Origin of the sequence: Leifsonia araucanica (assembly GCF_051161895.1) — a bacterium.
Taxonomy (GTDB): domain Bacteria; phylum Actinomycetota; class Actinomycetes; order Actinomycetales; family Microbacteriaceae; genus Leifsonia.
Map to the genome: position 1 here is coordinate 1188294 of NZ_JBMBTW010000002.1, position 448282 is coordinate 1636575.

Below are 448282 nucleotides of genomic sequence, written 5' to 3' on the forward strand. Positions count from 1 at the left end.
TGGGCGTCGTACTCGTCCTGCGGAACGATCTTCACGTTGAAGAGCATCGCAGAGTGGTACTCGCCGCAGAGCTCGGCACACTTTCCGACGAAGGTGCCGGTGCGGCCGGTCGTCTCGAAGTACATGTAGTTGGTCTTGCCCGGGATGATGTCTTTCTTGTAGAGCATCGCGGGAACCCAGAACGAGTGGATCACGTCGCGCGAGTCGAGCTGGATCGTGATCTTCTTGCCCTCGGGCAGGTAGAGGGTGGGGATCTCGCCCTCCTGCACGGAACCGGGGGTGGCGCTCGCGTCGTCCGGCTGCACCTGGATGCCCGGGTCGTAGACGTTGTCGCTCACGTAGTTGAAGTCCCACGCCCACTGCTTGGCGTAGACCTGGATCTTGAGGTCCGGCTTGGCGTACGGCTGCTCGATCGCGTTCTGGTCCCTCGCCGTGAAAGCGAAGAAGCCGAGGACGAGGATGAGCGGCACGATCGTGTAGAAGATCTCGATCGGCATGTTGTAGCGCATCTGGACCGGGAGACCGGTCTGACCCGTACGGCGGCGGTACACGATGACCGCCCAGACGATGAGACCCCAGACGATCACGCCCACGATGAGGAGGACGATCCAGCTCGTCACCCACAGACCGCTGATGCGCTCGGTGTGGTTGGTGACGGGCTCCTTACCCTCGACGAATCCGGGAAGGAATCCGTTCAGCTGTGCCTGCGTGCATCCCGCAAGAACGACGACGAGCGTCGCTGCGATCGGGATGGCAGCCCATCGGAGACGGCGATTGTGACGCACCGGTGACCTTTCGAGTGACTCATGGACAGTTCACACGTAACTGTATTTGGCTGTATCCACCCTACTCCGCCGCACGCGCCGATTTGAACAGAAAGGGCCGCCCCGATGGGGCGGCCCTCAACCTTTTCGTGTGTTATAGCGACTCAGTGGAACGAGTCTCCACAGGCGCACGAACCGGATGCGTTGGGGTTGTCGATCGTGAAGCCCTGCTTCTGGATGGTGTCCTCGAAGTCGATGGACGCGCCATCCAGGTACGGGACGCTCATCTTGTCGACGATGACCTCGACGCCGTCGAAGTCGACGGTCGCGTCGCCGTCGAGCATGCGCTCGTCGAAGTAGAGCTGGTAGATCAGGCCGGAGCATCCACCGGGCTGGACGGCGACGCGCAGACGCAGGTCGTCGCGGCCCTCCTGCTCGAGCAGGCTCCTGACCTTGCTCGCCGCGGCATCGGACAGCCCGACGCCGTGCGCCTTCGTCTCGGTCAGCGTTGTGTCGGTCATGGGACTCCTCTTACGGGTCTTGTTCGGACTTCTGGACGAAATCTGGGACGATTCTACGTCGGAAAACCGGGAAATCGCCCCGGGCATTCCGCAATCGGCGCGACTACGCCCCCGTGCGGGCGTCGAGCCGCGCGAGGAGCAGGGCCTCGGCGAGGATCGCGCGCTTGAAGACGCCGAGGTGCAGGGACTCGTTAGGGCTGTGCGCACGGGAGTCGGGGTCTTCGACGCCGGTGACCAGGATCTGCGCCTCCGGGAACTCGCGGACCAGGTCGGCGATGAACGGGATGGACCCTCCGATGCCGGTCTCGACCGCTTCCTTTCCCCAGGCGTCCGTCATCGCCCGCTTGGCCTCCGTCGCCGCCCAGCCGTTGGTGTCGACCAGGAAGGCCTCCCCGGTGTCGACGTCGTCGATGGCGACGTGCGCCCCGAACGGCGCTTTGGCGCGCAGGTGGCGCTCCAGGGCCGCATACGCGTCCGCAGCCGGCTGGCCGGGAGCCACGCGCGCGCTGATCCGCACGGAGACGCTCGGCAGCAGGGTGTTGGATGCGTTGGCGACGCTCGGGGCGTCGATGCCGGTGACCGTGATGGTCGGCTGCGACCACATCCTGGACAGGATGGGGCCGGTGCCGATCGGCGTCACGCCGTCGAGCAGCGCCGCCTCCTCGCGGAACTGCTCCTCGCTGAGGGCGGGCGGCTCCGCCGCGTCCGACCTGGCGGTGAAGCCGTCGACGGCCACGGAGCCGTTGTCGTCGTGCAGGGTGGCGAGCAGCTTGACCATGGCGAGCATCGCATCCGGTGCTGCTCCCCCGTACATGCCGGAGTGCGACGCGTGCTCGAGGGCGGAGACGGTGAGCCGGAAGGTCACGTTGCCGCGCAGCGACACGGTGAGCGCCGGGGTGTCGACGTCGACGTTGTCCGAGTCGGCGACCACGATCACGTCCGCTTCGAGCGCCGCCTTGTTCTGCTCCAGGAAGTTGGCGAAGGAGCGGGAGCCGAACTCCTCCTCCCCCTCGATGAACACCGCGAGGCCGAGGTCGAAGTCGTTGCCGAGCGCATCCACGATGGCGCGCACGCTCGCGACGTGCGCCATCACGCCCGCCTTGTCGTCCGCCGCCCCGCGGCCGTACATCCGGTCTCCGCGCACGGTCGGCTCGAACGGCGGCGTGTTCCAGTCCTCGTCCTTGCCCTGCGGCTGCACGTCGTGGTGGGCGTAGAGCAGCACGGTCGGGCGCCCGTTCTTCGCCGCCCGGGTGGCGAGCACCGCAGGCTGGCCGGACTCCTCGCCGTCTCCGATCGGCGCGCGCTTGATCTCCACGCTCTCGAACGCCCCCGTGTCGCGCAGCAGCGTCGCGACGGCGTCGGCGCTGGCCGCGACGTTCGCCGGGTCGAACGCCGACCAGGACACCGACGGGATGCGCACGAGCGCTGCCAGATCGGCGACGGTCGACGGCAGGGCGGCCTCCACGCTGGAGCGCACCGCCTCCTCCGCTGCTGTGGGTTCGGTGGGCGGGGTCTGCTGTCCGTTCGTCATGACGGTAATCTTAAGCGGACCCCACTATCGAAGGCTTGACGTTGGCAAAACGAGAGAACCCGCAGGCGACCAAGGCAGAAGCCCCGGTCGTCGAGACCGCAGAAGAGACGGAAGAGCGTCTGAGGCAGGGCAAGGGCGCCCCGACCCCGACGCGCCGTGAGCAGGAGGCCGCCCGCAAGCGCCCCCTGGTGCCCGAGGACCGCAAGGAGGCCGCCCGCCAGGCCCGCGCGAAGACGGCCGAGGCCCGCGAGAAGGCGCGCGTCGGCATGGCCGCCGGCGACGACCGCTACCTCACCGCCCGCGACCGCGGACCGCAGCGACGCTACGTGCGCGACTACGTGGATGCGCGCTTCAGCATCGGCGAATACCTCATCCCGGTCATGCTGCTCGTGATCGTGCTCTCCTTCCTTCCCGGGTACTTCCAGGTCTACGGCCTGCTCGCGCTCTGGGCGTTCTTCGCCATCGCCGTGATCGACTGCTTCGTGCTCGGCATGCTGGTGCGCAAGCGCCTGCGCGAGAAGTTCGGAGAGAGCAAGGTCGAGCGCGGCGTGCGCTGGTACGCGGCTATGCGTGCTCTGCAGCTGCGCGTCATGCGCCTGCCGAAGCCGCAGGTCAAGCGCGGCCAGTACCCCAGCTGACCGTGACGATCGTCGCAGCGGCGGACGGCTCCGCACTGGGCAATCCGGGTCCGGCAGGGTGGGCGTGGTACGTCGACGACACCACCTGGGCGGCCGGCGGATGGCCGCACGGCACGAACAACCAGGGCGAGCTGATGGCCGTGATCGACCTGCTCGACTCCACGGCGCACCTCGATGAAGACCTGCGAATCCTGTGCGACAGCCAGTACGTCATCAACGCCGTCACCAAGTGGATGCCCGGCTGGAAGCGGAAGGGCTGGCGCAAGGCCGACGGCTCCCCCGTGCTCAACCGCGAACTGCTGGAGCGGCTGGACCGCGCTGTGCAGGGTCGCCGGTACACCTTCGAGTGGGTCAAGGGCCACGCCGGTCACGCGCTGAACGAGGCGGCCGACGTGCGCGCCCGCGCGGTCGCGACGGCGTACCAGAAGGGCGACCCCATCCCGATCGGACCGGGCTGGCCCGGCCGGACCCGCACGGACGAGGCGACGGGAGAGGTCATCGAGGCGACCGCGACTGCGACCAGCGGCCCGGCTCAGGAGAGCGTCGAGCTCGACCTGTTCGCCGACCTGGCGCCCGCGGAGACCGACGCAGAAGTCGTCGCCCGGCTGGAGCAGGAACTGCTCGATCCGGCCGTGCGCGCAGACGCCTCGCGCGTCGCGGCACTGCTGCACCCCGACTTCGAGGAGATCGGCCGCTCCGGACGCCTCTGGGGACGCGACGCCATCGTGCAGGAGCTGTCGGCGGAGACCGACGAGGCCGCAGCGGGTTTCGAGCTGCTCGGCACCGAGGCGCTCTCCCCCGAGATCATCCTGCTGACCGCGCGCACCATGGATGCGCGTGGCAGCTCGCTCCGCAGCTCGCTGTGGCTGCGGGTCAACGGCCGCTGGCGGCTACGCTTCCACCAGGGGACGCCGGAGGCGGAGTAGCCCGCGGTTGATCTGCCTCGCCCATAGCGGACCGAGGTAGAGGAACGCGGTGTATCCCTGCACCAGGGTGGCGCCGGCATCCAGTCGCGCCTGCACGTCGGCGGCGGACTCGACGCCGCCCACCGAGATGACGCACAGGTCGGCGGGCACGTTCGCGCGGATCAGCCGCAGGACCTCGAGCGACCGGTCGGCGAGCGGAGCGCCGGAGAGGCCTCCCGCTCCTGCGGCCTCGACGACGGCGGGGTCGGTGAGCAGCCCCTCGCGCGAGATGGTCGTGTTGGTGGCGATGATGCCGGCCAGGCCCAGGTCGACGACGAGGCCGGCGATCTTCACGACCTGCTCGTCGGTGAGGTCCGGCGCGATCTTGACCAGCAGCGGCTTCTCCCCCGCCACCTCCTTCACGGCGGCGAGCAGCGGGGAGAGGAGTTCGAGCTCCTGCAGTCCGCGGAGGCCGGGCGTGTTGGGTGAGCTGACGTTGACGACCAGGTAGTCGGCAACCGGGGAGAGGGCGCGGGCGCTGGTCAGGTAGTCCGCGGTCGCGTCCTCGACGGCGACGACCCTGCTCTTTCCGATATTGACGCCGAGCACCGGGCGGCGGCGCGTGCGCACGACGCCGAGCAGACGGTTGGCCGCGACGGCGGCGCCCTGGTTGTTGAAGCCCATCCGGTTGATGACCGCGCGGTCCGGGATCAGACGGAACAGGCGCGGCTTGTCGTTGCCCGGCTGCGCGATGGCGGTGATGGTGCCCACCTCGACGTGGCCGAAGCCCAGCTGACCGAGACCGATCACAGCCTCGCCGTTCTTGTCGAACCCGGCGGCGACGCCGAACGGCGAGTCGAACCGCAGTCCGAGCGCCTCGACGGCGAGCGACGGGTCCGGCGCGGTGAACCGGCGCACGAGGCGGCCGAGACCGAGCACAGGGAGAGCTCGGATGACCAGGAACGCCAGGTGGTGCGCGCGTTCGGGATCGAGCTTCGACAGGACGAGGGAGAAGAGTGTGCGATACATGCCTGTACGAGGATACCGGGCGTGGGTCAGGCTGTGCCCGCCTGCGCATCCACCGGTGCGCCGTGGTGCTCGATGCGCAGCTGCTGGATGGCGTCGTCGAAGTCGTCGAGGGAGTCGAAGCCCTGGTAGACGCTCGCGAACCGCAGATAGGCGACCTCGTCCAGCTCGCGGAGCGGAGGGAGGATCGCGAGACCGATGTCGTTCGCCTCGATCTGCGACGCACCGGTGGAGCGGATGGTCTCCTCCACCTTCTGCGCCAGCACGGCGAGGTCGGAGTCCGTCACCGGACGGCCCTGGCACGCCTTGCGGACGCCCAGCACGATCTTCTCCCTGCTGAACGGCTCGGCGACCCCGCTGCGCTTGATCACGCTGAGGCTCGCCGTCTCCGTGGTGGAGAAGCGCCGACCGCACTCCGGGCACTGCCGGCGCCGGCGGATCGAGAGGCCGTCGTCGCTCGTGCGGGAGTCGATGACACGGGAATCCGGGTGGCGGCAGAAAGGGCAGAACATGGTGACACCGATTCTACCGTCCGGCAGACCCCATCCGGGGGATGCTGCGGTGCTCTAGAGGAAACGCGCGGTCACGGCCTCGCCGTGGGCGGGCAGATCCTCGGCGCCGGACAGGGCGACGATGCGGTCGGCGACCTGCTGCAGGGCCGGTCGGTCGTAGCGGATGACCTGCTGCGGGCGCAGGAACGAGTACGCACCGAGTCCGGACGAGAAGCGCGCCTGACCGCCGGTGGGCAGCACGTGGTTGGAGCCGGCGAGGTAGTCGCCGAGGCTCACCGGGGAGTGCGGGCCGAGGAAGATGGCGCCGGCGCTCTCGATCCCGGCGAGCACCGCATCCGGGTTCTCGGTCTGGATCTCCAGGTGCTCGGGACCGTATGCGTTGCTGAACGCGGCGGCGGCGGCGAGGTCGTCGACCAGCACGATGGCCGACTGCTGGCCGGACAGCGCGGTGCGCACGCGCTCGGAGTGCTTGGTGGCGGCGGCGATGGTCTCCAGTTCCGCGGCGACGCGGTCGGCGAACGCGGGGCTGTCGGTGACGAGCACGGACGCTGCCGCCTCGTCGTGCTCCGCCTGGCTGACCAGGTCGGCCGCGACGAACCGCGCATCCGCCGTGTCGTCGGCGATGACCAGGATCTCGGTCGTCCCCGCCTCGGAGTCGATTCCGGTCTGGCCGCGGACGACGCGTTTGGCGGCGGCGACGTAGATGTTCCCCGGTCCGGTGATCACTTGCACGGGATCGAGCCCGATGTCCTCGACACCCCAGGCGAGCGCGCCGATCGCGCCTGCTCCGCCCATCGCGTACACCTCGTCGATGCCGAGCAGCCCTGCTGCGCCGAGGATGGCCGGGTGCACCGCTCCCCCGAACTCGCGCTGCGGAGGACTGGCCAGGGCGATGGATGCGACCCCGGCGACCTGCGCAGGCACCGCGTTCATCACGACACTCGACGGGTAGACGGCCTTACCGCCCGGAACGTAGAGCCCTGCGCGCTCGACCGGCTGCCAGCGCTGCACAACCGTTGCTCCCGGTCCGATGCGGGTCTCCGCGGCCGGAGGCACCTGCGCCGCCGTCGCCTCGCGCACGCGGGCGATGGCCTCTTCGAGCGCCTCCCGGACGTCGGCGGGAAGGTTCTCGACCGCGCGGTCGATGTCCTCCTGCGGCACCCTGATCGACGCCGGCGCTCCCCCGTCGAACCGCTCCGCCTGCGCGGCGAGGGCGGAGGAACCATGCGCCTTCACGTCTTCGATCAGACCGGAGGCGACGTCGAGTGCGACGGACACATCCACGACGGGACGGGGCACGAGGCGCTGGAACGCGGCACGGGTAGGCTGGATTCCGCGGAGATCAATGGTGTGCATCATGACCAGACAAGACTATCCGCAACCCGGAATACCCAGGAGCCCACCCGTGCTTGTTGTATACGTATGAATAGTTCGCCGCAGTCTCAGAACCCGACGCCCGAGCAGGCACCGCGGCCGTCCGACCGCATCGAGCCGGATGTCACGCCCGACCTGACCGCGTTCCGCCAGTCGTTCCGCCGGCATGCGGCGGGCGTCGCGATCATCACCGCTCTCGCGCAGGACGGCACGCCCGTCGGCTTCACGGCCACCTCGCTGGCGTCGCTGGCCGCCGTGCCGCCGCTGGCGACGTTCAACATCGCCCGCTCCGCATCGAGCTGGCCGGCCATCTCCGAGACCGACCGCGTGGTCATCCACATGCTCGGCGTGCGCAACCGCGCCGTGGCGGAGAAGCTTGCGGGCGACAACGCGCTCCGCTTCGACGGCGACCACTGGTACCCGGGCCCGCATGGCCTCCCCATCATCAAAGACGTGACCAGCTGGATGGTCGGCCGCATCGTCGAGCGCGTCTCCGTGCACAACAACGCGGTCGTGGTCGTGCAGATCGAGGACGGCGAGGTCGGAGACGACGACGCCGCCCTGCTCTACCACGAGCGCCGCTACCTCACCCCCGGCGAAACCGCCTGACCGGCCGCTAGACGAGGCAGTTGGGGCCGAGGAGGCCCTTCAGCTCGCCGTAGAGGTCGGCGCTGATGGTGACCGGCTTGGGGACCTCGAAGACGCGTGCGACCTGGCCCTTCACGAGGCGCAGGCGCACCTCGTTGTCGCCCGGGTGCCTGGCGAGCACCTCGGCGAGGGTGGTGACCGTGTCCGTCGTGGCCCGCTGGTCCGGCATCGTGATCATGAGGGGCCCCGTGCCGACGCTCTGACCGAGATCGGGCGTCATCAGGCTGAACGCGTGCAGGTTCATCCCGTCGTCGCGGAGGCTGACCCTGCCGCGCACCACGACGATCGCGTCGCCCTGCAGCATCGGCGAGAACTCCTGGTACGCCTTGCCCATGAACATCACGGTCAGCTCGCCGCCGAAGTCCTCGACCTGGATCATCCCGTACTGGTTGCCGGAGGCCTTCGCCACGCGGTGCTGCACGCTCGTGACGAGACCGGCGATGGTGACCGTCTCGCCGTCCTGGATGTTGTCGGAGCCGACGAGGTCGGCGATCGACGTGCTCGCCAGCTTGGCGAGCGGCAGTTCCAGCCCGGCCAGTGGATGGTCGGAGACGTACAGCCCGAGCATGTCGCGCTCGAACGCCAGCTTGTCGCGCTTGCCCCACTCCGGCCGATCCGGGATGTGGTGCTGCGACGCCGTCTGCTCGTCCTCGCCCCAGAGGCTGTCGAAGTCGAAGCCGACATCGCCGTTCGCCTCGTTGCGCTTGATCTTCACCGCGGACTCGACCGCGTCCTCGTGCACCTCGACGAGCGCCCGCCTGGTGTGGCCGAGCGAGTCGAACGCGCCGGCCTTGATCAGCGACTCCACCGTGCGCTTGTTGGCCGCGTGGATCGGGACCTTGGTGAGGAAGTCGTGGAAGGAGTCGAACCTGCCCTTGGTCTCGCGCGCCTCCCGCACGCCCTCGACGACGTTCGCCCCCACGTTGCGCACGGCGCCCATCCCGAAGCGGATGTCGGTGCCGACGGCGGCGAAATAGAGGTTGGACTCGTTGACATCCGGCGGGAGCACCTTGATGCCCATGCGGCGGCACTCGTTGAGATAGAGCGCCATCTTGTCTTTGGAATCTCCGACACTCGTCAACAGCGCGGCCATGTACTCGGCCGGGTAGTGCGCCTTGAGGTACGCGGTCCAGTACGAGATGACGCCGTACGCGGCGGAGTGCGCTTTGTTGAACGCGTAGTCGGAGAACGGGAGCAGGATCTCCCAGAGCTTGTTGACCGCATCCATCGAGAACCCGTTGTCGCGCATACCGCCCGCGAAGCCCTCGAACTGCTTGTCCAGCTCCGACTTCTTCTTCTTGCCCATCGCGCGGCGCAGGATATCCGCCTGGCCGAGCGAGAAGCCGGCGACCTTCTGTGCGATCGCCATCACCTGCTCCTGGTAGATGATGAGGCCGTAGCTGGTGGACAGGATCTCGGCGAGCGGTTCGGCCAGCTCGGGATGGATCGGCGTGATCTCCTGCAGGCCGTTCTTGCGCAGCGCGTAGTTCGTGTGCGAGTTCGCGCCCATCGGCCCAGGACGATATAGGGCGATGAGCGCCGAGATGTCCTCGAAGTTGTCCGGCTTCATCAGCCGGAGCAGGGAGCGCATCGGGCCGCCGTCGAGCTGGAACACCCCGAGCGTGTCTCCGCGGGAGAGCAGGTCGTACGCGCCGCGGTCGTCGAGCTCGAGGTCTTCGAGGACGAGCTTCTCTCCGCGGTTGGCCTCGATGTTGTCGAGGGCGTCGTTGATGATCGTGAGGTTGCGCAACCCCAGGAAGTCCATCTTGATCAGCCCGAGCGACTCGCACGCCGGATAGTCGAACTGCGTGACGATCTGGCCGTCCTGCTCGCGCTTCATGATCGGGATGATGTCGATCAGCGGGTCGGACGACATGATGACGCCCGCCGCGTGCACACCCCACTGGCGCTTCAGGTTCTCCAGCCCCAGGGCGGTGTCGAAGACGGTCTTGGCCTCCGGGTCGCTCTCCACGACCGCCCGGATGTCCACCGCCTCCTTGTAGCGCGGGTGGTTCTTGTCGAAGATCCCGGTGAGCGGGATGTCTTTGCCCATCACGGGCGGCGGCATCGCCTTGGTGAGCTTGTCGCCCATCCCGAACGGGAAGCCGAGCACGCGCGAGGAGTCCTTGAGAGCCTGCTTGGCCTTGATGGTGCCGTACGTGACGATCTGGGCGACGCGCTCCTCGCCGTACTTCTCCGTGACGTACTTGATCACCTCGCCACGGCGCCGGTCGTCGAAGTCGACGTCGAAGTCGGGCATGGAGACGCGGTCGGGGTTGAGGAAGCGCTCGAAGATCAGTCCGTGGCGCAGCGGGTCGAGGTCGGTGATGCGCATGGCGTACGCCGCCATCGAGCCTGCACCGGAGCCACGGCCGGGGCCGACCCTGATGCCGTTGCGCTTCGACCAGTTGATGAAGTCGGCGACCACCAGGAAGTATCCGGGGAAGCCCATCTGCGAGATGACGCCGATCTCGTAGTCCGCCTGCTTGCGGACCTCTTCGGTGATGCCTTCGGGGTAGCGTTCGTGCAGCCCTTTCTCGACCTCCTTGACGAACCAGCTCTGCTCCGTCTCGCCCTCCGGCACCGGGAAGCGCGGCATGTAGTTGGCGGAGGTATCGAACTTCACGTCGCAGCGCTCTGCGATGGCGAGCGTGTTGTCGCAGGCCTCGGGGTGGTCGCGGAACAGCTGACGCATCTCTTCCGCGCTCTTGAGGTAGAACTCGTCGGCGTCGAACTTGAACCGGTTGGGGTCGTCGAGCGTCGAGCCGGACTGCACGCAGAGCAGCGCGGCGTGACTCTTCGCGTCTGCGGCGTGCGTGTAGTGCAGGTCGTTGGTGGCGACGAGCGGGATGTCCAGCTCCTTCGCCAGCCGGATGAGGTCGGCCATGATGCGCCGCTCGATGCCGAGCCCGTGATCCATGATCTCGGCGAAGAAGTTCTCCTTGCCGAAGATGTCGCGGAACTCGGCCGCCGCCTTCTTCGCCTCCTCGTACTGGCCGAGCCGCAGCCTGGTCTGCACCTCGCCGGACGGGCAGCCCGTGGTGGCGATGATGCCCTTGGAGTAGCGGTTCAGCAGTTCCCTGTCCATGCGGGGCTTGAAGTAGTAGCCCTCCGTGGAGGCGAGCGACGACATCCGGAAGAGGTTGTGCATCCCCTCCGTTGTGGCCGCGAACATCGTCATGTGCGTGTACGCGCCGGAGCCGGAGACGTCGTCGCCGCCACCGTCGCCCCACCGGACGCGCGTGCGGTCGGTGCGGTGCGTGCCCGGCGTGAGGTACGCCTCCGTGCCGATGATCGGCTTGATGCCGGCCTCGGTGGCGGAGCGCCAGAAGTCGAAGGCGCCGAACATGTTGCCGTGGTCGGTGACGGCGACGGCGGGCATGCCCTGCTCGACGGCGGCGTCGACGAGCGGTTTGATGCGCGCGGCACCGTCGAGCATCGAGTACTCGCTGTGGACGTGGAGATGGACGAAGGAGTCGGTCGGCACTGTTTCTCCGGGTCGAGGTGAGGGCTTAAGACTACGTCGGACCTACGACGCGCGAAGCACGTCGAGAGCGTGTTGCAGATCCTCCGGGTATGTCGTGGTGAAGGTCACCCACTCCCCCGTCGACGGATGTTCGAACGCGAGCTGCACGGCGTGCAGCCACTGCCTGGTGAGGCCGAGCCTGGCCGACAGCGTGGGGTCTGCGCCGTACATGGCGTCACCGACGCACGGGTGCCGCTGGGCGGCCATGTGCACCCGGATCTGGTGGGTGCGCCCGGTCTCCAGGTGCACTTCGAGCAGGCTGGCCGACGGGAACGCCTCGATGGTCTCGTAGTGCGTCACCGACGGCTTCCCGCCCGCGACGACCGCGAACTTCCAGTCGGACTTCGGGTGGCGGCCGATCGGCGCATCCACGGTGCCGACCAGCGGATCGGGGTGGCCCTGCACGACCGCGTGGTAGATCTTCTCGACGGTGCGGTCGTGGAACGCCCGCTTGAGGTGCGTGTACGCCCGCTCGGACTTAGCGACCACCATCAGGCCGCTCGTGCCCGCGTCGAGCCGGTGGACGATGCCCGCCCGCTCCGCGGCACCGGAGGTGGAGATGCGGAACCCGGCGGCGGCGAGGGCGCCGAGCACCGTCGGTCCCTCCCAGCCGGCTGCCGGATGCGCTGCGACGCCGACGGGCTTGTCGATCACGACGATGTCGTCGTCGTCGTGCACGATCGTGAGCTCGGGCACCGCGATCGGGACGATCTTCACTTCGGTCTTCGGCTGCCAGCTCACTTCGAGCCAGCTCCCGGCGGAGAGCCGGTCGGACTTGTCGACCTGGCGGCCGTCGACGCTCACGCCGCCCGCCTCGGTGATCTCGGCCGCGAAGCTGCGGGAGAAGCCGAGGAGCTTGGCGAGGCCCGCATCCACCCGGGAGCCTTCGAGGCCGTCCGGGATGGGGAAACTCCGGGATTCCATGGCTAGCCGGCTGGCTTGTCGTGCGGGTCGGGCTCCGCTTCGGCGGCGACGGCTTCCGCCTCCGCCTCCTCTTCGTCGTCCGTGCGCTTGCCGTCCAGGCCGATGCCGCGGATCGTGAGGATGAGGAACAGCACCATGCTCGACACGATGGCCACGTCGGCGAGGTTGAAGATCGCCGGCAGGAGCGGGATCTGCAGGAAGTCGACCACGTGGCCGACCCCGAAGCCCGGCTCCCGGAAGAGCCTGTCCGTCAGGTTGCCGAGCAGGCCACCGAGCAGCAGCCCGAATAGGACCGCCCAGGCCGCCGACCGGATGCGCGGGGCGTACCAGATCACGAAGCCGAGGACACCGACGCCCACGATGGAGAAGATCCAGGTGGACCCGCTGCCGATGGAGAACGCTGCTCCCGCGTTCTTGACGAAGTTGAACTGCAACAGCTGGCCGAGCACCTCGACCCGCTGACCCTCATACAGGTTCTGCACCACCAGGACCTTGGCGATCTGGTCGACGAGGTACACGACGAGCGCGACGACGCCGAGGACCGCCAAGGCCCGGATGCTGACCTTGGCGCGGGAGCTACTAGCCTCCAAAGCCGGGGAAGACCGGGGGCTGCTGGCCCTGGTCCTGGCCGCTGGCGTTGTCGCCTGCGTTGGCGGAGACCGGGGCGGGGACCGCACCGGAGTTGACGTTGGCCGACGCGTCCTGCGAACCGGTGCGCGGCGCTGCGTAGCTGCCCGTGCCGGAGACCGACGAGCTCTCGAGGTCGCGGAGCTGACCCTCGATGTAGCCCTTCAGCTTCTCGCGGTACTCGCGCTCGAACGAGCGGAGGCCGTCGATGCGGCTCTCGAGTGCCGTGCGCTCCTGGTCGAGGGCGCTGATCTGCGCGCGCTGCTTCGACTCGGCCTCTGCGACGATGCGGGCGGCGGTGGCGTGCCCCTCCGCGATCAGCGAGTCGCGCTTCTCGATGCCCTCGCGCACGTGCTCCTCGTGCAGGCGGCGAGCCAGCTGCAGGAGGTTGTTGGTGCTGTTCGGGTCGGAGGCGTTGGCGTCCGGCGCGGTGTACGCGGCCGTGGCCGCGCCCGCTGCCGCTGCCGCCGCGACGGGGGCCGCCGCGGTCGCCGGGGCGGCCTGAGCGGCCTGCTGCGCTTCCGCGAGGCGCTGCTTGAGCTCCTCGTTCTCCTTCTGCAGGCGAGCGACCTCGCCGTTGTCGGCCGCGGGGGCCGCCGCGACGGGAGCCGGGGCTGCGCCGCCCTGACCACCGCTGCGCTGCAGTTCGGCGATGCGCGAATCGCTCGCCACGAGGCGCTGCTTGAGCTCCTCGTTCTCCTGGTTCAGACGACGCAGTTCGACGACGACCTCATCGAGGAAGTCATCGACCTCGTCCTGGTCATAGCCCTCACGGAACTTCGTCGGTTGGAACCGCTTGTTGACTACATCTTCCGGAGTCAGCGCCATGGCAAGCCACCTTAGATCTTGGGGTACGAACAAAAATTGCGTTCAGCCAACGCTAGCAAAGAGCGCTGGGGGTGCGCACTCCGCCGTCGCTCATCGGTCGTCGGCTCGTCAACACTACATCCCGAGCAACGCCCGACAGGCGACCGACTCTCAGGTAAGTCCGACAGTCACATACAGGCCGATGATGACCACCAGCATGGTGAGGCTCCAGCCGAAATCGATCGCGATCGGCCCCATCGACAGCGGAGGGATGATCCTGCGGAAGAACTTGATCGGCGGGTCCGTCACGACGTACGCGGACTCCGCGAGCACCAGGCCGAAGCCGCGGGGGCGCCATCCCCTGCTGAAGGTCCGCACCAGGTCGAGCACGAAGCGCGCCCAGAGCACGAAGAAATAGATCAGGAGCAGGTAGTACGCCACAGTGGCGACGATCGCGAGGACAAACACGAGTCTCAGTATGGACGAAAGCGCGCCGCCCCAGCTGGGAACGGCGCGCTCTCGGAGTGTCTGCGGCTATCGTTTCGCTCTCGGCGAAGCGGGCTCAGGCGTGGGTGAGGACTCAGGCCTGGGCGAAGAAGGAGGCGTCGACCTCCGCGTCCTGGCCGCCGTGCTCGCCGGAGACGACGACGTGCGACGGGGACAGCAGGAAGACCTTCGGCGTCACGCGCTCGATCTTGCCGTAGAGGCCCTGCGAGAGGCCGCTGGCGAAGTCGATCAGGCGACGCGCGTCTCCTTCGCTCATCTGCGACAGGTTGATGATCACCGGGATGCCTTCGCGGAAGGATTCGGCGATCGCCTGAGCGTCGCGGTACTGGCGGGGGTGGACCGTGAGGATCTCGTTCATTTCCTGTACCGAAACATTCCGTGCGGTGGACGATTTGCGCAGCGGGGTCACCGGAGCGCGACCGGCCACGGGAGCGACCGGTGCAGGGTGGGGGACGGGCGCGACGGGGGCCGGGTGCTGCTGCGGCGCCTGCTGGCGCTGCGGCTGCTCCTGAGCCTGCTCGTCGTACTCGAGCTCTTCGTCGGCGAGGCCGAGGTAGACCATCGTCTTCTTCAGCGGGTTGGACATGCGATCCTCCGTGTAGACCTGTGCGCCGTCGCTTTCCAGGCACGACGAACTTTCTCTTCGAGATTAACCGGGCTGCGGGCGATTCCCGGTAATGGCGGTGCCAATGCGAAGGTGTGTCGCCCCTTCCGCGATGGCGTCCGCGTAGTCCTGCGACATCCCGGCGGAGATGCTCACCGCATCCGGCGCGATCCGTCGAACGCGCTCGCTCGCCAGCCGGACGCGCTCGAACGCCCGCCTCGGCTGCTCGTCGATCGGAGCGACGGCCATCACACCGAGCAGACGCAGCCCCGGTGTGGCGAGGACGTGGTCGACCAGCGGTTCGAGATCGCGGTCGGCGACGCCGCCGCGTGCCGGATCGTCGGTGAGGTTGAGCTGCACGAAGCAGTCGACGTCCGACTCGTCGGAGCGCAGAGCATCCACCAGCGACACGCGGTCGACCGAGTGGATGACGGACGCGTACGCACGCGCCTGCCTCGCCTTCTTGCTCTGCAGCTGCCCGACGAAATGCCAGCGCAGGTCGAGGTCGGCGAGTTGCGCCGCCTTGGCCTGCGCCTCCTGGTGGCGGTTCTCCCCCACGTCGTGCACGCCGAGCCCGGCAAGCTCGCGCACGAGCGACGCCGGATGGAACTTGGTGACGACGATCGTCGTCAGTTCCTCCGGCGAACGCCCGGCGGCGCGGGCGGCATCGTCGATGCCGGCCCGCACGGCGCCGAGCCGCTCGGCGAGCGGACTACTTGAGGAAGTCGGGGATGTCGAGGTCGTCATTCTCGTCGTCGAAGGCTGGGTCCTTGGGCGCGGCGTCGGACACGGGGCTCTCCCCCGCCGACCAGGCGTCGGTGGACGGGGATGGGATGTCCTCGGCGTCGAGCGCAGCGGTGCTCGCCAGTCCGTCGTCGTCTCCCGCCTCCACGAAGGTGGTGCGGCGCGCTTCGGCGAGCTGCGTCTTGGCGTTCGGCTCTCCTCCGTCGAATCCGGCGGCGATGACCGTCACGCGCACCTCGTCACCGAGGGTGTCGTCGATGACGGCGCCGAAGATGATGTTGGCCTCCGGGTGCACGGCCTCCTGGACCAGGCGGGCGGCGTCGTTGATCTCGAAGATGCCGAGGTTCGAGCCACCCTGGATGGAGAGCAGCACGCCGTGGGCTCCGTCGATGCTCGCTTCGAGCAGCGGGGACGCCACGGCGAGTTCCGCCGCCTTGATGGCACGGTCGGCACCGCGCGAGGAGCCGATGCCCATGAGCGCGGAGCCCGCGCCCTGCATGACCGACTTCACGTCGGCGAAGTCGAGGTTGATGAGGCCCGGGGTGGTGATGAGGTCGGTGATGCCCTGGACACCGGCGAGGAGCACCTGGTCGGCGGTGGAGAACGCCTCGAGCATGCTGATCCCGCGGTCGCTGATCTCCAGCAGCCGGTCGTTCGGCACCACGATGAGGGTGTCGACCTCTTCCTTCAGGCGCTGCACACCGGCCTCCGCCTGCTCCGAGCGGCGCTTGCCCTCGAAGCCGAACGGCTTGGTGACGACACCGATGGTGAGCGCGCCGATCGACTTGGCGATGCGCGCGACGACGGGCGCGCCGCCCGTGCCGGTTCCGCCGCCCTCGCCCGCGGTGACGAAGACCATGTCCGCGCCGGCGAGCGCTTCCTCGATCTCCTCCGCGTGGTCCTCCGCCGCGCGGCGGCCGACCTCGGGGTCCGCTCCGGCGCCGAGCCCGCGGGTGATCTCACGGCCGACGTCGAGCTTGACGTCCGCGTCGCTCATCAGCAGTGCTTGCGCATCCGTGTTGATGGCGATGAACTCGACGCCGCGAAGCCCGAGTTCGATCATCCGGTTGACGGCGTTGACGCCGCCACCGCCGATGCCGACGACTTTGATCACGGCGAGGTAGTTCTGGTTTGATGTCACGTCCGGCCTCCACTGGGAACCTTCAACCTCAAGTCGAGGCTTAAAGTTATGCTCAGTATGCAATTCTTGATTCGACGTTAGGTGCGCACGGGCTCAGCCCCCGTAGCGCGCGGGGCGTGTCGGAAAAGTCGGCACGCATCCGGGCGATCTCGCCCTATCCCGTCGTCACGCTGTGCGGCGACGAGACATCGAAGGTGCTCGCGGTGGATGCGCTCTTCAACAGGGCGGACAGGTCCGCCGCCTTCAGATCCGAGTCCTCCGCGCTTCCCCACACCACTTTCGCACCGCTGTCGCGCAGAGTGAAGCTCACATCGTCCGCCGTCGTCGCCGAGATGGTGTCCACCCGCGCGAGCAGGTCGGCGGGAAGCGCTCCGAGCACCTCGGCGGCCGCCGCGAATCCCGACTTGGCGTCGCGCTCCGCCGCAGCACCGGATGCGGTGATCAGCGGGTAGCCGTCCTGCCTGGCCTGAGCGGTCGCGATCGACACCTTCGCCGCATCCACCAGGGTGAAGGTGTTCCCGCTCTGCAGCACGCCGATCGGCTGGCGTTCGACGATCCGGACGACGATCGTGTTCGGCGGGTGGCTCTCGACGCTGTAGCTCCTGATCAGCGGGAAGGCGGCCAGGTCGCCGCGGATCGCACCCTGGTCGACGAGCGGGAGCGGTTTGCCGAGCTGGTCGGAGAGCGCCTTCTTCACCGCGGAGACGTCGAGCCGGGAGGTCCCCGTGACGTCGATCGTGCGGAGCGCCATCAGCGGGGAGAACGCGGTCAGCGCGACGCCGAGCACGAGCGCGACCACCACGCCGGCGGCGGAGAACCAGGCGATCTTCCTGCGCCTGGACCGCTTGGTGAAGCGGCGGACCTCCCCGCGCTCGACCTTCGCCCTCTCCTTCCTGGCTCGGCGCAGCTCGCGGCTGATCTCGCGGTTGGAGGGAAGGCGGTCGTACGCGTCCGCGTGGCCTGTGGAGGGCTGCTGCGTGGGCTGCTGCGTGGGCTGCTGCGCCGTCTGCTGTGTCTTCTTCTGGGCGGAGGGCTGCTCATCCACCCGCGGCGGGATGATCGGGATGGGCTCGGTCGTCGCCGTGCTGCGCGGAGCCCTCCGCTCCGGCGCCTGCTGGGTCGGCGGCGCGACCGGCGGCTGCGCGGAGACAGCCGACGGGTCGAACCCCTGGGGACGCTTCACGACGGGACGGCTACTCTCGGACGCGGCGGAGCGAGTCGAGCAGCTGCGGGACGATGCGGTACACGTCGCCGCAGCCGAGTGTGATGACGAAGTCGCCGTCGCGGGCGATGTCGGCCGTGTGGTCGGCGGCGGCCTGCCAGTCCGCGATGAACGCGACGTGCTCCGGATGCGCGAAGCGGTCGGCGACGAGCGCCCCCGTCACGCCGGGCTCCGGGTCCTCCCTGGCGCCGTAGACGTCGAGGACGACCGTCTCGTCCGCGTACGTCTCGAGCGTCTCCGCGAACTCCTGCGCGAACAGGCGGGTGCGGCTGTAGAGGTGCGGCTGGTGCACCGCGATGATCCTGCCGGAGCCGACGACCGTGCGCGCAGCGGACAGGGCGGCGGCGACCTCGGTCGGGTGGTGGGCGTAGTCGTCGTAGACGCTCACGCCGCCGACGGTGCCGTGCAGCTCGAAGCGGCGCTCCGTGCCGCCGAACTCGGCGATGGCGGCGAGCGACGCTGCGGGATCGAAGCCGAGTCCGGTGAGCACGGCGAAGGCGCCGGCTGCGTTGATCGCGTTGTGACGGCCGGGCACGCGCAGCTGCGCGGAGTATTCCGCACCCTCGTAGGAGAGCGTGAAGGCGACGGGGCCCTCCGTGACGATGGAGTGGACGCGGACGACTGCATCCTGGGCCTCGCCGAAGGTCACGATGCGCTTGTCCGGCGCCTCGGCGCGCAGCTTCGCCGTGACGTGGGTGGCACCCGCGTCGTCGGACGAGACGACCACCAGCTCGCTCGCCTCGCGGGCGAACGTGACGAAGGCGTCCTCGAAGGCCTGCAGGGAGCCGTAGTGGTCGAGGTGGTCGGGATCGACGTTGGTGATCAGCGCGACCGCCGTGTCGTAGAGGAGGAACGAGCCGTCCGACTCGTCGGCCTCGACGACGAACAGTTCGCCGGAGCCGGCCTGCGAGCTCTTGCCGAGCGACTCGATCACACCGCCGTTGACGAAGCTCGGGTCTTCGCCCAGGCCGAGCAGACCCGTGACGATCATGCCGGTCGACGTGGTCTTGCCGTGCGCGCCGGCCACGGAGACGAGACGCTTGCCGTGGATCAGCCAGGCGAGCGCCTGCGAGCGGTGCAGCACCGGCAGTCCCTTGGCGAGGGCGAGCTGGTACTCCGGATTGTCCTGCCAGAGCGCACCGGTGACCACGAGCGTGTCCGCGTCACCGACGTTGGCCGCGTCGTGCCCGATCGCGATGGTCGCGCCGAGCTCGCGGAGGGCGAGGACGTTGGCGGACTCGCGGGCGTCCGAACCGGTCACCGTGTACCCGGCCTCGAGGAACAGGCGGGCGATGCCGCTCATGCCCGAACCGCCGATGCCCACGAAGTGCAGGGCGCCGAGCTCGTCGGGGAGCGTCATGGTGAGGTCGGGTTTGATCACGGGAACTGCTTTCGGTCGGGACGGAATCGCACCATCAAGTATGAACGGTACGCGCCTTAGAGCGCGCTTCGGATGAGCGACACCATGCGGTCGGAACCGTCACGGACTCCCGCTCTCGCGGCGCGCGCACCCATCTCCGCGACGGCACGGCCGTCGCCGTCGCCGAGCAGAGGGAGCAGCTTCTCATCCACCCACGACGGGAGGAACGCGGCGTCGTCGATGAGGATTCCCCCGCCTGCCTGCACGACACCGGCCGCGTTGAACCGCTGCTCGCCGTTCCCGACGGGGAACGGCACGTAGACGGCGGGGATGCCCAGGGCGGCGAACTCGGACACGGTCGCCGCTCCTGCGCGCGCGACGGCGACGTCGGTCAGTGCGAAGGCGAGGTCCATCCTGTCGCAGTATTCGATCAGGCGGTAGTGCTCGATGCCGGGGTCCGTCAGCTCGCCGCGGCCGCCCTGGATGTGCAGGATCTGATACCCGGCGGCGACGATGGCCTCCGCACGGTCTGCGATGGTCCTGTTGATCCGGCGGGCGCCGAGAGAGCCTCCGGTGACGAGCAGCGTCGGACGAGCGGCGTCGAGGCCGAACTCGGCGGCGGCGAGCGGTCGTGCTGCCGCCCTGTCCAGCTCCTCGATCTCCACACGCAGCGGCATGCCGACGAAGGTGGCGTGCGGGAGCTTCGTGCCGTCGAACGCGACGCCGACGTGGGAGGTGTACCGGGCGCCGAGCCGGTTGGCGAGCCCCGGCTTCGCGTTCGCCTCGTGCAGCACTAGCGGCACACCGGCCTTCCGCGCCGCGGAGTACGCGGGAGCCGACGCGTATCCGCCGAAGCCGACGACGGCGTCGATGCCGCGCTCCCGGATGAGGGAGGTCACGGTGCGGATCGTTTTGCGGTACTCGCCGGGGAACCGCAGGGCCGCAGCGTTCGGCCTCCGCGGGAACGGCAGCTTCGGGATGGTCGCGAGCTCGTACCCGCGGTCGGGCACCAGCCGGGCTTCGAGGCCCTCCGCCGTGCCGAGCACGAGCACCTCCGCCGAGGGATCGTCGCGGCGGAGCCGGTCGGCGACGGCAAGCAACGGGTTCACGTGACCGGCGGTTCCCCCGCCGGCCAGAAGGTAGCTGGTCACTCCGCCGAGCCGTTCGCGACGCGCTCGCGGCGCGCCTCCCGGCCGGTCTCCCGGGCGAAGGACAGGACGATACCGATGGCGATCATGGAACTAATCATCGCAGTGCCTCCCGCAGAGATCAGTGGGAGTGGCACGCCGAGCACCGGGATCACCCCCAGGACCACCGCGATGTTCACGAACGCCTGGCCGATCAGCCACACCATGATCGCCGCCGTCGTCACCCGCGCGAACGGGTCGGTGGAGGCGTGGATGATGCGCAGGAACACGATGGCGAGCAGCACGAACAGGATGAGCACGACCGCCGCGCCGATGAGTCCGAGCTCCTCGCCGATGATCGCGAAGATGAAGTCGGTGTCCGCCGCGGGGAGCCAGGACCACTTGGAGTGCGAGTTTCCCAGCCCGACGCCGAACACGCCGCCGGAGGCGAGCGCGTAGAAGCCGTTGTCGATCTGCCAGTTGACGTCGGGGTTGGCCGCGGACGATCCGCCGAAGAGCGCGGCGATGCGGCCGAGCCGCGACTCGCTGGAGATCGCGACGAGGAACGCGAGCACGGCGATCCCGAGCGTCCCGACGGCCAAGTGCCTGAGCCGCACACCGGCGAAGAACAGAGCGCCGAGCACGATGGCCGCCATGATCATGGTCGTTCCCAGGTCGCCGCCGAGGGTGACGAGCAGGATGGCGCCTCCGCCGATCGGCACGACGGGCACGGCGACGTGCTTCCACTGCCAGAGCATGTCCTTCTTGCGGGCCAGCACCACGCCCAGCCAGACGACGAGAGCGACCTTGATCGCCTCGGACGGCTGAAGGGTCTGCGATCCGACCTTCAGCCAGTTGCGGTTGCCGCCGATCTCCATCCCGAGCGGGGTGAAGAGCACGAGCAGCTGCAGGAAGCAGGCGATGGCGAGGAAGAACCAGATGGTCTTCTTCCAGAACCTGCTGGGCAGGCGCGAGACGAGGAACATCAGCGGGAGGCCGATCAGCGCGTACGCGCCCTGGGACCAGAACCGGGAGAAGAAGTTGTCCGTGTCGTTGTGCGACTCGACCGACGACGACGAGAGCACCATCACCAGGCCGAACACCACCATGAACAGGGTGATGCCGAGCAGCAGGAAGTAGTTGGCCGATTCGGCCTGGACGGCTTTGCCGAGCGAGATCCGTGCCGTCAGACCGGCGAGCTTCGACGAGGAGGCTCCGGATTTCCCGAGATCAGGCCTCTCCAGGGTGCGAGGCGGATTGGTCACCCGCCTCACCTCCAAAGAACTCGTTGACGGCCGCCTGGAAGCGGCGGCCTCGCTCTGCGTAGTCGGAGAACTGGTCCATCGACGCCGCAGCAGGAGCGAGGAGGACGGTGTCCCCCGCCTGTGCGACGCCGCCGGCCAGCCTGACCGCCGTCGGCATCACATCATCAGTCTCGTCGGCGTCCACCTCGTAGACGGGCAGGCCGGGGGCGTGTCGCGCGAATGCCGAGCGCAGCGCATCCCTGTCGACGCCGATCAGCACGACGGCGCGGAGCCGGCCGACGTGGGCGCGGACCAGCTCGTCGATGTCGACGCCCTTGAGCAGGCCGCCCGCCACCCAGACCACGGACTCGTACGCGCGCAGCGACGCATCCGCCGCGTGCGGGTTGGTGGCCTTCGAGTCGTCGACCCAGTGCACGCCGGCCTCGATGCGCACCAGCTCGATGCGGTGGGCGTCCAGGCGGAACGCGGACAGCACATCCCGGATGGCGATGGGCTCGACCCCGTACGAGCGGGCGAGCGCGCTGGCCGCGAGGATGTTGGCGACGACGTGCGGAGCGGCGAGCCCGGCCTCGCGCAGTTCGTCGAGCGTGGTCAGCTCGATGGCGGTCGTGAACCGGTCTTCGAGGAAGGCGCGGTCGCAGAGGATGCCGTCGACGATGCCGAAGTCGCTCGGGCCGGGGACGTCGAGCCCGAAGCCGATGGCGCGCGCGCCGTCGATCACCTCGGCCTCCTCGACCATCTCCCGCGTCGCGAGGTCGGCCTTGTTGTAGACGCAGGCGACCTGGGCGTTCTGGTAGACCTTCGCCTTCGCCGCCTTGTACGCGTCGAGAGAGCCGTGCCAGTCGAGGTGGTCGTCCGCGATGTTCAGGCAGGCGGCGGAATAGGGAGACAGCTCCCCTCCCGCGTTCCTGTTCACCCAGTGCAGCTGGTAGCTGGACAGCTCGACCACGAGCACGTCGAAGCCCTGCGGGTCGCGGATGGCGTCGAGCACCGGGATCCCGATGTTGCCGCACGGGGCGGCGCGGTATCCGCCGGCGACGAGCATGGTCGCGGTGAGCTGCACGGTCGTGGTCTTGCCGTTTGTGCCGGTGACGGCGATCCAGTCGGCCGGCGCGCCCACCTTGTCGCGCAGACGCCAGGCCAGCTCGACGTCTCCCCAGATCTGCGTGCCGCGGCCGTCCGCCCAGGCGAGCAGTGGATGGTCGGGGTGGAATCCGGGCGATGCGATCACGAGCTCGGGGTCGAACTCGGCCAGGCGCGCGGGCGGCGCGCTCAGGTCGGACTCCTCCAGCAGCTCCGCCCCGATGACCTCGAGCAGCATCGCGCGCTCGTCGTCGGCCTTCGCCGTGACCACGAGCACCTCTGCGCCCAGCTCCGCCAGGGTGTCCGCCACCGAGAAGCCGGTCACGCCGAGGCCGTACACGGCGACGCGGAGGCCGCGCCAGTCCGCGTGCCAGCTGTTCAGGGCCGCCAGGCGGTCGTCGAGGTCTGTCACGTCGCCAGCCATTCGAGGTAGAAGCTTCCCACCCCGGCCGCGACCAGCAGGCCGCCGATGATCCAGAACCGGACGACGACCGTCACCTCCGCCCATCCCTTCAGTTCGAAGTGATGGTGGATCGGGCTCATCAGGAAGATGCGTTTGCCGTGGGTGAGTTTGAAGTACGCGCGCTGCACGATCACCGAACCGGCCTCGATGACGAACAGGCCGCCGATGAGGACCAGCAGCAGCTCCGTGCGGCTGAGGATCGCGAGAGCGGCGACGGCGCCGCCGAGGGCCAGGGATCCGGTGTCGCCGAGGAAGATCTGCGCAGGCGACGTGTTCCACCAGAGGAACCCGACGACGGCGCCGACGATGGCCGTCGCGACGATCGCCAGGTCGAACGGATCGCGCACGTCGTAGCACTTGGCGACGTTCGCCGGATCGAGCTTGATGTTGGAGCAGGACTGGATCGACTGCCAGAAGCCGATGATGATGTACGCGCCGATGGCGAGGATGGATGCGCCGGACGCCAGCCCGTCGAGACCGTCCGTGACGTTCACGCCGTTGGACGTGGCCACCACGATGAAGTTGATCCAGATCAGGTACAGCCCGTAGCCGACGATCACGCCGATGGCGCCGAACTTCGTGATCGACATGAAGTCGATCGGCAGGTCGCGGATGAGCGAGACGCTCATCGTTGCCGGGGTGTCCCCGTTGCCGTTCGGGAACATGATCGCGAGGAACGCCCACACCGTCGCGACGACCACCTGGCCGGCGACCTTGGCCCAGCCGGTGAGGCCGAGGCTGCGCTCACGTCTCGTCTTGAGGAAGTCGTCGATGAAGCCGACGACGCCGAGCCCCACCATGAGGAACAGCACGAGCAGCGCGGACACACTCGTGCCGTCGCCCGTCAGCAGCAGAGCGACGAAGTAGCCGAACAGCGTGCCGAGGATGACGACGATGCCGCCCATCGTGGCGGTGCCGCGCTTGGCGTGGTGGCTCTGCGGTCCATCGTCGCGGATGAACTGGCCCCACTGCAGGCGGCGGAACAACCGGATGAAGACGGGTGTGAGGAACAGGGTGAACGCCATTGACAGCGCACCGGATGTCAGCAGAGCTCTCACGAGAACAATTCTCCCAGTCGATCGCCCAGAAAGCGGAGCCCTGCGGAGTTCGACGACTTCACGAGCACCGTGTCGCCCGCGCCCAGGGAGCCCTGGAGGTGCTCGAAGGCGGCGTCCGGCGTGTCGAAGTACTTGGATTCGCCATCCCACGACCCTTCGTTGATGGTCGAGATGTGCATCCGGCGCGCGGCGGGGCCGACCACGATCAGCTGGTCGATGTTGAGGCGCACGGCGAGCAGACCGATCCTGTCGTGCTCCTCGCCGGAGAACTCGCCCAGCTCGCTCATCTCGCCGAGCACGGCGACGGTGCGTCCGCCCGGCTCCGCGATCTGCGCGAGGGTCTTGAGGGCGGCGGCCATCGAGTCCGGGCTCGCGTTGTACGCGTCGTTGATGACGGTGACGCCGCGGGCTCCTCCCATGACCTCCATCCGCCAGCGCTCGGCACGGGTCACGTTCTGCAGCCCGGCGACGATCGCGTCGATGCCGACGTCGAGCGTGTGCGCGGCCGCAGCGGCGGCGAGGGCGTTCATCACGTGGTGCTCGCCGAGCACGCGGAACTGCACGGCACGGCTCTCGCCGTTCGGCAGGTGCAGCTCGAAGGACGTGCCGCGAGCGCTGGATACGATGCCGGTCGCACGCACGTCGGCACGCTCGTCCAGCCCGAACCACAGGACGCGCGCAACGGTCTTGTCTGCCATCGACGCGACCCGCGGGTCGTCGAGGTTCAGGATCGCGACGTCGGAGTCGAGCAGGTCGCTGACCATCTCGGTCTTCGCGGCGAGGGTGGCCTCGATGCCGCCGAACTCCCCGGCATGGGCGAGCCCGACCTTGAGCACGATGCCGATGTCCGGGCGAGCCATGCGCACGAGCCTGGCGATCTCGCCGATGCCGCTCGCGCCCATCTCCGCCACCAGGAACTCGGTCTGCTCGGTCACTTCGAGCATGGTGACGGGAGCGCCGACCTCGTTGTTGAACGAGGCGCGCGGCGCGATGGTCGGGCCGACCTGCTCCAGGATCTCGCGGAGCAGGTTCTTGGTGGTCGTCTTGCCGTTCGAGCCGGTGACGCCGACGATCTTCAGCAGGCCGAGGGCGCGGACGCGCGCGATGACCTCTGTCGCGAGGTCGCCGAGGGCGACGACGGTGTCCTCCACCACCAGCTGCGGCACCGGACGGCTCCACTCCGCGGTGTCGAGGGCGTGGTCGACGACGATGAGGGATGCTCCCGCATCCACCGCCTGCGGCACGAACAGGTGCCCGTCGGTGAACTCGCCGCGCTTGGCATAGAAGATGGTGCCGTCGACGACCTCGCGGGAGTCGGTGGTGGAGAGCCCATCGACGACGGTCTCCTCGGTCGCTCCCGTGCCGTCGAGCACGAGGGAGCCGCGGGTGGCGGAGGCGATCTCCGCCAGCGTCAGGCCGATCATCAGAGCCACCCTGCCTCTCGGAGCGCCAGCTTGGCGTCGTCGCGTGCCGAATACGGGATGCGCTCCCCCGCCACTTCTTGGTAGTCCTCGTGTCCTGGGCCCGCGTAGAGCACAACGTCCCCTTCTCCGGCGAGGGAGAGGGCGGTCCGGAAGGCGGCGCGGGGGTCGGCGACCTCGTACAGCTCCAGGTCGGGGACGGCTCCGCGCGCTCCGTCGAGGAGCGTCTGGCGGATGGCCGCAGGGTCTTCCCAGCGCGGGTGGAAGTCGGTGATGACCACCGCATCCGACCCTCTGGCCGCGATGGCGCCCATGTCGGTGCGCTTGGTGGTGTCCCTGTCTCCGTCCGCGCCGAAGACCATCACGATCTTGCCCTCGCTGACCTTGCGCAGCGCGCTGAGGGTGGACAGGAAGGCGTCGGGGCTGTGGCCGTAGTCGATGAACACGACGGGGCCGCGGTCTCCGGAGATGCGCTCAGCGCGGCCGGGGATGTACGCGTCGATGCCGCCGTCGCGGTCGAGGGCTGCTCCGATGGCGTGCAGGTCGTAGCCGGACTCCACCAGCATGATGATCGCGAGCGCCGCGTTCGCCGCCATGTACGCGCCGAGCAGCGGAACCCGCGACTCGAGCCTGGCGCCCTCCGGGCCCTCCAGGACGAACCCGGTGTGCTCCAGCGTCTCGTCGGTGACGGTCATGGTCCACTCCGCGTCGGCGCCGGGCGAGGTCGACAGCGTGGTGACCGGGATGCGCGACTGCTCGACCAGGGCGCGGCCCCAGTCGGAGTCGACGGTGATGACGCCGCGGCGCGCGCGGTCGGGCTGGAACAGTTCGAGCTTCGCCGCGAAGTAGTCGTCCATCGCGTCGTAGTCGTCGAGGTGGTCGTGGCTCAGGTTGGTGAAGCCGACGACGTCGAAGACGATCCCGTCCACGCGGTGGCGGCTGAGCGCCTGCGCCGAGACCTCGATGGCGACGGCCCGGACGGCCTCCTCGCGCATCCTGGCCAGGAGGGCGTGCAGCTCGCTCGCCTCCGGGGTGGTCAACTTGCTGGTGATCGCCGTGCTGCCGATCCTGCGCTCCGCGGTGGAGCTGAGGCCGGACACGACGCCCAGCTGGCCGAGGATCGCGTTCAGCAGGTACACGACGCTGGTCTTGCCGTTGGTGCCGGTGACGCCGAACAGCGTCGCCGCGTTCTCGTCCGTGCGGTAGATCCACGCGGCGACAGCGCCGAGCGCTGCACGCGCATCCTGGGTGACGATCACGGGCAGGCCGCTGTCTGCCGCGAGCTCCGCCCCCTCCTCGTCGGTCAGGATCGCGACGGCGCCGGCCTCAGCGGCCTTGGCCGCGTAGCTCGCGCCGTGGGCGTTGCGCCCTGGCACGCCGACATAGAGGTCTCCTGGCTCGATCGCCGTCGTCGCGAGTGCGACTCCGGTGACCTCGACAGCATCGAGATCGCCGCGCCATTCCAGCCCGAACTCCCTGGCCAGCTGTGCGAGCGGTCGGGCGACGGGATGTTCGGGGCGCAGGGACGTAGGCGCCGGTCCTGTCACGGGGCTCACTTTCAGTAGTACGGAGGGTAGTCGGCCGGGGTGGACGTCGAAGGCTTCACCCGGTAGGTCTTCAGCACCTGACTCATGATCGTGTGGAACAGCGGAGCGGCTGCTGCCGACGAAGTAATGGTAGTCGGGTATCCGAGGTTGACCGAAACGACGTACTGCGGATCGTCGACGGGAGCGACGCCCATCACCGAGACGTAGTACGACGGGAGGTAGCCGCCGTTGCCGTCCGGCTGCTGCGCCGTTCCGGTCTTCGCGGCGACCCGGTAGCCGGGGATCTGCAGCTGTTTCGCGAGCTCTCCGCTGGTCACGACGCTCTCCATCATCCCGAGCGTCGTGTTGGCCGCGTCGGCCGAGACAACCTGCGTCGGCTTCCGGTTCGGAGCGTCGACGACCGTGCCGTCGGACTTCGTGCATCCCTCCACCAGCGACAGCGGGATGCGCTTGCCGCCGTTGGCGAGGGCCTGGTACGCGCCAACCATCTGCACCTGGGTCGCGGAGACGCCCTGGCCGAACATGGTCGCGTACTTGGTCTGGTCGTCCCAGTCGGCCACCGGGTTCAGGATGCCATCGGACTGGCCGGGGTACGGCACGCCGGTGGCGTCGCCGATGCCGAACTTCTTGAGGTAGTCGTAGCGGGTCTGGTCGGTGAGCGCCTTGCCGAGCAGGGACATCCCGACGTTGGACGAGTTCATCAGCACGCCGGTGAGGGTGAGCCGCTCCGGGTCGTGGTAGCCGGAGTCGTGCAGGTCGGCGCCCTGGCCGGAGACGAAGCGGTACGGTGCGAGCACCTCGCTCGTCGGGCTGGCCTTGCCCTGGTCGATGAGCATGCTCGCGGTGAGCGCCTTGAACGTCGAGCCCGGCTCGTACGGCGTGGTGAAGGGGAGCAGACCCCAGTACTGCGAATCCGTCGCGTCGATGTTGTTCGGGTCGAGGGCCGGCCACTGCGCGATCGCCTTGATCTTGCCCGTCTTCGCCTCCGCGACCGTGACGAAGCCGAACTTCGAGCCGGTGGATGCGACCTGTTGCGCGAGTGTCTGCTCGGTGAACCACTGCAGGTCGCGGTCGATGGTGAGCTTGAGCGTCCCGCCGTCCTTCGCGGGCTTCTGCGTGACGGTGCTGCCGGGGATCGCGACGCCGTCTGCGCCGCGCTGGTAGGTCTGCGACCCGTTCTCGCCGGCGAGGCAGGTGTTCTCGCTGTCCTCGAGTCCGCCGAGGCCTCCGGCCGAGACGAAGCCGAGGAGGTTGCCGGCGACAGCGCCGTTCGGGTAGGTGCGCGCCGGCACCTTGGTGAAGGTGAGCCACGGATACGGGAGCTTGTCGAGCTTGGTGAACGCACCGACGTCGATGCCCGTCTTCACGAGCGCGTACTGCGACTTCGGGTTGGCCTTGAGGGCGTCCTCGATGATCTTCTGCACCGCGGCGCCGCCCTGGCCGGTGATCGCGCCGATCTTGCCTGCCGCCTCCACCATCTTGGCCTGGCCGTCTTTGCCGGCCACCGCGTCCTTGGGAGAGACGGCGGCGGTGTACTTGTACACGGTGTCCGCCAGCACGGTGCCGTTCGCGTCGACGATGCTGCCTCGTGCCCCGAGGAGCTTCGTCTCGACCTCTTTGGCGTTGACGGACTTCTTCTGCAGCTCAGCGGCGTTGACGACCTGGATGTCGACCAGTTTGCCGCCCAGGATGCCGACGGTCGCCGCGACGGCGACGACGGTGATGGCGGTCCTGCGCCGCATCATCTTTCTCGTAAGCACGATTGGAACTCGTCCCCGCGTCAGTGCGTCACCGGGGTCGGCAACGCTCCGTCCAACGGTACGGGCGGAGGTGTCGCCGCCTTGTCCGGCGCGCTCGTGCCTCCGGAATTCCCAGCTTCGGCGCCCGTGGACGTCGCGCCTGCCGTCTGGCCGGTGCCCTGGCCAGCGCTCTGCCCTGCGGCCGCGCCGCTGAGCGGCGTCGCCGTCGCGTTGGCGGCCGGGGTCTTCGCCGCGGCGAGCGGCACGCCGGCGAGCAGCGAGTTCGGGACGAGGTTGCCCTGACCGCCGGTCACCGTGCCCGCTGCCCCGTTGGCCGGGATCGGAGCGCCGAGGACTGCGCCGTCCGACAGCCGGAGGTAGACGGGGTTGCTGTTGGTCACCATCCCGAGCGCGTTGGCGTTCGCCGCCAGGTTCTGCGGGGAGGAGAGCCGGTTGAGGTCTTCCGACGCGGCCTGGTACGAGCGCTGCAGTTCGGTCTGCTTGTCCTGCAGCGTGTTGAGCTGGTACGCGCCCTGCGAGACGGCGATGCTCATCAGCAGCTGCGCGACGACGACGCCGAACAGCACGCCGACCGCGATGATCGCGTAGACGGTGCGCGGGCGGGCGCGGCGCTGGCTCCTGGTGGTGACGACCTCGAGGTGGCTCGGCCGCTCCTCGACCTCCTGCTGCGGTGCTGTGCGGCCGATCCAGCCGACGGATGGGCGCTTCTCGGCCAGATTGGTGCTCACGAGCCCCTCCTCACGCGTTCGGCTGCACGGAGACGAACGGGTGTCGCTCTCGGGTTGGCCGCCTTCTCTTCGTCATTCGCCAGCTCGGCGCCGCGGATCAGCAGCTTCAGCTCCGGCCGGTGCTCCGGCAGCTCCACCGGCAGTCCGGCTGGGGCGCTGGAGGTGGACCTCGTCTGCAGCTCGCGCTTCACGATCCTGTCTTCGAGCGACTGGTACGCCTCGACGACGATGCGGCCCCCGACCGCGAGCGCATCGATGGCGGCGGGAATCGCCCGCTCGAGCACGGACAGCTCCTGGTTGACCTCGATCCGCAGCGCCTGGAAGACGCGCTTGGCCGGGTGTCCCTGGCGCTGGACGGCCACCGGGGTGGCCTTGGTGATCACGTCGACCAGCTGGGCCGACCGCACGAACGGCTCGACCTCGCGGGCCGCGACGATCTTCTGGGCGTAGCGCGCCGCCAGCTTCTCCTCGCCGTACTCACGGAAGATGCGGCGCAGGTCCGCCTCGCTGTACTCGGCGAGGATCGTGGCCGCCGTCAGCTCGCTCGTGCCGTCCATGCGCATGTCGAGCGGCGCATCCTTCGAGTACGAGAAGCCGCGCTCCACCCTGTCGAGCTGCAGCGATGAGACGCCCAGGTCGAAGAGGATGCCGTGCACCTCGTCGATGCCCAGCCCGTCGAGCGCATCCTGGATGCCGTCGTAGACCGTGTGCACCAGGTGGATGCGGTCGCCGAACCGCGCCAGCCGCTCCCCCGCGATGGCGAGGGCGTCCGGGTCGCGGTCGAGGCCGACCAGGGTGACGTCGGGGAAGCGCTCGAGGATGCCGGCCGAGTGCCCTCCCATGCCGAGGGTGGCATCGACGAAGACGGCTCCCGGCTTTTCGAGGGCGGGGGCCAGCAGCTCGATGCAGCGCTCGAGGAGTACCGGGGTGTGAATCTGATCGTCGGTCATGATGCGAGAGGACCGGCTCCTGAATCCTGATCCCCATCCATTCGGTACCTGGCGCCGGGGAAGTGCGTCAGGGCGATGAATGGCTGGGAGTCAGGCGTCAGGGGCTAGAAGAGTCCCGGAATCACCTCCTCTGTGGTGTTGGCGAATGTTGCTTCCTGCTCGGCCAGGTAGGTCTCCCATGCCTGTGCGTCCCAGATCTCCGCGCGGCTTCCCGCGCCGATCACGACCAGGTCGCGATCGAGTCCCGCGTACGAGCGGAGGGCCGTCGGCACCGTCACGCGGTGCTGCTTGTCCGGAACCTCTGCGCTCGCCCCGGAGAGGAAGACGCGGAGGTAGTCGCGGGCCTGCTTGCTCGTCACCGGCGCCTGGCGGATCTTCTCGTGCAGCGCCTCGAACTCGCGCTGGCTGAAGACGTAGACGCAGTGCTCCTGGCCGCGAGTGAGGACGATGCCGGACGCGAGCTCATCCCGGAATTTGGCCGGCAGGATGATGCGCCCTTTTTCGTCGAGTTTGGGGGCGTACGTACCGAGAAACATCGGTGACTCCCCCCACTCTTCCGGCCAAGGTTGCGGTGTGACTCCACTTTACTCCACAACCATCCACAAAATCAGCAACTTCGGGAATAAATCCCCGTTGTGGGGTCAAACTGCCGCAGAAAATCAGGGATTTTCGCGGTGGAGGAAAGTGGATGGATTTGGGACGCCAGTGGCGTGAAAAGGGCACAAAAAAAGGGCCGATCCGAAGATCGGCCCGAAAAGGGAGTGCGGTGGAGCGCGGTGGGTGGCGGGCTAGCCCTGCCCGTCCTGGCGCTTGTCCCAGCGGTCGTTGAGCTTGTTCATGAACCCGGCCTGGGCTGCCTTGCCCTGCTTGGCGCCCCGGGACGACGACGTGGCCGCATCCGGATCCGGCGCGATGCGCTTGCCGGGGGCGATGGCCAGCAGGACGCCGGCGAACATCACCACGAAGCCGAGGATGCCGACGAGCGGCTGCTGCACGAAGACCCCGGTGACCAGGGTTCCGATGCCGACGACGGCGATCAGGATGCCGAGGACGATCGACCGGTATGCGGGGCGAGCTCGCGTGCCCCCGACCTTCGCGACGAAATCTGCGTCGTTCTGATAGAGGCTGCGCTCCATCTCTTCGAGGAGGCGCTGCTCATGTTCCGAAAGCGGCATCCGTTTCCCCCTCTTTCCCGGGTTCGTGGCGTTGTGAGCCTGATTCTAGTCCCGCCTCGATGGCTAGGCTAGGCGTGTGTCAGAAAGCATTCGGTTCGTCGACCTCATCCAGTCCAGAATCGATGGGTTCCTCGATGCACGCGCATCCATTCTCGTCTCCATAGCGGACGAACTCTCCCCGATCGCGGCTTACTCCCGGGATTTTCTCAGCGGCGGCAAGCGTTTCCGCGCACTGTTCTGTTTCTGGGGCTGGCAGGCGGTCCGATCGGCCGGAGACGATGACTTCGAGGCGCCCATCACACCGGGCGGCCCGCTCGACGCCGTGGTCTCCGCCGCGAGCGCCCTGGAGGTGTTCCACGCCGCCGCGCTCGTGCACGACGACATCATCGACAACTCGGACACCCGCCGCGGCGCACCGGCCGCCCACCGCCGCTTCGAGGAGCTGCACGCGGCCAACCGCTGGCAGGGTTCCGGCGCCGCCTTCGGTACGGGGGCTGCGACCCTGCTCGGCGACCTGCTGCTGATCCTGAGCGACGAGCTGTTCGACGAATCGCTCACCGAGGTGGTCAGCCCGTCGGCCAGGCGGGCGGCGCGGGCCGAGTTCAACAGGATGCGCATCGACGTGATGGCCGGTCAGTACCTCGACATCTTCGAAGAGATCGGCTGGAGCAGCCAGCCGGACACCGACCAGCTGGAGCGCGCCGAGCGTGTCATCGTCTACAAGTCGGCCAAGTACAGCATCGAGGCTCCCCTGCTCATCGGCGCGAGCCTCGCGGGGGCGACGCTCGGTCAGCTCGACGCCCTGCGCTCGTTCGGCCTCCCGCTCGGGATCGCGTACCAGCTGCGCGACGACCTGCTCGGGGTGTTCGGCGACGCGTCCGTCACCGGAAAGCCGAGCGGCGACGACCTCCGCGAGGGCAAGCGCACGGTGCTGATCGCGCTCACCAGGGAGGCCATCCCGAGCGGAGCGCGCTCCACCCTCGACGAACTGCTCGGCGACCCGTCGCTCACGGCGCAGCAGATCGAGACCATGCAGATGACGATCCGGGCATCCGGAGCCGTCGACAAGGTGGAGAAGCTGATCGCCGACAACGTGGCCAGGGCGATCGAGGCGCTCGAGTCCGCACCGATCGGCGCGCAGGCCAAGGCTCAGCTGCGCGAGCTGGCCGTGACGGTCACCCGCAGGAACTACTGACGCGCCAGAGGGCGACCACTCAGGCGAGAGCCTGGGCGACCCTCCGCACCTCGGCCTTGCGGCCGGCGCGCAACGCGTCGATGGGAGCGGCCCCGAGGGTCTCCTCCTCCTCGATCAGCCAATCGACGGCCTCTTCGTCGTTGAACCCTGCGTCGCCGAGGACGATCAGGGTGCCGCGGAGCTCTCCGAGCGGCTGGCCGTCTTTGATGAAGTCGGACGGGACCTTGAGGACGCCGTCGATGCGCTTGGCCGCGAGGTGGCGGTCGTCGATCAGGCGGCGGACCCGGCTGACGCCCAGTCCGAGGGAGTCGACGAGGTCGGGAATGGTCAGCCACTCGCGGGCTGGGGCTTGCTCAGTCACGTCTTAAGCCTCCCACGAGACGGGGCGGAGCGTGAGCGTATCCAATTGTTACGATCATGTAAACTCAAATCACATCCGTCACACTAATTGACTCCTTATTCATTGTGTGTCAGCGTGGAGGCTCGCAACACAGCACGGAGGTGGAGGTTCTATGTCGATTCTCGACAGCAGCGCCGAATCAACGACGGACACTCCGACGCGCGCTCAGCGCCGCACGACGCGCTCGCTCTTCGGCACCGTGCCCATCGCCATCGCCAGCTCGGTGGCCGTCACGCTCGGACTGGTGACCCCCGCCCACGCAGAGGTGCAGAGCGGTGAGGCGGAGCGTGCCAAGGAGAAGGCGCCGCAGAAGGCCGGCGAGAACTCCACCGTGAGCTCCATCGGCGGCGGCCAGACCGCATCCACCGCTCGCACCGCCGTCGCATCCGCTCCCGCGAGCTACCGCGTGCAGAACGGAGACACCGTCTCCGGCATCGCCGGACGCTTCGGCCTCTCCACCGCGAGCATCCTCGCCCTCAACGGGCTCAGCTGGAAGAGCCTGATCTTCCCCGGCCAGGTGCTCGCCCTCAGCGGAGGAGCCGTCGCGACCCCCGTCACCGCTCCGTCGCCCGTTCCCGCCGCGAGCAAGTACAAGGTCGCGTCCGGAGACACCATCAGCGGCATCGCCGCCCGGTTCGGCGTGGCGACCAGCGCCGTCCTGAGCGCCAACGGCCTCAGCAGCTCCAGCCTCATCTTCCCCGGCCAGCTCGTGACCATCCCCGGGATGGCGACCGCCGCGGTGAACACGCCGCACGCCGTGGCCCCCGCCCCCGCCCCCGCTCCCGCGCCGGCTCCAGCTCCCGCGCCTGTCGCGCCCGCCCCCATCCCCGCCCCGGCCACCGGCGCCGTCGTCGCACTGACCGACGAGATGCGGGCCAACGCCGCCGTGATCGTGCAGGTCGGCCGCCAGGAGGGCGTCAGCGACCAGGGCATCGTCATCGCCCTCGCCGCCGCCGCCCAGGAGTCCGGGATGCGCAACGTGCGCTACGGAGACCGCGACTCGCTCGGCCTGTTCCAGCAGCGCCCGAGCACCGGATGGGGCACCCCCGACCAGATCCTCGACCCGCGTTTCGCAGCGACCGCGTTCTACGGCGGCCCGCACAATCCGAACGCGGGACGCACCCGCGGTCTGCTCGACATCCCCGGCTGGGCGTCGATGACCGTGACCCAGGCCGCACAGGCCGTCCAGATCTCCGCGTACCCGGACGCGTACGCGAAATGGGAGGCGTCGGCGCGGGCCTGGCTCGCCCAGCTCGGCTGATCGGGCGCCGGATGGTCACAACGCGATCACGGCCCGGCCGTTCACGGTGTTTTGCAGGCTTCGCGCAGACCCCTTTCCCTAAACTCGACTCGTGACCACGAGCCAGACCGATCCCATGATCGGCCGTCTTATCGACGGCCGCTATCAGGTGCGCTCGCGGATCGCCAGAGGCGGCATGGCGACGGTGTACCTCGCCACCGATCTGCGCCTCGAGCGCCGCGTCGCCATCAAGGTCATGCACGGCCACCTCGCCGACGACAGCACCTTCAAGAGCCGCTTCGTCCAGGAGGCGCGCTCGGCCGCCAGGCTCGCGCATCCCAACGTCGTCAACGTGTTCGACCAGGGCCAGGACTCCGACATGGCGTACCTGGTGATGGAGTACCTGCCGGGCATCACCCTGCGCGACCTCCTCAAGGACTACGGCAAGCTCACCCCCGAGCAGACCATCGACATCATGGAGGCCGTGCTCTCCGGGCTCGCCGCCGCGCACAAGGCGGGGATCGTGCACCGCGACCTCAAGCCGGAGAACGTGCTGCTGGCCGACGACGGCCGCATCAAGATCGGCGACTTCGGGCTCGCCCGCGCCGCGAGCGCCAACACGGCCACCGGGCAGGCGCTGCTCGGCACCATCGCCTACCTCTCCCCCGAACTCGTCACCCGTGGTGTGGCCGACGCGCGCAGCGACATCTACGCGCTCGGCATCATGATGTTCGAGATGCTGACCGGCGAGCAGCCCTTCAAGGGCGAGCAGCCCATGCAGATCGCGTACCAGCACGCCAACGACGCCGTGCCGTCGCCGAGCAGCAAGAACCCCTCGGTTCCTCCCGAGCTCGACGACCTCGTGCTCTGGGCGACGGCGAAAGACCCCGACCAGCGTCCGAAGGACGCCAGGGAGATGCTCGACCGTCTCGTCGAGGCGGAGAAGGCGATCAGGGGCGAGACCGCGTCCTTCCAGCCCACGATGGTCATGCCCCCGGCGTTCGGCCCCGGCATCGCGGACGGCGACACCCAGATCATCAACCCCGCCATCCGGCAGCAGGTCGCATCCACCACCCCGAGCAGCATCGACACGCTCACCGCCACGGCCAAGCGCAGGAGGGGCAAGGGATGGTGGCTGTTCGCGCTGGTCATCCTGCTCGCCGGCGTCGCGGGCGGCACGGGCTGGTACTTCGGCTCGGGGCCCGGCTCGATGGTGCAGATCCCGAACGTGGCGAGCAAGACCCCGGAGGCGGCGGCGGCCCAGCTGAAGGCGCTCGGCTTCCAGACGGCGCTCGGGCAGGAGTACAGCACGACGATCGCGACCGGCCTGGTCTCGAACACCGATCCCGAACCAGGCGCGTCCGCGAACCGCGGCAGCACCGTCACGATCAAGGTATCGCAGGGGCCGAAGCCGATCGACATTCCCGCCCTCGCCGGCCAGCCGATCGACAAGGCCAAGACGCTGATCACGGGCGCGGGCGCCCAGGTCGGCCCGATCGCGGAGCAGTTCGACGCCAAGGTGCCGAAGGACACGGTGCTCGCCGCCTCGACGGCGGAGGGCGCCGACCTGTCCGGCGGCGGCAAGTACTTCGAGGGCGCGAAGGTGAGCCTCGTGGTCTCGGCCGGCCCCATCCCGTCGGTGGCCGGCAAGTCGGTCGCCGACGCGACGGCGATCCTCAAAGACGTCGGGCTGCTCGTCGACGCCGGCCCGCAGAGCTACAGCGACACGGTCCCCGAGGGCGACGTCATCCAGGCCCAGGCGCAGAGCGACGCCCCGGTGAAGCCGGGCGACACCCTGCTGCTCGAGACGTCCAAGGGCCCGGAGCCCGTGCCGGTGCCCGACGTGGCCGGCAAGACCTGGATCGACGCCAAGAAGATGCTCCAGGACGCCGGCTTCCAGCTCGACTACGACAAGACAGCAGACATCCTCCCGGGTGTCGCCATCGTCGCGAGCACCAACCCGACAGCGGGCACCGACGTCAAGAAGGGCTCGACCGTCAAGGTCGCGTTCAAGCCCATCTTCGGCTGACCACGCAATCGAGTCCGAACGTATTCACGCGACGCGCCGGGCGCGGCGTGAATAAGTTCGGACTCGATGATGCGGGGAGCCGGGGTCAGCGGGCGGCGAGCTCCTCGGCGACGAGGAAGGCGAGCTCGAGCGACTGCATGTGGTTGAGGCGCGGGTCGCAGAGCGACTCGTAGCGGGTCGCCAACGTCTCCTCGTCGATGTGCTCCGAGCCGCCGAGGCACTCGGTGACGTCGTCGCCGGTCAGCTCCACGTGGATGCCGCCCGGGTGCGTCCCCGCGGCGCGGTGCGCCTCGAAGAAGCCCTTGACCTCGTCCACCACGTCGTCGAAACGACGCGTCTTGTAGCCGTTCGGAGTCGTCAGGCCGTTGCCGTGCATCGGGTCGGTGACCCACAGCGGGCGGGCGTCGGACGCCTTGATCGCTTCGAGCAGCGGGGGAAGCGCATCCCGGATCTTGCCTGCACCCATCCGCGTGATGAACGTCAGACGCCCAGGCTCGCGGTTCGGGTCGAGCTTCTCGATGAGCTCCAGCATCGTCTCCGGGGTGGTCGACGGGCCGAGCTTCACGCCGATCGGGTTGCGCACCCTGGACAGGAAGTCGACGTGCGCTCCATCGAGGTCGCGCGTGCGCTCCCCGATCCAGATGAAGTGCGCCGACGTGTTGTACGGGGTGCCCGTGCGCGAGTCGATGCGCGTCATCGGACGCTCGTAGTCCATCAGCAGGCCCTCGTGGCTGGAGTAGAACTCGACACGCTTCAGCTCGTCGAAGTCGGCGCCTGCCGCCTCCATGAACTTGATCGCGCGGTCGATCTCCTTGGCGAGGCCCTCGTAGCGCTGGTTGGCCGGGTTCGCTGCGAAGCCCCTGTTCCAGCTGTGCACCTGGCGCAGGTCGGCGAAACCACCCTGCGTGAACGCCCGGATGAGGTTCAGCGTGGATGCGGCCGTGTGGTAGCCCTGCACGAGCCTGCGCGGGTCGGCCTGGCGCGACTCCGGCGTGAAGTCGTAGCCGTTGACGATGTCGCCCCGGTATGCGGGCAGCGTCACGCCGCCGCGCGTCTCCGTGTCGCTGGAGCGCGGCTTGGCGAACTGCCCGGCCATGCGCCCCATCTTGATGACGGGCATGGATGCGCCGTAGGTCAGAACCACGGCCATCTGCAGCACGGTCTTGACCCTGTTGCGGATCTGGTCGGCCGTCGCGCCTGCGAAGGTCTCTGCACAGTCGCCGCCCTGCAGCAGGAACGCCTTGCCGTCCGCCGCGCGGCCGAGCCGCTCGCGCAGCTGGTCCACCTCGCCCGCGAAGACGAGAGGGGGAAGCGTGGCGATCTCCGCGGAGGCCGCTGCCGCCGCATCCGGGTCTGGCCAGGTCGGCTGCTGCTTGATCTCGAGCGTGCGCCAATAGTCCAGGCCCTCGATCACAGACTCGTCAGCCAAAACGACGGGATCGGAGGTGTCTAGCACTGGTCTTCCGCTCAGTTCAGGGCGTGCCTCGAAATCGGCATGCCGATGGGTGGGTTCGGCGCACGGGCGGCGCCGGGTACTTGAGCCTACCGTGAAAGCGCTGCGCGCTTTTCCTTCACGCTACTGGCGTAGACATCCACGTACTCCTGCTCGCTCAGCGCGTGCAGCCGGTACATGATCTCGTCGGTGACCGAGCGCAGGATGAACCGGTCACCCTCCATCCCTTCGAACCGGGAGAATTCGATCGGTTCGCCGATGATGATGCCGATGCGGCCGATCTTCGGCAGGCGCGTCCCGATCGGCATGATCTTCTCGGTGTCGACCATCGCGACGGGGACGACCGGCACCTCGCCCTCCAGGATCATCCTGGCCACGCCGGTGCGGCCGCGGTAGAGCTTGCCGTCCGGGCTGCGCGTCCCCTCCGGATAGATGCCCAGGATCTCGCCGCGGGACAGCACGGCGAGGCCGGTGTTGAGCGAGTCCTCCGACGCCTTGCCGCCGGAGCGGTCGATCGGGATCTGGCCGGTCGCCGTCATGAACGACTTGGTCGCCCAGCCTTTGAAACCCTTCCTGGTGAAGTAGTCGCTCTTGGCGAGGAAGGAGACGTGCCTGTCGACGACGAGCGGAAGGAAGATCGAGTCGATGAACGACAGGTGGTTGCTGGCCAGGATGACGGCGCCGTTCGCCGGCACGTTCTCGAGCCCCACGACCCACGGGCGGAAGATCCCCTTCAGCAGGGGGCCCGCGATCAGGTGCTTCATCAGCCAGTAGAACACCGGCTCAGCCTAACGTGCGGTCGCGTGCAACCGTGCGAGGTCGGCGGCGCCGACCACTCCGGCGTCGTTCACGAGCTCGGCGATGCGGAACTCCGGCTCCGGGTGGAACCCGCGCGCCGGGAGGTTCTCCAGGTAGGCGAGCCTGATCGGTTCGAGCAGCAGCTCGCCAGCCTGGGCGACGCCGCCGCCGAACACGAACAGCTGGGGGTCGAGCACGGCGCCGAGGCTCGCGCAGGCCTGGCCGAGCCAGTCGCCGAGCTGGCGGAGCGCCGCGAGCGCGCCGGGGTCTCCCGCCATGATCAGCTCGCTGATGTCCGTGCCGCTGAGCGAGCCCTTCCTGGAGCGCACGTCCGCGAGGGTCTGCCCGATGCCGCCCGCGTCCGCGAGCTCGTTCGCCATGCGCTGCAGAGCCCGACCGGAGCCGTACTGCTCGATGCAGCCGTGAGCGCCGCAGCCGCACGGAAGGCCGCCGGGGACGACGCGCATGTGGCCGACCTCCGCGCCGGCGCCGAAGCCGCCGCGGAACAGCCGGTCGCCGCTGACGATCGCGCCGCCGACGCCTGTGCCGATCGTGAGGATGACCATGTCGCTGACCAGGCGCCCTGCCCCGTAGCGGAACTCCGCCCATCCCGCGGCGTTCGCGTCGTTCTCGATCAGGATCGGCAGGTCGACGCGCTTCTCGAGCTTCTCCCGGAACGGCTCGTTGCGCCAGTTGATGTTGGGGGCGTAATAGACGGTGGACTGCGCGGCGTCGATGAAGCCGGCGGCGGCGACACCGGCCCCCGCGATCTCCTCCGGCCCGTCGGAGAGCCGCTCGATCATCTCGACGACGGCGTTCTCGATCTCGTGCGGCTGTGCTGCGTCGGTGGGCACCCTGTCCTCCCGGACGATCGTGCCCAGCTCGTCGACGACGGCCCCCGCGATCTTCGTTCCGCCGATGTCGATACCGATCGCGTGCACAGACAGCCTTTCGTTCGATTGCGGGTTGGGCGCGGGAGTCGGCGAGCGCCAGAAGACTCACATCCGCACCATCTAGAGTGTAGTTACCCAGTTCGGCGGAAGCCATCTGGGCGCCTGATGTCCACCCCGGTACCGAGGGAGCTACCGTGAAACAGTTCGATTCACCCGCCATCGTCCCAGCAGACCCAGAGGCGAACGCCACCGACCTCCTGGTCGATCGCGTCGCGGCGACTCCGGATGCGCCCCTGTTCAGCCTCCCGGACGGCGACGGCTGGAAAGACCTCACGGCGGCGGAGTTCCTGCGCCAGGTCGTCGCCCTGTCGAAGGGTTTCGTGCAGGCGGGCATCCAGCCGGGCGACAAGATCGGGCTGATGTGCAAGACGCGCTACGAGTGGTCGCTGATCGACTTCGCCGTCTGGTTCACCGGCGGCGTGCTCGTCCCGATCTACGAGACCTCCTCCCCCGCCCAGGTGCAGTGGAACATGAGCGACTCCGGCGCCATCGCCGTCATCCTGGAAACGCCGGAGATGTTCGCCAGGTTCGACGAGGTGCACGCCGACCTCCCGGAGATCGGCAACGTGTGGCAGATCCACCTCGGCGACCTGGACAAGCTCGCCGCGTCCGGCACGGCCATCCCGGACGGCGAGATCGAGCGCCGCAGGAACCTCGCGCGCGGTGACGACATCGGAACGCTGATCTACACCTCCGGCTCGACCGGCCGGCCGAAGGGATGCGTCCTCACGCACTCCAACTTCGTCGAGCTGTCCCGCAACTCGGCGGAGGCGCTCAAGGAGGTCGTGATGCAGCCGGGTGGCGCATCCACTCTGCTGTTCATCACGACGGCGCACATCTTCGCGCGCTTCATCGCCGTGCTCTGCGTGACGGCCGGGGTGAAGGTGGGCCACCAGGCGGACACCAAGCAGCTGCTTCCCGCGCTCGCGAGCTTCAAGCCGACGTTCCTCCTCGCCGTGCCCCGGGTGTTCGAGAAGGTGTACAACTCGGCCGAGCAGAAGGCGGAGTCCGGCGGCAAGGGCAAGATCTTCCGCAAGGCCGCCGCCGTGGCCGTCGAGCACTCCCAGGCCGTCGAGGCGGGAGCCGTGTCGTTCGGCCTGCGCCTGCGCTTCGCGATCTTCGACCGGCTGGTCTACAGCAAGCTGCGCGCCGCGATGGGCGGCAGGGTGAAGTACGCCGTGTCCGGCTCCGCGCCGCTCGGCGCGCACCTCGGCCACTTCTTCCACAGCCTCGACATCAAGATCCTGGAGGGCTACGGCCTCACCGAGACCACGGCGCCCGCCACGGTGAACCGGCCGGACACCTTCCGGATCGGCACGGTCGGCCCCGCCCTCCCCGGCGTCTCCCTGCGTCTCGCGGACGACGACGAGATCGAGGTCAAGGGGATCAACGTCTTCAAGGAGTACTGGAAGAACCCGGAAGCGACAGAGGCGGCGTTCGACGACGGCTGGTTCCGCACGGGTGACCTCGGCTCGTTCGACGACGACGGCTTCCTCACGATCACCGGCCGCAAGAAGGAGATCATCGTCACCGCGGGCGGCAAGAACGTCTCCCCCGCCGCACTGGAGGACCCGGTGCGGGCGAACCCGCTGGTCAGCCAGGTGATCGTCGTCGGCGACCAGAAGCCGTTCATCGCAGCGCTGGTCACGCTCGACACCGAGATGCTGCCCACCTGGCTCGCCAACAACGGCGAGGACAAGGACATGACCCTCGCGGAGGCGTCGGTCAACCCGGCCGTCTACGCCGAGATCGAGCGGGCCATCGAGGCGGCGAACGGCAAGGTTTCGCGCGCGGAGTCCATCCGGAAGTTCGTGATCCTCTCGACGGACCTCACCGAGGCGAGCGGACACCTCACGCCGAAGCTCAGCATCAAGCGCAACGTGATCCTGGCCGACTTCGCCGACGTGATCGACGGCATCTACAGCGGAGCCCCGGCGACGCAGGGCATCTCACTGGCGCACTAGCCCAGAGGCAGGTCAGACCTCGTCCCGCCAGGTGTGCTCCGGCTCATAGCCGAGCACCCGGCGGGCCTTGGCGATCGACAGCAGCGAGTCGTTGACCCCCAGTTCGCCCTTCAGGGGCACGCCGGGGAACACCTCGGCGACGAGCTCGGCGTTCGGGCGGGTCATCACGGTGTCGGCCGCGGCGATGATGAAGCGGTCGAACCCGGTGGTGTCCCATTCCAGCGCCCGCAGGATCGCCTGCGCGCCGTCTCTGGCGTCGATGTAGCCCCACAGGTTCCACTTGCGCGCCTGCGCGTCCGCATCGAAGCCGGGGAACGCCGCGTAGTCCTCCGGGTTCATCACGTTCGAGAACCGCAGCGCGACGATCTTGAGCGCCGGGTCCCAGCGCACCAGCTCGATCGCCAGCTGCTCCTCGAGGTGCTTGACCAGCGAGTACGTGCTCTCCGGACGGGCCGGGTAGTCCTCGTCCACCGGGATGTACGGCGGCGGCACGTCGAACGGCAGTCCGAGGACGGTCTCGCTCGAGGCGTACACGATATTCCGGATGCCCGCCCTGCGCGCCGCCTGGAACACGTTGTACGTGACCCGGATGTTGTTGTGGAAGGTGGCGACGTCGCTCAGGATGCCCGGTGCGGGGATCGCGGCGAGGTGCACGATCGCGTCGAAGCCGTCGTGCACGTCGTTGACGCCGAGGATCGCGTCGATGGTCTGGCCGTAGTCGGTGAGGTCGACACGGACGAAGCCGGGACCGCGCTCCCCCGTCGCATCCAGATTCACGACGGTGTTGCCCGCCGCCCTCAGTTCGCGGACGACCGTGCGCCCGAGTTTTCCTGATCCACCGGTGACCGCGATACGCATGTCGCCAGTCTAGGCGTCGGACGGGCGCAGACGGCCGATCAGAACCAGTCCGACTCGCGGACCTGTTTCATCGCCTCGCGCCTGCTGTCCTTGTCCAGCCTGTCGAGGTAGAGCTTCCCGTCGAGGTGGTCGGTCTCGTGCTGCAGCGCCTGCGCCATGACGCCGGTGCCGGACACCTCGATCTCGTTGCCGTCGAGGTCGATGCCGCGCACCGTCGCCGACGGGTAGCGGGCGGTCTTGAACCAGAGTCCGGGCACGGACAGGCAGCCCTCGTCCACCAGCTCCGGCTCTCCGGACACCTCGACGAGCACCGGGTTGATGACGTAGCCGATCTCGCCGTCGACGTTGTAGCTGAACGCGCGCAGGTTCACGCCGATCTGCGGGGCGGCGACGCCCGCTCGCCCGGGCGGCAGCACGCTGTCCACCAGGTCTTCCACCAGGCCGCGCACGCCGTCGTCGATGTCTCCGATGGGCTCGGACACGGTCTTCAGGACGGGGTCGCCGAACAGGCGGATCTGACGTTCGGTCACAGCTGTCTCCTTGGCAGGGGCACGGGATGCGCGGCTCAGGCGCGCGTGGTGGGCAGGCCCTCGACCACCAGAGCGGCGAGCGTGCGCGCCGACTGCTTGGTCAGGGGCTTCAGGTCTTTGTACGACACGACGGAGCCCGCGGCCAGCTGCGGGTCGTACGGGATGCGCACGACGTCGCGGACGCGCGACAGGAAGTGCGACTCGATCTCCTCGAGCTTCACCAGGTTGGTTCCCTGGGTGGCCGTGTTGAGCGCCACGACGGCGTTCCTGACGAGGTCGCCGTAGCCGTTCGCCTCCAGCCAGGTCAGCGTCTCGGACGCGAGACGCGCCTCGTCGACGCTGCCGCCGGAGACGATCACGACGGAGTCTGCACGCTGCAGGGTGGCGCGCATCACCGAGTGGACGATGCCGGTGCCACAGTCGGTGAGCACGATCGAGTAGAACCGGGCGGACAGGTCGGCGACCACGTTGTAGTCGTTCTCGTCGAACGCCTCGGAGAGCAGAGGGTCGGTGTCGGAGGCGAGGATGTCGAGCCTGGTCTCGTCGCGGGAGACGAGGGCGGAGAAGTCGGTGAAGCCGCCGATGCTCGCGGCCTTGTGCACCACATCCCGCACCGTTGCCCGGGTCTGCTTGGGGACGCGCTCCGACAGGGTGCCGCGGTCGGGGTTCGCGTCGATCGCGACGATGCGGTCTTCGCGGGCGTCGGCCAGCGCCATCCCGAGCAGGGTGGTGACGGTGGTCTTGCCGACGCCGCCCTTGCGGGTGAGCACGGGGACGAAGCGCGTTCCGCCCTCGAACTGCTTCTGGATGCGGTGGTCGAGCTCCTTGCGGGCGCGCGCCTTGGCGGAGTCGCCGAGGTTGACCATCCGGAACGTGACGTTGTAGACGAAGCGCTGCCAGCCGCCCTCCGGGCCGGGGCGCGTGTTGCGGTTGACCTCCAGCAGGCGGTCGGCGGTGAGCATGGCGGCCGGCTCCGGCTGCTGCGAGTGCTCGCCGCGCAGGCGCCCGCGGCGGGACTGCGAGAACGGGTCGGACGACGGCAGGTCCGGCACGTCGCGCTGCGCGTCCTGGGCCGCGTCCGCTGCGATGGTGCCGGTGGGCCCCGTGGTGTGCCGGGAGGCGACGATGGCGACCGACATGGTGGTCGGCTCTGCGGGCGACGCGACGAAACCGGGGTCGACCGGGACCTCGTCGATCGCGACGGCGGCCTCGTCCTCCGGCACCTCGGGCGCCGGGGCGGGCGGAAGATCGACGGCGATGCTGAGATTCTCCGGAACCGAGATGGTCAGATCGTCGTCAGGCGACACGAGCGCGCCCGGTTCGGGGCGCTCGGGCTTGAGGTTGTCTGGCACGGATCACGTCTCTTTCTGCCGCTGCACGCGGCGCCCACCAGTTTAGCTGGCCGCCGCGCACAGCAATCGAGTCCGGACGTATTCACGCGCCACACCGGGTGACGCGTGAACGAGTCCGGACTCGATCGTGAGGGGGGATCAGGCGGGGGCGACGACGACCAGGAGGTCGCCCGCATCCACCTGCTGGGTCTTCGGGATGGCGAGGCGCTCGATGGTGCCGGCGATGGGGGCGGTGATGGCCGCCTCCATCTTCATCGCCTCGATGGATGCGACGGCCTGCCCTGCTGCCACCGTGTCACCGACCGCGACCTGCAGGGTCACCACTCCGGAGAACGGGGCGGCCACCTGGCCGGGCTTGGCGCTGTCGGCCTTCTCGGCGGCCTTGGACTCGACGACGATGCCGCGGTCACGCACGAACACCGGCCGGAGCTGGCCGTTGAGCGTGGTCATGACCGTGCGCATCCCCTTCTCGTCGGCCTCGCCGATGGCTTCCAGGCCGATGTAGAGGCGAACGCCCTTGTCGATCTCGATGACGTGCTCCGTGCCCTGCTTGAGGCCGTAGAGGTAGTCGAGCGAGTCGACGACGGACAGGTCTCCGAAGAGCTCCCGCATCTGCTCGTAGATGCGCGTGGGAGCCGGGAAGAGCAGGCGGTTGAGCGTCGAACGGCGCTCCTCGCTCGAGCCTTCCAGCGCCTTCGCGTCGGCGGCCGAGAGGTCTTCGACGCCGACCTTGACGGTCTTGCCCGCGAGCACCTTGGTGCGGAACGGCTCCGGCCAGCCGCCGGGCAGCTCGCCGAGCTCGCCGGCCATGAAGCCGACCACCGAGTCCGGGATGTCGTAGTTCTGCGGGTTCTCGGCGAAGTCGGCCGGGTCGGCGTGCACGGCGGCGAGGTGCAGCGCGAGGTCGCCGACGACCTTCGACGAGGGCGTCACCTTCGGGATGCGGCCCAGGATCTGGTTCGCAGCCGCGTACATGTCCTCGACCAGCTCGAAGTCCTCTGCGAGGCCGAGCGCCTTGGCCTGCTGACGCAGGTTGGAGAGCTGACCGCCCGGGATCTCGTGCTTGTACACCCGGCCTGTCGGGCCCGGCAGGCCGGACTCGAACGGGCGGTAGACCTGGCGCACGGCCTCCCAATACGGCTCCAGCGCGTTCACCGAGGCGAGCGAGATGCCCGTGTCGCGCTCGGTGTGCGCGAGGGCCGCGACGAGGGCGGACGCGCTCGGCTGGCTGGTGGTGCCCGCCATCGGCGCGCTCGCGACGTCCACAGCGTCCGCACCTGCGCGGCTGGCCGCGAGCAGGGTCGCCAGCTGGCCGCCCGGGGTGTCGTGCGTGTGCACGTGCACCGGGAGGTCGAAACGCTCGCGGTACGCGGAGACGAGCTTCTCGGCCGCCGCGGGACGCAGCAGACCCGCCATGTCCTTGATCGCGAGGATGTGCGCGCCGGAGTCCACGATCTGCTCGGCGAGCTTCAGGTAGTAGTCGAGCGTGTAGAGGTCTTCGTTCGGGTCGAGCAGGTCGCCGGTGTAGCAGACGGCCACCTCGGCGACGGCGGTTCCCGTCGCGAGCACGGACTCGATCGCCGGGCGCATCTGCGACACGTCGTTGAGGGCGTCGAAGACGCGGAAGATGTCCACACCGGTCGCAGCGGCCTCACGGACGAACGCATCCGTCACCTGGGTGGGATACGGCGTGTAGCCGACCGTGTTCCGGCCGCGCAGCAGCATCTGGATGTTCACGTTCGGCAGCGCTTCGCGCAGGGCGGCCAGGCGCTCCCACGGGTCCTCGCCGAGGAAGCGGAGCGCGACGTCGTACGTCGCCCCGCCCCAGGCCTCGACGGACAGCAGCTCCGGCGTCATGCGTGCAACGTACGGAGCGACGGCGAGCAGGTCGCGGGTGCGGACGCGCGTGGCCAGCAGCGACTGGTGCGCATCCCGGAACGTGGTCTCCGTGACGGCGAGGGCCGTCTGGTTGCGGAGGGCCTGCGCGAAGCCGGCGGGGCCGAGCTCCAGCAGCTTCTGGCGAGAGCCGGACGGTGCAGGAGCGCTCAGGTCGATCTTCGGCAGCTTGTCGACCGGTGCGTGGGTCTCCGGGCGGGCGCCGTTCGGCTGGTTGACCGTGACGTCGGCGAGCCAGTTGAGCACCTTCGTGCCGCGGTCCTTGGATGCGCGCCCCTTGAACAGTTCAGGGCGCTCCTCGATGAACGAGGTGCTGACGTCCCCGGCGATGAAGTCCGGGTCGTCGAGCACGGCCTGCAGGAACGGGATGTTCGTGGCGACACCGCGGATGCGGAACTCGGCCAGACCGCGGCGCGCGCGGCTGACCGCAGCGGCGAAGTCGCGGCCGCGGCAGGTCATCTTGGCGAGCATCGAGTCGAAGTGCGGGCTGATCTGCGCGCCGGGGTTGATGGTTCCGCCGTCGAGGCGGACGCCGCCGCCACCCGGCGAGCGGTACGTGGTGATCTTGCCGGTGTCCGGGCGGAAGCCCGCGGTCGGGTCCTCCGTGGTGATGCGGCACTGCAGGGCGGCGCCGCGGATGTGCACCGTCTCCTGGCTGAGGCCGAGGTCGGCCAGCGACTCCCCCGCCGCGATGCGCATCTGCGACTGGACGAGGTCGACGTCGGTGATCTCCTCGGTGACCGTGTGCTCCACCTGGATGCGCGGGTTCATCTCGATGAAGACGTGCTCGCCTGCGCGCTCGCCGGCGGTGTCGAGCAGGAACTCGACGGTTCCGGCATTCTCGTAGCCGATCGACTTCGCGAACGCGATCGCGTCGGCGTAGAGCGCCTGGCGGGTGGCGTCGTCGAGGTTCGGCGCCGGGGCGATCTCGATCACCTTCTGGTGACGGCGTTGCACGGAGCAGTCGCGCTCGAACAGGTGCATGGTCGCACCGTGCGAGTCGGCGAGGATCTGCACCTCGATGTGGCGCGGGCGCAGCACGGCCTGCTCCAGGAACATGGTCGGGTCGCCGAACGCGCTGTCCGCCTCGCGCATGGCCTCTTCGAGGGCTCCGCGGAGGTCGTCCTTGGTGTTGACGCGGCGCATCCCTCGTCCGCCGCCGCCTGCGACCGCCTTGGCGAAGATCGGGAAGCCGATCTCGTCCGCCTGGGAGATCAGGAGGTCGATGTCCTTCGACGGGGGCGTCGACTTGAGCACGGGGACGCCCGCAGCGATGGCGTGCTCCTTGGCCGTGACCTTGTTTCCGGCCATTTCGAGCACGCGCGGCGGCGGGCCGATGAACGTGATGCCGGCCTCGCGGGCGGCCTCCGCCAGCTCGGGGTTCTCGGACAGGAAGCCGTATCCGGGGTAGATCGCGTCCGCGCCGGACTCCTTCGCGACGCGGATGATCTCCTGCACGTCGAGGTACGCGCGCACCGGGTGGCCCGGCTCGCCGATCTGGTACGCCTCGTCCGCCTTGAGGCGGTGCATGGAATTGCGGTCCTCATACGGGAACACCGCCACAGTTTGAGCGCCGAGCTCGTAAGCGGCCCTGAAGGCCCTGATGGCGATTTCACCGCGGTTGGCAACGAGGATCTTACGGAACATGGGGACCTTTCGAGCAGGGGGCTACGCCACACAGCAAACGGTTAGGTTCTCTAAGACTAGTGAAGGTAACGTGGCTTCTTGTGCACGTACTCAGCGTTAGTTCCCTCAAGGGCGGTGTCGGAAAGACCACAGTGACGCTTGGACTGGCCTCCGCGGCGTTCGCCAAGGGGCTCCGAACGCTCGTGGTCGATCTCGACCCGCAATCGGACGTGTCCACGGGCATGGACATCCAGGTGGCAGGCCACCTCAATGTCGCCGACGTCCTGGCGTCCCCGAAGGAGAAGATCGTCCGTGCGGCGATCGCCCCCTCCGGCTGGACCAAGGGCCGCAGCGGCAAGATCGATGTCATGATCGGCAGCCCGTCCGCGATCAACTTCGACGGCCCGCACCCGAGCATCCGGGACATCTGGAAGCTGGAGGAGGCGCTGGCGAACGTCGAGCACGACTACGAGCTCGTGCTGATCGACTGTGCGCCGTCGCTGAATGCGCTCACCCGCACGGCGTGGGCGGCCAGCGACCGCGTCGCCGTCGTCACAGAGCCGGGCCTGTTCTCCGTCGCCGCCGCCGACCGTGCGCTGCGTGCGATCGAGGAGATCCGCCGCGGCCTCTCCCCCCGCCTGCAGCCGCTCGGCATCGTCGTGAACCGTGCCCGCGTCCAGTCGCTGGAGCACCAGTTCCGCATCAAGGAGCTGCGCGACATGTTCGGCCCGCTCGTGCTCTCCCCTCAGCTGCCGGAGCGGACGTCGCTGCAGCAGGCGCAGGGCGCGGCGAAGCCGCTGCACGTCTGGCCGGGCGAGAGCGCGCAGGAGATGGCGCACAACTTCGACATGCTGCTGGAGCGCGTGCTGCGCACGGCCCGCATCGGCGAGTACGCGGTCGCGCCCTAGCTAGCCCTGCCCAGGCACCGCTCCGCCAGCGCGCTGGCCCTCTCGTCCTGCGGTTCCTCCGTTTTTGCGGAGATTCGGCGGAAATCGGCGGGCGTCTCCGTTCCGACGGAGATTCCAGCGGCGCGCCGCGCGCGATCTCCGCTCGAACGGAGTCGCGCATCCACTGGTCGTTCAGCCGGAGTTCCGGCTCGACACACCGCGCAAGACTCCGCCCGAACGGAGCCAAGAGTGGGATGCGCGTGGAACGCCGCTCTTGCGGAGAAGGCGAAACTCCGCTGGTGCGGTGAAGTGGAAGAAGGCGGGGCGGCCGGGTGACGGCTCAGGAGGCCTTGGAGGCGCGACGAGCGGCGAGCTCGTCCATCGAGTCCGTCTGGGTGTCGAGCTCGACGAGGCTCGACTCGACCTCGCGGAGGACCTTGCCGACGGCGATACCGAAGACGCCCTGGCCGCGGCTGACGAGGTCGATGACCTCGTCGTTGGAGGTGCAGAGGTAGACGCTCGCGCCGTCGCTCATCAGCGTGGTCTGGGCGAGGTCGTTGACCCCGGATTCGCGCAGCTGGTTGACCGCGGTGCGGATCTGCTGCAGCGAGATGCCGGTGTCGAGGAGGCGCTTGACGAGCTTCAGAACCAGGATGTCGCGGAAACCGTAGAGGCGCTGCGAGCCGGAGCCCGCCGCACCGCGGACCGTCGGTTCGACGAGTCCGGTGCGCGCCCAGTAGTCGAGCTGGCGGTACGAGATGCCTGCCGCGCGGGCGGCGACGGCTCCTCGGTAGCCGTTCGCGTCGTCCATCTCGGGGAGGCCGTCGGTGAACAGCAACCCCAGATCGTACCGGGCCGCGTCGTTGTCACGACTCAGTTCACTCATGGGTTCGCCTCTCGCCCGGTCTTGGGATGCGCATGTTCGACAGGCGCATCATCCACGGTACCCATGCTCAGGGTCGCGGGCAACGACATTCGCAGTTTGACTATCGGCGTGTCGAGCCGATCCGTCAGTGGGGGTCGCGCGGTCACGGCTGGATGCGCGACAGAGCCGACCGGATGATGCTGCCGCGCACCACATCCAGCTGTCCGGCGATCTCGCGGGCGAGCTCCGCGGTCTGCGCCCTGCTCGACACGTCGTTGCGCCGGGCGATCGGCACGAGGGCCGTCTCGATGAGCCCGAGTTCGCGCTGTGCTGCGGCCCGGAAGCCGCGCAGGTGGCGGGGTTCGATGCCGTGCCGCTGCAGCTCGACGAGCGCGCGGAGCACGGCCAGCGTCTCCTCGCCGTAGACCTCGGCGGGAGCGATGACGGATGCGGTGATCGCGTCCTGCAGGAGCTCCTGGGTGGCCTGCGCCTCTCGCAGCAGCTCGCCGCGCTTGAACCGCCTGCCGGTCGGCAGCATCGACGGCCCCACACTGGGGGCTGCGCCGGGCTTCGGCGGGTTGAGGCCTGCATCCAGGTCGGCGAGGTACGCCTTGATCACCTTGAGCGGCAGGTAGTGGTCGCGCTGCATCCCGAGCACGATGCGCAGTCGCTCGACATCGTCCGGCGAGAACTTGCGGTACCCGGATGCCGTGCGAGCCGGGGACACCAGCCCGCGCTCCTCGAGGAAGCGCAGCTTCGACGACGACAGGTCGGGGAACTCGGGCGCCAGGCGCGCGAGCACCTGGCCGATACTGAGCAGCGCAGGCGAGCCAGCCCGTGCGCTCGCTGCTTGCCGTGCCACTAGTTCGGGGCCGACGCTGCGAGGTCGAGACGCGAGGCGTAGAACGTGAGGCGGAACTTGCCGATCTGCACTTCGGCGGAGTCGGAGAGCAGGGCGCTCTCGATGCGGACCCCGTCGTAGTACGTGCCGTTCAGCGATCCGAGGTCGCGGACCTCGAACGCCGTGCCGCGTCGCGTGAACTCCGCGTGGCGGCGGGAGACGGTCACGTCGTCCAGGAAGATGTCGGCGTTGGGGTGTCGCCCTGCGCTCGTCACATCGGCGTCGAGCAGGAAGCGCGCGCCGGTGTTCGGACCGCGGCGGACGATCAGCAGAGCCGAACCGGACGGCAGGGCCGCGATTGCCTCCTGCTCCTCCGGTGAGATCTCCCCATCCATCGGGTACATCTTCGACACGAACTCCTCGCCGAAGCGTGCGGTCGTGTCTTCGTTCCCCGCGGCTGAATTACGCAGGGGGTTGTTCTCGGCGTCATCCGCCGGCCCATTCGGGTAAGTCTCGTCAGGCACCGTCAACCTCCTCTTATTCCAGCGTATCGGATCGTCCGGCCCCGTCGTCCGCCGGAAGGCGGATTACGCGGGCTGTTTCTCCGATATACACAAAACCGGCCCACCAGTAGAGGAAGGCCCCCCACAGCGCGAACGCCCAGCCGAGCGGCAGGGAGAACGGCGCGAGAGCATCGAATGCCTCTCCGAGCATGAGAAGCGGGAGCGCCCAGAACAGGCAGAATGTGGCCACTTTCCCCAGGTGGTGCACGGGAAGCGGGCCGAAGCCGTGGTTCGCGAGGATGACGCCGAGCACCGCGAGCATCACGTCCCGCGCCACGATGATCGTCACCAGCCACCACGGGATGACGTCCCGCCAGGCCAGCCCGATCAAGGCTGCGAAGATGTACAGGCGGTCGGCGGCCGGGTCGAGCAGCTGGCCGAGCCTCGACACCTGATTGAGCCGTCTGGCGAGGAAACCGTCGAGGAAGTCGGTGATGCTCGACACCACGAGCACGAGCAGCGCGAACGCATCCTGACCGTCGATCACGAACGCCAGGAACACCGGCACCAGGGCGAGCCGGAAGAAACTCAGGATGTTCGGGACCGTCAGGACCCGCGAACTGACCTCGCGCGCACCGACACCATCCACGGGATACGAGTCTAGTGATTCCCTTCTCCGCGCCGGGAGGCTCCCCGGCGCGCGGCGAATGCGTGCATAAGATGTGGGCGTGGAGCCATTCATCGTCAGTCTCTGGATACTCGTCGGCGTCTGCGTCGTCACCTGGGTGCTCTCGCTCATCACCGGCGAGCACTCCTGGGTCGACCGCATCTGGTCGATCGTGCCCGTCGCATACGTCTGGGTGTACGCCGGATTCGCCGGGCTGCAGGATGCGCGGCTCGACCTCATGGCGATCCTCGTCACCCTCTGGGGCATCCGGCTCACCTTCAACTTCGCGCGCAAGGGCGGGTACGCGCCGGGCGGGGAGGACTACCGCTGGGCGGTGCTGCGCGGCAGGATGCCCGGCTGGCAGTTCTGGCTGTTCAACCTGTTCTTCATCGTGATCTACCAGAACGTGCTGCTGTTCCTGATCACCCTCCCCGCCTGGACCGCCTACCTGCACCAGACGCCGCTCGGCGTGCTCGACATCGTCTGCGCCGTGGTGTTCCTCGCGTTCCTGGTGGGCGAGACGGTGGCCGACCAGCAGCAATGGAACTTCCACCAGTGGAAGAACGCGGAGAAGGCGGCCGGTCGCGACCCGCAGCCGCGCTTCCTGCAGAGCGGGCTGTTCCGCGTCTCCCGGCACCCCAACTTCTTCTTCGAGCAGGCCCAGTGGTGGGTGCTCTTCCTGTTCGGCTGCGTGGCGGCCGGGTCCATCCTGCAGTGGACTGTGATCGGGCCGCTGCTGCTGACCGGGCTGTTCATCGGGTCGACGGTCTTCACCGAGAGCATCTCGGTGTCCCGCTACCCCGAGTACGCGCAGTACCAGCGGCGCACGTCGCCGATCGTGCCGTGGCCGCCGCGGCGCAACGGCGACGAGCCGGCACCCGCTGCTCCGTGACCGCGGCGCGACGGCCGCGGCGTGCCAGCCGCGCGAAGGTCGGACCGAGCGCGTACCGTTGACGCATGTCCTGCATTCGGTTCAACACCCCGGCCCAGCGTCAGGCGATGCGTGAGCACCGACCGGCGATGCTCACCGCGGAGGAGGCGGCGGCACTGCACCCGTCTCCCCCGGTCACCGAGAGCAAGATCCGTCGGCTGAGGCTGCTCGCCTCCGACCCGAACCCCAAGATCCGGGAGAGCGTCGCGAGCAGCTACAACACCCCGGACGACCTCTTCCTCACCCTCGCGAACGACCCGGACGCCGGCGTGCGCGGCTGCGTCGCGAAGAACGAGGCGACCCCCTGCGACATCCTCCGGATGCTCGCGGACGACCGCTCCGAGACCGTGCGCGGCTGGGTGGCGATCAACTACTTCGTGCCCGCCGACGTGATGGACAAGCTCGCCACCGACAAGAGCAAGACCGTCCGCAGCCTCGTGAAGTGGAAGAGCCAGCTGGCCGAAGCGGTCTGATCGTGGCCGAACCTGCGAGCGTCCGCGTCGACTCCTGGGCGTGGGCCGTGCGCCTCTACAAGACACGCTCCGCCGCATCCACTGCCACCAAAGCCGGGCACCTGCGGGTGAACGGCGACAAGGCGAAGCCCGCGACGCCGGTCAGGATCGGCGACGAGGTGCGCGCGAGGGTGGGCGACACCGAGCGCATCCTGATCGCCAAACGGCTGATCGTGAAGCGGGTGGGCGCGGTCGTCGCCGCCGAGTGCTTCGACGACCTGACTCCCCCGCCCCCTCCGAAGGTGGAGGCGCCGTCCGCCGTGCTGCGCGAGCGCGGCGCCGGGCGTCCGACCAAGCGGGACAGGCGCATCCTGGATCAGCTGCGGGGGCGCTGATGGCGGTCGCCAGGATCGGGATCTCCGGCTGGACGTATGCGCCGTGGCGCGGCACGTTCTACCCGAAGGGGCTGCCGCACCGCGCAGAGCTCGAATATGCAGCGGAGCGGCTCGACTCGATCGAGATCAACGGCAGCTTCTACGCCCTGCAGAAACCGGCGAGCTACCGGCGCTGGGCGGAGGAGACGGCCGACGACTTCGTGTTCTCCGTGAAGGGCGGGCGGTACATCACGCACATCCTGCGGCTGAAGAACGCGCGGGAGGCGGTGGCGAACTTCTGTGCGTCCGGCGTGCTCGCGCTCGGCGCGAAGCTCGGGCCGGTGCTCTGGCAGGTGCCACCGAACCTCGCGTTCGACCCGGAGGCTGTGACCGCGTTCCTCGCGATGCTCCCCCGCACGACGACCGCCGCTGCCGCCCTCGCGGCGGAGACCAGCCTGGACGAAGACAGGACGTTCCTCGACCCGGGCCCCGAGCGGCCCATCCGGCACGCCATGGAGGTGCGGAACCCGTCGTTCGACGTTCCGGAGTTCACCGCCATCGCGCGGGATGCGGGGGTCGCCATCGTCGTCGCGGACACCGCAGGGCGCTACCCCGTGATCCGGGAGACCACCACGGACTTCCAGTACGTGCGGCTGCACGGCGACGAGGAGCTGTACACGAGCGGATACACGCCGGACGCGCTCGCGCGCTGGGCCACGGACATCCGGGGCTGGCTCAGCGACGGGCTGGACGTGTACGCCTACTTCGACAACGACGCCAAGGTGCGCTCGCCCGTCGACGCGATGGCGCTGCGGGCGCTCCTGGCCGGCTGAGCGCTCAGTCCTCGATCACGGACACCACGTTTCCGGCCGGATCGCGGAACCAGGCGATGTTCGGGCCGCGGTCCACCTCTTTGCCGCGCAGGACGCCCTTGGCGTCGGTCGGCAGGTTCGGGTCGTCGTAGATGTCGGTCTTCACGCCCTTGGCGTTGAGGTCGTCGACGGCGGCGTCGATGTCCGGCACCACCAGGTTCAGGATGGTGAAGCTGGCCGGGGTGTGATCCGGCTTCGGGTAGATGAACACGTGACCGCCGGACGGCAGCGCGAGGTCGAGGTTGCCCATCGGGCCGTCGGTGATGTTCAGACCGAGGGTGTCGCCGTAGAACGCCTTCGCCGCGGGGATGTCGTCGACGCTGAAACCGCTGAAGATGTCGAGTGAAGTGACCATGTGCCCACTCTGCTCCCTTGCGCCTGCCGCGTCCAGGGGCCCAGGTCTTGGTGCCCGGCATCCGGGGTCCCAGCATCCGGGGTCAGACGAACCGGATGCTCTCCTGCAGCCGGGTGCGCAGCTCGAACGCGCGGTCGACGCTCTCCCTGCCCGCCGCGTTCGCGCCGTTGCGGAGCACCTGCGGCAGCAGGGACCGCCGCACGAGCAGCGATCCGGAGAGCCGGCCGCGCTCGATGCGGTCGTACGGAACGGCGAGCGCGTCGTCCGGCACGACGATGATCAGGCCGGTGAAGCGCACGCCGACCTGGCGCGAGAAGGTCTTGGAGTCGCGCAGGAGGTCGTGGAACGGCTCCTCGTCGCGGTCGACCGCCTCACCGACGATGTCGCCCTTGGAGAGCTTCACCTCGCTGCCCCAGTCGGCGGAGCGGATCGCGAACAGGCCGGCCGGGCCGAGCACGACGTGGTCGAGCTTGGCGTCGGAGCGGGGATGCACGGAGACGTCGTTCCAGATCGTGAACCCGATGCCGAGCCCGGCGACGGCGCGCGCCGTGGCCTCCTCGGCGAGCGCGACGGCGAGCAGGTGGCGGATCTCGCGCGGCGCCGAGCGGACCAGCCCAGGGTCGTACGGGTCGTCGAGCTCGGTGCCCCTGCCCATCCACTCGCGCATCAGGTGCAGGTAGCGTTCGCGGGCCTGGCCGCCGGGGTGGCCGTAACTGCGGGCGCGGACGGTGGCGCCGCGGGACTGGGAGCGGGTGGCGTGGAAGGTGGCGCTGAAGCCGTTGCCCGCAGCCCCGTCGGCGCTGACGTCGCCGGCGTATGCCGCCTCGCCGCGGTCGTAGCGGGCGCGGTCGTCCGGCTCTCCGACGAGCTCCCAGGCGTCCTGCACCGCTTGGAAACGGGCGGCTGTCCCGCCGGTGTCCGGGTGCGTCTCGCGCAGGAGCCTGCGGTACGCGCGACGCAGCTCCTCGTGGCTGACGGTGGATGCGACGCCGAGCACCTCGTATGGAGTGGGCGAAGCCGGGCTGTCGCTCATCGCTCGTTCGTCTTTCTCGGCCGGTGTGGTGCGTGCTGTTGCTGCGCGTGTCTTCCGACGATACCGTCCCTGCGCTGTGAGCTTCCTCCCCAGCGGCCGGGAGAGAGATGTTATCCACAATTTGCTATTGAGGCCGGATCTTGTCCGCATTCCTCTCTAGCGTGGAAGTACGAAGAAAGAACAGGGCAGCACCCGACAGAAAGGCACCGATCATGGCCATCACAGACTGGCGCATCGAGCTCATCACCATCCCGGTCACCGACGTCGACCGCGCGAAGGCGTTCTACGTCGACCAGGTCGGCTTCACCGCCGACCACGACCACCGCGTCTCCGACACCCTCCGGTTCGTGCAGCTCACCCCTCCCGGCTCCGCGTGCTCGATCGCGTTCGGCGAAGGACTCACCGACATGGAGCCCGGCAGCCAGCGCGGACTGCAGATCGTGGTGCAGAGCGCGGACGACGCCCTCGCGCACCTGCGTGAGAACGGGGTGGAGGCGGAGGGCGTCGCCGACCTGGACTGGGGGCGGTTCGTGACGTTCTCCGACCCGGATGGGAACACGTGGGCGCTGCAGGAGCTGCCCAAGCGGGGGTGAGCCCGGGGCCGGGGCGGCGGCCCGCGGCGGGCGGGTCAGGCGGTCAGCGTCGCGTACAGGATGAGGAGCATCGTCACGACGAAGCCGCACGCGTAGTTGATCCAGAGGAAGCGGCGCCAGCCTCGGTTGGCCGACGCGGAGTCCTCGTCGCTCACCGACCAGAACGGCGCGGCGGCGACGATGTACGGGATGGCGAGGACGGCGGCGATCGGTCCTGGCCACGCGGTCAGCAGCATCGCGAGGCCCGCGAGCGCCCAGGCCGCGATGGCGAAGCGGGTGGTGGTGCGCGCACCCAGCACCGTGGCGATCGAGGAGATGCCGCCCTCCCGGTCGGGCACGACGTCCTGCACGGCGCCGAACGCGTGACTTCCGATCCCCCAGAGGAAGAAGGCGAGCAGCACCGCGAACAGCTGCGGGGTGAAGGCGGCGCCCGCCAGCACCAGCCCGTACACGGCCGGGCTGACGAAGTGGGTGCTCGAGGTGACCGAGTCGAGGAACGGGATCTCCTTGAAGCGCAGGCCCTTCACCGAGTACGCGATCACCGCGAACACGCTCACCGCGAGCACCAGCCACGACAGCGGGGAGCCGACGATGACCAGGTACACGAGGAACGGGAGGTTGGTGACGGCGGCGGCGATGAGGATGCGCCTGTGCATCCCGCGGTCGAGCACGGCGCCCTCCGCGCCTCCCTTGCGGGGGTTCCGCAGGTCGGACTCGTAGTCGAAGACGTCGTTGATCCCGTACATCGCGAGGTTGTACGGGATGAGGAAATACAGAGTGCCGAGCACGAAGGTGAGGTCGAGCTGCCGGGTGGTCAGGAGGTAGGCGGCGGCGAACGGGAAGGCGGTGTTGATCCAGCTGAGCGGGCGGGAGGCGAGCACGAGCTGGCGGAACGTGGAGGACGTCTGGGCTGCCATCGTCATTCCGGTCTCCGCTTCCGGACGAGGAGCCAGAGGGCGGGGAGCAGCAGGAGACCGGCCAGCGGGTACGCGAAGTCCTCGATGGGCACGAGCCCGATGCGGGCGCCGCTGATCGTGGTCTCGCCGTAGGTCATCAGGCCGGAGCCGATCATCACGTTGTCGAAGACGGCCGTCAGGACCGCCAGCAGCACACCCGCGATCAGGACAGGCAGCCACCAGCGGCGGACGATGGCTGCGCGGTCCCTGGCCGTGGCAAGCGCGACGGCCAGGACGACGAGCGCGAGTGCGAGGAAGGCGAGGCTGAGGAGGAGGTAGGTCATGCGCGCCCCCGATCGCGGCCGCGGTCGAGGTTGCGATCACGGTCGCTGCCACGATCGCCACGCCGGTCGAGCACGAGGCGAGCGCCGGTGATCACGACCATCGTGAGATAGCACAGGAAGGCGAGGAAGAAGACCTCCTCGAGCGGGAGCTCCGGGGCGAGCACGATGCCGGTCATGTAGCCAGACTCTCCCCGGGCGAAGACGTGCAGGCCGATGCCGGCGAGGTCCCAGGCGAGGAAGAACAGCACCCCGGCCACCAGCACGATCGTGGCGCGGCGCGCATCCCGCCAGAAGAACAGGCGGAAGCGGTGGTCGATCAGCACCATCGCACCCAGCGACAGGAGGATGAACAGCAGATACAGGATGCTCACGCCACCGACTCCGAGCGGGTCTCCGCAGCGAGCGGCTCCGGCAGGGGTCCGGTGCTGGTGTCGCCGCGGAGACGCTTCAACACCAGCTCGGCACTGATCAGGCACATCGGCAGTCCGATGCCGGGAATCGTCGAGCCTCCGGCGTAGAGGAGGCCGTCGACCTTCGCTGAGGCGTTGCGTCCGCGGAAGAAGGCGCTCTGCCGCAGCGTGTGCGCCGGTCCCAGAGCTCCACCCCGCCAGGAGTTCAGGTCGGTGGCGAAATCGTCCGGGCCGACCGTGCGGCGCACGATGACACGGTCCGCGAGGTCCGGGATGCCCGCCCAGGCGGCGACCTGCGCGATGGCGGCGTCCGCCGTCCGCTCCACCAGGCGGTCGCCCGTTCCGTCGACACCGCCGGAGCCGATGGAGACATCGGCGGGCACGGGGACGAGCACGAACAGGTTCTCGCTGCCGTCGGGAGCGACGGTCGGGTCCGTTTCGCTCGGCTTGCAGACGTAGAGCGACGCCGGATCCGGGATGGACGGCTCCGCGCCGTAGATGCGGTCGAAGTTGTCCGCCCAGTCCGTGGTGAAGAAGAGGTTGTGGTGGGTCAGCTCCGGGAGGGCTCCGCGGACGCCGAGCATCACCAGCACGGCGCCGGGGCCGGGGTCGCGGTGCTCCCAGTACGACTCCGGGTATGTGCGCAGCGCCTCGGGCAGCAGGGTGGTCTCCGTGAAGTGCAGGTCGGCGGCCGAGACCACGGTGTCCGCAGGGACGAAGTGCAGGCCGCCGGACGCATCCCGGTACTCCACTCCGGTGACCCTGGCGCGGGCGGCGCCCGGCTCCGTGCGGATCGCCGTCACGCGGGCGTCGGTCTGCAGGTGGGCGCCGTCGGCTCGGGCGATCGCCGCGATCCTGTCGATGATGGTGCCGAATCCGCCCTGCGGGTAGCGGACGCCGTCCTCCAGGTCGAGGTGGCTCATCAGGTGGTACATGCTCGGCGCACGGTCGGGCGACGTGCCGAGGAACACCGCGGGGTATCCCAGGATCTGGCGGAGCCGGGTGTCCCGGACCGTCCGCGCCGCCCGACGCTCCAGAGTCTCCAGCAGCAGACGGCCGAGGCGGCCGAGCTTCGTCACCAGGTCGCGTGAGAACAGCGGGCGGAAGGTGGCGAACGTCCCGTAGAGGAACCGGTCGACCGCCATCCGGTACGTCTCGCGGGCGCTGGCGAGGTAACGGTCGAGGCGAGGGCCGGAGCCGGGCTCGACGGACTCGAAGAGCGCGCGGTTGGCCGGGTAGTCCGCTCGCACATCCAGGGGCGCAGCTCCGGACTCCGAGAACACACGGTATCCGGGATCCAGAGTGACGAGATCGAGCTGCTCGGCAGAACTGGTGCCGAGGAGCCGGAAGAAGTGGTCGAAGACCTCGGGCATCAGGAACCACGACGGCCCGGTGTCGAAGCGGAAACCGTCCGCTGACCAGGTTCCCGCCCGGCCGCCCAGCTGGTCGTGCTGTTCCAGGAGCGTGACCCGGTGGCCGTCCACCGCGAGGAGTGCGGCGGTCGCGAGACCGGCGATGCCTCCGCCGATCACGACGACCGACGCCTGGGCAGCGCTGGGGCGTTCGCCGGTCATCGCGACGACCCCGCGCCCCATCCGGCCGTCGCGCGCATCAGGATCGCGAGCTTCGTCCTGGTCGGGACGCTGACACGCGTCGACAGCAGCAGAGGGGCCGGCGTCGACCGGATGCGGTCGGTCAGCTCCGCGAACAGGCCGTGCGCCGCGGCGATGGCGCGGCGGCAGTTGTCCGGCAGCTCCGGGATGGCGTCCTGGGCGGCACCGAGGTCGCGCTCGATGTCCACCACGAGCTCCAGCTTCTGCCGCTCCGTGAGCCTGCCCGGGTCGATGCCGGGAAAGTAGCTGCGGCCGAGCTCCGTCCAGTCGACGGCCAGATCGCGGAGGAAGTTGATCTTCTGGAAGGCGGCGCCGAGCCGGCGGGCGCCGCTCTCCAACCGCATCCGGCGGTCGGTGGCGACCTGCTCGTGGGAGAGGAACGCGCGCAGGCACATCAGCCCGACCACCTCGGCCGACCCGTAGATGTACGCGCTCAGCTCGTCCGAGCTGAAGTCCACCGGGCTGAGGTCGCGGCGCATCGACCCGAAGAACGGCGCGGTCAGCGACGGCTCGATCCCGACGGCCCTGGCCGTGCACGCGAACGAGTGCACGACGACGTTGGCACTGTATCCGGTGCGCATGGCCCGCTCGGTGTCCGCCTCGAGGGCGTCGAGCAGTGCGCGCTGGTCGTCGACGGCGAGACCGGCCTCCGCCGCCGCTCCGTCGACGATCTCGTCGGCGATCCTCACCAGGGCGTAGATGTCCTCGACCTGGGGCCGCACCTCCGGGGAGAGCAGCTTGGTCGCCATCCCGAACGACGTGGAGTACTCGTGGATGATCGTGGCGGAGCTGGTGTGCGCTGCCCGCGTGTAGAGGGACAGATCGGTGGGGGCGGCCGGTCGGGCACCACCGGCGGTGGTGAGCTCGGCCTCCCTGGTCACGCGATCCTCCCGACGCAGGAGCGGGCCACCGCCGAAAGCTCGTCGGTCAGCGACAGAGGGAGCCCGGGGACGGCGAGGGCGGCGACGGCGGCGTCCGCGTACTCGGCGACGAGCCCCTCCACGAAGGCGCGCGAACCGCACGCGTCGAGCAGCGCTGCGAGGCGGCGACCGTCGTCGTGGTCGAGGTCCGGACGTCCGAAGTGCTGCTCGATGGTCGGCCAGGCCGAGGTCGCGCGCGCGTACGCGATGAGGGAGGTCTCCTTGCCCTCACGCAGGTCGCTGACGATGCTCTTCCCGGTGGCATCCTCCTCGCCGAACACGCCGAGGATGTCGTCGCCGAGCTGGAAGGCGATGCCGAGCAGCCTGCCGTACTCCCCCAGCGCCGCCAGCACGTCGCCGCCCGCCCCCGCGAGCATGGCGCCGGCGGCGAGCGGCCCGGCGAACGAGTACGCGGCCGTCTTGCGCTCGGTCATGGCGAGCACATCCGGCAGTCGCGCCTCGTCCAGGCGCAGGCTGTACGACACGTCCGACAACTCCCCCGCCGCCGTGACGAAGATGCTGTGGTCGAGCAGGTCGAGCAGCGCCGTGCGGGTCGGCGACGGCACATCCAGCCGGGCGATCAGCGAGGCCGCGGCGTGCAGCAGCAGGTCGCCGGCGAGGATGGCGGCGGTCTCGCCCCAGAGGGCGGCACGCTCACGGTCGATGCCGCGGGCGGCCGCATCCCCGGCGAACTCGCCGGCCACGTTGGGGCGTCCTCGCCGCACCGTGTCTCCGTCGATCACGTCGTCGTGCAGCAGGAACGCGGTGTGCAGCAGCTCGAAGGCGACGGCCGTGTCCACGGCGTCGGCCGCGGTCGCGACGCCGGACGCCTCGCCGCCGATGGCGTCGAAGGCGCTCAGCACGAAGCCGGGACGGATGCGCTTGCCTCCCTCGCTGGCGCTCCGCGCACTGCTCCAGAGGCGCTGGTATTCGCTGCCGTACCGCGTCGCCTGCTCCGACCTCTCCGTGAAGAAAGCGGCGAGCCTGGCATCCACCTCCGGCAGACCGATGCGCGGTGCTCCCTGATGGATCTGGGTCATCCTACGCTCCTTTGTCTAGCCAAGTAAGTAAATAACTTAGCACGCTTCTTACTATCGGGCATAGGATGTGCGCATGGGTTTCAATGAGGACGCGCGCCGCGTCTCCGGGTCGATGCTCGACCCCCGCGTGATCGACCCTCGGCAGGAACTCGTCCGCCACGACGACCTCACCGAGGTCGACCTCGAGCGGGTCGTCGTGCTCCTCACCGCGCTCAAAGACTGGCGGGAGGCCGAGCAGAAACTCAGCTTCGAATCGCGCAGCAAGATGAAGCTCAACGACACGGACATGAAGGCGCTGCGGTACATCATCGCGTCGGCGAACGCCGACGTCGCCGTCACGGCGGGCGCGCTCTCCGAGCACCTGCACATCTCGACAGCATCGACGACCAAGATGCTCGACCGGCTGGAGCGTGCAGGCCACATCGAGCGGCGTCCGCACCCGACAGACCGCCGCGCGGTGACGGTCGCGATCACGGAGGAGACGCACCGCGAGGTGCGCCGCGTGATGGGGAGGCAGCACGCGCACCGCTTCGAGGTGGCCAGAGGCCTGAACAGCGACGAGCGCGAGATCGTGATCCGGTTCCTCACCGACCTCGCCGCGATCCCGCAGCTCCCGGAGGATCCGGAAGACGCCGAGGAACCGGAAGCGGCCGAGACCCCCGCGCGCTGAGCCATCAGCCGGCAGGCTCCCTCGCCGGCGCCGACTCCGACGATGGCTCCTCCGCCGCCTCGGCCACGATCCTGTTCGCCATCCCGTTGAAGATCACGCCGTGGAACGGCAGGATCGCGAACCAGTAGAGCCGCCCGGCCAACCCCTTCGGGAAGAAGATCGCCCTCTGCCGATAGCGAGAGCCCTCCCCCTCCTGTTCCACCAGCATCTCCAGCCAGGCTTTCCCCGGCACCAGCATCTCGGCGCGCAGCCGCAGCTCCCTGCCCCTGTCGATCCGCTCGACCCTCCACCAGTCGAGGGCGTCCCCGGTCTGCAGCCGGTCGGCGTCGCGTCTGCCGCGGCGCAGCCCGACGCCGCCGACCAGCTTGTCCATCCAGCCGCGCAGCGCCCACGCCAGCGGGAACGAGTACCAGCCGCGTTCCCCGCCGATCCCTTCGACGACGCGCCACAGCCGGTCGGCGGATGCGCTGCTGCTGCGCTCCCGCACGTCGGTGTACACGGTGTGGCCCGCCCAGTCCGGGTCGCTCGGCAGCGGGTCGCTCGGCGCGTTGCCGACCGTCGAGTTGCGCCAGCTCGTCTCGACGTCGCCGTCGCGCATCCGGGCGAGCGCCAGGCGCACGGCGGTGCGGTAGCCCGTGAGCCCGCCCTCCGGCGGCGGGATGACCTCGTCGATGTCGTGCTCGCGCACCACGCAGTCGTACTGCAGCGACTCGATGATCGGCACGGCGAGGCTGCGCGGGATGGGCGTGACCAGGTTCACCCACTGCGACGCCAGCCACGGCGTGAACACCGGAAGCGACGCGATCGGACGCTGCCGGAGGCCGGCCTCCAGCGCGAACCCGTTCATCATCTGCCCGTAGCGCAGGATGTCCGGCCCGCCGATGTCGTACGCCCTGTTGATCTCCGGCGGCAGGTCGGCCGCCGCGATCAGGTAGCGGAGCACATCCCGGATCGCGATGGGCTGGATGCGGTTGCGCACCCAGCGCGGCGCGGGCATGTACGGCAGTACCTCGGTGAGGTGCCTGATCATCTCGAACGACGCGGAGCCGGACCCGATCACCACCCCTGCCTGCAGCACGACCGTCGGCACGCCGGAGTCGAGCAGGATGCGCCCGACGGCCACCCGGGAGCGGAGGTGCCTGGACAGCTCGCCCTCCGGGTGCAGCGCCCCGAGGTAGACGATGCGGCCGACGCCCGCGGCAGCGGCCTCCTCGGCGACGATGCGCGCGGCGTCGGCCTCCTCCTCGTCGAAGTCCCCCGACGCCCGCATCGAGTGGACGAGGTAGTAGACGACGTCGGCGTCTTTCATGGCTGCTGCGACGGCATCCCGGTCGTGCAGATCGCCCTCCGCCACCTCCACCTGCTCCAGCCAGGGCACGTCGGTGAGTTTCTGCGGCGAGCGCGCGAGCACGCGCACGGTGAATCCGTCGGCGAGCAGCCGGGGCACCAGCCGGCCGCCGATGTAGCCCGTCGCTCCGGTGACGAGTGCGCGTCTGCCTGTCATGCTGCGACCATACGCTCGTGTCCTGGCGCCGGATGCGCGCGGTGCGTTCGCCCGTCCTGTAACTTCGAGGCATGGGAAAGCTTGTCTACGCTGGAACGACGGAGATCGGTTTCGACGATCGGGTTCTTGCGCATCTGCAGATCGTCGTCGGCCTGAAGCTGCGACGCAAAGAGGGGTTCTTCTTCTCCTGGCGCGACGAGCAGGGTGTCGGAGACGGCCGCAGCGCCATCTGGATCGACCCGTCCGTTCCTCTGCTGTTCCGCTACAGCGGCGGCCGCCCTCCCAAGATCAACAAGGTGTGGCTGGAAGCGCTCACCCTGTCGTCCAACAGTGCCCAGGGTCTGCAGCTGACCGAGGAAATCGGCGCGCTCGGCGCCGACGAAGTCAACGCGGACACTCCTCCCGGCCGCTGAGTCCCGGAGCGAAGACGAACGAACCCCGCGCCAGGCGCGGGGTTCGTCCATGTCTGTCGTGCACTGGCCGGCCAACGGCCCGCTCAGCGCAGGTACTCGAGGAGTTCGGGGCAGCGGAGCCGCTTGAGGCTGCGGGTCTCCAGCTGGCGCACGCGCTCGCGGGTGATGCCGTAGACCTCGCCGACCTCATCCAGCGTCATCGGCTTCTGGCCGTCGAGCCCGAAGCGCATCCTGACCACCTTCGCGTCGCGCGGGGGCAGGTCTTTGAGGCGCTCTTCGAGGTCGCGGTGACGGAAGCCGACCTCGACGGCCTCTGCGGGCGTCGGGAAGTCGTCGTCCTCGATGAGGTCGCCGAGTTCCGCTCCCTCGTTCTCGCCGACGGGCACGGCGAGCGACACCGTCTCCGAGTCGCTCATCTGCAGCTTGTGCACCTCGGCGGGCGTCAGGTTGGACGCTTCGGCCATCTCCTCCAGCGTGGGGGTGCGGCCGAGCTCACCGCCCAGGTCGCGCCGGATGCGGTCGAGCTTGTCGATCTTCTCCACCGTGTGCACCGGGATGCGGATGAGCCGGGCGGTGTCCGCGATGCCGCGGAGGATCGACTGGCGGATCCACCAGGTGGCGTACGTCGAGAACTTGTTGCCGGTGCGGTAGTCGAACTTCTCCACCGCGCGCACCAGGCCGAGGTTGCCCTCCTGGATGAGGTCCATCACCGGCAGGCCGCGGCCCGCGTACCGCTTGGCGATGCTGACCACGAGGCGGAGGTTCGCCTCGATGAAACGCTCGAACGCGCGCTTGCCGTCGTCGGCGAGCCACTGCAGCTCGCGGCGCTCCACCGGGGTGAGGCCGGGCCGCTTGGCGAGGCGCTCTCCGGCGAGCACGCCGATCTCGATGCGCTTGGCCAGCGACACCTCTTCTTCGGCGGTCAGGAGGCGCGTGCGCCCGATCGAGTTCAGGTAGTCGCGCACCGGATCGTTGGTCACTTCGAGGACTGTCATGTCTCGTCTTCCCATCACTCGTGTTCATTTTTTCGCTCTGCATCACTGCGGTGCGAGTCCCGCGGTCGGGCGGGGAATCTTCTGACAGGTAAGCAAATCGGCTTGACCCCCAACAAGGGGTTGACAAGGGTGGTAACCAGACGCTAGGCGTGTCGGAAAGCGCTTCCAATGCATCCATTTGTCAAGCCCCTGCTGGGATCGGGATGCACGTCGTATCGTGCGCGACGTGAGCGCGCATACATCGAATACCCAGGAACCGTCGCTGAAGACGATCGAAACGACCATCCCGGCGAGGATGGACAGACTTCCCTGGTCGAAGTTCCACTGGCTCGTGGTGATCGGTCTCGGCACCGTGTGGATCCTCGACGGGCTGGAGGTGACCATCGTCGGCGCGATCGGTTCCCGCCTGACCGAGCCGTCCAGCGGCCTCGGGCTGTCCACAGCCGACATCGGTCTCGCCGCCGCCATCTACGTCGCCGGCGCCTGCGTCGGCTCGCTCGTGTTCGGCTATCTGACCGACCGCTTCGGCAGGAAGAAGCTGTTCATCGTCACGCTCGGCCTCTACCTGGTCGCAACGGTGCTCACCGCGTTCTCCTTCGCGCCGTGGATGTTCTTCCTGTTCCGCTTCTTCACCGGCGCGGGCATCGGCGGCGAGTACGCGGCCATCAACTCGGCGATCGACGAGCTCATCCCCGCCCGGCGCCGCGGCCTGGTGGATCTCGCGATCAACGGCTCGTACTGGCTCGGCACGGCGTTCGGCGCCGTGCTCACCGTCTTCCTGCTGAACACCGACATCTTCGCCGCCGACATCGGCTGGCGCATCGCGTTCGGCCTGGGCGCCGTGCTCGGCCTGGTGATCCTGCTGGTCCGCCGCAACGTGCCGGAGTCGCCGCGCTGGATGTTCATCCACGGTCGCGACGAGGCGGCGGAGAAGCTGGTCGGCGAGATCGAGCACGACGTGGAGGAGGACACGGGGAAGCACCTCGACGCCGTGCCCGCCGACAAGGCCATCCGGATCAAGCAGCGCAGGTCCACCGGGTTCGGTGAGATCGTGCGCGTTGCGATCACCCGCTACCCGAAGCGGTTCGTGCTCGGGCTCTCGCTGTTCATCGGCCAGGCGTTCCTCTACAAGGCCGTGTTCTTCACGTACTCACTCGTGCTGACGAAGCTGCTCGGGGTGCCGGACGACGTCGCCCCGTGGGCGCTCGTTCCCATCGCGATCGGCAACTTCCTCGGCCCGGCCCTCCTCGGGCACCTCTTCGACTCGGTGGGCCGCCGCTTCATGATCACCCTCTCCTACGTCGGAAGCGGCGTGCTGCTGGTGGGCACCGCCCTGATGTTCGACGCGGGCATCCTCGACGCGTTCTGGCTGACGGTGTGCTGGATGGTCGTGTTCTTCTTCGCCTCCGCAGGCGCGAGCAGCGCATACCTGACTGTCAGCGAGGTCTTCCCGATGGAGACCAGGGCGATGGCGATCGCGTTCTTCTACGCGGTCGGCACCGGCCTCGGCGGCATCATCGGGCCGATCCTGTTCGGCCACCTGATCGAGGACGGCATGCACGCGGTGGCCATCGGGTACTACATCGGTGCGGGGCTGATGATCGCGGCGGGACTGGTCGAGCTGTTCCTGGGCGTGGATGCGGAGGGCAAGTCGCTGGAGGACATCGCTGCTCCGCTGTCGTCGGAGGCGTCGGAGGGTGCGACGGAGGACGCTCCGAAGCGCTAGGCGAGCAGTTCCAGCAGCGCGGGCTCCGGTGCGCGGCCGTTGGACAGGTCGATCACCTCGCCCTGCCGGTAGCGGTCGAAGATGCGCGGGTCGATGTAGCTGTTGCGCGCGATCGCCGGGGTGTTCCCGAGCGCGTCCGCTGCCGCGGCGACCGCCGCGGTGATGCGCTTCGTCCGCTCGCGCTCCGTGCCGCCCGTTCCGAGTCCGGCGAGCGTCGCCGCCGCCGTGATCGTGCCGTGCAGCGTGCGGAAGTCCTTCGCGGTGAACTCGCCGCGCGTCTGCCGCCGGATGTACTCGTTGAGCGACGCGGGACGGATCGTGTGCCAGGTGCCGTCCTTCCAGGACAGCAGCCGCGAGCGCTGACCGCGCGCGGCGACGATCTCGGAGAGCAGAGCTGCCACATCCGGATCGGTGATCGTGCTCGTCCACTTCTGCGCGCTCTTCGCCGGGAACGTCAGCGTCACGTCGTCCCCGTCGATGGCGACGTGGCGGCAGAGCAGGGTGGTGAGTCCCCTGCTGCCGTTGGCGTGCAGGTACTCCTCGCTGCCGATCCTGAGCGAGCCGAGGTCGATGATCCTGAGTGCCGCCGCCAGGATCCGGTCCCTGCCGAAGCCTTCCTGCCGCAGGTCCATCGTGACGCGGCGGCGCGCGGCGGGCAGCGTCTCGGCCAGCTGGGCCGCCCGCTCGAACTTGACCCGGTCCTGATGCAGGCGCCAGGACTCGTGGTAGAGGTACTGCTTCCGCCCGGCCTGGTCGTAGCCGACGGCCTGGATGTGCCCTCGCGCGTCCGGCGAGATCCACACGTCCTGCCAGGCGGGCGGGATCACCAGCGACCGGATGCGCTCCAGCTCACGCTCGTCCACGATCGTGTTACCGGCCTCGTCCTGGTACGTCGGCGCCTTCTTCGTGCTGATCCTGCGGTAGCCGGGCCCGGACGGGTCGCTGCGGCGGAGGCGCGTCACGCGGGCTTCTTGGCGGCGGTCTTCGCCGTCTTGCCCGCTGTCACCGAGCCGGAGGACTTCGCGGTGGACTTCGCGGTGGCCGATTTCGCGGACTTCGCGCCGGACTTCGCGGCGGCGGACTTCTTCGCCGTCGACGTCTTCGCCGCGGACTTCTCCCCGCCCGAGCCCTTCGCGCCACCCGAACCTCTGCTGCGCTCGACGCTGCGCTGCAGCGCCTCCATGAGGTCGATCACCTCACCGCCGCCCGAGCTCTTCTCCTCCTGCTCGCCGAACGTCTCCGCCGTGTCGATGGTGTCGCCCTGTTCGAGCTTCGCCTCGATCAGCTTCCGCAGCTCATCCTGATATTCGTCGCTGAACTTCTCGGGCTCGAAGTCGCCGGCGAAGCTCTCCATCAGCGCGGCGGACAGGTCGAGCTCGCGCTGGGTGATCCGCGGGCTGTCCTCCAGCGACGGGAAGCTCGCCTCGCGGACCTCGTCGTTCCACAGGAGGGTCTGCAGCACGAGCACGTCCCCGCGCACCCGCAGCGCGCCGAGCCTGGTCTTCTGCCGCAGGGCGAAGTTGACGATGGCGGTGCGCTCCGAGTCTTCGAGGGTGCGCCGCAGCAGCGCGTACGCCTTCAGCGACTTGGAGTCCGGTTCCAGGTAGTAGCTGCGGTCGAACATCAGCGGGTCGAGCTGATCGTTCGGCACGAACTCGACCACGTCGATCTCCCTGCTGCGCTCAGCGGGCAGCGACGCCAGGTCGTCGGGGGTGAGCACGACGGTGCGCTCCCCGTCGTCGTACGCCTTCGCAATGTGCTCGTACGGGATCGTCTTGCCGTCGATCTCGCACACCCGCTTGTACCGGATGCGCCCGCCGTCCGCGTCGTGCACCTGGTGCAGCGCGACATCGTGATCCTCGGTCGCGCTGTATACCTTCACCGGCACGTTGACCAGCCCGAAAGTGATCGCACCCGTCCATATGGCCCTCATGCCCCCATCGTGACCGTGGACGGCGCGATTTTCAACCAGTGATCGAGGTTTGGCCTACGAACCGTCCCTGAGGTCGCCCGGCACCGTGTTCGCGTAACGGATGGCGTCGAACCGCGCGACACAGGTGTCGCCGAGCGGAGCCTGCGCCATGAACCCGACGTTCACGTCGCCGTCCCAGTCCAGCCGGAACACGCGGACGAAATCCCAGGTGACCCCGTCGGCCGACGAGTGGAACGCCCATCCGACGCCCGTCTTGACCACCCGCAGGAAGACGTGGTCGGCGGTGACGACGGTGGAATTGCAGTCGTCGGAGAACCCGTTGGTGACGACGGAGACGACCATCGCCTCCCCCTGCGGCGAATACTCGAAGCAGAGCTTCGCCCAGTGATCCTTGTCGCCCCAGATCGCGAGCACACCCGCATCGAACGTGCTGCGCGGGTGCTGAACGCTGACCCGAGCCGACAGCGTGAAGTCCTCCGTCGGCACGAACCCGAGCGACGTCGCCCCGTGCTGGTGCTCGCCGCCGAGCGCACTGTTCGTCCAGTCGGTGCCCGCGGCGGCGGTCAGCGTCAGCTGGCCGGGACCCGCCTGCTCGGCGGCGCCGGTGCCGTTGCTCCAGGTGAGAGGGGGAAGTGATTCGACGACGAAAGACATGTATTCAAGGCTATTGCACGCCAGGGAGGGACTCCCGAGAATCACCGTCCGGTGCCGTTGAGGGATGGGCGTAGAACTTTAGAATTCTTTTTCATTTGTTGTGGTTTGATATTAGATCTCTTTTTAGGCTGTCCGCATGATTAGACACAGAATTCGCAAAGGTGCAACTGTGCTGGCGGCCGCGACGGCAGCAGTACTCGCCGTCACACTTGCCGCCCCGCCTGCTGCCGCTGCACCCGGGACTCCGAGAACGGATGTGCTGACCGCCAGCAAAGAGGCCGTCATCAGTTTGAGCGCCGAAGCTCACGCCGTGAGCGACTGGCCAGCCCTCGACGACGGACGCGTCACGACCCTTGCGCGAGAGATCGCTGCATCACACCTCAGCCGAAGCGGCGACCCGCTCGACGCGGCGAGCGCCATCGGTCGCCGCTCCGTCGACGGGCACGAGATCGTGCGTATCCCGATCGTTGCCCGCGAAAACCCGACGGGTCAATCCGCGCTCACCGTTTTCTACGACGCCAGCGGTGAAGTCGCGACGACGGTGGAGATGTCGTTCATCCCCCTCTCGCAGGACTCCGGGACCGTTCGGATCTGGAACGACGGGTCGCTCTCACTCGATCGCGTAGTCACGGCCGAGAAAGGCCAAGCGGGAGGCTCATCGCTGAGCCGAGCCACCTATAAGAAGGGCGACTGGTGGGGCAACCTGTCGACGTGCCTCAACAATCAAGGCATCCCGGGGTGGGTCGTGGCCGGCCTCAGTCTGGCCTGTGGAGTCGCCTGCGCCGTCACCCTGGGAGTGGGATGCGGTGTTTGCCTGGCCGCGGCGATCGGCGGCTGGAGCGGTGTCGCCACGGCCTGTGTCGCCATCGCGAACACGTACTCCTAGGGGTATCCGTGACGAAAAGCAGCACATACCGGGGCCTCGGAGTCGGCTTCCTCCTCGCGGCGGGCGGCGCAACAGCCCTGAGCCAGGTCGCCCAGCCGCTCGCCGTCGCGCTCTGGCTGGCCGCCGGAACGATGCTGGGGCTGGCGACTTGGATGCTCGTCAGAGCGGCCGGAGTCCAGGATCCGGACCACAAAGAACCGTAGTTCGCACCCCCGGCAGGCGACGCACCAGGTGACGCGCCCCGCCTCCCGGCGTACGATCTGGCGCATGGCCGCCACTGACACCGAGTCCGTCGAGATCGATGGGCATCGGCTGAAGCTGACCAATCTGGACAAGGTGCTGTACCCGGAGACCGGGACCACCAAGGCCGACGTGATCGGGTATTACAACGCCATCGCCGAGGTCATGCTGCCGCACATCCGGGATCGAGTGGTCACCCGCAAGAGGTGGGTGCACGGGGTGGGGACGCCGGATGAACCCGGCGAGGTGTTCTTCCAGAAGAACCTGGATGCGTCGTCGACGCCGTCGTGGGTCAAACGGAGGACGATCACGCACAAGAGCCACTCCAACGACTATCCGCTGGTCAACGACAGGGCGACGCTGATCTGGCTGGCGCAGATCGCTTCGCTGGAGGTCCACGTGCCGCAGTGGCGGGTGTCGAGGAACGGCACGCCGAAGAATCCGGACAGGCTGGTGCTCGACCTGGATCCCGGCGAGGGGGTCACGCTCGCCGACTGTGCCGAGATCGCCGTGCTCGCCCGCGGCATCCTCACCGACATGGGGCTCGACCCGATGCCGGTGACCAGCGGGTCCAAAGGCATCCACCTGTATGCGGCGCTCGACGGCAGCCAGACCAGCGAGCAGGTCTCCGCCGTCGCCCACGAACTCGCCCGGGTGCTCGAGGCCGACCATCCCGACCTCGTCGTGAGCGACATGAAGAAGGCGCTGCGGGTCGGCAAGGTGCTCGTGGACTGGAGCCAGAACAACGCGGCCAAGACCACGATCGCGCCGTATTCACTGCGCGGGCGGTTCCGCCCGACCGTCGCGGCGCCCCGCACCTGGCGGGAGCTCGCGCGGAAAGACCTCGCCCAACTCGACTTCACAGAGGCACTCGCCCGCGTGAAACGGAGGGGCGACCCGCTCGCCGACCTGTCCGCCGGGCACCTCGACGAGGAGGTGCACGGCGCGGCGGAGGACAGGCTGACGACCTACCGCAGCAAACGCGACGCCGCCAAGACGCCGGAACCTGTTCCGGAGAAGCTGCAGCACTCGACCAGCGGGCGCACGTTCGTGATCCAGGAGCACCACGCCCGGCGCCTGCACTGGGACTTCCGTCTGGAGCACGACGGCGTGCTGGTCAGCTGGGCGCTCCCCAAAGGGCCGCCGACCGATCCCGGACAGAACCACCTCGCCGTGCACGTGGAGGACCACCCGCTCGAATACGGCGCGTTCGAGGGCGACATCCCGCACGGCGAGTACGGCGCAGGGCATGTGACGATCTGGGATGCGGGCGACTACGACCTCGAGAAGTGGCGCGACGACGAGGTGATCGTGACCCTGCACGGCACGAAGGGCGGGGGGCTCGGAGGCGACAGGAAGTTCGCACTCATCCACACCGGCGGGTCGGGCAAGGCGGAGCAGAACTGGCTGATCCACCTGATGAAAGACGACGCGGCGAAAGGCCAGAGCACGAAGCCCGCGAAGGCCGCCAAGGCCGACGCCCCCACCCGCACCACCCGCACCACCCGCACCACACCCGCCCCACTCTCCGCCAAACCCATCTCCCCCATGCTCGCCACCCTCGGTTCCGAGAAGGACGTGCACGACGAGTCCGAGTGGGCGTTCGAGATGAAGTGGGACGGCATCCGCGCCATCGCGGAGGTGCGCGGCGATGCGCTCCGGCTGAGCACCCGCAACGGCAACGACGTCACCGTCGCATATCCGGAGCTGCGCACGCTCACCGAGGTCGCCGACGGGCACGAGCTGGTGCTCGACGGCGAGATCGTCGCCCTCGACAAAACCGGCCGCCCCGACTTCGGCCTGCTGCAGACCAGGATGGGCCTCACCAGGCCGTCCGACGTGGATGCGGCTGTCAGCAGGGCGCCCGTGCACTACATGGTCTTCGACCTCCTCGAACTCGACGGCGAGAACTATCGAGGCAAGACGTACGACGAGCGTCGCGCTGCCCTCGAAGACGTCCTCCGACCGCCGAAGGGCGACCCCGTGCAGGTGCCGCCGGCATTCGACGGCGACCTCCGGCACGCCGTGGATGCGAGCAGGGAGCTCGACCTCGAAGGCGTCATGGCCAAGCAGCGCGACGCAACATACGCCACCGGCCGCCGCTCCCGCACCTGGATCAAGATCAAGCACCACCGCACGGAGGAGGTCGTGATCGCCGGGTGGAAGCCGGGCAACGGCCGGAGGGCGAACACCGTCGGCTCGCTGCTGCTCGCCATCCCGGACGGGGACGGCGACGGGTTGCGCTACGTCGGCAAGGTCGGCACCGGGTTCACCGACGCGATGCTGGACGACCTCGCGAAACGCCTGGCGGCGCATCCACGGAAGACCAGCCCGCTCACCGATGTGCCGTCCGCCGACGCTCGGGATGCGCACTGGGTGCGGCCCGAACTCGTCGGCGAGGTGGAGTTCGCCGAGTGGACGCCGACGGCCAGGCTGCGTCAGCCGTCGTGGCGCGGGCTGCGGCCCGACAAGTCCGTCGGAGACATCAACGTGGAGTGACCGGCGAGTACACGCGGAGGCCGCCGGGCACGAGGGTGACGTTCAGGCGCTTCGCGCCGTCGTCGTCCGTGCCGCCTGGCGTCTCCGTCGACGCCTCGCCGTCGTGCGCGTAGCCGGGGTCGTCGTCGCGGGAGCGGATGGTCAGGCCGGTGCTGGTGAACGAATCCAGGACCGGCGGGCCCTGCAGGAACGGCAGGCGCGCGACCAGCGCATCCACCCGGCCGCCGAGGGCCAGCGCGACCGTCCCGCGCGTGCGCGGCTTACCGCCGGCGAACAGCACGCGCACGTCGAGCACGCCGTCGTCGAGGCGCCTGCGCTCGATCGGGGCGGCGGTGACCGGGTAGTAGCGGCCGACGCCGACGAAGACGGACCAGATGGTGCGGCGTCCACCCTCGATCTCGACGCGCAACGGACTGGTGCGGCGGACGACCCGGATGGCGGCGACCAGCGCAGCCAGCGGCTTGCCGATGCGCTTCTCGTACTTCTCCCGCTCCTCCACGAACGACGGGTAGATGCCGACGGACAGCGTGTTGAGCACGACGACGGGGTCGCCGGTGGCGAAGCGGAGCTCGGCGATGTCGACAGCCCTGCCCGATCCGGACTGCAGGGCGTCGATGGCCGTGTCGACGCTGTCGAGCATCGCAGCCTTCGCGAAGTGGTTGAAGGTGCCGCCGGGGAAGACGAGCAGCGGGAGGTCGTGCTTCCTGGCGATCGTCGCCAGTGCGCCGACGGAACCGTCCCCACCGTGGATGCCGATGACGCGCGGCGGGTTCGGGGACGCGAGAGCCGCATCCACCAGCTCGGCGAAATCGTCGCCGTCGGACAGCTCGTGCACCGTCGCCTTCGGGAGGCGCTCGGCGAGCAGCGGCCGGGGATCCGGGCGGCCGAGCCCGCGACCGGAGCCGGGGTTGACCAGGATGAACGCTCCGTCCCCGTCGGCGAGCGCTGGAAGGTCGATGGTCGTCGCCGTCGGCGGTTCCGCGATGAGCAGCGCGGAGGGCTTCGGTGCAGGGACGACCGCCTTGAGCGCGAGGGCGACGCCCGCGCCGATCGCCGCGCCGCCGACCACGTCGGAGAACCAGTGCGCCCCGGTGTGCAGCCGCGAGTACGCGACGCCGGCGGCCACCGGGGCGAGGGCCGCACCGGCTACCGGGGATTCGAGGGCAGCGCCGGTGGCGAAGGCGACCGCGCTGGCGGTGTGCCCGGACGGGAACGACGGCGACGTCGGCGTGCGCTGCAGCCGCCTGCTGATCGGGATGGACGTGAGCGCCGGCCGCTCCCCGCCGACCAGCCGTTTGCCGATCAGGTTGGCGACCAGGCTGGCGATGCCGAGCGATGCCAGGCCGCGCACAGCGGCACGCGGGCGGCCGAGCAATGCGAGGGCCGCAGCGGCCACGAACCAGAGCTTGCCGTGGTTCGCCGCAGAGGAGACGCGACGCCAGAAGGTGTCGACCCCCCTGCCGGTCTTCCGCGCGTTCACCCGCTGCGCCACTCGTTCGTCCACGCGTCGCACTCGCACTCGCCACATGTCCCCCACCATAGCCTCGCCGCGAACCGTGCCGTTTTTCTGGCTGGGGGTCCCTCGGCGCTAGGATCGTGGACGTGAGCACACACGTTGAAGAACCACGCACCGCAGACCTCGACGACGAGCACGGCAGCCTCGTCCGCAGCCTGAGCGCTGTGCTGCCCGGCCCGGTCGGCAAGCTCATCGCGACGCTGGTCGCACTGGTGTCGGCGGTCTTCTTCGTGATCAGCCTGGTCTTCACCTGGAGCGGCGACCCTGACGCGTTCCTCCCCCTCTTCCAAGTGTTCGTGGCCGGCACGGTCGTCTCGCTCAACGCGCTGTTCGCGTACAGGACCTTCAGCTACGTCATCACCCTCATCGGCGCTGTGCTCTGGCTCTGGGTGTCCGTCACCCCGTTCGAGCCGTTCTGGCAGACCCTCCTGCAGGGTGTGACCGTGATGATCATGGCCGCCGGCGTCGTCTTCTCCACCGCTGCCGTTGCGCTGAGCAAGAAGCCGCGGTTCTGAGCGGCGAGCCTTCAGGCCCCCGCACCGGCCGCTCCGAAGCGGACCACCCAGCTCCCCGCACGTCCGAACCCGGACGGCCGACCGAGCCTGACGGCACGACGCTCGCGCGCCGCCGTCACTTCGTCGACCTCTCGCCGCTGAAGGAGTCCCCCGCCTTCGCCCGGCTCTGGGTGGGCGGCTCGATCGCCGGCATCGGCGGCCAGATGACCATCGTCGCCGTCGGCCTGCACATCTACGACCTCACCCAGTCGACGCTCGCCGTCTCGCTGGTCGCGCTGTTCGCCTTACTGCCGATGGTCGTGTTCGGACTCTACGGCGGCGTGCTCGCCGACGCGTTCGACCGCCGCCTCGTCGCACTCGTCACCGCCATCGTCGCCTGGGTGTCGACGGCCGGCATCGCCGCGTTCGCCTGGCTGGACATCCAGGTGGTGTGGCCGCTGTACGTCCTCACGACCATCAACGCCGTCGCCACGGTGGTCATCGGCGGCACCAGGCAGGCCATCACGCCGCGCCTCCTCCCCGCCAGGCTGCTCCCCGCGGCGAGCGCCCTCGGCGGCATCGGCTTCGGCGTGCAGGTCACGATCGGCCCAGCCCTCGCCGGGCTCCTCGTCGCCAGCGTCGGCATCAGCTGGACGTACACGGTCGACGTGGTTCTGTTCACCGCGGCGTTCCTCGGCATCTTCACCCTGCCGAAGATCGTCCCGGAGGGCGAGCAGCAGCGCGCGGGCATCGCGGGCGTGCTCGACGGCCTGCGCTTCCTGAAGACGGCGCCGAACCTGTCGATGACGTTCGTGCTCGACCTGATCGCGATGACCTTCGGCCAGCCACGCGCCCTCTTCCCCGCCGTCGGCGCCCTGCTGATCGGCGGTGGCCCCGTCACGGTCGGCATCCTCACCGCGGCGGGCGCCGTCGGCACCCTCCTGTCGAGCGTGTTCTCCGGACGGCTCGGACATGTGCGCTGGCAGGGCAGGGCGGTCGCGCGCGCGATCATCGTGTACGGAGCGTGCATCCTGGGCTTCGGGATCGTGCTGGCGGTGATCGCGTTCGCCGGGCTCGGCGGCAGCGGCCAGAACTTCGCAGACGCGAACCTCCCGGCGCTGATCCTCGCCGCCCTGCTGCTCGCCGGGTCGGGCGCGGCCGACAACATCAGCTCGATCTTCCGCATGACCATCCTGCAGGCGTCGGCACCGGATGCGATGCGCGGCAGACTGCAGGGCGTGTTCACGGTGGTCGTCACCGGCGGCCCGCGCCTCGGCGACCTGTACATCGGACTGCTCGCGCTCACCGGCGCGCTGTGGTTCCCACCCCTGCTCGGCGGCCTGGTGATCATGGTGCTGGTGGCGACGGTGGTGCGGGTGCAGGGCGCGTTCCGGCGGTACGACGCGCTGGCGCCGACGCCGTAGGGGTGCGCTGCGCACTCTGCTGTGCGCTACGGGCGGGCGCGGGTCCGGATGCGCCGGGCGAGCTGGGGGTAGTCGATGACGATGCCGTCCGGGTCGACCGTGAGGTCGGCAGTGAAGTCGCGGCTCTCACTGCTGTAGCGGACGACGGCGTGGCCGGCCTCCTCGTCGTACGGGGTCGCACTGTACAGCTGCTCGCTGCGGCTCACCGCGAGCGACGGCAGCGCGACCCACGCCATCACGAACCTGGTCTCTGCGACCTCGCGCCGATTGGCGCCGAGCCGCAGGATCGGCATGGTGTTCGTCACCGGGCAGAGCGCGAGGTCGCAGTCCAGCGCTCCGTCGAACGCGCCGTCCGCCGCCTCCCGGGCGTCGATGCCGGGATCGGCCAGCTCCTCGTCGTGGTAGACGCTGATGCCCTCCTGGGTCGCCTCGCTCGTCCAGCGGCCGTGCGCATCCCGGGCGAGCGCCAGACGGCGGGTGAACCCGCGGCCGAACACGGCGACATCGAGCCTGCTGGTGACCCAGTCCGGCCCTGTCTCCAGCGACCAGCTGGTGACGTAGTCGGTGCTGCGCGAGGTGCCCAGCGCATCCAGCCGGTCGGCCGCGAGGGTGATCGTGGCCGCCTCCACCCGCTCGGGATCGTCGTCGCCGACCCACTCGACCTGCCTGACCGCTCCGCGCATCCCGACCACCGCCTCCCTTCCAGGATGGTCCTTCCGCGGGCTGCGCTCAAGCCGTGGATTGCGCGGGTAGCGGCGCGGGCGCCGGCGGCCCGACGTACCGGGACGACGGCCGCACGATCTTGCCCTCGGCCGCCTGCTCCAGGATGTGCGCCGTCCAGCCGACCACGCGGGCCGACGCGAACGTGGGCGTGAACATGCTGCGCGGGATGCCGCACGCCTCCATCACCACGGCCGCGTAGAACTCGACGTTGGTGTGCAGCTCCCTGCCCGGCTTCAGCTCGTCCAGCAGCTCCTGCACCCTGCGCTCCACCTGCACGGCGAACGCCACCCGCTGCCCGCCGAACCCCTCGGCGATGCCGCGCAGCATCCGGGAGCGCGGGTCCTCCGTGCGGTAAACGGCGTGCCCGAACCCCATGATGCGCCCACCGGACTCGACGATGCTGGTCACCCAGTCGTCGATGCGGTCGGGGGTGGCGATCTCGTCGAGGGTGTCGAGCGCCCTGCTCGGCGCGCCGCCGTGCAGGGGTCCGGACAGCGAGCCCATCGCGCCGGTCACGGCGGCGGCGAGGTCGGCGCCCGTGGAGGCGATGACGCGCGCGGTGAACGTCGATGCGTTGAAGCCGTGGTCGATCGCCGCGGTCATGTACGCGCTCACCGCGTGCTCGCTCCGCGCATCCGGGACCCGTCCGGTGACGAGGTAGAGGTAGTTGGCGACGTGCCCCAGATCGTCGCGGCTGCGCAGTGGGGCGCGGCCGGACGCGAGCGCGTGCAGGGCGGCGAGCAGCACGGGGGTGATGGCGCTGACGCGGATCGCGTCGGCGATGCGCGCGTCGGCGTCTTCGTCGTACAGGGGCCGGATGCGGTCGGCCGCTGCCACGGCGGCGAGCGCCATGCGGACGCCGGCGAGGGCGTCCGGAGTACCCGCGGTGAGTCGCGCGATGGCGGGGAGCAGTTCCGCGACCTCGTCCGGGATGGTGCGGTCGGCGGCGATGCGGGAGCGGAAGGCGGTGAGCTCGGCGGCATCCGGGAGCGTGCCGAACAGCAGCAGGTGCCAGGCCTCCTCGAAGCTGCGCTCGGCGGCCAGCTCGACCGCGGAGTACTGGCGGTAGTGGTAGAAGCCTTCGTGCCCGCGCACATCGCCGAGGGCGGTCTCCGCGGCGACCACGTTCGTGAGGCCGCGGGGAACGTCGATGAGGGTGTCGTCCATCCGTGCGTTCTGCATAGTATGAGCATGCGCATGGATTCTCGGTGCGTCAATGTTGATTGGATCAATGTGGGGAGTGCCATGCGAGAGGCGTCTGACGTGGAACGCGGGGGCGGTGGGGCGCACCGGAGCGTCGGGGCACTCGGCGACGACGGCACGGTCGGCCCAGCGCTCCCCCGGCTCACGGCGGAGCAGACCGCCGAGCGGCTCGGCGTGAAGCTCGAGACCCTGTACGCGTACGTGGCGCGCGGCCGGCTCGACCGCATCCGGACCACGGACGGCTCCACCTTCGACCCGCTCGACGTCGAACGGTTCGCGGCCGACAGGAGGCGGCGGCCGGTGGCCGGTCCGCACAGGCACTCGGACGGGCGCCCTCTCATGGTGGTGGACACCTCGTTCGCGCTGATCGAGGACGGCGAACTGTTCTACCGCGGCAGGAACGTCGGCACGCTCGTCGGCGAACGGTTCGAGACCGTCGCGCACTGGGCGCTGACCGGAGAGTGGGATGCGGGCGCGCGGTTCCCCGCCGCCGCCGGACTGACCGCCGCCCGCCGGGTGGGCGATGCCCTGCCGGACTCGGCGACCACGCGCGACCGGCAACAGGTGGCGGTGACCGCGCTGGCCGCCGCCGACCCGCTGCGATACTCCCTCGACCGCGCCACGGTGGTCGGGGCGGCAGAGGGGTTGGTGGCCGGGATGGTGGATGCGCTGCCCGCCCGCGGCGCGCTGGACCCGGGCCCGGCATCCGTCGACCCGGGCCCAGCATCCATCGACCCCGCCCTGGCAGCGGCGTCCCCCGCCCTGGCCGCGCGCCTCTGGGCAGCCATGACCGACGCCCCGCCGACGTCGCTCGCCGCGCTGAACGCCGCCCTCGTGCTCCTCCTCGACCACGACCTCGCCGTCTCCACCCTCGCCGCCCGGGCCGCGGCGTCGGCGCGCGCCAACCCGTATGCGGTCGTCACCGCCGGACTCGGCGCCCTCGACTCGCCCCTGCACGGCAACGCCAGCCGCGCCGCCCACCGGATGCTCGCCCGCGTCGTCGCCGGAGAACCGGCCGAGCGCGTGGTCGCCGACACGGTGGTCGCCGGGCGCGGTCCGGTCCCCGGGTTCGGCCACGTCCTCTACCCGCAGGGCGACCCGCGGGCGCGCATCCTGCTCGGGATGCTCGGGGACACCTCCACAACCGCAGGCGCCACCGCAGCCACAGATGCCGCCGCGGCCGTCGAGCAGGTCGCCGCCATCGTCCACCGCCGCACCGGGCTACGCCCCAACATCGACCTGGCCATCGCTGCCCTCGCCATCGCATCCGGGATGCCCGACGACGCGGGCGAGGTGGTCTTCGCGACCGCCCGCGCCATCGGCTGGGTCGTGCACGCCCTGGACGAGTACGAGCAGCCGCCGCTACGGCTGCGCCCCGTCGGCCGCTACGTCGGCTGACCGCGCCTCAGCGCCGCACCCCAGCGCCGCAGCACTCACCGCCGCAGCGCCTTCCGCGCCAGCCAGTTCCCGAGGAACTGCGCCGCCTGCACCAGCACCACGATCGTGATCACCGCGATCCACGTCACCGCCCAGTTGTACCGCTGGTAGCCGTACGAGATCGCGAAGTCTCCGAGTCCGCCGCCGCCGATGCTGCCCGCGATGGCCGACAAGTCCACGATCGCCACGAACACGAACGTGTACCCCAGGATGAGCGGGCCGAGCGCTTCGGGGATCAGCAGCGTCGTGATGATCCGCCACGGGCTCGAGCCCATCGCGCGTGCCGCCTCGATCACGCCGGGGTCGATCGTCACCAGGTTCTGCTCGACGATGCGGGAGATGCCGAACGTCGCCGCGATCGTCATCGGGAAGATCGCCGCCGGGGTGCCGAGGAACGTGCCGAGCACCAGCTGCGTCAGCGGCGCGACCGCCGTCATGAAGATGATGAACGGGATGGGCCGGATGAAGTTGACCACCACGTTCAGCACCGCGGAGAGCACCCGGTTCTCCAGCAATCCGCCACGCCTGGTCGTGTAGAGCAGCACGCCGAGCGCGAGGCCGAGGATGCCGCCGAGCACGAGCGTCGCGACGACCATCCAGAGCGTCTGCCCGATGGACTGGACGAAGACCGGCCACAGGGTGTCCCAGTCGTTCACGCCGCCACCTCCTCCACCTCGGTGACCTGCCGGAGGTCCGCGATCAGCGCATCCACCCCGGCGTCGTCGCCGATCAGTTCCAGGGTGAGGCTGCCGAACGAGCGGCCCTGCAGCGCGGAGATGCCGCCGTAGACGATCTCGAAGCGCACGTTGTGCCTGCCGACCGCATCCGACAGCACGGCCCCCAGCCGCCCGTCGTCGTGGATGCGCGCGGAGACGATGCGTCCGGCGTGCTTGCCGCGCAGACGCTCGACCTCGGTCTCGTCCGGCCGGTTCCTGAGGACCGTCCCGACGAAGCGCTGCGCCGTGCCGGTCTGCGGGGCCGAGAACACCTCGAACACGCTGCCGGTCTCGATCACGCGTCCGGAGTCGAGCACGGCGACGCGGTCGGCGATCGAGCGGACCACCTCCATCTCGTGCGTGATGACCACGATGGTGACGCCCAGCTCGTCGTTGACCCGCTTGAGCAGCCGCAGCACGTCGGCCGTCGTCTCCGGGTCGAGCGCGGACGTGGACTCGTCGGCGAGCAGGATCGCCGGGTTGGTCGCGAGCGCGCGGGCGATGCCGACGCGCTGCTTCTGGCCGCCGGAGAGCTGGTCGGGGTAGACCCACGCCTTGTCGGTGAGACCGACGAACGCCAGCAGCTCCGCGACCCGCTCTCGGCGCTTGTCCTTCGGCCAGCCGGCCACCTTGAGCGGGTACGCGACGTTGCCGAACACCGTGCGCGACCGGAACAGGTTGAACTGCTGGAAGATCATCCCGATCCCGGCCCGAACAGCACGCAGCTTCGGTTCGGGAAGCTGCGTGATGTCCTGGCCGTCGATCAGGATGCTGCCGGACGTCGCCCGCTCGAGCGCGTTGATGAGCCGCACCAGCGTGCTCTTGCCCGCCCCCGAGTATCCGATGATGCCGAAGATCTCACCGCGCTCGATCGCGAGGCTGACACCGTCGACCGCCGTGATGGTCGTGTCGCCGGAGCGGAACGCCTTCGAGACGTCGCGGAACTCGATGATGGGGCTCATCCGCGCTACTTCGCCGCCGCGATGGTGGTCTTCAGCTTGTCGAGGATGGCGATGAGGTCGGACTGCGGACGGTCGACGATCACCGCGGTGTTCTTCGACTCGGCCAGCACCGCGTCGGTGACCGCCGTGGTGTGGTAGAGCTCGGCGATCTTGAGGTACGTCTTGTTGTCCTTGTCGGCCTCACGGGCGACGAACGCGTTGATGTACGGCTCGGCGGTGTCGCTCTTCGGGTCGTCCTGGAAGAGCGCGGACTTGGGGTCGATGCCCGCGGTGAGCGCGAAGTTGTTGTTGACGATCGCGCCGTCGGCCGAGTCGAGCGCGGGGGCCGTCTGCGCCGCATCCACCGGGATCACGGAGACCTTCGAGTCGGAGGCGACGATGTCGGCGGGCGTCGCGAGCGTGTTGCCGCCGTCCTTCAGCTTCAGGAGTCCGGCCTTCTGCAGCACGAGAAGGGCGCGGGCCTGGTTGGTCGCGTCGTTCGGGATGGCGATCTTCGCGCCCTGCGGGATCTGCTCGACCGAGGTGTACTTCTTCGAGTACAGCGGGAGCGGAACCACCTGGGTGGAGGCGATCGGGACCAGCGTGGCGTTCGCGCTCACGTCGTAGTTCGCGAGGAACTGCAGGTGCTGGAACAGGTTCAGGTCGATCTGCTTGTCCGCGAGCGCCGGGTTGGCCTGCGTGTAGTCGCGGAAGCCGACGACCGTGATGTCGATGCCCTCCTTCGCCGCCGCCTTCTTCAGGATCGGCCAGTAGGGGGCCGACTGCTCGGTGGTGCCGATCTTCACGCTCACCCGCTTCTCCGCGCCGCTCGATGCCGGAGCCGACAGGTTCACGACGACGAGCACCACGGCCACGACGATCGCGATGACGGCGATCCCGATGCCGACGATCCAGCCGGTCTTCGACTTCGGCTTCTCCGGCAGGGATGGGGTGGGCGGGGTGGCCTCGGACATGGCTGTGCCTCTCTTGTGAAGGGGTGGGGGTGTGCCGGCGAACGGTTGACGGCTATTCGAGCCTGCCTGCTGTGCGCCGGATGCCCAAACCGTGTTCCGAAATGTGACAGCCCGCGTGGGGTAGGCTGGTGGAATGTCAGATTCCTGGTCCCAGACGGTGACGGTGAGACTCTTCGGGTGGGCGGCCGCTGCCCTGGTGCTCGTGGGGGTGGTGTGCGTCCTCCCACTGCTGCTGGTCGACGCCGGCCCGGACGACGACCAGGGTGCCCGCGTCGCCGGGGCCGCGTTCAGCACGGCGGTCATCGTGGTCTGCGTGGTGCTGCTGTGCGGTTTCACGCGCATCCGGGTGTCGGTCGACAGGCGCGGCCTGCGGGTGACGCTGCCGCTGCTGTTCGGGATGCGCGTGAAGAGCATCCCGCTGTCGCGCGTGGCGACGGTGTCGGCCGAGGACGACCTGCGGCCCGCGCAGTGGGGCGGCTGGGGCTACCGGGTGATGCCGGGGCGGTCGGCCATCGTGCTGCGCCGCGGGCCGGCGCTCGTGGTCGGAACGACGGCGGACACGTATTTCGCGGTGACGCTCGCCGACCCGGAGACGCCGGCGGCGCTGCTCGCGACGCTCACGGCCGGCGGTGCGGCTGGCGCTGCTGGGCCGGCCGAGGCAGCGAAAAGCCAGTAACTGTCGCGAAATCGCACCGATTCGGCACAGTTACTGGCTTCTCGTGTCCGGTCAGGCGTTCTGCGGCTGCATGGCGGCCTGGATGCGCACCATGTTGCCGGACGGGTCGCGGAACGCGCAGTCTCGCGGACCCCAGGGCTGGTCGATGGGCTCCTGCAACACCTCGGCTCCGGATGCGCGGACCCGCTCGAACACGCCGTCGATGTCGTCGGTGCGGAACACGATGTTCTGCAGGACGCCCTTGGTGATCAGTTCGAGGATGGTGTCGCCGTCGGCTTTCGACCGGCCGCCGTACGGGTCGGAGAGCACGATCTCCAACCCCGGCTGGTCGGCGCTGCCGAGGGTGATCCAGTGGTGGCCGCCCGACTCGACGTCGCGCACGACATCGAGCCCGAGGGCGTCCCGGTAGAAGCTGAGCGACTCTTCGGGGTCGCTGACGGTGATCTGGTAGTACTGCAGTGAAACGGTCATGGGTCCACTGTAGAAATCCCGGCGCGCTGCGCGCTTCTCCAAACCTGCTCGATGAGGCGGGATGCGGCTCAGGCGGAGGCGGACTTCACGGGGCGGGTGCGCTGTTTCGCCACGCAGGACGGCATCGCCTCGACGGCCTGGTGCTCGCGTGCGCGGTACGCGGTGGGCGACATCCCGACGATTTCGCTGAACTTGGAGCTGAACGACCCGAGCGACGTACAGCCGACGGTCATGCAGGCGTCGGTCACGCTCATCCCGGACCGGAGCAGCGCCATCGCGCGCTCGATGCGGCGGGTCATCAGGTAGCTGTACGGGGTCTCGCCGTACGCCGCCCGGAACCGGCGGGAGAAGTGCGCGGGAGACATGAGCGCCTTACTGGCGATCGTGGGCACGTCGAGCGGCCGCGCATACTCGCGGTCGATCAGGTCGCGCGCCCTGCGCAGGTGCACGAGCGTCTCGATCTCCTCCGGTGACACGCCACGAGCGTAGCACCGCACCCCCACAGCGGCCCGGGCGGAATCGAGCCCGCGCAGCGAGGCACCCCACCCGCGCAGCGGCCAGGCCGATCAGGCGCCGTCCACGCGGTCAGGCGCTACCCACGGGCTCACGCGTCCTGCTCGACCAGCCGGATGAACGCGCTCAGCTCGGTGAGGCCGGTTGGTGTGTGCGGCAGGTATTCGGTCAGCTCGGGCGAGTGGACGAGGTACGCCGCCCATTTCGCGCGGGACACGGCCACGTTGAGCCGGTTCTTCATGAGCAGGAACGACATCCCGCGCGGCACGTCCGCCGACGACGACGCCGCGAGGCTGACGATGGCGATGGCGGCCTCCTGGCCCTGGAACTTGTCCACCGTCCCGACCCGCACGCGCTCCAGCCCGGCATCGTCGAGGGCCGCACGCACCGCGGAGAGCTGCGCGTTGTACGGCGTGACGACGATCACGTCCTCCTCGCCGAGCGCATCCCGTTCCCGGCCTGCGCTCGGGTCGGTCCACGCGCGCCCGAGCACGTCCTGCACGATGGCGACCACCACGGCCGCCTCCTCCGGCGATTCCGTCGAGTTGCCGACGTGCTCCACCGGGACCGGGTGCAGCCCGGCCCTCACCCCGTCGAGGGACCGCAGCGCCGCCTCCGGATGCGCGTGCAGCTTGCCCTCGTAGGACAGCCGGGACACCGCGGCCGCCAGCTCGGGATGCATCCGCCTGCTCTCGGCGAGGAAGTACCCGAACTCGGGCGGCAGCACGTCGTGCCCGTCGCTCACCCAGCCGAGGGCGGAGCCGTCGATGGGCTCGGGATGCTGTCCCTGGCTGACCTGCGGAAGCTGCTGCGGGTCGCCGAGCAGCAGCAGGTTGGCCGCGGACACCCCTGCGCCGATGGTGGAGGCGAGCGAGAACTGGCCTGCCTCGTCGACCACCAGCAGGTCGAGGCTGTCGCGCGGGATGCGGGCAGCGTTCGCGAAGTCCCACGCCGTGCCTCCGACCACGTAGCCGGTCGCCTCGTTGTCGAGGGCGAACAGCAGCTGGCCGTCGTGCTCGAGCGGGGTGAACGCGTGGGCGTCCCTGTCGCTGTCGCCGCCGGGGACCTTGCCGACGAGCCGCGCATCCAGCCCGGCCGCGACGACGCGGTCGAGCAGGTTCTCGACGACGGCGTGCGACTGCGCCACGACGCCGATCCGCCGGCCGTGCCGCTGGACGAGGCCGGCGATCACGTGCGCCCCGAGATACGACTTGCCGGTGCCGGGAGGCCCCTGCACGGCCAGGTAGGAGCGGTCGAGGTCGAGAAGGCTCGCGATGACGGCGTCGATGCGCCCGCTGCCGTCGTCCGGCCCTTCGGGAGCGAGGCGCCCGGAGCGGGTGCGCGGTGGCGTACGCCGCAGCACGTCGACCATCGCGTTGCGCGGCCACCCGCCAGCGCCGCCCGATGCGTCAGCAGCGCCGGATGCGTCAACGGCGTCCCCAGCGCGCTGCGACTCGGCGGTGGCGCCAGCATCCCCCGCGCGACGCGCCTCCAGCAGGTCGCTCCCCCACTCGCGGATCGCCTCGGCCAGGCGGCGCGCATCCGGAGGACCGGCGGGCGTCAGCGCGCTCGGCAGGTCGTCGTACGGCAGCACGTCTTTCGGCAGGGTCTCCCGCACCACCACGGCGCCGTCGTCCGTCGCCGCGATCACGGCGACCGACCGCACCGCCCGCGCGCCCGGCTGGGAGCGCGGCTGGCGGAACGGTCCGGGGTATTCGTAGAGCAGGAACGGCCCGGTGCGCTCGCTGACCCGGATGGCGCTCCCCGGCCCCCATCGCCCGCTCAGCAGCAGCTCCCGGCGTTCGACGCGCTGGCCGTCGTCCTGGTACCAGTCGCGCAGCACCTGTGCGGACTCGACCACCAGCACGTCCCGGTTGTCGGCCCACTCCTCCACCGGTTGGATGAGCCGGGAGAAGTGGGACTGCCAGAAGCTCTTCTGCTCCCTGCGGTGGAAGTCGATCGCTGCTGCCGCCAGCGCCATCGCCTCCCTGTCCGGAGTGCGGTGCGGGTCGAGCGGGTCGCCCGCGTATGCGAGCAGCCCGGCACGCAGCGGGGACTCCTCGGGAGCGATCTCGAGATCGTCGACCGGCGCCTGGCCGATGGGGACACCATTCTCCTGCGCCCGCGCGATCAGCCAGTCGCGCAGCCGCAGCGTGGACACGCAGTCGTACCTGTTGTAGTCGCCGATCGCATCCAGGATGGGCTGCGCCTCGTCTTCGCGGCCGACCGCGATGAGGTCGCGCGCGTTGGCGTACTGGGTGATCGAGTCCGCGCCGTTCGTCACGTCGCTCTCGCGCAGCTCGTCGCCCATGTAGAGCGGTTCCAGCTTCTTGATCGAGTACGAGCGGGAACCGACCCGCACCGCCTTGCGCACCAGAGGGTAGAGGTCGACCATCACGTTGTCGCGGAGCAGGGCGTCGACCTCCTCCTCGCCGACGCCGTGCCGGGCGGCGAGGGCGAGCAGGTGCGTCTGCTCGTATGCGGCGTAGTGGTAGATGTGCAGGTTCGGGTATCGCTGCCTCCGTTCGCGCACGAACGCGAGGAACGCCTCGAGCGCCACCCGCTCCGCGGCGAAGTCGTGCGCCCAGAACGCCGTGAATTCGGCGTTCTCGTCGACCAGCCCGAACAGGTAGTCGAGGTTCCAGCGCTCCCCCGCGCCCTCGGTGTAGAGCGGGTCGCCCTCGAAGTCGAAGAAGATGTCGCCGACATCCGGGTGCGGCAGCACGGCGAGGACCGGCGCGTTGAAGACCCGGATCGGCGGAGGCTCGCCCTCGACAGCATCCCGTTGCAGGCGCGCCTGCTCGCGCAGACCGTCGATTGTTCCCTCGGGCACTCCGTCGATCTGGCCCGTGGATGCGGCGAGCTGGTCGATCGTGAACACCCCGGCCTCGAACAGCCTCGCCCGCTGGGTGACGCGCATCCCGGCCACCAGCAGCACATCCCTGGTGGCCTGGATCTCGGCGTCGCAGGTGTCGCAGCGCCCGCAGACGGTGAAGCGCGGGTCTCCCCAGGCGACCGGACCCTCCTCGGCGAGGTGCTGCTCGATGATCCAGAGCAGGCGGGCGCGCCGCTTGCGGTAGACGGGCTCGATCTCGGACACCCTGTGCTCGCTGACCGAGCCGTCGCCGAGCAGCAGCTCGACCGTGTCCTCCACATCGACCCCGATGCGACGCAGCTGCCCGGCGTATGCGGCGAGCTGCAGCAGTGCAGTGACTCTGGCGCTGCGGGCGAGCTTGGAGTCCTGCACCCGGTAGCGGCCGTCCGGACGGCGGACGATGAAGTCGGCGAACCCCACGAACGAGCCGTCGAAGAAGGTGGCCTGGAACACCACTTCGGCCGAGCGGGCGAAGGCGTCGGCCGTCGCGGCGACCGCGGCGGCGAGACTGTCGGCGTCGAGGCGCTCGGGACGCTCGATCTCGGCCACCGCTGTGCCGAACCGCTCGCGGTAACGCTCCAGGATGTGCTGCTCGTGCTCGTCCCCCAGCCGCGACGACCGCACGTACATCGGGTCTTCGACCTCGTCGGTCTTCTCGATGCGGCCGAGCTTCACGTCGAGCGTGCGCAGGAAGGCGAACTCGCACTTCGACGCCTCGGTCAGGTCGCTGGCGCTCGTGACGATGACCCCGTCGAGAAGGAACACGTCCGCTCCTTCCGGCGACGCCGACGGCCCCTGCGGCCGCCGCTGTCTGCGAGCCTATCCGGAACCACCGACACTGCCCGGCGGCCTGCCTAGGCCGTGATCGTCATCCGCTCGATGCCCGCGGAGCCGACCAGGAAGGTGAACGTCGAGGGTCCGTTGAACCCGTCTCCGCCGACCAGCGCCGTCACAGCGACCCCGTCCGGCACCGCGCTGAACTGGAGGTCGTCGAGCGTCACGGCCGAGCCGATGAACTCGCCGTCGCTCCACCCGCGGATCGCCTCGCGGCCGGTGAAGACGCGGCCCCAGTCGTCCACGCTGCCCGTCGGGGCGAACGTGTCGATGAAGCGTTCGGTGTCGTGCGCGTTCGCCGCGTCGATCGCCTCGGCGACGACGGGTGGGATGCCTTCGCGGCTCTCGTCGGTCACCGCCCCAGTGTGGACCGCATCCCGGGCTGCGCGCCAGTGCCCGACGCGACAGCCCCGGTCAGCCTCAGCCCTTCTTCGCCGCCGCCTTCGCCGCGCGCTTGAACTCGCGCACCTTCGTCAGAGACTCCGGGCTCACGATGTCCGCAACCGAACGGAACGAGCCTTCCGTTCCGTAGTCCCCCGCCGCCTCGCGCCAGCCGGGCGCCGTCAGCCCGCGCTGCTTGCCGAGGAGCGCGAGGAAGATCTTCGCCTTCTGCTCCCCGAAGCCGGGCAGCGCCTTCAGTCTGCGCAGGATCTCGGGGCCGTCCGGGTCGCCCTTCGTCCAGATCGCGGAGGTGTCGTCCCCCCAGTCGTCGACGATCGCCGCGGCGAGCGCCTGCACGCGCCCCGCCATCGAGCCGGGGAACCGGTGCACCGCCGGCGTCTGCTTCATCACCTCTGCCAGCTTCTCCGGCTCGACGGACGCGACCGTCGCCGGGTCGAGAGAGCCGAGCCTGTCCTGCAGCTTCGCCGGACCGGAGAACGCCGTCTCCATCGGGATCTGCTGGTCGAGCAGCATCCCCAGGATGAGCGCGAAGTCGGACTGGTCGAGGACGGCGTCAGCCTCGGGGTCGCCGGTGATGTTCACAGCCATGAGTTCATGGTGCCATCCGGTCAGGCGACCAGCAACAGCACCCCGGCCACCAGCGACACCAGCGCGATCAGCAGCGCGACGCCCATCAGCACCCCGTGGACGATCAGGAACGGCGTCGGCGTGCCCGCCGCATCCCGTGCCCTGGTGTCTTTGGCGACCCTGGCGAAGAACCGGGGCCACGCGAACACGTTGAATGCGGCGTTGACGAACAGGACGATGGCAGCGAAGACGGTCATGGTGTCTCCAGCCTAGGAGACGGTGGATGCGCGTCCGCTCAGTCGAGCCGGTGCCGCGGGCGTGCCGTCTCCGACAGGGTCGGCCGGTCCGTCCAGCGCAGCTCGACCACCTCGTTGGCCTGCGACGTGTAGAACATGTGCTGCGTCGAGCTGGCGTGGTCGACGAACGCCGACGGGGTGGATGCGGCCGGCGGCTGCCCCGCTCCGGTCAGCGGGTTCTCGTGCCACCCGGTCGGATCCCGCCACAGCTCGTGGATGAGGTGGTCCGCTCCGGCGTAGACGACGTGCTGCGTGGGGACGGGGACCGCATCCGTCGCCTCGAACGCGTACGCGGACACGCTCGTGCCCGCCAGCACCGGGCCGGCGCCCAGCGGCCCGGTGAGGTTCTCGACCGACCAGGTCCCGTCGTAGCGGTACTCCCACACGTCGCCCGCCGTGTCGACGACGTCCACGTGGCGCGTGCCGTCCGCCGCGAATCCGTAGCCGCGGTACGCGTCGTCCGCGAACCCACCCGGCCCGTCGAGCCCCGCGCCGATGTCGACCGGCTCGCCCCAGGTGAGGTTCGCGGTTCCCGTGTACTCGTAGAGGCGGCCGTCGTCGCCGAGGTAGTCGACGTGCATGGTCCCGCCCGGGGAGAACGAGTACCCGCCAGGAGCCCGCGCGCAGACCGGGCCGCCATGATCCGAGGTGAGGTCTTTGTGCACCCAGCTCGGGTCGCCGTCGTCGCGCGACTTCCTGGTGAGCACGTGCACGTGCCTGTCGATGCCCTGGAAGACGACCACCTGCGCGCGCCCCGACGCGTACTCGAAGCCCTGCGCGACCTTCCGCGCCGGCTGCGAACCGGAGTCGGCAGTGAGGTCGTTCGCGTGCCAGCCGTCGTCCTGGTACAGCTCGCGCAGGCGTCCGTCGCCCGCCGTGCCCAGATAGAGGACGTGCTGCGTCCCTTCCAGCACGAACAGGTAGGCGCGCGGGGCCGATGACGCGTGCGGTCCTCCGCTCTCCGCCATCAGGTCCTTCTCGTGCCAGACGTCGTCCGTCCCGCAGTACAGCTCGTGCAGCGCGCCGGTGCTGTCCGAGCCGCCGGTGCCGCCGAGGTAGATGACGTGCCGCGTCCGGTCGTCGGGGAAGTCGTACGCCGACGGGGCGAAGATGCCGGGCGGGAGGTGGAACGTGTCCGTCAGGTTGCGTGCTGTCCAGCCCATGATCTGCTCCGATCCGGATGCGGCGTGAGACGGGGAAAGAGTACGCCCACGCGCGGTGCGGTGGATAGGGTCAGTGCGCCCCGAACCGCTCGCTCAGCAGGTCGAGCAACGCCACGGCCGCCGCGCTCGGACGCGTGCGCGCCACCGCGCTGAGCACCCAGTCGATGCGCTCGGTGAGTGGGACCACCACCGTCCCGTCCGCCCGCAGCACGGTCAGCTCCGGCATCACGGCCACGCCCAGGCGCGCGGCGACGAACCGCGGGATCTCCCCCAGGTCGGACAGCTCGGTCGACACCCGCCTCGCGATCCCGCGCTCGTCGAGGGCGCGGTCGAGCGTCGCCCTGTTGCCGAACCCCTCCCGCGCATCCACCCACCGTTCGTCGGCGAGCTCGGCCAGCGACACGCTCCGCGCGGCGGCCAATGGATGCTCCTCCGGCAGCACGGCGACGAAGGGCGACACCGCGAGATCCCGGTAGAGCAGGTCGGGCACCCGGCCGGGCAACCCGAGGAAGGCCACGTCGATCCTGCCGAGCCGCACATCCCTGGCCAGCCCGGTGGACCCGCTGGGTGATGGCCCCAGCCGCAGATCGACCAGGGGATGGCGTTCGTGGAACTCGCCCATGATGCCCGGCAGGTCGATGGTGGTGAGGTTGGTGAAGATCCCGACCCGCACCTCTCCGCGCAGGCCGCCCGTGCTGTCGGCGAGCAGGCGCATCCGCTCGGTGGCCTCGAGGGTGGTGCGGGCCGCATCCAGCACCTGGCGGCCGAGCGGCGTCAACCGCACCCGGTGCCGGTCCCGCTCGAACAGGTCGCCGCCGAGTTCGCGTTCCAGCGAGCGGACGCCGGCGGAGACGGTGGACTGGGCGGCGAAGACCCGGTCGGCGGCGCGGGTGAAGTTGAGTTCGTCGGCGACGGCGACGAAGTATTCGAGCTGGCGGGTGTCCACGGGGTAATCGTAGTAGTCGATCACCAGCATCGGGGATATCCGTTGGACTCGATTGCCGGGTGGGAGCACGATAGCGGTATGGCACTCATGACCTCCCCCACCAGCGCATCAAGCAACTCCCGCGCATCCGGCGAACCCGGCGCATCCCGTGGGCCGTGGCGGCTTCGTCACGGTGCAGGGTTCTGGGTGATCGCGGCGGCGTTCCTCGCGGTGATGGCGTTCTCCACCCTGCCGACCCCGCTGTACGCGCTCTATCAGCAGCGCGACGGGTTCCCGACCTGGGTGGTCACGGTGGTGTTCGCTGCGTACGCGATCGGCGTGCTCGCGAGCCTGTTCCTGATCGGCCACATCAGCGACTGGGCGGGACGCCGCAGGATGATCCTCGTCGCCATCGCCCTCGAGATCGTCGCCGCCGTGCTGTTCCTGTTCTGGAACGACATCCCCGGCCTGCTGGTGGCGCGCGTCATCTCCGGCGTCGGCGTCGGGGCGCTGACGGCCAGCGCGACCGCCCACCTCAGTGAGCTGCGCTCCACCGCCCGTCCGGAGGAAGGTCCCCGCCTCGCCGGAACCGTCTCCACCGTCGTGAACACCGGCGGACTCGCCATCGGCCCGCTGATCGCCGGAGCGTTCGCGCAGTTCCTGCCCGCCCCGCTGGTGCTCCCGTACGCGGTGTTCCTGGTGATCCTCGCCGTCGCCGCGGTGGCGGTCGCCCTGGTGCCGGAGACGGTCGAGCGTGCAGAGGAGCGCCCCGCATACCGGCCCCAGCGGATCTCCCTGCCACGGGATGCGCGGAGCACCTTCTCCGCCGCAGCCGTCGCGGCGTTCGCGGGCTTCGCGGTGTTCGGGCTCTTCACTTCGCTCGCGCCGACCGTGCTCTCCGGCGTGCTGCACGAGACCTCGCGCCTCGTCGCCGGCGCCGTCCCGTTCTCGGTGTTCGCCGCGTCCGCGGTGTCGCAGATCGTGTTCGCCCGGCTGTCCTCCCGCGCCCAGCTGGTGCTCGCCATCCCGCTGGTGGTGCTCGGCCTCGCCGGTCTCGCGGTGGGTGTGCTGGTCGCCGGACTCTGGCTGTTCGTGGCGAGCGGCGTGATCGCGGGGGCGGGTGTCGGCCTGCTGTTCCGCTCCTCCATCGCGGTCGCGGCGTCGCTGTCGTCCCCCGATCACCGCGGCGAGGTGCTCGCGGCGATCTTCCTCATCGCGTACGTCGGCCTCGCGGTGCCCGTGCTGCTGGTGGGGGTGGCGCTGATCGTGTGGCCGGTGGTGCCGGTGCTGGTGGTCTTCGTGATCGTGGTGGGCGCGCTGTCGCTCGCCGGCGGCCTGCGGATGCTGCGCCGCTGAGCGGTGCGGGGTGGGTCGGAGCGCCGTGCGGGAGGACCCGCGCGGCGCTTCCTGCGGCTCGCGTCAGTCGGCGGCGCGCAGCTGCACGCGCAGCGAGTCCACGCGGGTCGCGATCACGTCGTCGGCGGCCCAGCGCTGAGCGAGCCGGCCGAGGACCGCATCCAGTTCCTCCCTGGTCAGCCCGGCGGAGAGCGTGAGGCGCACGACCAGTTCCTCTCCCGCCAGCCGAGCGCCGGGGTCGCCCGCGATCAGCTCGATGTCGTGCACGCCGAGCTCCGACCCGATGGAGGCGGTGAACGCCGTGAACACCTCCGGGTCGCGGTCGCTCGGCAGCCAGGGGCGGCTCTGCGCGATCGCCCACAGCGCTGGGCGCCGCAGCACGAACTCGGTCTCCGAGGTCGGGTCGAGCACGACCAGCTCGGTGTCCTCCGCGGCGGCGGCGAGCGCGACGCGCATCCCGTCTGCCGGCACGGGACGCGCATCCCTGTTCCAGGTCTGCATCGCGGTCACCGAGGAGAACACGGGCAGCACGGTGCGTCCGTCCGGACCGGCGACGGTCACGATGGCGAGTTCCTGGGTCTTGTCGATCAGCAGGCCGTCGTCGGTGGTGTCGCTCTCGCCGAGCCGCGCCATCAGCGGGATCAGCAACCGCGACGCGCGCACGGCGTCCACGACGGCCTCCGCACCCACCTCGCCGGCGCGGAACGCTGCCAGCGCACCGAGCAATGCGGGAGGCGCGCTGCCGTCGTCGTCGCCGAACGCGTTGTCGTCGAACTCCCGGCCCTCCCACGGCTGGCCCGCCGAGTCCGCCAGACGACCGGCGTCGGCCGCCAGCTGCGCCGCGAAGCCGCTCAGCCGCGCGGCGCCCTTCGCGCTCGGGCCCGTGGATGCGTGGTCGGAGCCCGGCCCGTCGCCCGGCTCAGTTCCCTGCGACATCCAGCGCCTCGGGCAGCGTGAACGCGCCGGCGTAGAGGGCCTTGCCGACGATCGCGCCTTCGAGCCCGCGCGGAACCAGTTCGCGCAGGGCGGCAATGTCGTCGAGGTTGGAGATGCCGCCGGACGCCACCACCGGGCGTGCCGTGCGGTCCATCACCTCGCGCAGCAGGTCGAGGTTGGGGCCGCGGAGTGTGCCGTCCTTGGTGACGTCGGTGACGACGTAGCGGGCGCATCCCGCGTCTTCGAGGCGCTCGAGGACCTGCCACAGGTCGCCGCCGTCGCGGGTCCAGCCGCGGGCCGCGAGGGTGGTTCCGCGCACGTCGAGGCCGACCGCGATGGCCTCGCCGTACTGGCCGATCACGTTCGCCGCCCACTCGGGGTTCTCGAGCGCCGCCGTGCCGAGGTTGATGCGCTTCGCACCGATCTCGAGCGCCGACTCCAGGGAGGCGTCGTCGCGGATGCCGCCGGAGAGTTCCACGTTCACGCCGCGGACCTGCTTGATGACCTTCTTCAGGATGGCGTGGTTGTCGCCCCGGCCGAACGCCGCATCCAGATCGACCAGGTGGATCCACTCCGCGCCCTGGTCCGCCCACTCGGCTGCCGCGTCGACCGGGTCGCCGTAGCTCGTCTCCGAACCGGCCTCCCCCTGGGTCAGGCGCACCGCTTTGCCGTCGGCCACGTCGACCGCCGGCAGCAGGACGAGCCGGGGGGTGTTGTTGAATTCGCTCATGATCTTCCTCGGTTGGGTCCGCGCGTCCGCGCGGGCTCGGGGTGTTGCCTGTCGGCTTAGAGGGTGCCGATCCAGTTGCGCAGCAGCTGGATGCCCGCGCGTCCGGACTTCTCCGGGTGGAACTGGGTCGCACTCAGCGGCCCGTTCTCGACGGCCGCGATGAACGGCTGGCCGTGCGTGGCCCAGGTGACACGCGGCTTCGGGAACGGCGGGACCACATCCAGGGTCCAGTCCTGCGCGGCGTAGGAGTGGACGAAGTAGAACCGTTCGTCGTGCAGCCCGTCGAACAGCGCGGAGTTCTCCGGAGCGTCGACCGTGTTCCAGCCCATGTGCGGCACCACGTCGGCCTTCAGCAGGTCGACCGTGCCCGGCCATTCGCCGAGCCCCTCGGTTTCGAGGCCGTGCTCGACGCCGTGCTCGAACAGCACCTGCATGCCGACGCAGATGCCGAGGACCGGCCGTCCGCCGGCGAGGCGCCTGTCGACGACCTCGTCGCCGTGGGATGCGCGCAGCGCGTCGATGACGGCGGCGAACGCGCCGACACCGGGAACGAGCAGCCCGTCCGCCTCCTGGGCTCGCTTGCGGTTACCCGTCAGCTCGACATTCGCACCGGCCTCTTCGAGCGCCTTGACGGCCGAGTGGACGTTGCCCGTCCCGTAGTCGAAGACGACGACATCGGGTTTCGTCACAGCGCCCCCTTGGTGGAGGGGATGCCGGTGATCAGCGGGTCGAGCGCCTTGGCCTGGCGGAACGCGCGCGCGAACGCCTTGAACTCGGCCTCCGCGATGTGGTGCGGGTCGCGCCCGCCGACGACGGTGATGTGCGTGGTGATGGCAGCGTTGAACGAGATGGCCTCGAAGACGTGGCGCACCATCGACCCGGTGAAGTGGCCGCCGATGAGGTGGAACTCGAACCCGGCGGGCTCGCCGGTGTGCACGAGGTACGGACGTCCGGAGATGTCGACGACGGCCTGCACCAGCGCCTCGTCGAGCGGGACGAGGGCGTCGCCGTACCGGGAGATGCCGCGCTTGTCGCCGAGCGCCTGCTTGATGGCCTGACCGAGGACGATGCCGATGTCTTCGACGGTGTGGTGCACGTCGATGTCGGTGTCACCGCTCGCGCGCACCCGCAGGTCGGTGAGCGAGTGCTTCGCGAACGCCGTCAGCAGGTGGTCGTAGAACGGCACGGACGTCTCGATGTCCGTGGCGCCCGTGCCGTCGAGGTCGATGCTCAGCTCGATGCTGGACTCGCTGGTCTCCCGCTGCAGGGTGGCGATGCGATTCGTCATGACAGCGAGTTTACCGGGGCGCCCGGACGCCCGAGCGCCGCGAGAGCGTCGAGGAAAGCGGTGGTCTCCTCCTCGGTGCCCGCCGTGACCCGCAGGTGGTTCGGGATGCCGACATCCCGGATGAGCACCCCGCGTTCGAGCAGCGCTTCGAACGTCGCGTGCGGGTCGGCGACGCCGCCGAACAGCACGAAGTTGCTTCCGCTGCGGTGCGGCTGGTAGCCGAGCCGGGCGAGCTCGGTGACGAGCCGGTCGCGCTGGGTGCGGATCTCGCCGACCATCGCCAGCATCTCGGCGGAGTGGGCGAGCGCAGCGACGGCGGCGGCCTGGGTCAGCGCGGAGAGGTGGTACGGCAGGCGGACGAGGCGGAGCGCATCCACCACGGCAGGATCGGCGGCGAGGTACCCGACGCGCGCGCCGGCGAACGCGAACGCCTTGCTCATGGTGCGCGAGATCAGCAGCCGTGGACGCCCCGGCAGCAGGCTCAGCGCCGTCTGCTCGCCGTCCGGCATGAACTCGGCGTACGCCTCGTCCACGATCACGATGCCGCGCGCGGCCTCGTATGCGGCCTCGATGGTCGCGAGGGACAGCGGCGTGCCGGTCGGGTTGTTCGGCGAGCACAGGATCACGATGTCCGGGTCTTCCCGCCGGATCTGCTCGGCCGCGGTCTCGGCGGAGAGCTCGAACTCGTCGTCGCGGGCGGCGGCGATCCAGCCGGTGCCTGTTCCGGATGCGAGGAGAGGGTACATGGAGTACGTCGGGGAGAACCCGAGCAGGGTGCGGCCCGGACCGCCGAATGCCTGCAGGATGTGCTGCAGCACCTCGTTGGACCCGTTCGCCGCCCAGATGTTCTCGGCGGTGAGCCCGTGCCCGAGGTACCGCGCGAAGCTCTCGCGCAGCTCGGTGAACTCCCGGTCGGGGTAGCGGTTGACGCTCCCCATCGCGGCGGAGATGCGGGCGACGATGTCGGCGGCAACGTCTGCGGGCACCGGATGCGTGTTCTCGTTCACGTTCAACGCCACGGGAACGACCTTCTGGGGCGCTCCGTACGGGGTCTTCCCCCGCAGGTCATCACGAATCGGCAGATCGGAAAGAGAGGTCACCCATCAATGCTAGTCACGCCGCGAGCCGCGTGACGCCGGACTGCACGGGCCCGGGCAGCTCCGCAACCCACCGCGCGCATCCATCCGCTCAAACGGAGTCCCCCGCCGACACGCCGCCAGCCCCTCCGCCCACACGGAGAATACGCGCACGACCGCCAAAAGTTCCGTATGAGCGGATCCCCGTCGCACGCGCTGCCCTACGGCCCATTCCGCCCATTCGGCGCCCACTTTCTCCGCTCAAACGGAACCCTGCTGAGACACGCCGCCAGCGCCTCCGCTCAAGCGGAGAACGCGGCCCACGTTGCCACACGTTCCGTGCGAGCGACGCCCGGCGTGGCACCCATCGCAGCCTTCCAGCACGATCCCCACAGTCGCGTAGATCCCCACCCCCGCGGGCACCCAGGAGCGGACGGCCCCGCCGCAACTTCGCTCACGCCTCCGCCGCAACTTCGCGAAGGCCCCCTTCTTTGCTTCGCGTACGGACTACTTCGCGAAAGGGGAACTACTTGGCGTACGGACTACTTCGCGAAAGGGGAACTACTTGGCGCACGGACTACTTCTCGAAAGGGGGCCCACTTCGCGTACGGACTACTTCGCGTGCGGCCCCTACTTCGCGTACTGGGACGGGATCGCGAGCTGCTGCCCGGGCGAGACGACCGCGGTGTCGAGCTGGTTCAGGGAGACGATGCTGGCGATCACGTCGCGGGGGTCGGCACTCGGCGCGACCTTCTCGGCGATGCTCCACAGGGACTGGCCCGACTCGACCGTGACGTACTGGAAGCGTACGTGGGCCTGGTCGCCGGAGGCGAGGGCTCCCCCGCCGTTGAGGGCGAAGACCAGGGCCCCGACGATGAGCGGGACGGAGGCGACCGTGGTGAGGACCGCGCGCCCACGGCGCGTGAGACGCAGGCGCGTGCGAGCGCCGGCGGGCGTCTGGAACTGCGACGACGACATCGTGACCGTTGCTGTGCTCATGCTGTTGACCTCCTAAGATTCCGCACCCGGTGCTTGGCCGGCAGGCCGGATGCGAAGCTGTGTTCCGAATATATCTTCGAATGTTCGAAACCACAACCGTGATTCAGTGGCGAAAACATCCGGGCGATTTCGAGACACGCTCGAACACATGTTTGTTTTAGCCCTGCATCGTGGATACAGTTTCGATTGTCTGGACTTCACTCAACCAGGCACCACCGACATTCGGGCCGGCCGGATGCGCAGACGGGTCACGAAAGGGACGACCGTGGCGAACGACAACCAGGGAGCACGCGAGCGCGGAGGCACGCGCAGACGTAAGAACCTGAGCGACAAGCAGCTGGCCATCCTCGACGTCATCCAGCGCTCGGTGAGCCAGCGCGGCTATCCGCCGAGCATGCGCGAGATCGGAGACGCCGTCGGGCTCTCCTCCCTGTCGAGCGTCACGCACCAGCTCAACCAGCTCGAGTTGAGCGGATACCTGCGCCGCGACCCCAACCGGCCGCGCGCGCTCGAGATCCTGATCGACCTGCCGTCCAACTCGTCCGAGTCCGTCGACTACGAGAACCAGACGCCCGTGGGCGACGCGGCGATGGTGCCTCTGGTCGGCCGTATCGCCGCCGGTGTCCCGATCACCGCCGAACAGCAGGTGGAAGAGGTCTTCCCTCTCCCCCGCCAGCTGGTCGGCAACGGCGAGCTCTTCATGCTGAAGGTCGTCGGGGAGTCGATGATCGACGCGGCCATCTGCGACGGCGACTGGGTGGTCGTCCGCACCCAGAAGACGGCGGAGAACGGCGACATCGTCGCGGCCATGCTCGACGACGAGGCAACGGTCAAGGTCTTCCGCCAGCGCGACGGCCACACCTGGCTGCTCCCCCGCAACTCCAACTTCGAACCCATCCTGGGCGACTACGCCGAAGTCCTCGGCAAAGTCGTCGCCGTCCTCCGCGCCGTCTGACCCACCCCAAACAATCGACTCCGAAGTTGTTCACCCTCGCCACCGGCGTGGCGCGTGAATAACTTCGGACTCGATTGTTTGTGGGGCGCGGCGTCAGGCCCAGCCGAGTTCCTGGAGGCGGGCGTCGTCGAGGCCGAAGTAGTGGCCGATCTCGTGGACGAGGGTGACGCGCACCCTGGCGCGCAGCGCATCCATCGTCGACACGTTCGCCGCGAGATTGTTGCGGTACAGGGTGATCCGGTCGGGCAGCTCGCCGAAACCGTACACGCCGCGCCTGGTCAGTGGATGCCCGCTGTACAACCCGTAGAGGCGCGGCCGCGCGCCGGGAGGCTGGTCCTCGATCAGGATCGCGACGTTCTCCAGCGGCTCGACCATGTCGGCCGGAAGCGCATCGAAGACCTCTCCCACCAGTGCCTCGAACGCGTCAGCGCCAATCTCCACCATTCCCCCATCCTCGCCCCGCACGCGACAGAGCCCGGGGTTTTTCGCCGCAGACGAACAGACTGCGGCGAAAAACCCCGGGCTCAGAAGCGAACGTGCTACGCGGGAGTCGGCGCCGACGCGGAGGCGCGCACGGCACGCGTCGCCTCGATGATGTTGCGCAGCGACGCGACGGTCTCGTCGTAGCCGCGCGTCTTCAGCCCGCAGTCCGGGTTCACCCACAGCTGCCGCCCGGGGATCGCCCCGAGCGCGGTCTCGAGCAGCTCGGTCACCTCGGCGACCGACGGCACGCGCGGCGAGTGGATGTCGTACACCCCCGGGCCGATGCCGTGCTCGAACCCGGAGCTCTGGATGTCGTGGACGACCTCCATGCGCGACCGGGCCGCCTCGATGCTGGTGACGTCCGCATCCAGGTTGCGGATCGCGTCGATGACCACGCCGAACTCCGAGTAGCAGAGGTGCGTGTGGATCTGCGTCTCGTCGCGCACGCCGGAGGTCGCGAGCCGGAACGATCCGACCGACCAGTCCAGGTAGGAGGCGTGGTCGGACTTCTTCAGCGGCAGCAGTTCGCGCAGGGCAGGCTCGTCCACCTGCACCACCCGGATGCCCGCGGCCTCCAGGTCGGCGATCTCGTCGCGGAGCGCCAGCGCCACCTGCCGCGCCGTCTCGCCGAGCGGCTGGTCGTCGCGCACGAACGACCAGGCGAGGATCGTCACCGGCCCGGTCAGCATGCCCTTGACCGGCTTGGGCGTGAGGCTCTGCGTGTACGTCGACCACTCCACGGTGATCGGCTTCGGCCGCGACACGTCACCCCAGAGGATGGAGGGGCGCGTACAGCGCGAGCCGTACGACTGCACCCAGCCGTTCTGCGTCACCGCGAACCCGTCCAGGTTCTCGGCGAAGTACTGCACCATGTCGTTGCGCTCGGGCTCGCCGTGCACGATGACGTCGATGCCGATCTCCTCCTGCAGGTCGACGACGCGCTTGATCTCGTCGCGCATCCTGCCCAGGTATTCGGCCTCGGTGATGAGTCCCTTGGCGAACTGCGCACGCGAGCGGCGGATGTCGCCGGTCTGCGGGAACGACCCGATGGTGGTCGTCGGCAGGAACGGCAACCCGAGGGCTGCATCCTGGGCGGCCAGCCGGTCGGCGTACTCTCCGCGGGCGAAGTCGGCCTCCGTCAGCGCCTCCTCGCGCTCACGCACTGCCGGTACGCGCACGCCCGGAGCCGCAGCACGGTCGGCCAGGGCGGCGGAGGCGGCGCTCAGCTCCTCCTGGATGGCCTCGTGGCCGTCCACCAGCCCGCGCGCCAGCGTTGCGACCTGCGCGACCTTCTGGTCGGCGAACGCCAGCCAGCTCTTCAGCTGGTCGGACAGCTCCGGCTCGTCGTCCACGTCGTGCGGAACGTGCTGGAGCGAGGTGGAGGTCGAGACGGCGACGTCCGGGCTCAGCGACAGCAGTTCGGTGAGGGTGCCGAACGCGGCTTCCAGGTCTCCGCGCCAGATGTTGTGCCCGTCGACCACGCCGCCGACGACGGTCTTGCCCGACAGCCCGGATGCGGTCGCAGCGTCGAGCCCGCGCGGCACGGCCCCGCGCACCAGGTCGAGGGAGATCGCCTCGACCGGGGAGGCGGCGAGCACCGGGAGCGCGTCGTCGAGGCTGCCGTACGGCGCTGCGACGAACAGGGCGGGACGGCCCGGCACCGCGCCGAGCGTGTCGTACGCGGTCGCCAGGGCGGCGAGCACCGCATCCCGCGGCTCGTCGATGGACTCGCTCACGAGCGCAGGCTCGTCGAGCTGCACCCACGGTGCACCGGCAGCGGCGAGGCGCGACAGCAGCTCGGCGTAGACCGGCAGCAGGTCGCCGAGGCGCGACAGTGGACGGAAGCCCTCGGGCGCCTCGTCGCTCGCCTTGCTGAGCAGCAGGAAGGTCACCGGCCCGACGATCGCCGGACGCGTGACGAAGCCCGCGGCCTTCGCCTCCTCGAACTCGCGCACGATGCGGTCGGACGCGAGCCGGAACTCGGTCTCCGGCCCGATCTCCGGCACGAGGTAGTGGTAGTTGGAGTCGAACCACTTGGTCATCTCCAGCGGCGCGTTCTCGCCCTCTCCGCGGGCGATCGTGAAGTATCCGGCGAGGTCGACGGACCCGTCGGCGTCCGCGAGCGCGGCGAACCGGGACGGGATGGCTCCGACGGTGACCGCGGCGTCGAGCACCTGGTCGTAGTAGCTGAAGCTCTCCGGAATGGATGCGTCATCGCGGCCGAGGCCGAGCGCGGCGAGCCGGTCCCTGGTGGCGGCGCGGAGGTCTGCAGCCGTCGCCTCGAGCTCGTCGGCGGTGATCGTTCCCGCCCAGAAGCTCTCGACGGCCTTCTTGAGCTCACGGCGGCGCCCGATGCGCGGGTAGCCGATGATCGTCCCCGTGGGGAACGGGATGCGGGGAGTGGTGTCGGTCATGCTGGTTCCCTTTCGGTCGTGCTGGCGTCGGTGGTCGTGGTGGTCGTCGTGGTCTGCTGCACGGGCGCGGCCGCCCCGAGCAGCCCCACCCGCTCCAGCACCGACAGCACCGCCTCGTGCTGGTTGAACGTGTACAGGTGAATGCCCGGCGCGCCCCCGTCGAGCAGCTTCTGCGCGAAGTCGGTCGCCCAGGCGATCCCGATCTCCCGCTGCCCCTCCTCCGTCGGCTCGACCTCGAGCTGGATCGCGAGCTCGCTCGGCAGGTCCTCCCCGCTCAGTTCGAGCATCCGCTTGAGCCTGGCCGGGCTGGTGACCGGCATGATGCCGGGCAGGATCGGGAACAGCACTCCGGCATCGCGGGCCTTCTGCGCGAAGCCGAGGTAGTCCTCCGGGTGGAAGAACAGCTGGGTGATGCCGAGGTTCGCGCCCGCCGCCTGCTTGGCGAGGAGGGTGTCGATGTCCTGGCTGACGCCGTGCGACGTCGGGTGGCCGTTCGGGAACGCCGCGACCGCGATCTGCACGTGCTCGCGGTGCGACAGCACCGTGCTCGCCGGCAGGCCGGGCACGGGCAGTTCGCCGTACGGCACCCGCTCCGCCTGCACCCGGTGGATGAGCTGCACCAGTTCGGCGGAGCTGTGCAGATCGCCGAGGCCGGTCTCCCCCGGCGCCAGGTCGGCGGGCGGGTCGCCGCGCACCGCGAGGAACCGCCGGATGCCCGCATCCAGGAACTCCCGGATGAGCTGGGCCGCCTCCGCGTGCGACGAGCCGACGCAGGTGAGGTGCGCCATCGGGCTCACGTCGGTGTGGTCGAGGATGTAGCGCAGCACGTCGAGCGACGACGACCGGGACGACCCGTTCGCGCCGTACGTGACGGAGATGAAGTCCGGATGCGCGGCCGCGAGCTTCTGGATCGTCGCGGGCAGCGCCTCGGCGGCGCGCGCATTCCGCGGCGGGTACAGCTCGAAGGAGAACCGCGCGTCCGTACAGCTCATGGCGTCCTCTGGTGTCGGTGGTGTGACGCTGAACCCCGCCCGGGGCCGCGCCCGCCTCGGTCAAGGTGGGACCCCGCCGCCCGGCGGAATCCGGTCGGTGAGGTGGTTCGCGGGCGGGTGCCGGGCTCGGCTGTCGCACCACCGAGCGGGTGCCCGCTGCGGTTGAATGGCAATCTACAACCCTTTGGTCCCGGTGTCGCCGTTCTGTGTCATCGTGTGACGATCGAACGTGTGAGACACCGCAGATTCGGCGGCCGTCGGAGCGCATACGCTCGCTGCAGAGCGGGACATCCCCGCCCGAACAGCGTGAGGTTCCGACCATGTCCCAGCAGAGCACCGTCCCGAAAACCCCGGCGTCCCGGCCGCACCTGCCGCCCGTCCTGCGGCCCGCGAGACTGCTGGCCACCCGGGATGCCGCACGGCTGCACCCCTCGGTGCTCGCGGAGGCGCAGCGCCGCGCATCCAGCTGGCAGTTGCGGATCGCCGACGCGATCACCGCGTTCGCCGGGTCGATGATGTTCGTCTACCTGCACATCGCGCTGTTCGCCGTGTGGATGCTCGCGCTGGAGAAGAATCCGTGGCCGACGCTGACCCTGATCGTGTCGCTCGAGGCGATCTTCCTGTCCACGTTCGTGATGATCGGCCAGAACCGGCAGGCGGCGTTCCAGCAGGCCAAGGCCGACCACGACTACACGGCGCAGGAGAAGCTGCTGGAGGAGAACACCGAGCTGACGCGCGCGATCCACCAGCTCACGCTCGAGCTCCACGCGCGCGTCCTCGCGGACACCCTGTCGGCGCCGACGGTTCCGACGGCCCCGGAAACGCCGAAGCCGGGACAGGATGGCCCTGTCCCGGCTTCGTGACGTCCCGGCTTCGTGACGCGTCCCGACGTCAGGCGGTCTGCTCCACGGCGAACGCCTCGAACACCGATAGGTATTCGGGCATCACCTTGGCCTTGACCCTGGTGCCGTCTTCCACGTAGTCCGTGGAGATGACGCGCCCGCGCTCGTGCAGCGCCGAGATGAGGTCGCCGCGGTCGTACGGGACGACCAGGTCGACCTCGACGGAGCGGTCGGGCAGCAGGCGCGCGATGGCGGCCAGGATCTCGTCGATCCCCTCACCCGTGCGTGCCGATGCGAAGATCGCGCCCGGCTCGAGTCCGCGCAGCACCAGCCTGTCGTCCGGTGAGACCAGGTCGGACTTGTTGAAGACCACGATCTCCGGCAGCTCGCGCGCTCCCACCTCGCCGATCACATCCCGCACCGTCGCCAACTGACTGGCGGGGTCTGGATGCGAGCCGTCCACCACGTGGACGATCACGTCGGACTCCGCCACCTCTTCCAGCGTGGAGCGGAACGCCTCGACCAGCTGGTGCGGCAGGTTGCGCACGAAGCCGACGGTGTCGGCCAGCGTGTACAGGCGGCCGTCGGCGGTCACCGACTTGCGCACGGTCGCATCCAGCGTCGCGAACAGCGCGTTCTCGACGAGCACGCCCGCCTTGGTGATGCGGTTGAGCAGGCTCGACTTGCCCGCGTTGGTGTATCCGGCGATGGCCACCGACGGCACCGAGTTGCGGTTGCGGTTCGCCCGCTTCGCCTCGCGCGCCGGCTTGAACCCGGCGATCTGCTTGCGCAGCTTCGCCATCCTGGTGTGGATGCGGCGGCGGTCCAGCTCGATCTTCGTCTCACCAGGACCACGCGACCCCATACCGGCGCCTGCGCCACCCACCTGGCCACCGGCCTGGCGGGACATCGACTCACCCCAGCCGCGCAGACGCGGCAGCAGGTATTCGAGCTGTGCGAGCTCGACCTGCGCCTTGCCCTCCCGGCTCTTGGCGTGCTGGCTGAAGATGTCGAGGATCACGGCCGTGCGGTCGATCACCTTCACCTTCACCACGTCTTCGAGCGCGCGCCGCTGGCTCGGGGCCAGCTCGGTGTCCGCGATGACCGTGTCTGCGCCGAGCGCAGCGACGATCCCGGCGAGCTCCTGCGCCTTGCCTTTGCCGAGGTAGGTGCTGGGGTCGGGATGCGGCCTCCGCTGCAGCAGACCGTCGAGCACCACGGCGCCCGCCGTCTCCGCCAGGGCGGCCATCTCCCTGATCGAGTTCTCCGCATCCTGCAGCGTGCCCTGTGAGTACACGCCGATGAGGACGACGTTCTCGAGCCGCAGCTGCCGGTATTCGACCTCTGTGACGTCTTCGAGCTCGGTGGACAGCCCGGCGACGCGGCGCAGCGCTGCCCGCTCCTCGCGGTCGAACTGGTCGCCGTCGTGCCCGGCATCGTCGGTGTGCTCGGTCTGCAGCGCCTGCGCGCCGCCGCCGAACAGCGTCATTCCTGCACGGCTCTCCGCACTGGCGAGGACGCGGGCGACGACGTCGTCGTCGCGCGTGTCGTCCGTGACCTGATCCGTGCTCACATGTTCATTCATCTGAAAATCCTGCATCTGGGTTAACCCTAGTTTGTTAGCGTCCTGTACGGTCCTCTTATGGCCAGCGGAGATCACTACTTTTCCCCGGCGCCCGAGAGTGAACTGAAGCTTCGCCCGATCACGGTCCGTCTCGCTGGACAGACCTACGAGTTGACGACGGCGAACGGAATCTTCAGCCCCGAGCGCGTTGACACGGGTACGCGAGTGCTCCTCGACCATGTCCCCTCCGCGCCGCCCGGCGGTCAGCTGTTGGACCTCGGATGCGGCTGGGGGCCTGTGGCTCTCACACTTGCTCTCGAATCCCCTCACGCGACCGTCTGGGCCGTCGATGTCAATACCCGAGCGTTGGACGTGGTGCGCAGGAACGCTCAGAAGCTCGGACTCACCAATGTAAACACATCCACGCCGGATGATGTTCCCGATGATGTATTTTTTACGACGATCTGGTCGAATCCGCCCATCCGGGTGGGCAAGAACGAGCTGCACAACCTCCTGGAGCGCTGGCTCCCGCGCCTCGAGCCCGGCTCGGACGCGTGGCTCGTCGTGCAGCGCAACCTCGGCTCCGACTCGCTGCACCGCTGGATGCAGGCCACCTTCCCCGACCTGACCACCACCCGCGCGGCCACCTCCAAGGGCTACCGCGTCCTCCGCGCCCGCCGTTCCGCCGACTGACGCCCCGCGCCGCGACCCCTCCGGCTCTGAGTGCGGGTCAGGCGAGGTCGAGCGTGCCGGTGTAGACGAGTTCGGCCGGACCGGAGAGGGCGACGTGCTCGCCGTCCTCCGTCGCGAACATGCGCACGCCCACCGTGCCGCCGGGAACATCCACGCGCCACTGGTTGGGCGCACCCTGGCCTGCCCAGTAGCGCACGGCCAGCGCCGCAGCAGCCGCGCCCGTGCCGCAGGACAGCGTCTCTCCGCTCCCCCGCTCGTGCACGCGCATCCGGATGCGTCCGACGCCGTCGACCACGAGCGGCTCGTGCGGCACGACGAACTCGACGTTCGCGCCGTCCACGGGCTCCGGCTCGATGTGCGGGATGTAGCTGAGGTCGGCGGCTTCCAGCTCGGACTCGTCGGCCACGGCGACCACGACGTGCGGGTTGCCCATGTCGATCCCGAGCCCCGGCCGCGCGACCGGAAGTTCTTTCGCCCGCACCAGCGGCTCTCCGCCGTCGAGCGCCCAGCGGCCGAGATCCACCTGGAACCCGGTGAGGTTACGCTGCACATCGCGCACGCCGGAGCGGGTGCCGATCGCGAGCGTGTCTCCGTCGGCGAGTTCGACCAGCCCGGAGGCGATCAGGTAGCGCACGTACACCCGGATGCCGTTGCCGCACATCTCCGCGGGCGACCCGTCGGCGTTGTAGTAGTCCATGAACCACTCGGCGCCGTCGTCCTCCGCCAGCGCTTCCGCGCCCTCCGGCAGGTGCTTCGACCGCACGGCGCGGATGATCCCGTCCGCGCCGATCCCGAAGTGCCTGTCGCAGATCTCGGCGATCTGCGTGGGGGTGAGGTTCACCTGGCCGTCCGGGTCGGAGAACAGCACGAAGTCGTTTCCCGTGCCCTGACCTTTGGTGAAGTGGAGGGTTGTCGCCATGCTCACAGCCTACCGAGCGCCGCGGCGGTCAGATTCTCGTCGTCGTAGTCCAGCCAGTGGATGCGCGGGTACCGTTTGAACCAGCTGACCTGCCTCCGCGCATACCGCCGGGTGAGCTGCTGCGTCTGGGCGATCGCCTCCGCGCGGGTGAGTTCGCCGCGCAGTTCCGCGAGCGCCTGGGCGTACCCGATGGCGCGACTCGCGGTGACGCCGCGCTCCAGGCCGAGCGGGATGAGGGCCTCGACCTCGTCGAGGAGCCCCGCCTGCCACATCCGCTCGACGCGCGCATCCAGTCGCGCGGTGAGTTCGTCGCGCGGGGCGGCGAGCCCGATGATGGTGGACGGCCGCCAGGGCACGGGCTCGTCGGGCAGGGAGGCGCTGACGGGCTCGCCGGTGAGCGCGACGACCTCCAGAGCGCGCACCAGCCTCCGCCCGTTGCTCGGACCGATGTTCGCCGCGGCGGCGGGGTCGGCGTCGAGCAGGCGGCGGTAGAGCATCCCGGGCCCGTGGGCTGCGAGTTCGGCTTCGAGCTGTGCGCGCAGTTCGGGGTCGGTGCCGGGGAACCGGAAGTCGTAGATGACGCTCGACACGTACAGCCCGGACCCGCCGACGAGGATGGGCACGTTGCCGCGATCCAGGATGCCGGTGACGGTCGCGCGCGCTTCCGGCTGGTAGCGGGCGACGGTGGCCTCGTCGGTGACGTCGAGCACGTCGAACAGGTGGTGCGGGATGCCCCGCCACTCCCCCTGCCCGATCTTCGCGGTGCCGATGTCCATGCCCCGGTAGAGCTGCATGGCGTCGGCGTTGACGATCTCCGCCCCGCGCCCGTCGGCCAGCAGCCGCTCGGCCAACGCGAGCGAGAGGTCGGTCTTGCCTGTGCCGGTCGGCCCCACGATGGCGACGATGGGGGTGGATGCGGAAGGTGCGGCGCCCGGTGTCGGTGCGGTGTTCGGTGCTGGCGCGGACACGGCGGCCGCGGTCAGCGCAGGCGTCGCTCCGCCGTCGGCGGACGGCACCGGCGGCTCCGCGGCGGGCGCGGTCAGCGCAGGCCGTCCGTCGGGTCGTAGATGGGCATCGTGCCGACGCCGGGCGAGGTGAGCGGCTCGCCGACGCGGAGGGTGGGGAGGCCGAGCGAGACGCGGCCCTTTCCGCCGGAGGCGACGCCGTCGGCGTGCGTCGGGACGGCGCAGGACTCCGCTTCCGCCCTGTCCCAGGCGTCGCCGGCCGTGGTGCGCCGGATGGCGAGGGGTGCTCCGTCGGCCGAGTCGGCGATCAGGTAGAAGGGCGCCGCCTGGGTGACCGTCACCGTGACCACGTCGCCGGGCCGCGGGACGGGCGAGCCGGCAGGGACCTCGAAGTGCACGAGGCGGCTGTCGTGGGCGCGCCCGCTGAGGCGGTGGGTGTCGGCGTCTTTGCGGCCCTCGCCGTTGGCGACGAGCAGCTCGACCTGACGGCCGATCACCTTCTGGTTCTCTTCGAGCGAGATCCGCTCCTGCAGCGCGGTCAGCCGCTCGTACCGATCTTGCACGACCGCCTTGGGAACCTGGTCGGCCATCGTCGCCGCGGGGGTGCCGGGACGGATCGAGTACTGGAACGTGAACGCCGACGCGAACCGTGCCGCTTCGACGACGCGCATCGTCTCGAGGAAGTCTTCCTCGGTCTCGCCGGGGAATCCGACGATGATGTCGGTGCTGATCGCCGCATCCGGCAGCTTCGCGCGGACGCGGTCGAGGATGCCGAGGAACTTCTCGGAACGGTACGAGCGGCGCATCGCCTTGAGGATGCGGTCGGACCCGGACTGGAGCGGCATGTGCAGCTGCGGCATCACCGACGGCGTCTCCGCCATCGCGTCGATCACGTCGTCTGTGAACGCCGCGGGGTGCGGGCTGGTGAACCGGATGCGTTCCAGCCCGTCGATCTCGCCGGCGGCGCGCAGCAGCTTGGAGAACGCCTGACGGTCGCCGAACTCGACGCCGTAAGAGTTGACGTTCTGCCCGAGGAGGGTGACCTCGATGGCACCGTCGTCGACGAGCGCCTGGATCTCGGCGAGGATGTCGCCGGGGCGACGGTCCTTCTCCTTGCCGCGCAGCGACGGCACGATGCAGAACGTGCAGGTGTTGTTGCACCCGACCGAGATGGACACCCAGCCGCTGTAGCTGGAGTCGCGCTTGGTCGGCAGGGTCGACGGGAAGGTCTCGAGCGACTCGAGGATCTCGATCTCGGCGGCGTCGTTGTGCCGCGCCCGCTCCAGAAGGCTAGGGAGCGAGCCCATGTTGTGCGTGCCGAAGACCACGTCGACCCACGGTGCCTTCTCGAGGATGACGTTCTTGTCTTTCTGGGCGAGGCAGCCGCCGACGGCGATCTGCATGCCGTCGTGCCGCTTCTTCACGGCGGCGAGGTGCCCGAGGTTGCCGTAGAGCTTGTTGTCGGCGTTCTCGCGGACCGCGCAGGTGTTGATGACGACGATGTCGGCCTCTTCACCGTCTGCGGCGATGTAGCCCGCCGCTTCGAGCGAACCGCTCAGCCGCTCGGAGTCGTGCACGTTCATCTGGCAGCCGAACGTTCGGACCTCGTAGGTGCGCGCCCGACCGTCCGGGCGGACGGCCGCGTCCGACGGCGCGATGGCGCTTCGCTCTTCGGTGATGCTCATAGTGCGACAAGTTTACGTTCGACGCGCCGAAGAACCGAACCGCGCGAACGACGCCGGATGGCGCACGTCGACTCGGGGCCCACTACTGGAACCGCACCCCGCCGCGACGGCCCCGGGTGGCGAGTGCCGCATCCATCGCCTGGCGCACGATGGCGGAGCTATAGCCCTTGCGCGCGAGGAAACCGTGGAGCCTGCGCTTCGCCGTCTCGTCGTCGTAGGTGGACAGCTGCCCGACACGCTTCATGGCCAGTTCGGTGGCGCGTTCCAGCTCGTCGTCGTCGGCGATCTCGGCGAGGGCTTCCTCGATCAGCTCCGGCGCGATGTGCCGCCTGTTCAGTTCCTGGGCGATGGCCGACCGACCAAGACCCTTGCGGTTGTGCTGGGTGTAGACGAGTGTGACGGCCAGCGCGGCGTCGTCGAGCAGGCCGACGCTCTCGAGCCGGTCCAGCTCGGCCTGGGCGACGGCCGGGTCGATCTCGCGCTTGGCGAGCACCTGCTCCAGCTCCCACCGCGACATGCCGCGCCGCGCGAGCTGGTGGATCGACACGTTGGATGCGCGCTTGACCTGCTTCTCGGCGACGCTCTCTGTGCCGCGCGCTGCTCCACCACGCTCCGGCGCATCCCCGGAGTCCGACGCGTCTGCACCGCGCGACCCATCAGCATCGTCGGTGGAGTCTTCCAGGAACGCCTTCGACCACAGACCGGTGGTGCGCTTGCGATCGGCCGCCGCGCGCTCACTGTCCGCAGCCGCGTGCACCGTTGACGGAAAGGCGACGATCGGACGAGGCGAATCGTTCTCCGCCGCGTTCGTGTGCGCGCCTCTGCCCAGCCGGGAAGGATGGTCGGCGCCGCGTGACCGCGGCAAGTAGGTCACCGGGGCCAGCTGCTCCGCAGCACCGTCCTCAGCGGCCGTGCCGTCGCCCGCGGGCTCACGACCCGCGCCCGACCCCGACTCGGACTCGGAGGGAAATCGCACCACCACGGTCACTCCTCGTTCTTCTCGCCTCGATCGAATCGTGTGGCACCCAGCGACCTCACGGCTGCCGGGTGCCACACGGCGGACGCTACGCGCCCTTCTTCGCCTGCAGCTTCGCCTCGATGGACCCGACGTTGTCGGGCGCCTCGGCGACCGCGTTGGGGTCTGCGACGATACCGAGCTTGATCTTGATCTTGTTCTCGATGTCGAGCGCGATGTCGGGGTTGTTGATGAGGAAGTTGCGCGAGTTCTCCTTGCCCTGGCCGAGCTGGTCGCCCTCGTAGGTGTACCAGGCGCCGGACTTCTTGACGATCGCGTGCTCGACACCGAAGTCGATCAGGCTGCCCTCGCGGGAGATGCCGACACCGTAGAGGATGTCGAACTCGGCCTGCTTGAACGGCGGCGCCATCTTGTTCTTGACGACCTTGACGCGGGTGCGGTTGCCGACGGCGTCCGCTCCGTCTTTCAGGGTCTCGATGCGACGGATGTCGAGGCGGACCGACGCGTAGAACTTGAGCGCCTTACCACCGGCGGTGGTCTCCGGGCTTCCGAAGAAGACACCGATCTTCTCGCGCAGCTGGTTGATGAAGATCATCGTGGTGTTGGTCTGGTTGAGACCACCGGTGAGCTTGCGGAGCGCCTGCGACATGAGGCGGGCCTGCAGACCGACGTGGGAGTCGCCCATCTCGCCCTCGATCTCGGCGCGGGGCACGAGGGCTGCGACGGAGTCGATGACGATCAGGTCGATGGAGCCGCTTCGCACGAGCATGTCGGCGATCTCGAGCGCCTGCTCACCCGTGTCGGGCTGCGACACGAGCAGGGCGTCGATGTCGACGCCGAGCTTGCGGGCGTATTCGGGGTCGAGCGCGTGCTCGGCGTCGATGAAGGCGGCGATGCCGCCTGCGCGCTGCGCATTGGCGATGGCGTGCAGAGTCAGCGTGGTCTTACCCGACGACTCCGGACCATAGATCTCGACGATGCGGCCGCGCGGGAGGCCGCCGATGCCGAGCGCGACGTCCAGGGCGATCGAGCCGGTGGGGACGACCTCGACGGGTGCGCGCTCGTCGCTGCCCAGTCGCATGACCGAGCCTTTGCCGAACTGGCGGTCGATCTGCGCGAGCGCGGTCTCGAGCGCCTTTTCGCGGTCTGCGGGTGATGGCATGTGCGGTTCTCCTTCTCGGCTTCGCTAACGAGATCGACTGTACGGGGGACGTCCGACACCCGGACATCGAGCGCGCAAACTGTGGACAACCCGTTTTCGATTGCCGTTGTGAAGGAGTCTAGCTACATCCGAACATATCTTCGAGACTTTCGAATGCGGCGTGTCGCGTCAGCGCTTCGGGGCCGGCTTGCCTGCGCCGTACCAGTGCGACTGCGGCACGCCGGTCTCGCGGCAGAGCGCGATCCATACCTCGCGCGGGGCGACCCCGGCTGCGAGCGCCTGCTGCGCCGTGCGGTTGCCGAGTTCGCCGAGCACCAGGTCGGTCGTGAGCGCCTGGCCGTACGTCGAACCGAACTCGTCGAGGATCGCGCGCTGGAACTCACTCAACTTCATGGGACCACCCTACGTGTCTGGACCGACGCTCTCCGTCGGCGGAAACGAAAGACGCCCCGGTCTCCCGGGGCGTCTTCTGATGAGTCTGAATCAGCGTGCGACCAGATCCGCGTCCATCGCCGACACGAACTCGTCGGGGACGGTGTCGGGGATGATGGGCTCGATCCCCTCCAGCACTGCGAGGCGGTCACCAACCTCGCGCATGATGACGGAGATGGGGGTGTCCAGCGCTTCAGCGACCGAGGCGAGAATCTCGGACGACGCTTCCTTCTGACCGCGCTCGACCTCGCTGAGATAGCCGAGGGCGACACTCGCCTTGCTGGCCACCTGTCGGAGCGTACGGCCCTTTTGCAGGCGGAAGTCCCTGAGCACGTCGCCGATTTCCTGACGTACAAGAATCATTCGGAGCCTCCTTCTTCTACCCTGCCGACGGATCGGACCTTGTTAGGGATGCCAACACTAGCGCATCTTATGAGGCTCAACGATATCGATGACGACTGGGCTTTTCTTGTGAATGCAGCAGGTGTAACGAGACCGTAACAGCACGTATTCCCGCCCGTTACGACGGATCGAGACCGACCTCATCGGCCAGCTCCGCGAGCACCCGCTCGACCACCTGACGCCGGATCTCCGCCCGCGTCCCGGTGAGCGCGAGCTCGACGGCGCGCGTCCCCTCCGCGGTGGAGATCCCGACGAACACCGTGCCCACCGCGCGGCCGCCCTGCGGGTCGGGTCCTGCGACGCCGGTGGTGGAGAGACCGATGGACGCCGGCCTGCCGTCGACCGCCAGCGCATCCCGGACCCCGGAGGCCAGCTGCCTGGCGACCTCGGGATGCACGGGGCCCTCCGCCGCGAGCAGGGCCGCATCCACACCGGTGAGCGTGTGCTTCAGCTCGGTGGCGTAGACGACCACACCGCCGAGCACCACCGCGGATGCTCCGCCGACCCTGGTCAGTTCCGCGCAGAGCTCCCCGCCGGTGAGAGACTCCGCCGCCGCGACGGTGAGACCGCGGTCGGCGAGGTACGGGATGAGGCGTGCGGCCAGGTCAGGCGACGGCACGCTTCGCCCTCCGGCCCTTCCAGGCCTGCCAGAGGTAGTCGAACCCGGTGACGACGGTGAGGATCACGGCGACCGTCATCACGATGCCGTTGACCCAGAACACCCAGTCGCCGAACAGGGTCCAGAGCGGAAACAGCGCCAGGCTGATGGCGACAGACTGCACGATGGTCTTGATCTTGCCGCCACGGGATGCGGCGATGACGCCCTGCCGGATCACCACGAAGCGGTACACGGTGATGCCGATCTCGCGCACCAGGATGACAATGGTGACCCACCACGGGAGCTCGTTCAGGATGGAGAGCGCGACCAGGGCGCCGCCGGTGAGCACCTTGTCGGCGATCGGGTCGAGCAGCTTTCCCAGCTCGGTGACGAGGTTGTTGCGCCGGGCGATGGCGCCGTCGACGCCGTCGGTGGCGATGGCGATGACGAACAGCACGGCCGCCGCCCAGCGGAGCCAGCCGTCGTCGCCGGCGTCTGCCAGGAGCATCCACACGAACAGCGGGGCGAGCAGGATGCGCACCATGGTGATGATGTTGGGCAGGTTCCAGTTGCTCGCCCGTGCTGGCGTGCCCTCCGCCGGGGCAGGCGGAGGCGTGTCGTGCACCGACATGTGATCTACTCCCTGTCGGTCAGCTGCCAGGCGTCCTCGTCCGAGTCGCCGTCCACCTCAGGATAGCCCTCGGTCATCCGTGCGACCGGGTCTCCGCCGTACTGGTCGTCGTCCATCGCGGCGGCAGACGCGACGGACGCGGCGGGCGCAGCAGGCGCACCGGACGGGGCGGACGCGGCAGGCGCAGCCCCGCCGGGCGATTCCTCGCCGCGCAGCATCGCGAGCACGGACGGGAGCTGGTCGGCCGTGGCGAGCACGTCCCTCGCCTTCGAGCCTTCGGACGGGCCGACGATCTCGCGCGATTCCAGCAGGTCCATCAGGCGCCCCGCCTTGGCGAAGCCGACCCGGAGCTTGCGCTGCAGCATCGAGGTGGAGCCGAACTGCAGCGACACCACCAGCTCGGCGGCGGCGAGCAGCAGCTCGAGGTCGTCGCCGATGTCCGAGTCGATCTGCTTCTTCTCCGCGGCGGCGGCGACATCCTGCCGGTACTCCGGACGCGCCTGCCTGGTGACGTGCTCGACGACCTTCTGGATCTCGGCCTCGTTGACCCACGCGCCCTGCACGCGGATCGCCTTGGACGCCCCCATCGGCAGGAACAGGGCGTCGCCCTGACCGATGAGCTTGTCGGCGCCCGGCTGGTCCAGGATGACGCGCGAGTCCGTGACACTGGTCACGGCGAAGGCCAGTCGCGACGGGACGTTCGCCTTGATGAGGCCGGTGACCACATCCACCGATGGCCGCTGGGTGGCGAGCACCAGGTGGATGCCGGACGCACGCGCCAGCTGCGTGATGCGCACGATCGAGTCCTCGACGTCTCGCGGTGCGACCATCATCAGGTCGGCGAGCTCGTCGACGACGACGAGGAGGTACGGGTACGGCTTGAGCGTGCGCTCGCTGCCGGCGGGGAGGACGATCTCGTTGTTGACGACGGCCTTGTTGAAGTCGTCGATGTGCCGGAAGCCGAAACTCGCGAGGTCGTCATAGCGCATGTCCATCTCTTTCACGACCCACTGCAGCGCTTCCGCCGCCTTCTTGGGGTTCGTGATGATGGGGGTGATGAGGTGCGGCACGCCGCTGTAGATGGTCAGCTCGACGCGCTTCGGGTCGATGAGCACCATGCGAACGTCCGACGGCTTGGCGCGCATCAGCAGGCTGGTGATCATCGAGTTGACGAAGCTCGACTTTCCGGAGCCGGTGGAACCGGCCACGAGGAGGTGCGGCATCTTCGCCAGATTGGCGACGACGAACCCGCCGCCGACGTCTTTGCCGACGCCGATGGTCATCGGGTGGGTGCTCTTGGTCGCCGCACCCGATCGCAGCACGTCGCCGAGGGAGACGATCTCGCGATCGGAGTTCGGGATCTCGATGCCGATGGCGCTCTTGCCGGGGATCGGAGACAGGATGCGCACTTCGTTGCTCGCGACCGCGTACGACAGGTTCTTGCTGAGCGCGGTGACGCGCTCGACCTTCACACCGGGGCCGAGCTCGATCTCGTACTGCGTCACCGTCGGGCCTCGCGAGTATCCGGTGACCTGCGCGTCGACGCCGAACTGCGTCAGCACCTCGGTGATCGCCGCGACGATGTCCTCGTTCGCGCTCGACCGGGTCTTGGCCGGGGTTCCCGCCGACAGCATCCCGGCGGAGGGCAGGTGGTATGGAGCGGCGGGCTCCGAGGCGGACGGGATGGCGGCGGTCTCGTCGAAGTCGTCTGCACCCGCGCCCTGGGCGTCAGGGACGAACCCGGGGAGCACGGCGGGTGCTGCCGCAGCGGCCGGGGGCCACGGAGCGGGAGCGGCGGGCGCGATCTCGCCGGTGAAGCGCTTGAGGGCGTCCTCCGCGTTGGCGAGCTCGCTGAGCACCTCGGTGTTGTAGTGGTCGCTGGCCGGATCGGGCTCGAGGGCCGTGGCGAACTCGCCCTTGCCCTTCTTGGGGCGGTCGCCGAACACCTCGGTGATGCCGTCCTCGACCACGGGGGTGTCGAACGCGGGGTCTTCCTCGCGGCCGGACTTGTTCCTGCGCCACCAGGGCAGGTTCGCCTCCTGCTCGCCGTCGTCGCCGTCGACCCCGTCGAGCTCCACCTGCTGAGTCTTGGCCTCCTTGGCGGCCTGACGCTCCTCCTCCGTGGGAAGCTGCGCGCCGAACAGGTATGCGTAGAGCTCGCGCACCCGGACGCCCACCTTGTTCGGCGGGGTCTTGGTGATGATGAAGATACTGAGGATGAGCAGCACGATGATCACGGCGGCAGCGCCGTACGGCGTGATCAGCGCGGAGAGCGGTGCGGCGAGCAGCCAGCCGAGCACTCCCCCGGCCTCAGCGAGCTTCGCCATGCCGTCGCTGGGCTGCGGGTGGAAGCTGAACAGGTGGCACAGGCCGGAGATGGTGAGCAGCAGAATACTCAGGCCGATGCCGATGCGCGTGTTGTCGTGGACGGAGCTCGGATGCCGGAACAACCACCCGGCGAACAGCACCATGATGACGGGGAGTGCGAACGCCACGCGCCCGAACAATCCGCCGAACGTCCACGCATCCAGGGTGCGGGCGACCTCGTCGTTGATGAGGAACCACTCGACCACGGCGCCGGCGACGGCGAGGAGGACGAGGAAGAACGGGAAACCGTCCCGACGCTCTTCCTTGGCGAGCTTCTCGGGCCCGAGGGCGCGGAAGGCGGCGCCCGTGAGGTGGGCGAGGCCCATCCACGCGCGGACGAGGGGGTTCGGCCCCGCGTCGGCGGTCGGGTATGCGACCGTCTTCTGGGTCGCGGTCTTCGCCGCCGGCTTGCGCGCGGCCGAGCCGCCGCGGCCGGAGGGGTTCCGTGCGCGCGATGTCGACTTGGTGCTCGTAGCCATAGGGTCCACGGTACTTCGCGCCCCCGTCTTCCTGCGGTTACCGCGCGCTGATTGTGGAAAATCGGTCCCCGGCCGGTTCTGTGCAGGAGACCCGGGTCAGTGCACGGCTCTGACCATCGTGTCCGCGTTCTCGCCGGACGCGACGGTGATGTATCCCTCGCTGATGTAGAGGCGCTGGGCGAAGTTCGCGCGCTCGACGCTCAGGCTGACGCGGCTGTGCCCGGCGGCGCTCGCCTGCCGGGCGACCGCCTGCAGCAGCGCGCGCCCGACGCCTCGTGCACGCCACTGGGTGTTCACGCCGAGCGTCAGTTCCGGGACGCCGACGGCCACGAAGCCGTAGCCGGGCGCGTTGGCGGGGAACAAGCGCCCCCAGCACGCACCCACCGGCACGTCGCGCGCGTCGATCGCGACAGATCCGAAGTCGCCCGGCCGCATCCAGCCACTGACGTAGCGGGACACCTTCGTGTCGTCGAGCACGGCGACCCTCGGCCGGCTGGTGGCCGGGTTCCAGTTGGACGCCTCGACGAGCATGTCGGCGAGGAAGCGCGCGTCGTCCCCCGTCGCCGCCCTGATCCGGAATGCTGTCATGCAGGAACGTTACCGGGAGACGTGTAACAGCGAGGTTACGAAACCGCCGCGCGCCTGCCCGTCAGTACCGGATGGCGTCGATCACCTTCACCCGCACCGCGACGAGCGCGGGCAGCAGTCCGGCGAGCGCTCCGACGGCGGTGGCGGCGACCATCCCGATCACCGCGGCCTCCACCGGGAACGGCGGCAGGTCGGACACCAGCCCCTGGCCGATCAGCTGTTCGAGCCACGGACTCTTCACGATCAGGATGGACAGGCCGACGCCTGCCGCTCCGGCGACCATCGTCGCGACGACGCTCTCCATCATCACGGCGAAGAACACCCGCCCGGCCGTCGCCCCGAAACTCCGCCGCACCCCGATCTCCCGGATGCGGTGGCGCACCGTCACCAGTGCGATGTTGACGAGCCCGAGAGCGCCGAGCAGCAGCACGAGCACGGCGATCCCTCCGACGGCGAGCTTCAAGAATCCGAGGGGATCGTCGCCGTGAGCCAGATAGTCCTGCCGGTTGACGCTCGCCGTTCCTGCGCCAAGCGACTGGTCCAGCTCCTCCCGGATGGCCTGGGCGAGAGGATCGGCCAGGTGCGGCGGCACCCACGCCTCCAGGTTCGCCGGTGCGCCGCCCGTGTAGTCGACCGACATCAGCGGAGCGGACGCGGGGGTGAGCACGTACGCCGACGGCGTCATGTCCTCCCCGGCGGGCGTGCGGAAGACGCCGACGACGACCGCCGTCACTTCCCCATCGCCGCTCAGGACGCGTGCGGTGGGGTGCGACGCGAGCGACGGCGAGCCCAGCTTGCGCCAGAAGTCGCCGTTGACCACGAGCGCCGGAGCCAGCCGCTCCGTGTCGGACTTCGCGAACCAGGACCCTTCCGAGATGCGGAGGCGGTGCATCGCCGCATACGGCTGGTCGACGGCCGTGGTGTTGACCTCGGCGACGCCTCCCCGGAACTGCACACGCATCCCGAATGGGCGCACGGACGAGGTGTACTCGATCTTGTGGCGTTCGACGACCCCGGCCCACGCCTGGGGCAGCCCTCCCCCCACGAGCGGCGTGCCGTCCGGGCCGTACGATGCGGAGACGGACAGCAGCGCCGGACGGCCGCCGAACCGCTCGTTGGACTCCGTGAGGCCCTGCTGTGCGATGTTCGCGAGCCCGACGACGGAGCTCAGCGCGCACACCGCGACGGCGACGCCGATCAGCGACAGCAGCACGCGCACCCGGTGGATGCGCACCTCCTGCCAGGCTTCGACGATCGCGCCCCAGACCGACTCGACCGCCCTCACGCCGGCACCTCCGCGCCGGACTCGACCGGATGCAGCCGGCCGGCGTCCAGCCGGTGCCGCTCGTCAGCGAGCGCGGCGATCGCCGGGTCGTGCGTGATGGTGACGAGAGCTGCGCCGTAGTCGGTCGCGACGGTGTCGAGGAGCCCCATCACCGAGGTCCCCGTCTCCACATCGAGGGCGCCGGTCGGCTCGTCGGCGAGGATGAGGCGCGGTTCGCGCACGAGGGCTCTGGCGATGGCGACGCGCTGCTGCTCACCGCCGGAGAGCTTCTCCGGCATCGTGTCGAGGCGGTGGCCCAGCCCGACCTTGTCGAGCATCTCGGCGGCGATGGTCCTGCGCCGCCAGAATCGGCGCCCGCTCGCGTAGAGCAGCGGGGTCATCACATTCTCGAGCGCGGAACGCCCCGAGAGCAGGTTGAACTGCTGGAAGATGAAGCCGACGTCCGCACCGCGCTGCCGATCGCGCGCACCCGACCTCAGCCGGGCAACCGATCGTCCGTCGAACTCGAACACCCCGGAGGTCGGCGCATCCAGCAGGCCCAGGATGTTGAGCAGGGTGGACTTGCCGGAGCCGGAACGCCCGACGATGGAGGTGCGCTCCCCGTGTTCGACGACGAGGTCGACGCCGTGCAGGATGGTCAGCGGCTCGGCGTCCGGGATGTCGACCGTCTTGGTCACACCCTCGAGTCGCAGCAGGGTCACGAGCCGACCGACGCGCAGGACATCGAGCCGTCGGGCCCGGTGACGCACCCGTTCTCGTCGGGCATCGGTGCGCCAGGGACGAACTCGAGGATCGTGTCGCCCTCCTTCACCCCGCCGCGGACCTCGACGGCGGTACCGTCGGTGAGACCGAGGGTCACGGCCACCTCCTTCGGGGCCCCGCCCTTCGGGTCCGGCAGGAAGACGATGCCCTTCTCGGCCGTGCCCTTGATGGCCGTGGTCGGAACGGTGAGCACGCCCTCCGCCCGGCCGCCGGACATGGTGAGGTCGGCGGAGAGGCCGGCGAACACGGTGACGCCGGCCGGGATCGCGCAGCGGACGGTGGTCGACGATCCGGATGCGCCTCCGCCGCCCTGCTGCTCGGAGCCGGCCGGCGGGGTCTGTGCCGTGTCGGCGGTCGCGGCGGGCGTGGTGATGCTGAGGCCGGTGCAGGTGAACGGCGCCGGGCCGTTCTTGATGGTCACCACGGCCTCCGTGGGCCGGTTGAGCAACCGGTACTGCTGGGCGGACGGCAGGGATGCCGTGGCCGAGAACGTGGGAGGCGCGATGCCGCCCGTCGCCTCGCCGACCGCCACCGACTGGCCGGGGATGACCGGCAGAGCGCTGACGATGCCGCCGATCGGCGCGGTGACCTCGACGTAGCTGACGGCAGGCTTCGGCTGCGTGACGACGGGAACGCCGTCGGGCCCTGTCGTCTCGACCGGGTCGCGCGGCGTCTCCACCTTGATGTCGTAGAGCGTCGCTCCGGCCTCCACCGCGGCGCCGACGGCGACCTGCACCTCGTCGACCACGCCGGCGGCCGTGGCCCTGACCGGTGCGGCGGGATCGGCGACGATGGAACCACTCACGGTCACATCGTTGACGATCGTGCCGGTCTGCACGGCCACGGTCGGATCGCTCAGCTCGGCGGTCGGCTGCAGCGGATCGGACGCCGATGGGCCGTCACCGAAGAACGCCAGTTTGACGAGCGCCGCCGCAACCACGGCGACGAGAACCAGACGGATGATGGGAAAGACCCATCGTCGCGTTACCCCCACTGTTCCTGCTTTCTTCTTTGAGTTATCTAGTCCCTCGCCCGCGACACGGACGAGGGGCCACCCCCCGGCGGCTTGTTCGTCAGTGCGTCACGCCTCGATCACGAGCGGAACGATCATCGGACGACGGCGGTAGCTGGTGTTGACCCAGCGGCCGACCGTGCGGCGCACGACCTGCGAGAGCGCGTGCGAGTCGCGAACGCCGTTGTGGGCCGCCTCCGCCAGCGCTGAGGCGATCTTGGGCTTGACCGCGTCGAACACGGCGTCGTCTTCGGCGAAGCCGCGCGCGTGGATCTCCGGGCCCGTGACGATGCGGCCGGTGGCCGCCTCGACGACGACGATGATCGAGATGAAGCCCTCTTCGCCGAGGATCCTGCGGTCTTTGAGGTCGGCGTCGGTGATCTCGCCGACGCTCGAACCGTCCACGTAAACGAAGCCGAGGTCGAGCTGGCCGACGACCCGGGCGACACCGTCGCGCAGGTCGATCACGGTGCCGTCTTCGGCGAGGATGGTGTTCTGCTCCGGGACGCCGGTGTCCATCGCCAGACGCGCGTTCGCGACCAGGTGGCGATACTCGCCGTGCACCGGCATGACGTTCTTCGGCTTCAGGATGTTGTAGCAGTAGAGCAGCTCGCCCGCGGCGGCGTGGCCGGAGACGTGGACCTTGGCGTTGCCCTTGTGCACGACGTTCGCGCCGAGCTTGGTCAGGCCGTCGATCACGCGGTACACGGCGTTCTCGTTGCCCGGGATCAGGCTGGACGCCAGGATGACCGTGTCGCCCTGGCCGATCTCGATCTGGTGGTCGAGGTTGGCCATGCGCGCGAGCACGGCCATCGGCTCTCCCTGCGAGCCGGTGGACATGTAGACGATCTCGTCGTCCGGCAAATCTGCTGCCTTCTTGTAGTCGATCAGCACGCCCTCCGGCACCTTGAGGTAGCCGAGGTCGGCGGCGATGCCCATGTTGCGCACCATCGAACGGCCGAGCAGCGCGACGCGTCGTCCGTTGGCGGCTGCGGCGTCGAGCACCTGCTGCACCCGGTGCACGTGGCTGGAGAAGCTCGCGACGATCACGCGGCGCGGGGCGCGGGCGATGACGTTGTCGAGCACGGGGCCGATGGAGCGTTCGAGCGGGGTGAACCCGGGCACGTCGGCGTTCGTGGAGTCGGCGAGGAACAGGTCGACGCCCTTCTCGCCGAGGCGGGCGAAGGCCCGCAGGTCGGTCAGGCGGTCGTCCAGCGGAAGCTGGTCCATCTTGAAGTCGCCGGTGTGCAGCACGACGCCGGCCGGCGTGGTGATCGCGACGGCGAGCGCATCCGGGATCGAGTGGTTGACGGCGACGAACTCGAGCGAGAACGGCCCGAGCTGCTCGACCTGCCCCTCCTTGACGGTGAGGCTGTACGGCTGGATGCGGTGCTCCTTGAGCTTCGCCTCCACCAGAGCGAGGGTGAGCCCGGAGCCGATGAGCGGGATGTCCCTGCGCAGCTTGAGCAGGTACGGCACGGCGCCGATGTGGTCTTCGTGGCCGTGCGTGAGCACGACGCCCACCACATCGTCGAGCCGGTCGCGGACCGGTGCGAAGTCGGGCAGGATCAGGTCGACGCCCGGCTGGTTCTCCTCCGGGAAGAGGACGCCGCAGTCGACGATGAGGAGCTTGCCCTCGTATTCGAAGACCGTCATGTTGCGGCCGATCTCCCCCAGGCCGCCGGTGGGGATGATCCTGAGGGTGCCCGGTTCGAGTGCGGGCGGGTCGGAGACGAGGTTGGGCATGTGCCCTCCTAAACGGTTACCGGCGCTGTGCGCCTGTTGTGGTTCACGCCGTGCAATGGCAGCGGCCTATCGAGTTGTTCCGGCGATTCGGGGTAGAGCACCGCCTGCTGCGGCGTTGCGATCCGGCCGGAAGTTGGAGAAGTCGACACCGGGGATGTCTTTGACGAGGTCGAGCTCGTCTTCGATCTGAGCGGCCTCCCACTCCTCCGGACCGACGAGCGGCAGGCGCACGCGCGGGCTGGAGATGCGGCCGAGGCCGTGCAGGATGTACTTCGCGGCGACCGTGCCCGGCACGTGCGTCATGACGGCGCGCACCAGCGGTTCGAGCTTCTGGTGCGCCGCGGTGGCAGTGGCGAGATCGCCCGCGTTGACCGCATCCACGATCTGGCGGTAGGGCCGCGCGGCGATGTTGGCCGTGACGCCGATGAGGCCCGTTGCTCCGATGGCCAGGTGCGGGAGCACGTTGGCATCGTCGCCGGAGAAGTAGAGCAGGTCGGTCTGGTTGAGCACCCGGCTGACCTCGCTGAAATCGCCCTTCGCGTCTTTGATGGCGAGCACGTTGGGGTGCTTCGCGATGCGGAGGATGGTCTCGTATTTGATCGGGACGCCGGTGCGGCCGGGGATGTCGTAGAGGATCACCGGAAGGTCGGTGGAGTCCGCGATGAGCCGGAAGTGGGTGAGGATGCCCGCCTGGGTGGGCTTGTTGTAATAGGGAGTGACGATCATCACGCCATCCGCCCCCGCCTTCTCGCTCTGCTGATAGAGCTGGATGGCGTGGGCCGTCTCGTTGGAGCCGCCGCCCGTGATGATCTTGGCGCGACCGGCCGCCACGTCTTTGCCGACCTCGACCAGCCGCAGCTTCTCGTGGTCGGTGAGGGTGGAGGTCTCCCCGGTCGTGCCGGTGACGACGATGCCGTCCGCCCCCGCGGTGATCACGTCGTCGATGTGCTTCTCCACGCCGGCCCAGTCGACCTCGCCATCGGCGGTGAACGGGGTGACCAGGGCCACGAGGACCTGGCCGAACGGATTCGCGGAGTTCGACATGGCTCAAGGTTATCGGGTCGGTCGCTCCGGGCGCTCTCCCCCTCGTCGGATCTGTGGACAGTCCCCGTTATCCACATGCGCCTGCGTCATCCGCCGTCACACTCCGCATCCGGTGCCGCAGCGGGCGTAACGTCACGGTCCATGAACGCTTGGGAAGCGGCCGCCGTGCTCGTCGCGCTCGTCGTCGCCGCCACGGTGGGCGGGTTGCTCTGGCGCAGGACCACCGGGCGCGTCCGCACCGCCAGGCAGACGCGTGTCGTCACGGCCGCAGAGGTCGGAGCAACCTCCTTCGGCAGCGCCGCGACGCTCCTCCAGTTCTCCACCGAGTTCTGCGCGCCGTGCACGGCGACCGCCCGCATCCTGAGCGGCATCGCCGACGAGCGGCCTGGCGTCGCCCACGTGGATGTGGATCTCACCCACCGTCCGGACCTCGCCTCGCGCTTCGGCGTGCTGCAGACGCCAACCACCCTCGTGCTCGACACCTCCGGCGCCATCCGCGCACGCATCGGAGGGGCGGCCCGCGCCGACGAGGTGCGCATCACCATCGACCAGATCACCGGGAGCGACCATGTCAACGCCTGAACAGACACCCACCGTCCGCGCCGGGATCGACCCCCGATCGCCCCGCTTCGGGGCGGGCATCACGGCCGTGCTCCTCCTCGTCGACGTGTTCCTCGGCCTGGTCGGCGCGACGACGGCGGCGTTCTGGCTGCTGCTCGTGATCGCGCTGCTCTTCGCCTGGGGTGCGTTCGCCGGCATCCGGCGCCACCCGTACGGCGCGCTGTTCCGCACCGTCGTGCGCCCCAGGCTCGCGCCGCCCGCCGAGCTCGAGGACCCTGCTCCCCCGACCTTCGCCCAGGGGGTCGGGCTGGTCGTCACCGGGCTCGGCCTGCTCCTGCACCTGCTCGGGGTGCCGGCCGTGCTCCCGATCGCCGCGGCGCTGGCGTTCGTCGCCGCCTTCCTCAACTCCGCCTTCGGATACTGCCTCGGCTGCCAGATCTACCTGCTGCTCGTGCGCGCCGGCGTGATCCGCCGCGGCGGCGTCGCTGCCGCCTGAACGAATACCAGGGAATCCCCCGTACGCCCTGCCTCGGTGTCTGGGGGCGCGATTAGGCTGGTCGAACCGTCCGCGCACCGTGCGGGGGAACAACGAGGAGGACCACACATGGCAGTCACGAGCGCATCGACAACCGTCTGGACCGGCGACCTGAAGTCCGGCTCCGGCGAGGTCACCCTCGACTCGTCGCACTCCGCACAGTTCCCTGTCACCTGGGCCGCCCGCTCGCAGGGCTCCAGCGACGTGACGACGCCCGAGGAACTGCTCGGCGCCGCGCACTCCGCGTGCTTCTCGATGGCGTTCTCCAACGCCCTCAGCAGCTTCGGCACCACCCCGGAGCGCCTCCAGGTCACCGCGCACGTCGGCTTCGACCCCGCGGAGGGCATCACCGGCAGCCACCTGGTGGTCGAGGCGACCGTGCCCGGTCTCTCCGTCGAGGACTTCAACCGTCTCGCCGACGAAGCGAAGACCGGCTGCCCCGTCTCCCGCGCGCTGGTCGGCATCCCGATCACCATCGACGCCACCCTGGTCTAGCCGATGAGGGTGCTCATCGCGGGCGCCTCCGGCATGATCGGCACCGAGGTCACCGCCCAGCTGGCTGCGCAGGGGCACGAGGTGCTGAGACTGGTCCGCGGTGCGCCGTCGGCCGCGAACGAATACAACTGGGCGCCCGCCGCCCGCATCATCGACTTCACGCTGATGGACAGAGTGGATGCGGTGGTCAACCTGTCCGGCGCATCCATCAGCCGTCTGCCGTGGACGCCCGCGTGGAAGCGCACCATCCTCGCCTCACGCCTGGAGGCCACGCACACCCTGACGGACGCGATGCGGATGGCCGCCTCTCCTCCTGCGGTGTTCGTCAGCGGCTCGGCCGTCGGGTTCTACGGCGACAGGCCGGGCCAGAAGCTGACGGAGACGGCGATCAAGGGCACGGGCTTCCTCTCCGACGTGGTCGAGGCGTGGGAGTCCGCCGCGCACCTCGCGCCGGAGAAGACGCGCGTGGTCACGGTGCGGACCGGCGTGGTCGTCGGACGCGGGGGCGCGATGAAGCCGCTGCTCCCCGCCGGACGACTCGGGCTGCTCGGGCCGATCGCGGGCGGCGGCCAGCACTGGCCCTGGGTGAGCCTGCACGACGAGGCAGCAGCCATCGTGCACCTGCTCGACTCGACGCTGCGCGGACCGGTGAATGTGGCAGGACCGACACCGGCGACGGCCGACACGGTGCTGCGCGCGCTCGCGGCGACGCTGCGGCGGCCGTATGGACTGCCTCTGCCCGCCAAGGCGATCACGCTGGCACTCGGCGATGCCGGACGCGAGCTGCTGCTGGCCAGCCAGAAGGTGGTGCCGCAGAAGCTGCTCGACGACGGGTTCGTGTTCTCCGAGCCGACGGTGCGGGATGCGATGGAGCGGCTGATCGCGAAGCGGTAGTCGCGGCTGCGGCTGCTGGGCGGTGAGCCGCTCTCCGGCCTGCTACGCCGCGCGCTGCTCCGTGCGGTACAGCCGGATCGACTCGCGCAGCGCGGAGCGCGCCCGCTTGCGGTCGCCGGACGCGTCGTACGCGAGCCCGAGCCGGAACCACGCGCGCCAGCTCTCCGGCTGCGCCTCCACCTCGGCCTTGTAGCGAGGGAACTCCTCGTCGGCCGCGTCGCGCAGGGGACGGCCGCTGGCGCGGACGGGGAGGTCTTCGACGGGGAGGCCGCCCTCCGCATCCAGGATCTTGACCAGCTTCTCGGTGCGGGCGCCGAACAGCAGCTCCCGGCCGATCGCCCACGCCGCCACGATCGGCAGCGCGAGCAGTGCGACGCCCATCGCGATCGCGATGCCCTCGCCGGTCGCCATGAGCATGACGGCGCGGTGCAGGACGAGCACCAAGTAGACCGCGAGGATGACCGCCATGACGATGGCGGCGATACGGTTGCGCACGGCCGTTACGCCGTCTCGCGCACGGTGGGCCGGGGCGGCTCGCCGTCGGGCTCCGCGATGCCCAGGTCGATCAGCTTGTCGAGCCCGACCGTGACGCCGACGGTCGACGCCGCAGCGCGGAGCGCGAGCAGGATGCCCGCCTCGTACGACTCGGAGCCGACGGTGTCGTGCCGGATCGTCAGGGTCTCCCCCGCGCCGCCGAAGACGACCTGCTGCTGCGCGACGATCCCGCGCATCCGGAGGCTGTGGATGGGGACGCTCGCCACCTGCTGGCCGCGGGCGCGCTGGTCGGTGTGCGGGGCATCCACGGGGCCGCGTTCCGCGCGGGCTGCACCGATCAGCTCGGCGGTGCGCACCGCGGTGCCGGAGGGCGAGTCGACCTTGCCCGCTCCGTGGGCCTCGATGATCTCGATGGAGTCGAAGAACCGGGCGGCGACCGTCGCGAACGCGGTGCCGAGGGCGGAGCCGAGCGAGAAGTTGGGGATGACGACCGCTCCGACGCCGTCGTGGGCGGCCACGCGGCGCTCGAGGTCCAGGATGCGGTCGGCCGACCATCCGGAGGTGCCGACGAGCACGTTCAGCCCGTTGTCGACCGCGAAGGCGACGATGCCGGGACTGACCGCCGGGAGGGTCATGTCGACCAGCACGTCCGCACCGAGCATGTCTTCCAGCGGGGAGCGGGAGCCGAGGCTGGCGACGAGTTCGAAGTCGTCGGCCTCCTCGATCAGCCGCACGGCGACGCTGCCCAGTTTTCCGGTCGCCCCAGCGACGGCTACGCGAATAGTCACCAGACCAATCTACCCGCCGCGCCTCCGGGAAAGATCCGGATGCGCGGCACACGCCTGCCACGGAACTACGCTGGGGCGATGGTGTCTTTTGCTGATGTCGCCGTCACGGATGCGACCGCCCACCGGATGCTCAGCGACTACTTCGCGGAGCGGGCGGTCTCCTTCCCCGCGTCGCAGGGCGCATACCGCACGACCTTCCCCGACCCCAGCCAGTTCGTACCGCCCGCCGGGGTGTTCCTGCTGGCGTACGACGAGGACGGCGAGGCGGGCTGCGGCGGCGTGAGGGAGCTCAGCGTCCCGCTCGCCGACGCCGACCCCGAGCTGCCGGTGGTGCGCTACGAGATCAAGCACCTGTGGGTCGCGCCCGCGCACCGCGGGCAGGGGCTGGGGCGCGCTATCCTGTCCGAACTGGAGCACCGGGCGCGCGGGTTCGGTGCGACCGAAGTGGTGCTCGACACCAACGCCAGCCTGGAGGCGGCGGGCGGGCTGTACCGGTCGCACGGCTACGAGAACATCCAGCCGTACAACGACAACCCCAACGCGACGGACTGGTTCCGCAAGCAGCTCTGAGGGTGGCCGGCGAGGCCGCCCGCGACTAGACCGGCTGCAGCTCCGGCAGGCCCGTGCGCAGCTCGACGGGCAGATGCCCGAGGTCGTTGTGGACGACCAGCACCGGCGGCTTCGCCGAGCGCACCCGGATGATGGTGAGCCCGCAGTTGGCCTGGTTGAGTCCGAGCCACCGCCACGCCGGAGCGTCGAAGACGTGCCGCACGAACCAGCCGATGACGAAGTTGTGCGTGACGAGCAGATCGTGCCTGTCGCCGAGCGCCGGCGTGAGGAACTCGCCGACCGCGTCGTCCATCTGCGCCCGCCCCGCCTCGATCTCCGCATCCGTGACGTTGCCGAAGAACGACTCGAACGCCTTCGGCATGTCCGGGGTCGGCCCGGACGGGATGCAGTCGAACAGCAGGCTCGACGGCTCCGGCGTCAGTGCGGGCATCCGCTCCGCCATGATCGCTGCCGTCTCCGCCGCGCGGTTCAGCGGCGAGTGGTACATGCCGGTGAACGGCACGCCGCTCAGCCGTTCAGCGACCAGCTGGGCCTGACGCTTGCCACGCGGCGAGAGCGGGCCGTCGGGGAGGCCGTGTTCTGCATCCTGCTGCTCACCGTGGCGAACGAGATAGAGGTAATGGGGCACCGGGAAGCCTTTCGGAGGTACGGATGGAAGCGGTGGGTCACGGAGCGAGGCCGGCGAACTGGTCGTCGGTCACGCTCCCCACCGCGGAGATGGAGACCGGTCGGCTCGCCAGGTCGGTGGCGAGGCTCTGCACATCGTCGGCGGTGACGAGGTGCAGGCGCCGGAGGCTCTCATCGAGGTCGGAGAACTCGCCCAGGCTGATCTCGGCTCTGCCGAGCCGCGACATCCTGGTGTCGGAGTCCTCGAGGGCGAGGGCGGCGCCCCCGGACAGCTGGCCGACGGCGCGGCGCATCTCGTCCGGGGTGACGCCACCGCCGGCGAGGCGGTGCAGCTCGCCGAGCATCAGCTCGGCGACCTGCGTGGCCTTCGCGGGAGCGCATCCCGCGTAGAGGCCGAAGATCCCGGCGTCGGAGTATGCGCCGGAGAACGAGTACACGGCGTACGCGAGACCGCGCTTCTCGCGCACCTCCTGGAAGAGCCGGGACGACATCCCGCCGCCGAGGATGGAGTTGAGCACGCCCATCGTGGTGCGGCGCTCGTCGGTGGCGACGATGCCCGGGACGCCGATGAGGAGGTTGGCCTGCTCGGTGGGGCGCTGGACGGTGACGATCGACGCGCCGCGCTCGATGACGGCAGCAGTGGATGCGCGGCGCTCGACCGGGGACGCCTCCACGCCCAGGTCCCAGCCGGCCGCGACGAGTGCGCGCTCGACGCCCGAGACGAGGAGGTCGTGGTCGACGGCGCCCGCCGCCGTGATGACGAGGTCTTGGGGACGGTAGTTGGCGCGATAGTGCGCGAGCACCGCATCCCTGGTCGCCTCGCGGATGGTCTGCGGGCTGCCGCCGATCGGACGGCCGAGTGGATGCGCGCCAAGCACCGCCTCGAAGAACCGCTCGTTGGCCACGTCGGCCGGATCGTCCTCGGCCATCGACAGCTCTTCGAGGATGACGCCGCGCTCGTTCTCGAACTCGACGGGGTCGAGGAGCGAGGAGGTGAGCATGTCGGCGATGACCTCGACGGCCATCGGCAGGTCGCGGTCCTGCACCTTGGCGTAGTAGCAGGTGTACTCCTTGGCCGTCATCGCGTTGTGCTCTCCGCCGACCGAGTCGAAGGAGATGGCGATGTCGAGTGCCGTCCGGGTCGGAGTGCCCTTGAACAGGAGGTGCTCGAGGAAGTGCGTGGAGCCGAAGCTCGCGGGGACGGCCGGGAGCGCGGGCGTGGCGGGAGCGGCGCCGGAGGCCGGGCGTGCCGGGGTGGCGGGGATCGCATCCATTTCGTCGCGGGAGCCCACGGCGACCCAGTATCCGAGGGTGGCACTGCGGGCACCGGGCACCTGCTCGCTCAGGATGCGGACGCCGCTCGGCAGGACGGTGCGCCTGACCAGCGCGTCGCCGGATGCGGCGAAAGAGAGGTCGGCCAGACCGAGCGGGAGGTCGACTGCGCTGTTCATCCCTTCCACCCTACGCCAGGGGCTCAGGAATCCTTTGGCACGAAATGAGGACAAACAGACTGGTCTGTCTACTATATACTGGTGTCACAGCGCTCCGACGGGTCCCTACGTCGGAGCAGAATCACGAGGGCGGACCCGACCGCCCTCCGCAGTGAAGGAGTCGTGCCGGATGGTCGTAAGTGCCCGAGCGACCATCCGGCCGCCCGCGCCGTCGAAGGTCAAGATCCTCGCGACGGCGGACGAGCTCTTCTACCAGGAAGGCATCCACACGGTGGGTGTCGACCGCATCATCGCGGGAGCGCGCGTCACCAAAGCGACGTTCTACAAGCACTACCGCTCGAAAGACCTGCTGATCATCGCGTACGTCGAAGGCCGCGACAAGCAGGTGCGCGACTGGTTCGAGGAGCAGGAGCGCGAAGGCCACGACCCGCGCACGATCGCCCGCGCGCTGGTCGACTCGATCAACCTCGAAGCGGTGCGTCCCGGATTCCACGGCGACCCGTTCATCAACGCCGCAGCGCAGTTCGCCGACGAGACCCACCCGGTGCGCGTCGCGGTCAGCACCCACCGCGACTGGTACGCGCGCCGCATCGAGGAGCTGTTCCGCGACATCGGCCACCCGCGACCGGGCGACGCCGCAGACGACCTGATCCTCGCGCGGGATGGCGCGCTCGCCGGCGGCTACGTCGGCGACGCGATCGCGGCGGGAGCCGCGCTGCACCGCTCGCTGGACCGCATCCTCGCGGAGGCGTAGGGGCGCGCGCTCATCCGGAGATTCCGGCCGACACGCCGCGCGCGGCTCCGCTAGGGCGGAAACCACGCCCCGGGACGCAGGATTTTCCGCCTGAACGGACATCGTCGGCGGGAACACTGGACTTCTCCACCGGCTGGACTTCTCCACCGGAGTGGCCGGGACGCGTCGGCCTGCCTGCCCTACTCGGAGACGCGGTCGAGTTCGAGCATGTTGGCCCTGGTGAGGCGGATGCCTGCCGAGACCATGAGCGCATCCACCTGTTCGGGGCGGCTGGCGCTGGCGACCGGTGCGACCACGTTGCGCTTGGCGAGGAGCCAGGCGATGGCGATGCTCGCGGGCGTGACCTGCTGCTCGGCCGCGATGCGGTCGAGGGCGGCGAGGACGCGCTGGCCCTTGCGGTTGACGTATGCGGCGGCCCGGATGCTGCGGGCGTCGGCGTTCAGGTCGCCCTTGCTGCGGTACTTGCCCGTGAGGAACCCGTTCGCGAGCGCGTAGTACGGCATCACGGCGAGGCCCTGGGCCGCGGCGACGATGCGGAGCGCGCTCTCGAACTCGGTGCGGTGCATCAGGTTGTACTGCGTCTGCACCGCGATGAACTTGGGCAGGCCCGTCGACGACAGGATGCGCGCCTCGATGAGGCGGTCCGCGCTGAAGTTGGACGCGGCGAGGTACCGGACCTTGCCGGACTCGATCAGCCACTCGACGGTCGCGAGGCTGTCTTCGAGGGGCACATCCGGGTCGTCGTCGTGGAAGTAGAGCAGGTCGATGTGGTCGGTCTGCAGACGTTCGAGCGACGCCTCGACGGCGCGCACGATGCTGACCGAACCGAGGCCCGGGTTCTCGTGGTGGCGGCCGACCTTCGTGGCGACGACCACCTGGTCGCGATTGCCGCGCTCGCGCATCCACTTGCCGATGAGCACTTCGCTGCGGCCGCCGACGTAGCTGTCCGCCGTGTCGATGAAGTTGCCGCCGAGGTGCGCGAACCTGTCCAGGATGCGCAGCGACGTGTCGCCGTCGGCCGTCCAGCCGAAGACGCTGGCGCCGAGCGACAGCGGGTAGACCGCGAGGTCGCTCTCGCCGATGCGGCGGGGCGCGATGATCGACAGCGGGCCCGTGCGTTCGAGGGCCGGATCGAGGGCAGGCATGGCAGCGGTCTCGACGCCGATGGACTCGGTCAGCACCTCTTCCGGGGTGCCGGCTTCGAAAGCGCCCGTCTCGAAAGCTCCGGTCTCGACCGTTCCCACCGACCGCGCTCCGGCGCCACCGCGAGCGGACGCACCGCGCGCGACCGTGGACGGCCGGGCGGTCTGACCGGCGTCGGCACCATCCGCGGGCTCCACGGGGGTCGCTCCGCGTCGCGCGACCGTATCACGCAGACGGAGAGGTAACAGCTGTGGCATGTTCCCTCCCCCTTACTCCGTGCGGTTCGAATCGATTCGAGGACCCCGGTTCCCCGATACTTACTTGCAGCGTAAGGCATACGTCCGACGGGCCAGGGACAATCGCGGTGAACTGTTACACAATGCTTGGTCACAGTTTCATCACGAAAACGGATGGCGTCGGATTCGTGCGCAAATCGGGCCAGAACACACGAAAACGGACCGCTCACGCGGGTCACCGCCGGGCGCGCTCCAGCACCGAACGGGCGTGCGCGATCACCGGTCCGTCCACCATCCGGCCGCCGAAACGGAACACGCCGCCCGCCTCCGCCGCGGCATCCAGCAGCTCCCGCGCATCCCGCAGCTGGTCGTCGGTCGGACGGTACGCCGCCCGGATCGTCTCCACCTGCCCCGGATGGATGCACGCGGTCGCCGCGAACCCGACCGCCGCGGCATCCTCCGCCTCCGCCGCGAGCCCGGCGAGGTCGTCGATGTCGAGGTGGACGGTGTCGACCGCGGCGATCCCCGCGGCCCCGGCGGCGAGCAGCACCGCCGAGCGGGCGTGCACGGCGACATCCCGGTAGCGGCCGTCGGCGTGCCTGCTCGAGGTGCCGCCGAGCGACGCCACCAGGTCCTCCGCACCCCACATCAGCGCGACGACCTCGCCCGCCGTCGCGAGCCGCGGGGCGGCGAGAACCCCGGCCGCCGTCTCGCACAGCGCGATCACCGCGAGACCGCCGAGGTCGCGCAGGTCGGCGACCGATTCCGCCTTCGGCAGCATCACCGTGCTGTAGTGCGTCGCGGCGAGCGCGGCCAGGTCGGCGGCGTGGTCGGAGGTGCCTGCCGGATTGACGCGGACGATGACGCGCTCCGGGTCGAGGTCGGAGGCGGCGAGCGCCTCCCGTGCCACGGCGCGACGGGACGGGTCGACGGCGTCTTCGAGGTCGATGATGACGGCGTCGGCGCGTTCCAGCGCTTTCCCGTACCGTTCAGGACGATCCGCCGGGCAGAACAGCAGGGCGGGACCGAACGCGAACACTCCCCCGCTCACTCGTCGCCCCCGCCCGCTCCGCCCAGGTCGAGGTGCGCGTCCTTGCACCACATCATCACCTGGCGGGTGGCGGTCGCGACGACCGTGCCGTCCTGGTTGCGGCCGGTGTGCTCCAGGGTGACGATGCCCTGGCCGGGGCGCGACGACGACAACCGCTTGGCGACCACGACCGTCTCCGAGTAGAGGGTGTCCCCGTGGTGCAGTGGATGCGGGAAGGTCACGTCGCTGAAGCCCAGGTTCGCCACGATCGTGCCCTGCGTGAGCTGGGCGACGGAGGCGCCGACCAGCGTCGCCAGAGTGAACATCGAGTTCACCAGCCGCTCCCCGAACGGCTGGGTGGCCGACCAGGCGGCGTCGAGGTGCAGCGCCTGCGTGTTCATCGTGAGCGTGGTGAAGAAGACGTTGTCCGCCTCCGTCACGGTGCGTCCTGGACGGTGCAGGTAGCGGGTGTCCTCCTCGAACTCCTCGTAGTAGAGTCCGCGCTGCTCGATCTCCTTCACGACGCACTCCTCTCGCCGGCGTCCGCACCCGTCAGCTCGACGGTCAGCGGTGCGCCCGTCGCGGCGATCACCTCGTCGACCGTGACGCCCGGCGCCGTCTCGCGCAGGACGAGCCGCGCGGCGGAGCCGTCGCCCTCCCGCACCACGTCGATGACCGCGAGGTCGGTGATGACGCGGTCGACGCATCCCGTTCCGGTCAGCGGCAGCGAGCATTCGGCGACGATCTTCGGCCGCCCCTCCCTGTCGACGTGCTCCATCATGACGATGAGGCGTTTGGCGCCGAACACCAGGTCCATCGCCCCGCCCATCCCTTTGACCATCTTGCCGGGGATCATCCAGTTGGCGAGGTCGCCGTTCTGCGAGACCTCCATCGCGCCGAGCACGGCGACGTCGACGTGGCCGCCGCGCACCATCCCGAACGACAGCGACGAGTCGAAGAACGCCGCTCCGCGGTTGACGGTGACCGTCTCCTTGCCCGCGTTGATGAGGTCGGGGTCGACGGCGGACTCCTCCGGGTACGGGCCGACGCCGAGCACGCCGTTCTCCGAGTGCAGGATCACCTCCACGTCGTCCGGGATGTAGTTCGGGATGAGGGTGGGCATCCCGATCCCGAGGTTGACGTACTGGCCGTTGCGCAGTTCGCGCGCCACCCGGGCGGCGAGTTCGGTGCGGCTGAGACTCATCGGGTGCTCCCGTCGTCGATGCGAACCGTTCTGCGCTCGATGCGTTTCTCCACGTCGGGCGCGTGCACCACCCGCTGCACGAAGATGCCCGGGATGTGCACGGAGCCGGGATCGAGGTCGCCCGGCTCCACGAGCTCCTCCACCTCGGCGATGGTGATGCGCCCCGCCATCGCGGCGAGCGGATTGAAGTTCATCGCCGCGGCGTGGAAGACGAGGTTGCCGTACCGATCGCCCTTCGCCGCGTGGACGAGGGCGAAGTCGGGCGTGAGCGAGCGTTCGAGCACATAGTCCGCTCCGTCGAAGCTGCGCACCTCCTTGGGCTCGGACGCCACCGCCACCGAGCCGTCCGCGTTGTAGCGGCGGGGCAGGCCGCCCTCGGCGATCTGCGTCCCGACGCCGGCCGGGGTGAAGAACGCCGGGATGCCGGCTCCGCCGGCCCGCAGCTTCTCGGCCAGAGTGCCCTGCGGGGTCAGCTCCACCTCCAGCTCGCCGGAGAGGAACTGCCGCGCGAACTCCTTGTTCTCGCCGACGTACGAGCTGATCATCTTCCGGATGCGCCCGTCCGCCAGCAGGATGCCGAGCCCCCAGTCGTCCACGCCGCAGTTGTTGCTCACGACCTCGAGCTGCGTCGTGCCGCGCTCGTGCAGCGCGGCGATCAGCGCGCTCGGGATGCCGCACAGCCCGAACCCGCCCACCGCGAGCGACGCCCCATCCGGGATGTCCGCCACCGCGTCCTCCGCGCTCGCCACCACCTTGTCGATCATGTCTTCTTCCTCGTTTCTGCTCCCTGATGATCGAGTCCGAAGTTGTTCACGCCCTCGCTGGGCGTGTCGCGTGAATAACTTCGGACTCGATGGCTTGGGGGCTGGTTTCAGGCGTTGAAGCCGAGGGCCCGGGAGATCACCATGAGCTGGACCTCGGTGGTGCCCTCTCCGATCTCCAGGATCTTGGAGTCCCGGTAGTGGCGGGCGACGGGGTTCTCGTTGAGGAAGCCGTATCCGCCGAAGATCTGGGTGGCGTCGCGGGCGTTGTCCATCGCCGCCTCGCTGCAGGTGAGCTTGGCGATCGAGGCCTCCATCTTGAACGGCTTGCCCGCCATCAGCTTGAAGCAGGCGTCGTAGTACGCGAGGCGCGCGGTGTGCACGCGGGCCTGCATCCTGGCGATCTTGAACGCGATGTACTGGTTGGCGCCGATCGGACGGCCGAACACGTTGCGGCTCTTCGCATACCGGATCGCTTCGTCGAGGCAGCCCTGCGCAGCACCCGTGCAGAGCGCGGCGAACGCGACGCGGCCCTCATCCAGTGTCTGCACGAAGTTCGCGTATCCTCGGCCGCGCTCGCCGAGGAGGTTCGCCTCCGGCACGTGCACGTCGGTGAGGGTCAGTGGATGCGTGTCCGAGGTGTGCCAGCCGACCTTGTCGTAGGAGGGCTCCTGCACGAAACCGGGCGTCCCGACCGGCACCAGGATCGCGGACAGCTCCTTCTTGACGGAGCCGTCCGGGCGCTCGGACTCGCCGGTGACGGCGGTGATGGTGACCAGCTTGGTGATCTCGCTGCCCGAGTTGGTGATGAACTGCTTCGAGCCGTTGATGATCCACTCGCCGTCGCGCAGCTCCGCGGTGGTCTTGGTGCCCGCCGCGTCCGAGCCGGCGTCCGCCTCCGTCAGGCCGAACCCGGCGAGCGCCTCACCGCGGGCCAGCATCGGCAGCCACTCCTGCTTCTGCTCCTCCGTGCCGTTCCGGAAGATCGGCATCGCCCCAAGACCGATCCCGGCCTCCAGGGTCACCCCGATCGACTGGTCGACCCGACCCAGCTGCTCGACGGCGAGGCAGAGCGAGAGGTAGTCCTTGCCCTGACCGCCGTACTCGACGGGGAACGGCAGCCCGAACAGGCCCATCCTCCCCATCTCGGCGATGATGTCGTACGGCAGGCTGCGACGGGTGTCGTAGTCGTATGCGGCGGGCGCGACGACGGTGTCGGCGAAGTCCCGCACCTGATCGCGCAGGCGCAGGTGCTCCTCGGTGAGTTCGAAGCCGGCGACGTCTGTGTTCGCCGCTTCCGATCGGGTCATCTGCATGGTCATGGGGTTCCCTGTCTCCTGGTGGATCGTCGTCGTGCGACGGTCACGGGGTGGTGGCCGATGGTGTCGGCCCTGTGGATGCGCGCGGCCCGCCGGTGGGCGCGGCCGGCGCGGTGGATGGGGTGGGGTCTACGTCCACGCTCGCGACGAGCTGGTCGAGCTTCACGAGGTCGCCCGGCGCGACGCGCACGTGCACCGTCCCGGCGAGCGGAGCCACCAGACGGTGCTCCATCTTCATCGCCTCCACGGTGACGACCGTGTCGCCCGCCTCGACGCGGTCCCCGCTCGCGACGGCGACCGCGACGACCGTTCCCGGCATCGGCGTGCGCAGCTCGGGGTCGGCGGCGCCGGCCACCCGGGCGAGCCCCGCGAGGTCGCGCGCGATCCGCTCCGCACGGCCGACCAGCCGCAGCTGCCTGGCCGCTCCCCCGGTGCCCAGCCAGATGGCTGCACCGTCCCTGGCGTAGCGGAACGCCGTCACCGTGCCATCGAGGGTCAGGAGCGCCGTGCCCGGCTGACCGGACGACGCGGGGGGCAGCAGACGCAACCCGCCCGTGCGGGTGGCGGAGGACCGCGCGCCGTCTTGCCCGCTGTCGCGCGCATCCACGGTCACCGTCGCCGTCGCGGTGTCGAGGGCCGCGGCATCGCCGGTGACCTGCACGGTGGCCGTTCCGAAGTCGTAGGGCGTCGGCCGGTGCTCGCCGAGCCGCCATCCGGATGGGGTGGCCCACAGGCCGCCCGCGGCGCCGGCGTCCGCTGCGCCAGCACCTTCCGCCCGCTCGATGCGGTCGAGGTGCGCGATCAGCGCCGCCGCGATCAGCTCGGGCTCGCTCGCCTCCGTCGGCGCCTGCTCGGAGAAGCGCCGATCGATGATGGTGGTGTCGAGGCGCCCGGCGCGCACGTCGTCGTCGGCGAGCAGGTCGCGCAGCCAGCGCACGTTGGTGACGGCGCCGAGGATGGCGGTGTCTGCCAGGGCGCTGTCGAGGCGGGCCAGCGCCTCCCGACGGTCTGCGCCCCAGGCGATCACCTTGGCGAGCATCGGGTCGTACTCGGTGACGATGGGCAGCCCGGCGGCCAGGCCGCTGTCCACCCGAACGCCGTCGCCGGATGCCTCGTGCAGGGCGAGCACGCTGCCGTCGCTCGGCAGGAAGCCGCGCTCCGGGTTCTCCGCGTAGACCCGGGCCTCGATGGCGTGGCCGGACAGGCGCACATCCTGCTGGGCGAAGCCGAGGGGCTCGCCCGCGGCGATGCGCAACTGCCACTCCACCAGGTCGAGCCCGGTCACCAGCTCGGTCACCGGATGCTCCACCTGCAGCCGGGTGTTCATCTCCATGAAGAAGAACTCGTCGGGGGCGGCGTCGGACACCAGGAACTCGACGGTGCCGGCCCCCACGTAGTCGACGCTGGCGGCGACGGCGCAGGCCGCCTCGCCGATGCGCGCCCTGGTGGCCGCGTCGAGCAGCGGGGACGGAGCCTCCTCGATCACCTTCTGGTGGCGTCGCTGCAGCGAGCACTCGCGCTCGCCGAGGTGCACGACGGTGCCATGCCGGTCGGCGAGCACCTGCACCTCGATGTGGCGAGGACTATCGACCAGCCGCTCGAGGAACAGCGTGTCGTCGCCGAACGCCGCGGCAGCAACGCGCCGGGCCGCGGCGAGCGCCTCCGGCAGGTCTGCCGCGTTCCGCACCGACTGCATCCCCTTGCCGCCGCCGCCCGCCGACGGCTTGACGAGCACCGGGAAGCCGATCTCGTCCGCCGCCGCGATCAGCTCGTCGTCGGTCAGGCCGGGGCGCGCGATGCCCGGGATGGTCGGCACGCCGTGCGCCTCGACCTCCCGTTTCGCGGCGATCTTGTCGCCCATCACGTCGAGAGCGTGCACGCCGGGGCCGACGAAGACGATGCCCTCCGCCTCGCAGGCGGCGGCGAAGTCGGCGTTCTCGGAGAGGAAGCCGTATCCCGGGTGCACAGCCTGCGCGCCGGTGGACCGCGCGGCGGCCACGATCGCGGCGATGTCGAGATAGCTCTGGGCGGCCGGCGCCGGCCCGATGCGGACGGCGACGTCCGCGAGGGCGACGTGCGGCGCATCCCGGTCGGCGTCGCTGAAGACGGCCACCGACCGGATGCCCAGTCGGCGCAGGGTGCGGATGACGCGGCAGGCGATCTCGCCGCGATTGGCGACGAGCACGGTGCCGAAGGGCGCGGCGGTCGCCGAGGGAGAGCTGATGGAGTGGGAGGCCACGGCGATCACATCCGGAAGAGGCCGAAGGCCGTGTCGGGGAGCGGGGTGCGGGAGCAGACGTCGAGGGCGAGGCCGAGGATCGTGCGGGTGTCCGCCGGGTCGATCACGCCGTCGTCCCAGAGCCGGGCGGTGGAGTAGTACGGGCTGCCCTGCTGCTCGTACTGGTCGGCGATCGGAGCCTTGAACTCGGCCTCCGCCTCCGCCGACCACTCCTCGCCGCGTCCCTCCAGCTGTTCGCGCTTGACCGTCGCCAGCACGGACGACGCCTGCGCACCGCCCATCACCGAGATGCGCGCGGCGGGCCACATCCAGAGGAAGCGCGGGGAGTACGCCCGCCCGCACATCGAGTAGTTGCCTGCGCCGAAGGAGCCGCCGATCACGACGGTGAGCTTCGGGACGCGCGCGGTGGCGACGGCGGTGACCATCTTGGCGCCGTTCTTCGCGATGCCGCCTGCCTCGTAGTCCCGGCCGACCATGAAGCCGGAGATGTTCTGGAGGAACAGCAGCGGGATGCCGCGCTGGTCGCACAGCTCGATGAAGTGCGCGCCCTTCAGCGCCGACTCGCTGAACAGCACCCCGTTGTTCGCGACGATGCCCACCGGATGCCCGTGGATGCGCGCGAACCCGGTGACCAGCGTCGTGCCGTACTCCTTCTTGAACTCGTGCAGCTCGCTGCCGTCGACGATGCGGGAGATGACCTCGCGCACGTCGTACGGCGCCTGCACGTCGGTGGGGACCACCCCGTACAGCTCGGCGGGGTCGGCAACGGGATCGACGGCCGGATGCACGTCCCACGCCGGGCTCGCCGGCTCCGGCAGGGTGGCGACGATGTCCCGCACGATCTGCAGGGCGTGCCTGTCGTTCTCGGCGAGGTGGTCGACGACGCCGGAGGTCTTGGCGTGCAGGTCGCCGCCGCCCAGCTCCTCCGCCGTGACGACCTCGCCGATCGCCGCCTTCACCAGCGGCGGGCCGCCGAGGAAGATCGTGCCCTGGTTGCGCACGATCACGGTCTCGTCGCTCATCGCGGGCACGTACGCTCCGCCGGCGGTGCACGAGCCGAGCACGGCGGCGATCTGCGGCACCTTGGCGGCGGACAGCCTGGCCTGGTTGTAGAAGATGCGGCCGAAGTGGTCGCGGTCGGGGAACACCTCATCCTGCATCGGCAGGTATGCGCCGCCGGAGTCGACGAGGTAGATGCACGGAAGCCTGTTCTCGAGCGCGATCTCCTGCGCCCTGAGGTGCTTCTTGACCGTCATCGGGTAGTAGGTGCCGCCCTTGACGGTGGCGTCGTTGGAGATGACGAGCACGTGGCGGCCGTGCACCAGGCCGATCCCGGCGATGACTCCCGCCGCCGGCGACTCGTCGTCGTACATCCCGGTGGCGGCGAGCGGGGCGATCTCGAGGAACGGGCTTCCGTCGTCGAGGAGTGCGTCGATGCGCTCGCGCGGCAGGAGCTTGCCGCGCGCGATGTGCCGTTCCCTGGAGCGCTCCGGTCCCCCCGCCGCAGCGGTGGCGAGGCGCTGGCGGAGTTCGGTCACCAGGGCGCGCTGGGCGGCCTCGTTCTGCTCGTATCCGGCATCCGTTGCGCGTGTGGCGCTGGTCAGCGTTGGCATCGTCGGCTTCTCGCTCTTCGTCGTCGTCGACATTCGGTTAGTGGTCACTAACTCGGATTTAGGTTAGTGTTCATTAACTCAAAAGTCCAGCACCCGGAAGCAGACCATGACGGAACTCGCAGGCACCGCGCAGGACACGGGCCGGCCCACCCAGCGCAGCCAGGCCAAGGCCGACCGGCGCGCCGCCCTGCTCGACGCGGCGGCCAGCCTCTTCTCCGAACGCGGCTTCAACGGGGTCTCCATCGAAGACCTCGGCTCAGCCGCCGGAGTCAGCGGCCCGGCGGTGTACCGGCACTTCGCGTCCAAGCAAGCCGTGCTCGCCGCGCTGCTCGTGGGCGTCAGCGAGCGCCTGCTCGACGGAGGCACCCGCGTCGAAGACGCAGCAGACGACCCGGCGAGCGCCCTCCGCGCCCTCATCGTCTTCCACGTCGACTTCGCCGTGACGGAACCGGACACCATTCGCGTGCAGGACCGCGACCTCGACTCCCTCCCCGGCGAGGAGCGTCGCGCCGTACGCCGCCTGCAACGCCGCTACATCGAGCTCTGGATGCGCGTGCTCGGCCGCCTGCACCCCTCCCTCTCCCCCGACGAGCTCCGGATGCGCGTGCAGGCCGCGTTCGGTCTGATCAACTCCACCCCGCACACGGCCCGCGTCGGCGGCACCAGCGTGGATGCGGCGACGGTGCGGCCGGTGCTGGAGCGGATGGCCTGGGCGGGGCTGAACGCGCACTGACGGGCGCCGGTGGCGGCATTCTGGGCGTCACCCCTATGCGTTACAGTCGCAGGACACCATCCACCGGAAGGACTGGCGCGTGGGCGACGACACACCCCGACTACGACGGCACCACCGTGTTCTGCGGGTCATCGGCATCGTCGTCGCCGTGCTGCTGGTGCTGGTGGTCATCGCGGGCGGGCTCGGGATCTGGACGGTCGTCCGGTCGTTCCCGCAGACCTCGGGGACGATCGACGTGCCCGGGCTGTCGTCGTCGGTCACGGTCACGCGGGACGACGCGGGCATCCCCCAGATCGAGGCGTCGACGGCCGACGACCTGTTCCGCGCGCAGGGCTACGTGCACGCGCAGGACCGGTTCTGGGAGATGGACTTCCGCCGCCACGTCACCTCCGGCCGGCTGGCCGAGATGTTCGGGGCCAGCCAGGTGCCGACGGACTCGTTCATCCGCACGCTCGGCTGGCGAACGGTCGCCGAGCAGGAGGTGAAGCTGCTCGACAAGACGCAGCTGCGCTATTACCAGGACTACGCGGACGGGGTGAACGCCTACCTCGCCAGGCACTCGGGCGCCGAGCTGTCGCTCGAGTACGCGGTGCTCGGCCTGCAGAACCCGGGCTACACGCCGGAGAAGTGGACGCCCGCGGACTCGGTGGCGTGGCTGAAGGCGATGGCGTGGGACCTCCGCTCCAACCTCGAAGACGAGATCGACAGAGCGCTGCTGTCCACGAAGCTGAGCGCGCAGCAGATCGCACAGCTGCACCCGGGATACCCGTACTCCACCCACCCGACGATCACCGCGGAGGGCAATGGGCACCCGGAGCGGACGACACCGGATGCGGCGGTCGACGCGAGCGACAGCACAGCGAGCGACGGTGCGGCGAGCGACGGCGCGGCGGGCACGCCAACCACCACCTCGGCCTCCGCGGCGACCACGTCCGCCTACGTGCCGGCGCTCACTCAGCTCACGTCGAGCCTCGAGTCCCTTCCCACCCTGCTCGGCCCGGCCGGGAGCGACATCGGGTCGAACTCGTGGGTCGTCTCCGGCGCGCACACTGCGAGTGGCAAGCCGCTGCTCGCGAACGATCCGCACCTCGGCGCGACCATGCCGTCCGTCTGGTATCAGATCGGCCTGCACTGCCGCACCGTCGGGCCGGAGTGCCCGTTCGACGTCGCCGGGTTCAGCTTCTCCGGCCTGCCCGGCGTCGTGATCGGGCACAACAACCGCATCGCCTGGGGCTTCACCAACCTCGGCCCGGACGTCGCCGACCTCTACGAGGAGAAGGTCACCGGGAACACCTACGAGTACGACGGCCAGCAGGTCCCCCTGACTATCAGGAAGGAAACGATCCGGGTGGCCGGAGGGAAGGACGTGCACCTCACCGTGCGATCCACCCGCCATGGCCCGATCGTCACCGACCTCACCGACGGGTTCGGGATCATCGCGAAGGACCAGGCGGGCAAGCTCGGTGTCCCCGCACAGAAGTTCCAGCTGTCGCTGCAATGGTCGGCGCTCACCCCCGGGCCGACCGCCGGCGCGATCTTCGCATTCGACGCGGCGACCGACTGGACCAGCTTCCGCGCGGCCGCCGCGAACTTCCAGGTTCCGTCGCAGAACCTCATCTACGCCGACGTGGACGGCAACATCGGCTACCAGGCGCCCGGCAGCGTGCCGATCCGCGCATCCGGAGACGGCACCGTGCCCGTCCCCGGCTGGACCAGCGCGTACGGCTGGACAGGCACCATCCCGTACGACGACCTCCCGTCGGTCTACAACCCGCCGAGCGGTGTCATCGTCACCGCGAACAACGCCGCCGTCGGGCCGGACTTTCCGCACCTCATCACCAAGGACTGGGAATACGGCTACCGGGCCAACCAGATCCAGGTGCGGCTCGACGCCCTGATCGCGGCAGGCACGAAGATCACCGCGGCGGACTCCGCGGCCATCCAGGCAGACAAATACGACGCGAACGCCGCGACCCTGGTGCCGATCATCCGGGCCATCGGCGACAAGGCCGACCCGTCATCCGGGGCGTACCGCGCCGCCCAGCTGCTGGCCGGCTGGAACTTCCACGACGACGCGGACAGCCCGGCGGCGGCGTACTTCAACGTGTTCTGGCGCTCCCTGCTGCAGGATGCGTTCGGGCGCAAGCTCCCCGCCTCCGCCCCTCCGGTGGGCGGCGACCGGTGGTTCGCGGTGGTGCAGAACCTGGTTAAGGCCGAGGACTCGTCCTGGTGGGTCGACAAGAAACTCGGCACGAGCACCAGGGACTCGATGTTCGAGGTCGTCGCGGCGAAGGCGTGGACCGAGGCCGAGCGGCTCATGGGCAGCGACCAGACCCGGTGGCGCTGGGACAGCATCCACACCATCGAGCTGACGAACGCGAGCTTCGGCGAATCGGGGATCGCCCCGATCGAGTGGCTGTTCAACCGGGGGCCGTACCCGGTCGGCGGCAGTTCGAGCGTGGTGGATGCGGTGGGCTGGGACGCCTCGGTCGGCTACCAGGTGGACTGGGTGCCGTCGATGCGTCAGGTGATCGACCTGAGCGACTTCGACAAGAGCACCTGGATCAACCTCACCGGTGCATCCGGGCACGCGTTCAGCCCCCACTACACCGACCAGACGCCGCTCTGGCAGCACAATCAGACCAGGCCGTGGCCGTTCACCCGAGCCGCGGTCTCCGCCGCGGCGGACACCACTCTCACGCTCCGCCCCGCGACGCGCTGACCCGCGCCCCGAAGAGAGCGAGCCGCGAGACTCAGCGGTCGGTGGGCCAGGCGCGCTCGGCCGAGCCCGTGTACAGCTGCTGCGGGCGGCCGATCTTGGTCGCCGGGTCGCTGTTCATCTCGCGCCAGTGGGCGATCCAGCCCGGCAGGCGGCCCATCGCGAACAGGACGGTGAACATCCGGGTGGGGAAGCCCATCGCCTTGTAGATGACGCCCGTGTAGAAGTCCACGTTCGGGTAGAGCTTGCGGTCGATGAAGTACTGGTCGGCCAGGGCGACCTCTTCCAGTTCCTTCGCGATGTCGAGCAGCGGGTCGTGGACGCCGAGGGCGGCCAGCACCTCGTCGGCGGATTCCTTGACCAGGCGGGCGCGCGGGTCGAAGTTCTTGTAGACGCGGTGCCCGAAGCCCATCAGCTTCACGCCCTCTTCTTTGTTCTTCACGCGCTCGACGAACTTCTGCACGCTCTCGCCGGAGTCGCGGATGCCCGCGAGCATGTCGAGGACGGCCTCGTTGGCTCCGCCGTGCAGCGGGCCGTAGAGGGCGTTGATCCCGGCGGACACCGAGGCGAACAGGTTGGCCTGCGTCGAACCGACCAGGCGGACCGTCGAGGTGGACGCGTTCTGTTCGTGGTCCTCGTGCAAGATGAGCAGACGCTCCAGAGCCTTGGACACGACGGGGTTGACCTCGTACGGCTCGGCCAGCGTGCCGAAGTTGAGGCGCAGGAAGTTGTCGACGAAGCTCAGCGAGTTGTCCGGGTAGAGGAACGCCTGGCCGAGGCTCTTCTTGTGTGCGTACGCCGCGATCACCGGCAGCTTGGCCAGCAGGCGGATGGTGGACAGCTCGATCTGCTCCGGATCGTGCACGCTGAGCGAGTCCTGGTAGAACGTCGACAGCGCGGAGACCGCGCTCGACAGGACGGACATCGGGTGCGCGTCGTGCGGCAGAGCGGAGAAGAACCGGCGCAGGTCCTCGTGCAGCAGCGTGTGGCGACGGATCTTCTCGTCGAACTCCGCGAGCTCGCTCTGGCTGGGAAGCTCGCCGTAGATGAGCAGCCAGGCCACCTCGAGGAAGGTCGAGTTCTTGGCGACCTGCTCGATCGGGTACCCGCGATAGCGCAGGATGCCGGCGTCACCGTCGATGTACGTGATCGCCGAGCGCGTGGCCGACGTGTTCACGAAGCCGTAGTCGAGGCTGGTGAGCCCCGTCTGCTTGGTGAGCGTCGAGAAGTCGATGCTCGACGCACCGGCGACGCTCGGCAGGATGGGGAATTCAGCCGTGCCACCGGGGTAGCTCAGCGAAGCGGTCGCCGCCTCGGTCCGGGCGGGTGCAGTTCGCTCCGCCTCTGCCTTCTCGGTGCCGAGTCCGCTCACAACGCCTCCAGGGATATGGGATGAGTTCGCGCGCCGATCGTGGCAGCGCTGCAAAAGTCGTGCGGATACAGCCTAACGAACGACGGCGACAACTGTCGCATCGTGCAAAAGGGGGCTGATCCCGTTAGAGACTGTCTCCAACGGCCCGCAGGCGGGACGCCGCCGCAGCGATCCGCTCGTCCGTCGCCGTCAGCGACAGCCGCACGTGCTGGGGAGAGCCGTCGCCGTAGAAGACGCCGGGACCGGCCAGGATGCCCAGGTCGGCCAGGCGCTGGATGCTGTCCCACGCATCCCGTCCCTCCGTCGCCCAGAGGTAGAGGCCGGCCTCGCTCCTGTCGATGCGGAAGCCCGCGGCTTCGAGCGCCGGCCGCAGCAGGTCGCGCCGCGCGCGGTAGCGCTCGCGCTGCACGGAGACGTGCTCGTCGTCGCCGAGCGCGGTGACCATCGCCGCCTGCAGCGGGGCGGGCAGCATGAGTCCGGCGTGCTTGCGCACGGTCAGCAGCTTGCCGACGACCGTCGCGCATCCCGCGACGAACGCGGCGCGGTAGCCGGCGAGGTTCGACTGCTTGCTCAGCGAGTACACGGCGATCACGTTGTGGCGCGAGTCGCCGATCACCCGCCGGTCGAGAACGCTCGGGATGGGCGTCTCGTCCCACGGAGCATCCCAGCCGAGCTCGGCGTAGCACTCGTCGCTCGCGACGTATGCGCCCAGCTCCCTGGCGCGCTCGACAGCGGCCCGCAACTCGTCGACGGACAGCACGCGCCCATCCGGGTTGCCCGGGCTGTTCAGCCAGACCAGCCGGGTGTTCTCCGGCCACAGCGCAGGGTCGTCGCAGGCGACGGCCTCGGCACCGGCCAGAGCGGCCCCGATCGCGTATGTGGGGTACGCGGCCTGTGGATGCACGACAGCGTCGCCCTCCCCCAGGCCGAGCATGAACGGCAGGAACGCCACCAGCTCCTTGGAGCCGATCGTGGGAAGCACATTGTCGACCGTCAGGCCGGTGACGCCTCTGCGCCGCGCGAACCAGGAGACGATCGCCTCGCGCAGGGCCGGGGTGCCGACCGTCTGCGGGTATGCGTGCGCGTCGGTCGCCTCGGCGAGGGAGCGGCGGATCAGGTCGGGGGTCGCATCCACCGGGGAGCCGATGGAGAGGTCGACGATGCCGTCGGCGTGCTCCCTGGCGCGGGCCGCGAACGGCGCCATCTGGTCCCAGGGGTAGTCGGGGAGTTCGGCGAGAGCCATCGGTGCGAGCCGCGGCTCAGTGGGCCTGCGGGGGCAGGGCCGCGATGACCGGGTGGTCCTTGGCGATGACGCCGACCTTGGCTGCTCCGCCCGGGGATCCGATGTCGTCGAAGAACTCGACGTTCGCCTTGTAGTAGTCGGCCCACTGCTCCGGCAGGTCGTCTTCGTAGTAGATCGCCTCGACGGGGCAGACCGGCTCGCAGGCGCCGCAGTCGACGCACTCGTCTGGGTGGATGTAGAGCGACCGTTCGCCCTCGTAGATGCAATCGACAGGGCATTCGTCGATACAGGCCCGGTCTTTCACGTCGACGCAGGGGAGGGCGATGACGTAGGTCACAGTGCAGTATTTCCCTTCGCGAGTTGTACTCGTCTAGCTTAGGCCGTTTCCGCCCGCGCTTGTTCCGGCAGGAGCGACCGCCGGGCGCCGCGACTTCGACAGGTCCGGCCACGCGAGCACGATGGCGGCGATCACGATCGGACCGGCGAGCCAGAGCTGTCCGAGCAGGTTGTTCGGGATGAGCACCGAACCGCCCGCGCTCTTCTGCGAGAACAGCAGAATGGCCAGGATCGCGCCGACAGCCGTCACCAGGGTCGGGATGCGGTTGCGCCCGAGCAGCCGCAGCCCCACCAGCAGCGCGGTGTACGCGGCGAGCGAGCCGATCAGCCCGAGCGGGATGGTCACGCCCCAGGTGACGGTGGCCTGGTGCGCCACCGTTCCGACCGCGCCGACCACGGCTCCCACGAGGAAGAGCAGCACGTAGTTGGCGATCCGGCTGAGCATTCTCGAATCCTAGCTGGACATGCTGGGTGCGGATGTCTAGAGTCGGAGTAGGTAAGGTTAGCCTTACCAATCCCCCATCCTCTCCCCCGAAAGTCCTCTGTGTTCGCGAACTATCTGATCGGCCTCCGCGAAGGTCTCGAAGCCTCTCTCGTCGTCGGGATCCTGATCGCGTACGTGGTGAAGATCGGGCGCCGCGACGTGCTGTCCAAGCTCTGGGTCGGTGTCGGGATCGCCGTCGTCGTCCCGCTCGGGCTCGGCGCCCTGCTCACCTGGGGGCCGTACGGTCTCAGCTTCCAGGCGCAGGAGATCCTGGGCGGCACCCTCTCCCTCGTCGCCGTCGCGTTCGTGACCTGGATGATCTTCTGGATGGGCAAGACGGCCCGCAGCATGATGTCGACCCTGCACTCCAAGCTCGATTCCGCTCTGGTCGGCGCCGGCTGGGGCGTGATCCTGCTCGCGATGCTCAGCGTTGGCCGCGAGGGCATCGAGACGGCCCTGTTCGTCTGGGCGACCGTCGCCAGTGTCGGCGGCGGCTGGGAACCGGCCGTCGGGGCGCTGCTCGGCATCCTCACGGCCGCCGTGCTCGGCTTCCTGCTCTACCGCGGCATGGTCAAGATCAACCTCGGCACCTTCTTCACCTGGACGGGCGCATTCCTCATCCTGGTCGCGGGCGGCGTGCTCGCCTACGGCATCGGCGACCTGCAGGAAGCGGCCGTGCTTCCCGGCGCCGGGGTGCACGCGTACGACATCAGCGGCATCATCCCGTCGTCCAGCTGGTACGGCACGCTCCTCACCGGCATCGTCAACTTCAACCCGTCGCCCACCTGGCTGCAGGTGTTCGGCTGGGTCGCATACGTCGTGATCGTCTCCGCGTTCTACCTGCGGCAGCATCGCGCGTCGGCCACGCCGGTGAAGCGTGCCCCCGAGGAGACGTCCCCGGCCTCCACCCTTTCCAGCACCACAGCATCCTGAACAGCGTCGCACCGACGTCTCCCCGCGAACGAGAAAGCACAGCCATGCCACGATCCCGCTCCATCGGCATCCTCGCCGGAACCATCGGCGCCGCCACCATCGCCATCGCCCTGACCGGCTGCGTGCCGAACAAGGCGGCCGCAGATGCCGAGGCGATCAGCGTCACCCTGAACGACGAGAAATGCACGGTCTCCACCGCCACAGCGCCGAGCGGCGCCGTCACCTTCCAGGTGACCAACACCGGCAGCGACGTGAACGAGTTCGAGGTGCTCGCGGAGGACAAGCTGCGGATCGCCGGCGAGAAGGAGAACGTCGGCCCCGGCACCACGGTCAACTACGTCGTCCAGCTCGCCGAGGGCGACTACTTCACCGCCTGCAAGAAGGGCATGGTCGGCAGCCCGACCTCCTACGCGAAGTTCACCGTCACCAAGGGCGAGAAGGCGAACGTCTCCGCCAGCGACAGCAAGCAGGTCTCGCAGGCCGTCACCAACTACATCTCGTACGTCAAGGACCAGAGCGGCCAGCTGCTCACGGCCACGCAGGCGTTCGCGAAGGCGTACGAGGCCGGAGACGACGCGACGGCCAAGGCCCAGTACCCCGCCGCCCGCGCGTTCTACGAGCGCATCGAGCCGACCGCCGAGCAGTTCGGCGACATCGACCCGGCCATCGACCTCCGCGAGGCGGACCTCGAAGCGGGTCAGAGCTGGACCGGCTGGCATCGGATCGAGAAGGACCTCTGGGCTCCCGCAGGCTTCACCCCGTCCGACGCGGCGGGCAGGAAGGTCCTCGGCGACCAGCTCGTCGCCGACACGCAGAAGCTCTACGACCTCGTCTACGCGAAGAACTTCAGCCTCACCATCGACCAGATCTCCAACGGCGCCATCGGCCTGATGGAGGAGGTCTCGCGCAGCAAGATCACCGGCGAGGAGGAGACCTTCTCGCACACCGACCTGTGGGACTTCCAGGCCAACGTCGAGGGCGCGCAGGTCGCGTACGGCATCGTCCGCGACATCGCGGAGGGCAAAGGCTCCACCGGCAAGCAGGTCGTCGCGAAGCTCGACACCGAGTTCGCGGCGATCACGAAACTGCTCGGCCAGTACAAGTCCGGAGACGGGTTCGTCAGCTACACCGACCTGAGCACCTCCCAGGTCAAGGAGCTGTCCGACGAGGTCAACGCGCTCAGTGAGCCGCTCAGCCAGCTCACCTCGATCATCGTCAAGTAGGGTCGCCGGGTGACTTCGGAGACCACGGGCGAGAACGTGCCTGCAGCGGAGGAGACCGGTCGGCCCGGCCTCTCCCGCCGCGGACTGCTCGGGCTCGCCGGTGCGGCGGTCGGCGCAGGCGTCGTCGGTGTCGGCGCGGGCATCGCCGTGGACAGGACGCTGCTCGGCGCATCCACCGACGCGTCGGCCACGTACCCCTTCTACGGAGAGCACCAGGCCGGGATCACCACTCCGGCGCAGGACAGACTGCACTTCGCCACGTTCGACATCGCCGGCGACCTCGACCGCGCCGCGCTGATCGAGCTGCTGCAGGACTGGACCACCGCTGCCGCACGCATGACGCAGGGCCGCCCGGCCGGCAAGTACGGACCGGCCAGCGGGCCGATGGATGCGCCACCGGACGACACGGGAGAGGCCCTCGACCTGCCGGCCGGCGGGCTCACCCTCACCTTCGGGTTCGGCCCGACCCTGTTCGAGACGGAGGACGGGCGCGACCGCTTCGGCATCGCATCCCGTCGCCCTGCCGCACTGGTCGACCTCCCGCACTTCCCCGGCGACGCCCTGCAGGACGCACTCGTCGGCGGCGACCTGTGCGTCCAGGCGTGCAGCGACGACCCGCAGGTGGCGGTGCACGCCATCCGCAACCTGTCGAGGATCGCGTTCGGGCGCGCATCCATCCGGTGGTCGCAGCTCGGCTTCGGCCGCACGTCGTCCACGTCGAAGAGCCAGACCACGCCGCGCAACCTGTTCGGATTCAAAGACGGCACGGCCAACATCAAGTCGGAGGACACCACGGTGGTCGACGACCAGGTGTGGGCTGCCTCGGACGACGGCGCAGAGTGGATGCGCGGAGGCTCGTACCTGGTGGCGCGCAAGATCCGCATGGTCATCGAGACCTGGGACAGGCAGCAGCTCGGCGAGCAGGAGCGTATCATCGGCCGCGACAAGGGCGAGGGAGCACCGCTGTCGGGCGGCACCGAGTTCAGCGAGCCGAACTTCCTCGCGGTCTCCCCCACCGGCGGCACCAAGATCGACCCGGACTCGCACGTGCGCCTCGCGCATCCGTCGACCAACGGTGGCGCGCAGCTGCTGCGGCGCGGCTACAACTTCGTGGACGGCAACGACGAGCTCGGCCGACTCAACGCCGGGCTGTTCTTCATCGCGTTCCAGCGCGACCCGCGCAAGCAGTTCATCCCGATCCAGACGCAGCTGGCCAAGAACGACGCGATGAACGAATACCTGAAGCACGTCGGCTCCGGCGTCTTCGCCGTGCCGGGCGGCGCCGCCTCCGGCTCCTACGTCGGCGCCTCGCTCTTCGCCTGACCCGGCCCCCCAAACAATCGAGCCGGGAGTTATGTACGCTGCGCTCGGCGCGTCGCGTACATAACTCCCGGCTCGATGGCGCCGGGACGCTGGTTAGGCGTTCTGGTCCTGCTTCTTGAGGCGGGAGGTCGCACGGGCGCGGGCGTTCGAGTCGAGCTCGACCTTGCGGATGCGCACGGCCTCCGGGGTGACCTCGACGCACTCGTCCTCGCGGGCGAACTCCAGGCACTCCTCGAGCGTCAGCTGACGCGACGGCGTCATCGACTCGAAGTTGTCTGCCGTGGACTGACGCATGTTGGTCAGCTTCTTCTCCTTGGTGATGTTCACGTCCATGTCGTCTGCACGCGAGTTCTCACCGATGACCATGCCCTCGTAGACCTCTTCGGTCGGGTTCACGAAGAACGTCATGCGCTCCTGCAGGGCGATGATGGCGAACGGCGTGACCACACCCGAGCGGTCGGCCACGATGGAGCCGTTGCTGCGGGTGATGATCTGGCCGGCCCAGTCGTCGTATCCGTGCGCGATGGCGTTGGCGATGCCGGTGCCGCGCGTGGTGGTGAGGAACTCCGTGCGGAAGCCGATGAGGCCGCGCGACGGGACGATGAACTCCATGCGGACCCAGCCGGTGCCGTGGTTCGACATGTTCTCCATGCGGCCCTTGCGGGCGGCGAGGAGCTGCGTGATGGCGCCGAGGTACTCCTCCGGCGCGTCGATGGTCAGGTGCTCGAACGGCTCCTGCAGCTTGCCGTCGACGCGCTTGGTGACCACCTGCGGCTTGCCGACGGTGAGCTCGTAGCCTTCGCGACGCATCTGCTCGACCAGGATGGCGAGCGCGAGCTCTCCACGGCCCTGGACCTCCCACGCATCCGGGCGCCCGATGTCGAGCACGCGGAGCGAGACGTTGCCGACCAGTTCGCGGTCGAGGCGGTCCTTGACCATGCGAGCGGTCAGCTTGTGGCCCTTGACCTTGCCGACGAGCGGCGAGGTGTTGGTGCCGATGGTCATCGAGATGGCGGGCTCGTCGACGTGGATGGCCGGGAGGGCACGGATGTCCTCCGGGTCCGCCAGCGTGTCGCCGATCATGATGTCGGCGAAACCGGCGACGGCGACGATGTCGCCGGGGCCCGCGCTCTCGGCCGGGTAGCGGTCGAGGGCCTTGGTGATCATCAGCTCGGTCACGCGCACGTTGTGCACGTCGCCGTCGTGACGGACCCAGGCGACCGTCTGGCCCTTCTTCAGGGTGCCGTTGAAGATGCGCAGCAGCGCGAGACGACCGAGGAACGGCGAGGCGTCGAGGTTGGTGACGTGCGCCTGCAGCGGCGCGCTCGGGTCGTAGGTCGGGGCCGGGATGTGCTCGAGGATCGCCTCGAACAGCGGCTCCAGGTCGTCGTTGTCGGGCAGCTCGCCGTTGGCGGGCTGGTTGCGGCTCGCGGCGCCTGCACGGCCGGAGGCGTAGACGACGGGAACGTCGAGGATCGCATCCAGGTCGAGGTCGGGCACGTCGTCGGCGAGGTCGCTGGCGAGACCGAGCAGCAGGTCCTGGCTCTCGCTCACGACCTCCTCGATGCGGGCATCGCCGCGGTCGGTCTTGTTGACAGCGAGGATGACGGGAAGCTTGGCCTCGAGCGCCTTGCGCAGCACGAAGCGGGTCTGCGGAAGCGGACCCTCCGACGCGTCGACGAGCAGGACGACACCGTCGACCATCGACAGGCCGCGCTCGACCTCGCCACCGAAGTCGGCGTGGCCGGGGGTGTCGATCACGTTGATCGTGATGGGGCCGTTCGTGGCGTGCTTGCCCTTGTACGAGATCGCCGTGTTCTTGGCGAGGATCGTGATGCCCTTCTCGCGCTCGAGCTCGTTGGAGTCCATGGCACGCTCTTCGACGTGTTCGTGGTCGCCGAACGAATTCGTCTGCCGGAGCATGGCGTCGACCAGCGTGGTCTTGCCGTGGTCGACGTGGGCGACGATTGCGACATTGCGCAGATCATCGCGGTGGGCGACGGCGTTCTCGGACATGCGTGCAGACTCGACTCTCGTCAGAAGGATAAGTGGGGAACGGTCCATTCTATCAGGGGAATGGCGAAGGGCCCGACGCATCCCGCGCCGGGCCCTCCTCTGTGTGCTGGTGCGACGTGCGCGGGCTACAGCCCCTGCGCGACGGGCGGCTCCGCCTCCGGCAGGGTGACGGAGGGCACGACGCCCTCGTCGGAGCCGGCGGCCAGCAGTTCCAGCCGCAGCGTGCGGCGGGCGCGCTGCTGCTCGGGGTCCGGCAGCGGCACCGCGGCGAGGAGGCGCTGCGTGTACGCCTCCTTCGGGTAGCGGAGGATCTCGTTGCGGGTGCCTACCTCGACCAGGTTGCCGTGGTGCATCACCGCGATGCGGTCGGCGAGCACGTCGATGACGGCGAGGTCGTGGGTGATGAAGAGGCACGCGAAGTTCATCTCGCGCTGCAGGTTCTGCATCAGGTCGAGCACGCGTGCCTGCACGGACACGTCGAGCGCGGAGGTCGGCTCGTCTGCGATGAGCACCTGCGGCTTCAGCGACAGCGCGCGGGCGATACCGACGCGCTGCTTCTGACCGCCGGAGAGCTCGTGCGGGAAGCGGCTGCGGTACGCGCGCGGCAGCTCGACGCTGTCGAGCAGGCGGTCGACCTCCTTCGCCAGGTCCTGGCCCTTGAGGCCCTTCGCCAGGCGCAGCGGCTCACCGATCGAGTCGGCGATCTGCAGGCGCGGGTTGAGCGACGACGACGGGTCCTGGAAGACGATGCCGACGTTGCGGTGCAGCTTGCGGATCTCGTCGCGGTTCGCGTCGCTGATGTCCTGTCCTGCCACCACGAGCTTGCCGGAGTGGATGGGCAGCAGCCCGATCGCCGCACGGCCGAGGGTGGTCTTGCCCGAGCCGGACTCCCCCACCAGTCCGACGACCTCGCCCTCGTGGATCTGCAGGCTGATGTCGCTCGCCGCGCGGAACGCGGGAACGCGTCCGTGCTTCGGGTACTCGATCGCCACGTTCTGGAAGTCGACGACCACCGCGCGCTTGTCCATCTCGGACTTGGCGTGCTCCTCGGCGGCGATGCGCTCGTTGGTGCGGATGCGCTCGGCGTACTCGGCGTCCGGGTTCTCCGTGCCCGCCGCGAGAGCGGCCGTGGTGTCGATCTGGTCGTCGTCGCGCTGACCGAGGTGCGGGACCGCATCCAGCAGCGCGATCGTGTACGGGTGCTGCGGAGCGGCGAACACGTCGGCGACGGTGCCGGACTCGACGATGTCGCCCTTGCGCATCACGACGATGTTGTCCGCGAGGTCGGCGACGACGCCCATGTCGTGCGTGATCAGCAGGATGGCGCTGTCGAGGCGGTCGCGCAGCGAACGCAGCAGCTCCAGGATCTCGGCCTGCACCGTGACGTCGAGCGCCGTGGTCGGCTCGTCCGCGATGAGCAGCTTCGGATCGCAGGAGATCGACTGCGCGATCATGGCGCGCTGGCGCTGACCGCCGGAAAGCTGGTGCGGGTACGAGTTGAACGCCTTCACCGGGTCGGGCAGCTCGACCATGTCGAGCAGCTCGAGGGCGCGCTCCTTCGCCTCGTGCGGCGACATCCCGAAGTGGATGCGCAGGGTCTCGACGATCTGGAAGCCCACCGTGTACACGGGGTTCAGCGCCGTCATCGGCTCCTGGAAGATCACGGACACCTGGCGTCCGCGCACGCGCCGCATCTGCTGCGGGGAGAGCCCGGTGAGCTCGCGGCCGTCGAGCTTGATGCTGCCGCGCACGCGCGAGTTCTGCGGCAGGAGGTCGAGGATCGCCATCGAGCTCGCGCTCTTGCCCGAGCCGGACTCGCCGACGATCGCCAGCACTTCGCCGGCCTTGATCGAGTAGTTGAGCTTCTTGGCCGCCGGCACCCAGACGTTGTCGACGCCGAAGTCCACCGAGAGGTCGGTGACCTGCAGAACGGGGGCGTCGGTCACGACGCCGGCCTGACCGTTGGTGTTGTCGGTCATGAGTTGATGTTCCTTTCGCGAGCGCCGGGGATCGCCCGGCGTCTCCGGTCGCCGTCCGCCGACGGAAGGGATGAGAGCATGGTCACATGCCTCACACCTCCGCCGACGAACGCGAGGTGTTCGTCTCCCGGTTCAACCGGGTCGTTGCCGCCCTGATCTGGGCGGCGTGCGCCGCGCTGAGCGTCGGACTGCTGGTGAGCATCCACGATCGGCGCCTGCTGTACATCGTTCCGTGCGTCTTCATCGCCCTGCTGGCGTGGGTCACGCTCTGGCGTCCGCTGTTCGTGGTCGATACCCGCGGCCTGACGGTGGTCAACGTGACCAGCACCGTCGAGATCCCGTGGGAGGCGCTCATCAACGTCGACACGAAGTACGCGCTGACGCTCTACACGCCCGGCCACAAGTACGCCGTCTGGTCGCTTCCGGCTCCCGGGACGTCCAGGACCCTGCGGGCGACCCGCAGCGAGACCAAGGGACGCGTCGGACGGCCGAGCGTCGAAGACAGTGTGCGCCGCCCGGGCGACCTGCTGTCCACCCCGTCCGGCGCTGCCGCCGAGGTGGTGCGCCGCCGCTGGACGCAGCTGCGCGACAGCGGAGCGCTGGAGGCGGGAATCGCCGACCAGACGCCCGTGACGGTGCGCTGGCACCTGGTGAGCCTTGCGGCCCTGGTGCTCCTGCTCGCCGGCACGGTCGCCGCCCTGCTCCTCGCCTGACCCGAGGGACACGGCCCAGGAGGTCACGGCGGCGAGGGGCAGGGCGAGGACGGCGCTGGTCACAGCACGTCCTCCGCGATGGCGGCTCCGGTCTTCCTGCTTCCGCCGTCTCCCTCACCGGGCTCCGGCTCCTCCTCGCGCATCTTGCGCAGGTTGAACCGGCGGTGGCGGGGGTCGAACGCATCCCGCAGGCCGTCGCCGACGAAGTTGACGAGCAGCGCGAGCGTCACGATGAACGCACCAGGCCACCAGAACAGCCACGGTCGCGTCTGGAACGCCGACTGGTTCGAGCTGATCAGGAGGCCGAGCGACGCGTCCGGCGGACGGATGCCGTAGCCGAGGTAGGACAACGCGGTCTCGAGGAGGATGGCCGCGGCCATGATCAGCGTCGAGGACACGATGACGACGCCGATGGCGTTCGGCAGGATGTGCTTGAAGATGATGCGCATGTCCGAGGCGCCTGCGACGCGCGCAGCCTCCACGAACTCGCGCTCGCGCAGCGAGAGGAACTCGCCGCGCACCAGACGCGCGATGCCCATCCAGGAGAAGAACCCGAGCATCAGGGCCAGGGTCGGGGCGCCGAGGCCGCCGGTCCAGTGACCGACGACGGAGCCGACGACGAGGGCCGGGATGACGATGAACACGTCGGTGATGCGCATCAGGATGGCGTCGACGATGCCGCGGAAGTAGCCGGCGATGGCGCCGACGACGACGCCGAGGATGCTGGCGATCGCGCCGATGATGACCATCACCAGCACCGAGTTCTGGATGCCGCGCATCACGAGGGCGAAGTAGTCCTTGCCGATGCGGTCCTGGCCGAACGGGTGCTCCGCGGTGGGGGCGCCCTGCTTGACCTGGTCGTTCAGCTCCTTGAAGTCGTACTTCCACCAGCCGTGGATCGGGCCGATGCCGATCGCGGAGATCGAGAACAGCAGGATCAGGATGAACAGGATCGCGCTGATGACGGCGATCTTGTTGGACAGAAACCGCTTCCAGATGAGCTTGCCCTGGCTGACCGGCGGTGCGGTCGGAGCCTGCAGCTCATCGGCGATCATGGGTTCGGTGCTGGACATTATCGGACCCTCACTCTCGGGTCGAGTGCGGCATACGCGAGGTCCGCGAGGAAGTTGAACAGAATGGCCATCGCCGCGATCACCACGAAGTACGCCATCACGGGGTTGAGGTCACCGCGGGACAGGCCCAGGTTGAACAGCGAACCCATGCCGGGGATGGCGAAGACGTGCTCCGTGATGATGGCGCCACCGAGGAGGGCGCCCACGTCGAACGCGATCAGGGTCGTGATCGGGATGAGCATGTTGCGGAAGGCGTGACGGACGACGACGGTGCGCTCCGGCAGACCCTTCGCCCGCGCGGTGCGGATGAAGTCCTGGTTGAGGACTTCGAGCATCCCGGCCCGGGAGTACCTGGTGTACGAGGCGAACGAGATGAGCAGCAGCGCGACGGTCGGCAGCGCCAGGTGGGTGAACGTGTCGAGTCCCGTCACCCAGATGTCGCCGTCGAGTCCCGGCGTCGACGAGCCGACGGTCGCGATCGGGCGGCCGTTGGTGTCCTGGAAGTACTGCGGCCACGCCTGCATGAAGCGGTCGAGCAGCACCAGGGCGCCGGAGACGATCGTGACGATGACGCCGACGCGCATGTTCTGACCGCGGTCGTACCCGCCGACGAAGTAGCCGATGGCGAGGCTCACCAGGATGGCGACGACGATCAGGATGATGATGGTCGCGACCGACGAGATGTCGAACAGCGGCTGCAGCGCGAAGTAGCAGACGATCGTGATCGCGCCGGTGATCCCGGCGGTGAGCAGCGCCCTGCGGTTCTGCAGTCCGGAGACCAGCGCGGTCGTGCCCAGCACGACAGCGGCGGTCAGGATGATCATGACCACCGGGCCGAGGCCGGGGGCCAGGAACCAGTTCGTCGCCGACATGAGCAGCAGGACACCGGCGGTCGCGACGCCGGAGATGAGGAACGTGGTGGCACGCCGCCTCATGTCACCGCCGATCAGCGACTGCCAGATCAGACCGGCGACCACCCCGATCAACGCGGCGACCCACCATTGGATCGTCGGATGCGCGAGGAAGTTGTTGAAGCCGATCGCGACGAACTCCTTGAGGAGCACGGCCACGAGGAACGCCGGGAGCGAGTACAGGAAGAAGCTGAGGAACGTGACGACATTGTCGAGTCCGCTGTACTGGCGGAGGGCGGTGACGATACCGATGGTGACACCGAGCAGGATCGCGAGGATCAGTGCGACGGTGACCAGCTGGACCGTCGCCCCGAGGGCCTGCGGCAGGATGTCGACGACCTTCGCGTTCGAGATCGTGGAGCCCAGGTCACAGGAGTTGGCGAACGGGATGAGGCACTTGGCCGCACCTCCCAGCCAGAGCACCCAGCGCAACGGCGGGGGCACATCCAGTTGCAGGAGCTGGATCCTGGCGTTGATCAACTGGGTTTTGTTGGGGGAATTGCTGCTCCGCAGGTCTGCAAGCGGGTCGGCGCTATACGCGACCAGCATGTACATCAGGAACGATGCGGCGATGATGATGAGCACCGAGACGAGGAGGCGTCTCAGGATGAAACTCGCCATAGGTTGAAAACCTCACTGACAGTGCGCGCCAACTCGGGGGTGGCGGGCACTCGGCCCGCGTCGACGCGTTTCGGAATGGATGAACGGGTCTCGTCCACCGACTACATGATACGGGGCGTCGACGAAACCGCCGACGCCCCGCGGCAGGAGAGTGCCCGGGGTTCACCCGGGCACTCTCACTGTTGGAGCTGTTACTTCGCGGTGGACGACTTGACCGACCACTCCCAGAAGTTCCAGAACGGACCAGACTGTCCGCCGTTGAACTTGACGCCGTCCACACGGGACGTCGCGCCGAAGACACCGGGCAGCTGGAAGAGCGGCAGGCCGTAGCCGTCAGCGAACGTCTTGGCGTCGATCTGCTGCTCGATCTTGGTGAGCTCGTCCTTGTCGAGCGTGATCTGCGACTTCACCGCGAGGTCGTTCGCCGCCGAGTAACGGTTGTAGTTACCGCCACCGTTGGTGGTGAACAGCTGCGGGAGCTGCGTGGTGCCAGCACCAGGGCTGATCCAGCCGAAGAGCGAGGCGTCGTAGTCGCCACCCGGGAGGAGCTTGCTCCAGTCGGGCGAACCGGCGTCCACAACCTTGAAGCCAGCCTTGGAGGCCGAGGCCGAGATGGCCTGGAACTCGTCGACGCGGTTCGGGTTGTTCGTGTTGTAGAGGATCCGGACGGTCGGGGTGGCACCGGCGAGGAGCGCCTTGGCGCCGTCGATGTCGACCTTGTCGAACTTGTCAGAACCGTTCATCTTCACGGTGTCCGCGTACTGTTCCTGGTTGGGCAGGAAGATCTGCGAGTTGAGGACCTTCGCCTTCGAGTCGACCGGGGTGACGATCGAGTCGAGGATCTGCTGACGCGGGATGGTCTTCAGGAACGCTTCGCGCACCTTCGCGTCCGCGAACGTCGGCGAGCCGAAGTTCAGGTCGAGGTGGTCGTACGAGGCCTGGGCACCGGTGAGGACCTTGGCGCTGGTGTTCTTCAGCGCGGTGATCGTGTCGGCGGAGGCCTGCGGGTTGATGATGTCGACCTCACCGTTCTGGAGAGCGGTGACCTGGGCGTTCGCGTCGGGGATGATGCGGAAGACGACCTTGTCCACGTTCGGCTTGAGGCCGCCCGCGTAGTACTTGTTCTTCGTCATCGTCAGCGACTGTCCGGGGGTCCAGCTGGACACCACGAACGGGCCGGAGGAGACCAGGAGGTCCTTGTCGGTCGGGAACGCGGTCACGTCGTAGCCGGTGTTGACGAAGTCAGCAGCCTTCTTGAGCGTGGCGTCCGGAGCGGCGGGGTTGTCCTTGTCGCCCTTGGGCAGGCCCTTGAGCAGCTTCGTCAGGTCGGCGGCCGAAGAGAGGCCGGCCTTCTTGGCGACGATGTGCGCGGGCTGCGCGATCGGGTTGACGAGCTCCCAGTCCACGTACGGGGTGCCGTACTTCAGGGTGATCGACGTGTTGTTGTCGCCGACGGTCGGGAAGCCGGTGGTGTCGAGACCGGCGGTCGAGCCGGCGATCGAGAAGTACTGCGTTCCCTTGGTGACGGCGCCCTGGTCGTCGGTGGTCGCCGAGTCGTAGTATCCGGAGGCGATCGCCCAGGCGAGGACCATGTCGTCAGCGGTGACGGGCTGGCCATCGGACCACTTGTCGTCCTTGTTCAGCGTGTACTTGACCGTCAGCGGGTCGTCCGAGGTCTTCTCGAACTTGCCGAACTTGTCGTCGTGGACGATCTTGTAGTTGTTGTCGATGTACTGGAACCCGGTTCCGTACGAGCCGTTGAGGTAGCCGACCTGGCCGTTGGTGTCCAGGTTGCCCTGCGGAGTCTGCGAGTTGAACGACGTGAAGTCGTTCACGACGGCGACCGTCACGGTGCCGCCCTTCGCCGCGCTGGACCCGCCGGTGCTGCCGGTCGTGGTGCAGGCAGACAGTGCGAGCGCTGCGACGCCGGCAATGGCGACCGCGCTGACCGCGTACCTGACCTTTCTTCCCTTGATGTGCAATGTTCCTCCTGTGCGAAGTGTGCGACGGCCGCGGACATGCGAGTGCGTCCGGACCGCGCTGGATAAGAATGACCCTAGGTATCGCGCGGTTTGAATGCAAAACGGGGCGGCAAAACGTTACACAGTGGTAACTCGGTTGGCGGAAAATTGCACGATGCACACAAAAACGGCTGAATTCGCGTGTGTCGCGCAATGAATCGAGCGCATCCACCCGTTTGGAGGGGACAAACCGCACCCAGAGGTGGATGCGCGAGACCTGGCAGGATGCCTCTATGAGCCGTGAAACACCCTGGTCCGCCGAGATTCCGCTCGAACGCGCGCAGCGCCCGCGGCTCTGGTGGGAGATCGCGATCGTCCTCGGCCTCTCGCTGGGAGCGTCGGCGGTCTACTCGATCGTCGAGATCATCGCCCGGACGACGGACACGACGCCCCTGGCCGACCAGACGGCGCAGGTGAACCCGTCTCAGAGCACCAGGGAGTGGCTGGACTTCACCTATCAGTTCCTCGGCAACCTGTTCCCGCTGTTCGCCGTCGCGCTGGTGATCTTCCTGCTCTGGCAGCGCGAGCGCAGCGGATTCCGGCGGATCGGCTTCGACCTCACGCGCCCGCTGCCCGACCTCGGCGGCGGGATGCTGCTGTTCCTCGCGATCGGCGTGCCCGGCATCCTGTTCTACGCGCTCGGGCGGCTGGTGGGGGTGACCGTGCAGGTGCAGGCGTCGCCGCTCGACACGCACTGGTGGACCATCCCGATCCTGGTGTTCGCCGCACTGCGCGCCGGGCTGCAGGAGGAGGTCATCATCGTCGGCTACCTCTTCACCCGGCTGCGTCAGCTCGGCTGGGGGAAATGGACGATCATCGTCTCCGCCGCCCTGCTGCGCGGCAGCTACCACCTCTATCAGGGGTTCGGCCCGTTCGTGGGCAACGCGATCATGGGCGTCGTGTTCGGCTGGTGCTACACCCGCTGGGGCCGCGTGATGCCGCTCGTGGTCGCCCACGTCGTCATCGACATCGTCTCGTTCGTCGGCTACCCGCTCGCCGTCGCCCTCTGGCCGCACGTCTTCGCTTAAACCGACAATCGAGCCCGAACGTATTCACGCGACACGCCGGGTGAGGGCGTGAACACGTTCGGACTCGATTATTTTGGTCTAGGCGAAGGCCTCGGGGGGCGGGCAGGCGCAGAACAGGTTGCGGTCTCCGTATGCCTGGTCGATGCGGCGGACGGGCGGCCAGTACTTGGCGCGCACGATGCCAGGGACGGGGTAGACGGCCTGCTCGCGCGTGTACGGGTGGGTCCACTCGCCGGAGATGACGGACTCCGCGGTGTGCGGGGCGCCGCGCAGCGGGTTGTCGTCGACCGGCCAGTCCCCCGCCGCCACGGCGTCGGCCTCGGCGCGAATCGCGATCATCGCGGTCACGAAACGGTCGAGCTCCGCCAGGTCTTCGCTCTCGGTCGGCTCGACCATCAGCGTGCCGGCGACAGGGAAGCTCATCGTCGGGGCGTGGAAGCCGAAGTCGATCAGGCGCTTCGCCACGTCGTCGACAGTCACGCCGGTCTGCTCGGTGAGCGGCCGCAGGTCCAGGATGCACTCGTGCGCCACCAGCCCGTTGTCGCCCGCGTAGAGCACCGGGAACGCGTCGCGCAGCTTGACGGCGACGTAGTTGGCGGCGAGGACGGCCGCACCTGTCGCATCCCGGAGCCCGGCGGCACCCATCATCCGCACGTACGCCCAGCTGATCGGCAGGATGCTCGGCGATCCGTACGGCGCGCTCGACACGGGGCCGCCCGCGTGCTCGACGCGGTCTCCCCCGGCCAGGTAGTGCGTCGCATCCTGAGCCAGCGGGTGGCCGGGCAGGAACGGCGCGAGGTGCGCCTTCGCCGCGACGGGGCCGACACCGGGGCCGCCACCGCCGTGCGGGATGCAGAACGTCTTGTGCAGGTTGAGGTGGCTGACGTCTCCGCCGAAGTCGCCGAACCTGGCGTAGCCGAGCAGCGCGTTGAGGTTCGCGCCGTCGACGTAGACCTGGCCGCCGGCGTCGTGCACGGCCTGCGTGATCGCGAGGACCTCGTGCTCGTACACGCCGTGGGTGGACGGGTAGGTGATCATGAGCGCCGCGAGCGTGTCCGCGTGCTCGGCGATCTTGGCGCGCAGGTCGTCGAGGTCGACGTTGCCCAGCTCGTCGCAGGCCACGACCACCACCGACATCCCGGCGAGCACGGCGGACGCCGCGTTGGTGCCGTGGGCGCTCTGCGGGATCAGGCAGACCGTGCGGGCGAGGTCGCCACGCGAGCGGTGGTAGCCGCGGATCGCGAGGAGCCCGGCCAGCTCGCCCTGGCTGCCGGCGTTCGGCTGCAGCGAGACGGAGTCGTATCCGGTGACGTCGGCCAGCCAGGTCTCCAGCTGGTCGATCAGCGCGAGGGAGCCCCGCACGTCGTCCGCGGGGGCGTACGGGTGCAGCCCGGCGAACTCCGGCCAGGTCACCGCCTCCATCTCGGTCGCCGCGTTGAGCTTCATCGTGCAGGAGCCGAGCGGGATCATGCCGCGGTCGAGCGCGTAGTCCTTGTCGGCCAGGTACTTGAGGTACCGCATCATGGCGGTCTCGGAGTGGTGGGTGTTGAAGACCGGGTGGGTCAGGTATGCGCTCGACCGGATGAGCGAGGGCTCGAACGACGGGGTGCCGCCCACCATCCGGATGTCCGCGCCTCCCGTGCGCTCCCCCGCGCCGAGGACGGCGAGCAGGTCGGCGTAGAGCGACGAGCCCTCGGCGATGTCCGTCGCCGTCTCCTCGTCGAAGCTGATGGACACCGTGGATGCGTCTGCGGCGTGCAGCAGGATGCCGCGCTCGTGGGCCGCGGCGACCGTGGCCGCCGCGTCGGCGACGCGCACCTGGATGGTGTCGAAGAACGAGTCGGAGATCACGTCGACGCCGCGCTCGCGGAGCACCCCGGCGACCGTCGCGGCCGTCAGGTGCACGCGTCGGCCGATCGCCTTGAGTCCGCGCGGGCCGTGGTAGACCGCGTACATCGCGGCCATGACCGCCAGCAGCACCTGGGCGGTGCAGATGTTCGAGGTGGCCTTCTCGCGCCGGATGTGCTGCTCGCGCGTCTGCAGGGTGAGCCGGTACGCGGGCTTGCCCACCGCATCCTGGGACACCCCGACGAGGCGGCCGGGCAGCTGACGCTCCAGACCGGACCGCACGGCCATGTAGCCGGCGTGCGGGCCGCCGAAGCCCATCGGGACGCCGAAGCGCTGGCTGGTGCCAACGGCGACGTCCGCGCCCAGCTCGCCCGGCGAGCGCAGCTGCGTGAGGGCGAGCAGGTCGGCGGCGGCGACGATGATCGCGCCGCCCGCCTTCGCGGCGGCGAACACGGCGGACGGGTCCCAGACCCGGCCGGACGCGCCCGGATACTGCACGAACAGCCCGAAGGCGTCGGAAAGCCTGGCGTCATCCGCCGGCGTGGAGGCGAGGTCGAGCACCACGAGCTCGATGCCGACAGCGTCCGCCCGGTTGCGCAGCAGCGCGAGGGTCTGCGGGAACGTGTCGGCGTCGACGACGAACGTCGACGACTTGACCTTGGATGCGCGACGCGCGAGCAGCATCCCCTCGACCACGGCGGTGCCCTCGTCCAGCATGGACGCGTTGGCCGTGTCGAGCCCGGTGAGGTCGGAGACCATCGTCTGGAAGTTGATCAGGGCTTCCAGGCGACCCTGCGAGATCTCGGGCTGGTACGGCGTGTACGCGGTGTACCAGCTCGGGTTCTCCAGCACGTTGCGCTTGATCACGGCCGGGGTGATCGTGCCGTAGTACCCGAGGCCGATCAGCGACGTGTTGACCGTGTTCTGCGCGGCCAGGCCACGCAGTTCGCGGAGGGCGGCGCGCTCGCTGGCCGCTGCGGGCAGCACCGACTCGTATCCGGGGTCGACCCTGATCGTGTCCGGCACGGCGGCGGTGACCAGGTCGGCGACCGTCTCGTAGCCGATGGAGGACAGCATGGTGCGCTGCGCGTCGTCGCCGGTGCCGATGTGACGCGTCTGGAAGAGTTCAGTCATCGAAGTGGGGGTGCCTCACTCGCCCGTGAGGGCGGCGTATTCGTCGTAGCTCAGGAGGGTGGGGAGAGTGGTGAAGGCGACCTTGACGAGCCAGCCGTCGCCGAACGGGTCACTGTTGACGAGCTCGGGCGCATCCACCACCGCGTCGTTGATCTCGGTGACGGTGCCGTCGACCGGCGCGAACAGCTCGCCGACCGACTTGGTCGACTCGATCTCGCCGACGACCTTGCCCTCCGCCACCTCGCTGCCGACGGCCGGGAGCTCGACGAAGACCACGTCGCCCAGCTTCTCCGCCGCGTACGCGGTGATGCCGACCGTCGCGGTGTCGCCGTCGACGAGGAGCCACTCGTGCTCGGCGGTGTATTTGAGGTCCTGTTCTGCGGCCATGACTAGTGCTTCTTTCTGCTGTAGAAGGGGAGGGCGGTGACGGTGTACCCGAGGCGGTTGCCGCGGATGTCGACGTGCAGTTCTGTTCCCGGACGTGCGAAGCGCGGGGCGACGTACGCCATCGCGATCGGCACGCCGATGGTCGGCGAGAGGGCGCCGGAGGTGACGACGCCGACGGCCTCGTCTCCGCCGTCCACCGCGCTGGTGGCGTAGACGGGGTATCCGGCGCGGGCGGCCCTCTTCCCCTCCCCCATTAGACCGACGAGCACCGGAGCCTCAGCGTCCGGTCCGTCCTCGCTGGCGGCGCGTCCGACGAAGTCGGTGTCCTTCGCCAGGTTGACCACGCGGCCGAGCCCGGCCTGTGCTGGATAGACGTCGAGGCCCAGCTCGTGACCGTAGAGCGGCATGCCGGCTTCGAGGCGCAGCGTGTCGCGGCTGGCGAGCCCGGCGGGCACGAGGCCCTGCTCCGCTCCGGCCTCGAGCAGCGCATCCCACAGCTGCGGGGCGTTGTCCGGCGCGAGGTACAGCTCGAAGCCGTCCTCCCCGGTGTAGCCGGTGCGCGCGACGAGCACCGGATGCGTCTCGTACAGCGCGGGGAGCGACCAGTAGTACTTGAGCGCGCCGACGCGGGCGGCGAAGTCGTCTCCGTCGTGCGCCCCACCCTCGACGGCGAAGCCGGGAGTGGCGGTGAGGATGGACAGCGCCGCCGGTCCCTGCACGGCGATGAGGGCGATGTCGTCGCTCTCGTCGAAGACCTCGGCGTCGAACGGCGCTGTGCGGCTGCGCAGCTCCTCGGCGACCTGGTGCCGGTTGGAGGCGTTGGCGACCACCATGTAGCGGTCTTCGCCGGTGCGGTAGACGACGAGGTCGTCGACGATCCCGCCCGAACGGGACAGCAGCAGGCTGTACTTGGCCTGGTCGATGGCGACGGCGGACAGCTTGCCGGCCAGCGCGTAGTCGAGCGCGGCCCCCGCCTCCGGCCCGATGACCACGATCTCGGCCATGTGGGACAGGTCGAAGAGACCGGCAGCCTGCCGGACGGCGTGGTGCTCGGCGAGGTCGCTGGAGTACCGGACGGGCATCTGCCAGCCGGCGAAGTCCGTGAAGGATGCTCCTGCCGCCTGGTGGGCGTCGTGCAGCGGGGAGAGGCGGTCTGTGTCGTGCGAGGTCATGAGTTCTCCGATTCGCCGGCCGTCGCCGGGAGTTGGGCACGGAGCGCAGCGCGATCCGTGTGAGAACTCCCCCTCTGTCATCCGGCCTGAGAGTTTCACCGCGCTGACGCGTGGCTTTCACCGTGGGCGAGGGCGCGGTTGTGGCGTCGCCCTGCTTTTCAGAGTGGCCAGTCCGATGCGGTACGCGTACCTGAGAGATTGTCGGGGAGGATTGCTCCTTCGGTGCCGATTCCGCGCCATAGCGCTTCCGGCTCTCCCGCATCGACCTCGATGGCCCAGTGTTCTGTTGTGTGGTGCTGCTGCCGCTCAGCATAACCGACCACACCCGATTGTGGTTCTGGTCACCATGACACTAAGATGATCGCAACCACTTAGTGTCACAGTGACCTTTAGGTGCGTCGCAGCGGAGGGAGCACGGGATGGCCGACAGCCACCAGCGCGTGAGCGCCATGCTCGCCGTGTCCACCGTGATCTTCTCGCTCCGCAACGACGAGGAGACGGGCGACATCGCGAGCGTGTGGCTTCCGCTCGTGCGCCGCGTCCGCCAGCCGTTCGAGGGATGCTGGGCGCTGCCGGGCGGTCCCCTGCACGGCGATGAGGACCTCGCATTCGCCGCCGCACGCACCCTCAACGACACGACGGGGCTGACCCCGCGCTACCTGGAGCAGCTGTACGCGTTCGGGGACGCATCCCGGTCGACGGGGGCGGAGCGCGTCGTGTCCATCGTCTACTGGGCGCTGGTGCGCAGCGAGGAGGCCGCACGAGCGAGCGTCGGCGAGAACGTGCGCTGGTTCCCCGCCGACGACCTGCCGAGCCTCGCCTTCGACCACAAGCTCATCGTCGAGTACGCCCTCTGGCGCCTGCGCACCAAGATGGAGTACTCCCGCATCGCGCACGCCTTCCTCGGCGAGACGTTCACGCTCGCCCAGTTGCGCGAGGTGCACGAGGCTGTGCTCGGGCGCCCGCTCGACCCCGCCAACTTCCGCCGCACCATCGAGGGCTCCGGCGCCGTGGTCGCCACCGACCAGTACCTCACCGGCACCCGGCACCGGCCTCCGCGCCTCTACCGGTACAACGACTCCATCGACCTCGCCGACGCCGGACCACTCCCCCGCCAGCAGCATCCCTTCGCCGCACAACCAGCAGCAGTACCGTTCGAGAGTAGAGAAGAATGAGCACCATCGCCTCGGTCGACACCACCATCCAGCTCATCGCCACCGGCGAGCTGAACGGCGAGACCTGCACCCCCGACCTCGTCGACGCCCCCTGGACGTTCGACTCCCTGGCGCCGTCGTACGGTCCAGGCGCGTCGATGGCCGACCCCATCCCGGTGGATGCGCCGCGCCAGGGCGAGCTGCCGGAGGAGTACCGCACGGCGTCCAAGGAGGAACTGCACGACCGCATCCTCGCTGCGAAGGCGACACTCGGCGACAGGGTCGTGACGCTCGGCCACTTCTACCAGCGCGACGAGGTCGTGCAGTACGCCGACTTCGTGGGCGACTCCTTCCAGCTGGCCAACGCCGCGAAGGCCAAGCCGGAGGCGGAGGCAATCGTCTTCTGCGGCGTGCACTTCATGGCGGAGACCGCCGACATCATCTCGCGGCCGGAGCAGGCGGTCATCCTGCCCAACCTCGCTGCCGGATGCTCGATGGCCGACATGGCGGACATCGACTCCGTGACCGAATGCTGGGAGCAGCTCGAAGAGCTGTACGGCACCGAACCGGATGCGGACGGCCGCGTGCCGGTCATCCCGGTCACGTACATGAACTCGTCCGCAGCCCTCAAGGGCTTCTGCGGCGAGCACGGCGGCATCGTCTGCACCTCCTCCAACGCGGAGACCGTGCTGACCTGGGCGTTCGAGCGCGGGCAGCGGGTGCTGTTCTTCCCCGACCAGCACCTCGGCCGCAACACCGCGAAGGCGATGGGCGTCCCCGTCGAGCAGATGCCGCTCTGGAACCCGCGCAAGCCGCTCGGTGGCACCGACGCCGACACGCTGCAGGATGCGCGTGTCATCCTCTGGCACGGCTTCTGCTCCGTGCACAAGCGCTTCACCGTCGGCCAGATCGAGCACGCGAGGGCCGAGTTCCCCGGCGTGCGCGTGATCGTGCACCCGGAGTGCCCGATGGAGGTCGTCGACGCCGCGGACGAGTACGGCTCGACCGACTACATCGTCAAGGCCATCGCGGCGGCGCCGGCAGGGTCGACGTTCGCCATCGGCACCGAGATCAACCTGGTGCAGCGCCTGGCCGCGCAGTTCCCGCAGCACACCATCTTCTGCCTCGACTCGATCGTGTGCCCCTGCTCGACCATGTACCGCATCCACCCCGGCTACCTGGCCTGGGTGCTGGAAGGCCTGGTGCGCGGCGAGGTGCTGAACCGCATCCAGGTGTCGCCGGAGGTGGCGGAGCCGGCCAGGGTCGCGCTCGAGCGCATGCTCGCCGCGCGGCCGGACACCACGATGGCGGCCTGACATGGCCAGGGTCGTGGTGGTCGGCAGCGGCATCGCCGGGCTGGTCGCCGCCGTCGAGGCGAGCAGGACCAACAGTGTCACGCTCGTCACGAAGGCCGAGCTCGCCGAGAGCAACACCGCGTACGCGCAGGGCGGGATCGCCGCAGCGTACTTCGCCGACGACAGCGTCGAGTCTCACGTCGCGGACACGCTGCGCGCCGGGGCAGGACTGAACGTTCGGGATGCGGTGGTCGCGCTCTGCGCGGAGGGTCCGGACCGCATCCGCGACCTGATCGCGTTCGGCGTCGCCTTCGACCGCTCGGGCGGCGACCTCGCACGCGGTCTCGAAGCCGCGCACTCGAACGCGCGCGTGCTGCACGCGGGCGGAGACGCGACCGGCGCGGAGATCGAGCGGGCGCTCGTGCGCGCCGTGCGGGCGTCCGGAACGCGGATCGTGGAGCAGGCGTTCCTCTGCGACCTGATCGTGGAGGACGGCGCTGTGACCGGCGTCGAACTGCTGCTCGCCGACGGCACCATCGAGGTGCTCGACGCCGACGCCGTCGTGCTGGCCAGCGGAGGGGCAGGACAGCTCTACGCGCACACCACCAACCCGGCGGTCACCACCGGAGACGGCGTCGCCGCCGCCTGGCGCGCCGGTGCCGCCGTCGCGGACGTGGAGTTCTACCAGTTCCACCCGACAGCGCTCGCGATCCCCGGCTCGTTCCTGGTGTCGGAGGCCGTGCGCGGCGAGGGCGCGGTGCTGCGGAACGCGCGCGGCGAGCGGTTCATGCTCGACGTGCATCCGGATGCGGAACTCGCGCCGCGCGACGTGGTCGCCCGGGGCATCGCTGTCGAGATGGCCGCGCAGGGCGGGCGTCCCGTCGTCCTCGACGCGACGGCGCTCGGCGCCGACTTCCTGGCGAAGCGCTTCCCCACCATCGACGCCGCCTGCCGGGCGGCCGGGCTGGACTGGTCGCACGAGCCCGTGCCCGTCACGCCCGCTGCCCACTACTGGATGGGCGGGGTCGCCACGGACACGAGCGGTCGCAGCACACTGCCCGGGCTGTACGCGGTCGGCGAGGTGGCCTGCACGGGAGCGCACGGCGCCAACCGGCTGGCGTCGAACTCGCTGCTGGAAGGGCTGGTGTTCGCGCACCGCGCCGTCGCCGCGATCGACCGCGGCGATGCGTGGCCGGAGGCGCCGGCGTGGCTGGACGGGGCTCTCGCATCCACTGCCGGAGAGCGGACGGAACGACCCGATGCCGTACCGGTGGACCGCGCGCAGCTGCAGGCGCTGCTCTGGGACGCCGCGGGCGTGCACCGCGACAGGGAGCGACTGGATGCGGCGCTCGGCGTGCTCACCGGGTGGCGCGCATCCAGGACGCACCGCACGCGCGCCGAGCGCGAGGACGCCAACCTCCTCGACCTGGCCAGGCTCGTCGTCTCGTCGGCGCTCGGCCGGGAGGAGTCGCGCGGCGCGCACTTCCGCTCCGACTTCCCCGCGCCGTCGGCGGACGCGCGGCACACCGTGCGCACCGCGCACGCCGCGCGCCCCGCACACTCCACTTTCGCCACTGCCCTGATCGACACCGAGGTGACCGTTCCATGCTGACCGACCAGACCATCCAGACCGTCGTGCGGGCCGCCCTCGTCGAGGACGCGCCGTGGGGCGATCTCACTTCGGCTCTGCTCATTCCCGAGACGGCATATGCCACGGCCCGGCTGGCCGCTCGTGAGGCAGGGACGTTCTCCGGCGGCGCCGTGTTCACTGCCGCGATGACGATCACCGACCCGCGCATCGCGGTCGAGCTCGCGGTCTCGGACGGCGACGCCTTCCAGGCCGGGGACACGCTCGCCACGGTGTCCGGGCCTGCACGATCCGTGCTGCAGGCGGAGCGGGTCGCCCTCAACTTCGTGCAGAGGATGAGCGGGATCGCGACCCTCACGGCGTCCTACGTCGCCGAGGTCGCGCACACCGGCGCCCGCATCGTCGACACCAGGAAGACCACGCCGGGACTGCGCGCCTTCGAGCGCCACGCCGTGCGCAGCGGCGGCGGCCACAACCACCGGTTCTCCCTGTCCGACGCGGTGATGGCGAAGGACAACCACTTGGCCGTGCTCACCGAGCAGTCCGGGCTGTCGGTGACGGAGGCGCTGCTGGCCGTGCGCGCGCAGCTCTCGCACACCACGCACCTCGAGGTCGAGGTGGACCGCATCGACCAGATCGAGCCGGTGCTCGCCGCGGGCGTCGACACGATCATGCTCGACAACTTCACCGTCGAACAGCTGCGCGAAGGCGTCGCACTGGTCGCCGGTCGGGCCATCGTGGATGCGAGCGGCAACGTGAACCTCTCCACCGTGCGCAGCGTCGCGGAGACCGGCGTGGACGTCATCTCGGTCGGCGCGCTGACGCACAGCGTGCGCGCGCTCGATCTGGGGCTCGACGTCGTGCTGGATGCGGAGCCGGACGCGACATGATCTACCTCGACGCGGCGGCCACCTCGGCGGTGCGTCGCGAGGTCCTCGAAGCGATGTGGCCGTACCTCACCGGCGACTTCGGCAACCCGTCGAGCCACCACGGCGTCGGAGAGTCCGCGGCGCGCGCCCTCGCCGACGCGCGGGCGACGGTGGCCGCGTGGCTGGGCTGCCGCGCGTCGGAGGTCGTCTTCACCTCGGGAGGCACGGAGGCGGACAACCTCGCGATCAAGGGCATCGCGCTGGCCACCCCGCGCGGGCGGCACATCGTGACGACCGCCATCGAGCACGAGGCGGTCCTCGCCTCCGTGGACTACCTGGTGCGGCAGCACGGCTTCACCGTCGACTACGCGCCCGTCGGCCGCGACGGGCTGATCGACGTCGACGCGTTCGCCGCGCTGCTCCGCCCGGACACCACCCTCGCCAGCGTGATGCTCGCCAACAACGAGGTCGGCACCGTCCAGCCGATCGCCCGGCTGACCGCGCTGACGCACGAGCTGCGCATCCCGTTCCACACCGACGCCGTGCAGGCGGCGGGCTGGCTGCCGCTCGACGTGACGACGCTCGGCGTGGATGCGCTCAGCGTCTCCGGCCACAAGCTCGGCGCCCCGAAAGGGATCGGCGCGCTGTTCGTGCGCGGACGCATCCCGATCGAACCCGTGCTGCACGGAGGAGGGCAGGAGCGCGGCAAGCGCTCCGGCACCGAGAACGTCGCCGGTGCGGTCGGGCTGGCCACGGCGGTGCGGCTCGCGGCGGCGAACCGCGAGGCGCAGTCCGCTGCCGCCGCCCGCGCACGGGATGCGTTCATGGCCGCCGTGCTGGCCGAGCTCCCGGATGCGCGGCTCACCGGGCATCCATCGGTGCGGCTGCCCGGCACGGCGTCGTTCGTGTTCCCCGGCAGCAACGGCGAGACGATCCTGCTCGAACTGGAACGGCGCGGTGTCGTCTCGTCGAGCGGATCGGCGTGCGCCGCGGGCAGCGAGGATGCGTCGCACGTACTGCTGGCGCTCGGCTACGAGGAGGACGTCGCCCGCACGGCCGTGCGGTTCTCCTGGGGTCCGGAGGTCGACGCCGACCAGCTCGCCGGGGTGGCCGCGGCCGTCGGGGACGCCGTCAGAGAGGTCGCGGCGCTCGGCCGCTGATCCCCCGATGCGAACGCATCGATTACGCGCAGAGTGAACGCCGGAAACGTTAACACGGCCGACACCCCGCATGTCGGTGGCCGTCGCTACGCTCGAACCCGTGACTGAGAACACCCCGCCCGCGCCTGAGGCGCTCGCCGACCCCGCCTTCGACGACCTCGCGGTCGCCGGATCCGCCGCCGACGTCTCGACGGGAGGAACGACCGGTGCCGGCGTCGCTGCGGCGCCCGATCACACCAAGCGCAACAACCGGGTGATCTGGCTGCTGCTCTCCGCCACGTTCGTCGTCATCCTCAACGAGACGATCATGTCGGTCGCCATCCCGAAGCTGATGGACGACCTGCGGATCGACGCGCTCGCGGCCCAGTGGCTGTCCACGGCGTTCATGCTGACGATGGCCGTCGTCATCCCGATCACCGGCTTCCTGCTGCAGCGGTTCAGCACGCGCAGCATCTTCATCGCCGCGATGAGCCTGTTCTCGCTGGGAACGCTGTCGGCCGCACTGGCGCCCGGCTTCGGGCTGCTCGTCGTCGCGCGCGTCATCCAGGCGTCCGGCACGGCCATCATGATCCCGCTGCTGATGACCACCCTGATGACGCTCGTGCCGCCGAACAAGCGCGGCCGCACGATGGGCAACGTCTCGATCGTGATCTCCGTCGCGCCCGCCATCGGCCCGACCATCTCCGGCTTCATCCTCAACTACCTCGACTGGCGCTGGATCTTCCTGATCGTGCTGCCGATCGCCGTGGTCATGCTGCTCATCGGCATCAAGTTCGTCGAGAACGTCACCGACCCGCAGAAGGTCAAGGTCGACGTGCTCTCCGTCATCCTGTCGGCGTTCGGGTTCGGCGGGCTGCTCTACGGTCTCAGCCAGACCGGCGCATCCGGCCCCGGCAGCTCGCCAGCGGTGATGTGGGTGTCGCTGGCGGTCGGCGTGGTCGCCCTGACCGCGTTCATCCTGCGCCAGCTCGTCCTGCAGCGCCGCGACAGCGCGCTGCTCGACCTGCGCACGTTCCGGTCGCCGATCTTCACGGTGTCGATCGCGCTGATGGCGATCAGCACGGCGGCGATGTTCGGCGTCATCATCGTGCTCCCGCTCTACCTGCAGCACGTCCTCGGCCTCGACACGCTCGCGACCGGACTGCTGCTCCTCCCTGGTGGTCTCGTCATGGGGCTGCTCGCGCCGTTCGTCGGCCGCATCTACGACCGGTTCGGGCCGCGCGTGCTGGTCGTGCCCGGCGCGATCCTGGTCAGCCTGGCGCTCTGGGGGTTCACGCTCATCACCGAGCACACCTCGCAGTACCTCGTCCTGGCCGGGCACGTCACGCTGAGCATCGGCCTCGCCTTGATGTTCACGCCGCTGTTCACGGCAGGACTCGGCGCTGTGCCGCCGAACCTGTACTCGCACGGCAGCGCGATCGTGGGCACGGTGCAGCAGGTGGCGGGAGCAGCGGGAACGGCCCTGCTCGTCGCGATCATGTCGGCGCACACGGCCTCGCTGGTCAGTGCGGGCACGAGCATCGTCCCCGCCACGGCGGGCGGCATCCGGATGGCGTTCCTCGCCGCGGCGATCATCTCGCTGTTCGCGGTGGTCGGCGCGTTCTTCATCCGCAAGCCGGCGGACGTGATCGCGCCGGAAGGGCACGTCGCGCACTGACCGCGCGGCGGCCGGACAGGAGGCAGGCATGGCACGCGGAGTCGACGCAGACACGGTCGACGAATACCTCGACCGGATCGGCGAACCCTTCTCGTCGGCGCTGCGCACGGTGCGCGACGGCATCGTCGAGGTGCTGCCGGACACGGAGCAGGTGATCAGCTACCGGGTGCCGATCTTCCGGCACCGCGGCCGCGCCCTGATCGGCCTGTCGGCCACGGCGAAGGAGTGCAGCCTGCTGCTGATGAGCCCGTCGGCCGCGGCGGCCCTCGCCGGGACGCTCACCGAGGGCACGCTCAGCGGCGCGACCCTGCACTTCGCGCCGGAGAAGCCGCTCGGGGTGGAGACGCTGCGCACCATCATCGAGTACCGCGTGGGCGAAGCGGCGGGGTGAGCGGCTGCGCTCGGTGCGCGGGGCGGGAGAGGTGATCGGCTCCGGTCGCGGCGCCTGCCGGGGTCTTCGGACTGCGCTCGCTACACCGGACGGGCGTCGGCGACCACGATCAGCTCGGTGGTCGCGTCGGTGACCGGGCCGCGCATCCAGTCGCCGTAGACCGCGCGCACCCCGAAGCCCGCGCCGACCAGCGACGCCCGCAGCTCCTCCTCGGTGCGGAAGCGCAGCGCGCCCTCGTCGGTGACGTGCTCCCCGTTCTCCCACTCGTAGTGCCCCACCAGGCCGACCACGCCACCCGAGACGCCGGTGACCTCGTTCCACGCCGTCACCCGGCCGTCCGGGGTGTCGAGCACCTCGCGGCCGTCGCCCCAGCGCAGCCAGGCCTGCGCCTGCGGGTCGCGGCTCTCGAACACGAGGAGTCCGCCCGGCCGCAGCGCCCGGTGGGCGGCGGCGAGTGCATCCGTCCAGGCGTCGTCCGTGACGAACACCTGGGCGACGTGTCCGGTCATGATTGCCAGGTCGGCGTCGCCGGGCGGGAGCTCGCTCGCCTCCGCGCGCAGCCACTCGACCAGGTCGCCGCCGTCGCGGGTGCGAGCGATGTCGAGCATGGCCTCCGCGGGGTCCGCTCCGAGCATCCGGTGGCCGCGGCGTGCGAGCTCGACGGTGAGCAGGCCGGTGCCGCAGCCGATGTCCAGGATGCGCGACCCGGGATGCTCGTCGGCGAACGCCAGGTAGAACTCGGTGTCGGCCGCGAACGGATTCATCCGGTCGTACAGGGCGGCGAGACGGGGGTCGCGGTAGCTGGCATCCTCGGTCACCTTCCCACGCTAGCGGTGCGGTCGCGCCGGTGCGAGCATGGAGTGCGGGGTTCTGCGACGGAGGAGGAAGCCATGTCCATCATCTCGACGACGGCACCGGAGGACGCGGAGGGCGAGGTCGCCGCGATCTACGCCAAAGAGGAGGCAGACCTCGGCTACGTCGCGTCGCACACGCGCGCGATGGCGGTGAATCCCGAGGCGTACCGGGCGTGGGAGCAGCTGGTCCGGGCGATCGTGTCGCAGCTGGGCACGCGCCGGTTCGAACTGGTCACGCTCGCCGCCGCGCAGGGCACGCACTCCGAGCACTGCAGGCTGGCGCACGGACGCAAGACCCTCCCGCTGATCGAGGAGGACCAGCTGATCCGCATCGCCCGCGACTACCACGACGCCGATCTGAGCGACGCCGAGGTGGGGATGATGGAATACGCGGAGCGGGTCAGCCGCGACTCGTACGCGATGACCGACGCCGACAGCCAGCGCCTGCGCGACCTCGGCTTCAGCGACAGGGAGATCGTCGACATCACGCTCGCCGCGTCGGCCCGCAACTACTTCAGCCGCGCCATCCAGGCGCTCGCGGTCGACGTGGATGTGCCGCCCGGCCTCAGCCCGCACCTCCGCGGGGCGCTGCTCGCGCCGCTCTGACCGGTCGCGTGGGCGGCACCCGGCGGGCGCGAGCTCGCACCGAGACACCAGTAACTGTCGCGAAAACGGCGGTTTCGGTGACAGTTGGTGGCATCTCGTCGGACGGAATGGCCGGAAACCTGTGGAGAAGGCGACGGAGTTCTGTGGTGGGGACGCGCTCGGGCGGCGAGAATGTGGGGACCGGAACCGGGATCAGCCCCGGGACCGTCACCCGGCGGCGGAAAGGGCGAATAGCGTGGGCAGCACCGTATTCGAGAGGAACCGGCCGGACGCATCCACGGTGCGGCACGCGCTGAGCGGCACCAGGCAGGCCGTGTTCTGGACGGAGGACGCGCCCGGCGACGCGTACCCGACGCTCACCGGCGACATCAGCTGCGACCTCGTGGTGGTCGGGGGCGGGTACTCCGGGCTGTGGACGGCGCTGCTCGCCAAGCGCGAGAACCCGGCCGCGCGCGTCGTCCTGCTCGAAGCGCGCAGGATCGGCTGGGCGGCGTCCGGACGCAACGGCGGCTTCTGCGAGGCGAGCCTCACCCACGGGGAGGAGAACGGCCGCAGCAGGTTCCCGGCCGAGTTCGACCAGCTGCAACGACTCGGGATGCGCAACCTCGACGAGATCGAGGCCACCGTTGCGGAGCTGGGCCTCGACGCAGGGTTCGAACGCAACGGCGCCATCGACGTGGCCACGGAGCAGCGCCAGGTGGAGTGGCTGCGCGAGGCGGCAGCGTCGGACGGCGCGGCGGCAGCGTCGGACGGCGCGGCGGAGGCAGCGGACGGCCAGGCAGCGGCGGCAGCGCCCTCCTCCTCCCCCACCCCTACGGCCCGCTTCCTCGACGGCGACGCCGTGCGGGCCGAGGTGCACTCCCCCACCTACCTCGCCGGGCTGCTGCGCACCCGCGACTCGGCCCTCGTGCATCCGGCCAAGCTCGCCAGGGCCCTCGCACGCGCCTGCGTCGACGCCGGGGTGGAGGTGTTCGAGCACAGCCCGGTGCTGAGCATCGGCGACGGCACGGTGATCGAAACCCCGCACGGCGTGGTCAGGGCGGAGCGTACGACGCTCGCCACCAACGTGTTCCCGAGCCTCCTGAAACGGAACAGGCTCGCGACGGTGCCCGTGTACGACTACGTGCTGATGACCGAGCCGCTGACGGATGCGCAGCTCGCCTCGATCGGCTGGTCGGGCAGGCAGGGCATCGGCGACTCGGCGAACCAGTTCCACTACTACCGGCTGTCGCAGGACAACCGCATCCTGTTCGGCGGGTACGACGCGATCTACCACTACGGCGGTCGCGTGCGCGAGCGGTACGAGGACCGGCCGGAGACGTTCGCGCGGCTGGCCAGCCATTTCTTCACGACGTTCCCGCAGCTCGACGGGCTCCGGTTCAGCCACCGCTGGGCGGGCGCGATCGACACCTGCAGCCGGTTCTGTGCGTTCTTCGGCACGGCCCGCGGCGGGAAGGTGGCGTACGCGACCGGGTACACCGGGCTCGGGGTGGCGGCGACGCACTTCGGCGCGCGGGTGATGCTGGACCTGCTCGCCGGGCGCACCACGGAACGCACCGAACTGGAGATGGTGCGCAGCCGCCCGCTGCCGTTCCCGCCGGAGCCCGCGGCCTCCATCGGCATCAACCTGACCAGGTGGTCGCTCGACCGCGCCGACCACGCGGACGGCCGACGCAACCTGTTCCTGAAGGGGCTGGATGCGGTCGGGCTCGGCTTCGACAGCTGACGGGCGCCGTCAGCCGCGCGCGCTGCGTGCCAGGAGGGCCGCGTGCAGGGCGGACAGGGTCTCGCCGTCGTCGAGGTCCATCCCGAGCAGGTCCTCGATGAGGGCGATGCGCTGGTAGAAGACCGAACGCGACAGGTGGCTGGCCGCGGCCGCCCTGGTGCGGTTGCCCGGGTGGGCGGCGTACGCGCGGAGCACGTCGAGCAAGTCGCCGCCGTTGGCGAGGTCGAAGTCGATGAGCGGCCGCAGCATCAGCTCGCTGTGCTCCTGCATGCGGGGATCCGCGCCGAGGGTGGTGACGAGTCGGAGGAGCGGCCGGTGCTCCGCGCGCAGGATCGTCACGCCGCGGGAGCGCCTGCCGTCGGCGCGAGCGATCAGCTGCCCGGCCTCCGCGATCGACGCCAGCAGGCCCGGGATGCCCGGAGCCTGCGACCCGAGGGCCACGGTCACGGCCGCCCCATCGCCCGCCGCCCCGCCGCCTGCCGCCCCGGTGCCTGCCGCCCCGGTGCCTGCCGCCCCGCCGCCTGCCGCCCCAGTGCCCACCGCTCCGCCGCCCGACGATCCATCGCCCGCCGCCCCACCGACCGCCCGGCCGATCGCCTGAGCGACGGCGGTGAGGGCGGCGTCCGTCACCGGCCGCTCCGCGCGCGACGACACGGCGAGCACGAGCATCCCCTCTGTGCGCTCCGGATGCTGCGCGACGAGCACGTCGAGCCCCTGGCCGCGCGCCGCCTGCCGGACGGCGTCGGCGAGCGCTGCGCCGTCGAGATGGCCGGAACGCCCTGAGCCCTGCGAACCGCCTGAACCGCCCGCACCGGCTGCGCCCACCCCAACGCCGGCACCACCCGCACCACCACCAACCCCCACGACCGCCCCGCTCAGCACCCGCCCCGCCACGGGCAGCCCGGACGCCTCGAAGCGCGCCACCAGGCCGCTCTCGCTGGCGAAGCGGCGGCCGAGCAGCGCGCCGAGGAGGCGGTCGTGGCTCTGTCTGGTCCATTCGTCCGCATCCCGGTCGGCGAGCCTGCTGAGGGCGAGGGCGACCGCCGCCTGTTCGAGCACGTTGGAGCGTCCGGCCGGATGCGGGAGGCCCGGGAGCGCGATGAGGTGACCCCAGCGCATCCCGCGCGCCTCGATCGGGGTGATCAGCCAGCGGTCGTCGCCCGCGCCGCGGTGGGCGTGGCGGGAGCGCTGCTCCCAGTCGGCGAGCGCGACCTCGGCGGCGTCCACCCCGGACGCCGCGATGACGCGGTGGTTGAGGTCTTCGAGCACGACGGGGGCGCCCAGCGCCCTCGCCGCCTCCGCGACGATGAAGTCGGCCGGGCTGCCGCGCAGGCTCAGCTCGGTGAAGAGGGCGTGGATCTCGTCCCTGGCGCGCAGGGCGACCATCTGGTCGGCGATGATGCGGGAGTGCACGGCCTCGGTGATCGCGATGAACCGCACCTCCCTGTGCAGCACGATGAAGGGCATCCCCGAGGCGCGGAAGCCGTCGACGATGGCGGCGGGCGGCTGCGGCATCCTGTCGCTCAGTTCGAGCACCAGGCCGGCGATGCCGCCCTCCGCGAGTCCGGCGGCGAGCGCAAGCAGCGCGTCGTCGTCCGTCGGCCAGCCCGCACCCGTGGAGAGGAGCAGTTCGCCTCCGCTGACCAACCGAGCGCTCTCGGCCGTCTCGGAGACGTGCACCCAGCGCACCGGGCAGTCCAGGCCGTCCTCCCCGGACAGCACCTCCGGCAGGGCGCGGGCCACATCGTCGAAGCGCAGGATCTCCCGGATGGTCGGCAGCACGGCCGACGAGACAGCTTCCGGACGATCTGTCTCGCCTGCCGTCAAGCTCCGACGATCTGGCATCGCCCACCCGCTTCTTTCTCTGTCAGCATTGGGATGCAAGCCTACTGTTTTCCTCCGGGCAGTTCGTCCGGAGCGTTCCGAAGGAGAATGCCTGTGGCCCTCATCCGTCACCTCATCGACGGCGTCGAGCACGGCGAGCCCGTCCGCACCGGCCCGGTGTTCAACCCGGCGACCGGCGAACGGCAGCACGAGGTCGTGCTCGGCAGCGTCGCCGACGTCGAGGCCGCCGTTTCGGCAGCGAGAGCCGCCCTCCCCGGCTGGCGGGCGACCAGCCTCACCAAGCGTGCCGACGTGCTGTTCCGGCTGCGCCACCTGCTCACCGAGCGCTCCGCCGAGCTCGCCGCCATCGTCACGAGCGAGCACGGCAAGGTGCTGTCCGACGCCGCCGGCGAGATCGGTCGCGGGCTCGAGAACGTGGAGTTCGCCTCCGGGCTCATCGCGCAGCTGAAGGGCGAGTTCAGCCAGCAGGTGTCCACGGGCGTCGACGTGCACAGCGTCAAGCAACCCGTCGGCGTGGTCGGCTGCATCACGCCGTTCAATTTCCCGGTGATGGTGCCGCTCTGGATGGTCGCGAGCGCCATCGCCTGCGGCAACACCGTCGTCCTCAAGCCGAGCGAGAAAGACCCGAGCGCGTCGGTGTTCCTGGCCAGGCTGTTCCTGGAGGCCGGCCTGCCCGCCGGGGTGCTCAACGTGGTGCACGGCGACAAGGTCGCGGTCGACACCATCCTGGACAGCCCGGACGTGGATGCGGTCAGCTTCGTCGGCTCCACGCCCATCGCCCGCTCGATCTACCAGCGCGCGAGCGCGAACGGCAAGCGGGTGCAGGCGCTCGGCGGCGCGAAGAACCACATGGTGGTGCTGGCCGACGCCGACATCGACGCGGCAGCCGATGCCGCCGTCTCCGCGGCGTACGGATCGGCCGGAGAGCGCTGCATGGCGGTCAGCGTGCTGGTCGCGGTCGGCGACGTCGGCGACCGGCTGGTGCCCGCCATCGCCGGCAGGCTCGACGCGCTGGCGATCGGCGACGGCACGGACGCCGCCAGCGAGATGGGCCCACTGATCACCGCCGAGCACCGCGACAAGGTCGCCTCATACGTGGCCGGAGCAGAGGCGGAGGGCGCGACCGTGGTGGTCGACGGCACCGCGAAGCAGTTCGACGGCGACGGCTTCTTCATCGGCGTCAGCCTGATCGACCACGTCGGCACCGGGATGCGCGTCTACACCGACGAGATCTTCGGCCCGGTGCTCTCCGTCGTGCGCGTCGCCACCTACGAGGACGCCGTCGCGCTGGTCAACAGCAACCGGTACGGCAACGGCGTCGCCCTGTTCACCCGCGACGGCGGGGCGGCCAGGCAGTTCGAGTTCGACGTGGAGGTGGGCATGGTCGGGATCAACGTCCCGATCCCGGTGCCGGTCGGTGCGTACTCGTTCGGCGGCTGGAAGGACTCGCTGTTCGGCGACTCCCACATCTACGGGCCGGAGTCGTTCCACTTCTACACCCGCAGCAAGGTGGTCACCACGCGCTGGCCCGACCCGCTGCACTCCACGATCGAGCTCGCCTTCCCCGGCAATTCCTGACCGGCGACTCCGCACCGGCGACCACTGACCGGCGACCACTGACCGGCGCACCCGCCGACCGCACCCCCAGCACCAACAGGACGGACAGCATGACCGACACCACCGCATCCATCGCATCCACCGCACGCACCGGATTCCTGGACAGGCACGGCGTCGAGCATCCCTTCGGCGACGGCGCGGCCGAGACGCAGGTGCGCTCCGACGACCGCGGCCACGTCTTCCACTCGTGGAGCGCCCAGGCGCAGATCGACCCGCTGCCGGTCGCAGCGGGCGACGGCTCCACGTTCTGGGACTACCGCGGCACCGCCTATCTCGATTTCAGCTCGCAGCTCGTGAACCTGAATCTCGGCCACCAGCATCCGGACCTGGTGCGCGCCATCCAGGAGCAGGCGGGACGGCTGGCGACCATCCAGCCGTCGATGGCGAACGACGTGCGCGGCGAGCTGGCCAGGCGGATCGCCGAGGTCGCTCCCGGCACGCTGAACAGCGTGTTCTTCACCAACGGCGGCGCGGATGCGAACGAGTACGCCGTGCGGATGGCGCGCAGGGTGACCGGTCGCCGCAAGGTGCTGTCGATGTACCGCTCGTACCACGGCGGAACCGGCGCGGCCATCGCGCTGACCGGCGACCCGCGGCGCTGGGCGAACGAGCCGAGCGACCCGTCCGTCGCCCACTTCTTCGGTCCGTACCTGTACCGGTCGGCGTTCCACGCGACCACGCAGGAGGAGGAGACGCAGCGCGCGCTCGAACACCTCGAGAACGTGATCGTGCTCGAGGGTGCTGCGACCGTCGCGGCCATCGTCATCGAGACCATCGTGGGCACCAACGGCGTGCTCGTGCCCCCTCCCGGCTACCTGGCCGGGGTGCGCGCGCTCTGCGACCGCTACGGGATCGTGTACATCGCCGACGAGGTGATGGTCGGTTTCGGCCGGATCGGCGAGTGGTTCGCCGTCGACGCGTTCGAGGTCGTCCCCGACCTGATCACCTTCGCGAAGGGCGTCAACTCGGGGTACGTGCCGCTCGGCGGCGTCGTCATCTCGGACAGGATCGCGGAGTTCTTCGACGACGTGGCGTTCCAGGGCGGGCTGACGTACTCCGGGCATCCACTGGCCTGCGCGGCCGGGGTGGCGACGTTCGAGGTGTTCGAGCGCGACGGCATCCTGGAGCGGGTGCGCGATCTCGGCGAACGCGTGGTCGAGCCGACGATCACGGGCTGGCTGGACACGCACCCGTCGCTCGGCGAGGTGCGCGGTCGCGGGCTGTTCTGGGCGCTCGAACTGGTGCGCGACCGCGAGACCAGGGAACCCCTTGTGCCGTTCAACGCCGCGGGAGCGGACGCCGCCCCGATGGCCGAGCTGGCGGCCGCCTGCAAGGCGGAGGGGGTGTGGCCGTTCATCCACTTCAACCGGATGCACATCGCGCCTCCGCTGGTGATCGGCGAGGTCGACCTGCGGCGCGGACTCGCCGTGATCGACGCCGCGCTGACGGTCGCCGACCGCTACGCCCAGTGATCGGCGTTATCGTTGGGCCATGACCGAACCCGGAGACGGCCGCGTCGCCGTGTACATCGACTTCGACAACATCGTGATCTCGAGGTACGACCAAGTCCACGGCCGCGGCCAGTTCATGCGCGACAGACAGAAGGCGGCCGGCAAGACCGACCCCACCTTCACCGCGAAGCTCGCTGAGGCGACCGTCGACATCGGCGCGGTGATCGACTTCGCCTCGTCGTTCGGCACGCTGGTGCTCACCCGCGCATACGCGGACTGGTCGGCAGCGGTCAACGCCGACTACCGCGGGCAGCTGGTCGGCCGCGCCGTCGACCTCGTGCAGCTGTTCCCCGCCGCCGCGTACGCGAAGAACGGCGCGGACATCCGGCTGGCCGTGGATGCGGTCGAAGACCTGTTCCGCCTGCCCGACCTCACGCACGTGGTGATCGTGGCGGGAGACTCCGACTACATCGCGCTCGCCCAGCGCTGCAAGCGCCTCGGCCGGTACGTGATCGGCATCGGCGTCGCCGGGTCGACCAGCAAGTCGCTCGCCGCGGCCTGCGACGACTTCGTGACGTACGACGATTTGCCGGGGGTTGCCCGGGATGAGGACGCGGAGTCCGTCGAGGTGACCGCTCCGGATGCGCCTCCCGCGGCCGGGCGCGCCGCATCCGTCGTCGAGCCGGTCGCCGTAGGGAGTGCGGCCTCGAAGGCTTCCGCGGCCACCGTGACCGACGGGGCGACCGAGCCCGCAGCACCGAAGCGACGCCGGTCCACCAAGGCGGCCGCGCAGGAGCCCGCTCCCGCGTCCGCGCAGGATTCCGGACCCGAGCCGACCCCCGAGGAGCCGGTCGAGGAGGAGCGGGAGGACCCGCAGCTCGTCGCCACCCGGCTGCTCGCTCGCGCCATGCAGCTCGGCCATGAGAAGGACGACGCCGAGTGGCTGCACAGCTCGACGGTGAAGGGCCAGATGAAGCGAATGGACCCGTCGTTCAGCGAGAAGTCGCTCGGGTTCCGGTCGTTCAGCGATTTCATCAAATCGCGCAGCACACTGGTCGAACTCGACGACAGTTCGACAGCGCAGATGCTGCGGCTCGCACCGACGAGGGCGGCGCGCCGCGCTCAGCATTCCGGTCGCGTGTCCTGAGCCGGCGTTCAGGTCGGGGGAATTGGATATGGCTATGGCACGACGTTGGGTGGCGACACGCTGGGGCGGACTGGACGGCTGGGAGTTCCAGGAGGTGGAACTCCCGCAACCCGGGCCGGGTGAGGTGACGATCCGGGTGACCGCTGCCGGCGTGAACCCCGCAGACTACAAGCACGTCTCCGCGCCTCGACCCGGCCTGGAGCTTCCGGCCCCCATCGGCTACGAGGTGGCGGGCGTGCTGTCCGCGATCGGCCCGGACACCGAGATCGCGTCGGGAGGAGGGGCCGTCGGGGATGCCGTGGTCGCCTTCCGCATCGCGGGCGGATACGCCACCGAGGTGATCGTGCCGGCGGCCGACGTGTTCGCGAAGCCGCCGCGGCTGGACGACCCTGCGGCGGCGAACCTGCTGCTCGCCGGTTCGACCGCGTCGCAGATGCTGCACACCGTCGGTGTGCGGGCCGGGGAGACGATCATCGTGCACGGCGCATCCGGTGCCGTCGGGGTGAGTGTGCTGCAGCAGGCCGCCGAGCTCGACGTGCACGTGATCGGAACGGCGAGCGAGGCCAGATTCGCCGAGGTCCGCCGGTTCGGCGGCACCCCCATCGCCTACGGTCCCGGCCTGCTGGACCGGGCGCGCGAGGCCGGGCACGGGCACATCCGGGCCGCGCTCGACTGCGTCGGCACCGACGAGGCGATCGACGTGTCTCTCGAACTCGTGGCCGACCGCAACCGCATCGTCACCATCGTCGCCGCCGCCCGCGCGGCCGAGGAGGGCTTCCACGCCATCAACGGCGCCCAGCCGGAGAGTGCCGCATACCGGGACAGCGTGCGGGCCGACCTGCTCGCCCTCGCCGGGAGCGGACGCCTGCAGGTGCCCGTGGCGCGCACATACCCGCTCGCCGAGGCGATCGAGGCGCTGACGTTTCTGAAAGACGGACACCCCGGCGGGAAGATCGCCCTGCTGAACTGAGCAGCGGCGAACGCCGGCCTTAGGCCGGTTTGCTCGCCTTGCCGTCCAGCCAGAGCGTGTCGGACTCGTCCCGGTGGGCGGTGTCCACCCCGACGAACTTCGCGTCGATCTTCGGACCCTTGGTGATGACGTGCACCAGCGCCATCCCGTGCCCGCGACCCAGGTCGAAGTCGGTCTTCAGCCACTCCAGGATCGGTCCGGCCTTGGTGTCCTCGCCGAAGCCGTGCTCGTGCGCCAGGGCGATGAACTCGCGCGGCGTCTTGCCGGTCTTGTCCTCGATGTTGTCGAGATATGCCTGGAACGACATGCGTCAGCTCTCCCTCAGGTGGGCGGCGGCCTGCTCCTCCGGCATGATGACCATGCCGCCGGTGCGCTGGCTCGACTGCAGCAGCGCCTCCATCCACTGTTCGTTCAGTGTGGGCGGCCTGCTGCCGGCGAAGACGAACGCCATCGGGATCTCGCGGCTGATCCAGAGGCTGATCCTGCCGCCGCCCTGCTCCGGCGGGATCTCCCAGTTGAGCAGGAAGCTCTCGTGCCTGCGCAGCTTGGTGACGAGCGCGATCTTCACGTGCGAGAGCACGCGGTCGTCGAACTCGAACTCCTGGCCGTGGCCGTAGATCAGCTTGCCCATCCGGTCACTCCGATCGTTTCGAACGCGCCGCCCGGTATGTGCCCTCCGGCACCTCCTGACGGATCTCGGCCCGCAGCTCGTCTTCGAGCAGGAGACCGGAGTTGCTGTTCGCGCGCTCCGTGAGAATGGTCAGCCACTCACGGTTCAGCTCGGGAAGCTGCGTGTGCGTGAACGCGAACTGGATGCTGATCGACGGGTCGAGCCAGATGGATCGCAGGCTGCCGTCGACCCCTGACCGGTCCACCCACAGCAGAAGGAAACCCTCGCGGCGGCGCAGTTTGGTCGCTATCACTGCCTGCAGGTGTGCGAGCACGCGATCGTCGAACGTAAAGCTGTCTGTCCCGTCGTAGATCAGTGTTCCCAATTAAGTTCCTCTCCGGGGTCCACTTTCGCCTCCGGGAGGCACCTCGTCAAGTCGGATCGCTGTTTCACTTCCGTGCGCGTTTCTCCGCGTGTCGGCGCCCGGGCGGACGTATGCTCCGCGACATGGACGCTCTCACGCGAACCATCAAAGCGGCCCTCCTCTACGAGGACGGGGCGACCCTCGACAGTGTCGTCGTCGTCCCGCTGATCGGAGGCTGTCCTCCCGGGGAGATCCGGGTGGCGACGACCTTCGCCGGCGCCTTGGCCTACGACGTCTACGAGCTGGACGACGACGAGGAGTTCTCGTCGATGCCCGCATATCCGTATAAGGCGACGGTGCCGGTCACGACCGCCGACCTGACCGACTGACCCGCCCTATCCGGCCACCGAACGCTGCAGCAGCCTGCGCACCTCGTCGTCGAACGGCGCGACGGGACCGTCCACCGGCACCCCCGGCGCGACCGTCTAGATGGGGAGCGCACTCACCGCGGAGACCGGGGCGCCCCAGGATGCGCGCCACCCGCTGATCTGCTCCGCCGACGCTGCGTAGACGATCCGCCCGAGCCCGACCCAGGCGTGCGCCGCCGAACACATCGGGCAGTGCTCCCCCGACGTGTAGACGACCGCGGCGGCGCGCGCATCCGGTGACAGGTTCCTGACCGCCCAGCGCGCGAGCTCGAACTCGGGATGCAGGGTCTCGTCCCCGCCGCCGACGCTGTTGCGGTCCTCGGCGAGCACCGCGCCGTCCTCGCCGACGAGGACCGACCCGAACGGCTCGTCCCCCGCATCCAGTGCCTCGGCCGCGAGCTGCACGGCCCTCGTCAGGTGGCGCCTGTCGTCGTCGCTGATGCCCATGCCGCCACCATAGCCCCGTGGTCGTCGCCGCTCTCGTCGTAGGCTGGAGGGCGTGACCGAAGCCAGACGCCCGGGCGCCGCCGTCGCAGCGCTCAGCGTCGGGACGCTGCTGAACCCGCTCAACTCGTCGATGATCGCGGTGGCGCTGGTGTCGCTGCAGCACAGCTTCCGGGTGGACATCGCCACGGTCACCTGGGTCATCACGTCCTTCTATCTGGCGTCGGCCGCCGGCCAGCCGCTGATGGGACGCTTCGCCGACCGGTTCGGCCCACGACGACTGTTCTTGTTCGGGATGCTCGTCGTCGCCGTCTCGTGCGCGCTCACCCCGTTCGCGTCGTCTTTCGTCGCGGTCTGCGCCGGCCGGGTGGCTCTCGCCATCGGAACGGCGACGGCGTTCCCGTCCGCCATCGCGATGCTGCGGTCGATCACGGCGGCGGCGAGCGGTGGCGGCGGTGGCGCAGGGTCTCGGGCCGCGACGCCGCGGCTGCTCGGGCGCATCCAGATCGCCAACACCTCGGGGGCCGCCATCGGGCCGGTGCTCGGCGGGGTGCTGGTGACGTTCCTCGGCTGGCAGGCGATCTTCTGGGTGAACGTCCCGATCGCCGCCGTCGCGTTCGCCGGGGTGTGGCTGTTCGCGCCGCGCGACCCCGAGCGGGTGAAGGCGCCGCTGCGGCAGGTGGTGGCCGAGTCGGACATCCCGGGCATCGTCGCGTTCGTGACGGCGCTGGCGACGCTGCTGGTGTTCCTGCTCGACCTGCGGCCGCAGCCGCTGTGGTGGCTTCTGCCGGTGAGCATCCTGGCCGGGGCGCTGTTCGTCTGGCGCGAACTGCGCACCGCCCATCCGTTCCTCGACCTGCGACTCCTCGCGGCGAACCGGCGGCTGCTGATGGTCTACCTCTGCTTCGCGGTGTTCAACGTGGTCTACTACTCGGCGTTCTTCGGCCTGCCGCAGTATCTGCAGGAGTACGGCGGATACTCGGCGGGCATCGCCGGGCTGCTGATGTTCCCCCTCGCGGCGGTGACGATCGTCGCCACGCCGTTCGCGGCACGCGCCATCGAGCGCGTCGGCGTGCGCACCACCCTGCTGTGGGGAGCGTCGGCGCTGATCGTCGGGGCCGGGCTGCTCGCGGTCGGGGCCGCGACGACGGCGCCGGTCGTGGTGCTGGTACTCACGGCCGTGCTCGGCGTGCCGTACTGCGTGGTGAGCATCGCGATGAACCAGGCGCTCTACTCGGCGGCCAGGCCGCAGGACGCGGGCGTTGCCGCAGGGATCTTCCAGACGTCCCGCTATGTCGGGGCGATCGTGGCGACCACGATGCTCGGGCTGCTGTTCACCGACGGGACGACCGCATCCACGTGGCTGGCGGCGGTGGGCATCGCGACCGGGCTCGCCGTCGTGCACCTGGCGCTGCTCGTCTTCGTCCGCCCGCGCGGCACTGCGGAGGCGTCGGCCGCTCCGTAGAAGCGGGGACGGTGGCCGACACGCCGCGGCGCACTCCGCAACAACGGAGATCGCGCGCGACGTGCCCCGCGATCTCCGCGCGAGCGGAGCCCGCCCCCGCGCTACAGCTCCACGTCGGCCGCGAACACGAGGCGCTGCTCCCAGACGCGCCCATCCGGATAGATGCGCGTGTCCTCCGGCGCAGGCGGGTCGCCGGGGAAGCGTTCCCACTCCTCCACGTGCACCCGCCAGCCCGGGTTGTGGCCCGGCCTGCTGAGCGGGATCACCACTCCGGCGTCCAGCTCGCCGACCCAGGCGCCCTCGAAGGCGTTCGCTCCCGTTCCGCGCAGCACCAGCTCGCCGGTCGCCACCGTGCGCCAGCCCAGATCGCCGCCGATCGCCGGGTCGACGGTCTGGATGCTCGCCACCAGCAGCGGGTTCTCGTCCGCCGGGCGCGCGAACGCCCCCTCCAGCCCGAACCGCGGCGCCGTGGTGTCGCGGGTGAGCCCGCGCGTCCCGCTGACCACCACCCTGACGTGCGTGTCGTCCGTGCGGCTGACGCTCGCGATCCGTTCGGGCGTGAGCTGCACGAAATCGCAGCGCACCGGCGACGACAGGTGCTCCCCGGCGACGCTGTCCGGCTGGTAGCGCGCCACCGCGAGCCGCACGAACGGCCAGAACGCCGTGCCGGGGTCGATCGCGATGTCCACGAACCAGAGCTTCCGCTCCGCGCTGTACTGCGGCCGGTAGCCGACCGCGAGCACGTTCCTGTCAGTGACCCCGGCGGGGAGTGGGAGAGATACAGCCGGGGTCACCGGTCGGCCGGGGCGCGGCTCGTCGTCGATGCCGGAGGCGTGCAGCAGATCGTCCAGCTGCAGGGTCTTCAGCGGCCGGGCGGCCACGGGGGCGCTCAGCCAGATCGGGTCGCCGCCCCACTGGCTCACATACGGGAAGCCGGTGCCTGGGTCGTCGGCCGGTTCGCCGAAGGCGTCGTTCCCGTTGGCCGCGAGCAGCACCGCGAGCAGCTCTCCCTCCCCGCTGGAGTACCACGGGCGCTGCAGGTAGATGCGCACCCCGGCCTGCCTGGTGACGCGCCGCGCCATCGGCTGCTCGGGTTCGACGCCCTCGTTCCAGCGGAACAGCGGAAGCACCGAGTGGATGAGCGGAGCGGCAGGGCGCGCGCTCGACGGCACGGAGACCTCCACTGTCTCCCCGATCACGCTCGCGCCGTCGTCCAGCGGATTCGCCGGATCGCCGCGCAGCAGCTCCGGTGCGAAATACTCGCGGAACCGCGTCGCCGCCCGGAAGAAGTACGAGACGCGGCGGTGCATGGTGTCCGCGAACCGGTGCGTGGACTCGTGGGTGCGCAGCGGACCGTAGCCGGGAAGCGTCACGACCGCGTCGTGCCCGGCGAGCACCGCCACCTGCTCGTCGGAAACGATGGCCGTCGTGAACGCGATGGCGTCAGTGTGGCTGGTGGACGGCGCATCCTGAGCGATGTCGTCGACCGGCTCGTCCCACGACGCCTGCGCGGTGATGCTGTCCGTGCTCTGCCCGTCGACGTCGACCCCGCCGAACAGGAACGCGGAGGTGTCCCCCGGCACCCGGAAGGCGTGCAGCACGGTCGGCCGCGGTGCGACGAGCGGGCGGGGCACGGCGTGCACGAAGGTGAGATCCTCGAACGGGGTCAGCCCCCACAGCCAGCCGTCGACAGCGGCTTCGCGCACCTCCGGCGTCTGCTGAAGCACGGCGGCGAAGCTGCGCCAGACCCCCAGCCAGTCGAGCCGGGAGCGCACGAGGCTGCTCGCCAGCCGCGCCCGCTGCACGTCGCCCGGCGGAAGCACGAACCGGATGCGGCCGCCCGCGACGGCGGAGTCGAGCACGTCGCCGCCCTCCAGCGACAGCAGGAACGGCTTCCGCTCCGGCCAATCGCCCCGGTATGCCGCGGTGAACCCCTCCGTGCCGAACGGGAAGCGGATGGTCCTGCCCGCACCCGCCTCGGGGAACACGAGACTGACGCCGTCGGCCAGCGGGTCCGGCAGGTACGGCAGCTCCAGCTCGTCGACGTCGTGCACCACGTACTGCCCGGGAGCGGGCGCGTCCCCCGGTCGCAGGCGCAGCCGCTCGACCGCCGGGTCGGGATCGGGGAGCTCCCCCGGCCGGAGGGCAAGCATCCTGAGCCCGTTGGCCGGGGAGGGCACGGGCTGGCTTCCGTCCGCTTCGAGGGTCTGACTGAGCAGCGCCATGCCCGGTTGCTGGATGCGCGCGCCGACCGTGGAGAGGTCGGCCACGTCCACGTCGAAGAAGCTGCCGTTCTCGCGGAGGATCGCGGCGAGCGCCTCCCGTTGCGCTGCAGCACGCTGCGCCGCGGTCTGGCCGTCGCCGATGGCCGCGTCGAACTCGCCGTGCTGCTCCGCCTGGATCTGGCTGGTCTTCGGCGCAGCCAGGTGGCGTTCGGTGTCTGCGCCGTAGCCGTGTGCGGCGTCGACGCTCGCCGCGTATGCCCCAGGCTCCGTCACAGTGATCGCGAGCGTCTCCGGATCCTGGGTCACGCCGGAGCGCACCACGAGCACACGCAGAGACTCCCCCTCCGTGAAGCGGCGGCGCGGCACCAGGGCCGGAGACGGGACGGGGTCCCAGCGCAGGAATGGGACGAGCGGGGTCACCTTCTTCATCGCGGCGCGGAGCGCTGCGGCGACCACGGCGGGGTCGAGCGCGACACCGGCCCCGCCCTGGAACTCGGGCTGACCGGTGAGCTGGGCGGCGGCGACGGCGGCGAGCCGCGACGGGTCGCGCGTGATCGTCGGCTCGGCGAACGGGATCGCGGGGTCGACGACGGCCGCGGCGAAGGCCGCATCCACGAGGCTGCGGCGGTCGGCGGCTCGGCCGAAGGCGGCCGTGCCGCCCGCCGCCTGCCTGGCCGCGGCCGGCCCGGCCTGCGCCGTCGCCCGCACCCGTCCGAGCAGCCCGTCGATCACCGCACTCGGCACGGCGCCGGTGGGCGCGGCCGCGAACGCTCCGCGCAGGGTCTCCGCCGCATCCGGTTGCCTGTCGTCGGCCTGGATGGTCTCCTCGGTCGTGAGCGCGGCGTCCTCCACCGCGAGCCGCGCCTCGTGCGGCGCGGCCGTCCCGTCGCGCAGCCCGGACAGCACCGGCCCGATCGTCGCGCCCGGTGCGTCGAAGAGCGGAGGCGGCACCGTCTGCAGCCCGGCGAGCAGCACCTCCGGGGGCGGTCCAGGCGGAAGCGGCTGCGGGTTGAGCTCGTCGGCGCGGGTGTTGCCGGCGAGGTCGACCTGCCAGGCGCGGAACGCGTATGACCGGCCGAATCGCAGCCGCGGCAGCGTTCCGGGGGCCACCCGGTTGACGAACCGCAGTGGATGCGTCGGGTCCGGCACGTCGTCCGGCACGTCTTCGACCACCTCCACCGTCTGCTCGCGTCCGTCGACCACCTGCTGCTCGTTGCGCACGCGCTTGCCCGGCCGAGGAGCGGACAGGCTCCAGCCCTCCCAGCCGAACACCGCCTCGTGCACGTTCACCGGGTTGGCCGGATCCCCCGGCGTCTGGTTGGCCGCCGTCCCCTGGATGAACCCCTGCTCGGGGAGCGCCGTGAACACCGGGGTGTACGTGCCGTCGTCGTGTCGGGCGTCGATGTCGGCGAGCCGGGCGTGCAGCGACGACCAGGTACGCACGGTGTCGTCCCAGACCTCCACGCGCATCCCGCGGGTGACCTGCTCGGTGAACAGGTCGGGCACGGCCGTGGTCTCCAGGGCGGCCTGGTGCGCCAGCTGGTCCTTCGCGCTCTGCGCCTCCTCCGCGCGGGAGACGGTCAGACCGCTCGCGCGCATCGCCGGGGTGGCGGCGTTGACCGGGTCGTCGTTGTCCTGCACGTGCAGCAGCCTGGGCAGTGTCCAGAGGAATCGCTCCGTCTTGAGCGCAGTGCCGTCGGCGTCGAGGTCGAGCACCGAGAACAGGCTGTCGTCGCCGATGGCGAGCGATCCGTCGATCCAGTCGCCGGTCTGCGCGACCGTCACGAACGTGCCGTCGCCGAGGGCGCGGACGAACACGTGCGTCGGGCGGCACGCCGCGGCGTTCCCGCCGACCGTCAGCACCGCGGTCAGCCAGCGCGACGAGAGCAGCCTCGCCGGGTCTGTCACCCGCAGGTCGATCACCAGCCCGGTCTTCCTCAGCAGCGCTGGGTGGTCGCCGATCGTGCCGACCCGCTCGTGGAACTCCGGGCCCTGCCGAGGGAGACCGACCGGCTGGGTGTCCGGCACCTCCTGATACGGCTGCGCGGACTCGGGCCGCTCGTAGTACCGCCTGGCCCGGTGCAGCTCGCCGAGAGCGCGCAGGAACCAGTCCTCGTTGGCCGCGATCCTCCGCGAGATCTCCTGCGGCTCCGCGTCGGTCTCGATCGACTCGTCCAGGAACGCCGTCAGCCTGGCCTCGTCGAACTCGGGTCTGCGGCGGTCGTCCCCTCCGTGCACCGGCCAGCGCTGCGCCATCCCGAGCGCCTGCTGGGCCAGTGGATGCGCGGACGGCGCCGGCGGGCTCGTCGGGTCGGACAGCACGGTCGCCAGGTGCACCAGCTTGCCGATGTCGTGCACCGACCGCGCGGAGAACCCGCGCCACCTGTTCTGGTCGAGCCGAGGGACGGGGTTGCCTCTCACCGGGGTGTCCGGAGGGAAGATCGTGTCCCAGACGCCCGCATCCGGTGCGAGTGCCGCGGTGGTCGCGACGGTGCATTCGATGGCGCCTGCGTCGTCGGCGAGCTCGATCGTGAGCCCGTCGAGCACCTGCGCCGCCCAGTGCGGGAACAGCGCGAACGTGTCCAGCCTGGCAGTCGCGGCATCCGGCACCAGCTTCGGGCTGACGAACACCGAGACGTGGGCGTCGGCGTCGGGCCTCGTCGACCGAGGGAGCACGGTCGTCATGAATGTCTCGGTGCTCATGCCTGCACCCCTTCCGCGCCGAATGCTTCGCAATAGTCGCTCCACGCCGGTGATGTGCCGTCCGGCTCGCACATCACCTCGCGGAAACTCGGGTCTCCGTTCGAACCGGCGAACTGCCGTTCGGCGCTGATCTGCACGGAGGCGGAGAAGAACAGCACCTTCACCTGCACCGTGATCGTCGCCCGGCCGATCATCTTGCCGGTGTTGAACTGGTACACGAGCTCCATGTAGAGCTCGATCGACGCGGAGATGAGGCCGAGCACATCCACTTCGCCGCGCAGCCGGAAGTAGCCGGTGAGCGAGCCGGCGTCCGCCTCCAACCGGATGTAGATGCCGATCATCGCCGAGATCGACCCGGAGGCGACCCCCAGGTCGACGGCCAGGCACGCCCCGGCCTCCAGCCCGATCTCCAGGATCTCCAGCTTCTTCGGCCCGATGCGCATCCCGAACCAGCCCCCGCCGCCGAGGAACACGACGGCGAGTGTGAACGGCCGCTCCCTGGTGCAGAAGTTGAACCCGACGGTGACGCTCTTGCCGAGGAACGGCACCTGCACGTCGGCGCCGAGCGACATGTTCGACAGGTTGAAGACGCCGATGGCCACGTTCGGCAGCGCGAGGGTGAAGCCGGCGCTCAGGCCGGACGGCGAGACGTCCAGGAACGGCGGATCGGAGAACCCGTCGAACGGGATCAGCTCCTTGATCACCTCCACGAACGAGAGCAGGCCGACGAACTTCAGGTCGCCGAGCACCACATCCACGTCGGTCTTGCCGTTGGAGCCCGCCTTGAACGACATGTGCTCGAACGGCACCCGGATGAGCGCGGCGCCCGGCAGAAGGTTCAGCTGGAAGTCGCGCAGCTCGGCGAGCACGTCCACCGTGACGTCGCCCGTCGCGCTCGCCCGGCCGTCGATGGCGATCACCAGGCTGTCCTTCTGCAGGCTCAGGATGGGGTCTCCCGCCGGCCACGACCGCATCTCCGGCTTCCACTCGAACCGGAAGCGCACCTGCGGGCTGTCGGAGGCGAGGCCGCGGAGGAAGTCGATGGCCTTGAGCGCTGCATTCACGTCGGCGACGATCGGGTCGATGGCCTTCTTCAGCGACGCCAGCTGGTTGGCGGCGAACACCGGGAGGCCGCCGATGGCGAGCACCCCGTCGAGCGCGGCGCCAAGCTGCCCGATGGCCCCCTGCAACTCAGCGGGCGTGACGGTCGGCGGCGACGCCACCGCTCCGGCGAGCTGGCCGGGGAACGCGGTCACGAGCGACACGATGGTGTTCTTCGACGCGAGCACGCTGTCCCGGATCGCCGTGGCCTTCGCCACCGCGTCCTGCGAGCGGTCGGCCGCCTTGTCGACGGCGAGCTGCGCATCCCGCACGGCCTGCTCCACCGCATCCCGCAGCCGCTGCACGTCGCCGAGGAAGCCCTCGATCAGCTGCACCGCCTGCGAGACGACCTTCGGCAGGGCGAGCGGCTCCCCGGTGACCGCCTCGATCACGTCGACCAGATCGACCAGCCCGAACAGTTTGGGCAGCGCGCCCTTGAGATAGTCGACGGGGTTGAAGTCGAGGTCGATGGCGTTGTCGATGTCGCCGACCGGGCCGGACAGCGCAGAGACGCCGCGGATCGGCAGGTTCGGCGCGACGAACCCGCCGCCCTTGTCCGTGCCGCTGGTCGAGCCGGCCCCGCCGAACGACAGGGAGGGCAACGGGATGCCGTGCGCGGTGAGGTCGGGGAAGTCCGCTGCCGTGATGGTCCCGTCGTCCGCCAGGACGTTCGCCCAGACCTGGCCCGGGTTGCCGGCGTCCAGCCCGGTGGAGAGGAACTGCTTGGCGTACGAGACCGGCAGGCTCGGCGTGGCGGACAGGTGCTGCACGGCGGGGAGCACCACGTCGGCGGAGCTCATCGTGGGGGTCGACGAGCCGACCACGGGGGTGCCGAGCAGCCGGACGGTCTGCGTCTCCGCCTGCGCGTCCCCCGCTCCGGTGGACGGGCGCGGCGCGAACGCGATCCGCTGTCCGTGCGCCGCCACCTCCCTGTCCGGGTCGGTGTCGTATTTGGCGTGGATGACCGTGGCGAAGTCGGGCGGCTGCACGGACTCGCTCACCCACAGCATCGGGAAGCTCAGCCGGATCGGCTGCGTGTCCCTGTCGACGGTGTTCACCACCCAGCGGAACCGCTGCCCGCCGATGGTCGGCCAGAACGACGAGTTCTCCAGCGGGCCTGGGTCGTCGATCACCGGGGTGACGGACGGCTGCAGCTCGATGGAGGCGAACGGGAAGTCCCGCTGTCCGGCGTAGCTGCGCGTGCGCTCCAGCAGCACGATGAACTTGCGCTGGTACAACCCGGCGTACGACCCGCCGCTCGCCGCCTTCATCTTCCGCTCGGTGACCTTGATCAGCGCCGCCTTGTGTCCGAGCGGGAACAGGTATCCCGGATATGCGACGCGCACGTACTGGTCCCGGCCGAACGGAGCCTGGTGGTCCCAGGCGAGCACCGAGGCGAGACCGGCGAGCGAGTATGGCAGGGTGGGCCAGGCGCCGTGCAGGTCGAGGGTCGCGCCGAGCCCGGACAGCCATAGCGCCTTCGCCCCGACCGGGAGAGGGTCGATGCGGCTTCGCCGGTTTTTCGCCAGCCACGACTCGGAGGTCTGCCGCACCAGCCGGTGCCGGTCGGCGGCGTTCAGCGACGCCCGGAACGGCGCATCGCCGCCGAGTGGAGGGACGGTGAATGCGCCTCCCGCCTGGTCGATGGCCGCGGACTGCCACTGCGCGGCGGTGACGCTGTCCCTGTCGCGCGTCCAGATCGCGCGCACCACCCGGTGGTCGGCGTCCCGCTCATCCGGTGCTGCCGGGTCGTCGGAGGCGACCCCGAGCCGCGAGTGCCACAGCTCGACGAACCCGGGAGCCGTCCCACTCTGCACGGGTGAGACGGCGTGCGCCCAGCGGCCGTCTGCGGTGGGCGAGATCATCAGCCGGAACGGCGCCTCGATCGCGGTCTGCCCGCGATCCGGCTTGTCGCTGAGGATGGGGCGGGTGCGCGGCAGGTTCCCGAAGCCACCGCCCAGGATCGGGCCGTCCAGGATCGGGCCGCGCGGCACGGCATCGACCAGGTCGCCGTCGAGCCCGCCGAGCTTCACCCCGTCGGACACCACCGGCCGGACGGCGGACAGGGATGCGCGCACCTGCCCGAGCGCCTTCGCGTTCGACACGAGGTTGTCGAGCGTGACGGGACCGGCGACCTTCCGCTGCTGGGCGGCGGTCACCGTCTCCAGGACTACCCCGCCGCCGGTGAGCGTGGCGACGATCCCCTTCCCGACGACGACGCGCTGCTCGAACCCGCCCGCCTTCGCCCCTGCGCCCTGCTGGGCGGCGGCCGGGTTGTCCCCCGGGTTCCACGGGGCCGGCGCCGTTCCTGACGGCGCGGCCAGGGGATGCAGTACAGGCTCGAGCCGGGTGATCGCGGCCAGGATGCCCTCCGACGTGAACGGGATGCTCTCGCCGTCCGGAATCGCGAACACCAGCCGCGACCCGCGCGCCGGACGGTGCCCGACGATCGGATGCACGGTCGCGCCCGGCGGGGACGGCGTCGCCGGGTCGGCGATCGGCTTCCCGGTGACGGGGTCGACGATGAGCGCCGGTGGACCGGTGGGCGCCTCGTAGAGCGCCTCCTCGTGCAGGTGCTGGAACGCGAAGTCGACCGTCATGGTGGACGGGTGGGCGGCGTCGGGGGCGTCGGGGGCGGGGGCGGGTGCGCCGGGTGCGGGCGTTGGCGTGATGGTCGGGTTGGCGCCCTCGGTGAGGGTGCATCCGGTGAAGGTGACGGTGAGGGCGAGCAGATCCTCCGGGCGAATCAGGTCGGCGACGATGACGCCGCGGCTGCCCGGGGCGTCGCCGGGCAGCCCAGGACGGTGACCGCCGAGCGGCGCACCTCCCGGCAGGTGCGGGTCTGCCGCGAGGTCGGGCCCCCCGAACGCGATCCCTGGCTGACCGACCCTCCTCCACGACGCGGCGAAGCGAAGGGTGGGGGTGATGGTGGCCGGGGGCGCCTCGGGTTCGGCTTTCGCCGGCGCCCGCCGGCCGCGCGCGGCGCCGGCTTTCGCGGTCCCGGGGTCCGCCGCTGCTGTCGAGCGTTTCGCGGACCCGGCCGCTGCTGTCGGTGCGGCCCCTGCGCCGCCCGTCGCGCGTTGTCTGTCCTGCCGTTTTCTGTTGTTCTGCCCTGCAGACATGGGCTCACCGTTCTCATCGAAAGTCTTGGAAAGTCTTCGAGAGCAGGGTGTCCGCTTCAGCCCGGCGACTGGAACGATGCCTTTGACGGAGAAAGTATGCTCCGGCACACACCGTCTGCGCCAGAGTTTTCTGAGATTTCTTCGACTGACGCCGGTTCGCTGCGTGCATCCTGCTGTCGTGCACCTGCTGTCGTGCATCCTGCTGTCGTGCATCCTGCTGTCGTGCGCCGCCGGACCCGGCACTGTGCCGTGTCCGGCGACCGTCCAGCTGCGGGAGTCTGCCACTGCCCGCAGCGTGACGTTTCAGTACGCGGCCTCCCGGTCGCGCCCTTCCGGCGGATGCACCCGTTCGTCGGTGTCTCCGTCGTTCCTGTCGAGGTCGCCGAGCGGCGTCAGGTCCCCCGGTTCGTCGCGGACCGCATCCCGTGGCACGGCCCGCTCGTCGGCGTCCGCGTCATCGTCGATCCGGTCGATATCACCGAGCGGCGCAAGCTCCCCCGGTTCGTCGCGGACCGCATCCCGAGGCACAGCCCGCTCGTCGTTGTCGTCCGCCCTGTCCAGCTCGGCGAACGGTCCGACGTCTTTCGCGTCGTACGCGTCGTGCCGCGGGTTCGCCCGCTCGTCGACGTCCCCGTCCGTCCGGCCGACGTCGCCCCACGGCAGCACTTCGTGCTCCATGAGCGTCAGACCGTCTGCAGTGCGGTGATCTGGGCGAGGTTGTTCGGCCCGCCCGCGTTGGTCGCCCGGTACTGCAGCCGCTTCCCCGTCCCCATCGCCGCGGTGGCGACGGCGAGGATGTTCGACCGCTCCGCATCGGTGTCGGCCCAGATGCGCCTCCACCCGACGCGCCCCAGCTCATGGCTGAAGTCGATCCAGGAGCTGCCTCCCCCGGTGAAGACGTTGTTGATGACGGCTGTATATCCCTGAACCCAATGACTGTCGTCCCACGCTGACATGGCACGCCTCCAGATGGCTGTTTTTCCGCGTTCCTTCGAGCAGGGCGGTCCCTCACCCCTCGACGACCGGCAGAAGGCCGTGACGCGCCCGATTATGCTCCTCTCCACACACGACACGCCAGACGAATGTGAGAGAAACTCTAACTAAGGTGGACGGGATGGTCCACCGGGCGCGTGCGCCAGGGAGCGGTAGCGTCGGTTTATGCGCACCGCCGATATCGTCACCGTCGAGACGACCCTCGGGCCCGGGCGGCTCACTGTGTCTGCCGCGGGGGCGGTCGCCGCGTCTGCCGCCGGGGCAACGTCCGCCGAGTCCGCCGCGTCCGCCGCGTCCTCCACGCCCGCCAAGTCCGCAACGCCTGCCACCTCCGCCGAGGCCGCCCCGTCTGCCGCCGCCGCCGCTCCGCGCCCGCGGGCGGTCCTCTGGCTCGGCCACGGAGCAGGCGGAGGCATCGACGCCGTCGACCTCGCCGCCCTGGCCGCCGCCCTTCCGGCCCTCGGGATCACGGTCATCCGCTACGAGCAGCCGTGGCGCGTCGCCGGCAAACGCGTCGCCTCCCGCCCCGCCGCCCTCGACACCGCCTGGCTCGAAACCGCTTCCGCCGTCGACAGGATCGCCGACGGCCTGCCCATCCTGGTGGGCGGCCGCAGCGCCGGTGCCCGCGTGGCCTGCCGCACCGCCGCATCCACCGGGGCCGCCGCCGTGGTCTGCCTGGCGTTCCCGCTGCATCCACCGGGCCGGCCAGACACGAGCAGGCTCGACGAACTGCTCACCCCTGACGTGCCCGTGCTGGTGCTGCAGGGCGAGCGCGACACGTTCGGCACCGCGGCCACCGTCGCCGCCGAGACCGAGGGACGCCCGAGCGTCCGGGTGGTCCCGGTACCCGGCGCCGACCACGGGATGCGGCTGCTCGCGTCGTCCCCGTTCCCGGCCGCCGCGGTGCGGGAGCTGCTGGTGTCTCAGGTGGCGGCGTTCGTGGATGGGGTGGTGTGAGATGGCGCGCGCAACCGGAACCGGCCCCACCACCGGCCCCACCCGCACCCCCGCCCGCACCTCGGCGATCGTCGTCGGCACCGGTGTCGCCGGCGCAGCGACCGCGTTCTCCCTCGCCCGTCGCGGCGTCGCGGTGACCCTGGTCGATGGAGACTTCCCCGGCCAGGCGACCGCGGCGGGCGCCGGCATCATCCAGCCCTGGAGCTCGACTGCCTCCGGCCCGTTCTACGACCTGTACGCGGCGAGCGCCGACCACTACCCGGAACTCATCTCCCAGCTCGCGGCCGCGGGCGTGCGCGACATCGGCTACCGCCGGTCGGGGGCGCTCATCGTCAACCGCGACGCCCACGTCCTCGACGAGATCGAGGCGCGCCTTGCCACCCGGGCACCGCAGGCGCAGTCCATCGGCGAGGTCTCCCGCGTCCCGAACAGTCGCGCCCGCGAACTGTTCCCACCCCTCGGCGACAGCTTCGACGCGCTGCACATCTCGGGCGGCGCGCGCGTCGACGGCCGTGCTCTGCGCGCTGGCCTCCTCGCCGCGGCGCAGAGCCTCGGCGCGACGATGGTGCCGGGCACCGCATCCATCGTCGCTGCGGACGCGCGCGCACCCATCGCCGCCGAGGATGCGGACGCACCCGCCGCCCCGGCGGATGCGACCGGCTGGGCCATCGAGGTCGACGGCCGCCGTCTCCACGCGGACGCCGTGGTGCTCGCCGCGGGCGCCTGGACCAACCGCCTGCTCGAACCGCTCGGCCGCCGCATCCCGGTGGAGCCCCAGCGTGGCCAGATCACGCACCTGCGCGTCGACGGTGCCGACACGCGCTCCTGGCCGTCGGTGCACCCAGTGGCGAGCCACTACCTCGTCGCGTTCGACGATGCGCGCGTGGTGGTCGGCGCGACCCGCGAGACCGGCTCGGGGTTCGACCCGCGGGTGACCGCGGAGGGCCAGCGTCAGGTCCTCGCGAACGCGCTGTCGGTCGCGCCCGGCCTCGCCGACGCGACCGTGATCGAGACCCGCGTCGGCCTGCGCCCGCTGGCCGACGGCGACCTCCCGGTGGTCGGCGCCCTCCGTGGGCTGGACGGCCTCTTCGTGAACGCCGGCTTCGGCGCGGCGGGCCTGACGATGGGCCCGCTGGTCGGCGAACGTCTCGCCGCCATGCTCACGGGCGAGGCGGCCGTCCCGGCGACCGGGTTCCTGTCGCCGGTCGACGCGGGCGTGTGACGGGCACGCTGGGTTCTGCCGCCCCCGTCACCCCAGCTCCCGCCGCATCACCCACCGTTGCGTCGCTCCCGAGTGCGCATCCGTCGTCTGCACCCGCGAGAACCCGTGCTTCTCGAACAGCGCGACCGTGCCCACGTACCCGCTGATCACATCCACGCGCTCCCCGCCGGAGTCGACCGGGTACCCTTCCACCATCGCGGCACCGGATGCGCGTGCGTGCTCCACCGCGCCGTCCAGCAGGTCGTGCATCAGCCCGCGCTTGCGGTAGCCGCCGCGCACCACGAAGCACACGATCGACCACGGGTCGCGCTCCTCGTCGAGGTGCGGGATGGTCCGCGAGTTCATCAGCCGCCGGTACGTGGATTTCGGCGCGACGGAACACCATCCCGCCACCTCGCCGTCGAGATACACCAGCACCCCGGGCCCCGGCTCCGCCGAGCACTCGGACTTCATGTACTCGATCCGTTCGGGCATCCCGAGTCGCGCATCCCGGTACGACATGCACACGCACCCGCCACCGCCGGGCTTGCGTGGCACCATGAACGTCGCGAAGTCGTCCCAGCGCCCGGTCGCCGGCAGCACCTCTATGGACATGGCAGCACGTTACCCGCCGCCACCGACATCCGGCACGGGGCGGGCTAGTACTCGCCCTTGATCACGAAGAACGATCCGCGGATCGTCCCGGCCAGCTTCGACTTCTGCCTGGCGAACTTGAACTTCTCGGCCAGCTCCGCGGGAACCTCCATGCCGTCGGACAGCTTGAGTCCGACGGCCCGCTTGCCCGCCTCCTCGATCGTGTACATCACGTTGATCGACAGCCCGGACTCGTAGAACACGTACGCCATCCGGATGCCGTCGACCTCGAACGCGGTCGCCTCCAGCGGCCGGGATGCGATGGTGATGTCCCGCTCCTCCTTCAGGATGCGCGTCACCCACGCGAGCGCGTCCGCCGCCTCCCCCGGCTCATCCACCGAGCCGACGGTGAAGTCGTGATCATACTTGTTATGGAAATAACGCGCCTCGTTGGCGCGAAGCCCCGCGAGCGCGTCGGCGACCGGGGAGGACTCCAAGCCAATGGTGGAGACGGTGACGAAGTCGACGGTGTACGGCATGTGGGGCTCCTTGCGTGTGGTGCGTGTGTGGTGCTGCGTGGGACAACGGTAGCGCGAGCCGGTGGTGGCTGGTGGATGCGCGTCGACGCCGACCACGCTCCCCACGATGTGCTCCGCCCCCGGCCCCACTCTCGAAGTCGGCACGCCCACCCCTAGAATCAGCGCATGTCGGACAATCCGTACCTGTCGCCGCCGAGCCCGGCCGAACGCCTCAGCTTCCCTCCGCCCGCGCCACCCCGCCCGCTCGATCCCGGTCGCGGTCTGGGGATCGCCGGATTCGTGCTGTCGTTCTTCTTCCTGCTGAACATCGTCGGACTCGTGCTCAGCATCGTCGGCCTGGTCCAGTCCAGGCGCGCGGGCAACCGCAACGGTCTCGCGGTGGCGGGGATCATCATCGCCGCGGTCGGCATCGCCGTCACCGGGCTGATCGTCGCTCTCGTCGTCCCGGCCTTCGTCGACGCGGCTCAAACCTGCGCGCGGCTGGGCGACGGCGTCCACGTCGTGGGCAACGCGACATACACCTGCACCCCGACCTCCTTTTACGTGTCGACCCACTTCTGATGCGGCTCGACGCCGAGCTGCCCGAGCATCCGGAGTTGCCCGAGCATCCCGAGCTGGTGCAGCTTGGAGCGAGGTGGGCTCAGAAGCCGGACGGAGAGACCGGGCTCGCGTACGGCCACGCTCTGGCCGCTCGCGGTTTGATGGATCGGGCCGCCGACGTCTATACGCAGCTGATCGCGAACGACTATCCGGTCGGCTACTACGAACTCGCCTGGCTCGAACATGACCGCGGGCGCCACGAGCGAGCCGACGCGCTGCTGCAGGCGTACCTCGACACGACCGCTACGCCCGACGAGTTCGCCGACCATGCCGCCGGAGTCCTCGGACATTGGCGCTGGCACTCCCCCAACCGGACGGATGCGGAAGCGTTGCTGCGACGCGGCGCCGCCCACTACCCCTCCGCCCGCGCCGACCTCGGCCACCTGCTGAGGGCCAGGGGCGACGACCAGGAGGCGGAGGCGGTCCTCCGCGCGGGAGTTGCCGCCCGAGAACTGGACAGCTACCTCCCTTTGGCGAATCTGCTCGACGAAACGGGCCGGAGCGACGAGGCAGAGCAGCTCTACCGCGACGGTTTCGACCTCGGCGACGCCTTCTGCGCCTTCAACCTGTCCCTCCTGCTTGAGCGACACGGACGCGACGACGAAGCCGCCGCCTGGCTGCGGAAGGCAGCAGATGGCGGGGACCACGCCGCCATCCGGAGACTCGCCGGGCTGGACTAGCGGGCGCGATGCGGTCGGCGGGTGCGCAGCCCGCGTGGCTGCATCCCGCGCCCCGTGTTCCGCGTCGCTGCATCCTGCTCAGAACGTCGGGACCGCGAACCCGCCCGAGAACAGCACCGCCCCCAGCCCGACCACCGCAAGCGCCACGAGCACCACGTACGCGAGCGACCGCACCCCGTCGAACGGTCGACGAGCCGACGCGGTCACTACGAGTACAGCCGCCGGTACCAGCATCAACCCGCCGAACAGCAACGCGGGCGCGACCCGAACATCCGGGGCCGGGCACGGGTATGCCAGCGCACACAGAGTGGGAACACCCTGGGCGAGCCACAGGAACATCCAGGTCGCGAGCAGAATCCCGATCGCAGGCAGCATCCTCGGGACGGGACTCAGCCGAGCGGATGCACCTGGTTGCACACGACCACTCTGGCAGGTCGGCGACGAAGAGGCCACGGACTCGGCGCGAACGCGACGTCAGTCCAGCGTCCGCAGGAACTCGACACGAGGCGCGGCCGGATCTCCCGACGCGACACACAAGGCCGAGAACCGGAACACATCGCCGTCACCCGTCAGCCGTCGGCGCGAATCGCGCGGTTCCACACCGTCCAGATCTCGTGCGCGACAGGCGCATACCTCTCGGCCGACCCCGCGATCTCCGAATCGAACCACGTCACGAACACCTCGTGGACGATGTCCAGGACGCCGCTTTCCGACGTCGCATCCGGCATCCGGATGACGATCGACTGCGCTTCGGCCCTGTACTCGTCAGTGTTCGTCCCGAAGTTGATGCCGATGGGATCGGCCCGGAACAACACGTCCTCGACCGCCGCCACAAGCTGCTCCTGGCCACGAGTAGCGAGCTCACGCTCGGCTCGGGCGGCTGCCACCCGCGGAGAGACGACCGCGTTCCAGTACTCCTCGGTCATGTCCCCAGAGATATCCGATGAGTCGGCCACGACTCAGTTTTACACCGCGCGAACGCTCAGACGGTGCTCTCGGTCTTCCACGTTCGGGGGCTGGATCCGTCGTCACCGAACTCGACCAGGTGGGCGTCGAGCATCTCATACGCGTCGCGCATCTCGCCCGTCACGTCGACACCCAGCTGCTCGACTTGCCGCAGGGACGGCTGGCGACCATTCGTGTGCGGACTGTATCGAGCCACAGCTTCGATCTGAGCGGCGCTCACCTCGCGAGCGAGCGCGAGCTCGAACGTGTCACTCGCGAACACCAGGAAGACGGCGGTATCGAAGTCGAAGCTCCGGAAAGGACTGAACTTCGCTGCCCTTCCCGCCCGTCGCGCACTCATCGCCTTGACCTGGATCCTCTGGCCGTCCGCATCCGTGACATCGTGCGACTTCGTCGAGTTCGGTTCGAGGACCCCACCGCGTGCGACGAAGACCACCTGCTCGGCGATGTCACCCAACGGCTTGTTGTTGGTGCGCACGAGGTCACGCCTCCGGAGTTCGGACACGATGCCCGCCTCGAGCCTCAGCAGATGCCTGACGGAGAAACCCCTGAGGTCGGGCAGTTCGTCCACCATGTGTGTGCTCCCTGAGGGTCAGACGTTGAATCGGACATACACAACCCGATGCTGCGGCATCGCATTCGCGTCCAATCCCTCCGAGCCTAGGCGGCGGTGCGGTCTTCGTGCGGATGGAAATGCCGGCGGCGGACGCTTGTCAGCTGCCTCCCTCGACGGACCACAACTCCTCAGCGTCGAGGACCAGATCGATCAGCTGCCGCAGCAGACCCCCCATCGTCGTCGACCTCAACAACGCGTACCTGTCGTACTCGCCCAGCGGGGCGATCGCCGCCAGCTGCCACACGGCTTCGACGGGATCGTCCGACAGCTCGATTCCGGCATCCGAGTGCGGCTCCGCGACGCGGGCGATCGCGCGGCGGACAAGCGCTTCCGCCTCGGTCCGCAGGGGTGCGAGCGCCTCGGACCACTCCAATTCCGGCAGCATCGAGAGCTCGGCCCGGGGATACGGGTCCTCGTCAATCCAGCGCTCGACCGTGAATCGCCGGGTCCCTACGCCGACGATGAGCAGGTCGTCGGCGCCCGCGGCGACGCTCGCCAGGCGCACCATCGTCCCGACCGATGCACGCTGGTCGCCACCCCCGGCTTCGGACCCGCGCTCGATGAGGACGACGCCGAACTCGAACCCCGGTTCGTCCTCATCGAGCAACCGCCCGACCATCCTGAGATAGCGCGGCTCGAACACCCTCAGCGGGATGGGCACGCTCGGGAACAACACGGATCCGAGCGGGAACATCGGTGAGGCGGCCATACTCCAGTGAAGCACCGCAGACGTAGAGTGAACAGGTGCCCCGACCGCGCCCCGAGATCCCAGCAAGGGGACAGGAGTCTGTCTGGGACTACCCGAGGCCGCCGCGCGTCGAGCGCGTCACCGTGCCCGTCACGATCCGTCTGGGCGGGCAGCTCATCGTCGAATCCCGAGACGTCGTCCGGGTGCTGGAGACCAGCCATCCGCCGGTCTACTACATCCCGATCGCGGACTTCGCACCCGGCGCGCTGGCCGACGCCGACGGTTCGTCGTTCTGCGAGTTCAAAGGCACCGCACGATATCTCGACGTGCGCGGCGGAGGCGAGGTGCGGTCTGCGTGCGCCTGGAACTACCCGCATCCCTCGCCCGGTTTCGAACTGCTCCGGGACCGCGTCGCCGTCTACGCGCAACAGATGGACGAGTGCACGGTCGAGGGCGAGGTCGTCACGCCGCAACCCGGAGGGTTTTACGGCGGCTGGATCACGAAGGGCGTCGTTGGGCCGTTCAAGGGGGTGCCCGGGTCAGGCGGCTGGTGAACGGTGGGGATTCAGAGAGTGAAGCCGGCTAGACGTTAAACCTAAACTCCACCAGGTCGCCGTCCTCGGCTAGAGCCGGAGGCGACCAACCCGGCCGCGTTGATACTTCTCCCTCGCAGTTCAGGCATTAGGTCCCGGTTTGCGAATTGGTCATGTGTGGACCGATGTATCCGACGTAGATGTTGCCGGATCGAGACGTGTCGTCGAAGTAGTACAGCCGTGGATCTTGCCGGCTGATCCGCGCTAGCTTGAAGTGCTCGAGCATAGTTGTCTCGCCCCGCGGATCAACATGGTCAGGCACGGGAAGGACTCGCTCGTCACCGTAGCGCTCTTTCGTGAACTTGGTTTCCGTAGCAGCGTGCAGGTTGACGGGGAAGCTCCGATAACCCACGGGCTGATCCTCCAGGAACTTGTGGACGCTACCATTTGCGTCTCCGCGCTCCTTCGCCTTGACGTAGTCGCAGAGAGTCGTAACGGCCTCCCACGCTCGTTGGAGCGCCTTGCCTTCAGTGTCGATCGTTTGCAGAACCGCCGTGGTTCGTTCGTCACCCGTGAAGATAACGTGATGGGCTTCTAGGTCCCCGAGCCGCTCCAAGAACTCTGCAAAATCAATCGGCTCTTCGCCCAGATCGGAGAGGTCGTCATTTTCTGCGATTGTGCCGCCGAACGCCAGATCCGGGCGGCCGATTTCGACCAACGATCGGGTCAAATAACTGATTCTCCTGTTCTGATCATCGATAGTCTTCTCTGCTGCTTCAAGCTCTTCGATCGCGTCTAGGCGGTCAAGTTTCGCCAGCTCCACTTCGTCCACCAACACGTCATTGCGCTGCTGGAGTCGGGCAAGCTGGTCCGACGCTTCATGGAACGCTTGCGGCTCGATTCTCTCAGCCGTCGCTAGCTCGAGCAGGTCCGCAAGGCTGGCCTCCGAGAGGTCCGGCAGACCCAGGCTCGCCTGTACCCTCGCGAGTTCGCGCGCAAGCCGCCCAGCCTCCGCCTGGGCGGAGCTCAAATCTCTCAGGAAGTGCATGTCCGCGGCCGCGACGTCTACGCGGGGGCGTTCCGGACGCACGGGCGTAGCAAACGTGGCGGCGGCGGCTGTTCCGATTCGTTCGAACCGCCTGCCCCATTGCAGCAGGTCTTGAGGCGTTGGACGCGTCGACAGGACTTCTCGGGCCACGAGGCCAAGGAGGCGAATGATCTCCCTGTCCGAATTCCGCGCCAGTCGTTCTGTGCCAAGGATGCGGTTCGCGCGAGCGCCCGCGGTGCTGGCAAGGTCCAACCCAGGCAAATAAGTGCGCAACGTCCAGGCCGGCGTTGCCCACCTCTTACCGACCGCGCTGGAAAACGCTTCGGTTGCATCCGGGTCCAGAACAATTACCTGCGCGAGGCCGACGGTCTCTTTAGACCACTTCGAAAGGCGCCTCACGAAGGAGTCGAACGGAATCCGACTGTCGGTGCCAGCAACGAAAATAGGACCACGGCGCGACGAGGACTCGAGAAGGGCGAGAAGCTCATCGACATCCGCAACCCCTACATGCCGGGGCCCGGCAGCTAGGCGCGAACCATCCGCCAGCGGCAATACATCAAGTAGCCATTCAGCCAACCTCGGACGGTTCACCCAACCGCCACCCGCGCGAACAATCTCCAGCGCAAGCCACCCACCCTCGCGCTCGCCCTCAACCGCGGTGAGGGTGGTCGAGAACTGCCCCCCAGCATTGGTTTCGTCCATCACAAAGCGCAGAGCGTTCTGATGATTGGCCTGGTGGTGTCTGACCTCAAGCCGGTTCCCCGCCGAACCTCTGACGACACCGTCCGAATAGAGATCAATCTCCGAACTGAATTTCGGTGCTAGCCAGCGCGCCGCCTGGTGTATCGCTTCGGCACGCCAGCCCGGTCCCGATTCAGCAGTCCAGAAAGCCCTGTAACCCTGAGCCCGGACTGAATCTGCGGATCCGGTGCTCCCTAGCTCGTCCAATTACCCCCCCCCAAATCGTGAAGCAAGAATTCATACATTGCACGGAGTGGAGCGATAGCGAGCGTGGTCAACGCCCCGGAACTCGCTGCTCCACGCGGTCGAGGTGCTGTTCGCGAGTTGGCTCCCATCCATGAACGGGAGGCTACCGGACGATACGGACATTCCTGTCGCTGGGGCCCGCGTGGTCGAAACGTTCAGCCGGACCCAACGAAAAGCTCCACGGACCGACGTATTCGCGATCAAACCACGCAGGTGGTGGATGCCTCCACAGCCGATGTCATGTAACGACCTCGTACTGGCGGCGGTGAGGTGCGCAGACCAAGGCACCATCGATGCCGTGATGCACGAGAAAAGAACGTTCGCATCAGGGCACCCTGGCTCCGACCCAGGCTATCGAGCCTGACAGGCCCGCACGGGCCCTTCTTCGAGGAATTTATCGAGATGCAGCGGCACAGCTTCTCTACTTCCTAGCGTCCAAAGCCCAGCCAGCAAGACGTTTCCGAACCTTGGATTGTCTGAACAACTACACGTCTACAGGACTCAATCAATCGGCCACACCGGATCGCGGCCAGCTTCCTGAAGCGGTCTTGCATTGCTCATAGGATCCAGCCCCGCAGTAATCGCAAGGCATCGCCAGCCAGTAACCGTCGCTCATAGCTCGAACCTAGCGTCGGCTCGCGCCGCAGCTGAACGCGCTGGGCGCCAAACGGTGCGCGGGTCTTGAAAGCGCTAGACGCCTTCGGTGGGTAGACCGAGTAGTTCACGGTAGCATCACCACATGAGTGCCGGTCAGCTGTCAAGCGAGCAAGTTCGCAGAGCGCTGCTAGACCAGAATTTCGTCCCGCGGGCTTCTCGCCGTGGTGATGACTTGCCCCCTAGCTTGACTACTTTGGGCCTGAACAGGGTCTCGGCGCGGATTGTTAGGAACCATACAAACGGAAGACACTCGTCGCGAAAACGTACTCGGACGATGCCTGGTTACTCTGTCTCAGAGATTCGCCTCGCTCATTACAGGTGGAACCCAAGGCGCATAGAACTGCCGCATCCGGTTCCGTATTCAGCCCTCGTGGAGACACTTGCCGAGCATTGGGAATCGGTCGTCGCCCCACGCATGAACTCGGACCGAGCTCAATTTCAGATTCGTCAACACAGCGATGGTCGAATTGTTTCGATGCAGCAGACGAGACCCCACTTGCGTCCGGGTGTCGGCAGTCGCTTCCGGGTACACGCCGATGTCGCGGCGTTTTATGACTCGATATACACGCACTCCATTCCGTGGGCGCTTCTCGGAAAGCAGGCAGCGAAGGCTAATCGCGGCGCAGAGCTTCCAGCGAACCAAATCGACAGTGCGCTGCGATTTGCGCGGCGCGGCGAGACAACAGGAGTATCAACGGGTCCGGGGACTTCGATGATCGTGGCAGAGATTCTGCTTCAAACCGTCGACGAGCGGCTCACGCGTTTTCGCTTCGAGCGGTTCCTAGATGATTACGTCGCCTACGCAGCAACCGAAGCGGAGGCGGAGGAGTTTGTACGCGTACTCGAATCCTCGCTCAGAGAATTCGGCCTCAAGCTCAATGGCCGGAAGACAACAGTTGAGGCTCTTCCCTTGCCGGACGAACCCGGCTGGATTAGGGAACTTCGCCGTGCCAACAATTCGCGCCCTTCGGAAATGATCGACAGAGCGATCGACCTGTCTTTGAACGATCCGAGCGCGAGTGCAATCCAATGGGCGTTATCCCGTGTCCGACGAGAGATTGCCGACTATCCAGCCGCCGAGCAAAGCCGAATCCTTAGTCGGCTAGCTGAACTGGCTTTCACACATCCTCATACGACCCCGGTCTTGGTTGATGCTCTAAGAACCGTGAATGGTGAGATAGCCGCAAGTGACGTTGACACCCTGCTCAAGAAGCATGCGAACGACCTCCAATCGAGCGCAATTTGCTGGCTGCTGCACCTCACGTGGCTGCGGGATATAGAGATCAGCGACGAGAGCTGGAACGCAGTCTGCGCCGCAACCGACCCCCTCGCTAACGCTTTCCTACTCAGTCAGCCTCGGCGCCCGACGAGCAAGGCAAGGCGCGCGGCGTTGGTTGATTCACTCGCCGATCCGGTCGACGATTACTCGAGGGACGAAGAATGGCCGAGTCGGTATGTGGCGTTTCTAAACGGGCGTGAAGACATGAACGATCCTTCGTTTTCAGAACTGCGAGACGGAGGGGTGAGGCTGCTCTCTGACCCTAGGGAATGGGAGGACGAGGTCTTCGTTGAGGATCCGCCGCCAGAGCCGCCGGACGCCTATGACGAGGCTTCGGACGACGAGTGGATGGGGCTTGGGCTTAGTGGATGATGAAGCGTGAGGCGAGTGTCGCGCTCAGTCACCGCCTGTCACCCTTCGGACGCGTCCGATCAGGCATTCGAGCAGGCTATTGCGAGGCGCGTTTGTAGACGTCCATGCGAACACGGCCCGCACTGGCCATGAATCGTGGGCGCTCCAGCAACGCAACTGCCCTATTCGAAGTCGTCTGAGAGAAAGTTCGTCCAGTCGCGTTGGTCGTCGACCTGGACGATGAGGTATTCCCGAACGCCAAACAGATGGCTGTAGGCCGCGTCGAATGCAGCCATGAGGCGGGGCAGATCGAGAGATACCCGCACGTCGGGCAGTTGCTGCGCGAAGCGGAACGCATTGCCGCTTGGATCGAGATCGGCGAGCAAGTCCAGGAACTCGCTCGTCTGCGTACCGACTGGGTCGAACTGAAGGGCTTGCAGATTTTCATTGAGGAAGTCGCGCAAGTTGGCCAGCCTATGCCGCAAGTCACGCCGCAGCCGGGCCTCGACCGCGGCCGGGTCGGGAGCGGTCGCGTCCTGACCCTCGCTCCGAAGGATTGCGGAGGCCATGATCGCTTGCTTAATCAAAGTCTCAACGGCGTGCCGATATGTGTAGAGGATCGGCAGCAAAATCCGCTCGGCGTCCGCTCCGTCGCCCTGCCGGCTTTGGAACAGCCGATGAGCTGCCTCACGGTACGAATCCGGAATGTCGCTCGAGAGTCGCCCCCACCAGAAAGTGCCGAGCCAGGGCTCCGAGGTGTTCTCAAATTCCCGGAAGAGAGCGGGCACAGCCGGTTCGTTCGTCATGTCTTGCCTATCCACGACGGAACTCCGCGAGGCGCCGGTTCGGATTGGTCGCGCGTACAATCCGTTCGCGCAGTTCAGTATTGAAGATGTTCAAAATAGAACGCAGGTCCGCCATTAGCCCTTCGAGGTAGACGTACTTCCGAACCTGAACTCCACAACATCCCCATCCTGCATCACGTAGTCTTTCCCCTCCATGCGCGCCTTCCCGCGCGCCCGCGCCTCCGCGACCGACCCGGCATCCACCAGGTCGTCAAAGGAGATCACCTCGGCCTTGATGAAGCCCTTCTCGAAGTCCGTGTGGATCACCCCCGCCGCCTGCGGAGCCTTCCAGCCCTTGTGGATGGTCCAGGCGCGCGACTCTTTCGGGCCGGCGGTGAGGTAGGTCTGCAGGCCGAGGGTGTCGAAGCCGATGCGGGCCAGCTGGTCGAGGCCGCTCTCCGTCTGGCCAGTGGATGCGAGGAGCTCGGCAGCGTCGTCAGCGTCGAGGTCGATGAGTTCGGATTCGAGTTTCGCGTCGAGGAAGACCGCCTGAGCCGGGGCGACGAGCGCGGCCAGTTCGGCGCGGCGGGCGTCGTCGGTGAGGACCGATTCGTCCACGTTGAAGACGTAGATGAAGGGCTTCGCGGTGAGCAGGCCGAGTTCGGCGATCGGCTCGAGGTCGAGCTTCGCGCTCGACAGCGGCTTGCCCTCGAAGAGCACAGCGTGCGCCGCCTGCGCCGTTTCGAGGACGACCGGTTCCAGCTTGCGGCCCTTGACCTCTTTCTCGTAGCGGGTGATCGCCTTGTCGAGGGTCTGCAGGTCGGCGAGGATCAGCTCGGTGTTGATGGTCTCCATGTCGCCTGCCGCATCCACCTTGCCGGCGACATGGACCACATCCGGGTCGTCGAAGCCGCGGACCACCTGGGCGATCGCGTCGGCCTCGCGGATGTTGGCGAGGAACTTGTTGCCCAGACCTTCGCCCTCGCTCGCGCCCTTCACGATGCCCGCGATGTCCACGAACGACACCGGAGCCGGCAGGATGCGCTCGCTGCCGAACACCTCTGCGAGCTTGTCGAGGCGCGGGTCCGGCAGGTTCACCACGCCGACGTTCGGCTCGATCGTGGCGAACGGGTAGTTCGCCGCGAGCACGGTGTTCTTGGTCAGCGCGTTGAAGAGGGTGGACTTTCCCACGTTGGGGAGTCCGACGATTGCGATAGTGAGAGCCACGATCGACCATTCTACGGGGCCGGTCGCCGCACGGGTCCGCGCCGGTGACGCATCCGGGCACCCAGCGCCTGCGCCTACGCCTACGCCGCAGCGCCCGCCTGCCCCGCCCTCAGCCCGCAAGCACCGCCCGATAACACTTCGTGACATACGGCAGCTCGAACGTTTCCCGCCCGGCCAGCTCCGGATGCTCGGCCGCGAGCCTGCGCAGCGACCCGATCACCGCCGCCTGGGTGTCCGCATCCTTGGTGATGAAGTAGCTGCGCGACCTGGCCAGGTCGAGCATCCCGTCGACGGTCATCGGCTGCACCCAACGCACCTCGTGCGTGTCCAGTGGGCCGAACGGGGCGCCGACCACCGGCTCCACCTCGTCGCTCGCGTACGCGGCGCCGGTGTCCATCAGCTCGCCGAGCTGCCGCACCCAGTCGACGGACTCGTCGCGGAAGTTCCACACCAGCCCGAGCGCCCCTCCCGGCCGCAGCACGCGCGCCACCTCGGGCACGGCACGCTCCGGATCCACCCAGTGCCACGCCTGCGCGGAGAGAACCAGCCCGGCCGAATCGTCGTCCGCCGGGATGCTCTCCCCCGTCCCCAGCCGCACGCCGACGCCCGGGATCCGCTCCCCCAGCACGCGCAGCATCTCCGGCGACGGGTCGACCGCCGTGACCTCGAACCCGCGCTGCACGACGGCGGAGGTGAGCTTGCCGGTGCCTGCGCCGAGGTCGATCACCGGACCGCTCGCGTCGCCGATCAGCCACGAGACGGCCTCGGCCGGATAGCCGGGGCGCGCTGCGTCGTAGACGTCGGCGGCGAGGTCGAACGAGCGGGCGTGGGCGTCGTGGTCGTTCCGTTCGTACATGCTGCCGATGCTACGCGCGCCGCGACGGTGGATGCGCGGGTGGGCACCGCGCCTCCGGCCAGTGGGTGCGCGCCCCCGCACCGCCCATCCGGCCAGTGGATGCGCACCCCACACCGCCCATCCGGCCAGTGGATGCGCACCTCACCACCGCACGCATCCGCGGCACACCGCCCGTGCATCCCGGCGGCGTCGGTGGGCCGTGCGAGCATGTTCCCGTGCCACTGGACTTCACCGCTATCGACTTCGAGACCGCGAACGGGAGTGCGGCGTCCGCCTGCTCCGTCGGGCTGATCAAGGTGCGGGACGGCAAGGTGGTCGACCGGGTGGGGTGGCTGATCCAGCCGCCGATGGGACACGACTTCTTCCAGGAGTGGAACACGCGCATCCACGGCATCCGCGCCGAGGACGTCGTCGGCGCCGCCGGGTGGATCGACCAGCTTCCCGACCTGATCGCGTTCGCGGAGGACGACTACCTCGTCGCCCACAACGCCGGTTTCGACATGGGCGTGATCCGAGCAGCGTGCACCGCCACCGCCGTCGCCTGCCCCGACTACAGCTACCTCTGCAGCCTGCAGGTCGCCCGCAGGACGTACACGCTCGACTCCTACCGCCTCCCGGTCGCCGCGATGGCCGCCGGATTCGAGGACTTCCACCACCACGACGCCCTCGCCGACGCCGAAGCGTGCGCCGCGATCATCGTGCACGCCGCGCGCCGCCACGGAGCGGCCACCATCGACGAGCTCGCCGCGAGCACAGGCTCCCGCCTCGGCCGGATCGGCACCCCGCAGGCCGCCTGACCCTGCCGCGCCGGCCCGCTGGTGCTAATGTCGGACCAACCCATTTGTCCTGACATGATCGAGGTTTCGGTGCCCCAGAGCGACGGCTCCCTCCCGCAGCACCTCTTCATGGACCTCGACCATGCCGGCCCCGTTCCGCTCTACTTCCAGGTGGCCACCCGGATCGAGAACGCCATCGTCGACGGCGAACTGCCCCCGGGATCCCGGCTGGAGAACGAGATCGCGCTCGGCGAGCGCCTCGGCCTGTCACGACCCACCGTCCGCCGCGCCATCCAGGAACTGGTCGACAAAGGTCTCGTCGTACGCCGCCGCGGCATCGGCACCCAGGTCGTGCACGGCCCGGTCACCCGGAAAGTGGAGCTGACCAGCCTCTACGATGACCTCGCCCGCGACGGCAAGCACCCGGAGACCACGCTGCTGCTGCACGAGGTCATCCCTGCAGGCACCCGGATCGGGGAACTCCTCAACCTCGACGTGTCCAGTCCCGTCCTGCACCTGCGCAGGGTGCGCAGCGCCGACGGCGTGCCCGTCGGCGTGCTCGAGAACTACCTGCCGTCCGACTTCGTCGACATCACCGAGGCCGACCTGGCCGCGCACGGCCTCTACCAGCTGATGCGCGGGCGCGGCACCACCATGCGCGTCGCCCGCCAGCGGATCGGCGCGCGCCGCGCCTCCGCAGAGGAGAGTGCGCTGCTGGAGATCGACGAGGGCGGACCGGTGCTCAGCATGGACCGCACCGCCTACGACAACTCCGGCAGGGCCGTCGAGTTCGGCCACCACTGCTACCGCCCCGACCTCTACTCCTTCGAGATCACCCTCGTCGACAAGTAGGCCGCCGGCCTCCGGTATCCGGCCTCCGGCCTCCGGCCCTCCCGCATCCGGCCGCCCTGCCCCATCCGGCCTCCGGCCACCCCCGCCGAACCGCCGAGATGCCACTAACTGTCGCGAAACGCCCGGGATGCGCGACAGATACTGGCATCTCGTCCGCGCGCCCGATTTCCCTAACAGCCAGCATATTTATCCGCAGTGGTATACATCTGACCACTCCCTTGCTAACACTTCAGAACTGACGTAATAATGTCCTGACAAAGCATCACAACGCAAGGGAGCGCCCGTGTCAGAACCAACAACGTCCACCGCATCGCCCAGAGCAGGGGGCGGGATGCCGTCGCCGAGCCGCCGCTATCTCCGCACCGTGACCGTCCTGTCCACCTTCGGCGGCCTGCTGTTCGGCTACGACACCGGGGTCATCAGCGGCGCCCTGCCGTTCATGCGGTTCGCCGACGCCGCGCTCACGCCACTGCAGGAGGGCATCGTCGTGTCCTCGCTCCTCGTCGGTGCCGCGCTCGGATCGTTCGCCGGAGGCCGTATCGCCGACCGCAGAGGCCGGCGCACTCTCCTCCTCTGGCTGGCCGCGGTGTTCTTCGTCGCGGCGGTCGGCTGCGCGGTCGCGCCGAGCATTGCCGTCCTGGTCACCGCGCGCTTCGTCCTCGGCATCGCCGTCGGCGGCGCGTCCGTCACCGTCCCGCTCTATCTGGCCGAGATGTCGCCCGCCGCGCGCCGGGGCCGGCTGGTCACCCAGAACGAACTGATGATCGTCAGCGGCCAGCTCGCCGCGTTCACCGTCAACGCGCTGATCGCGTCCCTCTTCCCCGGCAACGACGGCGTCTGGCGCTGGATGCTCGCCGTCGCGTCCATCCCCGCCGTCATCCTCTACTTCGGGATGCTCGTGCTCCCGGAGAGCCCGCGCTGGCTCATCCTGCACGGCCGTTTCGCCGAGGGACTGGCCGCCCTGCGTCGCGTCCGCGAGCAGGACGAGGCCTCGGCCGAGTTCGACGAGATCCAGGCGCACGCCGCACCGCAGAACCCGGGCACCGCTCCCGAGCGCTCCGCGTTCTCCGAGCTGGCCGTGCCGTGGGTGCGCCGCATCTTCCTGATCGGCATCGGCGTCGCGATGGTTCAGCAGCTCACCGGCGTCAACTCGATCATGTACTACGGCGTGCAGATCCTGCAGCTGGCCGGCTTCGACCAGCAGGCCGCGCTGGTCGGCCAGATCGCGAACGGCGTCATCTCGGTACTCGCCACCTTCGTCGGCATCTGGCTCCTCGGCAAAGTCGGGCGCCGCCCGATGCTGCTCACCGGACTCGTCGGCACGACCGTCTCGCTGCTCCTGGTCGGCGTCTTCTCGAGCGCACTGGACGGCTCCCCCGCCCTTCCGTTCGTGGTGCTCGGCCTCACGATCACGTTCCTGGCGTTCCAGCAGGGCGCCGTGTCGCCGGTCACCTGGCTGATGCTGGCCGAGATCTTCCCCGCGCGCATCCGGGGCTTCGCCTTCGGCCTGGCCGCCCTGGTGCTCTGGCTGACGAACTTCCTGGTCGGCTTCCTGTTTCCGCAGCTGGTGGATGCGCTGGGCATCTCGACCACGTTCTTCCTGTTCTTCGCGGTGGGCATCGGCGGTGTCGTCTTCGTGAAGCTCTGCCTTCCGGAGACCCGCGGCCGCTCGCTCGAAGCCCTCGAACGCGACTTCCAGCTCCGGCGCTGAGTAGCACGAACGCCGAGCAGCACGAACGCCGAGCAGCACGAACGCCGAGCAGCACGAACGCCGAGCAGCGCGAACGCCGAGCAGCGCGAAACCAGTAACTGCCGCGCATCCCCCTGGATGCGCGGCAGTTACTGGTTTCTCGGTGCTGGGCCGCCTAGGCGTAGAACGCGGGGCGCGTCACGTAGCTGACCTCGACCCGCTTCCCGGATGCCTGCGCGGACACGCCCGCTTCGCAGACGGCTGCGGCGAGGTAGCCGTCCCAGGCGCTCGGTCCGTCGATCGTGCCGCGGCGCACCGCATCCACCCACCGCTGCACCTCGGTGTCGTACGCGCGGGCGAACCGCGTCGTGTACGACAGGTGCTCGGCCTGCCGGAACGCTCCGTCCACGTACCGCGCGATGCCCGACGTGCGGCCGATCTCCGCGACGCTGCGCTCGAACACGGCATCCGTGGTCACCTGGTAGCCGAACTGGATGTTGACGCTGATCTCCACGTCCGCCAGCACACCGGATGCGGTCTCCAACAGCACCAGCTGCGGTTCACGCAGTCCCTCGGGAGCGAGAGAGTTCCGCCGCGGCTTCCGCACCTCGACGGCCGCGATCGGCTCGCCCACCAGCCACGGCACGACGTCGATCTCGTGCACCACGGAGTCGGTGATCAGCATGGTCTCGGTGTACCCGGGAGGTGTCGACGGGTTGCGGTGCGCGCAGTGCAGCGCGAGCAGAGCGCCGGCATCGCCGGAGTCGATGAGGGCCTTCAGCTGCAGGTACTCCTCGTCGAATCGCCGCATGAACCCCACCTGGATGCGCGGACGGTCCGTCTTCTGCTCGGCCTCCAGGATGCGCAGCGACGATTCGGAGTCCGGCGTCAGCGGCTTCTCGCACAGGATGTCCACCCCGGCGTCCAGCGCCGGCAGCAGCACGGATTCGTGGAACGGTCCGGGCGTCGCGATGATGACGGCATCGATGTCGTCGTGTTCGAGGGCGTCTTCGATGCGGCTGCGCGTGACGGCACCGGGCGCTCCCGCCGCGGCGGCCGCCGCCCGGGTGGCGTCCGGCTCGACGACGGCCGCGACCTCGGCGCCGGTGATGCGCCCAGCGATGCGGCTGATGTGGTCGGAGCCCATGATCCCGGCGCCGACGACGGCGATGCGGAGCGGTTCTGTGGTCATGCTGATCTCTTTCGGTGGTGCGGTGAGCGGTGTGGGTGGAGCGTGTAGGCCCCCGGGCGTGCAGGCGAGCGTCAGTCCTGCCTGGCGTGACGCGTGCATCCGAAGATGTGCTCGCGGGTGCGCTTCGCGATCGGGTACGGACGCTCGATGTCGGTGCCGTACATGTCCTGCTCGACGATGGCGAAGATGTTCTGGTCGATAGCGCTGACCGCTTCGATGATCGGCGCGAAGTCGGGCACGCCGGCCGGCGGCTCCGTCATGACCCCGCGGGCGACCGCCGTGGCGAACGGGACGTCGTTCTTCAGCACGTCGGCGAGGATGTCGGTGTCCACCTGCTTGAGATGCAGGTAGCCGATGCGCTCCGGGTACGCCCGGATGAGCTTCAGGTTGTCGCCGAGGTAGTAGGAGAAATGCCCGGTGTCGAGGCACAGGTTCGTGTACGCGGCGTCGGTCTCCGTGAGGAACCGCTCAACCTCGCCGTACGTTCCGACGTGGCTGTCGGCGTGCGAGTGGAACTGCTGATGCATCCCGAACTCTTCGAGCAGCGCCTTGCCGAGCTTGTCGTGGCCGGCTGCGAGCTTCGCCCACTGCTCGTCGTCGAGCGTGCGGTTCTCGAGGACCTCCTCGGTGGCGTCGCTGCGCCACAGATCCGGGATCACGACGAGGTGCTCCGCGCCGAGCGCGGTGGCGAGTCCGGCGACCTGCAGAGCCTGGTCCCACGCCCGCTGCCACTGGTCCTCCCCCTTGTGGAAGCCGGTGAACACCGTTCCGGCGGAAAGCTTGAGGCCGCGCGAGCCGAGTTCGTCCTCCAGCTGGTGCGGGTCGGTGGGCAGGTAGCCGTACGGCCCGAGCTCGATCCAGGTGTAGCCGGAGGCGACCACCTCGTCGAGGAAGCGCTGCCACGGAATCTGCTTCGGGTCATCGGCGAACCAGACGCCCCACGAGTCCGGGGCGGTGCCGATCCGCAGGGCGGGGGTGCTGTCTGTCATCGTTCTCCTCGTGCTGCTCGGGATGTTCTGGGAGCGCCTCAGCCGACGTATGGCCGCTGCCGCGCCTTCTGCTCGTCGTACGCGTCGCGCGCCGCGCGGGTGCTGTCGAGCTCGGACGCCTCCGCCACGGGCACGTCCCACCAGCCTTCGCCGTCCGGCGAGAACAGCAGGGGGTCGCTGTTGATGTGGATGAGGGTCGGCCCGCTCGCCGCCTTGGCCTGCGCGACCGCCGCCGTGAGGTCGGCGATCGCGTTCGCGCTCGGCTCGACCCGGATCACGTCGACGCCGAGGCTGGCCGCGTTCGCGGCGAGGTCGACCGGGAGTGCCGGACCGTCGTCGAACGCGTTCGCCGCGTCGTCGCGGAACCGGTACCGCGTGCCGTAGCGCTGCGATCCGACCGTGTCGCTGAGGTGCCCGATGGAGGCGTACCCGTGGTTCTGGATGAGCACGACGATGATCTTCACGCCCTCCGCCACCGCGCTCACCAGCTCGGTGTGCATCATCAGGTACGAGCCGTCGCCGACCATCACGATCACGTCGCGGTCGCCTGCGCCACGCTTGGCGCCCATCCCTCCGGCGATCTCGTAGCCCATGCAGGAGAACGCGTACTCGACGTGGTAGCCGAGGTCGTAGCGCACCCGCCACAGCTTGTGCAGGTCGCCCGGCAGCGAGCCGGCGGCGCAGACCACCACATCCCGGGGGTCGCTCGCGGCGTTGACCGCGCCGATGATCTCGGTCTGCGACGGACGGTCGAGCCTGCGGTCGACGAAGCTCTCGTCGACCAGCGCATCCCATGCCCGCTTCTCGCGCGCGATCTCGTCGCGGTAGCCGGACGGCGTCGCGAAGCCGGCGAGCGCGTCGCGGAGGGCGACGAGCGCCTCGCGGGCGTCGGCGATCACCGGCAGCGTCGACCCGTGCTTGTACGCGTCGAAGGACGCCACGTTGACGTTGACGAAACGCACCCCGTCCCTGGCGAACGCCGTGCGGGATGCGGTGGTGAAGTCGCTGTAGCGCGTGCCGATCCCGATCACCAAGTCTGCCTGCGCGGCCAGCCGGTTGGCGGCCGAGGTGCCGGTGGAGCCGATGCTGCCGAGCGACAGCGCGTGGTCCCAGGCGATCGCGCCGCCCCCGGCCTGCGTGGTGCCGACCGGGATGCCCGTCGCCTCGGCGAACGCCCGCAGCTCGGCGGCCGCGTCGGAGTAGATCACGCCTCCGCCTGCGACGATGATCGGCCGCTCGGCGGCGGCGATGGCCTCGACGGCGCGGGCGAGCGCACCGCGCTCCGGCACGGGGCGACGCACGTGCCACTCCCGGTCGGCCAGGAACTCCAGCGGGACGTCCAGCGCCTCCGCCTGCACGTCCTCCGGCAGCGCGATGGTGACGGCGCCCGTCTCGACCGGATCGGTCAGCACCCGCATGGCGCCGAGGGCGGCGGAGAACAGCTGCTCGGGGCGCACGATCCTGTCGAAGAAGCGCGACAGCGGCTTGAACGCGTCGTTGACGCTCATCGAGGCGTCGTGCGGGAGTTCCAGCTGCTGCAGCACGGGGTCGGCGACGCGGGTGGCGAAGGTGTCGGACGGCAGCAGCAGCACGGGCAGCCGGTTGGTGGTGGCGAGCGCAGCCCCGGTGAGCATGTTGGTCGCGCCGGGCCCGACGGACGCCGCACAGGCGAACGTTCCCCTCCGCCTCCGCAGGCGTGAGTATCCGACGGCTTCGTGCACCATCGCCTGCTCGTTGCGCGCCTGGTGGTACGGCATCAACGCCGGGTCCTGCACGGAATACTGCTTGAGCGCCTGCCCGATCCCCGCCACGTTTCCGTGCCCGAAGATGCCGAAGGTGCCGGCGATCGTGCGTTCGCGGTGGTCGCCGTCGACGGTCCACTGGTGGGCCAGGAACTCGACGATGGCCTGGCTCACGGTCATGCGCTTGGTGCCGCTCACAGGGCTGCTCCTTCGTTGGATGCGGGGGTGGATGCGGGGGTCGCGGTGGGCTCGGGTGCGGTGGATGCGGCGCGATCCGGCAGATACGGAAGCCGCGCATCCATCCCCTCCGCCTCCCAGGTCCGGCGCACCCATCCGTGCGCCGGGTCGTCGGTGATCAGCCAGGAGCGTTCCGCATCCGGGCCGGCCATCACGTTGAGGTAGTAGAGGTCGTAGCCGGGCGCGGCGACAGCCGGACCGTGGTATCCGTGCGGCACGAGTGCGATGTCCCCGCTGCTCACGCGCGCGTCGATGGCGATCGGCCGCTCCCCCGACGAGTACGTCGCGAACACGCCGAACGGCGCAGCGGTTGCCGGCGCATCCATCCCGCGCGTCACCGCCGTCTCGAAGTAGTAGATCTCTTCCAGCCGGGATTCGACGCCCGGCCGGTGCTCGTCGTGCTTGTGCGGCGGGTACGAGGACCAGTTGCCAGCCGGCGTGATCACCTCGCAGGCGATCAGCGTGGCCGCATCCAGGGCCCCGGGCACCCCGAAGTTGTGCACCTGGCGGCTCGACTGTCCTCCGCCGCGCAGCTCGACGGGAACCGCAGACGCCGGAAGGTACGCGGCAGCGCGTCGCTCCGCGGCGCCCGTTGCAGCGCCCGCGCCAGCGCCCGACCCGGCGCCCGCCGCCGTCACCGCCTCGGCCACCGCGACCCGACCGTGCCCGCCGATCGTCGCCGCCGTTCCCGCGCCGAGGTAGAGCACATCCGTCGGACCGTCGAACACCGATGCGCGCCCGGCCAGCCTCTGCGTCGCCCGCTCGGCCCCCGGCTCCTCGTACTCGACCGTGAACGAGCCCGCCAGCGGCACGATCATCCGCTCCACGTCGCCCGCGGCGAGCGCGACGGTGCCGCCGTCGAGCTCGGCGACACGCAGGCCGGTGTGCTGCCAGCCCGGGATGCGCGCATCCACCACCGACTCCCAGCCGTCCTCCGCGAGGTCGCCGGGGCCGTAGACCCACTCACTGCCATTGCGCATCGCTGCTCCTACTTGGTCTGCGGGAATCCGAGGTTGATGCCGCCGTGGCTCGGGTCGAGCCAGCGGCTGGTGACGGCTTTCTCCCTGGTGAAGAAGTCGAAGCCGTGCACACCGTACGCTTTCGCGTCGCCGAACAGCGACTGCTTCCACCCGCCGAACGAGTAGTACGCCACCGGCACCGGGATGGGCACGTTGATCCCGATCATGCCGACCTGCACCTCGTTCTGGAACCGGCGCGCCGCTCCCCCGTCGTTGGTGAAGATCGCCGTGCCGTTTCCGAACGCCCCGGAGTTGATCAGCTCGACCCCCTCCTCGTAGCTGGCGACGCGCACTACCGACAGCACCGGGCCGAAGATCTCCTCGGTGTACACCCGGGAGGTGCGGCTCACCCGGTCGATGAGCGTCGGTCCCAGCCAGAATCCGTCCGCTGCGCCGTCGACCTCGATGCCGCGACCGTCGATGACCACGTCGGCGCCGTCCGCGATGGCGACGTCGATGTACGACGCGACCTTGTCGCGGTGCTCGCGCGTGATGAGCGGTCCCATGTCGCAGTTGCGGCGGCCGTCTCCCACGCGCAGGCCGGCCACGCGCTCCTTCACCTTGGCGATGAGGTCGTCGGCGACGGGTTCGACGGCCACGACGACACTGATCGCCATGCAGCGCTCGCCCGCCGACCCGAACCCGGCGTTGACCGCGGCGTCCGCGACCAGGTCGAGGTCCGCGTCCGGGAGCACGAGCATGTGGTTCTTGGCGCCGCCGAGAGCCTGGACGCGCTTGCCGTTCCTGGCCGCGGTCTCGTAGATGTAACGGGCGATCGGCGTGGAGCCGACGAACGAGATGGCCTGCACCTCCGGATGTTCGAGCAGGCCGTCGACGGCGACCTTGTCGCCCTGCAGCACCGTGAAGACGCCGTCCGGCAGTCCCGCCTCGGTGAACAGCTCGGCGAGCCAGACCGCGGCCGACGGGTCCTTCTCGCTCGGCTTGAGCACCACCGCGTTGCCGGCCGCGATCGCCACCGGCAGGAACCAGAGAGGGACCATCGCCGGGAAGTTGAACGGGCTCACGATGCCGACGACGCCGAGCGGCTGCTTGAGCGAGTACACGTCGACCCCGGTCGACACATTCTCGGAGTGCTCACCCTTGATCAGGTGCGGGAACCCGGTGGCGAGCTCGACCACCTCGAGGCCGCGGGTGATCTCGCCGAGCGCGTCGGAGACGACCTTGCCGTGCTCGCTGGTCACGATCTCCGCGAGGTCGCCCTTGCGGGCGTTCAGCAGCTCGCGGAACGCGAACATGACCTGCTGACGCCGCGCCATCGAGGTGTCGCGCCAACCGGGGAACGCCGCGGCAGCGGAGTCGATCGCCGCGGCGACCTCCGCCTCGTCCGCCAGTCCGACGTGCGCGCTCGGCTGCCCGACCGCCGGATCGTAGACCGGCGCGAGCCGCCCGCTGGTGCTGGGCGTGCGCCGCCCGCCGATGTAGTGCGGAATGACGGGAAGCTCGGTGTCTGACATGGTGCTGGTGCTCCTTCGCGGATGGTTCGTGGCCGGACGCTGTGCCGGGGTGGTGCGGGGTGGTGCTGATGCTGAGTGGTGGTGCTGGTGCTGCGTTGCGTGGGACGCGCGGGGGTGGAGTGTGAGGTGACGGTCAGTGCACGATGGCGGCCGCCCGGTCGACGGCGGACGGCACGTCGCCGTCTTCCGGGTAGAGCAGGGTGCGGCCGACGACCAGCCCCTTCACACCGGGCAGGTCGATGGCGCCCGCCCAGGCGTCGTGCGCCGAACCCGGCTTGGCTCCCGGCACGGGGTCGCCGCCGAGCAGCAGCGTCGGCAGCGTCGTGGCCGACATCACCGCGGCCATGTCGTCGACGACCGGCAGCTTCAGCCAGCTGTATGCCGAGCTGGCCCCGAGACCGGATGCGATGGCCACCGATGTGATGACCGCATCCGTCGACAGGTCGTTGACGATCCGGCCGTCCTCCCACGCGCTCATGAACGGTTCGAGCATGATCGGCAGGCGCGCGGCCGCAGCGGCGGTGACGGCGTCGGCCGAGGCGGCCAGCGTTGCCGCCGTGGCGTCGTCGGCGAGGTTGATCCGCACCAGCAGCTTGGCGAACTCGAGGCGGGCGGCGACCAGCGCATCCACGTCGTAGGCGGTGAAGCGGTCGTCCATCTCGAAGCTGGCGCCGCGCAGCCCTCCGCGGTTCATCGAGCCGACCGCGATGCGGCCGTCGAGAAGGCCCAGGACGGCCAGGTCTTCGATGATGTCCGGGGTGCCGAGCACGCCGTCGACGCCCGGGCGCTCCAGGGCGGAGGCGAGGCGCTGCAGCAGGTCGTAGCGGTCGGCCATCGCGCGCGGGTCGGAGCCGACGCCGAGCGCGCCGCGGGCCGGGTGGTCTGCGGCGACGATGAAGAGCCGCTCGTCGCCGGTGAGTAGGTCGCGGGTCTGGCGGCCGGCGAGCGCCTCCGCGATCTTCGCCGGCTCCGCCGCCCTGATCCTGCGCAGCCTGTCGAAGTCCGCAGCGCTGATCGGTCCGTCAACGGGTGCCACGGGATGCTCCCTCCAGCAGGGCGTCGACCTCCGCGGTCGTCGGCATGGCCGTCGAGCACTCGCGGCGGCTGGCGACGATGGCGCCGGCGACGTTGGCGAACCGGATCACCTGTTCCAGCGGCCAGCCGGCCAGCAGCCCGTGGCAGAGCGCACCACCGAAGCCGTCGCCCGCGCCGAGGCCGTTGACCACCTGCACGGGGAACGGCTCGACCTCGACGGTCTCCGTCCTGGTCTTCGCGAGCACGCCGCGCGGGCCCTGCTTCACCACGGCGAGGTCGAGCCCGCGATCGAGCAGCGCGTCCGCCGCCCGCTGCGGGTCGGACTCGCCGACGGCGATCTCGCACTCCTCGCGGTTTCCCAAGGCGACCGTCACCTTGTCGAGCGCCCTGGACACCTCCGCGGTGGCCTCGGCGGGCGACGACCAGAACATCGGCCGGTAGTCGAGGTCGAGGACGGTCAGCGGCGCGCGGCCCCGCGCATCCCACGCCGCGTGGTGGGATGAACGGCTCGGCTCCTTCGACAGGCCGGTGACGGTGGCCCAGAAGATGCGCGCATCCCGGATGGCGCCGAGGTCGAGTTCGGACGGCTCGATCACCAGGTCTGGCGCGATCGGCTCGCGGTAGAAGTAGAGCGGGAAGTCGTCCGGCGGGAAGATCTCGCAGAGCGTGATCGGGGTGTTGAGGCCGGGCACCGTGGAGACGAAGCGGTCGTCGACACCGAGCCTGGCGATCTCCGCGCTCACGTAGCGGCCGAGCGGGTCTTCTCCCGTGCGCGTGACGATGGCGGAGCGGCGTCCGTGGCGGGCTGCGGCGACCGTGACGTTCGTCGCGCTGCCGCCGAGATACTTGCCGAAGGTGCTGACCTCCTCGAGGCCGACGCCGTCTTGCAGCGGATAGAGGTCGACGCCGACCCTGCCGATGGCGAGCACGTCGAAGGGCGGCTCTGCCGTGCCGACCGCGCTGTCTGTGGTGGTCATCCCTCGGTGGCTGCCCTTCGCGTTTCATGTCCTGACATAGTGACATGGACAGCCTATTCACGGCGTGCCCTGCGCGCAACCTCCCAGTGTCGGAGGCCCCTGTCACACTCGAAGCATGGACCCCATCCTCTCCCTCCTCCTCGGACTCCTCGCCGGCCTGGTCATCGGCGCGGGCGTCGGCGGGTATGCCGTCGCAACGCTGCTGCGCCGCCGCGCAGACGCCGCCGCGCCCTCCGCTCCGGTGGAAGATCCCGCGGTCGTCGCCGCGCGGCACGCGGCAGAGCTCGCGGAGCTGCGGGCGGCGGAGGCGGCGGTGCAGGCGGAGATCCGGCAGGATCTCGCGGCTACGCAGGCCACGGCGGACTCGCTGCGGGAGCAGGTCATCTCACACCAGTTGCAGTACCGAGAGCTGGTCGAGCGGCACCGCGTCGAGGCGCAGGCGCAGACCGAGCGGGAGCGCGCGGAGAGCAAGGTCCTGCAGGCGCTCGCGCCGGTGCGCGAAAGCCTGAGCGACATGCAGAAGAAGGTCGCCGAGCTCGAATCGCAGCGCAACCAGCAGCACGGCGAACTCGCGCAGCAGCTCAAGTCGGCCACGGAGTCGGAGGAGCGCCTGCGCAGCACGGCGGAGTCGCTGGCGTCCGCGCTCCGCTCCAACAGCACGCGCGGCGTCTGGGGAGAGACCCAGCTGCGCAGCGTTGTCGAGGCGGCAGGGCTCATCGAGCGCGTGGACTTCAGCGTGCAGTCGAGCATCCAGTCGGAGTCGGGCGCGGGCCGTCCGGACATGATCGTGCACCTGCCCGGCGGCAAGTCCATCGCGCTCGACGCCAAGGTGCCGTTCAACGCCTACCTGGAGGCCAGCCAGATCCCGGCGACCGCCACCGGCGCAGACGGCGCACAACGGGATGCGCTGCTCAAGCAGCACGTCAAGGCCGTCCGCGACCACATCACGGCCCTCGGCAACAAGGCGTACTGGACGGGCCTGGACTCCTCCCCCGAGCTGGTGATCGCGTTCATCCCGAGCGAGTCGCTGGTGTCGTCGGCGATGGAAGCCGACCCCTCGATCATGGAGTTCGCGTTCAGCAAGCGCGTCGCCCTCGCCTCGCCGGTCACGCTCTGGTCGGTGCTGAAGACGGTGGCGTTCAGCTGGCAACAGGATGTGCTCACCCAGGAGGCGAAGCAGCTCTTCGACCTGAGCCGCACCCTCTACACGCGCCTGTCCACGACGGCGACGCACATCGAGAAGCTGGGCCGCTCGCTCGAACGCACGGTCAAGGACTACAACGGCTTCGTCGGCTCGTTCGAACGCCAGGTGTTCCCGGCCGCCCGCAAGCTGAACGCCCTGGACGAGTCCAAGATGATCGGCGTCCTCGAGGGCATCGAGGAGTCGCCCCGCGAGCTCACCGCCTTCGAGCTCGTCGCCGAACTCGGCGACGACGCCGACTCCGACGCCCCGGCCCTCCCCGAGCGCCGCTCCGCCTGACCCGTCCGGCTACAGCTGGTCGGCCTCGAGCCACTTGGCGGCGAGGTGGTCGGCGATCACGCGGCGGATCGTGCCCGACTTCGAGCGCAGCACGATGGACTCGGTCCGGATGATCGGGCCCTTACGGCGCACGCCCTCCACAAGGCCGCCGTCGGTGACGCCGGTCGCGACGAAGAACGTGTTGTCGCCCTTCACCAGGTCGTCCGCGCCGTAGATGCGGTCCATGTCGAGCCCGGCCGCGATGCCGCCCGCGCGCTCCGCATCGTCCTTCGGGGCGAGCCTGCCCTGCATGAAGCCGCCGAGCGCCTTGATCGCGCAGGCGGTGGTGATGCCCTCCGGGCTGCCGCCGATGCCGACGCACATGTCGATGCGCGACTCGTAGCGGGCCGCGTTGATGCCTCCGGCCACGTCGCCGTCGAGCATCAGCCTGGTTCCGGCGCCCGCCGCGCGGATCTCCTCGATCAGTCCCTCGTGACGCGGACGGTCGAGCACCGCGACGCGCACCTCGCCGACCGGCTTGCCCTTCGCTTTCGCCAGTTCCCGGATGTTGTCCCCGATCGACTGCGACAGGTCCACCACGCCGAAGCCCTCCGGCCCCGTGACGATCTTGTCCATGTAGAAGACGCTCGACGCATCCAGCATCGATCCCCGGTCGGAGACCGCGATCACCGAGAGCGCGTTCTGGCGTCCGGCGGCGGTCAGCGACGTGCCGTCGATCGGGTCGACCGCGATGTCCACCGCCGGTCCCCGGCCGTTGCCGACGTGCTCCCCGTTGAACAGCATCGGCGCGTTGTCCTTCTCGCCCTCGCCGATCACGATGAGCCCGTCGAAGTTGACCGTTCCGAGGAACTTGCGCATCGCATCCACTGCCGCGCCGTCCGCCGCGTTCTTGTCACCCCGGCCGATGAAAGGGGTGGCCCGGATGGCCGCAGCCTCCGTCGCTCTGACGAGCTCCATGGCCAGGTTCCTGTCTGGATGCAGGTAGAGGGATGCGGTGTCAGTGCTGATCATGATGGGTCCTCCCGGACGGATTCGGTGCGTCGGCGTCGACGCTGCTTATCGGCGTTGCCAGTGTATCGGCGCGGCATCGCGGGGCCACGGAAAGCGCACGAACGTTCACCCGGGATGCGCGCCGCCCGCACGCCGGGCACCGGCCGGGGCCGCTCCCGGGGGCTCGGTATGATGAGACTCGTTCGACACTTCGACTTCAAGGAGCTGTAATGCCCATCGCCACGCCGGACCAATATGCAGAAATGCTCGACAAGGCGAAGGCCGGTGGATTCGCGTATCCCGCGTTCAACGTGTCGTCGTCGCAGACGATCAACTCGGTCCTCCAGGGCCTGACGGAGGCCGGCAGCGACGGCATCATCCAGGTGACCACCGGAGGCGCCGACTACTTCGCCGGCCAGACGGTCAAGAACCGCGCAGCGGGCGCCATTGCGTTCGCCAAGTTCGCCACCGAGGTCGCGAAGAACTACCCGATCACCGTCGCGCTGCACACCGACCACTGCCCGAAGGACGCGCTCGACAGCTTCGTGCTGCCGCTCATCGCCGCCTCCGAGGAGGAGGTCCGCGCCGGACGCAACCCGATCTTCCAGTCCCACATGTGGGACGGCTCCGCCGTGCCGCTGGCCGAGAACCTCGAGATCGCGCAGGACATGATCAAGCGCACCAAGGCCATCAACGCCATCCTCGAGGTCGAGATCGGCGTCGTCGGCGGCGAAGAGGACGGCGTGCAGCACGAGGGCTCCAACGAGGCGCTCTACACGACCCTCGCCGACGTCGAGAAGGCCGTCGAGGCCCTCGGCCTGGGCGAGAACGGCCGCTACATGGCCGCCCTCACCTTCGGCAACGTGCACGGCGTGTACAAGCCGGGCAACGTCAAGCTGCGCCCCGAGCTGCTGAAGACCATCCAGGACGGCCTCGCGGCCAAGTACGGTCACGGCCCGAAGCCGCTCGATCTCGTCTTCCACGGCGGCTCCGGCTCGACCGACGCCGAGATCGCCGAGGCGGTCGCCAACGGCGTCATCAAGATGAACATCGACACGGACACGCAGTACGCGTTCACCCGTTCGATCGCCGACTACATGTTCAAGAACTACGACGGCGTCCTGAAGGTCGACGGCGAGGTCGGCAACAAGAAGCTGTACGACCCGCGCGCGTGGGGCAAGGTCGCCGAGACGGCGATGGCTGCTCGCGTGATCGAGGCGACCCAGCAGCTCGGCTCCGCCGGACACTCCGGCAAGTAGTCCACCGCGGCGGCCGGGGCTCGCGCTCCGGCCGCCGTGTCATATCCAGGGAGGGCGGCCGACATGGCCGACGACGAACAGAGACCGGACGAGCGACCGCGCCCCAAATACGGCGAGCTCGCCCCCGAAGGCTGGGTGTGGCATCCACCGGCGGATGCGAATCGGCTGGACACGACGCATCCCACCGCCGAACCCGACCGCTACGGGGAGCACGGCGACGCCGGGCAGCGCACAGCGGCAGGTCAGGACCAGCGCGCCCCGCACGCCGACCGCCCGTGGTTCGGGCCGCAGAATCCGCAGAACCCGCAAAACCAGCAGCACTCGCAGGGTCAGCACCCACAGAACCTCTACCCACACCCCCAGCACCGGCAGAACGGCCAGAGCCCCCAGCTGCGCTCCGACGCGCCGCGCTGGAACATGACGGTCACCGTCGTGCTCATCGTCTTCGGCTTCTTCGGGGCGACGAACTCCATCGGCGGGCTGTTGTCGCTTCCCACCGCGATGCAGCTCATGCACACCAACGAGAACCTCGGCGACTACACCCCCGCAGGCTCGGTGCAGGGCACCCTGATCGCCGGAGCCATCACCGTCGGCCTGATCTGGGCCATCTCCACCGGCCTGTCGGTCTGGCTCCTCGTCAAGCGCAGGATGGCGTTCTACATCCCGCTGATCGCCGGCGTCGTAGCCCTGATCGCGCTGCTCGGCTTCATGTCGGCCGTGCTGCTCACCGACCCGGTGCTGATCGACTTCTACAGCGGGGTCACGCCGACGCCGTCCGGCACCCCGACGCCCTGACGCCCGGACCCGCCGACCCCCTGACTCAGACGACGAACGGCCCGGCGCATCACGCTCCGGGCCGTTCTCCGTCTCCGGATGCTGTTACGCGGCAGCCTGCTCGCGCGCAGCACGCAGCGTGTCGGCGATCGGCGTCGTCGGGCGTCCGATCAGGTCGCTGACCGTCGTCGTCGCGTCGGCGAGGGCGCCGTCGCGGATGTTGCCGTCGAGCGCGACCACGAACCCGGCCGTGCCGTCGTCCAGGCCGGCACCGGTCAGGATGCTCGTGTGCTCCTCCGGGCTCACCGCGCGGTAGACCACGGGCCGTCCGACGATCTCGGACACCGCCTCGGCCAGCTCGGCGAACGACCACGCCTCGTCGCCCGAGAGCTCGTAGACGGCGCCTTCGTGGCCGGGCGTGCTGAGCACGACGGCCGCAGCGTCCGCGTAGTCTGCACGGCTGGCGCTGGCCACCCGGCCGTCGCCGGCGCTGGACACGATCTCGCCCGTCGCCTCCGCGGTGTCGAGCTGGCCGACGTAGTTCTCGGAGTACCAGTTGTTGCGCAGGATGGTCACCGGCAGCCCGGACTCGGCGAGCAGCTTCTCGGTGGCCGTGTGCTCCGGCGCGAGGACGAGGTCGGTGTCATCGGCGTGCGGCGCGCTGGTGTAGACGATGCGTCCCACACCGGCGGCGACGGCCGCGTCGATGGCGTTGGCATGCTGCTGCACGCGCTGGCCGACCTCGCTGCCGGAGACGAGGAGGAGGGCGTCGGCGCCGGAGAAGGCGGAAGCGAGCGTGTCCGGCTTCTCGAAGTCGATGGTGGCGGTCTGCACGCCCAGGTCGGCGAGCGGGGCCAGCCGCTCGGCGGAGCGGCCCAGCGCGCGGATGTCGGCGGCGGGGACCCCGCGCTCGATGAGGGATTCGACGACGAGGCGTCCGAGATGGCCGGTGGCACCGGTGACGACGATGGTCATGGGGAAGTTTCCTTTCGGTCGGTCATCTCAGCCAACCACGGCCGCATCCTGATACTTCCCGATGGAGGGTACCCACTTTTTGGTAAGTTACTGACGTGGACACCAGTTTTCAGACGTTGAACGGCTTCGGCTTCACGGACGGCGTGCTTCCGTCCGCATGCCCCACCCGTGTCGTGCTCAACCACGTCACCAGCACCTGGGGCGTGCTCGTGCTCGTCGCGCTCTCCCAGAGCGACCTCCGCTGGGGCGAACTGCGCCGCACCGTGCAGGGCATCAGCGAGAAGATGCTCGCCCAGACGCTGCGCACCCTGGAGCGCGACGGCTTCGTGCTGCGCACGGCCCAGCCGACCATCCCGCCCAGGGTCGACTACAGCCTCACCCAGCGCGGCCGCGACCTCACAGAGCACCTGCTGCCGCTGATGTCCTGGATCGCCGCCAACGCCGACGAGATCGTCGCACCGCAGGCGGAAAGCGCCTAGCGGACTGCGTCAGCGGCGTCCGCCGAGCGCGCGCGCATCCTGGTTGCCGGCGAGGTCTTTCCTGAGTTCCTTCGGCAGCGAGAACATCAGGTCCTCCTCCGCCGTCTTCACTTCCTGGACGTCGCCGTATCCGGCGCCGCGCAGGTCGTCGAGGACCTCCTGCACCAGCACCTCCGGCACGGACGCTCCACTCGTCACACCGACCGTGGCCACGCCGTCGAGCCACTCCTGCTTGACCTCGCTGGCGTAGTCGACCCGGTATGCGGCCTTCGCGCCGTACTCGAGGGCGACCTCCACAAGGCGCACCGAGTTGGACGAGTTGGCCGAGCCGACCACGATCACCAGGTCGGCCTGCTCCGCGACCTTCTTGATCGCGACCTGGCGGTTCTGGGTGGCGTAGCAGATGTCGTCGCTGGGCGGGTCCTGCAGGTTCGGGAAGCGCTCGCGCAGGCGGCGCACCGTCTCCATCGTCTCGTCGACGGAGAGCGTGGTCTGCGAGAGCCACACCACCTTGTCCGGGTCTTTCACCGTGATGGTGTCGACGTCGTCCGGGCTGTTGACCAGGGTGACCTTGTCCGGCGCGTGGCCGGCGGTCCCCTCGACCTCTTCGTGGCCCTTGTGGCCGATCAGGAGGATCTCGAAGTCGTCGCGGGCGAACCGGACGGCCTCGCGGTGCACCTTGGTGACCAGCGGGCAGGTGGCGTCGATCGCCTGCAGCCCGCGGTCGGATGCAGCCTGCACCACAGCGGGCGACACCCCGTGGGCGCTGAACACGACGTGCGCGCCCTCCGGCACCTCGCCGACCTCGTCGACGAAGATCGCGCCCTGCTGCTCCAGCGTCGACACGACGTGCACATTGTGGACGATCTGCTTGCGGACGTAGACGGGCGCGCCGTAGAGCGCGAGCGCCTTCTCGACGGCGATCACCGCTCTGTCCACACCCGCGCAGTATCCACGGGGTGCGGCCAGCAGGACCCGCTTGTGTCCGACGACCGGGGTATCCTGTAGCCGGCCTCGCGCACCGGGAATCCTCGGCATCGGAAGGCTGATGGTTGCGTCGCTCACCCTTCGATCCTAGGTGAGTGCGCTGAACACTGGTTGGGAGGCTCGGTGACGGACACGACCCGCGCACCGTCGATGGAGGTCGGGCCGCCGACGGCAGACGCTCCGTGGCCGGTGGCGACCCTGGCCGGCAAGATCCGCGGCTGGATCGAGCGCCTCGGCACCGCCTGGGTCGAGGGCGAGATCACCCAGTGGGGCGTCTCGGGCGGCAACGTCTACGGCAAGCTCAAAGACCTCAACGAGGATGCGACGGTCAGCTTCACGATCTGGTCGTCGGTGAAGGCGCGCATCCCGGCCGACCTCAAGCAGGGCGACCGCGTGATCGCCGCCATCAAGCCCAACTTCTGGGTCAAGGGCGGCACCCTCACCATGCAGGTCTTCGACATGCGCCACGTCGGCCTCGGCGACCTGCTCGAACGCCTCGAACGCCTCCGCCAGCAGCTCACCGCCGAGGGCCTCTTCGCCCCGGATCGCAAGAAGCGCCTCCCGTTCCTCCCGCACACCATCGGGCTCGTGACGGGCAAGGACTCCGACGCGGAGAAGGACGTGCTCCGCAACGCGCAGCTGCGCTGGCCGCAGGTGCGATTCCGCACCGTGTACGCCGCCGTGCAGGGCGAGCGGACGGTCTCCGAGGTGACGGCCGCCATCCGCACCCTCGACGCCGACCCGGAGGTCGAGGTCATCATCGTCGCCCGCGGCGGAGGGGACTTCCAGAACCTGCTCGGCTTCTCCGACGAGGTCCTGGTCCGGGCGGCGGCGGCAGCGGTCACCCCGATCGTCAGCGCCATCGGCCACGAGGCCGACCGGCCGCTGCTCGACGAAGTCGCCGACCTCCGCGCATCCACCCCGACGGACGCCGCCAAGCGCGTCGTCCCGGACGTCGCAGAGGAGCTGGCCCGCGTGCAGCAGGCCCGCGCCCGCATCGGGATGCGCGTGACGCACATGATCGCCGCGGAGATCGACCGCATCGGTCACCTCCGCACCCGCCCGTCGCTCGCGTCGTCGAGCTGGATCGTCGACTCTCGGTCGGAGGAGCTCACCCGCTTCGTCGCCCGCGGCGCCGAACTCGTCGAACGCCGCGTCGACCGGGAGGCCACCAGGGTCGCCGAGCTGCGCGGCCAGCTGCGCGCGCTCTCGCCCCAGGGCACGCTCGACCGCGGCTACGCCATCGTGCAACTCGCCTCCGGGCACGTCGTCACCGCTCCGGAGGAGATGCCCTCCGGCACAGGGCTGCGCCTCACCGTCTCCGGCGGGGCCGTCGCCGCGACCGCGGGAGACCCCATCCCGTCGCCGGCCGGTCATCCGGATGCCGCTCACGAAGCAACCCCCCAGCTAGACAAATAGAATGGATGTCATGCCCACCACCGAGTCGCCCTCCGGCGACGACGCCTTCGCCTCGCTCAGCTATGAGGAGGCGCGCGACGAGCTGATCCGCGTCGTCGGTCAGCTGGAACAGGGCTCGTCCACGCTCGAGGAGTCCATCGCACTGTGGGAGCGCGGAGAAGCGCTCGCCCGGCACTGCGAGGAGTGGCTGATCGGCGCGAAGGCCCGGCTGGACGCCGCTCGTGTCGGGGCAACCGCTGGAGCAACGGCCGGAGCCACGGGAGCGTCGAGCGCCGAATGAGTCCCCGCACCAAACCACCGGCGGTGGTCGCCGAACTCGGACGCCCGGAGACCCCGGAGGAGACGGCCGCCCGCAAAGCGGTCAACTCCGCCAATCACCGCAACAGGCAGACCGTCAACAACCTGGTCTACTCGCTGATCGCCTGCGTCGCCCTCGTCGCCGTGATCGTGCTGTTCGTGCCGCGCGGCAACCCCACCTCGTCCGCTCCCCCGGTCGACTACGCATCCATCGCCGCGCAGGCACAGGGCTCCGAGCCGAACCGCCTGCTCGTGCCGAAACTCTCCTCGGAGTGGAAGTCGAACAACGCCGAGCTGCGCACCAAGACCCCGGACCGCGTCGACTCCTGGTATGTCGGGCTGATCACGCCGAAGAAGCAGTACATCGGCATCACGCAGGGCTTCGACGCGAACGACTCGTGGACGGCCCAGCAGGTCAACAAGTCGATGATCAAGGGCACGCGTACGATCGACGGCGTCCGGTGGGACGTCTACGACAACCACACGTCGAGCGACGACAACGGCAACGTCGAATACGCGCTCGTCACCGCGGCGGGCAAGAGCACGATCATCGTGTTCGGCACTGCGAGCGATGCCGAGTTCGGCACGGTCGCCGGTGCGCTCGCCGACCAGATTCGTCAACTCGGAGGTTCATGATGGGTAAGCCGAGGCCGTCCCGCGTCTGGGACGCCATGCTGCGTGGCAACGAACGGTTCGTCTTCGGCGATCCCGAGCACCCCCGCCAGGACGTGGAGCGCCGCGAGACCATCGCCAGCGGCCAGGCCCCGCTCGCTGCGATCTTCGGATGCGCCGACTCCCGTCTCGCCGCCGAGATCATCTTCGACCTCGGCCTCGGAGACGCCTTCGTGGTCCGCAACGCCGGACAGGTCATCTCCGACTCCGTGCTCGGTTCGCTCGAATACGCGGTCGGCGTGCTGGAGGTTCCGCTCATCCTGGTGCTCGGCCACGACGAGTGCGGCGCCGTCCGCGCCGCGATCGACTCCCAGGCAGAGGATGCGACGCCGCTGCCCCCGCACATCGCGCACCTCATCTCCCCCATCGTCCCGGCGGTGCACACCGTCGCCGGTGTCCCGGCCGACCAGCCGGTGGACCCGGCGACCGTGGATGCGCTCGAGGTCGGCCGCGAGCACCTGCGGCACACCGTCGCCGAGCTCCTGGAGAGCTCCGAGATGATTAGCGCTGCCGTCGCGGACGGTTCGTTGGCTATCGTTGGTGCCAACTACCGGCTTCAGGAAGGTCGGGTCGTCCCCGACATCGTCGTCGGATTGGCCGACTAGGCCTCCGACTGAAATCGCGGGAAGCCCGGCGAATCCGCCGGCCCCGCACCAGAAAGGAAAACACACCGTGGTGGACACCCAGGCGGACGCCGACTACCGCATCGAGCACGACACGATGGGCGAGGTCCGCGTCCCAGCGGCCGCGCTGTACGGAGCGCAGACGCAGCGCGCCGTCGAGAACTTCCCGATCTCCGGATCGGTGCTGGAGCCGACGCAGATCGCCGCACTGGCGCGCATCAAGAAGTCGGCCGCTCTCGCCAACGCGAAGCTCGGCGTGCTCGACCAGTCGATCGCGGACGCGATCGCCGCCGCCGCCGACGAGGTCGTCACCGGCGCGCACGACGCAGACTTCCCGATCGACGTCTACCAGACCGGCTCTGGCACGTCCTCGAACATGAACATGAACGAGGTGCTGGCCACGCTGGCATCCCGCAGGCTCGGCCGGCCGGTGCACCCGAACGACCACGTCAACGCGTCGCAGTCCTCCAACGACGTGTTCCCGACCTCGGTGCACATCGCCGTCACCGGCGCCCTCATCGACGACCTCATCCCCGCCCTCGACCACCTCGCGGTGTCGCTCGAGGAGAAGGCGGAGCTGTGGTCCACCGTCGTCAAGAGCGGCCGCACCCACCTGATGGATGCGACGCCGGTCACCCTCGGCCAGGAGTTCGGCGGCTACGCGGCCCAGATCCGTCTCGGCATCGAGCGCGTGCAGGCGTCCCTGCACCGCGTCGCGGAGGTCCCGCTCGGCGGCACGGCCGTCGGCACGGGCATCAACACCCCGCTCGGCTTCCCGCAGCTGGTCATCGAGCTGCTCACGCAGGAGACGGAGCTGCCGATCACGGAAGCCCGCAACCACTTCGAGGCGCAGGCCAACCGGGATGCGCTGGTCGAGGCATCCGGAGCGCTCCGCACGATCGCGGTCAGCCTCACCAAGATCTGCAACGACCTCCGCTGGATGGGCTCCGGCCCCAACACGGGCCTGGGCGAGTTGCACATCCCCGACCTGCAGCCCGGATCCTCGATCATGCCTGGCAAGGTCAACCCGGTGATCCCGGAGGCGGTGTTGATGGTCGCCTCGCGCGTGATCGGCAACGACGCCACGATCGCCTGGAGCGGCGCATCCGGCCTGTTCGAGCTGAACGTGGCGATCCCGGTGATGGGCACGGCGCTGCTCGAGTCGATCCGCCTGCTCACGCAGGGCTCCCGCGTGCTCGCGGACAAGACGGTCGCCGGCCTCGAGGCCAACGTCGACCGCGCCCGCGCGTACGCGGAGTCGAGCCCGTCGATCGTGACCCCGCTCAACCGCGTGATCGGCTACGAGGCGGCGGCCAAGGTGGCCAAGCACTCGGTCGCCCAGGGCATGACCGTCCGCGAGGCCGTCATCGACCTCGGCTTCGTCGACCGCGGCGAGGTCACGCTCGAACAGCTCGACACGGCGCTCGACGTGCTGAGCATGACCCACCCGGGGTAATTCGGCTGGCAGCAGCACCCGGTCGCGGTTGCGGTCGCTGAGATCTGCGCACAGGGCGCTCTCCCCAGGGAGGGCGCCCTGTCGCGTTGCGCACGCTTATGAGAGCTGCACGACGGCCGCGGCGACGGCCCAGAACCCGACCAACAGGTGCGGGCCGAGTGGGACTTCTGCCGCTGCGCTCACCGCAGCACCACGCGCCACCTCCGCGCCCGCCGTAGCACCACTCGGCACGACCACGCCTGCCGCAGATTCTCGCGCAGCCCTCGCGCCTGTGGCAGCAACCCGCGCCGCCCCTCCACCGCCCGCAGCACCACGCGCCACCACCGCACCACCCAGCACCGCGAGCCCCGCCGTGGTGAAGGCCATCACGAAGAGCACGACCACCGGCGGCCCCGGCCCGAGTCCTCGCTCCACCGCGAGCGCACCGAGCACGAGCGTGAGCAGCGCGGCCAGCTTCACGTCTCCCATCCCGATCCCGCCGCCCGACGCCGCCGCACAGAACAGCGCGATCACCGCCGCCCAGCACAGTGCGAGCTCCACATACGCTCCCGGCGGATCTCCGCGTGCCAGCGCCGGCCAGCCGACGCCGAGCGCAGCGAAGGCGAACCCGGGCAGTACGAGCGCGTTGGGCAGCCGCCGCTCTCGCAGGTCGGTCGCGCACAGCGGGAGCGACACCACGCCGAGGTACGCGACCCCCGCCAGCCCGCCGACCGTCTGCCCGAGATTCTCCATACATCGAACGTAAGCGCCCGCCAGTCGGCCCGGCAGAAATCCACAGCACGGGCCGGTTTCCACAGCCCAGCGCCCGGCCACGTCAGCCGGAATACTGGAACACGAACAGGGTCTGATCCGCCCCTACAACGCACCACACCCAACGCACCGCGGCGCCCGCACCCACCTCGGGTGCGGACGCCGCCGCGCGCGCCTACCGCCGCCTACCGCTGCCGCCCTCCGCGCGCATCCAGTCGTCTCCCAGACCCGCGCAGCGCCAGCCGGCGAGCCGGCGTCACATCACTTCGTTCCCCTCCAGCATCTCCGTCACCAGCGCCGCGATCGCCGACCGCTCCGAACGGGTGAGCGTCACGTGCGCGAACAGCGGGTGGCCCTTGAGCGTCTCGATCACCGAGGCGACTCCGTCGTGCCGTCCGACGCGGAGGTTGTCGCGCTGGGCGACGTCGTGGGTCAGCACCACGCGCGAGTTCTGCCCGACGCGGCTGAGCACCGTGAGGAGCACGTTCCGTTCGAGCGACTGCGCCTCGTCGACGATCACGAAGGCATCGTGCAACGACCGGCCCCGGATGTGCGTGAGCGGCAGCACCTCGAGGATGCCGCGGTCCTGCACCTCGTCGAGCACGTTCTGCGACACCAGCGCTCCGAGCGTGTCGAAGATCGCCTGGCCCCAGGGGTTCATCTTCTCGCCCTGGTCGCCGGGGAGGTAGCCGAGTTCCTGGCCGCCGACCGCGTACAGCGGACGGAACACCATGATCTTCTTGTGCTGCTGCCGCTCCAGCACCGCCTCCAGGCCGGCGCACAGTGCGAGCGCCGATTTGCCCGTTCCCGCCCGGCCGCCCAGGGACAGGATGCCGATCTCCGGGTCCAGGAGGAGGTCGATGGCGAGGCGCTGTTCCGCCGAGCGTCCGTGCAGGCCGAACACGTCCCGGTCGCCTCGGACGAGCTTCAGTTCGCCGTCCGCGACCACGCGCCCGAGGGCCGAACCGCGGTCGGAGTGGACGATGAGGCCCGTGTTGGCGGGCATCCCGCGCACGAGGTCGGTGCGCATCCACTCGTTTTCGTAGAGGTCGCTCATCGCGTCGCTGCCGAGGTCGATCTCGGCGAGGCCCGTCCATCCGGAGTCGACCGCGAGTTCGTGACGGTACTCTTCGGCGGCGAGGCCGATCGAGGCCGCTTTGACGCGCAGCGGGAGGTCTTTGGAGACGACCGTGACCGCCAGCCCGTCGTTGGCGAGGTTGAGCGCCACCGCCAGGATGCGGGAGTCGTTGTCCCCGAGCTGCAACCCGCTGGGCAGAACCGACATGTTGGAGTGGTTGAGTTCCACCCGCAGCGAGCCGCCGTCCCCGACCGGGATGGGGAAGTCGAGCCGTTCGTGCTGGATCCTCAGCTCGTCCAGATTGCGCAGCGCCTGCCGCGCGAAGTAGCCGATCTCGGGATCGTTGCGTTTGCCCTCCAGTTCGCTCACGACGACGACGGGGATGACGACAGCGTGTTCGGCGAACCGGAAGATCGCCTGGGGGTCGGACAGCAGGACCGAGGTGTCGAGCACGTACGTGCGCTCCGCCTGGTTGGTTCCGCTGTCGGTCGACTCGAACTGTCGGGTACCTGATTCAGCCACGACCACTCCCACCCCGCTCGCTCCGTGGAGCGGGCGGATCTGTTTGGCGAGTCGGCCGGTGGGTGTCGAAACGAACTTACGTGGCCGTCTCGATCGGGCTCCGTGCCCGATAAGCCGAACCTACGCCGACCCACCGACAGGCCACCGCGACACACCGCCGTCGCGCGTTTCCATCAGGTGAACTTTCGCCCCCACTTCGGGTCGCCCGCACATCAGAAATAATCGAGTCCGAAGTTGTTCACGCTTTCCTCGGCGTGTCGCGTGAACAAGTTCAGACTGGATCGTTTCGCAGGCCGGGTCAGGAGGCGGACGCGTACGAGGTGAACGCGGCCCGCAGCATGTCGAACGTCTCCTCCGTCGTGCCCGCGTGCACGGACAACCGCACGTTGGTCGCCCGGATGGATGCGGTGATCCCGTGGTTGAACAGGGACGCGCTGAGTGCCGTCAGCTGCTCCGGCAGCGGCTCGAGCACGACCATCCCTGCCCGTTCCGCCGCGTTGCGCGACGACGCGACAGGGATCGCGTACTCGTCCGCCAGCGCGAACACCCGCTCGACGCCGTCGCCGATCGCCGCGCTGATCGCCGGGACGCCGACCGCCGCGATGTCCTCCAGCGCCGCAGCGAACCGGGCCTGGGCGATCGGGTCCGGGTTGGAGATGCTGAACGCGCGCGTGCTGTTGCTCGGCTCCCCGACCTCATCCCACGACCCGTCGAGGTCGGCGCCCGTCCACCCGCTGAACACCGGCGTCAGATGCTCGATGGCGCGCTCGCTCGCCGCGAGGAACCCGGTCCCCCAGCCTGCGCGCGTCCACTTCTGGCCGCCGGAGACGACGATGTCCGCCACCTCGAACGGCGCATCCACCACGCCGAAGCCTTGGATCGCATCCACGATCAGCAGCCGGTCGCCGATCACCTGGCGGATGCCGTCGATGTCGGCCAGATACCCGGTGCGCGAATCGACCAGGCTGACCATCACCGCCGTCGTGTTCGGCGTCAACTGCTCCCGGATGCGCGCGGGAGTGACACGTTGGTGGTCGGTCTCCAGCCAGGTCGGCGTGACCACCCGCATCGCCTGCGACGCGCGCACCGCCGCATACGTGATGCTCGGGAACTCTGCCGCAGACAGCAGCACCTCGCCCCCGGTCAGACCGAACGCGGCATGCATGAGCCCGATCGACGCCGTCGGCTGGAACACCACCTGATCGGACGGGAACCGCGTCAACGCCGACACCGCATCCCGCACGCGCTGATCCTCGGCCTGCATCCGCCCGATGCTGCCGAACCGGGCCTTGGCGAGAATCTCGTACTGCCCGAGCGTTTCCGCGAGGGCGGTCGCCGAGATCGGTCCGACCCGGCCGTAGTCGAGGTAGCCGGACTCCTCGGAGAACGTGCGGGCGAATTCGTCGATCGTCGTCGTCATTGTGTGGTGACCTCCCGGAACATTCTGTCAGCCGGGAGGGGGATCGTGCCCACTCGCATCACACCACCGAACGCGCCGGCTCCCCCACACGCCCGTCCCCGACCTCGCCCGCTTGCGCACCGGCCAGCCACCGGGACACCGGCGGCAGCCACAGCGCGACGGCCGCAGCGACGGCGGCGATCGTCGCGACGAGGATCCCCGCGCCGGAGACGCCGGCGTCGGCGTCGCTGCCGTCCGGCCACATCCCGAGCATGGACGTCTCGGTCAGGTCGCTGAGGAGGACCACCGCGACCGCGCTGACGACGAGGCGGCCGAGCGCCGAACCGCGCACCACGAACAGCGCGGCGATCACCTGCACGGCCACCGCGATCACCGTCACCCAGGCGTGCACCAGAGCCACCAGCGCAGGACCCCAGGCGTTCGGCACGATCAGAGCCTGCGCGACGACCAGGACGCTCGCCACGAACGCGACGAACGCCGCCCCCACCGAGAACCACACGAACCGGGCCGCCGCTCCGGCGTTGCCCGCGTCCGCAGCGCCCACGGCGTCCATGCTCCCCGTCACGGTCGAAGACGGCACCCGCTCACCCCGCACCGCCACCGGCCGACGCGCCGTCAGGGCGAGCACGCACGCGGCAATCGTCAGCACCGCGAATCCCAGCCAGGTCAGCGTGGTCACACTGAACAGCGCACTCCAGGCGAAGTGCACGGCGACCGCCACCTGCTGGACCTGCGCCGCGACGATCAGCACGGCCAGCACGATCGCCGTGACGAGCGCGCCGCGCCCGGAGCCGTCGCGTCCGCGCCGTGCGACGCCGAGCACCACGCACACCACGGTGGCGCCGAGCAGGACCGCGCGCGTGCCGAACTCGGCCGTGAAGAGCAGACCTTCGTCCATCCCGACGGTCCAGAGGGCGTAGAGGCCGATCACGCGGAGGGCCGACCAGGTGAGGCCGATGCCGAGAAGCGCGGCGGCGGATGCGATCCAGGCCGCCGCGCGCATCCGGGTGTCGTCGGCGCGCCAGGCCGAGACCGCGAGTTGTCGTGCCGCACCCATCAGAACCCCCGTTGGTCGTGTCGTCCGCACTCATCCGCTCCCCGGCGGATCGTCTCCGACCCTAGCAGCGACCGCATCCCGTCCCTCGGGGCAGCGCCGGGGCGGGACGGAGCAGCCGGAGGGTCACCCCCCGTAACGACGCTGGCGGCGCGAGTAATCGCGCACCGCACGCAGGAAGTCCACCTCGCGCAGGTCCGGGCCTAGCGCCTCCACGAAGTAGAACTCGCTGTGGGCGCTCTGCCAGAGCATGAAGTCGCTGAGGCGCTGCTCGCCGGAGGTGCGGATGACGAGGTCGGGGTCCGGCTGGCCGCCCGTGTAGAGGTGCTCGCCGATGAGGTCGGGGGTGAGCAGGTCGGCGAGGGTCTCCAGGCTGCCGCCCTTGGCGTGGTGGGCGGCGACGATGTCGCGCATCGCGTCAGTGATCTCTTTGCGGCCGCCGTAGCCGACCGCGAGGTTCACGTGCAGGCCGGTGTTCTTGGCCGTACGGTCCTCCGCGCCGGTCAGCGCGGCGACCAGCGGCTCCGGGAGGCCTGCGGTCGAGCCGACGTGCTGCACCCGCCAGTCGCGGTAGTGGGAGAGGTCCTCGGCGAGTTCCGCGATGATCTCGATGAGGTCGGAGAGCTCGCCGCTCTCCCGGTTGCTCAGGTTGTCGCTGGACAGCAGGTAGAGAGTGACGACCTGGATGCCGAGGTCGTCGCACCACTCCAGGAACTCGCGCATCTTCGCCGCTCCTGCACGGTGCCCGTGGGCGACCGTCGTGAGCCCGAGCTGGCGCGCCCAGCGGCGGTTGCCGTCGATGATCATCGCGACGTGGCGGGGCATTGACTCGGCGGGCAGGTTGCGCTTGAGCCTGTTCTGGTAGAGACCGTAGAGCAGCCCACGTCCGAGGGGGAAACTCCATCTGCTCACGGAAGTACGTTACCGCGCCCCGCGGCGTCGAACTCACAGCGCGAGGTCACGCTGCTCCCGTACGCTTGCTCCATGACACCCCGAAAGAGCCAGAAGCAGGAAGACGTGGCCGACGTGCTCGCCGAACCGGCCGACTCTCTCGGCCCGGCGGACGCGGCCGTGAAAGCCGACGAGAACCGGGGACCCGACCTTCCGAACATCCCGCTGCTGGATGCGTCGATCGCCGACCCCACGGAGATCAAGCCCACCTGGCGCGGCTGGATCCATGCGGCCACCTTCCCGGTCACCATCGCGGCCGGCATCGTGCTCATCACCCTCGCCGAGGGCGCACCGGCCAAGTGGTCGTCCGCGGTGTTCGTGCTCACCTCGCTGCTGCTGTTCGGCAACTCGGCGCTGTACCACCGCTTCAACTGGCGGCCGCGCGTCAAGATCATCCTCAAGCGGATCGACCACGCCAACATCTTCCTGCTGATCGCCGGAACGTACACGCCGCTCGCCGTGCTCGCTCTGCCGCCGAGCAAAGGCTTCCTGCTGCTCACGCTGGTCTGGGCCGGCGCGCTGATCGGCATCGCGTTCCGCGTGTTCTGGATCAACGCCCCGCGCTGGCTGTACGTCCCGCTCTACGTCGCCCTCGGCTGGGGCGCGCTGATGTACGTGGTCGACCTGCTCGACGCGAACGCGGCGATGATGGTGCTCGTGCTCGTCGGCGGCCTGCTCTACACGGTCGGCGCGGTCATCTACGGCATCAAGAAGCCGAACCCGTTCCCCGGGGTCTTCGGCTTCCACGAGATCTTCCACACGCTCACCGTGCTGGCGTTCCTCTGCCACTGGACGGCGGTGCTGCTGATCGCCCTGCACCCGGTCTACAACGGGGGCTGAACTAACGGGAGCTGATCCGGCGCGCTAGCGCTCGCTGTCGTCCTGACCGGCCTGACCGGCCTGGCCGTTCTGCTCCGCCTGCTCGGCGTCCAGCTTCTCCGCGATCTCTGCGCGGTAGCGCACCCGCCGGATGCGCCGCGTCATGTCGAGCGCGAGCAGCACGGCGGCGACGGCGACCAGGAACGTCACCACGAAGCCGACCACACCAGGGGTCACCTGGTCGGCGTTCGGAGCGCCGGACGGCGTCGGGGAGGGCGTGGCGGCGGTGACCCACACGGCCGCGCGCAGCAGCGCATCCTGGATCATCGCTCTCCCTCACGGTCGACGACGATTCCTGCGCGCAGGTCGGTTACGGGCATCCGGGTCTCCACTTTCGAGCCGAGGACGAAGCGCAGGGTTTCACAGCTTCATCTCCTAGTCTGGGTTCAAGCCTACCGTCGCCCGGACGGTGCAGTTTCCACGGGAGAACGTTCAGTGCAGGGAGAAGGATGGCGGTGACCGAGACCCTCGATCGCCGCTACGGTCGAACGCCCGGTCGCAAGCGCCGGGACCGCTGGTGGATCATCGGAGTGGCTGTCGCGTTCGTCGCGATCTTCGCGGCGTGGACGTTCTGGGCGGGCTGGGACAACGACCAGGCCGACCTCGAGGCGACGGACACCGCGTACACGATCACGGATGCGCACCACGTGCGGATCACGTTCACCGTGAACACGCCGCCCGGCACCCCTGTGACCTGCGCCGTGCAGGCGCTGAACGAGTCGTTCGCCATCGTCGGCTGGCGGATCATCAGCTATCCGGCCTCCGACAAGCGCCTCACGGAGTACACGGAGACGATCAAGACCACGGAACAGAGCAATACAGGTTTGATTTCCAGCTGCTGGCTGACCTAGGATTCTTCGATACGCCCCGACCGATGTCGGGGCGTCGACTTTATCCAGCCGGTCCCCGGACCGGCCGATCTGCCCAGCCGGTCACGACCGGCGGCGCAAAGGAGTTCATCATGTCTCAGGAGTCTCAGGTCAGTTTTCTGACCCAGGATGCGTACGACCGTCTGTCGGCCGAACTCGAGGAGCTCAGCGTCAACGGCCGAAACGAGATCGCGAAGCGCATCGAGGCGGCCCGCGAGGAGGGCGACCTCAAAGAGAACGGCGGATACCACGCCGCGAAAGACGAGCAGGGCAAGATCGAGGCCCGCATCGTGCAGCTCACCAACCTGCTGCGCAATGCCACCGTCAGCGAAGCCCCGGAGAGCCACGGTGTCGTGGAGCCCGGAACGGTGATCACGGCGACCATCGCGGGCGACGAGAGCACCTTCCTCATCGGCAACCGCGAGATCGCGGCGGGAACGGACCTGCAGGTCTACTCCGAGGGCAGCCCGCTCGGCGAGGCGATCCTCGGCCTCAAGGTGGGCGACTCCACGTCGTACACCGCGCCGAACGGCAAGCAGATCGCCGTCACGATCCAGAACGTGGAGACCTACCGCGGCTGAGCGGACGGTTCGCGTGAGAAGCGCGGTGCGGGCATCCCGCACCGCGCTTTTTCGTGCAAGGGGCCGAGCGGCCTACTCGTAGTCGAGCACGGGGTCGTAGCCCGCGGCGCGGAGCGCTTCGATGACGTGCTGGCGGTGGTCGGTGCCCCTGGTCTCGACGCTGACGTCGAGCTCCACCTGGCTGAGCTGCAGGCCGCGCCCGTGCCGGGTGTGCAGCACCTCCACCACGTTGGTGTTGACGCCGGCGAGGATCTCGGAGATGCGCGCGAGCTGACCGGGCCGGTCGGGCAGCATGATGGTGAGCTTGAGGTAGCGGTCGGAGGCCGCGAGACCGTGGCTGATGATGCGCTGCATGAGCAGCGGGTCGATGTTGCCGCCGGAGAGGATTGCGACCGTCGGGCCGATGGCGGGGACCTTGCCGGCCAGGATCGCCGCGACGGCGGCCGCGCCGGCCGGTTCGACGACGAGCTTCGCCCGCTCCAGGAGCACCAGGAGGGCGCGTGCGATGTCGTCCTCCGAGACGGTGACGACCTCGTCGACCACGTCGCGGATGATCTGGAAGTTGAGGGCGCCCGGCTTGCTCACGGCGATGCCGTCGGCGATGGTGGCGACGAGCGCGATCTCGGTGGGCTCCCCCGCATCCAGGGACGGCGGGTACGCGGCGGCGTTGGCCGCCTGCACGCCGATGACGCGGATCTCCCTGCCCTCGGCGGCAGCGCGCTGCTTGACGGCACTGGCCACCCCGGAGATGAGTCCGCCGCCACCGATGGGGACGACGATCGTGGCCGCATCCGGCACGTCGTCGAGGATCTCGAGGCCGAGCGTTCCCTGCCCGGCCACCACATCCGGATGGTCGAAGGGCGGGATGAGGACGGCTCCGGTCTCCGCGGCGAAGTCGGCGGCGGCGCGCAGCGTCTCGTCGACGATGCTGCCGCTCAGGACGACGTCGGCGCCGTAGTCGCGGGTGGCCTGGAACTTGGGGATGGCGACACCGACCGGCATGAAGATCGTGGCGTGGATGCCCAGCTCCCTGGCCGCGAACGCGACCCCCTGGGCGTGGTTGCCCGCCGACGCGGCGACGACGCCGCGCTCGCGCTCCTCCGCGCTGAGCTTGGCCATCCGGTTGTACGCGCCGCGGATCTTGTACGACCCGGTGCGCTGCAGGTTCTCGCACTTGAGGAAGACGGGAGCGCCGAGCACGTCGGCGAGGAACCGCGAGGTCTCGACGGGCGTCGGCTCCGCGACCTTCGACACGACGATGCGCGCGGCCTCGATCTCGTCGAGGCTCGGCCCAGCGAAAGGAGTGCGCGTCGAATCAGTCAGCGTGGCCACGGAGACAGCCTACTCGCGGACGTATTCCACGAACCGAATGTGACCCGTCGGCCGGCACCGTCAGGTCCTCGCGCGCCGGGGCGGCCTCGGAACGGTCTGCCACAGCACCGTATCGGGTGCGGAGTACTCCCGGTGGGCACCCTCGCGCCACGCCCCGCTCGACACGTAATGCACCATCACGTTGAGCACGGCGGCGACCGGCACCGCGAACAGCGCACCGGGGATTCCCGCGAGCAGCGATCCGGCCGCGACGGCGAGCACGACGGCCAGTGGATGCACCTTGACCGCCGTTCCCATGATGAGTGGTTGCAGCACATGCCCCTCGATCTGCTGCACCAGCAGCACCACGGCGAGCATGATGAGCGCGAACACCCAGCCCTTGAAGATCAACGCGATGAAGATCGCCAGCGCACCGGTCACGACGGCGCCGACGACCGGGATGAACGAGCCGAGGAAGACGAGCACCGCGATCGGGATCACCAGCGGCAGCCCGAGGAAGAAGGCCCCGAGACCGATGCCGAGGGCGTCGATCGACGCGACCAGGATCTGCACCTTCACGAAGTTGCGCAGGGTCACCCAGCCGGCCTGGCCCGCGCCGTCGACAGCCCGCCGGGCGCGCTTCGGGAAGATGCGCACGATCCAGTTCCAGATGGAGCGGCCGTCGATGAGGATGAACAGTGTGCTGAACAGCACGAGCAGCAGCCCGGCGAGGACGTGGCCGAGGGTCGAGCCGATCGACAGCGCGCCGGTGATGAAGATCTGGCTGTCCTGCTGGATCGACCTCGCGAGCGAGTCGAGGGCGCTGCTGATCTGGCTCTCGCTCAGGCCGAGCGGCCCGGACGTCAGCCACACGCGGAACTGGTCGTACGCCGCCACGGACTGCGTCTGGAGCTCGTGGCTCTGCCGCGTGACCTGCCAGACCGCGAGGTAGAGCAGTCCTCCGACCACCACGATCACTGAGACCATCGCCGCCACGATCGCGGCCCACCGCGGCCACCTGTGCCGGTGCAAGAAGTCGACGAACGGCACCAGCAGCGCCGAGATCAGCACGGCGATCAGCAGCGGGATGATGATGAGGCGCAGCTGCACCACGAGGAAGATCGCAACGGCGATGACGGCGCCGATGACGAGCAGCCGCCACGACCAGGCGCCGGCCACGAGCATCCCGTGCGGCAGCGACTCCTCGACGGACCCGTGCTGCTGCACCTCGCCGTCCTGCTCCGGGCGGCGGCCCTTGAGGAACCAGCCTCTGGCGGGCGCGCGGTTCTCGCGCGGCGTGACGGTGAGCTGCTTCGGCGTCGCGTCGTTCTCTGACATGCCGGTCAGTCTAGGCGCGCACCGGCGCCGGTCCACCGGGTTGACGCGGGGTGTGGGCAACCCACAGGATGCGCCCAGCTGTGGAGGGATCAGTCACGGTCACCCGCCGCCCTCACCACGTTCCCCCCTACGCCTCCCCCACCGTCACCGGCGTGCCCGCCAGCGACACGTGGATGCGCTCTCCCGGCGCGGGGGCGTGGCGCGTCTCGTGCTGCACGGCCAGCTCGGTGCCGTCGTCGAGGCGCACCCTGGTGCGGCGGAGGGCGCCGAGGAAGCTGGTGGTGAGCACGACGCCGGGGAGCACGGGGCCCGCCGCGGCGGCGGACGGTCCGGAGAAGAGCACGTCCTCCGGGCGGAGGTAGACGGTCACCGGGCCGTCGGGCGACGGGGTGACGAGCGGGAGGCGCATCCCGAACACGGTCAGCTCGCCGCCGGTGACGGTGCCGCGCACGCGGTTGGTGAGGCCGACGAACTCCGCGACGAAGGCGGAGGCCGGGCGGCGGTAGAGCTCTTCCGGCTCGCCGATCTGCTCGATGTCGCCCGCGCGCATCACGGCCACCCTGTCGGCGACGGCGAGCGCCTCCTCCTGATCGTGCGTCACGAAGAACGTGGTGATGCCGAGCTCGGTCTGGATGCGCCGGATCTCGTCGCGCAGCTGCACCCTGACCTTCGCATCCAGGGCGGACAGCGGCTCGTCGAGGAGGAGCACGCGGGGGCGGGTCACGAGCGCCCTGGCGAGGGCGACGCGCTGCTGCTGGCCGCCGGAGAGCTGGTGCGCGTAGCGGTCGGCGTGGTGGTCGAGGCCGACGAGGTCGAGGGCTTCCGCGGCGCGGCGGCGGCGGTCGGCGGAGGAGACCTTGCGCATCCGGAGCCCGAACTCGACGTTCTGGCCGGAGGTGAGGTGCGGGAAGAGCGAGTACGACTGGAAGACCATGCCGAGGTCGCGGCGGTTGGTCGGCTGGTCGGTGACGTCGTCGCCGTCGATCAGGATGCTGCCAGAGTCGACGCGTTCGAGCCCGGCGAGGGCGCGGAGGGCCGTGGTCTTCCCGCAGCCGCTCGGACCGAGCAGGGCGATCAGCTCGCCGGGCCTGGCGTTGAGGCTGAGACCGGCGAGGCCGGCCCCTCCGCCGAAGTCGCGCACGACGGAGCGCAGCTCGACGGTGCTGCCGAGGTCGCCGGACGCGGCGACACCGGACGCGGCGACACCGGATGCGGCGACACCGGATGCGGCTCCCGCGGCGGCGGGGAGGACGGACGTTTCGGGTGCGGACACGGGTCAGCCTTTCGCTGGGCGTCGTCGCCCGGCCGTCACGAGACGGTCGACGACGAAGAGGAGGAGGAACGCGAACACCAGCGCGAGCAGCGCGAAGATGACCGCGACGAACGGGTCGGACTGCGACACCAGCAGCAGCGCCGTCTGCAGGTTCACCCTGCTGAGAAGCGACGCGATGGTGAACTCGCCGAGCACGACCGCCACTGAGAGCACGCTCGCGGCGAGGATGCCGCGGCGCAAGTTCGGCACCAGGATGCGCAGCAGCACGCTCAGCCAGCCCGCGCCGAGCGAACGGCCCGCCTCGCTGAGGGTGACCACGTCGATCGCCGCGATGTTGCTCTGGATGGCGCGGTACGCATACGGGAGCACCAGGATGCCGTACGCGAAGGCGAGGGTCCAGGTGCCGGAGCCGAAGAGCTGGGTGACGGCGGCGTACGTCGGCGCGAGGCCCACCACCAGCACGATCGCGGGGATCACGATGGGCAGCAGGCACACCAGTTCCAGTGCGCGCCGCAGCTTCGGGATGCGCAGCTCCACCAGGATCATCGTCGGCAGCAGCACGAGCAGCACGATCGCCACCGTGACGACGGCGAGGACCAGCGAGTTGCCGAGACCCTGGTAGATCCGGTCGTAGCGGGTGGTCTCCCCGCTGAAGACGAGCACCCACCTGTCGATGTTGTATACGCCGGGCTTCGCCGTGCGGAGGGTGAACTCCACCATCGAGAACAGCGGGATGAGGAAGAACAGGCCGAAGATCACCCAGATGACCGTGCGCGTGACCGGGCCGGGACCGAAGCGGAGCGCCGGGGCCGTGCGGCGGCTCATCGCTGCCACCGTGCGGTGCGGGAGGCGAGCGCGGAGTATCCGAGCATGACGACGATCATCACCACGAGCATCCCGAGCGACATCGCACCGGCGAGGTTGGCGCGGCCGAGGACGGTCTCGGAGATGAGGGCCTGGCGGATCTGCAGCGAGACGATGTTGTTCGCCTGCCCCACGAGCGCCGCCGCGGTGGCGTACGACGAGAACGCGTTCGCGAACAGCAGCAGCAGGCTGCCGAGAAACGACGGGAGCAGAACCGGGATGCCCACCCGGAACCAGTAGGTGGCGCGGCTTCCCCCGAGGGTCGCGTTCGCCTCCAGCCACTGCGGCTTCAGACCTTCGAGCGCCGGCATGAACGTGATGACCATGAGCGGGATCTGGAAGTAGAGGTACGGCAGGATGAGGCCGGGCACCGTGTAGAGCCAGACGCCGTTCTCGTAGATGTTGATGTGGAACTGGTTGCGCAGCAGCACGGTCACGAGGCCCTGGGCGCCGATGGTCGCGATGAACGCGAACGCGAGCATCACGCCGCCGAACTGGGCGAGCACGCTGCTGGCCGAGTCGACCAGCGAGCGGGTGGCACCGCCCGGGCGCGAGCGCAGCATGGCGAAGCAGAGGGCCGCTCCGGCGACGGCGCCCACCACCGCGGTGACCGCGGAGAGGAAGAAGGCGCCGACGAACGAGCCGAAGATCGCGGGCTCGGCGAGGCCGGTGATGTTCGCCCAGGTGAAGCGGCCGTCCGCATCCACGAACCCGCTGCCGACCGCGATCACCGTCGGGACGGCGAGGAAGACGACGACATAGAACGCGAACGGCGTGAGGCCGAGGATCGCGGGAAGGCCCCTGGGCAGCGACAGGCGCCGGGTCTCCCCGGCGCCGTCGCGCTCCAGCGGCGGCGCAGCAGCGCCGACCGTTTCGGTCATTAGCCGACCGCGTTCGCCCAGGTGGCGTTGAGCAGGGTTCCGGCGTCGGTGGCCTGCTTGTCCGTCATGACGGCGGTCTTGTCGAGCTTGCCGGGGAAGTCGGCCTTGTTCAGCGTGCCGGCCTTCTCCATCGCATCCACGCGGGCCGGGTACGCCCCGCCCTTCAGCCACGCGTTCTGGGCGGCGTCGCTGTAGAGGTACTCCTCCCAGAGGCGCGCGGCCGCGGGGTGCGGGGCGTCCTTGTTGATGGCCTGGTTGTAGTAGCCGACGTACGCGGTGCCGGGAAGCACGGTGTACTTCCAGTTCACGCCACCGCCCTTGATGGTGTCGGAGGTGGTGTAGCCCTTCTGGTTGAACGACCAGTCGAGCAGCACGGGGGTCTCGCCGGAGGCGATGGTGTTCGGCTTGCCGTCCGCGGCGTTCCAGTTGCCCGCCTTCTTCAGCTTGGCGAACCAGTCGACGCCCGGCTTGAGGTCGTCGAGGGTGCCGCCCGCCTGCAGGTCGGCGAACGCGACGGCGCCGGCTGCTGCTGCCGCCTGCGTGGGGTTGCCGTTCAGTGCGACGGCGCCCTTGTACTCGGAGCCGAGCAGGTCGTCGAGGCTCTTCGGGGCCTTCTTGATCTTGTTGGCGTCGTAGCCGACGGCCATCACGCCGTAGTACCCGACCTTCCAGAGCCCGGTGGACTCCTTCTCGTTGGCCGGGATGTCGTCCCAGCCGGTGGGCTTGTACGGCGCGAAGTACTCGGTGTTGGCGAGGGCGACGGACGAGCCGATGTCGAAGGTGTCGGGAGCGGTGTCCTGGCCCTTGAGCTTCTTGGCCGCGTCGATCTCCTCCTGGCTGGATGCGCTGTCCTGGCTGGGGTTGATCGTGATGCCGTACTTCTTGGTGAAGCCGTCGAAGATCTCCTGGTAGTTCGCCCAGTCGCCCGGCGTCGCGATGATGTTGAGGGTGCCCTCCTTCTTCGCGGCGGCGACGAGCGCATCCATGCCGCCGGCAGCCTTCGCGTCGGCAGCGGTCGCGAAGTCCTTCGACGATGTCGGGTCTGCTGCGTTCGCCCCGCCGGTGCAGGCGGCGAGCGAGAGTGCGACGACGGTGGCCGCGGCGGCAAGGCCGGCGACGCGTGCGCGCTTGATGGTCACAGTTCCTCCAGTGTGGGGTGCCAGGGTGGTCGTCCCGCGTTCGGTCGCGGGACACACGGATTCCCATCCGGGCCGGTGCCAACGTATGGCGGTCGTTCGACCGGTCGGGGTGCCGTCGATGGACGGAAAGTGAACGGCCGGGGAAGGACTGTCCGCGGTTCCCGCTATGGTCGACGGTGTGGTTGAAAAGGTCTCCCCCGCGCTCGCACGGCGCATCGCCCTGGCCGCGCAGGGGTTCGGCCGCCCGCATCCATCGACCGTCGGAACACGGCAGCTCAACGGGGTGATCGACCGCATCAACCTGTTGCAGATCGACTCGGTCAACGTGTTCGAGCGCAGCCACTACCTGCCGGTGTTCGCGCGGGTCGGCGCATACGACAAGGCGCTGCTCGACAAGCTGACGTTCGCGGCGAAATCGCCGCACACCGAATACTGGCCGCACGAGGCCGGGTTCATCCGGCGCGAGGACTGGCCGCTGTTCCGGTGGCGGATGGCCGCGTACCGCGAGCGCTACGGCACAGACCCGGACAGCTGGTACCAGCGGAACGCCTCCACGGTCGACTGGCTGCGCACCGAGCTCGCGTCGCGCGGGCCGCTCGTCGCCGGGGAGATCGAGCACGACGCCAACAAGCGGGCCGGCCCGTGGTGGGGCTGGTCCGACGTGAAGCGGGCGCTCGAGTTCCTCTTCCTGTTCGGCGAGGTGGCCGTGGCCGGGCGCACCCGGTTCCAGCGGAGGTACGCGCTCGCGGAGGACGTACTGCCCTCGTCGGTGCTCGACACCACGGTGACGACTCCGGATGCGGTGCGCGAGCTCATCCGGCGCTCCGCGGTCGCGCACGGCATCGGAACAGCGGGCGACCTGGGCGACTACTACCGCATCAAGCGTGCACCGGCGATGGCCGCCATCCAGGAGCTGGAGGACGCCGGGGAGCTGATCCCGGTGACGGTCGGCGGCTGGGAGCGCAACGGACGGCCGGAGAAGACCTGGCTGCACCGGGATGCGCGGCTCCCCCGCAGCGTGTCGGCGACCGCCCTGCTCTCGCCGTTCGACCCCGTGGTCTGGTATCGCGACCGGGCGCTGCGCATGTTCGACTTCCACTACCGCATCGAGATCTACACCCCGGCGGAGAAGCGGATCTTCGGCTACTACACGCTGCCGATCCTGCTCGACGACCGCGTGGTGGGCCGCATCGACCTGAAGAGCGACCGGCAGGCGCGCATCCTGCGTGTGCAGTCGGCGTGGTCGGAGCCGGGCGCTCCCGCCGAGACGGTCGAGCGCCTGGTGCCGCTGCTGCGCACGACCGCCGCCTGGCAGGGCCTCGACGACGTCGCCGTCACGGTCCCGCACCGCGGCGACCTCGCCCCGCTCCTCGCCGCCGCCCTCTGACCGGCCGCCCGGTCCCGATCCCACGCAATCGAGTCCGGACTTATGCACGCGACACGCCGACGCGAGCGTGCACAAGTCCGGACTCGATTGCTTGGGGACGGGCGGCGGGCAGGCGTAGGGTGCGGGCATGAGTTCACCGCTGGAGTATCTGGATGCTGCCGGGGCCGATGAGGCCGACTTCGAATCGCCGATGCGCGAGCTCTACGCGTATCGCGACGGCGACCGCTGGGTGGACGGGTTCGTCACCGGAGTCAGACCGGGCGGTGCTCAGGACGGCAGCACGATGGTGCAGTTCGACGGGAGCACCTGGGTGCCCGCCTCCGAGGTGCGGGCCTCCGACCACTACGTCGCCGTGCTCCTGAACCCGGACGACACCGTCTACGCGGAGGTCGTGCAGAGCTACATCGACGGTCAGCCCGCCGACCCGATCCGCGACGTCTCCACCGTCGACGGCCAGAACGTCGGCACCCTCTGGCACCCGGTGGATGCGCCGCGCCTGTCGTCCACGCGCATCCCGTACCGCTACGCGGGCACCGCCGAGCTCGACTGACGCCGCGCGCAGCGACTAGAAGGTGGAGCCCATTTTCTCGAGGCGGTCGACGCGCTCGGGGATGGGCGGGTGGGTGCTGAACAGGCGGCTCATCAGGCTGGGCTTCAGCGGGTTGGCGATCCAGAGGTGCGCCATCGACGAGTTCTGCTTCTGCATCGGGCGGCCGTACGCCTCGAGCTTGAGCAGCGCGCTGGCCAGCGCATCCGGGTGCCGGGTGGTCATCGCGCCCGTGGCGTCTGCGAGGTATTCGCGCTGACGGGAGACCGCCAGCTGCACCAGGGTGGCGACCAGCGGGGCGATGATCGCGGCGATGAGGCCGAAGACCAGGATGACCGGGTTGCCGCCTCCTCCGCCGCCGTTGTTGTTGTTGCGGTTGCCCATGCCGCCGAAGAACGCCATGCGCAGGAAGATGTCGGCGATGAAGCCGATGGCGACCGTGAGGCCGAACACGATCATCGACAGCCGGATGTCGTAGTTGCGGACGTGCCCCAGCTCGTGCGCCATGACGCCTTCGAGTTCGGCGTCGGTCATGATGTCGAGCAGCCCCGTGGTGGCCGCCACCGACGCGTGCTCGGGGTCACGCCCGGTGGCGAACGCGTTGGGCGCCGGGTCGTTGACGATGTAGACCGCCGGCATCGGCGTGCCCGTGGTGATCGACAGGTTCTCGACGATGTTCCACAGGCGCGGGTTGTCGGCCTTGGTGATCGGGATGGCGCCCGACATGCTCAGCGCCTGACTGCTCGCCAGGAAGTACTGCACCACCGCGTAGAGCACGGCGCCGATGACGACGACCCACAGGATCGTGTAGCTCTGGTAGATGAAGCTCGCGAGCCAGCCGAGACCGCCGATGATGATCAGGAACAGCAGGATCGTGAAGACCGTATTGCGCTTGTTCCTGGCTATCGCCCTATACATCGCCGCCCGCTAGAACTGGACGCGCGGGGGCTCCGCGATCGCAGCGAGGTCGCTGACCTCGAAGAAGTCGCGCTCCGTGAAGCCCATACGCTTGGCGAAGATGTTGTTCGGGAACACCTTGATCTTGGTGTTGAGTTCGCGGACTCCGCCGTTGTAGAACCGGCGCGACGCCTGGATCTTGTCTTCGGTGTCGACCAGATCGGCCTGCAGACGCAGGAAGTTCTGGCTCGCCTGCAGCTGCGGGTATGCCTCGGCCACCGCGAAGATGCTCTTCAGCGCGCTCTGCATGTGACCCTCGGCCACGGAGGCCTCGGCCGGCCCCTGCGCGGACAGCGTCTCTGCGCGGGCCTGCGTGACGGACTCGAAGACGCCCTTCTCGTGCGCCGCGTAGCCCTTGACCGTCTCGATGAGGTTGGGGATGAGGTCGGCACGACGCTTGAGCTGCACCGTGATGTCGCTCCACGCCTCGTCGACGCGGACCTTGAGAGTCACCAGCGAGTTGTACGTGGCCCACAGGTAGATCCCGATGATCGCGACGATCACGACGACGATGATGACCGGGATGAGCCATTCCATTTTCGGGTACTCCTTGGTGTCCTGGCGCGTGACGACTGGGCGCAGATTCCATCCTAACGGCGGCCCGCGACGCTCTCACCGCGTTCCCACCACTCTCAAAGCAAGCATGGTGCGGTTCGGCAGGCGCCGCTCCGCCGGGCGCACAATGGGCAGGTGAGTGAGGTCGCCGAACGTCGCGGTCGGGGCCGTCCGCGCAAGCAGCGGGACGGCGCCTCCGCCAAGTCCGCCATCCTGAAGGCGGCGACGGAGGAGTTCGCCGAGCGCGGCTACGACGCGGCGTCGCTGCGGGCCATCGCACGGAGGGCCGGAGTGGACTCGGCGCTCGTCCACCACTACTTCGACGACAAGGCCGACCTGTTCACCGCGTCGCTGGATGCGCCGCTGCGGCCCGACCGCATCCTGGGCGTGATCCTCGCCGGTCCGCGCGAGGAGGTCGGCGCCTCGATCGTGCGACTGCTGGTGCGGCAGCTCGACGACGCCCGGTCGCAGGCGCGCATCGTGGCGATCCTGCGCACGGCCCTCGGCAGCGGGCCGGGCAGCAGGATGCTCAAGGAGTTCCTGACCAGGGAGGTGTTCGTGCGGCTCGCCGCCCTGGCCGGAGGAGACGACGCCGATCTGCGGGCCAATCTGGCCGCCTCCCAGCTGGTGGGTCTGATGCTCACCCGGTTCGTGCTCAAGCTGGAGCCGGTGGCGCACGCCGACGCCGACGAGCTCGCGCGGCGCATCGGGCCGGTGATCCAGTGGCATCTGTTCGGGGATGTGCAGGGCGGCACGGTGCGTCCGGGGAGCGCTGGGACGCAGCAGCTGCCGTAGTCCTTGACGCGCCGCGGCTCGGAGCGAATAATTCATCACATGATGAATATGGCGGCCAGCGCAGTCTCCGTCGACGGCCTCACGGTGCGCCGCGGCAGGGCGACGATCTTGGACGGGCTGACCCTGCGCATCCCACGCGGCGAGGTGGTCGGGCTGCTCGGGCCGAGTGGCTGCGGCAAGACCACCCTGATGCGCTCCATCGTCGGCGTGCAGCGGGTGGCGGGCGGCACCGTCGAGGTGCTGGGCGAGCCGGCCGGATCGCCCGGGCTCCGCCACCGCGTCGGCTACGTGACGCAGGCAGCGAGCGTCTACGACGACTTGACGGTGCAGCAGAACCTCGCGTACTTCCGGCGCATCCTCGGTGCGGCGAAGGCCGACGTGGACCGCGCCATCGAGGCGACCGACCTCGGCGCCAACGCCGGGCAGCTGGTCTCCACACTCTCCGGCGGCCAGCGCAGCAGGGTCTCACTCGCCGCCGCACTGCTCGGCGCCCCGGATCTGCTCGTGCTCGACGAGCCGACGGTGGGCCTCGACCCCCTCCTCCGCGTGGAACTGTGGGAGCTGTTCCACCGGCTCGCCGACGCGGGCACCAGCCTGCTCATCTCGAGCCACGTGATGGACGAGGCCAGCCGCTGCGACCGGCTGCTGCTGATGCGCGACGGGGCGATCCTCGCCGACGAGACGCCCGCCTCCCTGCTGGCGTCGACGGGGGCAGAGGATGCCGAGGGCGCGTTCCTGGCGCTGATCCGGCGCCGCCATCCCAAGCACGCCCTCCCGGATGCGCCGGATGCGGCGGACGCACCAGATGCACCGGATGCAGCGGGCACCGGGACAGACGCCGACGGGGGCGAGCGATGAACGGCACCCGCACCATCGCCACCGCCGGCCGCGTGCTGACGCAGATCCGGCACGACCCGCGCACCATCGCCCTGCTCGTGGTGGTGCCGAGCCTGCTGATCGGACTGGTCGCGTGGATCTTCACGGACACCGGCGTGTTCTCGACCATCGGCCCGGCGATGCTCGCGCTGTTCCCGTTCATCGTGATGTTCCTGGTGACGAGCATCACCACGCTGCGCGAGCGGCGCACCGGCACCCTGGAACGCCTGCTGTCGATGCCGCTCGGCAAGGCGGACTTCATCCTGGGATACACGCTCGCGTTCGGGCTGCTGGCCGTGGTGCAGACGCTGGTCGCCGTCGCGTACGCGGTGTGGGTGTGCGGGCTCGACATCAAGGGCAGCGTGTGGCTGCTGGTCGCGGTGGCGCTCGCCGACGCGATCCTCGGTACGACGCTCGGCCTGTTCGTGAGCGCGTTCGCCCGCACGGAGTTCCAGGTGGTGCAGTTCATGCCGGCGCTGGTGTTCCCGCAGATCCTGCTCGGCGGCATCTTCATCCCGCGCGACCAGCTGCCGGATGTGCTGCACATCATCAGCGACTGGCTCCCGCTCTCGCACGCCATCGACGCGCTGAACGCGGTGGCGAACGACACGCACGACGCCGCGTACGTGGGCGGTCAGCTGCTCATCATCGGCGCGTTCGCACTGGCCGCGATCGTCTTCGGCTCCCTCACCCTCCAGCGCCGCACCGCCTGAGCAGAGGCGATCGACAGGACCTCGGCGGGAACGACGACGCGGCGCCGACGCCTCCGAGTGCCCGACACCGGAGGCGGTCGACGCCGCGATCGTTTCGCCGACGGCATCCGTGGTCGGACGGATGCCGTCAGAGCTCGGCTAGGGACGACCCCAGTTTCCCGATGGGGTCAGCACGAGCGTTGCACCGGGGCAGGGACCGCACCCCGAATCGTCCGGGGGTGCGGACGTCACCCCCGGGGTGGAGAACGGCGCGACCGCGGCGAGCGCGGGGCCGAAGCGTGCGATGGGGCGGGCGGAACGGGTGATGCGGTCGGACATCGGCGACCTCCCTGAAGATGAATTATTCTCAACAACTCACAGGCGATTCACAGCTAGCAGGGAGTTTTCCAGGGAAATGAGGACGTGTCAAGAATCACGCCCGTCACACAAGTCACACGCGTCACCCCATCGACCACTGCAGATCGCCGGAATCACGGCGTTTTCCGCGGAATCACGCGGAAATCCGAGGCTTCCTCACCGTGCCGTCCCCTGGACACGCGGCACCCGCTTTGGGGACACCGCGCATCCACCGGTCACTCCCCCAGCACCCGCCGCAGGTACACGTTCTCGAAGCGGCGCTCGGGATCCAGCCGGTCGCGCACGGCCAGGAAGTCGTCGAACCGCGGGTACGTCGCGCGCAGCGACTCGGCGTGCCTGGTGTGCAGCTTGCCCCAGTGCGGACGGCCGTCGTGGGCCATCATGATCTCCTCCACCGCCGCGAAGTACTCCGTCGAGTCTTCGCGGTAGTAGCGGTGCACCGCGATGTATCCGGTCTCGCGGCCGTATGCCGTCGACAGCCAGTTGTCGTCCGCGGCGGCGGAGCGCACCTCCACCGGGAACGAGATGCGCCAGCCGCGCCGCTCGATCAGTGCTTTGACCTCTGCGAGGGCGCCGGGCACCGCCTCCCGCGGGATCGCGTACTCCATCTCGCGGAAGCGCACGGTGCGGTTGGTCACGAAGACACGGGGAGAGACGTCGGTGAAGTCGCGGTTGCCGGTGAGCTTCTGCGCCAGGCGGCTGAACGGCGGGATGATCGCCGGGGCCATCGTGCCGACGGCGCAGACCCCGCGGTAGAGGCCGTTGGCGAGCAGCTCGTCGTCGACCCAGCGACCGAAGGCGGGCAGCGGCGCGGCGGGCGCGCTGAGCGGGAGCCGCGTGTTCGTCTTGGTGAGCGCCGTCTCGGTGTGCGGGAACCAGTAGAACTCGAAGTGGTCCTCCGCCGCCGAGCGTTCGAGGAAGGTGTCGAGCGTGTGCTGCAGCGGTTCCGGCCGCTCGACCGCCTGCAGGAGGTAGGCGGGGACGCACTGGATGGTCAGGTCGACCAGAACGCCGAGCGCGCCGAGGCCGAGACGCACGGCGGGCAAGAGTTCCGCGTTGCTCGTCTCGTTCACCGTCAGCACCTCGCCCGTGCCCGTCACCAGGGTGGCGCCGACGATCTGGGTCGCGAGGCCGCCGAAGCCTCCGCCGGTGCCGTGCGTTCCCGTGGAGGTCGCGCCCGCGATGGTCTGCCGGTCGATGTCGCCCATGTTCTCCAGCGCGAGGCCGTGCTGGCGCAGCAGCCGGGGCAGCTCGTGCAGGTGCGTGCCCGCCGCGAGCGTCACCCGGCCGCGCTCCACGTCGACGTCGACGATGCCGCGCAGGGCGGACAGGTCGAGCTGCACCCCGGGAGCCACCGCGATGCCGGTGAAGCTGTGCCCGGCGCCGACGGCCTTGACGCGCATCCCCTGTCTCGCCGCCGCCGCGACCGCGCGTTGCACGGCATCGGCGTCGGCCGGGCGCTCGACGCGGGTGGGACGGACCTGCTCCGTGCGGGCCCAGTTGCGCCAGAGGGCGCCGGTCGCCGTCACAGGAACACCTTTCCGTCGCCGCGATAGCTGGGGACGGCTCCGACCACGGTAGCGCGACCGTCGACCGCATCGATCAGGTGGAACTCGTCGACGTGCTCGCTCAGCTCGCCCGACTTGGTGTGCCGCAGCCACACCCGGTCGCCGACGCGCATCACCCCGGCCGCCACCCCGGTGACGGGCGTCTGCACCTCGCCCGCCATCTCCCTGGCCACCATCGACAGCCCGGTCGGCCACTCGATCTTGGGCATCCTGTCCGCACCGGGAGGACCGGAGGCGATCCAGCCGCCGCCGAGCATGGTCGCAACCTCCGGTCCTGGCCGCCGCACGACGGACAGCGCGAACGACGCGGCAGGCGCTGGACGGAACCCGGCGTACGAATCGAACAGGTAGCCGCCGAACAGTCCGCTCCCCGCGGCGATCTCGGTGACGGACTCGTCCGACGCCGTGAACTCCAGCGACCCCGTCCCTCCGCCGTTCACGAACTCGAGGTCCGCGATCTCGCGCACGGCCGCGACCGCCTGGCCGCGCCGGTCGAGCAGTTCGGCGCCGGAGTTCTTCTGCATCCAGCGCAGCGTCGCACCCCACGCCGGCCTGCCGGGCGGGTTGTTGCCCTGCCCGGCGATCTGCGCCTCGTAGGCCATCATGCCGACCAGGGTGAAGCCGGGACGGCGCACGATCGCCTCCGCCAGCTCGCGCACGGCGGCCGGCGTGTGCAACGGAGACCGGAACACGCCGATGTGGCCGAGCACCGGGCTCAGCCACGACGCATCCAACTCGATGCACAACCGGATGCTCTGCCGCTGCGCCGGGGGGACGACCGCGTCGATGAAGTCCAGGTGGGCCACGGAGTCGACCATGAGCGTCACGCGCTCCGCCAGCTCGGGGGCGTACGCCAGCCGTGCGATGGCCACGCGGTCGGCGGTCGGGTAGCCGACCACCACGTCCTCGATCGGCGGATGGCCGTCCGTCCCCTCCGCCAGCCACAGCGCCTCGGGCAGCGTGTACGCGAGGACGCCCGCGTATCCGGGGACCGCGAGCACCGCATCGAGCACCGAGCGCACCCGCACCGACTTGGATGCGACCCTGATCGGCTTTCCGGAGGCCCGGCGCAGCATGTCGTGGGTGTTGTGCCGCAGCGCCGGCAGGTGCAGCACGGCGAGCGCCGGGTCGAGCCTGGCGGTCGCGGCCGACAGGGACGGCCAGAACGCATCCGGAGTGGTCCAGGTGCGTTCGGCCGGCGTGGGCTTCGTGCTGAGGTCGATGGAGAAGGTCATCAGCGCACCGCTTTCACTCGTGCGACCGCGAGGGCACCCGCGAACGCGAACAGGCCGGAGAGGACGAACAGCCCGACGAAACCGCCGAGCGCAGCGACGATGCCCGCGCCGATCAGCGGGGCCATCGCCTGGGGGACGGCGGTGGCGATGTTCATGATGCCGAGGTCCTTCCCCCGGTTCTCCGGGTCGGGCAGCACCTGGGTGGCGAGCGCCTGGTCGACGGAGAGGAAACAGCCGTAGCCGAGCCCGAGCAGCCCGGCGGCGACCATCGCCACCGACAGCTCCGGCACGAACGCCAGCAGCAGCGCCGCGACGCCCTGGATGGCCGAGGAGAGGAACACGAACGCCTTGCGCCGCCCGATCCTGTCCGACCAGCGGCCCATCACCAGCGAGGCGACGATCACGAACACCATGTAGATCAGGATGAGGACGAGCAGGTCGTCGTCGGCGTTCTTGTCGTGCAGGCCGAACTCCAGGAAGTAGAGGAGCAGCGAGGTGCCGAACGCGTTGCCGAAGTTGACCAGCACGCGGCTGAGCAGCGTCCAGCCGAAATCGGGATGCTCGCGCGGCGAGATCCACAGGCTCTCGACGATCCCGCGGAACGTCATCCGCTGGCGCAGGTGCGGAGGGAGCACGGCGTCGGGGAGGAAGAGGAACGGGACGACGAGCACGAGCAGCAGCACCGCCATCGCCGTGTACCCGAACACTGCGCCGACGAAGACGTAGGTGACGAGCGAGACGCCGAGGATGATGCCGATGGCCTGCGGGGCACTGATCCAGCCGGACACGTAGCCGCGCTGGCCGACGGGCACCTGGTCGGAGATCGTCGCGGTGAGGGCGGCGGTCAGGATGCAGAACCCGGTGAGCGCGAGCGACCAGAACACGCCGATCCCGACGATGGAGGTCTGCAGCCCGAGCAGGATGAGCGAGACCGCGAACACGACGGCGCCCGCCGCGATCCACGGCCTGCGACGGCCGAAGCGGCTGGTGGTGCGGTCGGAGAGGGCGCCGGTGAGCGGGTACGCGACGATCGCGCACACCCCGGAGATGCCCGAGATGATGCCGAACACCACCACGTTGTCGACCCAGTACGTGGTGTCCAGCTGCTTCTGCACCTGGTCGGGCAGCAGCTTCTGGATAGGCGCGAGCTGCGCCATCCAGATGCCGAGCCAGGCGATCGCGAAGAACGCGATCCAGCGCCCGGTGACCCGGCGGGTGGGCTCGGCGAAGACCGCCGGAGCTGAGAGTTCTGTCATCGGGTTCCTGCGTTCGGGTCGAGGGTGGACAGGACACGTGCCGGTTTCTCGCTGGGTGTCGCGAGCGTCGCCACCGCGTCGGCAGCGAAGTCGATGGTGGCCTGGGCCGCCGCGTCGTCGCGCGTGACGAGCCAGGCCACGGTGAGGCCGTCGGTGAGGACGACGAGCAGGCGGGCGACCTCTGCGGTGGGGCGCGACCACGCGCATCCGGTGATTGCCGCCGCCTGCACGACGGCGCGCTCCGCGACCTCGAAGTAGCGGTCGTACTGACGGCGTGCCAGCGGGGCGAAGCCGGGTTCGCGGAGCGCCCACTGGGTGAGCTCGAACATCGCCTTCTCGCGGTCGGGGTCGGCGCGGACGGCGGCGAAGTAGTGTTGCAGCCCGGCGCGCACCGCATCCCGCATCGTCGGCGGTTCGGCGCGGGGCGCAGCCTGCTCGTGGGCATCCTGCTCGGCGACCTGCTGCTCGAACACGGGGGCGAACGCGGACTGCTCGCCGTCGACCACCGTGTTGACGAGTTCGGCCATCAGTTCGTCGCGCGAGGTGAAGGCGTAATGGAAGCTGGCGAGGGACATCCCCGCCTCTGCGACGATCCTGCGCGTGGTCGCGGCGGCCACGCCGTCGCGCGCGACGACGGAGAGGGCGGCCTGCACCAGCGCGGTGCGGCGTTCCACGGCGGAGATACGTGTCACGGCGGACTCCTCAGCGCGGGCTCCTTGCGCATCCTCGCGCGAAGAGTGGGACGGTTGACCCAGTTGTCAGTATGCCGTAAATCCGGCTCGGGAGTTTGACAGAAGGGGGGCGCGCCACCTGAAATGGGGTGGAATGCGGGTGTTTTCGTCTGATGTGTCGCCACCAGTCCGGCCGAGGGGGTCGTCCGGGCTGCTTGTCGGTGCCCTGATCGTGGTCGGCCTCGCGAGCGCAGCCCTCCTCGGAGCCGTCGGCGTCGTCGCCCCGGCCAGCGCCGCCACCTCCACGCCATCGCCGTCACCCTCCTCCGGCACACCGGCCCAGAACTCCCCGCAGCTGTCCAGGCCATCGCAGACCTCGCCATCGCAGACCTCGCCGGCAGACACCACACCGAGCGCGGCACCGTCCGACACCGCTCCCCCCACCTCCCCGCCGCCGACTCCCGGCCCTCCGACGATCGACCAGCTGCCCTCCGGTCTCGTCACCTCCTTCCCGCTCACCGTGTCCGGCACCGGCACGCCCGGCGACCTCATCCACGTCTCCGCCGGAGCCGCGAGCACGGCCGGCGCCCGCTGCGACGCCCCGGTGAACGCGAGCGGCGACTGGTCCTGCGCGCTCTCCACTCCACCGGACGGACCGGGCGTCGTTGTCCGCGCCGAGTCGGGCAACAACGGCCTCGAAGCCTCCGACCGGGTGGATGTGCTCTCCCCGCCGGTCATCGCCGCCCCGAACGGCACCCTCGTCTCCGGCGGCGGCGTGCACGGCACGGCGTACCCGGGGGCGACCGTCACGGTCCGCGCCGAGAACGGCTCCACCTGCTCCTTCCCCGCCGACTCCACCGGCACCTGGGGCTGCGTGCTGAGCAAGCCGCTGCCGAGCGGAAAGCACACGATCACCGCGACGCAGCGCGCACCGTTCTCCAGCCAGTCTTCCGGCAGGAGCGCGCCCGTCGCGATCACCGTCGACACCACGCCTCCCGCCGCACCGCGCATCGGCTCCCCCGCCCCGGGCACGGAGACCCCGGTCGGCCGCCCGCTCGCCTTCTCCGGCACAGGAGAGGACGCCGCGAAGGTGACCGTGTACGGCAGCGACGACAACGGCAGCATCGTGGTGTGCACGGCCGTCGTGCGCGGCACGGCGTGGTCGTGCACCGGAACGCTCGGCGCAGGACGGTTCACCGTTTCCGCGCTGCAACGGGATGCGGCGGGCAATGTCAGCGGTGGATCCAACCCGGTCGCGATCACCGTCCTCACCGCCGCCCCGTCGCCCAGCACGTCTCCGGAGTCGCCGAGCACGACGCCCTCCCCGCACACGACGCCCTCGCCGGCCGTCCCCGTCGTGCCGCCCGGCACGACCCCGAGCCCGACGCCGTTCGACCCGTACGGCGGCACCGGCGCCCCCACCCGGCCGGACTGGATGGGGACCCCGTTCACGAGCGCGTCGGCCCCTGTCGTCTCCGCCGCCGCCTTCCCCGGCTGGCTGCGGTCGCTGCTGCTCGCCGTCGCCGCCCTCCTGCTGCTCGCGCTGCCCGCACGGCTGCTCGCGGTGACCGTCGCGCGCGAACGCGACGGACGCGGCGCGCGGACCCGGGCGAGCATCTTCGGACGCAACCGCAGCAGGGCGGAGCTGCGCGACGCGGACGCTGCCGGGGCATCCCGCGTCGGGGCATCCGGGGCCGGTGCATCCGGAATCGGCGCATCCGGGGCCTCCGTCGCGTCGGCGGACGCCGCATCCGGAGCTGCCGCCCCGCGCAGCCCGTGGCTGATCCCGACGGCGTTCGTCGCGGCGGCAGCCCTCGTGACCCTGTCCAGCCCGGTCGACGACGCGGGGGCATACCTGCGCGTCATCCTCGCCATCGCGGTCGCGCTGGCCGCGGTGAACGCTGTCTGGGTGGCCGTCGCGCGCTGGACCTCCCCGCACTTCGGCGGCGGTCGGGCGACCATGATCTTCCGGCCGTCGATGCTCATCATCGTCGGCGTCGCTGCCGTCGCCTCGCGGCTGATCGGGCTGCAGCCCGCCCTGCTGTTCGGGCTGATCCTCGGCGTCGCGTTCGCCGGTGCGGCCGGAAGGGTGGCGCGCGGCAGGGTCGCCGCCGTCCAGCTGGCCGGCGTCGCCGTGCTCGGCGTGATCGCCTGGCTGACCGTCGGCCTGCTGCCCGAGCCGACCGGCGTGGTCTCCGCGTTCTTCCGCGAACTCGCCAACGCGGTGTCGCTGCTCGGCCTCGGCTCCGCGGCCATCGCCCTGCTGCCGATCGGCGGGCTCGCCGGACGACAGGTGTTCCAGTGGTCGCGCGGCATCTGGGTCGGCCTGGCGCTGGTCGTCTACACCCTGCTGTTCGCACTGCTGCTTCCCGTCGCCTCCCTCGTCGAGACGGGGCAGAGCACGCTCGTCATCGCCATCGCCGCCTTCGCGTTCGCCGCGCTCAGCGTGTGCGTCTGGCTGTGGGAGAAGTACGTGGAGCCGTCGCGCTAAAGCGCATCCACGTAGTACCAGTCCCCGCCGTCGCGCAGGAACCGGGATGCCTCGTGCTGCACCCCGCGCTCCGTGCCCGTGTAGTAGGCGGAGAACTCCACGACGCCGTCCCGGTCGAACGGGCCGCCGCGCTCGGTGCGCTCGATGTCGAGCCGGTACCAGCGCAGACCCTGGTCGAGTTCGAGCGTCTGCGGTCGGGTCGACGGATGCCAGCTGCGCAGCAGATACGGGGCGTCGCCGAGCGCGAACGCGGAGAACCGCGACCGCATCAGCCGCTCGGCGGTCGGCGCCGGCTGCTCACCGCGGTGCAGCGGACCGCAGCACTCGTCGTACGGCTGGCCGCTCAGGCAGGGACAGCGGGAGGAAGGCACCGCACGAGCCTACCCGCGTCGACGCTTCCGCCGACGCCGGACGCGGCCGGCCGAGAAGGACCCGGCCGTGGCGCTACGGGGAATCGATGCCACGACCGGGTCGGGAGACACCACACCAGTTCGGCGTCTGCTCACACTCTCCACCGCAAGCTTGAACGCAGCCTCTCCGCGCGCTGAAAGTCCTCACAGCCGCCGTCAGCGCGCAGCGCAGCGGTCAGTGCTCGCGCGCCGCTTCACCGGCGGCCACCACGCAGAACCTGTTGCCGTCCGGGTCGGCGAGCACCACGTAGTCCGCGCCCTCCTCGTAGTCCCAGTCCACCCGGGATGCGCCGAGCCCCAGCAGGCGCTCGACCTCCTCCCCCTGGTCGAGCGCATACAGGTCCAGGTGGTGGCGTTGGTGCTCGGCGGCCGCACTGGAGACCTGCGTGATCGCCAGCTGCGGACCGTGCCCGGCGTTCGGGGCCAGGATCGCCCAGTCGTCGTCCGGCTCCCGCAGCGGGCGGTAGTGGATGGCCGCCGTCCAGAACTCGATGGCCCGCGGCACGTTTCGCACACCCCACACGATCGATCCGATGCGCATCATGGCCTCAGTATCCGCCCCGCCACGCGCGACCGCCAGCGTCCGACGGTGTACCGTGAATGCATGGCTGGATTGCTCATCGGATTCATTTGGCTCGTCGTCATCGTCGGCGGCGGCCTCTCGCTGGCCGCCCTCGTGCAGATGGCGAAGTCGCCGTACCGCAACCGCTGATCGCGGGGCGCCGTCTGGCGCGCCGCATCCGGCTCGTTCCGGATGCGCCAGTCGTCCCGGATGTGTCAGTCGTCCCGGATGCGTCAGCGCAGCCCGGCGACGAACAGGTTCAGCACCCTGCGCAGGTCGTCGCGGGTGTATCCGCTCTTGTTGGCCGCCCACGCCAGTGAGCTGGCGAACACGAACAGGTCGTCGGCGACGACGTCCGTCCGCACCGCTCCGGCATCCTGAGCCCGGCTGAGCAGGCGCGCGGTGGCGACCTTCATCGAACTGCAGGGCGCCGTCAGCGGCGACTCCGGGTCGCAGACCGCGTCCGCCACCGAGTCCGGCAGCCCGTCGTAGCTGGACAGGTGCCTGGCCAGGTCGATCAGCCAGTCGTTGAGGGCCTCACCCGCATCCGGCCTGGTCAGCAGCTCCGTCGCCCGGGCGTCCAGGCCCTGCCTGCTCTCGACGAGGGCGGCGGCGAGCAGGCACTCCCTGGTCGGGAAGTGCCGGTAGAGCGTTCCCGCCCCGACGCCGGCCTTCTTGGCGATGTCGTCGAGCGACGTCTGCACGCCGTTCTCGGCGAACGCCTCGCACGCCACGTTGACGATCTTGTCGTAGTTGCGCTGCGCGTCCGCGCGCAACGGCTTGGGTTGGGTGATGGTGTCGCCGCCCATTCGAACTCCTTCTCGACCTGTTCACTTCATCGCCATTGACAAAGCGGAGACAGTCTCCATATTGTTGATCACTCAAGAGGAGAGTCTCTCCGGATAGCAGTCTAAGCCCCGCGGAACGGAACGCACCATATGTCGACCACCGAACTCAACGAGAACCCACCAACCTCCCCGCTTCCCGCCGTCACCACCAGCGCGCCCCGCGCATCCCGCGCCTCGCTGCGCGGACCGGCCCTCGGCCTCGTCGTCGTCTTCATCACGCAGCTGATGCTGGTGGTCGACGCGAGCATCGTCAACGTCGCCCTCCCCGACATCCAGAAGGAACTGCACTTCTCCCCCACCGACCTGTCGTGGGTGGTCACCGCATACGCGCTCGCCTTCGGCGGCCTCATCCTGCTGAGCGGCAAGATCGGCTCGATCGTCGGCGCCAGGCTCGCGCTGATGGTGGGCGTCGGCGTGTTCATCGTCGCGTCCGCTCTCGGCGGCTTCGCGCCCTCGCCGGAGATCCTGGTCGCCGCGCGCATCCTGCAGGGCATCGGCGCCGCCATCGCCGCGCCGAGCACGCTCGTGCTGCTCGTCGCCAACACCACCGAGGGCGCGAACCGTGCGCGGGCGATGTCTCTGTTCGTGCTCGCCGCCGGCAGCGGCGGCGCCATCGGCCTGATCCTCGGCGGCATCCTGACCACCAGCTTCGGCTGGGAGTGGGTCATGTTCGTCAACGTGCCGATCGGCATCCTGATCATCGCGGGCGCCGCCCTGTTCCTCACCGAGACGAAGCGCGTGCCGGCGAAGCTCGACCTGGGCGGAGCTGCCGTCTCCACGATCGGGATGGTCGCCCTCGTCTACGCGTTCACCCGCGCCGCCAGCCACGGCTGGACCGACATGCAGTCGATCGCGTCGTTCGTGATCGCCGCAGCATCCCTCGTCGGCCTGATCTTCATCGAACGGAAGCACTCCAGCCCGGTGGTGCAGCTGCACTTCTTCTCGCGGATGCGCACAGCGGCACCCCTGCTCGGGATGCTCCTGGTCCCGGCCGGGATGTTCGGCTTCTTCTACTTCGTGACCCTGTTCACCCAGAAGGTGCTCGGCTTCGACCCGCTCGGAACCGGCCTCGCCCTGCTGCCGTTCGTCGGCGCGATGCTCATCACCAATGAGCTGGCACCGCGCTACCTGCTCCCCCGCGTCGGCGAGAAGGTGGTCGGCGTGCTCGGCCTCAGCGGCATGGTCGTCGGCCTGATCTGGCTGGGCCAGATGAGCGCATCCAGCACCTTCCTCAGCGGCATCCTGGGCCCGGCGATCGTGCTCGGCATCAGCGCCGGCCTGACCTTCGCACCGCTCACGTCCATCGCGATGGCGCAGGCCCCGTCGGACGAGGTGAGCGCGGCATCCAGCCTGGTGCAGGGGATGCAGCAGCTCGGCGGCAGCGTCGGCGTCGCGGTCCTGACCACGGTGTTCATCGCGGTCACGGCCACCTCCGGCGAGGCACGCGGCATCTCCACGTCACTGCTGCTCGGGGCGGCGTTCCCGGCCGCGGCGCTGGTGCTGTTCGCAATCTGGGGGCGGCGCATCCCTGCGGATGGTGCCGGTAGCGGTGCCGGTGGGGGCGGGCCGGTCGGGATGCACTGAGCCCCGGCGAGACGGTGCGACGGCGTCCGCGGGGTACTCCCCCGCGGGCGCCGTCGGCGTCGGTGCGCGCGTGTTGCCCACGCTCGCGTGCACGCCGGTGCCCGCCTTCGCGGCGCTCAGCCCAGGCAGCCGGAGCCGAGCGCGAAGTGCGCGACGAGCATCCCGCCACTCGCCCACCACGCGAGGAGCAGCCCGGCAGCGGTCAGGACGACCGTCGCGATGAGCCCGCGCAGCACCCTTGCGCCGCGCCTCCCGGGCGCGAACGCGACGAGCGCCGCCGCCGCGCCGACCGTGACCAGCACGAGCGGCACCACCCCCAGCGCGACGAGCAGGCCCACCCCGCTCTGCCCGGCGGCGCGCGCCTTGCACTCGTCGCCCCAGGTGTCTTCCACGACGACCGCGAACCAGAACCACGCCACCAGCACGGCCACCGCCGACACAAAAACGGTCAGCGTGAACCGAGCCCTCCCCCGTCGCCCGCTCCCCGACTCCACCCGTCCACTCTGCCCGCCACCCCTCCGAGAACGCCGCACCCGCGCCGCTACGATGGAAGCCGGGCCCCCATAGCCCAATCGGCAGAGGCAGGCGACTTAAAATCGCTTCAGTGTGGGTTCGAGTCCCACTGGGGGTACTCGCCGCCCCGGCACCGCGCATCGGAAGGGTTCCCATGACTCGCGCTCTCGTCATCATCGACATCCAGAACGACTATTTCCCCGGCGGCGCGCATCCCCTGGTCGGGTCGGTGGCGGCGGCCGAGCGGGCGTCGGCGGTGCTGGCGGCGTTCCGGGAGGCGGGCGATCCCGTCGTGCACATCCAGCACGTGTGGGATGCACCGGATGCGTCGTTCATGCGGCCGGGGACGGCCGGGGTCGAGATCCATCCGCTCGTCGCTCCCGCCGGGGACGAGCCCGTTCTGCGGAAGGCCGAGCCGAACGCGTTCGTCGGCACGTCCCTGGAGGACACCCTGCGCTCGCTCGCGCCCGACGAGCTGGTCGTGCTCGGGATGATGTCGAGCATGTGTGTCGACTCGACCGTCCGTGCGGCGTCGGACCTCGGGTTCGCCGTCACCCTCGTGCACGATGCGTGCGCGGCGCCCGACCTGACGTTCGGCGGCACGACGGTGCCGGGCGAGGCGGTGCACGCGGCGTTCATGGCCGCGCTGTCCGGCAACTTCGCCACGCTGGTCGGCGCGGCCGAGGTGGCTGGCTCGCGGCCGTAGCCGCGCCGCCAGCCCCAGCGCACCGCCCCACTCACCGCGCCCCACTCACCGCGCGGTGACGACCCGCTTCTTCAGGAACAGGATCGGCAGCAGCCACCCGCCGAGCGCCGTGACGATCCACACCACCAAGGTGGCGAGTACCCAGGCGGTCGCGCCGTCGATGTGGATGCCGCCGGGGAACAGGCTCGCGACGAGCAGCGCCAGGAACGTCGACACCAGTCCGATGCCGCCGAGCAGTGCTGAGGCGTACTTGCGCGCGATGTTGAACACGAACGGCGACAGGATGCTCTGGGCGATCGCGAACACGATCGCCGCCACGAGGAAGCCGCCCCACTCCAGCCGCACGCCCGGCACCAGCCAGCCGGCGACGAGCAGCCCGATGGCCGCGGTCACCAGGAAGATCGCGGCACGGATGAGGAATCGGATCACAGCGGTCTCCCGTCGACGGTGCTCCCGAGGATAGCGGAAACCCGCCGCGACTCAGGCTCTGCTGCCGCCCGCCGCCGCGGCGGTGGTGGCCGGGATGCGGCGGTCGAGCACCGTGATCAGCACCAGCAGCACGCCGATGCCGCCGAGCACCCAGCCGAGCGTGTGCAGGCCGGCGTCCGTGGCCTGGCGGCCGAAGGTGATGCCGATCAGGCTGGAGGAGAAGATCGCGCCCAGGTAGGCGAATGTCCGGTACAGGCCGGAGGCGACCGCGATCTCGGCGGCGGGCGCCTGCACGTAGAGGGTGGCCTGGTTGGCGAAGCCCGTGAAGCCGTTCGCGCAGCCGAGCAGCAGGGACATCCCGATCAGCAGCCAGATGCTCGCGTCCGCGTCCATGAACTGCATCACCAGCGCGCTCAGCACCACCGAGACGGCGCCGATGACGAGCGGCCAGCGCACCCAGCCGCGGGTGGAGGCGACCCGGGCGATCACGATGCTGAGACCGGACAGCGGCAGCAGGATGAGGCCGACCGCCGTGGCGCTGTATCCGGCGGCCTGCTCCATCCACTGGCTCGTGCCGTAGAGCACCGAGTAGACGACGAGGGCGGAGAGGGTCTGGCGCAGGTAGGTGCGCTGCAGCGGGCGGTTGCTCGCGAGCATCCGGACGTCGATCAGCGGCTTGGCCACGCGCCGCTCCCAGAGGATCAGCCCAGTACCGAAGACGGCGACGACGGGGAGCAGCCACCAGAGCGGGGAGGCGAGCCCGGACAGGAACACCAGCGCGCTCACGATGGTGCCCGCGAAGAGCACGATGCCCGGAATGTCGACCGACGCCAGGAGCGCGCGGGCGCCCTGGTGCTCGCGCGGCGCATCCTTCTCGACGCCGAGCAGCGTGAACACGAACGTGACGACCGCCAGCGGGATGTTCACGAAGAACAGCGCGCGCCAGCCGAACGTCCCAGCGAGCAGGCCGCCGAGCGGCAACCCGAACACGGTGGTGATCTGGGCCGCGATGGAGAAGTTGCCGAGCACGCGGGCCGGCACGCCGATCCCGTGCTCGTCGGCCCGGCGGCGCACCAGGGCCATCGCGGTCGGATAGGCGGCGGAGGTGCCGATGCCGATGAGGGCGCGGGAGAGGAGCAGGAAGCCGAAACCGGGCGCCGCCGCACCGACGATGCCCGCCACCAGCAGGATGATCGCCCCGGCCATGAACACGCGGCGCGGCCCGAACAGGGTGGCCAGCTTGCCCATCGTGGGCTGGCTGACCGCGCTGCAGAGGTAGAGCACCGAGATGAGGCTGGCCGTCTGACCCGGCCCGAGGTGGAAGTCGAGGCCGATGCTCAGCAGCCCGGTCGCGATCATCGAGCTGTTGATCGGGTTCAGCGTGGAGCCGAGGAGGAGCGGTGCGGTGAACCGCCACCCGAACGGCGTGCGCGCGCGAACCGCGTGCGTGCTCTCGGTGCCTGTGCTCTCCGTACCTGTGTCCGTCTCATCCTCCCGGATGCTTTACGCGTGTGAACTATTTCTTTAGGTATACTAATCACTCGTGGATGCACACGCAAGCGACTCCCTCCCCTCCGACGACCTCGGGGAGCGGCTCACCCGCTCGATCGCCCGGATCTACCGCCGTCTGCGCGCCGAACGCTCCAGCGGAGAACTCGGGGACGCAGCGATGTCCGTCCTCGGCCACCTGCACCGCTACGGTCCCACCACGCTCACGGCGCTCAGCGAGCACGAGCGCGTCACCGCCGCCTCGATGAGCCAGACGGTCAACCGCCTCGTCGGCCTCGGCTACGTGGTGCGGGAGACCGATCCGGCGGACGGGCGGCGCGTGCTGTTCACCCCCACCCCGGACGGTCACCGGGTCGCTGGGGACGCGCGGGCCAGGCGCCACGCCTGGCTGGACGCGCAGCTCGCCGAACGCACACCCGAGGAGCGCGCAGCACTCGCCGAAGCCGCCCGGGTGCTGTGGGAGATGGCGGAAGGATGAGCCCGTTCACGCTCTCCTCCCCCGTCACCGCGGAGGTCGAGGTGCGTCGCAGCCGTTTCCTCGCGCTGGCGACCCCCGTCGTCGACCGGGAGGCTGCGCTGGCCGAGGTGGCCAGGCTGCGCACCGCGCATCCGGGAGCGAACCACGTCTGCTGGGCGCTGCTGGCGGGCGGGCACTCCGGAATGTCGGACGACGGAGAGCCGTCCGGAACGGCGGGGCGCCCCATCCTGGAGGTGCTGCGGCACCACGACCTCGACGGCGTGCTCGGGGCGGTCGTCCGGTACTTCGGCGGGGTGAAGCTCGGCGCGGGCGGCCTGGTACGCGCGTACACCGATGCCATCGCCGCCGCCCTGGTGGATGCGCCCGTCTTCGAGCGCGTGCCGGAGACGGTGCTCGTGGTGGCGGCCGAGTACGGCGACGCCGAGCGCGTGCGGCGCTGGGCGGACGGCGAAGGCTACGAGACCGGAGACGCGGAGTACGCAGAGGCGGTGCGGTTCACGCTGCGGCTGCCGACGGCACAGGCCGCAACAGCACGGGATGCGGTCCGCGACCTCACGCAGGGCCGCGCGGTGGTCGAGGGCTGACCGCCCCGCACCGCGACGCCCGAAACGCCGAAGGGCCCGGTGCGATCGCTCGCACCGAGCCCTCCCGTTCACACTCTGCTGCTACTTGGCTGCAACCTCGGCCGGCTCCTTCGGAGCGGACTTCTTGGCCGGAGCCTTCTTCGGAGCGTCGACCGCCGGGGCCGCGGGGGCCTCCGCCACTGCGGGCTTGGGACGGGCGGCGAACTCCTCGAAGACGGCGCGCGGGTGCTGCGTCGCTGCGAGCGAGACGATGTCGCGTCCGAGCCAGAAGTTGTTCCACCAGCCCCACAGCACGCGCCACTTGCGCTCCCAGCTCGGCATCGCGAGGCCGTGGTATCCACGGTGCGCGAACCAGGCGGGGAGGCCCTTGATGGCGAGCTTGCCGGACTGGAACACTCCGACGCCGAGACCGAGGCCGGCGACAGCGCCCAGGTTCTTGTGGAAGTACTGGCGCGGGAGCTCGCCGCGGAGGTCCGCGATGATGTTCTTCGCGAGCAGCTTGCCCTGGCGGACGGCGTGCTGGGCGTTCGGCACGCAGAAGCCGCCGACGCCGCCGCCGGTGAGGTCGGGGACGGCCGAGACGTCGCCGGCGCCCCAGGCGTCCTTGATGATCTCGTCGTCGGAGCCGACTCGGAGGTCGGCGCGCACGCGGAGACGGCCGCGCTCCTCGATCGGGAGGTCGGTGTGGCGCACGATGGTGGGGTTCGCCATGACACCGGCGGTCCACACGATCAGGTCGGTCTCGAACTTCTCACCGGTCGACAGCTCGATGACGCCGTCGACGGCGCTCGCGAGCTGGGTGTCCAGGTGGATCTCCGCGCCGCGCTGGGCGAGGTTCTTGATCACCCAGTGGCTGGTCGGGAGCGACACCTCCGGCATGATGCGGCCCATCGCCTCGATGAGGTGGAAGTGCGTGTCCTCGAACGAGATCTGCGGGTAGTTCTTGAGCAGCGCGCTCGCGAACGAACGCAGCTCGGCGAACACCTCGATGCCGGCGAAGCCGCCGCCGACGACCACGAAGGTCAGCAGGCGGTCGCGCTCGGGGCCGGCGGGCAGGTTGGCCGCCTTGTCGAAGTTGGTGAGGACGCGGTCGCGGATCGCGACGGCCTCCTCGATGGTCTTGAGGCCGATGGCCTGGTCGGCGACGCCCGGGATCGGGAACGTGCGCGACACGGCGCCGGCGGTGACCACGACGATGTCGTACTCGAACTCGTACGCGTCGCCGATGGGCGGCTGGATGGTCGCCGTCTTCTTCGCGTGGTCGATGTACGTGACCTTGGCGGTGACGACGTTGGTCTTGGTGAGGTGGCGGCGGTGGGCGACCACCGCGTGGCGCGGCTCGATGGACCCGGCTGCGACCTCGGGAAGGAACGGCTGGTAGGTCATGTAGGGCAGCGGGTCGACAATAGTGACCTCTGCCTCCCCCTTGCGCAGCTGCTTCTCGAGCTTCCACGCAGTGTAGAAACCGGCGTATCCGCCGCCGACGATCAGGATTTTGGGCACAGTGGTGGGTCTCCTCAACACGAAAGTATTCAGTTAATCTACTCCCTGCTGCCCGTCGCTCTGAAATGCCGGAAAGCGCCGACCCCGCCGAGGACCACGAGAGCGGCGAAACCGGTGATCAGACTGAACGGCAGCCAGAAGCCGGTGAGGGCCGTCCACTGCGGCCAGAGCAGCTGATCGACCCGCGCAGACGGGGCGGCGGGGAGGGCGTGCGGAGTGGCCGTCGTCGCCGGGACTTTGCCGGGCGCCGGGCTGGTGGGCACGTCCGCCCTGCGGTGGATGCGCACCCACTCGGAGAGGTCGCCCATCGGGTTGGCGGAGACGTGCGGCACCTTCGCGCTGACCGCGGCGGCCGCATCCAGGAGTCCGTAGCCGTAGATCGGGCTCGGCACGGTTCCCGGTGCAGCGCGGGCCGTCTTGATGAGCCGCTCGATCACATCCGGAGCCTTCAACTCGGGATGCGCTGCCCTGATCAGCGCGACGGCTCCCGCCACCAGCGGGGTCGCCCCGCTGGTGCCCGCCCACTGCACGTAGCCGCCGCCCGGGCTCACCCCGACCAGCTGCTCGCTGGGCGCGGAGACGGCGATGGTGATGCCCTGCGACGACGCGTCGAAGCTCGCCTGCCCCTGCCGGTCGACCCCGGCGACGGCGACGACACCCGGGATGGTGGCGGGCGCGCCGACCTCGGTGGTGCCGCTCCCCCGGTTGCCCGCCGCCGCGACGACGACCACGTCGTGGTCGAACGCGTACTGGAACGCCTCGTCCCAGCTGGTCGGCCAGTCGAGCGTGTTCCTGGTGAGCGACATGTTGATGACCTTCGCGCCGTTGTCCACGGCCCAGCGCACCGCTGTCGCGATCTGCTCGTCGCTGCCGATGGCGCCGGAGGCGGAGCCGAGCGCGACGGACGCCGTCAGGATGCTCGCCTCGGGTACGGCGCCGAGCACGCCGCTGTCCGGGCCGGTTCCCCGACCGGCGAGCAGCGACGCCACCCAGGTGCCGTGGTCGGCGGAGCCGGCGTCGCCGAGCGGCTTCTGCCCGTTCGCCGCCCCGACGCCGGACACGTCGGTGCCGCCGACGACCGCCCCGGCCAGGTCGCGCACGCTGCCGTCGACGCCGGTGTCGATCACCGCGACTTTGACTCCTGCGCCCTTGGTCGTCTTCCAGGCCTGGGTGAAGCCGTAGTCGTTCAGCCAGTATTCGAGGTCGCGCACCTGATCGGCGTGCGCGACAGTGGACGGCGCGACGGCGGCGGCCAGCCCGAGCAGTCCTGCCAGGGCGACGGCGGTCGCTGCGCGGCCGAGCCGGGTCATCCTGCGGTGTAGTCCTGGCACTCGCACACCTCGGGCGACCAGTCGGCGCGCGCGAGAGCGAGGTCGCCGATCGGGTTCACCCCCGGTCCTGCGGCGAGCGCGTGCGCTCCGAGGGCGTGCAGGCACTTGACGCGCACGGGCATGCCTCCGGCGGAGATGCCGGCGATCTCGTCGACGACGGCGATGGACTCCCGGTCGGCGAGGTATGCACGGTGCGCCGCCGCGTACTGGTCGCGCACGGACTCGTCGGCCTCGAGCAGCTCGTTGTACTCGTTCATCACCTGCGTGGCCTCCAGCTGCGACAGCGCGGCCGTGGCTGCGGGATGCGTGAGGTAGTAGAAGGTCGGGAACGGCGTGCCGTCGTCCAGCCGCGGGGCGGTGGACACCACGGTGGGGTTGCCGCAGACGCAGCGCGCCGCGATGCCGACGACATTGCGCGCCGGCCGCCCGAGCTGGGCGGACACGGTCGCGATGTCCTGGTCGGTCACTGCATCGAAGGGTGGGGTGGTCATCACTTGCCGCCAGGGGTCGAGGTGGGAGTGGGAGTGCTCGCCGGGGCCGTGCCGCCGAGCTGCGACGGTGTCGCATCGCTGAGACCGGCGCCCATGAACGAGCCGAAGAGGGAGCCGAGCCAGTCGGTCTCGGTCTTCTGCAGCTTCGAGCTGACCGGCGCATCCTTGGTCTGTGCGGCCGGGGCCCTGTCGTCGATCACGAGGTAGCTGACCTCGCCGGGCAGCACGTAGTAGAGCCGGTCGCGCGCCTGCGCTCTGATGTAGCTGGGGTCGTTCCAGCGGGCGCGCTGCTCCTTGAGGTCGGAGACCTGGCCGGACAGCGCATCCACCGCCTTCTGCTGGTCGGCGATCTGCTGCCGCTGCGAGATGAGGCTCTGCGCGGTGGGCGCGAGCACGACGACGGCGAGGATGAGGAGCCCCATCATCACCAGCGAGAAGCCGGAGAAGTGCAGCCCGCGCAGCCAGCGTCCCGTGGCCGATCCCGACGACATGGCGACAGGGACCCGGCGTGTACGAGGCGCAGCCACAAGCCCTCCCAACGCACACGACCAAGATCGGGGCCGACGGTCCCCGCCCCACAATCGTAAGCCACCCACCCGCGCGCTCCCTGTGCTCCCCCGCCGCGCGTCCCGTGATTGCCGGTGGTCCGTTCGGCGAGGTCCCCGGGGGATGCGAAAGGCCCCCGGATCGGCGATCCGGGGGCCTGTGCGCGGGGTGTTGTTACGCGGTGAAGCGCGGGAAGGCGCTGCGGCCGGCGTAGACGGCTGCCTCGCCGAGCTCCTCCTCGATGCGGAGGAGCTGGTTGTACTTGGCGACGCGCTCGGAGCGGGCCGGGGCACCGGTCTTGATCTGGCCGGCGTCCGTGGCGACGGCGAGGTCGGCGATGGTGGTGTCCTCCGTCTCACCCGAACGGTGGGAGAGCACGGCGGTCATGCCGTTGCGCTGGGCCAGCGAGACCGCATCCAGGGTCTCGGTCAGGGTGCCGATCTGGTTGACCTTGACCAGGATGCTGTTGGCCGCCTTGAGCTCGATGCCCTTGGCGAGACGCGTCGGGTTGGTGACGAACAGGTCGTCGCCGACGAGCTGCAGCTTGCCGCCCAGCTCGGAGTTGAGGTGCGCCCAGCCCTCCCAGTCGTCCTCGGCCAGCGGGTCCTCGATGGAGACCAGCGGGTAGTTCGCGGCCAGCTCTGCGTAGTACGCGGACATCTCTGCTGCGGTGCGGTCCTGGCCCTCGAAGCGGTACACGCCGTTCTCGAAGAACTCGGTGGAGGCGACGTCCAGGCCGAGCGCGATGTCGCGGCCGACGGTGAAGCCGGCGTTCTGGATGGCCTCGGAGATGAGGTCGAGGGCGGCACGGTTGTGCTCGAGCTCGGGCGCGAAGCCGCCCTCGTCGCCGAGGCCGGTGCTGAGCCCGCGCTGCTTGAGCAGCGACTTGAGCGAGTGGTAGGTCTCGACGCCCCAGCGGAGGGCCTCGGAGAAGGTCTCCGCGCCGATCGGCAGGACCATGAACTCCTGGATGTCGACGCCGGTGTCCGCGTGCGCTCCACCGTTGATGATGTTCATCATCGGCACGGGCAGGGTGTGCGCGTTCGGTCCGCCGATGTAGCGGAACAGCGGCAGGTCTGCGGAGTCGGCGGCGGCCTTGGCGACGGCGAGGGAGACGCCGAGGATGGCGTTCGCGCCGAGGCGCTTCTTGTTCTCTGTACCGTCGAGCTCGATCATGGCGGAGTCGACGAGACGCTGGTCTGCGGCCTCGAAGCCCTCGATGGCCGGGCCGATCTCGTCGAGAACAGCGTCGACGGCCTTCTGCACGCCCTTGCCGAGGTAGCGGTCCTTGTCTCCGTCACGAAGCTCGTACGCCTCGAACGCACCGGTCGACGCGCCGGACGGGACGGCGGCACGGCTGACCGTGCCGTCTTCGAGAAGCACCTCGACCTCGACGGTCGGGTTTCCGCGCGAGTCGAGAATCTCGCGAGCGCCTACAGCTTCGATCTGAGCCACAACAGTCTCCTTGTTTCACATGTGTGTGGGGGTGGGTTAAATCAGCGGTGATCCGCTCGCCAGTCTACTGACGTCCGCGTGCGGCACCGACCGGGGGTGCACCGGGGTGCACCGGGGGCCCGGCCGCGCCGAGGTCAGCCGAGCGGCTTGAGCTCCAGCGCCGCCGCATCCGGAGTGTCGGCGTTCACGAACGCGAAGGAGCGGAAGCCGGACGCCTCCGCACGGTCGAGCACGGCCTTGAGGTTCTTGGCGCGACGGTCGAGGCGCACCCGGCGGCCGGAGGCGATCAGCTCCGCCTTGATGGCGAGCAGGCGGTTCAGCGGCACGGTCTGGTCGTAGACGAGCACGACGGAGTCCGCCCCTGCGTCTTCCGGGGTCTCGATGAGGTCGACCACGCGCTCGAAGCCGATCGAGAACCCGCAGGCCGGCACGTCGGTGCCGAGGAAGCGTCCGATCATCCCGTCGTAGCGGCCACCGCCGCCCACCGAGCTGCCGGAGCCGGGGTGCGCGATCTCGAAGATGGTGCCGGTGTAGTACCCCATGCCGCGCACCAGCGTCGGGTCGAAGCGCAGGGACACGCCGGACGGCAGGGCGTCGAGCGCGTGCGCGAGCGATTCCAGGGCGGCGATGGCGTCGGTGTCGATCCCGTCCGGGAGGATGCCGGTGATCGCCTCGACGGTCATGGCGACGCCGCCCTCCGCGATGTGCGGCTCCAGCTGCTCCAGGATGCCGCCGAGCACCGCCGCGGAGTCTGCACCGTCTGCGCTCAGCTCCTTCACAACGCCCTCCGCGCCGATCTTGTCGAGCTTGTCGATCGAGATCAGCACCTGCGGCCAGCGCGCCTCCGCGAAACCGCAGAACTCGAGCAGCCCGTTCAGGATGCGCCGGTCGTTGATCCGGATCGTGCAGTTCTCGAGGCCCAGCGCATCCAGTGCCGCCGCGGTCGCCGTGATCAGCTCGACCTCCGCCAGCTGGCCCGCCTCGCCGATGATGTCGATGTCGCACTGCACGAACTGGCGGTACCTGCCCTTCTGCGGGCGCTCCGCGCGCCAGACCGGCGCGATCTGGATCGACCGGAACACCGGAGGCAGCTCCGCGCGGTGCGTTGCATAGAAGCGGGCGAGCGGGACCGTCAGGTCGAACCGGAGACCCAGGTCGGTGAGGCTGAGGAGGTCGCCGGAGTCCATCGCGGCCTGCAGGTCGTCCGCGTCCAGGCCGCGCTTGAGGACGCTGAACGCCAGCTTCTCGTTGTCGCCGCCGAGCCCGGAGTGCAGCCGGGCGACGTCCTCCACCACCGGCGTCTCGATCTCGTCGAACCCGTGCGCTGCGAAGCTCTTCCTGATCACGCCGAGCGCATGCTCCCTGCGGGCCTTGTCTGCCGGGAGGAAGTCGCGCATGCCGCGAGGCGGGGTGATCGGAGAAGCCATGCGAACGATTCTTCCATGTAGCGTGGCGGGGATGAGCATCGACGAGTTCCGCATCCACCTTCCAGACGACCTCCTTGACGACCTGCGTGCGCGGCTCACGGCCACCCGCTTCGTGCAGCCGGTCGGGTCGTCGCCGTGGGAGGGCGGCGCGGGCGGCCCCGTGCTGCACGATCTGGTGGAGTCGTGGCTGGCGTTCGACTGGCGGGCCCAGGAGGAGCGGCTGAACGCATACGACCAGTACCTCGCCGATGTGGGAGGGCACCGCATCCACTTCGTGCGGGTACCCGCCGCCGGATCGGCGGAGACGCGCATCCCGTTGCTGCTGCTGCACGGCTGGCCGAGCGCGTACACCGAGTACCTTCCGCTGGCCGAGCGCCTCGCCAACCCGGCGGGCTCCGGATCGGATGCGCGGATCGCGTTCGATGTGATCGTGCCGTCGCTGCCCGGCTTCGTCTTCTCCGAGCTGCCCGACCGGCCGCTGACCAGGCAGGCCATCGCCGACGACCTGCACGAGCTGATGACGACCGTGCTCGGCTACGACCGGTACGCGGCGTTCGGCGGAGACATCGGCGGAGGAGCGGCGACCTGGCTCGGCGCTGAGCACGCCGACCGCCTCATCGGCGTGCAGCTCATCCACGCGCCGTTCCCCGCCGACGACGAACCGCAGAGCGACGACGAGCGCGCATACCTGGCGTCGGTGGATGCGTACGACGCGACGGACGGCGGGTACAGCGAGATCATGGCCACCCGTCCAGACACCATCGCGGCGGCCCTCGGCGACTCCCCCGCCGGGCTGCTCGCCTGGATCGCGGACAAGTGGCACGACTGGGTCGACGGCGACCTCGACAGCGTGGTGCCACGGGATGTGCTGCTCACCATCGCGACGCTCTACTGGGCCACCGGGAGCATCGGCACCTCGTTCCGCCAGTACTTCGATTACGAGGCGAACTCGCCCCGGCCGCCCATCGTCGCCCCGCTCGGCGTGCTGCTCAGCAGGGAGCCGGTGATGGACGGGTTCCCCCGGACGCTCGCCGAGCGTGCGGCCGACGACCTGCGCTCGTTCGAAGTGGCGCCGCGGGGCGGCCACTTCCTCGGCCTGGAGCAGCCGGACCTCGCCGCCGACCGCATCCGGAGCTTCTTCGCGTCGATCTCCTGACCGGCGTAGGATGAGCGCGTTGCCACCCTCATGGTCGTGCCCTGCGACTTCGGTGGTGTCCCGATGGACCTGACATGAGTCGCATCCGTCCGACCACGGGTAGATGCTCGCTGTCAGACACAGGCCGACAACGTGCCCGTCAGCCATCCAGGAGAGTCGAATCCGCGGATCGCGGACCTCTCACCCGAATGGCGGGCTGACAGCGCCTAGCGGGCACGCTGCCGGTCACCGGGATGCGCGAGAGCGCCCCGCCGCCGTCACTCCCCGAGCGTGTGGTGCCTGCCGAGCGGGACGACGAGCGGCGTGCCGGTCACCGGATCCGGTGCGATGACGGAGTCGACGCCGAACACCTCCCGCACCAGCTCGGCCGTGACGACCTCCGCCGGCGTCCCCGCCGCCACGATGGCTCCGGCGCGCATGGCGATCAGGTGGTCGGCGTATCGCGCGGCCAGGTTGAGGTCGTGCAGCACCATGACCACGGTGGTCCCGCGCTCGGCGTTGAGGTCGAGCAGGAGGTCGAGCACTTCGATCTGGTGGCTGATGTCGAGGAACGTGGTGGGCTCGTCGAGCAGCAGGATGTCGGTCTGCTGGGCGAGCGCCATCGCGATCCACACCCGCTGGCGCTGCCCGCCGGAGAGTTCGTCGATCGCCCGCGTTGCCAGGTCGGCCACCCCGGTGGACACCATCGCGGACGCGACCGCCTCGTCGTCCTCCGCCGTCCAGCGGCGGAACCAGCCCTGGTGCGGATACCGTCCGCGGCCAACCAGGTCGGCAACGGTGATCCCGTCCGGGGCGGTCGGCGTCTGCGGCAGCAGGCCGAGCATCGTCGCCACCTGCTTGGTCGGCAGCGAGTGGATGTCCGTCCCGTCCAGCAGCACGGCCCCGGATGCGGGCGCCAGCAGCCGCGACAGCCCGCGCAGCAGCGTCGACTTGCCGCAGGCGTTCGGTCCGACGATCGCGGTGACCGTGCCGGGCGGCACCTCCAGGTCGAGGCCGTCGACGACCACCCTGCCGTCGTACGACAGGGTGAGTTCGCGCGCGGCGAGGTGATGGTTGTCGGTCATGCTCAGCCTCCCCGGCCGATTCGGTTGGTCCTGGTGAGGAGCCACAGCAGATACGGTGCGCCGACGATGCCGGTGACGACGCCGACCGGGAACGCCACGTCCGGCACAGCGAACTGCGCCACGATGTCGGAGATGACCAGCACGAGCGCGCCGACGAGTGCCGACGGCACCAGCGCGAGCGATCCTCGCCCGACCAGCCGCCGGGCGATGGGCGCCGAGAGGAACGCGACGAACGCGATCGGTCCGGCCACGGACACCGCGACCGCCGCGAGCGCGACGGCCACCAGCACCACGAGCAGCCGCGTCCGCTCCACCCGCACGCCGACCGCCGCCGCGGTGTCGTCGCCCAGGCCGAGCGCCGCGAGCGGGCGACCGAGCAGCAGCGCGCACGGCACGAGCACCACGGCGCTCGCCGCGAGCACGGTCAGCGCGACGGGATCGACGCTGTTGATGCTGCCGGTGAGCCAGACCAGCGCCTGCTGCACATCCGTGAGGTCGGCGGTGGTGAGCACATAGGAGACGACGCCACCGGCGACGGCGGCGAAGCCGATGCCGATCAGCACGAACCGGTAGCCGCTGATGCCGCCGCGCCAGGCCAGCAGGTAGATCAGCAGCGCGGCGACCAGCGTTCCCGCCACCACCGTGCCGGACAGCGCCAGGCCGGTCAGCCCGAACCAGACCAGCGCGATGGCGCCGGTCGCGCTCGCGCTCGCCGTGATACCGATGATGTCCGGGCTCGCCAGCGGGTTGCGCGCGATGGACTGGATGAGCGCCCCGGAGAGCCCGAGGCAGCCGCCCACCAGCACGGCGGCGAGCAGGCGCGGCAGCCGCAGTTCCAGGATCACGAACTGGGTCAGCCTGTCCGCCCGCCCGACGAGCGCGGCGAGGACGTCGGCCGGCGCGACGGCGGCGGCGCCGAGGCTCAGCGACACGGCGGACACCAGCAGGATGAGCACGGCGAGCACGACGGACACGGTGACGACCCGGGATGCGCGCGAGCGGCGGTCGGCGCCGGCCGCCCGGACCGCATCCACGGTCACAGGCTCACCAGCTTGCGACGGCGCACCAGCGCGATGAACACGGGGGCGCCGACGAACGCCGTGACGACGCCCACCTGCAGCTCGCCCGGCCACGCGACGAGCCGGCCGATCACGTCGCAGGCGATGAGCATGGTCGGGGCGATCACGGCGGAGAACGCGAGGATCCAGCGGTAGTCGGCCCCGACCACCCAGCGGGCGACGTGCGGGATCACCAGGCCGACGAACGCGATCGGCCCGACGGCCGCCGTGGCCGACCCGCAGAGCAGCACGACGGCGACGGCCGAGAAGCCCCTGGACAGCCCGACGCGCTGGCCGAGACCGCGGGCGACGTCGTCGCCGAGCGCGAGCCCGTTGAGCGCACGGCCCAGGGCGAGCGCGATGACGGCTCCGATCACGATGGTCGGCAGCACCTGCCAGAACACGCCGAAGTTGCGGCCGGCGAGCGAGCCGACCTGCCAGAACCGCAACGCGTCGAGCGACACCCTGCTGGTGAGGAGCACCGCGGTGATGAGCGAGCCGAGCGCTGCGGAGACCGCCGCCCCCGCGAGCGCGAGCTTGATCGGGGTCGCCCCCTCCCGTCCGGCGGACGCCACCGCGTAGACGACCACCGAGGCGAGCGCCGCCCCGGCGAAGGCGAACCACAGGTAGCCGCCGGGCGTCGTGATCCCGAACACGGCGATGGCGACCACGACCGCGAGCGACGCGCCGAAGTTGACCCCCAGGATGCCCGGGTCGGCCAGCGGGTTGCGGGACAGCCCCTGCATCACCGTTCCCGCGAGCCCGAGCGCGAGTCCGGCGCCCAGCCCGAGCAGGGTGCGCGGCAGCCTGCTGTCCACCACGATCAGCGACGCCTCATCGGACTTCCGGTAGTGCAGGAGGGCGTTGAACACCGAGGCGGGATCGATCGGGTTGGAGCCGAGCATCAGGCTCAGGATGCACACCACCAGCAGGGCGACGACCGCCACGCCGAACCCGTATGCCAGCCGACGCCGCCGGCGGGCAGTGGATGTGCGCCCCTGGTGCGCGATCCCCTGCCCGCCGTCCGCCGTCGCTGTGACGCTCCTGGCCATCCGCCTGTGCTACTTGACCTTCTCGGCGGCTGCCGCGAGCTCCGGGACGTAGCGGTCGAGCATCCACGGGATGCTCAGCACGCTGGGCGCACTCGACGCCATCACGAACGACTCGCCGACGATCGGTGCGAAGCGGCCCTCCTTGACGGCGGGCATGGCGGCGACCAGCGGTTCGGCCGTGAAGGTGTCGACCGCGGACTGCTTGTCGAAGTACATCACCAGCAGGTCGGTGTCGATCTTCGAGAGGTTCTCGTAGCTGACCTGGAAGAAGAAGCTATCCGCGTCCTTCTTCGTGTCGAGCGCGTCGATGCTGGCCGAGTTCTTCAGGCCGAGCTCGTTGAGCAGCAGCACGCGCGAGTCCGTCGCCTTGTAGACGTTGATCACGCCCGGCTCGTTGGCGGCGGCGTAGACGAACGTCTTGTCCTTCAGCACTGGGTACTTCGCGGCGAGCTTCGCCACGTCGTCCTCGGTCTTCGTCTTCAGCGCCGTCGCCTCGGCGGACAGGCCGAGCGCCTTGCCGACGATGTCGGTCTGGTCCTGCCAGCTGGTGCCCCACGGCACCTTCGGGTATGCGACCACCGGGGCGATCTTGCTGAGCTTGGCGTACTCGTCCTTGGTCAGACCGGAGAGCGGAGCGAGGATCACGTCCGGCTTCGCCTTCACGTACTCCTCGAACGGCACCTCGCCGGTGTCGACGCCCGCGATGAGCTGCGGCGTCTTCGCCTTGAGCTCCTTCAGCTTGTCGGCCACCCAGGGCAGCACGCCGTCCGCGTTGCCGCCGTAGGTCATCTTCGGCATGGCGACCGGAACGACGCCGAGGGCGAGCGCCACGTCGGCGGCTCCCCAGCCCCAGACGGCGACCCGCTCCGGCTTCTTCTCGATGGTGACGGGGCCGAGGGCGCTCTTGATCGTGACCGGGAACGCACCGGATGCGCTGGTCGAGCTGCTCTCGTCGCCGGGCGTGCCGGCACTGCAGCCGGTGAGGATGAGGGCGGCGGTCGCGACGATCGCCGATGCGATCACAGCGACACGCGACCGGCGGCGTGGAACGGACTCGAACATGCTTCTCCTTCGAGACGACTAGGGGGTTTAGGCAAGCCTAACCTAACCGTCTCGCGGGTGCCACTCAGTCGGTGGATGCGGTGGGCAGGCCGATGATTCCGGCGTCGGCCGCATCCTGCTCCTGTTCGCGGATCTCCGACTGCAGGTCGCGCAGCGTCGAACGGAGGGCGCGCTCCGCATCCAGCCCCTGCGCCTTGGCCGACGCGACGATGGCCAGCAGCAGCGGACCCAACTCGTCCTCCGACTCGACCTGCACTCCCCCGGCCTCGCGCAGATCCAGCAGCCCCACCTTCTCCGCGCGGCCGAGCAGCTTGTCGGCGAGCGCCAGCGACGGCATGCCCTGCGGGATTCCGTCGAGCACGCTGGTGCGCGACGGCTTCTCCCGCTTCTTGAGGTCGTCCCAGAACTCGACGACGTCGTCCGCGGTCTCCGCCGTGCGGTCTCCACCGAACACGTGCGGGTGCCTGCCGACCATCTTCGCGGTCATCTGTGCGGCCACATCCTGGATGTCGAAGTCCTCGCCGGGCGTGTGCGCGGCGATGTCGGCGTGGAACAGCACCTGGTAGAGCACGTCGCCGAGCTCCTCGATCAGGTCGTCCCTGTTGCCGGTCTCGATCGCCTCGACCAGCTCGTACGTCTCCTCGATCAGGTACTGCACGAGCGACTCGTGCGTCTGGTCGGCGTCCCACGGGCATCCACCCGGGCCGCGCAACCGCTCCATCACGGCCACCAGCTCGTCCAGCTTGGTCGCCTGCCCGGACGCGGAAGCGGAAGAGAAGCTCAGCTCGGTCATCGTGGATGCCTTCCTCGATCGCGGGCGTGCGACTGCGTGCCCTCGTCCATCCTCCCCCATCCTCCGGGCTCCGGCGCCTGCCGCCCGGTAGACTGGGCGACTGGTGTGCCGGGAAGTCTGGTCGGCGGGTGGCGCGAGCGCGCCGCTCCCGCATCCGACCGCGCTGCGAAGACAGCGCGAGATGGGCGAGACCGTATGAGCATCATCCGATCCGAGCGAACAGCCGCCGGACTCCTGCTGGGCGCCGCGGCGCTCGGCCTCCTGCTCGCGAACACCGCGGCAGGTCCTGCACTCCTCGACCTGCAGCACGCCACCATCGGCATCGGCGGGCTCCGGATGAGCGTCGGCCACTGGATCAGCGACGGCCTGCTCGCGATCTTCTTCTTCATCGTCGCCGTCGAGTTGAAGCACGAGCTGGTGGCCGGCGAACTGAACAGCGTGAAGAAGGCCGTGCATCCCGCCATCGCCGCGGTCGCCGGGGTGATCGTGCCCGCCGGGATCTACCTCGCGTTCACCGCGGGCAGCGGCCTGGAACAGGGCTGGCCGATCCCGACCGCCACCGACATCGCCTTCGCCCTCGGGGTGCTCGCCGTGTTCGGTCGCGGCCTGCCCAACCGGCTGCGGGTGTTCCTGCTCGCGCTGGCCGTGCTGGACGACCTCATCGCCATCGTGATCATCGCGGTGTTCTTCACCACGGACCCGAACCTCGTCGAACTCGTCCTGGCCGCGGTCGCCGTCGCCGCGTTCGGCCTGCTCAGCCGTCTGCTGAAAGGCCGGATGCGCGTGCCGGTCGGCGTGCTGATGGTCCTGGTCGCCTGCCTGGCCTGGTGGCTCGTCTGGGACTCCGGCGTGCACGCGACGATCGCCGGTGTCGCGCTCGGCCTGGTGATGGCGCGCCGGCCGGCCGGACGGGTGACGCACGCCATCGAGCCGTGGTCGAACGGCCTCATCCTGCCGCTGTTCGCGTTCTCGGCCGCCCTGGTCGCGATCCCGCAGGTGTCGCCGTCGCAGCTGCAGCCCGCGTTCTGGGGCATCCTGGTTGCCCTGCCGGTCGGCAAGGTGATCGGCATCACGCTCGGCGGCTGGCTGGGCTCGTTCACCCGCAGCAAGGCCGAGCGCGCCAAGATCCCGCTGTTCGGCCTGGTGACCATCGGCGTGCTCGGTGGCATCGGCTTCACCGTGTCGCTCCTGATGAACGAACTGGCGTTCGCCGGCGACGAGCTGGTCAGGGCGGAGGGCACGCTCGCCGTCCTCCTGGGCTCGGCGGTCTCCATCGTCGCCGCCGGCTTCTGCGTCACCGTGCTCGCGCGCCGCTACCGCGCGCAGCACCCGCACCGGCAGCCGCAGCCGAGCCGGCAGCCCTGAGCGACCGGGCTCAGGACGCGGGCTCGGCCACCGGCTCCGGCACGGGGAAGAGCGCGCCGAGCAGCGTCGCCACCCAGGAGATCAGGTCGGCGTCGTCGAGCGGCTCGCCGTTGATGCGCGGCATCGGCACCGTGACCACCTTGGGCGCGGCGTGGTACTTGGCGCCCGGGTACATGCGCTGCAACCGCACCTGCAGCGAGTCCGGCAGGATCGCCGGGGCCAGCCGCAGGTTGGAGCCCATCGCGACCACCTCGCCGAGTCCGGCCCGCTGGGCGGCGCGCCGCAGCCGGGACACCGCGATGAGGTTCGAGACCGCGAGCGGCGGCTCGCCGTAGCGGTCGGTCAGCTCCTCGATCACCTGGTCGATCTGCTCGTCCTTCGCCGCCGGCGAGCTGGCCGTCGACAGCTTCTGGTACGCCTCCAGCCGCAGGCGCTCGCTGTCCACGTACTCCTCCGGGATGTGCGCATCCACCGGCAGTTCCAGCCGCAGCTCGGTCTGCCCCTCCGCGACCTCGCCGCGGAACGTGCTCACCGCCTCGCCGATCATGCGCAGGTAGAGGTCGAAGCCGACACCGGCGATGTGACCGGACTGCTCGCCGCCGAGCAGGTTGCCCGCTCCGCGGATCTCCAGGTCTTTCAGCGCCACCTGCATCCCGCTGCCGAGATCATTGTTGGCGGCGATGGTCGAGAGCCTGTCGTGCGCCGTCTCGCTGAGCGGCTTGTTCTCGTCCCAGAGGAAGTACGCGTACGCGCGCTCGCGGCCACGGCCGACGCGGCCGCGCAGCTGGTGCAGCTGGCTCAGGCCGTACTTGTCGGCGCGGTCGATGATGATCGTGTTCGCGTTGGCGATGTCGAGGCCCGTCTCGATGATCGTGGTCGACACGAGCACGTCGAACTTGCGCTCCCAGAAGTCCACGACCACCTGTTCGAGCGCGCGCTCGTTCATCTTGCCGTGGGCCACCGCGATGCGCGCCTCCGGCACCAGCTCGGCCAGCTTCGCCGCCTGGCTGGTGATGCTGCCGACCCGGTTGTGCACGAAGAACACCTGGCCCTCGCGCAGCAGCTCGCGCCGGATGGCCGCGGCCACCTGCTTGTCCGAGTACGGCCCGACGAAGGTCAGGATGGGGTGCCTGTCCTCCGGCGGGGTGGCCAGCGTCGACATCTCCCTGATGCCGGTGACCGCCATCTCCAGCGTGCGCGGGATGGGCGTCGCGCTCATCGCCAGGATGTCCACGTTGGTCTTGAGCTTCTTCAGCGCGTCCTTGTGCTCGACGCCGAACCGCTGCTCCTCGTCGATGATGACGAGTCCGAGATCTTTGAGCACGATGTTGTCGGCGAGGAGCCTGTGGGTGCCGATGACCACATCCACGGTGCCGTCCGCCATGCCGTCGATCGTCTCCTTCGCCTCCTTGTCGGTCTGGAACCGGCTGAGGGCGCGCAGGTGGATGGGGAACCCGGCGAAGCGCTCCTGGAACGTCTCGAAGTGCTGCTTCACGAGCAGCGTTGTCGGCACCAGCATCACGACCTGCTTGCCGTCCTGCACCGCCTTGAACGCCGCACGCACCGCGATCTCGGTCTTGCCGAAGCCGACGTCGCCCGAGATGAGCCTGTCCATCGGGATGGGCCGCTCCATGTCGGCCTTCACCTCGTCGATGGTCTGCAGCTGGTCGTGCGTCTCCGCGAACGGGAACGCCTCCTCCAGCTCGCGCTGCCACGGGGTGTCCGGCCCGAACGCGTGGCCCTTGCTCGCCATCCGCGCGGAGTACAGCTTGACCAGCTCGACCGCGATGTCGCGCACAGCCTTGCGGGCGCGGCCCTTCGCCGCCGACCAGTCGCTTCCGCCCATCTTGCTGAGCGCGGGAGCCTCACCGCCCACATACCGGGTCAGCAGATCCAGCTGATCGGTGGGCACGAAGAGTTTGTCGCCCGGGTACCCGCGCTTCGACGGCGCGTACTCGAGCACGAGGTATTCGCGCTTGGACTTGACCGCGTTGCGGCCGCCGCTCGACACCTCGCGCTGGGTCAGCTCGACGAACCGGCCGATGCCGTGGGTCTGGTGCACGACGTAGTCGCCCGGCTTCAGCGCGAGAGGGTCGACCACGTTCTTGCGCCGGGTGGCGAGCTTCTTCACCTGGCGGGAGTCGTAGCCGACCGTCCTGCCGTAGAACTCGCTCTCGCTGAGCAGCGCCAGCTTGGTCTCGCCGACCTCGAAGCCGTGCTCGACCGTTGCCCGCAGCAGATAGGCGATGCCGGGCTCAGGATCGGCGGGGAACTCCTCGACGTGCCGGGCGGGCAGCTCGGCCTCCGACAGCACGTCGGCTGCGCGCTCCACGAGCCCGGCGCCCTCCGCGACGATGGCGACGGTCCAGCCGTCCTTCAGCCTGGCCCCGATGTGCTCGATGGCGCCGGTGACGTTGCCCTGGAAGCTCGGGACGGCCTCCGCCGCGATCCGCAGCTGCAGGTGCTCCTCGATCTCGCGCTCCTCCGGCAGAGGTAGTCGATCGAGACCGGCGTCGGTCTGGAACCCGCTCATCGTCCACCAGGGGTGGTTCGGCGCCTTCTCTCCCGGCGTGCTGAACGTGACGGAGTCGCGCAGCGTCTGCAGGGTGAGGAAGTCCCCTGCGGCCAGGTCGATCGGGGCGGCGGCGCCGACGGTGGCGGCGCTCCACGCCGCCGACAGGAACTCGCGGTTGGTCTCGGCCAGGCTGACGGCACGGCTCGCGACGCGCTCCGGCGAGAGCACGGCGACGGCCGCGCCATCCGGAAGGTAGTGCGTGAGCGGCACGAGGCGGTCGACGAGCGCCGGCGCGAGCGACTCCATGCCCTCGACCGGGATGCCCTCGCCGATCTTGGCGAGCATCGCCGACATGCTCGGGAACTCGTGCTCCATCTCCCTGGCACGCTGGCGCACGGACTCGCTCAGCAGCAGCTCGCGGCTGGGCGGCAGCGAGACGGACGCGATGGGCTCGGGCAGCGAGCGCTGGTCGGCCACGGAGAACGCGCGGATCTGGTCCACCTCGTCCCCGAAGAAGTCGACGCGGTACGGGTGGTCGCCGTTCGGCGGGAAGACGTCCAGGATGCCGCCGCGCACGGCGAACTCGCCGCGTCTGGTGACCATGTCGACGCGCGCGTACGCCAGGTCGACCAGCTGCATCGCGAGGCCGGACAGGTCGAAGCCCCGCGCGCCGGTCGCCAGGTCGACGGCCGCGTAGTCGGTGAGGTTGTCCGCGAGCGGCTGCAGGGCGGCGCGCACGGAGGCGACCAGGACGATCGGCCTCGACCGGTCCCCCGCATCCCAGTCGGCGAGGCGGCGGAGGGCGGTGAGCCGCTTGCCCACGATCTCGGCGCTCGGGCTGAGCCGCTCGTGCGGCAGGGTCTCCCAGGCCGGGAACTCGACGATCTCCGCATCCGGCATCACACAGCCGAGCGCACCGCGGACCGACTCTGACTCGCGCCCGGTGGCGGTGATCACGAGCAGGGCCTGGGATGCGCCTGCGGCAGCTCTGCGCTGCATCAACCCGGCGAGCAGCGGTGCCCGCAACCCGTCGGTGAGAGAGAAGTCGGCGTCACGGGCCGCGCAGGCCAGGGCGTCATCGAACGTGGAGGCGCGCGAAAGCGCTGCGATCAAGCCCTGCAGTATCACTCGCCCAAGTCTACGGACTCCCGCCGACACTCGGGGCGGGATGCGCGGATCCGGCTGCTGGACCCAGCCGCTAGACCCAGCCGTCGAGTGCCCGCATGAACCCCGCGTGGTCGTCGCGGTGCACCGTGTGACCTGCCCCGCGCACGGTGCGCACGACGAATCCGGCCTCGCCCAGCCGCTCGGCGGCCCGCGGGCTCACCAGCTGCGACCGCCCGGCCAGCACGACGAGCGACGGCACCTGCATCGTCACGGGCGCCCGCAGCGAACCGCGGCCCACCAGCACCGGCACCACCCCCTGGTCGAAGGCGCGCAGGGTCTCCAGCTCGATCGCGACGTCGAGCGGATCCCAGCGCGGGTTGCGCTTCGCGATCCGCTCGGCGGTCGCGCTCGCCAGGGAGCGGAAGAACGCCGGGGCGAGCTTGCGCTGCCACCACGGCACGTTCGGCCCGAACGCCGGATCGACGTAGACGACCCGCTGCGGCTGGAGCTCCTCGACCGCGAGGCTCACGGTGAGGCCGCCGAGCGAGTGCCCGATGACCAGCTCGGGATGCGCGGGAACGGTCTCGACCACATCCCGCGCGAGCAGTTCTGCCGTGTACTCGATGGCGCGGGGGCTTCTGCCGTGCCCACGGAGGTCGACGGCGACGACGTGGTAGCCCAGCTCGGCGAGCGCCGGTCCGACCCTGCGCCAGTTGCGCGAGTCCGACATCGCCCCGTGCACCAGGACGGCGTACCTGGTGCCGGTTCCCCACTCCCGGGTGAAGAGTTTCATGACCGAACCATACGAGCCCATCCTGCGGATGGCATCCGGGTGCGCTGGGCGTCGGTGCAGTGGATGCTGAACGCCTGCCGTGCGCGCCCTGTCCCGGGCGGCACGGCGCGGCGTTCCGCGCGTTCGCGCGTCAGGGCGTCAGGGCGTCAGGGCGTCACTTAGTCGACACGACGGTGAAGACCACGGCGGGCTTGCCGTCGCGCTTCGTCAGCACGAGGGTCGCGTGCGTGCCGTCCTTCGCGTTGCGCAGCGCGTACGTGCGCGCGATCTTCGACGAGCTCGTACTGACCTGGCTGAAGCCGTTGTCCGTGAGTTCGGTGACGGCCGCCTTCTGCGCCGCTTCATCTTTGACGGTGAGCACGAACGACCAGTTGCCCTTCGAGGCGACCGGGTCGCTCACCGTGCCATCGGCGACGCTGACCGTCGCCGGCAGTCCCTTCGGCAGTCCGCGGTCCGCCTCGCCGGTCTGCGTGCATCCGCTCAGCGCGATGGCCGCTCCCAGCACCCCCGCCACGACGATGGCGTGTACACGTTTCTTCATCCTTGTCCTTTCGTGGCGCGCGAATCTCAGCGATTCGCGCCCCCGGAACATTACAAGAGATGACGAACAATATCTATGTTTGCATTTTAATTTCAGCGAGCGGTGTGGAACCGGAGCTGAGCGGCGGTGAGACCGTCCGCCGCGATCTGCTCGACCGCATCCGCCGCGTCGGCGACGAGATTCGGGAGCGTCTTCCTCTCGGTGCTGCTGAAGCCTTTGAGGACGTGATCGGCCGCGGCGGACGAGCCGGGCGGGCGGCCGACGCCGACGCGCACGCGCGTGAAGTCGCCCGTGCCGATGGCGGAGATGACATCGCGGACGCCGTTGTGGCCGCCGTGCCCTCCGCCGAACTTGAGCTTGAGGGTGTCGAACGGGATGTCGAGCTCGTCGTGGACGACGATCAGCTGCGACGGTTCGAGGGAGTAGAAGCGCAGCAACTGCGCGACCGGGCCGCCGGACACGTTCATGAACGTGCTCGGCTTGGCCAGGATGTACCGCGGTCCGCCGGGGGCGATGCGCCCCTCGGCGACCGTGGCGTTCGTCTTGTGCGACCTGAAGGTGAGGCGGCCACGCTCGGCGAGCTCGTCCAGCACCATCTGCCCCACGTTGTGACGCGTGGCGGCGTAGCCTGGCCCGGGGTTACCGAGCCCGACTACGAGCCAGGGCGAATCCATCGAGCTGGTTACTCGGCGTCCGACTCGGCAGCGGCAGCGGCCGATGCGGCGGAAGCGGCCTCAGCGACAGCGGCGTCGGCCTCTTCGTCCGCACGCGAGGACGCGGGGACGATGACGTTGAGGATGAGCAGCTCGGGGTCTTCCGCCAGAGCGGCGCCCTTCGGGAGGACGAAGTCCTTCGCGTGGAACTGGGTGCCCTCTTCCGCGTCGGTGACATCGAGGACGATGCGCTCCGGGATGTGGGTCGCTTCGACCTCGAGGCGGAGGGTCGGGACGTCGAGCATCGCGATGGTGCCCGGGTAAGTGTCGCCCTCGACGTGCACGGGGACCTCGACGGAGACCTTCTCGCCGCTGCGGATGACGATGAGGTCGAGGTGCTCGATGATCTGCAGCACCGGGTCCTTCTGAACGTCCTTGACGAGGACGAGCTGGCTCTTGCCGGCGATGTCGAGGTCGAGGACCGCGTTCGCCTTGCGGAGCAGGAGGCCGACCTGGTGGGCCGGGACCGTCACGTGGATGGGGTCGGTGCCGTGTCCGTAGACGACGGCGGGGATCTTGCCTGCCGCGCGGATCTTGCGCGCAGCGCCCTTGCCGAAGCTCTCGCGTGCCTCGGTAACGACCTTGTTGGACTCGTCAGCCATGATTGTCTCCTTGCCGGCGGGGGCCGGCTGTCGGGCGAGCGCTGCTCGCAGTGTCTGGTTGTGTTCGACTCGAACGCATCGATCTGATGAAAGACGTGTGAGGAAAGACTGCGAAGCCCTGCTCCACCGCGTCGATTACGGACTGCGCGCGTGACCGCGTGCATCCCTCGCCGAAGTTCAATCAGCAAGTCTAGCCGATCGCGGGGCGGTGGCGGCACACGGCCGCCGTATGCGATATTGATGCTTTATCAGGGACCAGGGGGATGTGGATGCGCGCGACAGGATTCGGCACGGCTGCGGCGGCTGCCGCCGTCGTTCTCGCCGCACTCACCGGATGCACGCCGGCGTCCGACACCGCGAAGACCTCCTCCCCTGCCTCGCCGACCAGGCCAGCGCCCCAGAAGACCGCGAGCGCCATCCCGGTCGACCCGGCGAACGTGTCGGCCTGGCTCGTCATCTGGGCGGGGATGGGGCCGCTCACCATCGGCGGGGACGTGAAGGCGCAGACGTCCGCGATCCCGGGATTCTCGAAGAGCATCGACGAAGACGGCTGCATCGGCTACGAACTCGAGACGAAGCAGTCCGGCTCGACGCCGGACGGCGCCCAGCCGACGGTGACCGCCGTCGCGCGGGACGGCAGCGCGACGACCGCGGTGCGCATCCGGGTGGCTGACGCCTCTGGTCTCGACCAGGCGGTGTCCCCGACGCCGAAGACCAGCGCGGGCATCGGCCTCGGTTCGACCCTGGATGCGCTGCGGGCGGCGTATCCGGACCTCGAACGCAGCAACAGCGTCTCCGGAGGGCAGCGGGCGTACGCGCTCGGCGACGGAAACGGCCGGTACGTCGACTTCGTGGTCAACGGCGACGATGTCGTCACGGCCATCGTGGTGGGCGGGGACGACAGCGTCTCGTCCGACCTCTGCGACTGAGCACTCCCGCTGACCTCCGCAGCGCGGAGCTTGGTAGGCTGGTCGAGTCTGCTCGACGCACGCCACCAGCGCCAGTCGGAGCGCGAACGATGGTCTCCGGTCCGGATCTGGACGTTTCGGCCGCACGCGATCTCGCGTCCCCCCTCTCACACTCAAGGCGGCCGTCCGCCGCATCCGAAGGAGCGTTCTGTGTCCAACGAAGCATCAGCCAACATCGGTGTCGTGGGTCTGGCGGTGATGGGCTCGAACCTGGCCCGCAACCTCGCCTCCCGTGAAGGCAACACGGTCGCCGTGTTCAACCGCACGTACGCGCGCACCGACGAGCTCATCACCGAGCATCCCGAAGCCGGGTTCGTCGCGTCGGAGAGCATCGACGACTTCGTGGCGTCGCTGGCGAAGCCGCGCACCGCGATCATCATGGTGCAGGCCGGTAAGGGCACGGACGCCGTGATCGACCAGCTGGTGGAGCGGTTCGAGCCGGGCGACATCATCGTCGACGGCGGCAACGCGAACTTCCAGGACACCATCGAGCGGGAGAAGCGCATCTCCCCCACGGGCATCCACTTCGTCGGCACCGGCATCTCCGGCGGCGAGGAGGGCGCGCTGAAGGGCCCGTCGATCATGCCGGGCGGTTCGGAGGAGTCGTACAAGACGCTCGGGCCGATCCTCGCCTCGATCGCCGCGGTCGCCGAGGGCGAGCCCTGCGTCACGCACGTCGGCACCGACGGAGCAGGCCACTTCGTGAAGATGATCCACAACGGCATCGAGTACGCCGACATGCAGCTCATCGCCGAGGCGTACGACCTGCTGCGCACCGTCGGCGGCCTGGAGCCGGCCGCGATCGCCGACGTGTTCACCGAGTGGAACAAGGGCTACCTCGAGTCCTACCTGATCGAGATCACCGCCGAGGTGCTCCGCCAGGTGGATGCGGAGACCGGCAAGCCGTTCGTCGACATCGTCCTCGACCAGGCCGGGTCGAAGGGCACCGGCGTCTGGACCGTGCAGAACGCCCTGGACCTCGGCGTCCCGGTCGGCGGCATCGCCGAGGCCGTGTTCGCCCGCGCCGTGTCGTCCAAGCCGGCCCAGCGCGCCGCCGTGCAGTCCGTCGTGACCTCGCGCCCCGAGGTGCAGACGGTGGACGCGTCGTTCGCGGACGACGTCTCGAAGGCGCTCTACGCCTCCAAGGTCGTCGCATACGCGCAGGGCTTCGACGCGATCATCGCCGGCGCCGAGAAGTACGGCTGGAACATCAACAAGGACAAGATCGCCAAGATCTGGCGCGGCGGCTGCATCATCCGCGCCCAGTTCCTCAACCGCATCGCCGACGCGTACGACGAGAACCCGGACATCGCCACGCTGCTCGAGGCCCCGTACTTCGCCGACGCCGTCGCCGAGGGCGAGGCGGCCTGGCGCCGCGTCGTCGCCACTGCAGCCCTCTCCGGAGTGCCGATCCCCGGCTTCGGCGCAGCGCTCTCGTACTACGACTCGCTCGCGGTGAAGCGCCTGCCCGCCGCCCTGGTCCAGGGCCAGCGCGACTTCTTCGGCGCCCACACCTACAAGCGCGTCGACCGCGAGGGAACTTTCCACACCCTCTGGTCCGGCGACCGCACCGAGATCGAGACAGAGGGCTCCAGCCACTGACCCCTCCCGGGTCACCGGCGAGTGATCGAGGCCGGACGCGGGTTGCGGTTCGCCCGCGTTCGGCTGAGACTCGGAGGGTGACGTTTGACGAGCATCCCGAGCTGGTGGGCTACGAGCCGGAGGACGAGCGGCCGCTGCGCGGTCGCCGTGCGATGATCGCCACGCGCATCGTGGTGGTCGTCGGGCTCGTGGCTCTGGTGCTGCCGGGCGTGCTCGTCACCATCAGCATCGCGACCGAGACCGCCACGCAGACCTGTGCCGTGTACGTCGGCCGCTACGAGCCGGATGCGCGGAGCTCGTCCGCGCGCTTCGAACTGTTCGCGCCTGCCGGCCCTGGCTGGCAGTGCTACGCGCTCAACACCGAGGGGGATGCCACGTTCGTGGCTCCCCTCGGGCTGATCCCGTCGACCCCGCACGCGCTTCCCTAGGAAACACTCGCAGGGGGCGGAGAACTGTTGGCTAGGCCGCCCCGTCGAACATCGAGGTGACGGAGCCGTCGGTGAAGACCTGCTGGATCGCGTTCGCCAGGAGAGGGGCGATGGGCAGGATGGTGAGCTTGTCCCAGCGCTTGTGCTCGGGGAGCGGGAGCGTGTCCGTGACGACGACCGAGTCGATCGCGTCGCTCTGCAGCAGCTCGACGGCCGGGTCGCTGAACACGGCGTGGGTGGCGGCGACGACGACGCCGATCGCGCCGCTCGCCTTGAGCGCCTCCGCGGCCTTGACGATGGTGCGGCCGGTGTCGATCAGGTCGTCCACCAGCAGGCAGACGCGGCCCTCGACAGCACCGACGATCTCGTGCACGGAGACCTGATTGGGCACCAGCGGGTCGCGGCGCTTGTGGATGATCGCGAGCGGCACGCCGAGCTTGTCGCTCCAGATGTCGGCGACGCGCACGCGGCCCATGTCCGGGGAGACCACCGTGGTGACCGCGGGGTCGAGCTCGCGCTTCATGTGCTCGAGCAGCACGGGCATGGCGAAGAGGTGGTCGACGGGGCCGTCGAAGAAGCCCTGGATCTGCGCGGCGTGCAGGTCGACCGACATGATGCGGTCGGCTCCCGCGGCCTTGAACAGGTCGGCGACGAGGCGGGCGGAGATCGGCTCGCGGCCGCGGCCCTTCTTGTCCTGGCGGGCGTACGGGTAGAACGGGGCGACGACGGTGATGCGCTTCGCGGAGGCCCGCTTGAGCGCATCCACCATGATCAGCTGCTCCATGAGCCACTCGTTGATCGGCGAGGTGTGCGACTGGATGACGAACGCGTCCGAGCCGCGCACGCTCTCATCGAAGCGCGCGTAGATCTCGCCGTTGGCGAAGGTGCGTGCGTCGGTGGGGACGAGGTCGCTGCCCAGGCACTCTGCGATCTCTTCTGCAAGCTGGGGATGCGCCCGCCCAGAAATCAGAACTAGTCGCTTCTGGCCGGTGGTGGTGATCCCTGACACTTACTCTCCGCTCTCTTCCGCAGCTGTGGCGGCGTCGGTGCCCGGCCGCTTCTGCGCGACCCAACCTTCGATGTTGCGTTGCGGAGCCACCGTGAGGGCGAGCGCTCCAGCAGGTACGTCCTTGCGGACGATGGTTCCCGCTCCCGTGTACGCTCCGTCACCCATCCTAACGGGCGCGACGAACACCGTGTTCGTGCTGGCACGAACGTGCGAGCCGATCTCGGTGCGGTGCTTGTTGACCCCGTCGTAGTTGGCGGTGATGACGCCGGCGCCCAGGTTCGACTTCTCGCCGACCGTCGCATCCCCCACGTAGTTGAAGTGGGCGAGCTTGGTGCCAGCGCCGATGACGGCGTTCTTGGTCTCGACGAAGGTGCCGATCTTGCCGTCCGCGCCGAGGATGGTGCCCGGGCGCAGGTAGGCGAACGGGCCGACCGTCGCGCCCGCGCCGATCACGGCGAGCGTGCCGTCCGTGCGCTTCACCGTCGCGTTCTCGCCGACCTCGCAGTCGAGCAGCGTGGTGTCCGGGCCGACGACGGCGCCGGTCTCCACCACGGTCGCGCCGCGCAGCTGGGTTCCCGGCAGGATGGTGACGTCGGGGGCGAGCCTGGTCTTCACGTCGATCCAGGTGGTCGCGGGGTCCTGGATGGTGACCCCGGCCAGCTGCCAGGTGCGCACGATCAGGGCGTTCAGCTTGGCTGCGGCCTCGCTGAGCTGGGCGCGGTCGTTGATGCCCTCGACCAGCCACGACTCGGAGACGGGGAGCGCATCCACGTCGAAGCCCGCGTTCCGCAGCAGCCCGATGACGTCGGTGAGGTACTTCTCGCCCTGCGCGTTGTCCGTGGTCAGCGCAGCGAGCTGGTCGCGCAGCTGAGAAAGACCGAACAGGTAGATGCCCGCGTTGATCTCGCCGATCTCGCGCTCGGCCTCGGTCGCGTCCTTGTGCTCGACGATGCGGTCGAGGTGGCCGCTCTCGGTGCGCACGATGCGGCCGTATCCGGTGGCGTCCGCGGGGAACGACGACAGGATGGTCGCCGCCGCTCCTCCTGCCCGGTGCTTCTCGATCAGCTCGCGCAGCGTGCCGGCGTCGAGCAGGGGGACGTCCCCGTTGACCACGAGCACGTCGCCCGAGAAGTCGGCGGGGAGGGCCTCGACGGCCAGCTCGACGGCGCGGCCGGTGCCCGGCACGTCGTCCTGGTCGACGATCACACTCTCCGGCAGGTCGACGGAGATGACCTCGACGAGACGGTCGCGCTCGTGCCGCACGACGGAGACGACGTGCGCGGCGTCGAGCTGCTTCGCCGTGGCGAGGACGTGCCCGATGATCGGCAGGCCGGCCAGTGGATGCAGGAGCTTGGGGGTGGCGGACTTCATCCGCGTCCCCTGTCCTGCCGCGAGCACGACGATGGCAAGATTCTGGTCGGTCATATCACTCCAGGGGATCGGACGATCGGTTCCGCTCCGCCTCCAGGATTCGAACCTAGACCTAACAGCTCCAAAGGCTGTCGTGCTGCCATTACACCAAGGCGGACCGCGCTGTGCGCACAACACAGTTTGCCAGACCATCGAGCGACCGCCCGACGAAATAGCATGGGGAGATGCCTGACCCACGGACGCCTGACGCACGCGACGAAGTCGACCGCATCGTGGACTCCTGGCTGCGCGAACGCCCGGACCTGGACTTCTCGCCGCTGCAGGTGCTCTCCCGCGTCGCCCGGCTGTCCCGCCACCTGGACAGGGCCCGCCGCACCGCGTTCGACCGCTCCGACCTGGAGTCGTGGGAGTTCGACGTGCTCGCGGCGCTCCGCCGCGCCGGCGCGCCGTACCAGCTGAGCCCGAAGGCGCTGCTGCAGCAGACGCTCGTGTCGAGCGGCACCATGACGAACCGCATCGACAGGCTCGTCTCCCGCGAGCTCGTCGAGCGGCGCACCGATCCCAACGACGGCCGCGGCATCCTGGTGCAGATGACGGCGCAGGGCCTCACCAGAGTGGATGCGGCGATCACCCGCCTCGTAGACGCCGAGTCGGACATCCTGGTCGGCCTCTCCCCCACCGAGCAGGAACGGCTCGCCTCGCTGCTGCGCAAACTCTCCCTCGGCTTCGACGAAGAATCCTGATATCCAGAGCGGACGCATCGGCCGCTCTCAGGAGACTGTTATGCCCCTCTCATAAAATCGGGGGCGATGAGACTCTCCCGCCTGAAACGCCTGCCCTCCCGGGTCAAGCGCGCCGCCCGTTTCGAGATCCACGCGCACTGGCGTCGGCAGCCGCTCGTGATCGGCTCGGTGTTCTACGAGTCCTTCTCCGGCAACGGGATGCTCGACAACCCCGAGGCCATCTTCCGCGAGCTCCTGGCCGCCCCCGACCTCGCCCATCTCACCCACGTCTGGGCGCTCTCCGACCTCACCCAGTACCGTGCAGCCGTCGAGGAGTTCGCCGGGAACCCGCGGGTCAGCTTCGTCAAGTACGGCTCCGCCGCGTACTACCGCGCCCTCGCCACCAGCCAATACCTGGTCAACAACGCGACGTTCCCTCCCGACTTCGGCAAGCGCGACGGGCAGGTCTACCTCAACACCTGGCACGGCACGCCGCTCAAGCGCATGGGCTACGACATCGAAGACGGTGCGCTCGGCACGGCGAACATCGTGCGCAACTTCGTGCAGGCCGATTATCTGCTGGCCGCCAACCCCTTCATGGCCGAGCAGATGTACGAGACCGGATACAAGCTGACCGGGATCTACCGCGGCACGCTGGTCGAGGAGGGCTACCCGCGCATCGACAGGCAGTTCCTCGACGACGCGGGCCGCGCGTCCGTGCGCCGTCAGCTCACCGAGGCGGGTATCCCGCTCGGCGACAGGAAGATCGTGCTGTACGCGCCCACCTGGAAGGGTGCGTCGTTCGGCCGGCCCACCGACGACATCGACGAGATCCTCGCGCACGTCGCCGCGATCGAGGAACGCATCGACACCAGCAGGTACGTGGTGCTGCTGAAGACGCACCAGAGCGTGCACAAGCTCGCCAGGCACCGGCCGGAATTGGAGCGGATGCTCGTGCCGAACGAACTGCCGACGAACGCCGTGCTCGGCGCGACCGACGCGCTCATCACCGACTATTCGAGCATCTACTTCGACTTCCTGCAGACCGGCAGGCCCATCCTGTTCTTCACGCCGGACATCGCGGACTACGCGGGCACCCGCGGCCTCTACTTCGAGCCGGACGAGTGGCCGGGCCCCGCGCGCATGTCCGCACGCGAGATCGGCGACGACCTCGCCGCCATCGCCGAGAACGGGGATGCGGTGCCGGAGGAGTGGCGCGAGCGCTACCTCGCCGCGCAGCGCAGGTTCGTCCCGTACGAGGATGGCGCCGCGTCGAAGCGCGTCGTCGACATCGTCTTCCGCGGCGTACGCGACGGCTACCGGCTGCGCACCGACCTCGCCGACGACGGACGCGTCAAGCTCCTCCTCTACCTGGGCGGGATGCGGCCGAACGGCATCACCACGTCGGCCCTCAACCTGCTCAACAACCTCGACCACGACCGCTACGACGTGTCGGCGTTCTTCGCGCAGAGCAGGTCGAAGGCCACCATCGGCAAGCAGAAGCAGATCCACCCCGCCGTGCGGCAGTTCCCGCGGGTCGGCGGCATGAACGGCGCCAAGCTGCGCCACCTCGCCCGCCACCTCGACTTCCGCCGCGGCCGCATCGCCGAGCACGCGAACATCCCGTCGCAGAACCGGCTGTGGAATGACGAGTGGTCGCGGTGCTTCGGCGAGAGCCGCTTCGACTACGTCGTCGACTTCTCCGGCTACGGGCCGTTCTGGGCGACCCTGCTGCTGCACTCCCCCGAGGCGGAGCGCTCGATCTGGCTGCACAACGACCTGGCGTCGGATGCGCACCGCGAGGTCGGCGGCGAGAAGAAGATGCTGCACAGTCTCACGCAGCTGTTCACCCTCTACGAGCAGTACGACCACCTCGTGTCGGTGTCTCCGACGCTGTCGGACATCAACAGGGACGGCCTGGCGGAGTACGCGCGGCCGGAGAAGTTCACGTACGCGCTGAACACGGTCGACGCCGAGCACATCCTGGAGAACGCGCAGGCCGACCTGCACGAGCTCACCTTCGACGAGGAGACCGGCACGAACCCGGCCTGGGCGAACGCACTGCTCGCGCACGACGATGAGGTGACCACCTTCGTCAACGTCGGCAGGCTGTCCCCGGAGAAGAACCAGGCGCGGCTGATCAGGGCGTTCGCGGAGGTGCACGCCGCGCATCCGGCCACCCGGCTCGTCATCGTCGGCGCCGGACCGTTGTTCGACGACCTCACCGCGCTCATCGAGAGCCTCGGGCTCACCGACTCGGTGTTCCTGACCGGGATGCAGCGCAATCCGCACGCGATCATGGCGGCGGCGGACTGCTTCGTGCTGTCGAGCGACTACGAGGGCCAGCCGATGGTGATCCTCGAGGCGCTGGTGCTCGGGCTGCCGATCGTCACCGTCGAGTTCGCCTCGGCCAAGAACGCGCTGCCGGCCGGCAGCGGGCTCGTCGTGCCGCAGTCGGACGCCGGTGTCGCCCAGGGACTGACCGCGTTCCTCGCCGGAGAGGTGCCCGCGAGCACGTTCGACTACGTGGCGTACAACCGCAAGGCCGTAGGGCAGTTCTACGCGGCCATCGGGGCGGAGTAGCGGCGGGGGTCCCCGTTTCCGGTCCGGTCAGGCGCGCGCGATGAGCGCGGGGATGGCCGACCGGGCCGCTGACGGCAGTTCGCCGTAGAGCGCTCCGCGGCCGTCGCCGAGGCGCGCGTCGACGAAGGCGGCGCCGATCCCGTCCGGCGCGTGACGCAGCAGCAGCGACGCCTGCAGGGCCAGCGCCAGGGACGCGACGAGCGGCCGGACGGCGGCCTGCGCATCCCGAGGGTCGGTGCCCGCGAGGCCGGCGACGGTCGCGCGCACCGCATCGTGGTGGGCGTCGAACCCGGGATGCACGCCACGCGCCGCGGCGAGCTCGGCGTCGAACGCGTCGAGGGAGTCCGGCTCGCGCTGCAGTGCGCGCAGCACATCCAGGGCGATCACGTTGCCAGAGCCCTCCCAGATCGCCATCACCGGCTGCTCACGGTAGCGGCGCGCGAGCGGGAACGCCTCGGTGTACCCGTTGCCGCCGAGACACTCCAGTGCCTCGTACGCATGCCCGGGCCCGCGCTTGCAGACCCAGTACTTGGTCACGGCGGTCGCGAGGCGACGGAAGGCGCGGTCGGCGTCCGACGCGTCCGCGTCGTGCGCGCGCGCCAGCCGCAGGGCGACCGCCGTCGCCGCCTCCGACTCGAGAGCGAGGTCCGCGATCACGGCGGTCATCGCCGGCTGGTCGATGAGGTGCGCGCCGAACGCCGACCGGTGCCTGGCGTGCCAGGCGGCTTCGGCGACCGCCTGCCGCATCCCGGCCGCGCTGCCCAGGATGCAGTCCAGCCTCGTGCGGTTCACCATCTCCAGGATGGTGCGCACTCCCCGGCCCTCCTCGCCGAGCAGATGCCCGACCGTGCCGTCGAACTCGACCTCGCTGGAGGCGTTGGAGCGGTTGCCGAGCTTGTCCTTGAGCCGCTGGATGGCGAAGACGTTGCGGGTACCGTCGTCGAGCATCCTGGGCACGAGAAAGCAGCTCAGACTCGACTCGCCGTGGCCGGACGGCGTCTGCGCGAGCACCAGGAACGCGTCGGACATCGGGGCCGAGCAGAACCACTTGTGCCCGGTGAGCACGTGGCGGCCGTCGCCGTCCGGGACGGCCGTGGTGGTGTTCGCCCGCACATCCGAGCCGCCCTGCTTCTCGGTCATGGCCATCCCGAACAGCGCCGAGCGTTTGCCCGCCGAGAGGCCGGGGTCGTACTCCCGGCTGAGCAGGCGAGGCAGCCAGGCCGCGCTCAGCGTGTCGGAGGACGCGAGCGCAGGGACGGCCGCGTGGGTCATCGACACCGGGCAGGCGTGTCCTGGCTCGATCTGCGCGAACAGCATGAACGTGGCGGCACGGGCGACGTTCGCGCCCGGCCGTGGCTCCGCCCAGGCCGAGGTGTGGGCGCCGGCGGCGACGGCCTCGCCGAGGATGCGGTGGTACGACGGGTCGTACTCCACCTCGTCGATCCTGGTGCCCCAGCGATCGAAGGCGCGCAGCTCCGGTTCGTGCACGTTCGCGCGTTCGGCGTCGTGCTGGAACCGTGCGCTGCCGACCAGCCGGCCGACGGCGGCCAGGTCGGAGGTAGCCCATCCGGCGTCGTGGCGTTCGACCACCTCGGCGAGGGGGACGTTCGCGGCGAACTCGTCCAGGTCGACGCGAGGCGGCGGCTGGTTGGTGACGGCGTGCGTTGCCATGCGGCGAGCCTAGCCGCGCAGGATGCGTCAGCCTTCGAGCTGCTCGGAGAGTTCCAGCCAGCGGGTCTCCAGGGTGGCGATCTCGTCTTCCAGGGCGCGAAGCTCGGCGGAGATGACGCCGATGCCCTCGTAGTCGCTCTGGTCGTGCTGGGCGAGGCGTTCGTGCGTCGCCGCCACCTGGTCGGCCAGCTTGCCGAGGCGGCGGTCGATGGAGGTGACCTCCTTCTCGGCCGCGCGCAGGGCGGCGCCGGTGAGCGCGGGGGCGGCCCCGGATGCCCCGGATGCGCGGGATGCCGCCGCTCCGGATGCGGGCACGGCCGCAGCGGTCGCCGCCGGTCCGCCGCTCGCCAGCTGGCCCTTCCGCAGCCGCAGGTACTCGTCCACTCCTCCCGGCAGGTGCCGGAGGGACGCATCCATCACCGCGTACTGCTGGTCGGTGACGCGCTCGATGAGGTAGCGGTCGTGCGAGACGACGATGAGGGTGCCCGGCCAGGAGTCGAGCAGATCCTCCATCGCGGCGAGCATGTCGGTGTCGAGGTCGTTGGTCGGCTCGTCGAGGATGAGCACGTTCGGCTCGTCGAGCAGGATGAGCAGCAGCTGCAGGCGCCGCTTCTGGCCGCCGGAGAGGTCCTTGACCGGCGTGGACAGCTGGGCGTTGGTGAAGCCGAGGCGTTCGAGGAGCTGGCCGGGCGTCATCTCCTTGCCGCCCGCGAGGTAGGTGGTGCGCTTGCCGGCGATGACGGCGCTGACCCGCTCGTCCATCACGTCGTCCAGCTCGGACAGCTGCTGGGTGAGGGTGGCGATCTGCACGGTCTTGCCGCGCTTGACCCGGCCGGAGGTCGGCTCGACGGTGCCCGCGATGAGGCCGAGCAGCGTGGACTTGCCCGCGCCGTTCACGCCGAGGATGCCGGTGCGCTCCCCCGGTGCGATGCGCCACTCGATGTCGCGCAGCACGGTCTTCGGCGGGTAGATCACGGTGGTGTCGAGCAGGTCGACCACGTCTTTGCCGAGCCGGGCCGTGGCCATCTGGCTGAGCTCGACCGGGTTGCGCACGGGCGGCTCGTCCGCGATCAGCTCGGCGGCAGCATCCATCCGGAACTTGGGCTTGGAGGTGCGGGCCGGGGCTCCGCGGCGCAGCCAGGCGAGTTCTTTGCGCATCAGGTTCTGGCGCTTGCCCTCGACCACCGCCGCCATCCTGTCGCGCTCGACGCGCTGCAGGATGTACGCGGCGTATCCGCCCTCGAACGGCTCGATCAGGCGGTCGTGCACCTCCCACGTGGCCGTGGAGACCTCATCGAGGAACCACCGGTCGTGGGTCACCACCACGAGCCCGCCCGCTGTGGCGGGCCAGCGGGTCTTCAGGTGCGCCGCCAGCCAGGCGACGCCCTCGATGTCCAAGTGGTTGGTCGGCTCGTCCAGGAACAGGATGTCGTGGTCGTGCACCAGCAGCGCGGCGAGCGCGACGCGGCGGCGCTGGCCGCCGGAGAGCTCGCCGACCGTCGCCTCCCAGCGGATGTCGGACACAAGCCCGGTCAGCACGTCCCTGACGCGCGCATCCCCGGCCCAGACGTGTTCCTCCTGGTCGCCGACGATGGCCTGACCGACCGTGAGGGCCGGGTCGAGCTCGTCGCCCTGGTCGAGCATCCCGACGCTGACATCGCGGCGGCGGGTGACGCGTCCGGAATCCGGTTCGATGCGCCCGGCGAGCAGGGAGAGCAGGGTGGACTTGCCGTCGCCGTTGCGGCCGACGATGCCGATGCGGTCGCCCTCGTTGATGCCGATCGTGACGCTGTCGAAGATCACGCGCGTCGGGTATTCGAGGTGCAGCGACTCAGCGCCGAGGAGGTGTGCCATGAGGGTTTCCAGCCTACCGGCCGGTCGTTCGCCCCCAGGACGGGGGAATCCGGGCCGCCGGATGGTGTGCGAAGATCGCTGAGACCGGTCCGTCTCCCGAATACCCGCACGGCGTACGGCCGGTCGGGATGGGGAACCAACGTGACCGACGAGGCCTCGAACCCGGATGCGAAGCCGCTGTTCGGCCGCGACAGGGAACGCGAGACGATGCTGCTCGTCGCCCATCGTGCACTCGGCAAGGGCGGCGCCCTGCTGGTCACCGGAGAGGCGGGGCTCGGCAAGACCGCGCTGCTCGCCGACGTGGCGGAACGCCTCGACGGCTGGACGGTGCTGCGGGTGCACGCCGACTCGTTCGAATCCGACCTCAGCTACGCGACGGTGGAGACCCTGGTGCGCGGGCTCAACGCGGTCAGCGGAACGCGCATCCGGCCGCCGGAGCCGTCGGACGACCCTCTGACGGTCGGGCGCCTGCTGCTCGACGCCGTCGACGGGGTGGGCAAGCCGGTCTGCCTGATCGTCGACGACGCGCAGTGGGTCGACGAGGCGTCGGCCAGGGCTCTGCGGTTCGTGGTGCGGCGGCTGTCCGATCAGGGCTTCCTGTTCACCGCGGCGACCAGGCCTCTCCCCGGCAGCGTGGTCTCGCTGTTCGAGGACGTCGCCGCGTCGACGGTCAACCACGCCAGGGTGGAGCTCACCCCGTTCTCCGTCGCCGACACCCAGGACCTGGCCCAGCACATCCTGGGTCACGCGGTCTCCCGGCGCACGGCAACCAGACTCACCGAGGCGACGCAGGGGTCCCCTCTGCTGCTCAGCGTGCTGCTCGGGCAGCTCCGGGACACCTTCGCCGCGGCCCTGCACCCGGCCGGCTGGGACCTTCCCGCCGCCGCGATCACCCCGCTCTCCACGGCGGTCGGCTCCGCGCTCGAAGGCGCGGACCCGTCGGTGCGCGAGGCGGCCGAGATCATCGCCGTGCTCCGCGACCCGCTTCCGCTGCCCGTCTTCGGCACCATCGCCGCCCGGCTCGGCAGCCGGGTGGATGCGGCGGGCGCCGTCTCCCGCGGCCTCGTGCTCTCGTCCGAGCGCGACGGCGTCGTCTGGGTGGAGCCGGCGCACGCCATCCTCGCCGACGCCCTCAGTGGCGACCTGACCCTGGAGCGCAGGGTGGCCATCCACCGGATCGCTGCCGAGGTGCTGACCGGACACCGCGCCCTCCGCCACCGCGTGGAGGCGGCCGACGTCGCAGACCCGACCCTCGTGGCCGAACTGCTCGAAGCGAGCAGGGTGGCGGCCGACCGCAACCAGGCGGACCAGGCGATGAGCTACGCCCGCTCGGCCGTGCACCTCGCGGCTCCGGGGGCGGAGCACGACCGCGCCCTGCTGGAGATCGGGCTGCTCGCGCTGCGAACCAGGATGCACGAGCGCATCTTCGACCTGGCGCCCGCCATCGAGGCGCTGCCCGCTTCCCAGGCGCGCGATCTCGTCGTGCTCGAACTGCGCACCCTCACCGGCGACATCCCGGGTGCGCTCGGCATCGCGCTCACACTCGAAGCGAGCCAGGCGACCACGGCGGACGAGCGGGCGATCCGCGCGCACGTCGCAGAGGCGCTTCCCAAGGTCCTGATGGCGACGCGCGACTTCCCCGGCGTCTTCGACCACCTCGACACCGGCCGTCGCCTGATCGCCGAAGCCCCCTCCGACCCGGACGAGATCGCCGACCCCGCCCTCCGCTGGCTCGCCCAGCCCCGCGACTATCTGCTGCGGCTGCTCGGCTGGGCGCTCACCGCCGCCGGACACGTGCGGCCCGCCGTGGTCGGTGAGCTCGTCGCGGAACTCGACGATCTTCTCGCCGCCGCGTCGACACCGTCCACCGTCTCCCCGTCCGTCGTCGACGCGTTCATCTCCCGCGCCCGCGTGTTCGTCCTCAGCGGCGACATCGACCGTGCCCGCGACGACCTGGCGCAGGCCAACGAGCTGCTGCGCCGGTTCCCGTCGAGCTGGACGGCGGGGTTCGGACGCACGATCTACGCCCACGTCCTGTTCCTCCTCGGCGAGTGGGACGAGTCCGTCACCCTCGCGGACGCCTCCGTCGCGCTCGCCCTCGACGAGACGGACCTGTCCGGCTGGCCGATCGCCCTCTGGGCGTCGACGCTGGTCCGCGCGGGGCGCGGAGAGGCGGCGGCCGTGGAGGAGCGCCTCCGCTCCGCCGCGCAGGCGAAGCTCAGCATCGCCGGGTCGTACGACAGCGACCTCCCGTTCATCGCGCGCGCCGAACTCGCCCGCGCCCTCGGCGACCGCGCGACCCAGCTCGCCGTGACGGAGGAGGCGGAGGAGGCGGCGACCCGCGCATCCACTCTCGGCTGGTTGACCTACCGAGTGGATGCCTCGGCGGCACTCGGCCGGGCGGCGGACGCACGCGCGGCGTTCGTCCTCTGTCAGGCGCCAGGGATGTGGCGACCGTACTACGGCTCGCTGGGCTGGCTGGAAGGCCGCGTGCTCGAAGCCGAGGGGGCGCGGCAGGAAGCGCTGGACGCGTACCTCGCGTCGCTCGACGACCCGTCTGCTGCCCGGTTCCCGTTCCCGCAGGCTGTGGCGGCGGCCGACGCCGGGCGGCTGCTGGCCGAACTCGGGACGGACCGGCCGCGCGCGACGGCGCTGCTCGAACAGGCGGCCGACACGTTCCGCCGGGTCGGCGCATCCGGGTATCTGTCCCGCTGCGCCCGGCTGCTGGAAGAACTGAGCGCGAGCGGCCGAGGGGCGGACGACGCGCAGACGGACCCGTTCGCGCCGCTCACCACGAGGGAGCGGCAGGTCGCGTACGCGCTCGCGGCCGGCATGACCAACAAGGAGATCGCGGAGCGGCTGTACGTGTCGGTGACCACCGTCAACTTCCACGTGCGGAACATCCTGGCGAAGCTGGAACTGTCGTCGCGGCGTGATCTGCGGAAGCTCAGCATCGCCTCCCGCAGCGTGCGCGCGACCCGTGCCAGGCACCGCCCCGTCAATACTTGACGGTTTTCCTCCCACGGTTATGAGCCCACCTGACGGCCTCGGTATTTTGGGATCACACCCCGGGATGCCCGCCCGCTGGGACGCTTGGATACGATGCTCAACGAATCGTCTCAACACCCGACTTGCGTCTGCGCGCTGGGCATCCCTGGGTAGAAAACCAGGGTAGAAAAACCTCTCCCTTCGCGATTCTCAGAGACTTCTTGCCGCCGTCCCGACATGCTGGGGAGCGCACACTGAATCGAGAGGCGGTCGGATGAACCTGCTGCAAGCCCTGATCCTCGGCATCGTCGAAGGCATCACGGAATTCCTTCCCGTGTCGAGCACCGGCCACCTGACCATCGTCGAGAAACTCCTCGGACTGCAGATCGACGACCAGGGTGTGACAGCGTTCACCGCGATCATCCAGGTCGGCGCCATCCTCGCGGCGATCATCTACTTCTGGAAAGACATCGTCCGCATCGTCGTCGCCTGGGCGCGCGGCCTGTTCAACCGGGATGCGCGCGGCCACGACTACCGGATGGGCTGGTACGTGATCATCGGCTCCATCCCGATCGCGATCGTCGGCCTGGTGGCCAAAGACCTCATCTCGGGCGGCCTGCGCAACCTGTGGGTGGTGGTCGCCGCCCTCATCCTGTGGAGCATCGTCATGTGGGCGGCGGAGCGCGTCGGGAAACAGGACCGGCACGAGGAGTCGACCACCGTGCTCGACGCGGTCGCCATCGGCGTCTTCCAGGTGATCGCCCTCATCCCCGGCGTCTCCCGCTCCGGCGCGACGATCAGCGCCGGTCTCTTCCGCGGCCTCGACCGCGTGGCGGCGACGCGGCTGTCGTTCTTCCTCGCCATCCCGGCGCTCGTCGCGGCGGGTGGATACGAGGGCATCACGCAGGCGAGCGCGATCAGCTCCAGCGTCGGCTGGCTGCCCACCATCGTGGCCACGATCGTGAGCCTCGTGGTGGCCTACGTGAGCATCGCCTGGCTGCTCCGGCTGGTCACCAAGCACCCGATCACGGTCTTCATCTGGTACCGCATCGGCCTCGCGGTGGTCGTCGCGATCCTCCTCCTCACCGGAGTCATCACCGCCACCTGACCCCGCCGAACGACGAGATGCCAGTACCTGTGGCGCATCCCGGGCGTTTCGCGACAGTTACTGGCATCTCGCGGCGGCCTAGTCGTTGAGGATGCGCGCCCCGTGCACCGGGCCGGTCGCCCGCACCGCCGTCAGCCGGGCGGCGCTCAGCGCGATCTGCAGGTCGAGCGCGCTGTCGAGGTCGGCCGTCAGGAAGGCGACCGTCGGGCCGGAGCCGGAGACGATGCCGGCGAGCGCGCCGTTCATCTCCCCCAGCTCGATGACGGCGCCGATCTCCGGCGCCAGGTGGATGGCCGGGGCCTGCAGGTCGTTCGTCAGCGACTCGGCGAGCATGGCCGGGTCTCCCGCCCGCAGCGCCTGCAGCACGGCCGTGTCGACCGTCGGGGTGAACTGCGCCGGCGCGATGTCGCGGGAGTGACGTTCGCGGTGCCGGTCGAGCTCGCTGTAGACCGCCGGCGTGCTCAGCTGGCTGTCCGGCAGCGCGAGCACCCAGTGGAACTGGCCGGTGGCGAGCGCGGGGCTCAGCCTGTCCCCTCGGCCGGTTCCGATGGCCGTTCCGCCGACCAGGGCGAACGGCACGTCGGCGCCGAGCCGGGCGGCGATGGCGTGCAGATCCTCCTTGCTTGCCTCCGTGCCCCAGAGCGCGTCGCAGGCGACGAGGGTGGCCGCCGCGTCCGCGGAGCCTCCGCCCATCCCGCCCGCGATCGGAACGTGCTTGTCGATCTCGAGGCGGACGCCGCCGGTGTATCCGGTCTTCCTGGCGAGCATCCTGGCCGCCTTGACGGCGAGGTTGGTGCCGTCTGTCGGCAGGTCGCTGGTGTCGATCGAGCCGCCGAACGTCACCGAGAAGTCGTCCGCCGGATACGCGCGCACATCCTCGTAGAGGGAGACCGCCTGGTAGGCCGTCGCGACGTCGTGGTATCCGTCGTCCATCACCGCCCCGACGCGCATGAACACGTTGATCTTGCCGGGGGCTCGCACGTGAACTGCGTCAATGGCCGGAGTGGTCATAGTCCCAACCTACAGGCGGATGAGCCGGGCGCTAGACCCGAGCCGTTGCGAGCCGGACGAAGTCGGCGATGCCGAGCTGCTCGCCCCGCAGCGTTGGCGCGATCCCGGCCGCCTCCAGGGCCGTGGACGCGGTGGCCGCGTCGCCGTAGACGGGTGCGAGCGCCTGCCGCAGCATCTTCCTGCGCTGCTGGAACGCCGCATCCACCAGTTCGAAGGTGCGCAGCCGCAGCGTCTCGTCTCCCGGCTCGTCGTCGTGGCGTTCGAACGCGACGAGCACCGAGTCGACGTTCGGGACCGGCCAGAACACCTGGCGGCTCACCGTGCCTGCCGTGCGCCAGCTGCCGTACCAGGCCGCCTTCACGCTCGGGGCGCCGTAGACCTTCGAGCCCGGCTCGGCGGCGACCCGGAAACCGACCTCCGCCTGCACCATCACCACCCCGCTCCGGATGCCCGGGAAGTGCTCGAGGAAGTGCAGCAGCACCGGAACGGAGACGTTGTACGGCAGGTTGGCGACCAGCCGCGTCGGCGAGAGCGGCAGCTCGGTGACGTGCAGCGCGTCCTTGTGCACGACGGTGAGCCTGTCCGCCGCCTCCTCCGCCATCGTGCGCACCGTGACCGGCAGCTGCTCGGCGAGCCGTCCGTCGATCTCGACGGCGACCACGGTCGCGTCCGCTTCGAGCAGCCCGAGGGTCAGCGAGCCGAGCCCGGGGCCGACCTCGACCACCACGTCGCCCGGCTGCACCTTGGCGACGCGCACGATCCTGCGCACGGTGTTGCCGTCGATGACGAAGTTCTGGCCGAGCTTCTTGGTGGGGGTGACGTCGAGCAGGTCGGCCAGGTCGCGGATCTCGGCGGGGCCGAGGAGTCGCAGCGCGGTCACGCGATGATCCCGATCGGGGTGGTCGGCGGCGATGCGACGGGCTCGGCGTCCCAGCGTCCGTAGACCAGCTCGGTGTTGGAGCAGATCTGCGCGGCCAGGGTGGAGGCGTCCGTGCCGATGGTCTCGGCCATCGCGCGCAGCGTGTGCGGGATGAGGTACGGCGCGTTCGGCCGGCCGCGGAACGGCGTCGGCGTGAGGAACGGCGCATCCGTCTCGACCATGATCAGCGAGCGAGGGGCCGCGCGCAGCGCCTCGCGCAGGTTCTCCGCGTTCTTGAACGTGACGTTGCCGGCGAACGACATGTACCAGCCGTTGTCCGCGCAGATCTGCGCGAGCTCGGCGTCGCCGGAGAAGCAGTGGAAGACGGTGCGCTCCGGAGCGCCCACCCGCTTGAGGGTCGCGATCACGTCGGCGTGCGCATCCCGGTCGTGGATCTGCATGGCGAGGTCGTTCTGCTTGGCGATCTCGATGTGCGCCTCGAACGAGCGGAACTGCGCCTCCCGCCGCGGGCCGGCCTCGGTGCGGAAGAAGTCGAGCCCCGTCTCGCCGATGGCACGGACGCGCGGTCGCGTGGCCAGCTCGGCGATCACCGCGAGCGCGTCGTCGAGTTCGCCGCGCTCCGCGTAGTCGGGGGCGTCGTTGGGGTGCAGGGCGACGGCGGCGAGCATCCTGGGCTCGATGGCGGCCATGTCGGCCGACCAGCGCGAGGTCTCCACGTCGTTTCCGACCTGCACGACACCGCGCACGCCGACACTGGATGCGCGGTCCAGCTGCTCCCGGTAGTCCATCGGCTCGTCGCCGTCGGAGATCTCCAGGTGCGTGTGGTTGTCGTAGACGGGGACGACCAGCGCCTCCGGAAGCGGCGGGTACTCCAGGTCACGCCCGTCTGTGACGTGACGCTGCCGGATGAACGCCGGGTCGGTCATGCGCCGGGCACCGCGTCCGCGTCGATCCGGGGGAACAGCGCCTCGAGTCCGTTGACGGTGGTGCCGGCGGGAAGCTGGCCCCACTTCCCCGCGGTGCGCAGCGGCTGGTCGTCGAGGTCGCCGAGCTCGTCCTCCGCTCCGAGCGCCACCCACAGCTTGAGGGTGGCCTTCGGGATGACGGGAGACAGCAGCACGGCGAGCGCGCGCAGCCCCTCCGCCGCGGTGTAGAGCACGGTGGCGAGACGTTCGCGCTGCGCCTCGTCCTTCGCGAGCGACCACGGCTCCTGGGCCGTGATGTAGCCGTTCAGCTCGTCGACGATGGTCCAGATCGCGGTGATGGCGTCGTGGATGGCCAGCTTCTCGATGGCGGCGTCGGCCGCCGTCGCTGCGTCGGCGACGGTCTGGCGCACGGCGAAGTCCGCGTCCTCGTATCGCCCGGCCTGCGGCACGACGCCCTCGAAGTATCTGGTGACCATCGCGACGACCCTGGATGCGAGGTTGCCGAACCCGTTGGCGAGCTCCGCCTGGTAGCGGGCGGACAGGTCTTCCCAGCTGAACGAGCCGTCCTGGCCGAAGCTGATGGCGCGCATGAAGTAGTAGCGGAACGCGTCGGACCCGAACGTGTCGGTGATCTGCGTGGGCGCGATGCCTGTCAGCTTGGACTTGGACATCTTCTCGCCGCCGACGAGGAGCCAGCCGTGACCGTAGACCTGGTGCGGCACATCCACCCCTGCCGCCATCAGCATGGCGGGCCAGATCACCGCGTGGAAGCGCAGGATGTCTTTGCCGACGATGTGGGTGGCCGGCCAGCGCCTGGCGAAGTTCTGCTCGTCCTGGCCGTAGCCGACGGCGGTGGCGTAGTTGAGCAGCGCGTCGAACCACACATAGACGACGTGCGATTCGTCCCAGGGCACCTTGATGCCCCAGTCGAAGCTCGACCGGGAGATGGACAGGTCGCTGAGGCCCTGGCGCACGAACGAGACGACCTCGTTGCGGGCGGACTCCGGCTGCACGAACTCCGGGCGCTCCTCGTAGAGCGCGAGGAGCTGGTCGGCGAACTGGCTCATCCGGAAGAAGTAGTTCTTCTCCTGCAGCAGTTCCAGCGGCTTCGAGTGGATGGCGCACACCTTCTGGCCCTCGTACTCGCCGGTGCCGTCCACGATCTCGCTCTGCGGCTTGAACTCCTCGCAGCCGACGCAGTAGAGCGCCTCGTACTCGCCCGCATAGATGAAGCCGTCGTCGTACAGCTTCTGCAGGAACTTCTGCACGTTCTTCTCGTGGCGCTCGTCCGTGGTGCGGATGAAGTCGTCGTTGGCGATGTCGATGGTCTTCAGCAGAGGAAGCCACTCGTTGGTGACGAGACGGTCCGCCCACTCCTGCGGGGTGGTGCCGTTGGCGGTGGCTGTGCGCAGGATCTTCTGCCCGTGCTCGTCCGTGCCGGTCAGCAGCCAGGTGTCGTCACCGGCCTGCCTGTGCCAGCGCGCGAGAACGTCGGCGGCGACCTCCGTGTATGCGTGCCCGATGTGCGGGACATCATTCACGTAGAAGATCGGCGTGGTGATGTAGAACGAAGAGCCGTCGGACATGGTGACTATCCTACGGGCGCGCCGGGGCGCATCCTGGCGTATTACCGTCGGGGGGGTCACTTCCGGTCGAGTGCGGCCTGGTAGAGGTCGCGCTTGCCGAGGCCCGTCGCCTCCGCGACCTCGCCCGCCGCGTCTTTGAGCCGCACGCCGCCCGCGACAAGCGCGAGCACCTGTGTTACGCCGGTCTCCAGGTCGACCGTGCGCGCCTCCGCCCCGGCGACCACGATCGCGATCTCGCCGCGCACGCCCTCCGCCGCCCAGGCCGCGAGCTCGGCCGCGGTGCCCCGCTTGACCTCCTCGAACAGCTTGGTGAGCTCGCGGCAGACCACGACGCGCCGGTCGTCGCCGAGCACCGTCGCCAGGTCGGCGATGGATGCGGCGAGCCGGTTCGGCGACTCGAAGAACACCATCGTGCGCGGCTCGGAGGCCAGCGCGCGGAAGGTGCTCAGGCGTTCGCCCTGCTTGCGCGGCAGGAAGCCCTCGAAGGTGAACCGGTCGGTGGGCAGGCCGGACACGGCGAGCGCCGTCACCACGGCGCTCGGGCCGGGGATGGCGGTGACGCCGACCCCGGCGGCCGCCGCGGCCTCGACGAGGTGGAAGCCAGGGTCGGACACGGTCGGCATCCCGGCGTCGGACAGAACGACCACATCCTGGTCCTTCGCCAGCTCGACCAGCTCGGCCGCCTTGTCCCGCTCGTTGTGGTCGTGCAGGGCGATCAGACGCGGGCGGTTCTCGATGCCCAGGCCGGCGAGCAGCCGCTGCGTCACCCTGGTGTCCTCCGCGGCGACGATGGTGGCGGAGCCGAGCACCTCGATCAGCCGGAGCGAGGCGTCCTTGAGATTGCCGATGGGGGTGGCCGCGAGGATGATCATGCATCGAGTCTGTCACCCGGAGACGCACCCTCTAGCATGATCTGGTGACCTCGACACCCGCCATCGGCCTCCCGATCGCGCCTCCTCCGGCGGAGCCGACGGGCAGCAGGCTCGACGACTGGTGGGCCAGGATGCTCCGCACCCCGCTGCGGATGAAGCTCTGGTACTGGGGCGCCCCCGTCGCCGTCACGCTGCTCGCCGCGATCCTGCGGCTCTGGAACCTGGGGTACCCGCACGCGCTGGTGTTCGACGAGACCTTCTACGTGAAGGACGCGTACTCGCTGATGCACCTCGGCTACGAGGGCAGCTGGCCGGACAAGGCGGACGCCCAGTTCGCGGGCGGCAACACGAACATCTTCACGTCCGATCCGTCGTTCGTGGCGCATCCACCGCTCGGCAAGTGGATGATCGCGGCCGGGCTTGCTGCGTTCGGCGCCGGCGACGCGTTCGGCTGGCGCATCTCGACGGCTGTGGTCGGCATCCTGGCCGTTCTCGTCGTGTTCCTGATCGCGCGGAAGCTGTTCGCGTCGACGCTGCTGGCGACGATCGCCGGGTTCCTGCTGGCCATCGACGGTCACGCGATCGTGATGAGCAGGGTGGCGCTGCTCGACAACTCGGTGATGTTCCTTGCGCTCCTGGCCTTCTGGTGCATCCTGCTCGACAGGCAATGGCACGCCACCCGGCTCGCCGAGCGGGTGCACGCCGCGTGGGCGGCCGGCCGCGATCCGGCCTGGGGTCCCGTGCTGTGGTGGCGGCCCTGGCTGCTCGCCGCCGGCCTGCTCTGCGGGCTCTGCGCCGGCGTGAAGTGGAGCGGGTTCTACTTCCTGGCGTTCTTCGCCGTGTACACGGTGGTCGTCGACATCGTCGCGCGCCGCAGGGTCGGGCTCCCCTTCTACATCAGCGGGGCGATCCTGAAGCAGGCTCCTGCGACGTTCGTGCTGATGGTGCCGATCGCGTTCGTCAGCTACCTCGCCACCTGGACCGGCTGGATCCTCACGAAGGGCGGCTACTACCGGCACTGGGCCGAGTCGACGCACATGCAGTGGAGCGGCGGCCTCTCCTGGGTGCCGCTCTGGCTGCAGAACCTCTGGCACTACCAGACCGAGATGTACAACTACAGCATCAACCTGCACGTCTCGCACCCGTACCAGGCCAACCCGCTGACCTGGCTGTTCATGATCCGGCCGACCAGCATGTACTACGTCGGCTCCAACCTCGGCGAGAACGGATGCACGGCCAACGCCTGCTCGTCGGCGATCACCTCGCTCGGCAACCCGCTCATCTGGTGGGCGGCGGCCGCGGCGGTGTTCTACCTGGTCTACCGCGTCATCCGGTACAGGGAGTGGCAGGTCGGGCTGATCCTCACCGGGCTCGCCGCCGGCTATCTGCCGTGGCTGCTCTACATCAACCGCACGATCTTCGAGTTCTACGCCATCGCGTTCGAGCCGTACCTGATCCTCGGGCTGACGGCGGTGATCGGGATCGTGCTCGGCAAACGCGGCGACCCCTCCCCGCGTCGCACGCGCGGGATCATCTGGGTCGGGCTGTTCCTGCTGGTCGCGACGGCGGTGAGCATCTTCTTCTGGCCGCTCTGGACGGCCCAGCAGGTGCCGTTCTGGTACTGGCAGATCCACATGTGGCTGCCCAGCTGGGTCTGACCGGCAGGCCTGTCGCCCGTCGGTGGCGGGTGGTAGACCGTGGGGTATGGATGCGAACCAGCCGATCGACCTCGTCCCTCTCCCCGGCAGCGAACGGCCGGAGACGCCCGGCGTCACCTCCCACGCCGCCATCGACCCGGCCAGCACGGTCGAGGCGACCCTCGTGCTCCGGCGGCAGGCCGACCTGCCGGATGACGCCCTGACCACGCCGGTCAGCAGGGCGGACTTCGCCGAGACGTACGGCGCATCCACGGCCGACCTGGACCTCGTCACGTCGACCATGACCCAGTTCGGCCTCACCGTCCTCGACGCGAGCGCCGCCGAACGCCGGGTGCGCGTGTCCGGGACGGCCGCCCAGCTCGGCCGCGTCTTCGGCACCGACCTCGACCAGGCGACGGCACGGGATGCGGCGGACCGCGAGTTCACCCACCGCAGCCGGACGGGCGGGCTGAGCATCCCGGCCGCCCTCGACGGGGTGATCACCGCCGTTCTCGGCCTCGACGACCGCCCGCAGGCGCGCGCCCTGTTCCGGGTCGCCCGCCCCCGGGCGGTGAGCACGAGCTACACGCCGCTCGAACTGGGCGCGATCTACCGTTTCCCCGCCGAAACGGACGGCAGCGGGCAGACCATCGCGATCATCGAGCTCGGAGGAGGATACGAGCAGAAAGACCTCGACACCTACTTCTCCGGCCTCGGCATCACCGGGCCGACCGTGACCGCCGTCGGCGTCGACGGCGGCTCCAACCAGCCGGGCTCCGACCCGAACGGTGCGGACGGCGAGGTCATGCTCGACATCGAGGTGGCCGGCGCCCTCGCCCCGGGCTCCGACATCGTCGTGTACTTCGCACCCAACACCGACGCCGGATTCGTGGATGCGGTGACGACCGCGGCACACGCCGACCCGACCCCCGCGGCGATCAGCATCAGCTGGGGGCAGTCCGAGGACGCCTGGACGGCGCAGGCGCGCACGGCGTTCGACCAGGCGCTCGTCGACGCCGCTGCCCTCGGCGTCACCGTGACGGCGGCCGCGGGAGACGACGGCAGCAGCGACAGGGTCGGAGACGGGAAAGCGCACGTCGACTTCCCCGCGTCGTCGCCGCACGCCCTCGCCTGCGGAGGCACCCGGCTGAGCGCCGACGCATCCACCGGGGTCGTGCAGTCGGAGACGGTGTGGAACAACGGCTCGGGCGGCGGTGCGACGGGAGGGGGCGTCAGCGCCGCCTTCGCCCAGCCCTCGTGGCAGAAGAACGTGGGCGTTCCCGTCGGAGCCGGAGGCGTGGATGCGGGAGGCAGCGCGAACGGACCGAGCGGCCGCGGCGTGCCCGACGTGTCTGCGGTGGCCGACCCGCAGACCGGATACCGGGTGCTGGTGGACGGGAAAGAACTGGTGATCGGTGGCACGAGCGCGGTCGCCCCGCTCTGGGCGGCGCTGGTGGCCCGGCTGGTGCAGTCGACGGGGAAACCCCTCGGGCTCGCCCAGCCCGCACTCTACGACTCGGTGAAGAAAGGGCAGGTGGCCCCGGGCTTCCGCGACATCACGACCGGCGACAACGGAGCGTTCACGGCGACGGCGGGCTGGGACGCCTGCACTGGCCTGGGCGTGCCGGACGGGACGGCGCTGCTCGCGGCGCTGTGACGCGTTCGGACGCGTTGGGACACGGAAAGGCATATACCCCGATAAGGGCATAGTGATGTGGACCGGCTGACCGGTACGCTCAGCCCGTGACCCACACTCGGCGCCCCGCGCGCTCCCTCAGAAACCTGCTCATCGGAGCAGTAGCCGCGACGGTGACCGTCGCCGGGCTCGCCCTCGCCCCGACCGCTGCGACGGCCGCCTCCACATACACCGTCAGCGGAACCGTGAACTACGACGTCGCGGGCGGTGGCACGACGACGAGCGAGTCGTCGTACGTGCTCCTCCTTCCGCTGACGGGCAGCACGCCACGGCAGTCGCTGCTCGGAACCACCTCCAACGGCACCTGGAGCGTGCCGGGCGTGACGCCCGGCCGATACCGCGTGCAGTTCCGTGCGACGGCGGACGGGAAGAACGCCGGGACGTGGGTCGGCGGCGTGTTCGAGGACTCGGCGCAGGTCGTCACGGTCGGCAACGCCGACGTGTCCGGGCTGACCGCGACCCAGCCGATCGCCGGCTCGATCAGCGGAACGGTCACGGGGACCAACGGCACCGCCAACGGGTTCGTCGCCTACCGCCTCAACCCGACCACCGGGCTGTTCGAACAGTTCAATGAGGTTGCCGCGACGATCGACGGCAGCGGCGCCTACAAGCTCGCGGGTCTCGCCGCCGGCGAGTACGTGGTGCGGTTCGCCGACTCGAACGCGACCCAGCCCGGGTTCGCCACGAGCTACTACGACCACACAGATTCCCTCTGGGATTCCAAGCCGATCACGATCACCGCCGGCCAGAACGTCACGGGCATCGACGGCACCGCGGGACCGTGGCAGTGGTACGGAGGGCGCATCGCGGGAGCCGACCGGTTCGACACCTCCGTGCAGATCGCGCTCGGGTCGTACGGGCCAGGCAAGGCGAAGGTCGTCTACGTGGCGAACGGCGTCAACTTCCCCGACGCGCTCGGCGCGAGCGCCGCAGCCGCCCGCTCCGGCGGCCCGCTGCTGATGACCCGCCAGGACTTCGTCCCCGCCAGCGTCGTCAACGCGATCAAGACCCTCGCGCCGCCGAAGATCGTGGTCGTCGGCGGTCTCGCCGCCGTCGGCGCCTCAGCGTTCGCGCAGCTGCAGAAGCTCGCACCGAACGTCACCCGCGTCTCCGGCGACGACCGCTTCGCCACCTCCAGGGCCGTCGCATCGGCCGCATTCCCTGCCGGAGGCGTCACCAGCGTGTTCATCGCAACGGGCAACGCCTTCCCGGATGCCCTCGTGGCGGGCTCGGCCGCCGGATACCAGAACAGCCCGCTCGTCCTGGTGAACGGCTGGTCCGGATCGCTCGACGCGGCGACCAAACAGCTCATCACGACGCTCGCGCCGATGCGCATCTACATCGCCGGTGGTGTGAACTCGGTGTCGACGGGCATCCAGCGCGACCTCGAGAAGCTGGGCGTCCCCACCGTGCTGCGGCTGGCGGGCGGCGACCGGTTCGGCACGGCCCAGGCCGTCAACAAGGAGGTTTTCCCCTTCGCCGACACCGCCTTCGTCGCGAGCGCGCTCGGCTTCCCGGACGCGCTCTCGGTCTCCGCGATCGCCGGCGTCAGCGGATCGCCGTTGCTGCTCGCCGTGCCCGACTGCATCCCGTACGGCGAGTTCACCGACTCGACCGTCGCAGGCGTCTCCCTCTACTGGGCGGTCGGTGGCCCGAACGTGCTGACCTTCGACCCCGCGAAGCAGATCACGTACTGCGCACCGGGACTGTACGGGTCGAGCGGCGAACTCGGTTCGGCTTCTACTCAGACGTCGAAAGACTCGTCGCCGGCCACGCTCGACCCGAAGAAGCTGAACGCCGCCATCACGGCAGGGCGGGACAAGCACTAGGCCCCGTTCGGCCACAATAGGAGGAATGCAGAGTCCGTCGGCCGCCACCCGCACCCCACCCCGGTGGGTTCCAGGGGTGGCGGCCGCCGCTCTTGCCGCCCTGGTCGCGTGGGGCATCCACTGGCTGGTCCCCGCCGTCCCGCTGCTGACCGCGGCCGTGGTGCTCGGCATCGTGGTCGGGCAGCTGCCGTTCGCACGCCCGGCCGTGACCGGTGCGCTCTCCCCCGGACTGTCTGTCGCGGCCAAGCGGCTGATGCGGATCGGCGTCGTACTGCTCGGGCTGAAGCTCAGCCTCGGTGACATCGCGGACCTGGGCTGGGTGACCATCCTGAGCACGGTCGCCATCGTGCTCGTGACGTTCGTCGGCACGATGTGGCTGGGGCGGCTGTTCCGGCTGCCCGGGCATCAGCCGCTGCTGATCGCGACCGGCTTCTCGATCTGCGGCGCGTCGGCGATCGGCGCGATGAGCGGCGTCGTCAAGTCGAAGGACGAGGAGACGGCGACGCCGGTCGCGCTGGTGACGCTGTGCGGGACGCTCGCGATCTTCGTGCTGCCGGTGCTGTGGCATCCACTGGGCCTCAGCTCGCTGCAGTTCGGGCACTGGGTGGGCGCCGGCGTGCACGACGTGGGTCAGGTGGTCGCCACCGCGCAGCTCGCCGGTCCGGCCGCGCTCGCCGTCGCCGTCGTCGTGAAGCTGACGCGCGTGCTGATGCTGGCGCCGATGGTCGCGGTCGCGTCCGTCGTCGAGCGCCGCCGTCACGTCGAGGGCGACCCGGCGGCCAAGCGCCCGCCGATCGTGCCGCTGTTCGTGGCCGGGTTCATCCTGGCGGTGCTGGTGGCGTCGTTCATCCCGCTGCCCGAGGTGGTGCGGTCCGGGGCGGACACCCTGCAGACCGCGCTGCTCGCGATGGCCCTGTTCGGCCTCGGCACCGCCGTGCGCCTGCGCACCCTCCTCGGCACGGGCTGGCGCGCGCTGGCGGTCGGCCTGCTCTCCTGGGCCATCATCGCCGCCCTTGCCCTCGCCGCCGTCCACCTCTCCTGACCGCCTGCCGCCGACCGCCCCGAAAATCGAGTCCGAAGTTGTTCACGCCCACCCCCGGCGTGTCGCGTGAACAACTTCGGACTCGATTGTTTGGGGGCGCGGGTCAGTGGGCGGAGGTGAGCTTGAGGCCGACGATGCAGCCGACGAGGCCGACGATGAGCAACGCGCGGACGAGGGAGAAGCCTTCTCCGCCGAAGAGCATGGCGTAGAGCACCGTGAGCGCCGCACCGATGCCCACCCAGACCGCGTACGCGGTGCCGGTCGAGATGTCGCGCATGGCGTAGGCGAGCCCACCCATGGATGCGACGAGCGCGACCCCGAAGATCACCGACGGCCAGAGCTTGGTGAAGCCCTCCGAGCGCCCGAGCGCCGTGGCCCACACGGCTTCGAGGACACCGGAGACGACGAGCACGATCCACGACATGATTCACTCCCGTTGGCCAGTCTTGTCGCGCACCGGGTACTGATCCGTCGTCCGGGATCGCGAATCACGCGATCTAGCACAACTGTACCACAAGGCCCGGTTGCGGTCTGTTACGACGGCGGAGGGATGCGCATCCCGCGCTCCGGTAGCGTGGCCGCATGGCAGATCGCGAATACGGCTTCCGCACGCGTGCGATTCACGCGGGCAACATCCCCGATCCGGTGACCGGCGCCCGCGCCCTCCCGATCTACCAGACCAGCGCGTTCGTCTTCGACGACACCGCGGACGCCGCCGCCCGCTTCGCGCTGCAGAAGTACGGCAACATCTACTCACGCCTGGCCAACCCGACCGTCGCATCGTTCGAGGAGCGTGTCGCCAGCCTGGAGGGCGGCCTCGGCGCCGTCGCCACCGCCAGCGGCCTGAGCGCGCAGTACATCACCTTCGCCTCGCTCGCCGGCGCAGGCGACCACATCGTGGCCTCCGCCAACCTCTACGGCGGCTCGATCACCCAGCTCGACGTCACCCTGCGCCGCTTCGGGGTCGAGACGACGTTCGTCCAGAGCGCCGACCCGGCGGACTACGCCGCGGCGATCACCGACAAGACCAAGCTGCTCTTCGCGGAGACCATCGCGAACCCGTCCGGCGAGATCGCCGACATCGAAGGCCTCGCCGAGGTGGCGCACGCGGCGGGCATCCCGCTCATCATCGACTCGACCATCGCGACGCCGTACCTCAACCGGCCGATCGAGTGGGGTGCCGACATCGTCATCCACTCGGCCACCAAGTTCCTCGGCGGCCACGGCACCACCCTCGGCGGCGTGGTCGTGGAGAGCGGACGCTTCGACTGGCACAGCGAGAAGTTCCCGCTGTTCGGCCAGCCCGTCCCCTCGTACGGCGGGCTCGAATGGTCGGGCAACTTCGCCGAATACGCCTTCCTCACCCGCCTCCGCGCCGAGCAGCTGCGCGACATCGGGCCCTCGCTCGCCCCGCACTCCGCCTTCCTGCTCGCGCAGGGCGTCGAGACCCTGCCGTACCGCATCCAGGCGCACGTGGACAACGCCCGCGCCGTGGCCGAATGGCTGGACGCCGACCCGCGCATCGAGTCGGTGTTCTGGGCGGGCCTCCCCGCGCATCCCCACCACGACCGGGCGCAGAAGTACCTGCCGAAGGGCGCTGGCAGCGTGTTCAGCTTCGTGGTCAAGGGCGGTCGCGCCGTCGGCCAGACGTTCATCGAGTCGGTGAACCTGGCCAGCCACCTCGCCAACATCGGCGACGCCAAGACGCTCGTCATCCACCCGGCCTCGACCACCCACGCGCAGCTCACCGAGCAGCAGCTGCTGGATGCGGGCGTGCTGCCCGGCGTCGTGCGCATCAGCGTCGGGATCGAAGACGTGGACGACATCATTTACGATCTGGATCAGGCCCTCACCATCGCCGTGAAGGAGACGAACGCATGACGATCGCAGACACCGCTGCCGGATCCGGCGCATCCGGAGCATCGGGCGCATCCGGCGGCACCGAGCAGGTGCAACTGGCCAACGGGCTGAGCTGCGCCGTCCCCGCCTCCTCCCCGCTGGCGAAGCTGCTCAAGTCGCAGCGCACCTGGGTCGGTCCGGACGCCAAGGAGCGGCTGCGCATCCTGCGCTCGGCGAAGTCGGTCGCGATCGTCGGCGCATCGCCCAACCCCGCGCGCTCCAGCTACTTCGTCGGCACATACCTGCAGCAGTCGACCGACTTCCGGGTCTACTTCGTGAACCCGAACGCCGACACCATCCTGGGCGAGAAGGCATACCCGGACCTGGCGTCGCTGCCCGAGGTGCCGGACATCGTGGATGTGTTCCGCAAGCCGAGCGACCTGCCCGCCGTGATCGACGAGGTGCTGGCGGTCGGCTCCCCCACCATCTGGGTGCAGCTCGGCATCTGGAACCAGGAGGCCGCGGAGTACGGAGAGTCCAAGGGGCTCACGGTCGTGATGGACCGCTGCATCAAGATCGAGCACGCCCGCTTCCACGGCGGCCTGCACCTCCTCGGCTTCGACACCGGCCAGATCACCGCCCGCAAAACCCTCCGCTGAGCCCCTGAACAATCGAGTTCGAAGTTGTTCACGCTCGCGACGGCGTGTCGCGTGAACAACTTCGAACTCGATTGTTTTGCGGGGCGGGACGTGCGGGACGGGGTCAGGCTCGGGCGACGACGTGGAAGACGTGCCAGTGCTTGGGGCCCTCGAAGGACATGCCGCGGCGGTCCTCCTCGGCCAGGTGCAGCGTTTCGAGGCCGGTGAGCATGCCTTCCACACCCGCGCGGTCGTGGAAGTTCATCCGGGGGCGGCCGAACCATTCGTCGTGCGGGCCGAAGAACTCGCCCGCGAAGATCGCGCCAGGGCGCAGCGCATCCCGGATGTCCGCCCACAGGTACGGGAAGTGCGTCGCGTCGCAGAACGGCAGCGCGAACCCGGCGTAGACGAAGTCGCTCGCCGGGAGCGCCCCGAGCGTCTCGAAGCCGGTGCTGCGCACCTCGACGAGGTCGGCGGACTCCGGCCCGACGGCCGCGGTGACGCGCTCCTCGACGCCGGGGTCCGCATCCACCGCCAGCACGCGCCAGCCGCGCTCGGCGAGATAGGCGGTCTCGATGCCGTCGCCGCAGCCGAGGTCGACGGCGTCGCCGGGCGCATCCCCCTGCCAGGCGTCGAGGCCGCTGAGGAACGTGCCCCGCACACCCCGTCCGCCCTGGGCGGTGTAGAACTCAGACCAGTCGAACGCCATGATCCTCCTTCGCCTTCGCCCTGAGCCTACGCGCGGGTGGGGCTCGCCGTCGGCTGCGCTCGCTACTATCGGCAGGTGGAGTCTCGGCCGTCGTCCCCCCGGATCGCGATCCTCGGCCCCGTGCTGGTCGAGGACAGGTCCGGTGCACTCGCCGAACCCTCCGGCGTGCTCGGGAAGAGCCTGATCGTCGCGCTCGTGCTCGCGCGCGGTTCGCTGTCTGTGCCGTCGCTCGTCTCCGATCTGTGGGACGACACCCCTCCGCGGCAGGAGCGGGCAGCGCTGCAGACGCTCGTCTCCCGCGTCCGCACGGTCACCGCCGACGGGCTGCTGGAGTCCACGCCGAGCGGGTACGCCCTCGGGGTGGACGACGCGGCCACCGACCTCGGGCTCGCCCGCCGCCACCTGGAGCGGGCGCGCCAGGCGGACAGGGACGGGGATGCGGCGACCATCGCCGCCGAGACGGCCGCCGCTCTCGCACTCTGGCGCGGAGAGCCCGGCGGAGAACTCGGCGGCACTCCCCTGGCCGACGCGCTGGGCAGGACGGCCGCGGAACTCCACGACGAACTGCTGCTCCTGCGGGCGAGGGCGGCCAGACTGCTCGGCGACCCGGAAGCAGCTCTGGACGACCTGCGCCGCCTCGCCGAGGCCGCCCCGTTGAACGAACAGCTCCACCTCGAACGGATGCGCGCCCTCGACGCCGCCGGGCGGCGCTCCGACGCCCTCCGCGTGTTCGCCGAGGTGAAGGAGACGCTGCTCGACCGGCTGGGCACCCGCCCCGGCCCCGAGCTGGTCGCGTACAACGCCGCCCTGCTGGTCGAGGACGACGCGCCGCCCGCCCCGCCTGCACCGTCGCGCCTGCGGATCGGCCTGCGCGCGGCACCCAACGCGCTGATCGGCCGCGAGTACGACCTGGATGCGCTCGAAGACCTGATCGCGACCTCCCGGCTCACCACAATCCTCGGCGCCGGCGGGCTCGGCAAGACGCGGCTCGCGCAGGAGGTCGGTCACCGGGCTCTGCGCATCCCGTCGGTGGTGTTCGTGGAGCTTGCGAGCGTGCGCACCGGCGACGACGTGACGCTCGCCATCGCCTCCACCCTCGGCATCCGGGAGGCCAACGCCACCCGTCCGGGCGATCCCGGCGCGCGCGTCGACCTGCGCTCGCGCATCCTGGGCGTGCTCGGCGAGCGGGAGACGCTGCTGATCGTCGACAACTGCGAGCACGTGGTGGATGCGGCGGCGGCGTGGATCGCCGACATCCTGGAATCCGTGACGACCGTGCGGGTGCTCGCCACCAGCAGGGCGCCGCTGGCGATCGGCGCCGAGCACGTCTACCCGCTGGACTCGCTGCCGAGCACGGCACGGGATGCCGGAGGGGCCGACTCCCTGCGCGGTCCGGCCGTCGACCTGTTCGTGGAGCGGGCGCGCGCGGCCAGACCCGGCGTCGTCCTGCCGCTCGACACCGTCGCCGAGCTGTGCGAACGGCTGGACGGCCTCCCGCTCGCGATCGAGCTGGCAGCAGCACGCACGCGGTCGATGTCGGTGGACGAGATCGCCCGCCGCCTCGGCAACCGCTTCGCGCTGCTCACCGGCGGAGAGCGCACCGCCCCGGAGCGGCACCGCACCCTGCTGGCCGTCATCGACTGGAGCTGGAACCTGCTCGGCTCGTCGGAGCGCGCTCTGCTGCGGCGGCTGTCGCGGTTCCCGGACGGGTTCAGCTCGACCGCCGCAGAGGCGGTGTCCGGCGAGGACGCCGCCCGCGTGCTCGACGACCTGGATGCGCTGGTCAGCCAGTCGCTCGTCACCGTCACCGAGGACGAGACCGGCGTCGTGCGCTACCACCAGCTGGAGACGGTGCGCGAGTTCGGAGACCTCGCCCTCGCGGAGGCCGGGGAGACCGAGCTCGTGCAGCAGCGGATGGCCGCGTGGGCGCGCACGTTCGCCCGGGATGCGCTCGGCAGGATGAGCGGGCGCGACCAGGTTCCGCAGTTCCGGCGGGTGACGGTGGAACAGGACAACCTCGTCGCGATCCTGCGCGTCGCGCTCGAACACCGGGATGCTCCGACCATCGTCGCCGTGTTCGCGACGCTCGCGTACTACTGGTCGCTGCGCAGCGCGCACACCGAGGTGGTCGGGTTCAGTCCCGTGGTGATGGAGGCGCTGGCCGGCTGGGAGCCGGAGGTCGAGGACGAACGCATCGACGCCGTCGCCGCGTACACGATCCTCGGCGGGACGTTCCTGTTCACCGAGCACCGCACCGCGCTCCGAGCGATCAGCCGGCTGAAGCGGGCACGCGGCGCCGCCGCCCTCCGCGACGATCGCCTCAACGCCCTGGCCGACGCGGTCTCCCTCGGCGGCAGGATCGCTCAGACGATGGCGCTCCTCGAACGACTCAGGTCGTCCCAGGACCCCGGGCTCGCCGCGATGGGCGAGCTGTTGCTCGCCCAGTTCGCCGAGAACGCGGGCGACCTCGACGGCGCCAGCGAGAGCGCCCAGCGCGCCTGGGAGAAGGCGCTGGCCGCGGAGGACACCTGGACCACCGCGTCCGCCGCCCAGGCGCTCGCGCAGGTGCACAGCGAGCTGGCGCATCCGGCCGAGGCGATCCTGTGGGCCGACCGCGCCCAGTTCGGTTTCGGGCAGCTGCAGGCGATGGGCGACGTGCGTCAGATCGACTGGATCGTGGCGATCAACTCGGTGACGCTCGGCGAGCTCGACCGCGGCCGCTACCTTCTCGAACGCTACCTGCGCGACCAGGACGACACGGGCTTCGACTATGTCGACTACCTCGGGGTCGCCTACGCCGGCCTCGCCGAGATCGCGCTCCTGGAGGGCGACGACGCGGAAGGCGTCCGGCTCTTCCTCGAATCGGTCGGCGTGTTCGGCCGGTCGGACGCGATCACCAACCCGTGGCTGGTGATCCTCGCCGGGGCGGCGCTGCTCGCCCTGCAGCGGGTCGGCCACCGGTCCCCGGACGTGGCCGGGCCCGAGCGGGTCGCCGAGCTGGCCAGGGAGCTGCGCAAACGGATGCTGGTCAGCCACCGCTTCCAGTCGTCGTACGTGGACAAGCCCGTGGTCGGCAGCGGCCTGCTCGGCCTGGCCGGATGGATGCTCGAACCGTCGAACGAGCGAGCCGCCGACCCGGTCTGGCTGGACGCCGGCTTCCGGATGTACGGGCTGGCCACCCGGATGAACGCCCGCCAAGACCTCCCCAGCCTCAATCGGGTCCTGCTGCGCGACGAGCTCGTCGCCGCGCACGGCGCCGAGCGGGTGGACGCGGCGGCCGCCGCCGCCGCCGAGCTTCCGCGCGACGAGGCGACGACGGCCGGATACGCGCTGCTGCAGTCGCTGCGCTACTGAGGGCGGACAGCGCCGCTGCGCGCTCCGCTCGCGCGGAGAAAGCGCGACGCGCCGCCCGGATCTCCGTGGGAACGGAGACGCGGACGGCGCGTCGTGCCGATGTTCCGCCTGAGCGGACGCGGCGGGTTACGCCTTGCGCATGTACGCGCGGACGGTGAGCGGCGCGAACACCGCGACGATGACCGCTGCGCCGAGGAGGGCGAGCCAGCCGTCGGTGCCGAAGGTGCCGTTGTTGGCGAGGTCGCGGACCGCGTTGACGAGGTGCGACACCGGGTTGATGTTGGCGAACCACTCCAGCGGAGCCGGCATCGTCTTCGGGTCGACGAACGCGTTCGAGAGGAACGTCAGCGGGAACAGCACGAGGAACGAGATTCCCTGCACCGAGCTTGCTGTGCGGGCGATCACTCCGAAGAACGCGAAGATCCAGCTGATGGCCCACGAGCAGGCGATCACCAGCAGACCGGCGAGCACGACGAAGCCGAAGCCGCCGCCAGGCCGGTAGCCCATGATGTAGCCCATCACGAACGTCAGCGCCGTCGCGATGGTGTAGCGGACCGTGTCGGCGAGCAGCGCACCGGCGAGCGGCGCGATGCGGGCGATCGGGAGCGACTTGAACCGGTCGAACACACCCTTGTCCATGTCTTCCCGCAGCTGCACGCCCGTGACGACGGACGTGGTGAGCACGGTCTGCACCAGGATGCCGGGGATGATCGTCGGCAGATAGTCGACGATGTTCCCCGCGATGGCCCCACCGAAGATGTAAGTGAACATCAGCGTGAAGATGATCGGCTGGAGCGTCACATCCATCAGCTGCTCGGGTGTCCGCTTGATCTTCAGCAGACCGCGGTACGCCATCGTGAACGAGTTCGCGACGGACTGGGACAGGCTGACGTGGTTCTTCAGCTTCCGCTCGGACGGCGGGGTGATTGCGGTGATGGCGCTCATGCGTCGACCCTCTCTGCTGCTGCGGCGACTTCGCCAGGACCGGAATCGCCCTCGTCGACCCCGTGGCCGGTGAGGGTGAGGAAGACCTCGTCGAGGGTCGGCTTCTGGACCGACATCTCGGTGAGGTGGATGCCCGCCTCGCGGAACGTCACGAACAGGTCGGTGACCGCATCCGGGTCGCGCATCGGCGCGGTGATCCGCGAGCCCTCGGGAGAGATGACCGCGTCCACGCCCAGCACGGCGGCGATGGCGCGGCGCGCGTCCTCCATGTCGGCCGTGTCTGCCAACCGAAGCTGCAGCGATGACTGGCCGACGGAGGCTTTCAACTCATCCGCCGTGCCCTCCGCGACGACCCGACCGGTGTCGATGACCGCGATGCGGTCAGCAAGCTGGTCGGCCTCATCCAGATACTGCGTGGTGAGCAGCACAGTCGAACCGGTGGAGACCAGACGACGGATGGTGTCCCACATCTGTGCGCGGGTGCGCGGGTCGAGTCCGGTGGTCGGCTCGTCCAGGAACAGCAGAGGCGGCTGAGAGATGAGGCTGGCCGCGAGGTCCAGCCTGCGGCGCATACCGCCGGAGAACTTCTTCAGCGGACGCTTGGCCGCCTCGGCGAGCCCGAACTCTTCGAGCAGAGCCTCCGACTTGGCTTTCGCCTCCGCGCGGCTCAGGCCGAGCAGCCGGGAGAAGATGATGAGGTTCTCGGTGGCCGAAAGCGTTTCATCCACCGACGCGAACTGCGCGGTCACGCCGATGAGCTGGCGGACGACCTGCTGCTCCCTGCGGATGTCGTGGCCGAAGATGGTGGCCTCGCCGGCGTCCGGCTTGAGCAGGGTGGCGAGCATGGAGATGGTGGTGGTCTTGCCTGCGCCGTTCGGGCCGAGCACACCGTAGACGGTTCCGGCGCGGACGCTGAGGTCGACGCCGTCGACCGCGCGGTTGTCGCCGAAGACCTTGACGAGCCCGTGGGCTTCGACCGCCCATTCTGAGCTGGTGGTCATGGTGATCCTTCCTGATGGATGGGATTCGAGTTGATGCTGACGATGTTTCCTGGGCGCGCTTACACGGCGCTTACGTGGCGCTTACAGCGAAGAGGAAGCGGTGTAAGTGGGGCTCTCTCACGCCGCGGGGCGCAGCACGGCGGCGAGCAGGGTCGCCCTGTCGATGCCCGCGATGGCGATCGCCCGCGGAACCGTGCCGAGCTCGATCGTGAGGATGCCGGCGAGCAGGTCGGCCTCCGCCGTGCGCCCGTCGCGGTCGCGGTCGCGGCCATGCCCACGACCCGCGATGTTGTGCGCCCTGACCAGCGCATCCCGGGCCGAAGCACCCCAGCGCGGCCGGGCGATGCGCGGCGCAGCGGTCAGCCGTTCCTCCGGCACCGGCTCGACGCCCGCCGCGCGCAGGCTCGCGTCTCGTTCGGCGCGGAGGGCCGCCTCGATGCCAGCGTGGTCGAGGCCGGAGGCGGCGAGGGCTCGCTGGGCGCTGCTTCCCTTGGCGGCGGCGAGGGCGAGCAGCAGGTGCTCCGCCTCGACGAGGGATGCGCCGCGGCGGCGGGCCTCCTCGACGGCCCGGATGACCGTGGCGCGCAGGGAGCGGGACAGGCGGCGGTCGTCGCGGGTCTCGTCGCGCTCGACCGGGTCCTGAGGCTCGATCGGGTCGTCGTGTTCTGGTGTGCTGTTCTCAGGCATTGCGCCTCCTCAGTTCGATGCCTGCTGCCGCGACCCGGCGCAGGTGCTTCTTGTGCACGGCCTGCCTGGTGACGCCGAGGGCGTCGGCGATCTGGCTCCAGGTCCAGCCGTCGCGGAGTGCCCGCTCGACCTCGGCGTCTTCGAGCCGGTCGGCGAGTTCGCGGAGGGCGACGACGGAGGCGAGTCCGTCCGCCGCTCCGCCGATGGGTGCTGGTGTCTGTGTTGGTCCCATGTGAGCAACTTAGGTTGCTTAGACCGAATTGTCAACCTTGGTTGCTAAAATCGCGACGACGTTTCCGTGCGCGGAAGAGCGCCACGACGCAGCAATCGTGCACGACTGCCGACGTAGACTGATGAAGTGACAGCGTACGTCTCGGCCTTCGACCTTTTCTCCGTCGGCATCGGCCCCTCGAGTTCGCACACCGTCGGCCCCCTCCGGGCAGCGCGCGCCTTCTCCGAGCGGCTTCTCGCCGACGGTCTCCTCCACCGCGTCAGCCAGGTCACCTGCACCTTGTACGGCTCCCTCGGCTCCACCGGCATCGGCCACGGGACCCCGGATGCCGTGCTGGCCGGCCTGGCGGGGCTCGAACCGGAGACCTGTCGTCCGGAAGACGTCCGCGGCGTCTGGGCGGGGCTCGGTCCGGGGTCGACCCTGCTGCTCGCCGGCCGCCGCGCCATCCCGATCAGCGGCGACGACATCTCCTTCGAACCGCGCACCCGCCTCCCCGGCCACCCGAACGCCCTCACCATCACGGCCTGGGGTTCCAGCGACGACGGTGCCGTGGATGCGCTCCCTCTGCTCGAAGAGACCTACTACTCGATCGGTGGCGGCTTCATCCGGCGCGACGGCGAGGAGGCGGACCTGGCCGCGCGCGCCGCGCATCCACTGCCGTACGACTCGGCGGAGGAACTGCTGCGGCTGTGCGCGACCCTGGACATCCCGATCTGCGAGGTGGCACGTCGCAACGAAGCGGCGATCCACGGCGAAGAGGCGACGCGCGAACGCCTCGACCTGATCTGGTCGGCGATGGCGGAGTGCGTGGCCAACGGCCTCGCCGGGGACGGCACACTGCCCGGCGGCCTCGGCGTCCGGCGCCGCGCAGCCGCGATGCGCGAGCACCTCGAGTGCGTCGGCGACGAACCGGGCCGCGACACGTCCATCGAGTGGCTGCACGCGTTCGCGCTCGCGGTCAACGAGGAGAACGCGTCCGGTGGCCGCGTGGTCACGGCGCCGACGAACGGGGCGGCGGGGATCGTGCCGGCGGTCGCCCACTACTACCTGCGGTTCGTGCCCGGGGCGTCGGCCGAAGGCATCCGGAAGTACCTGCTCACGGCGACGGCGATCGGCTCGCTGTTCAAGGCCAACGCCTCCATCTCCGGCGCGGAGGGCGGCTGCCAGGCGGAGGTCGGTTCGGCCTGCGCGATGGCGGCCGGTGCGCTCTGCGCGGTGCTCGGCGGCACCCCGCGCCAGGTCGAGAACGCGGCGGAGATCGCGATGGAGCACCACCTCGGCCTCACCTGCGACCCGGTGGGCGGCCTGGTGCAGATCCCGTGCATCGAACGCAATGCCATCGCGTCGTCGACGGCGGTGTCGGCCGCGCGCCTCGCCCTGCACGGCGACGGCTCGCACCTGGTCTCGCTGGACACGGTGATCGAGACGATGCGCCAGACCGGGCTCGACATGTCGACCAAGTACAAGGAGACGAGCGAGGGCGGTCTCGCGGTGAACGTCATCGAGTGCTGAGCGCGCCCGCCACATGACGGCGTGTGGATGCGCGTTACGCCGCATTGCGCAGACGGTGGGCGGATCGGAGGCCGCTGGTTAGCGTGGTGCCGTGACCCACGCATCCGACCCTGCTGCCACCACCGGCCCAGCCATCGACCTCGCAGCCGACACGTCCGCACACCCGCTCGGCGCGGCGCTGGCCGGACCGCTCGTGTCGACGCAGTGGCTCGCCGACCACCTGGGTTCGGACGGCCTGGTGATCCTCGACGCGACCGTCGTCGCATCCACTCGCCCGGACGGTTCGCCCACGTCCGTCAGCGGGCTCGACCAGTACCTGGTCGACGGCCACGTTCCCGGCGCCGTGTTCGCCGACCTGCTCGACGTGTTCAGCGACCCGGCCGGGCCGTACCCGTTCAGCCGCCCGACCCCATCCGGGTTCGAGGCGGCGGCGGAGTCGGTGGGGGTCGACGCCGACACCACCGTCGTCGTGTACGACGCGTCGGCCGGGCAGTGGGCGGCGCGGCTGTGGTGGCTGTTCCGGGCGTTCGGGCACGAGCGGGTGGCCGTGCTCGACGGCGGCGCGGTGAAGTGGAAGGCGGAGGAGCGGCCCGTCGAGCGCGGGCACGTCGAACCGCGCGCGGCGGCGGGCTTCCTCGCGGAGGAGCGGCCGGACGCCTGGGTGTCGAAGGCGGACATCGCCGCCGTGCTCGACGGCAGTGCGGACGCCTCGCTGGTCTGCGGCCTCCCGCCGAAGGAGTTCAGCGGCGAGGCCGGTGCGCGCAGCAGGCTCGGCCACATCCCCGGCAGCGTGAGCGCCCCGGCCGTGCGGCTCGTCTCCCGCGAGACCAACGCGTTCCTCCCCGCTGCCGCGCTGCGCGCGACGTTCGCGGACGTGCTCGCCACGGACAGCCGCATCGTCGCGTACTGCGCTGCGGGAATCGCGGCGGCCTCCGACGCGCTGGCGCTGGCCGTGCTCGGCCGGAACGACGTCGCCATCTACGACGCCTCGCTCAACGAGTGGGCGGCCGACCCGGATGCGCCCCTGGCCGTCGTGGACGCCGGACGCCCAACCTGAATCCCCGCTTCGGATTCGCCGAACGCCCGACGCACGACCGGTATGCGTGCATAAGCTCACATCATGAGCCTCGCTGACATCCCACTCACCACCATCGACGGAGGCACCACCTCCCTCGGCGCGTTCGACGGCCAGGTCGTCCTGATCGTGAACGTCGCATCCCGCTGCGGCCTCGCGCCCCAGTACGAAAAGCTGGAAGCGCTGCAGAAGACGTACGGCGACCGCGGTTTCACGGTCATCGGCTTCCCGAGCAACCAGTTCCTGCAGGAGCTGTCGTCGACGGACGCGATCAAGGAGTACTGCTCCACGACGTGGGGCGTCACGTTCCCGATGATGGAGAAGGTCAAGGTCAACGGCAAGTCGCAGCACCCGCTCTACGCCGAGCTGACCAAGACCCCGGATGCGGCGGGCAAGGCCGGCAAGGTCAAGTGGAACTTCGAGAAGTTCGTCGTCCTCCCGAACGGCGAGGTGCACCGCTTCCGTCCGACGGTCGAGCCGGACGACCCCGCGATCGTCGGCCTCATCGAGGGCGCGCTGGCGGAGGCCGCCTGACGGTTGCCCGCGGCTGCGGCGCGCGTCTCGGCCGCGCTGCGGTGCGTGTGAGCGGCGCGCGATCGGGTTGCGCCGCGATGCGTGTGAGCGGCGCGCATTCTGGTCGCGCCGCGATCACGCGCGCCGGAACCACCGCCCGGCGACACGCTCGGTGAGCCGCCACGGCCCGGTGTGCGCCAGGCTCTGGATGCGCTCCACCGCGTGTTCGGCCACCGGGATCGCGTCGTCGACGGTGTCGGCCGTGAACCGCACGGTCACCCTGGCTTCGCCGGCGACCACGTCGAGGCTGCTGGCCTCGACGACCGCGAGCTCGGCGACGGCAGCGGCGGCAGCGGGAACGACGGCGTCGGGACGGACGCCAGGAAGCAGGAGACCTACGGAGACGATGACACGGAACGACGGCACCATTCGAGAGTACGCGAGCGCCGCATCCCGATTTCGGGCGGATGAGGCGTACCCTGTCCTGGATCGGACACGCGTGATGGGGGCGCAATGATGCGAATGGACGGAACGACGAGCCTGAACGACGGACGACTGCGGGGGCAGGACCTGGATGCGCCGGAGCGCGGCGCCCACGGCCACGGTGCCTCCCGCCCTGCAGCCGGTGACCTCACCAGGGAGCAGATCGAGGAACTGACCGCTCTGCTTCTCGAGCGACGACGCGGTGACCAGGCGGAGGCGGAACGGCTCGCCGAATCACTCGGCATCGTGCTCTCGGCCCGATCCGACGCCACGGCCGACGACGAACACGACCCGGAAGGGCCGACGCTGTCGTCCGAGTGGAGCAGGCTGCAGGCGCTCCGCGGCGAGACCAGCGACGACATCCGGGCAGTGGATGCGGCACTCGACCGGATCAGGCAGGGAACGTACGGTGCATGCGCGCGCTGCGGCTCGCCGATCGGCGTCGATCGCCTGCGCGCCCGGCCCACCGCCGAGCTGTGCATCGGGTGCGCGCTGGTCGTCGACAGCTGAGTTGCGTGGCGCGCTGGCCTCGTAGCGCCTACCCTCCGTGCGCGCCTACGCGCGCCGCGCGGTAGACGGCTTCGGTGCGGGAGGAGGCTCCCACCTTTCTGAGGATGCTGGAGACGTGGACGCTCGCCGTCTTGGCGCTGATGTAGAGGCGTTCGCCGATCTGCTTGTTGCTGAGGCCCTGTTCGATGAGGGCGAGCACCTGGACTTCCCGGTCCGTCAGCACCGGCTCGGCACCGCGCGCCGTGACGTGGCGGGCGGGGGCGGCCGAGGCGATGAGCTGGTCGGCCGCGTCGACGAGCAGGCCGAAGCCGAGGTCGGCGGCGAGCTCACGTGCCTCGGCGGCGGACTGCTCCGTGGCGGCGCGGTCCCCGGAGACGGCATGCGCCTGGGCCCGGCGGAGGAGCGCGTACGGACGAAGGTGCGCTGGCGCGCCGTCGGCCAGCGCGGCCGCGGCGGCGCGCTCCCAGGCCTCGACGTGCTCGGCGGACGGGACACTACGCACGGCGGCCAACTCGGCCTCGACGAGCGGCGCCCACACGGGGTGGGTGGGCCAGGACGCGAGTTCCGCGAGGACGGAGAGCAGCGCGTGCGCGGCGTGCTCGGTGGGCAGGTCTGTGGTGGCGACACCTGTGCCGACCGACCCGGCCGCCGCGTCAGCCGCAGGTTCAGCGCTCACGACCGTCGCCCCACCCGCCGCGAGTTCGGAGAGCGCGCGGGCCGCGACCGCGAGCAGCGGCAGGTCGTAGGCCGGGATCGAGCGGCGCACGTCGGAGATGATGACGCTCGCGTCGCGCCAGGCGGTCGTCGCGTCGCCGCGCGCGATGGCGATCTCGGCGGCGACCCTGGCGAAGCCGAGGCGGGACTGCATTTCGATCTCGGCCTGGACGAGCATCCCTTTTCGCCAGCGGCGCAGGAGGTCTTCCGCCCGCTGGGTGTCGCCGCGCCAGAGGGTGAGCCACAGCTTCATCCGCTGCAAGTGCACCCGGAAACCGGGAGGGGGATCGAGTTCGAGGGCGGGGTCGAGCATGTTCTCGGCGAGGTCGAGTTTGCCGAGGGCGAGGAGGGGCTCGACCGTGTTGGAGGCGAGCATGACGCCGGACGTGCGTTCGACGCCGCGCAGCTTCGCCTGGGCGACCCCGGCCTGGGCGATGCGGACGGCCTCGTCGAAGCGGCCGAGCAGGTTCATCACGTCGGAGGCGTTCACCGCGTTGCGAAGGAGCGGGCCGCTCTCGCCGTCCGCGAGCACGCGGGCCGCGTCGAGGTCGGCGAGCCCGTCGTCGATGGAGCCGTGATTGACGAGCACCGTGCCCCGGATGGTGTGCGCCACCGAACGCCGGGCGCTGGCGTCGTCCGCCGCCTCCGCGATCGACAGCGTGGACGTCTGGATGGCCTCGTCGTAGCGCGCCTCGAGCATCAGCCGCCCGGCGACCTCGGCGAGCAGCTGGGCGCGCAGACCGTCGCCCGGGTCGTGCGGGGCGATGGCGAGCGCCTCCTGCAGTAGCTCGACCGATCCCGGCCTGCTGAGGTTGGCGAGGTATTGCGCTTTGTCGCGCAACAGCCGGGCGTGCCGGTCGGGGCTGAGCCCGTCGGTGTCGGAGAGCGCGACGTTCACCAGTGCGAGCGCGCGCTCGCTGTCGCCGGCATTGCGGAGCGCGGACGCCGTGCGCGACAGCAGTTCGGTGCGGCTGCGGCCGGCGAGCGCCTCGGCGTCGTCGACGCGATCCCACAGTTCGAGGGCCCTGTCGCCCGCCGCGGCCGCCGCCCGGTATGCGTAGGAGAGGCGCGACTCCTCCATCGCCTCCAGCGTGGCGATGAAGGCCCTGCGCAGGTCGTGCGCCGCCATCCAGTGGTAGGAGATCTGGCTGGCGGAGCCGCCCGCCTCCTCGATGGCGAGCGCGTAGCGCGTGTGGAAGCGCGTGCGCTCCCCCGGCAGCAGGTCGGCGTGGATCGCCTCACGGACGAGCGCGTGCCGGAACGAGTACTCGGTGGTGTCCGCCGCGAGGACGTGGGCGACGACCGCCTCGCGCGCCGCAGCATCCAACTGGTCGGCCGTGCCGTCGAACACGGCGGCGAGCAGGTCGTGCTCGACGCAGACGCCCGCCGCCGACAGCAGCCGGAGCAGCCCCTGCGCCGGTTCGCTGAGCCGTTCGTAGCGTGCGAGCAGCAGGTCGCGCAGCGTCTCAGGGAGGTCTTCTCCTGTGCCGAGGTGCTCGATGCCGATCAGCTCCTCGACGAAGAACGGCACGCCCTCGCTGAGCTGGTAGACGCGGTCGATGGTGGCGGAGTCTGCCGGGCAGCCGAGGATCTGCTCCGCCTGGGCCGTCACCTGCGCGCGGCTCAGTCGCGCCAGCTCCCAGCGTGTCGCCCGCCGGGTGCGGTCGAGCTCGGGCAGATAGGAGCGCAGCGGGTGGCCGCGCAGCACCTCGTCGCTGCGGTAGGTGAGGAGCAGCAGGAACCGCCCCCGCTCCATCATGCGGATGACGAACCGGACGAGTTCCAGCGTGGCGGTGTCTGCCCAGTGGATGTCTTCGATCGCGACGACGAGTGGATGCGCGGCCGAGACGTTCTCGAACAGCACGGTGACGAGCTCGTACAGCCGCTCCGCCCCGGTGCGCGCGGGGACGGAGTCGGCGGAGGCGAGCTCCGGCAGGAGGACGGAGAGCACGCCGGAACCCGGACCAGCGGCCGAGAGGACCGCGTCCAGCCCGATGGCGTCGACCAGCTGACGGAGGATGGCGGTGAACGGGGCGTACGGGGCGCCGTCGCTGCCGAGATCCACGCTGCGGCCGGCCAGGACGGTGGCCCCGGATGCGGCCTCCGACAGGAACTCGGAGACCAGCCGGGACTTGCCGATCCCCGCCTCGCCGCCGATGACGACCGCCCGCGGCTGGCCGTCGGCGACCGCGGCGAGCTCGTCGCGCAGCGCTTCGAGATCGGGCTCCCGCCCGATCAAGGAAGCGCTCGACGCCGGTGATCGCATGAATTGATCATGCCATCGACCACCGACACTCGGAGCGGGTGAGTCCTGGTCGATGGGGCGGTCGATCCGGGTCGGGGTGAGTGGGTCTCTCGCGGGGCTCACCGACCGGCGTGCTGCAGTTCGCGCTGGGTCGCGCGCTCCGCCGGAACGGCCGCGGTCGGTGCGCCCGGACTCGCCGGAACCGCTGCGGACGGAGCGTCCGGTAGCGCGGCGGACGGCGCATCCGGAGTTGCCGCGCTCGGCCCATCCGGAGCCGCCGGCGCCTCCCGAACCGAAGCACCGGCCGATGCCGCCTGCGCCGACGCATCCCGTCGCTGCGCCCGCTGCGCCCGCGCCGCGCGCCGCCGCGCCAGCCAGCCGCCGGCCGGCTCCTGCGCGTCGTCTGCGCGGATGACGCGCAGCAGTTCGAGTTCCCTGGTGGTGGCGGCCGTCTCCGACGCCCGCACCCTGTCGGCCACATATTCTTCTAGCAGCATTTTCGTCTTCCCCTGGTTGCTGTCGCTGTTTTCTGAGTGGTTCGACTCTCGTCTCTAAGGCAGGGGCCGGACATCGGGCAGATGCCCTATTTCGGTTCGGGATGGTTCTCGACACGGCTCCTGGCGGGGTGGATGCTGGGGTCATGGCAACCATCAACGAGCTCACGCCGCCGTATCGGGTCGGCTATTTCGTCGGCAGTCTCTCCGCGCATTCGATCAACAGGATGCTCGCGAACGCTCTTGTCTCCCTCGCCCCGGAGGATCTGGTGATGACCGAGATCCAGATCGGGGAACTTCCGCTCTACAACAGGGATTTCGACGGTCATTTCCCGCAGGTGGCGCTCGACTTCAAGGCGAGCATCGCCGCCCAGGATGCGCTGCTGTTCGTCACGCCCGAGTACAACAGGTCCATCCCTGGCGCGCTCAAGAACGCGATCGACTGGGCGAGCCGGCCGCACGGGGAGAACGTGATCGCGCGGAAGGCGACGGCCGTGATCGGAGCCTCCCCCGGCGCGATCGGGACCGCGGTCGCACAGCAGCAACTGCGCAGCGTCCTCGGGTTCCTGCAGGCGCCGCAGATGAACGCGCCGGAGGCGTACATCCAGATGCGTCCGGGGCTGATCACCGAGGACGGCTCCGTCACCGACCCGGGAACCGAGGCCTTCCTGAAGAGCTACCTCGACGCGTTCTTCGAGTTCATCGAGCGCGTGCTCACCGTGGTGCCGAAGGCGCGCTGACCCTCCGCCGCGGCGGACGGATGTTGTCTCCCGCCGCAGGCGACAGCCGCACGGCCTCGACGACCGATCCGAGCGCGAGGACCGCGATCAGCACGAAGGCGATCCGGTATGCGCCCGCGGGCTCCTGCAGGCCGGTCCACGCGGCCAGCGGCTCGCCGAAGCGCAGCGCCACAGCACCGACGGCGACCCCGAGCCCGGCGGCGATCTGCTGAACGGTCGACGCCAGCGTGTTCGCCGCCGTCATCTCCTCCGCAGGCACGTCGGCGAACGCGATGGTGTTGTACGCGGTGAACCCGGTGGAACGGGTCATGCCGCTGAACACGAGCAGCACGACGACGAACGCGATCGGCGTGAAAGGCGCGATGAACGCGGCGAGGACCATGCTCAGCACCGCGCCGGCCGTCGAGGCGACGAGCACGCGCCGGAACCCCCAGCGGACGAGCAGCGGCGTGGTGGCCGGTTTGATGACCAGGTTGCCGACGAACAGCGTCAGCACGATCGCACCCGCCTGCACGGGCGACCAGCCGAGCGCATCCTGGAAGAACAGCGGCAACAGGAACGGCACGGCCGAGATGGTCAGCCGGAAGAGCGATCCTCCCGCGTGCGTGACCCGGAACGTCTCGATCCGGAACGCCCGCAGGTCGAGCAGTGGATGCGCCGCCCGCAGCAGATGCAGGATCGCCCACCCCGTCAGTACCGCCCCGGCAACGCCCGCGGCGATCGTCGCAGCGGCGGGCGCGGCAGGATCGGAGAGCAGCGCGCCGAACACGACCACCGCGCCGACGCCGGTGAAGGTGAGCGCGAACCCCAGCCAGTCGAGCGGCACCCGCTGCCGGTCGAGCTCGCGCGGCGTCAGCCGGAGCGCTGCCACGAAGGCGACAGCGCCCAGCGGGACGTTGAGCAGGAAGATCCAGTGCCAGCTGGCGTACGTGACGAGCAGGCCGCCGACCAGCGGCGCGACGATCGGGGCGGCGAGCGCCGGCCAGGTCAGCCACGCGATGGCCCGCACCAGGTCTTTCTTCTCCGTCACCCGCAGGACCGCGAGGCGTCCGACCGGCACCATCATCGCGCCGCCCGCGCCCTGCAGCACCCGCATCGCGGTGAGCTGCACCAGGTCGGTGCTCGCCGCGCACAGCACCGACGCGACGGTGAACACGGCGATGGCCCCGGTGAAGACGACGCGCGCCCCCAACCGCTGCGTCAGCCATCCCGAGATCGGGATGAGCACGGCGAGCGTCACGAGGTATGCGGTGATCGCGACGCCGACGGTCGCCGAGTCGACGCCGTACGCACGGCCGATGGTGGGGGCGGCGGTCGCCAGGATCGTGCCGTCGAGGTTCTCCATGAAGAACGTTCCGGCGACGAGCAGGGTGAGCGCCAGCTGGCGGCGGTCGTTCACGGTGCGGTGCTGGTGCTGGTGCTGGTGCTGGTGCCGGGCACGGCCGCGCGTTGAACCGGAGATTCCGCGCGCCACGCCGCCGCGTTCTCCGCTCGAACGGAGAACGCGGCGGATGCCGGCCGTATCTCCGCTCGAGCGGATGGGCGCGTGGCTGGGCGCGTGGCGGTGCGGGCCGGGCGGGCTGGGGTCACCGGCCGCCCTCGTGCCTGCGGTGGCGCTGGGCGATGGCGGGGGCGCCGTACGGGTAGTCGTCGGTGCGGGGAGCGCTCGCGTCGGTGAGGGCGGAGCGCTGCTCGTCGGTGAGGGTGAGGTCGGCGGCGGCGAGGTTGTCGGTGAGCTGGTCGACCGTGCGCGCTCCGAGGATGACCGAGGTGACGGCCGGGCGGTCGGCGAGCCAGGCCAGGGCGACCTGCGACGAGGATGCGCCGGTCTCCGCTGCAACGGCCGCGACGGCGTCGATGACCTGCCAGGTGCGGTCGTCGGCGTTCCGCTTGTCCCACGCCTCCATGCCGCGCTTGGGATCTTCGCCGAGGCGGGTGGCTCCGGTGGGGGTCTGGTCGCGCGTGTACTTGCCGCTCAGCCAGCCGCCGGCGAGCGGCGACCACGGCAGGAGGCCGATGCGCGCATCCAGAGCTGCCGGGACGACCTCGTGCTCGATGCCGCGCACCAGCAGGTTGTACTGGGGCTGCAGGGTGACCGGCGCCGCCCAGCCGTTGGCGCGCGCGAGCTGCGCGGCCTTGGTCAGCTGCCAGCCGAGGTAGTTGGAGAAACCGTAGTAGGAGATCTTGCCGTCGCGCACCGCCTGGTCGAGGAAGCCGAGGGTCTCTTCGAGCGGGGTGAGCGCATCCCAGGCGTGCATCTGGTAGAGGTCGATGTGGTCGACGCCGAGGCGGGACAGGGACGCGTCGAGCGCCGCCCGGAGGTGGGTGCGGGACAGGCCGACGTCGTTCGGGCCCTCTCCCATCGGGAAGCGGCCCTTGGTGGCGATGACCACCTCGCCGCGCCGGCCGGGGTTCTGCGCCAGCCAGCGTCCGATGATGGTCTCCGAGGTGCCTGCACTGTAGACGTCCGCCGTGTCGATGAAGTTGCCGCCGCCCTCCAGATAGGTGTCGATGATGAGGTGCGAGGTCTGCTCGTCGGCCTCCGCCCCGAAGGTCATGGTGCCGAGTGCGTATTCCGACACGATCGTGCCGCTGTTTCCGAGAGTGCGAAGTTCCATGCTCCGACGCTATTCCTGTGCTGCACGATTGCGAACCGTTTGCCGTCGAATGGTGGAAAAGTGGCCGGGAGCGTGGTCTGTGGAGGGATCGCCGCCGCCGTGCCACGCTGGAGCCATGCCCGACGCGCCGCTCCGCCTCCTGCTGGTCTCCGACACCCACGTCCCCGCGCGTGCCAAGGCGCTCCCGCCCCAGCTGCTCGCGGCGATCGATGACGCGGACGTCGTCGTGCACGCCGGAGACTGGGTGGATGCGGCGACCCTCGACCTCCTGGAGGCGCGCTCGCGGCGACTGATCGCCGTCCACGGCAACAACGACCACGGCGTACTCCGGGAGCGCCTGCCCGAGATCGCGACGGCGGAACTCGGCGGGCTGCGGTTCGCGGTGATCCACGAGACCGGACAGGCGACAGGGCGCGAGCTGCGCTGCGAGCAGGCCTTCCCCGACACGGATGTGCTGGTGTTCGGGCACAGCCACATCCCGTGGGACACGACGGCGCCGAACGGTCTGCGGCTGCTCAACCCCGGCTCCCCGACCGACCGCAGGCGGCAGCCGGTGGGCACGTACCTGACCGCGACGGTCGCGGACGGGGTGCTCGGCGAGGTGCGCCTGGTGCCGGTCGAGCGCTGATCACTCCACCGGAACCAGGAACCCGTCCACCACCAGCGCACGCACCGCGGGCACCAGCTCCGCGAACAGTGCCCCCTCGTCCACCTCGAGCAGCTGCGCGAGGGCCGCGACGATCGCCGCGACGCTGAGCTCGCCGTCGCACGCTCCGACGAGGGCGATCAGACCGGTGTCCCCCTGCACGGTCCTGCCGAACCCGCCGCCCTGGCGCAGGAGCATCGCGGTGGGGGCGTCGTCGCCCGGCCAGAAGTGCCGTTCCTCCGTCACGTCGCCGGCGACCGCGTAGCGATGCGAGGCGAACGCCGCGTCGTCGAGGGCGGCCTGCCAGTCGTGGGCCGCCAGGCTGTCGCCGAGATGCACGCCGAGCCCCGCCTCGTTGGAGCCGAGCGCCCCGTGCCTGCGCTCGAGCCTCCTCAGCGTCGGCTCTCCCGTGATCGGGCGGCGCAGCAGCACGTAGCCGAAGCCGACCGAGCGCACGTCCCTGCGCTCGAAGTCGTCCAGCCAGGCGGACATCAGCCGGTCGAAGGCGTCGGTGCCCTGCCGGGTGCCGCCGTCCCGGATCCAGGTCTCCGCGTAGCGGGCGGCGTCCTCCACGTCGCGCTCGACCACCCACGCGTCAACGGGAACAGTGGATGCGTCGAGCCACCCCTCGACTCGGGCGAACCCGTCCCCTGCGCCCTCGCCCACGCCATCGCCCTCGCCCACGCCATCGCCCTCGCCCGCGCCGTCCCCGCGGTACTCCCAGTTCGCCAGCAGCTGCGCCACCCCGCCGGGCGCCAGATACTCCCCCGCCGTGCTGATCACCGCCTGCACCAGCGCGTCGCCCACCATCCCGCCGTCGCGGTATTCGTACTCCGGCACCCCGTCGGCGCGCGGCGTGATCACGAACGGCGGGTTCGACACGATGTGGTCGAAGGTCTCCCCCTCCACCGGCTCGAACAGGCTGCCGAGCCGGAACTCGACGCCCTCGATCCCGTTCAATTCGACGTTCAGGGCGGCGAGGTCGATGGCGCGCTGCGAGATGTCGGTGGCGACGACGTGATTGGCGTGGCGGGAGGCGTGCATGGCCTGGATACCGCATCCGGTGCCGAGGTCGAGCACCCGGTCGACCGGGTTCTGCAGCATCAGCCCGCTGAGGGTCGTGGATGCTCCGCCGACGCCGAGCACGTGGTCGACGGGCAGCGCGTGGCCGAGGGAGAGCTCGCCGAGGTCGGAGACGATCCACCAGTCCGCCGGGCCGTGCGCATCCACGAAGCTGTACGGCCGCAGGTCGACGGCAGCGAAGAACCGGTCGCCTCCCGTCGAGGAGCTCAGCCCGAGCGCGACGGCGCCGTCGACGCCCAGCGCGGGGAACGCCTCCGCCAAGTCGTTGCCGGTGGCCGGACGGCCGAGCAGGAACACCGCGGCGAGCGTCGCCAACGGGGTCGGGCCCGTTGAGCCGGCGCGGGCGTCCAGTGCCCGCAGAGCCGGGATGCGCTGCCCGCGGTGCAACGCGTCGGCGGCCTCCGCACCCCACAGCGCTGTGACGCGCGCCACGGTGAAGTCGGCGGCGGCGAGGTCGGAGCGGAGGGCGGCGATGAGGGATGCGGTCACCGGACTATTCAAACGCATCCGGTGCCGGCGCTCCCACGCGGGCGGGCTGCGGAGCAGAATGGGCACATGGTCCGCAAGAGAGCGATCGTGACAGGTTCCGTGCAGGGTGTCGGCTTCCGGTGGAGCGCCAGGGAGACCGCGCACCGGCTGGGCGTCACCGGGTTCGCCCGCAACCGGGCGGACGGCAGCGTCGAGGTGGAGGTCGAGGGCGACCAGGAACCGGTCGACAGGATGCTCGACTGGCTCCGCACGGGCCCGCCGGGCTCGGAGGTGGCGGACGTGGCGGTCAGCGACGCAGCACCGGCCGGGGACGACGCGTTCCGCATCCGGGAGACCAGGTAGGCACACAGCGCAGTTGGGACACAGCGCACCTAGGGCCACAGCGCAGGGAGGGTCACAATAGGACCATGACCCGTGCGACGCTCCTGACCATCACCACTCCCACCGGCACCCCGGACCCCGGGGACGCCGGCTTCGTTCTCGCCGACTTCGCTGCCCCGCAGGTGCGCGTCACCGACCTGAGCGTCACCCGCGGAGATGGTGTCTTCGAGACCGTCGCCGTGATCGGCGGCCACCCGCAGGCGCTCGAACCGCACCTCGCCCGGCTGGCGCACTCCGCCGACCTTCTCGACCTGCCCGTCCCGGCGGCCGACGTGTGGCGCGCGGCCGTGCAGGCCGGCGTCGCCGACTACCTGCAGCGCAACGGCGGAGACGCCGAGCTGTTCGCGAAGCTGATCTACACGCGCGGCGTCGAAGGGGCAGGCGTCCCCAGCGGCTGGGTGTTCGTGGACGAAGGGGAGGACTTCTCCGCGCCGCGCCAGGGCATCCGGGTCGTCACGCTCGACCGCGGCTACCGGCACGACGTCGCCGAGACCTCTCCGTGGCTGCTGCAGGGCGCGAAGACCCTCTCCTATGCGGTGAACCGCGCCGCCCAGCGCGAGGCGGTTCGGCGCGGGGCGGACGATGTGATCTTCCTCAGCTCGGACGGGTTCGCCCTCGAAGGGCCGACGTCCAACGTGATCCTGCGCTCCGGCACCACGATCAGGACGCCGCAGACCGACCAGGGCATCCTCGCCGGCACCACACAGGCCAGCGTCTTCGAGTTCTTCGCCGCCCGCGGCTACGACACCGTCTACGAGGAGATCACCGCCGACGAGCTGACCGGCGCAGACGCGCTCTGGCTCGTGTCCAGCGTGCGCCAGGCCGCGCCGATCACGGCGTTGGACGGGCGCGAATTCCCGGTCGACGCCGCCCTCACCGCCGACCTCAACGCGTTCCTGCTCTCCCGCACCAGCTGACCGGGGCTCGCGGGCATCCGGATGCGCGAGCATCCGGATGCGCGGGGTGGCGCGGTTTCGTCAGCTGCGGCCGTCGGCGTTTAGGCTGTACGCACTGTGCGCGACGGCGCGTGCGGACGGACGAGCGCGGAGGGGAGGGACGACGTGGCGGAACACGTGCCGACGAGTATCGAGGTGCTGCGGCAGCAAGCCCGCGACGAGCTTGCGGCGATCATCGAGCACCGCTGCCGGGCGGGCGAGGACCCGTGGCAGTTCATCCCCGATCTGCCGAGCGTCGACCAGCAGGTCGTCATCGGCCTGCGCGCCAGCGCCGTCGACGCGTTCGACCTGGCCGACGAGCAGTCCCGTGCCCACCATCCCGCCGCGGGCCGGGCGATGTTCGCGCGCTTCGAGTACGACGTGCTGCGCAGGATCGCGCTGACCCACCCCGAGCTGAGCGCCGCCGTGTGGGAGCTGCTGGACAGGCTCGAACGCGCGTAGCGCCGGTCGGCAGGATCAGCCCAGCGCCTCCGCCGTCGTCACCGGCAGGTCGCAGACGAAGTCGTGGCACAGGTACGCCGCCGCCTCTCCCCCGATGGATGCGCGTCCCGCGTACAGCTCGAACCCCTCGGCCGCGAACGCCGCGGCACCCGCATCGTCCGCCGCCGCGGTGAGCGCCGCACCCCTGCGCCGCACGGCGGCGAGCAGGTCGCGGCCCCGCGCATCCATCAGCGTCGGCCGGATGCGGTCGAAGCCCTCCGCGCCGGGCGTCACCAGCACCAGCTGCTCGGGTTCCTCCGCGAGCCGCGACATCAGTTCCAGCGCAGCGCCGAACGCGCTCGGCGTTCCGACCGCCTGGGCGGCGACCACGCGCATTCCCTCGCGGGCCGCTCGCTCGTAGCGGCGCTCCCCCGAGAGCAGGAACAGGGTGTGCGCAGCGGACGCCGCCGACGTGAGGCCGGACGGGTACGCGCCCTCCGACGGGTCGACGCGCACGCCCATCCCGCTGCTCTGCAGCACGGGATCGCCTCCGCCCGGGGTCTCGAACGGGCACTCGGCGTTTCCGGCCGCGTCGATGCACAGGTCGATCAGGTCGCGTGCTGCCGCGGCGTAGCGCGCGTCGCCGGAGGCGAGCGCGAGGTCGAGCAGCCCTGAGGCGAACGCTCCGTAGTCTTCGAGGGTGGCCGCCGCCTCGGACACGCGCTCGCCGAGGGAGGCGCGCACGAGCAGGCCGTCCGCACTGCGGTGGCGGTCGAGCAGGTCGTCGGCCGCCTGCCGTGCCGCCGCCAGCCAGGCCGGACGGTCCAGGATGAACGCGGCCCGGGAGAGTGCGCCGATCGCGAATCCGTTCCAGCCGGTGAGCACCTTGGCGTCGACAGGTGGCGGCTCCAGACGTGCCCGTTCCGCGGCGGGCAGCCGGTAGTACGCGCCCTCGACGCGGGCGCCGTCGATCGTGCTCTCCGAGTCCTGTGCGGACGCGAACCCGCCCTCCGGCCTCCGCAGCACGCCGAGCAGGAACGCGGTGATCCCGTCCGCGGCGCGCTCCGCCCACGGCTCCCCCGCCTGCTGCCAGGCGTCCGCGTAGCAGCGCAGCAGCAGCGCGTTGTCGTAGAGCATCCGCTCGTAGTGCGGCTCGCTCCAGTCGCGGCGGGTCGCGTAGCGGAAAAAGCCGCCGTCGACGGGGTCGCGCAGCGGCGAGTCGGCCATCAGGCGCAGTGTGCGCGCGCCGAGCTCCCTCCCGCTGCCCCTGGCGAGCAGGAAGCCGAGCACGGGTGCGACGGGGAACTTCGGCGCCGACCCGAATCCGCCGTACCGCTCGTCCTCCGCCGCGGCGAGCGCCGTCACCGCCGCGTCCAGTGCGCGGGCGTCCGGCAGCTCGGAGACGGCGGTGGCAGCAGTGGATGCGGCTTCGAGCGCCGCGACGACGGCCGCGGCGTTGCTCTCCACCTCGCCCCTCCGCTCCGTCCACGCATCCCACACCGCGTCGAGCACCTGACGGAACGACGCCCGCCCGTCGACGGCCACCGGAGGGAAGTACGTCCCGGCGAAGAAGGCGCGCCCATCCGGTGTGGCGAACACGGTCAGCGGCCAGCCGAGGTTGCCGGTGAACGCGCTGGCGGCGGAGAGATAGCCGGCATCGACCTCCGGATGCTCCTCCCTGTCCACCTTGACGGCCACGAACCGCGCGTTCAGGCTCTCGGCGAGCGCGGGGTCGCTGAAGCTCTCCCTGGCCATCACGTGGCACCAGTGGCAGGTGGCGTAGCCGATCGAGATGAGCACGGGCACATCCCGCCGCCGCGCTTCCTCGAACGCCTCAGCACCCCAGGGGAACCAGTCGACGGGGTTGTCCGCGTGGGCGCGAAGGTACGGGCTGATCGCGTCAGCGAGCCGGTTCGCCATGCCGCCCACCCTAGTCCCGTGGCGGAGGCCTCGTCCCGTGGCGGAGTCTCAGGCCGAAAAGCCCTGGGCGCGCTCTCGGCCTGCGTCTGCGACGTGCAGGTTGGCTGGACGGGGCAGCCCGAGGTGGTCGCGGAGGGTGCTGCCCTCGTACTCGGTGCGGGCGATCCCGCGGCGTTGCAGCTCCGGCACGACCAGCGCGGTGAACGCATCGAACTGAGCCGGGAGGAACGGCGGGAGGATGTTGAAGCCGTCGACGGCGCCCGAGCTGAACCACTCCTCCAGCTGGTCCGCGACCTCGCTGCCCGACCCGACGACCGCGGCGGCGGGCACGGCGTGCGCGGCGAGCAGCCTCCTGTATGTCACGGGATGCTCGCCGCCGATCCGCCTGCCGGTGCGGGTCTGCACCGCTTCCAGCAGCCGCTGGCCGCCCTCGGAGAATCGCCGCGCGACCCGCAGCGGCACCTCGGCGTCGAGCTCCGGGGTGCCGAGGGGCACGCCCACGATGCCGGAGAGCGCCCTGATCGTGCGATTCCCCGGGAAGTCCACGGATTGGATGCCCGCCGCCTGCGCAGCACGGTCACCGGCGAGCGGCACCAGCCCGAGCAGCGTGTCGTAGACCGTCTGCGCCTCCTCCGTCGTGCCGGCGACGACAGGGAGGATCGGCGTGACGATGCGGGGGCCGCCGTCCGTGCGTCCGGCTGCTGCTGCGCGCGTGCTCGTCTCCGCGCGAACGCTCTGCGCGTCGGCGATCGACGCGACGGCCACGATCGAGACGTCGGCGAGCTCGCCGGCCAGGCGCCGCGCCCGGGCGGAGCCGCCCGCGTGCACGATCGGCAGGTGGCCCTGCACCGGCCGCGGCGCGGTCAGCGGTCCGGCCACCCTGACGTGCGCTCCGAGGGCGTCCGTCCTGTGCAGCCTCTCGGGGTCGATCAGCTGGCCGGATGCTCTGTCGCGCAGGAACGCGTCGTCCTCCCAGCTGTCCCAGAGCATCCGGAGCGCCCGCACGTACTCGTCGGCCTCGTCGTAGCGCGGTTCGGCGCCGCCGAGCGGGTCCCTGCCGTGGTTGGCCGCAGCGCGCGGGTCCGCCCCGGTGACCAGGTTGATCCCGGCCCGTCCTCCGCTCAGCCGGTCGATGGATGCGGTCTGCCGCGCCAGGGTGAACAGGTCGTAGTACCCGGTGTTGGCCGTGGCGATCAGGCCGATGCGCCGGGTGACGCCGGCCAGGTAGGAGATGGCGCTCAGCGGGTCCATCCTGGCCAGCAGGTCGGGATCGCGGAACTCGAGGTCCGGGCCGGTGGCGAGCCACTCGCCGAAGAAGAGGTAGTCGAACTTCGCCGCCTCCGCCGCACGCGCCGTCCTGCGCAGCACGGCGGGGTCGCGGAGCGGGTCGTTGTGGGCGCCCGGGTATCGCCAGCCGGACGGGAAGGCGCCGAGCGCACGGAACACCGCGCCGAGGATGAGCTGCCTGGTCACGGGCGACGCTCCGTTCCCCGCCGTATCGCTCCCCCGGCCGCCGCCATCAGCGTCCCAGGTACTTGGCGATCGACTCGGCCTCCGCCACGTTGCTGCGGATCAGCGGGATCGCCCGGGCGACGGCGAGGTCGATGCGCTCGTGCAGGTCGAGGCTGCTCACGGCGCCGTTGGTGAAGTCGGAGTCGTTCGCGTAGATGCCGATGGGCAGCGTGAGCGCCTGGAAGAAGCCGAACAGGGGCCGGAACTGGTGCTCGATGATGAGTGCGTGGCGGTCGGAGCCTCCGGTCGCCGCGATCAGCACGGGGGTGTCGACGAGCGCATACTGGCCGACGAAGTCGAACAGGTGCTTGAACAGCCCGGTGAACGACGCCCGGTACACGGGACTCGCGACGACGAGCAGGTCGGCGGACTCGATGCGCTGCAGTTCGGCCTCGACCGACGCGGGCAGCTCGTCGCGGCGGAGCGCCCCGGCGAAGTCGGGGCCGATCTCGTTCACGGCGATGAGGTGCGCGTCGATCGGCAGCTCGCGCCCGAACGACGCGAGGATCTCCTTGACGAGCGCCGTGGTCTTCGACGGCGTGTGCAGGCTGCCGGACACCGCGACGACGCGCAGCGGCCGGGCGGACGGGTTCGACGGGATGGGCGAGAGCTGAGACATGCCTGCGACGCTAAGCCCGTGCATCCCGGAATACCAGGCTGGGCGTCACGCGGCGTAAACCTGGAGCGCAACACGGCGTCATCTCCCGCCGAGGCTTCTCCGATTCAGAACCGGCGCAGGTGAATTCATAAGCGATGGCGGTTGGAACTGCTGAACGCCAGGGATTACCGTAGAAGAATGGTTGCAAACGCAAATATCCCCACCCTGGAACTCAACAACGGCACCGTGATCCCGCAGCTCGGCTTCGGCGTCTTCCGCGTCGACCCGGCCGAGACCACGCGCATCGTCACCGACGCGCTCGAGGTCGGATACCGCCACATCGACACCGCCGCGATCTACGGCAACGAGACCGGCGTCGGCGACGCCATCGCCTCCTCCGGCATCGCCCGCGACGACCTGTTCGTCACCACCAAGCTGTGGAACGACCGCCAGACCGACGCGCAGGCCGCCTTCGACGAGTCGCTCGAGAAGCTGGGCCTCGACTACGTGGACCTGTACCTCATCCACTGGCCCACCCCGGAGAAGGACACCTTCGTCGAGGCGTGGAAGTCGCTGGAGACCATCTACGCCAGCGGCCGCGCGAAGGCGATCGGCGTCTCCAACTTCCTCGTGCCGCACCTGGAGAAGCTGCTCGCGAACACGGACATCGTCCCCGCCGTGAACCAGATCGAGTTGCACCCGGCGCACCAGCAGCCGGAGGTGACCGCGTTCGCCCGCGAGCACGGCATCCAGATCGAGGCCTGGGGCCCGCTCGGCCAGGGCAAGTACCCGCTCTTCGACGCCCCGGAGGTGTCCGGCCCGGCCGCCGCCCACGGCAAGACGCCCGCCCAGGTCGTCATCCGCTGGCACCTGCAGACCGGCAACATCGTCTTCCCCAAGTCCAACCGCCGCGAGCGCATGGCCGAGAACTTCGACGTGTTCGACTTCGAGCTGACCGCCGACGAGGTCGCCGCGATCACCTCCATGGAGCGCGAGGGCCGCGTCAGCGCGCACCCCAACGAGGTCAACTAGCACCAGCAGCACCACCCCTCCCTGCGGAGCCCGTAGGCTCGCCGTGTGCGCATTGTGACGATCACCGGGAAGATCATCTACATCATCGGCGGCTACGGGCTCCTGCTGGTGCTGAACGTGTTCATCTTCCAGAGGCTCGTCAACCCCACGATCGACGTGCTGATCGTCGCGATCCTCAACGTGGCGTACGTCACCATCGGCGTGCGCACCTTCCGCGGCATCGAAGAGAACCGCGAAGACCCGCGGGTGTGGTGGCGCGCGACCGCCCGCCCGGCCGCCGGTTTCTGGATCGGCGGCGGGCTGGCCGTCGCCGCGGGCATCGCCCTGCTGGGCGCGCTCGCCTCCAAGCCCGCTGACGCGTTCGTGCCCACCGTCGCGTGCGTGGTCTACGCGGCGCTCTCCGCCTTCTACCTGCACTCCTCCTACCGGCTGCGCACCCTCGACACGGCGCCCTGACGACCGGCCGGATGCGCACCCGTGCCTGGGGTCCGCGTGCGCTAGCGTCGTCAGCATGACGACGCGCGAGCAGGTCGACCACCTGGCCGAGGCACTCCTGGCCGGCAACGCGGAGCGGTTCGCCACGATGCGCGACCGGATGTTCACCCTGATCGACGCCGCGACCGCCGATGGGCATCCCCAGTCCACCGAGCCCGTCGCCATCGCCTCCCCCGAGCGCGACGACGTGCTGTGCGTGTTCGCCTGCACCTGCATCGGCGCGAGCGAAGGGCAGCCGATCACCCTCATCGCCACCAAGCTCAGCGCCGTCGCACGCGACGACGAGAGCACGGCGCCGACCGACGCGGAGGCGCTCGCGTTCTCCCTGGCGCTGCTCGGAGACGCCTGGTTCTCCCAGTCGCTGCGGGATGCGGCGGAAGTGGCGGACGCCGATCGCCCGACGAAGGGCGTCCGGCTCTACCTCTCCGGCGACTTCCAGCCCGGCGTGCCCGAGGTCTTCAGCGACTCCGTCGTGCCGACCGTGTCGACCCTCGGCTAGGCGCCCTCCTCCTCGAACCGCGCCACCAGCTCCCGCTTCAGCACCTTCCCGCTCGGGCCGAGCGGCAGCGCATCCAGGATCACCACCCTCCGCGGGAACTTGTACGCGGCGATGTGCTCCTGCGCGAACGCCACCAGGTCGTCGCCGTCCGCGCTCATCCCCGGCATCACCGTGACCACCGCCATCACCTCCTGGCCGTGCGTCTCGTGGCTGACGCCGAACACGGCAGCCATCGCAACGGCCGGATGCGTCGACAGCACCTCCTCGACCTCGCGCGGGTACACGTTGTAGCCGTTGCGCACGATCATGTCCTTCTTGCGGTCGACGATGGTGATGTAGTCGTCGTCGCTCTTCGTGCCGAGGTCACCCGTGCGGAACCAGCCGTCGACGACCGCCTCCGCGTTCGCCTCCGGGAGGTTGAGGTAGCCCTTCATCAGGTTGTGCCCGCGCACCACGATCTCGCCGAGCTCTCCGCGCGGCAGCAACTCGATCCTGCCGTCGACCTCCGCGTCGGCGATCTCCACATCCACGCCCCAGATCGGCGTGCCGACGGTGCCCACCCTGGTGGGCTTCCCTCGATGGTTGAAGGACGCGACCGGCGAGGTCTCCGTGAGCCCGTACCCCTCGTGCACGTCGATGCCGTACACCTCTTTCATGCGCTCGATCACGGCGACCGGGATGGCGGCGCCCCCGCTCATCCCGTAACGCAGCGGCGGCCGCTCCTCGTTGGTCTTGGCCGCTTCGAGCAGAGCGATGTACATGGTTGGCACGCCGGTCATGATCGTGCAGGCGTTGGCGTTCAGCAGGGAGAGGGCGGTCGCGCCGTCGAACTTCGGCACGAGCACGATCGCTGCGCCCGCCCGGAAGCCGATGTTCATCACGCAGGTCTGCCCGAACGTGTGGAACAACGGCAGGCAGCCCAGGATGCGGTCGTCCTGCCCGATGTCGAGCGTCCCGGCCAGCAGCACGTTCACCTGCTCGACCAGCGAGAAGTGACAGCCCTCCGCCCCCTTCGGCTTGCCGGTGGTGCCGCTCGTGTACAGGATGGTGGCCGTGTCGAGCGGGTCGCGGGGCACGTACGTGTCGATGGGCTGCGCATCCCGTGCCTCGTCTTCGAGCCTGGCGAACGGCAGAGCGCCGACGGACTCGTCCGGCACGAGCACGGACAGCGTCTCCACCCCGGCGAGCGCTGCGCCCTTCGCGCCCTCGCCGAGCAGCGGTGCGGCGCAGATCAGCAGCTTCGCCCCGCTGTCGCCCAGCACGTATGCGATCTCCTCCGCCTTCAGCAGCGCGTGGACGGGCACGACGATCGCGCCGAGCGCGAGCACCGCGTAGTACGAGCGGGGAAAGTCCGGGACGTTGGGAAGCAGCAGGGCGACCGCGTCCCCCTCCCCGACGCCGCGGGCGCGGAGGGCTCCCGCGTACCGGCGGGTCTGCTCCCAGAGGTCCCCGTATGCGATCTGCTGATCTCCGAAGATCAGCGCGACGTTGTCGGGCATCCGGTGGGCCGTCTCTGCGAGGATGCTCGCGACCGACATCGTGGCGAAACCGTGACTCATGCGTGTGCTCCCTGTCTCCATTGACAAAAGAACCCGTTCGGGTTGTTACGAAACCTACTCCCGCAACCCGGATGCGCGCGTCAGGGCGCGAGAAGAGCGCGGAGCGCCGCCGTGTAGTCCTCGAAAGCGCGTCGGCCGGTCCGCGACAGCCGCAGGTAGGTGACGGGCGTGCGGCCACGGTGGGTCTTCTCGACCTCGAGGTAGCCGGCGTCCTCCAGTTTGCGCAGGTGCGTGGAGAGGTTGCCCGCCGTCAGGTCGAGGAGTTCCTGCAGCCGGGGGAAGGCCATGCTGTCCCCCGGCGGCATCGTCGCGAGCGTCGCCGTGATCTTGAGCCGCACGGCCGGGTGGATGACCGGGTCGAGTTCGTCCACCCGCGTCACTTCCGCACGCGGGCGACGGTGACGATCGCCCCGGCCAGGAAGGCTCCCCCGCCGACGATCGCCATCACCAGCAGGTTCCACGGCACTCCGGCGAACGGAGCCGCCCCGCCGAGAGCGAGCAGCACGACGCCGATCACGAGCTGCGTCCTGTCCTGCCAGATCGCGGCGCCGCCGAGGTAGAGCGCCCCGCACATCAGCGCGTATGCGCTCGGGAAGTACAGGGAGGAGAGGTCGCCCGACATCCCGTTGGCGACGAGGCCGATGCCGAGGGCCGCGAAGGCGATGGCGCAGGCCGTCCAGGAGACGCCGTAGACGATGCCGGAGAACGTGGACGGTCCGCGCATCCCGCGACCGATGCGGGAGCCGATGACCGCCGAGGCGACGATCGAGCCGACGATGAGCACGGCGAAGACGATGCCGGCGAGGGGTCCGGGGATGGTGCCGGTGAGGGGTCCGGTCGCGAGCCACAGCAGGAGGTAGCCGATCAGCCAGGCGAAACCCCACACTGCGTACAGCCAGACCACGGGACGTTCGAAGTCGCGGTCGACGCGACGCTGCTGGCCGTCGATGATATCGAGCCTGCTGCGCGGGTCGTCGGACTTCTCATGCTGAGATCGTGTGTCCATATCCACTTTGTAGCACAAAGTAGTTTGCGAAGGCAATGGATATTGCAACATTCCGCCCGCGACATGGGAGGATAGAAGGCTCATGTCTCCCACGATCACCTTCCCTCCCGAGCTGCCGGTCAGTCAGAAACGGGATGAGATCGCCCGCGCCATCCGCGACAACCAGGTGGTCATCGTGGCCGGCGAGACCGGGTCGGGCAAGACCACGCAGCTGCCGAAGATCTGCCTGGAGCTCGGGCGCACGAATATCGGCCACACGCAGCCGCGCCGCCTCGCCGCCCGCACCATCGCGGAGCGCATCGCCGAGGAGCTCGGCGAGGACGTCGGCGCGACCGTCGGATACCAGGTGCGGTTCACCGACCGCGTCTCCTCCGACACCCGCATCAAGCTGATGACGGACGGCATCCTGCTCAACGAGATCCACCGCGACAGGATGATCCGCAAGTACGACACGATCATCATCGACGAGGCGCACGAGCGCAGCCTCAACATCGACTTCCTGCTCGGCTATCTGAAGCAGCTGCTTCCGAAGCGTCCCGACCTCAAGGTCATCATCACGTCGGCGACCATCGATCCGGAGAGCTTCGCCGCGCACTTCGCCTCTGCGGACGGCACCCCGGCCCCGATCGTCGAGGTCTCCGGACGCACATATCCCGTGGAGGTCCGCTACCGGCCGCTCGTCGCCGACGCACTCACCGACGACGACGACGAGGACGTGGATCCCGTCCCCTCCGCCGACCGCGACTATCTGCAGGGCATCAACGACGCCCTCGACGAGCTCGCCCGCGAGGCGCCGGGCGACGTGCTGGTGTTCCTCTCCGGCGAGAACGAGATCCGGGATGCGGCGGACGCCGTGCGAGGACGCAACCTGCCGGGCACCGAGGTCCTCCCGCTCTACGGCCGCCTGTCGTCCGCCGAGCAGCACCGGGTGTTCCAGCCGTCCAGCATGCCGGGCATCCGGCGCAGGGTCGTGCTCGCCACCAACGTCGCGGAGACCAGCCTCACCGTGCCGGGCATCAAGTACGTGGTGGACGCCGGCACGGCCCGCATCAGCCGGTACAGCGTCCGCGCCAAGGTGCAGCGCCTCCCGATCGAGGCCATCTCGCAGGCGAGCGCCAACCAGCGCTCCGGGCGTTCCGGCCGCACCAGCGACGGCATCGCCATCCGGCTGTACTCGCAGGAAGACTTCGAGAAGCGCCCCGAGTTCACCGAGCCGGAGGTGCTGCGCACCAACCTGGCCGCCGTCATCCTGCAGATGATCTCGCTGGGCCTCGGCGACATCGCCGCCTTCCCGTTCCTCACCCCGCCGGACTCGCGGGGCATCAAGGACGGTCTCGATCTGCTGGCGGAACTCGGCGCCGTGGTGAAGACGAAGGACGGCGAGAACGCGCTGACCAAGGTCGGCCGCAACTTGGCGCAGCTGCCCATCGATCCTCGCTTCGCCCGGATGGTCGTGGAGTCCAAGCGGCACAACACCTCCCGCGAGGTGATGGCCATCGTCGCAGGGCTCACCATCCAGGATCCGCGCGAACGCCCGGTGGAGCGCCGGGGCACCGCCGACGAGCAGCATGCCCGCTTCGCCGACCCGACCAGCGACTTCCTCACCCTGCTCAACCTCTGGAACTACCTGGAGGAGAAGCAGAAAGAACTGTCGTCGAGCGCGTTCCGCCGGATGTGCAAGGCCGAGTTCCTCAACTTCCTGCGGGTGCGCGAGTGGCAGGACGTGTACCGGCAACTGCGTCAGCTGGCCAAACCGCTCGGCCTCACGATGGGTCAGCCGTCCGTCAACCCGGATGGCATCCACAAGTCGCTGCTCGCCGGTCTGCTCTCGCACATCGGGCTCAAAGACCTCACGGCGTCAGGCAACAAGGGCGGCGCGCGCGGCGCCCGATCGGCCGAGTATCTCGGCGCCCGCCAGACCCGGTTCGTGATCTTCCCCGGCTCGACACTCGCCAAGAAGCAGCCGAACGCCCTAATGAGCGCGGAACTCGTGGAGACGAGCCGCCTGTTCGCCCGGATGAACGCCGCCATCGACCCCGCCTGGGCCGAGCCGATCGCGGGCGACCTCTGCAAGCGCAGCTACAGCGAGCCGCACTGGGAGAAGAACCAGGGCGCTGTCGTCGCCTACGAGCGGGTCACCCTGTACGGTGTGCCGATCATCCCGCGCCGCCGGGTGCAGTATGCGCGCATCGACCAGGAGCTGTCCCGCGAGCTGTTCATCCGGCACGCCCTGGTGGAGGGCGAGTGGGACTCGAAGCAGGCGTTCGACCGCGCCAACACGAAGCTGCGGGCCGAGCTGCGCGAGCTGGAGGAGCGCACCCGGCGCCGCGACATCCTCAACGACGACGAGGCCGTGTTCGAGTTCTACGACGCACGCATCCCGGCCGATGTCGTCTCGACGCGCTCGTTCGAGGGCTGGTGGAGGAAGGCCAGGAACGACACCCCCGACCTGCTGACGATGACGCAGGATGCGCTGCTGGATGCGGACTCCGCCCCGGTCGACGACGACGCGTTCCCTCCGGTGTGGCGCCAGGGCGACCAGCAGCTGACCCTCCGCTACCGCTTCGAACCGGGAGCGGAGGACGACGGCGTGACCGTGCAGGTGCCGCTGCCCCTGCTCGCCGGCCTCCTGCCGGACGGCTTCGACTGGCAGGTGCCCGGCCTCCGCCACGACCTGGTCACGGCCATGATCAAGGCGCTGCCGAAGGCGATCCGCCGTCAGGTGGTCCCCGCCGCCGACTGGGCGACCCGGCTGCTCGGCGAGCTGAGCGGCACGGCAGGGATGCACGCCCACGACGGCGAGAAACCCGCCGCCTCCCTCGCGGACACCCTCGCGGCCACGATCAGCAGGATGACCGGGTCCCGGGTGAGCGGCTCCGACTTCGAGCGGGAGCGCATCCCGGCCCACCTGTCCCCCACGTTCCAGGTGGTGGGCGAACGCGGCCGCCCGATCGCCTCCGGCAAAGACCTGGCGGTGTTGCAGGACAGGCTGCGCTCCCGCGCCAGGGACTCGGTGGCCCGCGTCGCCGAGGCGCGCACCCCGAACGCGATCGAGCGCTCCGGCCTCACCACCTGGGACATCGACGAGCTCCCTCGCTTCCTCGACAGCACCCAGGAGGGTCCAGGCGGCTCGAAGAACGTGATCAGGGCGTACCCGGCGCTCGTCGACGACGGCGACAGCGTGAGCATCCGGCTGATGGGCACCCCGGCCGACCAGGCCAAAGCGATGCCCGGCGGCGTGCGGCGCCTGCTGCTGGCGAGCATCCCGTCGCCGGTGGCGTACGTGCAGCAGCACCTCACCTCGAACGAGAAGCTGACCCTGGCGGCGAGTCCATACCCGAACACGAAGGCGCTCTTCGACGACTGCCTGCTGGCCGTGATCGACAGCGTGCTGTACCGGATGAAGCCGGACGGCCAGGTGTTCATGCGCGCCGAGTTCGAGGCGGTCCGCGACCGCGTCTCCGCCATCGTCATGGACTCGATGTTCACGACGGTGGCGCTGGTCACCCGCATCCTGACCGCCGCCCGCGCAGCGGAGAAGGCGATCGGCGGTGCGACGAGCCTCGTCTTCCTGTCCGCCCTCAACGACGCGAAGGCGCAGCTCGCCGGACTCGTCTACCCGGGGTTCGTCTCCGCGACCGGCCTCGACCAGCTGCAGCACCTGCCCCGCTACCTGAACGGCATCAGCCAGCGCATCGCCGCCCTGCCGGTGAACCCGGGCCGCGACCGCGCCTGGCAGACGCAGGTGGAGACCGCCGTCGCCCTCTACACCGAGGCGGGCGGCCGCATCCCGCTGGCGCCGGACGCCCCCGCCAACGTCGTCCACGCCCGCTGGATGCTCGAAGAGTTCCGCGTCTCCCTCTTCGCCCAGTCGCTCGGCACCGCCGAGTCCGTCTCCCTCCAGCGCATCCGCAAGGTCCTCGGCTCTTAAAGAGATCGAGTCCGAACTTATTCACGCGCCGCGCCGGGCGCAGGCGTGAACAAGTTCGGACTCGATTGCTGGGGACGGGTCAGAGCACCTTGGAGAGGAACGCCTGGGTGCGCTGGTGCTGCGGGTTGGCGAGTACTTCGCGCGGGTCGCCGGACTCGACGACCACGCCGCCGTCCATGAAGACCAGCTCGTCGGCCACCTCGCGGGCGAAGCCCATCTCGTGGGTGACCACGATCATGGTCATACCGGATGCGGCGAGCCCCTTCATCACGTCGAGGACCTCACCGACCAGCTCGGGGTCGAGCGCCGAGGTGGGCTCGTCGAACAGCATCAGCTTCGGGTCCATCGCCAGCGCCCGCGCGATGGCGACGCGCTGCTGCTGACCGCCGGACAGGTGCGCCGGATAGTGGTCGCCCTTCGAGCCGAGGCCCACCCTGGTCAGCAGTTCCTGCGCCCGGGCGACGGCCTGCGCCTTCGGCACGCCCTTCACCCGGATCGGCGCCTCGATCACGTTCTCGAGCGCCGTCATGTGCGGGAACAGGTTGAACCGCTGGAACACCATCCCGATCTCGCGACGCTGCCTGGCGGCCTCCTTCGGCTTCAGCTCATAGAGCTTGTCGCCGTGCTGGCGGTAGCCGACCAGCTGGCCGTCGACGGACAGGCGGCCCGCATCCACGCGTTCGAGGTGGTTGATGCAGCGCAGGAAGGTCGACTTGCCCGAGCCGCTCGGCCCGACGATACAGAGCACCTCTCCCGGGTTCACCGAGAGCGAGATGCTCTTCAGCACCTCGTTGGAGCCGAAGCTCTTCGAGACGCCGTCGGCGAGGACCATCGGGGTCCCCGGCTTCGATGTCACAGCCTGGTCGCTCATCCTTTACCTCCCAGGTCGTTGCCGTCCGGAACACCGGCGACGGGCACGGCGCCGGTCAGCGCTGCTCCGTCTCCTCTGTCCGGCCTGCGGGCGTTCACCCCGCGCGAGAAGCGGCGCTCCAGGAAGTACTGCCCGACCATCAGGATGGAGGTGAAGAGCAGGTACCAGCACGAGGCGACGATCAGCAGCGGGACCGGTGTATACGTGACGGCCGAGATGTCGCGGGCGACACCGTACAGGTCGGTGGTCAGCGGGATCGCCGCCACCAGCGATGTGGTCTTCAGCATCGAGATCACTTCGTTGCCGGTCGGCGGGATGATCACGCGCATGGCCTGCGGGATGACGATGCGGGTCATCGTGCGGCCCCAGCCCATCCCGAGCGCCGTCGCGGCCTCCTCCTGACCGGAGTCGACCGACAGGAGTCCCGCGCGCACGATCTCGGCCATGTACGCGGCCTCGTTGAGCGCGAGTCCGATGACAGCGATGATGAACGCGTTCTGCATGAAGCCGAGGTCGAACGTCACGCCCCAGTCCGTCCACGGAACGCCGAGGAACAGCTTCGGGTAGATCAGCGAGAACAGGCCCCAGAACACCAGCTGCACGTACACGGGGGTGCCGCGGAAGATCCAGAGATACAGCCACGCGATGGACTTCACCACCGGGTTCGGCGAGAGGCGCATCACCGCGAGGATGAGGCCGAGGACCACGCCGATGATCATCGAGTAGATCGTCAGCTGCAGGGTGACGAGCGCGGCAGCACTGATGCGCTTGTCGAAGATGTACTTGCCGACGTACTGCCAGCCGTACGCGTCGCGCTGGGAGGCGTCGATCACGAACCAGACGACCAGCAGGATCAGCACGACGGCGAAAACGATCCGCCACGGGTGCTTGAGCTTGATCGCCTTGATCGGTTCGGAGGGCGGTGCGCCGGCCGGCGACGGGGTTGCCCCCGTCGCCGGCCGGTCCTGGTTGCCCAGGGTCATCTCACTCAGCCCTTCGAGGCGGCGTTGATCTCGGCGGTGGTGACGGCGCCGTCGGCGACGCCCCACTTGTCGAGGATCTTGCCGTACGCACCGTCGTCGATCAGGGCCTGGACCGTCTTCTGCAGCACCGGCGTCAGCTTGGAGTCCTTCTTGACCGGCAGACCGTACGGGGCGACCTCGAACGCCTTGCCTGCTGCCTGCAGCTTGCCGCTCGACTTGGAGATGGCGTACAGGGTCACCGGCGAGTCGGCGCTGAGCGCGTCGGCCTGGCCGAGGACGACGGCGTTGGTGGCCGCATCTTGGGTGTCGAACCGGAGGCCCTGGATGGCGGGCTTGCCGGCGTCGGTGCACGCCTTGGACTTGGCGGGGACCTCGTCGGTGTCCTCGTAGGTGGTGGCCTGGACGGCGACCTTGAGGCCGCAGGCGTTGTCCGGGTCGACCGTCTTGCCCTTGGCCGATGCCCACATGATGCCGGCGGTGTAGTAGTTGACGAAGTCGACCTGCTTCTCGCGCTCGGTCGTGTCGGTGAACGAGGACATGCCGAAGTCGTCCTTGCCACCGGTGATGCTCGGGATGATGTTGTCGAACTTCGCGATGGCGAAGTCGACCTTCAGGCCGAGCTTGGCCGCGATGGCGTTGGTCAGCTCCACCTCCCAGCCGGCGGGCTGGCCGCTGTCGTCCTTGTACTCGTTCGGCGGGTAGGTGTTGTCCATGCCGACGGTGAGCTTTCCGGCCTTCTTGATGTCGGCGGGCAGCTGTCCGGCGAGGGTGTCGTCCTTCTTCACGCCCGACGCGCTCGACGGTGAGCTGCTGTCGGCGGGCGTGGAGTTGTCGACACAGCCGCTGAGCGCGAGCGCTCCAACGGCGGCGATGGCGGCCACGGTGGCCACGGATCGGATGCGCATGATGTTGTTCGTCCTTCTTCCTGTGCAGGGATGCAGGTGCGGGTGATGGGAGCATACCTCAGCCGCGGGGCGGTTCATTCACACTAATTCACGCGTGCAACGCAGTTTTTCGCGGAGATTTCGTACAGGTTTCCGGATTTATTGCACTGATTCCGCAGTCAGGCGCACTTAAACACGACGAACTGTGACGACGCGGTGGATGGGATGCGCGGCACGGGTTATCGTCGATCAGTGACCGAACAGACTGCCGACTTCGCCGCATCAGCCGTCGTGCTGGTGACCTCCCCCGACGACGCCATCGCCGCGCCGCTCGTCGCCGAGCTGTCGCGCGAGTACGACGAGCGTTACGGGCTGAACGACGGCATCCCGTCATCGGTGGAGCTGTCCCGCTACCCGGCCGAACGGTTCAGCGCCGAGCAGGGCGGCACGTTCCTGCTGCTGCTGGTGGACGGCGAGCCCGTCGCGGGCGGCGCGTTCATGCGCGAGGACGACGACACGGTCGAGGTGAAGCGCGTGTGGACGCACTCCTCGTACCGCCGCAGGGGCCTCGCGCGCCGCGTGATGGCCGAGCTCGAGGCCGAGGCGGCGCGGCGCGGGATCGCGAACATCGTGCTCACCACCGGGGCCAGGCAGCCGGAGGCCGTCGGCCTGTACCTCTCCCTCGGCTACCAGCCGCTGTTCGACCTCGACGACGACTGGGAGCGCGTCTCCTACCTGGGGTTCCGCAAGACGCTCTGAGCCCGCTCGGCGAGTTCGGCCGCCGTCAGCTCCTCGGCCACCAGGGCCGAGAGCCGCGCGTGCAGCGGCCCCGTGCCCGCTCCGGCCGCCGTCGCCCGGCTGACGCCGAGCAGGTCCGTGGCGTGCAGAGCCTCGACCGCGAGCACCTCGGCGGTGAGCCCCAGCGACCGCTGCGCCAGTTGCAGCGCCACGGGCGCGAGTGTCGCGTGATCCTCCACGCCGGAGAGCGTCGTGATGCCGAGCGTCACGGGCGCGGCGAGCTGGCGCAGTTCGGCCACTGCTGCCGCCGCCGAGTAGAGCAGCAGGCCAGGGATGCGCGTCTCCCCCGCCGAGCGCGCGGCGGCGAGCGCCACCGAGTGCGCAGCGGTGCGCCGCTCCGACGCGCTGGCGACGTGCGCGAGCACCAGCCGCAGGTTCTCGAATGCGAGCGCCAGCGGGAGCGCCTGGAAGTTGCCGCCGGACACCATCCGGCCGCTCTCCACATCCACCAGCGGGTTCTCGCTGCGGGCCGCGAGTTCGATGTCCAGTTCGGTGCGCAGCCGGTCGACGGCCTCGCGCAGGGCTCCGTGCAGCTGCGGCGCCGTGCGGAACGCGAGCGGGTCCTGTACGCTCACCGCGCGATCGGGTCGTTCGAGGTCTCCCCCGGCCACCGCATCCCGGATGCGCGCCGCGGACGCCCGCTGCCCGTCTCCGCCGCGGGCGTCCGCGATGGTCGCGGTGTACGGGCTGAGGTTGCCGGCCGCCGACGACGCTCCCACTGCTTCGAGCGAGAGGGCGACGGCGAGGTCTGCGGTTTCCGCCAGCGCGGCGGCGTCCGCGGCGGCGAGGGAGCCGACGCCGATGCTGTACGCGTTCGCACTCAGCACGGCGAGTCCTTCGTGCGGCGCGAGGGCGAGCGGCGCCAGGCCGGCGGCGGCGAGTGCGTCCGCGGCGGGAAGCAGCGCACCGTCCTCCCCCAGCACGAGCCCGTCGCCCGTGACGACGGCGGCCACCTCGGCGAGCACCGTGAGGTCTGCCGCCCCCACCGACCCGCGCCGCGGGACGACCGGATGCACGCCGGCGTTGAGCAGGGCGGCGTACGCCTCCGCCAGCTCCGGCCGCACCCCGGCGCCTCCGCGGCTGAACCCGGCGAGCCGCGCCGCGATCACCGCGCGCACCTCCCGCCCGTCCAACGGTTCGCCTGTGCCGCCGCGGTGGTTGGCGATGGTGCGGCGCTGGAACGCGGCGAACTCCGCGGGGTCGACCACCGCATCCCGGCCGGCGCCGAGCCTGCGGTTCAGGCCGTAGACGGGCTCCCCCGCCTGGATCGCCCGCTCGACGACCGCTCGGGACGCCGCCAGCGCATCCCGTGTCTCGGCGGACAGGTGCACCGGGGCTCCGTCGGCGATGGCGACGATGTCGCCCGTCGTCGGCGCTCCCGTCGTGAGCGTGACCATCAGAAGTCGAGCAGGTTCTGCCGCAGGCCGCTGCCGCTGAACTCCGTGCGGATCAGCCCGCGGCGGCGCAGGGCGGGCACGAGGGCGTCGAGCGTGCGGTGAACGTTCGCCGGATGCACCTGCCCGGTGAAGAGGAAGCCGTCGCCGCCGACCGCAGCCCCGAGCTCGCCGAGGTGGTCGGCGATCTCGTCGGCGGTCCCGACGATGGCGAGGCCGTCCTTCCTGGCCCGCACCTGCAGGATCTCCCGCAGCGTCGACCCCGCCGGGGCGGACTTCACGAAGTTGTCGAGGGTGCCCTGGTTGCTGTTCGTGCTCAACTCCGGCAGCGGTGCGTCGAGGTCGAACGCTTTGAAGTCGACCCCGCTCAGATAGGAGATGGACTGCAACGCCTCGTCGATCGCGGCCTGCGTCAGCTCGGCCCTGGCCGCGCGGACGCTCGCCGTCTCCTCCGCGTTGGCGGTGACGATCGGGTTGACCACGAACAGCACCTTGATGCTGTCCGGGTCGCGGCCGGTGGATGCTGCCACCTCCCGGATGCTGTCGCGGTACTCGCGCATCCTCTCCGGGGTGGAGGCGAGCGCGAGCACCACGTCCGAGTTCTTGCCCGCGAAGTCGCGGCCGCGCCCGGAAGCGCCCGCCTGCACCATCACCGGCTCGTCGGCGGCCGGCGCGGTGTTCAGCGGCCCGCGCACCCGGAAGAACCGGCCGTCGTGGTCGATGGTGTGCACCTTGCGGAAGTCGGCGAAGACACCGCGCTCGGTGTCCTCGACGATGGCGTCCGGCTCCCAGCTGCGCCAGAGCTTGCGGACCACATCCACCCACTCGTCCGCCCTGTCGTAGCGGAGGTCGTGGTCGACCTGCTTGTCGAGGCCGTAGTTCTGCGCGGCCAGGTCGGAGCCGCTCGTGACCACGTTGAACCCCAGCCGTCCCCCGGCGAAGTGCTGCAGCGTGGACAGCAGGCGCGCGGCGGTGAACGGCTCGTAGAAGCTGGCGCTGAGGGTCGGCACGATGCCGAGGTCGCGCGTGGCGCCCAGCAGGTAGGGAACGAGCGGCAGCGGGTCGTGCTTGGGCACGAAGCGCGCGGCGGACAGGTTGACCTCCGCGGTGCCCCCGTAGGTGTCCGGGACGGCGACGCCGTCCTCGATGATGAACAGGTCGAACCCGCTCGCCTCGAAGACGCGGGCGGCGTCCTGGTAGACCTGCGGCTGCTTCCAGTCGTAGCCGATGCCGTAGCTGGGGTCGCCCCAGCCCTGCACCCCGAACCCGGCGCCGAGGAACCAACCGAAGTGGAGAAGAGTCATGAGTCCGTTTCTATCCGTCTACGATCCGTCGCCGTCGAGTCCGGAGGCGGAGAGCCAGTCGGGGTCGAACGCCTTGGTCAGGTAGTTGATGCCGCCGTCCGGCGCGATGGCCACGACGGTCGAGCCCGGTCGCGCATCCCGTGCCGTGCGCAACGCCACCGCGACGGCGAGACCGGACGACGGCCCGAGCAGCAGCGCCTCCTCAGCGGCGAGCCTGCGCACGGTCGCGTAGACCTCGCGGTCGTCGACGGTGTGCACCTCGTCGAGCACGTCGGAGTCGAAGGTGTGCGGCCACCACTCGCGCGGCCACGCCGAACCGACGCCGTCGACCAGGATGCGGCCGGGGGCCCCGCCCGCGTATGTCGAGCCGACGGGGTTGGCGCCGATCACGCGCACCGCTCCGTCGCTCACGTCCTTAAGGTAGCGGCCCGTGCCGCTGACCGTGCCGCCGGTGCCGATGGCCGCGACGAAATGCGTCACGGACCCCGCCGTCTGACGCCAGACCTCCGGGCCGGTGCCCTGGTAGTGCGCGGCCGGGTTGGCGGCGTTCGCGAACTGCGCCGGGCGCCACGAGTCCGGCGTCTCCGCCGCGATCCGGTCGGCGACGGCGCGCGGGTTGGCCGGATCGTCCGGCCCGGCCTCCCAGTCGGCGACCACCAAGCGGGCGCCGTATGCAGCGAGCGCCTTGCGCTTCTCGTCCGAGATGTCGCCCGCGTGCACGATGACGACAGGATGCCCGGTCAGCCGGCCGATCAGGGCCAGGCCGATGCCGGTGTTGCCGCTCGTCGCCTCGATGATCGTGCCGCCGGGGGCGAGCGACCCGTCCGCCTCGGCTGTGCGGATCATGTTCAGGGCGATGCGGTCCTTCGACGACCCTCCCGGGTTGCGTCCCTCCAGCTTGACGAGCACGCGAGAGGAGAGGCCGCGCGTCAGCGAACGCAGCTCCACGACGGGGGTGTTGCCGATCAGCGCGGCAACGGAGTCGAGCACCTCGCCGGGCGCGGCGACGGCGCCTGCTGCCTCGGCGGGGCGGACATCGACGGTGGTCATGAAGAGACAGTAGGCGCGCATACCCGGCCGGCGTGCGGCTGTTGCCGACTGTTACGTCACACGCCGTAGCATCGCGGTCCGGCCGCGGGGCGCACTGCTGCCGACGCTAGGCGCCCGTCGCGACCGGCCGGTCGTCGTCGTTCGACCACGCGGAGAACGATCCGGGGTAGAGCGCGGCGACGAAACCCGCCTCCTCCAGAGCGAGGATCTCGTGCGCGGCCGTCACGCCGGAGCCGCAGTAGACCGCAACCGGCGCATCCCGGGTGACGCCGAGCGCCGCGAACCGGTCGGCGAGCGCGTCGGCGGTGAGCAGGGTGCCATCGCCCGCGAGATTGTCGGTGGTGGGCGCGCTCACCGCTCCGGGGATGTGCCCGGCGCGCGGGTCGACGGGCTCGACCTCGCCGCGGAACCGCTCGCCGGCCCTCGCGTCGAGCAGCACGCCGCTCTCCGGGAAGGCCGCTGCCGCATCCGCGTCGATCGTGGGCATGGCTCCCCACTCGACGGTCGCCGTTCCCGGCTCCGGGATGGTCGGCTCCGTCTCGATGGCGCCCCCGGCTGCGCGCCACGCGGCCAGGCCGCCGTCGAGCAGCCGCACGCTCTCGAACCCGGCGTGGCGGAGCAGCCACCACGCGCGCGCCGCCGACGTGCCGGAGGCGTCGTCGTAGACCACGACGTCGTCGCCGTCGTCGAGTCCCCAGCGGCGCACCGCGTCTCGGAAATCGTCGACAGCAGGCAGTGGATGCCGCCCGTCCGTCGGCAGACCGTGCCCGGCCAGCTCCGTGTCGAGGTCGACGTATACCGCTCCGGGAATGTGGCCGGCGGCGTACTCGTCGCGGCCGGGAGGGCCGCCCAGCTTCCACCGCACGTCGAGCACGCGAGGCGGGGCGGACGAGGTCAGGGCGGCGGACAGCGCGGCCGCGCCGATGAGAAGCGTCATAACAGCCATTCTCACGCATCAACTTCGGCGTAGAATTTTTCGCAGCAAGCGGAGGTACCAGCAGTGACGGAAACGCCTATTCACTCATTCGTCACGAACGATGTGGACGAGTCGATCGCGATCGGCTCGCGTCTCTTCAACGATCATCGCGTCCGGCCGGTCCACGCACACGCCGCCTTCTCGTACAGTCTCACCGCAGCCCGCGTCGGCACCATCGCGTTCGGGCGCCTCCGCTACGGCTGCGAAGTCTCCGTCGATGTCGCCGGCACCGAGGACTCCTACGCCGTGAGCGTCCCGAGCACCGGGACGATCCGCTTCCACGGCCGAGGGGCGGACGCCGAGTCCACACCGGAGCTCGCAACGATCGGCGGTCCCGTCGACAGGGTGTCCCTGAGCGGCTGGGCGGCCGATGACGAGTCCCTGGCGATGATCTGGTTCAACCGGCGCGCCCTCGAAGCCGACCTGGGGCGCCTGCTCGGCATCGACGCGCCCGCCCTCATCGCCTTCCCTCGGCTCCTCGACCTCCGCGACGGCCGAGGGGCGGAGTGGTACGCGTACGCCACGACCATGATCGACTCCGTCGGTCGCTCCGGCGCCCTCGCGGTCAACCCGCTGCTGGCCTCCCAGGTCTCCAGCATCCTGTCGACCGGGCTGCTCCTGGCCGCCGAGCACCAGTACCGCTCGGCGCTGGATGCGCCTCCCGCCCCGCAGGCGCCGGCCACCGTCCGACGCGCCATGCACTTCATCGAGGACAACGTACGGGAGCCGATCACTGTGCCGGACATCGCCGCGTCCGTCGGGTCGAGCGTGCGCGCCCTCAACCGCGGCTTCAAGGAGCACCTCGGCACCAGCCCGCTTGCCTATCTCACCCGGGTCAGGATGGAGGGAGCGCACCGCGAGCTCCTCAGCGGCGCCCCGGAGGACACGTCGGTGTCGCAGATCGCCACGTCCTGGGGCTTCTATCACTTCGGGCGCTTCGCGGCCCGCTACCGGGAACTGCACGGGATCTCCCCGTCGGAGGCGCTCCGCAGCAGCAATCCCCGTCGCTGAGTGCGCACGCGGAAACGCGGAACGGCGCCGGGGGATCACTCCCCCGGCGCCGTTCGCGCTGTTCGCGCCTGTCGCGCTGTCCTGCCGGACTCAGTGGCCGGTCGACGCCTTCGCGTTCGACTCGTACGACGTGTTGGTGGACTCGAAGAAGTTCACCAGTTCGAGCGTGTCGTTCGCCGTCGCCATCCACTTGGCCGGGTTGGCGACCTTGTACTCCGCCTCGAAGCCGAGCTCTTCGAGCCGGCGGTCGGCCAGGTACTTGACGTACTGGTTGATGTAGTTGGCGTTCAGGCCCAGGATGCCGCCGGGGAGGAGGTCGCGGTTGTATTCCTCTTCCATCTCCACCGCATCCAGGATCATCTGGCGGATCTCGTTGGCGAACTCCGGCGTCTGCAGGTCGGGGTTCTCCTCGAGCACCGTGAGGATGAGGTTGATGCCGAACTTGAGGTGCAGCGACTCGTCGCGCACCACCCAGTCGATCAGCGAACCGAAGTTGCGCAGCAGGTTCCTCTGGCGGAACGACAGCGCCACCATGAAGCCCGAGTAGAACCAGATGCCTTCGAGGATCACGTTGTACGCGACGAGGTTGCGGATGAAGTCCTGCTTGCCCTCCGTCGTCGTGATGTCGAGCGTCTGCTCCGTCATCCGCTTGATGAAGCTGACCTCAAACTCCTCCTTGCGGGCCATCGACGGGATGTCCACGTGAGAGTTGTACGCCTGCTCGCGGTCGATCGGGAACGTCTCGAGGACGTACTCGAACGACATGCAGTGGTTCGCTTCCTCCCACATCTGCTTGGCGAGGTAGAGGTGCGCCTCCGCCGCGTTGATGTACGGGTACACGCCGAACGCGAGGGCCTTGTTCACCAGGAGCTCGTTCGGGTTGAAGTAGCTCATCAGGAAGGTGACCGCGTGACGTTCCTCGTCGGTCATCTTCTTGAAGTCGGCGATGTCCTCACCGAGCTGGATCTCGTTGGGGAACCACGTGTTCGCGACCGCCTGGTCGTACAGGTCCATCGCCCACTTGTACTTCACCGGCTTGAGCAGCAGGCCCTCTTCGATTCCCGTTCCCAGAATCGGCATCGTGTCTCTTCTCTCTCTTTCGGGTCAGCTGGCTACTGGCAGGATTCGCACTGCAGGTCGTCCATCGGGTCGACGGGGACGTAGTATTCCTCGATCTTGGTGTTCATTACTTCTCACCACCCGTCGAGAGTCCTCCGAAGCCGAACCCGCGGCGAGCCGGTGCCGCCGGCGCTTCCGCCTTCTCGGTGGATGCGGCGGGAGCTCCTGCCCCGACCGTCGCGAAGCCCTTGCGTCCGCCCGAGATCTCCTCGGCCTTGTTGACCTTGACCGTGGACTGCTCGGCCTGGTGACGCGGCTTCATGTGCAGGTAGTACGTGGTCTTGACGCCACGCTCCCACGCTGCGTAGTAGATGTCCATCATGTCGCCGATGTCCCTGGTCTCCAGGTACATGTTGCGGCTGATGGCCTGGTCGATCCACTTCTGGGCGCGGGCCGCGACCTCGAGGAACGCGTACGGGGAGAGCTGGAAGCTCGTCTTGAACGCGGCCTTCAGGTCGTCCGGGATCTCGGCCACGTTCTGGATGTCGCCCTGCGAGCGCAGGATCGACTCACGGGTGGACTCCCACAGGCCGCGGGCCTGCAGCGCCTCGACCAGGTTGCGGTTGACCTCGAGGAACTTGCCGGACGAGGTCGAGCGGCTGAAGATCTGCGAGAACTGCGGGTCGAAGCCGGGCGTGGTGCCCGCGACCAGGCCGATGGATGCGGTCGGTGCGATAGCCATGAGGGTCGCGTTGCGCATCCCGCCCTTGACCTTCTCGCGCAGGCGGTCCCAGTCGAGGCGGGTGGTGCGGTTGACCTTGATCGGCACGCCGCGGTCGGCCTCGGTGAGGGCGATGGAGTCGAACGGGACGAGGCCCTGCGACCAGCGCGAGCCGTCGAAGTTCGGGTATGCACCGCGCTCCTTCGCCAGGTCGGCGCTCTCGTCGATGGCCGCGTACGAGACGTGCTCCATGATCTCGTCGATCAGGTCGTACGCCTCTTCGCTCTCATAGCTGAAGCCGAGACGCTCGACGATGTCGGTGAAGCCCATGACGCCCAGGCCGATGGCACGGTTCTGCTGGTTGGAGAAGTCGGCCTCGTCGACGCTGGAGATCGTGATGTCGATCAGGTTGTCGAGCTGGCGGACGGCGCTGCGCGCGCTCTCCTCGATGCGGGCCCAGTCCATCTTGCCGTCGACCAGGTGGCGCGACAGGTTGATCGACGCCAGGTTGCAGACGGAGACGTTGTCGCGGTCCTGCGGGAGGGTGATCTCCGTGCAGAGGTTGGACAGGTGGATGGTGCCGGTGTTGTTGTTGAGGGCACGGTTGTTGATGGTGTCCTTCCAGGTCAGCCACGGGTGGCTGGTGGTCTGGAGGCTCATCAGGATGTCCTTGAACTGCGAGCGAGCGCTGATCTTCTTGAACATGTGCAGGCGCCCGGCTTCTGCCTCGCCGACGTAGAACGCGTAGCGCTCCGAGAACTCCTTGCCGTAGAGCTCGTTGAGGTCGGCGACCTCCAGCGGGTCGAAGAGGTACCAGTCACCGTCGTTCTGAACGCGCTTCATGAACTCGTCGCTGATCCACACGGCCGTGTTGGCGGTGCGGGTGCGGCGGTACGGGTCGCCGGAGTTCTGGCGGAGGTCGAGGAACTCCGGGAAGTCCATGTGCCAGTTCTCCATGTAGAAGCAGAGGGCGCCGAACTTCTTTCCACCGCGGCTGACCGCGCGCAGCACCGAGTCGATCGTGTGCATGAACGGGATGGGGCCGGTGGAGGTGGTGTTGTTGGAGCGGATGGGCGAGCCCTGGGCGCGCAGCTTGGTGACGGAGAGGCCGATGCCGCCCGTGCCCTTGGTGAGCCACATCACGTCGCGCACGCTCTTGGCGATGTGCTCGATGTCGTCCTGCATCTCCATGACGAAGCAGTTGGAGAGCTGCGGGTATGCGGTGCCGGCGTTGACGAGAGTGGAGCCCGCCGCGAGGTATTCGAGCTTCGACATCTTGTTGTAGAACTCGAGCGCGTGGGTGGTGGGGTCGGCCTCGTTGAGGGACAGGCCCATCGCGATGCGCATCCAGAAGTACTGCGGCACCTCGAGGGTCTCACCGTTGCGGGCCTTGATGCCGTAGCGGTTGTTGAGGGTGACGACGCCGATGTACTTGAGCAGGCCGTCCCGCGACGGGTCGAGGTAGCCGGCGAGGCGGTCGAGGTCGAAGAGGTCGGTGAAGCGCGGGTCGAGCAGCTGCTCGGAGACGCCACGCTCGATGTATGCACGGAAGTGGCTGGCGTGCAGGGCGACGAGCTCGTCGTGGCCCTCGTAGTCGCCGAGGACGCGCTTGTAGATCGTCTTGAGCAGGAGGCGGGCGGCCACCGTGTCGAACGCCGGGTCGTCCTTCACGTTCTGCAGGGCGACCTGGATCACGGCCTCGTCGAGCTGCTGGGTCGTGATGCCGTCGAACAGCGTCAGTTCGAGCTCGCTGGCGATCTGGGTGACCCAGGTGATGTTCTCGTCGAGCCCCTGCGCGGCGGTCTCGATGGCCAGGTTGATCTTGTTCGCGTCGTACGGCTCCCGTTCGCCGTTGCGCTTCACGACAGTGATTGCCACTTTCTCTCCCTCTCAATGTGCCGCTCTGCCTGAGCGGCGAAGTCTGTGCATCCCCGCGGGCGCGCAGAACGCACCCGCAAAACCCCTTGTCACGGCCGAAATCCGCTGGGCGAGAACCGCAGTGCGTTTCGGCGTGTGACCACTATATAGCGGGGTACCGACATTTATCGAACCCCATATCTAGTGGGCGTGTCATCCACAGATGTGCATAAGTTATGCACTTATCCACAGGCCGCCCCGCCCCTTGGCGAACCGCATCCCACCGATAGACTTGACCTCTTGTGAGCACGTATTCCAGCCTTCTCAAGACGCCGGGCGTCACGCGGATCATCGCTGCCCAGCTCCTGGCCAGGTTCCCGTTCGGGATGCTCTCCCTCGCCTTCCTCCTGCACATCGAGCACGTGCACCACTCCTATGGGGCGGCCGGACTGGTACTCGGGGCGATGAGCATCGGCCAGGCCATCGCCGGTCCGATGACGAGCCGCCTGATGGGCATCCTCGGGATGCGCCTCGTGCTGTGGACGACGCTCGTCCTCTGCGCCGTCGCCGTCGCCGCGATCGGCCTGTTCGTCATGCCCATCCCGCTGACGATGGGCATCGCGTTCTTCGCCGGGCTCAGCATGCCGCCCATCCAGCCGGCGGTGCGCACCATCTACCCGAAGATGGTCAACTCGCGCCAGCTCACTCCCCTGTTCTCGCTGGACGCCTCGGCGCAGGAGATCATCTGGATCGCAGGTCCGGTGGCGATCACGTTCGTGGCCACCCAGATCGGCACGGTCGAGGGCATCCTGATGTCGGTGGCGATCATGCTGCTGGGCGGCCTGTGGTTCATCTCGTCTCCCGAGGTGGGGCGGGTGCGCATCCCGCGCAGCAAGCGGAGGTTCGGCGTGGTGCTCGCGCGTCCTCCCGTGCTGCTGGCGACGGTGGTCGGCTTCCTGCTGATCGGCTCGTGCGCGGCGATCGAGGCCGGCGTCGTCGCCAACTTCGGCGAGGGCTCGCCGTTCGCGGGCATCGTGCTGGCGATCTGGTCGCTTGGCTCGCTCGTCGGCGGCCTCGCCTTCGGTCACGTGCCGATCGGGCCGTGGGCGACGGCGCGGCGCATGCTGATCGTGTTCGTCGGCGTCGTCATCTCCACATTCATGCTCGGCTCCTGGTGGGGCCTGTCGCTCACGCTGATCATCGCCGGCCTCGGCATCGCCCCGGCCCTCGCGGTGCTGTTCGCGATCGTCTCTGCAAGCGTCAAATTCTCCGACACGGCGGAGGCGTACGGCTGGGTGGGCACCGGCCAGCTGATCGGCGCCGCCCTCGGCTCCGCGCTGGCGGGCTTCCTCATCGACGGCACCGGCCCGGTCGGCGCCTTCTACGTGGCAGGGATCTTCGCCCTCATCGGCTTCATCGTCCCGGCACTCGCGCACCGCATCCACCCCGACCTCCGCGGCCGCGACGCCTCCCCCATCCCCGACACGGAGCCGGTCCCGGTCCAGCCGTCCTGACGCGTGCGCTTCCGCTCACACGGAGAACACGCGCGCCACGCCGCTGCCAACTCCGCCCAAACGGAGAACGCGCATCCGGATGGGCCCGCCGTCCTGTCCAGGACGCGTGGCGGCACGAGCGACGTGTGTGTCGACGAGGTCGTCGCCCACAACGGGATCGCCTCGGCTAAGCTGCAACCGCTCCGAGCACGGAGCAGCCGGGGAGAAAACGCGCGGGGGTGCGTCCTCGGCCTTCGACAGGGTGGTGGGGTCGAACCTCATGAACATTCGCAAGCCAGCACTGATCGGTGGCGTCATCGCCACGGTCCTCCTGGTCGGGATGCAGGCGTTGCCTGCCCTCGCGGTATCGCCCGCGACACCATCGGCGTCAGCCGCTCCGCCGGTGAGCGCGTCAGCGCAAGCCGTCCACGAAGCGGCAGTGGCACGGTTCCTCGCTACTAACCCGAAGCCGGCCACGCTCACTGCCCCGGCGTCGCCTGCAGTGCTCGCCCAGAACAGGACTGCGTGGTTGTCGTATCTCGAAGCAGCACCCTGGACGGACATCTTCGGCCAGTGGGGGTGCACAGTCAGCGACCTCAGCGTCGTGATGAGCACAGCCGACGACGGCACCTCATACCCGACCGTCCGGGATGTCGCCGACTGCGGAGGAGTCGAGGCGCTGACGGGCATCGTCGGAACGATCGACACCACATCGTCGGTCCTGGCACAACCTGCCAACGCACACCTGCGCGCTCAGCTCTCCCGCACCGCGCCGTCCAACGCCACCCGATAAGCCTCCGCACGATCGGAGTAACCACTCGCCACGCTGCGCAGACGTCCACTCGATCGGAGTAACCACTCGCCACGCCGCGCGGCCGTCCGCTCGTACGGAGAACGCGAGCACGCGCTGCCGGATCTCCGCCGTTGCGGAACGCCCGCCGGGTGACGCACGGGACGCGCGCGCCGCGCGGCGCCGCCCGCCCCCTACCAGCGCGGGTGGACCGCGGCGCGGAAGCGGCGGTCGTAGATGTCGCGGACGGCCGCCTCGAAGGGCGCGCCGAGCGGGGCGGCGGAGCCTGCGACCGCGTTCGCCCTGGCCTGCTCGGGCGAGCGGGCGCCGGGGATCACCGAGGAGACGCCGTCCTGCTGCGCCACCCAGGCGAGCGCCGCCTGCGCGGGGGTGAGCCCGGACGGCACCAGCGCCGCGAACTCGCGGGCAGCCGCCACACCCTCGGCGAAGTCGACGCCGGAGAACGTCTCGCCCACGTCGAACGCCTCGCCGTGCCTGTTGTACGTGCGGTGGTCGTCGGCGGCGAACGTCGTGTCCGCCGTGTACTTGCCGCTCAGCAGCCCGGAGGCGAGCGGCACCCTGGCTATGATCCCCACCCCGGTCTCGCGGGCCGCGGGCAGCACCTCGTCGAGCGGCTTCAGGCGGAACGCGTTCAGGATGATCTGCACCGTCGCCGTGCCGGGTCGCGCGATCGCAGCGAGCGCTTCGTCGCAGGTCTCCACGCTGACGCCGTAACTCGCGATCACGCCGTCGGCGACCAGGGTGTCGAGCGCGTCGTAGACCGCGTCGTTCGAGAACACCGGCGTCGGCGGGCAGTGCAGCTGCACCAGGTCGAGCGTGTCGACGCCGAGGTTGGCGCGGGAGCGGTCCGTCCACTCGCGGAACTTCGCGAGCGTGAAGTTGGCGGGATCCTGCTCCTCGCGCCTGCCCATCTTGGTCGCCACCGTGAGCGACAGCTCGGGATGCGCGGCACGGTACGCGCCGATCAGCTGCTCGCTGCGCCCGTCGCCGTAGACGTCCGCCGTGTCGAAGAAGGTCACCCCGGAGTCGACGGCCGCGTCGAGCACGGCCAGCGCATCCGCTTCGCTGACGGCGCCCCAGTCCGCGCCGAGCTGCCAGGTTCCGAGTCCGATGACGGAGACCGTGCGGCCCGTCCTTCCGAGTGTGCGCTGCTGCATACCGCCAGGCTACGCGATCATCCGCGCGAACATCCCGGCGCTCACGCCGGCTGCAGCACGCGCGAGTCCTCGTGCTCGGGAACGGCGGCGGCGACCACTTCCTGGTCACGGAAATGCCCGGCGACCATCGCGATCACCCCGACGACGCTCCACCCGATCAGCACCAGCCAGGGGAACAGCGTGTCGGCATCCGGAAAGTAGGAGAGGTCGCGCACCAGCGTCGCCGACGCGCCCGGCATGAACCACTGCCCGATCTCGCCCCACGGAGACAGCATGAACTGGATGGGCTGCGCCGCCGACGACAGCGGGTTGCCGACCAGCATGGTGAGCACACCGCCGACCGCGATGCCCGCCCGGCCGATCAGGGCGTTCATCCCGACGATGAACGACGCCGTCGCGAACATCGCGAGGCCGACGGCGAGCGCGTTCATCCCGTAGTCGCCCTGCAGCACGCCGAACCCGGCCTGCATGATGCCCGCGATGCCGAGTCCTCCGACGATCCCGTATGCGGTGACGGCCACGAGCCTGCGCCAGCTGCCCGCGACGAGGAAGGAGATCAGGATGCCGCCGACGAGGCCGCCGAGGACGAGCGGGAAGGACGCGGCGGTGAGTCCGAGCCCGCGGGCATCCGTCGAGGCGAGCGGCACCACGTCGGTGACGGTCACCGTGATGGTGGGCGCGACGGTCCCTGCAGGCGCCGCACCGGATGCGACGGCCTGCTGCACCGCGGCGGCCGCCTGCGCGTTGGCCTGCGTCTGCAGCTGCCCGGCGAGCTGGCCGAGGATCTGGCTGACCGCCGCGCCGTTCGCGGACGCGGTCAGCACCTCCGGCTTCTGACCGAGCACGATGGCGCCGTACACGTCCCTGGTCCGGATGCGGTCGACGGCGTCGGCGCGGGAGCTCACCTCCGTCACGGCGAAGACGCCGTCCGTCTTCTGTTTGAGCGTCTTCTGCACCGTGGCGACCTGAGCGCTGTCGCCCGCGATGGCGATCGGCACGTCTTTCACCGAGGAGGTCATGGTGGGCCAGACGAAGGCAAGGAGCACGACCGCGACGATCACGGCCGCCGCGACGGCGATGGCGAGGGCGCGACCCCAGGGAGTGTGCGGGATGCGAGTGGATGCTGGCGTGGTCATGGCGACTCCAAATAAAAAGAATGTTCGTTCTTTATTGTGAGGACGCCATCGGCTACTGTCAAGAACGAACATTCTTTTTTCCCGAGGAAGCGAGGCGGACGATGCCGAAAGTCACCGAGGCCCACCGCGCGGCCCGGCGCCACGAGATCAGCCAGGCCGCACTGCGCTGCTTCGCCAGGAACGGCTTCCAGGGCACGTCGATGGCCGACATCATCGCCGAATCCGGGCTGTCCGCCGGCGCGATCTACGGCCACTACAGCAGCAAGAACGAAATCATCCAGCTGGTGATCACCGACGTGCTCGACGCCCGCTTCCTGGAGGTCGCCGAGGCCAGGACGCACTCCCCGCTCCCGGCGCCCGGCGAGATCATCGGCCTCATCATCGGCGGGATGACGGCCCAGGTGGGCGACCTGGGGATGCTCGTGCAGGTCTGGGGAGAGGTCGCGCACGAACCGGAACTGCGGTCGATCACCGACTCCATCGGCCATCGGGTGCGCGGGATGCTCACCGACTACCTCACCGGCTGGTACGCCGAATCGCTCGGCGTGGGGGACGACGATGCACACCGCATGGCCGAGCGGTACGCACCGCTCTACGTCGGCATCGTGCAGGGCTACGTCACGCAGACCACCCTGTTCGACGACTTCGACAGCGCGGCGTACCTCGCCGCCGCGTCGAGCATCCGGCCAGGCTAGGGCGCCTCACACGGGGCGCGTCACACGCAGGCGGCAGCCACCACCCGCGCGAGCCGCTTCCGGATGATGTGGTCGTTCCCGTCCACCTTGTACATCGTGACGTGCCGCATCGCCTCGATCACCGCGAGACTGCCGGGCGCGATGAACGCGTCCAGCGTCCCGAAGACCACCTCCACCGGCACGCGCACCCGCGCCAGGTCGCTGACCACGGTCTGCGACTCGATGCAGTTCTTCAGCGACAGCACGAACGGGGTCCAGTTCTTCTCCGTGATCTCGAACACGCCCTTGATCGGCAGGAGCTTCGCGAGGATGGCCGCGTTGCGGATCGTGAAGTCCTTGTTGCTGCGGAGGAACTCCCACGCGCGCAGGTATGCGCTGACCCTGCTGCGCACCCGCCGGTCGCCGATCTCCGCCGGGGTGCCGTAGATCGGCGGGCCGACGAGCACCAGCCGGGACAGCGCATCCGGATACTGGGCGGCGTACCTGGCGACGATCAGGGCGCCGAGCGAGTGCCCCACCAGGACGAAGGGATGCGTGAGCTTCAGCGACCGCAGCGTGGCGTGCAGGGCGGCGACGTGCTCTTCCAGCGTGTACGTCGCATCCGGCGGCGTCGGAGAGCGCCCGAAGCCGAGGATGTCGATCGAGATGACGCGGCGCGTCGGTTCGAGCAGCGGCACGAGGTTCTGGAAGGTGACCGACGACGATGCGATGCCGTGCACCAGGACCACGACGGGCCCGGTCCCCTCATCGCCGGCGACGTGGAGCAGAGGAGCTCGCCGGAACAGCCGTCCGACCGCGTCCTTCACTCGCCCCATGCGCCCCACCCTCTCACACGCGGTGCGGCCACCACGCGGGCAGTACCCTGTCGAGCACGGCGATCGGCGCATCCACCTGGCGGGGCCGGTCGCCGTCGAGCCAGACGTCGATGGCGCCGATGATGCCGTCGGCGAGGTAGCGGGTGATCATCCGGCGCTCCGCCGGCGATTCGGCGGGCACCGTGATGCTGTGCTGATCGAGCAAGAGCTCCAGCGACCCCTGGAAGTGCGCGCTGAGCATGGCGTGCAGGCTGGCGGATCCGCTGTCCGCCCCGAGGCCGCGCCGGTAGATCGCGTCGTGCTCGTCGACGTGCACCAGCACGGCACGCGTGACGCCCGCCACGGCGGAGACCGCATCGTCCGGGCCGACATCGACCAGGTAGCCGGCGCGGAGGACGTCGAGCTCCGCGGTGAGCACGCGCTGCAAGAGTTCAGTGGGCGATGGGGCGTAGGTGTAGACGGTCGAGCGGTGCACACCGGCGGTGCGCGCGAGCTCGGAGACCGTGACCTCGGCGACCGGATGCTCGGTGGCGAGGGCGAGGATGGCCGCGCTGAGTCTGGCAGTGGTCTTCTCTTGGCGCGCATCCATGTTTCGATCGTACAATCGAGTTATCCGACATGTGTTGGATAACTGAAAGGAGATTCACTCATGGCTCAGTACGACGTCGCCAACCGTTCCGCGATCGTGACGGGAGGCGGCTCCGGCATCGGCCGCGCTGTCGCCCTGCTGCTCGCGCAGAGCGGAGCATCCGTGCTCGTCACCGACCTGAACGAGGCGAACGCCACTGCGGTGGTCGGCGAGATCCAGGCAGCGGGAGGCACGGCAGCCTCCCTCATCGGCGACGTGACGGACCCCGAGTTCGCCGTCGCGAGCGTTGCAGCGGCGAACGAGCTCGCTCCGCTGCGCATCGCCGTGAACAACGCCGGCATCGGCGGAGAGGCCAACCCCGTCGGCGACTACTCGCTCGACGGCTGGCGCAAGGTCATCGAAATCAACCTGAACGCCGTCTTCTACTCGATGCGCCCGCAGCTCGACGCCATCGGCGCCAACGGCGGCGGCTCCATCGTCAACATGGCGTCCATCCTCGGCAGCGTCGGCTTCGCCGGCTCCTCCGCGTACGTCACCGCCAAGCACGCGCTGGTGGGCCTCACCCAGAACGCGGCCCTCGAGTACGCGGACAAGAAGGTGCGCGTCACCGCCGTCGGTCCCGGGTTCATCCGGACCCCGCTCGTCGAGTCCGCGATGGATGCGGACGCTCTGCACTTCCTCGAGTCCAAGCACGCTCTCGGTCGCCTCGGCGAACCGGAAGAGGTCGCGGCACTGGTCGCCTTCCTCGCCTCCGACGCCGCGAGCTTCATCACCGGCAGCTACCACCTGGTCGACGGCGGATACACCGCCCAGTAACCGGGCGGATTCCGGCCGAGCGCGCTCGGTCACGCTCACCTAGGCTGAAGGCGTGACCGAGCACCTCCCCCTGCTGAGCGACGAGCTGCTGGAGCGCATCCGCTCCCGCGCCGCCGGCTACGACGCCGAGAACACGTTCTTCGCCGACGACTTCGCCGACCTGGTCGACGCCGGCTACCTGAAAGCGCTGGTCCCCGCCGAGTTCGGCGGCCTCGGGCTCGGCCTCGAACGCGTGGCGAGGGAACAGGTGCGCCTCGCGGGCGCCGCCCCGGCCACGGCGCTCGCCGTCAACATGCACCTCGTCTGGACCGGCGTCGCCAAGGTTTTGCACGACCGGGGAGACGCCTCCCTCGACTTCCTGCTGCGCGAGGCGGGCGCCGGCGAGGTGTTCGCGTTCGGCCTGAGCGAGGCGGGCAACGACCTCGTGCTGTTCGGCTCGACCACCGAGGCCCGGCCGCAGCCCGACGGCTCGTACCGCTTCCACGGCACCAAGATCTTCACTTCGCTCTCCCCCGCCTGGACGCGGCTCGGCACGATGGGCCTCGACACGACGAGCGCAGACGCCCCCAAGATCGTCTACGGCTTCATCGACCGCGACGGCGGCGGTTTCAGCATCCGGGAGGACTGGAACACGCTCGGGATGCGCGCCAGCCAGTCCAACACGACCGTGCTCGACGGCGCGGCCTCCCCCGCCGCCCGGATCGTCCGCCGCCTCGACCCCGGCCCCAACCCCGACCCGCTCGTGTTCGCGATCTTCGCCAACTTCGAGATCCTGCTCGCGGCCGTGTACACCGGCATCGGCGCCCGCGCGCTCGACCTCGCCGTCGCCGCCGCGCACCGCAGGACCAGCCTCAAGAACGACGGGCGCAGCTACGCGTCAGACCCGGACATCCGGTGGAGGGTCGCGGACGCCGCCATCGCCCAGGATGCTCTGCTGCCGCAGCTCGACGCGATCGCCCGGGATGTGGACCGGCAGGCCGACCACGGAGCGCAGTGGTTCCCCAAGCTCGTCGGCCTGAAGGTGCGCGCCACCGAGACCGCGAGGCAGGTGGTCGACCAGGCCATCCGGGTGTCCGGAGGGTCCACCTACTTCGCCGGGAACGAGCTCGGCCGGTTGTACCGCGACGTGCTCGCCGGCATCTTCCACCCGTCGGACGACGAGTCCGCGCACTCCACCGTCGCGAACGCCTGGCTCGGGCCGGTCGACGAGACCACGAAAGGGACAGCATGAAGCAGAACACCGCCGAGGACTACGCCGAGCGGCTGCAGCGAGGGGCTCGGAGCGCCGCCGCCGCCGGATTCGACGGTCTGCTCATCGCGCCCGGCCCCGATCTCGCGTACTTCGCCGACTACCTCCCGATCGCCACCACCGAGCGCATCACGATGCTGGTGGTCCCCGCCGACGGCGAGCCCACCATGATCGTCCCGATCCTCGAGCACGACAGCGCCGCCGCCACCCGTGCAGCCCCCGCCGTGCGCTTCGTCGACTGGTCGGACGGCACGGACGAATACGTGCCGACCGCCGCCCTCCTGAAGCCGGACGGACGATACGCGATCTCCGACGCCGCCTGGGCGATGCACCTGCTCGCGCTGCAGCAGAAGCTCCCGGATGCGCGGTTCGAGTCGATCTCGCACGCGCTGCCCATGCTCCGCGCCGTCAAGGGCGCCGACGAGGTCGAACGGCTCGCCGCGGCGGGAGCTGCGGCGGACGCGACCTTCGAGCAGATCGTGTCCGTGCGCTTCGAGGGACGCACGGAGAACGAGGTGGCGGCCGACCTCGCCAGGCTGCTGCGCGAGCACGGCCACTCGCAGGTCGACTTCACCGTGGTCGGCAGCGGCCCGAACGGCGCCAACCCGCACCACGAGGCGGGCGACCGCACCATCGAGCACGGCGACATGGTCGTCCTGGACTTCGGCGGCATCATGGACGGCTACGGCTCGGACACCACCCGCACGGTCCACGTCGGAGAGCCGACGGACGAGGAGCGCACCGTTTTCGAGACCGTCAAGCGCGCCCAGCAGGCCGCGTTCGAGGCGGTCGAGGTGGGCGTCGCCTGCCAGGAGATCGACCGTGCGGCGCGCGCGGTGATCCGGGATGCCGGATACGGCGAGTACTTCATCCACCGCGTCGGCCACGGCATCGGCATGACCACGCACGAGCCGCCGTACATGGTGGAGGGCGAGGAGCGGCCCATCGAGGCGGGGATGTGCTTCTCCATCGAGCCGGGCATCTACCTGCCTGGGCGGTTCGGGGTGCGCATCGAGGACATCGTCGTGGCCACGGAGACCGGCGCGCGGAGGCTCAACAACACCAGCCGCGAGCTGCACATCGTCCAGTGACAGCTGCCACGCGCATCCTGAGCCCGTCCGACGCCGAGCGGCTGAGGGCGCTGCGCAGGATGAAGCTGATCGCCACCGGCCTGTTCGTGCTGATGGCGGTGATCTTCATCGTGGCGTTCACGCTGCAGGGCAGGTTCGCCTGGCTCGGCTACGTGCGCGCGGCCGCGGAGGGCGGCATGGTCGGCGCGCTCGCCGACTGGTTCGCGGTGACGGCGCTGTTCCGGCACCCGCTCGGGCTGCGCATCCCGCACACGGCGATCATCCCGAACCGCAAGGACGAGATCGGCGCGAGCCTCGGTGAGTTCGTGGAGACCAACTTCCTCTCCGACGAGGTGGTCGCCGGCAAGCTCGGCTCGATCGACATCGCCGGGGCGCTCGGCGCCTGGGTGGCGAAGCCGGAGAACGCGCGCCGGGTGGTCGGCGAGGCGTCGACCGCGGTGCGTGGGCTGGCGACGATGCTCGACGACGAGGCCATGCGGGACGCCATCGAGGCGGTCGTCCGCACGCACCTGATCGAGCCGGAGTGGGCGCCGCCGATCGGCAGGCTGGGCGCGCGCATCCTGGACTCCGGTGGTCATCACGAAGCCGTCGATCTGGTGATCGACCGGCTGGACGACTGGATCGCCGCCAACCCGGATGCGTTCGGCGCGGTGGTCTCGGCCCGCCTGCCGTCCTGGCTGCCGTCGTTCGTCGACCGGCTGGTGGACGACCGCGTGTACACGGAGGTGCGTCGGTTCATCGCGGAGGTGCGCTCGGACCAGCAGCACAAGCTCCGCGCCGCCATCGACGGCTACCTCGCCGAGCTGGTCGACCGCCTGCAGCACGACCCGGCGACCATCGCCAAGCTCGAGGCGGCCAAGCGGCACGCCTTCGACGACCCGCGCGTGCGCGAGCTGGCCGGCTCGGCCTGGCAGGCGGCCAAGGCGGCGGCCGTGGATGCGCTGGCCGACCCGGAGAGCGAACTGCGGCTGCGTGCCCAGGCGGCCTTGGCCGATGCAGGAGCCCGCCTCGCCGCCGACCGGGAGCTCGGCGCGAAGGTCAACACCTGGCTCACCGACGCGGCCGTGCACCTGGTGGCGACGTACCGGCACGACATCGCGAGCGTCATCACCGACACGGTCACCGCGTGGGACCCGAGCGAGACCACCGAGAAGATCGAGCTGCAGGTGGGCAAGGACCTGCAGTTCATCCGCATCAACGGCACGGTGGTCGGCTCGCTCGCCGGGCTCGCCATCTTCACCATCGCGACGGCACTCCTCCCCGCCTAGCCGCGGCGAGATGCCACCATCTGTCGCGAAACGCCCGGGATGCGGCGCAGTTACTGGAGTCTCGTTACGCGCTAGCGCGCGAGCGCGCGGCGGCGGCGCCGGACCAGCGGCAGCGCGAGCAGGCGCCAGCCGACGAGGAACACCCCGAGCACGATGGTCGCCACCACGATGAAGCTCGGCTCGATGCCCTGCCCGACCGAGGTGCGGATGAGCATCCCGAGCGCGACGGTCATCAGCCAGACCGGGATGCCCGGCCAGAGGATCGCGAGCGGACGCCGCCAGGCGATGGTCACCAGCCAGCCGCCGAGCAGCCCGACGAGGAACGGCCAGTATGTGTCGACGATTCCGGTGAAGCTCGCCGCCTCCGCGTGACTGCGGCGACCGATGAGCACGAAGACCAGCACGAGCGCGGCGTCGACGACGAACGCCAGCAGCGGAGTCTTCCAGGATTTCACGGGGTTGATGCTACGCGCGGACACCCGTGCATTGCCTGGATGCTGGCCCGCCGTCACTAGACTGTCGTCACCCTGACGCCGAGCCCTGGAGTCCCCCGTGCCCAACTTCGACTTCCTCGCCCAGCCGTCCCTCCCCCGGCCGCACGTGACCGCAGACGACGCGGTTTCCATCGCGGCGGAGCACTTCGGTGTGCAGGGGTCGGCGACCGAGCTCGGCAGCCAGCAGGACCGCAACTTCCTCATCGACACCGGCACCGACCGCTACGTGCTGAAGCTCGCCAATCCGGTGTTCTCGGCCGATGAACTGCACGCCCAGAACGCGGCGATGGCGACGCTCGCCGGGTCGGGGCTGCGCATCCCGGAGGTGGTGCCCGCACTGGACGGCGGCGACCTGGTGGCGGTGGAGCTGCACGGCGAGACGCTGCTCGTCCGGATGCTCGGCTACCTCGACGGCGAACCGCTCACCGGCGTGGCCGAACCGTCCAGGGAACAGCTGCGCACTCTCGGCACACTCGCAGGAGCGGTGGCCGTCGGACTGGCGCCGCTCCGGCATCCCGGGCTCGCCCGCACGACGCAATGGGATGCGCGGATCGGCGGCGAGGTGGTCGACCTCCTCATCGAGCATGTCGCCGAGCCGGCGAAGCGCGCCACGGTGCGGGCGGCGACCGACGCGGCGCTCGCCCGGCTGGCACCGCTGCGCTCGCGGCTGCGCGTGCAGGCGGTGCACGGGGATGTGACGGACGACAACATCGTGCTGGCGGGCGAGGCAGACGGCGCTGGCGCGGACGGCGCCGGCGTGATCGACTTCGGCGACGTCGCGGACGGCTGGCTGGTCGGCGAACTGGCCGCCACCGTCACGAGCGTGCTGCACCACGTCCCCGCCGACCCGCTCGCCGTTCTGGATGTCGCAGAGGCGTTCGCGGCGGAGTCCCCGCTCGACGACGCCGACCTGGCCGCGCTCTGGCCGCTCGTGCTGCTGCGCGGGGCCGTCCTCGTGGTCAGCGGGGAGCAGCAGGTCGCGCTCGACGGCGACAACCGGTACGCCGACGAGAACCGCGCGCACGAGTGGCTGGCGTTCGACCTCGCCCGCCGGATCGACCCCGACGAGTTCGAGGCGGCGCTGCGCTGGCGGCTGGAACGTGCATCCACCGGCGTCGTGGGCGTCGAAGCTCCCCTCGTCTCCCTGTCGACCGACCAGCGTCACCTCGCCGACCTCTCGGTCACCTCCCACGCGCTCGACGCCGGCCGCTGGCTCGACCACGACGCAGAGACTGAGGTGCTCTCCGCCGTCTGCCGCGCGCACGGCCACGCCGTCACCCGCTACGCCGAGCATCGGATCACCCGGGCGACCGTCGACCGCAGCGCCGCGTCGGCGACCCGCGCGCTGGCCGCGACACTGGATGCGCCGGGCGGGGTCGAGATCGCCGCCCCGTTCGCCGGAGAACTCGCCCTGGTGGACGGCTCGTGGCGGCTGCGCGGCGACGACGCCGACCTCTGGCTCGACGGGCTGAGCCGTCCGCTCACCACCGCGCGGGTGGCGGCGGGCGAGAGCATCGGCGCGGCCGTCACCCTCACGGTGCAGCTGAGCCGCCTGCGCGGACGCCGCCCACCCGCGTTCGTCACCCCGGCCATCCCGCGCCGGCTGTGGGAGGAGATCGCGCCGGACCCGTCCGCCCTGTTCGGCGCCGACCTGGCAGCGCCGGAGAGCGATGAGCAGCTCGCCCTCGCCCGCCGCGACGACACCTTCGCCGCCGTGCAGGAGCACTACTTCGCCGAGCCCCCGCTGATCGAGCGCGGCTGGCGGCACCACCTGATCGACACGCGGGGGCAGAGCTATATCGACATGGTGAACAACGTCACCGCCGTCGGCCACGCGCATCCCCGGCTCGTCGAAGCGGTGCGGGACCAGTGGGCGCTGCTCAACACCAACTCGCGGTTCCACTACGAGGAGCTCGCCCGGTTCACGTCGCGCCTCGCTAAACTCGCGCCCGCACCGCTCGACACCGTGTTCCTGGTGAACAGCGGCAGCGAGGCCGTCGACCTGGCGCTGCGGCTGGCGCAGACGCACACCGGACGGCGGACCATCCTCGCGGTCACCGAGGCGTACCACGGCTGGACGGTCGGGGCGGATGCGGTGTCGTCGTCCATCGGGGACAACCCCCGCGCGCTCGAGACCCGGCCGGACTGGGTGAAGCTGGTCGCGTCGCCGCACACCTTCCGCGGACGCCACCGGGGCGCAGACTCCGCCCCCGCATACCTGGCCGACCTGGACGCGGACCTCGCCGCCCTGGACGCCTCCGGCCAGTCCGTCGCCGGGTTCATCGCGGAACCGGTGTTCGGCAACGCCGGCGGGGTGATGCTGCCGGACGGCTACCTGCGCGGCGTGTACCAGCGCATCCGGGATCGTGGGGGCGTGTGCATCGCGGACGAGGTGCAGGTCGGCTACGGGAGGCTCGGGCACTACTTCTGGGGTTCGGAGCAGCAGGGCGTCGTGCCGGACATCATCACGGTGGCGAAGGCGATGGGCAACGGGCACCCGCTCGGCGCCGTGATCACCACGAAGGCCATCGCGGACTCGTTCGCCGCGGAGGGCAGCTTCTTCTCGTCGGCGGGCGGCAGCCCGGTCAGCGCGACCGTCGGGCTGACCGTTCTCGACATCATGCGCGACGAGGAGCTGCAGCGGAACGCAGCGGAGGTCGGCGACCACCTCGCGGCACGGCTGCGCGCGCTCGGCGACCGGCACGACCTGATCGGCGCTGTGCACGGGCTGGGGCTCTACCTCGGCGTCGAACTGGTGCGCGACCGCGAGACGCTCGAACCGGCCACTGAGGAGGCGGCAACGATCTGCGACAGGATGCTGGCGGAGGGATGCGTGGTGCAGCCCACGGGCGACCACAAGAACGTCCTCAAGATCAAGCCGCCGCTCTGCATCACGCGTGGGAGCGCCGACCGGTTCGTGGATGCGCTGGATCTGGTGCTCGCAACGCTCTGAGGCGGGGCGGTAGCGGCGGCTGTGGCGGCGGCTGTGGCGGCGTCGGTGTCGGCCGCGGCGGTGTCGGTGGCCGCGCATACGCTCGACGCATGGTCGTCACGCCAGCTGTCTCCTTCACCGCCGCAGAGCCGTTCCGCATCGCCGTGCCGGACGACGACATCGCCGACCTGCGCTCGCGACTCTCCCGCACCCGCTACCCCGTGCAGACGCCGACGTCGCCGTGGGCGGCGGGCGTCGACCTGCCGACCCTCCGCACGCTCCTGGACGAGTGGCGCGACGACTACGACTGGCGCGCGGCCGAAGCGCGCCTGAACGCCATCCCGCAGTTCACCTCCGTGATCGGCGGTGACGTCGTGCACTTCGCGCACCTGCGCGGGAAGCGTCGATCCGGCGCGGAAGACCCCATCCCGATCGTGCTGAGCCACGGCTGGCCGTACTCGTTCATCGAGATGCTTCCGCTCGCCGAGCTGCTGAGCCGCGACGACGGTTCGGGGCCGGCCTTCGACGTGGTCGTGCCGTCGCTGCCGGGGTTCGGGTTCTCCGAGCCGCTGGCCGAGCCGTTCGTCTCGACCGTCGTCGCAGAGCGATGGCACACGCTGATGACCGACGTGCTCGGCTACCAGCGATACGCCACATACGGAGAAGACGTCGGCACCTGGACCAGCGACCGCCTCGCCGCCCTGCATCCGGAGTCGGTGCTCGGCCTGTTCGCCACGCACGCCGCGTTCCCGCCCAAGGAGCGCGCAGCCGACCTCACCGACGACGAGCAGGCCTTCGTCACCTGGCTCGGCGACAAGTGGGCGAGGGCCAGCGCATACTCGGCCCAGCAGTCGACCAGGCCGGACACTCTCGCGGTCGGCCTGACGGACTCCCCCGCCGGGCTCGCGGCCTGGCTGCTGGAGAAGTTCCGCGAGTGGAGCGGGTCGGACGACCTGCACACCTGGTGGACCACCGACGAGCTGCTCACCACGATCGCGCTCTACTGGTTCACCGGAACGATCGGCACCTCCTTCCGCGCATACTTCGACGACGCGCAGGAGACGCCGATGCCGCGCATCCACGTTCCGGTCGGGGTGTCCATCCAGTACGGGGAGCGCGGCTTCCCGCGCAGCTACGCCGAGCGCACGTACACCGACATCCGGTTCTGGAACGACCTGCCCACCGGCGGGCACTTCACGGCGAAGCAGACCCCCGAGCTGGTGGCCGCCGACATGCGCACCTTTTTTCAGATCGTGCGCGCGACGGCGTAGGGCGACCTGCCTCTGACCGGCTCGCGAGCGGCCGGCGTCAGCGCAGCGCCGTCTGCGCCGCGGCTGCGAGCGTCGAGGCGACGGCGGCGAGCGTGGTCGACTGCAGCGACCACTGATGCCAGTACAGCGGAACGTCGAGCGGCGCGGCGTCGTCGAGCACCACGAGGCGCCCGTCGGCCAGCTGCTCCGCCGTCTGCAGGTCCGGGAGCATCCCCCAGCCGAGCCCCAGCTCCGCCGCCCGCACGAACTCGGCCGACGCGGGGACGTAGTGCCGGCGTGGATGCGCGTCCTGCGCCTGGGCTGCCAGGTATCTGTCCTGCAGCGCATCCTTCCTGTCGAACACCAGCATCGGCGCCGCCGCCATCGCGGAGGGCGTCCAGCCGTCCGGCAGCCACCGCGCGACGAACGCCGGGCTCGCCGCCGCCCGGTAGCGCATCGCGCCGAGTCGCGTGACGGTGCAGCCCTGCACCGGCTCGCTGTCGGAGCTGATCGCGGCCATCGCCGTGCCGTCGCGCAGCCGGTCGAGGGTGTGCTCCTGGTCGTCCAGCACGATGTCGAACGCGACACCGTGCACCTCGGCCAGCGCCGGCAGCACCCAGGTGGCCAGCGAGTCCGCGTTCACCACCAGCGGGATGCGCGGGGCGACTCCGGCGCCGCCCGAGCCCGCGCCCGTCTCGCCCGCGCCCGCCTCGTCGGCGCCGAGCGCATCCACCGCCTCGCTCTCGAGCAGCGCGACCTGCCTGGCCAGCGTGAGCAGGATGCGCCCGGCGGCGGTCGGCTCGATCGGCTTGCTGCGTCGCACGAGCACGCGGCCAGTCTGCGATTCGAGGGCGCGCATCCGCTGACTGACGGCGGACGGGGTGATGTGCAGCGCGGCGGCGGCGCGGTCGAAGGTGCCGTGGTCGATGACCGCGGCCAGCGTGCGGAGCTGATCGGTGCTGGCATCCATCATCAGCCATGCTAACGGTTCGTAAGAATCATTAGCTTCCCTGAAGCTACTCCGCTGCTTAGTCTCGAACCTGTGACCCCCGCCTCCTCCCTCGCCATCTTCGTCACCGGCCTCGGCGCGGGCGCCTCGCTCATCATCGCGATCGGCGCGCAGAACGCGTACGTGCTGCGCCAGGGACTGCGGCGTGAGCACGTGCTGCCGATCGTTCTGATCTGCATCGCCAGCGACGCCATCCTGATCGCCGCCGGCGTCGCCGGGATCGGCGCGATCATCCGCTCGGCACCCGTCGCGCTCGAGATCATCCGCTGGGCAGGCTTCGCCTTCCTGCTGCTCTACGCCGTCTTCGCCGCCCGCCGCGCCCTCCGCCCGGAGCGCCTCGACCCGAACGGCGCCGCCGCAACCACCTCCACCACCCTGCTCGCGGCGGTCGGCACCTGCCTCGCCCTCACCTGGCTGAACCCGCACGTCTACCTCGACACGGTCCTGCTCCTCGGCTCGCTCAGCGCCTCCCACGGCGACCCGGGCCGCTGGGTGTTCGGCGCGGGCGCCGTCACCGCCAGCATCCTCTGGTTCGGGATGCTCGGCTTCGGAGCCCGCTACCTCGCGCCGGTCTTCGCGCGGCCTCTGGCGTGGCGCATCCTGGACGGCGGGATCGCGGTGCTGATGGTGGTGCTGGCGGTGCTGCTGGTGGTGTGAGCGGCGGGGAGAAGGCGCGCGACACGGTGCCGGAAAAGCAGAAGGGCCGCACTTCGATGAAGTGCGGCCCTTGCTGTTCCGGTGGAGCTAAGGAGATTCGAACTCCTGACCTCTTCGATGCGAACGAAGCGCGCTACCAACTGCGCCATAGCCCCGTGAACTGCTCTGAAACGATAGCACCCCGCGGGGGTCGAAATCGAATCGGGCTAGCTCGCGGCGCGTCGCCTGCGGAGGACGGCGTCGAGGTCGATCGCGTTGGTGTCGAGGTCGTCAAGGAGGCCCATGCTGGCGTAGCGGCTCGGCTCCTGCACGGTCGCGATGGTGACCGGCGCGGCACCGTGTGCACCGGGCGTACCGTGCGCGGACGCAGCAGCGGACGCGACACCGGATGCCACGGCAGGCGCAGCAGCGGGTGCGACAGCCACCGGGCGCAGCGGCGTCGGCGCAGGCACGCGCTCCCCCGCCTTGCGCTCCACTTCGGCCCGCGCAGCGGAGCGGCGGAGCTCGGTGGCCGCGTCGATCGACGCCATCGCGGTGGCCGCGATGGTGCCGCGGGACAGGTGCAGCGGCTTCGGCAGCGGGCGGGGCGTCCAGCTCTCCTGGCGGGGAGTCCTGACCTCCTGCACGTCGTGCTGGGCGTCGTCGTAGAGCGCGGGCGCGATCGGGGTGGCCAGCGGGACCGCGGCCGAGGCGGTCGCGGCGTTCTCTGCACCGGCGAGGCGGACGAGCATCCCGATGGCCAGGATGCCGACGACGGAGGACAGCGCGAGGGTGAGCCAGGCTCCGGTGGAGACCAGCGTGGCCGTCCCGACGATGCCGCCGATCACGGAGGCGACGAGCACCAGCGTGCTCAGCCCGCGGGAGCGGCGCAGACGGCGGCGGCGCTGCGGAGACAATTTCGGCACGGCGGTGGCCGCTGCGAGCACGCGGGCGCGCTGCGCGGCGGCGGCGCGGGCCGCACGTTCGAGGGCGATGGCCTGCGAGGCTGCGGCCTCCGCCTCTTCGGCGATGCGGCGCTCCTCCTCGGCGATGGCCTGCTCGCGGCGGGCGTGCGCAGCGGCGGCGGCACGCGCCTCGGCGAGCTTCTTCTGCTCCGCACGCTTCAGGATGCGCTGCTGTTCGGCGACGGTGCGGGCCGTCGCCTCCATGCGCACCTGCTCCGGCACCTCGCTCGTCTCCGCGAGGATGCGCAGCGTCTGCTGCAGCCTCACCGCGTTGCGTTCCGTCGCCAGGTACTCTCGCCTGCGCAGCCACACCGGGATGAGATAGGCCAGCCACAGCGCAGCGGCGATGGCTACGACCACCCCACCGCCCATCACGTCCCCAGTCATGCCTCTACGGTAGGGGGCAGCGCGTCCGGCGCCCCGGCAGCGCGCCGGGTGTGTTCGCGATGGAGAGTTCTTTCAGGCCCGATGCAGCGTTCGGTCAGCGCTGGCGGGCGATCGGCAGCGGGATCGCCGCGGCCGCCCTGTCCTCGGCGGGGATGCTCGCCGCATCAAGTGGGGCGTTGCCGTCGAGCCAGCGGCGCAGCACACCCTGCGTCAGCTCCTCCGTCACCAGGCCGAAGCAGAAGTGGTCGCGCCAGTCGCCGTTGATGTGGATGTACCGACGGCGCAGCCCCTCGTAGCGGAAGCCGAGCTTCTCCACCACGCGCAGGCTCGGGCCGTTCTCGGGGCGGATGCAGATCTCCATCCTGTGCAGGCCCAGCTGGTAGAAGCAGTAGTCCGTGGCGAGCGCGACCGCCGTCGGCGTGATGTTGCGACCGGCGAACTCCTCGGACACCCAGTAGCCGATCGTCGCACTCGACAGCGAACCGTAGGTGATCGACGACACGTTGAGCTGACCGGCGAGCTGCCCGTCGTACTCGACGATGAACGGCAGCCCGTGCCCTGCGCGCGCGTTCGCGAGCAACGACCGGATGCTCGACCGCGTGTCGAACGACATCGGCGCATACGGGCTGGTCGCCTCCCACTGGCGCAGCCAGCTACGGTTGTCGAGCAGGGAACGCTCCAGACCGCGGGCGTCGCGGAGCCGGATGGGCCGGAGGCCGACCTTGCCCTCGCTGAGTGACGGTACGACGATCGCCACGGACCTCTCCTTCTCGGTGTGGCTAGCGGGCCGCGTCGGCGACGGACTCCGCCGGCTCTGCGGACTCCAGCGGCTCAGCGGGCTCGGCGGGCATCTCGGGCAGGACCTCGTCCGGCTCGTCGTCGAGGCCTGCCGCGAACTCGCGGAGCCACGGGCGCAGGTCCGGTCCGAGGTCTTCGCGGTCGGACGCGAGCTGCACGATCGCCTTGATGTAGTCGAGACGGTCGCCGGTGTCGTAGCGGCGGCCGCGGAAGACGACGCCGTAGACGCCGCCCGTCCAGTCCGGCGCCTGCGCCATCGACTGCAGCGCATCCGTCAGCTGGATTTCGCCACCCTTGCCCGGCTCCGTCTTCTCCAGCACGTCGAAGACCTCCGGGCGCAGCACGTAGCGTCCGATGATCGCGTAGTTCGACGGCGCGTGCTCGCGGTCCGGCTTCTCGACGAGGCCGGTGATCCGCACCACGTCGTCGTCCTCTGTCTCCTCCACGGCGGCGGCGCCGTACAGGTGGATCTGGCTGGGGTCGACCTCGAGCAGTGCGACGACGGTGGTGTTCCGCTCCTGCTGCACCTCGAGCATCCTGGACAGCAGTTCGTCGCGCGAGTCGATGATGTCGTCGCCGAGGAGCACGGCGAACGGTTCGCGGCCCACGTGCATCTTCGCGCGCAGAACGGCGTGGCCGAGGCCCTTGGGGTCGCCCTGACGGACGTAGTGCATGTCGGCGAGCGCCGTGGAGTAGTTGACCTTCTCGAGGCGGTCGGTGTCGCCCTTCCTGGTGAGCGTCTCCTCCAGCTCCGCGTTGCGGTCGAAGTGGTTCTCGAGCGCGTTCTTGTTGCGCCCGGTGATCATCAGGACATCGTGGAGCCCCGCATCCACCGCCTCCTCGACCACGTACTGGATGGCGGGCTTGTCGACGACGGGGAGCATCTCCTTCGGCATGGCCTTGGTGGCCGGAAGGAAGCGGGTGCCGAGGCCCGCAGCTGGAATGACTGCTTTAGTGACGTGCGTTGCCATCTGCTCAGGGTATCGGCAATTCGCGGCACCCCCGGATGCAATCTCTTAGGATTGCCCTTATGGATTCGGATACTGCCGCCCATCGCAAGCGCGCACTGCGCGCCGAACTGCGTGAACGACGACAGAACCTCACCAGCACCGAGCGTGCTGCAGCGACCGCGGGGATCACCCGCAACCTCACCGACCTCGCGACCGACCTCTCCGCACGCTCCGTCGCCTGCTACCTCTCCACGCCGATCGAGCCGGACACCCGCCCGTTCCTCAACTGGATGCACGCCCAGGGCATCCGGGTGCTGCTCCCCATCTCGCGGGAGGACGGTCTGCTCGACTGGACGACCGGCGACGGCGAGACGGAGACGGAAGGCCTGTTCGGGATGCCGGAGGCCGTCGGAGAGCTGCTCGGCCCGATCGCCATCAACGACGTGGACCTGATCGTGATCCCCGCCGCCGCCGTCGACGCATCCGGGATGCGGATGGGCTGGGGCAGGGGCTATTTCGACAAGACCCTCGGCAGCATGGAAAAATGTCCCCCGGTGTACGCTGTGCTGTTCGACGCCGAGCTGGTCGACGAGGTGCCCCGCGAACGACACGACCAACCGGTCGACGGCGCGGTCACCCCGACCAGGATCGTCCAGTTCTCGTGACAGCAGCACCGGGCGAACCCGCCCGACACCCCGACCATCCCGGAGCCTGACACAATGCCCACCTATTCGTACTCGTGCCGCGACTGCGGGACCGCCTTCGACATCCAGCAGGCGTTCACCGACGATGCGCTCACCGTCTGCCCCACCTGCGGCGGCAGCCTGCGCAAGGTGTTCGGCGCGGTCGGCGTGACGTTCAACGGGTCCGGGTTCTACCGCACGGACTCGCGCGGGACGAAGAGCTCCAGCACGGGGCCGGGGTCGTCGTCGTCGGGATCCGGTTCGTCGTCGTCCGGTTCCTCTTCGTCCGGTTCGTCCTCGTCCGGCTCGTCCTCTGGTTCGTCCGGCTCCGGTTCGTCGTCCTCCGGCTCGTCCAGCGCTCCGGCCGCCTCCACGTCGTCCAGCTAGTCCCCCTCGATCCCTGCACCACCAGCCTTTCGAAAGGAACCGGCCATGCTCAAAGGATTCAAGGAGTTCATCCTCCGCGGGAACGTGATCGACCTGGCCGTCGCGGTCGTCATCGGCGCTGCGTTCACGGCCGTGGTGAACTCGATCGTCAACAACGTCTTCAATCCGCTGATCGGCGCACTCTTCACCGCGGACAGCCTGGACAATTCGATGACGCTGGTGATCGGCGACGCCCACGTCAAGTTCGGTGCCGTCGTTGGCGCGATCATCCAGTTCCTGATCGTCGCCGTCGTCGTCTACTTCGTCTTCGTCTACCCGATCAACCTCGCGAAGAACCGCGCGCAGAAGCTCCGCAACCAGGGCGTCGTCGAACCGGATGCTCCGATCACCGAGCTCGACCTGCTCACCGAGATCCGCGACCTGCTGCAGACCCAGGCCGCCCCGCCGTCCGCATCGGGCAAGCACGCCGAGTAGCGCGCCTCACCAGTGCGGCGGCACGTCCTGCCGCAGCCGCTCGTCGTTGCTGTCCCCCCGGTCGTTCCACGCCCGGTCGGTGTCCTCCGACGCGCGCTGCGGCCCGCCGGTCTGCCCGCTCTGCGGCTCGGGATCGGTCCCGGGCACGGCACCCACCTGCACCCGCCGATGCTTCCGCCTGCCCGTCTCGCTCACCCTCCCAGGGTAACCGCGATCGAGCAGGCTAGAGCGACAGGTGGAACAGGATGGCGTCGTCGAGCTGGTAGCCGACCCAGGCCGGCGTCCTGCCGATGACACGCTGGATGCGCTCGGCCGAGACGGCCCTGATCTGGTCGGCCTGTGCCTTCGACGGGACGGAGAGACCCATTGCCGTGAGCGCATCCTGATCGTCGATCAGCACCTGCGAATCCGGATGCACGTACCCGACGTTCGAGGTGACGGGAACCACCACGACCGCGCCCTTGTGCGCCCGCGTCACCGCGGAGTTGACTCCCGCGTTGCTCACGATGATGCACGGCCTCGTCTTCGCCGCCTCCCCTGCGCGCGCCGGATCGAGCTCGACGAGCAGCACGTCGCCTCGACGCACTAGCGCAGGCCGTCGGAGGTCGTCGCGTCCCAGAGCTTCTTGTCGTCCGAGCCGTCCCACTCCTCGAACATCCGCAGGTACCCGTCTTCTGCCTGCAGCTCGCGGAACACGCGCACCATGTCGTGGATCACCGCCGAACGGTTGCCGCCCCTGTCGTGCGCGACCGCGTCGATGACGGCGAGGTCGGCGTCGGAGACGCTGATGCTGAGCTTTGCGGTCATACCGTGATGCTACCACGGTGCGACCACGCCGGAACCTAGCCCTGCTGCACCGGGATCGAGATCGGGGCCGTCTGCGTGTCCGGCTCGGTGATGCCGATCAGCCGGGCGATCCGGGACGCGACCGCGTCCGGGTCGGCGAACAGTTCGAAGCTGTGCACGCGGAGGTAGTGCCAGCCGAGGCGGCGGAGGACGTCGGGGCGCAGGCGCAGGGATTCGCGGAGGCTGCCCTTGTTGACGTCGTCGTCGGTCTCGACCGCGACCGCGCGTCCGGCGTGGGAGGCGACGAGCGCGAGCTTGCCGCGGTAGCCGAGCTGCACATCCAGCCCCCGCCTGGTGAGACGTTTGGCGAGGTCGAGCACCATCGGGTCCGCGTCGTGGCTGAGGTACTGGGCGGTCGCCGCCTGGATCTGGTCGGCCTCGCCGAGCACCTGGGCGAGTGCGGCCATGCCGTGCCGCATCCTGGTCTCGTCGATGTCTTCCGGCTTGAAGCAGGAGACGATGTCCATGCCGCGGCGGGCGCGGGTCATGCCGACGGCGAGCAGGCGCTCCCCTCCCGGCTCCGCGAGCGCGCCGAAGTTGGAGAGCAGGCGGCCGTGCGGGGTGCGGCCGTATCCGATGGAGAAGATGACGCGGTCGCGGCTCTGCGCCACCGACTGCTCCAGCGTGACCACCGTGAACGGCTCCGCCCGGTCTTTCAGGATGAAGTCGGCCAGTTCCGTGCGCTTGGCGAACGCCGCGAGCACGGCCTGGTTGACGCGCACGGCGTGCCGTTCGCTCGCCGTGATCACCATCAGGGATTCGCGGGGACGCTCCGTGGCGTGCTCGAGCACCAGCTCGACCACCTTCGACACCTCGGCGTCCGTGCTCTCCACGGCTCCGGTGTCGCTGTCCGGCATCCCCTGGCCGCCGGTGACGTAGTTGAGGGTGAGGCTGCCGTGGCCGAGGTAGGTTCCCGCCCAGGGCAGCGAGTCGATCATCCCGCCGTAGAAGCGGCGGTTGACGAGGTCGGCGAGGTCTTCCCCGCCCGCGCGGTAGCTGCGGGTGAGCGTGTAGACCGGGAGCAGTTCGGACAGCTGGGCCAGCGCCGAGCCCGCGTGCGCGGCATCCACGTCCACCTGGTCGACCGTCGTGCCGTATTCGTGCGCGCCGATGTCGAACGGGGACGGCGTCTGCGTCACCGGGTCGCCGAACGCCACGATCTGGCGGGCACGGCGGATGACCGGCACGTTCTCCGACAGCATGGATGCGCCGGCGTCGACGAGCAGGACGGCGTCGAACGCGACATCCTGGCTGATCGAGGTCACCTCGTACGGCGACACCAGCCAGACCGGCGCGAGCGGGCGTGCCAGGTGCGGCGCGACCTCGTTGAGGGTCGCCGCCGTGGTCTTGTCGCTCTTCAGCAGTTTCTTGAGCGCCGCAGCTTCCTCCGGCCAGTCGACGATGCCGATCTTCCAGGTCTCTGCGAGCATCCACGCGAGCTGCTGCCCGGTGGCGGAGGCGTGCGCCTCGTCGACCAGACGGAAGTCGGCTTCGAGCCGGTCGAGCACACCGGTGTTGCCGTTGAGCAGGGCGCGGTCGGAGGCGAGCAGCGTCTCCAGCACCGACTGCCACCAGGCCAGTTCGAGCTCGGCGGACACCTGGGTCTCCGGCACGTGCCGCAGCGACAGGTCGGAGAGCAGCGGGTCGAGCTTCCGCTCGCGCAGCTCGGTGAGGAGCGCCGTGCGCTCCTGCAGGTTGGCGAGCACCTCCGACTCCGCGGCGAGCCCGGCGATCTGCCTGGTCAGCTCGTCGACGGGGAGGACGGACAGCGAGAACGGCGTCCCCGTGCGGCGCAGCGGGATGTCGAGCCGTGCGAGGTCTTCCGCGACGCGCTGGTACGCGACCTGCACGTCGGCGATGCCCACCGGCACCTCCGGCACCACGCCGGCGGCCGCGAACCGCTGCCACAGGATGCGCTGCTGCTGGATGCGCCGCAGGCTCTCGTTGAGATCGGTGACGTGCACGCCGGGGCGCACGTATTCGAGCGCCAGCTTGCGCAGGCGGCGGCGGTTGGCGCCGGACATGGTCGGCGACTCGCGGCGCGTCGCCGTCGCGGCGATGAGTTCGGCGATCGAGCGGTCGTAGACGGCCGGCTGGAACTTGTCGAGCGTCTCGCGCACATCCATCAGGAGGCGCAGGTAGACGCCGAGCTCCGCGATCGACTCGAACGGCCGCATCCTGGTCTGGCCGATCAGCGACTTCGCGCGTTCGAGCAGGCGGGGCAGTTCGGAGCGGTTGAGCTTCTTCGCCAGCTCGTGCGCCGCGTTGCCCTCGGCCGTCGTGCCGAAGGAGGCGCCGTACCAGGGCGAGTCGTTCGGGCCGTAGCGGAACTCGCCGAGCCTGGCCGCGCGGATGAGCGCGTCGGCGGCGGCCGGCCTGTCGTTCGCCAGCAACTCGATGGATGCGCGGTCCAGTCGCGCCGTCGTGGACGGCGGGGTGGGCAGCAGCGAGAGGCGGGACAGCTCGCCGAGCGCATCCAGCACGGACACCTTGAGCACGGGATCGCGGCGGGTGAGCGCAGAGCGGTAGTCGAGCAGCACCTTGCGGAGGCGCACGAGCGCCTCGTCGACATCGGTGACCTTCGGCTGGGTGGCCTTCTCGTTGCGGCCGATCGACTGGATCACGTCGCGGCGGAGCGTGCGCGGCGTCACGGCGAGGCCGGGCAGCCCCACCTGGGTGAGCCGGTGGGTGATGTCTTCGATGCTCGACCGGCGTGGGGTCACGACGAGCACGCGCTTGTGCTGGGCGACGAGCGCTCCGACGGCGTTGACGATGGTCTGCGTCCCACCGGTGCCCGGCAGTGTCTTGACGACGATGGAGTTGCCCGCCGCGATCTGGGCGACGACGTTCTCCTGCTCCTCGTCCGCATCCAGCAGCAGCGTGTCCGTGGCGGGAGGACGCTCGTCCTGACGGACGGGCTGCACGGGGTTGAAGGCGCTCTCGACGGTGCGGCGGGCGGACGGGTTGCCGGCCAGCGCATCCAGGACCACGTTGTCGAGGTCTTCCGCCTCGGCCCGCATGGCGGTCGCCACATCGGCGAACGACGACACGACGAGGCGCGGCTGCACGTTGAACCAGGGCAGGTGCGATGTCAGGCCGCGCAGGCGGTCGATCACGGGCTGCGGCTTGAACACGCCGTTGGTGAGCGCGAGCGCGACGAACGCGTCGGCGTCGAGGGTGATCTGGAACTGCTCGGCGAGAGCACGCGCCAACTCGGGGTTGAGGTACGGCTGGCCCTTGAGCTTGAGTTCGAAGTCGCGGCCGTAGCGGCGGATCGCGAGCGGGCGCAGCAGGATCGGAGCGGTGTACTCCTCCCCGCCGTGGCGCCACTGGGCGAGACCGATCGCCAGGTGCACGGACTCGATGCCGCGTACCGAGCGCAGCTCGATGCCCTTGGCCGTGATCGCGTTGGCGGCGGCGCGCGCGGTGCGCAGAGCGAGTTCGTCGCGGATCAGGCTCGACAGCAGCGTCGACTGACCGGTGATGAACTGCGGAAGGCCGCCGGGATGCGTCGAGCTCAGCTCGATGCGCGTCCGCGGGCTGTCCTCGAAGTGCAGCAGAGGGGATGCGCCGCCGAGGGCCGCGATCTCCTCACGCCACCTGTGCCACACGGGCTCGGCGATGTTGCCGGCCACGAGAGCAGGGTCACCGAGGCTGATCGCGTGCGGTGACGTGGTGTTCTGCGGGTTGAGGGCGTCATCGTCCGGAATGTCCGACATCATGTCGTCATCCTCGTTCTTCCTGTCCAGTCGCCACACACGGCCACCCTACGGGCTGATTCCAGTATTCCCCTTGCAATCCGGGCGAGTTTCGCGCTAAAGGGCACTGTCCAGGCTACCGCTCGCTGGGACGCACCCTCTCCCCGAGTAGCGCAAGGCCGAGCAATCCGCAGGCGATGTACACGAGCGCCTGGCCGTTCAGGATGGCGACGACGTCGAAATGCTCGGCGAGGAAACCGGCCACCAGCAGCCCGGCGCCCTGAGCGGCGCCGCCGAAGGTGGTGACCGACGCGAACACGCGGCCGAGCGCTTCCGGCGGCGTGACGCGCTGCACGATCGTGATCAGCCCGGTGGTGGTGGCGACGGCCGGAATGCCCACGGCGATGAACAGGCCGACGTACACGCCGACCGCGGTGGTCACCGGGTACAGATTCCAGGTGAGCAGCGAGATCGCCCCGAAGACGAGGTAGCCGGCGCCGACCAGGATGCGCGGGGCGAACCGCCGCAGCAGCACGCCGCTGAGCAGCCCGCCGATCACGCCGCCGATGGCCTGCACGCCGCGCAGCAGGCCGACCTCGGTGCCGTTCGCTCCGAGCCGGTCGGTGACGTACACGATGAAGAGGACCAGGAAGATGCCCTGCGCGAACTGGCCGAGCGTGGTGATCGCCGTCACAGCGCCGAGCGGACGCACCCGGCGGATGGTGGAGAGGCCGTCGAGCCACTGCCGCAGGAAGTGCACGCGCGGCAGCGGCGGGTGGTCGGCGTCCCCAGCAGTGGATGCGCGGGGCCGGCTGAGCGCGACCAGTCCGGCGCTCACGAGGTAGCTCGCCGCATCCACCACCACCACGCCGGGCAGCCCGACCAGCACGAACGCCAGGCCGCCGAGCGGGGAGCCGATCAGCCTGGCCAGATTGTCGCTCACCGCCATCAGCGCGTTGCCCTGGCCGAGCTGGTCGTCATCCACGAGACGCGGCACCAGCGCCTGCTTGGCCGGGTTGACGATCGCACCGAGGCACGCCTCGAGCGCTGCGACGACGTAGACGATCCACATCCGGTCGGCGGACGCCGCCAGCAGCGGGAGCAGCAGGGCGCCCTGCAGCAGGTTGGCGACGATCATCGTCCTGCGGTGGTCCCAGCGGTCGACGAGCACCCCGAGGAAGCTGCCGAGCACGAGCATCGGCACGAGCTCGGCCAGGAAGACGGTGGATGCGCCGAGCGCGCTGCCCGTAACGGCGAACGCGAACAGCGGCAGCGCGATCATCAGCAGCCAGTCGCCGGTGTCGGAGATGAAGCTGCTGGCCCAGACCAGGGCGAAGTCGCGCCGGAGCAGCGGCGAGCGCTTCCGCTCCCCCGCCTGCGGTGGCCGGGTGTCTGTCACGATGTCCTCGCATCCGGGTGGCGGTAGGCGTTCAGGTGGAGGGCGACGACGTCGCTGCCCTCCGGGGCGTCGTCGCGGGTGAGGCCGATGTACGGGCGGATGAGAGCATCCAGTCGTTCGCCGAGGTCGCGGAGCTCCTGCGGCGTCATCCGCAGGGCGTAGCCGGAGAGCGTCATCGCGTCCTTCCACTCCTCCGGCTGCGTGTCGCGGCCGGCGACGGCGCGGCGGGTGAGCGCCGCCTCGTCGTCGATCTGCTTCTCGACCAGGGCGCGCTCGACGGTGTCGGAGCCGAGGGCGGTGGCCGGGTCGTCGCTGCTGCCGAACTGCAGCCCGGTGGCGGTGGAGCGCCAGGGCCGCTCGCGTCCATCCACCGGGTCGACGGACTCGACCAGGCCGTAGCGCGCGAGCGAGCGCAGGTGGTAGCTGCAGTTGGAGGCGGTGGAGCCGACGACCTCCGCGCACTGGCTGGCCGTCTGGGTGCCGAACGCCATCAGGTGGTTGAGCAGGGCGAGCCGCAGTGGATGCGCGAGGGCGCGGAGCGCGCGGGCGTCGGTGACCTGCCGCCGGTCCTCGGGTCTGCTCGATGTGAAAGACATGTTTCACATTGTCGGCTGTCCGTTCTTTCACGTCAAGCGGGGAATGGTTGACCGGGCAACGCGTTGTTGTAGAACGTTAACGAACGCAACAGAGCGGGAGAGCGATGTCGAGCACCACCACGGCCAATATCGGATTCCGGTCCGAGCGAGGGCCCATCCTGATCGCGCTGATGCTGACCACCGGACTGGTGGCCATCGACTCGACCATCCTGGCCACGGCCGTCCCGTCGATCGTCGCCGACCTGGGCGGATTCTCGCAGTTCCCCTGGCTGTTCTCGGTGTACCTGCTCGCGCAGGCCGTCTCCGTCCCCCTCTACGCCAAGCTGTCCGACACCATCGGCCGCAAGCCGATCGTCCTGATCGGCATCGGGCTCTTCCTCGTCGGCTCCGTGCTGTGCGGGTTCGCCTGGAGCATGCCGGCCCTCATCGCGTTCCGCGCCGTGCAGGGCCTCGGCGCCGGAGCCATCCAGCCGATGGCCGTCACCATCGCCGGGGACATCTACACCGTCGCGGAGCGCGCGAAGGCGCAGGGCTACCTGGCGAGCGTCTGGGCGATCTCCTCGGTGGTCGGGCCGACGCTCGGCGGCCTGTTCTCCGAGTTCACCTCGTGGAGGTGGATCTTCTTCGTCAACGTGCCCCTGTGCATCCTGGCCGGTTGGATGCTGATGCGCACCTTCCACGAGAAGATCGAGCGACGGAAGCACCGGATCGACTACGCAGGCTCGATCCTGCTCACCTCCGGCATGACGCTGCTCATCCTGGCGGTGCTCGAAGGCGGGACGGGCTGGGCCTGGAACTCGGTGTGGAGCATCGGCTCGTTCGTGCTGGGCGGCCTCATCCTGGTGGCGTTCGTGCTGGTCGAGCGGCGCGCGGCGGAACCCGTGCTCCCGCTCTGGGTGTTCTCGCGGCGGCTGCTGGTGACGACCACGCTGGTGTCACTCGGCGTCGGCGCCATCCTGATCGGGCTCACCTCCTACGTGCCGACCTACCTCGAAGGGACGGTGCACGTCACGCCCCTGATCTCCGGCCTGGCGGTCGCGGCGCTTACCATCGGCTGGCCGATCGCCGCCTCCCAGTCCGGACGCTTCTACCTGCGCATCGGCTTCCGCAACACGGCACTGCTCGGCTCGGCCATCGCGCTCGTCGGGGCGATCACGCTCGCGGCGACCAGCGTGCACCCGAGCGTCGCGTTCGTCGCGATCAGCTGCTTCATCGTCGGCCTCGGGATGGGCCTCATCGCCACCCCGACCCTCATCGCCGCCCAGTCGAGCGTCGACTGGAACGAACGAGGCGTCGTGACGGGCACCAACATGTTCGCCCGCTCGATCGGCAGCGCGGTCGGCGTCGCGGTCTTCGGCGCGATCGCCAACTCGATCATCACCGGCTCGGCAGGAGGCGAGCACGACCCGGCGACCGTGCAGTCGGCGGCGACCGCGGTGTTCGTGTCGGTCGCGGTGGTCTCTTCGCTGACCATCGCGGCCGGGGCGTCGATGCCGCGCTCGCGGGTGGAGGACGTGGCGTTCACGCCGGCGAGCTGAGGAGGAGAACTCCGCACGCTTCCGGCCCGGGGAGCTACTCGCAGCCCACGCCGTCTCCATCGCGGTCGAGGTCGTAGATGTCGCTGCCGACGACCTGCACAGGACCCTGCACATACGCGGGCCCATTGCCACTGCCGCCCGCGCAGTCGACGTCGCTTGCGATCGGGACGCAGGCCCCGGTGTAGTTCGGGTCGCACCCACCGGCGTCCGGTGCCGCAGCGGGAGGCGCGACCGGGGCGGGCGGCGGCGGCGGCGCAGGCTGGCGGCTGCCGACGCTCGTCACCTGGTCGACCGGGGCCGTGGTGACCCTCTCCGACACGAGGGTGCGCTCCGTCTCGACGCCGTCGCGCAGCGTCACCCGGAAGGTTGTGGTCTTCACACCGTTCTGACCGGCGGTGGTCACGGCGCTCGTTCCGACGTCCGAGCCGGGGTCGTCGACCGTGGTGGCGGCGAACGGGACCGGCTCGTCGACCGTCACCGTCTTGGTCTCGACCACGGGAGTCGGCGTGGGAGTCGGCGTCGCGCTCGGCGTCGAGTCGGCGTCGGCCACGAACCCGACCGGGGCGGATGCCGGGGCGTGCGGCGCCACCGCGTTGGCGATCGCGGTCGTGCCGACCACCAGGGCGAACACCGAGCCGGCGACGATCCAGGTCGTCCGCGCGCGCATCCACCCATTTTTCTGAGTCTTTGTCAGTTTTGTTCCCACGCAGCGAGTATGCGCCAGCGCTTTCGGCTCGACAACAGCCCAGAACGGGGGTGCAGGCTACGGCTTGCGCGCCAGCATCACGAACTCGTTGTACGCGAACGCCTTGCCCGCCGCGCGCGGGAACGGGAACGAGTACTGCCGGATCGGCGTCAGCCCGAGCTTCACGCTCAGTTCGCGCAGGCCATCGAAGTCGACGAACGTCACATGCGTCGCGTCGCTGCGGTACCCGCGCTCCTGCGGCGTGATGAACGCCACTTGCCCGCCCGAGCGCACATACGGCAGGTAGCTCTGGATGAGCTCCACAGCGAAGTCAGGATCCAGGTGCTCGACCACGTGGGCGACGAGGGCAGCGTCGAAGCTGCCGGGCACCGCGTACGGAGAGGACGGGAACTCGTCGCTCGTGAACGCCGTGAGGCCGCGAGCGCGTGCGGTCGCGATCGACTCGGGGTTGTGATCGACGCCGACGCCGTTGTTGCCGAGGTGGGCGAGGTTGCGGCCGAGACCGCAGCCGATGTCGAGGACCCTGCCGAGGTGCATGTGCCGGATGTTGTACCGGTACGGCGCCTGGACGTTGAGCGTCCTCCTCCACCAGGAGTTGTCGAGCCTGCGGAGCCGCTCGGCGTAATCGAGGCCGGCCGTTCCGCTGCCGGAGCCTCCCGGCTCTTCGGCTTTCGCTGCCGTCACAGTCGCCCACCTTCGTCTCGCATCTCTGCAACGCTACGGCACCGGCACAGCCCCTTCAAAGCATTGAGCCAATAACATCGTCACGGAACTGTTCACCGTTGATGGGATTGAGCCGAATGGCAACAGGCAGGGGCGCTTCGGGGCCGAATAAACGCGACCGCCGGGAAGAGGCGAGGGAACACGCCCGCCTCATGCGCGAGGAAGCCGCCAAGAAGGCCAAGCGCCGCAAGATCATCGTGCAGGGCTCGGTGATCGTCGGGATCGTCGCCGTGCTCGCGATCGTCGGCGGGTTCATCTTCGCCGGGGTCAACGCGGCCAACAACGTCGCCAACCCGAAGAACATGCAAAGCGGCGGCATCCTGCTCACCGCGTCGGACAAGGCGGTGACCACGCCCGCCATCGCGAAGGGCGCCGAGCCGACGCCGACCAAGCAGACACTCGACGGCAAGACGGCGCACATCCAGATCTGGCTCGACTACCAGTGCCCGTACTGCAACCAGTTCGAGACCACGAACTCCGACCAGATGAAGCAGTGGATGGCGGACGGCCAGGCGACCCTGGAGATCCACCCGGTCGCGATCCTGGACTCGTCCACGAACAAGAAGTACTCGACCAGGGCAGCGGCAGCCGCATCCTGTGTCGCGAACTACCAGCCGGACAAGTTCTTCGACATCAACAGCGCCCTGTTCGCCAACCAGCCGGATGAGCAGACAGGCTCCGGCTTGACCAACGCGGAGATGCTGAAGCTGTTCAAGGACAAGGGAGTCTCGTCGCAGAAGGTCACCGACTGCGTCAACGACCAGCGGTTCGCGAAGTTCGTCACGAACCGCACCGCCTCCGCGGTGAGCGACCCGCAGCTGCGGGGAGCGAACGGGTTCGGAACGCCGACCGTGTTCGTGAACGGCCAGCGATACTCGGGCGGCTTCACCGACGCCACCACGTTCGCGTCGTTCGTCGGAACGGCCGTCAAGGACGCCGGTGCCAGCGGAAGCGTGACCTTCCCCACCCCGACGCCGAAGAAGTAGCACGCGCAGCAGCGCAGCACGGGAGCGCCCGGTCCTCGGACCGGGCGCTTCTGTCGTTCGCCGGCGCGGTGTAGCGTTCGCTGCACCAGCACGGACACCAGCACGACGGCGAAGGGAAACACCATGGACCGCATCCCGGACGACGGCATCGACGGCCTCGACGACGACCTGCTCGGCGACGCGGACGCCGGAGACACTGCAGGCTGGGTGGACCCGGCCGACGGCGACGTCGACTACGCGGCGGACGATCCGATCGCCGCCGCCGACTTCGCGGACGACCTGGTCACCACGGACGCGGTCGCCGGGGAGACGGTCTGGCCCGGTGCCGGCGACGGCAACGACGGCCCGACCGGCGGCTCCCCCACCGAGGCCTCCCCGCTCTACGACGAGCACGCGGACCCCGCAGACATCGACGCCGACCCGGACACGGCCACCGACGCCGCCCGCGACCCCGACGCCTGACCCCGCCCTGCCCCGCCCCCAAACCATCGAGTCCGAAGTTGTTCACGGCCGCGAGCGGCGTGTCGCGTGAATAACTTCGGACTCGACTATTTGGGTCAGCGGGAGGCGCGGAAGGCCTCCAGCTGGGCGAGTGTCGGGTACGAGGACTGGGCGCCGTGGCCGGTGGCCGCGTATGCACCGACGACGGTCGCGAACGCCGCGGAGGCCGCGAGCGTCTCCCCGGCGGCCAGGCGCAGCGCGAGCGCTCCCATGAACGCGTCGCCGCATCCCGTGGTGTCGACCGCGGAGACCGGGACCGCCGGCACCGTGGTGTGGTCGCCGTCGTCGAACACGAGCGCGCCCTCCGAGCCGCGGGTGATGACCGCGCGCCGGATGCCTCGGTCGGCGAGCCGGGATGCGACCTCCGCCGCGTCCACGGATTCCACGTCGACGCCGAGCAGCGTCGACGCCTCGTGCTCGTTGACGAGCAGCACGTCCGTCGCCGCGAGCAGCGCGTCCGGCACCTCCGCGTACGGGGAGAGGTTGAGCAGCACGGTCGCGCCATCGGCCGCCGCGCGCTGGGCGGCGGCGACCACGACGGCCGTGTCGATCTCGAGGCACAGCCCGAGCACGCCACGACCCGTGAACGCGTCACTGTCGCGCACGTCGTCGGCGGTCAGCCGGTCGTTGGCGCCCGGGCTGACCACGATGGTGTTCTCGCCGGCGGCGTTCACCGTGATCATCGCCGTGCCGGTCGCGGTGCCGTCGATCCTGCGCACCCCGTCCACGTCGGCCCCCGCGCGGCGCAGCGAGCCGGTCAGTAGCTCGCCGTGGGCGTCGGCGCCGACGGCTCCGAGCATCCGGACGTCGCCGCCGAGCAGCGCGGCCGCCGCGGCCTGGTTCGCGCCCTTGCCTCCCGGCAGGGTCACGAGTTCCGAACCGCGCACGGTCTCCCCCGGTCCGGGGAAGCGCTCGGCGCGCACGACCAGGTCGGCGTTCAGCGACCCGACGATCAGGATGCCGGAGCCGGTCGCGCCTCCGCCGCTCATGCCTCCGCCGCTCATGCCTCTGCCGTGACGGGCTTCGGGATGAGGAACGACACCGCGAGGGCGACGGCCGTGATCGCAGCGCCCACGAGCATCCCGGCGCTGTAGCCGACCGTCGAGGTGCTTCCGGCCGGGCTGAGGACCACCTGCAGCACGGGAAGCAGCGCGAAGCTGAGGCCGGCGCCGAGGTTGAACGCTCCCGCGTTGAGGCCGGGCAGGAAGCCGGGGTTGTCGGCCGGGGAGAGCACGATCCCGAGGCCGTTGAGCATGATGTTCGCGATGCCGGCGTAGCAGATGCCGATCAGCACGGTCGCGACGATCAGCACCGGCATCGAGTGCACGCCGACGAACGCCATGATCAGGGTCGCGACGATGCTGCCGACGAGTCCGACGCGCAGCACGGTGCGGTAGCCGAGCGTCGGCGCGAGGCGTCCGGCGAACGGTCCGACGATCCAGCCGACGATCGCATACGGGGTGAGGAAGGCGAGCGACGCGAGGTCGGCCTGCATCCCGAACCCGGCGTCGCCGTTCTGGGCGATCGAGGTCACGAGTCCGTTGACGACGGCGAACACGCCGGTCATGGTCAGCAGCGTGGTGACCAGCAGTGCCCAGGTGCTGCGCTGGCGCAGGTACTTCGGCGGCACCAGCGGCTCCCGGATGCGCTTCTCCACGAACCAGAACACCACGAACGCGACCAGCGACAGCACGATGCCGCCGATGACGAGCGCCCAGTTGGCCGCGGCGAGCTTGCCCGCCTCGTTGAGCGCCATCAGCAGAGCGCCGATGGAGACGACGAGCGGGATGACGCCCCACCAGTCCATCCGCGTCCCGGCGGACGGCTTCGACTCGACGCCCCAGATCAGGACGAGCGCGACGGCGACCACCGAGACGATCGCGATGACCCAGAACACGGAACGGAAGCCGAGCGTGGTCGCGAGCCAGCCGCCGGCGATGGCGTCGATGCCCGCGATGCCGCCGTTGACCGCGGTGAGCAGGCCCATCGCCGCTCCGTACTTCTTCGGGTCGGAGATCTCGGCGCGCAGCATCAGCAGGCAGACGGGGACGACCGGTCCGGAGACGCCCTGGATCGCGCGGCCGACGTACAGCATCGGCAGGTTGACGGCCAGGGCGGCGACGATGCTTCCGAGCATCATCACAACCAGCATCCCGATCAGGATGCGCTTGCGTCCGACGATGTCGCTGAGCCGCGGAAGGAACAACGAGAACAGGGCGGCGAGCGTGAAGAACATGGTCTGCGACAGCCCGACGGAGGCGTCGTCGGTCTTCAGCTCGTGCGCGATGGTGACGAGCACCGGGCTCAGCATGCTCGCGTTCAGCTGGAACGCGACGCAGGCGGCGAGCAGCGCGGCGGTGAGGGCGGCGAGGCTCTTGCCGCCGCTGGTCAGGCCGGAGCCGGTGCGGGTGGCGCCGGTGCGGGTGGCGCCGGTGGATGCGGTCAGGCCGCTCATGCGTCGACCTCCCCGATGCGCTCGAGTGCGTCGACGACGAGCGCCCAGAAGCGTTCGTGGTCGAGGTCGGTCGCCGCCCAGGTGGTGCAGTCGTCCGGCGCTGGCGCGCGGAAGTCCGCCACGGTCATCCCGAGGGTGAGCGTGCCGGTGAGCTCGATGTCGATCGGCACCTTGACGGTGCGGACGATGCTCGGGTCGATCACGTACGCGACGGCGCACGGGTCGTGGACGGGCGGGGCGTCGAAGCCCTGCGCCTCCTTGTACGTCTGGCCGAAGAACTCGAGCAGCTCGACGACGAACCGCGCCGGCTTCGTGCCGACCGCGCTGATCGCCGCGACGACGTCGGGCGTCGCGAGCGCCTGGTGGGTGAGGTCGAGACCGACCATCACCACCGGCCAGCTCTCGTTGAAGACGATGTGCGCCGCCTCCGGGTCGATCTTGATGTTGAACTCCGCGACCGCGTTCCAGTTGCCGACGTGGTAGCCGCCGCCCATGAGCACGACCTCCTTCACGCGCTCGGCGATGCGCGGCTCCTTGCGCACGGCCAGCGCGATGTTGGTGAGGCCGCCGGTCGGCACGAGGGTGACCGTGCCCGGCTCGTTGGCCATGATCGTGTCGATGATCAGGTCGACCGCGTGACGCGCATCCACCCGGGTGGTCGGCTCGGGGAGGACGGGGCCGTCCATGCCGGAGTCTCCGTGGATGTCCGGAGCGTTCTCGATGGTGCGCACGAGCGGGCGGGTCGCTCCGGCGGCGATCGGGACGCCGATCATTCCGGCGATCTCGGCGACGGCGAGCGCGTTGCGCGTGACCTTCGGCAGCGTCTGGTTGCCGACCACGGTGGTGACGGCGAGCAGTTCGATGTCTGGGTTGCCGTGCGCCAGCAGCATCGCGATGGCGTCATCGTGCCCTGGGTCGCAGTCGAGGATGATTTTCTTGCCCGGATTGGCCACGGGGGCTCCACTTCGTCGGGGGATGAGTTAAGCGCTTAATGCTTATCACGTTAAGCGCTTGACGTGAAATCGCCCGCCGATAGCATCGATGTATGCCCCGCCCATCCCGAGCATCCCGCGCATCAGGCGCACCCAGCGCACCCCGCGCATCCCGGGCGACGACCAGGGTGACGGCCGCGCAGGTGGCCGCGCACGCCGGGCTCTCGGTGGCGACGGTGTCGCTCGTGCTCAACGGCAAGACGGACGGGCGGGTCTCCCCCGCCAACATCGAGCGGGTGCGCGCCTCGGTCGCCGAACTCGGCTACGTGGTGGACCAGGGGGCGAGCGCGCTCGCCCGCGGACGGTCCGACCTCGTCGTGCTGGTCGCCCCCGACCTGTCGAACCCGTTTTTCGGCTCGGTGATCCAGGGCATCGAGCAGGAACTCGGCCCACGCTTCCAGCTCGTGCTGTCCGTGACGGAGAGCGGGGTGCAGCCGTCCGCCTCCGACGTGCGCAGGTTCGCCGGGCTGCGGCCGGCCGGCTACCTGGTGGATGCGCCCTCCGACGCGTTCCTCGACGAACTCGGGGACGACGCGCCGCTGGTGGTCCTGGATGCGCCGGAGCTGCGCACCGACGTCGCCGCCGTCAACTACGACATGCGCGACGCGATCGACGCGCTCGCCGCGCACCTCGCCTCCCGCGGCCACCGCACGCTCGGCTACCTCGACAGCATCACGGACACCCGCACCTTCCAGCTGCGCCGCGAACAGCTCACCGCAGCGGCCGAACGCAACGGGATGACCGTGAGCGCCCCGGATGCGGCCCGCAGCATCATCGAGCTCGGCGCGGCGGCGGCGGCCTTCGGCGCGGCGTGGCCGGAGTGGCGCGCCGACGGGGTGACGGCGGTGGTGTGTGCGACGGACACGCACGCGTACGGCGTGCTCGAAGCGGCGCGCGCATCCGGACTGTCGGTGCCGGGCGACGTGGCGGTGACGGGCTTCGACGACCTGCCGTACTCGCGCGTGACGGCGCCGCCGCTGACCACGGTGCGGCTCCCCGGCGAGCCGCTCGGCCGCGCCGCGGCGCGCCGCCTGGTCGCGCAGATCGACGGCGCCGACGCCGCCGGCGGCCACGCCGCCGGCCCGACCGTCGGCCCGCCGCCCGACCTCGTCGCGACCCTCATCGCCCGCGGCTCCACCGCCTGACCCGCGCCCCGGCCCCCGCGCCCCATTCGGCGAGATGCCAGTAACTGTCGCGAAACGCCCGGGATGCGCGACAGTTACTGGCATCTCGGCGCAGGAGGCGCGCGCGAGATGCCAGCGGGCGCCTCAGAGGGCGGCGACGACGGCGCGCGCGCTGCGCTCGAGGAACGCGACCACCTCGTCCGAGGCCAAGTCGGTGCCGAGGGCGCTGCGCACCAGCGCCTCCTCCGCGAACGCGACCCACGACCGCAGCGCGATGCGCAGCAGCTCCGTATCGGGGACGCCGAGCTCGACGAACACTGCGATCACCCGTTCCGCCTGCTCCGCGCGCGCCTCCTCGACCACCTCGCGCACCTCGGTGTCCCCGCTGGCCACGCCGCGCACCAGCGAGTAGAACGTGCCGCGGTGGTCGCGCACGAACTGGACGATCCTGCTCAGGGTGTCGTGCAGCCGGTCGAGCGGCGGCAGGTCCTCCTGCGGTTGCGTCGCGCGCAACATGCTGTCTCGCGCCGTGCGCACCACCTCGCGGTGCAGCCCCTGCTTCGTTCCGAAGTAGTGGAACAGCAGCGCCCGCGACACGCCGGCCTGGGCGGACAGGCCTTCGATGGTGAGCGCATCCAGCGGGTTGTCGACCAGGAACGTGACGCCGAGCGCGACCAGCTGGGCCCGGCGTTCATCCGGGGTCAGGCGAGTGCGCCGGTCGATCTCCATGCGACGAGCCTAGCCACCCGCATCGCGCGCTCTATTGACAAGTCGTCAATAGTGAATATGCTCGCTCGTGGGGTTCCGACCTGACCAGCACCGCCGCTGTCAATACCCCAAAACGAGGAGGATCGATGAAGTTCCGCTCACTCACCCGCTCCCACACCGGACGCGTCGTGCTCGCTGCCGTCCCCGTGGCCGTGGTGTCGTCGCTGCTGATGGCGGGTGTCGCCAACGGCGCCGTCCCCGTGTCGTTCGAGGTGTCCGGCAGCCAGTTCCAGATCAGCGCATCGCAGCTCGACGGGACCGGTTTCAGCCAGTACGCGGGCGTCGCCCCCGACACGGCGGGCAAAGACCACCAGGTCGCCATCGCCAACATCAAATCGGCGACACTCTCCGACCTCTGCCAGTCGGTCGTCACGGACACGCCGATGGGCAAGGTCGGCCTCCTCATCACGGCAGGCGGCGGCGGATCCCCGGCGAGCGCCTCCGACCTGCAGATCGGGATGACCGACCTCAAAGGCGACTCGACCTTCGGCAACATCCGGATCGGCGTCGACGCCTCCACGGTCAACACGGCCGCGAAAGGCGGGGTGGGCGACTTCGCCCAGGATGCGGACACAGTGAAGATCGCCAACCTGCAGCAGACCGCGTGGAGCACACAGGCGTCGGTGTTCACGCTGACCGGGATGCACGTGCAGCTGACGGACGGATCCAAGGGATGCTTCTGAACGCGACCGGGGATGCGGGTGCGGGCGGTGGGCGCCGGGCGCGCGCTGGCCGCGCCGGACACGCCTCCACCGCCGACCGCGACTCCACCACCCCCACCGCTTGGTCCCGCTTCTCCCACTGGCGCAGGCAGCGTCCGTTCCTCGGCGGCCTCCTGATCGCCCTCGGCGGCGTCGAGCTGTTCTTCTCCGGCCAGCTGGACATCGGCAAGATCCACGTGCAGCTGGGCATCGAGGGGCTGCAGGCGACGATCATCCCGATCGTGCTGGTGCTCCTCGGCGTGCTGATCGTCACGATGCCAGCCCACCGCATCTTCTACGGCGTGATCGCACTGGTGGTCGCGGTGTATTCGCTGGTCGGGGTGAACCTCGGCGGCTTCTTCATCGGGATGCTGCTGAGCACCGTCGGTGGTGTGCTCGCGGTCGCGTGGATGCCGCGCACGAACGACGAGGCAGGTGGCGTCCCCGCGGGCGACCCCGCCGTCCACCGCGCCGACGAAGGGGCCGACGAAGGGGCGGCATCCTGAGCCGCCGCTATCACCCCAGCCGCCGCGGGATGCGGGGAACGCTCGCCGTGTTCCTCGCCGTCGCGCTCGTCGGGTTCGGGTTCGCCCGCACGCCGATGATCGTGCCGGAGGGCTCGTGGTGCATCCCGTTGCTGATGGACTGCAGCTCACCCACGCCCACCCCGACCCCCACGCCGACGCCGACGGGCGGCTCCGGCGTGCCAGGCGTGCCAGGAATCCCCGGAGCCCCGGCCATCCCCGGCACCACGCCCACCCCGACCCCGGGCGCCCCAGCGGCCCCCGCGACCCCAGCGCCGCCCGCCGGCCCGGACACCGCCGCCCCGGTCTTCACCCAGCCGCCCGCGCAGCTCGGCAGCTCCTCCCTCTCGTTCTCCGGTCTGCGCTCGCTCAGCGTCGTGACCGTCCCCCTCGCCGACGGCACGCGCATCCCGGTGCTGAAGCTCGCCGCCGACGAGATCACCATCGACGGCTTCAGCCTCACTGTCCGCAAGGCGACCGGACCGATCCTGGCGACCACCGCCGACCGGATGCGCCTCCGCGGCAATGTGCAGGTCTACCTCGACTCCGTCACCGCGACCGGGAAAGACGGAAAGTCGCTCACCCTCGGCGCCAGCACGCCTCCCCCGGCCGACGGCCTCCCCCCGCAACTCCTGAAGGTGACCCTCGGACTCGTCGGCGTCACCGCCGACCAGATCACGTTCACCAACCCGCACCAGCACCTGACCGAGTAGGGCGGGCGCGCGGTTGCAGGCGCCCGGCGCAAGGCGCCGGTTTTCGAGACGCGAAGTGTCCGAGACGCGTGGTAACCGAGACGCGTGGTGCCCGAGACGCATGGTGTCCCAGACGCATGGTGTCCCAGACGCCCTACTCGCCGTCGCGCCCCGCCCGCCGCCGCTCCGCGAGCCGCCGCGCCCGGCGCTCGCGCCAGGTCAGCGCCTCGGTCTCCGCCTCCTGCCGCTCCCGCTCCTGCTGCGCGGCCCGGAGGCGCGCGGCGCGTCGGTCCCGCCAGCGCGCGACCTCCGCATCCACGTCCCTGGTCGGCGTGACGACCGGTGGGCCGCCCTGCAGTTGCCGCCGCGCCTCGACGACGCGTTTGTTGAAGTCGCCGAGGATCTCGCGCACGCGTGCCTCCGACCCCGTCGCATCCAGTTTCGCGTCCAGCTGCTCGTTCTCGGTGCGCAGGGTGAGCGCTGGCGGGCCGAGGCCGGTGAGGCGTTCGCGTTCGATCTTGCGCCGGATCCACCAGTCGGGATCGTGCGTGCCGGTGAGGTTCTCGAGCGGCTTGCCCGCGCCGGGGAGGTTGTCGAACTCGCCGCGCCGGATGGCTTGCTGGATGGCGTTCTCCACGACGTGCGCACGCTGATCCATCGTCGGCGCCCCGGTGTTGCTCGGCTCCTTCTCCTCCCGCGGCTCCTCCCCCGCCTGCCGCCGCTCCTCGTCGACCAGACGGTCGACCAGGTAGCGTGCGGCCTCGACCCGGGAGTCCCCGTGCTCCTGACCTTTCGCCATGCTTCCAGCGTACGACGGCGCGCGCACGCGGGCGATGGATGCTGGGGGCGACCCATCACTCCGCGCGCGGCACCGCCACCCAGCGCTCCGCCTCCCCTGTCACCACTCGAAGGAACGTGTAGCGCCCACCATCGACCCGCTCAGCCACCGCCCCGCCAGGCTCCGCGACCACCCCCACATACATCTCCTCGAACAACCGCACGATCTCCGCGCTCGTGATCTCCACCCCGGTGGCGTCCACCCGCCGCTGCACCACGCCCGCGAACTCCACCTGCACAGCACGCGGCAGCTCGATCCCGTAGTCGGCGCTCAGCACATACGCGATCCCGCCCTTGCCCGACTGCGAGTTCACCCGCACCACCGCTTCGTAGTCGCGGCCGACATCCACCGGGTCGATGTGCAGGTACGGCACGTTCCACGGGTGCTCGGACGCATCCTGCACCGTCTCCAGCTCCGCCGCGCGGGCCGCGAAGCCCTTCTTGATCGCATCCTGGTGGGTGCCGGAGAACGCCGTGTACGCGTACTCGCCGACGTACGGATGCCGGGGATGCACCGGGATGCGCGTGCACTCCTCGACCACGGCCTTCACCGCGTCGATGTCCGAGAAGTCGATGCCCGGGTCGACCCCCTGCGAGTACAGGTTGAGCGCCAGCGTCGCGATGTCCACGTTGCCGGTTCGCTCGCCGTTGCCGAACACGCACCCTTCGACGCGTTGCGCCCCGGCGAGCATGGCCAGTTCGGCGGCCGCCACGCCCGTTCCCCTGTCGTTGTGCGGGTGAATGGACAGGATGACGCCCGAGCGCCGCTCCAGGTTGCGGTCGGCGTACTCGATCTGGTCGGCGTAGAGGTTGGGCGTCCCGATCTCCATCGTGACCGGCAGGTTGAGCGTGACGGGACGTTCCGGCGATGCGTCCCAGAACGCGGTGAGACTGTTGCACAGGTCGAGGACGAAGTCCGACTCGGTGAGATTGAAGACCTCCGGCGAGAACTGGAACCGGGTGGACGTTCCGCGCAGGGTGTCTGCACCGCGCTGCATCTCCTCCGCCGCGGCCAGCACGGTCCGGGTGAGCTCCTGTCTCCCGCGGCCGATCACGACCTCCCGCCAGAGCGGCGCCGTCGCGATGTACACGTGCACGACGACCTTCCGCAGTCCGCGCACCGACTCGATGGTGCGCCGGATGAGGTCGCTCCGTGCCGCGGTGAAGACCACCACGGTGACGTCGTCCGGCACGGCGTCACCGGTGGCGAGTTCGCGCACGAAACCGTAGTCGGTGGCGCTCGCCGACGGATAGCCGACCTCGATCTCCTTGTAGCCCATGCGCACGTACAGGTCGAACATGCGGCGCTTCCTGGCCGCATCCATCGGGTCGGCGAGCGCTTGGTTGCCGTCGCGCAGGTCGACCGGAACCCAGAGCGGCGCCTCGGTGAGCCGCGCGTCCGGCCAGCGGCGGTCGGCGAGTTCCGGCAACGTCACGCGGTCGTGCGGCGCGCGGTACTTGCGGTACGGCATCCCGCTCGGTGTCTGCGGGTTCCAGGTCGGGTTGGTTGTGCTGGTGGTTCTGGTGTTCATGTTCTGCTGTCCTTCGAGAAGTGTCCTGCGACCGTCGCGATACCCCCACGACGGCGCTCGGTCTCGGCTAACGCGCGTCGTGGCGACGAAGGAGGAGGAGCAGCGTGAGACGGAACATGATCTGGCCAGCATAGAATTAATCAGGTCATCAGACAAGTGGAGGCAGTCATGGCTGATCGAACGCTCGACCGCGCATCCCTTCCCCTCCGGGTCGCGGACGATCTGACAGCACGACTCGCGGACGGCGAGTGGGCGGTGGATGAGCGCATGCCGTCGGAGAAATCGCTGGCCGAGTCGTACGGCGTCGGCCGCTCGACGGTCCGCGAGGCGATCCGCACGCTCGCGGCGCGCGGCCTCGTGGCGTCGCGGCAGGGTGACGGCGTCTACGTCCTCGCGCTCGTCGCCGAATCCGAGGTGCAGCGCCTCCTCAGCCGCGCCGAGCTGGCCGACGTCTTCGAGGCCAGGGTCGCGCTCGAGGCGGAGGCCGCGCGCCTGGCCGCCCTCCGCATCGCGCCGGCCGCCGTGGACGCGCTGCGCACCGCCGAACGGCGTCGAACGGCAGCCCACTCCGCCGGCCCTGAAGCGTTCGCCGCGGCCGACGTCGAGCTGCACCGGGCGATTGTGGACGCCTCGGGCAACCCGGTCATCGTGGCGCTGTTCGAACAGTTCGCGCCGGCGCTCGACCGGGCCGCCCGCGAACTCGCGACCTTCGAGACGGGCGACGACAGCCCGATCGGCGCCGACCTCGACGAGCACGCGGCCATCGTGGATGCGATCTGCCGGGGCGACGCGGACGCCGCCGCGGCGGCGAGCAGGCGGCTCGGTGACCACCTGGTGCGCGCGCTTCGCTGACGCCGCGGGGTGCGAGGGCGGCGCGTCGCGCTCAGGAGATCCGGCGCACAAGCGCGACGCGTCGCACGCCGGCGAAACCGGGACCACCGGACGCAAACGCGCGCCCCGCTCACCGCGCCAGCGTCAGACCCCGGCGCCGATCGCGTCCAGCTGCTCCAGCGCATCCACCGGCAGCTCCAGTCCAGCGCCCGCGACGTTCTCCCGCAGGTGCGCCACCGACGAGGTGCCGGGGATCAGCAGGATGTTCGGCGAGCGCTGCAGCAGCCACGCCAGCGCCACGGACATCGGCGTCGCGTCGAGCCGTGCTGCGACGTCGGCGAGCGCGTCGGACTGCAGCGGCGAAAAGCCGCCGAGCGGGAAGAACGGCACGTATGCGATGCCCTGCCTGGCCGTCTCCTCGATGAGAGCGTCGTCGTCGCGGCGGGCGATGTTGTAGAAGTTCTGCACCTCCACCACCTGCACCATCGTCTGCGCTTCCGCGAGCTGCTCGGAGCTGACCGTGCTGAGTCCGATGTGCCGGATGAGTCCCTGCTGCTGCAGGTCCGCCAGCGCTTCGACCTGGGGCGCGATGCTGCCGGGCTCCGGGGATTCGAGGCCGCCCATCCGCAGGTTGACCACATCCAGCGCATCCAGCCCGAGGGTGCGGAGGTTGTCGTGCACCTGCGTGCGCAGCTCGTCGGGGGTGCGGGCGGGCGGCCAGCCGCCTTGGGCGTCGCGCCGGGCGCCGACCTTCGTGACGATGTGCAGGTCGTCGCGGTACGGCGCGAGCGCCTCCCTGATGATCTCGTTGGTGACGTGCGGTCCGTAGTACTCGGAGGTGTCGATGTGCCGGATGCCGAGCTCGACCGCCTCACGGAGCACCGCGATCGCCTCTGCACGGTCGGCGGGCGGGCCGAAGACGCCGGGTCCTGCGAGCTGCATCGCGCCGTAGCCGACGCGGGTGAATTCGAGGTCGCCGACGGTGTAGAGGCCGCCGGGGAGGGTCGAAGAGGACATGGTTCCTTTCTGCCGCGGGGCGCGCTGCCGGGCGACAGTCCTACGATGCTCCTCCTGCGCAGGCTGAGGCAGTATCCCCGTCATCCTGGGTCCAGCGGGACCAGGATGCGGTGGCGCGCATCCATCGTCGGTGCTATATTCACCCACATGGGTGAATATCAAGCAGCAACGCTCGACCGGGTGTTCGGGGCGATCTCCGACCCCACCCGCCGCGAGATCCTGAACAGGCTCGCCTCCGGAGACGAACGCGTCACGGAGGTCGCGAGCAACTTCCCGATCTCCCTCAACTCGGTCTCCAAGCACGTCCGCGTGCTCGAACAGGCCGGACTCGTGACCCGCACCATCCAGGGCCGCAACCACGTCCTCTCCCTCAACGCGGACCCGATGGCCGAAGCGGCCGAGTGGATCGACCACTACCGCGCGTTCTGGACAGACCGCCTGGCCGCGCTCGACCGCTTCGTGACCGGGGCAGGTGGGGCCACCGGCGCCGCCCCCGCCGATGCCACTCCCGCCCCGACCCCCGAGGAGCACTCATGACCGACCAGCTCGTCGTCTCCCGCCTGATCGCCGCAGCCGCGGAACCGCTCTTCGACGCCTGGCTCGACCCCGAGGCCCTGGCCGTCTGGATGCGCCCGGGCACCGCCACCCACACCGACGTCACCGCAGACCCCCGCGTCGGCGGCGAGTTCCGCATCGTCATGCACAATCTGGATGCGCCCATCGTCCACCGCGGAACGTACCGGACCATCGACCGCCCCCGCCGCCTCGCCTTCACCTGGCGTTCGCCGGTCACGGAGGACGAGGAGACGCTGGTCACCGTCGAGTTCGAGCCCCGCGCATCCGGAACGGAGGTCATTGTCACCCACGAACGCCTCCCCCACCAGGCGGCAGTGGATGCGCACACCGACGGCTGGACCGACTGCCTCACCGGCCTCGACGCATACGCAACACACCAATCACCGACGCACCACTCACCGAAAGGAAACTGACATGGTCGACATCCTGCACCAGGTCGGCGTCGAGAACGCCACCCCCGACGACGCGTACCGCGCCCTCACCACCATCGACGGACTCTCCGGATGGTGGACCGAGAACACCTCGGGCGACCCGTCCGTCGACGGCGTCATCCACTTCCGCTTCGAGCCCGGCGACATCGACATGAAGGTGGTCGAGCTCTCCCCCGCCTCGCGCGTGCGCTGGGAGGTCGTCGACGGCCCGGCCGAATGGATCGGCACCCACGTCGACTTCTCCCTCGAACGCGACGGCGAATACACGCTCGTCCGCTTCATCCACGAGGGCTGGGCAGAGCCGGTGCCGTTCATGCACCACTGTTCCACGAAGTGGGGCGTGTTCATGCTGAGCCTGAAGTCACTGCTCGAGACCGGGAAGGGGGCGCCGGCGCCGCGCGATCAGAAGATCGACGCGTGGAACTGAGGGCGCTGGCTCCCGCAGCAGGGCCAGCAGGGCCAGCAGGGTCAGCAGGGTCAGCAGGCGAAGTCGGCCACGTTCTCCTGCTCCGCCGCCGGCCCGCCGACCAGCACCAGCCGCGTGACACCGGTGTCGACCATCGCACTCTCCGTCTCGACCGGCGCGCACTGGCCCGTCGTCAGCAGCAGGGGCGCAGGGCGGGAGCTCTCGAGCACGGCTGCCGTCAACGCATCCGGGAACCGGAGCCCGTTGGCGAGGTAGGCCAGCTGCGTGGACGGCAGTGTGCGGGCGAGCGCCGCGGCCGTCGCGAAGCGGTCGGCACCCGCCACCCTGCTCACGGAGATGCCGACTCTGGCGAGGCCGCTCTCGATCCCCGTTGAGACTCCGGCGGTGCCGCCGACGATCGTGACGTGCGTCGTCTTCCAGCTCCGCAGGGCGGCGGCCGTCTCCTGATCCGGTGAGCCGAGCCAGCCGTTCGTGAGCAGCACGGGGCGTCCGGCCGACGCTCCGGCAGCTGCGGCGGCGAGCGCATCCGGGAACGCGTTGCCTGTCACGAGATAGACGTCGGGCGCCGAAGCTCCGAACGCGTCGGCCACCACGGCCCGCGACACAGCGAAGCGGTCCTGGCCGGATATCCGTGTCACCGTGGCGCTGATCGGCAACGCCCGGAGGCCCGCCACCACGTTCTCGGAGAGGGCCGCCGGTCCACCGACCACCACGATCCGGGCGGGATGCAGACGCACGAGCTCTGCGGCGACGCGCGTGTCCAGCACGGTGGGAGGGGTCAGCAGGAGCGTGCCATGCACCTTGGCTGCCGCGGCGCCGGCCGACAGCGCATCCGGGAAGGCCGCGCCGGACGCGATGTACGCGACGGGCGCCCCTGCCACCGCATCCGGGAACGCCTTCTGCGACGCGGCGACCGAGGTCGAGTATCTGTCGTCGGAGGCGATCCGTTCCGGCGTCTGGCGGTACGGGGTGAGAACCGCCTTCGGGTTCGGCCTCTCCTCGAGGATGACGCCCGGCAGGCGAAGGGTGATCGTGCCCCAGATCGTGCGGCCGATCAGCGCCGGCCCCGGCGTGAACGTGGCCGTCCGCTGTCCGGGGATCGTCGTCGGGCCGTCGTGGGCATCGCCGGGGATCCACCCGACAGGAGCGGCGGCGGCCCAGGAGTAGCTCGGCACGCCGGCGGTGCCCGGCGGCAGGCTCATGGTCAGCGGTGAGCCGACGTCGCCCGAACCGGTCATGGTCGCCACCGTCGGATTCTGTTTCGGGATGTTCACCGTCTGGCAGGCGAGCGGACTGGCGCTCTCCGGGTAGGTATAGAAGCTGTAGAGGCGCAGGCAGATGTTGTGGGAGCCGGCGGTCAGGCTGTCCGCGTACACATCGAAACCCTGGTTCGGACCGATCGACGGATACGCAAGCTGCACATCCGGTCGGGGGTAGTCGAACCGATGGCGCTCTCCCCACCCGATCGTCGTGTGCGCCCCGCCGGGGCCAGCCTCGTACAGCTCGACGCCGACGGGCTCCGCGCTGTCGCCGTTGGAGCCGCTCAGGTTGAGGTCCCCCGCCCATCCGACGATGTGGAGGATGGGCTTGGGCGACGAGTAGTCGTAGGTGAGCGCGATGGAGTCGATGGACCCGATGGCGTTCAGCGGAGACAGGTCGAAGGCCGACGCGGGAGCCGCCGCCCCCAGCCCACCGACCGCGACGGCGACGGCGACGATGGATGCGACGGACGCGATGCGCGTGCGAATGGTCATGCTCAGGCTCTCCGCGACGAGGACCCGGGCACCCCCTCGCGCACCCCGTGCACGCGTCTCCTGCCGCCAGGGCACAGCATATGGGCGCACGGGTTTCGGCGGCGGGTAGGTGTGAGAACTCTCAGACCGGATGCTCCACTCCCTTCCGCCCGCCCCCGCGCAGCGCTACCATCGCTCTCGTAACCCCGACACCACCAGACAAGGGGATGCGATGACCGACGCCGCTCCCACCCCGCACGACAGCTCCGGCGACAGCTCCGGCGACAGCTCCGGCGACACGTCCGCCGACACCCCGGACGACCCCGCGCTTGGCACCTCCGCCGACCCCCTGCCGCCCGTCCCGTCCGACGCGCATCGCCGCGTCGACGACTCCGGCTATCTCCTCCCTCCCCTCGACGCCGACCGCACGCCTGCGCCTCCCGCGATCAGCTCCAGCTTCGGCGAGGAGGTGCCCGAGGATGCCTGATCTGCTCCCCCGCACCGTCGAGGACATGCTCGCCGCGATGGGCGCGCCCAGCGTCTGGGGAGTCACCTGGCCGAACCCGTGGTGGCCGAGCGGGAACAGCGCGTACGACGACTGCGCCGCGTGCGTCAGCTTCTACCTGTTCGGGCTGACCGCATCCGGTGGGCCGTACTTCACCTACGTGTCGCAGATCCAGAACTGGGGGCGCCAGGCCGGCGTCTACCACGACGGTTCCTCCGGGGTGCAGCGCGGCGACGTGATCGGCTTCGACTGGAACGGGGACGGCGACTACGACCACACCGAGATCGTGGTCGACGTGTCTCCCGGCGGCTCCGTCGTCACGTCCCGCGGCACGAACTCGAACCCCGGCGACGACCTGCGCGACCGCACCCGCTCGGCGCGGTACATCCTGAGCTACATCCGGCCGCCGTACACGGGCTCGCCGGGGCAAGGAGACGAGTTCGACATGGCTTCCCTCGACGACCTCCGGCAGATCGTGGATGCTGCGGTCAGCAACGCCATCGGCGCGATCGGCCAGTCCAGGCAGAACGAGAAGACTGCGGTCCGGAGGGAGGGCCGCGGGCGGCTGTACTACTGCCCGAACCCGCCGCCGGGCCTCCCGCATTTCGTCGTGATCTTCTGGGACCGCACCACCAACAACATCCTGTACGCCAACGCGGATGCGGACGGCGGCGTCGCCCAGGCGCGCAACTGGAACCAGCTGTACTACCAGACGGCGGACACCGTCGAGCAGGCGATGAGCGCCGGGATCGAACCGGACCGGTTCCGCAAACTCATCGACTTCGCGCTCGGCAAGGATTCGGCGTTCACGAACCAGCTGGCGGCGAACCCCTAGTCGTCGCCGGCTGCCCTGACGGACCGCACCGCCGCCGCCGCATCCCACCTCCGGTGTCCGCGGTCCGTGCGACCATGCTCTCGACGCACGAGCGAGCGGAGGACCGGGATGCGGGGCGAGGCGACCGTGCTGCACGCCGACCTCGACGCCTTCTACGCCTCCGTCGAGCAACGGGATGCGCCCGAGCTGCGCGGCCGCCCGGTGATCGTCGGCGGAGGGGTGGTGCTCGCCGCCAGCTACGAGGCGAAGGCGCGCGGCGTGCGCACCGCGATGGGCGGCAGGCAGGCGCGCGAGCTGTGCCCGGATGCGGTGGTCGTCCCGCCCAGGATGGATGCATACTCCGCCGCCAGCCGCGACGTCTTCGCCATCTTCCGCGACACGACCCCGCTCGTCGAGGGACTGTCCATCGACGAGGCGTTCCTGGAGGTCGGCGGCCTGCGGCGCATCGCGGGGACGCCGGAGCAGATCGCGACGCGCCTGCGGGAGCGGGTCCGCTCGGAGGCCGGCCTCGCCATCTCGGTCGGCATCGCCCGCACCAAGTTCCTCGCCAAGGTCGCCAGTGCCGTCAGCAAACCCGACGGACTCCTCCTCGTCGAGCCCGACCGCGAGCAGGCCTTCCTCCTCCCCCTCCCCGTCGAACGTCTCTGGGGCGTCGGCGCCGTCACCGCCGAGAAGCTGCATCGCCTTGGCATCCGGACCGTCGGCCAGCTCGCCGAACTCGAGGAGGCGACAGCCGAGCGTCTCCTCGGCCGCGCCGCGGGCGCCCACCTGCACGCGCTCGCCCGCCTCCGCGATCCGCGCCCCGTCGACGCCACCCGGCGCCGCGGATCCATCGGCTCCCAGCGTGCCCTCGGCAGCCGCCCGCGCTCGCCCGAGGAGCTGGACACCATCCTGACCCAGATAGTCGACCGCCTCGCCCGGCGCCTGCGCGACGGCGACCGCACCTGCCGCACGGTCGTCCTCCGCCTCCGCTTCGGCGACTTCGCCAAAGCCACCCGCTCCCGCACGCTCGGCTTCCCCACCGACCGGACCTCCGTCCTGCTCGGGATCGCGCGCACCCTCCTGACGGCGGCTCGGCCCGAGATCACGCAGCGCGGCATCACCCTCATCGGCCTCTCGCTGTCCCAGCTGGGACGGTCGGACACCTTCCAGCCCGAACTCCCGATCGACTGGGACGACGGCGCCCGCCTCGACACCGTCCTCGACGCGGTCCGCGACCGCTTCGGTGCAGCATCCGTCGCCCGCGCAGCACAGCTCGGCCGCGATCCCGGATGGTCGACCCCGCTGCTGCCGGAGCACGAGTGAGGCGTGGCCTCCATTCCCCGACGGCTCCGGATGCGCGTGGCGTGGCGAGCAGCGCGGATGCCACTCCCCTGGCGCCGTCCCGGCCCTAACGCCCCTGGCGCTTCTTGAACGGCTTCGGCTGCCCCTTGACCGCGGGTGCGCGTCCCTTGCCCTTCGAGGCTTTCGCTTTCCCGCCTGCCGGTGCCACGGGCTTGCCCGCCACTGGAGGGGCCGCTGCGATCTCCTCCCGAGCGGTGGCAAGAAACAGGACGCCAGCGCCGGTCAGCTTCGTCGGCGTCGCCCCGCGGACGAACAGCGGCGACCCGACCTCGTCCTCCAGCTTCGCGATCGACGAGTAGAGCGACGGGAGTGGAATGTCGAGCTTCCGTGCCGCGCGCGGAAAATGCAGCTCCTCGGCCACGGCGACGAACCGAACGAGCAGTGTGATGTTCATGGCTGGCCCTTCATCGGTCCTGGATGCGCGTGGCCCGCGATCCCGCCCGGGCGGTTTCGAGTTGTCATACCGGACTGAGCGGGGTGTGCTCGCCCGACGGGAGCTCGACCCGGATGGTGTCGCCCCGGCGAACGGTCCCTCCCGCAACGACGACCCCCATCACGCCGCCCTTCCGCTCGACCGAACCGTCCTCGGCCCGCCCGAGCACCTCGCGCAGCAGCCCCGGCTCGAAGCCGTTGATCTGCTGGCACGGGTTCCGCAGCCCGGTCACGCGGACGCACGCGTCGGCGCCGAGGTGCAGCAGCGTGTCCGTCGGCAGGCCGAGCAGATCGATTCCGCGCGTCGTAACGTTCTCCCCCAGCTGCCCGGGCGCGACCTCGAACCCGGCATCGGCGACCTCGTCGAACAGTTCGGCGTGCATCAGGTGCACCTGCCGCAGGTTCGGCTGCGACGGATCCCGGGCGACACGGGAGCGGTGCTGCACGGTGGTCCCGGCGTGGGCGTCGCCTTCCACGCCCCACCCTTCGATGAGGACGATCTGGTCGACCACCCGCTTGCTGAAGCGGTGCTCGCTGTCCGTGCTCACCGCGACGACGTGCGCCCGAGCATCCTGTGTCTCCGTCACGAGCTGACGCGGACCCTGCGTCCTTCGAACCCGACGATGTCACCGACGTGCAGCTGCCGTCCCCGGCGCCGGTCGACCTCACCGTTCACGGTCACGAACCCGTCGATGATGGCCTCTTTGACGTCCCCGCCGGAGTCGAGCAGCCCGGCGAATTTCAGGAACTGCCCCAGCCGAACGACGTCGCCGTCGATCGGAACATCGTCGATCGGTGCCGGTTTCGTCATTCGAAAATGCTAACCCACCACATCCCGGAGCGGGCACCGGCGGTAGTTTGGGTGCGGACCGGTGCCCGGTATCCGGCGTCCGGCGTGCATCAAGGGAGAGCACAGGATGAGACCACTTCGCTACGCCATCAACGTCACGCTCGACGGCTGCTGCCACCACGAGGCCGGCCTCCCGCCCGACGAGGAGTCGATGCGCTTCTGGACGGCCGAGCTGCAGCGAGCCGACGCCCTCCTCTTCGGCCGGACCACCTACGAGATGATGGAGTCCGCCTGGCGCAAGCCCGCCTCTGGCACCTGGCCCGACTGGATGGACGACTGGCAGCTCCCCTTCGCCTCAACCATCGACGGCGCGCCAAAATACGTCGTGTCGAGCACGCTCACCGACGTCGACTGGAACGCGGAGCTCCTGCCCGGCGACCTCCGGGATGCGGTCACGCGCCTCAAACAGGAACCCGGCCGCGGCCTCTTCGTCGGTGGAGTCACGCTCCCCTTAGCGCTGGCGAACCTCGGCCTGATCGACGAGTACGTCTTCGTCGTCCAGCCCCTCCTCGCCGGCCACGGGCCGACCTTGCTCTCGGGCCTGCGCGAGCACATCCCCCTCGAACTGGTGGAGCGGCAGGACTTCCGCTCCGGCGTCTCCGCGCTGCGCTACCGCCCCATCCCGTAGCGGCACGGCGCCGTCGGACAAGAGGATGATGGACCCATGCCCGCCGCTCACCGCCCCGGCCTCCGGGTCACCTCCGGCCTCACCATCCCGGACTCCGAGCTGTCCTGGCGCTTCTCCCGCTCCTCCGGCCCCGGCGGCCAAGGCGTGAACACCGCCGACTCCCGCGCAGAACTCGTCTGGGACGTCGCCCACTCCACCGCCCTCACCCCCGTCCAGCGAGAGCGCCTCCTCGACCGCCTCAGCACCCGCCTCGTCGACGGAACCCTGACGATCGCAGCCTCCGAACACCGTGCCCAACTCCGCAACCGCGAAGCCGCCCTCACCCGTCTTGCCGACCTCGTCGCCGATGCCCTGCGCCCGCCATCCCCCGCCCGCCGGCCCACGCGCCCGACCCGCGGCGCCAAGCAGCGACGCCTGGACGCGAAGAAGCACCGCACCGACGTGAAGCGCCAGCGGCGGCCGCCGCAGGATTGAGCGGGTGGGGCAGCGGGTGGGTTGCTTGAAAACGCGTCATGGGTCCGGCCGGATGAGCGCATCTTCGCGATGTCCCTTGAGCGGCTCGAAAACTGCCGCCACCCCTACACGCAGCTACCGAGGGGCCGAGATGCCGCAGAATTCCGCGCGTCCTGACCTACTAGATTCGACTGCGATCACATGGAGCTCGTTCGATCGTGGACTGGGTCGGTCGAGCGCCAAAGTCGCCGCAATTGTGTCGACCCAAATAATGTCACTGACGAGCTTTACTCGGTGATCGACTTCGACCCACGGGAACTTCATAGCCGCGCGAAGGCAGCGAGCGCGAATGGGTCGTCGTGCCGAGGCTTTGATGCGCCGGCTCGACTGTATCCGGAAGACGGTATAGACCATTGCAGTCCGGCAACGATTGAATAGCGGCTAATCGCGTTTCCGTCAGGGCCCATGGTTAGTTTGCCGGTTTTCCCGGTCTCTGGCTTGGATGAGTCGAAATGAGAGGCTCCCAAGTACCGACGCGTTCTCATCGAGCGCGAGGGGTCGACCCAGCTCCCTCGAGGCTACGTTCCTGCTGGGTCCCGGGCCTCTGCTAGGAGGATTCGCCAGCCTTCTTCTTTCGTGTCTTCTTGGTGGGCTTGCGATCCGGCGCTTCATTCGGCACGAAGGCGAACGTGACAGGGACGCTCATAGACTTGAACGTCGCGAGCGATCTTCGGAGGCTCATTCGCGAGAACAGCGGCAAGTTCTCAACGCCACCGTCAGGCTTCTTGTGCGTAACAATCGCGTAGTGCACCTTGATGTTGTTCCGGTCGATAAGCGCGATCAAATCTTCAGCAACCTCGGGCGCAGATGCTTCCTTCCTGACTAGGGCCTCGAGCTTTGGACGGACTTCGTCAATTGATCTGAGCAGCTGCATAGCGTTGCTCCCCTGGTTGAAAAGGTGGCTAAGTTGCGCCGAAGCAGTAGAGAACTTCACGTGGACGAATACCGCTAGCCCATCGATCTTGACAAGTACGTCGCACGGCTCTACTTGAGTCTGCCCGGATGGACTCATGTTCTTCTTGTCAAGGAGGACAGCATTGGGCATCTCAGCAGCGACGTCTATGTTGTATTCGCCCTCGAGGTTTCGCTTAGAGCTAGGCAGTATCGAAGTCTCCAACGCGCGACCCAACTCCTTATTTAGGCGCGCGATGTAGTCGTCGTCAAAACGGAACCAGTTCCCTTCCATCAGGTGGAACGTCGCTCCGGCGGCGGGGAGACTTGCTGTGAATATGAGCGACTTGTAGATCCTGAAACGTGTCCGTGGCGTCTCATCGTCGTTGAGAATCACTAGATGATGACGGTCTAGAGCTTCCCGATCGAGCGTTGCGACAGATGTCCCATTGCTTTCGAGATAGTCGTAATACCGCGCCAGAAATACATCGTGGTGAAGCGAGCTCTTCCCTACGCCGGCGAACGAAACCCAGAAACTGTCGTTGTACTCGACGAGCTCGGGAATTGCGAGCATCGGCTCATCGGAGCGATCCTTGAGCTTACCAATTAGGATTTCGTCGAGCATCGCAACCTGCTGCGGATCCTTTACGGGCGTCACGTTCTGTACCTCTGGGAATGACGCTTTGTAGTCATCGCTCGTGTACAACGCAAACAATTTCTCGCAGAGCCTTGGTAAGTCTTCGACCCGCGTCTTCGTTGCAATTCTGAGGTTGCTCGATCCAGTAACGTTCTTGATCAGTCCGGCGTGCTCGTTCTTTACCGCACCAGTGAGACTCCGAAGGACGGTGGCATCCGTCTCAAAGTCGAAATAGGTCAGGTCGGAATCAACAGAGACCTGCGTACGCTGCCTCCGCGCGGCCCCGGGCTCAACCACGTCTGTGTTCTTAAGCTTTGTAGGATCGACGCAATTGAGCGTTATTCGGAGTCCGAAGTCGTATTCGTACGCGTCGTCCCTGAGGTTATGTGCCACGTGACCAAAGCAGAGGGCGTAGGTTCGCCCTCCTGCGGGGAGGAACAGCAATGCAGCCTTACTCGATTGCTTCAGCGGTCGAGCAACTCCAAAATACTGCTTCCACCAGGGCTCTCGCTCCGCGCCGTCGAACAGGTAGAGAGTTGAGCCTGTGGGGATCGTGGCATCAGCGATCGGATCACCCAGGTGATGGTCGTCAGTTAGCGCAGCGTTGCCCTCGACACCATCTTTAAGCAGGTAAATCGATAACGTCCTCGTGCGCGTTGGGTCCGGCAAATAGTCCCCCTGGCTGGTTAGCGAACATAAACTACAGCAATTCTCCGGCGAATTCTGTCTATTTTCTCAGGGGGGTCACTCAACAGTAATCCCCACTTCTGGTGACCGCGTCGTATTGCGGCGGCCTGTCCGAGCGCCGATCTACAGTCACGAATCTCGAGGTTCGCCCGCGAGAGCAGGATGCACTCAAGGTCCAAAGCATGGCTCAAGTAATCAAGTGGCGCGGCCAGGAAAGCCCTCGCGAGATGCATAGGACCTGCGGAAAGGCCGGGAGTCCACTAATCCCGATCACGAGTCTCGAGAGCGAGGGATCCATGTCCGACGAATCACCGTAGGCCCGACGTCGGCAGTTCCGCCAGCACTCGGAGCCTCACGCAGAGAAGGTCGCGTCTCGGGCGTCAGTTATACGTCTAGGAGTTTCTTGAGGCCGGCCTCATTCACGATGGTTACGCCATAACCTCGCGCCATTTTGGCCTTCCCAGAGAGGGAATCGGGGTCAGCGGCGACGAGGAGTTTGGTCTTTTTGACGACGTTGTTCTTGACGATGAGCCCGAGACGCGTGAGGATCTCCGCCCATGCCTCTCGTGGCTTGGACATCTCCCCGGTGAGGACGACGATGTCGCCCGGCTCGAGTCGGAAGCCGCTTGTCACCAGCGGGGCGGGTACGGCGGGTGCCGCGACCAGCGAGGTAGCGACGACGTCTTCGTCGATGGAGAGGATCTCGCCGACGCTTCGGATCTCCGCGGACTCGGCGTCGGTGAGGATATGGTCCTCCCATGCCGTCGCGACGAGCCCATCGAAGTATGCACGGTGCGCTAGCCGAACATCATCACGGGTGAGCCCGACACCCTGTGCGAGTGCTTCGAGAGCCGAGGCTTCGGACACCGAGACAACCCGGTCAAGGAGTACCCGATCGAGGAGGGCAAGGTAGTCGACGTTGAGTTGCGTTCCGAGGCGAGTGGCGGTGAGCGAGCCAACGAGTCGGTCAACGAAGGAGTGGTCCTGCTCGAAAACCTCGGTGCGAGCTGTCCATCGAACGCTCGGGTCGACTGTGAAGGGGCCGTAGTGTCCAGCCGAAGCAAGCCATGACTCCCAGTACGGCCTATCCGACACGGTTCTCATATACAGACCCAGGAGCTGTGCCGTGGCGAGCGCGTCCCCGGCGGCGCTGTGCGCATTAGCCAGCTCCACTCCGACTGCCGTACAGCATTCAGCCAATCGACGGTAGCCGGAGACGCCTTCGCTCATGCGCATAGTGCAGAGCCATCGCTCCGGCTCGGCCACTCGCAGACCCGCCTGAGCCATCTGAAAGGCGAGGAACCTCGAGTCAAACGATGCATTGTGCGCGACCGGGACGCGGTCATCCAGGAGGTCGGCGACGTTCGGGGCGATCTGCTCGAACAGGGGTGCGCGGGCTGCTGCGGCGGCCGTGATTCCGTGAATGTGCTGCGGACCCATGTCGCGATTCGGGTTCACGAGAGTCTCATGCCGAGCCTCGATCTCGCCCTCCGGCGACACCAATACGATCCCGATTTCCACGATGCGATCGTGCTTTGTGGGAAACAGACCGGTCGTCTCTAGATCGACGACTGCGAACCCTTTGCCCATGCGTCACCTCCTCAGCGAGGCTAGCAACCTGGGTGAGACGCCCGAACCCGCCAAAACAGGTGACAGCCTCCCAGGGCTGTTCAGCGATTCGAGACTATTCGAAGACGTGCAAGTGCCAGCGGGTGTAGGGTCGGTCCGGCACACCCACCACGATAGGGCCGACCGTCAAGACCGCCGACGCGTTTCGGCGTCTTGTAGGCTCTGACGGCCCATTGCACGCGATCCGCTGGTGCCCCTGGAGGGACTCGAACCCCCAACCTTCTCCTTAGGACGGAGCAGCTCTTCCATTGAGCTACAGAGGCTGACCCGCACCACTCTACCGGGGGCCGCGATCGAGCGCGAAACGGGCGGGCGGCGCGTCAGGCTGCTGGGGCGAGGTAGTCGCTCCAGTCGGGCTGGGCGACCTCGGTGCCGCGCACCACCCAGGAGGCGTCGTGGGGCACGCGCGGGGTGAAGGCGAGGGTCCAGTTCATCTCGGCGGGGGTGTGGTTGCCTTTGACGTTGTTGCAGCGGAGGCAGCAGGCGACGAGGTTTTCCCAGCTGTCGGCTCCTCCGCGGGAGCGTGGGAGGACGTGGTCGATCGTGGTGGCCGACTTTCCGCAGTATGCGCAGCGGTGCGCATCCCGGCGGAGGACGCCGCGGCGGCTCACCGGGACCGCACGGCCGCGCGGGATGCGGACGTAGCGGGTGAGGAGGATGACCGACGGGCGCTCGTAGCTGGCGGAGATGCCCCAGACCGGGTGGGCCTGGTCGATCGACAGGACCGTGGCTTTCTGGTTCATCACGAGCACGATGGCGCGTTTGAAGGAGACGACGGCCAGGGGCTCGTAGCCGGCATTGAGGACCAGTGTCTTCATCGTGGACCTTCCTGGAAAACAAAAAAGGCACTGTCCGTGCGGACAGCGCCCAGTGAAACGGCGGCATGGTGGCGGCAGGCCACGAAGGGGCGGCGGCAGGCCACAGTGTGGTGACGACAGGCGAGGAAGTCGTGGTGGCGGGCTATCAGCTCGTCGACGGCGAGAGTGGATGCGGCCACAGCGGATGCGGCGGCAGGAGATGCGGCGCCCGCTCCCGCGAAACGGCCGCGCTCTAGCCAGGAAGTCACCCTGCGCGGCTCGGCCATCGCACTCCCGGATCTCTCGCGGTGCGAACATCCAACGCGTGGACATTCACGGTTTCAGGGGATCAGAGTAACGCAGAAACGGCGCACCACATATTCGTGGCGCGCCGCTCGCTGTCCGCGTTACGCGGAGTTCACGTTCCGTTCGAGTCCTGGAAGCCTCAGGACCCGGTCGAAACGAGGTGTCAGATGCCCAGGCGGACGATGTAGTAGTCGCTCGTCCAGATGGGGCGGATGGAGATGGAGCGGCCAGTGTCCGGCGCATCCATGATGTTGCCGTTTCCGGCGTAGAAGCCGTCGTGGCCGGGCATGATGACCAGGTCGCCCGGCTGGGCGTCCGCGATCGAGATGCGCTTGCCCATCGCCGCCTGGCCGGAGACCGAGTGCGGCAGGGAGATCCCGAACTGGGCGTAGACGTACATGACGTAGCCCGAGCAGTCGAAGCCGGCGGGCGTCGAGCCGCCGAAGACGTACGGGGTTCCGATGTACTGCTGCGCGACCGAGAACACCTGCGGGAGGCTGAAGCTGGGGTACGGCGGGTTGGCCAGGAAGTCGGTGACCGACGGGCCGGAGTAGCTGGCGTAGCTCGCGAACGAGACGGCGGCCTGCTGGCGGGCCAGCTCAGCGGCCTTGGCCGCCTTGGCTGCCGACAGCTCCTGCTCGCTCGTGGCGGTGGCCGCGTCGCGGGCGACGGCTGCCGCTGCGACGGTCTGCGGGACCTCGACGCTCTGCGGCTGGGCCTTCTTCATGCTGTCCACGGCGCTGCTCTTGAACTGCGCGGTGTCTGCACCTTGCGGGTTGAACGCGTATGCGGGGATCGCCATCGTGGCGATGAGACCGGCGGCGAGGGTCATGACGGCGACGTTGATCACGCCGCCTTTGACCTTCTTGCTCGTCTTCTTGTCCGCGGGCTTCCGGAACGCGGTTCCGGTGGTGGGCTCGACGGCCGTCTGCCGCACCGGCGCGCGGCGCACGGAGCGGCGGGACGCGAGGTCGGAGGGTGCGGGGGTCGAGCTATTCGGGTTTGCGGGGCGCTCTTCAGAGCCGGGTGTACCTAATAGTGCCAAGGTTTGAACCTCCTGCGCTCCAACAGCACTAGGTAGCTGCCCCGTCCCGGATGCTTATAGCTTGGCTTCGCGAACCAGGAGACAGGAGTGGGGGGTGGAGCGTCCCGGTTCGGGTCCTGTGGCCGGCTTCTGGCCCGTCGGACTCGTTAGAGACTACGGGACGACCCCCGCTTTGTCACATCCTTTTGCCGATATTTTAACAAGTCGGTAACGGAAATCAGGCCTCGACGAAGATGTGCGCTGCGAGTTCGTTCGGGAGTTCCAGCCCGTTCTCGTAGCCGTCGATCTGCACGGCGACGTAGGAGCCGGCCGGAGTGAATGTGCCGGTCGAGCCCGGAAAAACGCCGGCCTGCTTGAGCTGCAGCAGCAGCTCGGGGTCGACCTGGGCCGGCTCTCCGAGGCGCTTGATCCTGGCAGAAACCCCCGAACTGTTGCCCACGACGACATCCACGAGGTTGGTGAGGCCCTCGGTGGTGGGCGACTCGATGTCGCCCAGCTCGTCGAGGCCGGGGATGGGGTTGCCGTACGGCGACTCGGTCGGGTGCCCGAGCATGGTGAGCAGCTTGCGCTCGACCTGCTCGCTCATCACGTGCTCCCAGCGGCAGGCCTCTTCGTGCACGTACTCCCACTCGAGCTCGATCACGTCGCTGAGCAGGCGCTCGGCCAGGCGGTGCTTGCGCATCACGTGGACGGCCTTGCGGCGCCCGTCGTCGGTGAGTTCGAGGTGGCGGTCGCCGGAGACAACGACGAGGCCGTCCCGTTCCATGCGGCCGACGGTCTGGGAGACGGTCGGGCCTGAGTGGCCGAGACGCTCCGAGATGCGCGCACGCAGCGGGACGATGTTGTCCTCTTCCAATTCCAGGATGGTGCGAAGGTACATCTCGGTCGTATCGATCAGGTCGGTCATCAACCCTCCAGCTGTTGTCACGCGTATGTCCAGTAGAGCCTACTTGGTGCCGGTGACAGCGGGCTGTAGCCACGGCAGGAGTCGACCGACAGGGGTTCCAACAGCCAATAGACTCTGGATATGCCGGATGTGACGATTCCCACTGATCTGCTGCCCGCCGACGGACGATTCGGATGCGGCCCATCCAAGGTCCGCCAGGAGCAGGTGTCCTACCTCGCCGGTGCCGGAGCGCAGCTTCTCGGCACCTCGCACCGCCAGGCTCCGATCAAGAACCTCGTCGGCCGCGTGCGCGACGGGCTCGGCGAGCTGTTCCGCCTCCCGGACGGCTACGAGGTCGTCCTCGGCAACGGCGGCTCGACCGCGTTCTGGGACGCCGCGGCGTTCTCCCTGATCGAGAAGCGCAGCCAGAACCTCGTCTTCGGCGAGTTCGGCGGCAAGTTCGCCGCCGCCGCGAAGACGCCGTGGCTGGATGCGCCCCAGGTCATCGACGCCCCTGCGGGTTCGCGCAGCGAGGCGCAGGCGGCTGCGGGCATCGACGTGTACGCCTGGCCGCACAACGAGACCTCCACCGGCGTCATGGCGCCCGTGAAGCGCGTGCACGGTGACGACGGCGCCCTCACGGTGATCGACGCGACCAGCGCGGCGGGCGGCGTCGACATCGACGCAGCGGAGTCGGACATCTACTACTTCGCCCCGCAGAAGAACTTCGCGTCGGACGGCGGCCTCTGGCTCGCCCTCTTCTCCCCCGCAGCCATCGAGCGGGTCGAGCGGATCGCGGCGAGCGACAGGTACATCCCGGAGTTCCTCAGCATCAAGAACGCGATCGACAACTCGCGTCTCAACCAGACGCTGAACACCCCGGCCGTCTCCACCCTGGTGCTGCTCGAGAACCAGATCCAGTGGATGAACGACAACGGCGGTCTCGCCTGGGCAGACGCCCGCACGGCGGAGTCCTCGAATGCGCTCTACAGCTGGGCGGAGGGCGTGGACTACGCGACGCCGTTCGTCGCCGATCCCGCGCACCGCTCGCAGGTCGTCGTCACGATCGACTTCGACGACGCGGTCGACGCATCCGCCGTCGCCAAGATCCTGCGCGCCAACGGCGTGGTCGACACGGAGCCGTACCGCAAGCTCGGCCGCAACCAGCTGCGCGTCGCGACGTTCACGGCCATCGAGCCGGACGACGTCCGCGCCCTGATCGGCTGCATCGAGTACGTCGTCGGCCAGCTGGGCTGAGCGGCAGACACCGTGCGCCTCTGGCTCCGCGACGACGAGCGACGGCCTGATCCTGTCCCCGTGAAGACGGACGACAGGAAGGCCGTGCTCGTCGGGCTAGGCCTGTGGCTGGTCGCCCTCGTCGTGACGCTGGTCTTCTTCCGTCAGCTGAGCGCCTCCGGAGACGGCTGGTGGCTCTGGACCGTCATCGTCGGTCTCGGACTCGGCCTCGTCGGCCTCGGATACCTCACCGTCAAACGCCGCTGAGTCGTCGGCGACGTCTGAGTCGTCGGCGTCGTCCGCGTCCTCGTACGACTCGTCCGCGCTCTCGATGTCGACGCCGTCGAGGTCGTCCGGGTGCAGGTCGTGCACGTCGTGCTCGCCGTCCTCGTCCTCGTCTTCGAAGTCGTCGTCCGTCTCGTCGTCGTCGTTGACGTCGAGCTCGTCGTCCGCCTCGTCATCGTCGTCGCCCGCGTCGGCCTCCGCCGCCGCGATGGCCTCCTGGGAGGCCTGGTACTCCGCGAGCCGCTCCGACCACGGCACCCAGTCGGGCGCCAGCAGGGCGCGCTCGCCCGGCATCAGCTCCGCCTCGAGCACGCTCGGTGCGGACTCGTCGTCGATGCGCGACAACGTGACCGTCCAGTGCCAGCCCGGATACCCGGACATGGTGCACTCGAACAGCAGGGAGAGCACGTGCTCCCCCTCCACGATGTGGCCGGCGGGCGCGCCGATGGTGGCCGCCGGCGTGATCTCCTTCAGCGCATCCAGTGCCTGGGCGACGGATGCGAGGAGCACGTCGTCCGGGACGGTCCAGACGGGAGCGTCCTCGACCGGCGCCGACGCGACCTCCGAAGACTCGGTGGTCGCGTCGACGTCCGTCTCGTTCTCGTTCTCGGTGTCAGGCATCCAGGTCGTCCGCAACCCGGCGCAGCACGGCGGCGATCTTCGCGCCGTGCGCCTTGTCCGGGTACTTGCCCCGCTTGAGGTTCGCGCCGATGCCGTCGAGCAGCTTCACGAGGTCTTCGACGATGATCGCCATGTCGTCCGCGGACTTGCGGCTCATCTTCACGAGGCTGGGCGGGGCGTCGAGGACGCGCACCGACAGTGCCTGGGCGCCGCGCTTGCCGTCGGCGATGCCGAACTCGAGGCGGGTTCCCGCTTTCACGACGGCACCTGCCGGCAGGGCGGAGGCGTGCAGGAAGACTTCTTGGCCGTCATCGGAGCTGATGAAGCCGAAGCCTTTCTCGTCGTCGTAGAACTTGACCTTGCCGGTTGGCATGGGAACCTCATTTCACATGGGGGATCGTATGACCAACCTCAATTATCCTTGATTTCGTGACCCAGCAGACCCCACAGGCGGCAAGCCGCCTCCAGCGCATCCTGTCGTACATCATTGCGGCACTCGTGATCATCTCTTTGGTCTGCATCGCAGCCGTCCTGATCGGCTCCGCTCTCGGCGGAATGCCGGAGCAGGGTTCCGGCCAGGGCATCTGGCCCGTGGTGTTCGTCCTGCCGATGATCGGCCTGTCCGTTTCCTTCGTCCTGGTGATCGTGCTCATCGTCATCACCGGGCGTCAGCGCAGCAAAGCGGCGAAGGCTGCGACCCGCACGGACAAGCGGTAGGCCGGCGGACGGCAGGGCTGGACCAGCGCCCATGACGAACACGCTCGCCCTGGCAGCCCGCCTGCGGGCGATGCCGGACGAGTCCATCGTCCGCGTCCTGCGCGAGCGGACCATCCGCCGCGCGGGCGTCTCCGACTTCTTCGACCTCGCAGACGCCCTCCTCGACCGGGACTCCGTGCAGCGCGCGCTGTCCGGGCTCGACCGCACGAGGCTGGCCGTCCTGGTGACGCTCGGTCGCGCATCCACCCCGATGGATGCGTCCCAGGTCGCTGCAGCGCTGTCCGGCGCAGCCGCCACCCCCGGCATCGACGCCGATGCCGCCCAGGAGGCGCTGGACGCCGTCTCCGGCCTCATCCTCGCCCATCCGGACTCCGGCGCGTTCTCGGCGTACGAGGCCGTCACGGCGCAGCTGGCCGCCTGGCCCGGCCTCGGCCTGCCGTCACCGGATGCGCTCCTCGCCGAGCCGGCGCCGCCCGCGCTGGCCGCCGTTCCGGACACCGAGCGCCGGTTCACGGACCGGCTGGCCGCCGAGCGCGCCTTCGACGCCGTCACCGCCGTCTCCGAGCTGATCGCCGAACTCTTCCGCGAGGGCGCGCGCGAGCTGCAGAAGGGCGGCCTCGCCCTGCCTGCGAGCAAGCGCATCGCCGGGGCCCTGGCCGTGGACGTGTCGGTGGTCCCCACCGTGTTCTCCGTCGCATCCCGCGCCGGCCTCGTCGCGCTGGAGGACGCCGTCTGGCTGCCGACGGAGGCCGCCACCGACTGGCAGCACTCCCCCACCGCCGACCGCTGGCGCGCTCTCGCCGCCGCGTGGCAGGATGCCCTGCCCGATGACCTTCGCCGCATCCTCTCCGGACGCAGCAGGGCGGCCTGGGGCGAGAGCCTGCGCGAGTACGTCGCGTGGCTGTACCCCGCCGGCCGCGAGCTGGCCGAGGAGCGCGTCGCGGCGTACACGCGCGACGCGGAGTGGCTCGGCGTGACGGCGCACCAGGCGCCGAGCAGCGCCGGTTGCGCCCTGGTCGAGGACGGCCCGGATGCCGCGGCCGACACCGTGCGCGAGCTGTTCCCCGCGGAGGTGGACAAGGTCTACCTGCAGCACGACCTCACCATCGTCGCCCCCGGCCCGCTCGAACCGGCGATCGACGGACGGCTGCGCGGCATGGCCGACGTCGAGAGCAGGGCGCTCGCATCCACGTTCCGGGTGTCGGCCGCCACCATCGACCGCGCGATCACCGCGGGTGAGACGGCGGAGAGCATCCACGCGTTCCTCGCGGAGATCTCGCTGACCGGGGTGCCCCAGCCGCTCGACTATCTGGTGCGGGATGCGGCCGAACGGTACGGCCGCGTGCGCGTGCGCTCCCTCGGCGACGACGGGCGGATGCGGTCGGCGGTGGTGTCATCCGATGCGACGCTGCTGACCACCATCCAGGTCGACCAGTCGCTCAGCGCGCTCGGGCTCGTGCGGGCGGCGGAGGACAGGCTGGAGAGCCGGTTCGCCCGGGATGTGGTGTTCTGGGCGATCAGCGACGCCCGGTATCCGGTGGCCGCGGAGGACGCGGATGGGAACGTGGAGGCGCTGCGCAGGCAGAGGGTCGCGCATCCCCGGGCCGTCGAGCGCGCCGACCAGGAGGCGGCACTCGTCGCCCGCCTGCGCGAGGCGGACGACACCGCCGACGAGAGCACGGGAGAGCAGTGGCTGACCCGGCAGCTCGACCTGGCCATCCGGGGCAGGCAGCTGGTGGTGGTCGAGGTGACGATGCCCGACGGCCGCGTGGTGGACTACCTGCTGGAGCCGACCGGCGTGGGCGGCGGGCGCCTCCGGGGCCGCGACCGCGCCGCGGACATCGAGCGCACGCTCCCGCTCTCCAGCGTCACTGGCCTCCGCCCCGCAGACTGACCCAGCTGGGAAGGGCGCAAGGAAAGCGGGCGTAGACTCAGCGGTTATGTCAGATGGCCCCCTGATCGTCCAGAGCGACCGCACCGTCCTGCTGGAGGTCGCGCATCCATCGGCCGAAGACGCACGGCACGACCTCGCCGTGTTCGCTGAGCTGGAACGCGCACCCGAGCACATCCACACGTACCGGATCACCCGCCTCGGGCTGTGGAACGCCCGCGCGGCCGGGCACACGGCGGAGGACATGCTCGGCACGCTGGAGCGGTACTCGAAGTTCCCCATCCCGCAGACCGTCTCCGTCGACATGGCGGAGACCGTCGCGCGCTACGGCAGGCTCGTGATCGAGCGCGACGACGACGGCGTGCTGCTGCTGCGCTCCACCGACCTGCCGGTGCTCACCGAGGTGGCCGGAGCGAAGCGGATCGCCCCGCTGCTGCTCGAACGACGGGATGCAGACACCTTCGTGGTCGAGGCGTGGGCGCGCGGCCAGCTCAAGCAGGAGCTGGTGAAGCTCGGCTGGCCGGCAGAGGACCTCGCCGGATACACGCCGGGCACCCCGCATCCGATCGACCTGCTGGAGGACGGCTGGAAGCTGCGCGACTACCAGCACAAGGCCGTCGACAACTTCTTCGACGGCGGATCCGGCGTGGTCGTGCTGCCCTGCGGCGCGGGCAAGACCCTCGTCGGCGCCGGCGCGATGGCGACCGCGAAGACCACGACGCTCATCCTGGTCACCAACACCGTCTCCGCCCGCCAGTGGCGCGACGAACTACTCAAGCGCACCACGCTGACCGCCGAGGAGATCGGCGAATACTCGGGTCAGGTGAAGGAGGTCAAGCCGGTCACCATCGCCACCTACCAGATCCTCACGGCCAAGCGGAAAGGCGAGTACGCGCACCTCGCGCTGCTCGACGCGATGGACTGGGGCCTCGTGGTCTACGACGAGGTGCACCTGCTGCCCGCCCCGGTGTTCAAGCTCACCGCCGAGCTGCAGGCCCGCCGCCGCCTCGGCCTCACGGCAACGCTGGTGCGCGAGGACGGCAGGGAGGGCGACGTGTTCAGCCTCATCGGCCCGAAGCGCTTCGACGCTCCGTGGAAGGAGATCGAGGCCCAGGGCTTCATCTCCCCCGCCGCCTGCTACGAGGTGCGCATCGACCTGCCCGCCTCCGACCGCCTCAGCTACGCCGCTGCCGCCGACGACGAGCGCTACCGCCTCGCGGCCACGGCCCCCGCCAAACTGGATGTGGTGCGCCAGCTGGTCGAGCGCCACAAGGGTGAGCGCATCCTGGTCATCGGCCAGTACCTCGACCAGATCGACGAGTTGGCGGAGGCCCTGGATGCTCCGTCGCTCACGGGCGCGACCCCGGTGGACGAGCGCGAACGGCTCTACCAGGAGTTCCGCGAGGGCACGACGGAGGTGCTGGTAGTGAGCAAGGTCGCCAACTTCTCCGTCGACCTGCCGGAGGCGACGGTCGCCATCCAGGTGTCAGGCTCCTACGGCTCCCGCCAGGAGGAGGCGCAGCGCCTCGGACGGCTGCTGCGGCCGAAGGAGTCCGGCCTGTCCGCCAACTTCTACACGCTGGTGTCGCGCGACACGGTCGACCAGGACTTCGCGCAGAACCGGCAGCGGTTCCTGGCGGAGCAGGGGTACTCGTACACGATCCTGGATGCGCACGCGCTGGCGGCGTAGGCGCGGCTAGCCGGGTGCAGGGGCGGTAGGGCGGCTCACGCCAGCACCCGCTCCGCGGTCACCCGCGCCCCCGCATCCCGCGGGTCGTCGCGCAGCGTGATCAGCGCCTTCCACAGCGCCCACCCCTTCCCGCGCGCCCACATCGCGTCGTCGACGCCCAGCACCCGCCGGTACGCATCCCGCGCCTCGCCCTCCAGCGTCGTCCAGGCCAGCGCCAGGTCGCACGCCGGGTCGCCGACGCCCGAAGTGCCGAAGTCGATCACCGCCGCCAGCGCGCCGTCGCGCATCAGCAGGTTGCCGACCGCGATGTCGCCGTGGAACCACACCAGGTCGCCGTGCCAGGTGGCGTCTTCGGCCTCCGCCCAGACGCGGGTGGCCGCCGCAGTGTCGATGGGGTCGCCGGCGGCGGCGAGCGCGGCGATGGCGGCGCGGGTCTCGTCGCCGTAGACCGCTGGCGGGTCTCCGCGGAAGAAGTTGTGGCGGCCGGGGCGCGGCGCCCCGTCGGTCGGACAGGCCCGCAGCGCCACCAGGAACGACCCGACCGCCTCCGCGAACGCCACCGGGTCGCCGATGCCGTCGAGCGCCGCCGGGCGTCCGTCGAGCCAGCGGTAGACCGACCACGGGTACGGGTAGCCGAACTCCGGCTCGCCCGCAGCGACCGGCACCGGGATGGGCAGCGGCAGCAGCGGCGCGAGGCGCGGGAGCCACTGCTGCTCCTTGGCCACCTGCTCCGCATACCACGGGCCGCTCGGCATCCGGATGCTCAGCGCATCCCCCAGCCGGAAGGTGCGGTTGTCCCAGCCGTCCAGCTCCACCGGCCGGATGGGCAGGGCGGGCCACGCGGGGAACTGGCTGTCGATCAGCCGCCGCGCGAGGGCGGCGTCCACGGCGGGCGGCTCAGCGCCAGCCGGCTCAGCGCCGGGCTGCTCAGCGCCTGACATAGCGCAGCAGGAGCGTGTCGCCGGAGACGAGCGTGTGGGCGAGCTTCAGGCCGACCGGCACGATCGGCGACGCGCCGGAGGCGATCCGCGTCGCCACCCCCGCCTCCAGCCGCGGGCTGATCGTGAGGCACAGCTCGTCCAGCTCGCCGGACGCGATCAGGTCGCCGAACAGGTGCGGGCCTCCCTCGCAGTGGATGCGGCCGAGGCCGCGCTCCGCGAGCACCCGCACCAGCGCATCCACCTCGACGCGCTGGCGGCCGCAGACCACCACGTCCGCCACCTCCGACAGCGCTTCGCGGGTGTCGTGCCTGGCGATCTCGGTGGTGAGCACGATCGGGCGCACCGGCGCATCCTGGAAGATCGGGCTCGCCGGGTCGAGGTCGAGGCTCGCCGAGACGATGGCGAAGACCGGATGCGCGCTCAGCCCGTGCGCAACGCGCCAGCGCTCGGAGACCGCTCCCACCCGCATCGCCGCGTACCCCTCCGCCCGCACAGTGCCCGCGCCGACGACCACCACGTCGCAGAGGCGGCGCAGGATGCCGAACACGCGCTTGTCCGCCTCGTCGGAGAGCCCGCCGGACAGGCCCTGGTGTGTCGCGGCGCCGTCCACGCTGCTGACGAAGTTGACGCGCAGCCACGGCTCGTCGCCGACGCCATCGCTGTAGAGGGCGGCGAGGTCGTCGTCTCCGAGCCCCTCCGCCGCGGGCAGCGGATAGACCTTGGCGATGGCTGCGTCACTCATTCACGTCCCCCATGTTGTGCGTCAGGTATGCGGGCTCGCGCAGCCCGAGGATGGCCTCCGTCATGCGCGCAGCGGCGACGGAGGCGGCCACGTCGTGCATCCGGATGATCCTCGCTCCGTTGACGATGGAGACGACCGCGGCGGCGATCGAGCCTTCCAGGCGGGCATCGCGCGGCGCATCCAAGGTCTCTCCGATGAAGTCCTTGTTGGAGACGGCGGCGAGGGTCGGGTATCCGAGGTCGGCGATCTCGCTGAGCCTCCTGGTGAGCTCCAGCGAGTGCAGCGTGTTCTTGTTGAGGTCGTGCCCCGGATCGACGATGATCCGCTCCTCCGGGATGCCCGCGGCGAGCGCAACCTCCACCCGGCCGAGCAGGAAGGCGGCGACCTCGGCGGCGATGTCGTCGTAGTGCGGCCGCGGGTAGAACGTGCGCGGCGCGGCGAGACTGTGGGTGATGACGAGCGTGGCATCGCTGTCGGCGACCACGCACACCAGGCGCGGGTCGCTGAGGCCGGTCGTGTCGTTCACGACGGTCGCGCCGGCTGCGATGGCGCGGCGGGCGACCTCGGCGTGGAAGGTGTCCACGGAGATGACCACGTCCGACCCCGCCCGCAGCTCGGCCACCACCGGTACCACTCTGTCGGCCTCCGCCTCCACCGGGATGGGGTCGCCGGGGGCGAACGGGACGCCGCCGATGTCTACCCAGTCCGCGCCCAGCTCGACAGCGCGGAAGCTGGCCTGCACGGCCTTGTCGAGGGCGAAGGTCCTCCCCCGGTCGAAGAACGAGTCCGGCGTGCGGTTGACGACGGCCATCACTGCGACGCGGCGGGAGAAGTCGAAGGTGCGGGCGCCGATGGTGCGGACGGGGATGCGGAGCGGGGGCAGATACATCTCAGAGCGCGGCAAGGTCCACGCTCTCGTCGGTGAGGCGTGCGGCGTCGACGCGCTCGCCGGAGCGGATCAGGCGCTGCACCTGGTCGTTCACATCCCAGACGTTGACGTTCATCCCGGCCATCACGCGGTCGTTGCGCAGCCAGAACGCCACGAACTCGCGCCTGTCGACGTCTCCGCGGTAGACGACCCTGGCGTCGGCGGCCAGCGGGCTGTATCCCGAATACTCCATCCCCAGATCGTATTGGTCGGAGTAGAAGTACGGGATGTCGTCGTAGCTCGCCGCCTCGCCGAGCACGCTGCGCGCCGCGACGGTGCCGCCGGCGATGGCGTTCGCCCAGTGCTCGTTCCGGAGGTGCCGGCCGATGACGGGGAGGAACGGGTTGGCCACGTCTCCGGCCGCGAAGACGTCCTCCGCCGCCGTGCGCATCCCTTGGTCGACCGGGATGCCGTTGTCGACGGAGAGGCCGGACCGCTCGGCGATGGCGGTGTTGGGCACCGCGCCGACGCCGACGACCACCAGGTCGGCCGGGATGCGCTCCCCGCTACCGGTGACCACCTCGCGGGGGCCGTCGTCCGCTCCGTCGATCGCGACCACCGATGCCGCATTGCGGAACGAGACGCCGTTGTCGGTGTGCAGCCGCTCGAACACGCGGCCGAGCTCGGGGCCGATCGCGGAACTGAGCGGCACGGCGGAGCTGCCGACCACGGTCACGTCGTTCCCGTAGCCGCGCGCCGCCGCGGCGACCTCGAGTCCGATCCAGCCGGAGCCGACGATCACCACGCGGCGGCCTCCCACCTCGAGCGCGGAGCGCAGCCACTCGCTGTCCTCGACCGTGCGCAGGGTGAACACCGCCCCGTGCCCTGCACCGGGCACGCTCAGCCTCCGCGGGCTCGCGCCGGTCGCGATCACCAGGCTGTCGAACGTGATCCTCGCCCCTCCGTCGAGGAACAGCTCGTGCGCAGCCGCATCGAACGAGTTCGCGGTGGTCTCCGGCAGGAACTCGACGTCGTTCGCCGCGTACCACCCCTCCGGATGCACGTCCCCCTCCGAGCGTTCCGCCTCGCCCTTCAGGTACTCCTTCGACAGCGGCGGCCGGATGTACGGGTGGTGCTCCTCCGCGCCGAACAGCAGGATGCGGCCGTCGAATCCGCGCTCGCGCAACTCGGTGGCGACGGTGGCTCCTGCCAGTCCTGCTCCGGCGATGACGACGGTGGGCTTCGACATGGGGATCCTCCTCGCGACGGCTGCTCCCAGCATCCACTGTTCCCTCGGCACCCGCCAGACCCTCACACCAATCCCACACCGAGCGCTCACAGGCAGGATTCAGCCAACGCGCAGATACTAGGAGCCATGAACGCCGGACCTCGCATCCTGATCGTCGACGACGAGCCCAACATCCGCGACCTGCTCACCACCAGCCTCCGCTTCGCAGGGTTCGCCGTGCGCGCGGTTGGCAACGGCGCGCAGGCCATCTCCGCGGTCCTCGAAGAGGAACCAGACCTCATCATCCTCGACGTGATGCTCCCCGACATGAACGGCTTCGGGGTCACCAAGCGCCTCCGCGGCGCCGGGTACACCGCGCCCATCCTGTTCCTGACGGCCAAGGACGACACGGAAGACAAGATCACCGGCCTCACCGTCGGCGGCGACGACTACGTCACCAAGCCGTTCAGCCTCGACGAGATCGTCGCCCGCATCAAGGCCATCCTGCGCCGCACGATGCAGGCGGACGAAGACGCGGTCATCCGCGCCGGCGAGCTGACGATGGACCAGGACACCCACGAGGTGTTCGTCGGCGACACCGCCATCGAGCTCAGCCCCACCGAGTTCAAGCTGCTGCGCTACCTCATGCTCAACCCCAACCGTGTGCTGTCGAAGGCGCAGATCCTCGACCACGTCTGGGAGTACGACTTCAACGGAGACGCGGGCATCGTCGAGTCCTACATCTCCTACCTGCGCCGCAAGGTGGATGCGCACTCCAGCGAGCCGCTCATCCAGACCAAGCGCGGGTTCGGCTACATGCTGAAGGCCGCAAAGGTCTGACCAGGCTCCTCCACATGCCTGGCACAGCTTCGGCTGCGTAAACTGGCGGCCTCATGCACACACGCTTACTCGATCGATGGAACGCGATCTCCCTGCGCACCAAGATCACCGGCGTGACCGTGCTGATGCTGACCCTCGGCCTGCTCGTGACGGGCATCGGCACCATGTCGATGCTGAAGCCCGTGCTGCTCGACCAGCTGGATGCGCAGCTGTCCGCTGCGTCGGGCGGCAGCTACCTCAACACCTACCTCTACGGCACATCGGCCGACAGCGAGAAGATCGCGACGGACGCCAGCCCGTCCGACTACTTCGCCGCGCTGTACGACGCAGACGGCAACCTGGTGAGGACCAACTGGTCCAACATCCCGGAGGCCCACCGGCCCGCCGTCCCCAAGTCGCTGACGGTGCCGGAGAGCAAGCTCCTCCCCTCCGGTGGCTACCCGCTGCTCAGCAATGACGGCCACACCGCATACCGCGCGCTGGCCACGACGGTCACGCTGACCAACCCGCCCGGCGCGCTCGGCACGGCCATCGTCGCGACGACCACCTCGCAGATCGACACCGTGATGGCGAGCTTCCTCGCGATCTTCCTCGGCTTCGGCGTGATCGTCATCATCGTCGGCGCCGGGCTCACCCGGATGCTCGTGACCACGACGTTCTCCCCGCTGCGGGAGGTGGAGCAGACGGCGGCGGCCATCGCGGACGGCGACTTCAGCCAGCGCCTCGGCGGCGCCACCCCCAACACCGAGGTCGGTCGCCTCAACCGCTCCCTCAACACGATGCTGAACCGCATCGACCGCGCGTTCAACGACCGCGCGAGGACCATCGAGCAGATGCGCCGCTTCGTCGGGGACGCCAGCCACGAGCTGCGCACCCCGCTCGTCTCCGTGCGCGGCTACGCAGAGCTGTACCGGATGGGCGCCCTGCAGACCCCGGAGGACGTCGCGCAGGCGATGGACAGGATCGAGAAGGAGGCCATCCGGATGGGCGGCCTGGTGGAAGACCTGCTCGAACTCGCCCGCCTCGACGAGACCAAGCCGCTCGATCTGCATCCCGTCGACCTGGTGCGCATCGCCCAGGACGCGGCAATGGATGCGATGGCCGGCGCCCCCGGCCGCGTCGTCACCGTCATCACCCCCGACCCGATCGCCGCCCCCGAGTTCGGTCCGGAGGAACCGGGCGTCGACACGGTCCCGATGCCCATCCAGGACCAGGCGGCGCGCGTCAGCAACGCCACGGGACCGATCGCGTTCGCGGGTGCGACGCTCGCGCGCCTGCGCCGTGGCCGCTCCCGCCGCCCGGGCAGCACAGAGCCGATGCCGGTCACCACCGCGGAGAAGGTGGTGCTGCACCAGCCCGTTCCGGCTGAGCCCGCCATCGTGCTCGCGGAGGAGAACAAGCTGCGCCAGGTGGTCACCAACCTGATGGGCAACGCGCTCCGCTACACCGCGGAGGGCACCCCGATCGAGATCATGGTGCAGGTGAACCATCTCACCGGCCGCGCGATCCTGGAGGTGCGCGACCACGGCGACGGCATCCCGCCGCAGATCCGCGAGAAGATCTTCCAGCGCTTCTGGCGCGCAGACACGTCCCGCGCCCGCGAGACCGGTGGCAGCGGCCTCGGCCTCGCCATCGTCTCCTCGATCGTCGCCGCCCACCGCGGCACCGTCGAGGTCGTCGAGACGGACGGCGGCGGCGCCACCTTCCGCGTCTCCCTCCCCCTCGCAGAGACCGCGGCCCCCACCCCGTCCGCCTGACCCGCCTGCCCTCGGCCACGCCGCGGCCCGCGAGATACCAGTAACTGCGCCGTATCCCGGGCGTTTCGCGACAGTTCGTGGCATCTCGCCGATGGATGCGCCGGGCACGACGGACACGACGGACACGACGGATACGACGAAAGAGGGCGCCTCCCGTGCGGGAGACGCCCTCTTCGTGGTGCTGGGTAGGACTTAGAAGTCCATGCCGCCGGTGGGGTCGCCGGCCGGGGCCGGGTTCTTCTCCGGCTTGTCGGCGACGACCGCCTCGGTGGTGAGGAACAGGCCGGCGATCGACGCTGCGTTCTGCAGGGCCGAGCGGGTGACCTTCACCGGGTCGTTGATGCCGGTGGCCAGCATGTCGACGTACTCGCCGGTCGCGGCGTTGAGGCCGTGTCCGACCGGGAGGTTGCGGACCTTCTCGACCACGACGCCGGCCTCGAGGCCTGCGTTGATGGCGATCTGCTTGAGCGGAGCCTCGATGGCGACCTTGACGATGTTCGCGCCGGTGGCCTCGTCACCCGTGAGCTCGAGCTTCTCGAAAGCGGTCTTGCCCGCCTGGATGAGGGCGACGCCACCACCGGCGACGATGCCCTCTTCGACGGCTGCCTTCGCGTTGCGGACGGCGTCCTCGATGCGGTGCTTGCGCTCCTTGAGCTCGACCTCGGTCGCTGCTCCGGCCTTGATGACCGCGACACCGCCGGCGAGCTTCGCCAGGCGCTCCTGCAGCTTCTCACGGTCGTAGTCGCTGTCGGTGTTGTCGATCTCGTTGCGGATCTGAGCGACGCGTCCCGCGATGGCCTCGGGGTCGCCCGCGCCCTCGACGATGGTGGTCTCATCCTTGGTGATGACGACCTTGCGTGCCTGACCGAGCAGGTCGAGGGTGACGTTCTCGAGCTTGAGGCCGACCTCCTCGGAGATGACCTGGCCACCGGTGAGGATGGCGATGTCCTGCAGCTGCGCCTTGCGGCGGTCGCCGAAGCCGGGAGCCTTGACGGCGACCGACTTGAAGATGCCGCGGATCTTGTTGACGATCAGCGTGGCCAGGGCCTCGCCGTCGACGTCCTCCGCGATGATCAGGAGCTGCTTGTTGGCCTGGATCACCTTGTCGACGATCGGCAGCAGATCCTTGATGTTGGAGATCTTCTGGTTGGCGATGAGGATGTACGGGTCTTCGAACACCGCCTCCTGGCGGTCCTGGTCGGTGACGAAGTACTGCGACAGGTAGCCCTTGTCGAAGCGCATGCCCTCGGTCAGCTCGAGCTCGGTGCCGAAGGTGTTCGACTCCTCGACGGTGACGACGCCCTCCTTGCCGACCTTGTCGATCGCCTCGGCGATGATGTCGCCGATGGTGGTGTCTCCGGCGGAGATGGATGCGGTCGCAGCGATCTCCTCCTTGGTCTCGACCTCCTTGGCGCTCGCGATGAGCTCCTCGGTGACGGCCTTGACGGCCTTCTCGATGCCACGCTTCAGGGTGATGGGGTCTGCGCCGGCGGCCACGTTGCGGAGGCCTTCCTTGACGAGCGCCTGAGCGAGAACGGTCGCGGTGGTGGTTCCGTCACCGGCGACGTCGTCGGTCTTCTTGGCGACCTCCTTGACGAGCTCCGCGCCGATCTTCTCGAACGGGTCGTCGAGCTCGATCTCCTTCGCGATGGAAACGCCGTCGTTGGTGATCGTGGGGGCGCCCCACTTCTTCTCGAGAACGACGTTGCGGCCACGCGGGCCCAGCGTCACCTTGACGGTGTCGGCCAGGATGTTGAGGCCGCGCTCAAGGCCGCGGCGGGCGTCCTCGTCGAAAGCAATGATCTTTGCCATGGTTGTTTCTCGTCCCTCCCGGACGTCTGCGAAAGATGCGAACGGTTAGCACTCGATCAGATGGAGTGCTAAAGCGATTCTGGCACTCGGGGCAGCCGAGTGCAAGGTGAGTCCGCCGACAGCAGACACGGAGAGAGGAGTTAAACAGGAGAGCGCCGCCCCTTCAGGGACGACGCTCCGCCAGGTTGGTTGCTGCGTGCTACGCCGGACGCACCGACTCAGCCTGCGGGCCCTTCTGTCCGCTGCCGACTTCGAACACGACCTGCTGACCCTCTTCGAGGACCTTGTAGCCGTTCATGTCAATGGCGGAGTAGTGGACGAACACGTCCTGTCCCCCGTCGTCGACGGTGATGAATCCGTAGCCCTTTTCAGCGTTGAACCACTTCACGGTTCCGTTCGCCATGCATAACTCCTATTGCTGTGTTTCGTAGCGACGGCCCATCACCGGCGCGTTGAATCCAGATACTAATGCTTTCAATGCACGTAAACACCAGCTATTTCGGCAAAAAGACGGGAAATGACCGGAAACCGTCAGAAGTTAAACACGCCCGAAACAATACGGGACGGACCGAAATCGTCAGCCGGTGAAGTTGCTTCCCAGCACGACTGTGATATCGGCGCCGGTGTCCGCGTAGTCCTGCGTCTCGGCGGTGGTGGCTCCCGGCAGCGCCTGGGCGACGCCGAGCGCCGCCCCCGCGTTCTTCGGGTCGGAGTAGTAGACGACGGTCTGCGTCAGGTCGGTCTTGTCCGCGTTAGCGAGCGCGCCCACCTTGATGCCGGCCGCGGTGAGCTTGGTGCCGGCCGCCTGCGCGAGACCCTCCGTCGCCGTGCCATTGAGCACGTTGACCGTGAGCGCAGGGTCGATCGTCGGCACGATGGTCGGCGTCGGAGACGGCGTCGGCGTCTTGGAGGCCGAGCTGGTGCCCGGCGTGCCGTGGAAGGAGATGCTGCCGTTGACGAGCGAGAGCCCGAAGACTCCAGCGCCGATCAGCACGATGGTGGCGAGCGCCGCCCAGCCGAAGCCGATCCAGCCGCGCCCTTTCGCACGGGGCGCGCGATGCGCGCCGACGCGGTTCAGGTCGTCCGGAATCGCGTCGAAACGGTCTTTGGGGTACTTCTCTGCCATCGTGTCGGTGGTCCTCAGTCGTCGGACGCGAGCGTCCGGGAGCTTCTGGCGGCCATTCTCGCCTCGCGCAGTCTGAGCAGGCGCTTGACGAGCATGGGGTCGTGCTGCAGAGCGGCTGGCTGGTCGATCAGCGCACCGAGCAGCTGATAGTACCGCGCCGCCGACAGGCCGAACTCCTCACGGATGGCCTGCTCCTTGGCGCCGGCATGCCGCCACCACTGCCGCTCGAACGCGAGGATCGCGACGTCCCGCTCGCTCAGGCCGTCTGGGCGCTGAATGGATGCCCGGTCGTCTGCCGCGTTCGCCACCATGATCCCTTCATGCCTGTCGGTCGTGCCGCCGCTCCTGCGTTCGCGGTTCATCCTATTTGCGGGTTTCTGTGTGTTGGCCTTTCGGCGCGCGGCGGTTCTCGGGACGAAACAGGGAACAGCGGTGCCCTCTCCTCCGTTTAGTGTGGAGAAACGACGAAAGGAACACGCATGGAGTACGACGTCGCCAAGAGCGAAGACGAGTGGCGTAAGGAGCTCAGCCCGGAGCAGTACGCCGTGCTGCGTGAGGCGGGAACAGAGCGGCCGTGGACGGGCGAACTGCTCGACGAGAGCCGCGCCGGTCTCTACACCTGTGCCGCCTGTGGAGCCGAGCTGTTCAAGTCGGGCACCAAGTTCGACTCCGGATGCGGCTGGCCCAGCTTCTATGAGTCCGTTCGCCCGGACGCCGTGCAGCTGCTCGAGGACAACAGCCTCGGGATGGTGCGCACCGAGGTCCGCTGCGCCACCTGCGGCTCGCACCTCGGACACGTCTTCGACGACGGCTTCGGCACCCCGACCGGCGACCGGTACTGCATGAACTCGCTGTCCCTCAACTTCACCGAGGGCGAGCAGGCGTGACAGACCTGGTCGACGCCGTCGCCTCCCGTCGCTCGTACTCGCGAGTGACGGAGGCGGCGCCGACCCACGAGGAGCTGCTCCCCCTGGTGGCGGCTGCCGGCCGGGTGGCCGACCACAGCGCCCTGCACCCGTGGCGCGTGATCGAGCTGCGCGGGGAGGCCCGCGACCGCCTCGGCGCCGCGTTCGCGAAGGACGCACGCGTCTCGGGCAAAGACGCGGAGAAGCTCGTGGCGAAGACGCACCGCGCCTCGCTGCTGCTGGCGATCGTCGCCGTGCGCAGTAAGAGCGACAAGGTGCCGGGCTGGGAGCAGGACGCCGTCGCATCCGGCGTCGCGCACATCCTGAGCCTGCTGCTGCACGATGCGGGCTGGGGCGTGATCTGGCGCACCGGCCACCACACCAGGTCGAAGGCCGTCCACGCGATGCACGGCCTGAAGAAGAACGAGCGGCTGCTCGGCTGGCTCTACGTCGGCGGCATTCCGGACGGTTCCAAGGAGAGCCACCGCAAGGCGGTCGACCCCGAGCGCTACCTCACGACGCTTTCGTAGCGTCCCCGCGCCCGGCCGGGCTCCCCCACCGGATGCTCGCCACGGCCACCGCGACGAGCGCCAGCACGGTGCCGGCCACCGTCGACAGCGCCACGGGATGCGCGGCGCTCGGCGCCAGCAGGTCGAGCAGGAGCGCGGTCAGCAGCTGGCCGGCCACGGTGGCGAGACCGAGCACCAGCACGCCGAGCACCCGGACGAGCAGTGCGGCCCCCGCGATGAAGATGCAGCCGATCGCGCCGCCGACATAGAGCCAGGGCTCCGTCGGCAGCGCGGTCGGCCAGCCGACGATGGACGAGTGGACGACCATCAGCACGACCAGGACCGTCGTGCCGACGACGAAGTTGATGAACGTGGCCGTCAGGGCGCTCTCCGCGACCACGCGGACCTGCCCGTTCACGGCCTGCTGCCAGCCGATGCCGAGTCCGGCGATCAGCGGGAGCGCCATCATCCAGACCGGGACGCCGCTGCCGAACTGGGACGAGACCGCCCAGGTGACGGCCACGAGGGCGAGCGCGGCCCCGACGACCCGCGCGGGCGTGAGTGCACGCTTGCCGCCTGCGCCGATCCCGATCCTGTCGAGGACGAGCCCGCTCACGGTCTGCCCCGCGACGATCGAGACGGTGAACAGGGCGACGCCGAGCACGGCGGCGGTGAGCCCCTGCGACAGCACGAGGAAGGCGCCGGCCGCGCCTCCGCAGACGTACCACCAGCGCAGCTCCCGCCCACGCAGGGCGCGCAGCACTCTGCCGAGGCCCCGTCGCCCGGCAGGAGCCACCGCGAGCGCGACGAGCAGGATGAGCAGGCCGGAGCCGAACGAGATGACGGCGGCGGTGAAGCCGTCGCCGATGCGCGCGCCCAGCTCGCCGTTGACGCGCGACTGGAGGGCGACACCCGCTCCGCAGACGACGGCGAAGACAATGGCCAGCCACACGGGGAAGGCCCGTCTCCTGTCAGCGTTCACCGATCAAGCCTAGAGGCAGGTGGCTCGTCGCTGCGCGCCGCCGACGTCCGCGAACCGGGGTCAGGGGGCGGGCGCGTCGCCGTCCGCGGGGGTCGGGTGCGGCAGCCAGGGGATGTTCTCCTCCGGCGCCACCTCCTTCTCGATGGAGAGGTCGTAGTCGTCGTCTTCCGGCTTCTTGTCGGTCATGGCGACAGCGTACGCCCGGTCGGCCGGGGGCCGAAGGGGTGGGTGCGGCTCGGGCGGGCGAGGCGTTCAGGCGGGCGGGGTGCTCAGGCGGGCGGGGCGTCGGCGAGCAGGGCGAGCGGGGACTCCATCGCGTCCGCGATGTCGCGCAGCAGCCCGGCCGCCACTCCCCCGTCGGTGACCCGGTGGTCGAAGACCAGCGAGAGCTGGGCGATGCGGCGGGGCACGACGGCGCCGTCGACCACCCACGGACGCTCGATCATCCGGCCGATGCCGATGATCGCGACCTCCGGGTGGTTGATGATCGCCGCGCTGCCGTCGACACCGAGGCTGCCGTAGTTGTTGATGGTGAAGGTGGAGCCTGTCAGTTCCGCAGGGGCGAGCGAGCCGGCGCGGGCGTCGCGGGTGAGCCTGTCGAACGCGCCGTCGAGCTCGCGGATGGTCATTCTGTCCGCGCGACGGACCACCGGGACCACCAGCCCGCGCGGAGAGTCGACGGCGAAGCCGAGGTTCACGCCGTCGAAGGTGTCGATCCCTGCGCCGTCGGCGGTGACCCGTCCGGCCAGCTCGGGACGCCGGGCGAGCGCCGCGAGCGTGAACCGGGCGACGAACGACAGGAGGGACGGGGTTCGGTCGCCGAAGCGCAGCCGGCGCCGCGCGTCCCAGAGCTCGGTGGCGTCCACGTCGACCCACACGGTCGCCTCGGGGATCTCGGACCTGCTGCGGGTCATGTTCGCGGCGACAGTGCGGCGGAACAGCGAGAACGGGGTGGATGCGCGGAGCGCGAGGCCCGTGCGCTGGTCGACGGTGGGTGCCGCGGTGGCGGGTGCGACGGTGGCAGGCGCTGCGGTGGCCGGTGCGGTGTCCACGGGAGGGGTCGCCGCGAACGCCGCCTCCACGTCGCGGCGGGTGATCACGCCGCCCTCGCCCGTCGGGCGCACCGTGGACAGGTCGATCCCGTGCGTGCGTGCGAGCGTGCGAACGACCGGCGAGATGACCGCCACCGGCCCGGACCTGGACGGCGTCAGCGTGGACGACGGCATGGTCGTGCGGCGCACCCTGCGGTGGCCGGAGTGGCGCAGCTCGGTGGTGCCGTAGCCGACGAGGACGTTTCCGGAGCCTCCGGTGGACCCACCCATGGATCCTCCTGTGGCCTCCGGGTCGGGCGCGGGAACCGCATCCGGTTGCTGCTCCGTGACCTCGATCAGCGGGGCTCCGACGGCGAGCGCCTCCCCCTCCTCCCCGTGCAGCGCGGCGACGACGCCCCCGAACGGCGACGGCACCTCCACGACCGACTTGGCCGTCTCCACCTCGGCGATCGGCTGGTCGACGGCGACCGCGTCTCCGACGGCGACGAGCCAGCGGACCAGCTCGGCCTCCGTGAGTCCTTCACCGAGGTCGGGGAGGCGGAAGACCTGGGCGCTCATGCGTCCTCCCACTGCAGGTCGTCGACGGCGTCGAGGATGCGGTCGACCCCCGGCAGGTAGAACTTCTCGAGTTTCGGCGGGGCGAACGGTGTGTCGAAACCGGTCACCCGGCGCACGGGAGCTTCGAGCACGTGGAAGCAGCGCTCCGAG

423 protein-coding genes, 4 tRNA genes, 1 pseudogene and 3 riboswitches (2 of these 431 only partly in view) are annotated in these 448282 nt (G+C 69.7%); of the genes and pseudogenes, 156 read left to right on the forward strand and 272 right to left on the reverse strand.

Annotated features, from left to right (window positions below; genetic code table 11):
• The 3 genes from ctaC to ACN6M5_RS05725 all read right to left on the reverse strand — a co-directional run.
• Positions 1-785, reverse strand: partial view of an aa3-type cytochrome oxidase subunit II gene (gene ctaC / locus ACN6M5_RS05715; RefSeq protein WP_434948851.1) — the 5' portion only. Its footprint begins 103 nt before the window's first position; only the first 785 of its 888 coding nucleotides appear in the window; the start codon lies at positions 783-785; the stop codon falls past the left edge of the window.
• Positions 786-928: 143 nt separating this feature from the next.
• On the reverse strand, positions 929-1285 hold the full coding sequence (erpA, locus tag ACN6M5_RS05720; RefSeq protein ID WP_085367934.1) for an iron-sulfur cluster insertion protein ErpA: 357 nt from the start codon (positions 1283-1285) through the stop codon (positions 929-931).
• A gap of 103 nt (positions 1286-1388) precedes the next feature.
• Positions 1389-2816 (reverse strand): dipeptidase, encoded by a 1428-nt coding sequence (locus tag ACN6M5_RS05725; protein WP_434948852.1) that lies wholly within the window; start codon positions 2814-2816, stop codon positions 1389-1391.
• A 41-nt stretch (positions 2817-2857) separates the two neighbouring features.
• Here ACN6M5_RS05725 and ACN6M5_RS05730 point away from each other — a divergent pair, with 41 nt between their 5' ends.
• Both ACN6M5_RS05730 and ACN6M5_RS05735 read left to right on the forward strand, forming a co-directional pair.
• Positions 2858-3454, forward strand: a complete 597-nt coding sequence (locus ACN6M5_RS05730; protein ID WP_434948853.1) for a DUF3043 domain-containing protein — start codon at positions 2858-2860, stop codon at positions 3452-3454.
• A gap of 2 nt (positions 3455-3456) precedes the next feature.
• Positions 3457-4380 carry an RNase H family protein gene (locus tag ACN6M5_RS05735; protein ID WP_434948854.1) on the forward strand — a complete coding sequence of 308 codons (924 nt, stop codon included), beginning with the start codon at positions 3457-3459 and terminating at the stop codon, positions 4378-4380.
• Here ACN6M5_RS05735 and ACN6M5_RS05740 read toward each other — a convergent pair.
• From ACN6M5_RS05740 to hisD, 3 genes are read right to left on the reverse strand one after another with little or no spacing between them, the layout of a single operon-like run.
• Positions 4345-5388 (reverse strand): quinone-dependent dihydroorotate dehydrogenase, encoded by a 1044-nt coding sequence (locus tag ACN6M5_RS05740; RefSeq protein WP_434948855.1) that lies wholly within the window; start codon positions 5386-5388, stop codon positions 4345-4347. The two genes, ACN6M5_RS05735 and ACN6M5_RS05740, sit on opposite strands and share 36 nt — an antisense overlap.
• Before the next feature lie 26 nt (positions 5389-5414).
• A complete protein-coding gene (gene nrdR, locus ACN6M5_RS05745) occupies positions 5415-5897 on the reverse strand; it encodes a transcriptional regulator NrdR (RefSeq protein WP_085367944.1) in 483 nt (160 codons plus the stop codon).
• A 54-nt stretch (positions 5898-5951) separates the two neighbouring features.
• On the reverse strand, positions 5952-7256 hold the full coding sequence (gene hisD, locus ACN6M5_RS05750) for a histidinol dehydrogenase (RefSeq protein WP_434948856.1): 1305 nt from the start codon (positions 7254-7256) through the stop codon (positions 5952-5954).
• Positions 7257-7319: 63 nt separating this feature from the next.
• On the opposite strand from hisD, the gene ACN6M5_RS05755 reads away from it, so the two are divergent.
• Entirely contained in the window at positions 7320-7880 is a 561-nt protein-coding gene (locus tag ACN6M5_RS05755) for a flavin reductase family protein (RefSeq protein WP_168689641.1), read from the forward strand.
• A gap of 7 nt (positions 7881-7887) precedes the next feature.
• On the opposite strand, the gene dnaE is transcribed toward ACN6M5_RS05755, so the two are convergent.
• From dnaE to ACN6M5_RS05860, 21 genes are all read right to left on the reverse strand, one after another.
• A complete protein-coding gene (gene dnaE, locus ACN6M5_RS05760; RefSeq protein WP_434952323.1) occupies positions 7888-11358 on the reverse strand; it encodes a DNA polymerase III subunit alpha in 3471 nt (1156 codons plus the stop codon).
• Positions 11359-11448: 90 nt separating this feature from the next.
• Positions 11449-12369, reverse strand: a complete 921-nt coding sequence (locus tag ACN6M5_RS05765) for an RluA family pseudouridine synthase (protein ID WP_085367952.1) — start codon at positions 12367-12369, stop codon at positions 11449-11451.
• Positions 12370-12371: 2 nt separating this feature from the next.
• Positions 12372-12917: a signal peptidase II gene (lspA, locus tag ACN6M5_RS05770; RefSeq protein WP_085367954.1), complete on the reverse strand. Its 546-nt coding sequence runs from the start codon at positions 12915-12917 to the stop codon at positions 12372-12374.
• Positions 12918-12948: 31 nt separating this feature from the next.
• Positions 12949-13824: a DivIVA domain-containing protein gene (locus tag ACN6M5_RS05775; RefSeq protein WP_434948857.1), complete on the reverse strand. Its 876-nt coding sequence runs from the start codon at positions 13822-13824 to the stop codon at positions 12949-12951.
• A 150-nt stretch (positions 13825-13974) separates the two neighbouring features.
• The gene (locus ACN6M5_RS05780; RefSeq protein ID WP_085367958.1) at positions 13975-14271 is read right to left on the reverse strand and encodes a YggT family protein; all 297 of its coding nucleotides are present in this window, start codon (positions 14269-14271) and stop codon (positions 13975-13977) included.
• A 112-nt stretch (positions 14272-14383) separates the two neighbouring features.
• Positions 14384-14896 (reverse strand): cell division protein SepF, encoded by a 513-nt coding sequence (locus tag ACN6M5_RS05785; protein WP_085367960.1) that lies wholly within the window; start codon positions 14894-14896, stop codon positions 14384-14386.
• Positions 14897-14959: 63 nt separating this feature from the next.
• Positions 14960-15661, reverse strand: a complete 702-nt coding sequence (locus ACN6M5_RS05790) for a YggS family pyridoxal phosphate-dependent enzyme (protein WP_434948858.1) — start codon at positions 15659-15661, stop codon at positions 14960-14962.
• A complete protein-coding gene (ftsZ, locus tag ACN6M5_RS05795) occupies positions 15627-16799 on the reverse strand; it encodes a cell division protein FtsZ (protein WP_085367964.1) in 1173 nt (390 codons plus the stop codon). Before ftsZ ends, ACN6M5_RS05790 begins: the two co-directional genes overlap by 35 nt.
• 154 nt (positions 16800-16953) lie before the next feature.
• Positions 16954-17982 carry an FtsQ-type POTRA domain-containing protein gene (locus tag ACN6M5_RS05800; RefSeq protein ID WP_434948859.1) on the reverse strand — a complete coding sequence of 343 codons (1029 nt, stop codon included), beginning with the start codon at positions 17980-17982 and terminating at the stop codon, positions 16954-16956.
• Between the two features lie 10 nt (positions 17983-17992).
• Positions 17993-19402: a UDP-N-acetylmuramate--L-alanine ligase gene (murC, locus tag ACN6M5_RS05805; RefSeq protein WP_434948860.1), complete on the reverse strand. Its 1410-nt coding sequence runs from the start codon at positions 19400-19402 to the stop codon at positions 17993-17995.
• A 56-nt stretch (positions 19403-19458) separates the two neighbouring features.
• Positions 19459-20532: a UDP-N-acetylglucosamine--N-acetylmuramyl-(pentapeptide) pyrophosphoryl-undecaprenol N-acetylglucosamine transferase gene (locus ACN6M5_RS05810; RefSeq protein WP_434948861.1), complete on the reverse strand. Its 1074-nt coding sequence runs from the start codon at positions 20530-20532 to the stop codon at positions 19459-19461.
• Positions 20529-21773: a putative lipid II flippase FtsW gene (gene ftsW / locus ACN6M5_RS05815; RefSeq protein WP_247597088.1), complete on the reverse strand. Its 1245-nt coding sequence runs from the start codon at positions 21771-21773 to the stop codon at positions 20529-20531. Before ftsW ends, ACN6M5_RS05810 begins: the two co-directional genes overlap by 4 nt.
• Positions 21739-23280, reverse strand: coding sequence for a UDP-N-acetylmuramoyl-L-alanine--D-glutamate ligase (gene murD, locus ACN6M5_RS05820; protein ID WP_434948862.1), 1542 nt, complete (start codon positions 23278-23280; stop codon positions 21739-21741). Before murD ends, ftsW begins: the two co-directional genes overlap by 35 nt.
• Entirely contained in the window at positions 23265-24377 is a 1113-nt protein-coding gene (mraY, locus tag ACN6M5_RS05825) for a phospho-N-acetylmuramoyl-pentapeptide-transferase (protein ID WP_434948863.1), read from the reverse strand. Before mraY ends, murD begins: the two co-directional genes overlap by 16 nt.
• The gene (locus ACN6M5_RS05830; RefSeq protein ID WP_434948864.1) at positions 24374-25801 is read right to left on the reverse strand and encodes a UDP-N-acetylmuramoyl-tripeptide--D-alanyl-D-alanine ligase; all 1428 of its coding nucleotides are present in this window, start codon (positions 25799-25801) and stop codon (positions 24374-24376) included. Before ACN6M5_RS05830 ends, mraY begins: the two co-directional genes overlap by 4 nt.
• Positions 25801-27345, reverse strand: coding sequence for a Mur ligase family protein (locus tag ACN6M5_RS05835; protein ID WP_085367979.1), 1545 nt, complete (start codon positions 27343-27345; stop codon positions 25801-25803). Before ACN6M5_RS05835 ends, ACN6M5_RS05830 begins: the two co-directional genes overlap by 1 nt.
• Positions 27346-27356: 11 nt before the next feature.
• On the reverse strand, positions 27357-29105 hold the full coding sequence (locus tag ACN6M5_RS05840) for a peptidoglycan D,D-transpeptidase FtsI family protein (RefSeq protein ID WP_085367981.1): 1749 nt from the start codon (positions 29103-29105) through the stop codon (positions 27357-27359).
• 20 nt (positions 29106-29125) lie between these two features.
• Positions 29126-29833 (reverse strand): cell division protein FtsL, encoded by a 708-nt coding sequence (gene ftsL, locus ACN6M5_RS05845; RefSeq protein WP_247597089.1) that lies wholly within the window; start codon positions 29831-29833, stop codon positions 29126-29128.
• The gene (gene rsmH, locus ACN6M5_RS05850; RefSeq protein WP_085367983.1) at positions 29830-30783 is read right to left on the reverse strand and encodes a 16S rRNA (cytosine(1402)-N(4))-methyltransferase RsmH; all 954 of its coding nucleotides are present in this window, start codon (positions 30781-30783) and stop codon (positions 29830-29832) included. Before rsmH ends, ftsL begins: the two co-directional genes overlap by 4 nt.
• Before the next feature lie 104 nt (positions 30784-30887).
• A complete protein-coding gene (gene mraZ, locus ACN6M5_RS05855; protein ID WP_085367985.1) occupies positions 30888-31319 on the reverse strand; it encodes a division/cell wall cluster transcriptional repressor MraZ in 432 nt (143 codons plus the stop codon).
• A 252-nt stretch (positions 31320-31571) separates the two neighbouring features.
• Positions 31572-31958, reverse strand: coding sequence for an SCO2097 family morphological protein (locus tag ACN6M5_RS05860; RefSeq protein WP_434948865.1), 387 nt, complete (start codon positions 31956-31958; stop codon positions 31572-31574).
• A gap of 76 nt (positions 31959-32034) precedes the next feature.
• On the opposite strand from ACN6M5_RS05860, the gene ACN6M5_RS05865 reads away from it, so the two are divergent.
• The gene (locus ACN6M5_RS05865) at positions 32035-33153 is read left to right on the forward strand and encodes a polyprenyl synthetase family protein (protein ID WP_434948866.1); all 1119 of its coding nucleotides are present in this window, start codon (positions 32035-32037) and stop codon (positions 33151-33153) included.
• A gap of 19 nt (positions 33154-33172) precedes the next feature.
• Here the strand turns inward: ACN6M5_RS05865 and ACN6M5_RS05870 are convergent, their stop codons facing one another.
• Positions 33173-33514: an Rv2175c family DNA-binding protein gene (locus ACN6M5_RS05870; RefSeq protein WP_434948867.1), complete on the reverse strand. Its 342-nt coding sequence runs from the start codon at positions 33512-33514 to the stop codon at positions 33173-33175.
• A 151-nt stretch (positions 33515-33665) separates the two neighbouring features.
• Here ACN6M5_RS05870 and ACN6M5_RS05875 point away from each other — a divergent pair, with 151 nt between their 5' ends.
• Positions 33666-34814: a LysM peptidoglycan-binding domain-containing protein gene (locus tag ACN6M5_RS05875; RefSeq protein WP_434948868.1), complete on the forward strand. Its 1149-nt coding sequence runs from the start codon at positions 33666-33668 to the stop codon at positions 34812-34814.
• Positions 34815-34905: 91 nt separating this feature from the next.
• A complete protein-coding gene (gene pknB, locus ACN6M5_RS05880) occupies positions 34906-36822 on the forward strand; it encodes a Stk1 family PASTA domain-containing Ser/Thr kinase (protein WP_434948869.1) in 1917 nt (638 codons plus the stop codon).
• A gap of 85 nt (positions 36823-36907) precedes the next feature.
• Here pknB and ACN6M5_RS05885 read toward each other — a convergent pair whose 3' ends face one another.
• The 3 genes from ACN6M5_RS05885 to ACN6M5_RS05895 all read right to left on the reverse strand — a co-directional run bounded on the left by ACN6M5_RS05885 (position 36908) and on the right by ACN6M5_RS05895 (position 40014).
• A complete protein-coding gene (locus tag ACN6M5_RS05885) occupies positions 36908-38236 on the reverse strand; it encodes a class II 3-deoxy-7-phosphoheptulonate synthase (protein WP_143465573.1) in 1329 nt (442 codons plus the stop codon).
• A 128-nt stretch (positions 38237-38364) separates the two neighbouring features.
• Positions 38365-39054 carry a lysophospholipid acyltransferase family protein gene (locus ACN6M5_RS05890; RefSeq protein ID WP_434948870.1) on the reverse strand — a complete coding sequence of 230 codons (690 nt, stop codon included), beginning with the start codon at positions 39052-39054 and terminating at the stop codon, positions 38365-38367.
• 9 nt (positions 39055-39063) lie between these two features.
• Positions 39064-40014 carry an ROK family glucokinase gene (locus tag ACN6M5_RS05895; protein ID WP_434948871.1) on the reverse strand — a complete coding sequence of 317 codons (951 nt, stop codon included), beginning with the start codon at positions 40012-40014 and terminating at the stop codon, positions 39064-39066.
• Positions 40015-40160: 146 nt separating this feature from the next.
• Here ACN6M5_RS05895 and ACN6M5_RS05900 point away from each other — a divergent pair, with 146 nt between their 5' ends.
• Positions 40161-41990 (forward strand): AMP-dependent synthetase/ligase, encoded by a 1830-nt coding sequence (locus ACN6M5_RS05900; protein ID WP_434948872.1) that lies wholly within the window; start codon positions 40161-40163, stop codon positions 41988-41990.
• Positions 41991-42002: 12 nt separating this feature from the next.
• Here ACN6M5_RS05900 and ACN6M5_RS05905 read toward each other — a convergent pair whose 3' ends face one another.
• From ACN6M5_RS05905 to ACN6M5_RS05920, 4 genes are all read right to left on the reverse strand, one after another.
• The gene (locus tag ACN6M5_RS05905) at positions 42003-42848 is read right to left on the reverse strand and encodes an NAD-dependent epimerase/dehydratase family protein (protein WP_085368002.1); all 846 of its coding nucleotides are present in this window, start codon (positions 42846-42848) and stop codon (positions 42003-42005) included.
• Positions 42849-42886: 38 nt separating this feature from the next.
• Positions 42887-43378, reverse strand: a complete 492-nt coding sequence (gene def, locus ACN6M5_RS05910; protein ID WP_085368004.1) for a peptide deformylase — start codon at positions 43376-43378, stop codon at positions 42887-42889.
• Positions 43379-43413: 35 nt separating this feature from the next.
• Positions 43414-44730, reverse strand: a complete 1317-nt coding sequence (locus ACN6M5_RS05915) for a MinD/ParA family ATP-binding protein (protein WP_085368006.1) — start codon at positions 44728-44730, stop codon at positions 43414-43416.
• 138 nt (positions 44731-44868) lie between these two features.
• On the reverse strand, positions 44869-48273 hold the full coding sequence (locus ACN6M5_RS05920) for a pyruvate carboxylase (RefSeq protein ID WP_434948873.1): 3405 nt from the start codon (positions 48271-48273) through the stop codon (positions 44869-44871).
• Positions 48274-48353: 80 nt separating this feature from the next.
• Between ACN6M5_RS05920 and ACN6M5_RS05925 the strand changes: the two genes are divergently transcribed.
• Positions 48354-49160, forward strand: coding sequence for a ParA family protein (locus ACN6M5_RS05925; RefSeq protein WP_434948874.1), 807 nt, complete (start codon positions 48354-48356; stop codon positions 49158-49160).
• 319 nt (positions 49161-49479) lie between these two features.
• On the opposite strand, the gene ACN6M5_RS05930 is transcribed toward ACN6M5_RS05925, so the two are convergent.
• From ACN6M5_RS05930 to ACN6M5_RS05945, 4 genes are all read right to left on the reverse strand, one after another.
• Positions 49480-50025: a MerR family transcriptional regulator gene (locus tag ACN6M5_RS05930; RefSeq protein WP_085368013.1), complete on the reverse strand. Its 546-nt coding sequence runs from the start codon at positions 50023-50025 to the stop codon at positions 49480-49482.
• A gap of 142 nt (positions 50026-50167) precedes the next feature.
• Positions 50168-50866: a transcriptional regulator FtsR gene (gene ftsR / locus ACN6M5_RS05935; protein WP_434948875.1), complete on the reverse strand. Its 699-nt coding sequence runs from the start codon at positions 50864-50866 to the stop codon at positions 50168-50170.
• Positions 50866-51315: an FHA domain-containing protein gene (locus ACN6M5_RS05940; RefSeq protein ID WP_085368106.1), complete on the reverse strand. Its 450-nt coding sequence runs from the start codon at positions 51313-51315 to the stop codon at positions 50866-50868. Before ACN6M5_RS05940 ends, ftsR begins: the two co-directional genes overlap by 1 nt.
• A 67-nt stretch (positions 51316-51382) precedes the next feature.
• Complete coding sequence (locus ACN6M5_RS05945) at positions 51383-51997, reverse strand: CDP-alcohol phosphatidyltransferase family protein (RefSeq protein ID WP_434948876.1); 615 nt, start codon at positions 51995-51997, stop codon at positions 51383-51385.
• Between the two features lie 79 nt (positions 51998-52076).
• Between ACN6M5_RS05945 and ACN6M5_RS05950 the strand changes: the two genes are divergently transcribed.
• From ACN6M5_RS05950 to ACN6M5_RS05965, 4 genes are all read left to right on the forward strand, one after another.
• Positions 52077-52907 (forward strand): DUF1295 domain-containing protein, encoded by an 831-nt coding sequence (locus ACN6M5_RS05950; RefSeq protein ID WP_179150706.1) that lies wholly within the window; start codon positions 52077-52079, stop codon positions 52905-52907.
• Between the two features lie 65 nt (positions 52908-52972).
• Entirely contained in the window at positions 52973-53419 is a 447-nt protein-coding gene (locus ACN6M5_RS05955) for a hypothetical protein (protein ID WP_434948877.1), read from the forward strand.
• 2 nt (positions 53420-53421) lie between these two features.
• Positions 53422-53793 (forward strand): Hsp15 family ribosome-associated heat shock protein, encoded by a 372-nt coding sequence (hslR, locus tag ACN6M5_RS05960; RefSeq protein WP_168689657.1) that lies wholly within the window; start codon positions 53422-53424, stop codon positions 53791-53793.
• Positions 53793-54605, forward strand: a complete 813-nt coding sequence (locus ACN6M5_RS05965) for a DUF72 domain-containing protein (RefSeq protein WP_434948878.1) — start codon at positions 53793-53795, stop codon at positions 54603-54605. Before hslR ends, ACN6M5_RS05965 begins: the two co-directional genes overlap by 1 nt.
• A gap of 4 nt (positions 54606-54609) precedes the next feature.
• On the opposite strand, the gene ACN6M5_RS05970 is transcribed toward ACN6M5_RS05965, so the two are convergent.
• Positions 54610-54999: a VOC family protein gene (locus ACN6M5_RS05970; RefSeq protein ID WP_434948879.1), complete on the reverse strand. Its 390-nt coding sequence runs from the start codon at positions 54997-54999 to the stop codon at positions 54610-54612.
• An 82-nt stretch (positions 55000-55081) separates the two neighbouring features.
• Positions 55082-56032 (reverse strand): DnaJ domain-containing protein, encoded by a 951-nt coding sequence (locus ACN6M5_RS05975; protein ID WP_434948880.1) that lies wholly within the window; start codon positions 56030-56032, stop codon positions 55082-55084.
• 212 nt (positions 56033-56244) lie between these two features.
• On the opposite strand from ACN6M5_RS05975, the gene ACN6M5_RS05980 reads away from it, so the two are divergent.
• Positions 56245-56625: a glyoxalase superfamily protein gene (locus ACN6M5_RS05980; protein ID WP_434948881.1), complete on the forward strand. Its 381-nt coding sequence runs from the start codon at positions 56245-56247 to the stop codon at positions 56623-56625.
• Positions 56626-56660: 35 nt separating this feature from the next.
• Here the strand turns inward: ACN6M5_RS05980 and ACN6M5_RS05985 are convergent, their stop codons facing one another.
• From ACN6M5_RS05985 to ACN6M5_RS06010, 6 genes are read right to left on the reverse strand one after another with little or no spacing between them, the layout of a single operon-like run.
• Complete coding sequence (locus ACN6M5_RS05985; RefSeq protein WP_434948882.1) at positions 56661-57548, reverse strand: prenyltransferase; 888 nt, start codon at positions 57546-57548, stop codon at positions 56661-56663.
• Positions 57545-57865 carry a lycopene cyclase domain-containing protein gene (locus tag ACN6M5_RS05990; RefSeq protein ID WP_434948883.1) on the reverse strand — a complete coding sequence of 107 codons (321 nt, stop codon included), beginning with the start codon at positions 57863-57865 and terminating at the stop codon, positions 57545-57547. The genes ACN6M5_RS05985 and ACN6M5_RS05990 overlap by 4 nt, the downstream gene beginning before the upstream one ends.
• Positions 57862-58236, reverse strand: a complete 375-nt coding sequence (locus ACN6M5_RS05995) for a lycopene cyclase domain-containing protein (protein WP_434948884.1) — start codon at positions 58234-58236, stop codon at positions 57862-57864. The genes ACN6M5_RS05990 and ACN6M5_RS05995 overlap by 4 nt, the downstream gene beginning before the upstream one ends.
• The gene (gene crtI, locus ACN6M5_RS06000; RefSeq protein WP_434948885.1) at positions 58233-59849 is read right to left on the reverse strand and encodes a phytoene desaturase family protein; all 1617 of its coding nucleotides are present in this window, start codon (positions 59847-59849) and stop codon (positions 58233-58235) included. Before crtI ends, ACN6M5_RS05995 begins: the two co-directional genes overlap by 4 nt.
• On the reverse strand, positions 59846-60769 hold the full coding sequence (locus ACN6M5_RS06005) for a phytoene/squalene synthase family protein (protein ID WP_434948886.1): 924 nt from the start codon (positions 60767-60769) through the stop codon (positions 59846-59848). The genes crtI and ACN6M5_RS06005 overlap by 4 nt, the downstream gene beginning before the upstream one ends.
• Entirely contained in the window at positions 60766-61848 is a 1083-nt protein-coding gene (locus ACN6M5_RS06010) for a polyprenyl synthetase family protein (protein ID WP_434948887.1), read from the reverse strand. Before ACN6M5_RS06010 ends, ACN6M5_RS06005 begins: the two co-directional genes overlap by 4 nt.
• 73 nt (positions 61849-61921) lie before the next feature.
• Here ACN6M5_RS06010 and ACN6M5_RS06015 point away from each other — a divergent pair, with 73 nt between their 5' ends.
• On the forward strand, positions 61922-62518 hold the full coding sequence (locus tag ACN6M5_RS06015) for a MarR family winged helix-turn-helix transcriptional regulator (RefSeq protein ID WP_256921844.1): 597 nt from the start codon (positions 61922-61924) through the stop codon (positions 62516-62518).
• Between the two features lie 4 nt (positions 62519-62522).
• On the opposite strand, the gene ACN6M5_RS06020 is transcribed toward ACN6M5_RS06015, so the two are convergent.
• Positions 62523-64022, reverse strand: a complete 1500-nt coding sequence (locus ACN6M5_RS06020) for an SDR family oxidoreductase (protein WP_434948888.1) — start codon at positions 64020-64022, stop codon at positions 62523-62525.
• A 71-nt stretch (positions 64023-64093) separates the two neighbouring features.
• Here ACN6M5_RS06020 and ACN6M5_RS06025 point away from each other — a divergent pair, with 71 nt between their 5' ends.
• Positions 64094-64435, forward strand: a complete 342-nt coding sequence (locus ACN6M5_RS06025; protein ID WP_085368045.1) for a DUF7882 family protein — start codon at positions 64094-64096, stop codon at positions 64433-64435.
• Between the two features lie 83 nt (positions 64436-64518).
• Here ACN6M5_RS06025 and ACN6M5_RS06030 read toward each other — a convergent pair whose 3' ends face one another.
• Positions 64519-65430, reverse strand: a complete 912-nt coding sequence (locus tag ACN6M5_RS06030) for a sigma-70 family RNA polymerase sigma factor (protein ID WP_085368048.1) — start codon at positions 65428-65430, stop codon at positions 64519-64521.
• Positions 65431-65725: 295 nt separating this feature from the next.
• Here ACN6M5_RS06030 and ACN6M5_RS06035 point away from each other — a divergent pair, with 295 nt between their 5' ends.
• Entirely contained in the window at positions 65726-67156 is a 1431-nt protein-coding gene (locus tag ACN6M5_RS06035) for an MFS transporter (RefSeq protein ID WP_434952326.1), read from the forward strand.
• Here the strand turns inward: ACN6M5_RS06035 and ACN6M5_RS06040 are convergent.
• The 3 genes from ACN6M5_RS06040 to ACN6M5_RS06050 are packed head-to-tail and all read right to left on the reverse strand — an operon-like array spanning position 67153 to position 69743.
• Complete coding sequence (locus ACN6M5_RS06040; protein WP_434948889.1) at positions 67153-68118, reverse strand: DNA topoisomerase IB; 966 nt, start codon at positions 68116-68118, stop codon at positions 67153-67155. The two genes, ACN6M5_RS06035 and ACN6M5_RS06040, sit on opposite strands and share 4 nt — an antisense overlap.
• On the reverse strand, positions 68115-69089 hold the full coding sequence (gene ku, locus ACN6M5_RS06045) for a non-homologous end joining protein Ku (protein WP_434948890.1): 975 nt from the start codon (positions 69087-69089) through the stop codon (positions 68115-68117). The genes ACN6M5_RS06040 and ku overlap by 4 nt, the downstream gene beginning before the upstream one ends.
• Positions 69090-69143: 54 nt before the next feature.
• Positions 69144-69743 carry a DUF1349 domain-containing protein gene (locus tag ACN6M5_RS06050; protein WP_434948891.1) on the reverse strand — a complete coding sequence of 200 codons (600 nt, stop codon included), beginning with the start codon at positions 69741-69743 and terminating at the stop codon, positions 69144-69146.
• Between the two features lie 169 nt (positions 69744-69912).
• Between ACN6M5_RS06050 and ACN6M5_RS06055 the strand changes: the two genes are divergently transcribed.
• The 3 genes from ACN6M5_RS06055 (at position 69913) to ACN6M5_RS06065 (ending at position 73368) form a co-directional block, all read left to right on the forward strand.
• Positions 69913-70629, forward strand: a complete 717-nt coding sequence (locus ACN6M5_RS06055) for a hypothetical protein (protein WP_434948892.1) — start codon at positions 69913-69915, stop codon at positions 70627-70629.
• Positions 70630-70637: 8 nt separating this feature from the next.
• The gene (locus tag ACN6M5_RS06060; RefSeq protein WP_434948893.1) at positions 70638-70832 is read left to right on the forward strand and encodes a hypothetical protein; all 195 of its coding nucleotides are present in this window, start codon (positions 70638-70640) and stop codon (positions 70830-70832) included.
• 64 nt (positions 70833-70896) lie between these two features.
• The gene (locus ACN6M5_RS06065; RefSeq protein ID WP_434948894.1) at positions 70897-73368 is read left to right on the forward strand and encodes an ATP-dependent DNA ligase; all 2472 of its coding nucleotides are present in this window, start codon (positions 70897-70899) and stop codon (positions 73366-73368) included.
• Here the strand turns inward: ACN6M5_RS06065 and ACN6M5_RS06070 are convergent.
• The gene (locus tag ACN6M5_RS06070; protein ID WP_434948895.1) at positions 73355-74872 is read right to left on the reverse strand and encodes a bifunctional phosphatase PAP2/diacylglycerol kinase family protein; all 1518 of its coding nucleotides are present in this window, start codon (positions 74870-74872) and stop codon (positions 73355-73357) included. The two genes, ACN6M5_RS06065 and ACN6M5_RS06070, sit on opposite strands and share 14 nt — an antisense overlap.
• Before the next feature lie 98 nt (positions 74873-74970).
• On the opposite strand from ACN6M5_RS06070, the gene ACN6M5_RS06075 reads away from it, so the two are divergent.
• Together ACN6M5_RS06075 and ACN6M5_RS06080 are read left to right on the forward strand one after the other, a co-directional pair.
• Positions 74971-75399 carry a hypothetical protein gene (locus ACN6M5_RS06075; RefSeq protein ID WP_085368060.1) on the forward strand — a complete coding sequence of 143 codons (429 nt, stop codon included), beginning with the start codon at positions 74971-74973 and terminating at the stop codon, positions 75397-75399.
• A 137-nt stretch (positions 75400-75536) separates the two neighbouring features.
• Complete coding sequence (locus ACN6M5_RS06080) at positions 75537-76802, forward strand: MFS transporter (protein ID WP_085368062.1); 1266 nt, start codon at positions 75537-75539, stop codon at positions 76800-76802.
• A gap of 26 nt (positions 76803-76828) precedes the next feature.
• On the opposite strand, the gene ACN6M5_RS06085 is transcribed toward ACN6M5_RS06080, so the two are convergent.
• Positions 76829-77485 (reverse strand): putative glycolipid-binding domain-containing protein, encoded by a 657-nt coding sequence (locus ACN6M5_RS06085; protein ID WP_434948896.1) that lies wholly within the window; start codon positions 77483-77485, stop codon positions 76829-76831.
• 46 nt (positions 77486-77531) lie between these two features.
• A complete protein-coding gene (locus tag ACN6M5_RS06090) occupies positions 77532-78707 on the reverse strand; it encodes a citrate/2-methylcitrate synthase (protein ID WP_434948897.1) in 1176 nt (391 codons plus the stop codon).
• Positions 78708-78788: 81 nt separating this feature from the next.
• Between ACN6M5_RS06090 and ACN6M5_RS06095 the strand changes: the two genes are divergently transcribed.
• Positions 78789-80126, forward strand: a complete 1338-nt coding sequence (locus tag ACN6M5_RS06095) for a citrate synthase (protein ID WP_434948898.1) — start codon at positions 78789-78791, stop codon at positions 80124-80126.
• Between the two features lie 35 nt (positions 80127-80161).
• Here the strand turns inward: ACN6M5_RS06095 and ACN6M5_RS06100 are convergent, their stop codons facing one another.
• Genes ACN6M5_RS06100 through ACN6M5_RS06110 form a run of 3 tightly spaced genes read right to left on the reverse strand, consistent with a single transcriptional unit; the run spans position 80162 to position 82796 of the window.
• Complete coding sequence (locus tag ACN6M5_RS06100; protein ID WP_085368068.1) at positions 80162-80821, reverse strand: methionine ABC transporter permease; 660 nt, start codon at positions 80819-80821, stop codon at positions 80162-80164.
• Entirely contained in the window at positions 80818-81843 is a 1026-nt protein-coding gene (locus tag ACN6M5_RS06105) for a methionine ABC transporter ATP-binding protein (RefSeq protein WP_434948899.1), read from the reverse strand. The genes ACN6M5_RS06100 and ACN6M5_RS06105 overlap by 4 nt, the downstream gene beginning before the upstream one ends.
• Positions 81844-81848: 5 nt before the next feature.
• On the reverse strand, positions 81849-82796 hold the full coding sequence (locus ACN6M5_RS06110) for a MetQ/NlpA family ABC transporter substrate-binding protein (protein WP_434948900.1): 948 nt from the start codon (positions 82794-82796) through the stop codon (positions 81849-81851).
• Positions 82797-82929: 133 nt separating this feature from the next.
• Here ACN6M5_RS06110 and ACN6M5_RS06115 point away from each other — a divergent pair, with 133 nt between their 5' ends.
• Positions 82930-83472 (forward strand): hypothetical protein, encoded by a 543-nt coding sequence (locus tag ACN6M5_RS06115; RefSeq protein ID WP_434948901.1) that lies wholly within the window; start codon positions 82930-82932, stop codon positions 83470-83472.
• 51 nt (positions 83473-83523) lie between these two features.
• Here the strand turns inward: ACN6M5_RS06115 and ACN6M5_RS06120 are convergent, their stop codons facing one another.
• From ACN6M5_RS06120 to ACN6M5_RS06155, 8 genes are all read right to left on the reverse strand, one after another.
• Positions 83524-83943 (reverse strand): VOC family protein, encoded by a 420-nt coding sequence (locus ACN6M5_RS06120; RefSeq protein WP_085368075.1) that lies wholly within the window; start codon positions 83941-83943, stop codon positions 83524-83526.
• Positions 83944-84011: 68 nt separating this feature from the next.
• The gene (locus tag ACN6M5_RS06125; protein ID WP_085368077.1) at positions 84012-84419 is read right to left on the reverse strand and encodes a helix-turn-helix transcriptional regulator; all 408 of its coding nucleotides are present in this window, start codon (positions 84417-84419) and stop codon (positions 84012-84014) included.
• A gap of 128 nt (positions 84420-84547) precedes the next feature.
• Entirely contained in the window at positions 84548-88096 is a 3549-nt protein-coding gene (locus ACN6M5_RS06130) for a TM0106 family RecB-like putative nuclease (protein WP_434948902.1), read from the reverse strand.
• A gap of 89 nt (positions 88097-88185) precedes the next feature.
• Entirely contained in the window at positions 88186-88521 is a 336-nt protein-coding gene (locus ACN6M5_RS06135) for a Cif family virulence factor (RefSeq protein WP_085368081.1), read from the reverse strand.
• Between the two features lie 64 nt (positions 88522-88585).
• The gene (locus ACN6M5_RS06140) at positions 88586-89155 is read right to left on the reverse strand and encodes an HhH-GPD-type base excision DNA repair protein (protein WP_085368083.1); all 570 of its coding nucleotides are present in this window, start codon (positions 89153-89155) and stop codon (positions 88586-88588) included.
• 20 nt (positions 89156-89175) lie between these two features.
• Positions 89176-89391, reverse strand: a complete 216-nt coding sequence (locus ACN6M5_RS06145) for an SCO4848 family membrane protein (protein ID WP_085368085.1) — start codon at positions 89389-89391, stop codon at positions 89176-89178.
• Between the two features lie 38 nt (positions 89392-89429).
• Positions 89430-90593: a hypothetical protein gene (locus ACN6M5_RS06150; protein ID WP_434948903.1), complete on the reverse strand. Its 1164-nt coding sequence runs from the start codon at positions 90591-90593 to the stop codon at positions 89430-89432.
• A gap of 70 nt (positions 90594-90663) precedes the next feature.
• The gene (locus ACN6M5_RS06155) at positions 90664-91569 is read right to left on the reverse strand and encodes a LysR family transcriptional regulator (protein ID WP_434948904.1); all 906 of its coding nucleotides are present in this window, start codon (positions 91567-91569) and stop codon (positions 90664-90666) included.
• 48 nt (positions 91570-91617) lie between these two features.
• Here ACN6M5_RS06155 and ACN6M5_RS06160 point away from each other — a divergent pair, with 48 nt between their 5' ends.
• Positions 91618-92874, forward strand: coding sequence for an MFS transporter (locus ACN6M5_RS06160; protein ID WP_434948905.1), 1257 nt, complete (start codon positions 91618-91620; stop codon positions 92872-92874).
• Between the two features lie 63 nt (positions 92875-92937).
• Here ACN6M5_RS06160 and ACN6M5_RS06165 read toward each other — a convergent pair whose 3' ends face one another.
• From ACN6M5_RS06165 to ACN6M5_RS06190, 6 genes are all read right to left on the reverse strand, one after another.
• Complete coding sequence (locus ACN6M5_RS06165) at positions 92938-93810, reverse strand: SseB family protein (RefSeq protein WP_434948906.1); 873 nt, start codon at positions 93808-93810, stop codon at positions 92938-92940.
• Positions 93794-94540, reverse strand: a complete 747-nt coding sequence (priA, locus tag ACN6M5_RS06170; protein WP_434948907.1) for a bifunctional 1-(5-phosphoribosyl)-5-((5-phosphoribosylamino)methylideneamino)imidazole-4-carboxamide isomerase/phosphoribosylanthranilate isomerase PriA — start codon at positions 94538-94540, stop codon at positions 93794-93796. The genes ACN6M5_RS06165 and priA overlap by 17 nt, the downstream gene beginning before the upstream one ends.
• Positions 94541-94596: 56 nt before the next feature.
• Positions 94597-95229 (reverse strand): imidazole glycerol phosphate synthase subunit HisH, encoded by a 633-nt coding sequence (hisH, locus tag ACN6M5_RS06175; RefSeq protein WP_085370383.1) that lies wholly within the window; start codon positions 95227-95229, stop codon positions 94597-94599.
• Positions 95226-95828: an imidazoleglycerol-phosphate dehydratase HisB gene (hisB, locus tag ACN6M5_RS06180; protein ID WP_085370384.1), complete on the reverse strand. Its 603-nt coding sequence runs from the start codon at positions 95826-95828 to the stop codon at positions 95226-95228. Before hisB ends, hisH begins: the two co-directional genes overlap by 4 nt.
• Positions 95825-96928 carry a histidinol-phosphate transaminase gene (locus ACN6M5_RS06185; protein WP_434948908.1) on the reverse strand — a complete coding sequence of 368 codons (1104 nt, stop codon included), beginning with the start codon at positions 96926-96928 and terminating at the stop codon, positions 95825-95827. Before ACN6M5_RS06185 ends, hisB begins: the two co-directional genes overlap by 4 nt.
• Before the next feature lie 606 nt (positions 96929-97534).
• Positions 97535-97903 carry a LysM peptidoglycan-binding domain-containing protein gene (locus ACN6M5_RS06190; protein ID WP_434948909.1) on the reverse strand — a complete coding sequence of 123 codons (369 nt, stop codon included), beginning with the start codon at positions 97901-97903 and terminating at the stop codon, positions 97535-97537.
• A gap of 235 nt (positions 97904-98138) precedes the next feature.
• Between ACN6M5_RS06190 and lexA the strand changes: the two genes are divergently transcribed.
• On the forward strand, positions 98139-98858 hold the full coding sequence (lexA, locus tag ACN6M5_RS06195; RefSeq protein WP_434948910.1) for a transcriptional repressor LexA: 720 nt from the start codon (positions 98139-98141) through the stop codon (positions 98856-98858).
• Positions 98859-98951: 93 nt separating this feature from the next.
• Here lexA and ACN6M5_RS06200 read toward each other — a convergent pair whose 3' ends face one another.
• The 3 genes from ACN6M5_RS06200 to ACN6M5_RS06210 all read right to left on the reverse strand — a co-directional run bounded on the left by ACN6M5_RS06200 (position 98952) and on the right by ACN6M5_RS06210 (position 102747).
• The gene (locus tag ACN6M5_RS06200) at positions 98952-99302 is read right to left on the reverse strand and encodes a metallopeptidase family protein (RefSeq protein ID WP_434948911.1); all 351 of its coding nucleotides are present in this window, start codon (positions 99300-99302) and stop codon (positions 98952-98954) included.
• Positions 99303-99397: 95 nt separating this feature from the next.
• Complete coding sequence (gene metE, locus ACN6M5_RS06205) at positions 99398-101755, reverse strand: 5-methyltetrahydropteroyltriglutamate--homocysteine S-methyltransferase (protein WP_434948912.1); 2358 nt, start codon at positions 101753-101755, stop codon at positions 99398-99400.
• Entirely contained in the window at positions 101752-102747 is a 996-nt protein-coding gene (locus tag ACN6M5_RS06210; protein ID WP_434948913.1) for a methylenetetrahydrofolate reductase, read from the reverse strand. The genes metE and ACN6M5_RS06210 overlap by 4 nt, the downstream gene beginning before the upstream one ends.
• A gap of 320 nt (positions 102748-103067) precedes the next feature.
• Between ACN6M5_RS06210 and ACN6M5_RS06215 the strand changes: the two genes are divergently transcribed.
• Positions 103068-103610, forward strand: a complete 543-nt coding sequence (locus tag ACN6M5_RS06215; protein ID WP_434948914.1) for a DUF1003 domain-containing protein — start codon at positions 103068-103070, stop codon at positions 103608-103610.
• 28 nt (positions 103611-103638) lie between these two features.
• Here ACN6M5_RS06215 and hflX read toward each other — a convergent pair whose 3' ends face one another.
• Entirely contained in the window at positions 103639-105174 is a 1536-nt protein-coding gene (hflX, locus tag ACN6M5_RS06220) for a GTPase HflX (protein WP_434948915.1), read from the reverse strand.
• Between the two features lie 57 nt (positions 105175-105231).
• Between hflX and ACN6M5_RS06225 the strand changes: the two genes are divergently transcribed.
• Positions 105232-105846: a class I SAM-dependent methyltransferase gene (locus ACN6M5_RS06225; protein ID WP_434948916.1), complete on the forward strand. Its 615-nt coding sequence runs from the start codon at positions 105232-105234 to the stop codon at positions 105844-105846.
• 37 nt (positions 105847-105883) lie between these two features.
• Here the strand turns inward: ACN6M5_RS06225 and dapF are convergent, their stop codons facing one another.
• From dapF to dapA, 16 genes are all read right to left on the reverse strand, one after another.
• Positions 105884-106765: a diaminopimelate epimerase gene (gene dapF, locus ACN6M5_RS06230; RefSeq protein ID WP_168689690.1), complete on the reverse strand. Its 882-nt coding sequence runs from the start codon at positions 106763-106765 to the stop codon at positions 105884-105886.
• Positions 106766-106767: 2 nt separating this feature from the next.
• The gene (miaA, locus tag ACN6M5_RS06235) at positions 106768-107670 is read right to left on the reverse strand and encodes a tRNA (adenosine(37)-N6)-dimethylallyltransferase MiaA (RefSeq protein ID WP_434952329.1); all 903 of its coding nucleotides are present in this window, start codon (positions 107668-107670) and stop codon (positions 106768-106770) included.
• Between the two features lie 134 nt (positions 107671-107804).
• A complete protein-coding gene (gene miaB / locus ACN6M5_RS06240; RefSeq protein WP_434948917.1) occupies positions 107805-109415 on the reverse strand; it encodes a tRNA (N6-isopentenyl adenosine(37)-C2)-methylthiotransferase MiaB in 1611 nt (536 codons plus the stop codon).
• An 82-nt stretch (positions 109416-109497) separates the two neighbouring features.
• Positions 109498-110397, reverse strand: coding sequence for a regulatory protein RecX (locus ACN6M5_RS06245; RefSeq protein ID WP_434948918.1), 900 nt, complete (start codon positions 110395-110397; stop codon positions 109498-109500).
• An 82-nt stretch (positions 110398-110479) separates the two neighbouring features.
• Complete coding sequence (gene recA / locus ACN6M5_RS06250; protein ID WP_168689692.1) at positions 110480-111553, reverse strand: recombinase RecA; 1074 nt, start codon at positions 111551-111553, stop codon at positions 110480-110482.
• A 168-nt stretch (positions 111554-111721) separates the two neighbouring features.
• On the reverse strand, positions 111722-111946 hold the full coding sequence (locus ACN6M5_RS06255; protein ID WP_085370403.1) for a DUF3046 domain-containing protein: 225 nt from the start codon (positions 111944-111946) through the stop codon (positions 111722-111724).
• A 90-nt stretch (positions 111947-112036) separates the two neighbouring features.
• Positions 112037-112348, reverse strand: a complete 312-nt coding sequence (locus ACN6M5_RS06260; protein ID WP_055895785.1) for a helix-turn-helix domain-containing protein — start codon at positions 112346-112348, stop codon at positions 112037-112039.
• Positions 112349-112505: 157 nt separating this feature from the next.
• Complete coding sequence (locus tag ACN6M5_RS06265; RefSeq protein WP_168689693.1) at positions 112506-113006, reverse strand: CinA family protein; 501 nt, start codon at positions 113004-113006, stop codon at positions 112506-112508.
• Positions 112993-113616 carry a CDP-diacylglycerol--glycerol-3-phosphate 3-phosphatidyltransferase gene (pgsA, locus tag ACN6M5_RS06270; RefSeq protein ID WP_434948919.1) on the reverse strand — a complete coding sequence of 208 codons (624 nt, stop codon included), beginning with the start codon at positions 113614-113616 and terminating at the stop codon, positions 112993-112995. The genes ACN6M5_RS06265 and pgsA overlap by 14 nt, the downstream gene beginning before the upstream one ends.
• Positions 113617-113621: 5 nt before the next feature.
• Positions 113622-116462 carry an FtsK/SpoIIIE family DNA translocase gene (locus ACN6M5_RS06275; protein ID WP_434948920.1) on the reverse strand — a complete coding sequence of 947 codons (2841 nt, stop codon included), beginning with the start codon at positions 116460-116462 and terminating at the stop codon, positions 113622-113624.
• A 96-nt stretch (positions 116463-116558) separates the two neighbouring features.
• A complete protein-coding gene (locus tag ACN6M5_RS06280; RefSeq protein WP_085370409.1) occupies positions 116559-117050 on the reverse strand; it encodes a GNAT family N-acetyltransferase in 492 nt (163 codons plus the stop codon).
• A 61-nt stretch (positions 117051-117111) separates the two neighbouring features.
• Positions 117112-118335, reverse strand: coding sequence for an ABC transporter permease (locus ACN6M5_RS06285; protein WP_434948921.1), 1224 nt, complete (start codon positions 118333-118335; stop codon positions 117112-117114).
• The gene (locus ACN6M5_RS06290; RefSeq protein ID WP_434948922.1) at positions 118332-119036 is read right to left on the reverse strand and encodes an ABC transporter ATP-binding protein; all 705 of its coding nucleotides are present in this window, start codon (positions 119034-119036) and stop codon (positions 118332-118334) included. The genes ACN6M5_RS06285 and ACN6M5_RS06290 overlap by 4 nt, the downstream gene beginning before the upstream one ends.
• On the reverse strand, positions 119033-120091 hold the full coding sequence (locus ACN6M5_RS06295) for an efflux RND transporter periplasmic adaptor subunit (protein ID WP_434948923.1): 1059 nt from the start codon (positions 120089-120091) through the stop codon (positions 119033-119035). Before ACN6M5_RS06295 ends, ACN6M5_RS06290 begins: the two co-directional genes overlap by 4 nt.
• An 87-nt stretch (positions 120092-120178) precedes the next feature.
• Positions 120179-121855 carry a ribonuclease J gene (locus tag ACN6M5_RS06300; RefSeq protein WP_085370414.1) on the reverse strand — a complete coding sequence of 559 codons (1677 nt, stop codon included), beginning with the start codon at positions 121853-121855 and terminating at the stop codon, positions 120179-120181.
• Positions 121856-121921: 66 nt separating this feature from the next.
• Positions 121922-122899, reverse strand: a complete 978-nt coding sequence (gene dapA, locus ACN6M5_RS06305; RefSeq protein WP_085370416.1) for a 4-hydroxy-tetrahydrodipicolinate synthase — start codon at positions 122897-122899, stop codon at positions 121922-121924.
• 141 nt (positions 122900-123040) lie between these two features.
• Between dapA and ACN6M5_RS06310 the strand changes: the two genes are divergently transcribed.
• The 4 genes from ACN6M5_RS06310 to ACN6M5_RS06325 all read left to right on the forward strand — a co-directional run bounded on the left by ACN6M5_RS06310 (position 123041) and on the right by ACN6M5_RS06325 (position 125384).
• Positions 123041-123481, forward strand: coding sequence for a thioredoxin family protein (locus tag ACN6M5_RS06310; protein WP_168689696.1), 441 nt, complete (start codon positions 123041-123043; stop codon positions 123479-123481).
• Positions 123468-123956 carry a DUF4395 domain-containing protein gene (locus tag ACN6M5_RS06315; RefSeq protein WP_434948924.1) on the forward strand — a complete coding sequence of 163 codons (489 nt, stop codon included), beginning with the start codon at positions 123468-123470 and terminating at the stop codon, positions 123954-123956. Before ACN6M5_RS06310 ends, ACN6M5_RS06315 begins: the two co-directional genes overlap by 14 nt.
• A 108-nt stretch (positions 123957-124064) precedes the next feature.
• Positions 124065-124490: an OsmC family peroxiredoxin gene (locus ACN6M5_RS06320; RefSeq protein WP_085370422.1), complete on the forward strand. Its 426-nt coding sequence runs from the start codon at positions 124065-124067 to the stop codon at positions 124488-124490.
• A 3-nt stretch (positions 124491-124493) separates the two neighbouring features.
• Complete coding sequence (locus tag ACN6M5_RS06325) at positions 124494-125384, forward strand: TIGR01777 family oxidoreductase (protein ID WP_434948925.1); 891 nt, start codon at positions 124494-124496, stop codon at positions 125382-125384.
• A gap of 42 nt (positions 125385-125426) precedes the next feature.
• Here the strand turns inward: ACN6M5_RS06325 and ACN6M5_RS06330 are convergent, their stop codons facing one another.
• Positions 125427-125879 (reverse strand): hypothetical protein, encoded by a 453-nt coding sequence (locus tag ACN6M5_RS06330; RefSeq protein ID WP_434948926.1) that lies wholly within the window; start codon positions 125877-125879, stop codon positions 125427-125429.
• Positions 125880-125884: 5 nt separating this feature from the next.
• Positions 125885-126667, reverse strand: a complete 783-nt coding sequence (gene dapB / locus ACN6M5_RS06335) for a 4-hydroxy-tetrahydrodipicolinate reductase (protein ID WP_434948927.1) — start codon at positions 126665-126667, stop codon at positions 125885-125887.
• Positions 126668-126745: 78 nt separating this feature from the next.
• Here dapB and ACN6M5_RS06340 point away from each other — a divergent pair, with 78 nt between their 5' ends.
• Entirely contained in the window at positions 126746-127237 is a 492-nt protein-coding gene (locus ACN6M5_RS06340) for a GNAT family N-acetyltransferase (RefSeq protein WP_434948928.1), read from the forward strand.
• A 25-nt stretch (positions 127238-127262) separates the two neighbouring features.
• Here the strand turns inward: ACN6M5_RS06340 and ACN6M5_RS06345 are convergent, their stop codons facing one another.
• Together ACN6M5_RS06345 and ACN6M5_RS06350 are read right to left on the reverse strand one after the other, a co-directional pair.
• Positions 127263-127865 (reverse strand): histidine phosphatase family protein, encoded by a 603-nt coding sequence (locus tag ACN6M5_RS06345; RefSeq protein WP_085370429.1) that lies wholly within the window; start codon positions 127863-127865, stop codon positions 127263-127265.
• Positions 127866-127902: 37 nt separating this feature from the next.
• Positions 127903-129315, reverse strand: coding sequence for a M16 family metallopeptidase (locus ACN6M5_RS06350; RefSeq protein ID WP_434948929.1), 1413 nt, complete (start codon positions 129313-129315; stop codon positions 127903-127905).
• A 169-nt stretch (positions 129316-129484) separates the two neighbouring features.
• On the opposite strand from ACN6M5_RS06350, the gene ACN6M5_RS06355 reads away from it, so the two are divergent.
• Positions 129485-130069, forward strand: coding sequence for a TetR/AcrR family transcriptional regulator (locus ACN6M5_RS06355; RefSeq protein WP_434948930.1), 585 nt, complete (start codon positions 129485-129487; stop codon positions 130067-130069).
• Between the two features lie 179 nt (positions 130070-130248).
• On the opposite strand, the gene ACN6M5_RS06360 is transcribed toward ACN6M5_RS06355, so the two are convergent.
• From ACN6M5_RS06360 to ACN6M5_RS06395, 8 genes are all read right to left on the reverse strand, one after another.
• Complete coding sequence (locus ACN6M5_RS06360) at positions 130249-131409, reverse strand: aldo/keto reductase (RefSeq protein ID WP_256922058.1); 1161 nt, start codon at positions 131407-131409, stop codon at positions 130249-130251.
• Between the two features lie 274 nt (positions 131410-131683).
• Positions 131684-132499, reverse strand: a complete 816-nt coding sequence (locus tag ACN6M5_RS06365) for an HpcH/HpaI aldolase/citrate lyase family protein (protein WP_434948931.1) — start codon at positions 132497-132499, stop codon at positions 131684-131686.
• Positions 132496-132999 carry a MaoC family dehydratase gene (locus tag ACN6M5_RS06370; protein WP_434948932.1) on the reverse strand — a complete coding sequence of 168 codons (504 nt, stop codon included), beginning with the start codon at positions 132997-132999 and terminating at the stop codon, positions 132496-132498. Before ACN6M5_RS06370 ends, ACN6M5_RS06365 begins: the two co-directional genes overlap by 4 nt.
• The gene (locus ACN6M5_RS06375) at positions 132996-133682 is read right to left on the reverse strand and encodes a CoA transferase subunit B (protein WP_434948933.1); all 687 of its coding nucleotides are present in this window, start codon (positions 133680-133682) and stop codon (positions 132996-132998) included. Before ACN6M5_RS06375 ends, ACN6M5_RS06370 begins: the two co-directional genes overlap by 4 nt.
• On the reverse strand, positions 133679-134446 hold the full coding sequence (locus ACN6M5_RS06380) for a CoA transferase subunit A (protein ID WP_434948934.1): 768 nt from the start codon (positions 134444-134446) through the stop codon (positions 133679-133681). The genes ACN6M5_RS06375 and ACN6M5_RS06380 overlap by 4 nt, the downstream gene beginning before the upstream one ends.
• A gap of 107 nt (positions 134447-134553) precedes the next feature.
• Entirely contained in the window at positions 134554-135765 is a 1212-nt protein-coding gene (locus ACN6M5_RS06385; protein ID WP_434948935.1) for an acyl-CoA dehydrogenase family protein, read from the reverse strand.
• A 40-nt stretch (positions 135766-135805) separates the two neighbouring features.
• A complete protein-coding gene (locus tag ACN6M5_RS06390; RefSeq protein WP_434948936.1) occupies positions 135806-138001 on the reverse strand; it encodes an acetyl/propionyl/methylcrotonyl-CoA carboxylase subunit alpha in 2196 nt (731 codons plus the stop codon).
• A 5-nt stretch (positions 138002-138006) separates the two neighbouring features.
• Positions 138007-139614 carry a carboxyl transferase domain-containing protein gene (locus tag ACN6M5_RS06395; protein ID WP_085370493.1) on the reverse strand — a complete coding sequence of 536 codons (1608 nt, stop codon included), beginning with the start codon at positions 139612-139614 and terminating at the stop codon, positions 138007-138009.
• Between the two features lie 106 nt (positions 139615-139720).
• Between ACN6M5_RS06395 and ACN6M5_RS06400 the strand changes: the two genes are divergently transcribed.
• The gene (locus ACN6M5_RS06400) at positions 139721-140347 is read left to right on the forward strand and encodes an SACE_7040 family transcriptional regulator (protein ID WP_434948937.1); all 627 of its coding nucleotides are present in this window, start codon (positions 139721-139723) and stop codon (positions 140345-140347) included.
• A gap of 79 nt (positions 140348-140426) precedes the next feature.
• A complete protein-coding gene (locus ACN6M5_RS06405) occupies positions 140427-143069 on the forward strand; it encodes a penicillin acylase family protein (protein ID WP_434948938.1) in 2643 nt (880 codons plus the stop codon).
• 31 nt (positions 143070-143100) lie between these two features.
• Here the strand turns inward: ACN6M5_RS06405 and ACN6M5_RS06410 are convergent, their stop codons facing one another.
• The 4 genes from ACN6M5_RS06410 to ACN6M5_RS06425 form a co-directional block, all read right to left on the reverse strand.
• Complete coding sequence (locus ACN6M5_RS06410) at positions 143101-144438, reverse strand: citrate synthase (RefSeq protein ID WP_434948939.1); 1338 nt, start codon at positions 144436-144438, stop codon at positions 143101-143103.
• 124 nt (positions 144439-144562) lie between these two features.
• Positions 144563-145681 (reverse strand): succinyldiaminopimelate transaminase, encoded by a 1119-nt coding sequence (gene dapC / locus ACN6M5_RS06415; protein ID WP_434948940.1) that lies wholly within the window; start codon positions 145679-145681, stop codon positions 144563-144565.
• 16 nt (positions 145682-145697) lie between these two features.
• On the reverse strand, positions 145698-146018 hold the full coding sequence (gene fdxA / locus ACN6M5_RS06420) for a ferredoxin (protein ID WP_055895722.1): 321 nt from the start codon (positions 146016-146018) through the stop codon (positions 145698-145700).
• Between the two features lie 33 nt (positions 146019-146051).
• On the reverse strand, positions 146052-146462 hold the full coding sequence (locus ACN6M5_RS06425) for a DUF6113 family protein (protein ID WP_434948941.1): 411 nt from the start codon (positions 146460-146462) through the stop codon (positions 146052-146054).
• Positions 146463-146561: 99 nt separating this feature from the next.
• Here ACN6M5_RS06425 and efeU point away from each other — a divergent pair, with 99 nt between their 5' ends.
• Genes efeU through efeB form a run of 3 tightly spaced genes read left to right on the forward strand, consistent with a single transcriptional unit; the run spans position 146562 to position 149980 of the window.
• Entirely contained in the window at positions 146562-147434 is an 873-nt protein-coding gene (gene efeU / locus ACN6M5_RS06430) for an iron uptake transporter permease EfeU (protein WP_434948942.1), read from the forward strand.
• Positions 147435-147478: 44 nt separating this feature from the next.
• Entirely contained in the window at positions 147479-148657 is a 1179-nt protein-coding gene (efeO, locus tag ACN6M5_RS06435) for an iron uptake system protein EfeO (RefSeq protein WP_085370455.1), read from the forward strand.
• A gap of 9 nt (positions 148658-148666) precedes the next feature.
• Positions 148667-149980 (forward strand): iron uptake transporter deferrochelatase/peroxidase subunit, encoded by a 1314-nt coding sequence (gene efeB, locus ACN6M5_RS06440; protein ID WP_434948943.1) that lies wholly within the window; start codon positions 148667-148669, stop codon positions 149978-149980.
• A gap of 93 nt (positions 149981-150073) precedes the next feature.
• Here efeB and typA read toward each other — a convergent pair whose 3' ends face one another.
• Together typA and ACN6M5_RS06450 are read right to left on the reverse strand one after the other, a co-directional pair.
• Positions 150074-151996: a translational GTPase TypA gene (gene typA / locus ACN6M5_RS06445; protein ID WP_085370458.1), complete on the reverse strand. Its 1923-nt coding sequence runs from the start codon at positions 151994-151996 to the stop codon at positions 150074-150076.
• 125 nt (positions 151997-152121) lie between these two features.
• Positions 152122-153975 (reverse strand): ABC transporter ATP-binding protein, encoded by a 1854-nt coding sequence (locus tag ACN6M5_RS06450; protein ID WP_434948944.1) that lies wholly within the window; start codon positions 153973-153975, stop codon positions 152122-152124.
• An 86-nt stretch (positions 153976-154061) separates the two neighbouring features.
• Here ACN6M5_RS06450 and ACN6M5_RS06455 point away from each other — a divergent pair, with 86 nt between their 5' ends.
• Positions 154062-154688 carry a PH domain-containing protein gene (locus tag ACN6M5_RS06455; RefSeq protein WP_434948945.1) on the forward strand — a complete coding sequence of 209 codons (627 nt, stop codon included), beginning with the start codon at positions 154062-154064 and terminating at the stop codon, positions 154686-154688.
• A gap of 59 nt (positions 154689-154747) precedes the next feature.
• Here ACN6M5_RS06455 and ACN6M5_RS06460 read toward each other — a convergent pair whose 3' ends face one another.
• The 3 genes from ACN6M5_RS06460 to ACN6M5_RS06470 all read right to left on the reverse strand — a co-directional run bounded on the left by ACN6M5_RS06460 (position 154748) and on the right by ACN6M5_RS06470 (position 159275).
• Positions 154748-155761 carry an ABC transporter permease gene (locus ACN6M5_RS06460; RefSeq protein WP_434948946.1) on the reverse strand — a complete coding sequence of 338 codons (1014 nt, stop codon included), beginning with the start codon at positions 155759-155761 and terminating at the stop codon, positions 154748-154750.
• On the reverse strand, positions 155761-157293 hold the full coding sequence (locus ACN6M5_RS06465) for an ABC transporter permease (protein WP_434948947.1): 1533 nt from the start codon (positions 157291-157293) through the stop codon (positions 155761-155763). The genes ACN6M5_RS06460 and ACN6M5_RS06465 overlap by 1 nt, the downstream gene beginning before the upstream one ends.
• 191 nt (positions 157294-157484) lie before the next feature.
• On the reverse strand, positions 157485-159275 hold the full coding sequence (locus tag ACN6M5_RS06470; RefSeq protein WP_085370466.1) for an ABC transporter family substrate-binding protein: 1791 nt from the start codon (positions 159273-159275) through the stop codon (positions 157485-157487).
• Positions 159276-159547: 272 nt separating this feature from the next.
• Between ACN6M5_RS06470 and ACN6M5_RS06475 the strand changes: the two genes are divergently transcribed.
• Positions 159548-160342, forward strand: coding sequence for a CPBP family intramembrane glutamic endopeptidase (locus tag ACN6M5_RS06475; RefSeq protein ID WP_085370468.1), 795 nt, complete (start codon positions 159548-159550; stop codon positions 160340-160342).
• 78 nt (positions 160343-160420) lie between these two features.
• On the opposite strand, the gene gcvP is transcribed toward ACN6M5_RS06475, so the two are convergent.
• From gcvP to gcvT, 3 genes are read right to left on the reverse strand one after another with little or no spacing between them, the layout of a single operon-like run.
• On the reverse strand, positions 160421-163324 hold the full coding sequence (gene gcvP, locus ACN6M5_RS06480; RefSeq protein WP_434948948.1) for an aminomethyl-transferring glycine dehydrogenase: 2904 nt from the start codon (positions 163322-163324) through the stop codon (positions 160421-160423).
• A 15-nt stretch (positions 163325-163339) separates the two neighbouring features.
• Positions 163340-163711 carry a glycine cleavage system protein GcvH gene (gcvH, locus tag ACN6M5_RS06485; protein WP_085370470.1) on the reverse strand — a complete coding sequence of 124 codons (372 nt, stop codon included), beginning with the start codon at positions 163709-163711 and terminating at the stop codon, positions 163340-163342.
• Between the two features lie 2 nt (positions 163712-163713).
• Positions 163714-164883: a glycine cleavage system aminomethyltransferase GcvT gene (gene gcvT / locus ACN6M5_RS06490; protein WP_085370471.1), complete on the reverse strand. Its 1170-nt coding sequence runs from the start codon at positions 164881-164883 to the stop codon at positions 163714-163716.
• A gap of 67 nt (positions 164884-164950) precedes the next feature.
• A riboswitch (glycine riboswitch) is annotated at positions 164951-165050 on the reverse strand.
• A gap of 1 nt (position 165051) precedes the next feature.
• Positions 165052-165152: riboswitch (glycine riboswitch) on the reverse strand.
• A 150-nt stretch (positions 165153-165302) separates the two neighbouring features.
• Here gcvT and ACN6M5_RS06495 point away from each other — a divergent pair.
• From ACN6M5_RS06495 to ACN6M5_RS06525, 7 genes are all read left to right on the forward strand, one after another.
• The gene (locus ACN6M5_RS06495) at positions 165303-166058 is read left to right on the forward strand and encodes an NUDIX hydrolase (protein ID WP_085370472.1); all 756 of its coding nucleotides are present in this window, start codon (positions 165303-165305) and stop codon (positions 166056-166058) included.
• Positions 166055-167353, forward strand: coding sequence for a quinolinate synthase NadA (nadA, locus tag ACN6M5_RS06500; protein ID WP_434948949.1), 1299 nt, complete (start codon positions 166055-166057; stop codon positions 167351-167353). The genes ACN6M5_RS06495 and nadA overlap by 4 nt, the downstream gene beginning before the upstream one ends.
• Before the next feature lies 1 nt (position 167354).
• A complete protein-coding gene (gene nadB, locus ACN6M5_RS06505; RefSeq protein ID WP_434948950.1) occupies positions 167355-168944 on the forward strand; it encodes an L-aspartate oxidase in 1590 nt (529 codons plus the stop codon).
• A complete protein-coding gene (gene nadC / locus ACN6M5_RS06510) occupies positions 168938-169810 on the forward strand; it encodes a carboxylating nicotinate-nucleotide diphosphorylase (protein ID WP_434948951.1) in 873 nt (290 codons plus the stop codon). Before nadB ends, nadC begins: the two co-directional genes overlap by 7 nt.
• Positions 169807-170949, forward strand: coding sequence for a cysteine desulfurase family protein (locus tag ACN6M5_RS06515; protein ID WP_434948952.1), 1143 nt, complete (start codon positions 169807-169809; stop codon positions 170947-170949). Before nadC ends, ACN6M5_RS06515 begins: the two co-directional genes overlap by 4 nt.
• 70 nt (positions 170950-171019) lie before the next feature.
• The gene (locus ACN6M5_RS06520; RefSeq protein ID WP_434948953.1) at positions 171020-172606 is read left to right on the forward strand and encodes an MDR family MFS transporter; all 1587 of its coding nucleotides are present in this window, start codon (positions 171020-171022) and stop codon (positions 172604-172606) included.
• Positions 172607-172634: 28 nt separating this feature from the next.
• The gene (locus ACN6M5_RS06525) at positions 172635-172997 is read left to right on the forward strand and encodes an iron chaperone (RefSeq protein ID WP_434948954.1); all 363 of its coding nucleotides are present in this window, start codon (positions 172635-172637) and stop codon (positions 172995-172997) included.
• 80 nt (positions 172998-173077) lie between these two features.
• Here the strand turns inward: ACN6M5_RS06525 and ACN6M5_RS06530 are convergent, their stop codons facing one another.
• Positions 173078-173815 carry a class I SAM-dependent DNA methyltransferase gene (locus ACN6M5_RS06530; RefSeq protein WP_434948955.1) on the reverse strand — a complete coding sequence of 246 codons (738 nt, stop codon included), beginning with the start codon at positions 173813-173815 and terminating at the stop codon, positions 173078-173080.
• Positions 173816-173887: 72 nt separating this feature from the next.
• Between ACN6M5_RS06530 and ACN6M5_RS06535 the strand changes: the two genes are divergently transcribed.
• Entirely contained in the window at positions 173888-174457 is a 570-nt protein-coding gene (locus ACN6M5_RS06535) for a carboxymuconolactone decarboxylase family protein (RefSeq protein ID WP_434948956.1), read from the forward strand.
• Between the two features lie 235 nt (positions 174458-174692).
• On the forward strand, positions 174693-176183 hold the full coding sequence (locus ACN6M5_RS06540) for an NAD(P)/FAD-dependent oxidoreductase (protein WP_434948957.1): 1491 nt from the start codon (positions 174693-174695) through the stop codon (positions 176181-176183).
• A gap of 9 nt (positions 176184-176192) precedes the next feature.
• On the opposite strand, the gene ACN6M5_RS06545 is transcribed toward ACN6M5_RS06540, so the two are convergent.
• On the reverse strand, positions 176193-178010 hold the full coding sequence (locus ACN6M5_RS06545; protein ID WP_434948958.1) for a PucR family transcriptional regulator: 1818 nt from the start codon (positions 178008-178010) through the stop codon (positions 176193-176195).
• Between the two features lie 111 nt (positions 178011-178121).
• On the opposite strand from ACN6M5_RS06545, the gene ACN6M5_RS06550 reads away from it, so the two are divergent.
• From ACN6M5_RS06550 to ACN6M5_RS06565, 4 genes are all read left to right on the forward strand, one after another.
• On the forward strand, positions 178122-179606 hold the full coding sequence (locus tag ACN6M5_RS06550; RefSeq protein WP_434948959.1) for a CoA-acylating methylmalonate-semialdehyde dehydrogenase: 1485 nt from the start codon (positions 178122-178124) through the stop codon (positions 179604-179606).
• An 89-nt stretch (positions 179607-179695) separates the two neighbouring features.
• Complete coding sequence (locus ACN6M5_RS06555; protein ID WP_434948960.1) at positions 179696-181117, forward strand: aspartate aminotransferase family protein; 1422 nt, start codon at positions 179696-179698, stop codon at positions 181115-181117.
• A 19-nt stretch (positions 181118-181136) separates the two neighbouring features.
• Positions 181137-182243 carry an NYN domain-containing protein gene (locus ACN6M5_RS06560; protein WP_434948961.1) on the forward strand — a complete coding sequence of 369 codons (1107 nt, stop codon included), beginning with the start codon at positions 181137-181139 and terminating at the stop codon, positions 182241-182243.
• 34 nt (positions 182244-182277) lie between these two features.
• On the forward strand, positions 182278-183213 hold the full coding sequence (locus tag ACN6M5_RS06565) for an NADP-dependent oxidoreductase (RefSeq protein WP_434948962.1): 936 nt from the start codon (positions 182278-182280) through the stop codon (positions 183211-183213).
• Between the two features lie 19 nt (positions 183214-183232).
• Here the strand turns inward: ACN6M5_RS06565 and ACN6M5_RS06570 are convergent, their stop codons facing one another.
• Genes ACN6M5_RS06570 through ACN6M5_RS06580 form a run of 3 tightly spaced genes read right to left on the reverse strand, consistent with a single transcriptional unit; the run spans position 183233 to position 184208 of the window.
• Entirely contained in the window at positions 183233-183520 is a 288-nt protein-coding gene (locus ACN6M5_RS06570; protein WP_085371344.1) for a DUF4287 domain-containing protein, read from the reverse strand.
• A 3-nt stretch (positions 183521-183523) separates the two neighbouring features.
• Positions 183524-183844, reverse strand: a complete 321-nt coding sequence (locus tag ACN6M5_RS06575; protein WP_434948963.1) for a DUF7882 family protein — start codon at positions 183842-183844, stop codon at positions 183524-183526.
• A 4-nt stretch (positions 183845-183848) separates the two neighbouring features.
• Positions 183849-184208 (reverse strand): DUF7882 family protein, encoded by a 360-nt coding sequence (locus tag ACN6M5_RS06580; protein WP_085371346.1) that lies wholly within the window; start codon positions 184206-184208, stop codon positions 183849-183851.
• 122 nt (positions 184209-184330) lie between these two features.
• On the opposite strand from ACN6M5_RS06580, the gene ACN6M5_RS06585 reads away from it, so the two are divergent.
• Positions 184331-184576, forward strand: coding sequence for a hypothetical protein (locus ACN6M5_RS06585; RefSeq protein WP_085371351.1), 246 nt, complete (start codon positions 184331-184333; stop codon positions 184574-184576).
• Between the two features lie 96 nt (positions 184577-184672).
• Here the strand turns inward: ACN6M5_RS06585 and ACN6M5_RS06590 are convergent, their stop codons facing one another.
• Positions 184673-185062, reverse strand: coding sequence for a nucleoside deaminase (locus tag ACN6M5_RS06590; RefSeq protein ID WP_434948964.1), 390 nt, complete (start codon positions 185060-185062; stop codon positions 184673-184675).
• A 43-nt stretch (positions 185063-185105) separates the two neighbouring features.
• Between ACN6M5_RS06590 and ACN6M5_RS06595 the strand changes: the two genes are divergently transcribed.
• Entirely contained in the window at positions 185106-186524 is a 1419-nt protein-coding gene (locus tag ACN6M5_RS06595) for an MFS transporter (protein WP_434952331.1), read from the forward strand.
• 101 nt (positions 186525-186625) lie between these two features.
• Here the strand turns inward: ACN6M5_RS06595 and ACN6M5_RS06600 are convergent, their stop codons facing one another.
• The 4 genes from ACN6M5_RS06600 to ACN6M5_RS06615 form a co-directional block, all read right to left on the reverse strand.
• Positions 186626-191452, reverse strand: a complete 4827-nt coding sequence (locus ACN6M5_RS06600; protein ID WP_434948965.1) for a hypothetical protein — start codon at positions 191450-191452, stop codon at positions 186626-186628.
• On the reverse strand, positions 191449-195675 hold the full coding sequence (locus ACN6M5_RS06605) for a hypothetical protein (RefSeq protein ID WP_434948966.1): 4227 nt from the start codon (positions 195673-195675) through the stop codon (positions 191449-191451). The genes ACN6M5_RS06600 and ACN6M5_RS06605 overlap by 4 nt, the downstream gene beginning before the upstream one ends.
• Positions 195676-195978: 303 nt before the next feature.
• Entirely contained in the window at positions 195979-196353 is a 375-nt protein-coding gene (locus tag ACN6M5_RS06610) for a hypothetical protein (protein ID WP_434948967.1), read from the reverse strand.
• A gap of 5 nt (positions 196354-196358) precedes the next feature.
• Positions 196359-196631, reverse strand: a complete 273-nt coding sequence (locus tag ACN6M5_RS06615; protein ID WP_168689731.1) for a hypothetical protein — start codon at positions 196629-196631, stop codon at positions 196359-196361.
• 202 nt (positions 196632-196833) lie between these two features.
• On the opposite strand from ACN6M5_RS06615, the gene ACN6M5_RS06620 reads away from it, so the two are divergent.
• Positions 196834-197625 carry an alpha/beta hydrolase family protein gene (locus tag ACN6M5_RS06620; protein ID WP_434948968.1) on the forward strand — a complete coding sequence of 264 codons (792 nt, stop codon included), beginning with the start codon at positions 196834-196836 and terminating at the stop codon, positions 197623-197625.
• A 1-nt stretch (position 197626) separates the two neighbouring features.
• On the forward strand, positions 197627-198847 hold the full coding sequence (locus tag ACN6M5_RS06625; RefSeq protein ID WP_434948969.1) for an NAD(P)/FAD-dependent oxidoreductase: 1221 nt from the start codon (positions 197627-197629) through the stop codon (positions 198845-198847).
• A gap of 27 nt (positions 198848-198874) precedes the next feature.
• Here the strand turns inward: ACN6M5_RS06625 and ACN6M5_RS06630 are convergent, their stop codons facing one another.
• Both ACN6M5_RS06630 and ACN6M5_RS06635 read right to left on the reverse strand, forming a co-directional pair.
• Positions 198875-199441, reverse strand: coding sequence for a GNAT family N-acetyltransferase (locus ACN6M5_RS06630; protein WP_434948970.1), 567 nt, complete (start codon positions 199439-199441; stop codon positions 198875-198877).
• Positions 199442-199485: 44 nt separating this feature from the next.
• Positions 199486-199959 (reverse strand): DUF8821 family protein, encoded by a 474-nt coding sequence (locus ACN6M5_RS06635; RefSeq protein WP_434948971.1) that lies wholly within the window; start codon positions 199957-199959, stop codon positions 199486-199488.
• A gap of 165 nt (positions 199960-200124) precedes the next feature.
• Between ACN6M5_RS06635 and ACN6M5_RS06640 the strand changes: the two genes are divergently transcribed.
• Together ACN6M5_RS06640 and ACN6M5_RS06645 are read left to right on the forward strand one after the other, a co-directional pair.
• The gene (locus tag ACN6M5_RS06640) at positions 200125-200520 is read left to right on the forward strand and encodes a DUF4190 domain-containing protein (RefSeq protein WP_434948972.1); all 396 of its coding nucleotides are present in this window, start codon (positions 200125-200127) and stop codon (positions 200518-200520) included.
• Positions 200520-201239 carry a tetratricopeptide repeat protein gene (locus ACN6M5_RS06645; protein WP_434948973.1) on the forward strand — a complete coding sequence of 240 codons (720 nt, stop codon included), beginning with the start codon at positions 200520-200522 and terminating at the stop codon, positions 201237-201239. Before ACN6M5_RS06640 ends, ACN6M5_RS06645 begins: the two co-directional genes overlap by 1 nt.
• A gap of 78 nt (positions 201240-201317) precedes the next feature.
• Here ACN6M5_RS06645 and ACN6M5_RS06650 read toward each other — a convergent pair whose 3' ends face one another.
• The 4 genes from ACN6M5_RS06650 to ACN6M5_RS06665 form a co-directional block, all read right to left on the reverse strand.
• Positions 201318-201614: a hypothetical protein gene (locus ACN6M5_RS06650; RefSeq protein WP_434948974.1), complete on the reverse strand. Its 297-nt coding sequence runs from the start codon at positions 201612-201614 to the stop codon at positions 201318-201320.
• Positions 201615-201808: 194 nt separating this feature from the next.
• A complete protein-coding gene (locus tag ACN6M5_RS06655) occupies positions 201809-202195 on the reverse strand; it encodes a hypothetical protein (protein WP_434948975.1) in 387 nt (128 codons plus the stop codon).
• A gap of 26 nt (positions 202196-202221) precedes the next feature.
• The gene (locus tag ACN6M5_RS06660; protein ID WP_434948976.1) at positions 202222-202779 is read right to left on the reverse strand and encodes a DUF6998 domain-containing protein; all 558 of its coding nucleotides are present in this window, start codon (positions 202777-202779) and stop codon (positions 202222-202224) included.
• A 139-nt stretch (positions 202780-202918) separates the two neighbouring features.
• Positions 202919-203530 (reverse strand): LON peptidase substrate-binding domain-containing protein, encoded by a 612-nt coding sequence (locus ACN6M5_RS06665; RefSeq protein ID WP_434948977.1) that lies wholly within the window; start codon positions 203528-203530, stop codon positions 202919-202921.
• 35 nt (positions 203531-203565) lie between these two features.
• On the opposite strand from ACN6M5_RS06665, the gene ACN6M5_RS06670 reads away from it, so the two are divergent.
• Positions 203566-204063: a DUF427 domain-containing protein gene (locus ACN6M5_RS06670; protein WP_434948978.1), complete on the forward strand. Its 498-nt coding sequence runs from the start codon at positions 203566-203568 to the stop codon at positions 204061-204063.
• A 127-nt stretch (positions 204064-204190) separates the two neighbouring features.
• Here the strand turns inward: ACN6M5_RS06670 and ACN6M5_RS06675 are convergent, their stop codons facing one another.
• Positions 204191-205795: a hypothetical protein gene (locus tag ACN6M5_RS06675; RefSeq protein WP_434948979.1), complete on the reverse strand. Its 1605-nt coding sequence runs from the start codon at positions 205793-205795 to the stop codon at positions 204191-204193.
• Between the two features lie 1309 nt (positions 205796-207104).
• Between ACN6M5_RS06675 and ACN6M5_RS06680 the strand changes: the two genes are divergently transcribed.
• Positions 207105-208385, forward strand: coding sequence for an RNA-directed DNA polymerase (locus tag ACN6M5_RS06680; protein ID WP_434948980.1), 1281 nt, complete (start codon positions 207105-207107; stop codon positions 208383-208385).
• A 161-nt stretch (positions 208386-208546) separates the two neighbouring features.
• On the opposite strand, the gene ACN6M5_RS06685 is transcribed toward ACN6M5_RS06680, so the two are convergent.
• From ACN6M5_RS06685 to ACN6M5_RS06695, 3 genes are all read right to left on the reverse strand, one after another.
• The gene (locus ACN6M5_RS06685; RefSeq protein WP_434948981.1) at positions 208547-209170 is read right to left on the reverse strand and encodes a hypothetical protein; all 624 of its coding nucleotides are present in this window, start codon (positions 209168-209170) and stop codon (positions 208547-208549) included.
• Between the two features lie 114 nt (positions 209171-209284).
• The gene (gene ychF / locus ACN6M5_RS06690; RefSeq protein WP_434948982.1) at positions 209285-210376 is read right to left on the reverse strand and encodes a redox-regulated ATPase YchF; all 1092 of its coding nucleotides are present in this window, start codon (positions 210374-210376) and stop codon (positions 209285-209287) included.
• 109 nt (positions 210377-210485) lie between these two features.
• On the reverse strand, positions 210486-211232 hold the full coding sequence (locus ACN6M5_RS06695) for a class I SAM-dependent methyltransferase (RefSeq protein WP_434948983.1): 747 nt from the start codon (positions 211230-211232) through the stop codon (positions 210486-210488).
• A gap of 215 nt (positions 211233-211447) precedes the next feature.
• Here ACN6M5_RS06695 and ACN6M5_RS06700 point away from each other — a divergent pair, with 215 nt between their 5' ends.
• From ACN6M5_RS06700 to ACN6M5_RS06710, 3 genes are all read left to right on the forward strand, one after another.
• Positions 211448-212029 carry an exonuclease domain-containing protein gene (locus tag ACN6M5_RS06700; protein WP_168689740.1) on the forward strand — a complete coding sequence of 194 codons (582 nt, stop codon included), beginning with the start codon at positions 211448-211450 and terminating at the stop codon, positions 212027-212029.
• Between the two features lie 54 nt (positions 212030-212083).
• Entirely contained in the window at positions 212084-212860 is a 777-nt protein-coding gene (locus tag ACN6M5_RS06705; protein ID WP_434948984.1) for a GntR family transcriptional regulator, read from the forward strand.
• Between the two features lie 283 nt (positions 212861-213143).
• A complete protein-coding gene (locus ACN6M5_RS06710) occupies positions 213144-214571 on the forward strand; it encodes a sugar porter family MFS transporter (RefSeq protein ID WP_434948985.1) in 1428 nt (475 codons plus the stop codon).
• A 154-nt stretch (positions 214572-214725) separates the two neighbouring features.
• On the opposite strand, the gene ACN6M5_RS06715 is transcribed toward ACN6M5_RS06710, so the two are convergent.
• From ACN6M5_RS06715 to iolC, 7 genes are all read right to left on the reverse strand, one after another.
• Positions 214726-215742 carry a Gfo/Idh/MocA family protein gene (locus ACN6M5_RS06715; RefSeq protein WP_434948986.1) on the reverse strand — a complete coding sequence of 339 codons (1017 nt, stop codon included), beginning with the start codon at positions 215740-215742 and terminating at the stop codon, positions 214726-214728.
• 71 nt (positions 215743-215813) lie between these two features.
• A complete protein-coding gene (locus ACN6M5_RS06720) occupies positions 215814-216731 on the reverse strand; it encodes a sugar phosphate isomerase/epimerase family protein (protein ID WP_434948987.1) in 918 nt (305 codons plus the stop codon).
• A gap of 38 nt (positions 216732-216769) precedes the next feature.
• The gene (iolD, locus tag ACN6M5_RS06725) at positions 216770-218653 is read right to left on the reverse strand and encodes a 3D-(3,5/4)-trihydroxycyclohexane-1,2-dione acylhydrolase (decyclizing) (RefSeq protein ID WP_434952333.1); all 1884 of its coding nucleotides are present in this window, start codon (positions 218651-218653) and stop codon (positions 216770-216772) included.
• A gap of 14 nt (positions 218654-218667) precedes the next feature.
• Positions 218668-219690 carry a 5-deoxy-glucuronate isomerase gene (gene iolB / locus ACN6M5_RS06730; RefSeq protein ID WP_434948988.1) on the reverse strand — a complete coding sequence of 341 codons (1023 nt, stop codon included), beginning with the start codon at positions 219688-219690 and terminating at the stop codon, positions 218668-218670.
• A gap of 8 nt (positions 219691-219698) precedes the next feature.
• Positions 219699-221204, reverse strand: coding sequence for a CoA-acylating methylmalonate-semialdehyde dehydrogenase (locus ACN6M5_RS06735; protein ID WP_168689746.1), 1506 nt, complete (start codon positions 221202-221204; stop codon positions 219699-219701).
• A 133-nt stretch (positions 221205-221337) separates the two neighbouring features.
• Entirely contained in the window at positions 221338-222240 is a 903-nt protein-coding gene (locus ACN6M5_RS06740) for a Cgl0159 family (beta/alpha)8-fold protein (protein WP_434948989.1), read from the reverse strand.
• Positions 222227-223216, reverse strand: coding sequence for a 5-dehydro-2-deoxygluconokinase (gene iolC, locus ACN6M5_RS06745; protein WP_434948990.1), 990 nt, complete (start codon positions 223214-223216; stop codon positions 222227-222229). Before iolC ends, ACN6M5_RS06740 begins: the two co-directional genes overlap by 14 nt.
• Before the next feature lie 115 nt (positions 223217-223331).
• Here iolC and ACN6M5_RS06750 point away from each other — a divergent pair, with 115 nt between their 5' ends.
• Positions 223332-224696, forward strand: coding sequence for a DNA recombination protein RmuC (locus ACN6M5_RS06750; protein ID WP_434948991.1), 1365 nt, complete (start codon positions 223332-223334; stop codon positions 224694-224696).
• Positions 224697-224705: 9 nt separating this feature from the next.
• Here the strand turns inward: ACN6M5_RS06750 and glpX are convergent, their stop codons facing one another.
• A complete protein-coding gene (gene glpX / locus ACN6M5_RS06755; RefSeq protein WP_085371127.1) occupies positions 224706-225707 on the reverse strand; it encodes a class II fructose-bisphosphatase in 1002 nt (333 codons plus the stop codon).
• 209 nt (positions 225708-225916) lie between these two features.
• Here glpX and fbaA point away from each other — a divergent pair, with 209 nt between their 5' ends.
• Together fbaA and ACN6M5_RS06765 are read left to right on the forward strand one after the other, a co-directional pair.
• A complete protein-coding gene (gene fbaA, locus ACN6M5_RS06760) occupies positions 225917-226945 on the forward strand; it encodes a class II fructose-bisphosphate aldolase (RefSeq protein WP_085371128.1) in 1029 nt (342 codons plus the stop codon).
• A 63-nt stretch (positions 226946-227008) separates the two neighbouring features.
• Positions 227009-227740 carry a DUF6264 family protein gene (locus tag ACN6M5_RS06765; RefSeq protein WP_434948992.1) on the forward strand — a complete coding sequence of 244 codons (732 nt, stop codon included), beginning with the start codon at positions 227009-227011 and terminating at the stop codon, positions 227738-227740.
• A gap of 84 nt (positions 227741-227824) precedes the next feature.
• On the opposite strand, the gene ACN6M5_RS06770 is transcribed toward ACN6M5_RS06765, so the two are convergent.
• Entirely contained in the window at positions 227825-228694 is an 870-nt protein-coding gene (locus tag ACN6M5_RS06770; RefSeq protein WP_434948993.1) for an SDR family oxidoreductase, read from the reverse strand.
• Between the two features lie 95 nt (positions 228695-228789).
• Here ACN6M5_RS06770 and ACN6M5_RS06775 point away from each other — a divergent pair, with 95 nt between their 5' ends.
• Positions 228790-229173 carry a winged helix-turn-helix transcriptional regulator gene (locus ACN6M5_RS06775; RefSeq protein WP_085371131.1) on the forward strand — a complete coding sequence of 128 codons (384 nt, stop codon included), beginning with the start codon at positions 228790-228792 and terminating at the stop codon, positions 229171-229173.
• Positions 229174-229182: 9 nt separating this feature from the next.
• Here ACN6M5_RS06775 and ACN6M5_RS06780 read toward each other — a convergent pair whose 3' ends face one another.
• The gene (locus ACN6M5_RS06780; protein WP_434952335.1) at positions 229183-230211 is read right to left on the reverse strand and encodes a 4-hydroxy-3-methylbut-2-enyl diphosphate reductase; all 1029 of its coding nucleotides are present in this window, start codon (positions 230209-230211) and stop codon (positions 229183-229185) included.
• A gap of 99 nt (positions 230212-230310) precedes the next feature.
• Between ACN6M5_RS06780 and xseA the strand changes: the two genes are divergently transcribed.
• The 5 genes from xseA to ACN6M5_RS06805 all read left to right on the forward strand — a co-directional run bounded on the left by xseA (position 230311) and on the right by ACN6M5_RS06805 (position 234627).
• Complete coding sequence (gene xseA / locus ACN6M5_RS06785) at positions 230311-231579, forward strand: exodeoxyribonuclease VII large subunit (RefSeq protein ID WP_434952337.1); 1269 nt, start codon at positions 230311-230313, stop codon at positions 231577-231579.
• A 1-nt stretch (position 231580) separates the two neighbouring features.
• Entirely contained in the window at positions 231581-231859 is a 279-nt protein-coding gene (locus ACN6M5_RS06790; RefSeq protein WP_085371132.1) for an exodeoxyribonuclease VII small subunit, read from the forward strand.
• Positions 231856-232512, forward strand: a complete 657-nt coding sequence (locus tag ACN6M5_RS06795) for a DUF4245 domain-containing protein (RefSeq protein ID WP_168689751.1) — start codon at positions 231856-231858, stop codon at positions 232510-232512. The genes ACN6M5_RS06790 and ACN6M5_RS06795 overlap by 4 nt, the downstream gene beginning before the upstream one ends.
• Positions 232509-233153 carry a carbonic anhydrase gene (locus tag ACN6M5_RS06800; protein ID WP_434948994.1) on the forward strand — a complete coding sequence of 215 codons (645 nt, stop codon included), beginning with the start codon at positions 232509-232511 and terminating at the stop codon, positions 233151-233153. The genes ACN6M5_RS06795 and ACN6M5_RS06800 overlap by 4 nt, the downstream gene beginning before the upstream one ends.
• Before the next feature lie 67 nt (positions 233154-233220).
• Positions 233221-234627: a class II fumarate hydratase gene (locus tag ACN6M5_RS06805; RefSeq protein ID WP_168689752.1), complete on the forward strand. Its 1407-nt coding sequence runs from the start codon at positions 233221-233223 to the stop codon at positions 234625-234627.
• Positions 234628-234723: 96 nt separating this feature from the next.
• On the opposite strand, the gene ACN6M5_RS06810 is transcribed toward ACN6M5_RS06805, so the two are convergent.
• From ACN6M5_RS06810 to ACN6M5_RS06830, 5 genes are all read right to left on the reverse strand, one after another.
• A complete protein-coding gene (locus ACN6M5_RS06810; RefSeq protein WP_434948995.1) occupies positions 234724-235359 on the reverse strand; it encodes a prepilin peptidase in 636 nt (211 codons plus the stop codon).
• 274 nt (positions 235360-235633) lie between these two features.
• The gene (phoH2, locus tag ACN6M5_RS06815; protein WP_085371137.1) at positions 235634-236983 is read right to left on the reverse strand and encodes an RNA 5'-3' helicase PhoH2; all 1350 of its coding nucleotides are present in this window, start codon (positions 236981-236983) and stop codon (positions 235634-235636) included.
• Positions 236984-237275: 292 nt separating this feature from the next.
• Entirely contained in the window at positions 237276-238397 is a 1122-nt protein-coding gene (locus tag ACN6M5_RS06820; protein ID WP_434948996.1) for an aminotransferase class V-fold PLP-dependent enzyme, read from the reverse strand.
• A 58-nt stretch (positions 238398-238455) separates the two neighbouring features.
• Positions 238456-239454: a hypothetical protein gene (locus ACN6M5_RS06825; RefSeq protein WP_434948997.1), complete on the reverse strand. Its 999-nt coding sequence runs from the start codon at positions 239452-239454 to the stop codon at positions 238456-238458.
• Between the two features lie 123 nt (positions 239455-239577).
• Positions 239578-240363, reverse strand: a complete 786-nt coding sequence (locus ACN6M5_RS06830; RefSeq protein ID WP_168689756.1) for an isoprenyl transferase — start codon at positions 240361-240363, stop codon at positions 239578-239580.
• A 72-nt stretch (positions 240364-240435) separates the two neighbouring features.
• Here ACN6M5_RS06830 and trhA point away from each other — a divergent pair, with 72 nt between their 5' ends.
• The gene (trhA, locus tag ACN6M5_RS06835; protein ID WP_434948998.1) at positions 240436-241242 is read left to right on the forward strand and encodes a PAQR family membrane homeostasis protein TrhA; all 807 of its coding nucleotides are present in this window, start codon (positions 240436-240438) and stop codon (positions 241240-241242) included.
• 24 nt (positions 241243-241266) lie between these two features.
• Here the strand turns inward: trhA and ACN6M5_RS06840 are convergent, their stop codons facing one another.
• Positions 241267-241548, reverse strand: coding sequence for a hypothetical protein (locus ACN6M5_RS06840; RefSeq protein ID WP_168689758.1), 282 nt, complete (start codon positions 241546-241548; stop codon positions 241267-241269).
• 188 nt (positions 241549-241736) lie between these two features.
• On the opposite strand from ACN6M5_RS06840, the gene ACN6M5_RS06845 reads away from it, so the two are divergent.
• Together ACN6M5_RS06845 and greA are read left to right on the forward strand one after the other, a co-directional pair.
• Positions 241737-242132: a DUF4307 domain-containing protein gene (locus ACN6M5_RS06845; RefSeq protein ID WP_247597106.1), complete on the forward strand. Its 396-nt coding sequence runs from the start codon at positions 241737-241739 to the stop codon at positions 242130-242132.
• Between the two features lie 110 nt (positions 242133-242242).
• Entirely contained in the window at positions 242243-242731 is a 489-nt protein-coding gene (gene greA / locus ACN6M5_RS06850; RefSeq protein ID WP_085371144.1) for a transcription elongation factor GreA, read from the forward strand.
• Positions 242732-242803: 72 nt separating this feature from the next.
• Here greA and ilvA read toward each other — a convergent pair whose 3' ends face one another.
• From ilvA to ACN6M5_RS06880, 6 genes are all read right to left on the reverse strand, one after another.
• Positions 242804-244063 carry a threonine ammonia-lyase gene (gene ilvA, locus ACN6M5_RS06855; RefSeq protein ID WP_434948999.1) on the reverse strand — a complete coding sequence of 420 codons (1260 nt, stop codon included), beginning with the start codon at positions 244061-244063 and terminating at the stop codon, positions 242804-242806.
• Positions 244064-244123: 60 nt separating this feature from the next.
• On the reverse strand, positions 244124-245380 hold the full coding sequence (locus ACN6M5_RS06860; RefSeq protein WP_434949000.1) for an AI-2E family transporter: 1257 nt from the start codon (positions 245378-245380) through the stop codon (positions 244124-244126).
• A gap of 127 nt (positions 245381-245507) precedes the next feature.
• Positions 245508-246533, reverse strand: a complete 1026-nt coding sequence (locus ACN6M5_RS06865; protein ID WP_434952339.1) for an ABC transporter ATP-binding protein — start codon at positions 246531-246533, stop codon at positions 245508-245510.
• Positions 246534-246656: 123 nt separating this feature from the next.
• On the reverse strand, positions 246657-247478 hold the full coding sequence (locus ACN6M5_RS06870; protein WP_085371262.1) for an ABC transporter permease: 822 nt from the start codon (positions 247476-247478) through the stop codon (positions 246657-246659).
• On the reverse strand, positions 247475-248398 hold the full coding sequence (locus tag ACN6M5_RS06875; protein ID WP_373270207.1) for an ABC transporter permease: 924 nt from the start codon (positions 248396-248398) through the stop codon (positions 247475-247477). Before ACN6M5_RS06875 ends, ACN6M5_RS06870 begins: the two co-directional genes overlap by 4 nt.
• The gene (locus ACN6M5_RS06880; RefSeq protein ID WP_434949001.1) at positions 248398-249537 is read right to left on the reverse strand and encodes an ABC transporter substrate-binding protein; all 1140 of its coding nucleotides are present in this window, start codon (positions 249535-249537) and stop codon (positions 248398-248400) included. Before ACN6M5_RS06880 ends, ACN6M5_RS06875 begins: the two co-directional genes overlap by 1 nt.
• A gap of 178 nt (positions 249538-249715) precedes the next feature.
• On the opposite strand from ACN6M5_RS06880, the gene ACN6M5_RS06885 reads away from it, so the two are divergent.
• Both ACN6M5_RS06885 and ACN6M5_RS06890 read left to right on the forward strand, forming a co-directional pair.
• Positions 249716-250924 (forward strand): winged helix-turn-helix domain-containing protein, encoded by a 1209-nt coding sequence (locus tag ACN6M5_RS06885; protein ID WP_434949002.1) that lies wholly within the window; start codon positions 249716-249718, stop codon positions 250922-250924.
• 127 nt (positions 250925-251051) lie between these two features.
• On the forward strand, positions 251052-251474 hold the full coding sequence (locus ACN6M5_RS06890) for a hypothetical protein (protein ID WP_085371242.1): 423 nt from the start codon (positions 251052-251054) through the stop codon (positions 251472-251474).
• A gap of 15 nt (positions 251475-251489) precedes the next feature.
• On the opposite strand, the gene ACN6M5_RS06895 is transcribed toward ACN6M5_RS06890, so the two are convergent.
• Both ACN6M5_RS06895 and ACN6M5_RS06900 read right to left on the reverse strand, forming a co-directional pair.
• The gene (locus ACN6M5_RS06895) at positions 251490-252389 is read right to left on the reverse strand and encodes a M48 family metalloprotease (RefSeq protein WP_434949003.1); all 900 of its coding nucleotides are present in this window, start codon (positions 252387-252389) and stop codon (positions 251490-251492) included.
• A 9-nt stretch (positions 252390-252398) separates the two neighbouring features.
• A complete protein-coding gene (locus ACN6M5_RS06900; protein ID WP_055895541.1) occupies positions 252399-252965 on the reverse strand; it encodes a LemA family protein in 567 nt (188 codons plus the stop codon).
• Positions 252966-253118: 153 nt separating this feature from the next.
• On the opposite strand from ACN6M5_RS06900, the gene ACN6M5_RS06905 reads away from it, so the two are divergent.
• The 3 genes from ACN6M5_RS06905 to ACN6M5_RS06915 are packed head-to-tail and all read left to right on the forward strand — an operon-like array spanning position 253119 to position 255367.
• Positions 253119-253778 (forward strand): TetR/AcrR family transcriptional regulator, encoded by a 660-nt coding sequence (locus tag ACN6M5_RS06905; RefSeq protein ID WP_434949004.1) that lies wholly within the window; start codon positions 253119-253121, stop codon positions 253776-253778.
• 48 nt (positions 253779-253826) lie between these two features.
• Positions 253827-254636, forward strand: a complete 810-nt coding sequence (locus tag ACN6M5_RS06910) for an ABC transporter ATP-binding protein (protein ID WP_434949005.1) — start codon at positions 253827-253829, stop codon at positions 254634-254636.
• Complete coding sequence (locus tag ACN6M5_RS06915) at positions 254633-255367, forward strand: ABC transporter permease (RefSeq protein ID WP_434949006.1); 735 nt, start codon at positions 254633-254635, stop codon at positions 255365-255367. Before ACN6M5_RS06910 ends, ACN6M5_RS06915 begins: the two co-directional genes overlap by 4 nt.
• Positions 255368-255939: 572 nt before the next feature.
• Here the strand turns inward: ACN6M5_RS06915 and ACN6M5_RS06920 are convergent.
• From ACN6M5_RS06920 to ACN6M5_RS06935, 4 genes are read right to left on the reverse strand one after another with little or no spacing between them, the layout of a single operon-like run.
• On the reverse strand, positions 255940-257253 hold the full coding sequence (locus tag ACN6M5_RS06920) for a D-arabinono-1,4-lactone oxidase (protein WP_434949007.1): 1314 nt from the start codon (positions 257251-257253) through the stop codon (positions 255940-255942).
• Positions 257250-258527 carry an amino acid deaminase/aldolase gene (locus ACN6M5_RS06925; RefSeq protein ID WP_434949008.1) on the reverse strand — a complete coding sequence of 426 codons (1278 nt, stop codon included), beginning with the start codon at positions 258525-258527 and terminating at the stop codon, positions 257250-257252. The genes ACN6M5_RS06920 and ACN6M5_RS06925 overlap by 4 nt, the downstream gene beginning before the upstream one ends.
• Positions 258527-259783: an MFS transporter gene (locus ACN6M5_RS06930; protein ID WP_085371247.1), complete on the reverse strand. Its 1257-nt coding sequence runs from the start codon at positions 259781-259783 to the stop codon at positions 258527-258529. The genes ACN6M5_RS06925 and ACN6M5_RS06930 overlap by 1 nt, the downstream gene beginning before the upstream one ends.
• Positions 259780-260475: a TetR/AcrR family transcriptional regulator gene (locus tag ACN6M5_RS06935; protein ID WP_434949009.1), complete on the reverse strand. Its 696-nt coding sequence runs from the start codon at positions 260473-260475 to the stop codon at positions 259780-259782. Before ACN6M5_RS06935 ends, ACN6M5_RS06930 begins: the two co-directional genes overlap by 4 nt.
• 154 nt (positions 260476-260629) lie before the next feature.
• Between ACN6M5_RS06935 and ACN6M5_RS06940 the strand changes: the two genes are divergently transcribed.
• Positions 260630-262945, forward strand: a complete 2316-nt coding sequence (locus tag ACN6M5_RS06940; protein WP_434949010.1) for an Ig-like domain-containing protein — start codon at positions 260630-260632, stop codon at positions 262943-262945.
• Here the strand turns inward: ACN6M5_RS06940 and ACN6M5_RS06945 are convergent.
• From ACN6M5_RS06945 to ACN6M5_RS06955, 3 genes are all read right to left on the reverse strand, one after another.
• Positions 262942-263316 (reverse strand): YchJ family protein, encoded by a 375-nt coding sequence (locus tag ACN6M5_RS06945; protein WP_434949011.1) that lies wholly within the window; start codon positions 263314-263316, stop codon positions 262942-262944. The genes ACN6M5_RS06940 and ACN6M5_RS06945 overlap by 4 nt on opposite strands.
• Before the next feature lie 214 nt (positions 263317-263530).
• Positions 263531-263899, reverse strand: coding sequence for a VOC family protein (locus ACN6M5_RS06950; protein ID WP_434949012.1), 369 nt, complete (start codon positions 263897-263899; stop codon positions 263531-263533).
• 251 nt (positions 263900-264150) lie between these two features.
• On the reverse strand, positions 264151-264726 hold the full coding sequence (locus tag ACN6M5_RS06955) for a TetR/AcrR family transcriptional regulator (RefSeq protein ID WP_434949013.1): 576 nt from the start codon (positions 264724-264726) through the stop codon (positions 264151-264153).
• 129 nt (positions 264727-264855) lie between these two features.
• Here ACN6M5_RS06955 and ACN6M5_RS06960 point away from each other — a divergent pair, with 129 nt between their 5' ends.
• On the forward strand, positions 264856-266349 hold the full coding sequence (locus ACN6M5_RS06960) for an MFS transporter (RefSeq protein WP_434949014.1): 1494 nt from the start codon (positions 264856-264858) through the stop codon (positions 266347-266349).
• Between the two features lie 116 nt (positions 266350-266465).
• On the opposite strand, the gene ACN6M5_RS06965 is transcribed toward ACN6M5_RS06960, so the two are convergent.
• Positions 266466-266789, reverse strand: a complete 324-nt coding sequence (locus tag ACN6M5_RS06965) for a hypothetical protein (protein WP_434949015.1) — start codon at positions 266787-266789, stop codon at positions 266466-266468.
• Positions 266790-266906: 117 nt separating this feature from the next.
• On the opposite strand from ACN6M5_RS06965, the gene ACN6M5_RS06970 reads away from it, so the two are divergent.
• Both ACN6M5_RS06970 and ACN6M5_RS06975 read left to right on the forward strand, forming a co-directional pair.
• Positions 266907-266980 (forward strand) — tRNA-Leu (locus tag ACN6M5_RS06970).
• 36 nt (positions 266981-267016) lie between these two features.
• Positions 267017-267568: a cysteine hydrolase family protein gene (locus ACN6M5_RS06975; protein WP_434949016.1), complete on the forward strand. Its 552-nt coding sequence runs from the start codon at positions 267017-267019 to the stop codon at positions 267566-267568.
• 45 nt (positions 267569-267613) lie between these two features.
• Here the strand turns inward: ACN6M5_RS06975 and ACN6M5_RS06980 are convergent, their stop codons facing one another.
• Both ACN6M5_RS06980 and ACN6M5_RS06985 read right to left on the reverse strand, forming a co-directional pair.
• Positions 267614-267997: a phage holin family protein gene (locus ACN6M5_RS06980; protein ID WP_168689773.1), complete on the reverse strand. Its 384-nt coding sequence runs from the start codon at positions 267995-267997 to the stop codon at positions 267614-267616.
• 51 nt (positions 267998-268048) lie between these two features.
• Positions 268049-269497 carry an MFS transporter gene (locus tag ACN6M5_RS06985; RefSeq protein ID WP_434952341.1) on the reverse strand — a complete coding sequence of 483 codons (1449 nt, stop codon included), beginning with the start codon at positions 269495-269497 and terminating at the stop codon, positions 268049-268051.
• A gap of 43 nt (positions 269498-269540) precedes the next feature.
• On the opposite strand from ACN6M5_RS06985, the gene ACN6M5_RS06990 reads away from it, so the two are divergent.
• Both ACN6M5_RS06990 and ACN6M5_RS06995 read left to right on the forward strand, forming a co-directional pair.
• On the forward strand, positions 269541-269984 hold the full coding sequence (locus tag ACN6M5_RS06990; RefSeq protein WP_434949017.1) for a MarR family winged helix-turn-helix transcriptional regulator: 444 nt from the start codon (positions 269541-269543) through the stop codon (positions 269982-269984).
• A complete protein-coding gene (locus ACN6M5_RS06995; RefSeq protein WP_434949018.1) occupies positions 269981-270568 on the forward strand; it encodes an IMPACT family protein in 588 nt (195 codons plus the stop codon). Before ACN6M5_RS06990 ends, ACN6M5_RS06995 begins: the two co-directional genes overlap by 4 nt.
• An 81-nt stretch (positions 270569-270649) precedes the next feature.
• On the opposite strand, the gene ACN6M5_RS07000 is transcribed toward ACN6M5_RS06995, so the two are convergent.
• From ACN6M5_RS07000 to hisS, 6 genes are all read right to left on the reverse strand, one after another.
• Positions 270650-272071 carry an NAD(P)/FAD-dependent oxidoreductase gene (locus tag ACN6M5_RS07000; protein WP_434949019.1) on the reverse strand — a complete coding sequence of 474 codons (1422 nt, stop codon included), beginning with the start codon at positions 272069-272071 and terminating at the stop codon, positions 270650-270652.
• A 38-nt stretch (positions 272072-272109) separates the two neighbouring features.
• Positions 272110-273381, reverse strand: a complete 1272-nt coding sequence (locus tag ACN6M5_RS07005; RefSeq protein WP_434952343.1) for a S8 family serine peptidase — start codon at positions 273379-273381, stop codon at positions 272110-272112.
• On the reverse strand, positions 273378-273893 hold the full coding sequence (locus ACN6M5_RS07010; RefSeq protein ID WP_168689777.1) for a DUF501 domain-containing protein: 516 nt from the start codon (positions 273891-273893) through the stop codon (positions 273378-273380). The genes ACN6M5_RS07005 and ACN6M5_RS07010 overlap by 4 nt, the downstream gene beginning before the upstream one ends.
• Entirely contained in the window at positions 273893-274384 is a 492-nt protein-coding gene (locus tag ACN6M5_RS07015) for an FtsB family cell division protein (protein ID WP_434949020.1), read from the reverse strand. The genes ACN6M5_RS07010 and ACN6M5_RS07015 overlap by 1 nt, the downstream gene beginning before the upstream one ends.
• 229 nt (positions 274385-274613) lie before the next feature.
• Entirely contained in the window at positions 274614-275894 is a 1281-nt protein-coding gene (gene eno, locus ACN6M5_RS07020; protein ID WP_434949021.1) for a phosphopyruvate hydratase, read from the reverse strand.
• 134 nt (positions 275895-276028) lie between these two features.
• A complete protein-coding gene (gene hisS, locus ACN6M5_RS07025; protein WP_434949022.1) occupies positions 276029-277321 on the reverse strand; it encodes a histidine--tRNA ligase in 1293 nt (430 codons plus the stop codon).
• Between the two features lie 31 nt (positions 277322-277352).
• Between hisS and ACN6M5_RS07030 the strand changes: the two genes are divergently transcribed.
• Complete coding sequence (locus ACN6M5_RS07030) at positions 277353-278477, forward strand: epoxide hydrolase family protein (RefSeq protein WP_434949023.1); 1125 nt, start codon at positions 277353-277355, stop codon at positions 278475-278477.
• A 257-nt stretch (positions 278478-278734) separates the two neighbouring features.
• Here the strand turns inward: ACN6M5_RS07030 and ACN6M5_RS07035 are convergent, their stop codons facing one another.
• The 5 genes from ACN6M5_RS07035 to ACN6M5_RS07055 form a co-directional block, all read right to left on the reverse strand.
• Positions 278735-279541: an ABC transporter ATP-binding protein gene (locus ACN6M5_RS07035; protein ID WP_434949024.1), complete on the reverse strand. Its 807-nt coding sequence runs from the start codon at positions 279539-279541 to the stop codon at positions 278735-278737.
• Positions 279542-279543: 2 nt separating this feature from the next.
• On the reverse strand, positions 279544-280575 hold the full coding sequence (locus ACN6M5_RS07040; RefSeq protein WP_434949025.1) for a FecCD family ABC transporter permease: 1032 nt from the start codon (positions 280573-280575) through the stop codon (positions 279544-279546).
• A gap of 2 nt (positions 280576-280577) precedes the next feature.
• Complete coding sequence (locus tag ACN6M5_RS07045; RefSeq protein ID WP_434949026.1) at positions 280578-281651, reverse strand: FecCD family ABC transporter permease; 1074 nt, start codon at positions 281649-281651, stop codon at positions 280578-280580.
• 9 nt (positions 281652-281660) lie between these two features.
• The gene (locus ACN6M5_RS07050; protein ID WP_434949027.1) at positions 281661-282713 is read right to left on the reverse strand and encodes an iron-siderophore ABC transporter substrate-binding protein; all 1053 of its coding nucleotides are present in this window, start codon (positions 282711-282713) and stop codon (positions 281661-281663) included.
• Positions 282714-282777: 64 nt separating this feature from the next.
• A complete protein-coding gene (locus ACN6M5_RS07055) occupies positions 282778-283506 on the reverse strand; it encodes a nucleoside triphosphate pyrophosphohydrolase (RefSeq protein WP_434949028.1) in 729 nt (242 codons plus the stop codon).
• 195 nt (positions 283507-283701) lie between these two features.
• Here ACN6M5_RS07055 and ACN6M5_RS07060 point away from each other — a divergent pair, with 195 nt between their 5' ends.
• Positions 283702-284871 carry a Na+/H+ antiporter NhaA gene (locus ACN6M5_RS07060; protein WP_434949029.1) on the forward strand — a complete coding sequence of 390 codons (1170 nt, stop codon included), beginning with the start codon at positions 283702-283704 and terminating at the stop codon, positions 284869-284871.
• Between the two features lie 10 nt (positions 284872-284881).
• Here the strand turns inward: ACN6M5_RS07060 and mfd are convergent, their stop codons facing one another.
• The 5 genes from mfd to ACN6M5_RS07085 all read right to left on the reverse strand — a co-directional run bounded on the left by mfd (position 284882) and on the right by ACN6M5_RS07085 (position 291142).
• Complete coding sequence (gene mfd / locus ACN6M5_RS07065; RefSeq protein ID WP_434949030.1) at positions 284882-288514, reverse strand: transcription-repair coupling factor; 3633 nt, start codon at positions 288512-288514, stop codon at positions 284882-284884.
• Positions 288515-288584: 70 nt separating this feature from the next.
• Complete coding sequence (locus tag ACN6M5_RS07070) at positions 288585-289286, reverse strand: alpha/beta fold hydrolase (protein ID WP_085369827.1); 702 nt, start codon at positions 289284-289286, stop codon at positions 288585-288587.
• A gap of 154 nt (positions 289287-289440) precedes the next feature.
• A complete protein-coding gene (locus ACN6M5_RS07075; RefSeq protein ID WP_434949031.1) occupies positions 289441-289827 on the reverse strand; it encodes a hypothetical protein in 387 nt (128 codons plus the stop codon).
• A 92-nt stretch (positions 289828-289919) separates the two neighbouring features.
• Complete coding sequence (gene pth / locus ACN6M5_RS07080; RefSeq protein WP_434949032.1) at positions 289920-290501, reverse strand: aminoacyl-tRNA hydrolase; 582 nt, start codon at positions 290499-290501, stop codon at positions 289920-289922.
• An 8-nt stretch (positions 290502-290509) separates the two neighbouring features.
• A complete protein-coding gene (locus ACN6M5_RS07085; protein WP_085369728.1) occupies positions 290510-291142 on the reverse strand; it encodes a 50S ribosomal protein L25/general stress protein Ctc in 633 nt (210 codons plus the stop codon).
• Positions 291143-291411: 269 nt separating this feature from the next.
• Between ACN6M5_RS07085 and ACN6M5_RS07090 the strand changes: the two genes are divergently transcribed.
• The 3 genes from ACN6M5_RS07090 (at position 291412) to ACN6M5_RS07100 (ending at position 294140) form a co-directional block, all read left to right on the forward strand.
• A complete protein-coding gene (locus tag ACN6M5_RS07090) occupies positions 291412-292071 on the forward strand; it encodes a hypothetical protein (RefSeq protein WP_434949033.1) in 660 nt (219 codons plus the stop codon).
• Positions 292072-292260: 189 nt separating this feature from the next.
• The gene (gene gnd, locus ACN6M5_RS07095; RefSeq protein WP_434949034.1) at positions 292261-293712 is read left to right on the forward strand and encodes an NADP-dependent phosphogluconate dehydrogenase; all 1452 of its coding nucleotides are present in this window, start codon (positions 292261-292263) and stop codon (positions 293710-293712) included.
• Between the two features lie 77 nt (positions 293713-293789).
• A complete protein-coding gene (locus tag ACN6M5_RS07100; RefSeq protein ID WP_085369731.1) occupies positions 293790-294140 on the forward strand; it encodes a hypothetical protein in 351 nt (116 codons plus the stop codon).
• Between the two features lie 31 nt (positions 294141-294171).
• Here the strand turns inward: ACN6M5_RS07100 and ACN6M5_RS07105 are convergent, their stop codons facing one another.
• The 3 genes from ACN6M5_RS07105 to ACN6M5_RS07115 all read right to left on the reverse strand — a co-directional run bounded on the left by ACN6M5_RS07105 (position 294172) and on the right by ACN6M5_RS07115 (position 296677).
• Complete coding sequence (locus ACN6M5_RS07105; protein WP_434949035.1) at positions 294172-295149, reverse strand: ribose-phosphate diphosphokinase; 978 nt, start codon at positions 295147-295149, stop codon at positions 294172-294174.
• Positions 295150-296574, reverse strand: a complete 1425-nt coding sequence (gene glmU, locus ACN6M5_RS07110) for a bifunctional UDP-N-acetylglucosamine diphosphorylase/glucosamine-1-phosphate N-acetyltransferase GlmU (protein WP_434949036.1) — start codon at positions 296572-296574, stop codon at positions 295150-295152. It lies immediately after the preceding gene.
• Between the two features lie 31 nt (positions 296575-296605).
• A tRNA-Gln gene (locus ACN6M5_RS07115) sits at positions 296606-296677 on the reverse strand.
• 67 nt (positions 296678-296744) lie between these two features.
• Between ACN6M5_RS07115 and ACN6M5_RS07120 the strand changes: the two genes are divergently transcribed.
• Both ACN6M5_RS07120 and ACN6M5_RS07125 read left to right on the forward strand, forming a co-directional pair.
• Positions 296745-297263: a MarR family winged helix-turn-helix transcriptional regulator gene (locus ACN6M5_RS07120; protein ID WP_085369734.1), complete on the forward strand. Its 519-nt coding sequence runs from the start codon at positions 296745-296747 to the stop codon at positions 297261-297263.
• A 66-nt stretch (positions 297264-297329) separates the two neighbouring features.
• A complete protein-coding gene (locus ACN6M5_RS07125; RefSeq protein ID WP_434949037.1) occupies positions 297330-299825 on the forward strand; it encodes a CDP-glycerol glycerophosphotransferase family protein in 2496 nt (831 codons plus the stop codon).
• A 27-nt stretch (positions 299826-299852) separates the two neighbouring features.
• Here the strand turns inward: ACN6M5_RS07125 and ACN6M5_RS07130 are convergent, their stop codons facing one another.
• Positions 299853-301496 (reverse strand): acyl-CoA dehydrogenase family protein, encoded by a 1644-nt coding sequence (locus ACN6M5_RS07130; RefSeq protein ID WP_434949038.1) that lies wholly within the window; start codon positions 301494-301496, stop codon positions 299853-299855.
• Positions 301497-301523: 27 nt separating this feature from the next.
• Positions 301524-303350, reverse strand: coding sequence for an ABC-F family ATP-binding cassette domain-containing protein (locus ACN6M5_RS07135; RefSeq protein ID WP_434949039.1), 1827 nt, complete (start codon positions 303348-303350; stop codon positions 301524-301526).
• Between the two features lie 141 nt (positions 303351-303491).
• Between ACN6M5_RS07135 and ACN6M5_RS07140 the strand changes: the two genes are divergently transcribed.
• The gene (locus tag ACN6M5_RS07140; protein ID WP_434949040.1) at positions 303492-306359 is read left to right on the forward strand and encodes a helix-turn-helix transcriptional regulator; all 2868 of its coding nucleotides are present in this window, start codon (positions 303492-303494) and stop codon (positions 306357-306359) included.
• A gap of 253 nt (positions 306360-306612) precedes the next feature.
• Entirely contained in the window at positions 306613-307446 is an 834-nt protein-coding gene (locus ACN6M5_RS07145; protein ID WP_168689794.1) for an undecaprenyl-diphosphate phosphatase, read from the forward strand.
• 78 nt (positions 307447-307524) lie between these two features.
• Here the strand turns inward: ACN6M5_RS07145 and ACN6M5_RS07150 are convergent, their stop codons facing one another.
• The 5 genes from ACN6M5_RS07150 to rsmI are packed head-to-tail and all read right to left on the reverse strand — an operon-like array spanning position 307525 to position 312721.
• Positions 307525-308457 (reverse strand): 4-(cytidine 5'-diphospho)-2-C-methyl-D-erythritol kinase, encoded by a 933-nt coding sequence (locus ACN6M5_RS07150; RefSeq protein ID WP_168689795.1) that lies wholly within the window; start codon positions 308455-308457, stop codon positions 307525-307527.
• A gap of 31 nt (positions 308458-308488) precedes the next feature.
• Positions 308489-309337 (reverse strand): 16S rRNA (adenine(1518)-N(6)/adenine(1519)-N(6))-dimethyltransferase RsmA, encoded by an 849-nt coding sequence (gene rsmA / locus ACN6M5_RS07155; protein WP_168689796.1) that lies wholly within the window; start codon positions 309335-309337, stop codon positions 308489-308491.
• Complete coding sequence (locus ACN6M5_RS07160) at positions 309334-310263, reverse strand: TatD family hydrolase (protein ID WP_085369742.1); 930 nt, start codon at positions 310261-310263, stop codon at positions 309334-309336. Before ACN6M5_RS07160 ends, rsmA begins: the two co-directional genes overlap by 4 nt.
• Positions 310260-311849: a methionine--tRNA ligase gene (gene metG, locus ACN6M5_RS07165; RefSeq protein ID WP_434949041.1), complete on the reverse strand. Its 1590-nt coding sequence runs from the start codon at positions 311847-311849 to the stop codon at positions 310260-310262. The genes ACN6M5_RS07160 and metG overlap by 4 nt, the downstream gene beginning before the upstream one ends.
• Before the next feature lie 56 nt (positions 311850-311905).
• On the reverse strand, positions 311906-312721 hold the full coding sequence (rsmI, locus tag ACN6M5_RS07170; protein WP_434949042.1) for a 16S rRNA (cytidine(1402)-2'-O)-methyltransferase: 816 nt from the start codon (positions 312719-312721) through the stop codon (positions 311906-311908).
• Between the two features lie 44 nt (positions 312722-312765).
• Between rsmI and ACN6M5_RS07175 the strand changes: the two genes are divergently transcribed.
• The 4 genes from ACN6M5_RS07175 to ACN6M5_RS07190 all read left to right on the forward strand — a co-directional run bounded on the left by ACN6M5_RS07175 (position 312766) and on the right by ACN6M5_RS07190 (position 318925).
• Positions 312766-314379 carry a dolichyl-phosphate-mannose--protein mannosyltransferase gene (locus ACN6M5_RS07175; RefSeq protein WP_434949043.1) on the forward strand — a complete coding sequence of 538 codons (1614 nt, stop codon included), beginning with the start codon at positions 312766-312768 and terminating at the stop codon, positions 314377-314379.
• Positions 314380-314425: 46 nt separating this feature from the next.
• A complete protein-coding gene (locus ACN6M5_RS07180) occupies positions 314426-316015 on the forward strand; it encodes a S53 family peptidase (RefSeq protein WP_434949044.1) in 1590 nt (529 codons plus the stop codon).
• An 86-nt stretch (positions 316016-316101) separates the two neighbouring features.
• Positions 316102-317883, forward strand: a complete 1782-nt coding sequence (locus ACN6M5_RS07185) for a cell wall-binding repeat-containing protein (protein WP_434949045.1) — start codon at positions 316102-316104, stop codon at positions 317881-317883.
• 25 nt (positions 317884-317908) lie between these two features.
• Entirely contained in the window at positions 317909-318925 is a 1017-nt protein-coding gene (locus tag ACN6M5_RS07190) for a YeiH family protein (RefSeq protein ID WP_085369748.1), read from the forward strand.
• Positions 318926-319028: 103 nt separating this feature from the next.
• On the opposite strand, the gene ACN6M5_RS07195 is transcribed toward ACN6M5_RS07190, so the two are convergent.
• Positions 319029-319349 (reverse strand): DMT family transporter, encoded by a 321-nt coding sequence (locus ACN6M5_RS07195; RefSeq protein ID WP_434949046.1) that lies wholly within the window; start codon positions 319347-319349, stop codon positions 319029-319031.
• Positions 319350-319360: 11 nt separating this feature from the next.
• Positions 319361-319426: riboswitch (guanidine-III (ykkC-III) riboswitch) on the reverse strand.
• Between the two features lie 81 nt (positions 319427-319507).
• Here ACN6M5_RS07195 and ACN6M5_RS07200 point away from each other — a divergent pair.
• Positions 319508-320806 (forward strand): O-acetylhomoserine aminocarboxypropyltransferase/cysteine synthase family protein, encoded by a 1299-nt coding sequence (locus ACN6M5_RS07200; RefSeq protein ID WP_085369750.1) that lies wholly within the window; start codon positions 319508-319510, stop codon positions 320804-320806.
• Positions 320807-320931: 125 nt separating this feature from the next.
• Positions 320932-321423: a CoA-binding protein gene (locus ACN6M5_RS07205; RefSeq protein ID WP_434952345.1), complete on the forward strand. Its 492-nt coding sequence runs from the start codon at positions 320932-320934 to the stop codon at positions 321421-321423.
• Between the two features lie 103 nt (positions 321424-321526).
• Here the strand turns inward: ACN6M5_RS07205 and ACN6M5_RS07210 are convergent, their stop codons facing one another.
• The gene (locus ACN6M5_RS07210; RefSeq protein ID WP_085369752.1) at positions 321527-322111 is read right to left on the reverse strand and encodes a class I SAM-dependent methyltransferase; all 585 of its coding nucleotides are present in this window, start codon (positions 322109-322111) and stop codon (positions 321527-321529) included.
• 75 nt (positions 322112-322186) lie between these two features.
• Between ACN6M5_RS07210 and ACN6M5_RS07215 the strand changes: the two genes are divergently transcribed.
• Positions 322187-325465, forward strand: a complete 3279-nt coding sequence (locus ACN6M5_RS07215) for an ATP-binding protein (protein ID WP_434949047.1) — start codon at positions 322187-322189, stop codon at positions 325463-325465.
• 126 nt (positions 325466-325591) lie between these two features.
• On the opposite strand, the gene ACN6M5_RS07220 is transcribed toward ACN6M5_RS07215, so the two are convergent.
• The 4 genes from ACN6M5_RS07220 to ACN6M5_RS07235 form a co-directional block, all read right to left on the reverse strand.
• Positions 325592-326410 carry an ABC transporter permease gene (locus ACN6M5_RS07220; RefSeq protein ID WP_434949048.1) on the reverse strand — a complete coding sequence of 273 codons (819 nt, stop codon included), beginning with the start codon at positions 326408-326410 and terminating at the stop codon, positions 325592-325594.
• Complete coding sequence (locus tag ACN6M5_RS07225) at positions 326407-327411, reverse strand: efflux ABC transporter ATPase subunit, DrrA-related (protein ID WP_434949049.1); 1005 nt, start codon at positions 327409-327411, stop codon at positions 326407-326409. The genes ACN6M5_RS07220 and ACN6M5_RS07225 overlap by 4 nt, the downstream gene beginning before the upstream one ends.
• Positions 327412-327528: 117 nt before the next feature.
• Positions 327529-328098: a Clp protease N-terminal domain-containing protein gene (locus ACN6M5_RS07230; RefSeq protein ID WP_434949050.1), complete on the reverse strand. Its 570-nt coding sequence runs from the start codon at positions 328096-328098 to the stop codon at positions 327529-327531.
• Positions 328091-328330 (reverse strand): helix-turn-helix domain-containing protein, encoded by a 240-nt coding sequence (locus ACN6M5_RS07235; protein ID WP_085369756.1) that lies wholly within the window; start codon positions 328328-328330, stop codon positions 328091-328093. The genes ACN6M5_RS07230 and ACN6M5_RS07235 overlap by 8 nt, the downstream gene beginning before the upstream one ends.
• Before the next feature lie 126 nt (positions 328331-328456).
• On the opposite strand from ACN6M5_RS07235, the gene ACN6M5_RS07240 reads away from it, so the two are divergent.
• The 3 genes from ACN6M5_RS07240 to ACN6M5_RS07250 all read left to right on the forward strand — a co-directional run bounded on the left by ACN6M5_RS07240 (position 328457) and on the right by ACN6M5_RS07250 (position 331451).
• A complete protein-coding gene (locus tag ACN6M5_RS07240; protein WP_434949051.1) occupies positions 328457-329842 on the forward strand; it encodes an L-serine ammonia-lyase in 1386 nt (461 codons plus the stop codon).
• Between the two features lie 91 nt (positions 329843-329933).
• Positions 329934-330899 (forward strand): sulfurtransferase, encoded by a 966-nt coding sequence (locus ACN6M5_RS07245; RefSeq protein WP_434949052.1) that lies wholly within the window; start codon positions 329934-329936, stop codon positions 330897-330899.
• Between the two features lie 63 nt (positions 330900-330962).
• Positions 330963-331451, forward strand: a complete 489-nt coding sequence (locus ACN6M5_RS07250; RefSeq protein ID WP_085369759.1) for a glutathione peroxidase — start codon at positions 330963-330965, stop codon at positions 331449-331451.
• A gap of 114 nt (positions 331452-331565) precedes the next feature.
• Here ACN6M5_RS07250 and ACN6M5_RS07255 read toward each other — a convergent pair whose 3' ends face one another.
• Complete coding sequence (locus tag ACN6M5_RS07255; RefSeq protein ID WP_373270194.1) at positions 331566-331859, reverse strand: hypothetical protein; 294 nt, start codon at positions 331857-331859, stop codon at positions 331566-331568.
• Between the two features lie 93 nt (positions 331860-331952).
• On the opposite strand from ACN6M5_RS07255, the gene ACN6M5_RS07260 reads away from it, so the two are divergent.
• The gene (locus ACN6M5_RS07260; protein ID WP_085369760.1) at positions 331953-332423 is read left to right on the forward strand and encodes a TraR/DksA family transcriptional regulator; all 471 of its coding nucleotides are present in this window, start codon (positions 331953-331955) and stop codon (positions 332421-332423) included.
• A gap of 28 nt (positions 332424-332451) precedes the next feature.
• Here ACN6M5_RS07260 and ACN6M5_RS07265 read toward each other — a convergent pair whose 3' ends face one another.
• A complete protein-coding gene (locus ACN6M5_RS07265) occupies positions 332452-335403 on the reverse strand; it encodes a helix-turn-helix transcriptional regulator (RefSeq protein WP_434949053.1) in 2952 nt (983 codons plus the stop codon).
• A gap of 98 nt (positions 335404-335501) precedes the next feature.
• Positions 335502-335879, reverse strand: a complete 378-nt coding sequence (locus tag ACN6M5_RS07270; RefSeq protein WP_434949054.1) for a hypothetical protein — start codon at positions 335877-335879, stop codon at positions 335502-335504.
• 143 nt (positions 335880-336022) lie between these two features.
• On the opposite strand from ACN6M5_RS07270, the gene ACN6M5_RS07275 reads away from it, so the two are divergent.
• Positions 336023-336616, forward strand: a complete 594-nt coding sequence (locus ACN6M5_RS07275; protein WP_434949055.1) for an NADPH-dependent FMN reductase — start codon at positions 336023-336025, stop codon at positions 336614-336616.
• Here ACN6M5_RS07275 and ACN6M5_RS07280 read toward each other — a convergent pair.
• Together ACN6M5_RS07280 and ACN6M5_RS07285 are read right to left on the reverse strand one after the other, a co-directional pair.
• Positions 336591-338090, reverse strand: coding sequence for an MFS transporter (locus ACN6M5_RS07280; RefSeq protein ID WP_434949056.1), 1500 nt, complete (start codon positions 338088-338090; stop codon positions 336591-336593). The two genes, ACN6M5_RS07275 and ACN6M5_RS07280, sit on opposite strands and share 26 nt — an antisense overlap.
• 112 nt (positions 338091-338202) lie before the next feature.
• Complete coding sequence (locus ACN6M5_RS07285; protein ID WP_434949058.1) at positions 338203-339234, reverse strand: aldo/keto reductase; 1032 nt, start codon at positions 339232-339234, stop codon at positions 338203-338205.
• Between the two features lie 115 nt (positions 339235-339349).
• On the opposite strand from ACN6M5_RS07285, the gene ACN6M5_RS07290 reads away from it, so the two are divergent.
• Complete coding sequence (locus tag ACN6M5_RS07290) at positions 339350-339862, forward strand: metallophosphoesterase family protein (RefSeq protein WP_434949059.1); 513 nt, start codon at positions 339350-339352, stop codon at positions 339860-339862.
• Here the strand turns inward: ACN6M5_RS07290 and ACN6M5_RS07295 are convergent, their stop codons facing one another.
• The gene (locus tag ACN6M5_RS07295; RefSeq protein ID WP_434949061.1) at positions 339863-341470 is read right to left on the reverse strand and encodes a DUF7059 domain-containing protein; all 1608 of its coding nucleotides are present in this window, start codon (positions 341468-341470) and stop codon (positions 339863-339865) included.
• A 48-nt stretch (positions 341471-341518) separates the two neighbouring features.
• Between ACN6M5_RS07295 and ACN6M5_RS07300 the strand changes: the two genes are divergently transcribed.
• The 3 genes from ACN6M5_RS07300 to ACN6M5_RS07310 all read left to right on the forward strand — a co-directional run bounded on the left by ACN6M5_RS07300 (position 341519) and on the right by ACN6M5_RS07310 (position 343230).
• Positions 341519-341794, forward strand: a complete 276-nt coding sequence (locus tag ACN6M5_RS07300; RefSeq protein WP_085369767.1) for an acylphosphatase — start codon at positions 341519-341521, stop codon at positions 341792-341794.
• 65 nt (positions 341795-341859) lie between these two features.
• Complete coding sequence (locus ACN6M5_RS07305) at positions 341860-342750, forward strand: aminodeoxychorismate lyase (RefSeq protein WP_434949062.1); 891 nt, start codon at positions 341860-341862, stop codon at positions 342748-342750.
• A gap of 144 nt (positions 342751-342894) precedes the next feature.
• Positions 342895-343230 (forward strand): hypothetical protein, encoded by a 336-nt coding sequence (locus ACN6M5_RS07310; RefSeq protein WP_085369769.1) that lies wholly within the window; start codon positions 342895-342897, stop codon positions 343228-343230.
• 15 nt (positions 343231-343245) lie between these two features.
• Here ACN6M5_RS07310 and ACN6M5_RS07315 read toward each other — a convergent pair whose 3' ends face one another.
• The 3 genes from ACN6M5_RS07315 to msuE are packed head-to-tail and all read right to left on the reverse strand — an operon-like array spanning position 343246 to position 347260.
• Positions 343246-345129 (reverse strand): thioredoxin domain-containing protein, encoded by a 1884-nt coding sequence (locus ACN6M5_RS07315; RefSeq protein WP_434949063.1) that lies wholly within the window; start codon positions 345127-345129, stop codon positions 343246-343248.
• 48 nt (positions 345130-345177) lie between these two features.
• Positions 345178-346602 carry an NtaA/DmoA family FMN-dependent monooxygenase gene (locus ACN6M5_RS07320; protein WP_434949064.1) on the reverse strand — a complete coding sequence of 475 codons (1425 nt, stop codon included), beginning with the start codon at positions 346600-346602 and terminating at the stop codon, positions 345178-345180.
• A 46-nt stretch (positions 346603-346648) separates the two neighbouring features.
• A complete protein-coding gene (msuE, locus tag ACN6M5_RS07325; RefSeq protein WP_085369772.1) occupies positions 346649-347260 on the reverse strand; it encodes an FMN reductase in 612 nt (203 codons plus the stop codon).
• A gap of 177 nt (positions 347261-347437) precedes the next feature.
• Between msuE and ACN6M5_RS07330 the strand changes: the two genes are divergently transcribed.
• From ACN6M5_RS07330 to ACN6M5_RS07340, 3 genes are read left to right on the forward strand one after another with little or no spacing between them, the layout of a single operon-like run.
• On the forward strand, positions 347438-348271 hold the full coding sequence (locus tag ACN6M5_RS07330) for an aldo/keto reductase (RefSeq protein WP_434949065.1): 834 nt from the start codon (positions 347438-347440) through the stop codon (positions 348269-348271).
• Between the two features lie 45 nt (positions 348272-348316).
• On the forward strand, positions 348317-348727 hold the full coding sequence (locus tag ACN6M5_RS07335; protein ID WP_085369774.1) for a hypothetical protein: 411 nt from the start codon (positions 348317-348319) through the stop codon (positions 348725-348727).
• Positions 348728-348782: 55 nt separating this feature from the next.
• Complete coding sequence (locus tag ACN6M5_RS07340; protein WP_434949067.1) at positions 348783-349265, forward strand: hypothetical protein; 483 nt, start codon at positions 348783-348785, stop codon at positions 349263-349265.
• Here the strand turns inward: ACN6M5_RS07340 and ACN6M5_RS07345 are convergent.
• From ACN6M5_RS07345 to ACN6M5_RS07355, 3 genes are all read right to left on the reverse strand, one after another.
• A complete protein-coding gene (locus tag ACN6M5_RS07345) occupies positions 349262-350824 on the reverse strand; it encodes a long-chain-fatty-acid--CoA ligase (protein WP_434949069.1) in 1563 nt (520 codons plus the stop codon). The genes ACN6M5_RS07340 and ACN6M5_RS07345 overlap by 4 nt on opposite strands.
• Positions 350825-350904: 80 nt before the next feature.
• Positions 350905-351195, reverse strand: coding sequence for a winged helix-turn-helix domain-containing protein (locus ACN6M5_RS07350; RefSeq protein WP_434949071.1), 291 nt, complete (start codon positions 351193-351195; stop codon positions 350905-350907).
• Positions 351196-351200: 5 nt separating this feature from the next.
• Complete coding sequence (locus tag ACN6M5_RS07355) at positions 351201-351830, reverse strand: hypothetical protein (RefSeq protein WP_434949072.1); 630 nt, start codon at positions 351828-351830, stop codon at positions 351201-351203.
• 49 nt (positions 351831-351879) lie between these two features.
• Between ACN6M5_RS07355 and hrpA the strand changes: the two genes are divergently transcribed.
• The gene (hrpA, locus tag ACN6M5_RS07360) at positions 351880-355761 is read left to right on the forward strand and encodes an ATP-dependent RNA helicase HrpA (RefSeq protein ID WP_434952347.1); all 3882 of its coding nucleotides are present in this window, start codon (positions 351880-351882) and stop codon (positions 355759-355761) included.
• A 79-nt stretch (positions 355762-355840) separates the two neighbouring features.
• Here hrpA and ACN6M5_RS07365 read toward each other — a convergent pair whose 3' ends face one another.
• The 3 genes from ACN6M5_RS07365 to ACN6M5_RS07375 are packed head-to-tail and all read right to left on the reverse strand — an operon-like array spanning position 355841 to position 358520.
• Positions 355841-356632 carry an amino acid ABC transporter ATP-binding protein gene (locus ACN6M5_RS07365; RefSeq protein ID WP_281727765.1) on the reverse strand — a complete coding sequence of 264 codons (792 nt, stop codon included), beginning with the start codon at positions 356630-356632 and terminating at the stop codon, positions 355841-355843.
• Positions 356629-357615 carry an amino acid ABC transporter permease gene (locus tag ACN6M5_RS07370; RefSeq protein WP_168689825.1) on the reverse strand — a complete coding sequence of 329 codons (987 nt, stop codon included), beginning with the start codon at positions 357613-357615 and terminating at the stop codon, positions 356629-356631. Before ACN6M5_RS07370 ends, ACN6M5_RS07365 begins: the two co-directional genes overlap by 4 nt.
• Positions 357616-357620: 5 nt before the next feature.
• Positions 357621-358520 (reverse strand): ABC transporter substrate-binding protein, encoded by a 900-nt coding sequence (locus ACN6M5_RS07375; protein WP_434949074.1) that lies wholly within the window; start codon positions 358518-358520, stop codon positions 357621-357623.
• Between the two features lie 231 nt (positions 358521-358751).
• On the opposite strand from ACN6M5_RS07375, the gene ACN6M5_RS07380 reads away from it, so the two are divergent.
• Positions 358752-359258, forward strand: a complete 507-nt coding sequence (locus ACN6M5_RS07380; RefSeq protein WP_434949076.1) for a GNAT family N-acetyltransferase — start codon at positions 358752-358754, stop codon at positions 359256-359258.
• On the opposite strand, the gene ACN6M5_RS07385 is transcribed toward ACN6M5_RS07380, so the two are convergent.
• The 4 genes from ACN6M5_RS07385 to ACN6M5_RS07400 all read right to left on the reverse strand — a co-directional run bounded on the left by ACN6M5_RS07385 (position 359231) and on the right by ACN6M5_RS07400 (position 363982).
• Positions 359231-360694, reverse strand: a complete 1464-nt coding sequence (locus ACN6M5_RS07385) for an aromatic amino acid ammonia-lyase (RefSeq protein WP_434949078.1) — start codon at positions 360692-360694, stop codon at positions 359231-359233. The two genes, ACN6M5_RS07380 and ACN6M5_RS07385, sit on opposite strands and share 28 nt — an antisense overlap.
• Positions 360694-361995 carry an NtaA/DmoA family FMN-dependent monooxygenase gene (locus tag ACN6M5_RS07390; protein ID WP_085369787.1) on the reverse strand — a complete coding sequence of 434 codons (1302 nt, stop codon included), beginning with the start codon at positions 361993-361995 and terminating at the stop codon, positions 360694-360696. The genes ACN6M5_RS07385 and ACN6M5_RS07390 overlap by 1 nt, the downstream gene beginning before the upstream one ends.
• 18 nt (positions 361996-362013) lie before the next feature.
• Positions 362014-363045 (reverse strand): PLP-dependent cysteine synthase family protein, encoded by a 1032-nt coding sequence (locus ACN6M5_RS07395; protein WP_434949080.1) that lies wholly within the window; start codon positions 363043-363045, stop codon positions 362014-362016.
• Between the two features lie 106 nt (positions 363046-363151).
• Positions 363152-363982: a sulfurtransferase gene (locus tag ACN6M5_RS07400; protein ID WP_434949082.1), complete on the reverse strand. Its 831-nt coding sequence runs from the start codon at positions 363980-363982 to the stop codon at positions 363152-363154.
• 63 nt (positions 363983-364045) lie between these two features.
• On the opposite strand from ACN6M5_RS07400, the gene ACN6M5_RS07405 reads away from it, so the two are divergent.
• Entirely contained in the window at positions 364046-365032 is a 987-nt protein-coding gene (locus ACN6M5_RS07405) for an AraC family transcriptional regulator (RefSeq protein WP_434949083.1), read from the forward strand.
• 90 nt (positions 365033-365122) lie between these two features.
• Here ACN6M5_RS07405 and ACN6M5_RS07410 read toward each other — a convergent pair whose 3' ends face one another.
• On the reverse strand, positions 365123-366112 hold the full coding sequence (locus tag ACN6M5_RS07410; protein WP_085369791.1) for a ribonucleotide-diphosphate reductase subunit beta: 990 nt from the start codon (positions 366110-366112) through the stop codon (positions 365123-365125).
• Between the two features lie 106 nt (positions 366113-366218).
• Complete coding sequence (locus ACN6M5_RS07415; protein ID WP_210723951.1) at positions 366219-368690, reverse strand: ribonucleoside-diphosphate reductase subunit alpha; 2472 nt, start codon at positions 368688-368690, stop codon at positions 366219-366221.
• A gap of 281 nt (positions 368691-368971) precedes the next feature.
• Between ACN6M5_RS07415 and ACN6M5_RS07420 the strand changes: the two genes are divergently transcribed.
• Both ACN6M5_RS07420 and ACN6M5_RS07425 read left to right on the forward strand, forming a co-directional pair.
• Positions 368972-370183 (forward strand): MFS transporter, encoded by a 1212-nt coding sequence (locus ACN6M5_RS07420; protein ID WP_085369792.1) that lies wholly within the window; start codon positions 368972-368974, stop codon positions 370181-370183.
• Between the two features lie 259 nt (positions 370184-370442).
• Positions 370443-370955, forward strand: a complete 513-nt coding sequence (locus ACN6M5_RS07425; protein ID WP_434949086.1) for a hypothetical protein — start codon at positions 370443-370445, stop codon at positions 370953-370955.
• Between the two features lie 191 nt (positions 370956-371146).
• Here ACN6M5_RS07425 and ACN6M5_RS07430 read toward each other — a convergent pair whose 3' ends face one another.
• Positions 371147-372130 carry an aldo/keto reductase gene (locus ACN6M5_RS07430; RefSeq protein ID WP_434949088.1) on the reverse strand — a complete coding sequence of 328 codons (984 nt, stop codon included), beginning with the start codon at positions 372128-372130 and terminating at the stop codon, positions 371147-371149.
• A gap of 41 nt (positions 372131-372171) precedes the next feature.
• Complete coding sequence (locus ACN6M5_RS07435) at positions 372172-373266, reverse strand: ABC transporter permease (protein WP_434949089.1); 1095 nt, start codon at positions 373264-373266, stop codon at positions 372172-372174.
• A 101-nt stretch (positions 373267-373367) separates the two neighbouring features.
• Here ACN6M5_RS07435 and ACN6M5_RS07440 point away from each other — a divergent pair, with 101 nt between their 5' ends.
• A complete protein-coding gene (locus tag ACN6M5_RS07440) occupies positions 373368-373961 on the forward strand; it encodes a TetR/AcrR family transcriptional regulator (RefSeq protein WP_434949091.1) in 594 nt (197 codons plus the stop codon).
• Positions 373962-373981: 20 nt separating this feature from the next.
• Here ACN6M5_RS07440 and ACN6M5_RS07445 read toward each other — a convergent pair whose 3' ends face one another.
• The gene (locus tag ACN6M5_RS07445; RefSeq protein WP_434949093.1) at positions 373982-374776 is read right to left on the reverse strand and encodes an alpha/beta fold hydrolase; all 795 of its coding nucleotides are present in this window, start codon (positions 374774-374776) and stop codon (positions 373982-373984) included.
• 13 nt (positions 374777-374789) lie between these two features.
• Positions 374790-375365 carry a TetR/AcrR family transcriptional regulator gene (locus ACN6M5_RS07450; protein WP_434949095.1) on the reverse strand — a complete coding sequence of 192 codons (576 nt, stop codon included), beginning with the start codon at positions 375363-375365 and terminating at the stop codon, positions 374790-374792.
• A 60-nt stretch (positions 375366-375425) separates the two neighbouring features.
• Here ACN6M5_RS07450 and ACN6M5_RS07455 point away from each other — a divergent pair, with 60 nt between their 5' ends.
• From ACN6M5_RS07455 to ACN6M5_RS07470, 4 genes are read left to right on the forward strand one after another with little or no spacing between them, the layout of a single operon-like run.
• Entirely contained in the window at positions 375426-376181 is a 756-nt protein-coding gene (locus tag ACN6M5_RS07455) for an SDR family NAD(P)-dependent oxidoreductase (RefSeq protein WP_168689835.1), read from the forward strand.
• Between the two features lie 52 nt (positions 376182-376233).
• Positions 376234-377412, forward strand: a complete 1179-nt coding sequence (locus ACN6M5_RS07460; protein ID WP_434949098.1) for an acyl-CoA dehydrogenase family protein — start codon at positions 376234-376236, stop codon at positions 377410-377412.
• On the forward strand, positions 377409-378521 hold the full coding sequence (locus ACN6M5_RS07465; protein ID WP_434949100.1) for a M24 family metallopeptidase: 1113 nt from the start codon (positions 377409-377411) through the stop codon (positions 378519-378521). Before ACN6M5_RS07460 ends, ACN6M5_RS07465 begins: the two co-directional genes overlap by 4 nt.
• On the forward strand, positions 378518-379789 hold the full coding sequence (locus tag ACN6M5_RS07470) for a DUF445 domain-containing protein (protein ID WP_434949101.1): 1272 nt from the start codon (positions 378518-378520) through the stop codon (positions 379787-379789). The genes ACN6M5_RS07465 and ACN6M5_RS07470 overlap by 4 nt, the downstream gene beginning before the upstream one ends.
• A 71-nt stretch (positions 379790-379860) precedes the next feature.
• Here ACN6M5_RS07470 and ACN6M5_RS07475 read toward each other — a convergent pair whose 3' ends face one another.
• On the reverse strand, positions 379861-380244 hold the full coding sequence (locus ACN6M5_RS07475; RefSeq protein WP_256921998.1) for a DUF3054 domain-containing protein: 384 nt from the start codon (positions 380242-380244) through the stop codon (positions 379861-379863).
• A 97-nt stretch (positions 380245-380341) separates the two neighbouring features.
• On the opposite strand from ACN6M5_RS07475, the gene ACN6M5_RS07480 reads away from it, so the two are divergent.
• Entirely contained in the window at positions 380342-383236 is a 2895-nt protein-coding gene (locus ACN6M5_RS07480; RefSeq protein ID WP_434949102.1) for an aminotransferase, read from the forward strand.
• Positions 383237-383325: 89 nt separating this feature from the next.
• Entirely contained in the window at positions 383326-384486 is a 1161-nt protein-coding gene (locus ACN6M5_RS07485; RefSeq protein WP_434949104.1) for an epoxide hydrolase family protein, read from the forward strand.
• Positions 384487-384523: 37 nt separating this feature from the next.
• Here ACN6M5_RS07485 and ACN6M5_RS07490 read toward each other — a convergent pair whose 3' ends face one another.
• Positions 384524-385438 (reverse strand): LysR family transcriptional regulator ArgP, encoded by a 915-nt coding sequence (locus ACN6M5_RS07490; RefSeq protein WP_434949106.1) that lies wholly within the window; start codon positions 385436-385438, stop codon positions 384524-384526.
• A gap of 69 nt (positions 385439-385507) precedes the next feature.
• Between ACN6M5_RS07490 and ACN6M5_RS07495 the strand changes: the two genes are divergently transcribed.
• Positions 385508-386131 carry a LysE/ArgO family amino acid transporter gene (locus ACN6M5_RS07495; protein WP_434949108.1) on the forward strand — a complete coding sequence of 208 codons (624 nt, stop codon included), beginning with the start codon at positions 385508-385510 and terminating at the stop codon, positions 386129-386131.
• An 82-nt stretch (positions 386132-386213) separates the two neighbouring features.
• Here ACN6M5_RS07495 and ACN6M5_RS07500 read toward each other — a convergent pair.
• From ACN6M5_RS07500 to galU, 4 genes are all read right to left on the reverse strand, one after another.
• Positions 386214-386286 (reverse strand) — tRNA-Ala (locus ACN6M5_RS07500).
• Positions 386287-386337: 51 nt separating this feature from the next.
• Complete coding sequence (locus ACN6M5_RS07505; protein WP_434949110.1) at positions 386338-387462, reverse strand: hypothetical protein; 1125 nt, start codon at positions 387460-387462, stop codon at positions 386338-386340.
• 94 nt (positions 387463-387556) lie between these two features.
• The gene (locus tag ACN6M5_RS07510; protein ID WP_085369807.1) at positions 387557-388219 is read right to left on the reverse strand and encodes a GNAT family N-acetyltransferase; all 663 of its coding nucleotides are present in this window, start codon (positions 388217-388219) and stop codon (positions 387557-387559) included.
• Between the two features lie 22 nt (positions 388220-388241).
• On the reverse strand, positions 388242-389231 hold the full coding sequence (gene galU / locus ACN6M5_RS07515; RefSeq protein ID WP_085369808.1) for a UTP--glucose-1-phosphate uridylyltransferase GalU: 990 nt from the start codon (positions 389229-389231) through the stop codon (positions 388242-388244).
• Between the two features lie 59 nt (positions 389232-389290).
• Here galU and ACN6M5_RS07520 point away from each other — a divergent pair, with 59 nt between their 5' ends.
• The 3 genes from ACN6M5_RS07520 to mscL are packed head-to-tail and all read left to right on the forward strand — an operon-like array spanning position 389291 to position 390754.
• Positions 389291-389875 carry a 5-formyltetrahydrofolate cyclo-ligase gene (locus ACN6M5_RS07520; RefSeq protein ID WP_085369809.1) on the forward strand — a complete coding sequence of 195 codons (585 nt, stop codon included), beginning with the start codon at positions 389291-389293 and terminating at the stop codon, positions 389873-389875.
• Between the two features lie 54 nt (positions 389876-389929).
• A complete protein-coding gene (locus ACN6M5_RS07525; RefSeq protein ID WP_434949111.1) occupies positions 389930-390280 on the forward strand; it encodes an FmdB family zinc ribbon protein in 351 nt (116 codons plus the stop codon).
• A gap of 45 nt (positions 390281-390325) precedes the next feature.
• The gene (mscL, locus tag ACN6M5_RS07530; protein WP_168689845.1) at positions 390326-390754 is read left to right on the forward strand and encodes a large conductance mechanosensitive channel protein MscL; all 429 of its coding nucleotides are present in this window, start codon (positions 390326-390328) and stop codon (positions 390752-390754) included.
• 6 nt (positions 390755-390760) lie between these two features.
• On the opposite strand, the gene ACN6M5_RS07535 is transcribed toward mscL, so the two are convergent.
• From ACN6M5_RS07535 to ACN6M5_RS07560, 6 genes are all read right to left on the reverse strand, one after another.
• Entirely contained in the window at positions 390761-390901 is a 141-nt protein-coding gene (locus ACN6M5_RS07535; protein ID WP_434949113.1) for a hypothetical protein, read from the reverse strand.
• A 76-nt stretch (positions 390902-390977) separates the two neighbouring features.
• A complete protein-coding gene (locus tag ACN6M5_RS07540) occupies positions 390978-391325 on the reverse strand; it encodes a type II toxin-antitoxin system PemK/MazF family toxin (protein WP_434949115.1) in 348 nt (115 codons plus the stop codon).
• Between the two features lie 14 nt (positions 391326-391339).
• Positions 391340-391561 (reverse strand): DUF8778 family protein, encoded by a 222-nt coding sequence (locus ACN6M5_RS07545; protein ID WP_434949117.1) that lies wholly within the window; start codon positions 391559-391561, stop codon positions 391340-391342.
• 35 nt (positions 391562-391596) lie between these two features.
• Positions 391597-395322: an AAA family ATPase gene (locus ACN6M5_RS07550; RefSeq protein ID WP_434949119.1), complete on the reverse strand. Its 3726-nt coding sequence runs from the start codon at positions 395320-395322 to the stop codon at positions 391597-391599.
• 112 nt (positions 395323-395434) lie between these two features.
• Positions 395435-396697 (reverse strand): MFS transporter, encoded by a 1263-nt coding sequence (locus tag ACN6M5_RS07555; RefSeq protein WP_434949120.1) that lies wholly within the window; start codon positions 396695-396697, stop codon positions 395435-395437.
• Entirely contained in the window at positions 396694-397293 is a 600-nt protein-coding gene (locus ACN6M5_RS07560) for an ArsR/SmtB family transcription factor (RefSeq protein ID WP_168689848.1), read from the reverse strand. Before ACN6M5_RS07560 ends, ACN6M5_RS07555 begins: the two co-directional genes overlap by 4 nt.
• Positions 397294-397397: 104 nt before the next feature.
• On the opposite strand from ACN6M5_RS07560, the gene ACN6M5_RS07565 reads away from it, so the two are divergent.
• A complete protein-coding gene (locus ACN6M5_RS07565) occupies positions 397398-398831 on the forward strand; it encodes an MDR family MFS transporter (RefSeq protein WP_434949121.1) in 1434 nt (477 codons plus the stop codon).
• Positions 398832-398865: 34 nt separating this feature from the next.
• On the opposite strand, the gene ACN6M5_RS07570 is transcribed toward ACN6M5_RS07565, so the two are convergent.
• Positions 398866-399498 (reverse strand): G5 domain-containing protein, encoded by a 633-nt coding sequence (locus ACN6M5_RS07570; protein WP_434949123.1) that lies wholly within the window; start codon positions 399496-399498, stop codon positions 398866-398868.
• A gap of 96 nt (positions 399499-399594) precedes the next feature.
• Entirely contained in the window at positions 399595-400221 is a 627-nt protein-coding gene (locus tag ACN6M5_RS07575; RefSeq protein ID WP_434949125.1) for a class I SAM-dependent methyltransferase, read from the reverse strand.
• A 191-nt stretch (positions 400222-400412) separates the two neighbouring features.
• On the opposite strand from ACN6M5_RS07575, the gene ACN6M5_RS07580 reads away from it, so the two are divergent.
• Both ACN6M5_RS07580 and ACN6M5_RS07585 read left to right on the forward strand, forming a co-directional pair.
• The gene (locus ACN6M5_RS07580) at positions 400413-401246 is read left to right on the forward strand and encodes a DsbA family protein (protein ID WP_434949126.1); all 834 of its coding nucleotides are present in this window, start codon (positions 400413-400415) and stop codon (positions 401244-401246) included.
• 123 nt (positions 401247-401369) lie between these two features.
• Entirely contained in the window at positions 401370-401708 is a 339-nt protein-coding gene (locus ACN6M5_RS07585) for a hypothetical protein (protein ID WP_434949127.1), read from the forward strand.
• A 95-nt stretch (positions 401709-401803) separates the two neighbouring features.
• Here ACN6M5_RS07585 and ACN6M5_RS07590 read toward each other — a convergent pair whose 3' ends face one another.
• Genes ACN6M5_RS07590 through uriH form a run of 3 tightly spaced genes read right to left on the reverse strand, consistent with a single transcriptional unit; the run spans position 401804 to position 405155 of the window.
• Positions 401804-402751 (reverse strand): ribokinase, encoded by a 948-nt coding sequence (locus tag ACN6M5_RS07590; protein WP_434949129.1) that lies wholly within the window; start codon positions 402749-402751, stop codon positions 401804-401806.
• The gene (gene uriT / locus ACN6M5_RS07595; protein ID WP_434949130.1) at positions 402748-404202 is read right to left on the reverse strand and encodes a uridine transporter UriT; all 1455 of its coding nucleotides are present in this window, start codon (positions 404200-404202) and stop codon (positions 402748-402750) included. Before uriT ends, ACN6M5_RS07590 begins: the two co-directional genes overlap by 4 nt.
• Positions 404199-405155, reverse strand: coding sequence for a uridine-preferring nucleoside hydrolase UriH (uriH, locus tag ACN6M5_RS07600; RefSeq protein ID WP_434949131.1), 957 nt, complete (start codon positions 405153-405155; stop codon positions 404199-404201). The genes uriT and uriH overlap by 4 nt, the downstream gene beginning before the upstream one ends.
• A 92-nt stretch (positions 405156-405247) precedes the next feature.
• Between uriH and ACN6M5_RS07605 the strand changes: the two genes are divergently transcribed.
• Complete coding sequence (locus ACN6M5_RS07605; RefSeq protein ID WP_434949133.1) at positions 405248-406339, forward strand: LacI family DNA-binding transcriptional regulator; 1092 nt, start codon at positions 405248-405250, stop codon at positions 406337-406339.
• A gap of 123 nt (positions 406340-406462) precedes the next feature.
• On the opposite strand, the gene ACN6M5_RS07610 is transcribed toward ACN6M5_RS07605, so the two are convergent.
• The gene (locus tag ACN6M5_RS07610; RefSeq protein ID WP_434949135.1) at positions 406463-407047 is read right to left on the reverse strand and encodes a TetR/AcrR family transcriptional regulator; all 585 of its coding nucleotides are present in this window, start codon (positions 407045-407047) and stop codon (positions 406463-406465) included.
• 125 nt (positions 407048-407172) lie between these two features.
• Between ACN6M5_RS07610 and ACN6M5_RS07615 the strand changes: the two genes are divergently transcribed.
• Genes ACN6M5_RS07615 through ACN6M5_RS07625 form a run of 3 tightly spaced genes read left to right on the forward strand, consistent with a single transcriptional unit; the run spans position 407173 to position 409024 of the window.
• On the forward strand, positions 407173-407769 hold the full coding sequence (locus tag ACN6M5_RS07615; RefSeq protein ID WP_434949136.1) for a DUF6230 family protein: 597 nt from the start codon (positions 407173-407175) through the stop codon (positions 407767-407769).
• Positions 407760-408293, forward strand: coding sequence for a DUF6114 domain-containing protein (locus tag ACN6M5_RS07620; protein WP_434949137.1), 534 nt, complete (start codon positions 407760-407762; stop codon positions 408291-408293). Before ACN6M5_RS07615 ends, ACN6M5_RS07620 begins: the two co-directional genes overlap by 10 nt.
• Before the next feature lie 29 nt (positions 408294-408322).
• The gene (locus tag ACN6M5_RS07625) at positions 408323-409024 is read left to right on the forward strand and encodes a hypothetical protein (protein ID WP_434949138.1); all 702 of its coding nucleotides are present in this window, start codon (positions 408323-408325) and stop codon (positions 409022-409024) included.
• Positions 409025-409157: 133 nt separating this feature from the next.
• Here ACN6M5_RS07625 and ACN6M5_RS07630 read toward each other — a convergent pair whose 3' ends face one another.
• A complete protein-coding gene (locus ACN6M5_RS07630; protein ID WP_434949140.1) occupies positions 409158-409802 on the reverse strand; it encodes a DnaJ family domain-containing protein in 645 nt (214 codons plus the stop codon).
• A gap of 55 nt (positions 409803-409857) precedes the next feature.
• A complete protein-coding gene (locus ACN6M5_RS07635; RefSeq protein WP_434949142.1) occupies positions 409858-411372 on the reverse strand; it encodes a 2-isopropylmalate synthase in 1515 nt (504 codons plus the stop codon).
• 168 nt (positions 411373-411540) lie between these two features.
• Here ACN6M5_RS07635 and ACN6M5_RS07640 point away from each other — a divergent pair, with 168 nt between their 5' ends.
• Positions 411541-412224 carry a FadR/GntR family transcriptional regulator gene (locus ACN6M5_RS07640; protein ID WP_434949143.1) on the forward strand — a complete coding sequence of 228 codons (684 nt, stop codon included), beginning with the start codon at positions 411541-411543 and terminating at the stop codon, positions 412222-412224.
• Positions 412225-412347: 123 nt separating this feature from the next.
• Here the strand turns inward: ACN6M5_RS07640 and ACN6M5_RS07645 are convergent, their stop codons facing one another.
• Complete coding sequence (locus tag ACN6M5_RS07645; RefSeq protein WP_434949144.1) at positions 412348-413220, reverse strand: aldo/keto reductase family oxidoreductase; 873 nt, start codon at positions 413218-413220, stop codon at positions 412348-412350.
• Between the two features lie 147 nt (positions 413221-413367).
• Here ACN6M5_RS07645 and ACN6M5_RS07650 point away from each other — a divergent pair, with 147 nt between their 5' ends.
• The 3 genes from ACN6M5_RS07650 to ACN6M5_RS07660 are packed head-to-tail and all read left to right on the forward strand — an operon-like array spanning position 413368 to position 414654.
• Positions 413368-413757 carry an ArsR/SmtB family transcription factor gene (locus tag ACN6M5_RS07650; RefSeq protein WP_434949145.1) on the forward strand — a complete coding sequence of 130 codons (390 nt, stop codon included), beginning with the start codon at positions 413368-413370 and terminating at the stop codon, positions 413755-413757.
• Entirely contained in the window at positions 413754-414209 is a 456-nt protein-coding gene (locus ACN6M5_RS07655) for an SRPBCC family protein (RefSeq protein ID WP_434949146.1), read from the forward strand. Before ACN6M5_RS07650 ends, ACN6M5_RS07655 begins: the two co-directional genes overlap by 4 nt.
• A 1-nt stretch (position 414210) precedes the next feature.
• Positions 414211-414654, forward strand: coding sequence for an SRPBCC family protein (locus tag ACN6M5_RS07660; RefSeq protein WP_085370708.1), 444 nt, complete (start codon positions 414211-414213; stop codon positions 414652-414654).
• A gap of 50 nt (positions 414655-414704) precedes the next feature.
• Here ACN6M5_RS07660 and ACN6M5_RS07665 read toward each other — a convergent pair whose 3' ends face one another.
• Entirely contained in the window at positions 414705-416408 is a 1704-nt protein-coding gene (locus ACN6M5_RS07665) for a cell wall-binding repeat-containing protein (protein ID WP_434949147.1), read from the reverse strand.
• A gap of 211 nt (positions 416409-416619) precedes the next feature.
• Between ACN6M5_RS07665 and ACN6M5_RS07670 the strand changes: the two genes are divergently transcribed.
• The 3 genes from ACN6M5_RS07670 to dinB all read left to right on the forward strand — a co-directional run bounded on the left by ACN6M5_RS07670 (position 416620) and on the right by dinB (position 419032).
• Positions 416620-416874, forward strand: coding sequence for a hypothetical protein (locus ACN6M5_RS07670; RefSeq protein ID WP_434949148.1), 255 nt, complete (start codon positions 416620-416622; stop codon positions 416872-416874).
• On the forward strand, positions 416867-417727 hold the full coding sequence (locus ACN6M5_RS07675; RefSeq protein WP_434949149.1) for a CHAP domain-containing protein: 861 nt from the start codon (positions 416867-416869) through the stop codon (positions 417725-417727). Before ACN6M5_RS07670 ends, ACN6M5_RS07675 begins: the two co-directional genes overlap by 8 nt.
• Positions 417728-417835: 108 nt before the next feature.
• A complete protein-coding gene (gene dinB, locus ACN6M5_RS07680) occupies positions 417836-419032 on the forward strand; it encodes a DNA polymerase IV (protein WP_434949150.1) in 1197 nt (398 codons plus the stop codon).
• An 85-nt stretch (positions 419033-419117) separates the two neighbouring features.
• Here the strand turns inward: dinB and ACN6M5_RS07685 are convergent, their stop codons facing one another.
• From ACN6M5_RS07685 to ACN6M5_RS07695, 3 genes are all read right to left on the reverse strand, one after another.
• Positions 419118-419465 carry a LysR family transcriptional regulator gene (locus tag ACN6M5_RS07685; protein ID WP_434949151.1) on the reverse strand — a complete coding sequence of 116 codons (348 nt, stop codon included), beginning with the start codon at positions 419463-419465 and terminating at the stop codon, positions 419118-419120.
• 64 nt (positions 419466-419529) lie between these two features.
• Complete coding sequence (locus tag ACN6M5_RS07690; protein WP_434949152.1) at positions 419530-420090, reverse strand: MOSC domain-containing protein; 561 nt, start codon at positions 420088-420090, stop codon at positions 419530-419532.
• Entirely contained in the window at positions 420087-420314 is a 228-nt protein-coding gene (locus tag ACN6M5_RS07695; RefSeq protein WP_434949153.1) for an RNA-binding S4 domain-containing protein, read from the reverse strand. The genes ACN6M5_RS07690 and ACN6M5_RS07695 overlap by 4 nt, the downstream gene beginning before the upstream one ends.
• A gap of 106 nt (positions 420315-420420) precedes the next feature.
• Between ACN6M5_RS07695 and ACN6M5_RS07700 the strand changes: the two genes are divergently transcribed.
• Positions 420421-420981, forward strand: a complete 561-nt coding sequence (locus tag ACN6M5_RS07700) for a dihydrofolate reductase family protein (RefSeq protein WP_434949154.1) — start codon at positions 420421-420423, stop codon at positions 420979-420981.
• A gap of 36 nt (positions 420982-421017) precedes the next feature.
• Positions 421018-421455 carry an alternative ribosome rescue aminoacyl-tRNA hydrolase ArfB gene (arfB, locus tag ACN6M5_RS07705; protein WP_434949155.1) on the forward strand — a complete coding sequence of 146 codons (438 nt, stop codon included), beginning with the start codon at positions 421018-421020 and terminating at the stop codon, positions 421453-421455.
• Between the two features lie 586 nt (positions 421456-422041).
• On the opposite strand, the gene ACN6M5_RS07710 is transcribed toward arfB, so the two are convergent.
• From ACN6M5_RS07710 to ACN6M5_RS07735, 6 genes are all read right to left on the reverse strand, one after another.
• A complete protein-coding gene (locus ACN6M5_RS07710; RefSeq protein ID WP_434949156.1) occupies positions 422042-423691 on the reverse strand; it encodes a DUF6119 family protein in 1650 nt (549 codons plus the stop codon).
• Between the two features lie 402 nt (positions 423692-424093).
• Positions 424094-425299: an exonuclease domain-containing protein gene (locus ACN6M5_RS07715; RefSeq protein WP_434949157.1), complete on the reverse strand. Its 1206-nt coding sequence runs from the start codon at positions 425297-425299 to the stop codon at positions 424094-424096.
• A gap of 227 nt (positions 425300-425526) precedes the next feature.
• A tRNA-Arg gene (locus ACN6M5_RS07720) sits at positions 425527-425601 on the reverse strand.
• Positions 425602-425658: 57 nt separating this feature from the next.
• Positions 425659-426156: an HNH endonuclease gene (locus ACN6M5_RS07725; RefSeq protein WP_085370730.1), complete on the reverse strand. Its 498-nt coding sequence runs from the start codon at positions 426154-426156 to the stop codon at positions 425659-425661.
• 448 nt (positions 426157-426604) lie between these two features.
• Positions 426605-427393, reverse strand: coding sequence for a C40 family peptidase (locus ACN6M5_RS07730; protein WP_247597116.1), 789 nt, complete (start codon positions 427391-427393; stop codon positions 426605-426607).
• 310 nt (positions 427394-427703) lie between these two features.
• Positions 427704-428393, reverse strand: coding sequence for an iron-dependent transcriptional repressor DtxR (locus ACN6M5_RS07735; RefSeq protein WP_085370731.1), 690 nt, complete (start codon positions 428391-428393; stop codon positions 427704-427706).
• A gap of 120 nt (positions 428394-428513) precedes the next feature.
• Between ACN6M5_RS07735 and serC the strand changes: the two genes are divergently transcribed.
• A complete protein-coding gene (gene serC / locus ACN6M5_RS07740; RefSeq protein ID WP_434949158.1) occupies positions 428514-429629 on the forward strand; it encodes a phosphoserine transaminase in 1116 nt (371 codons plus the stop codon).
• 123 nt (positions 429630-429752) lie between these two features.
• Entirely contained in the window at positions 429753-429875 is a 123-nt protein-coding gene (locus ACN6M5_RS07745; protein WP_434952349.1) for a hypothetical protein, read from the forward strand.
• 150 nt (positions 429876-430025) lie between these two features.
• Here the strand turns inward: ACN6M5_RS07745 and ACN6M5_RS07750 are convergent.
• Together ACN6M5_RS07750 and ACN6M5_RS07755 are read right to left on the reverse strand one after the other, a co-directional pair.
• A pseudogene (locus tag ACN6M5_RS07750) lies at positions 430026-430514 on the reverse strand (DUF3027 domain-containing protein); the annotation flags it as partial.
• Positions 430507-430887: a cold-shock protein gene (locus ACN6M5_RS07755; protein WP_085370734.1), complete on the reverse strand. Its 381-nt coding sequence runs from the start codon at positions 430885-430887 to the stop codon at positions 430507-430509. The pseudogene ACN6M5_RS07750 and the gene ACN6M5_RS07755, both read right to left, overlap by 8 nt.
• Positions 430888-430943: 56 nt before the next feature.
• On the opposite strand from ACN6M5_RS07755, the gene ACN6M5_RS07760 reads away from it, so the two are divergent.
• Genes ACN6M5_RS07760 through ACN6M5_RS07770 form a run of 3 tightly spaced genes read left to right on the forward strand, consistent with a single transcriptional unit; the run spans position 430944 to position 434812 of the window.
• Positions 430944-431231 (forward strand): hypothetical protein, encoded by a 288-nt coding sequence (locus ACN6M5_RS07760; RefSeq protein WP_085370735.1) that lies wholly within the window; start codon positions 430944-430946, stop codon positions 431229-431231.
• A 31-nt stretch (positions 431232-431262) separates the two neighbouring features.
• Complete coding sequence (locus ACN6M5_RS07765; RefSeq protein WP_434949159.1) at positions 431263-433125, forward strand: helicase-associated domain-containing protein; 1863 nt, start codon at positions 431263-431265, stop codon at positions 433123-433125.
• 46 nt (positions 433126-433171) lie between these two features.
• On the forward strand, positions 433172-434812 hold the full coding sequence (locus tag ACN6M5_RS07770; protein ID WP_085370737.1) for a DNA repair helicase XPB: 1641 nt from the start codon (positions 433172-433174) through the stop codon (positions 434810-434812).
• A 35-nt stretch (positions 434813-434847) separates the two neighbouring features.
• On the opposite strand, the gene ACN6M5_RS07775 is transcribed toward ACN6M5_RS07770, so the two are convergent.
• The 4 genes from ACN6M5_RS07775 to ACN6M5_RS07790 are packed head-to-tail and all read right to left on the reverse strand — an operon-like array spanning position 434848 to position 438612.
• On the reverse strand, positions 434848-435753 hold the full coding sequence (locus tag ACN6M5_RS07775) for an aminoglycoside phosphotransferase family protein (RefSeq protein WP_434949161.1): 906 nt from the start codon (positions 435751-435753) through the stop codon (positions 434848-434850).
• Positions 435740-436495: a pyrimidine reductase family protein gene (locus ACN6M5_RS07780; protein ID WP_085370739.1), complete on the reverse strand. Its 756-nt coding sequence runs from the start codon at positions 436493-436495 to the stop codon at positions 435740-435742. Before ACN6M5_RS07780 ends, ACN6M5_RS07775 begins: the two co-directional genes overlap by 14 nt.
• On the reverse strand, positions 436488-437384 hold the full coding sequence (gene folP, locus ACN6M5_RS07785; RefSeq protein WP_434949163.1) for a dihydropteroate synthase: 897 nt from the start codon (positions 437382-437384) through the stop codon (positions 436488-436490). Before folP ends, ACN6M5_RS07780 begins: the two co-directional genes overlap by 8 nt.
• Position 437385: 1 nt before the next feature.
• Positions 437386-438612 carry an NAD(P)/FAD-dependent oxidoreductase gene (locus tag ACN6M5_RS07790; protein WP_434949164.1) on the reverse strand — a complete coding sequence of 409 codons (1227 nt, stop codon included), beginning with the start codon at positions 438610-438612 and terminating at the stop codon, positions 437386-437388.
• 126 nt (positions 438613-438738) lie between these two features.
• Between ACN6M5_RS07790 and ACN6M5_RS07795 the strand changes: the two genes are divergently transcribed.
• Entirely contained in the window at positions 438739-439431 is a 693-nt protein-coding gene (locus tag ACN6M5_RS07795) for a response regulator transcription factor (RefSeq protein WP_055895214.1), read from the forward strand.
• A 53-nt stretch (positions 439432-439484) separates the two neighbouring features.
• On the forward strand, positions 439485-441188 hold the full coding sequence (locus tag ACN6M5_RS07800) for a sensor histidine kinase (RefSeq protein WP_434949165.1): 1704 nt from the start codon (positions 439485-439487) through the stop codon (positions 441186-441188).
• A 192-nt stretch (positions 441189-441380) separates the two neighbouring features.
• Here ACN6M5_RS07800 and groL read toward each other — a convergent pair whose 3' ends face one another.
• The 4 genes from groL to ACN6M5_RS07820 all read right to left on the reverse strand — a co-directional run bounded on the left by groL (position 441381) and on the right by ACN6M5_RS07820 (position 444437).
• Positions 441381-443000 carry a chaperonin GroEL gene (gene groL / locus ACN6M5_RS07805; RefSeq protein ID WP_168689899.1) on the reverse strand — a complete coding sequence of 540 codons (1620 nt, stop codon included), beginning with the start codon at positions 442998-443000 and terminating at the stop codon, positions 441381-441383.
• Positions 443001-443199: 199 nt separating this feature from the next.
• Positions 443200-443403, reverse strand: coding sequence for a cold-shock protein (locus ACN6M5_RS07810; RefSeq protein WP_055895205.1), 204 nt, complete (start codon positions 443401-443403; stop codon positions 443200-443202).
• A gap of 174 nt (positions 443404-443577) precedes the next feature.
• Complete coding sequence (locus tag ACN6M5_RS07815; protein WP_434949168.1) at positions 443578-444126, reverse strand: LytR C-terminal domain-containing protein; 549 nt, start codon at positions 444124-444126, stop codon at positions 443578-443580.
• Between the two features lie 14 nt (positions 444127-444140).
• Positions 444141-444437: a DUF3263 domain-containing protein gene (locus tag ACN6M5_RS07820; RefSeq protein WP_143466008.1), complete on the reverse strand. Its 297-nt coding sequence runs from the start codon at positions 444435-444437 to the stop codon at positions 444141-444143.
• 168 nt (positions 444438-444605) lie between these two features.
• On the opposite strand from ACN6M5_RS07820, the gene msrB reads away from it, so the two are divergent.
• Positions 444606-445013 (forward strand): peptide-methionine (R)-S-oxide reductase MsrB, encoded by a 408-nt coding sequence (gene msrB / locus ACN6M5_RS07825; protein WP_168689901.1) that lies wholly within the window; start codon positions 444606-444608, stop codon positions 445011-445013.
• Positions 445010-445561 (forward strand): nitroreductase family protein, encoded by a 552-nt coding sequence (locus ACN6M5_RS07830; protein WP_434949170.1) that lies wholly within the window; start codon positions 445010-445012, stop codon positions 445559-445561. The genes msrB and ACN6M5_RS07830 overlap by 4 nt, the downstream gene beginning before the upstream one ends.
• Here the strand turns inward: ACN6M5_RS07830 and ACN6M5_RS07835 are convergent.
• The 4 genes from ACN6M5_RS07835 to ACN6M5_RS07850 form a co-directional block, all read right to left on the reverse strand.
• The gene (locus ACN6M5_RS07835; protein WP_434949171.1) at positions 445545-446522 is read right to left on the reverse strand and encodes a DMT family transporter; all 978 of its coding nucleotides are present in this window, start codon (positions 446520-446522) and stop codon (positions 445545-445547) included. The genes ACN6M5_RS07830 and ACN6M5_RS07835 overlap by 17 nt on opposite strands.
• A gap of 60 nt (positions 446523-446582) precedes the next feature.
• Positions 446583-446708 (reverse strand): hypothetical protein, encoded by a 126-nt coding sequence (locus tag ACN6M5_RS07840; RefSeq protein ID WP_281727766.1) that lies wholly within the window; start codon positions 446706-446708, stop codon positions 446583-446585.
• An 83-nt stretch (positions 446709-446791) separates the two neighbouring features.
• Positions 446792-448132 carry a dihydrolipoamide acetyltransferase family protein gene (locus ACN6M5_RS07845; protein WP_434949173.1) on the reverse strand — a complete coding sequence of 447 codons (1341 nt, stop codon included), beginning with the start codon at positions 448130-448132 and terminating at the stop codon, positions 446792-446794.
• Positions 448129-448282: the 3' portion of an alpha-ketoacid dehydrogenase subunit beta gene (locus tag ACN6M5_RS07850; protein WP_434949175.1), read on the reverse strand. 875 nt of this gene lie beyond the right edge of the window; only the last 154 of its 1029 coding nucleotides appear in the window; its start codon lies off the right edge, out of view; its stop codon occupies positions 448129-448131. Before ACN6M5_RS07850 ends, ACN6M5_RS07845 begins: the two co-directional genes overlap by 4 nt.

What these genes read in the sequence shown, in the direction of transcription:
- ACN6M5_RS05975 (WP_434948880.1), bottom strand. Translation starts at nt 56,032, where the DNA reads ATGAGCGACAGCCCGGCTTCGCCCACTCCATACGAGGTGCTCGGCGTC.
- pgsA (WP_434948919.1), bottom strand. Translation starts at nt 113,616, where the DNA reads ATGTCGGTGCACGACACGCCTCCGCCTGCCCCGGCGGAGGGCACGCCA.
- ACN6M5_RS07300 (WP_085369767.1), top strand. Translation starts at nt 341,519, where the DNA reads ATGGTCCGCAAGAGAGCGATCGTGACAGGTTCCGTGCAGGGTGTCGGC.
- ACN6M5_RS05965 (WP_434948878.1), top strand. Translation starts at nt 53,793, where the DNA reads ATGGCGGTCGCCAGGATCGGGATCTCCGGCTGGACGTATGCGCCGTGG.
- ACN6M5_RS07490 (WP_434949106.1), bottom strand. Translation starts at nt 385,438, where the DNA reads ATGATGGATGCCAGCACCGATCAGCTCCGCACGCTGGCCGCGGTCATC.
- ACN6M5_RS06640 (WP_434948972.1), top strand. Translation starts at nt 200,125, where the DNA reads ATGTCGGACAATCCGTACCTGTCGCCGCCGAGCCCGGCCGAACGCCTC.
- arfB (WP_434949155.1), top strand. Translation starts at nt 421,018, where the DNA reads ATGCCCGCCGCTCACCGCCCCGGCCTCCGGGTCACCTCCGGCCTCACC.
- ACN6M5_RS06575 (WP_434948963.1), bottom strand. Translation starts at nt 183,844, where the DNA reads ATGGGCAAGCTGATCTACGGCCACGGCCAGGAGTTCGAGTTCGACGAC.
- ACN6M5_RS06900 (WP_055895541.1), bottom strand. Translation starts at nt 252,965, where the DNA reads ATGGAATGGCTCATCCCGGTCATCATCGTCGTCGTGATCGTCGCGATC.
- ACN6M5_RS07275 (WP_434949055.1), top strand. Translation starts at nt 336,023, where the DNA reads ATGGCAACCATCAACGAGCTCACGCCGCCGTATCGGGTCGGCTATTTC.
- ACN6M5_RS07640 (WP_434949143.1), top strand. Translation starts at nt 411,541, where the DNA reads ATGGCTGATCGAACGCTCGACCGCGCATCCCTTCCCCTCCGGGTCGCG.
- rsmH (WP_085367983.1), bottom strand. Translation starts at nt 30,783, where the DNA reads ATGACCGACGATCAGATTCACACCCCGGTACTCCTCGAGCGCTGCATC.
- ACN6M5_RS05860 (WP_434948865.1), bottom strand. Translation starts at nt 31,958, where the DNA reads ATGCCGCTTTCGGAACATGAGCAGCGCCTCCTCGAAGAGATGGAGCGC.
- ACN6M5_RS06825 (WP_434948997.1), bottom strand. Translation starts at nt 239,454, where the DNA reads ATGGGTGCGGCACGACAACTCGCGGTCTCGGCCTGGCGCGCCGACGAC.
- ACN6M5_RS07700 (WP_434949154.1), top strand. Translation starts at nt 420,421, where the DNA reads ATGAGACCACTTCGCTACGCCATCAACGTCACGCTCGACGGCTGCTGC.
- ACN6M5_RS07085 (WP_085369728.1), bottom strand. Translation starts at nt 291,142, where the DNA reads ATGGCTGACGAGTCCAACAAGGTCGTTACCGAGGCACGCGAGAGCTTC.
- ACN6M5_RS05775 (WP_434948857.1), bottom strand. Translation starts at nt 13,824, where the DNA reads ATGGCGCTGACTCCGGAAGATGTAGTCAACAAGCGGTTCCAACCGACG.
- ACN6M5_RS06955 (WP_434949013.1), bottom strand. Translation starts at nt 264,726, where the DNA reads ATGGGCGGCGACACCATCACCCAACCCAAGCCGTTGCGCGCGGACGCG.
- ACN6M5_RS06560 (WP_434948961.1), top strand. Translation starts at nt 181,137, where the DNA reads ATGACCGAACCCGGAGACGGCCGCGTCGCCGTGTACATCGACTTCGAC.
- ACN6M5_RS07235 (WP_085369756.1), bottom strand. Translation starts at nt 328,330, where the DNA reads ATGGGACCAACACAGACACCAGCACCCATCGGCGGAGCGGCGGACGGA.
- ACN6M5_RS07425 (WP_434949086.1), top strand. Translation starts at nt 370,443, where the DNA reads ATGAACATTCGCAAGCCAGCACTGATCGGTGGCGTCATCGCCACGGTC.
- ACN6M5_RS06810 (WP_434948995.1), bottom strand. Translation starts at nt 235,359, where the DNA reads ATGGAGAATCTCGGGCAGACGGTCGGCGGGCTGGCGGGGGTCGCGTAC.
- ACN6M5_RS06190 (WP_434948909.1), bottom strand. Translation starts at nt 97,903, where the DNA reads ATGAGCACAGCAACGGTCACGATGTCGTCGTCGCAGTTCCAGACGCCC.
- ACN6M5_RS06870 (WP_085371262.1), bottom strand. Translation starts at nt 247,478, where the DNA reads ATGAGCCGCCGCACGGCCCCGGCGCTCCGCTTCGGTCCCGGCCCGGTC.
- ACN6M5_RS06065 (WP_434948894.1), top strand. Translation starts at nt 70,897, where the DNA reads ATGGCCGCCACTGACACCGAGTCCGTCGAGATCGATGGGCATCGGCTG.
- ACN6M5_RS07220 (WP_434949048.1), bottom strand. Translation starts at nt 326,410, where the DNA reads ATGAGCGCCATCACCGCAATCACCCCGCCGTCCGAGCGGAAGCTGAAG.
- ACN6M5_RS06340 (WP_434948928.1), top strand. Translation starts at nt 126,746, where the DNA reads ATGGTGTCTTTTGCTGATGTCGCCGTCACGGATGCGACCGCCCACCGG.
- ACN6M5_RS07250 (WP_085369759.1), top strand. Translation starts at nt 330,963, where the DNA reads ATGAGCCTCGCTGACATCCCACTCACCACCATCGACGGAGGCACCACC.
- ACN6M5_RS07655 (WP_434949146.1), top strand. Translation starts at nt 413,754, where the DNA reads ATGACCGACCAGCTCGTCGTCTCCCGCCTGATCGCCGCAGCCGCGGAA.
- ACN6M5_RS06770 (WP_434948993.1), bottom strand. Translation starts at nt 228,694, where the DNA reads ATGACCATCGTCGTCACCGGTGCCACCGGCCATCTCGGACGCCTCGTC.
- ACN6M5_RS07315 (WP_434949063.1), bottom strand. Translation starts at nt 345,129, where the DNA reads ATGGCGAACCGGCTCGCTGACGCGATCAGCCCGTACCTTCGCGCCCAC.
- ACN6M5_RS06720 (WP_434948987.1), bottom strand. Translation starts at nt 216,731, where the DNA reads ATGACAGACAGCACCCCCGCCCTGCGGATCGGCACCGCCCCGGACTCG.
- ACN6M5_RS07665 (WP_434949147.1), bottom strand. Translation starts at nt 416,408, where the DNA reads ATGACCATTCGCACGCGCATCGCGTCCGTCGCATCCATCGTCGCCGTC.
- iolC (WP_434948990.1), bottom strand. Translation starts at nt 223,216, where the DNA reads ATGACCACCACAGACAGCGCGGTCGGCACGGCAGAGCCGCCCTTCGAC.
- dapF (WP_168689690.1), bottom strand. Translation starts at nt 106,765, where the DNA reads ATGGCGACAACCCTCCACTTCACCAAAGGTCAGGGCACGGGAAACGAC.
- ACN6M5_RS06950 (WP_434949012.1), bottom strand. Translation starts at nt 263,899, where the DNA reads ATGATGCGCATCGGATCGATCGTGTGGGGTGTGCGAAACGTGCCGCGG.
- ACN6M5_RS07015 (WP_434949020.1), bottom strand. Translation starts at nt 274,384, where the DNA reads ATGTCGTCGGGATCGGCCACGGGACGCTGGCTGCGCGGGCTGCACTTC.
- ACN6M5_RS07145 (WP_168689794.1), top strand. Translation starts at nt 306,613, where the DNA reads ATGAACCTGCTGCAAGCCCTGATCCTCGGCATCGTCGAAGGCATCACG.
- ACN6M5_RS07695 (WP_434949153.1), bottom strand. Translation starts at nt 420,314, where the DNA reads ATGACGAAACCGGCACCGATCGACGATGTTCCGATCGACGGCGACGTC.
- ACN6M5_RS06355 (WP_434948930.1), top strand. Translation starts at nt 129,485, where the DNA reads ATGGTCGTAAGTGCCCGAGCGACCATCCGGCCGCCCGCGCCGTCGAAG.
- ACN6M5_RS07225 (WP_434949049.1), bottom strand. Translation starts at nt 327,411, where the DNA reads ATGACCACCAGCTCAGAATGGGCGGTCGAAGCCCACGGGCTCGTCAAG.
- mraZ (WP_085367985.1), bottom strand. Translation starts at nt 31,319, where the DNA reads ATGTTTCTCGGTACGTACGCCCCCAAACTCGACGAAAAAGGGCGCATC.
- lexA (WP_434948910.1), top strand. Translation starts at nt 98,139, where the DNA reads ATGCGCAGACGGGTCACGAAAGGGACGACCGTGGCGAACGACAACCAG.
- ACN6M5_RS06275 (WP_434948920.1), bottom strand. Translation starts at nt 116,462, where the DNA reads ATGGCTACGAGCACCAAGTCGACATCGCGCGCACGGAACCCCTCCGGC.
- ACN6M5_RS07820 (WP_143466008.1), bottom strand. Translation starts at nt 444,437, where the DNA reads ATGGTGGCGAACGCGGCAGACGACCGGGCATCCATTCAGCGCCCAGAC.
- ACN6M5_RS06600 (WP_434948965.1), bottom strand. Translation starts at nt 191,452, where the DNA reads ATGAGCACCGAGACATTCATGACGACCGTGCTCCCTCGGTCGACGAGG.
- ACN6M5_RS06160 (WP_434948905.1), top strand. Translation starts at nt 91,618, where the DNA reads ATGGCACTCATGACCTCCCCCACCAGCGCATCAAGCAACTCCCGCGCA.
- ACN6M5_RS07840 (WP_281727766.1), bottom strand. Translation starts at nt 446,708, where the DNA reads ATGACCGACAAGAAGCCGGAAGACGACGACTACGACCTCTCCATCGAG.
- ACN6M5_RS06765 (WP_434948992.1), top strand. Translation starts at nt 227,009, where the DNA reads ATGGCCGACGACGAACAGAGACCGGACGAGCGACCGCGCCCCAAATAC.
- ACN6M5_RS06450 (WP_434948944.1), bottom strand. Translation starts at nt 153,975, where the DNA reads ATGACCGACAACACCAACGGTCAGGCCGGCGTCGTGACCGACGCCCCC.
- ACN6M5_RS07055 (WP_434949028.1), bottom strand. Translation starts at nt 283,506, where the DNA reads ATGACCGAGCTGAGCTTCTCTTCCGCTTCCGCGTCCGGGCAGGCGACC.
- ACN6M5_RS06050 (WP_434948891.1), bottom strand. Translation starts at nt 69,743, where the DNA reads ATGTCTTTCGTCGTCGAATCACTTCCCCCTCTCACCTGGAGCAACGGC.
- ACN6M5_RS07605 (WP_434949133.1), top strand. Translation starts at nt 405,248, where the DNA reads ATGCCCCGCCCATCCCGAGCATCCCGCGCATCAGGCGCACCCAGCGCA.
- ACN6M5_RS07290 (WP_434949059.1), top strand. Translation starts at nt 339,350, where the DNA reads ATGCCCGACGCGCCGCTCCGCCTCCTGCTGGTCTCCGACACCCACGTC.
- ACN6M5_RS06165 (WP_434948906.1), bottom strand. Translation starts at nt 93,810, where the DNA reads ATGTCGCAGGGAACTGAGCCGGGCGACGGGCCGGGCTCCGACCACGCA.
- ACN6M5_RS07270 (WP_434949054.1), bottom strand. Translation starts at nt 335,879, where the DNA reads ATGCTGCTAGAAGAATATGTGGCCGACAGGGTGCGGGCGTCGGAGACG.
- ACN6M5_RS05990 (WP_434948883.1), bottom strand. Translation starts at nt 57,865, where the DNA reads ATGACCTACCTCCTCCTCAGCCTCGCCTTCCTCGCACTCGCGCTCGTC.
- ACN6M5_RS06150 (WP_434948903.1), bottom strand. Translation starts at nt 90,593, where the DNA reads ATGGGCTGGACAGCACGCAACCTGACGGACACGTTCCACCTCCCGCCC.
- ACN6M5_RS06260 (WP_055895785.1), bottom strand. Translation starts at nt 112,348, where the DNA reads ATGATTCTTGTACGTCAGGAAATCGGCGACGTGCTCAGGGACTTCCGC.
- ACN6M5_RS07815 (WP_434949168.1), bottom strand. Translation starts at nt 444,126, where the DNA reads ATGGCAGAGAAGTACCCCAAAGACCGTTTCGACGCGATTCCGGACGAC.
- ACN6M5_RS07455 (WP_168689835.1), top strand. Translation starts at nt 375,426, where the DNA reads ATGGCTCAGTACGACGTCGCCAACCGTTCCGCGATCGTGACGGGAGGC.
- ACN6M5_RS07060 (WP_434949029.1), top strand. Translation starts at nt 283,702, where the DNA reads ATGAGCATCATCCGATCCGAGCGAACAGCCGCCGGACTCCTGCTGGGC.
- ACN6M5_RS07180 (WP_434949044.1), top strand. Translation starts at nt 314,426, where the DNA reads ATGGATGCGAACCAGCCGATCGACCTCGTCCCTCTCCCCGGCAGCGAA.
- ACN6M5_RS07285 (WP_434949058.1), bottom strand. Translation starts at nt 339,234, where the DNA reads ATGGAACTTCGCACTCTCGGAAACAGCGGCACGATCGTGTCGGAATAC.
- ACN6M5_RS07675 (WP_434949149.1), top strand. Translation starts at nt 416,867, where the DNA reads ATGCCTGATCTGCTCCCCCGCACCGTCGAGGACATGCTCGCCGCGATG.
- ACN6M5_RS06875 (WP_373270207.1), bottom strand. Translation starts at nt 248,398, where the DNA reads ATGACCGAAACGGTCGGCGCTGCTGCGCCGCCGCTGGAGCGCGACGGC.
- hflX (WP_434948915.1), bottom strand. Translation starts at nt 105,174, where the DNA reads ATGAATGAACATGTGAGCACGGATCAGGTCACGGACGACACGCGCGAC.
- ACN6M5_RS06695 (WP_434948983.1), bottom strand. Translation starts at nt 211,232, where the DNA reads ATGTACGAACGGAACGACCACGACGCCCACGCCCGCTCGTTCGACCTC.
- pth (WP_434949032.1), bottom strand. Translation starts at nt 290,501, where the DNA reads ATGGATTCGCCCTGGCTCGTAGTCGGGCTCGGTAACCCCGGGCCAGGC.
- ACN6M5_RS06325 (WP_434948925.1), top strand. Translation starts at nt 124,494, where the DNA reads ATGAGGGTGCTCATCGCGGGCGCCTCCGGCATGATCGGCACCGAGGTC.
- mscL (WP_168689845.1), top strand. Translation starts at nt 390,326, where the DNA reads ATGCTCAAAGGATTCAAGGAGTTCATCCTCCGCGGGAACGTGATCGAC.
- ACN6M5_RS07045 (WP_434949026.1), bottom strand. Translation starts at nt 281,651, where the DNA reads ATGGCCAGGAGCGTCACAGCGACGGCGGACGGCGGGCAGGGGATCGCG.
- ACN6M5_RS06395 (WP_085370493.1), bottom strand. Translation starts at nt 139,614, where the DNA reads ATGCCAACGCTGACCAGCGCCACACGCGCAACGGATGCCGGATACGAG.
- ACN6M5_RS06735 (WP_168689746.1), bottom strand. Translation starts at nt 221,204, where the DNA reads ATGTCAGACACCGAGCTTCCCGTCATTCCGCACTACATCGGCGGGCGG.
- ACN6M5_RS07375 (WP_434949074.1), bottom strand. Translation starts at nt 358,520, where the DNA reads ATGCGCATCCGATCCGTGGCCACCGTGGCCGCCATCGCCGCCGTTGGA.
- ACN6M5_RS07005 (WP_434952343.1), bottom strand. Translation starts at nt 273,381, where the DNA reads ATGACCCGGCTCGGCCGCGCAGCGACCGCCGTCGCCCTGGCAGGACTG.
- ACN6M5_RS05980 (WP_434948881.1), top strand. Translation starts at nt 56,245, where the DNA reads ATGGCCATCACAGACTGGCGCATCGAGCTCATCACCATCCCGGTCACC.
- ACN6M5_RS05740 (WP_434948855.1), bottom strand. Translation starts at nt 5,388, where the DNA reads ATGTATCGCACACTCTTCTCCCTCGTCCTGTCGAAGCTCGATCCCGAA.
- ACN6M5_RS06930 (WP_085371247.1), bottom strand. Translation starts at nt 259,783, where the DNA reads ATGACAGAACTCTCAGCTCCGGCGGTCTTCGCCGAGCCCACCCGCCGG.
- ACN6M5_RS07385 (WP_434949078.1), bottom strand. Translation starts at nt 360,694, where the DNA reads ATGGTCACGCTCACGACGGGAGCGCCGACGACGGGCGACATCGTCGCC.
- iolD (WP_434952333.1), bottom strand. Translation starts at nt 218,653, where the DNA reads ATGACCGTGAGCCAGGCCATCGTCGAGTTCCTGGCCCACCAGTGGACC.
- ACN6M5_RS05830 (WP_434948864.1), bottom strand. Translation starts at nt 25,801, where the DNA reads ATGATCGGCCTGACGCTGGCGGAGATCGCCTCCGCCACCCGCGGCTCC.
- ACN6M5_RS07725 (WP_085370730.1), bottom strand. Translation starts at nt 426,156, where the DNA reads ATGAAGACACTGGTCCTCAATGCCGGCTACGAGCCCCTGGCCGTCGTC.
- ACN6M5_RS07070 (WP_085369827.1), bottom strand. Translation starts at nt 289,286, where the DNA reads ATGAAACTCTTCACCCGGGAGTGGGGAACCGGCACCAGGTACGCCGTC.
- crtI (WP_434948885.1), bottom strand. Translation starts at nt 59,849, where the DNA reads ATGACCGGCGAACGCCCCAGCGCTGCCCAGGCGTCGGTCGTCGTGATC.
- ACN6M5_RS06280 (WP_085370409.1), bottom strand. Translation starts at nt 117,050, where the DNA reads ATGACAGCATTCCGGATCAGGGCGGCGACGGGGGACGACGCGCGCTTC.
- ACN6M5_RS07780 (WP_085370739.1), bottom strand. Translation starts at nt 436,495, where the DNA reads ATGAGTGACGCAGCCATCGCCAAGGTCTATCCGCTGCCCGCGGCGGAG.
- msuE (WP_085369772.1), bottom strand. Translation starts at nt 347,260, where the DNA reads ATGTCTCAGCTCTCGCCCATCCCGTCGAACCCGTCCGCCCGGCCGCTG.
- ACN6M5_RS06120 (WP_085368075.1), bottom strand. Translation starts at nt 83,943, where the DNA reads ATGACCGTTTCACTGCAGTACTACCAGATCACCGTCAGCGACCCCGAA.
- ACN6M5_RS06025 (WP_085368045.1), top strand. Translation starts at nt 64,094, where the DNA reads ATGGGAAAGCTTGTCTACGCTGGAACGACGGAGATCGGTTTCGACGAT.
- gcvT (WP_085370471.1), bottom strand. Translation starts at nt 164,883, where the DNA reads ATGACCTCGCACGACACAGACCGCCTCTCCCCGCTGCACGACGCCCAC.
- ACN6M5_RS07345 (WP_434949069.1), bottom strand. Translation starts at nt 350,824, where the DNA reads ATGAGTCACGGTTTCGCCACGATGTCGGTCGCGAGCATCCTCGCAGAG.
- ACN6M5_RS06030 (WP_085368048.1), bottom strand. Translation starts at nt 65,430, where the DNA reads ATGACAGTCCTCGAAGTGACCAACGATCCGGTGCGCGACTACCTGAAC.
- ACN6M5_RS07075 (WP_434949031.1), bottom strand. Translation starts at nt 289,827, where the DNA reads ATGAAGAAACGTGTACACGCCATCGTCGTGGCGGGGGTGCTGGGAGCG.
- ACN6M5_RS06780 (WP_434952335.1), bottom strand. Translation starts at nt 230,211, where the DNA reads ATGCCGAGGATTCCCGGTGCGCGAGGCCGGCTACAGGATACCCCGGTC.
- dapC (WP_434948940.1), bottom strand. Translation starts at nt 145,681, where the DNA reads ATGGCTCTCGCCGAACTCCCCGACTACCCCTGGGACCAGATGGCGCCG.
- ACN6M5_RS07370 (WP_168689825.1), bottom strand. Translation starts at nt 357,615, where the DNA reads ATGACCCTGGGCAACCAGGACCGGCCGGCGACGGGGGCAACCCCGTCG.
- trhA (WP_434948998.1), top strand. Translation starts at nt 240,436, where the DNA reads ATGACACCCCGAAAGAGCCAGAAGCAGGAAGACGTGGCCGACGTGCTC.
- xseA (WP_434952337.1), top strand. Translation starts at nt 230,311, where the DNA reads ATGGAGGTCGGGCCGCCGACGGCAGACGCTCCGTGGCCGGTGGCGACC.
- ACN6M5_RS07395 (WP_434949080.1), bottom strand. Translation starts at nt 363,045, where the DNA reads ATGACCACCGTCGATGTCCGCCCCGCCGAGGCAGCAGGCGCCGTCGCC.
- ACN6M5_RS07435 (WP_434949089.1), bottom strand. Translation starts at nt 373,266, where the DNA reads ATGACCACGCCAGCATCCACTCGCATCCCGCACACTCCCTGGGGTCGC.
- ACN6M5_RS07210 (WP_085369752.1), bottom strand. Translation starts at nt 322,111, where the DNA reads ATGGCGTTCGACTGGTCTGAGTTCTACACCGCCCAGGGCGGACGGGGT.
- ACN6M5_RS07150 (WP_168689795.1), bottom strand. Translation starts at nt 308,457, where the DNA reads ATGACCACTCCGGCCATTGACGCAGTTCACGTGCGAGCCCCCGGCAAG.
- ACN6M5_RS06525 (WP_434948954.1), top strand. Translation starts at nt 172,635, where the DNA reads ATGGCACGCGGAGTCGACGCAGACACGGTCGACGAATACCTCGACCGG.
- ACN6M5_RS06750 (WP_434948991.1), top strand. Translation starts at nt 223,332, where the DNA reads ATGGACCCCATCCTCTCCCTCCTCCTCGGACTCCTCGCCGGCCTGGTC.
- gcvH (WP_085370470.1), bottom strand. Translation starts at nt 163,711, where the DNA reads ATGGCCGCAGAACAGGACCTCAAATACACCGCCGAGCACGAGTGGCTC.
- priA (WP_434948907.1), bottom strand. Translation starts at nt 94,540, where the DNA reads ATGAGCGAATTCAACAACACCCCCCGGCTCGTCCTGCTGCCGGCGGTC.
- ACN6M5_RS07630 (WP_434949140.1), bottom strand. Translation starts at nt 409,802, where the DNA reads ATGGCGAAAGGTCAGGAGCACGGGGACTCCCGGGTCGAGGCCGCACGC.
- ACN6M5_RS05920 (WP_434948873.1), bottom strand. Translation starts at nt 48,273, where the DNA reads ATGTTCCGTAAGATCCTCGTTGCCAACCGCGGTGAAATCGCCATCAGG.
- ACN6M5_RS06090 (WP_434948897.1), bottom strand. Translation starts at nt 78,707, where the DNA reads ATGCAGAACGCACGGATGGACGACACCCTCATCGACGTTCCCCGCGGC.
- greA (WP_085371144.1), top strand. Translation starts at nt 242,243, where the DNA reads ATGTCTCAGGAGTCTCAGGTCAGTTTTCTGACCCAGGATGCGTACGAC.
- ACN6M5_RS07635 (WP_434949142.1), bottom strand. Translation starts at nt 411,372, where the DNA reads ATGAACACCAGAACCACCAGCACAACCAACCCGACCTGGAACCCGCAG.
- ACN6M5_RS07570 (WP_434949123.1), bottom strand. Translation starts at nt 399,498, where the DNA reads ATGCGCGCGCGGACGACCTGGATCGTCGCCGGCTCGGTGTTCGCCCTG.
- ACN6M5_RS06615 (WP_168689731.1), bottom strand. Translation starts at nt 196,631, where the DNA reads ATGTCAGCGTGGGACGACAGTCATTGGGTTCAGGGATATACAGCCGTC.
- ACN6M5_RS07585 (WP_434949127.1), top strand. Translation starts at nt 401,370, where the DNA reads ATGGACCGCATCCCGGACGACGGCATCGACGGCCTCGACGACGACCTG.
- ACN6M5_RS06565 (WP_434948962.1), top strand. Translation starts at nt 182,278, where the DNA reads ATGGCACGACGTTGGGTGGCGACACGCTGGGGCGGACTGGACGGCTGG.
- ACN6M5_RS07485 (WP_434949104.1), top strand. Translation starts at nt 383,326, where the DNA reads ATGGTCGTCACGCCAGCTGTCTCCTTCACCGCCGCAGAGCCGTTCCGC.
- ACN6M5_RS07200 (WP_085369750.1), top strand. Translation starts at nt 319,508, where the DNA reads ATGGCAGATCGCGAATACGGCTTCCGCACGCGTGCGATTCACGCGGGC.
- ACN6M5_RS07520 (WP_085369809.1), top strand. Translation starts at nt 389,291, where the DNA reads ATGGATTCGGATACTGCCGCCCATCGCAAGCGCGCACTGCGCGCCGAA.
- ACN6M5_RS06820 (WP_434948996.1), bottom strand. Translation starts at nt 238,397, where the DNA reads ATGACGACGACGATCGACGAATTCGCCCGCACGTTCTCCGAGGAGTCC.
- ACN6M5_RS06660 (WP_434948976.1), bottom strand. Translation starts at nt 202,779, where the DNA reads ATGGTGGACGAACTGCCCGACCTCAGGGGTTTCTCCGTCAGGCATCTG.
- ACN6M5_RS06400 (WP_434948937.1), top strand. Translation starts at nt 139,721, where the DNA reads ATGACGGAACTCGCAGGCACCGCGCAGGACACGGGCCGGCCCACCCAG.
- ACN6M5_RS06960 (WP_434949014.1), top strand. Translation starts at nt 264,856, where the DNA reads ATGTCGACCACCGAACTCAACGAGAACCCACCAACCTCCCCGCTTCCC.
- efeO (WP_085370455.1), top strand. Translation starts at nt 147,479, where the DNA reads ATGCCACGATCCCGCTCCATCGGCATCCTCGCCGGAACCATCGGCGCC.
- ACN6M5_RS07410 (WP_085369791.1), bottom strand. Translation starts at nt 366,112, where the DNA reads ATGCCGATTCTGGGAACGGGAATCGAAGAGGGCCTGCTGCTCAAGCCG.
- ACN6M5_RS06200 (WP_434948911.1), bottom strand. Translation starts at nt 99,302, where the DNA reads ATGGTGGAGATTGGCGCTGACGCGTTCGAGGCACTGGTGGGAGAGGTC.
- fbaA (WP_085371128.1), top strand. Translation starts at nt 225,917, where the DNA reads ATGCCCATCGCCACGCCGGACCAATATGCAGAAATGCTCGACAAGGCG.
- dnaE (WP_434952323.1), bottom strand. Translation starts at nt 11,358, where the DNA reads ATGCTCGACGGTGCCGCGCGCATCAAACCGCTCGTCGACGCCGCCGTC.
- dapA (WP_085370416.1), bottom strand. Translation starts at nt 122,899, where the DNA reads ATGTCGAACTCCGCGAATCCGTTCGGCCAGGTCCTCGTGGCCCTGGTC.
- hisS (WP_434949022.1), bottom strand. Translation starts at nt 277,321, where the DNA reads ATGGCTTCTCCGATCACCCCGCCTCGCGGCATGCGCGACTTCCTCCCG.
- ACN6M5_RS06380 (WP_434948934.1), bottom strand. Translation starts at nt 134,446, where the DNA reads ATGATCGACAAGGTGGTGGCGAGCGCGGAGGACGCGGTGGCGGACATC.
- ACN6M5_RS06895 (WP_434949003.1), bottom strand. Translation starts at nt 252,389, where the DNA reads ATGTATAGGGCGATAGCCAGGAACAAGCGCAATACGGTCTTCACGATC.
- ACN6M5_RS06155 (WP_434948904.1), bottom strand. Translation starts at nt 91,569, where the DNA reads ATGCTGGTGATCGACTACTACGATTACCCCGTGGACACCCGCCAGCTC.
- ACN6M5_RS07430 (WP_434949088.1), bottom strand. Translation starts at nt 372,130, where the DNA reads ATGCAGCAGCGCACACTCGGAAGGACGGGCCGCACGGTCTCCGTCATC.
- ACN6M5_RS06925 (WP_434949008.1), bottom strand. Translation starts at nt 258,527, where the DNA reads ATGACCTTCTCCATCGACCTCAGCACGAAGCCCACGCCGGCCGAACGC.
- ACN6M5_RS07810 (WP_055895205.1), bottom strand. Translation starts at nt 443,403, where the DNA reads ATGGCGAACGGAACCGTGAAGTGGTTCAACGCTGAAAAGGGCTACGGA.
- ACN6M5_RS06650 (WP_434948974.1), bottom strand. Translation starts at nt 201,614, where the DNA reads ATGCTGCCTGCGATCGGGATTCTGCTCGCGACCTGGATGTTCCTGTGG.
- ACN6M5_RS06115 (WP_434948901.1), top strand. Translation starts at nt 82,930, where the DNA reads ATGTCAGATTCCTGGTCCCAGACGGTGACGGTGAGACTCTTCGGGTGG.
- ACN6M5_RS05970 (WP_434948879.1), bottom strand. Translation starts at nt 54,999, where the DNA reads ATGGTCACTTCACTCGACATCTTCAGCGGTTTCAGCGTCGACGACATC.
- ACN6M5_RS07610 (WP_434949135.1), bottom strand. Translation starts at nt 407,047, where the DNA reads ATGGAGATCGACCGGCGCACTCGCCTGACCCCGGATGAACGCCGGGCC.
- erpA (WP_085367934.1), bottom strand. Translation starts at nt 1,285, where the DNA reads ATGACCGACACAACGCTGACCGAGACGAAGGCGCACGGCGTCGGGCTG.
- ACN6M5_RS06110 (WP_434948900.1), bottom strand. Translation starts at nt 82,796, where the DNA reads ATGTCCGAGGCCACCCCGCCCACCCCATCCCTGCCGGAGAAGCCGAAG.
- ACN6M5_RS05765 (WP_085367952.1), bottom strand. Translation starts at nt 12,369, where the DNA reads ATGGAATCCCGGAGTTTCCCCATCCCGGACGGCCTCGAAGGCTCCCGG.
- ACN6M5_RS07755 (WP_085370734.1), bottom strand. Translation starts at nt 430,887, where the DNA reads ATGCCAACCGGCAAGGTCAAGTTCTACGACGACGAGAAAGGCTTCGGC.
- ACN6M5_RS07590 (WP_434949129.1), bottom strand. Translation starts at nt 402,751, where the DNA reads ATGAGCGGCGGAGGCATGAGCGGCGGAGGCGCGACCGGCTCCGGCATC.
- folP (WP_434949163.1), bottom strand. Translation starts at nt 437,384, where the DNA reads ATGTATCTGCCCCCGCTCCGCATCCCCGTCCGCACCATCGGCGCCCGC.
- ACN6M5_RS07845 (WP_434949173.1), bottom strand. Translation starts at nt 448,132, where the DNA reads ATGAGCGCCCAGGTCTTCCGCCTCCCCGACCTCGGTGAAGGACTCACG.
- ACN6M5_RS06555 (WP_434948960.1), top strand. Translation starts at nt 179,696, where the DNA reads ATGACCGACACCACCGCATCCATCGCATCCACCGCACGCACCGGATTC.
- hisD (WP_434948856.1), bottom strand. Translation starts at nt 7,256, where the DNA reads ATGATGCACACCATTGATCTCCGCGGAATCCAGCCTACCCGTGCCGCG.
- ACN6M5_RS06495 (WP_085370472.1), top strand. Translation starts at nt 165,303, where the DNA reads ATGGCCGACAGCCACCAGCGCGTGAGCGCCATGCTCGCCGTGTCCACC.
- ACN6M5_RS07255 (WP_373270194.1), bottom strand. Translation starts at nt 331,859, where the DNA reads ATGGTGCCGTCGTTCCGTGTCATCGTCTCCGTAGGTCTCCTGCTTCCT.
- ACN6M5_RS07450 (WP_434949095.1), bottom strand. Translation starts at nt 375,365, where the DNA reads ATGGATGCGCGCCAAGAGAAGACCACTGCCAGACTCAGCGCGGCCATC.
- ACN6M5_RS07795 (WP_055895214.1), top strand. Translation starts at nt 438,739, where the DNA reads ATGAACGCCGGACCTCGCATCCTGATCGTCGACGACGAGCCCAACATC.
- ACN6M5_RS06535 (WP_434948956.1), top strand. Translation starts at nt 173,888, where the DNA reads ATGTCCATCATCTCGACGACGGCACCGGAGGACGCGGAGGGCGAGGTC.
- ACN6M5_RS06585 (WP_085371351.1), top strand. Translation starts at nt 184,331, where the DNA reads ATGGACGCTCTCACGCGAACCATCAAAGCGGCCCTCCTCTACGAGGAC.
- ACN6M5_RS07295 (WP_434949061.1), bottom strand. Translation starts at nt 341,470, where the DNA reads ATGCGTTTGAATAGTCCGGTGACCGCATCCCTCATCGCCGCCCTCCGC.
- ACN6M5_RS06915 (WP_434949006.1), top strand. Translation starts at nt 254,633, where the DNA reads ATGAACGGCACCCGCACCATCGCCACCGCCGGCCGCGTGCTGACGCAG.
- ACN6M5_RS07545 (WP_434949117.1), bottom strand. Translation starts at nt 391,561, where the DNA reads ATGACCGCAAAGCTCAGCATCAGCGTCTCCGACGCCGACCTCGCCGTC.
- serC (WP_434949158.1), top strand. Translation starts at nt 428,514, where the DNA reads ATGCCGGATGTGACGATTCCCACTGATCTGCTGCCCGCCGACGGACGA.
- ACN6M5_RS07800 (WP_434949165.1), top strand. Translation starts at nt 439,485, where the DNA reads ATGCACACACGCTTACTCGATCGATGGAACGCGATCTCCCTGCGCACC.
- ACN6M5_RS07365 (WP_281727765.1), bottom strand. Translation starts at nt 356,632, where the DNA reads ATGAGCGACCAGGCTGTGACATCGAAGCCGGGGACCCCGATGGTCCTC.
- ACN6M5_RS07715 (WP_434949157.1), bottom strand. Translation starts at nt 425,299, where the DNA reads ATGGGCAAAGGGTTCGCAGTCGTCGATCTAGAGACGACCGGTCTGTTT.
- ACN6M5_RS06860 (WP_434949000.1), bottom strand. Translation starts at nt 245,380, where the DNA reads ATGTCAGAGAACGACGCGACGCCGAAGCAGCTCACCGTCACGCCGCGC.
- ACN6M5_RS06630 (WP_434948970.1), bottom strand. Translation starts at nt 199,441, where the DNA reads ATGTCCATAGAGGTGCTGCCGGCGACCGGGCGCTGGGACGACTTCGCG.
- ACN6M5_RS05905 (WP_085368002.1), bottom strand. Translation starts at nt 42,848, where the DNA reads ATGCGTATCGCGGTCACCGGTGGATCAGGAAAACTCGGGCGCACGGTC.
- ACN6M5_RS07195 (WP_434949046.1), bottom strand. Translation starts at nt 319,349, where the DNA reads ATGTCGTGGATCGTGCTCGTCGTCTCCGGTGTCCTCGAAGCCGTGTGG.
- metG (WP_434949041.1), bottom strand. Translation starts at nt 311,849, where the DNA reads ATGTCCGACGGCTCTTCGTTCTACATCACCACGCCGATCTTCTACGTG.
- ACN6M5_RS06035 (WP_434952326.1), top strand. Translation starts at nt 65,726, where the DNA reads ATGGACAGACTTCCCTGGTCGAAGTTCCACTGGCTCGTGGTGATCGGT.
- ACN6M5_RS07645 (WP_434949144.1), bottom strand. Translation starts at nt 413,220, where the DNA reads ATGTCCTCTTCGACCCTCCCCGGCGGCCTCTACACCGTCGGCGACCTC.
- ACN6M5_RS06015 (WP_256921844.1), top strand. Translation starts at nt 61,922, where the DNA reads ATGGGTTTCAATGAGGACGCGCGCCGCGTCTCCGGGTCGATGCTCGAC.
- ACN6M5_RS06570 (WP_085371344.1), bottom strand. Translation starts at nt 183,520, where the DNA reads ATGTCGTTCCAGGCATATCTCGACAACATCGAGGACAAGACCGGCAAG.
- ACN6M5_RS05790 (WP_434948858.1), bottom strand. Translation starts at nt 15,661, where the DNA reads ATGACGACCTCGACATCCCCGACTTCCTCAAGTAGTCCGCTCGCCGAG.
- ACN6M5_RS05785 (WP_085367960.1), bottom strand. Translation starts at nt 14,896, where the DNA reads ATGTCCAACCCGCTGAAGAAGACGATGGTCTACCTCGGCCTCGCCGAC.
- ACN6M5_RS06645 (WP_434948973.1), top strand. Translation starts at nt 200,520, where the DNA reads ATGCGGCTCGACGCCGAGCTGCCCGAGCATCCGGAGTTGCCCGAGCAT.
- ACN6M5_RS06605 (WP_434948966.1), bottom strand. Translation starts at nt 195,675, where the DNA reads ATGTCTGCAGGGCAGAACAACAGAAAACGGCAGGACAGACAACGCGCG.
- ACN6M5_RS07035 (WP_434949024.1), bottom strand. Translation starts at nt 279,541, where the DNA reads ATGACCGACAACCATCACCTCGCCGCGCGCGAACTCACCCTGTCGTAC.
- ACN6M5_RS07550 (WP_434949119.1), bottom strand. Translation starts at nt 395,322, where the DNA reads ATGATGTCGGACATTCCGGACGATGACGCCCTCAACCCGCAGAACACC.
- ACN6M5_RS07400 (WP_434949082.1), bottom strand. Translation starts at nt 363,982, where the DNA reads ATGACGCTTCTCATCGGCGCGGCCGCGCTGTCCGCCGCCCTGACCTCG.
- ACN6M5_RS06375 (WP_434948933.1), bottom strand. Translation starts at nt 133,682, where the DNA reads ATGAGTCTCAGCCGCACCGAACTCGCCGCCCGGGTGGCGCGCGAACTG.
- nadC (WP_434948951.1), top strand. Translation starts at nt 168,938, where the DNA reads ATGCTGACCGACCAGACCATCCAGACCGTCGTGCGGGCCGCCCTCGTC.
- typA (WP_085370458.1), bottom strand. Translation starts at nt 151,996, where the DNA reads ATGTCCGAGAACGCCGTCGCCCACCGCGATGATCTGCGCAATGTCGCA.
- ACN6M5_RS06315 (WP_434948924.1), top strand. Translation starts at nt 123,468, where the DNA reads ATGTCAACGCCTGAACAGACACCCACCGTCCGCGCCGGGATCGACCCC.
- ACN6M5_RS07330 (WP_434949065.1), top strand. Translation starts at nt 347,438, where the DNA reads ATGGTTGCAAACGCAAATATCCCCACCCTGGAACTCAACAACGGCACC.
- ACN6M5_RS06840 (WP_168689758.1), bottom strand. Translation starts at nt 241,548, where the DNA reads ATGATCCAGGATGCGCTGCTGCGCGCGGCCGTGTGGGTCACCGCCGCC.
- ACN6M5_RS07160 (WP_085369742.1), bottom strand. Translation starts at nt 310,263, where the DNA reads ATGACCGACCCGGCGTTCATCCGGCAGCGTCACGTCACAGACGGGCGT.
- ACN6M5_RS07790 (WP_434949164.1), bottom strand. Translation starts at nt 438,612, where the DNA reads ATGTCGAAGCCCACCGTCGTCATCGCCGGAGCAGGACTGGCAGGAGCC.
- ACN6M5_RS07030 (WP_434949023.1), top strand. Translation starts at nt 277,353, where the DNA reads ATGAGCATCGACGAGTTCCGCATCCACCTTCCAGACGACCTCCTTGAC.
- ACN6M5_RS07505 (WP_434949110.1), bottom strand. Translation starts at nt 387,462, where the DNA reads ATGACTGGGGACGTGATGGGCGGTGGGGTGGTCGTAGCCATCGCCGCT.
- ACN6M5_RS06665 (WP_434948977.1), bottom strand. Translation starts at nt 203,530, where the DNA reads ATGGCCGCCTCACCGATGTTCCCGCTCGGATCCGTGTTGTTCCCGAGC.
- ACN6M5_RS06425 (WP_434948941.1), bottom strand. Translation starts at nt 146,462, where the DNA reads ATGCTCAGCCGGATCGCCAACTACGTGCTGCTCTTCCTCGTGGGAGCC.
- ACN6M5_RS06255 (WP_085370403.1), bottom strand. Translation starts at nt 111,946, where the DNA reads ATGAAGTTGAGTGAGTTCCAGCGCGCGATCCTCGACGAGTTCGGTTCG.
- ACN6M5_RS06515 (WP_434948952.1), top strand. Translation starts at nt 169,807, where the DNA reads ATGATCTACCTCGACGCGGCGGCCACCTCGGCGGTGCGTCGCGAGGTC.
- groL (WP_168689899.1), bottom strand. Translation starts at nt 443,000, where the DNA reads ATGGCAAAGATCATTGCTTTCGACGAGGACGCCCGCCGCGGCCTTGAG.
- ACN6M5_RS05955 (WP_434948877.1), top strand. Translation starts at nt 52,973, where the DNA reads ATGTCCTGCATTCGGTTCAACACCCCGGCCCAGCGTCAGGCGATGCGT.
- ACN6M5_RS07625 (WP_434949138.1), top strand. Translation starts at nt 408,323, where the DNA reads ATGCGGGGAACGCTCGCCGTGTTCCTCGCCGTCGCGCTCGTCGGGTTC.
- ACN6M5_RS06010 (WP_434948887.1), bottom strand. Translation starts at nt 61,848, where the DNA reads ATGACCCAGATCCATCAGGGAGCACCGCGCATCGGTCTGCCGGAGGTG.
- ACN6M5_RS07565 (WP_434949121.1), top strand. Translation starts at nt 397,398, where the DNA reads ATGTCGAGCACCACCACGGCCAATATCGGATTCCGGTCCGAGCGAGGG.
- ACN6M5_RS07390 (WP_085369787.1), bottom strand. Translation starts at nt 361,995, where the DNA reads ATGACTCTTCTCCACTTCGGTTGGTTCCTCGGCGCCGGGTTCGGGGTG.
- ACN6M5_RS05930 (WP_085368013.1), bottom strand. Translation starts at nt 50,025, where the DNA reads ATGAGTGAACTGAGTCGTGACAACGACGCGGCCCGGTACGATCTGGGG.
- ACN6M5_RS07660 (WP_085370708.1), top strand. Translation starts at nt 414,211, where the DNA reads ATGGTCGACATCCTGCACCAGGTCGGCGTCGAGAACGCCACCCCCGAC.
- ACN6M5_RS06455 (WP_434948945.1), top strand. Translation starts at nt 154,062, where the DNA reads ATGCCTCACACCTCCGCCGACGAACGCGAGGTGTTCGTCTCCCGGTTC.
- ACN6M5_RS07050 (WP_434949027.1), bottom strand. Translation starts at nt 282,713, where the DNA reads ATGTTCGAGTCCGTTCCACGCCGCCGGTCGCGTGTCGCTGTGATCGCA.
- ACN6M5_RS07265 (WP_434949053.1), bottom strand. Translation starts at nt 335,403, where the DNA reads ATGCGATCACCGGCGTCGAGCGCTTCCTTGATCGGGCGGGAGCCCGAT.
- ACN6M5_RS07765 (WP_434949159.1), top strand. Translation starts at nt 431,263, where the DNA reads ATGACGAACACGCTCGCCCTGGCAGCCCGCCTGCGGGCGATGCCGGAC.
- ACN6M5_RS06215 (WP_434948914.1), top strand. Translation starts at nt 103,068, where the DNA reads ATGTCCCAGCAGAGCACCGTCCCGAAAACCCCGGCGTCCCGGCCGCAC.
- nrdR (WP_085367944.1), bottom strand. Translation starts at nt 5,897, where the DNA reads ATGTTCTGCCCTTTCTGCCGCCACCCGGATTCCCGTGTCATCGACTCC.
- msrB (WP_168689901.1), top strand. Translation starts at nt 444,606, where the DNA reads ATGGAGTACGACGTCGCCAAGAGCGAAGACGAGTGGCGTAAGGAGCTC.
- ACN6M5_RS07340 (WP_434949067.1), top strand. Translation starts at nt 348,783, where the DNA reads ATGACGACGCGCGAGCAGGTCGACCACCTGGCCGAGGCACTCCTGGCC.
- ACN6M5_RS06520 (WP_434948953.1), top strand. Translation starts at nt 171,020, where the DNA reads ATGTCGGTGGCCGTCGCTACGCTCGAACCCGTGACTGAGAACACCCCG.
- ACN6M5_RS07685 (WP_434949151.1), bottom strand. Translation starts at nt 419,465, where the DNA reads ATGAACATCACACTGCTCGTTCGGTTCGTCGCCGTGGCCGAGGAGCTG.
- ACN6M5_RS07130 (WP_434949038.1), bottom strand. Translation starts at nt 301,496, where the DNA reads ATGGCAACGCACGCCGTCACCAACCAGCCGCCGCCTCGCGTCGACCTG.
- ACN6M5_RS07525 (WP_434949111.1), top strand. Translation starts at nt 389,930, where the DNA reads ATGCCCACCTATTCGTACTCGTGCCGCGACTGCGGGACCGCCTTCGAC.
- ACN6M5_RS06620 (WP_434948968.1), top strand. Translation starts at nt 196,834, where the DNA reads ATGCGCACCGCCGATATCGTCACCGTCGAGACGACCCTCGGGCCCGGG.
- iolB (WP_434948988.1), bottom strand. Translation starts at nt 219,690, where the DNA reads ATGCGCAATGGCAGTGAGTGGGTCTACGGCCCCGGCGACCTCGCGGAG.
- ACN6M5_RS07445 (WP_434949093.1), bottom strand. Translation starts at nt 374,776, where the DNA reads ATGGGGCGAGTGAAGGACGCGGTCGGACGGCTGTTCCGGCGAGCTCCT.
- ACN6M5_RS07010 (WP_168689777.1), bottom strand. Translation starts at nt 273,893, where the DNA reads ATGACCACCCCACCCTTCGATGCAGTGACCGACCAGGACATCGCGACC.
- recA (WP_168689692.1), bottom strand. Translation starts at nt 111,553, where the DNA reads ATGCCATCACCCGCAGACCGCGAAAAGGCGCTCGAGACCGCGCTCGCG.
- uriT (WP_434949130.1), bottom strand. Translation starts at nt 404,202, where the DNA reads ATGAGCGGCCTGACCGCATCCACCGGCGCCACCCGCACCGGCGCCACC.
- ACN6M5_RS06685 (WP_434948981.1), bottom strand. Translation starts at nt 209,170, where the DNA reads ATGACGAACGAACCGGCTGTGCCCGCTCTCTTCCGGGAATTTGAGAAC.
- glpX (WP_085371127.1), bottom strand. Translation starts at nt 225,707, where the DNA reads ATGATCAGCACTGACACCGCATCCCTCTACCTGCATCCAGACAGGAAC.
- ACN6M5_RS05725 (WP_434948852.1), bottom strand. Translation starts at nt 2,816, where the DNA reads ATGACGAACGGACAGCAGACCCCGCCCACCGAACCCACAGCAGCGGAG.
- ACN6M5_RS07465 (WP_434949100.1), top strand. Translation starts at nt 377,409, where the DNA reads ATGAAGCAGAACACCGCCGAGGACTACGCCGAGCGGCTGCAGCGAGGG.
- ACN6M5_RS07305 (WP_434949062.1), top strand. Translation starts at nt 341,860, where the DNA reads ATGACCCGTGCGACGCTCCTGACCATCACCACTCCCACCGGCACCCCG.
- metE (WP_434948912.1), bottom strand. Translation starts at nt 101,755, where the DNA reads ATGACCGACACCACTCCCCGCATCCCGTTCCCCACGGGGACGATCATC.
- ACN6M5_RS06790 (WP_085371132.1), top strand. Translation starts at nt 231,581, where the DNA reads ATGGATGTCATGCCCACCACCGAGTCGCCCTCCGGCGACGACGCCTTC.
- miaB (WP_434948917.1), bottom strand. Translation starts at nt 109,415, where the DNA reads ATGAGCATCACCGAAGAGCGAAGCGCCATCGCGCCGTCGGACGCGGCC.
- ACN6M5_RS06995 (WP_434949018.1), top strand. Translation starts at nt 269,981, where the DNA reads ATGAGCCCGTTCACGCTCTCCTCCCCCGTCACCGCGGAGGTCGAGGTG.
- ACN6M5_RS06795 (WP_168689751.1), top strand. Translation starts at nt 231,856, where the DNA reads ATGAGTCCCCGCACCAAACCACCGGCGGTGGTCGCCGAACTCGGACGC.
- ACN6M5_RS06210 (WP_434948913.1), bottom strand. Translation starts at nt 102,747, where the DNA reads ATGAGCTGTACGGACGCGCGGTTCTCCTTCGAGCTGTACCCGCCGCGG.
- ACN6M5_RS05985 (WP_434948882.1), bottom strand. Translation starts at nt 57,548, where the DNA reads ATGACGATGGCAGCCCAGACGTCCTCCACGTTCCGCCAGCTCGTGCTC.
- ACN6M5_RS07735 (WP_085370731.1), bottom strand. Translation starts at nt 428,393, where the DNA reads ATGACCGACCTGATCGATACGACCGAGATGTACCTTCGCACCATCCTG.
- dinB (WP_434949150.1), top strand. Translation starts at nt 417,836, where the DNA reads ATGCGGGGCGAGGCGACCGTGCTGCACGCCGACCTCGACGCCTTCTAC.
- ACN6M5_RS07090 (WP_434949033.1), top strand. Translation starts at nt 291,412, where the DNA reads ATGCGCGCGACAGGATTCGGCACGGCTGCGGCGGCTGCCGCCGTCGTT.
- nadB (WP_434948950.1), top strand. Translation starts at nt 167,355, where the DNA reads ATGGCCAGGGTCGTGGTGGTCGGCAGCGGCATCGCCGGGCTGGTCGCC.
- ACN6M5_RS06085 (WP_434948896.1), bottom strand. Translation starts at nt 77,485, where the DNA reads ATGCGCGGAGCGGTCAGGCAGGTCGAGTGGGTCGGCGACGACGATCCC.
- ACN6M5_RS07770 (WP_085370737.1), top strand. Translation starts at nt 433,172, where the DNA reads ATGTCAGATGGCCCCCTGATCGTCCAGAGCGACCGCACCGTCCTGCTG.
- ACN6M5_RS06145 (WP_085368085.1), bottom strand. Translation starts at nt 89,391, where the DNA reads ATGACCGTCTTCGCTGCCATCGTCCTGTTCGTCAACGCCGCATTCAAC.
- ACN6M5_RS05875 (WP_434948868.1), top strand. Translation starts at nt 33,666, where the DNA reads ATGTCGATTCTCGACAGCAGCGCCGAATCAACGACGGACACTCCGACG.
- ACN6M5_RS07120 (WP_085369734.1), top strand. Translation starts at nt 296,745, where the DNA reads ATGCCTGACCCACGGACGCCTGACGCACGCGACGAAGTCGACCGCATC.
- ACN6M5_RS07615 (WP_434949136.1), top strand. Translation starts at nt 407,173, where the DNA reads ATGAAGTTCCGCTCACTCACCCGCTCCCACACCGGACGCGTCGTGCTC.
- ACN6M5_RS07775 (WP_434949161.1), bottom strand. Translation starts at nt 435,753, where the DNA reads ATGTCAGGCGCTGAGCAGCCCGGCGCTGAGCCGGCTGGCGCTGAGCCG.
- ACN6M5_RS06635 (WP_434948971.1), bottom strand. Translation starts at nt 199,959, where the DNA reads ATGCCGTACACCGTCGACTTCGTCACCGTCTCCACCATTGGCTTGGAG.
- murD (WP_434948862.1), bottom strand. Translation starts at nt 23,280, where the DNA reads ATGGCTGGCGACGTGACAGACCTCGACGACCGCCTGGCGGCCCTGAAC.
- galU (WP_085369808.1), bottom strand. Translation starts at nt 389,231, where the DNA reads ATGGCAACGCACGTCACTAAAGCAGTCATTCCAGCTGCGGGCCTCGGC.
- ACN6M5_RS06350 (WP_434948929.1), bottom strand. Translation starts at nt 129,315, where the DNA reads ATGAACAGCGCAGTCGACCTCCCGCTCGGTCTGGCCGACCTCTCTTTC.
- ACN6M5_RS06320 (WP_085370422.1), top strand. Translation starts at nt 124,065, where the DNA reads ATGGCAGTCACGAGCGCATCGACAACCGTCTGGACCGGCGACCTGAAG.
- ACN6M5_RS07135 (WP_434949039.1), bottom strand. Translation starts at nt 303,350, where the DNA reads ATGGCACACCTCCTCGGCGCTGAGTCGCTGCACCTCGAATACCCGACG.
- ACN6M5_RS06800 (WP_434948994.1), top strand. Translation starts at nt 232,509, where the DNA reads ATGATGGGTAAGCCGAGGCCGTCCCGCGTCTGGGACGCCATGCTGCGT.
- ACN6M5_RS06140 (WP_085368083.1), bottom strand. Translation starts at nt 89,155, where the DNA reads ATGGCTGTGAACATCACCGGCGACCCCGAGGCTGACGCCGTCCTCGAC.
- ACN6M5_RS07125 (WP_434949037.1), top strand. Translation starts at nt 297,330, where the DNA reads ATGAGACTCTCCCGCCTGAAACGCCTGCCCTCCCGGGTCAAGCGCGCC.
- hisB (WP_085370384.1), bottom strand. Translation starts at nt 95,828, where the DNA reads ATGACGAATCGCATCGCCACCCTGCAGCGGGAGACCAGCGAGTCCAGC.
- ACN6M5_RS07260 (WP_085369760.1), top strand. Translation starts at nt 331,953, where the DNA reads ATGGACGGAACGACGAGCCTGAACGACGGACGACTGCGGGGGCAGGAC.
- ACN6M5_RS06460 (WP_434948946.1), bottom strand. Translation starts at nt 155,761, where the DNA reads ATGTCCAGCACCGAACCCATGATCGCCGATGAGCTGCAGGCTCCGACC.
- ACN6M5_RS06705 (WP_434948984.1), top strand. Translation starts at nt 212,084, where the DNA reads ATGATCGAGGTTTCGGTGCCCCAGAGCGACGGCTCCCTCCCGCAGCAC.
- ACN6M5_RS06625 (WP_434948969.1), top strand. Translation starts at nt 197,627, where the DNA reads ATGGCGCGCGCAACCGGAACCGGCCCCACCACCGGCCCCACCCGCACC.
- ACN6M5_RS06300 (WP_085370414.1), bottom strand. Translation starts at nt 121,855, where the DNA reads ATGCCCAACCTCGTCTCCGACCCGCCCGCACTCGAACCGGGCACCCTC.
- ACN6M5_RS06715 (WP_434948986.1), bottom strand. Translation starts at nt 215,742, where the DNA reads ATGACCACAGAACCGCTCCGCATCGCCGTCGTCGGCGCCGGGATCATG.
- ACN6M5_RS05755 (WP_168689641.1), top strand. Translation starts at nt 7,320, where the DNA reads ATGAATAGTTCGCCGCAGTCTCAGAACCCGACGCCCGAGCAGGCACCG.
- ACN6M5_RS06910 (WP_434949005.1), top strand. Translation starts at nt 253,827, where the DNA reads ATGGCGGCCAGCGCAGTCTCCGTCGACGGCCTCACGGTGCGCCGCGGC.
- ACN6M5_RS06890 (WP_085371242.1), top strand. Translation starts at nt 251,052, where the DNA reads ATGAGTTCACCGCTGGAGTATCTGGATGCTGCCGGGGCCGATGAGGCC.
- ACN6M5_RS07670 (WP_434949148.1), top strand. Translation starts at nt 416,620, where the DNA reads ATGACCGACGCCGCTCCCACCCCGCACGACAGCTCCGGCGACAGCTCC.
- ACN6M5_RS06020 (WP_434948888.1), bottom strand. Translation starts at nt 64,022, where the DNA reads ATGACAGGCAGACGCGCACTCGTCACCGGAGCGACGGGCTACATCGGC.
- ACN6M5_RS07620 (WP_434949137.1), top strand. Translation starts at nt 407,760, where the DNA reads ATGCTTCTGAACGCGACCGGGGATGCGGGTGCGGGCGGTGGGCGCCGG.
- ku (WP_434948890.1), bottom strand. Translation starts at nt 69,089, where the DNA reads ATGAGGGCCATATGGACGGGTGCGATCACTTTCGGGCTGGTCAACGTG.
- ACN6M5_RS07440 (WP_434949091.1), top strand. Translation starts at nt 373,368, where the DNA reads ATGCCGAAAGTCACCGAGGCCCACCGCGCGGCCCGGCGCCACGAGATC.
- ACN6M5_RS06590 (WP_434948964.1), bottom strand. Translation starts at nt 185,062, where the DNA reads ATGGGCATCAGCGACGACGACAGGCGCCACCTGACGAGGGCCGTGCAG.
- ACN6M5_RS06975 (WP_434949016.1), top strand. Translation starts at nt 267,017, where the DNA reads ATGACTCGCGCTCTCGTCATCATCGACATCCAGAACGACTATTTCCCC.
- ACN6M5_RS07190 (WP_085369748.1), top strand. Translation starts at nt 317,909, where the DNA reads ATGCAGAGTCCGTCGGCCGCCACCCGCACCCCACCCCGGTGGGTTCCA.
- ACN6M5_RS06310 (WP_168689696.1), top strand. Translation starts at nt 123,041, where the DNA reads ATGAACGCTTGGGAAGCGGCCGCCGTGCTCGTCGCGCTCGTCGTCGCC.
- glmU (WP_434949036.1), bottom strand. Translation starts at nt 296,574, where the DNA reads ATGACCGACCAGAATCTTGCCATCGTCGTGCTCGCGGCAGGACAGGGG.
- ACN6M5_RS06475 (WP_085370468.1), top strand. Translation starts at nt 159,548, where the DNA reads ATGAGCCGTGAAACACCCTGGTCCGCCGAGATTCCGCTCGAACGCGCG.
- ACN6M5_RS07580 (WP_434949126.1), top strand. Translation starts at nt 400,413, where the DNA reads ATGCGCGAGGAAGCCGCCAAGAAGGCCAAGCGCCGCAAGATCATCGTG.
- ACN6M5_RS06105 (WP_434948899.1), bottom strand. Translation starts at nt 81,843, where the DNA reads ATGAGCCCCATCATCGAGTTCCGCGACGTCTCGAAGGCGTTCCGCTCC.
- ACN6M5_RS07355 (WP_434949072.1), bottom strand. Translation starts at nt 351,830, where the DNA reads ATGGACACACGATCTCAGCATGAGAAGTCCGACGACCCGCGCAGCAGG.
- rsmI (WP_434949042.1), bottom strand. Translation starts at nt 312,721, where the DNA reads ATGATCATCCTCGCGGCCACCCCCATCGGCAATCTCAAGGACGCCTCG.
- ACN6M5_RS07650 (WP_434949145.1), top strand. Translation starts at nt 413,368, where the DNA reads ATGGGTGAATATCAAGCAGCAACGCTCGACCGGGTGTTCGGGGCGATC.
- ACN6M5_RS07230 (WP_434949050.1), bottom strand. Translation starts at nt 328,098, where the DNA reads ATGCCTGAGAACAGCACACCAGAACACGACGACCCGATCGAGCCTCAG.
- gcvP (WP_434948948.1), bottom strand. Translation starts at nt 163,324, where the DNA reads ATGACTGAACTCTTCCAGACGCGTCACATCGGCACCGGCGACGACGCG.
- ACN6M5_RS06610 (WP_434948967.1), bottom strand. Translation starts at nt 196,353, where the DNA reads ATGGAGCACGAAGTGCTGCCGTGGGGCGACGTCGGCCGGACGGACGGG.
- ACN6M5_RS06385 (WP_434948935.1), bottom strand. Translation starts at nt 135,765, where the DNA reads ATGACCATGCAGATGACCCGATCGGAAGCGGCGAACACAGACGTCGCC.
- nadA (WP_434948949.1), top strand. Translation starts at nt 166,055, where the DNA reads ATGAGCACCATCGCCTCGGTCGACACCACCATCCAGCTCATCGCCACC.
- ACN6M5_RS07560 (WP_168689848.1), bottom strand. Translation starts at nt 397,293, where the DNA reads ATGTCTTTCACATCGAGCAGACCCGAGGACCGGCGGCAGGTCACCGAC.
- ACN6M5_RS06465 (WP_434948947.1), bottom strand. Translation starts at nt 157,293, where the DNA reads ATGGCGAGTTTCATCCTGAGACGCCTCCTCGTCTCGGTGCTCATCATC.
- ACN6M5_RS06225 (WP_434948916.1), top strand. Translation starts at nt 105,232, where the DNA reads ATGGCCAGCGGAGATCACTACTTTTCCCCGGCGCCCGAGAGTGAACTG.